363 protein-coding genes, 1 tRNA gene, 13 pseudogenes and 1 riboswitch (2 of these 378 cut by a window edge) are annotated in these 461373 nt (G+C 69.9%); of the genes and pseudogenes, 199 read left to right on the plus strand and 178 right to left on the minus strand.

The features are described 5' to 3' along the window. The 5 genes from mctP to ACSMXV_RS27625 form a co-directional block, all read right to left on the minus strand. A protein-coding gene (mctP, locus tag ACSMXV_RS27605; RefSeq protein WP_473173911.1) for a monocarboxylate uptake permease MctP crosses the window boundary here: on the minus strand, positions 1-1454 show its 5' portion. The gene continues 175 nt to the left of window position 1, outside the view; 1454 of the gene's 1629 nt are visible here — the first part of the coding sequence; it begins with the start codon at positions 1452-1454; its stop codon lies beyond the left edge, outside the window. Further along, complete coding sequence (locus ACSMXV_RS27610; protein WP_181655408.1) at positions 1451-1717, minus strand: DUF3311 domain-containing protein; 267 nt, start codon at positions 1715-1717, stop codon at positions 1451-1453. Before ACSMXV_RS27610 ends, mctP begins: the two co-directional genes overlap by 4 nt. 160 nt (positions 1718-1877) lie before the next feature. Further along, positions 1878-2045 (minus strand): YbdD/YjiX family protein, encoded by a 168-nt coding sequence (locus ACSMXV_RS27615; protein WP_473179085.1) that lies wholly within the window; start codon positions 2043-2045, stop codon positions 1878-1880. A gap of 26 nt (positions 2046-2071) precedes the next feature. Next, complete coding sequence (locus tag ACSMXV_RS27620; protein ID WP_473173912.1) at positions 2072-4243, minus strand: carbon starvation CstA family protein; 2172 nt, start codon at positions 4241-4243, stop codon at positions 2072-2074. 135 nt (positions 4244-4378) lie between these two features. Continuing rightward, entirely contained in the window at positions 4379-5167 is a 789-nt protein-coding gene (locus ACSMXV_RS27625) for a GntR family transcriptional regulator (protein ID WP_473179086.1), read from the minus strand. Between the two features lie 325 nt (positions 5168-5492). Between ACSMXV_RS27625 and ACSMXV_RS27630 the strand changes: the two genes are divergently transcribed. The 6 genes from ACSMXV_RS27630 (at position 5493) to ACSMXV_RS27655 (ending at position 13575) form a co-directional block, all read left to right on the plus strand. Then, positions 5493-6794, plus strand: a complete 1302-nt coding sequence (locus tag ACSMXV_RS27630) for a sugar ABC transporter substrate-binding protein (protein ID WP_473173913.1) — start codon at positions 5493-5495, stop codon at positions 6792-6794. A gap of 125 nt (positions 6795-6919) precedes the next feature. Next, positions 6920-7960, plus strand: coding sequence for a carbohydrate ABC transporter permease (locus ACSMXV_RS27635; RefSeq protein WP_473173914.1), 1041 nt, complete (start codon positions 6920-6922; stop codon positions 7958-7960). Beyond that, positions 7957-8835 carry a carbohydrate ABC transporter permease gene (locus tag ACSMXV_RS27640; RefSeq protein WP_473173915.1) on the plus strand — a complete coding sequence of 293 codons (879 nt, stop codon included), beginning with the start codon at positions 7957-7959 and terminating at the stop codon, positions 8833-8835. Before ACSMXV_RS27635 ends, ACSMXV_RS27640 begins: the two co-directional genes overlap by 4 nt. A gap of 7 nt (positions 8836-8842) precedes the next feature. Further along, a complete protein-coding gene (locus ACSMXV_RS27645) occupies positions 8843-10333 on the plus strand; it encodes a glycoside hydrolase family 3 protein (protein WP_473173916.1) in 1491 nt (496 codons plus the stop codon). 239 nt (positions 10334-10572) lie between these two features. Further along, complete coding sequence (locus ACSMXV_RS27650) at positions 10573-11643, plus strand: SIS domain-containing protein (RefSeq protein WP_473173917.1); 1071 nt, start codon at positions 10573-10575, stop codon at positions 11641-11643. Positions 11644-12069: 426 nt separating this feature from the next. Beyond that, positions 12070-13575 (plus strand): sensor histidine kinase, encoded by a 1506-nt coding sequence (locus ACSMXV_RS27655; RefSeq protein WP_473179087.1) that lies wholly within the window; start codon positions 12070-12072, stop codon positions 13573-13575. A gap of 221 nt (positions 13576-13796) precedes the next feature. On the opposite strand, the gene ACSMXV_RS27660 is transcribed toward ACSMXV_RS27655, so the two are convergent. Together ACSMXV_RS27660 and ACSMXV_RS27665 are read right to left on the minus strand one after the other, a co-directional pair. Next, on the minus strand, positions 13797-14054 hold the full coding sequence (locus tag ACSMXV_RS27660) for a WhiB family transcriptional regulator (protein WP_040248489.1): 258 nt from the start codon (positions 14052-14054) through the stop codon (positions 13797-13799). Positions 14055-14368: 314 nt separating this feature from the next. Next, positions 14369-15337 carry a diacylglycerol/lipid kinase family protein gene (locus ACSMXV_RS27665; RefSeq protein WP_473173918.1) on the minus strand — a complete coding sequence of 323 codons (969 nt, stop codon included), beginning with the start codon at positions 15335-15337 and terminating at the stop codon, positions 14369-14371. A 92-nt stretch (positions 15338-15429) separates the two neighbouring features. Between ACSMXV_RS27665 and ACSMXV_RS27670 the strand changes: the two genes are divergently transcribed. Next, on the plus strand, positions 15430-15900 hold the full coding sequence (locus tag ACSMXV_RS27670) for a hypothetical protein (protein ID WP_473173919.1): 471 nt from the start codon (positions 15430-15432) through the stop codon (positions 15898-15900). A gap of 139 nt (positions 15901-16039) precedes the next feature. Here the strand turns inward: ACSMXV_RS27670 and ACSMXV_RS27675 are convergent, their stop codons facing one another. From ACSMXV_RS27675 to ACSMXV_RS27690, 4 genes are all read right to left on the minus strand, one after another. After that, positions 16040-17203 (minus strand): RNA polymerase sigma factor SigF, encoded by a 1164-nt coding sequence (locus tag ACSMXV_RS27675; protein WP_473173920.1) that lies wholly within the window; start codon positions 17201-17203, stop codon positions 16040-16042. Next, the gene (locus tag ACSMXV_RS27680; protein WP_067277722.1) at positions 17200-17613 is read right to left on the minus strand and encodes an ATP-binding protein; all 414 of its coding nucleotides are present in this window, start codon (positions 17611-17613) and stop codon (positions 17200-17202) included. The genes ACSMXV_RS27675 and ACSMXV_RS27680 overlap by 4 nt, the downstream gene beginning before the upstream one ends. A 542-nt stretch (positions 17614-18155) precedes the next feature. Beyond that, on the minus strand, positions 18156-19097 hold the full coding sequence (locus ACSMXV_RS27685) for a 1-aminocyclopropane-1-carboxylate deaminase/D-cysteine desulfhydrase (RefSeq protein WP_473173921.1): 942 nt from the start codon (positions 19095-19097) through the stop codon (positions 18156-18158). Between the two features lie 106 nt (positions 19098-19203). After that, complete coding sequence (locus tag ACSMXV_RS27690; protein ID WP_181655421.1) at positions 19204-19794, minus strand: N-acetylmuramoyl-L-alanine amidase; 591 nt, start codon at positions 19792-19794, stop codon at positions 19204-19206. Positions 19795-19985: 191 nt separating this feature from the next. Between ACSMXV_RS27690 and ACSMXV_RS27695 the strand changes: the two genes are divergently transcribed. From ACSMXV_RS27695 to ACSMXV_RS27715, 5 genes and pseudogenes are all read left to right on the plus strand, one after another. Further along, on the plus strand, positions 19986-21392 hold the full coding sequence (locus ACSMXV_RS27695; protein WP_473173922.1) for a family 2B encapsulin nanocompartment shell protein: 1407 nt from the start codon (positions 19986-19988) through the stop codon (positions 21390-21392). A gap of 184 nt (positions 21393-21576) precedes the next feature. Continuing rightward, positions 21577-22218, plus strand: a complete 642-nt coding sequence (locus ACSMXV_RS27700; protein ID WP_473173923.1) for a GNAT family N-acetyltransferase — start codon at positions 21577-21579, stop codon at positions 22216-22218. 139 nt (positions 22219-22357) lie between these two features. Then, positions 22358-22751, plus strand: a pseudogene (locus tag ACSMXV_RS27705) (dihydrofolate reductase family protein); the annotation flags it as partial. Positions 22752-22800: 49 nt separating this feature from the next. Next, entirely contained in the window at positions 22801-23280 is a 480-nt protein-coding gene (locus ACSMXV_RS27710) for a hypothetical protein (protein WP_473179241.1), read from the plus strand. Between the two features lie 135 nt (positions 23281-23415). Further along, a complete protein-coding gene (locus ACSMXV_RS27715) occupies positions 23416-23757 on the plus strand; it encodes a DUF952 domain-containing protein (RefSeq protein ID WP_181655424.1) in 342 nt (113 codons plus the stop codon). Positions 23758-23785: 28 nt separating this feature from the next. On the opposite strand, the gene ACSMXV_RS27720 is transcribed toward ACSMXV_RS27715, so the two are convergent. After that, positions 23786-24544 carry a VOC family protein gene (locus tag ACSMXV_RS27720; RefSeq protein WP_473173924.1) on the minus strand — a complete coding sequence of 253 codons (759 nt, stop codon included), beginning with the start codon at positions 24542-24544 and terminating at the stop codon, positions 23786-23788. 233 nt (positions 24545-24777) lie between these two features. Here ACSMXV_RS27720 and ACSMXV_RS27725 point away from each other — a divergent pair. Then, positions 24778-24969, plus strand: a pseudogene (locus ACSMXV_RS27725) (tyrosine-type recombinase/integrase); the annotation flags it as partial. A 7-nt stretch (positions 24970-24976) separates the two neighbouring features. On the opposite strand, the gene sodN reads toward ACSMXV_RS27725, so the two are convergent. Continuing rightward, complete coding sequence (sodN, locus tag ACSMXV_RS27730) at positions 24977-25372, minus strand: superoxide dismutase, Ni (protein ID WP_181655426.1); 396 nt, start codon at positions 25370-25372, stop codon at positions 24977-24979. Positions 25373-25548: 176 nt separating this feature from the next. On the opposite strand from sodN, the gene sodX reads away from it, so the two are divergent. After that, positions 25549-25992 carry a nickel-type superoxide dismutase maturation protease gene (gene sodX / locus ACSMXV_RS27735; protein ID WP_473173925.1) on the plus strand — a complete coding sequence of 148 codons (444 nt, stop codon included), beginning with the start codon at positions 25549-25551 and terminating at the stop codon, positions 25990-25992. Here sodX and ACSMXV_RS27740 read toward each other — a convergent pair. Then, complete coding sequence (locus ACSMXV_RS27740; RefSeq protein WP_473173926.1) at positions 25896-26525, minus strand: CGNR zinc finger domain-containing protein; 630 nt, start codon at positions 26523-26525, stop codon at positions 25896-25898. The genes sodX and ACSMXV_RS27740 overlap by 97 nt on opposite strands. Positions 26526-26615: 90 nt before the next feature. Here ACSMXV_RS27740 and ACSMXV_RS27745 point away from each other — a divergent pair, with 90 nt between their 5' ends. Beyond that, positions 26616-27377 carry a class I SAM-dependent methyltransferase gene (locus tag ACSMXV_RS27745; RefSeq protein ID WP_473173927.1) on the plus strand — a complete coding sequence of 254 codons (762 nt, stop codon included), beginning with the start codon at positions 26616-26618 and terminating at the stop codon, positions 27375-27377. A 131-nt stretch (positions 27378-27508) separates the two neighbouring features. Here the strand turns inward: ACSMXV_RS27745 and ACSMXV_RS27750 are convergent, their stop codons facing one another. The 3 genes from ACSMXV_RS27750 to ACSMXV_RS27760 are packed head-to-tail and all read right to left on the minus strand — an operon-like array spanning position 27509 to position 30229. Beyond that, complete coding sequence (locus ACSMXV_RS27750; RefSeq protein ID WP_473179088.1) at positions 27509-28261, minus strand: amino acid ABC transporter ATP-binding protein; 753 nt, start codon at positions 28259-28261, stop codon at positions 27509-27511. Between the two features lie 17 nt (positions 28262-28278). After that, complete coding sequence (locus ACSMXV_RS27755; RefSeq protein WP_473173928.1) at positions 28279-29220, minus strand: amino acid ABC transporter permease; 942 nt, start codon at positions 29218-29220, stop codon at positions 28279-28281. Between the two features lie 40 nt (positions 29221-29260). After that, on the minus strand, positions 29261-30229 hold the full coding sequence (locus ACSMXV_RS27760; RefSeq protein ID WP_473173929.1) for an ABC transporter substrate-binding protein: 969 nt from the start codon (positions 30227-30229) through the stop codon (positions 29261-29263). Positions 30230-30756: 527 nt separating this feature from the next. On the opposite strand from ACSMXV_RS27760, the gene ACSMXV_RS27765 reads away from it, so the two are divergent. The 4 genes from ACSMXV_RS27765 (at position 30757) to ACSMXV_RS27780 (ending at position 34040) form a co-directional block, all read left to right on the plus strand. Then, positions 30757-31980 (plus strand): NAD(P)-dependent malic enzyme, encoded by a 1224-nt coding sequence (locus ACSMXV_RS27765; RefSeq protein ID WP_473173930.1) that lies wholly within the window; start codon positions 30757-30759, stop codon positions 31978-31980. 223 nt (positions 31981-32203) lie between these two features. Further along, positions 32204-33166: a zinc-binding dehydrogenase gene (locus tag ACSMXV_RS27770; protein ID WP_473173931.1), complete on the plus strand. Its 963-nt coding sequence runs from the start codon at positions 32204-32206 to the stop codon at positions 33164-33166. A 95-nt stretch (positions 33167-33261) separates the two neighbouring features. Continuing rightward, positions 33262-33471 (plus strand): helix-turn-helix domain-containing protein, encoded by a 210-nt coding sequence (locus tag ACSMXV_RS27775; RefSeq protein WP_003997975.1) that lies wholly within the window; start codon positions 33262-33264, stop codon positions 33469-33471. After that, complete coding sequence (locus tag ACSMXV_RS27780) at positions 33471-34040, plus strand: Clp protease N-terminal domain-containing protein (RefSeq protein WP_473173932.1); 570 nt, start codon at positions 33471-33473, stop codon at positions 34038-34040. Before ACSMXV_RS27775 ends, ACSMXV_RS27780 begins: the two co-directional genes overlap by 1 nt. A gap of 176 nt (positions 34041-34216) precedes the next feature. On the opposite strand, the gene ACSMXV_RS27785 is transcribed toward ACSMXV_RS27780, so the two are convergent. After that, complete coding sequence (locus tag ACSMXV_RS27785; RefSeq protein WP_473173933.1) at positions 34217-35293, minus strand: PadR family transcriptional regulator; 1077 nt, start codon at positions 35291-35293, stop codon at positions 34217-34219. Between the two features lies 1 nt (position 35294). Then, the gene (locus tag ACSMXV_RS27790; protein WP_473173934.1) at positions 35295-36263 is read right to left on the minus strand and encodes a DUF4097 family beta strand repeat-containing protein; all 969 of its coding nucleotides are present in this window, start codon (positions 36261-36263) and stop codon (positions 35295-35297) included. Positions 36264-36478: 215 nt separating this feature from the next. On the opposite strand from ACSMXV_RS27790, the gene ACSMXV_RS27795 reads away from it, so the two are divergent. Further along, positions 36479-37324, plus strand: a complete 846-nt coding sequence (locus tag ACSMXV_RS27795) for a hypothetical protein (protein ID WP_473173935.1) — start codon at positions 36479-36481, stop codon at positions 37322-37324. A gap of 31 nt (positions 37325-37355) precedes the next feature. Here the strand turns inward: ACSMXV_RS27795 and ACSMXV_RS27800 are convergent, their stop codons facing one another. The 8 genes from ACSMXV_RS27800 to ACSMXV_RS27835 all read right to left on the minus strand — a co-directional run bounded on the left by ACSMXV_RS27800 (position 37356) and on the right by ACSMXV_RS27835 (position 47361). Then, complete coding sequence (locus ACSMXV_RS27800) at positions 37356-37535, minus strand: DUF6104 family protein (RefSeq protein WP_028420339.1); 180 nt, start codon at positions 37533-37535, stop codon at positions 37356-37358. A gap of 140 nt (positions 37536-37675) precedes the next feature. After that, positions 37676-41491: a multifunctional oxoglutarate decarboxylase/oxoglutarate dehydrogenase thiamine pyrophosphate-binding subunit/dihydrolipoyllysine-residue succinyltransferase subunit gene (locus tag ACSMXV_RS27805; protein ID WP_473173936.1), complete on the minus strand. Its 3816-nt coding sequence runs from the start codon at positions 41489-41491 to the stop codon at positions 37676-37678. Between the two features lie 258 nt (positions 41492-41749). Continuing rightward, on the minus strand, positions 41750-42970 hold the full coding sequence (locus tag ACSMXV_RS27810; RefSeq protein ID WP_473173937.1) for a HAMP domain-containing sensor histidine kinase: 1221 nt from the start codon (positions 42968-42970) through the stop codon (positions 41750-41752). After that, positions 42967-43710: a response regulator transcription factor gene (locus tag ACSMXV_RS27815; protein WP_473173938.1), complete on the minus strand. Its 744-nt coding sequence runs from the start codon at positions 43708-43710 to the stop codon at positions 42967-42969. Before ACSMXV_RS27815 ends, ACSMXV_RS27810 begins: the two co-directional genes overlap by 4 nt. 114 nt (positions 43711-43824) lie before the next feature. Beyond that, positions 43825-44517, minus strand: coding sequence for a spermidine synthase (locus ACSMXV_RS27820; RefSeq protein ID WP_473173939.1), 693 nt, complete (start codon positions 44515-44517; stop codon positions 43825-43827). Between the two features lie 68 nt (positions 44518-44585). Then, entirely contained in the window at positions 44586-45770 is a 1185-nt protein-coding gene (locus ACSMXV_RS27825) for a DUF3626 domain-containing protein (protein WP_473173940.1), read from the minus strand. Then, positions 45767-46516: an SAM-dependent methyltransferase gene (locus tag ACSMXV_RS27830; RefSeq protein WP_473173941.1), complete on the minus strand. Its 750-nt coding sequence runs from the start codon at positions 46514-46516 to the stop codon at positions 45767-45769. The genes ACSMXV_RS27825 and ACSMXV_RS27830 overlap by 4 nt, the downstream gene beginning before the upstream one ends. Positions 46517-46641: 125 nt before the next feature. Further along, positions 46642-47361 carry a Type 1 glutamine amidotransferase-like domain-containing protein gene (locus ACSMXV_RS27835; protein WP_473173942.1) on the minus strand — a complete coding sequence of 240 codons (720 nt, stop codon included), beginning with the start codon at positions 47359-47361 and terminating at the stop codon, positions 46642-46644. A gap of 255 nt (positions 47362-47616) precedes the next feature. On the opposite strand from ACSMXV_RS27835, the gene lon reads away from it, so the two are divergent. Then, the gene (gene lon, locus ACSMXV_RS27840) at positions 47617-50034 is read left to right on the plus strand and encodes an endopeptidase La (RefSeq protein WP_473173943.1); all 2418 of its coding nucleotides are present in this window, start codon (positions 47617-47619) and stop codon (positions 50032-50034) included. A 139-nt stretch (positions 50035-50173) separates the two neighbouring features. On the opposite strand, the gene ACSMXV_RS27845 is transcribed toward lon, so the two are convergent. Further along, a complete protein-coding gene (locus tag ACSMXV_RS27845) occupies positions 50174-51034 on the minus strand; it encodes a lysozyme (protein ID WP_473173944.1) in 861 nt (286 codons plus the stop codon). A gap of 296 nt (positions 51035-51330) precedes the next feature. Between ACSMXV_RS27845 and ACSMXV_RS27850 the strand changes: the two genes are divergently transcribed. Beyond that, entirely contained in the window at positions 51331-51846 is a 516-nt protein-coding gene (locus ACSMXV_RS27850; RefSeq protein WP_473173945.1) for a MarR family winged helix-turn-helix transcriptional regulator, read from the plus strand. 54 nt (positions 51847-51900) lie between these two features. On the opposite strand, the gene ACSMXV_RS27855 is transcribed toward ACSMXV_RS27850, so the two are convergent. After that, a complete protein-coding gene (locus ACSMXV_RS27855) occupies positions 51901-52686 on the minus strand; it encodes a protein phosphatase 2C domain-containing protein (RefSeq protein WP_473173946.1) in 786 nt (261 codons plus the stop codon). Positions 52687-53678: 992 nt separating this feature from the next. On the opposite strand from ACSMXV_RS27855, the pseudogene ACSMXV_RS27860 reads away from it, so the two are divergent. From ACSMXV_RS27860 to ACSMXV_RS27880, 5 genes and pseudogenes are all read left to right on the plus strand, one after another. Next, positions 53679-56276 (plus strand): annotated as a pseudogene (locus ACSMXV_RS27860) (sensor histidine kinase); the annotation flags it as partial. A 1004-nt stretch (positions 56277-57280) separates the two neighbouring features. Beyond that, positions 57281-57766 carry a roadblock/LC7 domain-containing protein gene (locus ACSMXV_RS27865; protein WP_473179089.1) on the plus strand — a complete coding sequence of 162 codons (486 nt, stop codon included), beginning with the start codon at positions 57281-57283 and terminating at the stop codon, positions 57764-57766. After that, positions 57763-58170, plus strand: a complete 408-nt coding sequence (locus ACSMXV_RS27870; protein ID WP_181655446.1) for a DUF742 domain-containing protein — start codon at positions 57763-57765, stop codon at positions 58168-58170. Before ACSMXV_RS27865 ends, ACSMXV_RS27870 begins: the two co-directional genes overlap by 4 nt. Continuing rightward, the gene (locus tag ACSMXV_RS27875; protein ID WP_473173947.1) at positions 58151-58786 is read left to right on the plus strand and encodes a GTP-binding protein; all 636 of its coding nucleotides are present in this window, start codon (positions 58151-58153) and stop codon (positions 58784-58786) included. Before ACSMXV_RS27870 ends, ACSMXV_RS27875 begins: the two co-directional genes overlap by 20 nt. 175 nt (positions 58787-58961) lie before the next feature. Then, positions 58962-60215, plus strand: coding sequence for a styrene monooxygenase/indole monooxygenase family protein (locus ACSMXV_RS27880; protein WP_473173948.1), 1254 nt, complete (start codon positions 58962-58964; stop codon positions 60213-60215). Between the two features lie 163 nt (positions 60216-60378). Here the strand turns inward: ACSMXV_RS27880 and ACSMXV_RS27885 are convergent, their stop codons facing one another. The 4 genes from ACSMXV_RS27885 to ACSMXV_RS27900 form a co-directional block, all read right to left on the minus strand. Continuing rightward, positions 60379-61557, minus strand: a complete 1179-nt coding sequence (locus tag ACSMXV_RS27885; RefSeq protein WP_473173949.1) for a C40 family peptidase — start codon at positions 61555-61557, stop codon at positions 60379-60381. 249 nt (positions 61558-61806) lie between these two features. Beyond that, positions 61807-62082 (minus strand): hypothetical protein, encoded by a 276-nt coding sequence (locus ACSMXV_RS27890; RefSeq protein WP_473173950.1) that lies wholly within the window; start codon positions 62080-62082, stop codon positions 61807-61809. Positions 62083-62092: 10 nt separating this feature from the next. Further along, entirely contained in the window at positions 62093-62767 is a 675-nt protein-coding gene (locus ACSMXV_RS27895; protein WP_473173951.1) for a TetR/AcrR family transcriptional regulator, read from the minus strand. Between the two features lie 164 nt (positions 62768-62931). Then, positions 62932-63861 (minus strand): AurF N-oxygenase family protein, encoded by a 930-nt coding sequence (locus ACSMXV_RS27900; protein WP_473173952.1) that lies wholly within the window; start codon positions 63859-63861, stop codon positions 62932-62934. Between the two features lie 169 nt (positions 63862-64030). Here ACSMXV_RS27900 and ACSMXV_RS27905 point away from each other — a divergent pair, with 169 nt between their 5' ends. Then, positions 64031-65137: a ferritin-like domain-containing protein gene (locus ACSMXV_RS27905; protein ID WP_473173953.1), complete on the plus strand. Its 1107-nt coding sequence runs from the start codon at positions 64031-64033 to the stop codon at positions 65135-65137. Between the two features lie 124 nt (positions 65138-65261). After that, on the plus strand, positions 65262-65897 hold the full coding sequence (locus ACSMXV_RS27910) for a Uma2 family endonuclease (protein WP_473173954.1): 636 nt from the start codon (positions 65262-65264) through the stop codon (positions 65895-65897). Between the two features lie 65 nt (positions 65898-65962). On the opposite strand, the pseudogene ACSMXV_RS27915 reads toward ACSMXV_RS27910, so the two are convergent. After that, positions 65963-66157: pseudogene (locus ACSMXV_RS27915) on the minus strand (DUF3291 domain-containing protein); the annotation flags it as partial. A gap of 150 nt (positions 66158-66307) precedes the next feature. On the opposite strand from ACSMXV_RS27915, the gene ACSMXV_RS27920 reads away from it, so the two are divergent. Further along, the gene (locus tag ACSMXV_RS27920; RefSeq protein WP_473173955.1) at positions 66308-68446 is read left to right on the plus strand and encodes a sensor histidine kinase; all 2139 of its coding nucleotides are present in this window, start codon (positions 66308-66310) and stop codon (positions 68444-68446) included. Positions 68447-68581: 135 nt separating this feature from the next. Here ACSMXV_RS27920 and ACSMXV_RS27925 read toward each other — a convergent pair whose 3' ends face one another. The 3 genes from ACSMXV_RS27925 to ACSMXV_RS27935 form a co-directional block, all read right to left on the minus strand. After that, a complete protein-coding gene (locus ACSMXV_RS27925) occupies positions 68582-70129 on the minus strand; it encodes a penicillin-binding transpeptidase domain-containing protein (protein ID WP_473173956.1) in 1548 nt (515 codons plus the stop codon). After that, the gene (locus tag ACSMXV_RS27930) at positions 70126-71484 is read right to left on the minus strand and encodes an FtsW/RodA/SpoVE family cell cycle protein (RefSeq protein ID WP_473173957.1); all 1359 of its coding nucleotides are present in this window, start codon (positions 71482-71484) and stop codon (positions 70126-70128) included. The genes ACSMXV_RS27925 and ACSMXV_RS27930 overlap by 4 nt, the downstream gene beginning before the upstream one ends. Positions 71485-71635: 151 nt before the next feature. Next, positions 71636-71995 (minus strand): SH3 domain-containing protein, encoded by a 360-nt coding sequence (locus ACSMXV_RS27935; RefSeq protein ID WP_473173958.1) that lies wholly within the window; start codon positions 71993-71995, stop codon positions 71636-71638. Between the two features lie 251 nt (positions 71996-72246). Here ACSMXV_RS27935 and ACSMXV_RS27940 point away from each other — a divergent pair, with 251 nt between their 5' ends. Further along, complete coding sequence (locus tag ACSMXV_RS27940; RefSeq protein WP_473173959.1) at positions 72247-73050, plus strand: nuclease-related domain-containing protein; 804 nt, start codon at positions 72247-72249, stop codon at positions 73048-73050. A gap of 166 nt (positions 73051-73216) precedes the next feature. Here the strand turns inward: ACSMXV_RS27940 and ACSMXV_RS27945 are convergent, their stop codons facing one another. Then, positions 73217-74101 (minus strand): ATP-dependent DNA ligase, encoded by an 885-nt coding sequence (locus ACSMXV_RS27945; RefSeq protein ID WP_473173960.1) that lies wholly within the window; start codon positions 74099-74101, stop codon positions 73217-73219. Positions 74102-74124: 23 nt separating this feature from the next. Next, entirely contained in the window at positions 74125-75006 is an 882-nt protein-coding gene (ligD, locus tag ACSMXV_RS27950; protein ID WP_473173961.1) for a non-homologous end-joining DNA ligase, read from the minus strand. Between the two features lie 51 nt (positions 75007-75057). On the opposite strand from ligD, the gene ku reads away from it, so the two are divergent. After that, positions 75058-76164, plus strand: a complete 1107-nt coding sequence (ku, locus tag ACSMXV_RS27955; RefSeq protein WP_473173962.1) for a non-homologous end joining protein Ku — start codon at positions 75058-75060, stop codon at positions 76162-76164. A 51-nt stretch (positions 76165-76215) separates the two neighbouring features. Here the strand turns inward: ku and ACSMXV_RS27960 are convergent, their stop codons facing one another. Genes ACSMXV_RS27960 through ACSMXV_RS27970 form a run of 3 tightly spaced genes read right to left on the minus strand, consistent with a single transcriptional unit; the run spans position 76216 to position 79358 of the window. Continuing rightward, the gene (locus ACSMXV_RS27960; RefSeq protein WP_473173963.1) at positions 76216-76713 is read right to left on the minus strand and encodes a TetR/AcrR family transcriptional regulator; all 498 of its coding nucleotides are present in this window, start codon (positions 76711-76713) and stop codon (positions 76216-76218) included. Between the two features lie 33 nt (positions 76714-76746). Next, positions 76747-78417 carry a phytoene desaturase family protein gene (locus ACSMXV_RS27965; RefSeq protein WP_473173964.1) on the minus strand — a complete coding sequence of 557 codons (1671 nt, stop codon included), beginning with the start codon at positions 78415-78417 and terminating at the stop codon, positions 76747-76749. After that, the gene (locus tag ACSMXV_RS27970) at positions 78414-79358 is read right to left on the minus strand and encodes an ACP S-malonyltransferase (protein ID WP_473173965.1); all 945 of its coding nucleotides are present in this window, start codon (positions 79356-79358) and stop codon (positions 78414-78416) included. Before ACSMXV_RS27970 ends, ACSMXV_RS27965 begins: the two co-directional genes overlap by 4 nt. Positions 79359-79613: 255 nt before the next feature. Here ACSMXV_RS27970 and ACSMXV_RS27975 point away from each other — a divergent pair, with 255 nt between their 5' ends. The 5 genes from ACSMXV_RS27975 to ACSMXV_RS27995 all read left to right on the plus strand — a co-directional run bounded on the left by ACSMXV_RS27975 (position 79614) and on the right by ACSMXV_RS27995 (position 83197). Then, entirely contained in the window at positions 79614-79889 is a 276-nt protein-coding gene (locus ACSMXV_RS27975) for an acyl carrier protein (protein ID WP_473173966.1), read from the plus strand. Further along, positions 79882-81129 (plus strand): beta-ketoacyl-[acyl-carrier-protein] synthase family protein, encoded by a 1248-nt coding sequence (locus ACSMXV_RS27980; RefSeq protein ID WP_473173967.1) that lies wholly within the window; start codon positions 79882-79884, stop codon positions 81127-81129. Before ACSMXV_RS27975 ends, ACSMXV_RS27980 begins: the two co-directional genes overlap by 8 nt. Further along, positions 81126-82253: a beta-ketoacyl synthase N-terminal-like domain-containing protein gene (locus ACSMXV_RS27985; RefSeq protein WP_473173968.1), complete on the plus strand. Its 1128-nt coding sequence runs from the start codon at positions 81126-81128 to the stop codon at positions 82251-82253. Before ACSMXV_RS27980 ends, ACSMXV_RS27985 begins: the two co-directional genes overlap by 4 nt. 117 nt (positions 82254-82370) lie before the next feature. Continuing rightward, complete coding sequence (locus ACSMXV_RS27990; RefSeq protein WP_473173969.1) at positions 82371-82784, plus strand: FAS1-like dehydratase domain-containing protein; 414 nt, start codon at positions 82371-82373, stop codon at positions 82782-82784. Then, on the plus strand, positions 82781-83197 hold the full coding sequence (locus ACSMXV_RS27995; protein WP_473173970.1) for a MaoC/PaaZ C-terminal domain-containing protein: 417 nt from the start codon (positions 82781-82783) through the stop codon (positions 83195-83197). The genes ACSMXV_RS27990 and ACSMXV_RS27995 overlap by 4 nt, the downstream gene beginning before the upstream one ends. On the opposite strand, the gene ACSMXV_RS28000 is transcribed toward ACSMXV_RS27995, so the two are convergent. The 5 genes from ACSMXV_RS28000 to ACSMXV_RS28020 all read right to left on the minus strand — a co-directional run bounded on the left by ACSMXV_RS28000 (position 83100) and on the right by ACSMXV_RS28020 (position 87569). Continuing rightward, positions 83100-84539 carry an MFS transporter gene (locus ACSMXV_RS28000; RefSeq protein ID WP_473173971.1) on the minus strand — a complete coding sequence of 480 codons (1440 nt, stop codon included), beginning with the start codon at positions 84537-84539 and terminating at the stop codon, positions 83100-83102. The two genes, ACSMXV_RS27995 and ACSMXV_RS28000, sit on opposite strands and share 98 nt — an antisense overlap. 152 nt (positions 84540-84691) lie before the next feature. Beyond that, positions 84692-85135, minus strand: a complete 444-nt coding sequence (locus ACSMXV_RS28005) for an ester cyclase (protein WP_220136224.1) — start codon at positions 85133-85135, stop codon at positions 84692-84694. A 49-nt stretch (positions 85136-85184) separates the two neighbouring features. Then, positions 85185-85889 (minus strand): 3-oxoacyl-ACP reductase FabG, encoded by a 705-nt coding sequence (gene fabG, locus ACSMXV_RS28010; RefSeq protein ID WP_181868456.1) that lies wholly within the window; start codon positions 85887-85889, stop codon positions 85185-85187. Positions 85890-85893: 4 nt separating this feature from the next. Continuing rightward, on the minus strand, positions 85894-86574 hold the full coding sequence (locus ACSMXV_RS28015) for an HAD-IA family hydrolase (protein ID WP_473173972.1): 681 nt from the start codon (positions 86572-86574) through the stop codon (positions 85894-85896). Beyond that, positions 86571-87569 (minus strand): AfsA-related hotdog domain-containing protein, encoded by a 999-nt coding sequence (locus ACSMXV_RS28020; protein WP_473173973.1) that lies wholly within the window; start codon positions 87567-87569, stop codon positions 86571-86573. Before ACSMXV_RS28020 ends, ACSMXV_RS28015 begins: the two co-directional genes overlap by 4 nt. 211 nt (positions 87570-87780) lie before the next feature. Here ACSMXV_RS28020 and ACSMXV_RS28025 point away from each other — a divergent pair, with 211 nt between their 5' ends. Beyond that, on the plus strand, positions 87781-88422 hold the full coding sequence (locus ACSMXV_RS28025) for a MerR family transcriptional regulator (RefSeq protein WP_473173974.1): 642 nt from the start codon (positions 87781-87783) through the stop codon (positions 88420-88422). A 29-nt stretch (positions 88423-88451) separates the two neighbouring features. Here ACSMXV_RS28025 and ACSMXV_RS28030 read toward each other — a convergent pair whose 3' ends face one another. After that, positions 88452-89084, minus strand: a complete 633-nt coding sequence (locus tag ACSMXV_RS28030) for a class I SAM-dependent methyltransferase (RefSeq protein WP_473173975.1) — start codon at positions 89082-89084, stop codon at positions 88452-88454. Positions 89085-89436: 352 nt separating this feature from the next. Here ACSMXV_RS28030 and ACSMXV_RS28035 point away from each other — a divergent pair, with 352 nt between their 5' ends. From ACSMXV_RS28035 to ACSMXV_RS28050, 4 genes are all read left to right on the plus strand, one after another. Continuing rightward, positions 89437-90234, plus strand: a complete 798-nt coding sequence (locus tag ACSMXV_RS28035) for a DedA family protein (RefSeq protein ID WP_473173976.1) — start codon at positions 89437-89439, stop codon at positions 90232-90234. 219 nt (positions 90235-90453) lie between these two features. Further along, positions 90454-92655 (plus strand): MMPL family transporter, encoded by a 2202-nt coding sequence (locus ACSMXV_RS28040; protein ID WP_473173977.1) that lies wholly within the window; start codon positions 90454-90456, stop codon positions 92653-92655. Between the two features lie 311 nt (positions 92656-92966). Next, complete coding sequence (locus ACSMXV_RS28045) at positions 92967-94004, plus strand: hypothetical protein (RefSeq protein WP_473173978.1); 1038 nt, start codon at positions 92967-92969, stop codon at positions 94002-94004. Further along, complete coding sequence (locus ACSMXV_RS28050) at positions 94001-95236, plus strand: lactonase family protein (protein WP_473173979.1); 1236 nt, start codon at positions 94001-94003, stop codon at positions 95234-95236. The genes ACSMXV_RS28045 and ACSMXV_RS28050 overlap by 4 nt, the downstream gene beginning before the upstream one ends. Positions 95237-95311: 75 nt before the next feature. Here the strand turns inward: ACSMXV_RS28050 and ACSMXV_RS28055 are convergent, their stop codons facing one another. The 8 genes from ACSMXV_RS28055 to ACSMXV_RS28090 form a co-directional block, all read right to left on the minus strand. Then, positions 95312-95956 (minus strand): 4'-phosphopantetheinyl transferase family protein, encoded by a 645-nt coding sequence (locus ACSMXV_RS28055; RefSeq protein ID WP_473173980.1) that lies wholly within the window; start codon positions 95954-95956, stop codon positions 95312-95314. A gap of 233 nt (positions 95957-96189) precedes the next feature. Continuing rightward, on the minus strand, positions 96190-97107 hold the full coding sequence (locus ACSMXV_RS28060) for an AfsR/SARP family transcriptional regulator (RefSeq protein WP_473173981.1): 918 nt from the start codon (positions 97105-97107) through the stop codon (positions 96190-96192). A 20-nt stretch (positions 97108-97127) separates the two neighbouring features. Then, a complete protein-coding gene (locus ACSMXV_RS28065; RefSeq protein WP_473173982.1) occupies positions 97128-97952 on the minus strand; it encodes a UbiA family prenyltransferase in 825 nt (274 codons plus the stop codon). Positions 97953-98237: 285 nt separating this feature from the next. Continuing rightward, positions 98238-98906 carry a response regulator gene (locus ACSMXV_RS28070; protein ID WP_181655480.1) on the minus strand — a complete coding sequence of 223 codons (669 nt, stop codon included), beginning with the start codon at positions 98904-98906 and terminating at the stop codon, positions 98238-98240. Then, on the minus strand, positions 98869-99915 hold the full coding sequence (locus ACSMXV_RS28075) for a sensor histidine kinase (RefSeq protein WP_473173983.1): 1047 nt from the start codon (positions 99913-99915) through the stop codon (positions 98869-98871). Before ACSMXV_RS28075 ends, ACSMXV_RS28070 begins: the two co-directional genes overlap by 38 nt. 431 nt (positions 99916-100346) lie before the next feature. Beyond that, positions 100347-101093 carry a MerR family transcriptional regulator gene (locus tag ACSMXV_RS28080; RefSeq protein WP_473173984.1) on the minus strand — a complete coding sequence of 249 codons (747 nt, stop codon included), beginning with the start codon at positions 101091-101093 and terminating at the stop codon, positions 100347-100349. Between the two features lie 415 nt (positions 101094-101508). Further along, entirely contained in the window at positions 101509-102987 is a 1479-nt protein-coding gene (locus ACSMXV_RS28085) for a S1 family peptidase (protein WP_473173985.1), read from the minus strand. A 244-nt stretch (positions 102988-103231) separates the two neighbouring features. Beyond that, positions 103232-104074, minus strand: a complete 843-nt coding sequence (locus ACSMXV_RS28090; RefSeq protein WP_473173986.1) for a helix-turn-helix domain-containing protein — start codon at positions 104072-104074, stop codon at positions 103232-103234. 271 nt (positions 104075-104345) lie between these two features. Between ACSMXV_RS28090 and ACSMXV_RS28095 the strand changes: the two genes are divergently transcribed. The 4 genes from ACSMXV_RS28095 to ACSMXV_RS28110 are packed head-to-tail and all read left to right on the plus strand — an operon-like array spanning position 104346 to position 108034. Next, positions 104346-105341 carry a branched-chain amino acid ABC transporter permease gene (locus tag ACSMXV_RS28095; RefSeq protein ID WP_473173987.1) on the plus strand — a complete coding sequence of 332 codons (996 nt, stop codon included), beginning with the start codon at positions 104346-104348 and terminating at the stop codon, positions 105339-105341. A gap of 19 nt (positions 105342-105360) precedes the next feature. After that, positions 105361-106353 carry a branched-chain amino acid ABC transporter permease gene (locus tag ACSMXV_RS28100; protein ID WP_473173988.1) on the plus strand — a complete coding sequence of 331 codons (993 nt, stop codon included), beginning with the start codon at positions 105361-105363 and terminating at the stop codon, positions 106351-106353. Continuing rightward, positions 106343-107275: an ABC transporter ATP-binding protein gene (locus ACSMXV_RS28105; protein WP_473173989.1), complete on the plus strand. Its 933-nt coding sequence runs from the start codon at positions 106343-106345 to the stop codon at positions 107273-107275. Before ACSMXV_RS28100 ends, ACSMXV_RS28105 begins: the two co-directional genes overlap by 11 nt. A 3-nt stretch (positions 107276-107278) precedes the next feature. Continuing rightward, complete coding sequence (locus tag ACSMXV_RS28110; protein ID WP_473173990.1) at positions 107279-108034, plus strand: ABC transporter ATP-binding protein; 756 nt, start codon at positions 107279-107281, stop codon at positions 108032-108034. Positions 108035-108041: 7 nt separating this feature from the next. On the opposite strand, the gene ACSMXV_RS28115 is transcribed toward ACSMXV_RS28110, so the two are convergent. From ACSMXV_RS28115 to ACSMXV_RS28125, 3 genes are all read right to left on the minus strand, one after another. Further along, the gene (locus ACSMXV_RS28115) at positions 108042-109316 is read right to left on the minus strand and encodes an ABC transporter substrate-binding protein (RefSeq protein ID WP_473173991.1); all 1275 of its coding nucleotides are present in this window, start codon (positions 109314-109316) and stop codon (positions 108042-108044) included. Between the two features lie 170 nt (positions 109317-109486). Next, on the minus strand, positions 109487-111343 hold the full coding sequence (locus ACSMXV_RS28120) for an IS200/IS605 family accessory protein TnpB-related protein (protein WP_473173992.1): 1857 nt from the start codon (positions 111341-111343) through the stop codon (positions 109487-109489). Positions 111344-111544: 201 nt separating this feature from the next. Continuing rightward, positions 111545-112804, minus strand: a complete 1260-nt coding sequence (locus tag ACSMXV_RS28125; RefSeq protein WP_473179090.1) for a cytochrome P450 family protein — start codon at positions 112802-112804, stop codon at positions 111545-111547. 166 nt (positions 112805-112970) lie between these two features. Between ACSMXV_RS28125 and ACSMXV_RS28130 the strand changes: the two genes are divergently transcribed. The 3 genes from ACSMXV_RS28130 (at position 112971) to ACSMXV_RS28140 (ending at position 117294) form a co-directional block, all read left to right on the plus strand. Next, the gene (locus tag ACSMXV_RS28130) at positions 112971-114203 is read left to right on the plus strand and encodes an FAD-dependent oxidoreductase (RefSeq protein ID WP_473173993.1); all 1233 of its coding nucleotides are present in this window, start codon (positions 112971-112973) and stop codon (positions 114201-114203) included. A 278-nt stretch (positions 114204-114481) separates the two neighbouring features. Beyond that, complete coding sequence (locus tag ACSMXV_RS28135) at positions 114482-115525, plus strand: alpha/beta hydrolase (RefSeq protein WP_473173994.1); 1044 nt, start codon at positions 114482-114484, stop codon at positions 115523-115525. 557 nt (positions 115526-116082) lie between these two features. Beyond that, the gene (locus tag ACSMXV_RS28140; RefSeq protein WP_473173995.1) at positions 116083-117294 is read left to right on the plus strand and encodes a helix-turn-helix domain-containing protein; all 1212 of its coding nucleotides are present in this window, start codon (positions 116083-116085) and stop codon (positions 117292-117294) included. A 243-nt stretch (positions 117295-117537) separates the two neighbouring features. Here ACSMXV_RS28140 and ACSMXV_RS28145 read toward each other — a convergent pair whose 3' ends face one another. Continuing rightward, positions 117538-119019, minus strand: coding sequence for an alginate lyase family protein (locus tag ACSMXV_RS28145; protein ID WP_473179091.1), 1482 nt, complete (start codon positions 119017-119019; stop codon positions 117538-117540). Positions 119020-119214: 195 nt separating this feature from the next. Beyond that, positions 119215-120027 carry a PaaX family transcriptional regulator gene (locus ACSMXV_RS28150; RefSeq protein ID WP_473173996.1) on the minus strand — a complete coding sequence of 271 codons (813 nt, stop codon included), beginning with the start codon at positions 120025-120027 and terminating at the stop codon, positions 119215-119217. Between the two features lie 170 nt (positions 120028-120197). On the opposite strand from ACSMXV_RS28150, the gene ACSMXV_RS28155 reads away from it, so the two are divergent. From ACSMXV_RS28155 to ACSMXV_RS28175, 5 genes are all read left to right on the plus strand, one after another. Further along, positions 120198-121580, plus strand: a complete 1383-nt coding sequence (locus ACSMXV_RS28155; RefSeq protein WP_473173997.1) for an MFS transporter — start codon at positions 120198-120200, stop codon at positions 121578-121580. A 113-nt stretch (positions 121581-121693) separates the two neighbouring features. Then, positions 121694-123322, plus strand: coding sequence for an FAD-dependent monooxygenase (locus tag ACSMXV_RS28160; protein ID WP_473173998.1), 1629 nt, complete (start codon positions 121694-121696; stop codon positions 123320-123322). Next, complete coding sequence (locus ACSMXV_RS28165) at positions 123319-125538, plus strand: acetate--CoA ligase family protein (RefSeq protein WP_473173999.1); 2220 nt, start codon at positions 123319-123321, stop codon at positions 125536-125538. Before ACSMXV_RS28160 ends, ACSMXV_RS28165 begins: the two co-directional genes overlap by 4 nt. Next, positions 125525-127207 (plus strand): (2,3-dihydroxybenzoyl)adenylate synthase, encoded by a 1683-nt coding sequence (locus tag ACSMXV_RS28170; protein ID WP_473174000.1) that lies wholly within the window; start codon positions 125525-125527, stop codon positions 127205-127207. Before ACSMXV_RS28165 ends, ACSMXV_RS28170 begins: the two co-directional genes overlap by 14 nt. Before the next feature lie 77 nt (positions 127208-127284). Further along, positions 127285-128016, plus strand: coding sequence for an alpha/beta fold hydrolase (locus ACSMXV_RS28175; protein WP_473174001.1), 732 nt, complete (start codon positions 127285-127287; stop codon positions 128014-128016). Between the two features lie 120 nt (positions 128017-128136). Here ACSMXV_RS28175 and ACSMXV_RS28180 read toward each other — a convergent pair whose 3' ends face one another. From ACSMXV_RS28180 to ACSMXV_RS28195, 4 genes are all read right to left on the minus strand, one after another. Then, positions 128137-128547, minus strand: coding sequence for a VOC family protein (locus ACSMXV_RS28180; protein WP_473174002.1), 411 nt, complete (start codon positions 128545-128547; stop codon positions 128137-128139). 200 nt (positions 128548-128747) lie between these two features. Beyond that, positions 128748-129995 (minus strand): formamidase, encoded by a 1248-nt coding sequence (fmdA, locus tag ACSMXV_RS28185; protein ID WP_473174003.1) that lies wholly within the window; start codon positions 129993-129995, stop codon positions 128748-128750. Positions 129996-130174: 179 nt separating this feature from the next. Next, positions 130175-130831, minus strand: coding sequence for an AmiS/UreI family transporter (locus tag ACSMXV_RS28190; RefSeq protein ID WP_473174004.1), 657 nt, complete (start codon positions 130829-130831; stop codon positions 130175-130177). Between the two features lie 325 nt (positions 130832-131156). Next, positions 131157-131540 carry an FmdB family zinc ribbon protein gene (locus tag ACSMXV_RS28195; RefSeq protein ID WP_473174005.1) on the minus strand — a complete coding sequence of 128 codons (384 nt, stop codon included), beginning with the start codon at positions 131538-131540 and terminating at the stop codon, positions 131157-131159. 449 nt (positions 131541-131989) lie between these two features. On the opposite strand from ACSMXV_RS28195, the gene ACSMXV_RS28200 reads away from it, so the two are divergent. Further along, positions 131990-133147 (plus strand): NAD-dependent formate dehydrogenase, encoded by a 1158-nt coding sequence (locus tag ACSMXV_RS28200; protein WP_473174006.1) that lies wholly within the window; start codon positions 131990-131992, stop codon positions 133145-133147. 197 nt (positions 133148-133344) lie between these two features. On the opposite strand, the gene ACSMXV_RS28205 is transcribed toward ACSMXV_RS28200, so the two are convergent. Both ACSMXV_RS28205 and ACSMXV_RS28210 read right to left on the minus strand, forming a co-directional pair. Then, positions 133345-133788 carry a hypothetical protein gene (locus tag ACSMXV_RS28205; RefSeq protein ID WP_181655501.1) on the minus strand — a complete coding sequence of 148 codons (444 nt, stop codon included), beginning with the start codon at positions 133786-133788 and terminating at the stop codon, positions 133345-133347. Between the two features lie 314 nt (positions 133789-134102). Next, positions 134103-134528 (minus strand): ATP-binding protein, encoded by a 426-nt coding sequence (locus tag ACSMXV_RS28210; RefSeq protein WP_473174007.1) that lies wholly within the window; start codon positions 134526-134528, stop codon positions 134103-134105. A gap of 143 nt (positions 134529-134671) precedes the next feature. Between ACSMXV_RS28210 and ACSMXV_RS28215 the strand changes: the two genes are divergently transcribed. Continuing rightward, positions 134672-135529: a helix-turn-helix domain-containing protein gene (locus ACSMXV_RS28215; RefSeq protein ID WP_473174008.1), complete on the plus strand. Its 858-nt coding sequence runs from the start codon at positions 134672-134674 to the stop codon at positions 135527-135529. Next, positions 135526-135720, plus strand: a complete 195-nt coding sequence (locus ACSMXV_RS28220; RefSeq protein ID WP_473174009.1) for a DUF397 domain-containing protein — start codon at positions 135526-135528, stop codon at positions 135718-135720. Before ACSMXV_RS28215 ends, ACSMXV_RS28220 begins: the two co-directional genes overlap by 4 nt. 53 nt (positions 135721-135773) lie before the next feature. Here the strand turns inward: ACSMXV_RS28220 and ACSMXV_RS28225 are convergent, their stop codons facing one another. Together ACSMXV_RS28225 and ACSMXV_RS28230 are read right to left on the minus strand one after the other, a co-directional pair. Then, on the minus strand, positions 135774-136391 hold the full coding sequence (locus ACSMXV_RS28225) for a TOPRIM nucleotidyl transferase/hydrolase domain-containing protein (protein WP_473174010.1): 618 nt from the start codon (positions 136389-136391) through the stop codon (positions 135774-135776). Positions 136392-137044: 653 nt separating this feature from the next. Continuing rightward, positions 137045-137863, minus strand: coding sequence for a helix-turn-helix domain-containing protein (locus ACSMXV_RS28230; protein ID WP_473174011.1), 819 nt, complete (start codon positions 137861-137863; stop codon positions 137045-137047). Between the two features lie 128 nt (positions 137864-137991). On the opposite strand from ACSMXV_RS28230, the gene ACSMXV_RS28235 reads away from it, so the two are divergent. Both ACSMXV_RS28235 and ACSMXV_RS28240 read left to right on the plus strand, forming a co-directional pair. Then, positions 137992-138408: an SRPBCC family protein gene (locus ACSMXV_RS28235; protein ID WP_473174012.1), complete on the plus strand. Its 417-nt coding sequence runs from the start codon at positions 137992-137994 to the stop codon at positions 138406-138408. A 640-nt stretch (positions 138409-139048) separates the two neighbouring features. After that, positions 139049-140482: an ATP-binding protein gene (locus ACSMXV_RS28240; protein ID WP_473174013.1), complete on the plus strand. Its 1434-nt coding sequence runs from the start codon at positions 139049-139051 to the stop codon at positions 140480-140482. A 31-nt stretch (positions 140483-140513) separates the two neighbouring features. Here ACSMXV_RS28240 and ACSMXV_RS28245 read toward each other — a convergent pair whose 3' ends face one another. Genes ACSMXV_RS28245 through ACSMXV_RS28260 form a run of 4 tightly spaced genes read right to left on the minus strand, consistent with a single transcriptional unit; the run spans position 140514 to position 145578 of the window. Continuing rightward, positions 140514-140822, minus strand: coding sequence for a hypothetical protein (locus tag ACSMXV_RS28245; protein WP_473174014.1), 309 nt, complete (start codon positions 140820-140822; stop codon positions 140514-140516). After that, on the minus strand, positions 140819-141421 hold the full coding sequence (locus ACSMXV_RS28250) for a hypothetical protein (RefSeq protein WP_473174015.1): 603 nt from the start codon (positions 141419-141421) through the stop codon (positions 140819-140821). Before ACSMXV_RS28250 ends, ACSMXV_RS28245 begins: the two co-directional genes overlap by 4 nt. A 10-nt stretch (positions 141422-141431) precedes the next feature. Beyond that, the gene (locus ACSMXV_RS28255) at positions 141432-144623 is read right to left on the minus strand and encodes a DEAD/DEAH box helicase (RefSeq protein WP_473174016.1); all 3192 of its coding nucleotides are present in this window, start codon (positions 144621-144623) and stop codon (positions 141432-141434) included. Further along, complete coding sequence (locus tag ACSMXV_RS28260; RefSeq protein ID WP_473174017.1) at positions 144610-145578, minus strand: hypothetical protein; 969 nt, start codon at positions 145576-145578, stop codon at positions 144610-144612. Before ACSMXV_RS28260 ends, ACSMXV_RS28255 begins: the two co-directional genes overlap by 14 nt. Before the next feature lie 422 nt (positions 145579-146000). On the opposite strand from ACSMXV_RS28260, the gene ACSMXV_RS28265 reads away from it, so the two are divergent. The 4 genes from ACSMXV_RS28265 (at position 146001) to ACSMXV_RS28280 (ending at position 151689) form a co-directional block, all read left to right on the plus strand. Next, entirely contained in the window at positions 146001-147674 is a 1674-nt protein-coding gene (locus ACSMXV_RS28265) for a DUF262 domain-containing protein (RefSeq protein WP_473174018.1), read from the plus strand. Positions 147675-147892: 218 nt separating this feature from the next. Continuing rightward, on the plus strand, positions 147893-150316 hold the full coding sequence (locus tag ACSMXV_RS28270; RefSeq protein WP_473174019.1) for an AAA family ATPase: 2424 nt from the start codon (positions 147893-147895) through the stop codon (positions 150314-150316). Next, positions 150313-150762, plus strand: coding sequence for a hypothetical protein (locus tag ACSMXV_RS28275; protein WP_473174020.1), 450 nt, complete (start codon positions 150313-150315; stop codon positions 150760-150762). Before ACSMXV_RS28270 ends, ACSMXV_RS28275 begins: the two co-directional genes overlap by 4 nt. 306 nt (positions 150763-151068) lie before the next feature. Continuing rightward, complete coding sequence (locus tag ACSMXV_RS28280; RefSeq protein WP_473174021.1) at positions 151069-151689, plus strand: hypothetical protein; 621 nt, start codon at positions 151069-151071, stop codon at positions 151687-151689. 256 nt (positions 151690-151945) lie between these two features. Here the strand turns inward: ACSMXV_RS28280 and ACSMXV_RS28285 are convergent, their stop codons facing one another. The 3 genes from ACSMXV_RS28285 to ACSMXV_RS28295 form a co-directional block, all read right to left on the minus strand. After that, positions 151946-152098 (minus strand): hypothetical protein, encoded by a 153-nt coding sequence (locus tag ACSMXV_RS28285; RefSeq protein WP_473174022.1) that lies wholly within the window; start codon positions 152096-152098, stop codon positions 151946-151948. A gap of 56 nt (positions 152099-152154) precedes the next feature. Next, on the minus strand, positions 152155-153009 hold the full coding sequence (locus ACSMXV_RS28290) for a PIN domain-containing protein (RefSeq protein ID WP_473174023.1): 855 nt from the start codon (positions 153007-153009) through the stop codon (positions 152155-152157). Between the two features lie 161 nt (positions 153010-153170). Then, a complete protein-coding gene (locus tag ACSMXV_RS28295) occupies positions 153171-153728 on the minus strand; it encodes an ATP-binding protein (RefSeq protein ID WP_473174024.1) in 558 nt (185 codons plus the stop codon). Between the two features lie 169 nt (positions 153729-153897). On the opposite strand from ACSMXV_RS28295, the pseudogene ACSMXV_RS28300 reads away from it, so the two are divergent. After that, positions 153898-154822: pseudogene (locus tag ACSMXV_RS28300) on the plus strand (helix-turn-helix domain-containing protein). 23 nt (positions 154823-154845) lie between these two features. Continuing rightward, positions 154846-155004, plus strand: a pseudogene (locus tag ACSMXV_RS28305) (DUF397 domain-containing protein); the annotation flags it as partial. Between the two features lie 223 nt (positions 155005-155227). Here ACSMXV_RS28305 and ACSMXV_RS28310 read toward each other — a convergent pair. The 9 genes from ACSMXV_RS28310 to ACSMXV_RS28350 form a co-directional block, all read right to left on the minus strand. After that, on the minus strand, positions 155228-158326 hold the full coding sequence (locus tag ACSMXV_RS28310) for a restriction endonuclease (RefSeq protein ID WP_473174025.1): 3099 nt from the start codon (positions 158324-158326) through the stop codon (positions 155228-155230). Then, complete coding sequence (locus tag ACSMXV_RS28315) at positions 158327-160318, minus strand: site-specific DNA-methyltransferase (RefSeq protein ID WP_473174026.1); 1992 nt, start codon at positions 160316-160318, stop codon at positions 158327-158329. Beyond that, positions 160315-161133, minus strand: coding sequence for a DUF4391 domain-containing protein (locus tag ACSMXV_RS28320; protein ID WP_473174027.1), 819 nt, complete (start codon positions 161131-161133; stop codon positions 160315-160317). The genes ACSMXV_RS28315 and ACSMXV_RS28320 overlap by 4 nt, the downstream gene beginning before the upstream one ends. Next, positions 161130-164306 (minus strand): helicase-related protein, encoded by a 3177-nt coding sequence (locus ACSMXV_RS28325; RefSeq protein WP_473174028.1) that lies wholly within the window; start codon positions 164304-164306, stop codon positions 161130-161132. Before ACSMXV_RS28325 ends, ACSMXV_RS28320 begins: the two co-directional genes overlap by 4 nt. Positions 164307-164378: 72 nt before the next feature. Continuing rightward, on the minus strand, positions 164379-164507 hold the full coding sequence (locus ACSMXV_RS28330; RefSeq protein WP_473174029.1) for a hypothetical protein: 129 nt from the start codon (positions 164505-164507) through the stop codon (positions 164379-164381). A 79-nt stretch (positions 164508-164586) separates the two neighbouring features. Continuing rightward, the gene (locus ACSMXV_RS28335) at positions 164587-165951 is read right to left on the minus strand and encodes an AAA family ATPase (protein WP_473174030.1); all 1365 of its coding nucleotides are present in this window, start codon (positions 165949-165951) and stop codon (positions 164587-164589) included. After that, the gene (locus tag ACSMXV_RS28340; protein ID WP_473174031.1) at positions 165948-167459 is read right to left on the minus strand and encodes a hypothetical protein; all 1512 of its coding nucleotides are present in this window, start codon (positions 167457-167459) and stop codon (positions 165948-165950) included. The genes ACSMXV_RS28335 and ACSMXV_RS28340 overlap by 4 nt, the downstream gene beginning before the upstream one ends. Then, positions 167456-168574: a hypothetical protein gene (locus tag ACSMXV_RS28345; RefSeq protein WP_473174032.1), complete on the minus strand. Its 1119-nt coding sequence runs from the start codon at positions 168572-168574 to the stop codon at positions 167456-167458. Before ACSMXV_RS28345 ends, ACSMXV_RS28340 begins: the two co-directional genes overlap by 4 nt. 74 nt (positions 168575-168648) lie before the next feature. After that, positions 168649-169524: a hypothetical protein gene (locus ACSMXV_RS28350; protein WP_473174033.1), complete on the minus strand. Its 876-nt coding sequence runs from the start codon at positions 169522-169524 to the stop codon at positions 168649-168651. Between the two features lie 136 nt (positions 169525-169660). On the opposite strand from ACSMXV_RS28350, the gene ACSMXV_RS28355 reads away from it, so the two are divergent. The 7 genes from ACSMXV_RS28355 (at position 169661) to ACSMXV_RS28385 (ending at position 183698) form a co-directional block, all read left to right on the plus strand. Further along, entirely contained in the window at positions 169661-171301 is a 1641-nt protein-coding gene (locus tag ACSMXV_RS28355; RefSeq protein ID WP_473174034.1) for a PD-(D/E)XK nuclease family protein, read from the plus strand. Then, on the plus strand, positions 171298-172473 hold the full coding sequence (locus ACSMXV_RS28360; RefSeq protein WP_473174035.1) for a pPIWI_RE_Y domain-containing protein: 1176 nt from the start codon (positions 171298-171300) through the stop codon (positions 172471-172473). Before ACSMXV_RS28355 ends, ACSMXV_RS28360 begins: the two co-directional genes overlap by 4 nt. After that, on the plus strand, positions 172466-175903 hold the full coding sequence (locus ACSMXV_RS28365) for a pPIWI_RE_Z domain-containing protein (RefSeq protein WP_473174036.1): 3438 nt from the start codon (positions 172466-172468) through the stop codon (positions 175901-175903). Before ACSMXV_RS28360 ends, ACSMXV_RS28365 begins: the two co-directional genes overlap by 8 nt. A gap of 84 nt (positions 175904-175987) precedes the next feature. Next, entirely contained in the window at positions 175988-178852 is a 2865-nt protein-coding gene (locus ACSMXV_RS28370) for a pPIWI_RE module domain-containing protein (RefSeq protein ID WP_473174037.1), read from the plus strand. A gap of 717 nt (positions 178853-179569) precedes the next feature. Next, entirely contained in the window at positions 179570-180304 is a 735-nt protein-coding gene (locus tag ACSMXV_RS28375) for an ATP-binding protein (RefSeq protein WP_473174038.1), read from the plus strand. 1168 nt (positions 180305-181472) lie between these two features. Continuing rightward, positions 181473-181622, plus strand: coding sequence for a hypothetical protein (locus ACSMXV_RS28380; RefSeq protein WP_473174039.1), 150 nt, complete (start codon positions 181473-181475; stop codon positions 181620-181622). 135 nt (positions 181623-181757) lie between these two features. Continuing rightward, complete coding sequence (locus tag ACSMXV_RS28385) at positions 181758-183698, plus strand: recombinase family protein (RefSeq protein WP_473174040.1); 1941 nt, start codon at positions 181758-181760, stop codon at positions 183696-183698. A 309-nt stretch (positions 183699-184007) separates the two neighbouring features. Here the strand turns inward: ACSMXV_RS28385 and ACSMXV_RS28390 are convergent, their stop codons facing one another. The 3 genes from ACSMXV_RS28390 to ACSMXV_RS28400 all read right to left on the minus strand — a co-directional run bounded on the left by ACSMXV_RS28390 (position 184008) and on the right by ACSMXV_RS28400 (position 187382). Then, positions 184008-185459: a hypothetical protein gene (locus ACSMXV_RS28390; protein WP_473174041.1), complete on the minus strand. Its 1452-nt coding sequence runs from the start codon at positions 185457-185459 to the stop codon at positions 184008-184010. A 234-nt stretch (positions 185460-185693) separates the two neighbouring features. Then, a complete protein-coding gene (locus ACSMXV_RS28395; RefSeq protein ID WP_473174042.1) occupies positions 185694-186122 on the minus strand; it encodes an SCO4402 family protein in 429 nt (142 codons plus the stop codon). Between the two features lie 118 nt (positions 186123-186240). Continuing rightward, positions 186241-187382 (minus strand): IS3 family transposase gene (locus ACSMXV_RS28400; protein ID WP_473174043.1). Its coding sequence is split into 2 segments (ribosomal slippage): positions 186241-187134 and positions 187137-187382, totalling 1140 coding nucleotides; the frame shifts between segments, so codons are not numbered across the junction. A gap of 126 nt (positions 187383-187508) precedes the next feature. Here ACSMXV_RS28400 and ACSMXV_RS28405 point away from each other — a divergent pair. Then, positions 187509-188618 carry a pentapeptide repeat-containing protein gene (locus ACSMXV_RS28405; RefSeq protein WP_473174044.1) on the plus strand — a complete coding sequence of 370 codons (1110 nt, stop codon included), beginning with the start codon at positions 187509-187511 and terminating at the stop codon, positions 188616-188618. Positions 188619-188984: 366 nt separating this feature from the next. Here ACSMXV_RS28405 and ACSMXV_RS28410 read toward each other — a convergent pair. Continuing rightward, positions 188985-189056, minus strand: a tRNA-Arg gene (locus tag ACSMXV_RS28410). A 327-nt stretch (positions 189057-189383) separates the two neighbouring features. Between ACSMXV_RS28410 and ACSMXV_RS28415 the strand changes: the two genes are divergently transcribed. The 26 genes and pseudogenes from ACSMXV_RS28415 (at position 189384) to ACSMXV_RS28540 (ending at position 218120) form a co-directional block, all read left to right on the plus strand. After that, a complete protein-coding gene (locus tag ACSMXV_RS28415) occupies positions 189384-189854 on the plus strand; it encodes a response regulator (protein ID WP_473174045.1) in 471 nt (156 codons plus the stop codon). A 164-nt stretch (positions 189855-190018) separates the two neighbouring features. Further along, a complete protein-coding gene (gene nrtL / locus ACSMXV_RS28420; RefSeq protein ID WP_473174046.1) occupies positions 190019-191122 on the plus strand; it encodes an ArgS-related anticodon-binding protein NrtL in 1104 nt (367 codons plus the stop codon). A 48-nt stretch (positions 191123-191170) separates the two neighbouring features. After that, positions 191171-192562, plus strand: coding sequence for a diaminopimelate decarboxylase (lysA, locus tag ACSMXV_RS28425; RefSeq protein WP_473174047.1), 1392 nt, complete (start codon positions 191171-191173; stop codon positions 192560-192562). A gap of 357 nt (positions 192563-192919) precedes the next feature. After that, positions 192920-194212, plus strand: coding sequence for a homoserine dehydrogenase (locus tag ACSMXV_RS28430; RefSeq protein WP_181864427.1), 1293 nt, complete (start codon positions 192920-192922; stop codon positions 194210-194212). A gap of 6 nt (positions 194213-194218) precedes the next feature. Next, a complete protein-coding gene (gene thrC, locus ACSMXV_RS28435) occupies positions 194219-195277 on the plus strand; it encodes a threonine synthase (protein ID WP_473174048.1) in 1059 nt (352 codons plus the stop codon). Between the two features lie 319 nt (positions 195278-195596). Beyond that, on the plus strand, positions 195597-196514 hold the full coding sequence (thrB, locus tag ACSMXV_RS28440; RefSeq protein ID WP_181864428.1) for a homoserine kinase: 918 nt from the start codon (positions 195597-195599) through the stop codon (positions 196512-196514). Positions 196515-196938: 424 nt separating this feature from the next. After that, entirely contained in the window at positions 196939-198954 is a 2016-nt protein-coding gene (gene rho, locus ACSMXV_RS28445; protein WP_473174049.1) for a transcription termination factor Rho, read from the plus strand. 230 nt (positions 198955-199184) lie between these two features. Further along, positions 199185-200999, plus strand: coding sequence for a trypsin-like serine protease (locus tag ACSMXV_RS28450; RefSeq protein ID WP_473179092.1), 1815 nt, complete (start codon positions 199185-199187; stop codon positions 200997-200999). 181 nt (positions 201000-201180) lie between these two features. Beyond that, positions 201181-202302, plus strand: a complete 1122-nt coding sequence (locus ACSMXV_RS28455; RefSeq protein ID WP_473174050.1) for an LCP family protein — start codon at positions 201181-201183, stop codon at positions 202300-202302. A 160-nt stretch (positions 202303-202462) separates the two neighbouring features. After that, on the plus strand, positions 202463-202684 hold the full coding sequence (gene rpmE, locus ACSMXV_RS28460; protein WP_393105289.1) for a 50S ribosomal protein L31: 222 nt from the start codon (positions 202463-202465) through the stop codon (positions 202682-202684). A 110-nt stretch (positions 202685-202794) separates the two neighbouring features. Continuing rightward, positions 202795-203868 carry a peptide chain release factor 1 gene (gene prfA / locus ACSMXV_RS28465; RefSeq protein WP_473174051.1) on the plus strand — a complete coding sequence of 358 codons (1074 nt, stop codon included), beginning with the start codon at positions 202795-202797 and terminating at the stop codon, positions 203866-203868. A gap of 161 nt (positions 203869-204029) precedes the next feature. Further along, on the plus strand, positions 204030-204869 hold the full coding sequence (gene prmC / locus ACSMXV_RS28470; protein WP_473174052.1) for a peptide chain release factor N(5)-glutamine methyltransferase: 840 nt from the start codon (positions 204030-204032) through the stop codon (positions 204867-204869). Positions 204870-204934: 65 nt separating this feature from the next. Continuing rightward, the gene (locus tag ACSMXV_RS28475; RefSeq protein ID WP_181864431.1) at positions 204935-205582 is read left to right on the plus strand and encodes an L-threonylcarbamoyladenylate synthase; all 648 of its coding nucleotides are present in this window, start codon (positions 204935-204937) and stop codon (positions 205580-205582) included. After that, positions 205579-206232 (plus strand): arsenate reductase/protein-tyrosine-phosphatase family protein, encoded by a 654-nt coding sequence (locus tag ACSMXV_RS28480; protein WP_473174053.1) that lies wholly within the window; start codon positions 205579-205581, stop codon positions 206230-206232. The genes ACSMXV_RS28475 and ACSMXV_RS28480 overlap by 4 nt, the downstream gene beginning before the upstream one ends. 115 nt (positions 206233-206347) lie before the next feature. After that, entirely contained in the window at positions 206348-207616 is a 1269-nt protein-coding gene (locus tag ACSMXV_RS28485) for a serine hydroxymethyltransferase (protein ID WP_473174054.1), read from the plus strand. Between the two features lie 129 nt (positions 207617-207745). Then, positions 207746-209185, plus strand: a complete 1440-nt coding sequence (locus ACSMXV_RS28490; RefSeq protein WP_473174055.1) for an MraY family glycosyltransferase — start codon at positions 207746-207748, stop codon at positions 209183-209185. Between the two features lie 274 nt (positions 209186-209459). Then, positions 209460-209897: a hypothetical protein gene (locus tag ACSMXV_RS28495; RefSeq protein WP_473174056.1), complete on the plus strand. Its 438-nt coding sequence runs from the start codon at positions 209460-209462 to the stop codon at positions 209895-209897. Positions 209898-210107: 210 nt separating this feature from the next. Continuing rightward, positions 210108-210944 (plus strand): F0F1 ATP synthase subunit A, encoded by an 837-nt coding sequence (gene atpB / locus ACSMXV_RS28500; RefSeq protein ID WP_473179093.1) that lies wholly within the window; start codon positions 210108-210110, stop codon positions 210942-210944. A 78-nt stretch (positions 210945-211022) separates the two neighbouring features. Beyond that, positions 211023-211259: an ATP synthase subunit c family protein gene (locus ACSMXV_RS28505; RefSeq protein ID WP_043683105.1), complete on the plus strand. Its 237-nt coding sequence runs from the start codon at positions 211023-211025 to the stop codon at positions 211257-211259. A gap of 42 nt (positions 211260-211301) precedes the next feature. Next, positions 211302-211847 (plus strand): F0F1 ATP synthase subunit B, encoded by a 546-nt coding sequence (locus ACSMXV_RS28510; RefSeq protein WP_181655523.1) that lies wholly within the window; start codon positions 211302-211304, stop codon positions 211845-211847. After that, entirely contained in the window at positions 211844-212665 is an 822-nt protein-coding gene (locus ACSMXV_RS28515) for a F0F1 ATP synthase subunit delta (protein ID WP_473174057.1), read from the plus strand. The genes ACSMXV_RS28510 and ACSMXV_RS28515 overlap by 4 nt, the downstream gene beginning before the upstream one ends. A 134-nt stretch (positions 212666-212799) precedes the next feature. Beyond that, complete coding sequence (gene atpA / locus ACSMXV_RS28520) at positions 212800-214392, plus strand: F0F1 ATP synthase subunit alpha (RefSeq protein WP_181655525.1); 1593 nt, start codon at positions 212800-212802, stop codon at positions 214390-214392. 20 nt (positions 214393-214412) lie between these two features. Continuing rightward, positions 214413-215339: a F0F1 ATP synthase subunit gamma gene (locus ACSMXV_RS28525; protein WP_181655526.1), complete on the plus strand. Its 927-nt coding sequence runs from the start codon at positions 214413-214415 to the stop codon at positions 215337-215339. Beyond that, positions 215339-216774 (plus strand): annotated as a pseudogene (gene atpD / locus ACSMXV_RS28530) (F0F1 ATP synthase subunit beta). The gene ACSMXV_RS28525 and the pseudogene atpD overlap by 1 nt, the downstream one beginning before the upstream one ends. 349 nt (positions 216775-217123) lie before the next feature. Further along, the gene (locus tag ACSMXV_RS28535; protein WP_181655528.1) at positions 217124-217498 is read left to right on the plus strand and encodes a F0F1 ATP synthase subunit epsilon; all 375 of its coding nucleotides are present in this window, start codon (positions 217124-217126) and stop codon (positions 217496-217498) included. A 130-nt stretch (positions 217499-217628) separates the two neighbouring features. After that, positions 217629-218120: a DUF2550 domain-containing protein gene (locus ACSMXV_RS28540; RefSeq protein WP_181655529.1), complete on the plus strand. Its 492-nt coding sequence runs from the start codon at positions 217629-217631 to the stop codon at positions 218118-218120. 94 nt (positions 218121-218214) lie between these two features. Here the strand turns inward: ACSMXV_RS28540 and ACSMXV_RS28545 are convergent. The 3 genes and pseudogenes from ACSMXV_RS28545 to ACSMXV_RS28555 form a co-directional block, all read right to left on the minus strand. Continuing rightward, positions 218215-219360 (minus strand): annotated as a pseudogene (locus ACSMXV_RS28545) (glycoside hydrolase family 18 protein); the annotation flags it as partial. A gap of 336 nt (positions 219361-219696) precedes the next feature. Further along, positions 219697-220338, minus strand: coding sequence for a response regulator (locus tag ACSMXV_RS28550; RefSeq protein WP_473174058.1), 642 nt, complete (start codon positions 220336-220338; stop codon positions 219697-219699). Continuing rightward, positions 220335-221532, minus strand: a pseudogene (locus tag ACSMXV_RS28555) (sensor histidine kinase). The gene ACSMXV_RS28550 and the pseudogene ACSMXV_RS28555 overlap by 4 nt, the downstream one beginning before the upstream one ends. A gap of 152 nt (positions 221533-221684) precedes the next feature. On the opposite strand from ACSMXV_RS28555, the gene ACSMXV_RS28560 reads away from it, so the two are divergent. Next, on the plus strand, positions 221685-222326 hold the full coding sequence (locus ACSMXV_RS28560; protein WP_473174059.1) for a hypothetical protein: 642 nt from the start codon (positions 221685-221687) through the stop codon (positions 222324-222326). Here the strand turns inward: ACSMXV_RS28560 and ACSMXV_RS28565 are convergent. The 4 genes from ACSMXV_RS28565 to ACSMXV_RS28580 all read right to left on the minus strand — a co-directional run bounded on the left by ACSMXV_RS28565 (position 222243) and on the right by ACSMXV_RS28580 (position 225808). Next, the gene (locus tag ACSMXV_RS28565; protein WP_473174060.1) at positions 222243-222815 is read right to left on the minus strand and encodes a cob(I)yrinic acid a,c-diamide adenosyltransferase; all 573 of its coding nucleotides are present in this window, start codon (positions 222813-222815) and stop codon (positions 222243-222245) included. The genes ACSMXV_RS28560 and ACSMXV_RS28565 overlap by 84 nt on opposite strands. A gap of 136 nt (positions 222816-222951) precedes the next feature. Beyond that, positions 222952-223521 carry a GrpB family protein gene (locus tag ACSMXV_RS28570; RefSeq protein ID WP_473174061.1) on the minus strand — a complete coding sequence of 190 codons (570 nt, stop codon included), beginning with the start codon at positions 223519-223521 and terminating at the stop codon, positions 222952-222954. A gap of 287 nt (positions 223522-223808) precedes the next feature. Next, positions 223809-225146 carry an MFS transporter gene (locus ACSMXV_RS28575; protein WP_473174062.1) on the minus strand — a complete coding sequence of 446 codons (1338 nt, stop codon included), beginning with the start codon at positions 225144-225146 and terminating at the stop codon, positions 223809-223811. Beyond that, positions 225143-225808, minus strand: a complete 666-nt coding sequence (locus ACSMXV_RS28580; protein WP_473174063.1) for a helix-turn-helix domain-containing protein — start codon at positions 225806-225808, stop codon at positions 225143-225145. Before ACSMXV_RS28580 ends, ACSMXV_RS28575 begins: the two co-directional genes overlap by 4 nt. A 73-nt stretch (positions 225809-225881) precedes the next feature. Between ACSMXV_RS28580 and ACSMXV_RS28585 the strand changes: the two genes are divergently transcribed. From ACSMXV_RS28585 to ACSMXV_RS28605, 5 genes are all read left to right on the plus strand, one after another. Next, positions 225882-226448 (plus strand): recombinase family protein, encoded by a 567-nt coding sequence (locus tag ACSMXV_RS28585; protein ID WP_473174064.1) that lies wholly within the window; start codon positions 225882-225884, stop codon positions 226446-226448. 485 nt (positions 226449-226933) lie between these two features. After that, positions 226934-228268, plus strand: coding sequence for an RNA-guided endonuclease IscB (gene iscB / locus ACSMXV_RS28590; RefSeq protein ID WP_473174065.1), 1335 nt, complete (start codon positions 226934-226936; stop codon positions 228266-228268). A 144-nt stretch (positions 228269-228412) separates the two neighbouring features. Further along, entirely contained in the window at positions 228413-229261 is an 849-nt protein-coding gene (locus ACSMXV_RS28595) for a 3-hydroxyacyl-CoA dehydrogenase family protein (RefSeq protein ID WP_473174066.1), read from the plus strand. A 171-nt stretch (positions 229262-229432) separates the two neighbouring features. Continuing rightward, entirely contained in the window at positions 229433-229756 is a 324-nt protein-coding gene (locus ACSMXV_RS28600; protein ID WP_181655533.1) for an STAS domain-containing protein, read from the plus strand. A 288-nt stretch (positions 229757-230044) separates the two neighbouring features. Beyond that, positions 230045-232624 carry an ATP-binding protein gene (locus ACSMXV_RS28605; RefSeq protein ID WP_473174067.1) on the plus strand — a complete coding sequence of 860 codons (2580 nt, stop codon included), beginning with the start codon at positions 230045-230047 and terminating at the stop codon, positions 232622-232624. A 115-nt stretch (positions 232625-232739) separates the two neighbouring features. On the opposite strand, the gene nucS is transcribed toward ACSMXV_RS28605, so the two are convergent. Continuing rightward, positions 232740-233411 carry an endonuclease NucS gene (gene nucS / locus ACSMXV_RS28610; protein WP_181655535.1) on the minus strand — a complete coding sequence of 224 codons (672 nt, stop codon included), beginning with the start codon at positions 233409-233411 and terminating at the stop codon, positions 232740-232742. Between the two features lie 265 nt (positions 233412-233676). Between nucS and ACSMXV_RS28615 the strand changes: the two genes are divergently transcribed. After that, the gene (locus ACSMXV_RS28615) at positions 233677-234069 is read left to right on the plus strand and encodes an SCO5389 family protein (protein ID WP_181655536.1); all 393 of its coding nucleotides are present in this window, start codon (positions 233677-233679) and stop codon (positions 234067-234069) included. 96 nt (positions 234070-234165) lie between these two features. Here ACSMXV_RS28615 and ACSMXV_RS28620 read toward each other — a convergent pair whose 3' ends face one another. Then, complete coding sequence (locus ACSMXV_RS28620; protein WP_473174068.1) at positions 234166-235194, minus strand: LLM class flavin-dependent oxidoreductase; 1029 nt, start codon at positions 235192-235194, stop codon at positions 234166-234168. Positions 235195-235406: 212 nt separating this feature from the next. On the opposite strand from ACSMXV_RS28620, the gene ACSMXV_RS28625 reads away from it, so the two are divergent. Beyond that, positions 235407-235748, plus strand: a complete 342-nt coding sequence (locus tag ACSMXV_RS28625) for an ATP/GTP-binding protein (protein WP_181655538.1) — start codon at positions 235407-235409, stop codon at positions 235746-235748. A gap of 89 nt (positions 235749-235837) precedes the next feature. Here ACSMXV_RS28625 and ACSMXV_RS28630 read toward each other — a convergent pair whose 3' ends face one another. The 7 genes from ACSMXV_RS28630 to mce all read right to left on the minus strand — a co-directional run bounded on the left by ACSMXV_RS28630 (position 235838) and on the right by mce (position 245876). Further along, positions 235838-236722 carry an ABC transporter permease gene (locus ACSMXV_RS28630; RefSeq protein WP_181655539.1) on the minus strand — a complete coding sequence of 295 codons (885 nt, stop codon included), beginning with the start codon at positions 236720-236722 and terminating at the stop codon, positions 235838-235840. Next, on the minus strand, positions 236719-237966 hold the full coding sequence (locus ACSMXV_RS28635) for an ABC transporter ATP-binding protein (RefSeq protein ID WP_473174069.1): 1248 nt from the start codon (positions 237964-237966) through the stop codon (positions 236719-236721). Before ACSMXV_RS28635 ends, ACSMXV_RS28630 begins: the two co-directional genes overlap by 4 nt. Positions 237967-238091: 125 nt before the next feature. Further along, positions 238092-238862, minus strand: coding sequence for an ABC transporter permease (locus tag ACSMXV_RS28640; protein ID WP_473174070.1), 771 nt, complete (start codon positions 238860-238862; stop codon positions 238092-238094). 2 nt (positions 238863-238864) lie between these two features. After that, positions 238865-239857 (minus strand): ABC transporter ATP-binding protein, encoded by a 993-nt coding sequence (locus tag ACSMXV_RS28645; RefSeq protein WP_473174071.1) that lies wholly within the window; start codon positions 239855-239857, stop codon positions 238865-238867. A gap of 313 nt (positions 239858-240170) precedes the next feature. Further along, entirely contained in the window at positions 240171-241106 is a 936-nt protein-coding gene (locus tag ACSMXV_RS28650; protein ID WP_181864449.1) for a coiled-coil domain-containing protein, read from the minus strand. A 184-nt stretch (positions 241107-241290) separates the two neighbouring features. Then, positions 241291-245163 (minus strand): polarized growth protein Scy, encoded by a 3873-nt coding sequence (scy, locus tag ACSMXV_RS28655; protein ID WP_473174072.1) that lies wholly within the window; start codon positions 245161-245163, stop codon positions 241291-241293. A gap of 272 nt (positions 245164-245435) precedes the next feature. Continuing rightward, positions 245436-245876 carry a methylmalonyl-CoA epimerase gene (gene mce / locus ACSMXV_RS28660; RefSeq protein ID WP_473174073.1) on the minus strand — a complete coding sequence of 147 codons (441 nt, stop codon included), beginning with the start codon at positions 245874-245876 and terminating at the stop codon, positions 245436-245438. A gap of 144 nt (positions 245877-246020) precedes the next feature. Here mce and ACSMXV_RS28665 point away from each other — a divergent pair, with 144 nt between their 5' ends. Both ACSMXV_RS28665 and meaB read left to right on the plus strand, forming a co-directional pair. Continuing rightward, a complete protein-coding gene (locus ACSMXV_RS28665) occupies positions 246021-247223 on the plus strand; it encodes an acetyl-CoA C-acetyltransferase (protein ID WP_473174074.1) in 1203 nt (400 codons plus the stop codon). Positions 247224-247275: 52 nt separating this feature from the next. Next, entirely contained in the window at positions 247276-248232 is a 957-nt protein-coding gene (gene meaB / locus ACSMXV_RS28670) for a methylmalonyl Co-A mutase-associated GTPase MeaB (protein WP_473174075.1), read from the plus strand. Positions 248233-248357: 125 nt separating this feature from the next. Here meaB and ACSMXV_RS28675 read toward each other — a convergent pair whose 3' ends face one another. Then, complete coding sequence (locus ACSMXV_RS28675) at positions 248358-248981, minus strand: PepSY domain-containing protein (RefSeq protein WP_473174076.1); 624 nt, start codon at positions 248979-248981, stop codon at positions 248358-248360. 130 nt (positions 248982-249111) lie between these two features. Between ACSMXV_RS28675 and ACSMXV_RS28680 the strand changes: the two genes are divergently transcribed. Next, positions 249112-249777 carry a response regulator transcription factor gene (locus ACSMXV_RS28680; protein WP_473174077.1) on the plus strand — a complete coding sequence of 222 codons (666 nt, stop codon included), beginning with the start codon at positions 249112-249114 and terminating at the stop codon, positions 249775-249777. Then, positions 249774-251180 carry a sensor histidine kinase gene (locus tag ACSMXV_RS28685; protein WP_473174078.1) on the plus strand — a complete coding sequence of 469 codons (1407 nt, stop codon included), beginning with the start codon at positions 249774-249776 and terminating at the stop codon, positions 251178-251180. The genes ACSMXV_RS28680 and ACSMXV_RS28685 overlap by 4 nt, the downstream gene beginning before the upstream one ends. Before the next feature lie 174 nt (positions 251181-251354). Here ACSMXV_RS28685 and ACSMXV_RS28690 read toward each other — a convergent pair whose 3' ends face one another. The 4 genes from ACSMXV_RS28690 to ACSMXV_RS28705 form a co-directional block, all read right to left on the minus strand. Beyond that, a complete protein-coding gene (locus ACSMXV_RS28690) occupies positions 251355-251831 on the minus strand; it encodes a MarR family winged helix-turn-helix transcriptional regulator (RefSeq protein ID WP_473174079.1) in 477 nt (158 codons plus the stop codon). A gap of 93 nt (positions 251832-251924) precedes the next feature. Beyond that, the gene (locus tag ACSMXV_RS28695; protein ID WP_473174080.1) at positions 251925-252731 is read right to left on the minus strand and encodes an AIM24 family protein; all 807 of its coding nucleotides are present in this window, start codon (positions 252729-252731) and stop codon (positions 251925-251927) included. Further along, positions 252728-253378, minus strand: coding sequence for an AIM24 family protein (locus ACSMXV_RS28700; RefSeq protein WP_473174081.1), 651 nt, complete (start codon positions 253376-253378; stop codon positions 252728-252730). The genes ACSMXV_RS28695 and ACSMXV_RS28700 overlap by 4 nt, the downstream gene beginning before the upstream one ends. 1 nt (position 253379) lies before the next feature. Then, positions 253380-254018, minus strand: a complete 639-nt coding sequence (locus ACSMXV_RS28705; protein WP_473174082.1) for an AIM24 family protein — start codon at positions 254016-254018, stop codon at positions 253380-253382. A gap of 189 nt (positions 254019-254207) precedes the next feature. Here ACSMXV_RS28705 and ACSMXV_RS28710 point away from each other — a divergent pair, with 189 nt between their 5' ends. From ACSMXV_RS28710 to ACSMXV_RS28750, 9 genes are all read left to right on the plus strand, one after another. Continuing rightward, positions 254208-254552, plus strand: a complete 345-nt coding sequence (locus ACSMXV_RS28710) for a DUF3817 domain-containing protein (RefSeq protein ID WP_473174083.1) — start codon at positions 254208-254210, stop codon at positions 254550-254552. Beyond that, positions 254549-254842: an MTH1187 family thiamine-binding protein gene (locus tag ACSMXV_RS28715; protein WP_473174084.1), complete on the plus strand. Its 294-nt coding sequence runs from the start codon at positions 254549-254551 to the stop codon at positions 254840-254842. Before ACSMXV_RS28710 ends, ACSMXV_RS28715 begins: the two co-directional genes overlap by 4 nt. 144 nt (positions 254843-254986) lie before the next feature. Next, positions 254987-255748, plus strand: coding sequence for a hypothetical protein (locus tag ACSMXV_RS28720; protein ID WP_473174085.1), 762 nt, complete (start codon positions 254987-254989; stop codon positions 255746-255748). After that, entirely contained in the window at positions 255745-256473 is a 729-nt protein-coding gene (locus ACSMXV_RS28725; protein ID WP_473174086.1) for a DUF4166 domain-containing protein, read from the plus strand. Before ACSMXV_RS28720 ends, ACSMXV_RS28725 begins: the two co-directional genes overlap by 4 nt. Before the next feature lie 25 nt (positions 256474-256498). Continuing rightward, entirely contained in the window at positions 256499-257128 is a 630-nt protein-coding gene (locus ACSMXV_RS28730; protein ID WP_473174087.1) for a TetR/AcrR family transcriptional regulator, read from the plus strand. 98 nt (positions 257129-257226) lie between these two features. Then, complete coding sequence (locus ACSMXV_RS28735) at positions 257227-257733, plus strand: MarR family winged helix-turn-helix transcriptional regulator (protein ID WP_473174088.1); 507 nt, start codon at positions 257227-257229, stop codon at positions 257731-257733. A 106-nt stretch (positions 257734-257839) separates the two neighbouring features. Continuing rightward, positions 257840-258178, plus strand: coding sequence for a DUF3817 domain-containing protein (locus tag ACSMXV_RS28740; RefSeq protein WP_473174089.1), 339 nt, complete (start codon positions 257840-257842; stop codon positions 258176-258178). A gap of 367 nt (positions 258179-258545) precedes the next feature. After that, the gene (locus ACSMXV_RS28745; protein ID WP_473174090.1) at positions 258546-260246 is read left to right on the plus strand and encodes an acyl-CoA mutase large subunit family protein; all 1701 of its coding nucleotides are present in this window, start codon (positions 258546-258548) and stop codon (positions 260244-260246) included. A 17-nt stretch (positions 260247-260263) separates the two neighbouring features. Next, the gene (locus ACSMXV_RS28750; RefSeq protein ID WP_473174091.1) at positions 260264-260533 is read left to right on the plus strand and encodes a hypothetical protein; all 270 of its coding nucleotides are present in this window, start codon (positions 260264-260266) and stop codon (positions 260531-260533) included. Positions 260534-260814: 281 nt separating this feature from the next. Here ACSMXV_RS28750 and ACSMXV_RS28755 read toward each other — a convergent pair whose 3' ends face one another. Together ACSMXV_RS28755 and ACSMXV_RS28760 are read right to left on the minus strand one after the other, a co-directional pair. Beyond that, positions 260815-261615, minus strand: a complete 801-nt coding sequence (locus ACSMXV_RS28755) for a hypothetical protein (RefSeq protein ID WP_473174092.1) — start codon at positions 261613-261615, stop codon at positions 260815-260817. An 86-nt stretch (positions 261616-261701) separates the two neighbouring features. Continuing rightward, positions 261702-265103, minus strand: coding sequence for an FG-GAP-like repeat-containing protein (locus ACSMXV_RS28760; RefSeq protein ID WP_473174093.1), 3402 nt, complete (start codon positions 265101-265103; stop codon positions 261702-261704). Positions 265104-265643: 540 nt separating this feature from the next. On the opposite strand from ACSMXV_RS28760, the gene ACSMXV_RS28765 reads away from it, so the two are divergent. The 4 genes from ACSMXV_RS28765 to ACSMXV_RS28780 all read left to right on the plus strand — a co-directional run bounded on the left by ACSMXV_RS28765 (position 265644) and on the right by ACSMXV_RS28780 (position 275454). Next, positions 265644-265775 (plus strand): hypothetical protein, encoded by a 132-nt coding sequence (locus ACSMXV_RS28765; RefSeq protein WP_473174094.1) that lies wholly within the window; start codon positions 265644-265646, stop codon positions 265773-265775. A 123-nt stretch (positions 265776-265898) separates the two neighbouring features. Continuing rightward, complete coding sequence (locus ACSMXV_RS28770; protein WP_473174095.1) at positions 265899-273590, plus strand: ricin-type beta-trefoil lectin domain protein; 7692 nt, start codon at positions 265899-265901, stop codon at positions 273588-273590. Positions 273591-273596: 6 nt separating this feature from the next. Next, positions 273597-274232, plus strand: a complete 636-nt coding sequence (locus ACSMXV_RS28775) for a hypothetical protein (RefSeq protein ID WP_473174096.1) — start codon at positions 273597-273599, stop codon at positions 274230-274232. A 529-nt stretch (positions 274233-274761) separates the two neighbouring features. After that, positions 274762-275454: a hypothetical protein gene (locus ACSMXV_RS28780; protein ID WP_473174097.1), complete on the plus strand. Its 693-nt coding sequence runs from the start codon at positions 274762-274764 to the stop codon at positions 275452-275454. A 110-nt stretch (positions 275455-275564) separates the two neighbouring features. On the opposite strand, the pseudogene ACSMXV_RS28785 reads toward ACSMXV_RS28780, so the two are convergent. From ACSMXV_RS28785 to ACSMXV_RS28800, 4 genes and pseudogenes are all read right to left on the minus strand, one after another. Then, a pseudogene (locus ACSMXV_RS28785) lies at positions 275565-276149 on the minus strand (class IV adenylate cyclase). Between the two features lie 262 nt (positions 276150-276411). Beyond that, a complete protein-coding gene (locus tag ACSMXV_RS28790) occupies positions 276412-276621 on the minus strand; it encodes a DUF397 domain-containing protein (RefSeq protein ID WP_473174098.1) in 210 nt (69 codons plus the stop codon). A gap of 11 nt (positions 276622-276632) precedes the next feature. After that, the gene (locus tag ACSMXV_RS28795; RefSeq protein WP_473174099.1) at positions 276633-277514 is read right to left on the minus strand and encodes a helix-turn-helix domain-containing protein; all 882 of its coding nucleotides are present in this window, start codon (positions 277512-277514) and stop codon (positions 276633-276635) included. Between the two features lie 414 nt (positions 277515-277928). After that, the gene (locus ACSMXV_RS28800; protein WP_473174100.1) at positions 277929-278549 is read right to left on the minus strand and encodes a TetR/AcrR family transcriptional regulator; all 621 of its coding nucleotides are present in this window, start codon (positions 278547-278549) and stop codon (positions 277929-277931) included. Positions 278550-278828: 279 nt separating this feature from the next. Here ACSMXV_RS28800 and ACSMXV_RS28805 point away from each other — a divergent pair, with 279 nt between their 5' ends. The 5 genes from ACSMXV_RS28805 to ACSMXV_RS28825 all read left to right on the plus strand — a co-directional run bounded on the left by ACSMXV_RS28805 (position 278829) and on the right by ACSMXV_RS28825 (position 284485). Continuing rightward, on the plus strand, positions 278829-280217 hold the full coding sequence (locus ACSMXV_RS28805) for a nuclease/transposase family protein (RefSeq protein WP_473174101.1): 1389 nt from the start codon (positions 278829-278831) through the stop codon (positions 280215-280217). A 41-nt stretch (positions 280218-280258) separates the two neighbouring features. Then, positions 280259-281230 carry a tetratricopeptide repeat protein gene (locus ACSMXV_RS28810; protein ID WP_473174102.1) on the plus strand — a complete coding sequence of 324 codons (972 nt, stop codon included), beginning with the start codon at positions 280259-280261 and terminating at the stop codon, positions 281228-281230. Between the two features lie 666 nt (positions 281231-281896). After that, entirely contained in the window at positions 281897-282541 is a 645-nt protein-coding gene (locus ACSMXV_RS28815) for a DUF6230 family protein (protein ID WP_181655563.1), read from the plus strand. Between the two features lie 131 nt (positions 282542-282672). Continuing rightward, positions 282673-283212 (plus strand): DUF6114 domain-containing protein, encoded by a 540-nt coding sequence (locus ACSMXV_RS28820; RefSeq protein WP_473174103.1) that lies wholly within the window; start codon positions 282673-282675, stop codon positions 283210-283212. Continuing rightward, positions 283202-284485, plus strand: a complete 1284-nt coding sequence (locus ACSMXV_RS28825; RefSeq protein ID WP_473174104.1) for a hypothetical protein — start codon at positions 283202-283204, stop codon at positions 284483-284485. The genes ACSMXV_RS28820 and ACSMXV_RS28825 overlap by 11 nt, the downstream gene beginning before the upstream one ends. Before the next feature lie 166 nt (positions 284486-284651). On the opposite strand, the gene pyk is transcribed toward ACSMXV_RS28825, so the two are convergent. From pyk to pta, 3 genes are all read right to left on the minus strand, one after another. Then, positions 284652-286082, minus strand: coding sequence for a pyruvate kinase (pyk, locus tag ACSMXV_RS28830; RefSeq protein WP_473174105.1), 1431 nt, complete (start codon positions 286080-286082; stop codon positions 284652-284654). 74 nt (positions 286083-286156) lie between these two features. After that, positions 286157-287398 (minus strand): acetate kinase, encoded by a 1242-nt coding sequence (locus ACSMXV_RS28835; protein ID WP_473174106.1) that lies wholly within the window; start codon positions 287396-287398, stop codon positions 286157-286159. A gap of 65 nt (positions 287399-287463) precedes the next feature. Beyond that, a complete protein-coding gene (pta, locus tag ACSMXV_RS28840; RefSeq protein ID WP_473174107.1) occupies positions 287464-289542 on the minus strand; it encodes a phosphate acetyltransferase in 2079 nt (692 codons plus the stop codon). A gap of 371 nt (positions 289543-289913) precedes the next feature. On the opposite strand from pta, the gene ACSMXV_RS28845 reads away from it, so the two are divergent. Continuing rightward, positions 289914-290939: an ATP-dependent 6-phosphofructokinase gene (locus ACSMXV_RS28845; RefSeq protein ID WP_473174108.1), complete on the plus strand. Its 1026-nt coding sequence runs from the start codon at positions 289914-289916 to the stop codon at positions 290937-290939. A gap of 95 nt (positions 290940-291034) precedes the next feature. On the opposite strand, the gene ACSMXV_RS28850 is transcribed toward ACSMXV_RS28845, so the two are convergent. Continuing rightward, complete coding sequence (locus tag ACSMXV_RS28850; RefSeq protein WP_473174109.1) at positions 291035-291724, minus strand: response regulator; 690 nt, start codon at positions 291722-291724, stop codon at positions 291035-291037. Continuing rightward, on the minus strand, positions 291721-293421 hold the full coding sequence (locus ACSMXV_RS28855) for a sensor histidine kinase (protein WP_473174110.1): 1701 nt from the start codon (positions 293419-293421) through the stop codon (positions 291721-291723). Before ACSMXV_RS28855 ends, ACSMXV_RS28850 begins: the two co-directional genes overlap by 4 nt. Before the next feature lie 189 nt (positions 293422-293610). Here ACSMXV_RS28855 and ACSMXV_RS28860 point away from each other — a divergent pair, with 189 nt between their 5' ends. The 4 genes from ACSMXV_RS28860 to ACSMXV_RS28875 all read left to right on the plus strand — a co-directional run bounded on the left by ACSMXV_RS28860 (position 293611) and on the right by ACSMXV_RS28875 (position 298381). After that, on the plus strand, positions 293611-294990 hold the full coding sequence (locus ACSMXV_RS28860; protein WP_473174111.1) for a cation:dicarboxylate symporter family transporter: 1380 nt from the start codon (positions 293611-293613) through the stop codon (positions 294988-294990). A 215-nt stretch (positions 294991-295205) separates the two neighbouring features. Next, a complete protein-coding gene (locus ACSMXV_RS28865; RefSeq protein WP_473174112.1) occupies positions 295206-295625 on the plus strand; it encodes a MerR family transcriptional regulator in 420 nt (139 codons plus the stop codon). 4 nt (positions 295626-295629) lie between these two features. Next, positions 295630-295962: a thioredoxin gene (gene trxA / locus ACSMXV_RS28870; protein ID WP_473174113.1), complete on the plus strand. Its 333-nt coding sequence runs from the start codon at positions 295630-295632 to the stop codon at positions 295960-295962. Between the two features lie 130 nt (positions 295963-296092). Beyond that, positions 296093-298381, plus strand: coding sequence for a HelD family protein (locus tag ACSMXV_RS28875; RefSeq protein ID WP_473179094.1), 2289 nt, complete (start codon positions 296093-296095; stop codon positions 298379-298381). 83 nt (positions 298382-298464) lie between these two features. On the opposite strand, the gene glgB is transcribed toward ACSMXV_RS28875, so the two are convergent. The 5 genes from glgB to ACSMXV_RS28900 form a co-directional block, all read right to left on the minus strand. Continuing rightward, positions 298465-300639, minus strand: coding sequence for a 1,4-alpha-glucan branching enzyme (glgB, locus tag ACSMXV_RS28880; RefSeq protein ID WP_473174114.1), 2175 nt, complete (start codon positions 300637-300639; stop codon positions 298465-298467). A 1465-nt stretch (positions 300640-302104) separates the two neighbouring features. Then, on the minus strand, positions 302105-303592 hold the full coding sequence (locus ACSMXV_RS28885; protein WP_473174115.1) for a maltokinase N-terminal cap-like domain-containing protein: 1488 nt from the start codon (positions 303590-303592) through the stop codon (positions 302105-302107). 213 nt (positions 303593-303805) lie between these two features. After that, positions 303806-305509: a maltose alpha-D-glucosyltransferase gene (gene treS / locus ACSMXV_RS28890; RefSeq protein WP_181655575.1), complete on the minus strand. Its 1704-nt coding sequence runs from the start codon at positions 305507-305509 to the stop codon at positions 303806-303808. After that, positions 305506-307500: an alpha-1,4-glucan--maltose-1-phosphate maltosyltransferase gene (locus ACSMXV_RS28895; RefSeq protein ID WP_473174116.1), complete on the minus strand. Its 1995-nt coding sequence runs from the start codon at positions 307498-307500 to the stop codon at positions 305506-305508. The genes treS and ACSMXV_RS28895 overlap by 4 nt, the downstream gene beginning before the upstream one ends. A 422-nt stretch (positions 307501-307922) precedes the next feature. Beyond that, positions 307923-309128 (minus strand): S8 family peptidase, encoded by a 1206-nt coding sequence (locus ACSMXV_RS28900; protein WP_473174117.1) that lies wholly within the window; start codon positions 309126-309128, stop codon positions 307923-307925. A 416-nt stretch (positions 309129-309544) separates the two neighbouring features. Between ACSMXV_RS28900 and glgP the strand changes: the two genes are divergently transcribed. After that, a complete protein-coding gene (gene glgP / locus ACSMXV_RS28905) occupies positions 309545-312178 on the plus strand; it encodes an alpha-glucan family phosphorylase (protein ID WP_473174118.1) in 2634 nt (877 codons plus the stop codon). Between the two features lie 89 nt (positions 312179-312267). Here glgP and ACSMXV_RS28910 read toward each other — a convergent pair whose 3' ends face one another. From ACSMXV_RS28910 to ACSMXV_RS28935, 6 genes are all read right to left on the minus strand, one after another. Continuing rightward, positions 312268-314115 carry a hypothetical protein gene (locus ACSMXV_RS28910; RefSeq protein WP_473174119.1) on the minus strand — a complete coding sequence of 616 codons (1848 nt, stop codon included), beginning with the start codon at positions 314113-314115 and terminating at the stop codon, positions 312268-312270. 49 nt (positions 314116-314164) lie between these two features. Beyond that, positions 314165-315883, minus strand: coding sequence for a hypothetical protein (locus ACSMXV_RS28915; RefSeq protein ID WP_473174120.1), 1719 nt, complete (start codon positions 315881-315883; stop codon positions 314165-314167). A 2-nt stretch (positions 315884-315885) separates the two neighbouring features. Further along, positions 315886-316788 (minus strand): carbohydrate ABC transporter permease, encoded by a 903-nt coding sequence (locus ACSMXV_RS28920; RefSeq protein WP_473174121.1) that lies wholly within the window; start codon positions 316786-316788, stop codon positions 315886-315888. Then, a complete protein-coding gene (locus tag ACSMXV_RS28925; protein ID WP_473174122.1) occupies positions 316785-317705 on the minus strand; it encodes a carbohydrate ABC transporter permease in 921 nt (306 codons plus the stop codon). The genes ACSMXV_RS28920 and ACSMXV_RS28925 overlap by 4 nt, the downstream gene beginning before the upstream one ends. 124 nt (positions 317706-317829) lie before the next feature. Continuing rightward, positions 317830-319155, minus strand: coding sequence for an extracellular solute-binding protein (locus tag ACSMXV_RS28930; RefSeq protein WP_473174123.1), 1326 nt, complete (start codon positions 319153-319155; stop codon positions 317830-317832). 480 nt (positions 319156-319635) lie between these two features. Further along, a complete protein-coding gene (locus ACSMXV_RS28935) occupies positions 319636-320781 on the minus strand; it encodes an ROK family transcriptional regulator (protein WP_473174124.1) in 1146 nt (381 codons plus the stop codon). Positions 320782-321456: 675 nt separating this feature from the next. On the opposite strand from ACSMXV_RS28935, the gene ACSMXV_RS28940 reads away from it, so the two are divergent. Continuing rightward, entirely contained in the window at positions 321457-326043 is a 4587-nt protein-coding gene (locus tag ACSMXV_RS28940; protein ID WP_473174125.1) for a glycoside hydrolase family 38 N-terminal domain-containing protein, read from the plus strand. Here the strand turns inward: ACSMXV_RS28940 and ACSMXV_RS28945 are convergent. After that, positions 326038-326427 carry a VOC family protein gene (locus ACSMXV_RS28945; RefSeq protein WP_473174126.1) on the minus strand — a complete coding sequence of 130 codons (390 nt, stop codon included), beginning with the start codon at positions 326425-326427 and terminating at the stop codon, positions 326038-326040. The two genes, ACSMXV_RS28940 and ACSMXV_RS28945, sit on opposite strands and share 6 nt — an antisense overlap. Before the next feature lie 122 nt (positions 326428-326549). On the opposite strand from ACSMXV_RS28945, the gene ACSMXV_RS28950 reads away from it, so the two are divergent. Further along, on the plus strand, positions 326550-327551 hold the full coding sequence (locus ACSMXV_RS28950; protein ID WP_473174127.1) for a GNAT family N-acetyltransferase: 1002 nt from the start codon (positions 326550-326552) through the stop codon (positions 327549-327551). 147 nt (positions 327552-327698) lie between these two features. Here the strand turns inward: ACSMXV_RS28950 and ACSMXV_RS28955 are convergent, their stop codons facing one another. The 5 genes from ACSMXV_RS28955 to glgX form a co-directional block, all read right to left on the minus strand. Then, positions 327699-329633 (minus strand): ABC transporter ATP-binding protein, encoded by a 1935-nt coding sequence (locus ACSMXV_RS28955; RefSeq protein WP_473179095.1) that lies wholly within the window; start codon positions 329631-329633, stop codon positions 327699-327701. A gap of 26 nt (positions 329634-329659) precedes the next feature. Next, positions 329660-331462: an ABC transporter transmembrane domain-containing protein gene (locus tag ACSMXV_RS28960; RefSeq protein ID WP_473174128.1), complete on the minus strand. Its 1803-nt coding sequence runs from the start codon at positions 331460-331462 to the stop codon at positions 329660-329662. A gap of 82 nt (positions 331463-331544) precedes the next feature. After that, positions 331545-333410: an ABC transporter ATP-binding protein gene (locus tag ACSMXV_RS28965; protein WP_473174129.1), complete on the minus strand. Its 1866-nt coding sequence runs from the start codon at positions 333408-333410 to the stop codon at positions 331545-331547. Continuing rightward, positions 333407-335470 carry an ABC transporter ATP-binding protein gene (locus tag ACSMXV_RS28970; protein ID WP_473174130.1) on the minus strand — a complete coding sequence of 688 codons (2064 nt, stop codon included), beginning with the start codon at positions 335468-335470 and terminating at the stop codon, positions 333407-333409. The genes ACSMXV_RS28965 and ACSMXV_RS28970 overlap by 4 nt, the downstream gene beginning before the upstream one ends. Positions 335471-335686: 216 nt before the next feature. After that, complete coding sequence (gene glgX, locus ACSMXV_RS28975; RefSeq protein WP_473174131.1) at positions 335687-338029, minus strand: glycogen debranching protein GlgX; 2343 nt, start codon at positions 338027-338029, stop codon at positions 335687-335689. Between the two features lie 339 nt (positions 338030-338368). Between glgX and ACSMXV_RS28980 the strand changes: the two genes are divergently transcribed. The 7 genes from ACSMXV_RS28980 to ACSMXV_RS29010 all read left to right on the plus strand — a co-directional run bounded on the left by ACSMXV_RS28980 (position 338369) and on the right by ACSMXV_RS29010 (position 346255). Further along, complete coding sequence (locus ACSMXV_RS28980) at positions 338369-339562, plus strand: L,D-transpeptidase (RefSeq protein ID WP_473174132.1); 1194 nt, start codon at positions 338369-338371, stop codon at positions 339560-339562. 183 nt (positions 339563-339745) lie between these two features. Continuing rightward, complete coding sequence (locus ACSMXV_RS28985) at positions 339746-341059, plus strand: L,D-transpeptidase (protein WP_473174133.1); 1314 nt, start codon at positions 339746-339748, stop codon at positions 341057-341059. Positions 341060-341138: 79 nt separating this feature from the next. Then, positions 341139-341906 (plus strand): enoyl-CoA hydratase/isomerase family protein, encoded by a 768-nt coding sequence (locus ACSMXV_RS28990; RefSeq protein ID WP_473174134.1) that lies wholly within the window; start codon positions 341139-341141, stop codon positions 341904-341906. A gap of 223 nt (positions 341907-342129) precedes the next feature. Beyond that, positions 342130-342732, plus strand: a complete 603-nt coding sequence (locus ACSMXV_RS28995; protein ID WP_473179096.1) for an ATP-binding protein — start codon at positions 342130-342132, stop codon at positions 342730-342732. Positions 342733-343099: 367 nt separating this feature from the next. Next, complete coding sequence (locus ACSMXV_RS29000; RefSeq protein ID WP_473174135.1) at positions 343100-343897, plus strand: polysaccharide deacetylase family protein; 798 nt, start codon at positions 343100-343102, stop codon at positions 343895-343897. After that, complete coding sequence (locus tag ACSMXV_RS29005; protein ID WP_473174136.1) at positions 343897-345123, plus strand: YncE family protein; 1227 nt, start codon at positions 343897-343899, stop codon at positions 345121-345123. Before ACSMXV_RS29000 ends, ACSMXV_RS29005 begins: the two co-directional genes overlap by 1 nt. Before the next feature lie 292 nt (positions 345124-345415). Beyond that, positions 345416-346255, plus strand: coding sequence for an IS5 family transposase (locus ACSMXV_RS29010; RefSeq protein ID WP_473174137.1), 840 nt, complete (start codon positions 345416-345418; stop codon positions 346253-346255). Positions 346256-346473: 218 nt separating this feature from the next. Here ACSMXV_RS29010 and ACSMXV_RS29015 read toward each other — a convergent pair whose 3' ends face one another. From ACSMXV_RS29015 to ACSMXV_RS29035, 5 genes are all read right to left on the minus strand, one after another. Continuing rightward, entirely contained in the window at positions 346474-347304 is an 831-nt protein-coding gene (locus ACSMXV_RS29015) for an alpha/beta fold hydrolase (protein WP_473174138.1), read from the minus strand. A 236-nt stretch (positions 347305-347540) separates the two neighbouring features. Continuing rightward, entirely contained in the window at positions 347541-348215 is a 675-nt protein-coding gene (locus tag ACSMXV_RS29020; RefSeq protein WP_473174139.1) for a class I SAM-dependent methyltransferase, read from the minus strand. 435 nt (positions 348216-348650) lie between these two features. Further along, positions 348651-350186 (minus strand): aldehyde dehydrogenase family protein, encoded by a 1536-nt coding sequence (locus ACSMXV_RS29025; RefSeq protein WP_473174140.1) that lies wholly within the window; start codon positions 350184-350186, stop codon positions 348651-348653. A 147-nt stretch (positions 350187-350333) separates the two neighbouring features. After that, on the minus strand, positions 350334-350738 hold the full coding sequence (locus ACSMXV_RS29030; protein WP_473174141.1) for a nuclear transport factor 2 family protein: 405 nt from the start codon (positions 350736-350738) through the stop codon (positions 350334-350336). 95 nt (positions 350739-350833) lie between these two features. Next, positions 350834-351814: an aldo/keto reductase gene (locus ACSMXV_RS29035; RefSeq protein WP_473174142.1), complete on the minus strand. Its 981-nt coding sequence runs from the start codon at positions 351812-351814 to the stop codon at positions 350834-350836. Positions 351815-352008: 194 nt separating this feature from the next. Here ACSMXV_RS29035 and ACSMXV_RS29040 point away from each other — a divergent pair, with 194 nt between their 5' ends. Continuing rightward, positions 352009-352920 carry a helix-turn-helix transcriptional regulator gene (locus tag ACSMXV_RS29040; protein WP_473174143.1) on the plus strand — a complete coding sequence of 304 codons (912 nt, stop codon included), beginning with the start codon at positions 352009-352011 and terminating at the stop codon, positions 352918-352920. Positions 352921-353085: 165 nt separating this feature from the next. Here ACSMXV_RS29040 and ACSMXV_RS29045 read toward each other — a convergent pair whose 3' ends face one another. Continuing rightward, on the minus strand, positions 353086-353778 hold the full coding sequence (locus ACSMXV_RS29045; protein WP_473179097.1) for an alpha/beta fold hydrolase: 693 nt from the start codon (positions 353776-353778) through the stop codon (positions 353086-353088). Between the two features lie 359 nt (positions 353779-354137). Continuing rightward, positions 354138-356837: a helix-turn-helix transcriptional regulator gene (locus ACSMXV_RS29050; RefSeq protein ID WP_473174144.1), complete on the minus strand. Its 2700-nt coding sequence runs from the start codon at positions 356835-356837 to the stop codon at positions 354138-354140. 144 nt (positions 356838-356981) lie between these two features. Here ACSMXV_RS29050 and ACSMXV_RS29055 point away from each other — a divergent pair. Continuing rightward, positions 356982-357149 (plus strand): annotated as a pseudogene (locus ACSMXV_RS29055) (TOBE domain-containing protein); the annotation flags it as partial. 307 nt (positions 357150-357456) lie between these two features. Here ACSMXV_RS29055 and ACSMXV_RS29060 read toward each other — a convergent pair. After that, positions 357457-358098 carry a GNAT family N-acetyltransferase gene (locus tag ACSMXV_RS29060; protein WP_473174145.1) on the minus strand — a complete coding sequence of 214 codons (642 nt, stop codon included), beginning with the start codon at positions 358096-358098 and terminating at the stop codon, positions 357457-357459. 89 nt (positions 358099-358187) lie between these two features. On the opposite strand from ACSMXV_RS29060, the gene ACSMXV_RS29065 reads away from it, so the two are divergent. Next, positions 358188-359102, plus strand: a complete 915-nt coding sequence (locus tag ACSMXV_RS29065; protein ID WP_473174146.1) for a helix-turn-helix domain-containing protein — start codon at positions 358188-358190, stop codon at positions 359100-359102. A gap of 65 nt (positions 359103-359167) precedes the next feature. Next, a complete protein-coding gene (locus ACSMXV_RS29070) occupies positions 359168-359386 on the plus strand; it encodes an EF-hand domain-containing protein (protein ID WP_181655597.1) in 219 nt (72 codons plus the stop codon). A 144-nt stretch (positions 359387-359530) separates the two neighbouring features. Here the strand turns inward: ACSMXV_RS29070 and ACSMXV_RS29075 are convergent, their stop codons facing one another. The 4 genes from ACSMXV_RS29075 to gcvT all read right to left on the minus strand — a co-directional run bounded on the left by ACSMXV_RS29075 (position 359531) and on the right by gcvT (position 364028). Beyond that, entirely contained in the window at positions 359531-360898 is a 1368-nt protein-coding gene (locus ACSMXV_RS29075) for an L-serine ammonia-lyase (RefSeq protein WP_473174147.1), read from the minus strand. Between the two features lie 132 nt (positions 360899-361030). Further along, positions 361031-362293 carry a serine hydroxymethyltransferase gene (gene glyA / locus ACSMXV_RS29080; protein WP_473174148.1) on the minus strand — a complete coding sequence of 421 codons (1263 nt, stop codon included), beginning with the start codon at positions 362291-362293 and terminating at the stop codon, positions 361031-361033. 62 nt (positions 362294-362355) lie between these two features. Then, positions 362356-362733, minus strand: a complete 378-nt coding sequence (gene gcvH, locus ACSMXV_RS29085) for a glycine cleavage system protein GcvH (RefSeq protein WP_473174149.1) — start codon at positions 362731-362733, stop codon at positions 362356-362358. A gap of 170 nt (positions 362734-362903) precedes the next feature. Then, the gene (gene gcvT, locus ACSMXV_RS29090) at positions 362904-364028 is read right to left on the minus strand and encodes a glycine cleavage system aminomethyltransferase GcvT (RefSeq protein WP_473174150.1); all 1125 of its coding nucleotides are present in this window, start codon (positions 364026-364028) and stop codon (positions 362904-362906) included. A 177-nt stretch (positions 364029-364205) separates the two neighbouring features. Beyond that, a riboswitch (glycine riboswitch) is annotated at positions 364206-364320 on the minus strand. A 168-nt stretch (positions 364321-364488) separates the two neighbouring features. Between gcvT and ACSMXV_RS29095 the strand changes: the two genes are divergently transcribed. The 10 genes from ACSMXV_RS29095 to ACSMXV_RS29140 all read left to right on the plus strand — a co-directional run bounded on the left by ACSMXV_RS29095 (position 364489) and on the right by ACSMXV_RS29140 (position 375255). After that, positions 364489-365163: an AAA family ATPase gene (locus ACSMXV_RS29095; RefSeq protein ID WP_473179098.1), complete on the plus strand. Its 675-nt coding sequence runs from the start codon at positions 364489-364491 to the stop codon at positions 365161-365163. 180 nt (positions 365164-365343) lie between these two features. After that, positions 365344-366111, plus strand: a complete 768-nt coding sequence (locus ACSMXV_RS29100; protein ID WP_181864500.1) for an enhanced serine sensitivity protein SseB — start codon at positions 365344-365346, stop codon at positions 366109-366111. A gap of 271 nt (positions 366112-366382) precedes the next feature. Then, positions 366383-367183 carry an enhanced serine sensitivity protein SseB C-terminal domain-containing protein gene (locus ACSMXV_RS29105; protein WP_473174151.1) on the plus strand — a complete coding sequence of 267 codons (801 nt, stop codon included), beginning with the start codon at positions 366383-366385 and terminating at the stop codon, positions 367181-367183. A gap of 516 nt (positions 367184-367699) precedes the next feature. Further along, positions 367700-369367, plus strand: coding sequence for an ABC transporter substrate-binding protein (locus ACSMXV_RS29110; protein ID WP_473174152.1), 1668 nt, complete (start codon positions 367700-367702; stop codon positions 369365-369367). A gap of 100 nt (positions 369368-369467) precedes the next feature. Next, positions 369468-370472, plus strand: coding sequence for an ABC transporter permease (locus ACSMXV_RS29115; protein ID WP_473174153.1), 1005 nt, complete (start codon positions 369468-369470; stop codon positions 370470-370472). 1 nt (position 370473) lies between these two features. After that, positions 370474-371430, plus strand: coding sequence for an ABC transporter permease (locus ACSMXV_RS29120; protein WP_473174154.1), 957 nt, complete (start codon positions 370474-370476; stop codon positions 371428-371430). Positions 371431-371436: 6 nt separating this feature from the next. Then, positions 371437-372450 carry an ABC transporter ATP-binding protein gene (locus ACSMXV_RS29125; RefSeq protein ID WP_473174155.1) on the plus strand — a complete coding sequence of 338 codons (1014 nt, stop codon included), beginning with the start codon at positions 371437-371439 and terminating at the stop codon, positions 372448-372450. Next, on the plus strand, positions 372447-373535 hold the full coding sequence (locus ACSMXV_RS29130; RefSeq protein WP_473174156.1) for an ABC transporter ATP-binding protein: 1089 nt from the start codon (positions 372447-372449) through the stop codon (positions 373533-373535). Before ACSMXV_RS29125 ends, ACSMXV_RS29130 begins: the two co-directional genes overlap by 4 nt. Positions 373536-373673: 138 nt before the next feature. Continuing rightward, positions 373674-374366 carry a trimeric intracellular cation channel family protein gene (locus tag ACSMXV_RS29135; protein WP_473174157.1) on the plus strand — a complete coding sequence of 231 codons (693 nt, stop codon included), beginning with the start codon at positions 373674-373676 and terminating at the stop codon, positions 374364-374366. 22 nt (positions 374367-374388) lie between these two features. After that, the gene (locus ACSMXV_RS29140) at positions 374389-375255 is read left to right on the plus strand and encodes a thioesterase family protein (RefSeq protein ID WP_473174158.1); all 867 of its coding nucleotides are present in this window, start codon (positions 374389-374391) and stop codon (positions 375253-375255) included. Between the two features lie 241 nt (positions 375256-375496). Here ACSMXV_RS29140 and ACSMXV_RS29145 read toward each other — a convergent pair whose 3' ends face one another. Together ACSMXV_RS29145 and ACSMXV_RS29150 are read right to left on the minus strand one after the other, a co-directional pair. After that, positions 375497-376087: a TIGR03086 family metal-binding protein gene (locus ACSMXV_RS29145; RefSeq protein WP_473174159.1), complete on the minus strand. Its 591-nt coding sequence runs from the start codon at positions 376085-376087 to the stop codon at positions 375497-375499. Between the two features lie 110 nt (positions 376088-376197). Next, the gene (locus ACSMXV_RS29150) at positions 376198-376818 is read right to left on the minus strand and encodes a TetR family transcriptional regulator (RefSeq protein ID WP_473174160.1); all 621 of its coding nucleotides are present in this window, start codon (positions 376816-376818) and stop codon (positions 376198-376200) included. A gap of 117 nt (positions 376819-376935) precedes the next feature. Here ACSMXV_RS29150 and ACSMXV_RS29155 point away from each other — a divergent pair, with 117 nt between their 5' ends. The 3 genes from ACSMXV_RS29155 to ACSMXV_RS29165 all read left to right on the plus strand — a co-directional run bounded on the left by ACSMXV_RS29155 (position 376936) and on the right by ACSMXV_RS29165 (position 378863). Continuing rightward, positions 376936-377172, plus strand: coding sequence for a hypothetical protein (locus tag ACSMXV_RS29155; protein WP_473179242.1), 237 nt, complete (start codon positions 376936-376938; stop codon positions 377170-377172). A 41-nt stretch (positions 377173-377213) separates the two neighbouring features. After that, the gene (locus ACSMXV_RS29160) at positions 377214-377561 is read left to right on the plus strand and encodes a DUF4190 domain-containing protein (protein ID WP_473174161.1); all 348 of its coding nucleotides are present in this window, start codon (positions 377214-377216) and stop codon (positions 377559-377561) included. Positions 377562-377699: 138 nt separating this feature from the next. Continuing rightward, a complete protein-coding gene (locus ACSMXV_RS29165; RefSeq protein ID WP_473174162.1) occupies positions 377700-378863 on the plus strand; it encodes a cysteine desulfurase family protein in 1164 nt (387 codons plus the stop codon). Positions 378864-379056: 193 nt separating this feature from the next. Here the strand turns inward: ACSMXV_RS29165 and ACSMXV_RS29170 are convergent. After that, positions 379057-379739: pseudogene (locus ACSMXV_RS29170) on the minus strand (N-acetylmuramoyl-L-alanine amidase). A 60-nt stretch (positions 379740-379799) separates the two neighbouring features. Here ACSMXV_RS29170 and mnmA point away from each other — a divergent pair. After that, complete coding sequence (mnmA, locus tag ACSMXV_RS29175; protein ID WP_473174163.1) at positions 379800-380921, plus strand: tRNA 2-thiouridine(34) synthase MnmA; 1122 nt, start codon at positions 379800-379802, stop codon at positions 380919-380921. A 127-nt stretch (positions 380922-381048) separates the two neighbouring features. Here mnmA and ACSMXV_RS29180 read toward each other — a convergent pair whose 3' ends face one another. Both ACSMXV_RS29180 and ACSMXV_RS29185 read right to left on the minus strand, forming a co-directional pair. After that, positions 381049-381342, minus strand: coding sequence for a hypothetical protein (locus ACSMXV_RS29180; RefSeq protein WP_473174164.1), 294 nt, complete (start codon positions 381340-381342; stop codon positions 381049-381051). A 259-nt stretch (positions 381343-381601) separates the two neighbouring features. Next, positions 381602-381928, minus strand: a complete 327-nt coding sequence (locus ACSMXV_RS29185; protein ID WP_473174165.1) for a DUF427 domain-containing protein — start codon at positions 381926-381928, stop codon at positions 381602-381604. 51 nt (positions 381929-381979) lie between these two features. Here ACSMXV_RS29185 and ACSMXV_RS29190 point away from each other — a divergent pair, with 51 nt between their 5' ends. The 10 genes and pseudogenes from ACSMXV_RS29190 to ACSMXV_RS29235 all read left to right on the plus strand — a co-directional run bounded on the left by ACSMXV_RS29190 (position 381980) and on the right by ACSMXV_RS29235 (position 393959). Next, positions 381980-382519, plus strand: coding sequence for an LOG family protein (locus tag ACSMXV_RS29190; protein WP_473174166.1), 540 nt, complete (start codon positions 381980-381982; stop codon positions 382517-382519). A gap of 45 nt (positions 382520-382564) precedes the next feature. Beyond that, positions 382565-383254: an SDR family oxidoreductase gene (locus tag ACSMXV_RS29195; protein ID WP_473174167.1), complete on the plus strand. Its 690-nt coding sequence runs from the start codon at positions 382565-382567 to the stop codon at positions 383252-383254. 31 nt (positions 383255-383285) lie between these two features. After that, complete coding sequence (locus ACSMXV_RS29200) at positions 383286-384302, plus strand: methionine synthase (protein ID WP_473174168.1); 1017 nt, start codon at positions 383286-383288, stop codon at positions 384300-384302. A gap of 112 nt (positions 384303-384414) precedes the next feature. Continuing rightward, positions 384415-386607, plus strand: a complete 2193-nt coding sequence (gene ligA / locus ACSMXV_RS29205) for an NAD-dependent DNA ligase LigA (protein WP_473174169.1) — start codon at positions 384415-384417, stop codon at positions 386605-386607. A 552-nt stretch (positions 386608-387159) separates the two neighbouring features. Further along, positions 387160-389196: pseudogene (locus ACSMXV_RS29210) on the plus strand (putative bifunctional diguanylate cyclase/phosphodiesterase); the annotation flags it as partial. A gap of 485 nt (positions 389197-389681) precedes the next feature. Next, on the plus strand, positions 389682-389978 hold the full coding sequence (gene gatC, locus ACSMXV_RS29215) for an Asp-tRNA(Asn)/Glu-tRNA(Gln) amidotransferase subunit GatC (RefSeq protein ID WP_018531282.1): 297 nt from the start codon (positions 389682-389684) through the stop codon (positions 389976-389978). A gap of 7 nt (positions 389979-389985) precedes the next feature. Further along, complete coding sequence (gene gatA / locus ACSMXV_RS29220; RefSeq protein WP_473174170.1) at positions 389986-391485, plus strand: Asp-tRNA(Asn)/Glu-tRNA(Gln) amidotransferase subunit GatA; 1500 nt, start codon at positions 389986-389988, stop codon at positions 391483-391485. Continuing rightward, positions 391482-391721, plus strand: a complete 240-nt coding sequence (locus ACSMXV_RS29225) for a hypothetical protein (RefSeq protein ID WP_473174171.1) — start codon at positions 391482-391484, stop codon at positions 391719-391721. Before gatA ends, ACSMXV_RS29225 begins: the two co-directional genes overlap by 4 nt. Positions 391722-391736: 15 nt before the next feature. Beyond that, positions 391737-393254 carry an Asp-tRNA(Asn)/Glu-tRNA(Gln) amidotransferase subunit GatB gene (gatB, locus tag ACSMXV_RS29230; RefSeq protein ID WP_473174172.1) on the plus strand — a complete coding sequence of 506 codons (1518 nt, stop codon included), beginning with the start codon at positions 391737-391739 and terminating at the stop codon, positions 393252-393254. 150 nt (positions 393255-393404) lie between these two features. Next, positions 393405-393959, plus strand: coding sequence for a hypothetical protein (locus tag ACSMXV_RS29235; protein ID WP_473174173.1), 555 nt, complete (start codon positions 393405-393407; stop codon positions 393957-393959). Positions 393960-394149: 190 nt separating this feature from the next. Here ACSMXV_RS29235 and ACSMXV_RS29240 read toward each other — a convergent pair whose 3' ends face one another. The 3 genes from ACSMXV_RS29240 to ACSMXV_RS29250 all read right to left on the minus strand — a co-directional run bounded on the left by ACSMXV_RS29240 (position 394150) and on the right by ACSMXV_RS29250 (position 398615). Further along, on the minus strand, positions 394150-396369 hold the full coding sequence (locus tag ACSMXV_RS29240) for an MMPL family transporter (protein ID WP_473174174.1): 2220 nt from the start codon (positions 396367-396369) through the stop codon (positions 394150-394152). A gap of 231 nt (positions 396370-396600) precedes the next feature. Continuing rightward, positions 396601-397992, minus strand: coding sequence for a DHA2 family efflux MFS transporter permease subunit (locus ACSMXV_RS29245; protein WP_473174175.1), 1392 nt, complete (start codon positions 397990-397992; stop codon positions 396601-396603). Continuing rightward, on the minus strand, positions 397989-398615 hold the full coding sequence (locus tag ACSMXV_RS29250; protein WP_473174176.1) for an NADPH-dependent FMN reductase: 627 nt from the start codon (positions 398613-398615) through the stop codon (positions 397989-397991). Before ACSMXV_RS29250 ends, ACSMXV_RS29245 begins: the two co-directional genes overlap by 4 nt. A 97-nt stretch (positions 398616-398712) precedes the next feature. Here ACSMXV_RS29250 and ACSMXV_RS29255 point away from each other — a divergent pair, with 97 nt between their 5' ends. The 5 genes from ACSMXV_RS29255 to ACSMXV_RS29275 all read left to right on the plus strand — a co-directional run bounded on the left by ACSMXV_RS29255 (position 398713) and on the right by ACSMXV_RS29275 (position 403985). Further along, complete coding sequence (locus ACSMXV_RS29255; RefSeq protein WP_473174177.1) at positions 398713-399336, plus strand: TetR/AcrR family transcriptional regulator; 624 nt, start codon at positions 398713-398715, stop codon at positions 399334-399336. Between the two features lie 75 nt (positions 399337-399411). After that, on the plus strand, positions 399412-399984 hold the full coding sequence (locus tag ACSMXV_RS29260) for a hypothetical protein (protein ID WP_473174178.1): 573 nt from the start codon (positions 399412-399414) through the stop codon (positions 399982-399984). Between the two features lie 233 nt (positions 399985-400217). After that, a complete protein-coding gene (locus ACSMXV_RS29265; RefSeq protein ID WP_473174179.1) occupies positions 400218-400451 on the plus strand; it encodes a hypothetical protein in 234 nt (77 codons plus the stop codon). A gap of 110 nt (positions 400452-400561) precedes the next feature. Next, positions 400562-403654, plus strand: a complete 3093-nt coding sequence (locus tag ACSMXV_RS29270) for a helix-turn-helix transcriptional regulator (RefSeq protein WP_473179099.1) — start codon at positions 400562-400564, stop codon at positions 403652-403654. Positions 403655-403700: 46 nt separating this feature from the next. Continuing rightward, positions 403701-403985 (plus strand): DUF6191 domain-containing protein, encoded by a 285-nt coding sequence (locus ACSMXV_RS29275; RefSeq protein WP_473174180.1) that lies wholly within the window; start codon positions 403701-403703, stop codon positions 403983-403985. Between the two features lie 19 nt (positions 403986-404004). Here ACSMXV_RS29275 and ACSMXV_RS29280 read toward each other — a convergent pair whose 3' ends face one another. Further along, positions 404005-405195: a PQQ-dependent sugar dehydrogenase gene (locus tag ACSMXV_RS29280; protein WP_473174181.1), complete on the minus strand. Its 1191-nt coding sequence runs from the start codon at positions 405193-405195 to the stop codon at positions 404005-404007. Between the two features lie 113 nt (positions 405196-405308). Next, entirely contained in the window at positions 405309-406379 is a 1071-nt protein-coding gene (locus ACSMXV_RS29285; protein ID WP_473174182.1) for an aldo/keto reductase, read from the minus strand. An 83-nt stretch (positions 406380-406462) separates the two neighbouring features. Between ACSMXV_RS29285 and ACSMXV_RS29290 the strand changes: the two genes are divergently transcribed. The 6 genes from ACSMXV_RS29290 (at position 406463) to serA (ending at position 416415) form a co-directional block, all read left to right on the plus strand. Next, entirely contained in the window at positions 406463-407437 is a 975-nt protein-coding gene (locus ACSMXV_RS29290) for a 2-hydroxyacid dehydrogenase (protein WP_473174183.1), read from the plus strand. 385 nt (positions 407438-407822) lie between these two features. Then, positions 407823-410732, plus strand: coding sequence for a putative bifunctional diguanylate cyclase/phosphodiesterase (locus tag ACSMXV_RS29295; protein WP_473174184.1), 2910 nt, complete (start codon positions 407823-407825; stop codon positions 410730-410732). A 230-nt stretch (positions 410733-410962) separates the two neighbouring features. Further along, positions 410963-412816, plus strand: coding sequence for an acetolactate synthase large subunit (locus tag ACSMXV_RS29300; RefSeq protein ID WP_473174185.1), 1854 nt, complete (start codon positions 410963-410965; stop codon positions 412814-412816). A gap of 26 nt (positions 412817-412842) precedes the next feature. Then, the gene (gene ilvN / locus ACSMXV_RS29305; protein WP_181655636.1) at positions 412843-413367 is read left to right on the plus strand and encodes an acetolactate synthase small subunit; all 525 of its coding nucleotides are present in this window, start codon (positions 412843-412845) and stop codon (positions 413365-413367) included. Between the two features lie 127 nt (positions 413368-413494). Further along, positions 413495-414493 (plus strand): ketol-acid reductoisomerase, encoded by a 999-nt coding sequence (ilvC, locus tag ACSMXV_RS29310; RefSeq protein WP_181655637.1) that lies wholly within the window; start codon positions 413495-413497, stop codon positions 414491-414493. 320 nt (positions 414494-414813) lie between these two features. Continuing rightward, positions 414814-416415: a phosphoglycerate dehydrogenase gene (serA, locus tag ACSMXV_RS29315; RefSeq protein ID WP_473174186.1), complete on the plus strand. Its 1602-nt coding sequence runs from the start codon at positions 414814-414816 to the stop codon at positions 416413-416415. A gap of 182 nt (positions 416416-416597) precedes the next feature. On the opposite strand, the gene ACSMXV_RS29320 is transcribed toward serA, so the two are convergent. Further along, positions 416598-418133, minus strand: a complete 1536-nt coding sequence (locus ACSMXV_RS29320) for an MFS transporter (RefSeq protein WP_473174187.1) — start codon at positions 418131-418133, stop codon at positions 416598-416600. A gap of 97 nt (positions 418134-418230) precedes the next feature. Between ACSMXV_RS29320 and ACSMXV_RS29325 the strand changes: the two genes are divergently transcribed. Further along, on the plus strand, positions 418231-418851 hold the full coding sequence (locus ACSMXV_RS29325) for a TetR/AcrR family transcriptional regulator (protein WP_473174188.1): 621 nt from the start codon (positions 418231-418233) through the stop codon (positions 418849-418851). Positions 418852-418862: 11 nt separating this feature from the next. Here ACSMXV_RS29325 and ACSMXV_RS29330 read toward each other — a convergent pair whose 3' ends face one another. The 5 genes from ACSMXV_RS29330 to ACSMXV_RS29350 form a co-directional block, all read right to left on the minus strand. After that, complete coding sequence (locus ACSMXV_RS29330; RefSeq protein ID WP_473174189.1) at positions 418863-419552, minus strand: ATP-binding cassette domain-containing protein; 690 nt, start codon at positions 419550-419552, stop codon at positions 418863-418865. After that, on the minus strand, positions 419549-420709 hold the full coding sequence (locus ACSMXV_RS29335; RefSeq protein ID WP_473174190.1) for an ABC transporter ATP-binding protein: 1161 nt from the start codon (positions 420707-420709) through the stop codon (positions 419549-419551). The genes ACSMXV_RS29330 and ACSMXV_RS29335 overlap by 4 nt, the downstream gene beginning before the upstream one ends. Continuing rightward, on the minus strand, positions 420696-422528 hold the full coding sequence (locus ACSMXV_RS29340; protein ID WP_473174191.1) for an ABC transporter permease subunit: 1833 nt from the start codon (positions 422526-422528) through the stop codon (positions 420696-420698). Before ACSMXV_RS29340 ends, ACSMXV_RS29335 begins: the two co-directional genes overlap by 14 nt. A 230-nt stretch (positions 422529-422758) precedes the next feature. After that, positions 422759-424276: an ABC transporter substrate-binding protein gene (locus ACSMXV_RS29345; RefSeq protein ID WP_473174192.1), complete on the minus strand. Its 1518-nt coding sequence runs from the start codon at positions 424274-424276 to the stop codon at positions 422759-422761. A gap of 122 nt (positions 424277-424398) precedes the next feature. Next, the gene (locus ACSMXV_RS29350; RefSeq protein ID WP_473174193.1) at positions 424399-425616 is read right to left on the minus strand and encodes a helix-turn-helix domain-containing protein; all 1218 of its coding nucleotides are present in this window, start codon (positions 425614-425616) and stop codon (positions 424399-424401) included. A 184-nt stretch (positions 425617-425800) separates the two neighbouring features. Between ACSMXV_RS29350 and ACSMXV_RS29355 the strand changes: the two genes are divergently transcribed. Then, positions 425801-426727 carry a proline dehydrogenase family protein gene (locus ACSMXV_RS29355; RefSeq protein WP_473174194.1) on the plus strand — a complete coding sequence of 309 codons (927 nt, stop codon included), beginning with the start codon at positions 425801-425803 and terminating at the stop codon, positions 426725-426727. A gap of 45 nt (positions 426728-426772) precedes the next feature. Continuing rightward, positions 426773-428404, plus strand: coding sequence for an L-glutamate gamma-semialdehyde dehydrogenase (pruA, locus tag ACSMXV_RS29360; RefSeq protein WP_473174195.1), 1632 nt, complete (start codon positions 426773-426775; stop codon positions 428402-428404). 118 nt (positions 428405-428522) lie between these two features. On the opposite strand, the gene ACSMXV_RS29365 is transcribed toward pruA, so the two are convergent. Then, on the minus strand, positions 428523-430427 hold the full coding sequence (locus ACSMXV_RS29365; RefSeq protein WP_473174196.1) for a glycoside hydrolase family 97 catalytic domain-containing protein: 1905 nt from the start codon (positions 430425-430427) through the stop codon (positions 428523-428525). Positions 430428-431002: 575 nt separating this feature from the next. On the opposite strand from ACSMXV_RS29365, the gene ACSMXV_RS29370 reads away from it, so the two are divergent. Next, positions 431003-431134: a hypothetical protein gene (locus ACSMXV_RS29370; protein ID WP_258563752.1), complete on the plus strand. Its 132-nt coding sequence runs from the start codon at positions 431003-431005 to the stop codon at positions 431132-431134. Between the two features lie 63 nt (positions 431135-431197). Here ACSMXV_RS29370 and ACSMXV_RS29375 read toward each other — a convergent pair whose 3' ends face one another. Next, the gene (locus ACSMXV_RS29375; RefSeq protein ID WP_473174197.1) at positions 431198-432781 is read right to left on the minus strand and encodes a purple acid phosphatase family protein; all 1584 of its coding nucleotides are present in this window, start codon (positions 432779-432781) and stop codon (positions 431198-431200) included. 250 nt (positions 432782-433031) lie between these two features. Here ACSMXV_RS29375 and ACSMXV_RS29380 point away from each other — a divergent pair, with 250 nt between their 5' ends. The 4 genes from ACSMXV_RS29380 (at position 433032) to ACSMXV_RS29395 (ending at position 439029) form a co-directional block, all read left to right on the plus strand. Then, a complete protein-coding gene (locus tag ACSMXV_RS29380; protein ID WP_473174198.1) occupies positions 433032-434072 on the plus strand; it encodes a 3-isopropylmalate dehydrogenase in 1041 nt (346 codons plus the stop codon). 249 nt (positions 434073-434321) lie between these two features. Beyond that, positions 434322-435410 (plus strand): branched-chain amino acid aminotransferase, encoded by a 1089-nt coding sequence (locus tag ACSMXV_RS29385; RefSeq protein WP_473174199.1) that lies wholly within the window; start codon positions 434322-434324, stop codon positions 435408-435410. Positions 435411-435754: 344 nt separating this feature from the next. Continuing rightward, positions 435755-437512: a citramalate synthase gene (gene cimA / locus ACSMXV_RS29390; RefSeq protein WP_473174200.1), complete on the plus strand. Its 1758-nt coding sequence runs from the start codon at positions 435755-435757 to the stop codon at positions 437510-437512. 164 nt (positions 437513-437676) lie between these two features. Then, a complete protein-coding gene (locus tag ACSMXV_RS29395) occupies positions 437677-439029 on the plus strand; it encodes a hypothetical protein (RefSeq protein ID WP_473174201.1) in 1353 nt (450 codons plus the stop codon). On the opposite strand, the gene sigJ is transcribed toward ACSMXV_RS29395, so the two are convergent. Further along, the gene (sigJ, locus tag ACSMXV_RS29400; RefSeq protein WP_473174202.1) at positions 439026-440072 is read right to left on the minus strand and encodes an RNA polymerase sigma factor SigJ; all 1047 of its coding nucleotides are present in this window, start codon (positions 440070-440072) and stop codon (positions 439026-439028) included. The genes ACSMXV_RS29395 and sigJ overlap by 4 nt on opposite strands. Before the next feature lie 186 nt (positions 440073-440258). Here sigJ and ACSMXV_RS29405 point away from each other — a divergent pair, with 186 nt between their 5' ends. Then, complete coding sequence (locus tag ACSMXV_RS29405; protein WP_181655653.1) at positions 440259-440780, plus strand: MarR family winged helix-turn-helix transcriptional regulator; 522 nt, start codon at positions 440259-440261, stop codon at positions 440778-440780. Positions 440781-440895: 115 nt separating this feature from the next. Here ACSMXV_RS29405 and ACSMXV_RS29410 read toward each other — a convergent pair whose 3' ends face one another. Beyond that, the gene (locus ACSMXV_RS29410) at positions 440896-441516 is read right to left on the minus strand and encodes a YceI family protein (RefSeq protein WP_473174203.1); all 621 of its coding nucleotides are present in this window, start codon (positions 441514-441516) and stop codon (positions 440896-440898) included. A 319-nt stretch (positions 441517-441835) separates the two neighbouring features. Here ACSMXV_RS29410 and ACSMXV_RS29415 point away from each other — a divergent pair, with 319 nt between their 5' ends. The 3 genes from ACSMXV_RS29415 (at position 441836) to ACSMXV_RS29425 (ending at position 444545) form a co-directional block, all read left to right on the plus strand. Further along, positions 441836-442345, plus strand: a complete 510-nt coding sequence (locus ACSMXV_RS29415; RefSeq protein WP_473174204.1) for a hypothetical protein — start codon at positions 441836-441838, stop codon at positions 442343-442345. Positions 442346-442613: 268 nt separating this feature from the next. Further along, positions 442614-444254 carry an acyl-CoA carboxylase subunit beta gene (locus ACSMXV_RS29420; protein ID WP_473174205.1) on the plus strand — a complete coding sequence of 547 codons (1641 nt, stop codon included), beginning with the start codon at positions 442614-442616 and terminating at the stop codon, positions 444252-444254. A gap of 72 nt (positions 444255-444326) precedes the next feature. Then, a complete protein-coding gene (locus ACSMXV_RS29425; protein WP_473174206.1) occupies positions 444327-444545 on the plus strand; it encodes an acyl-CoA carboxylase subunit epsilon in 219 nt (72 codons plus the stop codon). 292 nt (positions 444546-444837) lie between these two features. Here ACSMXV_RS29425 and ACSMXV_RS29430 read toward each other — a convergent pair whose 3' ends face one another. The 8 genes from ACSMXV_RS29430 to ACSMXV_RS29465 form a co-directional block, all read right to left on the minus strand. Then, positions 444838-445419 carry a GTP-binding protein gene (locus ACSMXV_RS29430; RefSeq protein ID WP_181655657.1) on the minus strand — a complete coding sequence of 194 codons (582 nt, stop codon included), beginning with the start codon at positions 445417-445419 and terminating at the stop codon, positions 444838-444840. After that, positions 445400-445990: a DUF742 domain-containing protein gene (locus ACSMXV_RS29435; protein WP_473174207.1), complete on the minus strand. Its 591-nt coding sequence runs from the start codon at positions 445988-445990 to the stop codon at positions 445400-445402. The genes ACSMXV_RS29430 and ACSMXV_RS29435 overlap by 20 nt, the downstream gene beginning before the upstream one ends. A 94-nt stretch (positions 445991-446084) precedes the next feature. Further along, entirely contained in the window at positions 446085-446498 is a 414-nt protein-coding gene (locus tag ACSMXV_RS29440) for a roadblock/LC7 domain-containing protein (RefSeq protein WP_039658182.1), read from the minus strand. A gap of 10 nt (positions 446499-446508) precedes the next feature. Then, complete coding sequence (locus ACSMXV_RS29445; RefSeq protein WP_473174208.1) at positions 446509-449715, minus strand: sensor histidine kinase; 3207 nt, start codon at positions 449713-449715, stop codon at positions 446509-446511. A gap of 351 nt (positions 449716-450066) precedes the next feature. After that, positions 450067-450642, minus strand: coding sequence for a GTP-binding protein (locus ACSMXV_RS29450; RefSeq protein ID WP_181655660.1), 576 nt, complete (start codon positions 450640-450642; stop codon positions 450067-450069). Then, complete coding sequence (locus ACSMXV_RS29455) at positions 450623-451030, minus strand: DUF742 domain-containing protein (protein WP_181655661.1); 408 nt, start codon at positions 451028-451030, stop codon at positions 450623-450625. The genes ACSMXV_RS29450 and ACSMXV_RS29455 overlap by 20 nt, the downstream gene beginning before the upstream one ends. A gap of 151 nt (positions 451031-451181) precedes the next feature. Next, positions 451182-451595: a roadblock/LC7 domain-containing protein gene (locus tag ACSMXV_RS29460; RefSeq protein WP_181655902.1), complete on the minus strand. Its 414-nt coding sequence runs from the start codon at positions 451593-451595 to the stop codon at positions 451182-451184. 9 nt (positions 451596-451604) lie between these two features. Further along, a complete protein-coding gene (locus ACSMXV_RS29465; RefSeq protein ID WP_473174209.1) occupies positions 451605-455252 on the minus strand; it encodes a sensor histidine kinase in 3648 nt (1215 codons plus the stop codon). Positions 455253-455819: 567 nt separating this feature from the next. On the opposite strand from ACSMXV_RS29465, the gene ACSMXV_RS29470 reads away from it, so the two are divergent. From ACSMXV_RS29470 to ACSMXV_RS29485, 4 genes are all read left to right on the plus strand, one after another. Beyond that, positions 455820-456008, plus strand: a complete 189-nt coding sequence (locus ACSMXV_RS29470; RefSeq protein ID WP_473174210.1) for a hypothetical protein — start codon at positions 455820-455822, stop codon at positions 456006-456008. A 157-nt stretch (positions 456009-456165) separates the two neighbouring features. Then, entirely contained in the window at positions 456166-456960 is a 795-nt protein-coding gene (locus tag ACSMXV_RS29475; RefSeq protein WP_473179100.1) for a fumarylacetoacetate hydrolase family protein, read from the plus strand. Next, entirely contained in the window at positions 456953-458425 is a 1473-nt protein-coding gene (gene gltX / locus ACSMXV_RS29480) for a glutamate--tRNA ligase (RefSeq protein WP_473174211.1), read from the plus strand. The genes ACSMXV_RS29475 and gltX overlap by 8 nt, the downstream gene beginning before the upstream one ends. A 456-nt stretch (positions 458426-458881) precedes the next feature. Further along, positions 458882-461373: the 5' portion of a SpoIIE family protein phosphatase gene (locus ACSMXV_RS29485; protein WP_473174212.1), read on the plus strand. Its footprint extends 175 nt past the window's final position; 2492 of the gene's 2667 nt are visible here — the first part of the coding sequence; it begins with the start codon at positions 458882-458884; the stop codon falls past the right edge of the window.

Genomic DNA, 461373 nt, shown 5'->3' on the forward strand with positions numbered 1-461373 from the left:
CCGATGTACCCGATCTCGCCGATGCCGGGGATCTCCGCGGACGAACCGCCGAAGTGCTTCTGGGTCGGGGACGCCACGCCGTACGCGGCCACCGTCCCGTACACCATGCCGACCGCCCAGCCCGCGAGCAGAGCCCAGCGGTGGAACCAGCGCGTGAACAGGCCGAACACCAGGGCAGGGAAGGTCTGCAGGATCCAGATGCCGCCCAGGAGCTGGAAGTTGATCGCGACCGTCTTGTCCATGCCGAGGACGAAGACCAGCGCGCCCACCTTGACCAGCAGCGACACCATCTTGGAGACCTTGGTCTCCTGTTCGGGCGTGGCGTCGGGCTTCAGGAAGTCCTTGTAGATGTTCCGGGTGAAGAGGTTGGCCGCGGCGATCGACATGATCGCGGCCGGGACGAGCGCGCCGATGCCGATGGCGGCGAAGGCGACGCCCGTGAACCAGTCGGGGAACATGTCCTCGAAGAGCTGCGGGATCGCCAGCTGACCGTTCTGCACCTTGATCCCGGCTGCGATGGCCATGAAGCCGAGCAGGCCGAGGAAGCCCAGCATCAGCGAGTACAGCGGCAGGATCGTGGAGTTGCGGCGGATGACGTCACGGCTGCGGCTGGACAGCACGGCCGTCACCGAGTGCGGGTACATGAACAGGGCGAGCGCCGAGCCCAGCGCCAGCGTGGCGTAGGTCCACTGCGAGGGATCGGCCGGGGCCAGCGCGCCGCGCGGCTTCTCGGTCGCCGGGTTGATCTGCGCGAAGGCGTCGCCCGCCTTGGCGAAGATGTCGTCGAAGCCGCCCAGCTTGATCGGGATGTAGATGATCGCGACCGCGATGACGATGTAGATCAGCGCGTCCTTCACGAAGGCGATCAGCGCCGGCGCCCGCAGACCGGACGAGTAGGTGTACGCGGCCAGCACACCGAAGGCGATCAGCAGCGGCAGGTCCTTGATGAACCAGTGCGTGTTCTCACCGCCGCCCACGCCCATCACGTCGAGCACCGCCTGGATGCCGACCAGCTGGAGCGCGATGTACGGCATCGTGGCGAGGATGCCGGTGACCGCGACGGCCAGCGACAGGCCCTTGGAGCCGAAGCGTCCGCGGACGAAGTCCGAGGTGGTGACGTACCCGTGCTTGTGCGAAACCGACCACAGACGCGGCAGGAAGACGAACATCAGCGGGTAGATGAGGATCGTGTACGGCACCGCGAAGAAGCCGGCCGCGCCCGCCGCGTAGATCGCCGCCGGGACCGCCACGAAGGTGTACGCCGTGTAGAGGTCGCCGCCGAGCAGGAACCAGGTGACCCAGGTGCCGAACGACCGGCCGCCCAGGCCCCATTCGTCGAGGCTGTTCTCGTTCGCGGCCCTGCGCCAGCGCGAGGCCAGGAAGCCCATGACCGTGACGGCCACGAAAAAGAGGATGAAGACGGCGAGTGCCACGCCGTTCACGCCGTCGTTCACTGGGACGCACCCCCCTCGCGGGAGGCCTTACGGCCGGCCTGGTCCTTCTGCCACAGCCGGTACGCGACCATGGTCAGCACGGTGGAGATGACGACCCAGGCCATCTGGTACCAGTAGAAGAACGGGACGCCGATGAGGGTCGGCTCGATCTTCGCGTAGGAGCCCACCCAGAGCATCGCGACGAACGGCGCGAACAGGCAGAGGGCTATCACCACCCTCACCGGTGTGACGACCGGTCCTCTCTCTTCAGGTTCTTGTGGCATACGGCGGCTCCCGTCCCCTCGCTGACCCCGACGATCACTGATCACTTGTCAATGCGGGGGAAATCTATGGGACGGTTCCGCGTTATGGAACCCCTGTCCGGATAGCGGACGTCAGTGTTCGGAGGTGCCCTCCGGAGCAGGGAGCCGGGCTCCCGAGCAGTCAGCAGCAGCGGAACCCCTGCCGGGGGTCCGACTCCTGCCGGTCCGTTAGCATCCGCTCGAAATCGCGCCGGGACGGCACGGATGCGGTGGGATGGTCCCTTCTGACGTGGGCGACATACCGCTGGTACGCGGACTCACCGGTCAGCTCGCGCACGTACCACCGCATCCAGCGCAGCCCTCTCAGCAGTACGGTCACGATGCCTGTGTCACCTCCCCGTCGCGGCTCGCGGCGGCCAGCTCGGCCTTCTCCTCCTGGGTCGGGATCAGCCCGGCCGGGGCGACCAGCTTCGACTCGACGTACGGCGTCTCGCTCAGCCGGCTCGCCTCCGGGTTACGCAGGTGCCTGATGCAGATCCGGGCCGCGTCCACGATCACGACGACGATGAGGACTGCCAGGACCGCCGACAGGACGCCGTCCACTGTGGAGTTGGTGACGATGGTGTGCATGTCGTCCATGTTCTTGGCGGGCGGCAGGACCTTGCCCGCGTCGATGCCGTCCTGGTAGTTCGCGCGCTGCTGGAAGAAGCCCACGCGCGGGTCGCTGGAGAACACCTTCTGCCAGCTCGCGGTCAGCGTGACCGTCGCGTCCCAGGCCAGCGGAATCCCGGTGATCCAGGCCCACTTGAGGCGCCCGGACTTGACCAGCAGGGTCGTGCAGACGGCGAGCGCCACGGCCGCGAGCAGCTGGTTGGCGATGCCGAAGATCGGGAACAGCTGGTTGATCCCGCCGAGCGGCTCGTGCACGCCGACCCAGAGGAAGTAGCCCCACAGCCCCACCACGGCGGCACTGGTCAGCAGGAGCCCCGGCTTCCAACTGACGTTCCTGAAGGGCTTGTAGACGTTGCCCAGCATGTCCTGCAGCATGAAGCGGCCCACGCGCGTGCCCGCGTCCAGCGCGGTCAGGATGAACAGCGCCTCAAACATGATCGCGAAGTGATACCAGAAGGCCCGCAGGCCGCCCCCGGTCACCTGCGAGAAGATCTCGGAGACACCGACGGCGAGCGTCGGCGCACCGCCGGTCCGCGACAGCAGCGTCGCCTCCTCGACGTTCTTCGCGGCGTCCGCCAGCTCCTTCGGGGAGATGGAGTAGCCGAAGTTCGCGACCGCCTGCGACGCGGACTGCACGCTGTCCCCGATGACGCCCGCCGGGGCGTTCATCGCGAAGTACAGGCCCGGGTCGATGATGCTCGCCGCGATCAGCGCCATGACCGCCACGGACGACTCCATCAGCATGGAGCCGTAGCCGATCATCCGGACCTGCGTCTCCTTCTGGATCATCTTCGGCGTCGTACCGGACGAGATGAGGGCGTGGAAACCGGACAGCGCCCCGCACGCGATGGTGATGAAGACGAACGGGAACAGGGAGCCCGCGAACACCGGACCGTCGCCGCGCGACGCGAAGTCCGTGACCGCGTCCATCTTGAGCGTCGGCAGCGCGATGACGACACCCAGCGCGAGCAGCCCGATCGTGCCGATCTTCATGAAGGTGGAGAGGTAGTCGCGGGGCGCGAGCAGCATCCACACGGGCAGGACCGAGGCGACGAAGCCGTACGCCACCATCCAGATCACCAGTGTCGACGGCTCGAGCGTGAAGGTGTCGGCGAGCGAGGACTCGGCGACCCAGCGGCCCGCGACGATCGCGAACAGCAGCAGCGCCACACCGATCAGCGAGACCTCGGTGACCCGCCCAGGCCGGATCACGCGCAGATAGAAGCCCATCAGCAGCGCGATCGGAATCGTCATCGCGATGGAGAAGGTGCCCCACGGGGACTGGGCGAGGGCGTTGACGACGACCAGCGCCAGTACCCCGAGCAGGATGATCATGATGGCGAAGGCGGCGAGCAGCGCCGCCGCGCCGCCGAACGGTCCGATCTCCTCGCGCGCCATCTGCCCGAGCGAGCGCCCGTCCCGCCGCGTCGAGAAGAACAGCACCACCATGTCCTGCACGGCACCCGCGAAGATCACCCCGACGATGATCCAGATGGTGCCGGGCAGATAACCCATCTGCGCGGCCAGTACGGGACCGACGAGCGGTCCGGCGCCGGCGATCGCCGCGAAGTGGTGGCCGAGCAGCACACGGCGGTCGGTCGGATGGAAGTCGATGCCGTTGTCCAGCCGTTCGGCCGGGGTGGCGCGGGTCTTGTCGACCTTGAGCACGCGGTTCGCGATGAACTTCGAGTAGAAGCGGTACGCGATGGCGTACGAGCCGAGGGCCGCGGCCACCATCCAGGCGGCCGACACCTCCTCGCCCCGGGAGAGCGCGAGCACGGTCCAGCCCGAGGCGCCCACCAGCGCCACGAGGGTCCAGATGATGATGGTTCGTGGGCTTGTGCGGGGACTCGTTGAAGGGGCTGCGGTACGCACCGGGTCGTCCTCCCGTCCATACGACACAACGGGGAGGACCGTAGAGCAGGAATGTGAGCTGCGCTACACCGCGGGGCGTGCTCGCTTACTCCGCGGGCCCGAGACGTGCTCGCTTGCTCCGCGGGGCGCGCCCCTTTACTCGACGGGCCGCTTGAGTCGCGCGACGAACTTGTACCGGTCCCCCCGGTACACCGACCGCACCCACTCCACCGGCTTGCCCTCGCCGTCCAGGGAGTGGCGCGACAGCATCAGCATCGGCAGCCCCACGTCCGTGCCGAGCAGGCCGGCCTCGCGCGGGGTCGCCAGCGAGGTCTCGATGGTCTCCTCGGCCTCCGCGAGACGCACGTCGTACACCTCGGCGAGCGCCGTGTAGAGCGAGGTGTACTTGACGAGGCTCCGCCTGAGGGCAGGGAAGCGCTTGGCGGACAGATGGGTCGTCTCGATCGCCATCGGCTCGCCGCTCGCCAGCCGCAGCCGCTCGATGCGCAGCACCCGCCCGCCCGGGCTTATGTCGAGCAGCCCGGCGAGGGTGTCATCGGCGGTGATGTAGCCGATGTCGAGGAGCTGCGAGGTGGGTTCGAGGCCCTGGGCCCGCATGTCCTCGGTGTACGAGGTGAGTTGGAGGGCCTGTGAGACCTTCGGCTTGGCGACGAACGTGCCCTTGCCCTGGATGCGTTCGAGCCGTCCCTCGACGACCAGCTCCTGGAGGGCCTGGCGGACGGTCGTGCGCGAGGTGTCGAACTCGGTGGCGAGGGTGCGCTCGGGCGGTACCGGGGTGCCGGGCGGCATCGTCTCGGTCATGTCGAGCAAGTGCTTCTTGAGGCGGTAGTACTTCGGCACGCGCGCGGTCCTGCCCGCGTTCGCCGTCTCCGCCGACGCGGACGTGCCCACCTCGGTCCCCGTACTGCCCGCCTGGCTGCCCATCGTCCGCCTTCCCGGCTCCTGTGCTGCCCTTGTCGCCGTCACCGGCGCCTCCGTCTGTTGCGGCTCAATCGTGGCACGGCCTGGCCCGTAGCAGCCGCGCTCCCTCAGGTGTCGGTCCGATAACGGAGCCGAGAGCCCTCCTTATACACCCTTGACACCTCTAAAAGGTCTAGGCCAAGCTCCACCTACTGGTCTACACCATTAAAGACCAGTCCCAGCCCCACGGGCAGTCGTTCCTGCGCACCTTTCTCGTACGGCCCTTTCTTGTACGGCGCAGTCCCGGGCGGTGATGGGGGGAGACTCTTGCAGCCCTGAGGAGGGTGGCGTGAAGCGCAAGCTCATAGCTGCGGTTGGCGCAGCGACGATGATGGCCTCGGTCGCGGCCTGTGGCGGTTCCGGCAGCGACACCGCTGAGGACCCGAAGGACCGCAAGGGAGAGCTGGCCGTCTGGCTCATGACGGACGCCCAGAGCACCTGGCCCGAGCTGGTCAAGCAGGCCAACACCGCGTTCAACAAGAAGTACCCGGGCGTCAAGGTCAACGTCCAGTACCAGCAGTGGGCGGACAAGACCAAGAAGCTCGACGCGGCCCTGGCCGGCGACAAGTTCCCGGACGTGGTCGAGCTCGGCAACACCGAGACCATGACGTACATCCTCAACGGCGCTCTCGGCGAGATCGACCCCGAGAAGTACGACAACTCCGACACCTGGATCGGCGGCCTCAAGGACACCTGTTCCTACGAGGGCAAGCTCTACTGCGTGCCGTACTACGCCGGTGCGCGCGTGGCCATCTACAACAAGGACATGTTCAAGGCCGCGACCGGCAAGGACACCCTCCCCGAGACCGAGACCGACCTGACCAAGGCGCTCGACAAGGTCCAGTCGAAGTACGGCAAGAAGGACAAGGCGTTCTCCCCCCTCTACCTGCCGGGCCGTTACTGGTACGCCGCCATGTCGTACGTCGCCTCGTACGGCGGCAAGATCGCCGAGTACGACGAGTCCTCCCAGAAGTGGAAGGCCACGCTCTCCTCGCCGGAGGCCCAGCAGGGCATCCAGCACTTCATCGACCTGGTCAAGAAGTACAACCACGGTGACCAGACGAAGGACGAGCAGGACCACGCCAACGTCATGGCCAACGAGAAGGCGGCGCTGCTCTACGGCAACGGCTGGGAGGCCGGCAGCGTCATCGACGGCAACGCGAACGGCAATCCCAAGCTGAAGGACAAGATCGCCACCGCGGGCATGCCCGGCCCGAACGGCAAGGCGCTTCCGTCCTTCATCGGCGGCTCCGACCTGGCCACCATCTCCAAGTCCAAGAACCAGGACCTGGCGGAGGAATGGATCTCCCTCTTCACCAACGAGAAGTCGGAGGCGGCCCTCGCGGCCAAGAACATCCTGCCGAACAACACCAAGCAGCTGGAGCCGCTGAAGTCCAAGCCGGAGACGGCGCCGATCGCCAACGCCGTGCCGGACGCCTGGTTCACGCCCATCGCGCCGGGCTGGGCCGCGGTCGAGAAGAAGGAGACGCTCGAGCTGATGCTGCTCGACATCCTCAAGGGCACGTCGGTCGAGGACGCCACCAAGGCAGCGGACGCGGAGATCGACGAGCTGATCAACGAGGGCTCCTGACCTCTGGGCGAGGCCTCCTCCCCGGCCTCGTGACCTCCTGATCGCCCTGTCGGGGGCGGCGGATCCACCACGGATCCCGCCGCCCCCCGCACTCCGGTTATCGGTTCGAACGGAAGGCCAGCACAGTGAGTGCCGCCGACATGAAAGCAGCCGAGCCCCCGGTTCCGGGCCTTCGGCAGCCCGAGGAACAGCCGGCGCCCGGCCCTGCGCACGGGACATCCGGCCCTGACACCGCGACGCCGAGTCCTGCGGGAGCCGGTCCACGGAGGAAGAGGAAGGCCGGGGCCCTCCTTCCCTACCTGCTGATAGCTCCCGCCTTCGTCGCGATCGCCGCCGTGTTCGTCTGGCCACTGATCAAGACCGTGATCATGTCCTTCCAGGACGTCGGCCGACGCGAACTGTGGACCGGGGAGCCCGCACCCTGGGTGGGCTTCGAGCAGTTCACCAACATCCTCGGAGACGGGGAGTTCTGGGACGTCGTCTGGCGCACCCTGCTGTTCATGGTGGCCTGCGTCGTGGCCACCATGGGGATCGGGCTCTTCCTCGCCCAGGCCATGCAGCGCATGACGAACTGGGTCAGGCTCGCTCTCACCGGCGCCCTCGTCGCGGCCTGGTCCCTGCCGCTCCTCGTGGCCACCTCGATCTTCCGCTGGTTCGCGGACTCCGACTACGGCGTGGTCAACATGGTGCTGACCAAGTACCTGGGCCTCGACTTCCGCGGCCACAACTGGTGGCTCGACCCCAAGCAGGGCTTCCTGATGATCGGCGCGGTCGTCGTCTGGGGAGCGATCCCGTTCGTTGCCATCACGCTGTACGCCGCGCTCACCCAGGTCCCCAGGGAACTGGAGGAGGCGGCGGCCCTCGACGGGGCCGGTGCCACCGGCGTCTTCCGCTACGTCACCTGGCCGGTCATCAAGCCCGTCTTCCAGATGGTCGCCACGCTCTCGGTGATCTGGGACTTCAACGTGTTCGGCCAGGTCTTCCTGATGCGCGGCAACAAGCCGGAGCCGGAGTACAACCTGCTCGGCCTCTACTCGTACGAGAAGGCCTTCGAGTCCAACTCCTTCAGCCAGGGCGCCGCCATCTCGCTGATCACGGTCCTGCTGCTGTCCGGCATCGCCGTGTACTACCTGCGCCAGCTCCTCAAGATCGGAGAGGTCGAGTGAGCGCCACCGCCCCCACGCGTCCGGGCCAGAGCCCCGCGTACCGCCCAGACCGCAAGAAGAAGAGCCGGCACGCCTACAACCTCGTCGGCCTGGTCGCCTTCGTGGTGATGGCCTTCCCGGTCTACTGGCTGGTGATCAGCGCCCTGCGGCCCAACCACGAGATCCGCAGCTACGACCAGACGCTCTGGCCCAGCTCGATCACGTTCGACAACTTCCGGCGCGCGGTCGACATGCCGAACTTCGGCACGGCGATCCAGTCGAGCCTGATCATCTGTGTCACCGCGGTGGTCGGCGCGATGGTCATGTCGACGATCGCCGCCTTCGCGATCGGCCGCTTCCAGTTCGCGGGACGCAAGGCCTTCATGATCGTGCTGCTCGTGGTGCAGCTGCTGCCGCCCACCGCGCTCCTCATCCCCCTCTACCTCCAGCTCAACGAGCTGGGCGCGCTCAACGAGTACTGGGGCGTCATCATCGTCTACCTGGTCTCCACGCTGCCCTTCGCCACCTGGATGATCCGCGGCTTCGTGATCAACATCCCCAAGGAGCTGGAGGAGTCCGCGATGGTGGACGGCTGCAGCCGGATGCGCGCCTTCTGGCGCGTGATCTTCCCGCTGCTCGCCCCCGGTCTCGCGGCCGCCTCGATCTTCGCGCTCATCAATGCGTGGAACGAGTACCTGCTGGCGTACGTCGTGCTCCAGGACAACGACAAGTACACGCTGAACGTGTGGCTGATGAACTTCACCACCTCGCGCGGCACCGACTACGGCGCGCTGATGGCCGCCTCCACGCTCATCGCCATCCCGGTCGTCGTCTTCTTCATGATCGTCCAGAAGAAGATGGCCGCGGGCCTGACCTCCGGCGCAGTAAAGGGATAACTCCGCCATGACGACACTCGCCCGCGGCACGGCTGCGTCCAATTCGAAGACCGATGGCCTGACCCGCGACGCGCTCACCGTCCTCCAGCCCGGCTTCACCGGCACCAGCGCCCCCGACTGGCTGCTGCGCAGGCTCGGCGAAGGCCTGGCCTCGGTCGGCCTGTTCGGCCGCAACATCGCCTCGCCCGAGCAGCTTGCCGCGCTCACCGCCCAGCTGCGCGCCGAGCGGGACGACCTCCTCGTCGCCATAGACGAGGAGGGCGGCGACGTCACCCGGCTCGAGGTGCGCACCGGCTCCTCGTTCCCCGGCAACCACGCCCTCGGCGCGGTGGACGACGTCCATCTGACCCGTGACGTGGCCGCCGAACTCGGCCGCCGCCTCGCCGCCTGCGGCGTCAACCTCAACTGGGCGCCGTCCGCCGACATCAACTCCAACCCCGCGAACCCCGTCATCGGCGTACGTTCCTTCGGCGCCGACGCGGCCCTCACGGCCCGGCACACCGCCGCGTACGTCGAGGGGCTGCAGTCCGCCGGGGTCGCAGCCTGCACCAAGCACTTCCCGGGGCACGGCGACACCGCGGTCGACTCGCACCACGCGGTGCCGCGCATCGACGCCGACCTCGAAACCCTGCACGCCCGCGAACTCGCCCCGTTCCGGGCCGCGATCGCCGCGGGCACGCGCGCGGTGATGAGCGCCCACATCCTCGTACCGGCCCTGGATCCCGAGCGTCCCGCGACCCTCTCCCGCCGCATCCTCACCGGCCTGCTGCGCGAGGAGCTCGGTTACGACGGGCTCATCGTCACCGACGGCATCGAGATGCAGGCCATCGCCGCGGCCTACGGCATCGAGCGCGGCAGCGTCCTCGCCATCGCCGCCGGCGCCGACGCCATCTGCGTGGGCGGCGGCCTCGCGGACGACGACACAGTGCTGCGGCTGCGCGACGCACTCGTCGATGCGGTACGCGCGGGGGAGCTGCCCGAGGAACGCCTCGCCGACGCGGCCGCGCGTGTGCGCGAGCTGGCGCGGTGGACGGAGGCGGGCTCCCGCGCCGCCGGAGACATCGGGCTGATAGCGGCCCGCCGCGCGCTCACACTGACCCGGTCCGACGCGTACACCCCGGTCACCTCGGCCCCCTATGTCGCCGCGCTCACCCCCGTCGCGAACATCGCGGTCGGTGACGAGACGCCGTGGGGCGTGGCCGCCGAACTTGCACGGCTCCTGCCCGGTACGGAGACGGGCAACTGGTCCGCTCCGGGCGCCGCCGAAGGGGTACTCAGCGCCGCGGGCGACCGCCGCATCGTTGCCGTCGTCCGCGACGAGCACCGGCATCCGTGGATGTCGTCCATCCTCGACACCCTGCTGGCCGCCCGCCCCGACACCATCGTGGTCGAAATGGGCGTCCCCCAGTCCCCACCGCGGGGTGCCCTCCACATCGCCACGCATGGAGCGGCCCGGGTGTGCGGGCGGGCGGCGGCGGAGGTCATCGCGGGGGTGTGAGCGTACGCATCTGCGGGCGGCTCACGCCGGTGACCGGTCCCGGTTCGCGCGGGCCGGGGTGGTCCACGCAGTCCCCGGCGGCCGCAGGCCGGACACCGGCCCTGAAGGGCCGCGAGTCCGCCTGATACCATGCGAGTGGTATAGACCAATCTGGCAGATCGTCACCGGCCGTCTCGACGGGCAGAGCCACCCCCGCCGGGGTGGAATGGACGCGACGACCCCGACCTGGAGGCATCCGCATGACCGCCACCACCCCCGGCCCGCAGAGCGAGCAGCCGGGCCGGACCATGTCCCGCGAGATGGCCGAGCAGCCCGCCGTGCTGCGCCGCATCCTCGAGTCCGGCGCCCCGAAGATCCGCGCGGTCGCCGAACAGGTCGCAGCGAAGAAGCCCCGCTTCGTCCTGCTCACCGCCCGCGGCACCTCGGACAACGCCGCGCTGTACGCCAAGTACCTGCTGGAGATCCGGCTCGGCATCCCCTGCGGCCTGACCTCAATGTCCACGACGACCGCGTACGGCGCCCGCCCGGACCTGACCGATGTCCTGGTCATCACCGTCAGCCAGTCCGGCGGCTCCCCGGACCTCGTGGCCTCCACGAAGGCCGCCCGCGATGCCGGTGCCATCACACTCGCGGTCACCAACAACCCGGACTCGCCGCTGGCGGCCGTCTCCGAGTACCACATCGACATCATGGCCGGCCCCGAGAAGGCGCTCCCCGCGACCAAGACCTACACAGCCTCTCTCCTCGCCCTCTACCTCTTCGTGGAAGGCCTGCACGGCGGCGACGGCTCGGCAGCCAAGCCGCTGCCCGACCTCGCCGACAAGCTGCTGGCGCGCCACGACGAGGTCAAGGCGCTCGCCTCCCGCTACCGTTTCGCCGAGCGCATGGTGATCACCTCCCGCGGCTACGGCTATCCGACGGCGAAGGAAGCCGCGCTCAAGCTGATGGAGACGAGCTACATCCCGGCCCTGTCGTACTCCGGAGCCGACCTCCTGCACGGCCCCCTCGCCATGGTCGACAACATCTCCCCGGTCATCGCGGTGGTGACCGACGGCAAGGGCGGCGAGGCCCTCCAGCCCGTCCTCGACCGGCTGCGCGGACGCGGCGCCGACCTCGTCGTGATCGGCCCGAAGGCCCAGGTCGAGCAGGCGTCGGCCGGCTTCGTCCTGCCGACCGAGGGCGTCGCCGAGGAGGTCCAGCCGATCCTGGAGATCATCCCCCTCCAGCTGCTCGCGTACGAGGTGACGATCGCCCGCGGTCAGGACCCGGACGCCCCGCGCGCCCTGGCGAAGGTGACCGAGACCCGCTGAACCAGGTCCGCGTGAACCGGCCGGCCCCCGCATCCGTGCAGTGTGTGGGAGTGTCGGAGCAGCCTGCGCCGCATGTTCGGGAAAACAACAGCAACTGACATTCCCCAACGCATGGACATCCGATTGTGGTCTAGTCCAGAATTCGGATTGAACCTCCGCCCTCCCCGCACAGGAAGGCGGACCGAGGAACCGGGCTCTCTGCCCTGACTGCTCCGGCTCCTCATCCCTCGGCCGTCCGGGACCGCACACCCGCCGGCCGGTATTGCTCCGGGCTGCGGTGCCGGGAGGGTTGAGGGTCCCTTCCAGCGCCGCGGCCCGCGGGTGTCTCCGGGCCAGGTGACGCGGGTGTCCGCGGGCACGATGGGCTGCGCCGGGCGCATGTCCTGGGCACCCGATCCGCCAGGTACGCTCGCAGACGTGCCCTCCATGAACGAGCTCGTCCGCCAGCACACAGCCCTCTCCGACACGGATCTCGAGTGGCTGCATCTGCTGGTCTCGGAGTGGCAGCTGCTCTCCGACCTCTCGTTCGCCGACCTCGTCCTGTGGGTGCCCACCCGGGACGGCGCGCGCTATGTGTCCGTCGCCCAGATGCGGCCCAACACCGGCCCCACCTCCTACCAGGACGACATGGTCGGCCACCTCGTCCCGCGCGGCCGCCGCCCTCTGCTCGACGCCGCGCTCGACGAGGGCCGCATCGTGCGCGAGGGCGACCCGGAGTGGCGCGAGGAGGTGCCGGTACGGGTCGAGTCGATCCCCGTACGCCGTGAGGGCCGCGTCCTCGGCGTCATCGCCCGCAACACCAACCTGCTCACCGTCCGCACCCCCTCTCGCCTCGAACTCACGTACCTCCAGAGCGCATCCGACCTGGCCCAGATGATCGCCGCCGGGTCCTTCCCGTTCCCCGACCAGCAGGTCGACATGGACGCCTCGCCGCGCGTCGGCGACGGCCTCATCCGGCTCGACGCGGACGGCATCGTCCAGTACGCCTCGCCGAACGCCCTGTCCGCGTACCACCGCCTCGGCCTCGCCGTCGACCTCGTCGGCCACCACCTCGGCATGACCACCGCCGAACTCGCCCCGTCCCGCGGGCCCGTGGACGAGGCCCTGTCGAAGGTCGCCAGCGGCTGGGCGCCCCGCGAGTTCGAGATCGAGGGCGACGACGGCGTCATCCAGGTCCGGGCCATCCCACTCAAGCCCAAGGGCACCCGCATCGGTTCGCTCGTCCTGCTGCGCGACGTCACCGAACTGCGCCGCCGCGAACGCGAGTTGATCACCAAGGACGCGACCATCCGGGAGATCCACCACCGGGTGAAGAACAACCTGCAGACCGTCGCCGCCCTGCTGCGCCTGCAGGCCCGCCGCATCGACTCCGACAAGGGCCGCGAGGCCCTCGAAGAGGCCGTACGCCGCGTCGGCTCCATCGCCATCGTCCACGAGACGCTGTCCCAGAACCTGGACGAGCGCGTGGAGTTCGACGAGATCGCCGACCGTGTGCTGGCGATGGTCGCGGAGATCTCACCCGGCAAGGTCACCGGCCGGCGCACCGGCCGCTTCGGGATCCTGGACGCCGAGGTCGCAACCCCGCTGTCGATGGTCCTCACGGAGATCCTGCAGAACGCCCTGGAGCATGGCTTCCGCCCGGGCGACCACGGCACGGTCGAGGTCACGGCGGTACGCGGTGGAACCACGCGCGAATCCCGGCTGCTCATCACCGTCCAGGACAACGGAGTCGGCCTGCCCGAGGGCTTCGATCCGCAGCGGTCCGGAAACCTGGGTCTCCAGATCGTCCGCACCCTGGTCGAGGGCGAGCTGGGCGGGACCTTCGACATGGTCCCGGCCCCCGAGCGCGGCACCCAGGTGATCCTGGACATCCCGGTCCGCGCGAGAAGCAGCCGTGCGGCGCCGAACCGAGCAGCCCACGCCGAGAAGTAGCCGGCTCGGGCCGGGAGCAGCCCACGCCGGCAACGGCAGGCGGGCCGGCACAGCAGTGAGCCCCGGACCGAATCGGTCCGGGGCTCACTTCACGCTGCTTTCGGGGCACCACCCGGGCTGGGCCTGGGGGAGCACAAGATACTGCGCGCTGCGGCTCGGGGGCGGGAGATGCGTACTCGCTGTACGCGCCGCCGGGCCGAGGCTCGTACGGGGCGTGGGCGTCAGGCGCTGGCCTGGCGCGCCCGGTTGCGGGCGGCGCGGCGCTTCATAGCGCGACGCTCGTCCTCGCTGAGGCCACCCCAGACACCGGAGTCCTGGCCGGACTCGAGCGCCCACTGCAGACACTGCTCAACAACAGGGCAGCGACGGCAGACGGCCTTGGCTTCCTCGATCTGCAGCAGCGCAGGACCGGTGTTGCCGATGGGGAAGAACAGCTCGGGGTCTTCCTCGCGGCAAACGGCGTTGTGACGCCAGTCCATGGCTGCTACCTCTCTTGGTATTACGTCAAGTTGCTTGTGAATGTGAACGCTTTCACGAATCCCCCAACAAGTGAAGGCCTACCGCCAGGTTCCCGGCGTGGTCCTGTGGATTGAGGAGGGGTTCGGGCTCTCTACTGGGGCCTGTGTTGCGGCCGTCTCGAGCGCCATGTAGAGATTCGCAAACCTCGGCGGCGGATACAACCCCCTGCGAGAAGTTTTTTTTGATTCCTCGGTGTCGACTAGGTCACAGCCGTACTTCCATGGGGTGGATCCCTGCCTAAACGTTCGAGTGAAAGGACTTTAGGCCCTTCCGCTCACACAATCACACGCAGTGCACGGCGTACGCCTGTGAACGTCACGCTCGTCCGCAGTCCCAGGTGGTCGCCGTCCATCTGAAGGGGCAGCGGCACCTTCGAATGCAAGGTGAAGTCCGTCAGGTCGTGCAGCGAGACCGCATGCTTGCCCTTGGGGCCGCGCTCGGGGGACGAAGTAAGCAATTGCGTGGCATACCGGGCGACCGCGCCGGTTGACAGCTTGCTCAGTCCGAGGACGTCCAGTCCGGTGTCGAACGAAGCTCTGGGGGACGCATAGACCGGGCGGGTGCCCAGGAATGTCCACGGGGAGGTGTTGCAGACTATCGACAGCACAAGATCGGTCACCGGATCCTCACCCGGCCGTTCCAGGGTGATCACGCCGTGCCGGCGGTGCGGCTCGTCAAGGAACTGGCGTACCACCTGGCGCAGGTAGAGGGCGTGCGTGGAACGCCTGCCGCGCTCTCGCTGCTGCTCGACCCTGCCGATCACGCTCGCGTCGAAGCCGAGCCCCGCACAGAACGTGAACCAGCGACCGGGGACGGCCTCGTCCGCCGTGCCGGGCGTGCCCGCCGCGAGGCCCAGACCGACCGTGCGCTCGCTGCCCTCGCGCAGCGCGTCGAGCAGGGCGCCGGTGGCCTCCACGGCGTCGTTCGGCAGGCCCAGGGCGCGCGCGAAGACGTTGGTGGATCCGCCGGGGACGACGGCGAGGCGGGGGAGGCGGTCCGGATCGGGGCCGTGGTGCAGCAGGCCGTTGACGACCTCGTTGACCGTGCCGTCCCCGCCGAGCGCGACGACCAGGTCGACGTCCGTGCTCTCCGCGGCCTGCCGGCCGACGTCCCGGGCGTGCCCGCGGTACTCCGTGGTGACCGCCTCGAGCTTCATCTCGCTCGCGAGTGCGTGGATCAGCACATCACGTGTCCGTGCACTGGTGGTGGTTGCCGCCGGATTGACCACGAGGAGTGCACGCATGCGAAAGAGAGTACCTACCGGGTGGTACTAAACCCAGACCGGTGTCCGGTACCGAGGTCCTGGCCGTCTGCGGCCGGGGCTAGTCTGCTGGGGTGAGCTCAGGACAGACCCCCATTCCCGACGTCACCGAGGCAGGGCCCCGCCCCGGACGGCTGACCGCCGCGGCGGTCCTTGCCGCGCTGGAGGGTGTGGCGCTCGTCGCCGCGGGTGTGTATCTGCTCGTCAGGGGGTTCACGAGTGACGCGGACAGCGTCTCGCAAGCCGCGACCGGCGGGGTCACGCTCATCGTCCTCGCGCTGCTGCCCCTGCTCGCGGCGCGCGGCCTGCTGCAGCAGCGCAGCTGGAGCCGGGGGCCGGCGATCATCACGCAGATCATGGCGCTGCCGGTGGCATGGACGCTGCTGCAGGCCGACAGCCTGGCGATCCCCGCCGGGATCGCCCTGGGCGTCGTGGCGGTGACCGCCTTGGTCCTGCTGGTGAACCCGGCGACCACCCGGGCGCTCGGCATCCGGGGGCCCGGCGGCGGCGAGGAGCCGAAGCAGCCGCCGGGGCCGAAGAAGTAGGCGAAACGTCGGTCGGGGGTTCCGGGAACGGTCCCCGCGGACCCGCCCTACCCCCGGCGGCCTCCTCGCCTACTCCTTCACGAGCAGCTTCTCCTCCACGAGAGCTACTCCTCCACGAGCAGCTTCTCCTCCACGAGAGCTACTCCTCCACGAGCAGCTTCTCCCGCAGCTGAGCCAGCGTGCGGGCCAGCAGCCGCGACACGTGCATCTGGGAGATGCCGACCTCCTGAGCGATCTGCGACTGGGTCATGTTGCCGAAGAAGCGCAGCAGCAGGATCCGCTTCTCGCGGGGCGGCAGGTCCTCCAGGAGCGGCTTGAGCGACTCGCGGTACTCGACGCCCTCCAGCGCCTCGTCCTCCGCGCCCAGCGTGTCCGCGACGGCCGGGGACTCGTCGTCCGTGTCCGGGACGTCCAGCGACAGCGTGGAGTACGCATTGGCGGACTCCAGGCCCTCCAGGACCTCCTCCTCGGAGATCGCCAGTTTCTCGGCGAGCTCGTGCACCGTGGGGGAGCGGCCGTGCAGCTGGGAGAGCTCGGCGGTGGCCGTGGTCAGCGACAGCCGCAGCTCCTGCAGCCGCCGCGGGACCCGTACCGCCCATCCCTTGTCGCGGAAGTGCCGCTTGATCTCGCCGACGACCGTGGGGGTCGCATACGTGGAGAACTCCACGCCGCGCTCCGGGTCGAAGCGGTCCACGGACTTGATGAGGCCGATCGTGGCGACCTGGGTGAGGTCGTCCAGCGGTTCGCCGCGGTTGCGGAAGCGGCGGGCGAGGTGCTCGACGAGCGGCAGGTGCATGCGGACCAGCTGGTTGCGCAGTTCCGCGTACTCGGGCGATCCCTCCGGGAGCTTGCGCAGCTCTACGAACATCACCCGCGCACCGCTGCGGTCCTGCGGATCGTGCTGGATGTGCGGTGCGCGCTGCGCTCCCTGCTCGGCCTCGTGCACGTGCTCGCTCATGTATCCCGCCCTCCCCCAGCCGCCGCCGGGAGGTACCCCCGTCTCGCCGTCCCGGCCGGAGAGCGCCTCGCGCTCGTCCTCGCCGACGGCCTCTGCCCGCTTCGACGCATCCGCCGCGGCGTCCACCGCCGAGGAGTCGTCGGTCGGTGTGCCGTCGGCGAAGGAGTCGTCCTCGGGATGCGGCCGCGCCTGCTGCTCGGGGATGCCGGCTCCCGGAGCGCGCGTCGGCTCCGCCGGAACCGCACGCCCCTCGGCCGGCTTCCTGCCCCGGCTGCCGGTGTTCTCGCCCGGAAGTCCCCGGATCCCGCGCTCTTCGTCCCGCACCGGTCCGTCCCCGTCCCTCACGCCGGCCCGGGTCCCGCGCCGCGCTGTTTGTAGAGGCTGATCGCAACGGTCTTGTCGTCGGCGACCGAGGAATCGACCTTCCCGGCCAGGGCCGACAGCACCGTCCAGGCGAAGGTGTCGCGCTCGGGTGCCCTGCCGTCGGTGGTGGGAGCCGAGACCGTCACCTCGAGCGAGTCGTCCACGAGCCGGAAGACGCAGCTGAGCACGGAGCCGGGAACGGCCTGCTGCAGCAGGATCGCGCAGGCCTCGTCGACCGCGATGCGGAGGTCCTCGATCTCGTCCAGGGTGAAGTCCAAGCGCGCCGCGAGGCCGGCCGTGGCCGTCCGCAGCACCGACAGGTAGGCACCCGCAGCCGGCAGCCGGACTTCCACGAAGTCCTGGGTCGCGGGCTCGCCTGCGATCTGGGACACCCTCACCTCCAAGGTGATTCCGAGCTTTCCGGGGGCCGAGGGCGGCCCCCCGGAGTAACGCGATACATGGTTCAGCGGTGACGCTATCGCGCCTCCAAGTTCCCTGTCCCGAGGACCTCCTCCCCTGCTGTCACTCATAGTAAGCCCATGAGTACGCACAGTGGCTAGGGGTCTGCGGGCCCAATTGGGAAGAGCGCGCGCCGGTTTGACGTACCCAGGCCCTGGACGGTCGAACCGTCCTGATCCACTTCAGACGAGCACCCCGTCCGCAAAGCACCAGCGCCGGCTTTCACCGGGCTCGAGGGTACGCAGGGGCAGCGCTGACGGCTCGGGGCGCGGCAGCTCTGCGACGTGCAGGCGCTCGTTCATGCTGGCAAGGTTACGACGCCCGTGAGGAAAGCTGTGGGGAAGCGGAGGGCCGTGCCTGACCAGCAGTTCCGATCGCGATCTGCGGGCGCTGCCGGCGGTTTTCGTAGCGTTGTCGTTCCGTTACGCACTGTTCGTGCCCTGTTTGGCGGCTGCTCGCTGAACGTCCGGGGGACTCAGGGGAAAGGGCGTCCCGTGATGACGGCGGTCACCGTGGTTCCCTGCGCGAAGGCCCCCTCTTCGGCGAGGGTGACAAGTCCGTACAGCATCTTGGCGACATAGAGACGTTCGACGGGCAGACCGTGCCGGTCCTCGAAGTCCCTGGCGAACGCTTCGAGTTCCGGGGTGGTGCGGGCGTAACCGCCGAAGTGGAAACGGTCGTCGAGGGACCAGTCGCCGCGCCGGCCGCCGAAGGCCTGTTCCTGCAGCGCCCGTATCTCGTCGGTCAGGAAGCCGCCCTTGAGTACGGGTATGCCCAGTGCGCGCTGTCCGGGGCCGAGTCCGGCTGCCAGTCCGGCGAGGGTGCCGCCGGTGCCGCAGGCGACGGCGACGACGTCTGCGTGGCCGCGCAGCTCCTGGCCGAGCGCTGTGCAGCTCTGCACGGCGCGGGAGTTGCTTCCTCCCTCGGGGACGACATAGGCGACCCCGACGTCGCGCAGGATCGTGGCCAGGACGTCCGGTTCACTCTTGCGCCGGTACGTCGATCTGTCGATGAAACGCAGACGCATGCCGTCGGCCGCGCACCGGGACAGGGACGGGTTGAGGGGCTGGCCTGCCAGTTCCTGCCCCCGTACCACGCCGATCGTGGGCAGACCCAGCAGTCGGCCCGCCGCGGCGGTGGCACGGAGGTGATTGGAGTACGCGCCGCCGAATGTCACGATCGTCCGGCCCGCGGCCGCCCGGAGGTTCGGCTCCAGCTTGCGCCACTTGTTGCCGATCAGGTCCGGGTGGATCAGATCGTCCCGCTTGAGCAGCAGCCGCAGCCCGCGGCGCGCGAATCGCTCGTCCTCGACCGTCTGCAACGGCGACGGCAGCCGCGGCCGCAGGGCGGCGGGGCCGACTGCGGCCGGGCTGCCTGTTGCGGGGCTGAGTGCTGCGGCGCTGTCAGGGCTGGTCACCGGTCCATTGTCGGTCGGTCGCCGCGAAGAGCGCGTCGGGGCCTGGGTGCCCGTCGCGCGGCCGCCCGAGGCGCTGTGCCCGCCGGCGGCCGCTCGCCCGCAGAGGTCACTTCAGGCGGTCGCGGATGCGCTCCCGCATCGCGTTCATCGTGAAGCCGCGCGGATCCGACTTGCCCGGCTGCCATTCGAGGTGGCCGATGACCGAGCGCTCCGTCCAGCCGTGGTGGCGGCAGATCGCGGCCGCCGCCTTCTCGATGGCTTCCAGCTGCGCCTCGGGCCACGGATCCTCGCCGTCGCCGAGGTTCTCGCACTCGAAACCGTAGAAGTGCCGGTTGCCGTCGGTGTTCGCCTCGTTGTCCGACGGGAGGGTCTTCTCGGCGATGACGGCGCGCAGTACGTCGTCGTCGCCCAGTCCCGCGTGGTTGGCACGTCCGTAGCCGACGAGGTGGATCCGGCCGTCCTTGGTGATGACGCCGTGGCACAGCGGACCCGGCAGGCCCGCGTAGCCCTCGCGGCAGATGCGGACGGTGCGCTCGCTGCCCGAGGTGACGGTGTGGTGGATCATCACGCCGTGCACCGGTCCCCAGGGGCCCTTGTGGTTGCGGTTGTGGTCGCGCCAGTCGCCGACCTCGACGACGGTCAGGCCCTCGTCTCTGAGGGCGTCCAGAAACGTGCTCGCGGGCATGGGTGGGGCCATGCCGCCTCCTTTGCGGTGGGGGTACCTCCCGGGCCCCTGAGGCGCTGAGGGGCCCTGCGTGTGCGGGTGATGTGCCCGCGTTCACGATGATCCATTCCCGCTCTTTTGTGTAATGGTATCGATACCTTGCGTGATGAAAGTCTCGTGTGTGCAGGCAGTGCAGGTCGGCGCACCATCGGGAGGGCACAGTCATGTCGGTAGGCGAAGAGGTCCGCGGGGAGCAGAGCAGGTCGCAGCAGAGTCTCGGCGCAGCGGCCGCGCGGAACCTGGCCACCACCACCAAGTCCGCGCCTCAGATGCAGGAGATCAGCTCACGCTGGCTGCTGCGCATGCTGCCGTGGGTGAATGTGCAGGGCGGTACGTACCGCGTGAACCGCCGTCTGAGCTATTCCGTCGGCGACGGCCGGGTGACGTTCGTGAAGACCGGTGACAGCGTGCAGGTCATCCCCGCCGAGCTCGGCGAACTGCCCGTCCTGCGGGCGTACGAGGACCAGGAGGGCCTCGCCGAGCTCGCCCGGCGCTGCCGGCAGCGGGAGTTCGCCCCGGGAGAGGTGCTCGCGTCGTTCGGCAGCCAGGCCGACGAAGTGTTCCTGCTGGCACACGGCAGGATCGAGAAAATCGGCACCGGCCCCTATGGCGATGACGCCGTCCTCGGAGTCCTCGCCGACGGGGCGTACTTCGGGGAGCAGGCGCTCATCGACGCCGACGCGATGTGGGAGTACACCGCCCGCGCGGTGACGGCCTGCACCGTGCTCACCCTGTCGCACCAGGACCTCGAGCAGGTCGCCGAGCGCACCGAGTCGTTGCGCGAGCACCTGCGGCGGCTCCGCTCGCTGCCGCGGCAGCGCACCAACAAGTACGGAGAGGCGCCCATCGACCTCTCCGCCGGACATGTGGGCGAGGCGGTGCTGCCCGGCACGTATGTCGACTACGAGCCGGCGCCTCGGGAGTACGAACTGAGCGTCGCCCAGACCGTTCTGCGCATCCACACGCGCGTGGCCGACCTCTACAACCAGCCGATGAACCAGACGGAACAGCAGTTGCGGCTCACCGTCGAGGCGCTGAAGGAGCGCCAGGAGCACGAGCTCGTCAACCACCGGGAGTTCGGGCTGCTGCACAACTGCGAGTACGACCAGCGGCTGCAGCCGCACGACGGCGTGCCCAGTCCGGACGACATGGACGAACTGCTCAGCCGCAGGCGCGGATCCAAGCTGTTCCTCGCCCACCCGCGCGCGATCGCGGCGTTCGGCCGCGAGTGCAACAAGCGCGGCCTGGTGCCCGAGAGCATCGACATCGGCGGCAACCGGATCCCCACCTGGCGCGGTGTGCCGATCTTCCCCTGCAACAAGATCCCGGTGACCGAGGCCAGGACCACCTCGATCATCTGCATGCGTACGGGAGAGGACGAGCAGGGCGTCATCGGCCTGCACCAGCCGGGCATCCCGGACGAGATCGAGCCCAGCCTCTCCGTGCGGTTCATGGGCATCAGCGAGCAGGCGATCATCTCCTACCTGGTCACGACGTACTACTCGGCGGCCGTGCTGGTGCCCGACGCCCTGGGGGTCCTGGAGAACGTGGAGATCGGCCGCTGGCGGTGACGTCCCGCGTGGGCAGGCCCTGTGTACGGGCGCCGGAGTGTGATCCGGCCGGTGTGCGGGTCCCGTCCATGTGTACGAACGTCATCGCCTAGGCTGCAACCGCCGCTGTGCTGAGGCGGGTTGAGGGTTGCTCCGATGGGCCGGAGTGACTCGCGTGGGGACGAGACGAAGGGCGGGCAGGGGCATGGGCGTGGCGATCCGGAGGGCCGTCGAGAGCGACCGCGAGGCCGTCACCCGGCTGCTGGACGAGGCGTTCCAGGACGACCCGGTCAGCAGCTGGGTCTTTCCCGACGCGGACCACCGCCGCCGCACCCACCACAAGCTGATGGGGGCCTTTCTCGACCTCGTGCTGAGCGAGGGGCGCGTGGACCTCACGGAGGACGGCCAGGCCGCCGCGCTGTGGCTCTCCGTGCCCGCCGGCGAACCCGCGGATCACGAGGGTGGCGTATCCGGGGACCACAAGGCCGAGGATGACGGTCCCGCGCAGATGCGAGAGGCCGTCGACCCGGACAACGAACGGGTCGAGCTGGTCGGCAGGCTGACCGGAGCCGTCCACCCGACCGGACCGGCCCACGAGTACCTGCTGCTGATAGCCGTGACGCCCGAGCGCCAGGGTGAAGGGCTCGGCACGGCGCTCATCGAGTCCGTGCTCGACCGCTGCGACCGCGAGGGGCTCCCCGCCTATCTGGAGGCGAGCAGCGCGCGCAGCCGCCGCCTGTACGAGCGGCTGGGCTTCGCCTTCACCGGGCGCCAGGTCGACCTGCCGGACGGCCCGCAGATGTGGCCGATGTGGCGCGAGCCGGGGACGACGCCTGCGGTGAGCTGAGGCGGTGCCCGTGGGCACTCCCGCCTCGCTGCCCACTGCGAGGAAGGTGAGCCCGCGCGCACCCTCGTGCGCCAGTACCTCCACGGCGGCGTCCACGAGTGCCGCCCTCCGCTGTCTTCGCCGAGGGCCGCCGGGTTGCTTCGACACCGTCATCCAGGGCCGGGCCGGCTACGGCCTTGCTCTGGACGCCAAGATCACCGGCCCGTACGGGAACATGCGCGAGTACGTCGCCTCGCCCACCCTCACCCGGTCGCCGCATCCGAACGTGCAGATGTGGGCGGACGACGTGGTGGGCAAGGTCCATGAGCTGAATCCGGGGGACAGCGGGTTCGGCATCTGGCTGTGCGGGGGCGCGACCCCTTGCGGGTGAGCTGTTCGCCGAGGTGGACGAGCTGGTCGTCACGACCTGTCCCGTCGTCCTCGGTTCCGGCATGCCGATCTTCAGGTCGGGGTTCGCCGTGGACGAGTTCGCTCTCGACTCGGTGCAGGCGTTCGACGACGGCGTACCCGTACGGACGTACAGCAGAAAGCGGTGGCTGCTTCCCGGGGGCCGGGCCGCGCGGACCGCCCTATGGTGGAGGCATGGGCATCGAAGGGCGCCGGTCCGGCCGCCGCCCGCGGAGCGAGGAGTACGTCTGCCCCGTCTGCGGACAGCCCGTCGGCACGGTCATTCACAGGCGCAAGATTCTGGGCGCGTTCGTCCCCGTGTGGGGTCCGGGACCGTGCCGCAATCCCGACTGCTCGGCCTACGAGGAGCCGGTGGATGCGGCCCACGGCGCAGGGGCCCGGCGGTCGTACCGGGAGCACCCGCGAACGGCCTGGCCCCCAGCGACGGGCAGTATTACGGCCGTGGGCGCGCGCCCGGCAGCGGGCAGGGCGGCAGCGGAAGGCCGTAGCAAGGACGCGGCAGGCCGTACAGAGGACCGGGGCCGGCCCGACATGGAGGGCCTGGACGACCAGGCCGGAGCCGCGGGCGGCGGCGTGCGGGGTGGCCGTGTCGGCCCGCGCGGCGACCAGGACGTCCCGATGAAGGACAGTCCCCCGGACGGCCGACAGGGATAGCCCCAGCCCCGCGCCCCCGCGGCGGGACCGACGGCGGTGAGCAGGGCGCTGACCATCCCGGCGGCCACCTGCCAGGCCATCCTGGAGACGCGATATCTGCTGGCCCGGGCAGCCCGGCTGCTCTAGCGTGCCGCCATGCCAGAACTCGTGCACCTCACCGAACGCGCCCTGTGGGACGCGGCCCAGCGGACCGGCGCGTACGAAATCTCCACGCGCGGCCGCACGCTCGGCGAAGAGGGCTTCATCCACTGCTCGCTGCGCCACCAACTCCCGAGTGTGGCTTCCTTCCTGTACGGGGCGTACACCGGCCCCGACGAACTCGTCCTCCTGGTCATCGACAGCGACCGCCTCACGGCGCCCGTGCGCTACGAGGCCCCAGAGCCCGGCGCCGAGGAGTTTCCGCACATTTACGGCCCTGTCCCGGTGGACGCCGTCGTCAGGGTCGAGCCGTGGACGGCCGACGCGCAGGACGCGTGAGGCCGCGGACCGCGCATAGGCCGGGACCCTATCCGGGCAGGCCGCCGGTCTCCGGGGCACGCCCCGTCAGGCAGTAGATCGCGCCGGCCGGATCCCGCATCACGGTCCAGTGTGTGCCCTGCCCCACGAGCGTGGCTCCGTGCTCCTCGTGCCAGGCACGGGTCGCCGCGATGTCGGAGCAGGCGAGGTCGAGGTGCGCGGAGGTCGGCCGGTCGGTGCCGAGTCGCTGCAGCAGGATGCGGACGGGCAGTTCCGGGCCCGGTCTCACCACGTGGAACTCCGGCAGGGAGCCCGGGCGCGACTCCCATCCGGTGAGAGCGGCCCAGAACGCAACCTCGGCGTCGTACACGCTCGGCGCCAGGTCGATGCACACCTGGTCGAGACGGCTGTACGACCCGTCGGGACCGGCGACCACGGGCGGCCGCACCTGCTCGCCGTGGAACGGAACCGCGCAGAACAACTGACCGCCGGGTGACCGCAGCACCGCCCAGCCCTCGTGCTCGGCGACCACCGAGGCACCGAGGCGCACCGCGTCCTTCACAAGGCCCGCGACGTCCTCGACGGCCAGATCGAGATGCGCACCGCCGGGCCCCTCCTCGACCCCCTGCGCCTTCAGGCACGCATCGGCGCCGTCCGCCAGGAGGGTCACGAACTCGTCTCGCTCACCGCGGAATTCGGACAGACGAGTGCCGGTGACGGCGGTCCAGAACGCACAGGCCCGGCCGAACCGCTCAGCGGGCCGGTCGATGAAGGCATGGGTCCAGCGGATCACTTGGCTGTTCGGCATGGTTCCTCAACGTGTTCCGGCGCGGCGTCGTGACGGGCCTGTGCCTGCGCGGGGTCGGTGATGTCGGTCGGGACCGCGAGGGCGTCGTCCAGTTCAGCGCTCAGGGCGGTCAGGCGGTCGGCTCGGCGGGCGGCCAGGACCGCCAGCGCACCGGCGGGCGTGATGCCGCCGGATATCCCCGCGGCGATCGTCACGCCGGCCGGATCAGGCTTGCGCACAGGCGAGTTGCTTGAGCGAGCGTCAAGCAGGTCCAGCGAGTCCTCGGCGACGCGGCCGCAGTCATCACGTTGCGGATCTACGCCTACCTGTGGCCGGGCGAAGAAGACCGCACCCGGACCGTCATGGACGCCATGCTCGGCGGCCTGCGGACCGGGTGCGGGCAGAAAGACCAGGCGACCAAAGAAATCGCAGGTCAAGCAGCATGATCGAAGATCAGGCCTTCTTGGTCTCCCAGAAGATCTTGTCGATCTGGGCGATGTAGTCCAGCGCCTTCTGGCCGGTGGCCGGGTCCGTCGACGCCTTGGCGGCCGAGAGGGCCTTCAGGGCGTCGTTGACCAGCTGGTGCAGCTCCGGGTACTTCTCGAAGTGCGGGGGCTTGAAGTAGTCGCTCCACAGCACCGAGACGTGGTGCTTGGCGAGCTCGGCGCGCTGCTCCTTGATGACGGTGGCGCGGGCCTGGAAATGCGGGTCGTCGTTGGCCGCCATCTTCTCCTGGACGGCCTTGACCGACTCCGCCTCGATGCGGGCCTGGGCCGGGTCGTACACACCGCAGGGCAGGTCGCAGTGCGCACTGGCCTTCAGCTTGGGGGCAAACAGGCGGGAGAGCATGGATGCTGTCCTTCCTCGTGATCGTCTTCTCAGGTGGGACATTACTCCGTGGAAGACGGGTTTTCGCGAGTGCCCCCATGGGCTTAGGACAAAAGTCCGGGGCCAGACTGGGACTGGTGAAGGATGGAACCGGAACGCAACCGGAACGTAGGCCGAGCGGAACCGGAGGTTTTCTGATGCCTGAGACGGCAGCGGAGGGGCGGGAGGCACGCGTGCCGTTCCAACTGATCGAGGTGGACGGGCCGTCGATGGTGCCCACACTCAACCCGGGGGACTGGATGCTGGTCCAGTACGGCGCCCGGGTCCGGCCGGGCGCCGTGGTGATCCTGCGGCACCCGTTCCAGCAGGACCTGCTGGTCGTCAAGCGCGTGGTCGAGCGCCGCGACGACGGCTGGTGGGTGCTCGGCGACAACCCGTTCTCGCCGGGCGGGGACAGCACGGTCTACGGTGCCGTGCCCGACGAGCTCGTCCTCGCGACGGTGCGGGCGCGCTTCCGGCCGCGCAGCCGGGAGGAGGGCGAGGGTCAGCGGTCCGTCCCCGCGCTGATCTCGTGGGCTTTCTCCGCACTGCGGCCGGTGCTCTCGGACCGGTCCGCCTCCAAGCGCTTGCGGGCGCGGTAGGCCGCCACATTGGCCCGGGTCGCGCAGCGGTCCGAGCAGTACCGCCGTGAGCGGTTCGTGGACGTGTCGAGGTAGGCGTTGCGGCACGGTGCTGCCTCGCACAGGCCGAGGCGGTCGACGCCGTACGACGTGAGGTGGAAGGCGAGCCCCATCGCGGCGATCGCCGCATAGCCGGCGGTCGCGTTGGACGGATGGTCCGCGAGGTGCATGTGCCACAGGGGGCGGCCGTCGTCGTCCCGATGGTCGTGTCCGGAGATCTGAGGGCTGACCGGGAACTCGAGCAGCAGCGAGTTCAGCAGGTCGACGGCCAGCGTCTCGTCGCCGCTGTCCGCCGCCTCGAAGACCGCCCGCAGCCGCGCCCGTACGGAGCGGAAGCGCGTCACATCCGCGTCCGTGGCGCGCCGGGCCGCGGACGCATTGACGCCGAAGAGGGCCCGGACGGCCTCCACAGAGGTCAGCGAGTCCTTGTTGCGACCGGGCTCCTCGCTGTTGACCAGGCGCACGGCGTAGTCCGAGTAATAGGCGAGTTCCACTTGTAGTCCTTACGGGGGCGGTCTATCTTCAGGCGGGCACGAGTAACAGCTGCGCGCGATTCGAGGGTATTACGCAGGGGAGGGGCTCGGATGACGGAGACCACGGCCGGTGCCGACTGGCGCGCCTGGCAGGAGAGCTGGGACCGGCAGCAGGAGTGGTACATGCCGGACCGCGAGGAGCGGTTCCGGGTGATGCTGGACATGGTCGAGGCGACGGTCGGCACCGCGCCGCGCGTACTGGACCTCGCATGCGGTACGGGGAGTATCACAAGCCGGCTGCTCGAGAGGTTCCCGAACGCCGTCAGCACGGGCGTCGACCTCGACCCGGCCCTGCTCGCCATCGCCGAGGGCACCTTCGCGGGCGACGACCGCGCCACCTTCGTCACCGCCGACCTCAAGGGCCCGCAGTGGACGGGCAGGCTGCCGTACGAGACATACGACGCCGTCCTCACCGCCACCGCCCTCCACTGGCTGCACAAGGAGCCCCTCGCCGCGCTCTACGGCCAGATCGCCGGCCTCGTCCGCGAGGGCGGCGTCTTCATGAACGCGGACCACATGATCGACGAGTCCACGCCGCGGATCAACGCCGCCGAGCGCGCCCACCGGCACGCGCAGATGAAACGCGCAAAGGCGGCCGGCGCCCTCGACTGGACCGAATGGTGGGCGCTCGCCGCCGAGGACCCGGTGCTGGCCGAGCCGACCGCGAAGCGGTTCGAGATCTACGGTGAGCACGCCGACGGCGAGACACCCTCCGCGGACTGGCACGCGCGCGTGCTGCGCGACAAGGGCTTCGGGGAGGCGCGGGCGGTGTGGCGCTCGCCCTCTGACGCTCTGGTGCTGGCGCTGAAGTAAGCACCCCGGCAACCTCGGTTGAGGCGGTACGAAAATTCGTACCGCCTCTTCTGCGTGAGTCGCTGTCATAGCCCCCGATGCGCGAAAGGGGCGGTACGAGGATCCCGTACCGCCCCTTGTCGTACGTACCGTTACAGCACCTTGGACAGGAACGACTGCGTCCGCTCGTGCTGCGGGTTCGTCAGGACGTCGCGCGGGTTGCCGGACTCGACGACCACGCCGCCGTCCATGAAGACGAGGCTGTCGCCGACCTCGCGCGCGAAGCCCATCTCGTGCGTGACGACGACCATCGTCATGCCGGACTCGGCGAGGTCGCGCATGACGTCGAGGACGTCTCCGACGAGCTCCGGGTCGAGCGCGGAGGTCGGCTCGTCGAAGAGCATCAGCTTCGGGTCCATCGCCAGCGCACGGGCGATGGCCACGCGCTGCTGCTGGCCGCCGGAGAGCTGCGACGGGTAGTTCCCGGCCTTGTCGGCGAGGCCGACGCGGTCCAGGAGCTGCATCGCCTGCTCCTTGGCCTGAGCCTTGCTCGTGCCCTTGACCTGGACCGGCGCTTCCATGACGTTCTCCACGGCCGTCATGTGCGGGAACAGGTTGAAGCGCTGGAAGACCATGCCGATGTTCCGGCGCTTCATGGCGACCTCGCGGTCGCGCAGCTCGTAGAGCTTGTCGCCCTGCTGCCGGTAGCCGACCAGGTCGCCGTCGACGTAGAGCCGGCCGGCGTTGATCTTCTCCAGGTGGTTGATGCACCTCAGGAACGTCGACTTGCCGGAGCCCGACGGGCCGATGAGGCAGAACACCTCGCCGGACTTCACCTCGAGGTCGATGCCCTTGAGGACCTCGACGTGACCGAAGGACTTGTGGACGCCCTCGGCCTTCACCATGGCGTGGGAGGACTGCTTCATGCCGTGACTCCCTTCGGGCGGCGCGCGGGCAGGACGGCGGCCTTGAGGCGCTGGAGCGGCGTCGGGGGCAGGGTACGGCTCGAACCGCGGGCGTAGTACCGCTCGATGTAGTACTGCCCGACGCTCAGGAGCGACGTCATGATCAGGTACCAGGCGGCGGCGAGGAAGTACATCTCCACCGTGGAGCCCGCGTTCTGACCGATGTCCTGGGCTGCCTTGAACAGGTCGAGGAACTGCACCGCCGAGACGAGCGAGGTCGTCTTCAGCATGTTGATGACCTCGTTGCCCGTCGGCGGCACGATCACGCGCATCGCCTGCGGGATCACGATCCGGCGCAGTGTCTTGGGGTGGCTCATGCCCAGCGCGTGCGAGGCCTCGGTCTGGCCCTCGTCCACGGAGAGCAGACCGGCGCGGCAGATCTCGGCCATGTACGCGGCCTCGTTGAGTCCCAGGCCGAGCAGCGCCGTCAACAGCGGCGTCATGAACGAGGACCAGTAGTCCTTGTAGACAGGGCCGAGGTTGATGTACTCGAAGACCAGGCCGAGGTTGAACCATACGAAGAGCTGGACCAGGACCGGCGTGCCGCGGAAGAACCAGATGTAGAACCACGCGATCGACGAGGTCACCGGGTTCTTCGACAGACGCATCACGGCGAGCAGGATGCCGCCCGCGATGCCGATCACCATGGACAGCACGGTGAGCAGGAGGGTGTTGACGACGCCGTCGATGATGCGGTCGTCGAAGAAGTAGTCGGGGATCGCGCCCCAGTTGATCTTGCCTTGCGCGAAGGCGTAGACGATCGAGCCGAAGAGGGCGAGTGCGATGGCCGCGGACACGTAGCGCCCGAGGTGCCGGACCGGAATGGCCTTGATGGCCTCCGGTCCGGCAGGGGGTGTCGCGTCGGCGGGACCGTCCGTCTTGTTGACGTCAACAGTCACGGGTGGAGCCTTTCAGAGCCGAGTGGAACCGGACCGGGGGTCAGGAACCACCGTTGATCTTGGCCTCGGTGACCGCGCCGTCCTCGACGCCCCACTTCTCGATGATCTTCTTGTACTCGCCGTTCTCGATGATCGCGTCGAGTGCGGCCTGCAGCGCGTCGCGCAGCTCGGTGTTGTCCTTGGCGACGGCGATGCCGTACGGGCCCGCCTCGACCTGGTCGCCGACGATCTCGAAGTACTTGCCGCCGCCGGCGTTCTTCACGGAGTACGCGGCGATCGGGAAGTCGGCGGAGACGACGTCGGCGCCCTTGGAGCGCATGCGGGTCTCGGCCTCGGGGTTGGTGGCGAAGTCCTCGATCTTCAGGGTCTTCTCGCCGTCCTTCTCACACTTCTTCGCCTGGTCCTTGGCGAGGTCGTGGGAGAAGGTGTTGCGCTGCACGGCCATCGTCTTGCCGCACAGGTCGTCCCAGGTCTTGATTCCCTGGTCGTCGCCCTTGTTGGTGTAGAGCGAGACACCCGCGGTGAAGTAGTCGACGAAGTCGACGCCGGCGCCGACCTTCTTGCCGGTGTCGGCGTCGACGCCCTCCTGGCGGTCCTTGGTGTCGGTCATGGCCGACATGGCGATGTCGTACCGCTTTGAGGCGAGGCCGCCGATGAGGGTGTCGAAGGTGCCGTTCTCGAACTTGAACGTCACGCCGAGCTGCTTGCCCATCGCGGCCGCGATGTCCGGGTCGATGCCGACCGTCTTGCCGGAGTCGTCCTTGAACTCGACCGGCGCGTACGCGATGTCCGAGCCGACCTTGATCTCGCCCTTGTCCCGGATCTCCTTGGGCAGCTTGTCGGCCAGCGGGGCGCTGGTCGTCTCGTTGGTGCTCGGGCCGTCGTCCTTGGTCTGGTCACCACAGCCTGTGAGCAGCAGCGCACCGGCGACCGCGATTGCGCCGACCGCGGCGATCCGGGACTTCGCGGAGCTCGCGGCGGTCGTACGGCGGGTGAAGCTTGCGGTCATGGTTGGTTTCCTCCGGGTGAGGGCGATGCCGATCGGTCGACGGGCACACACCATCGAGTGTCGCGACCACGTGTGATTACGGCATCTTGCCATTCGGACTAGCCCCTTCAGGACGTCGGCCATGTCAAAATCGGATAACGGGTGACCCCCGAATCCCGTCAGGTCGGCACATCACGGCCGGACCTTCTACGGGATTGCCTCCCTCCGGCCGGAGGATCTTCGGCGCATCTCAGCATGTGAGCGATTCCCGACGACGCGCCTGTGCCGTACACGGAGCTGTCACCGACTTGTCCAGAAAACCGGCTATGAGTCATGTCACCGCAACGATATGGACTCGTCGGCGGTGGGGTCCGTCGGGTAAGAAGGTTCCTTACACCCCTCATCCGGGGCCCAGGGCGCGTGTGCGGCGCGCCCGTCGCGTATGTACCCCGTACGTATCGGTCAAATCGGGGCATATGTGGTGCCCGCCCACCCCTCAATCAGGAGTGGACACCCTCAACCAATGAAGCCTTAAGGGGTAAAACAAAGTGGCAGCGGAGATCGTCAATCCTCGCAGCGACAGCAGTACGGGTCAGGAGGGCGAGGGCGAGCCCCTCGATTCGTTCGACCCGGCGTTCGCGCTGCACCGCGGCGGCAAGATGGCCGTGCAGGCCACGGTGCCGGTCCGTGACAAGGACGACCTGTCCCTCGCGTACACGCCCGGCGTCGCCAAGGTGTGCAGCGCCATCGCCGAGCAGCCGGACCTCGTCCACGACTACACGTGGAAGTCGAACGTCGTCGCCGTCGTGACGGACGGGACGGCCGTGCTCGGGCTCGGAGACATCGGCCCGGAGGCCTCCCTTCCGGTGATGGAGGGCAAGGCGATCCTTTTCAAGCAGTTCGGTGGCGTGGACGCGGTGCCGATCGCTCTCGCGACGACGGACACGGACGAGATCGTCGACACCGTGGTGCGGCTCGCCCCCTCGTTCGGCGGCGTCAATCTGGAGGACATCTCGGCGCCGCGCTGCTTCGAGATCGAGCGCAGGCTCCAGGAGCGGCTCGACATTCCCGTCTTCCATGACGACCAGCACGGCACGGCCGTCGTCACGCTCGCCGCCCTGCGGAACGCGACGAAGCTGACCGGCCGGACGCTGGGTGATCTGCGTGCGGTGATCTCGGGTGCGGGGGCGGCGGGCGTCGCCATCGCGAAGATGCTCCTGGAGGCCGGTATCGGGGATGTCGCGGTCGCCGACCGCAAGGGCATCGTCAGCGCCGACCGCGACGACCTCACGCCGGTCAAGCAGGAGCTCGCGGCGATCACCAACAAGGCGGGGATCAGCGGTTCGCTGGAGGCCGCCCTGTCCGGCGCCGACGTCTTCATCGGCGTCTCCGGCGGTACGGTGCCGGAGCCGGCGGTGGCGTCGATGGCCGAGGGCGCGTTCGTGTTCGCCATGGCGAACCCGAACCCCGAGGTGCACCCGGACATCGCCCACAAGTACGCGGCCGTGGTCGCGACCGGGCGGTCCGACTTCCCGAATCAGATCAACAACGTGCTCGCGTTCCCGGGCATCTTCGCGGGCGCGCTGCAGGTGCGGGCCTCCCGGATCACCGAGGGCATGAAGATCGCGGCCGCGGAGGCGCTGGCGGGGGTCGTCGGGGACGATCTCGCGGCGGACTACGTGATTCCGTCGCCGTTCGATGAGCGGGTTGCTCCGGCGGTGACTGCGGCGGTGGCCGCGGCCGCTCGGGCTGAAGGTGTTGCTCGCCGCTAGGCGAGTGCTCTGCGCTGAGCGTGAATTGCGGCCCCGCCCGGGTCGGCCTTCGGCCTTCCCCGGGCGGGGCCGGTTTGTTTTCCCACCCGGCCATCGGTGCGGGCCGCATTCCGGCTGCCCGTCAGTGTGCAGATTCCAGAGGCCCGCCGCAGGCGCCCGGTGCGCGGTGTGTCACACCCGCATGCCGTTTCGCCCCGCCCCGCTCCCCCCTATCGTCAAGGTCATGTTCGCTGCCTATGCCGCCCGTATTGACCGTGACCAGCCCCTCAACGGCCTTGAGTTGGGGGAGCGCCCCGCTCCCGAGGCTCGGCCCGGCTGGACCACCGTGAACGTCAAGGCCGCCTCCCTCAACCACCACGACCTGTGGTCGCTGCGCGGAGTGGGTCTGAGTGAGGACAAGCTGCCGATGATCCTCGGCTGCGACGCCGCCGGGATCGACGAGGACGGGAACGAGGTCGTCCTGCACTCCGTCATCGGCCAGACCGGCCACGGAGTCGGGCCGAAGGAGCCCCAGACCATCCTCACCGAGAAGTACCAGGGCACCTTCGCCGAACAGGTCACGGTGCCCACGTGGAACGTGCTTCCGAAGCCGAAGGAGCTCTCCTTCGAGGAGGCCGCCTGTCTGCCGACCGCATGGCTCACCGCGTACCGCATGCTCTTCACCAACGCCGGTGTACGCCCCGGGGACTCGGTCCTCGTGCAGGGCGCCGGCGGCGGTGTCGCGACGGCGGCGATCGTGCTCGGCAAGGCTGCGGGCCTGCGGGTCTTCGCCACCAGCAGGGACGAGGCGAAGCGCAAGCGCGCCCTGGAGCTGGGGGCCGTGGAGGCGCTCGAGTCGGGTGCGCGGCTGCCGCAGCGAGTGGACGCGGTCATCGAAACGGTCGGAGCGGCCACCTGGTCGCACTCCGTCAAGTCGCTGCGGCCGGGCGGCACACTGGTCATTTCCGGCGCGACGAGCGGCGACCGCCCCTCGCACGCGGAACTCACCCGCATCTTCTTCCTGGAACTCAAGGTCGTCGGCTCCACGATGGGCACGAAGGACGAGCTGGAGGATCTGCTCGCGTTCTGCGCGGCGACGGGCGTGCGGCCCGTGATCGACGAGGTGCTGCCGCTGGACCGGGCGCGGGAGGGCTTCGAGCGGATGGAGTCCGGCGGGCAGTTCGGGAAGATCGTCCTCACCGTGTGAGCGACCGGCTGGTCTCTCTCGTTTCTTGGGGCGGCGTTCAGCCCTCCCTGTCAATAATGGTTGACAGCGAGGGCTTGTCAACGTAGGTTGACGTCATGACCGAAGCAACGGATCTCGCCGAGCGTGCAGGTGATCGCGATCCGCGCGTCGGGCTGCGGGCCGTCGCCGCGTTGCGGCGGCTGCTGGAGCAGCTCGAAGCGGTTCAGGTGCGCAGTGCGCGCAATCAGGGCTGGTCGTGGCAGGAGATCGCCGCGGAGCTCGGCGTAAGCAGGCAGGCCGTGCACAAGAAGTACGGGAGGCGCTGATGTTCGAGCGGTTTACGAAGCATGCCCGCGCTGTGGTGACCGGCGCGGTTGAGCATGCCGAGCGGCTGGATGCGGGCTCCGTCGGCGAGGAGCACATGTTGCTCGCCCTGCTCGACCGCGAGGGGAGCCGTGCGTCGTTCGCGCTCGCCTCGTTGGGTGTCACCGGTCGCCGGGAGTCCGTCGAGCGTTCGCTGGCCGAGGCGCGACGGCGCGGCGGGCTGTCGCAGGCCGACACGGACGCGCTCGCAGGGCTGGGCATCGACGTGACCGCGATCGTGTCCCGGGTCGAGGAAGTCCACGGGGTGGGTGCGCTGGACGACGACACGAGTCGGAGGGGCCGGGGCCGGCGGACGGGCCGCCGCCCCTTCGGCCCGGAGGCCAAGAGCACGCTGGAGAAGTCCCTGCGCATCGCGCTCGGCCGCGGCGACCGCTCCATCGGCGACGAACACATCCTGCTCGCCCTGACCGCCCGTCCCGGCATCGCCGCCGAGGTGCTTGCCGAACATGGCGTGACCTACGGGGCGGTGGAGCGGGTGCTGGGCGGAGGGGGAGAGGCGAAGGCGGGCTGAGGCGGGACCGGAGTCGGTCCGGATACCGGCTGAGTCCGGACCGGAGTCGGCCCGGATACCGGCTGAGTCCGGACCGGAGTCGGCCCGGATACCGGCTGCTGCCCCGCCGGGCCTGCGGCGGCATGAGGCGGCATGAGGCGGCCGGCAACTCCCCCGAGGAGTGGCCGGCCGTCGTGTCACGTCCGCGGCGTCCGCAGCACTGCTCCGATATGCGCCGCCGCCGTCGACAAGTGACGGCGGGCCTCGCGGAGTTGCTCCTCCGTCACGCCGTGGTCCCGGGCCGCGTCGCGGATGTCGTCGCGGAAGCGGTCCAGGATGCGGTCCAGGTCGCGTGCCGGATTGCCGGTCGAGGCCTCATGGGCCCAGCCCGGCTCGAAGTCGGCGGGGAAGCCCTCCTGCTCGCCCAGGAACTCGGGCTCCGGAACGCCCGGCCGTGACTCCGAGGCGCCTGCGCGGCCCGCGGCGCCGAAGCCCTTGCCGGACTCCTTCCCGACGTACTTGCCGAAGTCGCCGAACTCCTTGGCCAGTTCGGCGAGACTCTCCCGCACCCCTGTCGGCCAGTCGCCCCGCGCGAAATGGTCCTGCACCTGGTCCTGGATGCGCTGGGCGACGCGCTGGAACTCCTCCGTCGCCTGGGCGTGCGCCTTCTCCTGGGCCTCCTTGGCCTGGCGGCGTGCCCGCTGAGCCTCCTCGCGGGCCCGGCGACTCTCGTCCTTCGCGCGCCGAGCCTGCTCCTTCCACTCCTGCTTGGCGCGCTTGAACTCCTCCTTGGCCTGGCGCCACGCCTCCGTGTCGCCCCACGCCCCGTCGAAGAAGTCCGACGCCTCCGGGAACCCCTTGCCACCTGCGCCGGCGCGTGACTTGCTGCGGGCCTCCTGCGCCGCCGCCCGTATGTCGCGTCGCAGGTCGCCCGCCGCCCCGCTCACATCGGCGCGGATCTCGGCGGCGAGCTCCGCCACCGATTCGCGGATCTCCAGCTCCAGATCGGCCAGCTCGCCGCTGCGGTCGGCAAGTTCGTCCCGTCCCGCGTCCGTGATCGCATAGACCTTGCGGCCGCCCTCCGTGGTGTGGGTGACCAGGCCTTCGGCCTCCAGCTTCGCCAGGCGCGGGTACACCGTGCCCGCCGAAGGCGCGTACAGGCCCTGGAAGCGCTCCTCCAGGAGGCGGATCACCTCATAGCCGTGTCGAGGCGCCTCGTCCAGCAGCTTCAGCAGATACAGGCGCAGTCGCCCGTGGGCGAAGACGGGAGGCATGTCAGAGCACCTTCTTGTCGGTCGGGCCGTCGGTGGAGCTGTCGGCGAAGCCGCCGGAGGGACCGTCAACGGTCGGGGACGGCACATCAGGGGACGGGGCGTCAGCGGGTGGGGCGTCCAGGGGCCCCTCGGCCGGTTCGTCCTCGGCAGGCGGCCTGCGCAGCAACGCGATCGAGCCCGACACCGTCGTCGCCTTCAGCTTTCCGTTGCCCGCCCCCAGCCGGCCGGTGATCCTCTTGGCGCCCCACTGGCCGCTGACCCGCAGGTCCTCGAAGGCGTTCGACACCGTCCCGCTCGCCGTGTTCGCCTCCACCTCCGCGTCCGCCGGATGCGGCAGGCGGATCGCGATCTCGCCGGACACGCTGGTGAGGCTGACATCCGTGGGCTGGTCGGTGGGGTCGAGGTCCACGATCATGGAACCGCTCACAGAGTCGGCTCGTACGCACGAACCCGCGCCCTCGACGACCGTCAGGTCGCCGGACACGGAGTTGAAGCGGAGATCGCCCTTGACGGCCTGGGCCTCGACGCTGCCCGAGACGGTGTCCGCACGGGTGCTCCCCGCGAGCCCGAGCAGTGTGGTGTCACCGGTGACGCCCTTGACCTCCGTGCACCCTTCGATTCCGGAGACGACCGCTCCGGCTCCGACGACGCCCACCTCGACGCGCGTCCCCGTCGGAACGGCCAGCGACACCACCGCGCTGCGCCGCCAGCCCTTGCGGTCGAGCCACTTGAGGAAGCCCTTCCACGGCAGGTCCTCGTACGCCACGGTGAGGGTGCCGTCGGCCTGGGTGACGACCAGGGGAGGGCCCTCTATCTCGGACACCTCGAGCCGTGTGCCCCCCTCGCGGTTCAGTACGGCTTCGTCGGTGCCCACCACGTTCACCGTGCCGTTGACGATGCGCACGTGCAGTGCCGTCACCGGGGCGTCGAACGTGAGCTTCTTGGGCTCTGCGACGGACCACTCGGGCATGGGACCGGCCTCCTCGGGCGGAGCGACGCCGCCCCGCCGCCGAGGCGCCGTAGGCTGACGTAGGGGACGACGCGCCATATCGCGTCTTCTCACACACACGATATATCGCGGCTACGGGAAGTCAAGACACCCGTTCCGGGGAACCCGCTGTCCATGGCCTGCGCCCGGCACGTTCATGTACGCCGATTGGTCGTTATGTGCCCTAGCGTGGGGGTATGTCGCACGACACCTCCGCCGCCTCCGACAGCGAACTCGCGCACGCCGGCGCCGCCGGGGCGCTGCTGCTGTGCCGGGCCGTACCCGACGCGGTGGCGCCGGGAGCGCAGCTGCTGCGGGAGCGGATGCTGCTCGCCCATGCGGGGCCGGAGTGGAGCGTGCTCGTTCCGGAGGGCACAGCATGGCTGCACGGCGGCGAGCCGGTCGACCGGGTACTCGGCGGCTGGGCCGCAGCGCTCGCCGTGGGGGCACCCTGGCCGGCACTCGCCCTGTGGTGGGACGACGACCGCAGCGGCTACACCCTCGCCTCGGGATTCCGCCGCACGGTCGGCTACGAATGGCTGGCGAACGGCACGCCGCTCGGCCAGGACGAGGCGATGCGCACCTTCGCGGCCCGGCTCGGCCTCGACCCGGTGCTGGACGTGCAGTCCCTGGTCGAACTGACCAAGACGGACACGGACGCCGACGCGCGCGCCCGCATGCTCGGCCTGATCACGGTCCTCACGCGCGCGGGGCTGACGCTTCCCGCCGGACTCGTCCCCGGCGAGCCTGCCCACCGCCTGCGAGAGGTCGCCCGCAGCCGGCCGGACGTCCAGCACATCGAATGGCCAGGGTGGCGCGATGCCGTCCGCGACGAATTCGACGTGGTCGCCGGCACCCGCCTGGGGCCCTGGCTCCGCGGCCCGAATGCCCGCGCACTCTCCGTGGCCCAGCTGGCAACGGGCCTGCCACTCACCCTCTGGGGCGTACGCCACCGCAGCGCGGGGTGGGTCGTCGCGGGTTCGCTGCTCCTCATCAACGGGGCGCTCGGACTCGCGTACGACCGGATGGCCGCGCGGGACTGAGCACCTGCCGACGCCCGCAGCAAGCGGAAAACTACTCGTCGTCCTCGTCGTCCAGCCGCGCCAGCCACGTGGCCAGCCGCTCGACCGGGACCTCGAAGTCGGGGTTCAGATCGACGAACGTACGCAGCTGCTCGGCGAGCCACTCGAAGGTGATCTCCTCCTCGCCGCGCCGCTTCTCCAGTTCCTCGATGCCGCGGTCGGTGAAGTACAAGTCGTGCTCCTGATGCGGATGGGTTCCTCTCTCACAGGGTATGGGGTGCGCCTGTGTACAGACGCCGGAGGGCCCGGCACCGAGTCCAGGAACTCGGGGCCGGGCCCTCCGGTCGGTCACCTACGCGAAGGCTCCGAGGCTCAGGCCTCGAAGACCTCCCGCACCAGCTGCTCCTGCTCGGCCTGGTGCCGCTTCGCCGATCCCACCGCCGGGGAAGAGCCGTGCGGGCGCGAGATACGGCGCAGGCGCTCGCGGGCCGGGATGTCCTCGCCGACGGCGAGGTCCAGGTGGTCGATCAGGTTGAGCGCGATGAACGGCCAGGCACCCTGGTTGGCCGGCTCCTCCTGGGCCCACAGGTACTTCTCGGCGTTCGGGTACTTGGCGATCTCCGCCTGGAGCTCGGCACCCGGCAGCGGGTACAGGCGCTCGAGGCGGATGATCGCCGTGTCCGTGGCGCCGCGCTTGGCGCGCGCCGCCTCCAGGTCGTAGTAGACCTTGCCGGCGCAGAAGACGACCTTGCGGACCGCGGCCGGGTCGACAGTCGCGTCGGCGATGACGGGACGGAAGCCGCCCGTGGTGAACTCCTCCGTCTTCGAGGCCGCTGCCTTGAGGCGCAGCATCGACTTCGGGGTGAAGACGACCAGCGGCTTGTGGTGCGGGTTGTGCACCTGCCACCGCAGGAGGTGGAAGTAGTTCGACGGGAGGGTCGGCATCGCGACCGTCATGTTGTTCTGGGCGCAGAGCTGCAGGAAGCGCTCCGGGCGGGCCGAGGAGTGGTCAGGGCCCTGGCCCTCGTAGCCGTGGGGCAGGAGCAGGGTGACGCCGGACGTCTGGCCCCACTTCTGCTCGGCCGACGAGATGAACTCGTCCACGACCGTCTGCGCGCCGTTGACGAAGTCACCGAACTGCGCCTCCCAGAGGACGAGCGCCTCGGGGCGGGCCAGCGAGTAGCCGTACTCGAAGCCCATCGCCGCGTACTCGGACAGGAGCGAGTCGTAGACGTTGAAGCGCGCCTGGTCGTCCGAGAGGTACAGCAGCGGGGTGTAGTCCTCGCCCGTCTCGCGGTCCACCAGCACCGCGTGGCGCTGGCCGAACGTGCCGCGGCGGGAGTCCTGGCCGGACAGCCGGACCGGGGTGCCCTCGAGCAGCAGCGAACCGAACGCCAGGGTCTCGCCCATCGCCCAGTCGATCGTGCCGTCCTCGACCATGGTCGCGCGGCGCTGCAGCTGCGGCATCAGACGCGGGTGGACGGTGATCCGCTCGGGGATGTTGACCTGGGACTCGGCGATCCGCTTCACGATCTCCTGGGAGATCGCGGTGGTGACGGCCACCGGGAACTCGGCCTTGGCGTCCGGGACCTGGGCCTCGGCGGGCTGCGAGGTGGCCTCGCGGACCTCCGTGAAGACCTTCTCCAGCTGGCCCTGGTAGTCCTGCAGCGCCTGCTCGGCCTCTTCCAGCGTGATGTCGCCGCGACCGATGAGGGACTCGGTGTACAGCTTGCGCACCGAGCGCTTCTTGTCGATCAGGTCGTACATCAGCGGCTGCGTGAAGGACGGGTTGTCGGCCTCGTTGTGACCGCGGCGGCGGTAGCAGATGAGGTCGATGACGACGTCCTTGTTGAACGCCTGGCGGAACTCGAAGGCCAGACGGGCCACGCGGACCACGGCCTCCGGGTCGTCGCCGTTCACGTGGAAGATCGGCGCCTCGATCATGCGGGCCACGTCGGTGGAGTACATCGACGAGCGCGAGGACTCCGGCGCGGCCGTGAAGCCGACCTGGTTGTTGATGACGATGTGGACCGTGCCGCCCGTGCGGTAGCCGCGCAGCTGCGACATGTTGAGGGTCTCGGCCACGACGCCCTGGCCCGCGAAGGCCGCGTCACCGTGCAGGGCGACCGGCAGGACCGTGAAGTCCGAGCCGCCCTTGCCGATGATGTCCTGCTTGGCGCGCGCGACACCCTCGACGACCGGGTCGACCGCCTCGAGGTGCGAGGGGTTGGCGGTCAGCGAGACCTTGATCTGCTCGCCGTCCAGGCCGGTGAAGGTGCCCTCGGCGCCCAGGTGGTACTTCACGTCGCCGGAGCCGTGCATCGACTTCGGGTCGAGGTTGCCCTCGAACTCGCGGAAGATCTGCGCGTACGACTTGCCGACGATGTTCGCGAGGACGTTCAGGCGGCCGCGGTGGGCCATGCCGATGACGACCTCGTCGAGGCGGGACTCCGCAGCGCTGTCGATGACCGCGTCGAGCAGCGGGATGACCGACTCGCCGCCCTCGAGCGAGAAGCGCTTCTGGCCGACGTACTTCGTCTGCAGGAACGTCTCGAACGCCTCGGCGGCGTTCAGCCGGCGCAGGATGCGCAGCTGCTCCTCGCGCTCCGGCTTGGTGTGGCCGCGCTCCACGCGGTCCTGGATCCACTTGCGCTGCTTGGGGTCCTGGATGTGCATGTACTCGATGCCGGTGGTGCGGCAGTACGAGTCGCGCAGGACGCCGAGGACGTCGCGCAGCGTCATCATCGCCTTGCCGGCGAAGCCGCCGACGGCGAACTCGCGCTCCAGGTCCCACAGCGTGAGCCCGTGCTCGGTGATGTCCAGGTCGGGGTGCTTGCGCTGGCGGTACTCCAGCGGGTCGGTGTCGGCCATGAGGTGGCCGCGGACCCGGTAGGAGTGGATCAGCTCGAAGACGCGGGCGGCCTTGGTGACGTCGTCGTCGTGCGAGGCGTCGATGTCCTTGAACCAGCGGACCGGCTCGTACGGGATGCGCAGCGCCTCGAAGATCTCGTCGTAGAAGCCGTTCTCGCCGAGGAGGAGGTTCGCGACGATCCGCAGGAACTCGCCGGACGCCGCACCCTGGATCACACGGTGGTCGTACGTCGAGGTCAGCGTCATGACCTTGGAGATGCCCAGCTGGTTCAGGGTGTCCTGCGATGTGCCCTGGAACTCGGCCGGATAGTCCATCGAGCCGACGCCCATGATCACCGACTGGCCCGGCATCAGACGCGGCACGGAGTGCACGGTGCCGAGGCCGCCCGGGTTGGTCAGGGAGACCGTGACGCCGGTGAAGTCGTCCATCGTCAGCTTGCCGTCGCGGGCGCGGCGGACGATGTCCTCGTAGGCCTGCCAGAACTCGAAGAAGTTCAGCGTCTCGGCCTTCTTGATGGCCGCGACGACCAGCTGGCGGTCGCCGTTCGGCTTCACCAGGTCGATGGCGAGGCCGAGGTTGACGTGCGGCGGCTTGACCAGGGTCGGCTTGCCGTCCTTCTCGCCGAACGAGTAGTTCATCGACGGCATGGCCTTGATGGCCTGCACCATCGCGTACCCGATGAGGTGGGTGAAGGAGATCTTCCCGCCCCGGGCGCGCTTGAGGTGGTTGTTGATGACGATGCGGTTGTCGAAGAGCAGCTTCACCGGGACCGCGCGGACGGACGTGGCCGTCGGCAGCTCCAGGGAGGCGTTCATGTTCTTCGCGACGGCGGCGGAGGGGCCGCGCAGCGTCACGTACTCGGCGGCTGCGGGCGCCTCGGCGGGCGCGGCCTTGGCGGCGGGCTGCGCCGCGGCCGGCTTGGCAGCGGGAGCGGCGGCGGGCTTCGCCGCGGGGGCCGGGGCCGGAGCGGCAGCGGGCTTCGGGGCCGCAGGAGCGGCGGCGCTCGGAGCTGCCGGGGCGGCGGGCGCCGGAGCGGCTGCGGGAGCGCTCGGCGCGGCAGGGGCCTCGGCGGTGGTGCCCGGGGCCCCCGCTACAGCAGCACCGTCCGGCTTCGCCGTGGTGGCGGCGCCGCCACCCGGCTTGTAGTCGGCGAAGAAGTCCCACCAGGCGCGGTCTACCGAATTCGGGTCCTGGAGGTACTGCTGATAAATCTCGTCGACGAGCCACTCGTTGGCACCGAACGCGGCAGCTGGGTTCTTCCCGGCTTGGTCGGTCTCGGTGGAGATGCTCGAGTTACTGGGGGACTGTGGCGACACGGCGGCAACCGCCCTCTTCCGCTTCACAAGGTGATGGACAGCGGGAATAAAGGCTACGCCTCCATCGCCGAGAGGTGCAGGCCGGGCCGGTGATCCGTCGTGTAAGTCACATCGAAAACCGTGTTTCGGCGCTTGAAATGGCGGGAAACAAGCGTGGTTTCGCTATGTGCGGGTACGCCGACGTACGGACGTGCCCCTATGCGGGTACGCCGACACACGGTCGAGCCCCCTCGGGACCCCGCCTACTCGAACTTTACGTCAACTTTGCGGATGGGGCAGACCCGGAAGTGTGACCTGGATCCGGCAGCCGCGAGTGGATTCGGCCACGCCGATCGAGCCCCCGTGGAGGTCCACGGCCCAGCGGGCGATGGCCAGGCCCAGGCCCGTACCGCCGTCGCTGCCCGGCCCCTTCGAGGCCGCGTGGGAGTACCTGCCGCGGTTGAACCGCTCGAAGACCCGGTGCCACTCCGACCGCGGGATGCCCGGACCCTCGTCCAGCACCTCCAGGTCCAGCGACTCCGGGTACGGGCCGCGCCGCGCCCGCAGCGTCACCCGGCCGTGCGGCGGGCTGTGCTTGACCGCGTTGTCGATCAGGTTGGCCACGACCTGGTGGATCCGCTCCGGGTCCGCGTGCGCCGTCAGCTCGGGCGGCGACACGTCCAGGTGCAGATGGACGTCCGTACGGGTGTGGCTGCCGGAGCCCGAGGCGATGCCCGCGCGCTGCGAGGCGATCATGTTGGCCTCCTTCAGCACGCCAGACAGGTAGGGCCACACCTCGAAGCGTCGCGCCTTCAGCGGTACGACGCCGTTGTCAAGGCGTGACAGGTCCAGCAGCGTCTCGACGAGGCGGCCCAGGCGCTCGGTCTGCTTCAGCGCCGTGCGCATCGTCTCGGGGTCGGCGGACGAGACGCCGTCGACGACGTTCTCCAGGACCGCGCGCAGGGCCGCGATGGGGGTGCGCAGCTCGTGCGAGACGTTGGCGACGAGCTCCTTGCGCTGCTGGTCCTGGGCCTCCAGGTCGTCGGCCATGCGGTTGATCGTGGAGGCCAGGTCGCCGAGCTCGTCACGCCGGTCGGCGCCGCTCACGCGCCGTGTGTAGTCGCCGTGCGAGATGGCCCGGGCCACGGTGTTCATCTCGTCGAGCGGGGCGGTGAGGGAGTGCGCCACGAACTGGGTGATCAGCAGGGTCGCTATCACCGAGAAGACCGTGATGAAACGCAGCTCCGTCTCGGTGCGCACCGCGACCATCAGCAGGCCGGTGGTGATGAAGACGGAGACGACGACCAGGGTGCCGAGCTTCGTCTTGATCGAGAACGGCCGCAGCGAGCCCACGGGGCCTGCGCCACGGCGCGCCGGCCGGCGCCAGGGCTCCGCGTGCGGGTGCGAGGGCTCCTCGTACGGGCGCGAGGTTCCTCCGGGCCGGTCCGGATCCCTGCCCGCGCCCCCGCCCGCCCCCGGCAGCCCTGCCGACGCGCTCATGGCGTAGGCGTCTCCAGCGCGTACCCGACGCCGTGGACCGTGCGGATCCGCTCGGCGCCGATCTTGCGCCGCAGCGCCTTGATGTGGCTGTCGACGGTCCGGGTGCCGGAGGCGTCCGCCCAGTCCCACACCTCCGCCAGCAGTTGCTCGCGGGAGAGCACGGCGCGCGGTGTGTTCGCGAGGCACACCAGAAGGTCGAACTCGGTGGGCGTCAGATGGACGTCCTCACTGCGCACCCGCACCCGGCGCTGGGCGTGGTCGATCTCCAGCTCGCCGAGGCGCAGTATGCCGCTGCGCGGGGTGGTCGCGGCGAGCGCGGCCCGCTCCACGCGGCGCAGCAGGACGTGCACCCGGGCCGCCAGCTCGCGCATCGAGAACGGCTTGGTCATGTAGTCGTCCGCGCCGACACCGAGCCCGACCAGCATGTCGGTCTCGTCGTCACGAGCGGTCAGCATCAGCACCGGGACCGGCCGCTGTGCCTGCACCCGGCGGCACACCTCGAGGCCGTCGAAGCCGGGCAGCATCACATCGAGGATCAGCAGATCGGGTTGCCATGCCTCGGCCGTGTCGACGGCCGCCGGTCCGTCGCCCGCTGTTTGCACGAGGAATCCCTCGGCTCGCAGCCGCGCGGAGATGGCGTCGACGATCGTCGGGTCGTCCTCGACCACCAGCACCCGGCGCTGGGCACCCGGCGTGGCCGCCGCGGTGCCGTTGTGGGAGGTCTGTGTCGTCTGCTCCATCGCCCCGCCCCTGACTGTGCTTTCCGGAATCCGTGGGGTGATCCCATTACTGCGGTTGACGCGTGAATGATCTGCACGTCGGTCAGCAGCGTACGGGCAGTGACCGTGCCTCGGCTATTCAGCCCTGGTTGCAAGATGGACTACGTCCGGAACGCCCCGGGCAACAGGGACCTCTTCGGTACGGACCCCTTGGAACTGGGCATTCCGCAAGGATTCTTCGAAAAGTGACGACGGCTGGGCGGACCACACCGCAAGCACACCGCCCGGCGTGAGCCGCTCGCGGCATGCCGCGAGCCCGGCAGGGGAGTAGAGGCCCTCATTGTCCTCGGTCACGGTCCAGCCGGGGCCGTTGTCGATGTCCAGGCACAGTGCGTCGTACGTCTCTTCCGACTCGTGTACGAATGTGACGAGGTCGGCATGCACGATCTCCGTACGGGGATCGGCCAGCGCCTCGGCGGAGACCTGCGACAGCGGGCCCGCGCGGTGCCAGTCGATGACCGCCTGCTCGCGCTCGACGACCACGATGCGCTTCCAGCGCCGGTTCTGCGCCGCATGGGCGAGCGAGAAGCCGACGCCGAGGCCGCCGATGAGGACGGTCGGCGCGGGGCGGCCGTTCAGCGCGTTCAGCGCCGCGTCCACGAGGCGGCGCTCGGAGCGGCCGTCCGATGTGTCCATGAGAAAGCAGCCGTTGGCGATGATCTGCAGCAGGTCGCCGTGGCGACGGAGGACCACCTCGCCGTGGGGTCCGGACCGTCGGTCCAGGACTACGGGGCCTTCCGGGGCAGAGGTGTTGTACGACGTGGGCATGGTCCCATCCTGGTCGGGCCGCCCCTGGACGGCCACTTCTTTGCGACCCGTCCACCCGGCGGTGTGGGTCACCGGTCGGGCTCGCCGAACCACACCAGGCAGTGCCACAGCTGCTTGACGTACTGCAGCACTTCGTCCTGTGTGCCCCACTGCGCCCATTTCCGCGGCGTGGTGACGACGGAGGCCGCGGCGCGTCCCAGGACCTGTGCGTCCAGCAGTCCGTCCGGGCCCGCGAACTCGGCGCAGACGTGGAGGGCGAGCGGGCGCATGACCGGTCCGCGGAACTCGTCGTCCAGGTCCTCCGCCCGCAGACGGAAGCCCTCGTGCCACTCGACCGCGATCCCGTGGTGCCCCGCGGCCTCCAACAACAGCGCGCCGGTCCGTGTACGGCGGAAGGACGGGTCCAGAACCAGGGCTTCCGCGTCGAGGTGCAGGTCGACGGGGCCGTGGACCTGCACTTCGATGTACTCGTCCAGCGCCCGACCGTTCCGTACGGGGCGGTCAGGGCCCGGCAGTTCGTGCACGACCGCCACCGGGTCGGCGCCGGTGACGCCGAGGATCCGGCGGGTGTCGCGTGCCGTCTCGCACAGCCCGGCGAGTACCGGTGCGAAGGCGTCGATGGTGCCGATGTCGTCCGGGCCTACGTGGCTGTCGCCAAAGCAGTAGGTGGCGCGGGTGTGTACGGCGGGGCGCAGTCGCACATGGCAGGAGCCGTAGCGCGGGCACGCACCATCGGGGTGCTTCATCAGGTTGAGCCCGCCGTACCTGGGCCGCTCGCCTGCGGTGACGCCCGGCGCGTGATACGCCCCGCCGAACAGCCGCTCCTCCCATCCGTCCCGGTCCCCGCCGGGATACGCGGTGCGGCTGCCGTTGGACAGGCCCGTCTCGTACTGGCTGCGGTAACGCCCGTCCGCGCAGAGGGACTCGGCCACGGTGCGGCCGTCTGCGAGCAGCCGGTCGGGGTGGAAATTGAGCGTCACGCGCGCGTGGTCGCGTACGAGGGAGGTGAGTTCCCCGACGTGGTGCTCGAGGTGGGTGGCGGTGGCCGGGGCGGCGGGGGTGCTGCGTGTGTCGGTGTCGACTGCGGTGGCTGAGGCGGTAGTTGCTCCCATGGCGGAGGGCATGGGGGAGGGGACGGTTGCTGCCATACCGGTGGCGTCGGCGATGCGCGCCACCGCGTTCGCGTGGCGTACGCGGGCCGCGACCCGTACGTGGTGCAGGGCCGCAGCCTGAGCCGTCGTCAGCGGCCTCATGTGTCCGTGGCCCTGCGCAGCACGAGCGTCACGAAGCCGAGGGTGCCGCGGTAGCCGCGCAACCATGCCTCGCGGTGGGTGGCAGCCGCCTTCAGGGCGTCGTCGTGTCCCGGGTCGTCCGGGTGGTCCAGGGCCCAGCGGATCAGGGTCCCGGTCCAGGACCACTCGTACTCGTCCCACTCCTCGAGAGTGCTGACGTGCCCGTACACCGGGAGCCAGCCGTCCGCCACGACTCGGTCGACGGTTGTGGCGAGGTCGGCGAACTCGTCGGCGGCGAAACCGGCGTCGAGCGTCGCCCGGTCCGGCTCCCGCTCCCAGAAGCCGTCCCCGACGAGGACGCTGCCGCCCGGGGCGAGATGCCCGCGGGCGGCCCGGAGGGTGGGCAGCAGTCCGCCGAAGGCGTGGGCGGCGCCGACGCTGAGGACCAGGTCGTACGCGTGGGAGGCGGTGAACTCCGTCGCGTCCTGGTGGTGGAGGGTGAGCCGGTCGCCGATGCCGTACCGCTCGGCGGCCGCCCGGGCGCTCTCCAGGGACGCGGCGGCGAGGTCGACTCCGTCGGCCCGCAGCCCTGGCCGCCCGTCCAGGGCCCGCAGCAGCCACTCGCCGGAGCCGCAGCCGAGGTCGAGCAGACGCCCGGCCGCGCGCGGGAGCGCCCGTTCCAGAAGCCGTGCCACGGAGGCATCGCTCAGGGGTGCCGCTGTCGGGTGGTCGCCGTGGGCGAGTGCGCTGATCGTCTGCCGGTCCATCCGGGCATCGTGGCGGTGACCGGCCCTGCCTGTCTCGGGAATTAACCGGGCCGCCGAAGTCGAGGTAGGAGAGGCGATGCCCGTGCACGGTCGTGGCGGCGCGTTCCGGGTTCATGACGTTGCCGTCACAGGGATCGGGCGGTGAGTCGGGTTTCAGTGGTTTCCGGCGTGGGCCCGGTCGAGACGCTGCCGTCTCGGGCGACCCGGTGGAGCGCGGCGTCCGGTGTTCTCGTGACGACGTCGGCAAGGTCGCCTTCGACGAAGAGGGCGGCAACGCCGTCGTCCAGCGCCCAGCCGCCGGGCAGCGCCTCGCTCGCCACGGCGGAAAGATATGCCTGTCTGCGGCCGGCCTCGCTGTTGTAGTGCGGGCACATGCTGCCCGGCAGTAGCCCCAGTCCGCCGCGCAACGGTGCGAGTGGGCCGAAGGAGTCCGTGAGGCATGCCTCGAACCAGCAGGCCGCCCCGGCGCTGATCCCGCAGAGCAGCGTTCCGTTCGCGTATGCCTCGCGCAGGATGTCGTCCACGCCGTGCTCTCGCCACACGGCGAGCATGTTCACGGTGTTGCCGCCACCGACGTAAACGATGTCCTGGCTCAGCAGGCACGCGCGGAGATCCTCGTGGGTGCGCCGGAACAGCGGGAGATGGAGGGGCTCGCAGTCCTGGCGTCCCGCGAACGCGGTGTAGAAGCGTTCGATGTAGCCGTCTGCGTCACCGCTCGCCGTGGGCAGGAAGCAGACCTTCGGGCGCGTGCCCTTCGCATGACTCAGAACGAAGTCGTCGAGCACCGAGTCCGAGTCATCGGAGAACCCGCCGCCGAGCAGCACGATCTTCCGGACGGGGGTCATCGGTCGATACCGCGGTAGTCCATCCCGGCATCCTGGCGCAGCCGGCCCTGCCTGTCGCAGGAATTACGGGCCCTTGGGCACCGGACGTCTTCGTATCGGCCCTGTACCCCCTTCGTGCGGGCTCCTTACCGGCCCACACCCCAGCTGACCAGGTGAGCAGCCTTGATCGCTCGCAGCGAACACAGTGCGGGGAACATCTGCGGGCTCACGTGCATTGAGCCTGTACAGCTCAACTTGACTGCCGAAGGGGAGATCATGGCTTCGACGTCCACACCGCTCACCCTGCCCGTGCTGCCGCTCGACGACGAGGTCGTGCTGCCCGGGATGGTGGTTCCTCTGGACCTCACCGATGCCGACGTACGAGCCGCGGTGGAGGCCGCTCAGGCGGCGGCGCGGTCCAGTGGTGACAGCAAGCCGAAGGTGCTGCTTGTTCCACGCATCGACGGGACGTACGCCGCGACCGGTGTGCTCGGCACCGTCGAGCAGGTCGGGCGGCTCTCCGGCGGTGATCCCGGCGCGCTGATCCGCGGCCGCGGGCGGGTGCAGATCGGCGCCGGGACGACCGGGCCGGGTGCGGCGCTGTGGGTCGAGGGCCTGCAGGTCGACGAGACCGTGCCGGACCCGCTGCCCGGCGCGGTCTCCGAGCTCGTGAAGGAGTACAAGGCGCTCGCCACGAGCTGGCTGAACAAGCGTGGCGCGTGGCAGATCGTGGACCGCGTGACGCAGATCGACGACGTGTCGGCGCTCGCGGACAACTCCGGCTACTCACCGTTCCTGACCACCGCCCAGAAGGTGGAGCTCCTGGAGACCACCGACCCGGTCGCGCGCCTGAAACTCGCCACCGAGCAGCTGCGCGAGCACCTCGCCGAGCAGGACGTGGCCGAGTCCATCGCCAAGGACGTCCAGGAGGGCGTCGACAAGCAGCAGCGCGAGTTCCTCCTGCGGCGCCAGCTCGAAGCCGTACGCAAGGAGCTGCGCGAGCTCAACGGCGAGGACGGCGACGACGAGTCCGACGACTACCGCGCGCGCGTGGAGGCCGCCGACCTTCCCGAGAAGGTCCGCGAGGCCGCGCTCAAGGAGGTCGACAAGCTGGAGCGGTCGAGCGACCAGTCGCCCGAGGGCTCCTGGATCCGCACCTGGCTAGACACCGTGCTCGAGCTCCCGTGGCACGAGCGGACCGAGGACCAGTACGACATCCAGGGCGCCAAGGCCGTGCTCGACGCCGAACACGCCGGCCTGGAGGACGTGAAGGAGCGGATCACCGAATACCTGGCGGTGCGAAAGCGGCGCGCCGACCGGGGCCTGGGCGTGGTCGGCGGGCGGCGCGGGGGTGCCGTTCTCGCGCTCGTCGGCCCGCCCGGTGTCGGAAAGACCTCGCTCGGCGAGTCCGTGGCACACGCCATGGGGCGGAAGTTCGTGCGGGTCGCCCTCGGCGGCGTACGCGACGAGGCCGAGATCCGCGGTCACCGGCGTACGTACGTGGGTGCGCTCCCCGGCCGTATCGTCCGCGCCATCAAGGAGGCCGGGTCCATGAACCCGGTCGTCCTGCTCGACGAGATCGACAAGGTCGGCTCCGACTTCCGGGGCGATCCCGCGGCCGCGCTGCTCGAAGTCCTGGACCCGGCGCAGAACCACACCTTCCGGGACCACTACCTGGAGGTGGAGCTCGACCTGAGCGACGTCGTCTTCCTCGCCACGGCCAACGTCCTGGAGGCAATCCCGGAGGCGCTGCTCGACCGTATGGAGCTCGTCCGGCTCGACGGCTACACCGAGGACGAGAAGGTCGTCATCGCCCGGGACCACCTGCTGCCGCGCCAGCTGGAGCGAGGCGGGCTCAGCGAGGACGAGGTCACCATCGACGAGGGCGCGCTGCGCAGGCTCGCCGGTGAGTACACGCGCGAGGCGGGCGTACGGAACCTCGAGCGCTCCATCGCCCGGCTGCTGCGCAAGGTCGCGGCCCAGCACGAACTCGGCGAGCGGAAGCTGCCGTTCACGGTCACGGAGGGCGACCTCCGCGGGCTGATCGGGCGGCCGCACCACGTGCCCGAGTCCGCGCAGGACCCGGCCGAGCGGCGTACGGCCGTCCCCGGTGTCGCCACCGGGCTTGCCGTCACGGGCGCGGGCGGCGACGTGCTCTACGTCGAGGCGTCGCTCGCCGACCCGGAGACGGGCGCGGCCGGACTGACCCTCACCGGCCAGCTCGGCGACGTCATGAAGGAGTCCGCGCAGATCGCGCTCTCCTTCCTCCGCTCGCACGGCGCCGAACTGGAGCTGCCGGTCGGCGATCTGAAGGACCGGGGCGTGCACATCCACTTCCCGGCGGGCGCGGTGCCGAAGGACGGCCCGAGCGCGGGCGTCACCATGACGACGGCCCTCGCGTCGCTGCTCAGCGGCCGACTGGTCCGTACGGACGTGGCGATGACCGGTGAGGTGTCGCTGACCGGGCGGGTCCTGCCCATCGGCGGCGTCAAGCAGAAGCTGCTGGCCGCCCACCGGGCCGGGATCACGACGGTCGTCATCCCGAAGCGGAACGAGCCCGACCTGGACGACGTGCCCGCCGAGGTCCTGGAGAAGCTCGACGTCCACGCGGTCACGGACGTCCGCCAGGTGCTGGAGCTGGCGCTGTCGCCGGCGACGAACGGTTCGCCGGCGGAGGTGCCGCTCGCGGCCTGACGGAGATCGCGTCGTGACGGAGATTCCGGTCGCGGGGTGACGGCCGCGACCGGGAGGCAAAGGCCCGGGACTCCCCGTGGGTCCCGGGCCCGCGCGTACGCACTCGGCTTACGTAGCGATCAGCCCGCGTACGTACAGATCAGCCGTTGGCCAGTGCCTGCACCCGGTCCAGCGCCCCGTTGAACTTGTTGTGGTCGCCGACCGTCGGGCCCGTCGACGTGTACTGCCACATCGTGTAGTAGCTCCACCCGGCAGGCAGTGTGCCGACCGTCGTGTTGTAGCGGGCGATCCACAGCGGGTTGGTCGACGCGAAACCGCTGTAGTTGCCCGTGCACAGCGTCCACCAGCTCGTGGAGGTGTAGATCACCGCGTCCCGCCCGGTGCGCGCCTTGTACTGGTCCAGGAAGCTCTTGATCCAGCTGACCATGCCGCTCTGCGTCTTGCCGTAGCAGTCCGCCCCGTACGGGTTCCACTCGATGTCCAGCGCGCCCGGCAGTGTCTTGCCGTCCCTGGACCAGCCGCCGCCGTTGTCCACGAAGTAGTTGGCCTGGGTGGCGCCGCTCGTCGTGTCGGGGGTCGCGAAGTGGTACGAACCGCGGATCATCCCGACGTTGTACGAGCCGTTGTACTGCTGCGTGAAGTAGGTGTTCTTGTAGTACGTGCCTTCCGTGGCCTTGACGTAGGCCCACTTCACGCCGCTGCTCCAGAGCGTCGACCAGGCGACGTTGCCCTGGTGGCTGCTGACGTCGACGCCCTCCGTCTGGACGGCGCGGGTGTCCGGGGGCAGCCCGCCCTGGCCGTCGTGCTCGACGACGCCCATGCCCATGTAGGCCGAGCCCCGCGCCGGGATGTCCGCGGCGGCGGTGCCACCGGTGCCGGCCGCCTGCGCCGCGAACGGCAGCGTGAGCAGCAGGGAGAGTGCCGCGAGCAGGATTCCGGCCGCCGAGAGGCCCGGGCGGCGCGAGGGGTGGGGGCGGTGCGTGGATCTGTGCACGGGCATACGTGCCTCCGAAGGCCTCGGTGAGCTCGGTGGAGCTCAAAGGTGGGGGAAGGTGCCGCTGTGCCTGCACGCCGTCAGGGCGACAGAGTCCCGCCCGTCCTCGCCCAAGGCCTCGTCGACTCGGCGATGGCGTGCACATGCCAGACTGTGTGTGACGAGAGGGACTCTACGCACGTAGATATCGGGGAGGGAAGAGGGCCTGGCGTCTGCCGTTGGTCTAATCCTGCGAAATACTGGCCGAGCTGCGGCAATGGCCGCGCATGGACGGAAACTTTCAGAGTCGGGGAAACCGGGGCATGGGTGCTGACGTGCACGAGGACGGGAACGACGCCGGAAAGGACGCGGCACGCGCGACCGAATCCGAAGCGCCGGAAAAAGGTGTGGACCGCGAATTCCTCTCGCTGGAACGCGAGTTGACGCTCTTTCTGCGCCGCGCCCGGGCCTCGTCCGGCGAGATGGCCCGCGAGGTCCACCCGGACCTCGAACCCGCCGCGTACGGCCTCCTCGTACGGCTTGAGGAATGCGGGCAGCAGCGGGCCACCGAACTCGCCGCGTACATCGGCGTCGGAAAGGCCACTATGAGCCGGCAGCTGCGCGCGCTCGAGGAACTCGGGCTCGTCGCCCGCGAGCCCGACCCCGCCGACGGGCGCGCCTGGCTCGTGCACCTCACCGACGAGGGACGCGTCCGCTTCCGCACGGTCCGGGACGCCCGCCGCGCCCGCTACGTCCGCCAGCTCGCGAACTGGGACCGCAAGGAGGTGGCGGAGCTGGCCCGCCTCCTCCACCAGCTGAACGCGGGCGCCGAGGGCTAGCGATCATCCATACGGGCGCACCTGGCGTCCGCGGACCCGTCGCCCCACGGGGGCTCACAGCTCGGCGTACACCACCGCCGCGTCGTCGTGTCTCTTGCCGCGGCCCAGGAACCGCCGCTCCGTGTCCGCCGTCTCCAGAGCGCGGACCCGGTCGATGAGCGCCTGAGGGCCCTCCTTGCGGACGAACGCGAAGCAGTCGTTCCAGTCGCCCTCCCGGAACTTCTCAACCCAGCGCGTGGCCCCGTCCGTGAGCGCGGCCACCGCTCGTACCCGCGACCGCGGCAGCGCTCCGGTCACGGCATGCGCGGATACGGACGGGTCGGCGGCCGCGGTGAAGAAGCCGCCCTCCTTGTTGCGTACCGTCGCGTCGGCGACCGCGGCCGAGGCGAGCGAGGAGCGCGGCAGCCGCGACAGGCGGTCGTCCAGGACGGCGCGGACCGTGCCGTCCCGGCCTTCGATGAGCAGGGCGGAGTCGGAGAGCACCAGGTACTCGAACTGCTCGGCGTCCCAGCGCGCCACCACAACGGTCGCCTGCGGCGTCCGCGGGTGAGAAAGGTCACAGGTTTCCCGGTGGGCTCCGGCGGTGCGCCGGATTGCCTCAGAAAGTATCTCCTGCAGCGTGAAATCGCTTCGCGAAACGGACAGTTCACCTAGAGCACCGCCGAGTCGCGCCGTGAACCAGGGAACGGAGTGCAGACAGCCCGTCCCATCCGGCGGGGGTGTCACGCCGTCGAGCAGGACGAGCGAACCACCCTGTCCTGAGGCCGGAACCGCCACCGATGCATAGTCCTCATTGGGTCGGGCAGGGGTACCTGGGGCCGTTGCGAGTTCGATACGCATTCGGCCAGTCTGCACGAGGTCTTCACAGGATCCGCAACTCCCGGTGAACGTCCGGAACGTGCCGCGTAGTACCAGGTCAGCCGCCTGATTTCGACCGGAATAGTCCACTCCGCCTAGGCTGTGGCGGGGCATCCTGCCAAAGGGCGGAGGAGACGTCCACCCCTGGCTGCGTGCACGGGATGTGCGCGTGCCGTCGGAACTTGCCCACCAACTCCCCGCCGATGTTCACTCCTTCGGGTGGCGGGCAAGGCTGATGGGCGGTCGCTGCTCATCGGCGCTGGGATGGTCTGGAGCCGTACGAGGAGGCGCTCGCGTTGACGGACCGTCACCCGGGCCCAGGGTTGGACGAGTCAGGAATGCGAGCACCGGTGCAGAAGATGCGGCCTCGGCGACGCAAGGGCGGGCAGACGGCGTTCGACGGGGGTGCCTCCGGGGCCTCCGTGCCCGGCGCGGCGACCGAGCCGGACGCGGTGGAGGGAGCCCCGGGCGCGGGTACGCCGGCCGTCACGGGGACGCCCGGTGCGCTTGGCGCTGCGCGTGGCTCCGCCGACCCGGCGCCGGCAGCGCCGGTAACCACAGACACAACTGGCGCCGGCATCACGGCTGATGCCCTTCGCACGTCGTACGCCGCGGGCGGGCCCGCCGCAGCGGGGGCCGGTGCCGACGCGTCCGGTGGTGCCACCATCGCGCCCGGCTCCGCGACCGGTACCGGCGATGCGGTCGCGAGCGGCACTGCCGTCGGTACACCTGGCGGTGCCGGTACACCTGGCGCTGCCGGTGCTGCCGCCGGTACGCCCGGGGCCGCCCGCACGCCCGGTACTCCTCTCGGTGCACCTGGCGCGGTGAACACAGAGGCCGTGGCAGCAGCGTCGGGCGTCTCCGCCGCGAAGGCGTCCGGGGGCGGCGCCGCCGGCTCCCCCGGCGGGCCGAGCCGTGGCGGGTCCGGGCCCGCGGGAACGCCCAGCGCCTCCGGCGCGCCCGTCCCGGCTGCGGTGGACCGCCGCCGCCCCGCGCGCGTGCGTAACCGCCTCATCGTCGCCGTCGCCGTCGTCGCCGCCGCGATCGCCGGAGCGGGCGCGCCCGCCGTCATCGCGGCCTCCGGGCAGCTGCAGGACTCCCAGCGACTGGTGACGGACGCCGAGCGCACCCAGCAGGCGCTCACCCTCGCCCACTCCCTGGCCGACGAGCGCGACGAGGTCACCTCCTACATCGCCGGCGGCCGCCCGAAGGGCAAGGGCCTCTCCGAGCAGCGCAGCGCCCGCGTCGACCGGCAGGCCGACGAACTGCGCACCGACGCCCCCGCCGCGCTGCTCCGCGACATCAAGGACATCGCGGCCGTGCGGAGAGCGGCGCTCACCGGCACGAGCACCGCGCTCGAAGCCCATGTGGCGTACTCCGAGGTCATCGGCGAACTGCACGCGCTCGCCGAGGACCTGGCCGATCAGCTGCCGCCCCGCGCGGGCGCCGGATCGCATGCCTTGGTCTATCTGGACAGCGCCGTCGAGCAGGCGGCAGCCGCCCGCGGTCTGCTGCTCGCCGCCTACGCCGTGCCCCGTACGGCCACGACCACCACCACGATCGACCCGGCCACCGGACTGCCCACCACCGTCACCAGCGAGTCGGCCGCCGCCACGAAGGCCCGGGGCGAGCTCAGCGCGGCAGCCCAGCAGGCCCGCGTCCGGGAGCAGGCCGCCCTCGCCGACTTCCAGGACTCCGCCCCGGCCGCCGACCGCACCTCGTACGACTCCACGGTCACCGGACCCGATGTCACCGCCGCGGAGAAGTACCTGGCCCGTCTCACCGACCAGCCGAAGCTGTCCGCCGGGGACCTCCGCTACAGCAGCAAGAAACTCGACGCGGCCCTCTCCGCCCGTATCGACCTCATGCGCGGCGTCGAGGCGTCCCTGAACGCCCAGCGCACCAAGGACCTGGCCCAGTTGCGCGACGACGACGTGACCGCGCTGGAGATCCGTATCGCGCTGGTCGGCGTCTGCCTCCTGGTCGCGGTCGGCGTCTCCATGGCCATGGCCCGTACGCTCACCCGCCCGCTCGCCGTCCTGCGCATCGGCTCGGCCCGCGTCGCCGGCGACCCGGCCGCGGAGGAACCGATCCGATTCACCGGCCGGAACGACGAGTTCGCGCAGGTCGTACGCTCCGTCAACGCGCTGCACGCGCACGCCGTCGGCCTCCACGAGCGCCTCGCCACGTTCGAGGCCGACCGCAAGCATCTCGTCGGCCAGCGCGAGACCATGGCCGACGAGCGGGAGGCCCTGCGCGCCGAGCTCGCCGACGCCAAGGCGGGCTTTGAGCGGATGCGGCACAGCGTCCACTCGACCTTCGTCAATCTGTCGCTGCGCACGCTCGGGCTCGTCGAACGGCAACTCGCGATCATCGAGCGGCTGGAGGAGCGGGAGCAGGACCCCGAGCGGCTCTCCACGCTCTTCAAGCTGGACCACCTGGCGACCGTCATGCGCCGCCACAGCGAGAACCTGCTGGTCCTCGCGGGCGCCGAGCACGGTCACCACAACATGGGGCCTGTGCCGCTCGTCGACGTCGTGCGCGCCGCGGTCAGCGAGATCGAGCGGTACGAGCGCGTCCGTATCTCCTCTCTTCCGCCGCACGCCCATGTGGCCGGCTTCGCCGCGGACGATCTCAGCCACCTCATCGCCGAACTGCTGGAGAACGCCACGTCGTTCTCGCCGCCCGACGCCTCCGTCGAGGTCTCCGGCTGGCTCCTGGAGAACGGCGAGGTGATGCTCTCCGTCCAGGACGAGGGCATCGGCATGACCGGTGAACGGCTGCAGGAGGTCAACGCCAGGCTGTCCACGTTCGACCCGGATGGCGGCCACGACCAGGAGAGCGACGACGAGCTCGGGCTCGGCCTCTACGTGGTGGCACGGCTGGCCGCGCGGCACGGGCTGCGGGTGCAGCTGCGGGAGCAGAAGCACGGAGGGATCACGGCGGTCGTCGTGCTGCCCAAGCCCCTGCTCGCCGCCGCGCCCGGGATCTCGACGCCGGCTGCCGCCCCCGTGGTCGGGGGCGCGCCCTCCGTGGCCCTGCCCGGCTCGGAGGCCGAGGCCAACTCGAACGTGCTGCCGGGGCGCGCGGGGCGAGATCCGCTCATCTCCGCGGCGGAGCAGTCGTTGCGCGAGGCCGGGGAAACGGCAGAGCGGGGCCGCGGCGAAGGCGACGACGCCGACGCGTACGGACGGGCCGTCGGCGCCGACGACGCCTACGAGCGTGCCGTCGACGACCCTGACACGCACGAGCGGGCCGCCGACGAAGGCGAGGAGCCGGGTGACGGCGGCCCGCCGCCCGCGGAGCAGCCGGGTGACGGCGGCCCGCCGCCCGCGGAGCAGCCGGGGGACGGCCGCCAGTCGCCCGCGGAGCAGCCGCAGGCCGCCCACGTGTCGCCCGAGGAGGGGCCGCAGGCCGGCCTCCAGCCGCCCACCTGGGACCGGGTCACCGACAAGGGGCTGCCCAAGCGGACGCCCAGGGTCGCGCAGGCCCCGTCCGTGCCCAAGCCACGCACGGGTTCTGTGGACGCCGAAGCACTGCGCCGCCGGCTCGGCGGCTTCCAGCAGGGGTCGCGGGCCGGCAGGCGCGACGTCGAGGCCGAGATCGCCGGCGAGGGGGCCCAGTCGCCGAAGGCGAGGGACCGTTCGCCGGAGGCGCCGACAGGGACGGCTGAGTCGCCGGAACGGACGGTCTGGCAGCCGGAGCCGATGGCCGAGTCGCCAGCGCCGACGGCCGAGTCGAGGGAGCGGATGTCGGGCGCGCCCGTGCAGGCGGCCGAGTCCCGGGAGCGAATGGCCTGGTCGCCAGAGGCGGTGGCCGAGTCGCGGGAGCGGACGGCGTCGTTGCCGGAGGCGGTGGCTGAGTCGCAGGAGCGGACGGCGTCGTTGCCGGAGGCGGTGGCTGAGTCGCGGGAGCGGCCGGAGGCGGTGGCTGAGTCGCCGGAACGGACGGCCTGGTCGCCGGAGCCGTCGGCTGAGTCGAGGGAGCGGACGTCGGACGCGCCCGCGTGGACGGCTGACTCCCGGGAACGGCTGACCGAGTTGCGGGAGCAGACGTCCTGGTCGTCGGAGTCGGCGGCGGCCGAGTGGCCGGAGCCGTCGGCTGAGTCGAGGGAGCGGACGTCGGACGCGCCCGCCTGGACGGCTGACTCCCGGGAACGGCTGACCGAGTCGCCTGAGCGGTTGACCGAGTTGCGGGAGCAGACGGCCTGGTCGTCGGAGTCGGCGGCCGAGTTGCCGGAGCCGATGGCCGAGCCGCGGGGGCGGACGGTCTGGCAGCCGGAACCGGCGGCCGAGTCGCCGGAGCCGATGGCCGAGCCGCCGGAGCAGGCGGCGAGGCCTGAGCGGCTGGCCGAGTTGCGGGAGCGGGCGGCCTGGTCGCCCGGGCCGACGGCCGAGGCGTCCCAGGCGGCGCATCCGGCGCCCGAGGTGGCGCAGCCGGGATCCATCGCACGTACCGACGAAGCCAAGGGGGAGACAGTCGAGGAGGCAAGCAGTTGACTGCGCCCACGCATACGCCCAGTACTCCCAACACGCCCACCGGTGACCGTACGGACGGAGCCCCGAGCCGGCAGGGGCTGAGCCGCGAGGCACGCAATCTGCACTGGCTGCTCACCAACCTCGTCGAGGAGGTGCCCGGCCTGCTGTCCGTCGCCGTCGTGTCCTCCGACGGGCTGCTGCTGCTCTCCTCCGATCCCGGACGCCATGCCGAGCAGCCGGTCGCCAGGCCGGAGGGACCCCGGGGGTCCAGCGCGGACCTCGCCGCCATCGTGTCCGGGGTCGGCAGCCTCACCATCGGCGCGGCCAAGGTCATGGGCTTCGGCAACGTCAAGCAGACCATGGTCGCGATGGACGAGGGCAGCCTCTTCGTCATGTCCATCAGCGACGGGTCCCTGCTCGGCGTACACGCCAACCCGGACTGCGACATGAGCGTCGTCGCGTACCACATGGCGCTCTTCGTCGGCCGTGCCGGGCATGTGCTCACCCCCGAACTCCGCAGTGAGCTGCGCCGGTCGATGCATAGCGAGCCGATAGGGAGCAAGTCGATGGAGAGCGCCAAGTGACCACGTCGAAACCGTCGAAGCTGCCGACCAGGGGCGGCGACCGCAAACCGGCCCGAGTACGCCCGTACTCGCTCACCGGTGGCCGCACACGCTTCGGGCACGTGCTGCTCGTCGAGACGTTCGTGGCCGCGCTCGAGGCGCCCGAGGAGCGCCTCGAACTGACCAACGGCTCGTTGTCCACGCGCGTCATGCCGGAGATGCGGGCCATCGTCGAGCTCTGCCGCCGGATGCGCACGGTGGCCGAGATCGCCGCGCTGCTGAAGATGCCGCTCGGCGTGGTCCGCGTACTCCTGAGCGACCTCGCGGACCAGGGAAAGATCCGCGTGTACGGAACCGGCCACGGTCCGGGACAGCCGAACCGCGCGCTGCTGGAAAGGGTGCTGGGTGGACTCCGCCGTCTCTGAACTGCTCCCCTCCGCAAGGCTGGAGGACCCCGAGGAGCAACTGCAGGCCTGGCAGACCGACCGGACGCGCGCCCCCATCGCCACGAAGATCGTGGTCGCGGGCGGCTTCGGCGTCGGCAAGACCACGCTGGTCACCGCCGTCTCGGAGATCCAGCCCCTCCAGACGGAGGCGCTGATGACACAGGCCAGCGAGGGGACCGACGACCTGGTCGCGACCCCGGAGAAGACCACGACCACGGTCGCCATGGACTTCGGCCGCATCACGCTCGACGACGACCTCGTGCTCTACCTCTTCGGTACGCCGGGCCAGCAGCGCTTCTGGTTCATGTGGGACGACCTGGTGCGCGGGGCGATCGGCGCGGTGGTCCTCGCCGACACCCGGCGCCTGCCGGACTGCTTCCCGGCCCTCGACTACTTCGAGAGCTGCGGACTGCCGTACGTCGTGGCCGTCAACCACTTCGACGGCTCCGAGAAGTTCGAGCCCGAGGACGTACGGGAGGCGCTGACGGTGCCGCCGCACATACCGGTTCTGATCATGGACGCGAGACAGCGGATATCCGTGGTCGAGACGCTGCTGGCGCTGGTCGGCCACGCGCTGGACGTCACACCCGAATGAACCTCGGCCCCCGAGCCGAGCCGCCGGGAGCGCCACCACCCGCAGGACCACCACCAGCAGCCACCAGCAGGACCACCACCCGCAGGACCTGACCCCGCCCTGTCCCCGGCAGGTCCGGCCAGTTCACGCCGCCAGGAACCGGCCAGTTCACACCAGTAGGAAGAAGAACCCCGCCATGCGGAAGATACTCGTCGTCGGAGCCGGTCAGTCCGGGCTCCAGATCGCCCTCGGACTGCAGTCGCACGGGTACGAGGTCACCCTGATGTCCAACCGCACGGCGGACGAGATCCGGTCCGGCCGGGTCATGTCCACGCAGTGCATGTTCCACATGGCGCTCCAGCACGAGCGCGACCTGCAGCTGAACTTCTGGGAGCCGCAGGCCCCGAAGATCGAGGGCCTCGGCGTCTCCGTCGCCGCCCCCGGCTCCTTCGACCCGGGCCCGTCGCAGCGCGCCATCGACTGGGTCGGCACGCTCGACGGGTACGCCCAGTCCGTCGACCAGCGCGTGAAGATGGCCGGCTGGATGGAGACGTTCGTGCAGCGGGGCGGCCAGCTGGTGATCCACGGCGCGGCGGTGTCGGACCTGGACTACTTCTCCCGCACGTACGACCTCGTGCTGGTCGCGGCAGGCAAGGGCGAAGTGGTGTCGATGTTCGGCCGGGACGCCTCCCGCTCCCCGTACGCCGAGCCGCAGCGCGCCCTCGCCGTCGCCTACGTCCACGGGCTCGGCCCGCGCCCCGAGCACCCGGAGTTCGACGCGGTCCGCTGCAACCTGGTGCCGGGAGTCGGCGAGCTCTTCGTCATGCCGACCCTCACCACCTCCGGCCGCGCCGACATCCTCTTCTGGGAGGGCATCCCTGGCGGCCCGCTGGACGTCTTCCAGGGCGTCAAGGACCCGTCCGAGCACCTGGCGCTGACGCTGGAGCTCATGGAGAAGTTCACGCCCTGGGAGTACGCGCGGGCCACCAAGGTCGAGCTGACGGATGCGGGCGGCACGCTGTCCGGGCGGTATGCGCCGACCGTGCGCAACCCCATCGGCCGCCTGCCGGGCGGCGGGGCGGTCCTGGGTGTGGCCGACGTCGTCGTGGCCAACGACCCGATCACGGGTCAGGGGTCCAACTCCGCGTCCAAGTGTGCGGCGTCGTATCTCGCCTCGATCCTCGAGCACGGGGACAAGCCGTTCGACGAGGAGTGGATGCGGGGGACGTTCGACCGGTACTGGGAGACGGCGCAGCACGTGACGAAGTGGACGAACGCCATGCTGGGCGTGCCGCCGGAGCATGTGCTGAACCTTCTCGGTGCCGCCGGTCAGCTTCAGCCGGTGGCTGATCGGTTCGCCAACGGGTTCAACGACCCGGCGGACTTCGAGAACTTCTTCTATGAGCCGGCGAAGACGGAGGCGTACCTCGCGGAGGTGGCGCAGGCGTAACCTGCGCGCGTTCTTCCGTTACCGGGGGAGTGCCTCCCCCGGTAACGGGCTGCGCCCACCGAAAGCTGCGTTGCCGACGTCCCGGCCCAGCCCCCGGAGGTGGCGCAGCCGCCCGCGAGGGCGGAGGACGTCACCTCGTCGGAGGCCCGCCCGAGCGCGGGCCTCACCCCCGCCGCGGCGCCCCCGTCGCCCCATACCCCGTGTCCGCCCCCGCCGTAGCCCCCCGCGGCAGCGTCGGCGGTACGTACGACGTTCCCGTCAGCGCCTTGCCGCCCGGGTCCGGTCGGACGGCTCCCAGGACGGGGTTCGACGCGATCGGGGAGACCTTCACTCTGGCGCCGGGGCGCGGGGCCTGGACCACCTGGCCGTTTCCCAGGTAGATCGCCACGTGTGTGGCGTCGCGGAAGTAGATCACGAGGTCCCCGGGCCGGAGGCTCCGCAGGGGCACCCGCGGCAACTGGGCCCACTGCTCCTGGCTGGTCCGCGGGATCGTCCGCCCCGCGTGGGCCCACGCCTGCGAGGTCAGCCCCGAGCAGTCGAACGACGAGGGCCCCTCCGCCCCCCACTGATACGGCTTGCCGATCTGCCGTACGGCGTACCGCAGCGCCGCGTCCCCGCTCCGGGACGGCGTCCGCGAACCGCTCAGCGCCCCGGCCGCGAGGAACTGCTGCTGGGCCCTGGCCTCCTCGGCCTCCTCCGCCCGTCGCAGCCGGGCGAGCTGCTCGGCCTTCAGCGAGGCGATCAGCTTCTCGACGTCCTTGAGCCGCTTCCGCACCGTGTCGCGGTCGTTCTTCTGCTGCTCTGCAAGCGTGAGTTGACGGTCCAGCGCGCCGCGCGCGCGGGTCGCCAGTACGTCGGACTGCTTCTCACCGCGGGCCAGCCGTTCCACGGCGGCGGCGCGTTCCTTCGCCACCCGCTGGATCACATGTCCCTGGTCGAGCGCGTGCTGCGGATCGCGGGCGAGGAGCAGCCGTACGTACGGGGAGATGTCGCTGCTGCCCTGGTACTGCTGCCGGGCCAGCCGTCCGGCGGCTTCCCGGCTGTCGTAGAGGTCGAGACGTGCCCTGGCCAGCTGGGCGCTCAGCCTGGTGACCTCGGCACGCTGCCGCTTCAGTTTCTCCTCGGTCGCGTTGTACGTCTCCGTGGCCTTCTCGGCGTCGCGGTACAGCCGCTGAAGGTCTTTCAGCAGCTGGGAGACGGAACGCTCGCCGGGCCCGGGTGAGGTGACCGCCGAAGAAGCGGCGGCGGGACCGGCGAAACCGGTCCCCGCGCCGCTGCTCCCGACCACCAGCGCCGCCGTCGTCGCCCCGGTGCAGACCAGCCGCAGAAGTTCGCCTGACACGTCATCACCTCCGCTTGCCGGGTGGGACGTCCACCCACGGTGAGCATGCAACCAGGCGAAGTAGGAAATGCCCTACAGCTGAGCAATACGGATCAAATCGGTCACCCCTTCGGTCCTCGTGCAGGGGAGCCCCGTGAGCGTGCTTTCCCGCAGGACGAAAACGTGCTGTGCCGGGCCGGGGCGGTTCACCCCCCGTTGACCCCCGTTGCTCCAAACAGGTCCCGCAGCAACCGGCCCCTCAGCCGCCCCTCAGTCCCGACCGGGCTTCGACCAGGGCCACCTGAGCCCCCGGCCGGCCTTCCCCTCCGGGTCGAACTCGTACCGCCACCCGCGATGCAGCGACAGTGCGCGGCCGGCGGGGGCCACCGGGACCCGGCGGTAGACGAGCACGGTCGGCGGGCCGCCGGCGGCGTCCGGCACCGGCACCCGGTACACCTTCGGGGGATGGCCGGTGATCCCGAGCAGCACCGGCAGGACGCGGCCGTCCAGCGGCCCGCCCACGAAGGGGGTGTTCTCGCTCTTCACGGCACCAGTGTCACAAACCCGGGCCGTCCGCGGCCTCCCGCGCCACCACGTCCCGCAGCACCTCGGCGGTCCCCGGGTCACGCCCCGCGGTCACCGTGAGCACCGCGATGAACTGTTCGACGAGCCAGTCGCGAAGCTCCTCCAGCGGCGGTTGCTTGTCCTCGTCCAGCCAGATCAGCGAGGCCGCCTCGACGGCGGTGATCCACACCCGTACGGTCATCCGCAGCCGCGGGCCCGGCTCGGTCGCCCCGAGGTGGGACAGGACCTGTTCGGCGGCGGCCCTGCGCACGCCGTCGACGATGGCGGTCGTATGCGAGGTCTCCACGACGCTGCCGCCCTGCAGCAGGGCGCTGAACCCGGCGTCGTGCTCGTTGACGAAGGCGAGATAGCGGTCCAGCGCGCGGCACAGCCGCTCCGCCAGCGGTCCCTCCGGAGGCTCGTCGAAACACTGCTCGAGGGCGTCCGCGGCCGACCGCAGCGCGGCCTCGTACAACTGCTGTTTGCCGCCGGGGAAGTAGCGGTAGACGAGCGGGCGCGACACTCCGGCCGCCTCCGCGACGTCGTCGAGCGAGACGTCCTCGGGCGCGCGGTGCGCGAAGAGGGACAGAGCGGCGTCGATGAGCTGGCTGCGCCGCTCCTCCACGCTGAGCCGTCGATACGCACGGGTGCCGGCTGGCGAGGTCATGGCGGGAAGCCTAACGTCCGCCGGTGGCCGGCCAACGGTCAGGCCAGCGGCCCCGACGACCGCCACAGCGCGCGTCCTGCGCACCATGCCGTGGCCGGGGCTCAGGCCAGCAGCCCCGACGACCGCCGCAGCGCGCGTCCCGCGCCCCGTGTCGTGGCCGGGGCTCAGGCCAGCAGCCCCGAGGACTTCCACAGCTGCCGTCCTACGCCCCGCAGCACCCCGATGTCGTCCAGGAAGTCCGTCAGTCGCCTGGCCCCGGTCTGCATCACCTCGCGGCGGTGCCCGCTGGCCCTGACCTGGGCCACGGCCTGGCGCTTGTCGAGGCCGACGTTGGTGTACACCTCGGGGTTGATGAAAGCGACCGAGAAGACCCGGGCGAACTCACCGGAAGTGATCCTCGTGAACTCCTGCGACCAGCGCGGCGCCGTCATCATCTGGCGGCGCAACTCCTCGCGCGCGTAACGGACATGGCGCGCCTCCTCCACGACATGGATGCGCGTGACCCCGCGGATCAGCGGCTGGATGCGCTCGTCGGGGAAGGTCAGCCGCTGCATCCAGTCGAGGATCTCCTCGCCGAGCAGCGTCGCGGTGAAGGAGCCGGGGGTCGTGGAGATCGTCTTGAACACCCGGCCGAGGTTGTTGTGCACGCGGCTCACCGGGTAGTGGGGGGTGCCGCCGCGGCTGATCAGGCGCGCGAACATCTTCGAGTGCCGGCACTCGTCCTCGATCTCGGTGAGGGCGTACCGCACGTGCGCGCTCGTCGCCGCCTTGTCGTAGATGTGCCGTACGAGCAGCTGCATCAGGATGATCTCGAACCAGATGCCGAGCGAGGCCAGCGCCGCGGCCTCGTGCTGGGAGAGCAGGATCCGCTGCTCCTCGCTCATCCGCTTCCACAGCGGTGTGTCGTACAGCGACACCAGCTCCGGCGGCCAGAACCACTTGCCCTCCTCGAAGGGCGCGTCCCAGTCGAGCTCCTTGTCCGGGTCGAAGGAGTGCCGGGCGGACGACTCGAGCAGCCGTTTCGCCACCTGCTCCCGGTCCTTGAGCACGCCGAGCGCGTCGCGCAGCACCTCGGCCTCCGTCGCCGTCGTCATGGCTGTCCCCACCTCGTCGTAAGGGTTTTCCGCGCCGCAGCGCGGAGGTTACCGGCGGTCGCGTCTTATGAGACTGGCTGTCAGTAAGGTCGTCAATCCCTTGCGTAGGACTTGTTGACTGGACGTCTACTTGTTGACCGGGTCACTGTGAGGTGTGAGCCTGCTGTGTATGTCGACGCAGCAGCTCTACACCAGCGACCCGGGCGAACCGAACTGGGTGGTCCCGGCGTCCGGCGCCGCCCGCTTCAGCTGGGAGTACGACGACGGACGCGACCGGCTCCTCGCCCTCTACCAGAAGGGCAAGGACAAGCAGTGGGACGGCCAGACGCGGATCGACTGGGACCTGGAGGTCGACCCGCACGACGCGCTGGGCACCCCCGACGAGGCGATGACCCTCTACGGGACCCCCCACTGGGCGAAGATGACCGACAAGGACAAGGGCGAGCTGCGGCAGCACTACGCGGCATGGCAGTTCAGCCAGTTCCTGCACGGCGAGCAGGGCGCCATGGTCTGCGCCGCCCGCATCGTCGAGTCCGTCCCCGACCTCGACGCCAAGTTCTACTCCGCGACCCAGACCATGGACGAGGCCCGGCACGCCGAGATCTACGGCCGGTTCCTGCACGAGAAGATCGGCATGCTCTACCCGATCAACGACAACCTGCAGGCGCTGCTCGGCGACACGCTGCGCGACTCCCGCTGGGACATGCCGTACCTCGGCATGCAGGTGCTGATCGAGGGACTCGCGCTGGCCGCGTTCGGCATGATCCGCGACACCACCGACAAACCGCTGCCCAAGCAGATCCTCGCGTACGTCATGCAGGACGAGGCCCGGCACGTGGCCTTCGGGCGGATGGCGCTGCGCGACTACTACAAGCAGCTCACCGACGCCGAACTGCGCGAACGCGAGGAGTTCGTCATCGAGGGCTGCTACCTGATGCGCGACCGGCTGCGCGGCGTCGAGGTCCTGGAGAACTTCGGCATCCCGAAGGCCGAGGCGGAGGCGTACAGCGAGCGGTCCGAGTTCCTGCGCCTGTTCCGGCAGCTGCTGTTCAGCCGCATCGTCCCCTGCGTCAAGGACATCGGTCTGTGGGGCAAGCGGCTGCAGGAGGCCTACGTCGACATGGGCGTCTTCGAGATGGGCGACTCGAACCTCGACCTGCTGATGGCGCAGGACGAGGAGATCGCCGAGAAGCTGGACGCGGAGCGCTTCGCGGCGGAGGAGCGGGAGCGGGTCACGGAGGTGCAGGAGGCGATCGACCGGGGGCGGGCGTCCTGACCTCGGACCGGTCCGGGCCGGGTGGTCAACACTCCGGGCGTCGATCGCTCGAGAGAGGGGCAGCCCTGCGTTCGCGCTGGGTAGGCTGGACGTACCAGGCAGACTCGGCCGCATGGGAGCAATCATGAGCGCCGCACGCGAGTACGGGCTGGACGACCAGTACGAGTGGGCTCGCCCGCCGGCCGGCGGCTGGACGGCGGACGATCTCGACCGACTCCCGAATCTCCCTCCGCACACGGAGCTGATCGACGGGAGCCTTGTCTTCGTGAGTCCGCAGACCTCGTTTCACTCGCGCACCATGCGCCTGCTGGATAATGCCCTGCTGGACCAGGCGCCCGACGACTTGGACGTCATCCGAGAGATGAGCGTCAAGCTCAACAAGCGCAATCGGCCAGAGCCCGATGTCCTGGTGTTCCGCGCGGACGCGGACACCGGTCCCCGGCAGACCTGGTACCGCCCCGAGGACGTCATCCTCGCCGTAGAGGTCGTCTCCGATGATTCCGAAGACCGCGACCGCGACGTCAAGCCCCGCAAGTACGCGGCTGCGGGCATCCGGCACTACTGGCGCGTCGAGGAGAACGAGGGCCTGCCGGTCGTGTACGTCTATGAACTCGACCCCGCCACGAAGTCGTACACCCCCACCGGTATCTACCATGACCGGCTCAAGCTCACGGTCCCGTTCGACATCGACATCGACCTCACCGCGATCAACCGGCGCCGGCGGACCGGGGGGGAGCCGCAGGAGGAGCCGCAGGTCTGAACAGCCACCCCGGCATACACGGCCCCTAGGCAGCAGGGCACCGCTCGTCGACCTTGCTGCCCTTGCTACTGGTCAGCTCGCCTTCGCTCCTTCGTCTCCTTCGGCGGAATCGCCACCGCCCCTTGCGGTGGGAAAGACGTCCGCAGAGTGAAGGAGTACGCCGTGGGGCCGTGCTTCCGCAGACGCAGCAGGCGTTCTTCGGCTTCCGTGACCGTCGGGCGGTGACCTGCCGGGACCCACCCCAGCGCGGCGACCGCCTCTGAAGCCGCTCCACGGCCGCCGCTCGGATGACCACACCTCAGTCGAACCTCTTCTCACCTCAACCCCCGCTCGCGGGTGAGCACTTGTGAACGGACGCCTTACGGCCGGGAAACCGCACCCTCGCCGGGCAGGCCCTAGCGTCGCGCGGCATGACGGGGAACACATCCCACCACAGGCAGATGCCCGCCGGGCGGACGACCACCGCCCGGCTCCTCCGACTCGCACCCTCCCTCGCCGACGCGGGAAACAGCCCTGGCGTCGGCAGCCCATCCGGGGCCCGTTCCGGCTCCGGCACGGGACCCGGCCGTCGGCTCCGTCAGCTCCCGGGCTGGCGCAGCATCCGCGGCCGCGTCGCCGTCGTACTCGCCGTGCCGACCTGTCTGCTGCTCTCCCTCACGGGGCTCGGCGTCGCCGACCGGGCGGCCGACTGGTCCGCCGCCCGTGACACCGTCGACCAGGTCGGTCTGCTGGTGCAGGCCCAGGGCCTGGTGCGCGAGCTGCAGCGCGAACGCGGCCTCACCAACGGTCTGTTGGGCGGGGCCGGGAAGTACCGTGACGACGTCGACGTGCAACGCGCGCGTACCGACGGCGTCCTCGCCGAAGTGGAAGCGGTGCTCCACGAGCAGAGCGGTGATCGCCCCAGCGCGGCCACCACCGCCCTCGAGGACGCCCTGACGCCGCTGGACAGCCTCGGCATCACGCGTGACGAGGTCGACGCCGGTTCAGCGGACCGCACCCGCACCCTCGCCTTCTATACCGAGGCGGTCACCGCGCTCATCGGCGCCCAGTCCACGCGCATGCCCGCGGGCGACCACCGCATCACCGACGGCATCCAGGCGCTCCAGGCGCTGGCCCGCGCCACCGAGGCCGTCGCCCTCGAACGCGGCTCCCTCAACGGCGTCTTCGCCGCCGGACGCTTCCGTGCCGGCGAATATCTCGCCTTCACCGAGATTCGCGCGACCCGCGTCGCCGCCCTGGACCAGTACGCCGAACTCGCCACGCCCGCCCAGGAGTCCGAGCTCGACGCCGTGTTCGACACGGCCGCCGCGCGCCGCGCCACGGCCTACGAGAAGCGGGCCGAAGGAGGCGCCGACATGTCGACGCTTTCCGTCGACCCGTCCGTGTGGTGGAGCACGATGACGACCCTCGTCGATGATCTGCACGGCGTACAGCGGAAGGTCGGCGAGGACGTACGCGCCCACGCCGCCGACGCCGGGTCCACCGCCACACAGCAGCTCGGTGGGTTCCTCGCGCTCGGCGCGCTGATCCTCGCCGTGGCCACCGCCCTCGCCGTCCTCGCTGCCCGCTCCATCACCCGTCCCCTGAGCGCCCTCGCCGACCAGGCCGACGCGGTCGCCCGCAGCCGGCTGCCCGCGGCCGTGCGGCGGATCCAGGAGGCCGGCCCCGACCACACCGGCGATCTCGATGAACCGGTCGCCCCCGAGACGAAGGAGGGCGGCGACGAGGCGCCCGGGAGCGCACGCGAGATCACCCGGCTCGCGGCCGCCCTGCGCAACGTCGAGCGGACCGCGGTGGGTCTGGCGGGCGAACAGGCCGTGCTGCGCCGCAACACCACCGAGTCCCTGGCCAGCCTCGGCCGCCGCAACCAGGCGCTGCTCGGCCGCCAGCTCGGCCTGATCACCACCCTGGAGAGCCAGGAACTGGACCCGGACGCGCTCGCCGAGCTCTTCGAGCTCGACCATCTCGCCACCCGTATGCGCCGCAACGCCGAGTCGCTGCTCGTACTGGCCGGTGCGGAGAACCCGCCCCGGTCCTGGCCGGGCACGGTCACCATGTCGGAGGTGGTGCAGTCGGCGGTCGCCGAGGTCGAGCAGTACCAGCGGGTGCAGGTCCCGGACCTGGAGCAGTCCCGCGTCCGCGGCCACGCTGTCGCCGAGGTCTCCCACCTGCTTGCCGAACTCGTCGAGAACGCCCTGGTGTTCAGCCCGCCCGCGCAGCCCGTGGAGATCTACGGCTGGCGGGACGCGGGCGAGTACTGCCTGGCGATCGTCGACCACGGCATCGGCATGAGCGACGAGCAGCTGGCCCGCGCGAACGCGCGGCTGTCCGGCCGCGAGTCGTTCCTGATCACGCCCGCGGGCTCCGCCGCCAGGGCAGGCGGCACCCTCGGCCACTACGTCGTCGGCCGACTCGCCGCCCGCCTCGGCGCCCAGGTCGAGCTCCGCCGCTCCCAGGGGCAGGGCACGACGGCGTACGTCGCGTTGCCTGCCGCTATCGTCCAGCGCCCGGACCAGCAGCCGGCCGCTTCGGCGCAGGCGCCAGGCTGAGCGAAGGCGTCTGCGCGGCGCTGGTCGGTCCAGCTGACTTTTCCCCACCCCGCCCCTTCCCGAACTGGGGGCTTCGCCCCCAGACCCCCCGATCGCCCTGACGGGCTCGTCCTCAAGCGCCGGACGGGCTGGAAATCAGCCCGTCCGGCGCCAGCGGTCGCCCGGTGGGTTGGCCGGCGAGGGCTTTGCCGAGGCGTCGCGACGGGGGTCCGAGCGCGGCGCCGCCGGAAGGTTCAGGGCCGCCTTCATCACCGCTTTCGCGATCGGTGCCGCGCTTCCACCGCCGCTGATGTCCGCCCTGTCGGCCGCCGCGTCCTCGACGACGACGGCGACCGCCACGGCGGGCTCCAGGGCACCGTCGGCCTGCGCCCAGGAGATGAACCAGGCGTACGGGGTCCCGGTGTTGCCGACGCCGTGCTGGGCGGTGCCGGTCTTACCGCCGACCGTTGCGCCCGGGATCGCCGCGTTCTTGCCCGTGCCCTCCTCGACCGCGCCCGTCATGAGCTCGCGCAGCTGCATCGCGGTGGACTGCGACATCGCCTGACGCAGGGTCCGCACACCCGCCGTCCGCACCGTGGCGCCGCCGTCGGTGGTCGTCCTGTCCACCAGGCGGGGCGACTTGACGGAGCCGCCGTTCGCGACCGCCGCCGCCACCATCGCCATCTGCAGCGGCGTCGCCCGCGTGTCGAACTGGCCGACGGAGGACAGGGCCAGCTGCGCGTCGTCCATCCTCGTGTCGAAGTTGCTCGCCGAGACCGGGAGCGGGATCGTCAGCCGGCCTTCGTTGAAGCCGAGCCGCTGCGCCATGCCCGCCATGGCGTCGAGCCCGGTCTCCACCCCGAGCTTGGCGAAGACCGTGTTGCACGACCACTCGAAGGCGTACCGCACGGACGCGTCCTCGCAGCCGTCCACCTCGTTGCTCAGCTGAGCGTCGCTGCCGGGCAGCGTGTACGGATCGGGGGAGGCGGTCCGCCTGTCCACATCCCCCACCACGCCCTCCTCCAGCGCCGCCGCCGCGGTGACCACCTTGAACGTCGAGCCGGGCGGATAGGTCTGGTGGATGGCCCGGTTCAGCAGCGGCTTCTCCGGGTCGGCGTTCAGCTGCGTCCAGGCCTCCTTGACCGAGGCGTCATTGCCCGAGATCCGGCCCGGGTCGTACGACGGCGTCGACACCAGCGCCAGGATCCTCCCGGTGGCCGGCTCGATCGCGGCGACCGCGCCCTTGCGGTTGCCGAGCCCCCGGTACGCGGCCTGCTGGGCCGCCGCGTTGATCGTCGTGACGACCCGGCCGCCCGGACTGCGGTCGCGCGTGAGGTCGTTCCACCCGGGAACCGGCCCGAGCAGCGGATCGGTACCGGCGAGGATCTCGTCCTCGGTGTTCTCAAGGAGCGACGTGCCGTACGCCTGCGAGGCGAAGCCGGTCACCGGTGCGTACAACGGGCCGTCTTGGTACCGGCGTTCGAAGCGGAGCTGCTCGCCGGTGTCCTCGGACGACGTGACGGGTGACCCGCCGACGAGGATGTCGCCGCGCGCCTGGGCGTAACGGGTGATCGCCTGGCGGCGGTTGGCGGGATTGCCGTCGTATGTTCCGGCCTGGAAGACCTGGATGCGGGTGGCGTTCACCAGCAGCGCGACCAGCAGCAGGGCGCACACGATCGCCGCGCGGCGGATACAGCTCGTCACGGCGGTGCCGTCCCGTCGTACTGGCTGCGCGCCGAGTCGCTGATACGGATCAGCAGCGCCACGATGATCCAGTTGGTGACGAGCGACGAGCCGCCCTGTGCGAGGAACGGCATGGCCATACCGGTGAGCGGGATCAGCCCCGTCACCCCGCCCGCGATCACGAACACCTGGAGCGCCACGATCGAGGCGAGGCCCATGGACAGCAGCCGGCCGAAGGGCTCGCGCAGGGCGAGCCCGGCCCGGAAGCCGCGCTCCACCAGCAGGCCGTAGAGCAGGATGATCGCGGACAGGCCGGTGAGACCCAGCTCCTCGCCCGCCGTGGCCAGGATGAAGTCCGACTTCGCGGCGAAACCGATCAGGATCGAGTGGCCGAGCCCGAGACCGGTGCCGAGCATCCCGCCCGCGGAGAACGCGAACAGCGACTGCGCGAGCTGGCCGGGGCCCTGGCCCGCGTCGATGGAGGCGAAGGGATGCAGCCAGTCCTCGATCCGGCTGTGCACATGCGGTTCGAGACTGCCCACGGCGAACGCGCCGAGCGCCGCGAGGAGCAGACCCACCGCGACCCAGCCGGTGCGGCCCGTGGCGACGTACAGCAGGATCACGAAGAGCCCGAAGAACAGCATCGACGTGCCCAAGTCCCGCTCCAGGACGAGCACTCCGACGCTGAACAGCCAGATCGCGACGATCGGTCCGAGCACCCGCCCGGTGGGCAGCTGCAGCTTCCAGACGCGGCGGCCCGTGTACGCGAGGGCGTTGCGGTTGGCGGCCAGATAACTGGCGAAGAACACGGCGAGCAGGACCTTCGCGAACTCGCCCGGCTGGATGGAGAACCCGCCAAGCCGGATCCAGATCTTCGCTCCGTTCACCGCGGGGAAGAAGATCGGCGCCATCAGCAGGAGCAGTGCGCCGGCCACCGACAGATACGCATAGCGCTGCAGCACCCTGTGGTCACGCAGAACGACCACGACCGCGATGAACAGGCCCACGCCGAGCGTCGACCAGACCAGTTGGGTGGGGGCGGCCCGGTCGGCCGGGGTCTCCAGGTCGAGGCGGTAGATCAGGACCAGGCCGATGCCGTTGAGCAGGACGGCGATCGGCAGCAGCAGCGGATCGGCGTACGGGGCCCGGAAGCGGACCGCGAGATGGGCGAGGAGCGCGAGCGCACCGAGACCGGCGCCGTAACCGACGGCGCCGGGCGGCACGGAACCGCTCTTGGCGAGCCCGACGGCGCAGTAGCCGTACACGGGCAGCAGGACGGCGAGTCCGAGCAGGGCGAGCTCGGTGCCGCGGCGCCGGGGGAGGCGGACAGCGGGAACCGCGGTGGGGGCGGCGGTGTCCGCTGTCGTACCGGTCATGGCGGGAACGTAGCAAGCGGTGCGCCTGATGTCCCGTTATGTCGTGATAATCGGGCTGTTCCGGTGGTTCATTAGCGGGAGGCTTCTGGTTCCCTGGCGGGAGGCTGGCGCCTGCCGGTGCTTCCGGCGGTGTCGTGTGCGGCGTGCCGTCTCAGCACCAGCGTGGAGCCTTCCCGACGTTCTCGATGTAGCGGGCCGAGCCCCACGCCCAGGTCCCGTCGGTGAGGAGGTACCAGCGTTTGTTGCCGTCGACCTGCTCGCCCGCCGTCTTGCAGAGGATCGAGACGATCGCCCCGTAGGGCTCGCTGCGCAGGACGCGGCCGCCGCGGGTCGGGAAGTCGCGGAGCAGGAGCCCGGTGCGGGCGGTGACCCGGCCCTGGTACGTCTCGTATGCCTCGTCCCTGTCGTTGTCGCCGCTTGCGGCGTGGGCGGGCGTTCCGGCGGCGAGGGCCGAGAGTGCTGCTGCGGCGGCGACTACGGCGAGCCGGGCGGCGGTGGACCGCGGGGACATGGGGCCTCCAGGGGTAGGGGGAATCGGGGCAGAGATCATCGGTCGCCCGTCATCGCCGATCAATCGCCACAGTAGGAGCGGCCCTTCATCCGCGCAGGTCACGCTGCGCCATCGGGGTCCCGGCCGTCGGCCGGCAGATCGTCGGCGACGCCCGGCGGGGGCGGGTCGAGCGCACACCGCACTCCGGCCCCTGCTCCGGCTTCTTGCCCCTGGAGCGCCCCGCCTGTTCCCATGGTCATGGGGTGATGGCCATGAGCGGACTGCGCGTCGTACCGATCCGGGCGCACGGCCGGGAGCGGCTCCACGTCCTTCTCCCGGACGGCAGGAACATCGCCTGGTACGACCGTGAGGCGGCCCGGGTCAACCTGCTGAGCGAGGACCGGAGGGAGGACGTGCTCGGCGTACTCGGCCCCTTTCTGACCGGCCCGGTCAGCGTCGGTCCGCCGCCCCTGCCGACGTCCGCCGACCTCGCCCGCCTCACCCTCCACCCGGACGACGACCTCGCCCCGAACCGCCCCGGCGAGGCCCTGCTGATATCCCTCGACCGCGAACCCGCGCCCGCGCGGCGGCTGCGCCCCGATCCGCGGCGCAGGGCGCTCGCCGCGGAAGAGGCCGTGGGGGAGGTGCTGGACGGCCTCGAGGGTGCGGGCTGGCGCGCCCTCCACTCGATTCCGCTGCCCGGCGGGGACCGCATCCACCACCTGGTGATCGGGCCCGGCGGAATCTTCGCGCTGCACACGGTGTACGCGCGCAAGCAGCGGCTGCGGGTCGCCGATCCCGTGGTCGTGGTGGGGCGGGGGGAGCCGCGGCCGCTGCTGAGGCTGGCGCGCAGCGATGCGAGTCGCGCCTCGTTCGCGCTCGCCGCCGAGGTGCGGGCCGTTCTGGCGGTGGCCGGACCGGCGGATATCGAGATCGCGGGGGTGCCGCGGGAGGTTCGTGTTCTGCAGGACGCGGACCTGGCGGGGCTGGGGCGCACGGGTGGGGTTCTGAAGCCTGCGGATGTGGAGGCGCTGCATGCGATGGCGCGTGACCGGCACACGTGGGTTCGTGTGTGAGTTTCCCCCACCCCGCCCCTTCCCGCTGTATCGATTTGCGGCTCCGCCGCGTGGCAGGGGCCAGCCCCTGGACCCCGCCGGGGCTGCCGCCCCGGACCCCGCTGTCGGCGGCTCCGCCGCCTCGTCCTCAAGCGCCGGACGGGCTGAAGGATATGGCCGAACGCCGTCAGCGGAACCGTTCCACCGCCACCACCGCCACCGCATGCCGCGTCGTCTCCTGCCGCACCTCCACGGTCAGCAGCGGCTCGGCAGGCAACGCCCGGTACGTCACATCGCCGATCCCCGTCGCCGTCGCCGTGCCCTCGCCCACCGGCTCCGGCAGGGCGGCCGCCGCAGCGTTCCGCACCCCCGCCGACAGCGGCGACGAGACGACCGGCACCCCGTCCCCGGGCAGGGCCAGGACCAGTGCCCCCGGGCGCGTCCGGGGGCCGGTGAACCCGACGACCACCGCGTCGCGCGTATCGCTGTGCCGCAGTTTCAGCCACGCGCGCGTGCCGCCCCGGTAGCCCTGGTCGAGCCGCTTGATCACCAGCCCCTCCACGCCGCAGTCCACCAGCGACTCGTACCAGGTGAGCGCCGTCGCCCGGTCCGTCGTCACCGGTACGGGCTGCAGGGGCGGCCCCAGCGGCTCCAGCATCCGTACCAGTCGCTCGCGCCGCCGTGCGTACGGAGCCGGGCGCAGGTCGTCGGCGCCCTCTGCCAGGAGGTCGAAGGCCGCGTACGAGGCGGGCTGCGTGCGCGCCAGCACGGCGGCACGCGCGCGTGTGGCGGCCGCCCGCCGCTGGACCGCCGCGAAGTCGACGCAGCCCTCCGACCAGACCACGACCTCACCGTCCAGCACCGTGCCCGCCGGAAGCCGTTCCGCCGCCTCCACCAGATCCGGGAAGGCGCTGGTGACGATGCGCCCGGAGCGTGCCTGGAGGGTCACCCCGCCACCGGTGCGGAAGACGACGAGTCGGTGGCCGTCGAACTTCGGTTCGTACGCCCACCCCGCGCCCTCCGGCAGCGCCGTGACCGACTCCGCCAGCGCCACGCGCACCGGCGGGGTCACGGCGGCTGAACGCGACCGGGGCGTCACGGCAGCGGCCTTGCGTGGTCGAGGTCGAGCAGCGGGTCCAGCAGATCCCCGTACCGCTCCAGGCGCGGGGCGATGTCCGTGGCCAGGTACACGAGCTGCGCGGGGTCCGTGCAGTCCGCGACCTCGTCCCAGGTGACGGGCGCGGACACGGTCGGCTCTGCCCGTGCCCGCAGGGTGTACGGCGTCGCGGTGGTCTTCGCGGCCGCGTTCTGGCTGAAGTCGACGAAGACCTTGCCGGGCCGCAGACTCCGCTTCATACGGTGCGTGACCAGCTCCGGAAGATCCCGCTCGGCCTGTACGGCGAGCTGCTTCGCGTACGCCGTGACCTGCTCGGACGGCGTCGGCTCCAGGTGGGCGAGCAGATGCAGCCCCTTGGCCCCGGACGTCTTCGCGTACGCCTCGATCCCGTCGGCGGCCAGCCTCTCGCGCAGCCAGCGCGCGACCCGGCAGCACTCCACGACGGTCGCGGGCTCCCCTGGGTCGAGATCGAGCACGAGACGGTCGGCGATGCCCGGCGCGTCGCACTGCCACTGCGGGGTGTGGAACTCGGTGACGAGGTTCGCCGCCCACATCAGCGTGGCCAGGTCCTGGACCACGATCTGCCGCGCGGTCCCGTCCGAGTGGGGCACATCGGCGGTCCTGACCCAGTCGGGCGTACCCGGTGGCACGTTCTTCGCGAAGAACTGCTGGCCGTCGGGTCCGTCGGGGAACCGCAGGAACGACAGCGGCCGGTTGACGAGATGGCCGAGCATGGCGTGGGCCGTGGTCGCGTAGTAGTGCAGCAGCTCGCCCTTGGTGAAGCCGCTCGACGGATACAGGACCTTGTCCAGGTTGCTGAGTGCCAGGCGCCGCCCCTCCACCTCCGTGATGGGCGTCATACGATGAGAATCGCATGAAATGCCATGAAATCGACTCAAAGGGTGCTTAACGTGCGATCGATTTGGAACGGAGCCATCTCCTTCGGGCTGGTCAGCATTCCGATCAAGCTCGTGAACGCCACCGAGAGCCACTCCGTTGCCTTCCGCCAGATCCACACCGAGGACGGCGGACGGATCCGCTACCGCAAGGTGTGCGAACTGGAGGACAAGGAGGTGACCCAGGGCGAGATCGGCAAGGGGTACGAGGACGCGGACGGGACGATCATCCCGATCACCGAGGAGGATCTCGCCGCGCTGCCGATCCCGACGGCCAAGACGATCGAGATCGTCGCCTTCATCCCGGCCGAGCGCATCGACCCCCTTCAGATGGACGCGGCGTACTACCTCGTCGCGAACGGCGTGCCCGCGGCCAAGCCGTACACGCTGCTGCGCGAGGCGCTCAAGCGCAGCCAGAGAGTCGCCATCGCCAAGTTCGCGCTCAGAGGCCGGGAGCGGCTCGGCATGCTGCGTGTCGTCGGTGACGCGATCGCCATGCACGGGCTGCTGTGGCCGGACGAGATCCGCGCCGCCGAGGACGCCGCGCCCACCACGCATGTGACGGTGCGCGACGCGGAGCTGGACCTCGCCGACGCGCTCATGGACACGCTGGGCGAGGTCGACCTGTCCACGCTGCACGACGACTACCGCGAGGCCGTCGAGGAGCTCATCGCCTCCAAGATCTCGGGCGCCCCGCTCGAGCATGTGCCCGTGGCGGAGGAGCGGGCGGGCAAGGTCATCGACCTCATGGCGGCGCTGGAGAACTCCGTCCGCGCCGCCCAGGCCGCGCGTGGTGAGGAGGCCGCTGGTGGCAGGGAGGAGCCCGCCGAGGTGACGCCGCTGCCCGCGCGCTCGGCGGACCGGCGCAAGACGGCGGCGCGCAGGTCCGCGCCTGCCGCCCCCAAGGAGGTCGGCGGCAAGAAGTCGACGGCCACGAAGAAGGCCGCGGCGGGGAAGAAGACGGCGGCGAAGAAGGCGAGTACCTCGAGGTCGACGGCGTCGAGCTCGTCGGCGACGAAGAAGAGCGCCGCCGCCTCGAAGTCAGGCACCAAGGCGAAGGCCGGAGCAGGCGCTGGGGCGTCGGCCAAGAAGACGGCTTCACGTCGGCGCACGTCTGCGTGATGCCTCCGGCAGGTGGCTCACCGCCACGGAAGGGCGGGTGGGCCGGCGCGCTCATGGCCGCCCGACCCCGAGGGCCGCCCTCGTGTCGGTCAGCACGCCGCAGGCGAAGAACGCCGTGAGCTCTTCGGGCGTGGCGCCGGTGCGGGCGCGTACCAGGTCCCAGAGGTCCAGCCAGTCGCGGCGGACCCGCTCCGTGAAGGCGGGACGGTCCGTGGACGCCGCCGCGGCGATGGCCTGGAGCTGCATCAGCAGGATGTCCGGGTCGAGCAGCAACCGTGCGCGCGCGTCCGCCATCGCCGTCAGTGCCTCCGCACCGCTCAGGCCTTCGGCGGCATGCGCGAGCGCCTCAGCCATCCGGCGGAACGATCGCTCGGCGGCCGCTTCGAACAGGGCGTGCTTGGTGGGGAACAGCCGGAACAGATACGGCTGCGAGACGCCGACCCGGCGGGCGATCGCCTCCGTCGACGTGCCGTGGAAACCGCCCCGCGCAAACTCCGCCATGGCTGCCCGCACCACGCTCTCCCGCCGCTCGGCCGCACTCAGCCGCATACCGGGCCTCCCATGGGTGTCTCCTCGTCCGGATCAGAGCCGGAGGTCGTCGCCGCGGGACACGGCCAGCGGGTCCCAGTCCGTGTGGCGTTCCGGCAGCAGTGACGGATCGCCGAGGACCACCCCGGTGTGCACCTCGTGCATCAGGCGCCGGTCGAGGATCCGGCCCGCGCAGGCGATGCCGCTGACCGCGGAGCCGGTGATGCCGTTGCCGTAACGGGTGTCGGCACCGGCGATGTACAGGCCCTCGACGAACGTCGCCGTGTCGGGCCGGGCCCCGGCGGCGCCCCAGTGCGCCATGCCGAAGGGCGTGCCGCCGCTGGACAGCGTGTACCGCTCGTGGGTGAGCGGGGTCGCCGTCTCCAGATGTGTGATGTGGTCCCGGAACGGGCCGAGCGCCTCCTCGGCCGTATCGAGCACGGCCTCGGTCAGCCGCGCCTTCTCCTGCTGGTACGAAGCGTTGCGGCGGTACTTCTCACCGTCGGCGGGACCCGTACTCACCCCCCAGCTCTCGAATCCGGGCGGGCAGAGCGTCATCAGCTGAAAGTTGGAGTGGCCGGGCGGGCAGATGCGGCGGGTGACCGGGTCCTTGCCGGAGGCGAAGGACGCGAAGAGGAAGTCGCCGCCGCCCCTCGTGGTGCCGCCGCGCAGTCCGTCGTAGAACCGCTCGATGTCGTCGCCCCGGTACCACCACAGGTTGGCGTGGTGCCCGATGTCCCGGTCCAGGGCGACGTACACCGCCGCCCAGGGCAGTGCCATGCGCGCGTCCCGGGTCTTGGCGGCCAGGCGCCGCGGCAGCGTCTCCGCGCCGACCAGGCCGAGCATGGTGCGCCGGTAGTCGGCGTTGGAGACCACGACGGGCGCCGTGGCCCGGCTGCCGTCGGAGAACTCGACGCCCTGTGTGCGGCCGCCGTCGACCAGGATCCGGGCCACCCTGCTGTAGGTCCGCAGGGCACCCCCGTACGCGCGTACCACCTCGAGCAGGCCGGCCGCGAGCATCTGCCCGCCGCCCTCCGGGTAGTAGGCGCCCCGGACGTAGTGGTCGATCACCGTGGCGTGCAGGGCGACCGTCGCCTCGTCCGGGGCCATGCCGTAGTTGGGCGACTGGGCGGCGAGCAGCGTCCGGGCACGGGCGGAGAGCCCGCAGCGGTCGAACAGCTCCTTCAGAGTGCGGCGGCCCCAGGCCACCGACTGCGGGGCGTGGCACGGGAGTTCGGCCATCGGCACGTCCTCGGCTGCGATGATCGCGTCGCGCCGCTCGGCGCCGAGTCCGGCCACGACGTCGAGGAACGTGTCGATCCCGGCGGCGTCCTCGGGGCACGCCTCCTGCAGACGCTTGCGGTACGCCGCCCAGTCCGCCGGCATGTCGAGCGTGGCGCCGGGGATCACGATCCGGTCGAAGCCGTCCCGGTCCATCTCCCGGTACGTCAGCCGTCCGGCGAGGCCGAGGCCGTCCAGGATCGCGGGGAGCAGCCCGCCGGGGCCGCAGTCGCCGAGATAGTGGACTCCGACGTCGAACTCGTAGGCCCGGCGCCTGCGGAACACATGGCTGTTGCCACCCGCGATGCCCGCCTGCTCCACGACCAGCACCCGCTTGCCGCCCACCGCGAGATACGCGGCACAGACCAGGCCGCCGATGCCGGAGCCGATGACGACCGCGTCCCACTGGTCGGGCGTCTCCCCATGGCCGTTCGTCCCGCTCATGCCACGCTCCGCGTGAGGATGGCCGGCACGGCGGGCAGCTGGCCCGGCTCGCTCACCGTCAGCCGGGTGACCTGAGGGGCGATCTTGCGGGCGAGGCCGGTGAGCGTCCGGCCAGGACCGATCTCCACGAACATGTCGCAGTGCAGCGTCTCGGCCATCGTGCGCACCGAGTCCGTCCAGCGCACCGGGCCGGTCAGCTGGCGCTCGAGCAGCGTCGCCCAGTCGTCCGAGCCCCGGTGGGCGCGGGCGTCGACGTTCGCCACGACGGGCGCGAAGCCGTGCAGGAACTCGGCCTTCTTCAGGGTCTTCGCGAAGGACGCGGCCGCGGGAGCCATCAGCGGGGTGTGGAAGGCGCCGCCCACAGGGATGGACACGATGCCGGTCGCGCCCAGCTCCTCGGCCGCGGCCGAGCAACGCGCCACGGACTCCGAATCGCCCGAAACAACCGTCTGCTGGGGCGAGTTGAGGTTCGCCACCCAGACCCGGCCGCCCTCCTCGCGTACTCCGGCCGCGGCCCGCTCCAATTCCTCAGCGGACAGCCCGAGAACGACCGCCATGGTGCCCGGCGCGGCCGCGCACGCCTTCCGCATCGCCTCGCCGCGCGCCGCGACCAGCCGTACGCCGTCGTCGAACCCGATGACCCCGGCGGCCACCAGCGCCGCGTACTCGCCGAGGCTGTGACCCGCGCACACGGCGGGACGGCCCGCGGCCGGCAGCGCCTGGCGCAGCTCGGTCAGGATCACCATCTCCAGCACGAACGTCGCCAGCTGGGCGTTGTCGGTGCGGCGCAGATACTCCTCGTCGGCGCGCAGCAGCAGCTCCACCACGTCGCGCCCGGACACCTCGCTCGCACGCTCGGCCAGGAACCAGCCGGGACGCCCGGCCCAGGGCCGCCCCATTCCGGGCTGCTGCGCGCCCTGCCCGGGGAATACCAATGCCAATCGCGGTCCGCTCATATCGGCCATCGACCTCTTCTGTCTCCCGTGAATTCGAGCAACAGCGATGCTGGCAGGGGTGTTTGGAAACTCCGTAGAGGGCAGATAAAAGGCCGATCAATTTCCGTTGCCCAGCAGCATCGGGGCCCGCTGTCACTTTCGGGGGATGCGCTGTCTCTTTGGTGGGCCGTCCCTTGTCGGGTCAACTCCCGGCCGCCTACCTTCCTTTCGTCCGGCCAGAAGGCGATGAGAGGAAAACGCATGACTCAGCAGACCGTGGCAACGGCGGCCGACTACCACGAGCAGGTGAGCCGGATCGTCGTCGAGGAACTCGAGCTGGAGGACGGTGAGCTGACCGACAACGGGCATTTCATCGACGACTACGACAGCGACTCGCTCTCGCTCATCACGGTGGTCTCCCGAATAGAGAAGGAATTGGGCGTGACCATTCCGAAGACCGAGCTCGGTGAGCTGGTGAACCTGCGTCTGCTGGTCGACGCCGTCGTGCAGCACGCCGGGGAGAGTGCGCATGGCTGAGCCCGTGCAGTCCGTGAACGACGCGGCGGGCGGCCGCCGCGTCGTCATCACCGGCCTGGGGGCGGTGTCGCCCGTCGGCATCGGAGCCGACGTGTTCGCGTCCGCCGTACGGGCGGGCGCCAGCGGCACCGCGCCGATCGAGAGCTTCGACGCGAGCGGCTTCCCGCGCCGCAAGGCAGGCGAGGTACTGGACTTCGAGCCCACCGACCACCTCAAGCGGCTGGACCCCGGGCAGTGGGGCCGCAGCGGTCTGCTGGCCGCAGCGGCCGCCCGGCTCGCCGTCGCGGACGCCGGCATCGACGAAGGCCGCCTCGAGACCGCGCGGGCCGGCGCGATCATGGGCACCACCAGCGGTGAGTCCGCGGTCGTCCAGGCCCTGGCCGAGCAGTGGGTGGCAGGCGGCCTCGAGTCGCTCGACGGCGAGCTCGCCGGACAGACCCCGGCGTCACGTATCGCCAACGCGGTCAGCGCGGAACTGCGCCTCACCGGCGAGACGCAGACCATCCCGACCGCCTGCTCCGCCTCCAACTACGCACTCGGCTACGCCTACGACCTCGTACGCAGCGGCGAGGCCGACGTGATGCTGGCGGGTGGCGCCGACGCGGTGAACCGGCTCACGCACGCCGGCTTCTACGCGCTCGGCGCCATGGCCGAGGACGTGCCGCGGCCCTTCGCGGCCGACCGCTCCGGCATCGTCACCGGAGAGGGCGGCGCGGTGCTGGTCCTTGAGACCTACGACAGCGCACGGGAGCGCGGCGCCCGTATCTACGCCGAGATCCTCGGATACGCCGCCAACTGCGACGCCGCCCACATGGTGCACCCCGATGCCGCCAGCATCGCCGCGTGCATCCGGGCCGCGCACGAGGCGGCCGGCGTCGATCCGTCGCAGATCGACTACATCTGCGCGCACGGCACCGGCACACCCACCAACGACTCCACCGAGGTCGCCGCCGCCCGAGAGGTCTTCGGCGACCGGATCCCGCCGATCAGCTCCATCAAGTCGATGCTCGGCCACACCATGGGCGCGGCATCCGGCTTCGGCGCGATCGCCTGCTGCAAGGCGCTGGAGCAGGACTTCCTGCCGCCCACCGCCAATGTCACCGAGCCCGACCCGGAACTCGGCGAGGGCGTCGACTGCGTGCCGGGCACCGGCCGCGCGGCACGCCTGGACATCGTGCAGAACCACGGCTTCGCGTTCGGCGGGAACAACGTCATCACCATCCTGGGGAGGGTCTCGTGACGACCGCTACCGCCACCCCGGCCGTCGCCACCACGGCCACGGTCGAACCGCTGTACGTCACCGGGGCGGGCGTCGTCTCCTCCGCGGGCCACGGCCTGGCCCCGCTCGCCGAAGCCCTGCGGAGCACGTCGGGCGGCGGCTCCTACGGCGATCCGGTCGGCGACGACGCGGACGCGTACCCGCCGCGCCCGGTCCGCGCCGTGCAGGGCTTCAAGGTCCAGGACCATCTGGGCCGCAAGGGCACCAAGTACCTGGACCGGCTCACGTCCTTCGGCCTGGTGGCCTGCAAGGAGGTGCTCGAAGGGCTGGAGGGTACGGAGCGCGAGGGCGGCCGTACCGGAGTGGTGCTGGCCACCAACACCGGCTCCGTTTCGACGCACAGCACCCTGCTGTACGACACGCTGACGCTGGAGAAGCCGTATCTGGTGAACCCGGGCCGGTTCCCGAACACCGTCATGAACAGCACCTCGGGCCAGATCGCCATCCGTAACGGGTTGCGCGGCCTGAACGCGACCGTCGCCGGCGGGCAGACCGCCTCGCTGCTGGCCTTCCGGCACGCCCGGCTCGCGCTCTCGCTGGGCCGTGCCGAGCGGCTGCTGGTCGGCGGTGCGGAGGAGCTGAGCGCCCCGGCGGCATGGGCCTGGCACCGTACCGGCGTACTGCGCGAGGGCGCGGCGCTCGGTGAGGGCGCCGCGGTGTTCACCGTGCAGAAGGAGGCGCCTGCCGGGGGAGCGCTGGCCGAGATCCTCGCGTGCGAGGTGCGTTTCACGCCGGACCCGCGGCAGTACGCCGACGGGCTGGCCGACGCCGTCTCGCGCGCTCTGGCCCGCAGTGGAGTCCGCCCGGAGGAGGTGGACGACGTTTCCCTCGGCGCCGTCCACCACCGTGGTCTGGAGCGGATCGAGGAGCGCGGTGTGCGGGCCGCGCTGGGCGGCGGGCTGCCTCGGGCCGTGCGGGTCGCCGATGTGCTCGGCGAGACGTACAGCGCGAGCGGGGCCATGCAGCTCGCAGCCCTCCTCGGCCTCTGGGAGGCCGAGGAGCCCGTCGGGCTCCGGACGGCGCTTGTCACGTCCGTTGGGCGGGACGGGAATGCGGCGGCGTTGGTGGTGCGTCGGTCTCGGTGACGTCCGCCGCCCCTTTGTCGCAGCGGTGCCCGCGAGTCTCCCCGCGGGTGCCGCTGCCCCTTTTTTTGTGCCCGCACGCCTGCCCACAACGGTGCAACGCTCTCCGAAGGAGTCCTCATGCTCAATTCGGCCTACATCGGCCGTACTTATCCGCCCACCCCGCCCTACGAAGTCGGGCGCGAGAAAATCCGGGAATTCGCCGGCGCCGTCGGGGCCCCTGCCGGGGGCGGGGATGTCGCGCCGCCCACCTTCCCCATCGTCCTGTCCCTGCACGCCGAGAAGCAGGTGGTCGACGATCCGGATTTCGGGTTCGACTTCTCGCGGGTCGTGCACCGGGACCAGCGGTTCGAGGCGCGCCGCGCGATTCGCGTCGGCGACCGGCTGACCGTGACCGTCGAGGTGGTGGCCGCCGACAGCGTCGACGGCAACGACGTCGTGACCCTGCGCGGGCACATCCGTGAGGCCGACGGCGGTGCCCTCGTGTGCACCACGACATCCACCCTGGTCTCCCGGAAGGAGAACACACAGTGAGGGCGCAGCTCGACGCAGGCGCGACGATGCCGACGCGCACGTTCCGTATCACCCGAGCCGACCTCGTGCGTTATGCGGCCGCGTCCGGCGACCACAACCCCATCCACTGGTCCGACCGGCAGGCGGCCGAGGTGGGGCTGCCCGGCGTCATCGCGCACGGGATGCTCAGCATGGGGCTGGCCGCGACCGCCGTCTCCGAGTGGGCGGGCGAGCGGGCCGCCGTCATCGAGTACGGGACCCGCTTCACCCGCCCCGTCCTGGTGCCCGACACCGCCGACGGCGTGGTGCTCACCGTCGACGGTGTCGTGGGCGAGGTCAGGGAAGACGGGACGGTTCGGGTCGATCTGACGGTGCGCTGTGGGACGCAGAAGGTGCTGGCACGGACCCGGGCCGTGCTGGCTTCCGGTCGATAGCGAGCCCCGCGAACGTACCCGCGAAGACCACGGCGGCCCCCGTCAGCACTGCGCTGCGGAGGCCGCCGTGGCTGTACACGGCGGTGAGCACGGCGATGCCGAGCGCACCGCCGAACTCGCGGACCGTGTTGTTCACGCCGGACGCGAGATTGTGCTCGTGCCCGGCGACCGAGCCGATCACCGTCGCCGGGTTGGCCGCGAAGACGAGGCCCATGCCGACACCGGCCAGGACCATCGCCCCGACCATCTCCCCGTAGGCCAGTCCGGGCCGGGAGATCAGCGCCAGCCAGACCAGCGCGACCGCCTGCAGCAGGCAGCCGGTCGCCTGGAGCAGACCGCCACCGACCCGGCCCGTCAGCGCGCTGGCCAGCGGTACGACCACCATGGGCGCCGCCGTCCACGGCAGCGTGCGCAGCCCGGCCTCGAACGGCGAGTAGCCCATCGGCCCCTGCATGAACTGGGCGAGGAAGAAGATCGACCCGAACACGCCGAAGTACATGGCCAGGGCCAGCGCGTTGCTGAGCATGAACGGACGCACGCGGTACAGATGCAGCGGGGCGAGCGGCGTCGGGGCGCGGCGCTGCCAGAAGGCGAACACCGCGAACAGCGCCGCCGAGGCCGCCAGTCCGGCCAGGGGCCGAGCCGCCGCCCAGCCGCCGTCGGCCGCCTGCACGATGCCCCACACCGCGGCGACGACCGCCCCGGTCACGAGCACGATGCCCGGGATGTCGAGCGGCCGCGGCGCCCCCTTGGACTCGCGGATCGCCCACAGCGCGAGCGGCAGCGCGACGATGCCGACGGGCACGTTGATCCAGAAGATCCAGTGCCAGTCCAGGCCCTGGGTGACGAGGCCGCCGGCCATCGGGCCGAGCGCGATGCCGAGGCCGTTGACGCCGCCCCACACGCCGACCGCGAGGGGCCGGCGCCCGGCGTCCACGGAGGCGACGGCGAGGGTCAGTGACACGGGCAGCACCGCAGCGGCCCCGGCGCCCTGCACGACCCGGGCGGCGACCAGCGCGCCCGCCGAGTCCGCGAGGGCGCACGCCGCGGAGGCGACCGTGAACAGCCCGATGCCCCAGACGAACACGCGCCGCCGGCCGATCCGGTCGCCCAGCGCGGCCCCGGCGAGCAGCAGCCCGGCGAAGGCCAGGATGTAGCCGTTGACCACCCATTGCAGGCCGGACTGGCGGGTTTTCAGGTCGTCGGCGATGACGGTGAGCGCATTGGTCACCACCAGGTTGTCCACGGCCACCATGAACATGGGCAGCGAGGTCGCGATCAGCGCCCAGGCCGCCCCTTTCGGCCGCGGGTCCCGGGTTCGTTCCCCGGATGGATGCAGCATCGTTCCTTGCTTCCTTCCTGCATACGGACATGCCTGCACATGGACCGCCTGCACGGGACCGCCTGCATACGGACATGCGGCCTGCAAACGGGCATACGGACATGGCCGCCGGACCCCGTCGGGGTCCGGCGGCCTGCCGGGGGGAGCGGGTGTTACGCCTGCGTGCCCGTGGGCGGCAGCTTCAGCTCGACGGCGCCGATCTGCGCCAGCAGGAACAGGTCCTGGCGGCACGCCCAGTGCTCGTGGACGAGGCCGTCGTCACCGACGCGGTAGATGTGGATGTGCTCGACGTCGACCTTGTTGCCGGTGCCCTCGAAGCCGAGGAAGTTCCCGGTGTGGATGCCGGTGAAGCGCACCCGGATCACGGCCTTGTCGCCGTCCGCGAACGAGTCGATGTGGTCCCAGCCGGCCTCCGAGAACACGGAGTTCATCCAGCGGGCGGTGCCCAGGTAGCCGTGGGGGCCGCCGGGGGTGCCGGGCGGGGCCTCGTAGTCGACGAAGTCGGGGGCCACCAGCTCCAGGGCGACCTTCTCGTCGAGGTCGTTGAAGATCTTGCCCATCTGGTGGGCGATCTCCAGCACGGTGTCGTTGGACATGCGTTTCCTTTCGTACGAAGGGGTGGGAAGGGGGCCGGTGAGGGGCCGGTCAGTGGCCCACGCCGAGGCCGCCCGTGACCGGGATGATCCCGGCGGTCACGTACGAGGCCTCCTCGCTCACCAGGAACTTCACGACGCTCGCGACCTCCTCCGGCCGGCCGGCCCGGAAGAGCGATGTCTGGCTGAGCACGTGTTCGCGCCGCGCGTCCGTGACGTCCTTGACCATGTCGGTCTCGATCAGGCCCGGCGAGACGATGTTGACCGTGACGTTGCGCTTGCCCACCTCACGGGCCAGCGAGCGGCCGAAGCCGATCAGACCGGCCTTGGATGCGGCGTAGTTGGTCTGGCCCGGGGCGCCCGCCATCGCGCTCATCGAGGACATGAAGACGACCCGTCCCCAGCGGGCCTTGAGCATGTCGGGCACGACTTCCCGGGCGACCGTCACCGCGGAGAGCAGGTTCGTCTCGATGACGGTTCGGAAGTCGTCGTCCTCCATGCCGACCAGCAACTGGTCGCGGGTGATGCCCGCGTTGGAGACCAGCACCTGGATGGGGCCGTGCTGGATGCGGGCCTCCTCGACCGCGCGGCGCACGGACTCGGGGTCCGTCACATCGCATCGAACCCCGAACAGCCCCTCGGGCGGCTCGCCGGTGCGATAGGTGACGGCGACCTTGTCGCCCTGTTCGGCGAGGGCGCGGGCGGTCGCGAGGCCGATGCCCCGGTTTCCGCCGGTGACGAGCACGGATCGGCTCACGGACTCAGCTCCTTGGGACAGTGACGTGGAGATCGGCCGACAGGAGCGCATCGAGCTGCTCCGCCGCCGCGGTGGTGTCGGTGAAGTGGATGGCCCGCCAGCCGGCGGCCTCGGCGCCCTCGCAGTTGTGTGCGAGGTCGTCGACGAGCACACAGCTGCTCGCGGGCACCCCGGCCCGTTCCGCGGCGAGCGCGAACATTCCGGGCGAGGGCTTGCGGTGGCCCACCTCGAAGGAGAGCAGGACGTCCTCGAAGAGCTCCGCAGGATCGACCATGCGGCGCCAGTGCGCGTCCCACGTGGGCACCATGTTGGAGAGCATCCCGACGAACGCGCCGCGTTCCCGGGCCCACCGCAGCGCCGTGACCCAGGCGTGGTTGGTCTCGCGGCCGTCGAACCACGCGTCCGCGAGCGTCGTCAGCCGGACGCCGGTGACTTTGTGGTCGGCCGCGAGCACGTCGGAGACCTGCCCGAGCCACTCCTCCTCGCTGACGAGGGGAGTGTCGATCGGCTCCATGATGTCGGTCGTGCCGTAGCGGGCCGTGACCTTCACCAGGGCCTGCTGGAGCACCTGCGGATCGAGGCCCTGTGCCGCGCAGAAGGTGCCCATCGTGTGCGAGATGGGCGGGGTCAGCACACCGCCGAAGTCGGTCCAGATCGCCAGCCGGTGGCCGGTCCGCGGGCTCACAGCTCGCTCCCCGAGACGACGGTGACGGTCACCTGCGCGATCTCCGCGTCGCCCTGCAGAAAGCGCACCGGTATCTCGCCCCGGCCGCCTCCCGGCCGCACCAGGGGCGCCTCGGCGCGTACGACCTCGTCGAGCTCCGCGAACCGCGAGAAGCGGGCCTCGAAGCCGAGGGCGTACGTGGTGCCCGGTTCGCCGACCGCGAGCAGGGACAGCTGCCGGGCCGCCTCGACGAGCGTCATCGCCGGCAGATGGTCGTAGACGTGGTCGAACAGCGCGCGGTTGTCGAACCGCGGGGTGACATCGGCGGTCACCGACCGGTCCGTGGTGCCGGCGCGGGACAGGACGACGTTCAGCGGATTGCCGCGGCCCACCAGCTCGGGCGCGACCTGCCGGCCGGCGTCGGCGTCGGCGCCGGGGCCGTGGTCGGAGAAGTCCGAGGTCAGCGGGGCCGGGGTGCCGCGCTGGGCGTGCCGCAGCACGTCGTTCTCATGCTCGTTGAGGAAGAGCACGTCCATCTCGTGCTCCCCGACGTGCGTGTCGTCGATGAAGTAGCGCTGGGCGACCTTCCCCTTGCGGTAGCGGCCGCGGCGGGTCGGGTTGCCGATGTAGTCGGTGTCGATGCGCAGCCGTCCGGGCTCCGGGCCGATCATGAGCTCCTTCAGACCGTGCAGGTCCAGCCGGAAGGTGTCGACGATCATCGTGGTGCCCTGGGACAGCCCGATGTGCGCGTGCGACCCGGCGATCGCGGCCTGCCGGCCCGACTCCAGCAGCAGCAGCGCGTCATAGACGGCAGGCCGCTGCACATGTTCGCTGTAGTAGCCGTGGGTGAGCGGGAGTTGGACCGCCGTGCGGACCTTCTTCGCGGCCAGCGGCTGGATGTCGGTGACGAAGACCTCCGAGACCGCGGCCCGGTGGACCAGGGAGCGGTCGACGGTGCGCCCAAACTTGAGTTCAGCAGGCGCCGAAGGAATCTCCGGAGCCACTTGTGTGGTCATACCTGTTTCCTTTGGCAGGGTTCCCTCGAAGGCTTCTGGTGAAGAGGAGGGTTTTCGGTACCGAATCAGCGTCGCAGTCGGGTATGGAAGCCGGATCGTGCCGGGATTCAACCGCGATAAAAGCCAGCGGGATTTCCGGGGCCGCTGTGTCCGATTTGCCGCGGGTGGATGGCCGGGTCTCCCGCCAGGGGAAACGCAGTATCATCTTGGAATGCGTATCGGAGAGCTGGCGCGGCGTACCGGAGTTCCGGTTCCTACGATCAAGTACTACACGCGCGAAGGCCTGTTGCCCCCGGGCGAGCGCACCAGCCCGAACCAGGTGCGGTACGCGGAGTCGCACGTCCGCAGGCTCAAGCTGATCCGCGCCATGCTGGAGGTCGGCGGTCTGTCCATCGCTGCCGCCCGCGAGGTGCTCGGCGAGGTCGACTCGCCGCGCCGCACGGTCCACGGCATGCTCGGCGTCGCCCAGTCCGCCGTCACCAAGGCCGCGGTCGAACGGGGCACCGAGGAGGACTGGGAGCGCGCCGAGCACGAGGTGCGCGAACTGGTGCGCCGCCACGGCTGGGCGGCCAAGCCGGAGAACCCGGGGTGGAAGGCGCTGGTCCAGATCGTGGTGACCTACCGCGACCTCCAGCGCGATGACCTGCTGGCGCTGCTCGACACCTACGCGGACGCGGCAGGGAAGCTGGCGATCGCGGAGCTGGGCGCGCTCGCGGATGTGCCCAGCACCGACGGCAAGGTCGAAGGCGTCGTCCTCGGCACCGTGCTCGGGGACGCGGCGATGTCCGCGCTGCGCCGGATCGCCCAGGAGGACGCGTCCGGCCGCATCCAGAAGAGGCCGCACTCGGCATAGCCCGCGGGCGCCCGTTGTGTGAGCACCCCTCACCCCACGTACGCCAACAGCGGTGCCACCGGGGCCAGATGGTGCACGCGGGCCGGCGGCAGATTGCCCAGCACCGTCTCGCTGCGGAAGCGGTGCCGCTCCAGTGCGCGGCCCAGTACGGCCTGCACCGCGAGGGTTTGCTCGCGCGCCGCGCCCGTCGTGAACGCCCTGCGCAGCGGCGGCACTCCGGCGTACGCGAAGAACGACAGAGTGCCGCCCGGCCGCAGCGCGGCGAGCAGCCGTCCGAAGATGTCCTCGACCGTCGCGGCGTCGAAGTTCGCGAACGGCAGTCCGCACACGATCGTGTCGTAGTCGCCGAGTTCGTGCTCCTGGACCAGCCCCGTCAGCAGTCGTATACGCGGGTCGTCGCCGTAGTCGCGGTGCAGCAGCGCGGCGAAGCGGGGGTTGGCCTCGACGAGGTCGAGGGTGTCCAGCGGTCCCAGCGAGGCACGGATGTGGCGGGTGACAGCGCCGGTGCCGGGGCCCACCTCGAGCACTGCCCGTGAGTGGCCCGGGCTGGGGATCACATAGCGGGTCAGCGCTCTCGCCAGCAGCGGGCTGCTGGGCGCGATGGCGCCCGTGTCCCGGCGGGTCCGGGCGAACTCACGGAAGAACAGCGTCACATCGGTCATGGCCCACCTGCGTCGTCGGTCCTGCAGCGCCGGCGCGCTGCTCCCATAGTGATAGTGAAACTATCGATAGCGTAGGTTACTGTGAGGGTGCAGCGCCGGGACGCCCGTCGCCCTGGCGACGCTAGTGGGCCTCTGACCTGGGATCACGACTCACCAATGACCCGGCGGATGTCTCCAAAGAGGCATGGACCGACTGACCGAGAGCCCTCGACGGATGAGTGGGCCGACTGACCGAGAGCCCCTCACCGGATGAGTGGGCCGACCGACCGAGAGCCCCTCGACAGACGAGTGGGCCGACCGACCGAGAGCCCTTCCGCGGCACGGAAGGCGCCTGAAGGACCGGGAGAAGACCGTGGACATAGCCAGGCTCATGTCATGGGTCGACATCACCTCGGGACTGTCGACCCACCTCGCCGGCACGGCCTGCTGGGCGTACGCGATCCTCGCGATCACGACGCTGCCGCCGCTGCTGCCCAACGCCGTGCTGCTCGTCACCGGCGGCATGCTCGCCGCACGCGGTGAGATGTCGATCACCCTGGTGCTGCTGTCGGTGGCCGGCAGCGCCCTCCTCGGCGATGTGATGATCCATCGCTTCGGCTGGTCCGCGGGCGGCCGCGTGCGGCGCCGGATCGCCGGGCGGGGACGCCAGGGCGAGCTGTTCGAGTGGGCCGCCGCCCGGGTGCAGCGCGGCGGCATCCCGTTCGTCGTCGGGGTCCGCTTCCTGCCCAGCGGACGGCTGCTGGGCGGCCTCGCGGCCGGTGCGGCGCGCTACCCCGCCGGCAAGTTCGCGATCGGAGCCGCGCTCGCCGAGACGGTCTGGGCCGCGTACTCGGTGGGCGTCGGCTACTTCGGCGGAGCCGTCAGCGACGACCCGGTGTACTCCGTCGCGATCGGGCTCGCCCTGTCCGTCGCGGTGGCGGGCGTCGCGGCGGTCGCACAGCGCCGTACCGCCAGGTCCGCGGTTGCTGTGTCCGCCGCCGCGTCCGGAGCGGACTTGTCCGCCGCCGCGTCCCCAGCGGACTTGTCCGCTGCCGCGTCTGGTGCCGACGCGTCCGCTGCCACGTCCGGGGTCGCCGCGTCCACTGCGACCTCCGGGGCCGCCGCTTGCGCGGGCGTCCGGGCGCGGGCCGCGAAATCCGGGGCGGAGTAAATGTCCCGAAAGAGGTATGGCGCATCCCTCCAAGCGCGGATATCGCCGCGTTCGGCGCTCTGAAAGCCTTGCCGTAAAGCCGTAAAGCCGTGAGGCAGCAAAGCCGTAAAGCCGTAAAGCCGTAAAGCCGTAAAGCCGTAGAGCCCGCGGGAAATCCCGCGCGGCCGGGAAAACCACAGCACGCACGCACAGCAAGCCACATCAGCCAGGGAGACATAAGTGTTTGCCGCTATCGGAAAAATCACCGCGCGGCGCCGGAAATGGGTCGTCATCGCGGCGGTCGTGTTCACGCTGTTCGCCGGCGTCTGGGGCACCGGGGTCTTCGGCTCGTTCACCGGCGGTGCGGGCTTCGACGACCCGGCCAGCGAATCCGTCCGGGCCGACAAGGTCCTCGACGGCCCGCTCGGGCGCGAGTCCAACGACCTGATCGTCCTGTACGAGTCGAAGGACAAGGGCCGCACCGTCGACGAGTTCGGCGACGCGGTCCGCACCGCCCTCGACGGCGTCCCGCGCGCCGGCATCGAACGGCTCGACTCCTACTGGCGCCCCGGCGCGCAGGACAAGAGCGCGTACGTGTCGAAGGACCGTCAGCAGACGTACGCCACCGTGCAGTTCACCAGCGACAACGACCAGGAGCAGGTCGAGGCGCTGGCGAAGATCAAGGACGACTTCGCAGCCGACGGCGTCACCGTGCGCTACGGCGGTGTCGCCGCGATGACGGAGCAGGTCAACTCCCTGACCGGATCGGACATCGCCCGCGCCGAGATGCTCTCGGTGCCGGTGCTGCTCGTGCTCCTGGTGCTGATCTTCCGTAGCGCGATCGCCGCGCTGCTGCCGCTCGCCGTGGGCACGTTCGTGGCCCTCGGCTCGTTCGTGGTGCTGCGGGTCCTGACGATGGTCACAGAGATCTCCAGCACGGTCATCAACGTCATCACGATCCTCGGCCTCGGACTCGCCATCGACTACGCGCTGTTCCTGGTCAACCGCTTCCGCGAGGAGCTCCACGCGGGCGCGGACGTGGACACCGCGGTGCACCGCGCGACGGCGACGGCGGGCCGTACGGTCGCGTTCTCCGGGCTCGCCGTGGCGATCTCCTTCGCGGGCCTGGTCTTCTTCCCGTCCCGCTTCCTGTCCTCCATGGGGTACGCGGCCGTGGCGGTCGTCGCCTTCGCGGTCGTCGGCTCGCTGACGCTGCTGCCCGCACTGCTGCGGTACACCGGGCACCGCATCGACAAGTGGCGGATCCCGCTGCCGCGCGGCAGGCGGCGCGCCGCCAGGCCCGAGACGGAGGGCCGCTGGTACCGCACCGCGCACGCGGTCATGCGTAAGCCGCTGGTGTCGTCCCTCGCGATCGTCGCCGTTCTGGTCGGCCTCGGCGCGCCGCTGCTCGGCGTCAACTGGGCGCGGCCCGGCGAGTGGGTGCTGCCCTCGGACGCCGACGCCAAGGTCGTCAGCAAGACCCTGGCGTCCGACTTCGACACCAACCCCGGCCAGATCATGACGTCCGTCGTCCGCTTCGACGGTCCGGCCGACCGTGCCGAAGTGGCCTCGTACGCCGAGCGGCTGGCAGACGTCGACGGCATCGCGTCGGCGACGCCGACGGGCTTCGCGGGCGACGACGCGCGCGTCACCCTCCGCTACACGCCCGACCCCATGTCGAGCGCGGCGGAGGACATGGTCGGCGAGGTCCGCGCCACGTCACCGCCCCAGGGCGCCGAGACGCTGGTCACCGGTATGCCCGCGTCCCGCGTGGACATCGTCGGCATGATCGGCGAACGGCTGCCGTGGATGGCGCTGTTCGTGGCCGTCGTCTCCTTCCTGGTGCTGTTCCTCGCGTTCGGTTCGCTGCTGCTGCCGCTGAAGTCGGTGGTGCTGAACCTGCTGTCCCTGCTCGCCGCCTTCGGCGCGATCAAGTGGATCTTCCAGGACGGCCATCTCTCGGGGCTGCTCGGCTTTGAGCCGATCGGTGCGGTGGACGCCAACTTCCCCGTGCTCGTGGTCGCGATCGCGTTCGGCCTCGCCATGGACTACGAGGTGTTCCTGCTCTCGCGCGTCCGCGAGGAGTGGGAGGTGAGTGGTGACCCGGTCGAGTCGGTGGCCCTCGGCGTCCAGCGCACTGCGAAGATCATCACCAGTGCCGCGCTTCTTCTGGTGGTCGTGGTCGGCGGCTTCATGACCTCGTCCATCCTCTTCATGAAGATGATCGGTGTCGGTCTGGTCATCGCGGTGCTCGTCGACGCGACGATCGTACGAGGGCTGCTCGTGCCCGCGACCATGGCGCTGCTCGGTGAGCGGGCCTGGTGGGCGCCGGCGCCGCTGGCCCGCTGGTGGGCGAGGTACGGCTTCCGCGAGTCCTCCGAGACGCCGCCCCCGCCGCCGGCCCCGGAGCCCGTCACCCCCCGGGCCGAGGCCGTCCGATGACCACGGCCCGCCCCGCCGGAGCGCCCCTCAGCGGGCGCTCCGGCTCCCCGGAGGGAACGCCGGCGCCCGGGGCAGGGACCCGGAGCCCGCTCCGGACCTCTGCTGGGGGCCGTTCGGCGACCGAGGATCCGGTTCTCGGCGCGGACGGGGCGGGCTCCTCTGAAGGGGGCCGTCCGGCGACCCAGGATCCGGTTCCCGGCGCGGACGGGACGGGCCCGGCTACTGGGGGCCGACCGGCGACCCAGGATCCGGTTCCCGGCGCGGACGGGACAGGCCCGCCTGCTGGGGGCCGACCGGCACCCCCGGATGCGGTGACCCCCGCGGACGGGGCGGGCCCCACCTCCCGCAAGCCGGGGACGGCCGAGTACCCCGGCCCGGCCGTCCCCCCTGACGCACCGCGCCCCGGACCCGTCACCCCCCTGCCGACGGCAATCCGGGGCGCGGGGCACCATGGTGCGGACGGCTTCGCCGGGGGCGTCGGCGATGGTCGGTCCGAGGCACCGGCCCGCGACGGTCGGTCCCAAGCCGCCGACCGTCGGCCGGGCGCCCCCGACTCCGAGGGTCGGCCGGATGCCTCTGACCTCGACCGTCACGCCGATGCCCCTGACCCTGGCCGTCTCGCCCTCGCCGGTGTACTCGCCGCCGGCGTCACCGCGGTGCTTGCCGCGCTCTTCGGGGACTGGGGTGGCTGGTCGGCGCCCCTCGGTGGAGGGCTGCCCGGTTTCCCGCTGTCCTGGGGGGTGACCGCGGGTCCGCCCGTGGTGCTGGTCTCGCTGGCCGGTGTGTTCGTCGCATGGGCGGGTGCCCCCTCCTTCGCCCGGACCTGGGCGCATACGGCGGCCGGACTCGCCGCCGCCACGGGCGTGTTGGCGCTGCTCAGGCGTCCCGTCGGAGCGGACACGGTGTGGGCCGCGCTGGCCGAGGCGTCACACGCCGGGCTGTTCGGCGTCACGGTCGGATGGGCGCCCGCGCTCGTGGCGCTCGCCGTCACCCGGCGGCGCGCCCGGCGCCGTACCGGACTCTCTCCGTACGTCTGGCTGACGGCCCTTGCTGCCGTCGTGCCGCTGGTCGTGCTCGGCGCGGCCACGGCATGGACCACTTCCGCGCAGCCCGCCGTGTGTTCGGCCTCCGAGTGCATCAGCCCTCGCGCCGGACTCCTGTTCACCGGCGAGGTGACCCTGCGTCTGGCCCTTCCCGCCTGGGCGGCCGCGACCGCGGTGCTCGCCGCGGCCCGCCGCAGCGACCGCATCAGGTCCCTACGTCCCGTCTGGCAGACCCTGCTCGCCCTGGCGGCAGCAGCCGCCACCCTCGCCCTCGCCCCCGGTCTCGTCTTCGGAGCCGACGTATGAACTCCCGTACCGCAACGGCCCGCTGGGCCCTCAGCTCCAGCACCGGCCCCGCCGCCCCCACCCGCCGCCGCGTTCTCGCCCTCGCGGGCGCCGCGGCCCTCGCCGGGACCGGATGGGCCGGGGCCACCGCCGTCGCCGGTGATGCACCACGGCCGCGAGCGCGGCGCGCCTATATCGGGGGCTTCACGATCGGTGAGTACGGTCTGCCGGGGCTGGCCGGCATCGGGATCGCGCGTGTCGGGAGCGGGGGAGAGCTCGAAGTCAGCGGGTGGAGAAGGGGGATCGAGAACCCCTCCTTCCTCACCCTCTCGCCCGACCGCCGCCGCCTCTACGCCGTCAGCCAGCTGCCCGGCGGAGCCACCGGCGCGATCCACGCCTACCGGGTCGACGGCGACGAGCTGCACCCCCTCGGCCGACCCCGCTCCAGCCACGGCGCCGCCCCCGTGCACCTCGCGGTGCACCCCGGCGGCCGCTTCCTGCTCACCACCAACTACGACTCGGGCCACGTCGCCGTCCTGCCCGTGCACCCGGACGGCTCGCTGGGCGACGCCGTCCAGGTCCTGCGCCACCGGGGGCACGGCCCCCACCCGGACGAACAGCGCGGGCCCCACCCGCACATGATCGCGTTCGACCCCGCGGGCCGCCGCGTCCTCGTCCCGGACAAGGGCGACGACCACATCCACGTCTACGACTTCGACGCCCGCACCGGACGGCTGACCCCGAGCAGCCGGACCAGGCTCGGCGAGGGCATCGGGCCCCGCCATCTGGTCTTCCACCCGAGCGGCCGCCTCGCCTACGTCACCAACGAGCTCGGTCACACGGTCACCGTCCTGACGTACGACCCGGTGACGGGCCGTCTGAGGCCCGTCTCGCACGCCTCCGTCGCGCCGCTCGGCATCGACCCGCGCAACGCCCCCTCCGCCGTGCATCTCACGCGCGACGGACGACTCCTGATCACCGCGGACCGCGGCCTCGACACCGTCGAGTCGTTCCGCGTGGAGAACGCCGGCCGGACGCTCACCCTGCTCGAGTCGCAGCCGGTCACCGCGAAGGCCCCGGGCACCCGATGGCCCCGCGACGTCGCGCTCGACGCCTCGGACCGGTTCGTGTACAGCGCGAACCAGGCGGGCCAGTCGGTCAGCGCCTTCCGCCTCGATCCGGCCACAGGCCGGCTGACCCCCGCGGCTCCGCCGCTCCCGGTGGCCAGCCCCAGCTGCGTACTCCTCCGGTAGGGCCGGGCAGGACGAGGACAGAGGGGCGGTCCCGGAACAGCTTTCCGGGACCGCCCCTCTGTCCTCGCTCCGGCGCTACGGCCGCCACCCCACCACCGTCACCCGCGCGTCCGCACTCCCGCTCGCGACCGACGCCGCGTACCCCTCGGGCGACCGCACGCTGCGCACGAACCACTCGTGCCCGGAGCCCGGCACCCGCGCCGCGCGCCAGGTGCCGAAGACATGGCCGGTGTACCGCGGCGGATGACGGCTCAGCCCGGTCCCCGCCGCCTTCACCAGCGCCTCTGCCCGCGTCCACTGTTCGAAGCCATGGGTGTTGCGGCCGCCCTGGACACACGGGATGCGGCTCCAGTCCATGTGCGGCCGCACACGTTCGATGTCCACACCGACGGGCACCGCCGACGAGTCGCAGACGGCGATGAGCGCATACGCCCCCGAGTGCGACAGGCTCGCCGAGAGGGAGGCCCCGTCAGGGGCGAAGGGCACCGGCTTGCCGTGCCCCTCGTCGCCGCACCGCGCGCAGTACCGGCGGAACCCCACATCGGCTGGAGCGACCCCGAGCCGCTGCCCGAGCACGCCCCGGTACACGTGGTGTATCGCCAGGTAGCGCAGCCGGTCCCCGGCCCGCCGCAAGCGGGCCAGCCGCTCGCGCTCGGCCGAGTCCAGGACGGCGTACGCCTCCTCGTAGGGCACCGCGGAGGCCGCGGCCGCGATCGGCACCGTCCAGATCCGGATGCGTACGGTTCCGGCAGGGGCCCGCTCCCGGCCCTGCTGCGGCCCGACGCCCGGAGCAGCGCCCCGAACTGTCTCCGAAGCGCTGTTCGAAGCCCCACTCGAACCCCTGCTCAAAGCGCTGCCCGATGCGCTGCTCAGGGTGGAGCCCGATGCGTTGCTCCAGGCGGAGCCCGACGTGCTGCTCGAGGTGGAGCCCGATGCGCGGCTCAATGTGCTGCTCACGCCGCCGACCCGCCCGCCAGGATGTGGTGCTGAAGCTGCCGCAGGTCCTCGGAGGGCTCCAGGCCCAGCTCCTCGGCCAGCACGGCCCGTACGTCATGGAAGGCGCGCAGCGCGTCGCCCCGGCGCCCGCTCCGGTGCAGGGCGTCGATGAGGCGCGCGTGGAGCCATTCGTTCAGCGGGTCGACGGCGACCAGGCGGCGCAGCTCAGGCACGAGTTCACGGTGCCGGCCGAGGCCCATCGCGGCCTCGATGCGCAACTCCTGTGCCCGTACCCGCAGTTCCTCGATGCGGGCCGCGTGCCCGGCCAGCACCCGCCCCTGGGCGACGTCCGCGAGGGTGCGGCCGCGCCACAGACCCAGCGCGGCGTCCAGCACCTCCAGCGCCGCCTCATGGCGCCCGGCCCGCAGTTCGGCGCGTCCCTGGCCGTACAGCCGGGTGAAGTTCTCCAGGTCCAGCCGGCCGGGCGCGGTGCGCAGCGAGTAGCCGGTGGCCTCCGTGGTGATGACGTCCCGGACGGCGCCCGCGCCAAGCTCCCGCTCCAGCTCCTGGCGCAGGTGGTAGATGTGCGTACGGACGGTGCTGACGGCGGTGGACGGGGGATCGCCGTCCCACAACTCGTCGACGAGCGTGTCCACTTCGACGATGTCGTGCGCCCGCACGGCCAGGAGGGCGAGCAGTTTGCGCACCTTGGGTCCGCGCGGCCGGTGCGTCGTGCCGGCGCCGACGGCCTCGAGCGGGCCGAGGATCCGGAAGCCGACGGTCTCGGCGCCGGCCCCCGGTGTCGAGGGCGCGGCGGGTGCCGGTGTCGAGGGCCCGGCCGGCCTCGGTGCCGCGGGCGCGGCGGATGCATACGGCTGCCGGCTCGACGAGCCGGTGGCGCCCGGTATTCGGAACTGCGCCCGGGTGTCGCTCATCGTGAGTCCCCCGTTTCTGTTCAAGCGATCGGCTGAGCGAAGGTGACGGCGTGCGCCGTGTACTGCGTGATCATGAAGATCCGGTACGGCAGCCTGCGACGGGACCGGGAGTCGTCGCGCCGTGCGGTGAGTGCCGCGGCGGACAGCGCCAGCGCCCCGCAGAGGACCACGGCGGCGGGAGCCAGGAGCCCGGGCGCGGCGAGCACGACGGCGCTCGCGAGCAGCGCGGCGCCGATGCTGACGGCGCTCAGCGAGACGATGCAGGCGGTGACGGCGCGGCCGAACAGCACCGTCCAGTTGCGGCGGCCGTGCCTGGCGTCGCCGGCGGCGTCCGAGAAGTCCTTGGCGACCGCGCCGACCATGCCCATCCACAGGCACATGGCGGCGGAGAAGGCGAGCAGCTCGGAGGTGAGAACGGCACCACCGCAGAGCGCCCCTCCGGCGTAGGTGAGGGCGCCGCTCGCGACGACCACCACGATCGTGTCGGGGGTACGGCTCTTGAGGGAGAACCTGGGCGCGGAATAGGCATGACCGAGCAGCAGCATGCACAGCGTGACCATGAGCATCACGGGCCCGAGGACGGCACCGCCGGCCAGGGCGAGCGCGGCCAGCACCCAGGCGGTACGGCGCGCGAACGGGACGGGCAGGGCGCCGCGGGCGATGGGGCGCCCGGAGCCGTTGGCGCGGTCCTCCCGGATGTCCGTGACACCGTTGTAGAGATAGGTGAACGCGACGGCGCAGAACCATACGGCGGCACCGAGAAAAAGGGTCGGCGGAATTGCCGCGTACGACGTCACGCCGACCGTTCCGCCCACCAGGAAGCGCAGCAGGAAAACGATCTGCACGGCATACCGCGATTCCTGGGCGCACAGCGCCAGAAGGCGCAGGTTCCCCCGGATTACGGAGGTCTTCGCGGGTCTGGAGGGTGTCGCGGACGGTGCGGATGGTGCGGTTCTCGCAGGATTCGCAGGCGTCAGAGTCGGCATACCGTCGAATCTAATTCGCATATCTCCGGCGTGACAGACTCACCTAGGGGCAGGCCGTATGCTCCCTAAGGTGTATGCGTGGCATGCAACCAACACGACCCCGTCCCGGCCCGATATTGCGAACACGGGCCGCGCGGCCGCCGCCTACGGTCTTCTGATCAGCTGTGCGTCGACTGCCTTGTTGACCGCGTCGATACGGGAGACCGCGCCGAGTTTCTCGAATATGTTCCGCAGATGCCGCTTCACTGTTCCTTCGGTAATACGCAGCCGGGTGGCGATCTGGCGATTGCTCAGGGCCGCGGCGGCATGCGTGAGCACCTCCCGCTCACGGGGTGAGAGCGTCTGCTGTGGTTCGGCGAAGCCGGACTCCGGAATTCCACTGCGCGGCACCGCGATGGTGACGTGCGGATCGCGTCCTGTGGTGTTGCGGATCGCGGACAGCAGTGACTCGCGCGGAATGCTCTTGTGGAGATAGCCGCGGGCGCCGCGGGCCAGGAGCTCCGTCACGAGGGCAGGGTCGTTGTACATCGTCAGCATCAGCACGTGCAGCTGCGGGAAACGCTCGGCCAACTCGCTCACGACGCTGGGCGCATGATGGTCCGGCATCTCCACGTCCAGCAGCACGACATGGGCGCCGGTCCGCTCCACCAGGTCGCCCAGGCCCTCGGATGTGTCCACGTCGGCCACGACCCGCAGGTCCTCTTCCGCGTCGATCAGCTGGCACAGGGCGCTGCGCAGCAGCGAGTGATCGTCCACGGCGATGATGCGGATCGGCTCATCCGTCCCCGGCCGGGCCTCGTCCGTCGTCTGCATGCTCCTCCTCGTCGATCGGGACGGTCAACTCGACGGCGGTGCCCCTCCCGGGTGCGCTGTCGATGGTGAGGCTGCCGCCCAGCAGCTGGGTGCGTTCGGTCAGTGAGGCGATGCCGTTGCCCCGCCGGTGCCCGGGTGAGAAGCCGACGCCGTCGTCCCGCACGGATGCCCGTACGCACCCGGGGCCGACCCGGACGTCGAGGGTGACGCGGGAGGCGGAGGCGTGGGCCAGGGCGTTCCGCAGACACTCGCGGAGAATGATGAAGAGGTCGTCGCTGACGGTGCGCGGCAGCAGGTCGTCCGGGTCCTCCACGTGGATCTCGACCTCGGGCTCGTCGATCGCCATGGCCGTGACGAACGCGGAGAGCGCCACCTGGAGGGAGCCGGTGGTGTCCGCCCTGGTCCGCAGCTCCGTAACGATGTCGCGCGTGGTGTAGAGGGTCTCCAGGATCGCCTGCTTCAGGCTGCCGAGCCGGGCGTCCGTCGACGACGAGACGTTCTGGGTGAGTTCGAAGAGTTCGAGCTGGCGCAGGGCGAGACTGGCCGCGCTGCCGATGCGGTCGTGGATCTCCCGGGCCATGCCGTGCCGGCCCTGTTGCGCCGCGTCGCGTACGACGTCGAGCAGAAAGAGGTCGTAGCCGCTGGAACCTTCCTCCAGGCGCCGCGTGATCGCCGTCTGGAGCGTCGGCAGCACCTTCATCAGGTACTGCTCCGAGCCGGGACGGTCCGCGAAGACGCGGCCCAGGTGGTCCATGGCGATCTGGAAGAACAGGGATCCGGCACGGACCGAGTAGACCGGGGGGATTCCCTGGGAGAGCCGTGCTCCGCCGAGTCTGCGGGTTTTCCTGGTGAGCTGCGGATTGAGCGGGGCCTCGGTTCCGTGCCGCAGGGTGTGCGCGCATTCCGCGATGATGTGCCGGGCTTGTTCGCGACAGGTGACCCAGGCGGCCGGATTCACGCCCAAGGGGTTCTTTCGCTCGGCGAGGATTCGCTGATATGCGTCGAGCATTTCGGCTTCCAGCGCCAGAAATTCCGCAGCCAGCTGCGCGCCCTCAGAATCCAGACCTATTCCCTCTGGTTCCTGCGGCAATGCCTGGTGCACGTTTCCTAACCCCCCGTCGGTGCCTCAGCCGCTCCTTCCGTATCCAGACCGCGCTGTCAAGAGGAAGGGGCTCCCGAGATCGGGTTGAGCATGCCTTGTGCCCAACGGGGTGTCAAGCCGCGACACGTTGCCCCTGGCACTGCTTGGTCTCGGCTTCAACTAAAAGGTATTCCGGCCGACTTGTTCATTCCGGGCGCGTGACAGGTGTCACTGTGAAGCTCTCGTGAGGGCGGTGGAAGGCCAGGTCGGTGTTGTCTGAAAGCGCGCGTGTTCTCGGCTGCTCTCCAGCCGCTCTCCGGTCGCCTGCGCCGGAGGGATTCCCGTCTGTTGACGGGAAGTCAGTCGCCGGGGCGCCTGTTGTGGGGGCGCTCGCCGTCCACGCCAACGCGTGATGGTTCCGCGGTGGACAGGGCCGGCGCGGGCTGCGCCGGGGAGGAGCGGTGTCCCTGGGTGACGGAAAAGCGTTCACGGGCGCCCGGGAAATCGTCATGGGTGCCCGAGAAATGTTCGTGAAGAAGTCGCCGCAGCGCGGACAGCGCGACATCTCCGAGAACCGTCCCCGACACCATGCTCGTTGCGGCGCTCTCCGCGTCGGGCTGGTCGCGCAGCAATTGCACCTCGATCGCGACAACGCGCTCCAGGGCCTCCGCGTAGGTCTCCAACAGCCGCAGCAGATCCTGCTGTTCAAGCCACTCGCAGGCCACCAGCACCTGGGTGAGGGTGTGCCAGGCCGGGTTCTCCGGGTTCACCCGCCAGCCGCGCTGCTCGGCGAGCCGCGACGCCCGGTCCCTGGCCCGCTCCCACTCCTGGTCGTGCGAGACGGAACCGCGCGCCGGCAGGGCGTACTGGACGGCGCCGAGCAGTTCGTGCAGCGGCGGCCGCGAGGTGTCGATGAGCTGCACGATCTGACGGATCGCCGCGTACGACAGCCCGCCGACGTCCAGCAGTGTCCTGACCAGGGCGACCCTGCGCACATGCGACTCGTCGTATGCCGGCAGAGCCGGCAGGAACTCCATCCGCAGATAGGACCGCAGCGTGCGGACGGGGACACCGGTCCGGCGGCTCAGTTCGGAGAGCTGCTGCACGTCTCACTCACCTTCGGGCCAGTTGAGGGGAATTCCGGGACTTTCGGAGGCTGCCGGGACTTTACGCAGCGTGAGAACGGCCGCACAAGGCGCTGCCGGGTATCCCGGGCGCTGATGCGTCGAAGGGCGTAGCGGGCGTGTTTCCTGCGGAACCGCCGTGACGTCGCGGAGGAGGTATGCCGGGAGAAAGGGCAGGGTCTTGAGTGGTGCTCAGCCGCCCGCCGGGATCACCACCGCCGTCAACGCCAGCCCGTCCCGGACGAGCCACCGCCCACTCGAACTCCTCCGGTGCCGTCGGTACCGGCCGCAGCAGGCGCGCGGTGAACACACCGCGCGTCGTCGCGCCGGAAGCATGCGCGCCGGTTGTGGATCCGTCAGCACCCTGACGAGCGCGGGGCGGGGCCTCCGCGGCGGCTCAGCCCCAGCTCCCGGAGTAGTAGGCACGCAGGCGCCGGCGATCCTGGCGGGTGCGGATCCAGTGGGTGGCCACCAGCGCGAGCAGGCTGACCACGATGACCGTCAACCCAGGTGCCACAGTCCGGAAGTTCACGATCTGGCTCAGCGTGCTCATTCCGCCTGCCGCTCCCTGTGCCCCCGGTGAGCCCGGCACGGCAGGCGGCACCCCTGTGATGCCTTCCGACGACGGGGTGGAGGGTGCGGGGACGGCCGCTTCGGAGCCCGTACCGCTGTTCCCTCCGTCCTCGCGGGCGGCCGCAGAGCCGTCGCCTCCGCCACCGGTCCGGGGGTCGGCCAGCCGCACCCCGAGCGCGTCCAGCGCCGTGAGGGCGGGCTGGAAGAAGGTGGTGCCCCCGGAGCTGCAGTCGCCGTTGCCTCCGGACGTCACGCCGAGCGCGAGCCCCTGTGCGATCAGCGGGCCGCCGCTGTCCCCGGGCTCGGCGCAGACGTCGGTCTCGATGAGGCCGGTGACCGTGCCCTCGGGGTAGTTCACGGTCGCGTTCAGCGCGGTCACCGTGCCGGAGTGCAGTCCCGTCGTGCTGCCGCTGCGGAACACCTGCTGGCCGACGACGGGATCGGCCGCGCCGACGATACGCACTCCCTGGCCTCCGCCGATGTCCACGACACCGGCCCCGCCGCTGGTGCCGCTCCCGCCGTTCCCGTACCGCACGAGCGAGAAGTCGCTGCCGGGAAAGCTGCCGGCGACGGTCGTACCGACCTGCGTGCTGCCCTGGCTGTCCTGGAACCAGGTGGTGCCCATGGGGCCGCAGTGCCCGGCCGTGAGGATGAAGTCGTCCCGGCCGTCCGTCACGTTGAAGCCCGCGGAGCAGCGGCCGTTCCCGGCGAAGATCGGCGCGGCACCGTTCACCCTGGTGGTGAAGGCGCCGCCGGTCCGTGCCATTTCCACGAAGCCGCCGATGCCCTCCGCGACACCGGACAGACGGGACCAGTCGTCCGCCGAGACGGTGCTGTCGGCGTGCACCACGACCTTGTTGGACGCGTAGTCGACGGACCACGCGGTGCCGGGCACCCTGGGCGTCGCGCTCAGCGTCTCGGTCGCCGAGCGAAGCCGGTCCATGCTGTGGTGCACGACCTTGGCGCGCGCTCCCACCCGCCGCACATCGGCCGCCGCCTCCGCGTCGGTCACGGCCACCACCGGCCGCCCGTCGGAACCGATCCAACTGCCCGCGGTACGGGACGTGCCGAGCCGCGAGACCATACGCGCGCCCAGCGCGGAGCCGCCGGACAGCCCTGGGGCGTCGGACGCCCGGGAGCCGTCGGCGAGCGCCGAGGCCTCGGAGGCGCCACCCGGCGCGGCAGTCGTCCGCCCGGAGCTCTCGCCCGCCATGGCAGTCGACACCATCACGCCACCGCAGACCAGCCCGCAGGCGGCCGCCAGCCGCGCGATCCGGTGGACCCTCCGCCGTACGTGCCTCATCCGCGGCCCCCAAGTCGTCGTCCGTCGTCAGTCGTCCGACACGGCGTCAACCGCGCGGGGGCCACGTGAGTACGACCCGCCTCCAGTACGTGCCGGCCGCCGATCCGGTTCACCGCGGCTGACGGGACGTGTGCGGCGGCCGCGGTGAACCGGAGCCGGGGGACACAGCCGGGCGGAGGCCCGGCGTCGCACCCGGGGTCGGACCCAGGCATCGGGCCCGGCGTCGAATCCGGGCGTCGGCTCGTCAGATCCCGGCGTCGAGGGGGGCGGGGACGGTCGCGGCGGGGGTCGCCGGGCGCGGTTGGCGCCGCGGCAGGCAGACGATGAGCCGCAGACCGCCCGGCAGATCCGTGGAGGTGATGAGGACGGGGCTCTCCCCGTGCTCGGGGTGGCGCACCCTGCGTAGCGAGAAACCCGGGCCCAGGCTGGCCCGTTCGTCGCGCCAGAGCCGTTCCGCGACCGGATGCCGCACGACGCGCGAGACGAGGGCGTCCAGCGCGGCCTCACCGCGGCACATCGTGTAGACGATCTGCAGCCGGGCGATGGCGAGACGGCGCGCGTCGGCGATGTCCGCGATGCGCGCGGCGGCCGTGCCGGTGAACAGCCAGAGCAGGGCGTTGCGGTCGTCCGGCTCGATCGTGCCCGGGTCCTGGAACCAGTCGGCCACGGCCTCGTTGGCCGCAAGGACGTTCCAGGCGTGGTCGGTCAGGACCGCCGGGTTTGGTTCGGCGGCTTCGAGCGCGGCGAGATGGCAGGCGTCGGGTACGGGCCTGCGGTGGCTGAGGCTCGGGGGCACCACGCGGGCGGCCAGGCAGAACAGATCGGTGCGCTCCTCCGGGCTGAGACGCAGGGCGGTCGCGACGTCGGACAGGAGCCCGGGGTCGACCTCGCTCAGCTCGCCGTTCTCGAGCGCGCTGTACCAGCGGAGCGTGGTCCCCGACAGGAACGCCACCTGCTCCTGCTCGAGGCCCCTGCGGTGACGCGTCGTCTGCTGCGGCAGCCCGACGTCCTGAGGCGTGAGCAGGGACCGCTGTTTGATCAACAGGCGGCTGAGGTTGCGGCGGCGTACGTCGTCGCTCTGCTGCATCGGTGCCTCCCGCGGGGGGTGGGGGTCGGTCGGCGCACGGCGGCCACGCATGTGGATCCGCTGACTTCCGATGATGATCCGCGCGGTACCGGCGGTTTCGCCGCTTGTAGGGGTTTCGCTCGATCGGGCTACCGGCACACCGTCAGGACGTGGTACGGGTCTGCGGCGCCCCCGCCCCCGGCCGCGCTTACACTGAGTAACAGAGGCCGTTCGCGGAACGGAACTCCGCGAAGGCCCGGACGTCCGGAACCCCGGAACTCTCGGAACTGTCGTGCGCTGTCAGCGGGTGTTCGTACCGGCGCTCGCCCTGGGTCTCGTGATGCTGCCCGCCGTCTCCGCGCGGGCGCAGGGCGAGGACGCTCCGCGCGGTCCGGCGTTCGGCGGGCGTGCGCTGCAGGCGCTGATCGACGGCATCCAGTTCGGCGTCATCATCGCGATCACCGCGGTCGGGCTCTCGCTGGTCTTCGGCACGATCCATCTGATCAACTTCGCGCACGGCGAGTTCGTCACCATCGGCGCCACGTCCGCGTTCTTCCTCAACGCATCCCCGGCGGGTCCGGGATGGCATCTGATCCCGGCCGCCCTCGCCGCGGTCGCGTTCGGGGCCGTGCTGGGCGGGGCGGTCGACCGCGGCGTCTGGAGGCCGCTGCGGGCGCGCGGCACCGGGCTGATCAACCTGTTCATCGTCACGATCGGGCTGTCGCTGCTGCTGCGGCACGTCGTGCTCGTGCTGTACGGGACCCGGCCCGGCTCCTACGTCCAGTACGACATCCAGAGCGCGATCGAGCTCGGCCCGGTCGGCATCACCCCGCGGGACCTCACCGTCACCTTGCTCGCGGTACTCGTACTGGTCGGTGTCGCCCTGCTGTTGCAGAGGACGCGGACGGGCACGGCCGTCCGCGCCGTCTCCGCCAACCGCGACCTCGCGGAGGCGTCGGGCATCGACGTGCAGCGGGTGGTGCTGTTCGTGTGGATGCTCGGCGGCGGTCTTGCCGCACTCGGCGGCGTCTTCTTCGGCCTGGTCGAGACCGTCACCTGGGACATGGGCTTCAAGCTGCTGCTGCTGATGTTCGCCGGGATCATCCTGGGCGGGCTCGGCTCCGCCTACGGCGCGATGGCGGGCAGCCTCGTCATCGGCGTCGTCGCGCAGATGTCCACCCTGTGGTTCCCGGTCGACCTGCAGTACGCGTGGGCGCTGATCGTCCTCATCGTCGTCCTGCTGGTGCGGCCGCAGGGCATCCTCGGCCGCGCGGAACGGGTGGGATGAGGGTCGTCAGGTGTGCGCCATGGACTTCTCGGTCATCGTCTCCGACGCCCTGCGCTCCGGCATCGGCCCCATCGCCGCCGTCTACGCGCTCGCCGCGATGGGCCTGAACCTGCACTTCGGCTACACCGGGCTGCTGAACTTCGGCCAGGTCGGGTTCATGCTGGTCGGCGGCTACGGGCTCGCGGTCACCGTGGCGACCTGGGGCGGCCCGCTGTGGCTGGGCATCCTGGCCGGGCTGGCCTCCGCGGTCGTACTGGCCCTGCTGCTCGGCCTGCCCACGCTGCGGCTGCGCGCCGACTATCTCGCGATCACCACGATCGCCGCGGGGGAGACGCTGCGGCTGTTCTACCGGTCCAGCTGGGCCGAGCCGGTCACGGGCGGAGTGTTCGGACTGCAGCGGTTCGCGAACGACTTCTACGCCCTCAGCCCGATCCCGCGCGGTACGTACGGGGTGTGGCTGGTGCGGTTCAGCGCCCGGGACCTGTGGGTGCTGATCGTCGGCTGGGCGCTGGTCGCGGTGACCGGGGTCCTGCTCGCCCTGCTGATCCACAGCCCATGGGGGCGCCTCGTCCGTGCCGTACGCGAGGACGAGACCGCCGCGCGCAGCCTCGGCAAGAACGTCTACGCCTGCAAGATGCAGAGCCTGGTGCTGGGCGGCGTGATCGGCGCCGCCGGCGGCATGCTCGGCGCCATCCAGGTGCAGTCGGTGAACCCCGACAGCTACGACCCTGCCGTCACCTTCTTCCTCTACACCCTGCTCGTGCTCGGCGGCGCCGGGCGGATCCTGGGGCCCGTCGTCGGCTCGGTGCTGTTCTGGTTCGTGCTCGCGTTCCTCGACAGCGCGCTGCGGGGGGCCATCGCCGCCGGGTACGTGTCGCCGGAGCTGATCAGTACGTCGGAGGTGGGCGCCGTGCGCTTCGCCCTGGTCGGGCTGGCTCTGATCCTGCTGATCACGTTCCGGCCGCAGGGCATCCTCGGAAGCAGGAAGGAGATGCTGCTCAGTGGCCGCTGACCCTGTCGCCACAGCTCGGGCCGTTCCCGAGCCTGCCGGGAACGTTCCCGAGCCTGCCGGGACCGTTCCCGAGCCCGCTCGGACAGCTCCCGAGCCCGCTCGCGCCGCTCCTGAGCCCGGGGTGCGCAAGCCCGACCCCCTGCTCGTCATGGACCAGGTGACCCGCACCTTCGGCGGCATCACCGCCGTACGGGTCGACCATCTGGAGGTGCAGCGGGGCGCCATCACGGCACTGATCGGACCCAACGGCGCGGGCAAGACGACGCTGTTCAACGTGGTGAGCGGCTTCGACCGGGCCGACGGCGGCCGGTGGTGGTTCGACGGACACCTGCTCACCGGCCGTCCGGCGCACCGGGTGGCGCGGCGCGGACTCGTCCGTACGTTCCAGCTCACCAGGACCCTGGCCCGGCTCACCGTGCTGGAGAACCTGAAGCTCGCCGCCACGGGACAGCTCGGCGAGCGGCTGCTGCCCGCGCTGCTGCCGCCGCTGTGGCACGGGCAGGAGCGGGAGATCGAGGAACGGGCCGACGAGATGCTGGAACGGTTCCGGCTCGGGCCGCTGCGCGACGACCACGCCGGCACGCTCTCCGGCGGGCAGCGCAAACTCCTGGAACTGGCCCGCGCGCTGATGGCCCGGCCCGTCATGGTCCTGCTCGACGAGCCGATGGCCGGAGTGAACCCCGCGCTGACCCAGTCGCTGCTCGGTCACATCACCCAGCTGCGCGACGAGGGCCTGACCGTGTGCTTCGTCGAGCACGACATGGATGTGGTGAGTGGTATCAGCGACTGGGTCGCCGTCATGGCCGACGGCCGCCTGGTGGCCGAGGGCCCGCCGGACACGATCGGCCGCAACCCCGCAGTCGTGGACGCCTACCTGGGCAGACGGCACGACGAGCCGGAGGCGACGAGGGAGAAGGAGTAGCCGATGACGGCCAACGAGCGAGAACCGGACGGGCAGCCGCCGGTGCTGGCCGCCGAAGGGATCGTCGCCGGGTACCTTCCGGGCGTCGACGTCCTGCGCGGCTGCAGCATCGAGGTGCGCCAAGGCGAGCTGGTCGGCGTGATCGGCCCCAACGGAGCGGGCAAGTCCACCCTCGTCAAAGCGGTGTTCGGCCTGCTCCGCGTACGCGCCGGCACCGTGCGGCTGGGCGCCGAGGACGTCACCAACCGGCCCGCGCACGAACTGGTCCGCCGGGGCGTGGGCTACGTACCGCAACTGCAGAACGTGTTCGCCACGCTGACCGTCGAGGAGAACCTCCGGATGGGCATCTATCTGCGGTCCAAGGACTACGCGCGGCGGGCCGCCGAGGTCGAGGAGCTCTTCCCCGTCCTGGCCGCCCGCCGCCGGCAGAAGGCCGGCTCGATGTCCGGCGGCGAGCGGCAGATGCTGGCGATGGCGCGTGCGCTGATGACGGAGCCACAGCTGCTGCTGCTCGACGAGCCGTCCGCCGGGCTGTCGCCCCTCCACCAGGACCATGTGTTCGACCGGGTCAAGGAGATCAACGGCGCGGGCGTCGCCGTGCTCATGGTCGAGCAGAACGCCCGCCGCTGCCTGCAGATCTGCGACCGCGGCTACGTCCTCGACCAGGGCCGCAACGCCTACACCGGCCGGGGCATGGAACTCCTGCACGACAAGAAGGTGATCGCCTGCTATCTCGGCACCCTGGCCCGCGTCCGCTGAACGAAGCTCACTGCTGGAAGCTGCTCACCTCCGTGCGGAGCGTCTGCAGCCGACCCTTGTCGTCGTAGGTGTAGACCTCGATCGTGGCCTGACCCGGTTCGCCGGCGTCGGTGAAGTCGAGCGGACCGCTCACGCCCTCGTAGTCGATGTCCGCGCCGGCCTGGATCAGCCTCTTGCAGACGGCGTACGTGGCGCACTTCTCGCCGTCCCTGGTGATCGCGACGATCTCCTTGGCGAACACGCCCGGGTCGTCCGACCGCGCCTTCTCCGCGGCGAGCGCGATGGTGGTCACGCAGTCGAAGACCTGCGGTGCGAACTGCAACTCCTTCAGCTGGGGCGCGAACTCCTTCAGCTGCCTCACGTACTCCTCGTTCTCCGCCGAGGCCGGCGCGGTCCCCTTCATCCCGGCGAGCCGGGCAGGATCGCGCGGGGCGACTAGCGACGGCAGTTCCTCGCTGCGGAGTCCGTCGGCGCCGTACACGCCGATACGGTCGGGTCCGAGCCCCGCCTCGATGAGCCCCTGCAGGATCTGCGCGCCCTCCTCGAAGGAGATCACGACGACGGCATCCGGACCGGTGTTCCGCACCCTCTGCACGGCCTGGTCGAAGTTCGTCGCCCTCGGGTCGTACGTCTCGGCCACCGGCACGGTCGCACCGCCGTCCTCCAGCGCCTTCCTCGTGGACTCCAGCAGGCCGCGCCCGTAGTCGTCGGCGCGCGCGAGCAGGGCCACCCGGTCGTGGCCGTCCCCGAGGACGGCCCTCGCCAGGACCGGTCCCTGCAGCGTGTCGCTCGGCGCGGTACGGAAGTAGAACCCGCCGTCGTCGTAGTCGGTGAAGGTGGGTGCCGTGTTCGCCCCGGAGCACTGCACGACGCCGGCGCCGGTCACCCGGTCGATGAACGACAGCGACATGCCGGATGCCGCGGCGCCGATGATCGCGTCCACGCCCGAGGCGAGGACCCGGTCGGCGGACTGCGCCGCCACGGCCTCCTGACCGGCTTCGTCGCCGGAGACCACGGCGGGCACCGGCCTGCCGAGCACACCGCCGGACTGGTTGATGGTCTGGATCGCGAACTTCAGCGACTCGATCTGCGGCGGGCCGAGGAAGGCCAGCTGACCCGTCTCCGGCAGGACATAGCCGAACTTGAGCTCGCCGTCACCGTCCTGAGCCGGGACGGACGCCGGCGATCCGGCGCCGGCGGTACCGGCCGTCCCGCCCCACAGCGCGAGCACCAGGGCAGCCGCGCTCGTGAAGATCGCGGAGCGCCGTGTCGAGGCTTTCATGACCGCCTCCTCTCAGCAGAGGCAGGCGGCGGTCGGTGAGGCCGGCCTTCCGCCCGCCTTCTGTTACGAGAGTAGATCGCGGCGTACGTCGTCGGCCCGTGCCTTGCTTGGGGCGCGGCCGGGGCGGCCGTCCGGCGCCCGGCGGGGCGGCCGTGCCCCGGCTTTGCCGGTCACTTGGCCGGGGTTTCGTTCCCCCGCTCGCCCTCCGCCTGGGACGGCTCGGTCCTGGGCACGTCCGGGTGCTGCTCCATGGCACTACGCTCGGACGGTTCGTCGCGCTCGCCCTCGGCCTGGGACGGGGTGTGCGAGTACAGCCAGGGGTCGTACTCCGAGGCTCCGGACTTCATGACGGCCTCCTTCGCTCGTTCACCGTTCCTAAGACTGAGCATAAGTTGCATGTGCTCAGCCGCGTGCCCCGAACGGTGCTGGGCATGCTGGTCGCCCGCGTTCGCTCCGCATCCGGGCGGCGCGGATCGTGTCCGTGGTCCGGGAATGCGGAGGCGGGTTTCCTCACGCCGCTGGGTCTCCGGTCGGGCCTGGGCGGTCCGATGCCCCGCACGATCGCTCCGGTCGTGTGGGGGCGGTGCCGTCCGTCGCCGGATCGGATGCCCGAGGGCGCGCCTTCCGATCGCCACGGCTGCCGCGTCGTGGCGGGTGGTCTTGCGGGTGGGGGTGGCCAGTGGTTTCTGCCAGTGCTGGGCGCCCCACCGGCTGGTGTAGGCCGGGTCGACCGCGACGATCGCGATGTCCTGCTCGGCGGCCATCGCCACCAGCCGGGCCTTGAGCTTCGCGGTGGGGAACCGGGAGATGAGACGGCGGAACTGCTTGTTGCGGCCGTGCCGCTCGCGGCTGGTGCCGTCGGTGAAATCGAGGTCCTCGATGGCGATGGCCGCGGCCCCGCTCCGGCGGGCGTGGTGGAGCAGCCGGGTCAGGGCGTGCCGGAGCTGGGCGTCCCGGTGCGTGGCCGAGCCCGACAGGTTGTAGAAGAAGCGGCGGGGCTCGCCGACCGGGTTGCCGTGCACGTCCAGCCGCCAGGCGGCGAGGTGGTCGTCATTCATGTCCACCCCGACCACGCCTTGGGCCAGCGCCGCCTGAAGCGGCAGTACGGGGGCGGCGGCGCGCTGCCAGGAGGCGGTCATATACCAGCGGCCGCGCACCACATCGTGGTGGATGCGGTAGGCCACCGCCCGGTTGCCGGTGATCCGGTCCAGCCACTCCTCACCCCGGTACGGGAAGGCCACGGTCGCGTCGAGCACGTACCGGCCGTGTGGGGCGTTGGCCCGGTGGGCCAGCGCGGCCGGGAGTTTGATCGAGAGCTGTCCGGTCTCGGTGATACGGATGGTCTCGTTGCCGCAGCGCTTGCCGGACTCCCCGTCCGCGGCCAGGAACATCCGCGCCGCCTGCCACCGCTGCCGCCACGCCCGCTCGCTCAGCCCGGCATCATCCAGGTGGTGGCGGAGCTTCGCGAGCTGCTTGCCGCCGCGCACCACGTGCACCCGGCCCGCTGTCCGGTTGGCCTCCACCCGCGCCAGCTGGTCTTTAAGGGCGTGCAGGCGGCGGGACTTGGCATGCCACTCCGCACGGGAGGCATAGCCGCGCACCAGCCCCGCCCGCTTGTCCGCCTTGGCACCCAGGGGGCGGGCCAGCCTGGCCTCGATCTGTGAGATCTGCCCGCGCAGCCACGCCGCCTGGTCGGCCTGGCCGCGCCGGGCCAGCGCCCACTGGTCATGCGTGGCCTTGGTGATGCTGCCCGCCCAGCGCGCCGACGAGACCCCCGTCAGCTCCCGCTTCCGCACCGCCCATGCTGCCGCGTCGTGGGCCAGCCCCTGCCGGGACCGTGCCGCGAGATCACCCGCAGCCAGCGACCCCAGGAACGCCCCGACCTCACCCAGCACCACCGCGTCCGCCGCTGTCATCCGCAGCCGGGCCCGGATCGCCACCCCCGAGGGGCCGGACACCACGAACGGCGCCGCCAGCTCCCGCAGTTCGCCCACCCCTCGCCCCCGGCTCGGCGTCGAAGATCCCATCACCGCATCCAACGAGCACCACCCGCAAAGGGTCACTCATTCGACGCAAGAACTCCCGTTCCCATTCGGAAAGGCTCATGCGCGCCGCAGTCGGGACGCCGACGCTCACTCACGCACATCCAGAACACGCTCGGGCTCAGTCAAGTCGCAGCACATACCCCGACGCTTCCCGGGCCGAGGCGAGACGACCAGAGGCCCGGATCAGGCCGAACCGGCAGGTGCCGGACCCGGACCGTCGGGAGAGGAGCCGGGCGTGAACGTGACCGGCAGGCGCTCGGGCCCGCGCAGGCCGCTGGGCTTCCACCGCAGCTCGCCCGGCGGTACGGCCAGGGCGAGACCGGGGAGCCGGCGCAGGGCGGTGCCGATGGCGATCTGGCCCTCCAACCGGGCCAGCGGCGCCCCCAGGCAGTAGTGGATGCCGTGTCCGAAGGCCAGGTGCGCGTTGTCCTGCCGGGTGAGGTCCAGACGGTCGGGGTCGGGGAAGCGCGCCGGGTCGCGGTCGGCGATGGCGGTGGCGATGAGCACGGTCGCGCCGCGCGGGATCGTCACGCCCGAGATCTCGACGTCCTCGCGCGCGAAGCGGGCGATTCCGGGGTTGACCGGTCCGTCGTAGCGGAGGAACTCCTCGATGGCGTCCGGTAGCAGCCCTGGGTCGTCCCGCAGCATCTGCAACTGTTCGGGGTGGGCGAGCAGGGCGGCGATGCCACCGCTGACCAGGTTGACCGTGGTGATGTATCCGGCCACCAGCAGCAGGAACGCCATGGCGATCAGCTCGTCCTCGTCGAGCCGCTGCTCCTCGTCCCGGGCGGTGATCAGCGCACTCAGCAGGTCGTCCCCGGGCTCCGCCCGCTTCGCCTCCAGAAGCTTCGTCAGATACGAGCGCATCTGCTGCCACGCCGCGTCCACCACGGCCGGGTCCGGCGGTTCCGCGCCGCGGAGGATCATGTCGTCGGTCCACCGCTGGAAGTCGTACCGGTCCGTCACCGGCACCCCGAGCAGCTCGCTGATCACGGTGACAGGGAGTGGCAGCGCGAAGTCCGCGACGAGGTCGGCGCGGCCGGACGGCACGACGGCGTCGAGCAGCCGGTCCGCGATGTCCTGGATACGGGGTCGCAGCTCGGCCACCCTGCGCGCCGTGAACGCCTTCGAGACCAGGCGGCGCAGGCGGGTGTGGTCGGGCGGGTCGGCGCGGAGCATGGTGCGCATCATGGACTCGCGCTGCGACGCGGGCAGCTGCTGCAGGAGCCGGGGGTCGGACGCGTCGCGGGCATCGCTGCTCAGCCGCGGGTCGGACAGGGCGGCGAGGCCGTCCTCGTAGCGCGTGACCAGCCAGGCCTCCAGGCCGCCGGCGATGACCGCGCGCCGCACCGGTCCCTCCTCCTGCAGCTGGCGATACAGCGGGAAGGGGTCGGCCACGAAGGCCGGGTCGGCATAGGGGAGAAGGACCGGCTGCCGGCTCACCGTGCTGCTCATCGTGGCCTCCTCGTGCTGCTCATGTGGCCTCCCGGAGTCGCGTCGCGACAGTCGCGACCACGTGGCGGATCAGCGGATCGTGGCAGATCTTGAGGGTATATGCCCAGATATGGCCGCCTCTGCGATTCTCACCCAAAGGGAAGGGAGGGGCGCGATGGAACGGACCGCGTGCTGCGTGGTGGGCGGCGGGCCCGCCGGGATGGTCCTCGGCCTGCTGCTGGCCCGGACCGGCGTGGAGGTCACCGTCCTGGAGAAACACGGCGACTTCCTGCGCGACTTCCGCGGCGACACCGTGCACCCGTCGACGCTGGCCCTACTGGACGACCTCGGCCTGGCCGAACGGTTCGCGCGGCTGCCGCAGCGGCGCGTCACCACCGTCCAGCTGCCGATCGGCCAGGACCGGTCCCTGGTCACCGTCGGGAACATCGGCGCGCTGCGGGGCAAGTACAACTACATCGCGATGGTGCCGCAGTGGGACCTCCTCGACCTTCTCGTGGACGAGGCCCGCCGGGAGCCGTCGTTCTCCGTACGCATGAGCACTGAGGCGACGTCCTTTCTGGAGGAGGGCGGCCGTGTCACGGGAGTCCGGTACCGCACGTCCGACGGCCGCACCGGCGAGCTGCGCGCCGCCCTCACGGTCGCCTGCGACGGCCGGGGCTCGCTGGCCCGCTCGCTGCCCGAACTGGGCCTGCGGCAGTTCACCTGCCCCATGGACGCATGGTGGCTCCGGCTGCCACGGCGCGACGGCGACCCGCACGGGCTTGTGGGAGGCGTCGGCGAGCGGTTCCTCACCGCCATGATCGACCGCGGGGACTACTGGCAGTGCGCCGTGCTGATCCCCAAGGGAACCGACGGTCTGCGCCGCGCGGCCGGCCTCGAGACGTTCATGGCCGAGTTCACGGCCGCCGTCCCCTGGCTCGCGGACCGCGTGCACGCGCTGCGGTCCTGGGACGACGTGAAGCTCCTCGACGTACGCATCGACCGCCTCAGGCGCTGGCACCGGCCGGGGCTGCTCTGCATCGGCGACGCGGCACACGCGATGTCGCCGGTCTTCGGCATCGGCATCAACCTTGCCGTCGAGGACGCCGTGGCCGCCGCGCGGTATCTCGTCGAGCCGCTGCGCGCGGGTACGGTCGGCCTGCATGACGTACGGGCCGTGCAGCGCCGCCGCTGGCCGACCACGGCCGCGACGCAGGCCCTGCAGCGGACCGCCCACGCCCGGGTCATCGAACCGCTGCTCGCGGGCCGCCCGCCCTTCGGCAACCCCAGGCGGGCCCAGCGGCTGACCGAGCTGCTCACCACCTCGCGGTGGCTGAACAGGGTGCCGGCGTACTTCCTCGCCTACGGTGCCGTACGGGAGAGGCCGCCGGCTGCGGCGGTGCGGTGAGCGGTGGTGGTCGGGGCCTTGTGCGGCCTGGCGGCCTGGTTCGGGCCGCCGCCCGCGTTGCGGCCCCTCGTGCCGCCTGCGGGGCGCCAGGAGCGCACCGCAGGCAGTGCGGGACCGGTGACGCGGCACAAGCGATGCGGCGCTGTGGCACCTGCGATGCGGGCTGCCCGCCGTTCGGCGGGTGATTCCCGCCGAACGGCGCGTACGCAGGCCGTTCCCTAGCCGTGCATCATGAACGCCCTGGCCACACCGCCGTGGCCGTGACGCGAGGAGTTCCCATGACCGCTGAGCCGACGGCCTCCGCGTCACCGGTAGCCGCAACACCGGTGGACGCATCACCAGCAGACACCGAGCCGGTATACCCGCCGCCGCCCTTCGACCCGGAGCTGGCGGCCGCGCTGGAAGTGCTCGGTGGGCAGATCCCGCCGGGATTCGCACCCGAGATGATCCCCTCGATGCGAGAGGGCTCGTCCGCGTTCCAGGTCCCGGACGAGGAGCTGACCAGGAACGGAGCTTTCCAGGTCGAGGAGCGGGCGGTGCCCGGACCTGAGGGAGCGCCGGACATCTCGCTGCTGATCTGCAGGCCGACTGGCGCGAGCGGAGCGCTCCCGGCCGTGTACCACATCCACGGCGGCGGCATGATCCTCGGCGACAACCGGCTGGGCGTGACCGAGGCGCTCGACTGGGCCGAGGAACTGGGCCTGGTCGTGGTGTCGGTGGAGTATCGGCTCGCGCCGGAGAACCCGTATCCGGCAGGCGTCGAGGACTGCTACGCGGGCCTGGTGTGGACGGCCGAGAACGCCAAGGAGCTCGGCATCGACCCCGAACGCATCCTGGTCGCGGGCGGCAGCGCCGGTGGGGGACTCTCCGCGGCCGTCGCCCTGCTGGCCCGGGACCGCGGCGGGCCGGAGCTGATCGGGCAGATGCTGATGTGCCCGATGCTGGACGACCGCAACGACTCGGTGTCCGCCCGCCAGATGGCCGGGCGCGGCGTCTGGGACCGCACGGCCAACGAGTCGGGCTGGGGCGCGCTGCTCGGCGAGGCGCGCGGCGGACCGGACGTCTCGCAGTACGCCGCCCCCGCCCGCGCGACCGACCTGTCCGGGCTGCCCCCGGCCTTCATCGACGTGGGCTCGGCGGAGACGTTCCGCGACGAGGACATCGCGTACGCGGGCCGCCTGTGGCAGGCGGGCGCGCGCGCAGAACTCCACGTCTGGCCGGGCGGCTTCCACGGCTTCGACGGCTTCGCCCCCCAGGCACCGCTGTCCCAGGAGTGCCGGGCCACCCGGCTGCGCTGGCTGCGGCGACTGCTGGGCGCGTGACCGGTTGGGCCGCGAGGCCCGCCCCACGCGGCCTGGCGGCTGGGGTCGGCCGGTGTGCCCGTGCGGTCTGAAGACCCGGACCGTTCCGTGTGGCCTGGCGGCTGGGGTCGGCCTGCGTGCCCGTGCGGCCCGACGACCGGGTGGTCGACGGCTGGGGCCGGCCTGCGTGCGCGTGCGGCCCGACGACCGGGTGGTCGACGGCTGGGGCCTGCGTGCGCGTGCGGCCCGGCGACCGGGTGGTCGACGGCTGGGGCCGGCCTGCGTGCGCGTGCGGCCCGGCGACCGGGTGGTCGACCGCTGGTGCTGGTCGGCGTACCCATGCCGTGGACGACCCCGTGCGGTCGACCGCTGGGGCCGGCCGACTGACAGTCCGCCTGAGCAGAGCCGCCGGGCCGTCGGCGGGATGCGGGGGCCGGCGGGACCGGACGGACCGGCCGGCCCACCTCCGTGCCGGGTGCCGGGTCGGCGTCGGACGCCGGGCCCGGGTCTCGGACCGGCCCGGTGTCTTCAAACCACGGCGCTTGGCAGGGCGGGTTCGCGGTCGCAGGATGGTGTGCGTGAAAGAGCTGGCAGGCCGGCTCGCGGCGCTCGACCCGGACGCGGGTGCCGCGTTGCAGGTCATCACGTACTTCGACCGCCTGATGGAGGGCCGGGTCGGCCTTGAGGCCCTCGTGCGCGGGGCTGCCGTCCTGTCCGGTTGCCCCGCGCGGCTGGTCGACGAGCGGCGTGGCGTACGGGTCCGGGTCGATCAGGACGGGCGGCGTGACACCTCCGTCGGGCCCGTCGACCCTGCCTGGCCATGGGTACCGCTGGAACCCGTCGGCTCCCTCAGTTCCAGCGGCTCCGGCAGCTCCAGAGGCTACGGCTCCAGCGGCTCCGGAGACTCCGGCGACTCCCCAGCGACGGGCACCGCTGACACCGCCGCCATCATCCCCACCGCTCCCGACACCGCCACCACCGCCACGCCCCCGGGGGCCTCGGCCGCTCTCTGGCTGGAGCGGCCCGGCCCGGCCGACGGCGTGCACGCCATGATCCTGGAGCGGGCCGCACACGCCGTACGGGCGGTCATGGACCGGACACGCGGATGGGCACCCCTTGCCGTACCCGCTCACGACCCCGCTCTGGTCGAGGTGGTGCTGGACGCGTCCGCGCCGCTGTCCGCACGCACGCATGCCGCGGCTCAACTGGGGCTCAGGCAGGGGCAGTCCGTACGAGCGGTCGTCCTCCACGGGGGTGGTGCGGAGGTCGTACCCGCCGGACAGCCCCTGCCCGAGGTGCGGAGGGCCGGTGTGGGACCGGCCGTGGAGCCGGCCGAGCTGCCGCAGTCGTGGGCGGCCGCCCGGACCGCGCTCCGGTTCACCGCCGAGGGCACGGCACAGGATCCCGGGCCGCGCACGGTGTACGCCGAGGAACTGGGTGCTCTCACCCTGCTCGCGGCCGCGGTGGGCCCGGACACTCCGCCGATCCCCGACGTACTCGCCGTGGAACGCGCGGTCGCGGAGGCACCCTGGGCCGCCGCGACGCTCCACGCCGTGGCCTCCTCACCGAGCCTGCGGGCCGCCGCCGGCGAACTGACGGTGCATCACTCGACACTGCAGGAGCGCCTGGCGCAGGCCGAGCACATCCTCGGCTGGGAGGTGCACTCTCCTCAGGGTCGGCTGCGCCTTCAACTCGCTCTCGCAGTACGGAAGTTGCGGCGGACTGCGCCCGCGCTTCCGGGCGCACGCAACGGAGAGCCGGGAGCCGGAGAAGCGGCGACACCGCAGTGAGGGGCCACCCCCCGAAGGGACGGCTCCAGGCGAGGCCCGGCCCAGCGGCCGGATTCCGGCGGGCGGAGCGGCCATGCGGCCGGATCCGGACCGGAAACAGCCGGCGACCCGATCCCGACCGGGAGCGGCCCGGCGGCCCACCGGCTCGTTCCGGACGGGAAGCGTGGCCTCCCGGCTGCGGACGAGGCCGCCGTTGAGGGCCTGCGCTGGACTTGCCGTCGTGGCCCCGGTCAGCGGCAGCCGTCACTGCCCATCGTTGCCCGCCGCACGGCGCGCCTGCCCCCGGCGGCGGAGCAGGAGCAGCCCGCCCGCGAGCGCGGTGACGCCGGTGGCGGCGGTCCAGGCCGCGAGGTCGGATGAGCCGGTGGAGGCCAGGTCGCCACGCCCGCCGAGCGGAGTGGCGTCGGAGGACGGTGTGGCGGAACCGGCGCCCGAGCCGGACACGGCGGTGGAGGCCGAAGACGATGGCGAGGGGGAGGCCGAGGCGGACGCCGAGGGGGATGCGGTCGTCTCGCCCGCGGCCGCCTTCGGCCGGGTGAACGCCAGCGTGCCGAAGCCGAGCTGGTCGTAGCCGCCGCTGTTGGGCCCGTAGTCACCGCCGCCGCCCTCGGGGGCCGCCTGCGCGGCGATACGGGTCAGGTACGTAGCGGAGAGCCCGCGGCGCTTGGTGTAGTGGTTGGCGATCATGGCCCAGATCGGCCGGACCATGGCCGGGTCGGCGGCCGCAACCCCGGACGTGGTCTCCGTTCCCGACCATCCGTTGATCGCGCCCTTCTTCCGGGTGAAGGGGGTGAAGGGCACCTCCCCGCCCATGCTCCACTTCGCCACGTACTGCGCGCCCTTGAGGAAGCGGCTGTCGTCGTAGCCGTACAGGTCGATGCCCTGGTTCCAGGCCATCTCGCAGATGGTGCCCATCAGACCGACGCCCAGCAGGGCGTGGCCCTGGTCGCGGCCGGCCTCCGCCCATTCGGCGAGGCCGTCGTCGTGGACGACCGGGATGGCGTTCCGAATCGAGCCCATGCCCTCGCCGTGCTTGAAGTAGTCGACGGCGCGGTCGACTATGGCGCGGTCGTCGCACAGGATGCCGGTGGCGAGGACGCAGGCGATGGCCGTCAGGTCCCAGTTGGCCCAGTAGTTGGAGATGACGGCGCCGTTGTGGTTCGTGAGGAAGTCGTCGCTCAGCGGGTGGAAGACGTCGAGCATCATCTTCTGGAAGCGGGCCAGTTCGAAGCCGTCGTGGTCGCGTACGAGCTCGGCGGCGTTGGCGAACTGGTAGCCGTAGAGACCTGCGGCCAGGAACCGGTCGGCGCTGCCCTCGAGCGAGGTCAGCTTGGCCGACCAGGCGTTGAGGATGTCGCGGGCGGTGTCGGCGTGCGCGGTGTCGCCGGTGACGTGCCAGCGCAGGGCGTTCTGGTACGCGGCGTGGATGTCGTTGTAGAGCGTGACGTAGTTCTGGGGCGACCCCGAGCCGCGGTAGACGGTGGCCTGGGGGTTGGCCTGCCAGCCGCTCTGCGCGTGCCGGTTGGCGGTGAGCCGCGCGAAGCCGGCTGTGTAGGGCTGGGCGCCTGCCTTCACCTTGGCCGCCATGCGGTCGAGGTCGGCCTGGGTGTGCAGCAGCCCGGGGTGCGCGAACGTTCCGCCGGCCGCCGATGCCGGTACTGCCGCCGTCACGGCGGCGGCCCCGATCCCGGCGGCACCCGCGGCCGCACCGGCGATCTTCAGCATGCCTCGGCGGCTGATCTGTGCTGTCACGGCTGTCACTTGCTTGGTTCCTTAACGGTCGGTGACTACGGACGCGTACGCACAGGAGACGCGAGCGAGTCCGGCCGATAACAGAAAACCGAGAAGTGGCCGGTGCAGGCCGAGTTGGACCACTGAGAACCACCGGGACCGGTCACGCACCGGGACGGGCGCCCCGGCTCAGCGAGCCGCGGGCCGAGCCCCCGCCACCTCGTCGTAGAACGCGTTCGCCGGAGGACCGAGGAGTTCGTGGGCCTCGATGAACATCTCGTGGGCGTCGCGGCCCACCCAGCCCCCCGGGAGCAGCTCGGTCGGCAGATCGGGGTCCCGGAAGGGGAACTTGCGGTAGTCGTACGTAAGCCGCATGCGTTCTGTCAGCGCTTCCTCGGGTGTCAGATGCCCGGCCCGGTAGGACGGCATCCGGACGCGGTAGGTGCGCAGCAGCTCGCGGTAGTCCTCGTTGAGCGCGTCCAGGTCCCAGCTGCGGGCCGCCATCTCGCGGTCGACGGGGAGTCCGGCGGACTGGCAGCGCAGCGTGTCGAGGCGTACGGCGGGCTCGTCGGCGAACTTCTCCCGGACCTGCTGGAGCCGGTCGTGCGGGGACACATAGGTGGAGGGCGCGAGCGGGCCGAAGCCGAGCCACGCCAGTTCCTTGCGGATGCGGTCGCGGACGCCGCGCTCGGTCTCGGGCACCGAGTAGATGACCATGTACCAGTGGCGGTCCCAGTCGGTCCGTACCGGCTCGAAGATGCGTGACCGGCCCTCGTCGAGCAGCTGGAGGCTGCGGGTGTTGAGCGCGTAGAGGGTCTCGCGGCCCTCGCGCCGCGCGTCGAACCAGCCCTCCTTGCGCAGCCGGGCGAGCACCACGCGCACGGTGCTCTCGCCGACGCCGAAGCAGCCCATGAGCGTGCTGAGGGTGCGCAGCCGGGCGGCGCCGCCGCGGTAGCGGACGTAGTCGCCGAACAGGTCGAAGACGATCGAGCGAGGCTTCACGAACACGACTATGTCATACGACCGGCCGTCGCGAGGAAGAGACGGGTGCGCTGGCCGACCATGCCAGCACTGGGAAAATTACGTGTCATCTCATTGACGGTCGCGTTTCAGACGACACATACTGCCGACGTTCCGGCCATCCAGGCCGGCCGAGGCTGCAGGAGTCGGCAATGACGCCAGAGACTGTTCAACCCGCTGTTCGCACCGAGCGCGCCGCACGCCGGCGCCGTCCCGAGTTCCTGGTCACCGGCCTGTGCTTCGCGGTGATCGTCTTCGACGGATACGACCTGATCGTCTACGGCGCCACCGTCCCGGCGCTGCTGCAGTACGACAGCTGGAACCTGACGCCCGCCATGGCAGGCGCCATCGGCAGCTACGCGCTCATCGGCATGCTGATCGGCGCGCTGATCGCGGGCGCCGTCACCGACACGGTCGGGCGGCGCAGGGTACTGCTGACCGGAGTCGCCTGGTTCTCCGCCACGATGATCGGCTGTGCGCTGGCGCCGGACGCGACCTGGTTCGGGATCTTCCGGTTGCTGGGCGGGATCGGTCTCGGCGGGGTCATGCCGACCGCTGTCGCGCTGACCGCCGAGTACGCGGACCCCAAGCGGCGCAGCCTCAACAACGCGATGATGTTCTCCGGCTACGCGGTCGGCGGGATCATCGCGGCCGTGCTCGCCATGACCCTCATGCCCGCGCTCGGATTCCGGTTCATGTACGCCATGGGGGCCGCCCCGCTGCTGCTCGTACCGCTGCTGGCCCGCTACATACCGGAGTCGCTGGCCTTCCTGACGGCGAAGGGGCGGCACGAGGAGGCGGCCAGGACGGCGGCGAAGCTCGGGATCGAGGTGCCGGCGCCCGGTCCCGCATCGGACGACAGGCCCTCTCCGGACGGCGAAGCCCTCGGGCAGCGGAAGCGGGCCGGGCTCATGCAGCTGGCCGGCCGGGAGTACCTCGGGCCCGCGCTCCTCTTCGCGGCGGTCAGCTTCTTCGGACTGCTGCTGGTGTACGGCCTGAACACCTGGCTCCCGCAGATCATGCGCGCGGCGGGCTACCCGCTCTCCGGCTCCCTGCTGTTCCTGCTGGTGATGAACCTCGGCGCGGTCGTCGGCTCACTCCTCATCTCCCCGCTGGGCGACCGGTTCGGTATGAAGCCGGTCACGATGGCCGTCTTCCTGGCCGCCGCCGTCTCCATCACGCTGCTCGCTTTCGCGACGGCCGCGCCCCTCATGTACGCCTTGGTCGCGGTGGCGGGATTCGGCACCATCGGCGCGCAGATCATGGTCCTGGGCTATGTGGCCCAGCACTTCCCCGTGGAGGTCCGGGCCACCGCCCTCGGGTGCACGCTGGGACTGGGGCGGCTCGGCGCGATCACGGGTCCGCTGTTCGGCGGCTTCCTGCTGGATGCCGGAGTCAGCACGGCGTGGAACTTCTACGCCTTCGCCGTGCCCGCCGCCCTCGCCACCGCGCTGGTGCTGCTGCTCCCGGGGCGGGCACTCGTGGAGCGGGGACTCCCGGGGCAGGAGCGGAATCTTTCCGCAACAAATCATTGACGAGCGTAAGTCAATACGACACACAATTGAGCTCCGGGTGGCGGTCGCTGGAAACGCGTCCGGAGCTGTACTCGACGCGGAGGCAGAACATCATGGTTTCTCGGATCGCTTGCGTGGGAGGCGGCCCCGGCGGGCTGTTCTTCGCGACGCTCATCAAGCAGGCCGATCCGTCGGTCGAAGTCACCGTCTTCGAGCGGAACCGGGCCGAGGACACCTTCGGCTTCGGTGTGGTGTTCTCCGACGCGACGCTGGCCGGAATCCACGAGGCCGATCCGGTGCTGCGGACCGGCCTCGCGGACCACGGCCGGCACTGGGACGACATCGAGATCCGGCTGAAGGGCCGGCGGATCCGCTGCGGCGGCAACGGCATGGCGGCCATCACCCGTAAGACGCTGCTCCAGCTGCTGCACCGGCGCGCGGCGGAGGTCGGGGTCGACCTGCGGTTCAGCTCCGAGGTGCCGTCCGACCCCGGGCAGCTGGCCGACTACGACCTCATCGTCGCCGCCGACGGTGCGAACTCCGCCTTCCGGGGCCGCCTCGCCGACGTACTGGTGCCCGAGGTCGAGGTCGCCACCGCCAAGTTCATCTGGTTCGGAACCAGCTACCTCTTCGACGGGCTGACCTTCGTCCACGAACACGGCCCGCACGGAACGTTCGCCGTGCACGGCTACCCGATCAGCGACGACGTCAGCACCTTCATCGTGGAGACGGACGAGGAGTCGTGGCGGGCAGCAGGTCTCGACGAGTTCGACACCGCGCAGCCGCCGGGCCCGAGCGACGAGAAGACCAGGCGGTATCTGGAGAAGCTCTTCGCCGAGCAGATCGACGGACACGAACTGCTCGTCAACAACTCCCGCTGGGGCAACTTCCGCACCTGGCGCACCCGCCGCTGGACCAGCGGCAACGTCGCCCTGCTCGGCGACGCCGCGCACACCGCGCACTTCTCGGTCGGCTCCGGGACGAAGATGGCCATGGAGGACGCCGTCGCGCTCGCCGGAAGCCTGCTCGAACACCGCGACGACCTGCCGTCCGCGCTGGAGGCGTACGAGGCGGCACGGCGGCCCTCCGTGGAGAAGATCCAGGGGTCCGCCCGCCCGAGTCTGTCGTGGTGGGAGCACTTCGGCCGCTACCACGACGCGTTCGAGCCCACGCAGTTCGCCTTCCACTTCATGTCGCGCAGCATCGGCAAGGCGCGGATCGCGCGCCGCGACCCGGACTTCATCGGGCAGGTGGAGCGCGACTGGCGCGCCGGGCACGAGGGCCGCGACCCGCTCGAGACGCCGCTGCGGCTGGGCGAGCGGGAGTTCGCCGGGCGGCGGTTGAGCACGGCGGACATCGAGGAGCTCAGGGGCGCGGATGCGGGCTGCGTGTGGCTCGCCGCGCCGGACGGGGAGGCGGAGCTGCCTGCGGCGTACGGGCGACTGGCCGAAGCCGTCGCGACCGTCGCGGATCAGGGCGCACCTGCGCTGGCCGCCGTGCACGCCGGCACCCCGCTCACCCGGTCCCTGCTCGCGGAGCAGGCCCGGCTGGTGCACGGGATACCCGCGCTGATCGTGGAGGACGGCATGGACGACGACCGCGCCGAGACGCTGCTGCTGTCGGGCCGTGCCGATCTCGTCGGTTCGCTGGGCGATGTCGCTTCGCTGAGCGGATCCGGTTCGCTGAGCGAATCCCGCTCGCCGAGCGAATCCCGCTCTCTCAAAGAAGCCGGCGTGCTGGGCGAAGGGGAGGCGCGGGCGTGACCACGAATCTGACACCGATGTTCGCGCCCTCGGGCGTCGTCGTGATCGGCGCATCGCGCCAGAGCGGCAAGCTCGGCGCCGCCATGGCCCGTTCGCTGGCCGCCTTCCCCGGCCCCCGCGCCCTGGTCAACGCTCGCCGCCCGGAACCGGCCGAGGGTGTCTACGCCTCGGTGGCCGAGGCCGCCGCGCACACCGACGGGCGCCTGGACCTGGCCGTCCTGTGCGTACCCGCCGCCGGCTGCGCCGACGCCCTGGCCGAGGCGGCCGCCGCCGGTTGCCGGGCCGCGCTGGTCTGCGCGGGCGGCTTCGGCGAGGCGGGCCCGGAGGGCGAGCAGTACGCGGACGCCCTGCGCCAGGTCGCCGACCGGACCGGAATCCGGCTCCTCGGGCCCAACACCTCCGGGTTCTTCGCCCCTCAGCGCGGACTGACGGCCAGTTTCGTACCGGCCGCGGCGCACCTTCCCGCCGGGGACATCGCGGTGGTCGCGGCCAGCGGCGGCGTCAACCACGCGCTCGCCTTCGATCTGGCGGACGCAGGGAACGGCATCAGCCTGGGCGTGGGCATCGGCGCGGGGCTCGATGTGACCGCCGCCGACGTGCTGGAACACCTGATCGCGGACGCGGGTACGGCCGCGGTGGCCCTGCACCTGGAGACGGTGCCGGACGGGCCGCGTCTGGTGGCCGCCGTGCGCCGGCTCGCCGCGGTCAAGCCGGTGGTGGCGCTGGTCGTCGGGCGGTCGGACGTCGGTGACTTCGCACGGTCGCACACGGGCGCACTGGCCACCTCGTGGCGAACGGCACGGGCCGCGCTGCGACAGGCCGGGGCCGTGGTCGTCGACGACGAGCGGGAACTGGTCGACGCGATCACGGCCCTGTCTCGGGTACGGCTGCCCGCGCACGCCGATCCGGGCCTCGGCATCGTGACAGCCCAGGCGGGACCTGGCCTGCTGCTCGCGGACCGGGCCGGGGCGGACGGCATCCGGATGCCGGAGCTGACCGAGGCCACCCAGGACGCGCTCGGCGGGCTGCTGCCGCCGCTGACGTACCAGCGCAACCCGGTCGACACGGGGCGGCCCGGCGAGACCTTCGCCCGCGTCCTCGGCGCGACGGCGGCCGACCCCACGGTGGATCTGCTCGCCGTCTACGCCCTGACCGAGCCCGACAGCGTCGACGTGGCGTCCGCAGCCCAGGACGCGGGCCTCGGCGCCGACTCGCCCGCGGTGGTCGTCGTCGGAGGCCCGCACGAGGACGTGGCCGAGCAGCGGGCCCGGCTGCACAAGGCCGGCATCCCCGCGCTCACGGGACCGACGTCGGCCGCCAACGCGGTACGCGCCCTGGTCACCGACGCGCGGCAGCGGGCGCGGGTGGCCGTGGCGGGAGTGGCCACCGCTCCCGGGACCACGGGCGTGCCCGGGGGCTCTCTCGACGAGGATGGTGCCAAAACGTTCCTGGGCACCCTCGGCATCCGTACCCCCGCTCGCGTCGCCTGCGACACGCGCGAGGAAGCGCAGCGCGCGTTCGAACGGCTGGCAGTCGGCGGGCAGTCGGTCGCCGTGAAGGTGCTCGACGCGGCGATCCTCCACAAGACGGAGATCGGCGGGGTCCGGCTCGGCATCCGCACCCCGGCAGAGCTGGACGCGGCCCTGGACGCGATCGACGCCATCGACGGGACGGGCTCCACCGGCCCGGGCGGCCGTCGCTACCTCGTCGAGGCCATGGCCCCGGCCGGTGTCGACCTGGTGCTCGGCGCCCGCCGCGACCCCGTCTTCGGGCCCGTCGTACTGGCCGGGCTCGGCGGGACCGCCGCCGAGGCGCTCGCCGACGTGGCGATCCGGCTCGCACCGCTGTCCCCGGCCGAGGCCGCGGCCATGCCGGACGAGCTCGCCGCCCGTGCGCTGCTCGACGGCTGGCGGGGCGGGCCGGTGCTCGACCGCGCCGAGTTCGGACGGGTCGCCGCCGCGCTCGCCGACGCCCTCGCGGCGAGTCCGCCGGACGTCGCCGAGATCGAGATCAACCCGCTGCGTCTGACCGCCGACGGCCTGATCGCACTGGACGCCGTCATCGTGCACACCGGTGCCGCCACCGTGCACGGCACCGGTGCCGATATCGCGCACACCGGTGGTGGCATCGAGCACATCGGCGACGCCGTCACCGTGCCCGCCGGCGAGGAGCCCGGCCAGGAGACCGACAAGGAGACCGATCATGCCCAGGCCTAGCAGCAACGGCGCTGTGCCCTGGCCCGACGCGTACGCCAAGCTCTACACCGGCAAGGGCTACTGGACCGGGGAGACCCTCGGCGACGCGCTGCTGGCTGTCGCGGACGCCACGCCCGACGCGCCCGCCCTCGTCGACGGCGACCGAACACTGACGCACCGTCAACTCGCCGAACGCGCCGACGCCACCGCACTCCGCCTCGCCGAACTGGGCCTGCGCCCCGACGACCGGCTCGTGGTGCAGCTCCCCAACACCCTCGAGTTCGTGGTCCTGACGTATGCCTGTCTGAGGCTCGGCGTCATCCCGGTGATGGCGCTGCCCGGTCACCGCCGGCACGAGATCTCCCATCTCGTCGGACACTCCGAAGCGGTGGGGATCGCGGTCCCGGATGTCCTGAAGGACTTCGACCACCAGGGCATGGCGGCCGCCGTCGCCGACGAGCACCCGACCGTGCGCCATCTCCTCGTCCTCGGCGAAAAGATCGGCGAAGGGGCCGTGGACCTGCGGGAACTGTGCGCGCCACCAGAGGAGGGAACGGCAGAGGCCGCCGTGGCGGCGCGGGCCGCAGTGGACGCGTACCGGCCCGACAGCCGCTCGATCGCGGTCTTCCTGCTCTCCGGCGGCACCACCGGGTTGCCCAAGCTGATCGCCCGTACCCACGACGACTACCTCTACAACGCCCGCCGCAGCGCCGAGGTCTGCGGCTTCGACCCGGACACGGTGTACTTCGCCGCGCTGCCCATCGGGCACAACTTCCCGCTCGCCTGCCCGGGTCTGCTCGGCGCGCTCCTGTGCGGCGGCCGAACCGTCCTCGGCTCCCCGAGCCCCGACAAGGCGTTCGCGCTCATCGAACGCGAAGGCGTCACCGCGACCGCCGTGGTCCCTGCCATCGCCCAGCGCTGGCTGGAGCACCGGCAGGACCACCCCGGCGCCGATCTCGGCTCGCTGCGCGTCCTGCAGGTCGGCGGCTCGCGACTGGCCGACCATGTCGCCCGCCGCGTGGGCCCGGAACTCGGCTGCACGCTCCAGCAGGTGTTCGGCATGGCGGAGGGGCTGCTCAACTACACGCGCCTGGACGACCCCGAGGACGTCATCTGTACGACGCAGGGGCGCCCCATGTGCGAGGACGACGAACTCCTCGTCGTCGACGAGCAGGGCGAGCCCGTGCCCGACGGAGCACCCGGCGTGCTGCTCACCCGCGGTCCGTACACCCCCCGCGGCTACTTCCGCGCCGAGGAGCAGAACGCCCGCGCGTTCACCGAGGACGGCTGGTACCGCACCGGCGACATCGTGCGGCTGCGGCCCGACGGCAACCTCGTGGTCGAGGGCCGCGACAAGGACATGATCATCCGGGGCGGCGAGAACATCTCCGCCGAGGAGATCGAGAACCTGGCGTACCAGACCCCCGGGGTCGCCCGCGCGGCCGCGGTGGCGATGCCGGACGCCCAACTCGGCGAGCGAGTCTGCTTGTACGTCGTACCGGAACCCGGCTGCACCGTGACCCTCGCCGACGTGCACGAGGTGATGGAGCGCGTGGGCGTCGCCCGCTTCAAGTTCCCGGACCGGCTCGTGGTGGTCCCCGAACTGGTCGCCACCAAGGTCGGAAAGATCGACAAGAAGGCGCTGCGCGCCGACATCACGCGCCGACTCGGCTCCGAACACCACGCCTGAACACCCCGCATGAACAAGCCACTGCACAAGCCACGGAACAAGCCACGGAACAAGCCACGCGATCAAAGGAGATCGACATGAGTGAGACCTTCGTGCTAGTCACGGGAGCCTGGCACGGCGGATGGGCCTGGCGCCCGGTCGCCACCGCGCTCCGGGCCGCCGGGCACCAGGTGCACACACCCACCCTGGTAGGCCTCGGCCCCGACGACGACCCGCGCGGCGTGACCCTCACCGACACCGTGAACGGGCTCGTCGAGTACGTCGAGCACGCGGGCCTGACCGATGTCACCCTGGTCGGACACAGCTGGGGCGGCTATGTGCTGACAGGCGCCGCGCCCCGGCTCGCGTCCCGCCTGCGGCGGCTGGTCTTCTGGAGCGCGTTCGTCCCGGAGGACGGCGAGTCGCTGATCGACGCGTGCCCGCCGCACTACGGGGAGATGTTCCACGCGCTGGCCGCCGCCTCCGGCAACGACACCGTGCTGCTGCCGCTGGAGGTCTGGCAGCAGGCGTTCATGCAGGACGCAGGCGAGGAGGCCCAGCGGACGGTCCACTCCCTCCTCGTGCCGCAACCGCTCGGCACGTTCACCGAGAAGCCGGACACGGCCGCGTTCCAGGCGCTCGACATACCCACCAGTTACGTCCTGTCCACGGAGGACGTCTCACTGCCGGGCGAATGGGCCTGGGCCGAACGCTTCCCGCAGCGCCTGAAGAACCCGCTGGTCATCGAGGTCCCCGGAAGCCACGAGGGCTGCTTCACGCGCCCCACCGAACTGGCCGACGCCTTCATCAGGGCCTGCGCGTCGCGTTAGGCGTGGGCACCTCCTACAGGTGGCCCCGGCAAGGTTCGAACGGTCCCGCCGACCGTCGGCGTCGGGTAGGCGGGACCGGGGATGTGGGATCTGGCCGGACCCACCCGCGGGTGGGTCCGGTCAACTGGGCGGCTGGACGATGTTGACCATCCAGGAGACGCCGAAGCGGTCGACGCACATCCCGAAGGTGTCGCCCCACATCTGCTTCTCCAGCGGGACGGACACGGAGCCGCCGGCGGACAGCTTCTCCCAGTAGCCGCTCAGCTCGGCGTCGTCGTCGCCGCTGAGGCTCACCGAGAAGTTGTTGCCCGGCGTGTACTCGCCCTCAGGGGTGTCGGCGCCCATCAGGGTGAAGCCGCTCGGGGTCTCCAGCATGCCGTGCATGATCTTGTCGGCGTCCGGGGCGTCCGGCTGGCCGAACTGTCCGTAGGCGGTAAGCGCCAGGGTGCCGCCGAAGACCTCCTTGTAGAACTCCAGCGCCTGCCGGGCGTCTCCGGCGAAGATCAGGTACGGGTTGAGTCGCGAGGCCATGAATACCTCCTGGAACGGGGTAAACGGTCGGATCTGCGCGCAGACTAGCGCGGCCCACTGACAACGGCCTGCAGACAGAAGGAGGCCGGCCCCAGTGCGCGGAGCGCATATCTGGGCCGGCCCCAGTACAGGAGCTTGATCCGAAGTGTCCCGGCGGGGGACACGGAACATGGGACGAGTGACCAAAGGACCGGTCGGACTCAGGTGGTCACCGCGCACTGACCGCGGTCCGCGGTCTTGGGTCCCTCCGTGGTGGGACGGAGGTCGAAGTCGAAGATGCTGGTGGGCAGGTAGAGGGAGCAGCAGGCGTTGGGGATGTCGACGATCCCGCTGATGCGTCCCTCGATGGGGGCCGCGCCGAGGAGCAGGTAGGCCTGCTCTCCCGTGTAGCCGAACCTCTTCAGGTACTCGACGCCGTTGAGGCAGGCGCGGCGATAGGCGACCGTCGCGTCCAGGTAGTAGTTGGTGTCGGTGTCGTGGTCCACGGAGACCCCGATGAAGGTGAGGAACTCCGAGTACCGCGGCTCGACGTTGCCCGGCATGAACATGGGGTTGGTGCTGACGCCGTACTTCTCCATGCCGCCCTTGATCAGATCGACGTGGAAGTCGATGTAGCCGCCCATCTCGATGGCGCCGCAGAAGGTGATCTCGCCGTCTCCCTGGCTGAAGTGCAGATCACCGCCCGACAGCTTGGCGTCCTTGACGTGCACGGGGTAGAAGACGCGCGACCCGCGAGTGAAGTTCTTGATGTCGTGGTTGCCGCCGTTCTCCCGCGCGGGAACGGTGCGCGCTCCATCCCGGGCGATGGCTTCGGCCTCCGATCCGGTCGCCTTGCCGACGAGGGCGGCGTTGGCGGTGGGCGCGAGTCCCAGAGCCGGGACCCGGTCGGGGTCGGTGTCGATCAGGGCCTGCTCGCGCCTGTTCCACCTCTCCAGCAGCTCCGCTGAGGGCGCGGTGCCGAAGAGACCGGGGTGGGTGATGCCGGTGAAGCGGACACCGGGTAGATGCCTGGACGTCGCCACCTGCCCGTGGAAGTCCCATATCGCCTTGTAGGCGTCCGGGAAGTAGTCCGTCAGGAAGCCTCCACCGTTGGCCTTGGCGAAGACGCCCGTATATCCCCAGCCCTGGCCCGGCGCGTCTCCGACCTGTTGCGGTACCGGTCCGAGGTCGAGAATATCCACGACAAGCAGATCGCCCGGCTCCGCGCCTTCGACGCCTATGGGCCCGCTGAGCATGTGTGTGGCATCCAACTCGACATCGCGCACGTCGTTGGCGGAGTCGTTGTTGCCGATCTGTGCGTCGGTCCATTCCCGGCATTCGACTCGGAACTCGTCCCCGGGGCGGACCATCGCAGCGACCGGGACGTCTGGGTGCCACCTGTTGTGTCCAGGTACATCCTGGTCGCGCATCGACCGGGACTGGTCGACGCTGAAGATTACTTCAGGCATGTGAACTCATTCCTCAGGTGTTCTGTACCGGTGAGCGGGTGTGGCATGGCGTCGGTGGCGTCGGGGGTGGCCCGAATGCCCCCTCATGCCGCTTCTTGCGTCTCGTCAACCACCTCCCGCGCTCCGATGACCGTGTCGGCGGCGATCGTCCGGCCAGGTCCGGCAGGTCCGTGCGGCCGCTAGCCGGGGCTGCCGGCCGGGTAGCCAGGGGCGCCGTACTGCTCCTCTGCGGGCTTGCCCGGCCCCCTCCGGCCGACTACGAACCACAGCGCGCCGAAGGCCAGCACGCCGAACGCGCCCAGCGCGATCGCGATCTCGTAGTAGTTCTCCGCGACCCAGTAACCGGACAGCAGCAGGAACGCCGGTATGACGCCGGTCACCCAGCCTTCGATTGCGGTCACCCAGCCGACATAGGGCGTCAGGGCCTCCCGTTTCAGTCCCAGTAGCAGGAAGAAGAAGAACCAGAGGAACGCCCAGTAGAGCCATATGACTCCGAACGGCGCGTCGTCGAACAGCCGGAAGCTGACGAAGGAATAACCCAGAGCCACGATGGCCACGAACAGCGAGTAATAACCCACGCCTGTCGTGTCGAGCCCCATGAGCAGTCCGACTCCGACATACAGGTATGTGAAACCGAAGAGGAAGATGCCCGACGCCAGCAGAATTCTTCTGGGATCCTGATTCGCGGCGATGATGAGATATACGGGTGTCAGGACCTGAAGCCCGCCCACGAACAGGTTGAATATGGCGGCTGACCGGCTGTCCACCTTCCCCAGCAGCATCAACCCGTTCAGGAACAGCACCGCGCCAACGAAGAGAAGTCCGACGTTGGCCAAGGGGATACACCTCCCGTTATTTCGCTCTCGCGAACGATATGCCCGCCGACCGGTCATTGCGACCGAAAGCTGTTGTGCTCGATCAAGCTGTTATGCGCGATTCCACGCCATGCTCCGAGGCGGTCCGTTTGAGGCCGCCCGATGTCCTTGCCGACGCCCTTCGAGACGCCTTCGCGACGCCCTTCGCGAAAGGGCGGACCGACCGACACCGACCGATCCCGCGGGTGTGCCGACAGATCCGGCCGGTGTGCCGACCGAGACCCGACCGAGATCCGGCCGATTCGGCCGTGCGCGATGTCCGAGGCCGGGCCGGGGAGCTTCCCGCTCAGGGCCGGGGGAGCCGGGCAGCCGCCGGATGGACCGGCCTCGGCGCAGCATCCTTGGGAGGCACGCGCGTGACCACCGCGGGATTGTCCCGAGACTTTTCCTCCAGCTCTCGCAGGCCCGCGACCGCAGGCGACGTGAAGGCGATCGCGGGGGAGGAGTACACACGCCGTGCTGAATTCGCGCACCGCGGGCACGCCTGCTCGGTGGGCGCAGTGCCGATCGGCAGTTTTACGTCGAATGATCCGCAGCGTTTGCAAGAATATTCGTACGTCGCCATGAGTGGTCTCCGCCCCGCCGCGCTTGCGGCCCACGGCCATGGGCGCGGATCTGGTCGAGCCGACGAGGATCTGGTCGAGCCGACGAATGCCGCAGAACCTCTCATTCCAGGCAACGCCTCAGACGACGGCGTGTCAAGGCGAGTTGAAAGTGCTCTGGGCGCCGCCCTGGGCCGCCGTACGAAATGGGCGGGGTGCGACGTGGACACCACCGGGCGCCGCGGACGCGAATGCGTGCACCGCGCGCCGCGCAGAGGTGGTGCACGTATCGTGTGCGTTCAATTCCCTGGCGCGTTCGGGGCGTTGCCGACGCGGGTCGGGGCGTTTCCGGCGCGGTAATTCAGCCGGTCCGGGTGGTGATTCGGCTGCTCCGGCGCGGTAATTCAGCCGGTCCGGGCGGTGATTCGGCCGGTCCGGGTGGTGATTCAGCCGGTCCGGGGCGCGTTTGATGCGCGACGAGGCGGGCACTTGGCTCTCGACAGGAAGGCCGGCCGGAGCGCACGCACGGCTACCGGACTGTCGGCTGCGTGCCGGCCTTCGGCGATGGAGGACGGCCATGGCAAAGATCCTCACGGTACTTTATCCGGATCCCGTCGACGGCTACCCGCCCAGGTATGCCCGCGACGAGATTCCCGTCATCAGCAGCTATCCCGGCGGGCAGACGACGCCTACGCCCCAAGGCCTCGACTTCAATCCGGGCGAATTGGTCGGCTGCGTCTCCGGCGAACTCGGTCTGCGTCCGTTCCTGGAGAGCCGGGGCCATACGCTGGTCGTCACCTCCGAAAAGGAGGGACCCGACTCCGTGCTGGAGCGCGAACTCCCCGACTCAGACGTGGTGATCTCGCAGCCGTTCTGGCCCGCCTATCTCACCCCTGACCGCATCCGGCGCGCGGAGCGCCTGAAGCTGTCGATCACAGCCGGGATCGGTTCGGACCACGTGGACCTGCCAAGCGCTATCGAGCACGACATCACCGTTGCGGAGATCACCTACAGCAACAGCATCAGCGTGTCCGAGCACGCAGTCATGTACATTCTCGCCCTTATCCACAACTACCTGCCCGCCCACGAGTGGGTCACCACCCGCAAAGGGTGGAACGTCGCCGACAGCGTCTCGCGGAACTACGACCTGGAGGGCATGGACGTCGGCGTCTTCGGTGCCGGACGGATCGGCCTGGCGGTGCTCCGTCGGCTCAAGCCGTTCGACGTGAAGCTGCACTACAACGACGTGCACAGGTTGCCACCGGACCTCGAGACGGAGCTGGGACTGACCTGGCATGAGGATGTCCGCTCCCTGGCGGCCGCCGTCGACGTGCTCTCCATCCACGCGCCGCTGCACGCGAAGACGGTGAACCTCTTCAACGACGACATGCTGGCGACCATGAAGCGCGGCTCCTACATCGTCAACACGGCCCGCGCGCTGATCGTCGACCGGGACGCCGTGGTACGCGCTCTGGAGAGAGGCCATCTGGCGGGCTACGCCGGTGACGTCTGGTACCCCGAGCCACCGGAAGATGACCACCCGTGGCGCACCATGCCGCACGAGGGCATGACACCGCACGTAGCCGGTTCGACGCTCTCCGCGCAGGCCAGGTACGCGGCAGGCGTCCGGGAGATCCTGGAGTGCTGGTTCGACAACCGCCCGATCCGTCAGGAGTACCTCATCGTGGAGGGCGGCCGGCTGGCCGGGACCGGGGCCCGCTCGTACACGGTCTGACGGAGAGGGGTGGAAGCCCTGACGGACAGGGGCAGGAGCCGGCCGACGGGGCCGTCGCCGCCCGGGCGGCAACGACCCCGCCGACCTTGGTCCGGATGATGCGACCAATGGGATCCGGCGCACGTGTCGGGGCGTGACCCGATGTACGTGTCAGGGCGTGACCCGACGTACGTGTCAGAGTGTTTCCGACGTACGTGTCAGGGAGCGTCCGTGCCGGGGGCGCCGGCGATCGCGCACGCGCGGCACGGGGGCCGGCCGCAGGTGCACTGCAGGATGCCGTCCAGCACCTCGTGATCGTGGTAGAGGCACTCGTCCCGGCAGGTGTGGCGCGGGATGAAGCCTGCCTGCAGCTCGTCCGGCCAGGGCTCTTCGCCCTCGCGGCAGCGCACGAACCGCTCGGGATCCGTGGAGTGCAGCTGATGCATGCTCTCCCGGGCCTTGCCCTCGAGGTCGCGCGTTTCGGCGACCATGGCCTTGAGCTGCTCGGCGAGACCGGAGAACGCGGTGTCGCCGGTTCTCACATGGGCGGCGCGCAGTGCCATGACGGCGTTGCCCAGAAACCGTCGAGCATCCTGAAGATCGGTGACGTGGTGCAGCTGGATACCGGTCACGCCTCTGACCCAAACGGCGTCTTCGCTCACTTTTCCACCTTCCGGGCTCGAGTCGCCCTCTGGCGATGCCGACGCTCGGAAGTACGCCGCACCTTCCTCATGGGCCCTGACGTGTCTGGAACGGGGTGCTGTCCGTCAGGTCACTGGTTGACCCGTTCCTGTTCCGCGACCGATCCGCCGCGCTCCGAAAAACGCCTATAAGGCTCGTATGTTCTCTAAGGAAACTAAAGTGCGCGATGCGCACCAGTCCAGTCAACTATTAGTGAACTGCCTCACAAGCGGCGTGTCTCTGTTGTGCGATGCCGACGCTCCGGAAGTGCGCCGTAGCCCGACCACGGTCGTCCTCACCCTCCCCGGAGGGCGATCTCCGCCCACACGACCTTGCCGGACGGCGGCCATGGATCACTACCCCACCGGGCAGTGAGCGCATCGACGAGAAGCAGCCCGCGGCCCATCTCGCCGGTGGGGCTGGCGGCACGACAGGCCAGGGGCCGGCGGTCGCCTCGTGGGTCCGCCACTTCGATACGGAGCGTGTCCGAGGCCTCAACGGTGAGGCTGAGCCGGAACCCGCGCCCTGGCACGCGCCCGTGCGCGACCGCGTTCGCCGCCAACTCGGCGACGACCAGCGCCACGGACTCGCTCACCGCACAGCCTGGCGGCCGCCCCCACTCGCCGAGCTGGTGCACAGCCAGCAGCCGGGCGAGGCGAGCGCCGCGAGGCGTGGCGCTGAAGAGTTGGGTGAAGTGCCGGGCGGAGATTTCTGACTTCATGTCACTGAGAGTGGCCGCCTCGCTCTACCCTGACCAGGAAGTCTTTCGGTACGCAGGGTGCGCGTACCGGTACGGACGGTGTCCTGTACGGGGTGTCGGCCGTGACCTGGTGAGGCGTACTGGCCAACAGGGTGGGTGTCGGGATGGCGATGACGGAGCCGCAGGAGACATACGACGAGAGCGAACAGGCCAGCGACCTGAACCGGGCGATCGGCAAACAGGTCAAGGTGCTTCGCGAGCGGGCCGGTCTCACGCAGAAGGAGCTGGGGGATCGGCTCGGGTACAGCGAGGATCTGATCTCATCGCTTGAGCGGGGGAGACGGACGCCGCAGCGAGAGTTCTTGGAGGCGGCGGATGAACTGCTCGGTGCCGGTGGCCTGTTGAGGACCACGATCGAGGACGTGGAGAGGGCCAAGGCGAAGGCGAGGGTGCGGCATCCGGCTTGGTTTCGGGATTACGCGCGCTTGGAGCGGGAAGCCGTTGAGATCAACTTTTACAACAACCATGACGTTCCCGGCCTCTTGCAGACCGAGCGGCGGACGCGGGCGCTGTACGAGATGCGCAAGCCGCTGCTGAACGCGGAGACCATCGAGCAGCGGGTGGCAGCCCGGATGGACCGGCAGGAGATTCTGACCGGCTGGCCTTCACCCATGGTCGCCGCCGTCATCGAGGAGACCGTGTTGCGGCGGCCCCTTGGCGGGCCGAAGGTCCACAGGGAGCAGCTGGAGCAACTGCTCAAGCTCGGACAGTTGCGCAACGTAGAGCTCCAAGTGATGCCGACGGACCTTAGTGAACACGCCGGGATGGGCGGTGGATTCGTACTCCTCACGCCGAAGGGCAAAGCTCAACTGGGATACACCGAGGCGCAGAACTCCAGCCGACTGATCACGGACCCCGAGGAAGTACGTATCCTGGCCGCACGGTACGGCAGCATCAGGGCACAGGCGCTCACCATGCGGGAGTCACTCGCCCTGATCGAGAACTTGCTGGGGGAACGATGAGCACTGCGGAACCCGCGCGACTCGCCTGGTTCAAGAGCAGCTACAGCGGCAACGAGGGCGGCGAGTGCGTCGAGGTCGCCGTCGCGCCCGGTACCGTCCACGTCCGAGACTCCAAGGCCCCCGCCCACGCCCAACTCGCCTTCCCCCGTTCGGAGTGGGCTACGTTCGTGCACTTCGCGGCCGGACGCTGACGTGCAGCGAGGGACTACGGACAAGAGGTCGTAGCCCTCGCTTTCGTCCGTCGTTACAGGCTCGCGAAGAGGTCGTCGATCGGGACTGGTACCTGTTCGGGGTCGAGGGCTTCCACCAGGAGACGGCCATAGCGGATCTTGCGGCCCTTCTTCGTGCCGAGGAAGCGCCGCAACTGCTGCTGCCGGGGCCGACCGTGGTGTGCGGGCTGGCGCAGGAAAGTCTGCCAGGCACGCAGGTCGCCCTCGGCCCGGATGATCTCCTCGACCCGCGCCGTGCCCAGCGCGCGGATGAGCTCGTCCTCCAGGTCCGCCACGCACACGAAGAAACCCCGATGGCCCGCCCCGGCCCGCTCCCAGCCGCGGTCGTAGAAGCGTTGCTCCCCCTCGTCGCACAGTCCCCTCAGGCGGAGGCCAAGACCTGGCGGGCCGAGAAGACTGGCGTAACGGCCGACGCTCATCGCCCCGCCCATCGGCACGACGCACACCCCTTCGGCGGCCAGGTCCGGGCCACGCCGTGCGGCCAGCGCCTCGACGGCCGCGAGGTCGCTCAGCCCTTCCAGCAGCACGGCAGTACGCAGCCCCAGTTGCACAGCCAGATCACTGGCCGCTCCGCCGGGACCGCCGGCCGCCCACCGGCTGACCGCGTCCCGGAACGCCCCCATGTTCACCATGGAGCGAGTCTGCACGTCCACCGACCGGCACGGCACGGAATATTCGACGGCCCTGCTCGACATGACCGCGCCCTCGTCACCTTGACAGTCATCACCCTGATAGTGCACCCCATCATGTGTCCGGTCAGCTGTGCACGGCCGACCGGTCACTCAGTCGAACAGTGGCGCCAGTACGTGTGGCCCGCCACGATGCAACCGGCTGTAGGTGGGGTTGGGGCCCGTTGGGCCACCTCGACCGTGTATCCGGCCGCCGGGCAGGCCTCGACGAGCCGTGTGACCGCGGCGGGCATCTCGTCTGCAGCGCGCTCGATGGGTGCGAACAGGTCGACGTCGTCGCTCAGCGGTTGACGATGTGGTGCGCCTGGATCGCGTAGCCACCCGTGAGCGCGTATCCGTAGTCCTCGGCGAGCGCGTCCGGCAGTCCTCGGCGAGCGCGTCCGGCCCGATCCTGATGAGGCGGAGGTGCAGATCGTCCACTATGCGGCGGCCGCCGTCACAGCGAGTTCGGGGAACCTGGCCTGCCAGGCGGAACGGACCGCCAGCGGCAGGAGAGGCCGAGAACCCGACCTGCCGCCGTCCTCGCGGACCGCGCCTATTCGACGGCTTGCGCGTCATGGAATTCCCCAGGCGACGTTGCCGAGCAACGGAGATCGTCAAGGTGCCCGAGGGGCGAGCAGGCCTCGCAATGCCGTCGGTGTATGGCCCAGGTACTGGCGCATGGTCCTGCACAGGTGTGCCTGGTCGGCGAAGCCGAGATCTGCGGCGAGGGTGCCGAGGCTGCTCTCTCCCCCTTCCAAGCGGTCCAGGGCCCTGCCGATGCGGACGCGATTGCGATAGCGGGTCACTGACACCCCCAGTTCGTGGGTGAAGGACCGGCTCAAGCGGTACGGCGAGACGCCGAGTAGCTCTGCGAGCGGAAGCAGTCCGTCCGAGGCCGGGTGGCCATCGGTGATCGCCTGGCGGGCTGCGGAGACGAGAGCAGCTTCGGCCCTGGTGGCTTGTGCTCCGAGCGGTGTGGGCCCGGAGACGACTTGGCCAGTGGTGGTGGCGAGCAGGCCGAGCAGCTCTTCCGCCAATGCGTAATCGATGTCCCCCGTCCGGGCGGTCGCGAGGAGCCGGCGATGGGTGAGGTCGAGGCGGGCATCGACGTACACGTTGTGCGTGGCCAGGCGCGTGACATCGCCGGCCGTGACCTGCCACAGCGCCGGTGTCAGGGTGATCGATGTGCATTCGTCGCCTCCGGCGGGGTGGGCGAATTGCTCCTCCTCGCCCGGCACGCCGACGTAGGCCATCGTCGGGTCGATATCGGCGTGGGCGCCGGCTGCGCGCCTGCGGAACCGGCCACGCCGCACGAGCACCACCCGGTAGTCGTCACGTACTTCGGCCTCCGACCAGTGCGCGTGGGCGTCCTGGCACGTCACGGCGGTGATGCCGAAGTCGGGCCGGGTGGCGAGAGTGGTGGCTGACAGCACTCTTGAACGCTACGCGGAGGGTCTGACATTCACCCGCGCAAGGATGTTCAAGACGGGGACCGTCTGCCGCGAGCAAGCTGTTCGACGTGACGTAGCGACTGACACCCGGACAGACAGGTGAGACGCACATGGCTCACATCCATAAGGAATTCCTGATCGACAGCGCCCCCGGCAACGTCTGGGCGGCGGTCCGCGACGTCGGCGAGGTGCACCGGCGCCTCGTACCCGGCATGGTCACGGACACGCACCTGGAGGCGGATATCAGGGTCGTGACCTTCGCGACCGGCGTCGTGGTGCACGAGCTCCTCGTCGACATCGACGACGAAGTCCGCCGGGTCGCTTATGCGGTGGTCGGCGGGTCACTGGCCCCGAAACACCACCACGCGTCGATGCAGGTCTTCGCCGACGGCGAGGCACGCAGCCGGTTCGTCTGGATCACCGACGTAACGCCAGACGACCTCGCGGGCCCTATCGCCGAGATGGTCGACCAGGGAGCACGCGTGATGAAACAGACGCTGGAGACCCCGGCCACGCCGGACAACTGACCGAGCGGACTGAAAGTACGGCGCGGCTCCGCCAGGGGCCCGGTCCCGACGGAGCCGCATCCGGAATCCCCATGGGGAAGCTCCTGAATTGCTCCCTGGGGAATATCGCGACCGTTCACATCCGGGCGCTGACCTGGAGCGAAGCGCCAAGATCCATCCCGCAGCAAACAGGCAGCGACCCGTGTCATACGGCGACTTCGAGCGGCATACGGCTGCACATACGCGAAGACCCCGCACTCAGCGAACTCGCTGGTCACGGGGTCTTTGGGCACCTCATGCAGGGTGCCCCCGGCGGGGCGCTCGGAGCATGGGCAGGGGGAGGACCGCTGGGCGGGAGCGGGCGGCTGGTGATCGAGGCGGTTGTCCGGCTGAATCGGTAGGCCGGCGGCGACAGATCGCAGATTCGGGCCCGGCAGGAGCCGCAAGCAAGGGCTGGCCGTGCCGGGCCGCCTGTGACCTGCGGGATTCTCTGATTGGACCGATGTCGGCGCATCTGCCCAAGGCCCCGAATCGTGTGGCGCGCCTGTCCATGCTTCCGACGGGTTCAACGGTTTCACGCTGGCACAGGAAGCGAGCTACCATCTAAGTAAGATCCAATCTACGTAATATCGAAACTGCGTTCTACTATGAGGGGCTGCCTGTGGAATTCAAGGGGAGGGTGGCTGACCTGGATCTGCTGGCTCGACAGCTGGGCCTGGTGATCGAGGGCGCGGGTGCCACCCGGGGGCGGGCAGTGATCATGACCGGGCGGCGCCGGGTGGGGAAGTCTCGCCTGGTCCAGGAGTTCTGTGACCGGTCCCGGGTTCCGTACGTGGTCTTCCAGGCGACCCGGGGCCGCAACGCCGTGGCCGAGCGGGCGGACTTCACTGGGGCGCTCGCCCAGTCCGCCCTACCGGGGGCGGAGCTGGTGGCCGGGCTGCAGGCCGCGGATTGGAATCAGGCGCTGCGCTCACTGGCCGTCGCGGTTCCGGACGACGCCCCGAGCATCGCGGTGATCGACGAGGTGCCGTGGCTGGTTGAGCAGGACGCGGAGTTCGAGGGGGCTCTGCAGACCGTCTGGGACCGTCACCTGTCCGCCAAGCCGGTCCTGCTCATCCTGGTCGGCAGCGACATGTCGGTGATGGAGGCGCTGCAGTCGTACGGCCGCCCGTTCTTCGGGCGGGCGGCGAAGATGACCGTACGGCCGCTGCACCTGGGCGACGTGCAGGCCATGACCGGGCTGGATGCGGCGGACGCGGTGGACGCGCTGCTGATCACGGGAGGCTTTCCGGAAATCGTCCAGTCGTGGCGGCCCGGGATGGGCCGGGCGGACTTCCTGCGCGAGGCCGTGGCGAATCCGCTGTCTCCGCTCCTGGTGGCGGGCGAGCTGTCGCTGCTGGGGGAGTTCCCCGAGGCGTCACATTCGCGGGCGGTGCTGGAGGCGGTGGGCAGCGGCGAGCGGACCTTCTCGACCATCGCTGCACAGGCCGGCGGATCAGGTGCCCTGCCATCGGGCACGCTGTCCCCGCTGCTGAACACCCTGCAGGCCAAGCGGGTTCTGGCGGCCGACCTGCCGCTGTCCGCGAAGGCCGACACCAAGAACAAGCGCTACCGCATCGCCGATCCGTATCTCCGTTTCTGGCTGGCCTTCCTGCAGCGGGGCATCCCGCTCATCGAGCGCGGCCGGGGCGATCTTGCCCTGGAGCGCATCGAGCGCTCCTGGACCACCTGGCGGGGGCGTGCGGTCGAGCCGCTCATCCGCGAGTCGCTGCTGCGGCTGTTGCCCGACGAGCGATGGCCGGAGACAGAGGCGGTCGGCGGCTGGTGGAACCGGCAGAACAACCCCGAGATCGACCTGGTCGGCACCGACCGTGAACCCGTGGCGGTCGCGGTGCACTTTGTCGGCTCCATCAAGTGGCTGGAGTCCCAGCCGTTCGGCCGGCGCGAATACGACGCCCTGGCTCGGGACGTACTCGCGGTGCCCGGAGCCGGACCGGACACCCCGCTGGTCGCGGTGTCCCGCAGCGGTGTCGTCGGCAGTCTGCCGCTTGCGGCCCACTGGGGGCCTGAAGATCTGGTCCGCGCCTGGCAGTAGCGGAGAGACGGTGAGGCATGCGGTACGCGGCTCAGGATGCCCAGTGCCGGTAGGCCTCCACCCAGGCCCACCCCTCAGGCGCGGGTTCGGGCAGCGGTAGGTCGAGGAGGCCGATCGCCTGACGGTGTCGACCGCGTCTGCACAGGGCGACGATGCCGCTGCCGGACCGGAGCTGGACGGCGGTGACGGTCACGGTGACGCCGAGCACGACTGTGTCGAACGGGAGGGCGAGGCGGTCCTCGATGACTGCATGGAGGGCGGCGAGTTGTTCGTACTCGTCGTAGGCATCGACGATCGCCTCCGCGACCATGGCGGTGAGCGCGGTGGTGGTGGGCCTCATCGTGCATGGTGCCTTTCCGCGCGCAGGAGTTCCGCGAGGCGGGCGCCGACGGGGGTGATGCTTGGCAGGGGCTCGTGTGTGCAGTGACTCTTCTTGCGACGGCGCAGCAGTTCCTCCCCATCCCGCTCCCAGGTGAACGCGGGCTTGCGCAGGAGCGCGCGGAACACGGCGTCGGCGTTCTCGGGATGCCGCTGGACCAGGCGGCGGATGACCATGGGGGAGACGGAGTCGTCGTTCAGGTACTCCCGGAGCTGCGTCAGGTAGGTGCGGTTACGGGCCAGAGCGGGATCGGCGAACAGCGCGTCGAGGCGGCCGAAGTCGGCGTAGTAGCAGATGCCTTCGGTCTCGTCACAGATCACAGCGACGTCGTCCGAGTCGAGAAGCTCTTCGGGCAGGCTGCTGATTTCGTCAAGCGAGGGCCCGCTGTTCCTCGCCCGCGCGGCGGCCTCGTCGTCAAGTCCGGCGAGCGCCTTCTCCTGCCGGTGACGGTGATACTCCCGCAACCGGACTTGCGCCTCTGCCGGGTCCAGGACGAGCAGGTCGTTGCCGAACAGTTCGACGAAGTCGGCACGGGCTTCGGCCTGCATCTCCCAGGCCATGCGCAGCATCTCACTGCACGCCGTCAAGGATCCGCCAAACCTGCCGATACGCCGTCCCCTTCGGCCCGAGGGCCAACCGCCACGCGGCATCCGGAAGCGCGGCCAGCCGGGCGCGGGCGTCGACGGGACGGGCGCGTCCCAGGTCGCCGACGACCGCCGTGGCGAGACGGTCGGCGGCCGACCGCGGCACTCCCGCGAGCCGCATCGCGATCGCGTCTTCGGAACGCACGCCGTAGAAGGCATACGACGGGATGTTCCGCAGCTCGCGCTGGGTTTCGGCGGGAAGTGCGGCGAACTCCTGCCCGAGTGTCAGCGACTGGAGCGCCGATAGCCCCCAGGACACCGTCGGAGCCATGTCGCCGAAGAGCCGCTGGCAGCACTTGGTGATCGCCTTGAGGTTGTTGGACTCGCCTGATTTCTTGAAATGGTCGGCGGCCAGCTGCGGTACGGACGCGCCGTTCACCCAGTCCTGGATGACGCGGGCGATGTAGTCGCCACTGCGGCCCTCGTGTTCGTCCGTGATCTCGTAGAGGCTCTCCCTGAGCTCGGGCACTTCGAGCATCACCCCGACCAACTGGGCCAACGGCCTGCGATCGCCCTCGAACAGAGGCGTGTACCAGACCTCACGGTCGATCTGTGCATTGCTCAGTCGCTTCAGCGTGCCCGCCACGCTCTCCCATGAGAAGCCCGTGCTGTCCACGAGCCCCAGCGCCTTGCCCGAGAGACGTTCCGCGTACTCCCGCACGCTGCGGGTCAGTTCGGCCGCCCAGCCGCCGTTCACCCGGCGGAGGCTCTGGAAGCCGAGGGTGCCGCGCAGGACCTGCTCGATCTCCTCGGCGAACTCCTCGTGGTCCCCGATCTGACGGTATGTGTGGGCCAGGTACTGCACGAAGGCGGACCACTCGGGGAGGACCGACAGTGTGTGCAGGTCGAGCTGACCGTATGAGGTCATGGCCCTGTCCACCATGTCGATGAGCGTGGAGTTCAGCTCGGCGACTTGGCGGCCCACGAAGTCCCGGAGTTTCCGGGACCGTTCCTCGTCTGTCGCGGCCAGCGCGATCAAGCCCACCTCGCCCTGCTCGACGCGGCCCGCCCGCCCCGCCAGGTTCCAGAAGTCCGAGGCCGGGATGTCGGTCCCGTACGGGAATTGGTGTGAGGCCAGGATGACGTTCGCCACCGGGAAGTTGACGCCCTGGGCGATGGTCGTCGTGGACACCAGGTGCGCCAGGTCTCCTGTCTCCATCAGGTATTCCGTCAGGACGCGGATGTCATCGGGCAGGCCGCGGTGGTGGATGCCGACACCCTTGGCGAGCAGCCCCCTGAGCGGGAAGTCCGCGCCGAACTCCTCTTCGACCACGTCCAGCACCGCCCGCAGGTCCTCGCCGATCGGGGTCATGTCCGCCCGGTCGCCCGCGATCTGCTGGGCGATCGACCAGGCGAAGTCCGGCCGCTGGGCCAGTGTGATGGTCTGCCCGCGTTCGGCGAGGACCGAGGCCGTCGCCGCGGCCAGTTTGCCGGGAGCGCCTGCCTGGGACCAGGACAGGCCGAGTGGCCGGTACCTGTCCAGGGGCAGATCGTCGGGCACGCTGAGCGTTCTTCGGCCAGTGACGAGGGTCTCCAGATTGACTCGGAATCCGCCGTTGCCCGTAGTCCGTTCACGGCGGGCGAGTGCCACGATGCGGTCGTTCGGTGTCCAGTCCACCGACAGCCCGACCGACTGTCGGCTGCCGCTGTCCAGCCATTCGGCGATGTCATCGCCGTTGTCGATGAAGGGAGTCAGGAGCAGGAAGCCCGCGTCTTGGGCCTCCCGGTTGACCGTGGCCAGCAACAGCTCCAGCTTGATCCCGCGCTTGTCCACGCCCAGGTGGTGTGCCTCGTCGGCCACCACCAGACACAGCGGACGCCCGATCCTCTCCTGCCAGCCGGCCCGGAGCAGCAGGTCGAGCTTTTCCGGTGTGGACACCAGCACCCGGAACTGCCGCTCGCTGCGGTCCGTGAGCATGTCCTCTTCGAGGCCGTCGAACTCTAGAGCGGGACTGACCCGTTCCACTCCGATGCCGAGGTCGGCGAAGTCGCGGCGCAGCCGACGCGTCACCTGGTTCACGAGCGCCCGGTTCGGGGCGACGTACGCGACCCAGCCCTGCTGCTTGTCGTAGGCGTTGAGGGCCTGGATGATCCGGAACTGGGCAATCAGGGTCTTGCCCGCGCTGGTGGGAAGGCTGACCACCACACTGCGGTGCGCCGTGCGGATCAGGCCCTGCTCGGCGAGAGCGACACGCTGCGGCGGCAGTACCTCGAAGATCGGGCGTGGCCGTCCCCGGTTGACGAGGGAGGCGACGAATGCGTTCACCTCCGGGCTGACCGCGCGTGCCACCGTCCACAGGCTGTTGTCGATGATCTGGTCTGCTGTGGCGGTCAACAGCCGTACGAGGACCTCCAGATCGGGGTCCGAGGAGGCCATGGCCGCTTCCAGCGCGCGATCGCAGTGCGACTGCACGCGCTCGCGCACGCCGTAGTGACGGCTGGGGCGTTTCTCACGCATGAGATGACCGGTGGACAGGTATTCGGCGAGCAGTTCCGCCGTCTTGAGCAGGTGGTAATGGGCGGCCAGCGACCAGGCGGCCGGCCGGGCGTCGTTCCCCGCCGCCGAGAGATACGCCTCCTCCTGCCCGGTCTGCTCGCTCCTCAGCCGGGCGATGAGGTGATCCAGCGCATCCAGGTCGTCCCACCCGCGCTTGCGCAGCAACAGCAGCCAGGTGTCGGCGGTTCCGCGGCGCACGCGGGTCTCCCAGTCCTCCTCCGGGTCGGGAACGGAGGGCAGTCCTACGTCCGCGAGCAGCCGGGCCGCGAGCGGGGTCTCGTCCGCGATCCAGCCCAGGCAGGCCGTGCGTAGCAGTTCGAGACGCGCCTCGGCGGAATCGCCCCTCGGTAGCCGGGCCCGCGCCAGGGCGAACATCTGCTCGCACAACCGCCGCGTGGACTCCGCCTTCGGATCCTCCGCGATCGCGTCCCAGGCCAGCAGGTCCAGGGCGTCCACCGCGAAGTCGACAGCCTCCCGGCTGCCCGGGGAGCCCTCGGGAACCTCCCCATCGACAGCCCGCAGGGCGGAACGGATCAGCACACGCTGCGCCCTCTCACCGGCATCCTCCACGAGGTCCGGGTCCAGGGCGCCTTCGAGCCAGCCGAGGTCAGCCAAGGTCACGCACCCCCACGTGCTGGGGCCACGTGGTCATGGCCACTGGGAGGTACCAGGCTGTCAGCAGGGCGTGCATCGGTTCGACGACCGTCTTCGCCAGATGGGCGGCGCGGTCGCCGAGGTCCTTCTCCTGCGGTGTCGTATCACGCACCAGGCAGCCGAACAGCTGGATGTCCTGGCCCTGCGACTTCACCCAGCGGCCAACGGCAGTACGGTAGGCCGCCTTGTGCTCCGGCGTCCGGCAGCGGAAGTTCAGCCATTTCATGAGCGTGAGGTGGTCGTCCTTGCGTGACAGCCGCTTCAGCTGCTCGATCATGCCCTTCGAGCCGACCATCACGCTCGGCGGGCAGTCCTCCTGGGACGACGACTTGACCTCGCCGAACAGCAGCCGCGCCGAACCGTCCGCCACACACAGCCCGACCAGGTCGGCGCCCGGAAGGCTCGCCTTGCGGGTCCGCCGGTCCCGGGCGCCGTCCCACACCCACAGCGCGCCGTGCCAGTGTTCCAGCAGCACCTCGGCGAGCGCCTCGCCGACCTGCCACGGCAGGGGCTCGGGCTCGGCCTTCAGAAGGGTGCTGATGAACTCAGTCTCCATGTCCGTGGCGGCCAGTGAGCGCAGCCCGGTGAGGAACTCCCGGGTGGCCTCCAGATCGCCGACCCGCTCGGCCCACGGCCCGGACGCCAACTCCCGCATCACATCGCTGGTCAGCTCGACGCCGCTCCACGACACGGCCCCGTCCGAGCCGCCGTACACCTCGATCCCGCGCGAGACGCGCGGCGCGGCGCCGCCGACGGCGCTGCCTTCCCCCACCACCCGTACGTCCTTCCCCCACACGGCGCCGATGCGCCGTCCCCGTGCGACCGTCCGGTGACCGGGCCAGCCCGGGTACGGGCGGGAGCCGGGGCGAGTGGTGATCGCGACCACTCCTGAGACCGACGGTGTGATCAGAATTCTCTCCATCTCCCCGCCGACTTGTCCACGCCGTGTGTCCGCCTGTGGACGGACTGTGCCGCATTCACAGTCAGAGGAGTGGGAGGCAGGCCCAGACGGTCTTGCCGGCGGGCGGGTACGATGCGGTGTCCCAGCGCGAGGCGAGTGCGTCGACGAGCAGCAGCGCGCCGGGCGTTGATGTGGCACGCAGACGCGTGGGGCAAGGGATACGGGCGAGGCTGAGCGCCGACTGAGACGGATGACGGACTTCCGGTCCCTGTTGAGCCTCATGCCGGACGTGTCGGGTGCTCACGCTGTCGTCGATACAGCAGTAGATGGTGGCCCTCGTCCAGGCGTGGGATGGCCCCGGCTCCCATGGAATCGCTGTCAGGCGGAAGGACGTTGCGTCGGATTAGTGCCGCGGAGCTCTATTTTTTCGACATCATCGGGGCATGCAAAAGCTCGAGGCGCACGAGATGCCCTTGCACAAGGTGTTCAGCAGTGACTACGACTTCCAGATACCTGACTACCAGCGCCCCTATGCCTGGCAGGAGGAGCAGGCGGCTCAACTGCTGATGGACCTGCAGGAAGCCCTGGTCCGTGGGACGGATGAGCCGTACTTCCTCGGATCCGTTGTGCTCGTCAAGAACAGCGCGGTCCCGAAGGCGGACGTCATCGACGGCCAGCAGCGCCTCACGACCCTGACCATCCTCCTGTCGGTCCTGCGCGACCTCACCGAGGATCCGGAGCTGCGTGGCGACCTCGACCGGCTGGTCATGGAGCCGGGTGCCAAGATCCGTGGGCTCGCCCCGAGGCCGCGGCTCACTCTGCGGAGCCGTGACGCGGACTTCTTCGAGAAGTACGTCCAGACGAAGGGCGCAGTGGGCACTCTTCTGACGCTCAAGGAGGAAGCCCTGCGGACCGACGCGCAGAAGGCCGTCCTCCGCAACGCGACAGTCCTCCACCGCAGCCTCACCGCGTTGACCGAGGAACGCCGGCTGGAACTGGCTCAGATGCTCGCCGAGCGGACGTTCCTTGTCGTCGTCAGCACTCCTGACCTCGACAGCGCACACCGGATCTTCAGCGTCATGAACTCCCGCGGCCTGGACTTGTCTCCCACCGACATCTTCAAGTCGCAAATAATCGGGGATCTCGGGGCGGAGGCGTCTGAGGCGTGCGCCACCACCTGGGAGGACGCCGAGGAGATGCTGGGGCGCGACGACTTCGCGGAACTCTTCCTCCACCTGCGGATGATCTTTGCCAAGAAGCGGGCGGAACAGGAGCTGCTCAAGGAGTTCCCTGAGCAGGTACTCAACCGCTACCTCCCCGGCAGGGGCGAGGTCTTCGTCCATGACGTTGTCCGGCCGTATGCCGAGGCTTATGCCCAGATCCGTGAAGCACGTTATGAGTCCGCTTCGGGTGCGGAGGCGGTCAACGCCTGGTTCAGGAGGCTCCAGCAGGTCGACAACTACGACTGGCGGCCCGCCGCTCTCTGGGCGCTGCGTCACCACGAGGACGACCCGGCATGGCTCGACACGTTCATGCGGGCCTTGGAGCGGCTGTCGGCCAGCATGTTCGTCCGCCGCGTCTACACGACTCCCCGCGTCACGCGGTACGCCGAGTTGCTTCGGCAGCTCGACGAAGGACAGGGCCTTGCCTCCCCGGCCCTCGAACTGAGGGACGACGAGAAGGCCGAGACCCGGGCCAGGCTCGACGGCGATCTCTATCTGGTCGGCAAGATCCGCAAGTATGTGCTACTCCGGCTCGACGAGCTGCTGGCCCGCGGGCAGGGGGTGACGTACGACCACCCGCTCATCACCGTGGAGCACGTGCTGCCGCAGAACCCGAAGGCCGATTCGCAGTGGGTCGGGCTGTTCGACGAGGAGCAGCGTGCCCAGTGGACACACCGCCTGGGAAACCTGGTGCTGCTGAACCGCGCCAAGAACTCGGCGGCCCAGAACTACGACTTCGCCGCCAAGAAGGCCAAGTACTTCACCGGCCGCGGGGGAGTGGTCCCCTTCGCGCTGACCAGCCAGGTGCTCCAGCATGCCGAGTGGACCCCCGAGGTGTTGAAGGCCAGGCAGGAGGAGCTGTTGGGGGTGCTCTTCGAGGAGTGGCATCTGTGAGTGCGCGGGCCGGGGCGTGACGCCCCGGCCTTGAGGCCAAAAATCTCCAGGAAGTTCCAAGGAGTTCCATTATTGACGCTGTGTGGGCTATGGTCGTCCGCAACTCACGGCTCACGGCCCGCGTTACAACGCTGCTCCCGTGTGTCCCTAGTCGTTCAGTTGCCACCGGCCTGTCCGGCCGCTCGCTCCGCACTCGTCGCCTCCACGGGAGTCCCGTCATGCCCGTACCCGCCGATCCCGCCCCGGACCCGTCTCCCGCAGGGCCTCCTGCCCAGGAGCCGGCCGCCGGCACCCTCGCCCATCTCATCGCCGGGCGGCTCGCCGACTCGGACCTCGACGAGGACACCCGAGCTCTCCTACTCACCGCCTTCCAGGATGGCGGCGGGGCGCGCGGCCGGATGCCGGGCGCGTACGTGCAGTCCGTCACGGTCAGCGGCTTCCGCGGCATTGGCCGGACAGCACGCCTCCCCCTCACCCCCGGCCCGGGACTCACCCTGGTCACCGGCCGCAACGGCTCCGGCAAGTCGAGCTTCGCGGAAGCCGTCGAGATCGCGCTGACCGGTGACAACGCCCGCTGGCGCGGCCGCAGCGACATTTGGCGCAAAAGCTGGCGCAACCTCCATCACGGCCAGGAACCACAGGTCGCCGTGGAGTTGCGCATCGACGGCGATCCGGAGCCGGCCACCGTGCTCCGCACGTGGCACGGGGACGACGTCGCAGACTCCACCGCCGAACTCGACCGGCCCGGCCACGGCCCCGTCCCGCTTCCGGACCTCGGCTGGCAGGAGGACCTGGCGACCTACCGCCCCTTCCTGTCGTACTCCGAGCTCGGCCAGGTGATCGGCGGCAAGCCCAGCGAGATGTACGACGCCGTCGCCTCCATCCTCGGGCTGGAGCAACTCGCTGCCGTTGACAAGTGGTTGCGCGAGCTGGCCCGCGAGTACGAGGCACCCGCCAAGGCGGCCAAGGCCGAACTGCCCGCGCTGCTCGCTCTGCTGGACAGCACCGACGACCCCCGTGCCCGGGCCGCCCACACCGCACTGAGCGGGCGGTGCCCGGACCTCGCGCGGGCGGCCGAACTGGCCGCCGGGACCGGCGCGGCGGACGAGTCGCTCCTGTTCGACCTGCGCCGCCGCTCCACTCTGACCGGCCCTGACACCGAGGCGGTCGCCACGGCCGTGACCCGGCTGCGCGAAGCCATCGCCTCCGCAGAGGACCTGCGGGGCACGTCCGCCGAGGACGCGCTGCGCCGCGCCGAACTCCTCGCCCGCGCACTCGCCCACCACCGCGCCCACCCTGCCTTCGACACCTGCCCGGTGTGCGGCGGCACGGCCCGCCTCGACGAGGAATGGGCACGGGACGCCGCCGAGCAGGAACGCCGGCTGCGGGCCGAGGCCGAACAGGTCCTCACCGCCCGCAGGGAACTCGACGCGGCCGCGCAGGCCGTCCGCGACCTGGCCGTCCCGCCCCCCGACTGGCTGCCGTCCGAGATCGCCGCCGCCTGGGAGGACTGGCTGCGGTGCCGTACCGTCTCCGAGCCGGCCGTGCTGGCGTCCGTCTCCGAGAACGCCGCACGGACCGCCGCCGACGCAGCACGGGTCACCCGCCAGGAGGCCGCGGGGCACCTCGCCGACCAGGACGACACCTGGCGCGACGCCGCGCGGGCGCTCGCCGCCTGGCTGGACAAGGCCCACGCAGTCGAGCAGGCGGCACCGCGCCTGCCTCGCGTCAAGGCCGCCCAGAAATGGCTCAAGGCCACCCACGACGAGATCCGCGCCGACCGGATGCGGCCCATCGCCGAGGACGCCCAACGCATCTGGTCCAACCTGCGCCAGCAGAGCAACGTCGCCCTCGGCCCGGTCCGCCTGGGCGGCTCCGGAACCCAGCGCAAGGTCGCCCTCGACGTGACCGTCGACGACATCGACGCCCCCGCGCTGGGCGTGATGAGCCAGGGGGAGCTGCACTCCCTCGCCCTGTCCCTCTTCCTCCCGCGCACCTTCCTCCCGGAGAACCCCTTCCGGTTCCTCGTCATCGACGACCCGGTGCAGTCCATGGACCCCGCCAAGGTGGACGGCCTCGCCCGCGTCCTCGCCCTCCTCGCCGAGCACCGACAGGTCGTCGTCTTCACCCACGACCCCCGCCTGCCGCAGGCCCTGAAGTACTTGCGGCTGCCCGCCACCGTCCTCACCGTCGACCGCCGTGAGCGCTCCGCCGTACGAGTCCGCTCCGGCGACGACCCCGTCAAGCAGGCCCTGTACGACGCGAAGGCGCTCGCCAGAACCCGCGACCTGCCCGGCGACGTCGTCGCCCGGGTCCTGCCCGGCCTGTGCCGCACCGCACTGGAGGCCGCCCTCCTCGAACCGGCCCGGCGCCGGCTCCTCGGCACGGGCCTGCCGCACGCCGAGATCGAGCAGCGCATCGCCAAGGCCCACAAGCTCACCGAACTGGCCTCCCTCGCCCTCTACGGTGCGACCGACCGGGTGGGCGACACCATGACCGACCTCACCCGGGCTTACGGCCAGCAGGCCACCGACCACATCCGGTGGTGCAACAGGGGCTCCCACGAAGCCGTGCCCGTCGACGACGTGGAGGAGATCATCCGCCGCACCGCGGACCTCGCGAAGGCGGTGCGACCCCTGTGACCACGATCCGCCCGGCCACACCCGTCCCGTCCACGCGCCCGTCCCGGCTCCCTACAGCCCTCCCGCCTCCGCCGCCGTCCACCTCGACCCCCGAGGAACTGCTCGCGGGCGCGGACCGGTTGCTCGGCACGGCCACCGCCTCCACCACGGGCGTCTGGCCGCGCGCCGTGGCACTGCTGCTGCGCCACGCCCTCGAAGAGGCCCTGCGCCGCTACTGGCAGGCCCGCAAACCGCAGTTGGCCCGCTGCCCGCCGCACGCCCAGGCCCTGTGCCTGGAGGCCTACGCCGACTCCGACACGGCCCGCCGCTGGTCGGCGACGTGGGCCGGCCTCAGCCGGGCCTGCCACTACCACGGGTACGAGCTGGCTCCCACGCAGGGGGAGTTGTGTGCGTGGCGGGACGACGTCGAGCTGGTGATCGGGGCCTTGGCACGGGGAACGGCGTAGACGGCTGCCGTGCGCCTGCAGGGTGTTCGCCGTGCCATGGGCGTGTCATGGTCACCAGTCGTTGGGCCAGAGGCTGTGACACCACCCGTGAGGTGGAGCCGGAGGACATGCAATCAGCGTCAGAGGCGGCGGCGTTCGCGTGGGAGGTCGTGGCCGCGGCGGCCTTTCGCGCCGCCGGAGCGGGCGCTCCAGGCAGCCGGGCGCCGATCCCGTGTACGCCATGAACCATGGAGACCGCGCGTCGTGCGGGAGGTGTGGAAGTGGAGTCGCAGGTGCGCCGGGCGGCACCTCGGTATCGTGATCGGCATGCCGTCCACACACCTGCTGATCATCGGTGACCGCGCCGCACTGAGCTGGGTGGTGACTGCGCAGCGGATGGCCTTCCCCGCGGGGCGTTCCAAGGCGGCTCGGGCCTTGGAGGAGGGCGACGAGATCTTTCTCTACACCACGCGGGGCTGCTTCAGAAACCCTACGCGCGACCTCGGCCGCATCATCGGCCACGCCTGGGTCGCTAGCCCGGTGGGTGTCCTGGGGGATCCGGTTGTTTTCGGCGAGCGCACTTTTACCGAGGGCTGCCGCCTGGAGGTGTCCGGCCTCGCGCGGTTCCGCGAGGGGGTGGTTCTGCGTGACCTTGTGCCGCGGCCTTCCGTGTTCCCTGATCCGGCCACGTGGAGCGTTCGCATGCGGAGGGCATCGCTGACCCTGTCGCCGGGCGACGCAGACCTAGTGCGAACAGAACTGGAGCCGCTGTTGGTTTCCTACAGCGAGGCATCTGAGGGCTACCGTTGGGAGCCGGCGTCGGCCTGCCCCGACGGATCGGAGCGTCGTCGTCCGCCTCCCGACTCTGCACAGGGTCGTGTCGCCGCGCTCGGCGGCACGCTCGAGATCGTCGCGCATTTCGGTGGCACCCGCGTCGTCATCTCCTGATGACCGTGCCCGAGACCTGATTCTCGGGGACAACTCGACGCGACTCACGACTCATCGAGCATGGGGACGTACACCTGCGGGACGCCGCGGCGCTGGATCCGCGTAATGATCCGGACATCGCTGGCTGGCCGAAAAACGCGAACCCGCCCGCCCGGGATTCCTGTCCCTCGGCGGGGCAGGCGTCTTGCGGGCCTCTTCCACGCAACTTGCAGTCCATGATAGAGGGGGCGTTGAGTCGTGCCAGGCCCCGATCGGCTCAGGCGTCGTCCATGCGGCCGTCCATCTCGGCCGCGTAGCGGATGACATCGACGCGGTTGCCGTAACCCTCGTATGAGAGGCCGTTGAAGAGCGCTTCGATCGCAGCGGCGGTCCAACCGCCGTGGGAGGGCTCGGCCTCAATGCGTTCCACTCGCTCGATGTCTTCGACGGAGCCGGCTTGCAGACTGACTTGCAGGATGGGCGCAGCTACCTCGAGGAACTGCTTTGGCGACAGCAGGAACCTCGGCCCCCGCCCCGCCTCCGGAGTTCTGCGGTCAGCTCCGGGCGGGGACCCCGGTTGTACCCGTGCTCCTTCCGCCACCAGTCTTCCTTGGCATCCGCGATAACGAAAAGGACATCGCTCCGGCGCTCGGATGCCGCACGAAGGAGCTCTTCCCACACGAAGAAGTCGCCGACCGCTCCATCGCCGTCCTTCTTGGCATCCATGTAACCGGGCGGAACGCGCCTCTTGACGCGCTCCTTGCCCACTTCGGTGAGTTCGGTGCGTTCCTCGCGGCTGAAGGGTGTGCCGACGCGGCCGGCCAGGGCACGCTCCAGCCCGGCGATCACCGGATCGGCGCTGGTGTCATGAGTGATGTTCTGCCATTCACCTTCACCGACCTCGGTGATCTTCTTCTGTACCTCGTTGAAGACACCCGTCAGCCGGTCGCGGAGATCTGCCAAGTCCTCGTCACTCAGGGCCACTCGGTTGGCCCAGGTGCGCAGGGTCTGCACCGCAGTCCCGGCGTGGCCGCTCATCTCCTGGGAGGCGTTCTTGCTTGTCGATCGCGCAATGCTGATGACGCTTTCCCTGTTCCGCCAGAACTCGTCGACGACCTGGTGCGGAACCCACAGGCGGTCTCCGAGAGCGCCGAGTGCCCCGAGAAGGTCGGTCCGTGCCTGCGCCGTGTACCGGTAGAGGTTCAGCAGCACGTTCGCGTCGGGGGCGACCAAGCCGTCCGTCAGCACGGCGGTGTAGTCCGCCGTCGTCGGGGTCCGATAGGCGCCGAAGTTTTCGAAGAGTCCACGACCGCTCTCGCCGGTCGTCGTGTCACTCGCCACAGCTACCCCGCCTACGTCGCGCGTTGGGTCCCCTGCGCCAGCGCATCCGACGTGACCTTAACGTTTTCAACGGCGCGGCGTCGCGAACAACTGGGATTCCCCGTCAACGCCCGTGCCTGGTCGTGATCGACTCCCAGGACGTGGGCCGTCCTTGCCGTTGGTCACGGTCTCTCAAGGAACACAGCCGTCTCGTGGACGGCACTCCCGCACGCCGTCGTCGAGTCGGCGAAGCTGGGACGGCCGACACGGCCAGGACCGGATGCCACCGCACCCGATTCGTTCGGGGCGAGGGTGATTTCCGTCCAGACGGTCTTGCCGCCGGGCGGATACGGGGCCGTGCCCCAACGGTCGGCCAAGGCGGCGACCAGAAGGAGGCCGCGACCCGACTCGGCGTCGGGGAGAGGCCCGACGTCGGCCGAGGCCGACAGGAACGGGAGTTGATTGCCACGGGCGTCGGTGATGGCGATGCGGAGGGTGCCCGTGTCGAGGGTGAGGGCGAGGCGGAAGTCGCGTCCCTGGGCGCGGCCGTGCAGGGCGGCGTTGCTGGCGAGTTCGGCCACGATCTGCTCGGCACGCTCGGTGACGCCGGGTGACACCTCCCAGGCGCGGAGCTGTTCGACGGCGAGCAGACGGGCGAGGCGGGCTCCGCGACGTGTGGACGACAGGAGCTGGGACAACGTGCGTACCATTGCGGAGAGTTGGGGTGTGGTTGCATTCATGGGGCCACGGTGACGGGCGCGTGGGGGTGTGTTCCAGGAGCCCGGCCCGTACGGTAAGTCAGCGTACGGGCACATTCCGTGGACGGTACGCGGTGCTGTCCGTCACTCTGGGTGCCGTCGGGCGCAGAGACGACGGACAGCGCGTGTACGGAACCGGAGGTGGCCGCGTATGACGGGCGGCATCGACATCGACATCGTAGGCAGCGACCACCGCGGCGACAACGGCCGCGACGCCGGTTATGACGGCGACGACCTGGCCTCCTGCGAGCCGGACCGCGAACCCGATCCCTCGGACAGCCTGCGTACATGGGGCGCCGTCCAGCAGGCGCTGCGCGAACACGCGGGGTACAGCAGGGCCGAGTTCGCGGACATGGTGCGCTTCTCCAAGCACACCGTGGAGTCGGTGGAGCTGGGGCGGCGGATGCCCGACGAGTCGTACGTGGTGCGGTCGGAGGAACTCCTCGGGAACACCGGGGCGTTGCGGAAGTCGTCAAAGTACGTGACGCGGGGGCGGGGGGATGTGGGCCTCGCGGCGTGGTTCCGGCAGTGGGCCAAGTTGGAGCGGGTGGCGGTGAGTCTGTGCACGTATGAGTGCAGGCTGGTGCCGGGGCTGTTGCAGTCGGAGGGGTATGCGCGGGCGGTGTTCGAGGGGACCGTTCCGGTGGCGCCGGACAACCAGCTGGAGGACTTCATGGCCAGGCGGATGGAGCGGCAGCGGACGCTGTTTGAGCGGCCGACCACGCCGTTCAGCTTCATCGTCGAAGAACACGTCTTCCGGCGTCGGTTCCGGGACAAGGAGCAGATGCGGGAGCTGTTCGACCATGTGCTGGAGCGGAGCGCACCACGCAACGTGACGCTTCAGATCGTGCCGTTGGAGGCAGGGCTGCACGCCTGTCTGGATGGGCCGGTGCGGCTTCTGGAGACCCCGAAGGGGCAGCGGCTTGCGTACTCCGAAGGGCAGCAGAACGGCCGCCTGATCTCCGACCCGAAAGAGGTGAGCCTGCTCTACCAGCGCTATGACACACTGCGCTCGCAGGCCCTGAACGCCCAAGGACTCGCGGGGTCTGCTGGAGCGACTCCGAGGAGAGCTATGAGCACGACGGAACTGGCCTGGTTCAAGTCCAGCTACAGCGGCAGCCAGGGTGACGACTGCGTCGAGGTCGCCGCCACCGAACAGGCCGTGTGCGTAAGGGACTCCAAGGACGTGACACGCCCTCATTTCGCGGTGAGGCGTGAGGGCTGGTCGCGGTTCGTGGGGTTCGTGGCGGAGGTTTGAGCGGTGTAGGCGTCGACGGGTGGTGACCGGTGTGGTGCGGGTGCGGTGCCATCCGCCCCCGCACCACACCGTCGGTATGGCTACGCTCCGAACTCCGTATGCCCAGCTGTGCCGAGGCGTCATAGGCACCGTTCCCGGATCCGCTTCCCGGATCGGAAGACGGGTCGGTGGAGTCGTGAGTTCCAGCTCTCTTCGCCAATGGACCAGCGCCCTGGTGGTGTGCCTATTGCGGATCGTCCCGTTCCATTATGGCGGTCGCCGCCTCAATGCCGTTGACTACCTGGTACTCGAGGTCGCTGATCCCGGCCCCATGGATTACCGCGTCGAAGTGCTTGCGGGCCGAAGCGATCTTGTTTTGCTCCATGGGGCGCAGCAGTTCGAGCTCGTTGACATCCTTGGTCTCAAAGACGATGTAGCGGCTGCCATCGGTTCGCTCAACGGCTAGCGCCCAGTCGGGGTTGTAACTACCCAAAGGGGTTGGGATCTTGAAAGACGCCGGAAGTTTCACGAAGGTCTTGACCTCGGGGCGCTGCAGGAGCGCGAGCGCGAAGTCCTTCTCCGGAGTCGAGTCGATGACCAGGTACCGGTATACCGACTTCTCTTCGAACGAGACCGCGTTGCCGTCCGCGTCGGTGACGATGTTCCCTCCGGGGCCGGTGTACCCGGCAAGGTCGGCTTCGCGGAAAAGGCTGAGCGCATACCTGCGGTCTGCTTCGGGCCGGGAGGAGTCCACCAGCTCGTAGCGCACTCCCTTGACCAGGAAATCGGCCTTGGTGATGTTGAGTTGGCGGCTCACCTGGTCGATGTATGCCTGCGGATTGTTCCGGAACTGTCCGAGCGTGCCGGACTCGGTGAGGACGTGGGCGAGCGTGGCACGGGTCAGTTGGGTGCGGTCTGCGAGCACGGAAAGAATGTCGGGCAGGTCCTCGCTGTCCGCGTAGGTGACGTCCGCGCGTCGCGCCGCTGCGGCCTCCGCGGTCAGACCGCTCTGGTCGATGCGCTGCACGCGGTGTGTGCGCCACTCGCCCCGACGCTTGGGTACGGGAAGCATGTCACGCAGCGCCTTGACCATCGCCTTACGCAGGCTGTCTTCGCCGACCTCGACGCGGTACTCCGTGCGATGCCGGATGCGGTTCCACAATTCCTGGAACTCGGGGCTCTCCAAGCGTTGCTGGACGAGAGGCACCGCGACACGTTCGCCGGCCTTCTTGACATCGATCGGCTTGGCCAGGCGCTTGATGAGTCCGAGCACCGCCTTGACTGCGGCCTGGGACTCCACGGAGTCGCTGACAATCTTGGTGAGGTTCTCGTCGCCGGTCCTTACGGCCTGGCGCAGGCTGTCCTGTACCTTTCCCTTGGCGTCGATGTACCCCTCGGTGAACAGAGCCTGATACAAGGTCTGCGCGGCGGCCGAGCCGACCGGAACGACATTTCCGTCCTCCGCCTTGAAGGGCAGGCGTGCGAAGCCGTCCACGGTGACGATGCCGAACTGGATGCCCAGGTCCTCGGCCAACTCGTGCTGAAGCCGATCGGCGAACTCCTCGTAGGACTCGTTCGCGATCACGGTGAGGCGGTTGATGTCGAAGCCGTGCACTCGGTTGCCGGACCCGTCCACGCACAGACGCAGGCCACGACCGATGGACTGTCGCCTCCACCGCTCGGTGCCCATGTTCCTCAGCACACAGATCTGGAAGACGTTGGGGTTGTCCCAGCCCTCCTGCAACGCGGAGTGGCTGAAGATGAACCGGATGGAGGTGCCCGGTGTGGTCAGACCGACCTTGTCCCGCATGATCTGCTCGTAGGCGAGACCTGCCTGTTGACGTCCCTTGTCGGTGGTCTCCTTGGTGTCCACCAGCACTTCGGCGCCACCCTTGCGGCGGTCCACCGAGAAGTACCCCTGGTGGGCCTCCCTCGCGACCTGGTCTGCGGCGCTGCCGCCCAGCAGGGTGTTGAACTCCGGCTCGGAGGCGATACGCGTGTACTCCTCCTCGAAGATCCGCTGGTACTCGCCGGGAAGAGCTTCTCCATCGGGGCCGTACTCGCGGTACTTGGCCACGGAGTCGACGAAGAAGAGGCTGAGCACCTTTATGTCGCGTCCGTGGATCGCGAACTCCTGCTCCTTGCGCAGGTGCTGCCGGATGGTCTGAGCGATCATCTGGCGGGCTCGCTCGCCGATACTGACCTCGGCGCCGATGCTGTCGCCCGCTCGCAGCGGCTGCGCGACGGTGTCGAAGGAGATGCTCTGCTGCCCCTGAGCCGCGTTGATGGCGACCACGGTGAGGGCCTTGTACAGGTCCCGACCCGTGACGTCCGCGAGGTTGCTGCGGGACGTGGTGTCCACGGTGACAGCCTTGCGCTTGATCTCGTTGCCCTGTTCGACGTCTGCCTCGACGCGTGCCGTGATCACTCCGTTGCCGCGCTTCACGTCGAGCAGTCTGACGTACGGCGTTGTCCCGCTGGCGGAGGTGACCAGGGAGTCGACCTCGATCTGCTTGACCAGCTGATTCTCGTAGGCGGCGATGGCGTCCAGGCGATAGACGAGGTTGGCCTTGTCGCCCTTCGGGTGGGTGGCCGAGTAGCGCAGGGTGGCCAGGGCGTTGAAGTTCTCAAGCGCGCTGCGACCCGCGCCCTTCTTCTTGCCGGTACCGGTGTCGCCGTACACGCTCTGCGGCTCGTCGACGATGATGATCGGGTTCGTGGCCCGGATCAGGTCGGCGGGTACCTCGAAGTCGAGTTCCTCGGCCGGCTGGTAGACCTTGTTGGTCTTCTTGTTGATCGCCCCGACGGTGACGATCATGATCTCGATGCTCGGCGAGGTGGCGAACGAACGCACGCGAGAGGGGTTGTTGCCGTCGAACTGGAAGAAGTTCATCGGCGGGTTGCCGTACAGGGCTCCGAAGTGCGCGCGCAGCATCCGGATGGACGTCTCGACGCCCTCCTTGATAGCCACCGACGGCACCACCACCATGAACTTGGTGAACCCGTAGAACTGGTTGAGCTCGTAGATGGTGCGCAGGTAGACGTATGTCTTGCCGGTGCCGGTCTCCATCTCGATCGTGAAGTTCATCGAGTCCAACGAGGGCTCCGGAGTAAGACCGGTGCCGTTCTGCACTTCGTGCAGATTGTCCAGGATCGTCTTCCGATCCAGGTGCAGCATGTTCCCGTAGCCCAGGTCAGTCAGCCCGTCGAGCCCGGCGCGCGCTGACGGGTGCGCGTGCACGGTGAACTGGGATTCCATCCTTTCCTGACCCTTGAACAGCCCGGTGACCGCGTCGATGGCCCGACGCTGGTAGTCGAGGTCCGCGTCGAAGGAAAACTTCATTCAGATGCTCCGCAGCGTGGTAAAGCCGGCCTGCTCGACAGCGGCGGCGAAGTTGAGCTTGGCGGAAGAGTCGACGAAGCCCGTGTCACGGACGACGACCGTGGTGTCGGCGTCGCCCGGGGCCTCATCGCGCCAGGCCACCAGAGCCTTCGCGACCTCACTCGCACGCTCCACCGTGATGTCCGTGCCGAAGTATGCGAACAGCGTTCCGGCCAGGTTGTACAGGGTGCTGCCGGCGACCTCGCGCGTCTCCAACGGCGTGGTCAGGTCCACGCCCAGGCGCAGCATCATCTCGACCAGCAGATCGTCCGTGGTGCGCCCGGCGACGAGGTTGTCCACGGATTCGAGAAGGTTGAGCTGGTCGGGGGTTCCGTCCCAGGCCTTCACGTTGCTGGACGCCAGGTGATAGGACCGGAAGCCGGTGTCGGTGCGTACGGCGTCAGGGCTCTGACTGGAGACGATTTGCTCGCCTGCACGGCGCAGCCGCTCGCGGGTGATATCAGCGATCGAGTCGTAGCCGTCCTTGCCTTCGACCTGCTCCTCGAGCTGGACAAGGATGTAGCGACGGTTACCGCCGTCGGCGGCGTTGAGATCCATGACGGCGTGGCCGGTGGAGCCGGAGCCAGCGAAGAAGTCGAGGACGAGAGAGTCTTTAGAGTCTTGGGTTACGAGGTTGATCCAGCGGGAGAGGACGTTGGTGTCCTTTGGAAAGTCAAATACTCCATCGCCAAGGAGTGCGTCGAGTGACTTTGAAGCACTTGTTCTCTTCTTCTCAAAAACCGACGTGGGTACCACCCCGTCGTCGGAATCCAGATACGTCTTCCGATTGATGTACTCGGTATGGTCTTTACCCCATACGATGAGGTTAGCATCAATGTCCTGCTGCATTCGCTCGGGAGTCGAGTAGACCCATCCACGGCTGGGAACCATCACCGGAAGGCCGGTTACTGGATGAACGACGTCATAGCGAGGTCCGCCGCCACCGGGCCAGGAAATATCACGTTTACGGAAGACTCTTCCATCTGGCTCGAACTCGTAGAACCTGTTGTTCTCCTTGGCGGGATGTCCCTCAGGCAGTGAGGAAATCCAGGCCTTCATAAGCGCAGTGGCCTTCTTGGGGTCACGGCCGGAGTTATCCCAAGCTGTCTTCGCCGCTTCTCGGGTGGCCTCGTCTGCGGGGCGCTCTTCCCGCCAACGGACACCCATATCGCGAAGCGAACCCTCATTCTTTACGTAGATGAGCATGTAGTCGTGCCCGACCGAAACATATCGCGAGTCGTTCTTTCGACCACCCTGCCAGATGATGTTGGCGACGAAGTTCTCTGCCCCGAAGACCCGATCCATCAAAAGCTTGAGACGTGCATGTTCAGTGTCATCAATCGCAACGATGATGACACCTGTTTCTTTGAGCAAATGGTGTGCCACGAGCAATCGCGGATACATCATCGACAACCACGCCGAATGCCTGGACGCGCCGGCCCTGCGGTCTTGTGCCCGATCGGATCCGGTGCCGGTTTGTAGCACCCCCTCTTCGTCCCGTTGCCCCGCGACCGTCTCGTGCTCGACCTGCGAGCTGACGCGCTTGTCGTCGTAGATGAAGTCGTTGCCCGTGTTGTAAGGCGGGTCGATGTAGATCACGTCGACCTTGTTGGTGTATCCGCGCCGCAGCAGGCGCAGGACCTCAAGGTTGTCGCCCTCGATCACGATGTTGCGGGTGTTGTCCCAGTCCACTGATTCTTCGGGCTTGGGCAGAAGCGTGCCCGTGGCGGGGAGGGTGGACAGGCGGCGGGCCTCGGCCATGCCGGGCCAGCGCAGGCCGAATGCCTCGGCGGTGTTCGGGGAGGCGTTGTCACCCAGCAGGTCCCGGAGGGCCTCGATATCGACGGTGCCGTCGACGACGGCGTCGGGGAAGAGGCGGGCCAGAAGGTCGAGGTTCGACTTGGCCTCGCCGGGGCCGGTCAGGTCGTCGACTGGTTCGAAGTCCAGGGTCACAGGTGGTGTCTTCCTATGTGGGGCGGGAGCGGACTTGGGAGCCGTTCAGGCGATGCCGTGGTGGCCGTCGGTACTGTATAGGTTGCCTCTGACATGCCCGATCTGTGCACGTAAAGTCCGCGCTTCAATGTTGAGCTCGATGCGTCGTTGCTGGTTCTTCGCTCGTTCGCGTCACGTACGACGGTGATCAGTTCGCTTTCCAGATCGGTTAGCCGTCGGCGCAGCGCGATGGCATCCACCGCTTGCAGAGCAGTGCTGGCGGGGCGCCCGTCAGTCGCGGCGGTACGCACAAGGTCGCGGTACAACGCCCACATGTCGGTGCGGTCGAGCCGATCAAGGTGCAGGGCGCCTGGCTCGATCCCTCCGGCCGGCACCATGACGTGCGCGTCGATCACGGAGGTCGACCGGGTGGGATCCGTACGGCTGACATGGCTGAGTGCCAGGGAGAGTGTCGTATAGCCGTCCGACATGTGGGCGAGTAGCACCACGGGCTTGGCCAGGCTGCGGTGAACGAGCTCGGTCACGCGGGTACGGTCAGCCGCTGACGTCTTCTCCGCCACGAGAACTTCCAGGACCGGAACGTCGACGACAGCACGTTCGGCGTCCTGGTACTTGGGCACCTGGATGGTCTCCGGGCGCAGTATCCCGACCAGCTGCGCCGAGGCCACCGCCTTGGTTATCAGGCGGGCATCGGCGGGTGCCTGATCCTCGAACTGCGCGGCGAGCATCTTCTTCGTGAGGCGGTGCTGCTGGCGTGCCGCATCAGGCAGAGCAAGCAGGTCGGCGCCGTCGTGCTCAAGAGGTATCTCGCTCACGGGATCACCGGCATCCAGGCGACGACGTCCACGGCGTCCAGGCCAGGGGCGGTGGCGTCTGTGCCGAGCTGGGAGGGGCCTGCGGAGAACAAGGAGGCGACCATGCTCTCCTCGGCCCTGCCGGAAGCGGCTCGGACCGCCACATCCAAAAGGTCGCGGTAGTGCTTCATGGACTTGCCTGATCTGGTCGCTCTGTCGAAATCTGCGAGGACAGTGGCGTCAGGGGCGGTGTTGCCCAGGCAGTGGTGGCGCAGCACGTCGAGGGCCAGCTTGGGTTCCTCGATCTCGTGGGCGAGCCTGCCGTCGTCGGTCACGTAGGCGAGCACGTACGGGGCCAGCGGGTACGCGTTGGAGAAGGTGAACGCGTCGTCCCGCACTCGCAGGAGGAAGACCGCTCCAGGTGCGAGTCCGTCGTCGGCCAGGGCCTTTTCGAAGCGGGTGACTCCGAAGAGGGCCAGGGGCCAGCTGGTGATCTCCTGAATTTCTCCACGCTTGCGTGCGGCGGCGTCCATGCGGAAGTCGGAGAGGGTCAGGTCGGTGATGCTCAGACCGCCGGCGAGGTCCTCCATGGTGGGGGCGGCCTGCTGCATCTGCTGCAGCTGCTTGCGCCGGTAGTCGAGGTCGTTCATGTCACCGGACGTGACGTCCAGGACGTTCTCCTCGCCGGTCGCGGAGACGTCCAGCAGGGCCATGCGGCTGGACACGCGTGTTTCGAGGTTGATGTATGCGTCAAGGTCCATGTTGGGCCAGAAGTTGACGAGTTGAACGCTGGTGTTGGTCGTGCCCAGGCGATCTACTCGGCCGAAGCGCTGGACAATGCGCACGGGGTTCCAGTGGATGTCGTAGTTGACCACCGTGTCGCAGTCTTGAAGGTTCTGGCCTTCAGAGATGGTGTCGGTGGCGATCACAATGTCGATCTGCGGGTCATCCAGGTCGCCGCCCTTGGAGCGCGGTGAGAACGCAGTGAGAACGTCGATCATGTGGACGCGCTTCATCGGGAGGGTGGTTCGGGTGCTCTGCCCGGTGATCAGGGCTACGTGCACGCCCAGCTCGTCGGCGGCCCAACGCGCCACATGCTCATAGAGGTACTCGGCCGTGTCGCTGAACGCGGTGAACACCAGAGCCTTGCGGTTGCCGTCGTTCGTGGGGTGCTCGACCTTGTCGCGCAGGAAGTCCTTGAGCTCGGCCAGCTTGGCGTCGCGACTGGCGTTGACCGCCGTCACTTCGGTAAGCAGGGTGGCCACGGTGTCGCGGTCCTGTTCGAGTTCCTGCCTCCACCGAATCCGGTCGATGTCGGCGAGGAAGACCTTGACGCTGCCGCCGACGGTGTCCTCGAACTGAGGGTCGTCCAGGTCGATCTTCTCCAAGTCGGCGAAGCTGTCGATGGAGGTTCCCTCGGTCCCGTTCGCCTCGTAGGCGTCGATGCTGGCGATCGCCCTGTCTATGGTGGCGAGGATCTTGCCGAGGGTCATGCCCAGGGAGTTGACCGAGGACTCAAGGCGCTTGAGCAGCCCCACGCGCAGCAGGTGGACCACGTTGTTCTCACGGTCGGTCTGCTTCCACACACGTCGGCCGCCCGTGCGTACCTGCTGGTCGTACAGGTCGGCGTACTTGCTCTCGTACTTCGCGCTGACATAGGAGGTGGGCTTGTAGGCCGCCAGGTTCAGACGCAGGATCGACCGGTTGATCTCTTCCAGCGGGATCATCATGTCGGCCGTGTCGATGGGCGGGGTGAGGTTCATCGGGGCAAGGCGATCGGGAAACTTCCCCACGTCCTTGGTGCCGTAGTACTTCTGGATGTGCTTGCGCGATCGGGCGATCGTGACCAGGTCCAGCAGGCGGATGTAGTCCATGCCGAGTGTGCCGACCAAGGACTTCGTGCTCCGGGTGGCCGCGGGCATACGCTGCCATGCCTTGAAGTGTTTCTGTGCCTTGGTCAGGGTTGCCTCGATGCTCTTGATCCCGTCTGTGGCCAGGGCCTGATCGTCTCCTTCGGTGGCGAACAGAACCTGGTTCTTGAGGTCGGCCAGACGGGTGTTCACAGGCGTGGCGCTGAGCATGAGGACTTTGGTCTTGACCCCGGACCTGAAGACCTCGTTCATGAGGCGCTCGTATCGGGTCGTTCGGCCCTTGACCTGAGGGTTGTTGCGGAAGTTGTGCGATTCATCGATCACGACGAGGTCGTAGTTGCCCCAGTTGATGTTGGCCAGGTCGATGTCCCCTGACAGCCCGCTGGTTCGGCTGAGGTCGGTGTGGTTGAGGACGTCGTAGTGGAAGCGATCCGCGGCCAGCGGGTTGCGCCTGTCGTTGCCGCGGTAGATGGTCCAGTTCTCCCGCAGCCGCTTGGGTGCGAGGACGAGGACGCGGTCGTTGCGCAGCTCGTAGTACTTGATGACGGCGAGGGCTTCGAAGGTCTTGCCCAAGCCCACGCTGTCAGCGATGATGCACCCGTTGTGGCGCTCAAGCTTCTCGATCGCGCCGAGCACGCCGTCACGCTGGAACTTGTAAAGCTTCTTCCACACGACGGAGTCGTAGAAGCCTGTTCTGCCGCGCTCGGCGGTCTCCTCGCCGGCTTCTTCGACGAAGTCCTTGAACAGGGAAGTCAGGATACGCAGGTAGACGGACTCGGGGGCCCTGTCCTCGAAGAGGGCTCGGGCGGCGGCGAGGAACTCCTCTTGGACGGCGCGGGTGGTCGCATCGTCGTGCCACATCCGTTCAAAGTTGACGACGGTCTGCGCCACCTTGTCCGCGTCCGTGGTCTCCAGGGGGAAGTACAGGTTCGGGGAGGCAACCAGGCCGAGGCTCTCGGCCTCAAGGCCTGCGCCGTCAACTACATAAGGGAACGGGCCGTCGACGCTCGCCCAGGTGTCGCGCGTCCGTCGCTTGAGCGTTCTTGCCTGGAGGCGTTCTTCGGCCCAGGCCACGAACGCGTGGGCGATGCGGTGCTGGTCCAGACGGGCACGCTTGAGGTTCTCCTCCTCAAGCCCGTTGAGGGGGAACTCCTCAAGGCTGTGGCCGTGCAGGAGCAGACGCAGGTCGACGTCGGTGAGCTCGTCCTGGAGCGCTTCGTAGACGAACAGCGAGAACGACTCCGACAGCGAGTCCAGGCGGGTGGCGCCGGTCAGGTGCTTGCGCAGCTGGTCGATGGCGCGACCTGCGTCGCTGGGGACCATATGAGTGGAACCTCCGGGTGTGCACTTGGACGTGATTGGGTGTAAGTCACATCAGGCGATGGGCTGTTGGCGTTAGGTCTCGCTCGGGCGGCGCCCGGGAGCTCGCTCACCGGTCGGCTGCCCCCGCTCGTCCAGTTCCCAGTGGCAGGCCGGCTCCATGCACGGCGAATTGATGATCGGGTTCTCGATCACTGCTGCCATGCTCTAGATATCCCCCTCACGCCACATCTGCGTGGACCGTACATCCTGTCACTGCCATTGACACCCCATTCGTGCATGATCAGGCAGCCCGCACCCTGTGCTCCTTCCGCTCCAGCCACCCCATAACCACCTGATGTGCCCGCCACCCATCCGGAAACTTAGGCGGCACATCCAGGTACACAGGGCTGCTCCGCGGATGCCGGTCCAGCAGGTCGCGGATTCCGGCGCGGGCCACCACGACGCACGCGAAGCGGTGCCGGGAGAGCAGGACGCACAGGCGGCCCGTCTCCAGGTGGAAGGCGGAGGCGTCCTGGCGGCCGGACAGCGGGTGCCAGACGAGGGTGACGTCGAACTCGCGGCCCTGGAGGCGGTTGGCGGTGTCCACCGTGATGCCGGTCAGGCCGCGGGCGGCGAGGCGGGAGCGGACCGCGTCCGCCTGGACGGTGCGTGCCGTGCCGATCGCGATGCGGTCCGCGGTCAGGGGCTCCCCGTTGACCAGCGCACCGCGCTCCAGCAGCCGGGCCGCCGTCGCCGCGAGGGCCTCGGCCACCTCCGGGTCCTGGTCCAGGGTGTGGCGGGCAGGGAGTTCCAGGTGGCCCCAGCCGGAGGCGGAGGCCCGGGCGAGGACGTCGTCCAGCGGGCCGGAGCCGTGGGACAGGCTGGCGTACGACAGCACGCGCTCCGGTGCCGTCGTGCCGGGGACGAACCGGTAGAAGGGGTAGAAGGCCTGCTCGACCAGGGGTGCCGCCGTCTCCGGGAGGCGCCAGGAGACGGGGAGTTGGTGGCGGACGAGGTCGGGGTTGTGGGCGAGGGTGACGTCGACCGCGTTGCGCAGGGGGTCCCAGGTCAGGCCGTGCCAGCGGTCGGACTCCACAGTGGCGAAGGGGTCGAGCTGGCCGGGGTCGCCGACGAAGAGGACCTGCGAGTCGTCCTGGGCGAACAGCGGGGCCGTCGCCAGGAGCCCGTCCGAGCGCATCTGGTACGCCTCGTCGACGATGGCCCACCGCCACGGCGCGCACTTGTCCGGGGTGACGAACGACCACTTCTTCGCGGTGGACACCACGACGGGCAGGTCGCGCAGGTCCGTCACCTGGCTGCTCCCGGTGACGTTGGGGTGCCGGGTGACACGGGGCGGGAGGATGTGGCCGCCGGCGTGGAGGCGGCCGAGTGCCAGGCAGGGATGCTCCCGTGCGATGCGGTCCACCAGGTCGTCGACCTGCTCGTTGGTCTGCGCGACGATCATGAGCTGGTGGCCCGCGGACGTCAGGTGTCCGGTGGCCTTCACCACCAGCGTGGACTTCCCGGCTCCGGGAGGCGAGTCCACCACGACGCCCCGGCCGGGCGCGGTGTCGAGGCTGGTCAGGATCCCCGTGACCGCCCGGTCCGCGCGTTGGCCGGGGGTGAGAGCTTCGGGCTCCCTGGTGTCGGGAAGGAGGGCGGTCACTCCCAGGTCTCCTCTGCGTCTTCGTCGGTGGGTTCGTACGGCTGGGGCGGACCGCCGTGGGTCCAGGGGGTGTTCTCCTCGGCGGGCAGGGCGGACGGCATCGCCGTGGGGTTGAGCGTGGTGTACGTCAGCTCCTCGCCGGTCTCCGCGAGGGTGCCGGCCGGTGCCGGCGGTGTGCGCTTCCTCGCGAAGCCGCCCTTGAGCTGGAGCACCACGGTGTGGCCGCCGTCGTCCTCCTGCCGTACGTCGAGGATCCGGGCCTCCTGGCCGGGCCGGGCGGGGGACCTCACCTCGGTGCCGACCGCGAGGCCGACGCGGGTGTCGGTGCGGAGCGTGATAGTCGGGCGCCACACCTGGGAGCGGGGACGGTCGCCGGGGACGAAGCGGTCTTCGTCCCTGGCCGTCACTGTCCCCGTGAATGCCTCGCCGGTCAGCTCGTACTCGGCCATCACCAGCGGGTCGTCGTACGCGCGCTCTGCCTCGTAGCGGGCGACCGCGTCCTCCAGCCGGGCCAGGCGGCGGGCGGCTCTGACGGCCTGGTCGCGGCGGGCCTGCGGGCGGCCGTCGGCGTCCAGGTACTCGGCGTACTCGGAGAACCAGCGCCGGTCGAGGGCCCAGCGGTCGGGGACGTGGGCGCCCTCCGGCAGATCGCGGAGCAGCTCCACGCCGCGCCACATTAGCCGCCAGGTGGGCAGCATCTGGCCGCTCAGCTCACGGTCGATCTGGCGGCCGACCGCCTCGCGTCCGCGGTCCTCGGACGCCTCGTCGTAGCGCGTCATCAGCTCGTGGAGGGTCCGGTCGAAGACCGGGTCCGTGGACGGACCCGCTGGCGGCCACGCGGCGGTGTCCTCCGCCTCCCGCGCCGCCCGCGCGCCGTCGCCGCCCTCCGGTGGATCGATCCAGGCGAGCAGGGACGCGAGATGGGAGTCTTCGGAAGGGCTCTGGCCCGTGGCCCAGTGCGCGGCGAGCAGCCGGGTCATCGCGAGGAGCACACCGGAGTTCGGGAACTCGGCCAGCTCCGCGAACCAGGTCAGCCACTTGCCGAGGGCGGGCACGGACAGGTCGACCGCGTACGGCCCCTCGGTGGCGCGCAGTCTGGTCAGTCGGCCGAGCAGGCGCACATACGCGATGCCCTCGCCGTTCGGCACGAGGAGCTGCGGGGCCCGCTGGAAGCCCAGGCGTTCCTCCTTCTCCTTGCCGCGGCCGACGGTGTAGGGCTCGGTCTCCGTCCGGCACCCGTCGATGTACGCGAGCAGGAGTGTGGCTAGGCGCTCGGCGAACCGGAAGCGTTCGGCGCGGTCGCGCGGCTGGCGGACGGTGAGGAGGGTCGGGTGCTCGGGGTCCGTACCCGCGAGCGCGGCCAGGGGCGCGCACGCCTCGCCGGCGAGGGTGAGCGGCACCAGGACGAACGGCTTCTCGTCCAGGTGCTGGTGGCGGACTGTCGACAGCGGTTCGGCACGGCCGGTGCGGGACGCCGTGAGCGCCGCGACGGTGGACAGGACGCTCATGCGGCCCCCCGGCGAAGTCGGCGCAGCCGGGCGGCGGCGCGCAGCAGGTCGGCGGCTTCCGCCTCGGCCTCCCCCGGGGCAGCGACGCCGTCCAGGTAGTCGAGCGCGGTGCGGGTGGAGTCGATGCCCGGCAGGTCGTTGCGCACGCCGTTGCCCAGACGGGCCGGCGAGGCACACCCGTCGGCCTCGTCGCGGCAGTAGCGCGCCATCTCACAGAAGGACAGGCAGGAGGGCGTGTACGACGCGTCCAACGCCTCTATGGAAGAGGAGAGTTCGTCCGTGCTTCGGGTCGTGTCCAGGGTCGCCGTCTCGGGGAGTTGGGCCGCGAGGTCCTCGGCGCGCCGCAGCCGCGAGAGCTGGAATTGGAGTGCGTCGAGTTCCTGCCGGAGGTCGATCAGGCGGCCGTAGGGGCGGTTGGAGAAGTCCTTGGGGCAGACGAGCAGGAACTCGTGGGAGATCTGCTCGGTGGGCAGGCCGGCGGTCTCGAAGGCGCGGTGCAGGGCGAGGACGTACACCGCGGCCTGCTTGGCCGCCTCGGCGACGGCGGTCGGATTGGCCTGGCCGTCGATCGCTGCGAACGAGCGGATCAGGACGACGTAGAACTTCCCCCCGATGCGGTGGGTGAGCGCGTCCGGCTCCAAGTACGCCGTCTGCCCGGCGACTTCGAGGGTGAGCACGGGGCGGTCGAGGATGAGCCGTACGTCCTGGCCGGAGGCCACGTGCGCGATGAGGCGGCCGGTCTCCCGCTCGCGCACGTGCAGGGCCGTGTTGCCCCCCACCTCGTTGAGGTCGGTGACATGGGCCTCTGCCACGGGGACGGAGAGCTGCTCGCGCAGCAGCCGGATGAGCTCGGCGTAGCCGCCCCACTTCACGAGGCCGTGGAACGCCTGTTCGCGGGCGAGGGCGAAGGGTGACTGGCCGAAGCGCGGCTCGTATCCGACCTGCTGGGCGAGCAGTGCCTTGTCCACCCCGGCGGCGTCGAGGACGGCGCGACGGGCGCAGGCGGGATTCGCGGTCAGGGCGGTGATCTTGCGGGCGGTGTACGGCTGAGGGGGCTGCGGTCCACGCAGCCGCGCCAGTCGGTCGTCGGGAGGTTCGGACTGCTGCGAGGGCATCGTCTCTACTTCGGGAACGTCTTCGGGAGGTCACCGGCGTGCGAGGCGTCTGACGCTATCGCCGTCGGGAAGGGTCAGGGCAGGGTTCCACCCGCGTCGCGCAGGGCGTCGCGCATCGGTGCCGCACCGAACAGCTGCTGTTTATCGGCGAGTTGGGCACGGGCGCGCTGTGCGGCCGCTTGCCTCTGCTGATCGTCCTCCTGCTGGTGGACGGCCGCTTCGGCGTTTGCGGCGGCGATCACGCGGGCGGGGTCGGGTTCCGGGGCCGCGGCGTCGTAGGCGCCCGGGATCGTGAGGGCGAAACGGCGCAGCAGCCGCCAGGCCGCGTCGGGGGCCGGATGCCCCGCGGTGGTGAGCCGCTGGATCTGCTCGGCGGTTCCCACCGCGTGGGTGAGGAAGTCGGCACGCGGGCTGAGCGGGCCGATGATCCGCCGCTCCACGGGCCAGGTGGACAGGGTCAGGAGTCCGCGTGCGGGGACGAGACGGTCGTGGGTCAGCGCCGCGCAGATGTAGTACGGGCGGGCATAGCCCTGTGCGGTGAAGGAGCGCTCCTCGTCGCGGCGCAGGGACGCGAGTTTGGTGGCGACCAGCGACTCGGTGAAGAACGCCTCGTACGTGGACGAGATGAGCTTCGGGGCGGCAGGGGCGCCCAGCAGGGTGAGTGCCTGGTGGACCTGTTCGCGGATCGGGATGGAGCCGTGCGTCGGGCGCTCCGTGCGGCGTGGTGCGCCTGTGGTTGCCGACGTCTGCGGGGCCGGGGGCTCGGCCGGGAGTGCCTCGCCGTCCGGTTCCGCCTCGGTCTCGAGGGCGTGCTCCCAGGCGGCCTCGGCTTCGCGCAGCGCGCGACGGATGCGCACGGTTTCGGCCTTGTCCCGTGCGCGCACGGCACCGCGCAGCTCGGTGCGCAGGTGGGACAGGCGCTGCTCGAGTTCCTCCAGTGATGCCGCCATGCGGGGCAGCTTAGCGCAGCAACCAACCTATGCCAAGAACTTCCAATGAGTTCCAAGATTACCTGCTACGGTCGCATGCGGCGGCGCACCCGGCCGGACCGAAGGGTGCCGTCTGTTCCGAGACAAGGGGGAGGCAATGAGTCACGACACGACGGCATGGCACAAGCCACACTGGCTGACCGGGAACGACGGCCTCATGCGCGTGGGGCCCGGTACGGGTGGGAGCGAGGAGCACACCTGCCCCTCGCACGCCGCGGCCAAGGCCCGGCCCGGTCTGTGGCCGGCCCGGCCTCTCCGGCTTCCGAAGCCGGAGCTCGAGACGTTCACCCTCGGGCCGGTGATGGACGCCGTCGACCGGGTCGAGTTCCACGGTGAGACACCCGACCAGGCCCTGGCGGGGCTGCGCTCCCGCACCCCCGCGCTCCACCCCGGTCACCTGACGTATGCCGAGCACGCCCTCCGTACGTACATAGAAGCGTGCACCGGCGACGGTGAGCAGCGGCTGCAGCCGGTCCGCCCGTACTGGGTGGCCCAGCGAGAGAACGGCAAGTTCTGGGAGATGTACGCCTGGTGGCGCAGGTACGAGTCGGCCGACGGACGACTGCGCGAGTACCGGCGGCTGCGGCACGGCGAGGCCAAGGACTCCGAGCCCGGCGAGATCGCCATCGCCGTGTACGTGGCCGTTCACGGGCGCCAGGCGGCCTGGCCGCGGAAGTGGGCGCGCGCGTTCCAGCCGTACGGACCCACTGCCCGGCCCGAGCGGGTGCGTATCGTCGAAGTCGGGCTCGCCGACGGACAACCGCGCGTGCAGTTCGACGGGACGGCCGAGGACGCCGAGGCGTACTACGCCGAGCACGGGCACGCGCACGTGGCCCGTGTCGTGGCGGGCGGCAGGCCGGTACCCGGCTCATCCTGCGTCGACTGCAAGCAGTTCACGGGCTGCGAGGCCGTGCCGCGCAGGCCCGGCGTCCTCGGCCTTCCCTCGCGGATGGCACCACTGAGGAAGGTGTCGGTCAGCGATCTGCGCTATCACGCGGCCTGCCCCGCACAGGGATTCCTCCGTGCCTTGCACCTGCCCAAGTCCGACGAGTACGGCAGTGCTGCCAGGCTCGGCCAGGCGGTGCACGGCTGGATCGAAAAGCTGCACCGGCGCCCGGGATGGCCGCCGTGCGCGGCCGGCGACATGCCCCCGGAGGGCGAGAACTGGACAGAGGGACGCTGGCGGGTCTCCGACGAGGACGCCGCGACCGGTCGGGACATGCTGGTCCACCACGTCGACGCCTGTCCCTTCCAGGACGCCGCCCTTATCCAGCGGGTCGAGCCCGAAGCCCTCCGAGTCGTCCACGACACCGCGGCGCAGGCCGTCGTCATCGCCAAACCCGACCTGCTCTACCAGGAGGACGGCTCGTGGGTGTGGCGGGAGCTCAAGACGACACGGAAGCGGCGCCGTCACCACGAGGACCCTCTCGATACCTACCCTCAACTCGCCCTGGCGGTCACGCTCCTGGCGCAGGGCGCGCTGGGCGGCGATCCGGACGGTTCACGCGTCGAGGTGGAGATCCTCCGGCCGGACGGTTCCGAGCCGCACGTGATCGACCCGACGGACCCCGGCCGGCAGCGGAAGGCGCTGTCGGTTCTACAGCGGTACGCCGGTCCGTGGCGGGAGGACGAGACATGGGACGCCCGCCCCGGACCGCATTGCCGGTCCTGTCCGGTATCACGGTGGTGTCCGAGCGCCGCGCCCGACAGCGCCGTCGCGGGAGAGGGGGAGGCGTGACCACGACCGGCATGAGGGACGCACGGTCCGAGGACGCCGTCGGCACGGACGAGGGGTTGCTCCGACAGATCGCCAGCGCCCTGGCGTGCCTGTCCCGGCAGAGGACCGTACCCAACCCGGTCTACCCGGCGAAGGTGCAGAACGCGTACAACCGACTCGTCCTGCACTGCCTGCGCCGGGGCGAGGCACCGCCGGGCAGTGTGCCGCAGATGGTCCGCTGGGCTTGTGAACGGCCGCTGACTGAGTGGCCGTTGGAGCTGCCGCCCGACAACTTTCCCGGAGCGGCCCTGCTCGTCGATCCGGAGACCCGGCTGCCGCACCAGCTGTGTCTGGAGTGGGAGGTGAGCGCGGCCGACCCGGCCGCCGAGCTCTTCGAGAACGAACGCATCCGGGAAGCACTCGCCGTGTGCCGCGCGGCCAAGGCCCCGCAGGCGTACACCGCGTTTCGGGCTCTGCTCACCTCCAGGCCCGTGCTGACCGGCGCCGAGCTGGCGCTGCTCGGCGGCGATCCCGACTGCGGGATGCTGCTGCACGACGTGATCAAGCGCTGCTACGAGCCCGTGCCCGCCTCCTACCTGCGGCGCGGCACGTACCGGCAGTGCGCTCGCTGCCGCTGCCTGATGGTGCCGCTGCTGCACGGCGGCCACCGATGTGAACTGGACCGGTGCCGCCGCGACGGCACCTCGGACGAAGGCACGCCGCTTCCTGCCGACAAAGGCGGGGTCTTCCAGCTCAGCCGCCCCCTGCGGATGTTCATCACCAGCCCCGGGCTCGCGGAGACCGATCTGCAAGCCGCCCTGGAGAAGAAGTTCGGAATCACCGCCGAGATGTGGCCCAACTACGACGCGTACGACCTGCGCGTCCCCCTGCCGGGGCGACAGCACTGGGCGGTGGACGTCAAGGACCGTGTGAACCCCGTTCTCCTGGCGCGCTCCCTCACGCCGTTCAGGAACGAGCCGCCGTACGACCGGGCGTTCCTCGTCGTGCCCCGCTACCGCTTCCGCGACAACGAGGCGTATGGGCGGCAGTTCCGCCGCAACCTGCCGGAGGACCTGGCCGATCGGGTCACCCTGCTGGACGACCGGGCCTTCCTGCGGCTGGTCGCCGATGAGATCTCCACCCCACGTGGCAAGGCGGGGGACCCGCGTACCGAAGGAGGACGCCGTGCGTGACCGCAGAGGATGGCACCGGCGCTGCTCGCCGCAGCAGCTCACCGAGGTGTGGCCGGCGAACCTCGGCAGCTTCCGCCCCGGCGACCTTCTCGACGTCGAACTGGGCCTGTACCTCGTGGAGGACGTGACCCCCACCCGCACGGCCGCCGATGTCTGGCCGCTGCTGGGCGGTTACCCGTACAGCGAGGTGTTCGGAGACGTCCGCACCGACGAACAGCGGCTGCGCGTTCTGCGCGCCCGCCACTATCTGTGGGACATGCGGCGACGGCACGCCTGGTCGGAGGCGCTGACCGACTACCTGAAGGTCCCCCAGCACCTGCGCGGATACGACATCGACGGACCCGGCTCCGTACCGAGCCGTCGCGAGCCGTCGCGCGCCGCACGCCGTTTCGAGATCTTCGAAGAACTGCTCAGCACCGCTCCGCGGTTCGCGACGCGGTCCATTCCGTTCGCCGAGGAGGGAGAGCACACCTTCCGGGTGCAGGACCGTACCCACTCCGTGGTGTTCGACGATGAACTGCTGACGGACACCCTGCCGCGCGCCCACGCGCTTGACGCACCACTGGCCGGGCGTGGAGAGCCCGTCGACGTCACCTGGGAAGAGCTCGAGAAGGCCGCCGACGAGATGGACGCCCTCGAGGCGTCGGCACCGGAGGGGGCGCGCAACGGCTGGGCCGGGCGGCTCCGGCGGGTGAAACTGCTCGTGCGCGACGCGGAACTCGGCCGCTTCACCGAACAGGGACGGCTGAGGATCGACCGGCTGCTGCACCTCGTGGGGATGGTGGGAGCCGGCAAGTCCACCCTCCGGGACATCCTGACCTACCACCTCGTGACCCGGACACCCCGCCGGGTCACCATCGTCGTCGGCGATGTGGCCGAGACACTCGCGGTGGTCGAGCAGTTCGACCGGCTTGGTGTGCGGGCTGCGCCGATCCTCGGGCACTCCACCAGGGAGCGCAACATCAACCGGCTGCACCGCCGCACCGCCACGGCCGGCGCCGCCACCATGCTCGGGCACGACCACGCGGGCTTCGCCTACCTCAGTAGCGCCTGCCCCGTCGACGTGCTGCGCGGCTTGGAGGCCCGCCGCCCGCTCGGCGTCCGTGAAGCACCGTGCATCACGCTGTACACCGCCCCCGAGCAGGAGGTCACGGACGGCGATCCCCTCCTCGATGACGAGAACAGCACGCAGCGCGACGCACGAGGTCCGAAGCCGCAGCGGAGACTGTGCCCGTTGTGGAACCGCTGTCCGCGCCACCGCGGGGCTCGTGATCTGGTCGACGCACAGGTGTGGGTCGCCACCCCGGCCGGTCTGGTGCACAGCTCCGTCCCGCTGCACCAGCACCAGGAACAGCTCCGGTACCTCGAACTCGCATGCCGGCTCAGCGACCTGATCATCGTCGACGAGGCCGACCGGGTGCAGATGCAGCTCGACACGGCCTTTGCGCCGGCCAGCACTCTGGTGGGCAAGGCCCCGAACTCCTGGTTCGACGAGGTCGCCGTCCACAAGTTCCAGCAGATGGCCCGGGACGGCCGACTTCAGCTGTCCGCCCGTGACGTCGACGACTGGACCAACGCCGTCAACACGGTCAGCGCCGCCACCGACCGCCTCTTCGCCCTGCTCGTCAAGGACGACAAGCTCAGGCGGTGGATCAGCGTCGACTACTTCAGTGCCTTCACCCTCCACAACCTGCTGCTGGACAGCTGGTTCCCGGGGCGGAAGGAGGGCGAACGCCCGCCTGCGGCGGCCCGGACGCTGGACGGTGCGCTCGGCCGGTTCCGCGACGACCCGCTGCACGAGCAACAGAGCACGGGAGACGACGATGAAGTGACACCCTTGGTGAACACCTTCGTCCACCTCGCCCTGGAACTCCTGCACGCGCCCCAGGGAGCACGGACGCGTGAGAGGCTGCGCGACACCCTCACCGACATCGTCGGAGACGACAGCACGGTGCTCGCGGACGCCGACCTCCAGGCCCGGCGCTTCGAGTTCACCTTGCTCCTTTCCGCTCTGCACAGCCGCCTCGACTTCATGACCACGCTGTGGCCGCGCGTCGAGGCCGCCCTCAATCTCGAGAGCGCCTCGAACGTGCTCTCCCGCAGGCCCCCCAAGGACTACGAGGCGGTCATCCCCGAGTCGCCCATGGGTAACGTGCTCGGCTTCCAGTTCCGCCACGACGACCGTGAGCGCGAGGGTGACCGCAGCGGTGAACTCCGCTTCTTCCACTGCAACGGCGTGGGCCGCGAACTGCTCATGCGGCTCGGTGACCTGTGCGCCGTGGACGGCCGCCGGGGCCCGCACGTCCTGCTCATGTCCGCAACGAGCTGGGCGGGCACGTCGAGCAGGTACCACGTGCACGCCGACGTCGGTGCCGTTCTGCGTCCTCACGACGATGAAGTCGAAGCCGTCCTGGGCAGCGAGTTCCGCAAGGAGTTCTTGTACTGGCCCGGAAACGACCGGCCCAAGCCGCTGCGCCTGTCCGGCTGCGACCCCGAAGAACGGCCACAGGCCCTTCTGCACATGCTGCACCAGCTCGCGGTGCCCGACCGGAGTCTGCCCGACGCCGAGAGCATGCTGGACGCCGAGCTGAAGGAGATCGACGATCCGGACCGCCGCCGCATCCTGTTGCTCGTCGGCAGCTACGACGAGGCACGTCGGGCCGCCGAGTACCTCAACCAGATCCCCGAGTGGAACGGCCGCGTCACCCGACTCGTGTCCGACGACGCGGACTCCGACACCGCCTGGACCCGGCTGCCGGAGGACGCCGCCGCACGGACACTGCCCCGCGGTGACGTGAAGGCTTTCCCCTCGGTCGGCGGCGACATTCTCGTCGCGCCGCTGCTCGCCGTGGAGCGGGGACACAACATCGTCCTGCGCGATGGCAAGGCGGCCATCGGCACGGTCTATTTCCTGGCACGCCCACACCCTCGGCCCGACGACATCGCGCTCGCCATCCAGTCCATCAACGACTGGGCCGTACGCCAACTCCGGGATGCTGACGGATCCTTCAGGCAGAACGCGCTCGCCGCCACCACCCCCGACCAGGCGGCTGTGGCGTTCCGCAGCCGCGCACGCCGTCAGTGGAACCGCTTCCTCACCCGGCGGCTGGCCTGGTCCAGCCTGCGGGACGAGGAGAAGACGGCGTTCACCTGGGACCAGCTCGTCGTCATGTGGCAGGTCATCGGTCGTCTGGTGCGCGGCGGCGTGCCGGCCCGGGTGGTCTTCGTCGACGCGGCTTTCTCTCCCAGAGAAGCCGGATTCCAGGACACGGACACCCCCGACACCAGCCTGCTGGCGAGCATGCGTGAGGTGCTCGCCCCCTTCTTCGAGGACGGGAACACGGCGGAGCGGCACCTTGCCCCGATCGACAAGTCCCTGGTCCGTGAGCTGTACGAACCGCTCTACCGCGCCCTGGTGGACATGGGCTGACGGCATCCGTCACCACACCGCACCCCCGACGTGTTCGCGTCGCGTCCGAAGACTTCACGCCTTGCTCCGAGGAGAACCGACACCATGGCCTACCAGTACAACCGTCCGGCGGCGTACCTGCCCGACCCGGCACGGGGATCCTTCGTCGTCCCGATGCACACGCTCTCCCTGCCCGCCCGCTGGGAGGAACCACTCCTGCGCATCTACCACGGCGGAATGACAGAGGGGCAGGCCGAGCGACGGCGCCGCGTACCCACAGCGGCTGTCAACCAGCTGATGCGCGCCACCGCGCCGGACATCGTCACGGTCGACTCCACGGCACAATTCGGTTCGGAGAACCCCTGGCTGTACTGCCAGGACGCGTACCCGATGGCGGTGACGAACCTCTACATCGCCACCTGGCTCAAGAGCCTCCCGCGCGATGCCGGCGATCCCGAGACCGCGGCCCTGCTGATGAACTGCTTTCGTGACCTCGACACCGCGGCTCTCAGCTGGCGGCCCGGCAGGGTCGACCTCCTCGAGCAGAAGGTGTCGCCCGGAGGAACCGCTCTGCCCGCGCCCCACGTGTACCGGTTGCTTCCCGACGTCCTCGCCGAAAGGATCGCGCGCCAGGGACCGTACGAACACCACGGGCAGCAGCTGTCGTTCCGACAGGTCGCCGGCCGCACGGGGGCCAGGGGGCAGGGAAGTGGGGGCGCCGAGCTGATGTCGAACGTGATCGAGTACGTACCCAGGCGGCGCGGTGGCGGCGACGGCAAGCCGGCCTACTACGCGGCGACCCTCCGCGTCACCGTGCGCACCGTTCCCTTCTCACCCGTCCCGCGCGTCCACGTGGCCGCCGGCGTGCGTCGGTTCGTCACCGGCAAGGTCTACATGCCGTACGGCAAGGGCGTGTCCGCGTACCTGCTCCCGGACGACTCCCTCGTCCACGACGGCCCGCAGCCGCAGCGTTTCGCCGTCGCCATGCTGGAGTGGAAGAACGGCACCACGGACTGGCGTCAGGGCGGAGCAGAAGGAATGCTCGCCGGGATCAGCGCACTCGACGCACTGCCGTCCCCGGACCGGCTGGTGAAGGAGGCCGACCACTGGATCCACGGCCGGGACGGCATCCGGATCGCGATCGGGCACCAGGCGGCTATGGGCAGGCACACGATCGGCACCGGACTGATGCCCAGTGAACGCCGACGGCTGATCGAGTGGGCGGAGCAGGCGATCGCTCCCGAGTTCGTCTCCGTTCCGAAGCTCGAGCGCAGTGCGTACGCGCGGCCGCCCAAGAAGCAGCTCAAGAAGCTGCCGTCCATTCCCAAGAACATGGAAAAGAAGGATCCCGAAGAGCGCGCGGTCATCCTGGACCAGCGTGAGCTGAACGCGGCCCACAACGCTCAGGTTCTGCGGGCACGCCTGGCCGAAGCCCTCGAAGGGGAAGACCTCACCGCGGTCGTGTTCCACCAGAACGATGCCATCCGCGATCAGATGATCGCAGCGGCGGAGATGGGGCTGGGGCTGGCCGGGCACCGGCACGCGCAGGGCCCCGATACCTGGGTGTGGGAGGCGGATGAGCTGACCGTCCGGCTGCACGCGCGGCCCCTGGGCGCTCTCGGCGCACCGCTGGGAGGCGACAGCGTGCCGCGCCGGGGGCAGGAACACGACAAGGCCATCGAGGAGCGCCGTATCGGTGTCGCGCGGGCCATGGCCGCCCTGCGGGAAGCCGTCCCCGGGGTGCGGCTGGCCTTCGTGGAGCTCGACGGGCAGGATGCTTTCCGCCAAGCCAAGCGACGGACCGACCCCAAGCACGCGATCCGCCTCGGCTGCGCGGACGCAGGCCTGGTGACCCAGTTCATCCGTCCACCGGACCCGGATGCGGGGACGGAGGAGGCTCTCGCCGATGCAGGGCTGCGTGCCGCCGCGGCCTGGTCGGACGGCCTGCGCCAGACCGGTATGCGGCTGGTGCCTCAGCACACGCTCGGTGACACGCTCATCCCCGCGAACCTGAACCAGGTGGCCTTTCACCTCGTGGAACGCCGCCTTGACGGGCCCACGGGCAAGCAGCAGTTCACGCCCATCGCGGTGCTCATCCGGCCGGGCGCGAAGTGCGTGCTGGGCAAGTCGGCCGACATGCACGAATGGGTGCCGTACCCCGAACTCCTCAAGTCGCTGACAGGACGGGTCGAAGGCAGGAAGAACAGCGCTGAGCAGTCGGCCCTCACGGCGGCCTTCGTCAAGAAGACCCTCGCGCAACTGCGCAGTACCCCGACGCTCGTTCTGGCCCATGCTCAGGACGTCCGGAAGCGCTGGCCCTGGCTGAGGAACGACGGTCTGGAACGGGACAGGCTCGGCCTCGACGGAGGTCCCGTTCAGCGGATCGGTCTGTACGGCAAGCAGCTTCGTGTCGTCCGGATCGCCGACGGCAGCCGGGACGAGACGGCACAGTGCTGGGCCGAGGCGGAGGAACTCTCTCCCGAGTTGGAGGGCAAGCAGAGCGGGGGCATCGCGATGGGGCTGTGGCGGCCCGGGGTGCGGGGAGACTCGGACCGCGTCTTCTACAGCACTACCGGCAAGTCCGGCACGCAGACGAAGCTCACCAACGACGACGCCAAACTGACTCCGCACACCAATGCCTCGGGCAACAACGCCTACCGGCCGACGGTGAACGCCTGGAACCCGGATCTTCTGGAACTGACCGTCGCGTGCCTTCAGCCCGGTGACGACGCGGAGGCATGGGCCGCATTCGTCCACCAGCAGCGTTTCAGCGAGGACTACCGTGCTGGTCGCGAGGGGTTGGCTCTGCCCTTGATCCTCCATCTTGCGCGACTCGCGGATGATTACGCTCTGCCTCACGAGATCGAGGAGGCCTTGGACCCGACGGAACCCCAGGCTGCGGCCGCGCCGGACGACGCTCTGTCGGGCCAGCTGGCCTTCGACTTCGACGACGCGGATGACGACGAGTGACCTACATGTTTCCGGCGCACGGGCCGGTCACCTCATCCCCGTGAGCCGGTTGCCTGGTCTGCAGGAAGCCCTAGCACCACAACGGCCCCCAGCGAGATCATGGAGGAGTCGCCCTTCGACCAGGTAGAGGAGGTCAGGATCCCCGTCCACCGCACCTGGAACGCCGGGAGCATCCTCGGCTACCTCTACGCCACCTCCTTCGCAGCGCCCCGTCTCTTCGGCGACCGGCTGCAGGAGTTCGAAACCGCGATCAAGGAGCGGAGCCAGCGCACGGGCAGGGCTGCGGGCATCGTCCAGTGTGCGCTGCCCCGCGGCGGGCGTGGTCGAGGACCGTGCCGTGTTGCGCTCGGCGGCTTCTGCCTCGGTGAACACGGCGAGGGCGACCCAGGCCGTTCCGGGCGACGTGCGCCGAGCGTGCTGGGCGTGACGGACTGCTCACCCATTGGGACCCGCGATACCCCTCGAGATGCACTGAAAGTACTCGTCAGAGCAGTATTCCGCTCTTCGTGTTCCCACGGTGTGGTGGTCGCGAACCAATCGCGATCACCGGGAGGTCCCTGTAGTGACACCGCTTCTTTTCATCGCTGAGCTGTTGCTGCCGTACGTGGTGATGGCCGACCCGTTCGCGCTCTGTGAGGCACGCAATTGCCTACGTCCCGGACGTAGCCGTCACCGCCGCGTCCCACGCGTGCGTCACGCGGCCCGTGGAGGACGGCGATGACCGCGCAACGTGCTCTGGACTGCAACTCGTGCGTGGTGTGGCGCTCGACGAACTGCACCCCCGACGCCTCCGCCCAAGCCCGCACTGCCCTCCGCTGCGCCCTCGTCGAACTCGGATTCGACTGCGAGGTGATCGGCGACGCGGTACTGGCCATGTCCGAGCTCGTCACCAACGCCACCAGGTATGCCGCGGGGCCGTACGAGATGCGGCTGCGTCGCACCGCTACGGAAGTCATCTGCGAAGTCGAGGACCATGACCCGCGGATCCCGGAGATTCCCGCCTTTCCTGCCGAGACCCCGTACGCCCCGTCAGAGGAGAACCGAGGGGGCGGCCTGAGGCGCCGTGCGCATTGCTTTCCGAGCGCGGACGTGGTCTGCGCATCGTCCACGAACTCACCAATGGGGCTTGGGGCTTCTATAGCCGGACGAGCACCAAGATCGTGTGGTTCGCTCTACCTTGCCTTCGTGGTAGGTCCGGCCCGTGATAGCTCTCATGTAATCTCCAATGTGGTGGTTCGAGTTTCGTTTACCCTGTCGTTTCGGGGGCCGTATCCCCCGTCGTCTCTGTGTACGCTCTTGGACGCGACACCCCCACCTGACACAATGGCGCAGCTCAGGTTCATTACGAGCCACTGTCGCACGAGGACGACTGTATATCGGTGGAGCAATGCGTCCCGATCTACTGGTGAACGGCGTCCGGCCTGGAACTCCGAAACTGAGTATCCCTCATAGTTGCTTGCAATGGCTGCCGGTGCAGCTTCCGATGGCACGGAATTGAGGCCGTGATGTTCCAGTGTCCCCACGTCCTTACTGGCGGTCGAGTGAGTCAGGTCTGTTGACTGCGTGAACTCGGTGACTGCCGACACGACCCATCGGAGCGGCCCGGTGAAGTGGAACGGCCTCATCGCACACCACGAGCCAGATCAGATGCAGCGAGAGCGCGTGCCGATCGGTGGAGAGATTAGCTGCGGGCGACCGATCGGGTGGCTGCTGGTTCGCCGACGGCTGGCAGCACGCTCTAGCAATTTCAAATGCACGGTCGGATCGGTGCGCGTGGCGAGAGGGGTCTTCTCCGCTGCGTGGGCGCGTTGCCGCAGGTGGCGTCCGGCGCATGGCAATCTACTGGCATTCCTGGGCTGCCTGACCGCTAACCGGGCCTATAGCGCCCGCGTAAGCGTATTCACGGCGCTTTGACGGGGCGGGCGTTCGCGGTATCCGCACATACCTGTCTCCGATCGAGGTCCAATCCGATCGGTGGCCGACCTCAACCTGGGGGAGTTGCGTACTCGATCGATCGGTCCAAGTCGTGGCAGCGGCTCCACTCCCACAACTCGAAATCATAGGGAGGGATGACGCGGCTCGCTTGCAGAAGCGGCCATCAACGTTAGCTGTCGTGTCGTGCACAACCTTGTCCTACGAGCAGTCGGCAGAGTCGCCTCAGAGAGGCTCAACGCCCTCTGAAGTGGCAGGCTTGACGGGCGCCTCAACGTATGCCTCGCCGATGCGCCTGGCCTTCCTGACGAACTTCCCGAGAATCGAACCAAGAAGATTCTGGTTCTGCCCCAGCCCGCCAACGGGTTCGCAGGTGGCTCGCCACAGGCTCGCTTCCCCTTCTACCTATGAAGAGTTGCTTGTGATCGGCGCTCGGTCAGAGAACCACGGAGGGTTCGAACGGCCGTTGAGATGGTGGCAAATGCGCCGCCCGAAATCTCTATTACGTGACGTCAGCATCAGAAATGGGCTGGGCCCCGTAGCCACCGGAGCGACCGTGAACCACCCCTCACGCCCCCTATCCGACACGCCGGACGGCGGCCTTGACGACACGGCCGAGACGGAGCGTCCATGGACGACGACCGCGAGCGGCACACCGGATAAGCCCTGCTCAGCCGAGGGGCCGCGGGTGGTCGTCGAGTACATCGCTGTTGACGGGGAGGACGCTCAGGCGCTGGTTCAGCGCCAAGGTGCCGCGATCCGCGAGGTGCTGGAGTGGCTCTACACCCACCGCAGCACCCCACCGGAAAGCGGACAGGTCGAAACCAGCCGGCCCTGAGCCTCCCCCGCACATAACCATGGGAGAGGGACACCACATGCCCGCCGCCCCACCCGCCCCCGGTCCTCCTGGGCGCCTCCCGTACCCGGCCGGCCCTGGGCCACCGACGGTATCCCCGACGTCGCGGCGCTTCCGGTGACCGTTCCGGTGGCCTGGCTCGGCCGGACCTCCACGGAGGATGCCCAGGACCCGACACTGTCGCTGCCCCGGCAGCTGCGCAACGCCAGAGCCGCCCTACCGCCCGGCTGGGTCATCGTCGCCCACTTCTACGACGTCGAGTCCGGCCGAAAAGAGCTGCACGAGCGGGGCAACTCCCTGGCTCACCAGAACTTCAAGATTCCTATCCCGCGAGACGGCAGCGTCGCCGATCTGCTCCAAGAGGCCCAGCGCTCCGATCGCCGCTTCGCTGCCGTCATCTGTGAGTCGATCGAACGCGTCGCCCGCCGCACCTACTTCGGTACGAAGATCGAGTACGAGCTGGAGCAAGCCGGAGTCGCCCTGTGCGCTGCCGACGAGCCGATCGTTACCGGCCCCAGGGCCAAGCGCGCCACACCGACCCTCACCCGGCGCGTCAAGCAAGCCGTCTCCGAGTGGTACGTGCTCCAGATGCTCGAGCTGTCCTGGGACGGCTTCATCGAGCACGTCTCCCAGGGCTGGAACGTGGGCAAGCCTCCCTACGGCTACCGGGCGGAGAAGGTGCCCCATCCCGTTCCAGCTCGCCGAGCCGAGGGCCGTACCAAACACCGGCTCATCCCCGACCCGCCGCGGGCCTCAGCGGTCACGTACATCTTCCAGCTCCGCGGGCTGGACAAGCTTGGCTACGACGGCATCGCCGATCGTCTGAACTTGGACCTCGTCGCGTACCCGCCTCCGGAGCCGACCCGCCTTGATGCGGCCCTGGGCCGCTGGAGCGGAGGGGCCGTGCGAGAGATCCTGCGCAACCCCAAGTACACGGGTTACCAGGTCTGGAACCGCCGTGCGACGAAGAAGGGCGGCCGCAACAACGAACCGAAGGACTGGGTGTGGTCTCCACGACCCACCCATGAGCCTCTTGTAACCAAGGAACTGTTCGACGCCGTCTCCACCGTGGGCCGTAAACGCCGGGGATCCCGCACCACCCACGGACCCAACGCTCACCCGGCCACCAAGCGCTCTTACGTCCTGCGGTCGTATGTCTCCTGCGACATCTGTGACCGCCGCATGTTCGGCAAGACCCGCCACCAGATCCCTTACTACGCCTGTCAGCCCGACGCCAACCAACATCGTGATCAGCCGTGGTTTCCCGACCACCCCAAGACCTTGTGGATCCGCGAAGAGATCCTGATCGCGTCTGTCTCCCGCTTCTTCGCCGATCGGATCTTCGGGCCCGACCGGCGCAGCCACCTCACAGCCGCGCTCGAAGCCGATCGATCTGCTGATGACGCCGGCGATCGCATCGCCAAGGAGCGGGCAGCTCTGGAGCGCGCCATCAGTGCCATCGGCCAGCGCCAGGCCCGCCTCATCCGCACTCTCGCCGACGGCTTCGGTGGCGACGACGAGTCCGACGATCTCGATCCGGAGCAGGAGAAGCAGTTCCGTGACGCGATCCGCCGGGAGCACGCCACGCTGGGCGCACAGCGCGAACAGCTCGCCGAGCAACTGGCTCACCTACGAGCGCCGAAACAGGTGGACCGTCCCGCCGACAGCGCGGCCCTACTGGATGCGCTCCCACACCTCGATGTGGACCTTGCCTTGGTCCCGGAGGAGATCCAACGGCGGCTCTACAACGCCTTCGGGCTGGAGGTCCGCTACAGCCGGCCCCGCGAAGAGCTGACCCTGCGGGTGACGATCCCGGGCTGCCTGGTTGACGGACTGGTGTCCGTCACCCGTGAGCTGGAGCCATGGAACAAAAAATCGGGCCCCCGCACCGAAGTGCTGGAACCCGATCATGGCACTCGGGATGGACAAGCCCGGCAAAACCGGCGCATCCATTCCCATCTTTCGAGTGCCCCCGGCAGGATTCGAACCTGCGCACACGGCTCCGGAGTGATTGCGCCGATCACGCCCCACACCCCATCTGACCTGCGCGGGAGCTAACCCGGTGTGCTCTGGCGGCACGCACCGTGTCGGAGCTGTGTCGCACTGGCCAAGCGTCTGGAAGACGTGGTCCATGTTCTCGAGCGCCGATCGGTCGAGCCACACGTCCCGCTGCCACGGTGGTTTAGAGCCAAGGCCGCGGGCACGACGTGGACGCGGTAGTTCGCTATGAGTTGGGCGTCTTCGCTCACGAATCCGAGCCTAGCGACCCCAGCATGAGGAGGTGCCAGCGCTCTCGGGAGCACGGCATTAGGAGTTCGAGCAGCATGCCCTACAGCCGTGCGTGCCCTACACCAGGACGCGTAGCGGTTACACCACACGGATCCTCAGCCCGGTTCCGTCGCTGCCAACTGAGACGGCTTGGTGCTGGGTACCGTTCGCAGCTGCTCCAGACGGAACTGACGCCCACGAACCGCGAAGTTGGTGAGCTCTCCTGAGGTAGGCGCTGACTCTCCCTTCACGAAGACTTTCATACATCCCCTTTTCGACCCCCCTGAAGATTTCTAGAGATGCGCCGTTGGGGAGTGGCATGGAATACTCGACACCGACGAACCGATGCGAATCAATGTTGGACTCGGAACTGACTGTAAACGTCTGCCAGTCCGGAGCCGGGTCGTCTATGGGTAAGCGCTGATAGTCTGCGGTTCTTGGCGTGGCGAATTCTGTTGCAGAAGTGTTGTCGCCCGCAAACCGTAGAACAGAGTGAGCAGCATTTCTTGCGAGGATGCGGAATAGCCACTTTTTCCCGTCCTCCGGTACCTGGAAGATGACAGGAAGCTCGCCCAGGCTTGCCTCGTACTCTGTGTGCGCGGCTTGCAAGTCTGCTTCACTGGACTGAAATTCTTCAGCTCCGAGAAGCTCTCTCTGTCGCGCAAAGAACTGTTCGAAGGTGGGCTTGCCCGATGTCCACTGCCGGGGTCCGGGATGCTCGGATAGCAATGCATCGAACTCTTCAGATTCACCGCCCCACAGGTCGTCGTCTCCAGGCGGGTCGAGTACGTCTATGGAAACGCCTGCCGTGGACAGGCGGGAGGCAACGATGAGGCTCGGCAAGGTTCGAGACCCTACTTCGATGGAACCTATCTGAAGGGAAGCAGTGGCTAACTGCCGTTTCGAATGATATGTGTTCCCGTGGGTTCCCTTGCACTCCAAGACGTACACTTTGCACCCTGATTTGCCACCTCCGGCACGACAGCCGACCAAGAAGTAATCCGGGCGCATTGTTGCCTTATTCTTCTGTCGGACCAGGCCTACCCCTTCGATGAAGCCAGCTTCTAGCGCCACATCTACGTCAACGCTTGAAAAGAGCCACCCGGGATATTTTCGCTCAAGGATCCGTTTGGCCACCACCAGGGCTAAGCCAATGCCGAGTTGTTCTGACTGTGCCACCTTGTGGTGATGTACTATATCTGAACCTGCCGGGGTCAATGTCAAGATCTTTTTTCTGTTGCTCCTAAGAGTGGCGCAGTACCGTACATGCGCCCAGTGGCGGGCTATATCGGCGAAAGGTGAAGCCGTAACGAACGTGGTGGCCAATCCCAATTCGCGCAGCACCTCTGCCGGGCTGGATTCGATTCCGCTAAATAAGTAGAATGGAATTGAATAAACCGGCTTGCGGTAGAGGTAGGAAGTACCGCGTTTCGGTCCGACGCGCTCTCGGGCTTCCTTTTCGACCTCTTCTGCCAGTTCTGGCGTCGAACTGACAACGAGCTTGGCAGGCGTCCCCAGTTCGCGCACTAAGGCACTGAAGTCAAGATGCACGCTTCCCCCCAAGGGCGCAGCACTGCAACTGCTTGAGCAGCTCGACCGTAGATGCGGATGTAGGCAGGCACAAGATGGTCTGCCGCGATCACGGGGCGGCGGACTGGAGCTAGGGGACCCGTCGTGGTGGCTCTTGGCTGCTTCCACCTCGGCCTGGCGAACACGAGGCCACGTGGTTGTCCGCCGCCGTGCGCCGGCGTTGTCACGCAGTTAGACACTCACCGCTGTTGCTCACTACGACCGCGAGTGGTCGGCTGATGAACTTGGCTCGGGATCGTGCAGCGCAGCGAGTTCCCTCAGGTCGTTCGCGACCATGACCTGAGCGAGACGTCCGGCCACGGCCACGACTTCCGGCCAGGATGTTGCCTGCAGGTACTCCGCGTCGGTGTCGTTGGGAGCCTCGGCCGCCGAGGTGTTGAGCGCAACACCGAGCTCTCTCATCAGAATGACCTCTTCCTCAGTTCTCAGGCTGACGCCGAGGTAGCGCTCGGGTTCGTCGGCGTCACAGAAGTCATCGAAGAGCGTGTGGAAGACATGGCCCAGGTTCTCGAACGCCGACGGGTCAAGCCACACGTCCCGCTGCCACGGCGGATTGGCCAGAGCCAGAACCACGGGTACGAGGTGGACTCGGTGGTTCGCTATGAGTCGGGTGTCTTCGCTCACGAGCCGGATCCTAGCGACCGAAGCTTGACGAGGCGTCGGCGTTTCTCTGAGTCATTTGGAGAGAAACACCCCATCTTGCCTGACGTCGGGACTGCTGCATGATCGGGTGACAGCGGGTTTATGCAGCAAGAGCTGCGGGTGGGGTCATGATGGTCTCGTACTCGACGGGGGTCAATCGGCCCAGGCGTCGTTGCCGTCGGCGCCGGTGGTAGGTCCGCTCGATCCAGGTCACGATCGCGATCCGCAACTCCTGGCGGGTGGCCCAGGTACGGCGGTCGAGGACGTTCTTCTGCAGCAGTGCGAAGAAGCTCTCCATCGCGGCGTTGTCGCCGGCGGCCCCGACCCGGCCCATCGAACCGACCAGGCCATGCCGGTTGAGTACGGCGGCGACCTTGCGGGACCGGAATTGCGAACCGCGGTCGGAGTGCACGATGCACCCCGCGACGGGGCCGCGGCGGACGACGGCGGACTCCAGCGCTCTCACCGCGAGGCGGGACTGCATCCTGGCGTCGATGGAATAGCCCACGATACGGCCCGAGAAAGCGTCCTTGACGGCGCACAGATACAGCTTGCCCTCGATGGTTGCGTGCTCGGTGATGTCCGTGAGCCACAGCCGGTTCGGCCCGTCCGCGGTGAAGTCCCGCCGCACCAGGTCATCGTGGACCGGCGGCCCGGCCTTGGCGTTCTTCCCGCGGCCCCTGCGCTTGCCGAAGGCGCTCCACCAGCCGTTGTCCCGGCAGATCCGCCAGGCGGTCCGCTCGGCCATCGCCTCACCGGCGACGCGCGCTTCGTCGAGAAGGAAGCGGTGGCCGAACTCGGGATCGTCGCGGTGCGCGTCGAACAAGGCGTTGGCCCGGTATGCCTCGGCCAATTCGGCGTCGGTGACCGGCCGGTCCAGCCACCGGTAGTAGGGCTGGCGGGCCAGCCCGAGCACCCGGCACGTCACCGCCACCGGCACCCGGCAAGGGGCATCGGCAGCGGCCAGCTCGCGGACGAGCGGGTACATCATTTTGCCGGCAGGTTCGCCTGCGACAGATACGCCGCCGCCCTCCTGAGCACCTCGTTCTCCTGCTCCAGCAGCCGGATCCGTTTGCGTGCCTCGCGCAGCTCGGCCGACTCATCCGATGCCGTTGCGGGCCTGGCGCCCTCGTCGGTGTCGGCGCGGCGCAGCCACTTCGAGAGCGTGATCGGGTGGACGCCGAAGTCGGCGGCGATCTGTTCCAGCGTGACGCCGGGCTCGCGGTTGCGCGCGACTCGCACGACGTCCTCGCGGAACTCCTTGGGATACGGCTTGGGAACTGCGACATCCTTCCAGGCCGCCTCTCAGCAAGCCAGGTCAGGTGTCACCCAACTCTGCAGCAGTCCCGACGGCTCTACGCGGTGGTCTTGGTCGGCACGTTGCTGCTGGCTGGTGTGCTGGTGGTGGTCTTCACTCCTGCGACCCGGGTGCTTGTACGGTGGATCTCGGGTCCTGAATGGAAGGGTATGAAAGGCGCGGACCGGTCCGCTGCGTTGGGGCAATTCCGGTTAGCCCTCGTACAGGTGGTAGCGGTCCTCGGGGCAAGTGTCGCCCTTATCTTCACCGCCTTTAACTACCGGCTGAGTCGTCGCGGACAGGTGACCGACCGATTCACCAAAGCTTTGGAGCGCCTTGGCTCGGAACAGATGTACGTGCGCATCGGTGGCATTGTTGCTTTGGAGCAAATTGTTCAGGATGCTCCGGATCAGGCAGCGCACGCCGCACAGATTCTGCAGGCGTTCATTCGGGAAAGAGCGCCTCGTCGTCCTGGGTCAAGAGCTGCCGGTGTTCGAGGTTCAGTGAAAGCAGCCCGCCGGGCTGCCCGGATGGGTACTTTGAACAGCACTTCCACTCTGGCGCTACCGAGGGAGCCTGCGGCCGACGTTCAAGCCGCTCTTACAGCTCTGACTCAACCAATATCCCGCGCGCACGTGTCCTCCGCTGTTCAAGTTAATTTGAACGGCCTCCATCTTGCAGGGGCGGATCTTCGTGGAGCTGACCTCACCGAAGCTGACCTGCGTGAGACAGACCTTAGTGGGGCTCGGCTCAGCGGAGCGAAGCTCACCAAGGCCCTGCTCTGGCGGGCTGGTCTACATCAGGCTTGGATGAGCAAGGCGACCTTGACCGGTGCATGGTTGCGAGAGGCAGATATGAGTGACGCTCTCCTTGAAGGAGCAGACCTTTCAGAGACAAAGCTTGGCCATGCCAATTTAACGGGTGCCAATCTCAAGAGGGCAGTCTTGTCCCGCTCCGATTTGATGGACGCGCATTTTGAACGCCCCGAAGCAGGGAGGTTGGCAAACCTCTCTAACGCCGACCTACGCGGGACTGATCTGCAGTCGGCGCTCGTAACTGTTGAGCAGGTGGTCTCTGCCAGGCTGAACGGCGATACAGCGTTGCCATCCGGCATAGCGGGCGACGATCGCGTCACTGCACGAATCGTTCAGGCTGGCAACTTGTCTGAGCGTGACCGATGAGCCCCCGAGTTCTCGTTTCCACGAACTTCCCTAGAGCTGACGTAGTCACCTCGCGAGACCGATCGCATCCATCTGCAGCAAGGTGCTCACTCGACCACGGCTGATCCGGCTCGCTAGGACTAGCGACACGCTCTTACCAACCTGCCGTAGCCCAGCCGCGGACCCCCTGACGCTGAGGTTGCACGCGCTGGACTGTGAGCTGGCCATCGGCCCCCGACGTCGCGTCCACCGCACTGAGTGTGTCGGGGGTGTGTCGCGAACAATGAGAGGAAACGAGAGAGGGCGGGAGTCAGTGAGACTGACTCCCGCCCTCTTCTGTCGGCATCCGCCCTGGTCAGAGCTTGATTTCTGCTGATCCTTGGCGAGTGCCCCCGGCAGGATTCGAACCTGCGCACACGGCTCCGGAGGCCGTTGCTCTATCCCCTGAGCTACGGGGGCGTGTCGGTCGCGTGTGGCGGCGACGGGTAGAACCCTACCAGTTCTTGGGGGGTCCTCATGAACAGGTATTTCGTCTGGGTTTCTTCGAAGCCGCGGGCTTCAGGGCCGGGCCGGGCGGTGGGCTCAGGAGTCACAGAGGTCCCATCGGTATCTCGGCAAGCAGTGCGGCGACACATCTGTGCAGAGGCCACGCCTCGCTGTCACGTCACACAGCGTGGTCTCGGCCACACGTACGGCCTTACCCCGCAAGGGGCGGAAGTAGGGAAAACCCGGACGCGGCCGCCTGGGCGGACCTACCCTCGATGTGTGCCAGGCGCGTCCGGTCGGGTGCTTGTTGTCGATGACAACAAGGTCATCCGGCAGCTGATCAGGGTCAACCTCGAGCTGGAGGGCTTCGAGGTCGTGACCGCGGCAGATGGTGCCGAGTGCCTTGACGTCGTTCAGCAGGTCCGCCCCGACGTCGTCACGCTCGACGTCGTCATGCCCCGCCTCGATGGGCTCCGCACCGCCGCCCGGCTGCGTTCCGAGCCTCGTACGCGGGATCTGCCCCTTGTGATCGTCAGCGCCTGTACGCAGTACGAGGTCGAGAACGGGCTCGACATCGGCGTGGACGCTTTCCTCGCCAAGCCGTTCGAGCCCGCCGAACTCGTTCAGACCGTTCGGCAGTTGGTCGAGCGCGAGCGGCGTGGGGATGGTGGAGGGCCCGAGGCCGGGGGCGGTGGGGACACTGACGCGGAGGGCGAGGCCGGGGCCGGTTCCGGTGTTGAGACAGAGCGTGCGGGGCACACCGGCGCCTAACGTGTTGGGCCGTGTAGGGCACGCCGGCGCCTGATCCCTCCTCATTCGGGATCCCTCCTCACTCGGGGTTCCTCCTGATTCGGATCTCTGACCACCGGTCCACATTCCGGAACCCGCGAAACCAACTCGCCTACCCACCCCCCTCCTCCCATACGCTTGTCCCCGTGACCCCCGTCGAGCTCTCCCGTACCGTGCTGCGCGCCGTGCGCCGTGCTGTGGATGACGGGGAGCTGACCGTGGTCGTGCCCGCACGGGTCGTGATTGAGCGGCCCAGGCCGGGCGGTAGTGGGGACTACGCCACCAACGTCGCCCTGCAGCTCGCCCGTGACGCCGGCGCGCCGCCCCGGCAGGTCGCCGAGATTTTGCGGGACCGGCTGCACAGCGCGCCCGGCATCGCCGACGTCGCGATCACCGGGCCCGGGTTCCTCAACTTCACCCTCGACGGGGCCGACGCCGCCCTCGTACGTGATGTCCTTACTCAAGGGCTCCGGTACGGGCACAGCCTCGCCCTCGACGGCGAGCGGATCGAACTGCGTATCCCGGCGCACGAGCCGCGCGCCGAAGTCGTCGCCGATGCCGTCTCCCGCATCGTCGCCGCCCTCGGCGGTCACGCCGAGACCGTCCACATTCCGCCCGGCCGAACCGAAGACCCGCCCGGCCGAACCGAAGACCCGCCCGGCCGAACCGAAGACCCGCCCGGCGGAGCGGACGGCACCGTAAATCTCCGCCCCGTCCCCGCACCCCCACCGCCCACCATCCCCCTCGGCTCCGACCCGACCCGTTGGGCCCTCCTCCACCCTGCCTCCCACGACCGCCCTCGCCTCACCCCGGACCACCTCGTCCAGCGCGAGAGCAACCCCCTCTTCCGGGTCCAGTACGCGCACTCCCGCGCCCGGGCTCTCGTACGTGGTGCCGACCAGCTCGGCTTCCATCCCGAGCCCGGTCACCTGGGCGAGTCCCCGGAAGTCGGCGTGTCCCCGGAAGTCGGCGAGTCCTCGGAAGCCCAGGACCTGCTCACCGCCCTCGCCGACCACCCCGTAGTCCTCGTCACCGCCGCCCGGCACCGCGCCCCCGACCGGCTCGCGCGGCACCTCGTCGCCACCGCCGACGCCTTCTTCCGGTTTCACGACGCCACGCGCGTGCTGCCGGTCGGTGACGAGAAACCCTCGGCCGCCCACCGCGCCCGGCTCGCGCTCGCCGAAGCCGCCGGGACGGTGCTGGCCGGCGGCCTGTCCCTGCTCGGCATCGATGCACCCGAACACGTCTGACCACGTGGGACACGACCACGTGACGTACGAGAGAGCGCAAGAACAGACATGAGCCGTTCCGCACACCCCGCCGGCCCCCGCCACGCCGACGTTCTGCCCGAGGGGCACTACACCGCGCCGCCCGCCGACCTCAATGCCCTCGACCCCAAGGTGTGGTCCCGGACCGTCACCCGGACCCGCGAGGGCGCCGTCAGCGTCGGCGGCATCGACGTGACGAGGCTCGCCGAGGAGTTCGGTACGCCCGCGTACTTCATCGACGAGGACGACTTCCGGGCGCGGGCCCAGGCCTGGCGTACCGCCTTCGGGGAGGGCGCCGACGTCTTCTACGCGGGCAAGGCGTTCCTCTCCCGCGCCATCGTGCGCTGGCTGCACGAAGAGGGCCTCAACCTCGACGTCTGCTCCGGCGGCGAGCTCGCCACCGCCCTCTCCGCCGGGATGCCCGCCGAGCGCATCGCCTTCCACGGCAACAACAAGTCCGCCGCGGAGATCGAGAAGGCCGTCTCCGTCGGTGTCGGGCACATCGTCCTGGACTCCTTCCAGGAGATCGTGCGCGTCGCGCACATCGCCGAGCAGCTGGGCAAGCGGCAGCGTGTGCTGATCCGGGTGACTGTCGGGGTCGAGGCGCACACGCACGAGTTCATCGCCACGGCCCACGAGGACCAGAAGTTCGGCATCGCGCTCGCCGACGGTCAGGCCGCCGAGGCCGTGCGGCGTGCCCTCAAGCTCGACGGGCTCGAGCTCGTCGGCATCCACTCGCACATCGGGTCGCAGATCTTCGACATGGCCGGGTTCGAGGTCGCCGCCCGGCGCGTCGTGTCCCTTCTCGCCGAGATCCGTGACGAGCACGGCGTCGAGCTGCCCGAGATCGACCTCGGCGGCGGCCTCGGTATCGCGTACACCTCCGACGACGACCCGCGCGAGCCGCACGAGATCGCCAAGGCGCTCGGTGAGATCGTCACCCGGGAGTGTGAGGCCGCCGGGCTCCGGACTCCTCGTATCTCAGTCGAGCCCGGGCGCGCCATCGTCGGACCCACCGCCTTCACGCTCTACGAGGTCGGCACCATCAAGCCGCTCGACGGGCTGCGTACGTACGTCTCCGTGGACGGCGGCATGTCGGACAACATCCGCACCGCGCTGTACGACGCCGAGTACAGCGTCTCCCTCGTCTCCAGGACCTCTGACGCCGAGCCCATGCTCGTCCGCGTCGTCGGCAAGCACTGCGAGAGCGGCGACATCGTCGTACGCGACGCCTTCCTGCCGTCCGACCTGGCGCCCGGCGACCTGATCGCCGTCCCGGCGACCGGTGCGTACTGCCGTTCCATGGCGAGCAACTACAACCACGCACTTCGCCCGCCCGTCGTCGCCGTGCGCGACGGCGAGGCCCGGGTGATCGTCCGCCGGGAGATGGAGGAGGATCTGCTGCGGCTCGATGTCGGATGAGCGGCCGGGTGACCGCCGGGCGGCCAGCCGTCGGAACGTCTTCCGGCCAGCCGCCCCCCGGGCGGCCAGCGGTCGGAAGACCTTCTGCCAGCCGCCCGCCGGCTGGCCGCCGGTCGGTCGGCGGTCGGCATACCTTCCGCCAGCCGCCCGCCGGTCGGCCAGCGGTCGGAACACCTTCCGCCAGCCGCCCGCCAGGCGCGGCAGAACGCCGCAGACATGCCCAGTGCCGGAGAAAGATCTCCTGATTTCCGGTCCCGGGAAAATGAAATAAACGTCTCACGATCCGGACGAGGGGCAGAAAATCCGGTCCGTTGGGTGAGACTGGTCCAACCGTAGATGTATGAGAAGCGAGGTCGGATGATGCGTACGCGTCCGCTGAAGGTGGCGCTGCTGGGCTGTGGGGTTGTCGGCTCAGAGGTGGCACGCATCATGACGACGCACGCGGAGGACCTCGCCGCGCGGGTCGGGGCCCCCGTGGAGCTGGCGGGCGTGGCGGTCCGCCGGCCCTCCAAGGTCCGCGAGGGCATCGATCCGTCCCTGATCACGACCGACGCCACCGCCCTCGTCAAACGGGGCGACATCGACGTCGTCGTCGAGGTCATCGGCGGTATCGAGCCCGCGCGCTCCCTCATCACCACGGCTTTCGAGCACGGCGCGTCCGTCGTCTCCGCGAACAAGGCGCTGCTCGCCCAGGACGGGGCGGCTCTCCACGCGGCGGCCGAGGAGCACGGGCGTGACCTCTACTACGAAGCCGCAGTCGCCGGCGCGATCCCGCTGATCCGGCCGCTGCGCGAGTCCCTTGCCGGCGACAAGATCAACCGGGTCATGGGCATCGTCAACGGCACCACCAACTTCATCCTCGACAAGATGGACACGACCGGCGCCGGGTACCAGGAGGCGCTCGACGAGGCCACGGCCCTCGGATACGCGGAGGCCGACCCGACCGCCGACGTCGAGGGCTTCGACGCCGCCGCGAAGGCCGCGATCCTCGCCGGCATCGCCTTCCACTCGCGCGTACGCCTCGACGACGTGTACCGCGAGGGCATGACCGAGGTCACCGCCGCCGACTTCGCCTCCGCGAAACAGATGGGCTGCACCATCAAGCTGCTCGCCATCTGCGAGCGGGCCGCCGACGGCGAGTCCGTCACCGCCCGCGTGCACCCGGCGATGATCCCGCTCAGCCACCCCCTCGCCTCCGTCCGCGGCGCCTACAACGCCGTCTTCGTCGAGGCCGACGCCGCAGGTCAGCTGATGTTCTACGGGCCTGGCGCCGGTGGTTCCCCGACTGCCTCCGCGGTGCTGGGCGACCTCGTCGCCGTCTGCCGCAACAAGCTCGCCGAGTCGACCGGGCCCGGCGAGTCCGCGTACGCGCAGCTGCCGGTCTCGCCCATGGGCGAGGTCGTCACGCGCTACCACATCAGCCTCGACGTGGCCGACAAGCCGGGCGTACTCGCCCAGGTCGCGACGGTCTTCGCCGAGCACGGCGTATCCATCGACACGGTGCGCCAGCAGGGCAAGGACGGCGAGGCATCGCTCGTCGTCGTCACCCACCGTGCGTCCGACGCTTCCCTCAGCGGGACCGTCGAGGCGCTGCGCAACCTCGACACCGTGCGGGGTGTCGCCAGCATCATGCGGGTTGAAGGAGAGTAACCAGCAATGACCCACCAGTGGCGCGGAATCATCGAGGAGTACCGGGACAGGCTGCCGGTCTCCGACAGCACGCCGGTCGTGACGCTCCGCGAGGGCGGTACGCCGCTCGTGCCCGCGCAGGTGCTCTCCGAGCGCACGGGCTGCGAGGTCCACCTCAAGGTCGAGGGTGCGAACCCGACCGGGTCCTTCAAGGACCGCGGCATGACCATGGCGATCAGCAAGGCCAAGGAGGAGGGCGCGCAGGCGGTCATCTGCGCCTCCACCGGCAACACGTCGGCGTCGGCCGCCGCGTATGCCGTACGCGCGGGCATGGTCAGCGCCGTCCTCGTGCCGCAGGGCAAGATCGCGCTCGGCAAGATGGGCCAGGCGCTCGTGCACGGCGCGAAGATCCTCCAGGTCGACGGCAACTTCGACGACTGCCTGACGCTGGCCCGCGGACTGTCCGAGAACTACCCGGTGGCGCTGGTCAACTCGGTCAACCCGGTGCGTATCGAGGGCCAGAAGACCGCCGCGTTCGAGATCGTGGACATGCTCGGCGACGCGCCCGACATACACGTCCTGCCGGTGGGCAACGCGGGCAACATCACCGCGTACTGGAAGGGCTACACCGAATACGCCGCGGACGAGGTCGCCTCGCAGACCCCCCGAATGTGGGGTTTCCAGGCCTCCGGCTCCGCTCCGATCGTGCGCGGCGAGGTCGTGAAGGACCCCTCGACGATCGCCACCGCGATCCGTATCGGCAACCCCGCGTCCTGGAAGTTCGCGCTGGCCGCGCGGGACGAATCGGGCGGTCTCATCGACGAGGTGACGGACCGTGAGATTCTGCGCGCCTACCGCCTGTTGGCCTCCCAGGAGGGCGTCTTCGTCGAGCCCGCGTCGGCAGCGTCCGTCGCCGGTCTGCTGAAGGCCGCCGAGCAGGGCAAGGTCGACCCGGGCCAGACGATCGTCTGCACGGTCACCGGCAACGGCCTCAAGGACCCGGACTGGGCCGTCGCGGGCGCACCGCAGCCGGTCACGGTCCCGGTCGACGCGGCCGCTGCGGCGGAGCGCCTGGGACTCGCGTAGGACCCCCCAGGGGCCGGGCGGCAGGCTCCGCAGGACGCAGCCGGGTCCGGCAGCGGCCGGACCCGGACCCCTCCGACCCGGGCATTTGCCCACGGGGGGTGCACAGGGGGCTTTCGACACGCATCGTGCGCCTCCTGTGCGCCCTATGTCGCCACTGAACCTTCCTTCGATAGGCTGTACCGAACCCACCCTGCCGCGCATGCCGCGGAGCCGCCGCCGTCCGCGGCCGTCGGGTGTTCGGTTCGTCTTGCAGTGCATCGAAATCTCGCCAAACCCCGTAGTTCAACAAACCCCGCAGTTCAAGGAGAGTCATCGAGCGATGGCCGGTCCCGCGTTCCGCGCCGCCGCCGTACGGGTGCGCGTCCCCGCCACCAGCGCCAATCTCGGTCCGGGCTTCGACGCCTTCGGCCTGTCGCTGGGGCTGTTCGACGACGTCGTCCTCCGGGTGGCCGATTCCGGCCTGAATATCGACATCGCAGGTGAGGGCAGCGAGACGCTCCCACGCGACGAGAGCCATCTGCTCGTCCGCTCACTGCGTACCGCCTTCGACCTGCTGGGCGGACAGCCGCGCGGCCTCGAGGTCGTCTGCGCCAACCGCATCCCGCACGGCCGCGGCCTCGGATCCTCGTCGGCCGCCATCTGCGCCGGCATCGTCGCCGCGCGCGCTGTGACGATAGGCGGCGACACCAAGCTCGACGACGCCGCGCTGCTGGAGCTCGCCACCGAGATCGAGGGGCACCCCGACAACGTCGCAGCGTGCCTGCTCGGCGGGTTCACCCTCTCCTGGATGGAGGGCGGCGCGGCCCGCGCGATCAGAATGGACCCCGCAGATTCCATCGTTCCGGTGGTTTTCGTACCGGGAAAGCCGGTGCTCACCGAGACCGCACGCGGACTGCTGCCGCGCACCGTCCCGCATGTGGACGCCGCGGCCAACGCGGGCCGGGCGGCCCTGCTCGTCGAGGCCCTGACCAGGCGCCCCGAGCTGCTGCTGCCCGCCACCGAGGACCGGCTGCACCAGGAGTACCGCGCCCCCGCCATGCCGGAGAGCGCCGCCCTGGTGGAGCGGCTGCGGGCCGACGGGGTGCCCGCAGTGATCTCCGGCGCCGGCCCCACGGTCCTGGCGCTGGCGGACGACGCGACGGCCGACAAGGTCGCCCGACTGGCGGGGGAGGGCTGGGCGGCCAACCGGCTGGCCCTCGACGCCGCCGGAGCGAGTGTGCTGCCGCTTGCGCCCTGACACACGGTTGCCGGATTGCGAGAGGGGGAATGATTGTTGGATCCGGTAGTGTTAACCTCAAGTCTGCACCCGACCCCACCATGGCGAGGTGCCTTGTGTCCCCGTCCGGGACAGACACTCCTCCGCGAGGCTCCCAAGCAGTTTCATGCACAGGCACCGAGTGCCGTGCATTGAGCGGCCTGCAGAGCGGGGGACCTCCTGGGGACACCTCCGGCGCCAGCCGGGGGAGTCAGCCGGGGGCGCTCCGGAACCGGCGTGACCGAGCCGCGTGACGGCTTCGGGCATCGCCAATCACCAGATATCTCTCCGCCGCGTAGGCGGACAACCGCCCCGGTACGGTCCACCAAGCACGGACCATCTGCCGGACAGCACAACCGGTCGCCGAGCCAGACAGGCCGACGTCCGCTCCAGGGAAGGACCCTTCGTGAGCGACACCACCGATCTGATGGGCGTGAGTGCCGACAGCACGGTCGAAACCGCTGCTGCGCCCGCCACGGACGCATCTGCTGCGCCTGCCTCCGGTGCCGGCTCCCGGCGGCGCCGCGGTACCGGCCTTGAGGGCATGGTGCTGGCCGAGCTGCAGCAGGTCGCATCCGGCCTCGGCATCAGGGGCACTGCGCGTATGCGCAAGAGCCAGCTGATCGAGGTCATCAAGGAGGCGCAGGCCGGGGGTGGGTCCCAGGCCGCTTCGGACGCCCCCGCCAAGAGCGCTGCCGCCTCGACCGAGACCAAGCCGAAGCGCCGCGCCACCTCCAAGGCCCGTACCGGCGACGAGTCCGCGGCCGGTGACAAGGCCGAGAAGGCCGTACAGGGCGAGGGCGACAAGGCCGCCGCGAAGGCCGTGGCCCAGCAGCAGATCGAGATCCCGGGCCAGCCCGCCAGCGACGACGCCCCCGTCGGGGAGCGCCGCCGGCGTCGCGCCACCGCCGAGGCCGGGGCCCCCGAGGCCCAGGCCGCCGTTGCCGTGGCCGAGCCGAAGACCGAGCCCAAGACCGAGACCGCCAAGGGCGACGGCCAGGGCGACGGTTCCGCGGACGGCGGCGCGGAGGGCCGCCGTGACCGCCGTGACCGCGACCGTGACCGTGGGCGCGGCAGGGACCGCGACCGCCGGGGCAAGGGCGATGAGCAGCAGGGCGGCGGTGGCCAGCAGCGCCAGCAGCCGGGCGGCGGCCGCCAGGACCGGCAGCAGCAGGACGACGACGACTTCGACGGTCGTGGCCGTGGCCGCCGCGGCCGCTACCGCGACCGCCGGGGCCGTCGCGGCCGCGACGACGTCCAGGAGCCGCAGATCGGCGAGGACGACGTCCTGATCCCCGTCGCGGGCATCCTGGACATCCTCGACAACTACGCGTTCATCCGGACGTCGGGCTACCTCCCGGGTCCCAACGACGTGTACGTGTCCCTCGCCCAGGTCCGCAAGAACGGTCTGCGCAAGGGTGACCACGTCACCGGTGCCGTGCGCCAGCCCAAGGAAGGCGAGCGCCGTGAGAAGTTCAACGCGCTGGTCCGCCTGGACTCCGTCAACGGCATGGCGCCCGAATCCGGGCGCGGGCGGCCGGAGTTCAACAAGCTGACGCCGCTGTACCCGCAGGACCGGCTCCGTCTGGAGACCGACCCGGGCGTGCTGACCACCCGGATCGTCGACCTCGTCGCGCCGATCGGCAAGGGCCAGCGTGGTCTGATCGTCTCGCCGCCGAAGGCCGGCAAGACCATGATCATGCAGGCGATCGCGAACGCGATCACGCACAACAACCCCGAGTGCCACCTGATGGTCGTCCTCGTCGACGAGCGTCCGGAAGAGGTCACCGACATGCAGCGGTCGGTCAAGGGCGAGGTCATCTCCTCGACCTTCGACCGCCCGGCCGAGGACCACACCACGGTCGCCGAGCTCGCCATCGAGCGCGCGAAGCGCCTGGTGGAGCTGGGTCACGACGTCGTCGTACTGCTCGACTCGATCACGCGTCTGGGCCGTGCGTACAACCTCGCCGCCCCGGCCTCCGGCCGCATCCTGTCCGGTGGTGTCGACTCGACCGCGCTGTACCCGCCGAAGCGCTTCTTCGGTGCCGCGCGCAACATCGAGGACGGCGGCTCGCTGACCATCCTGGCCACCGCGCTGGTCGACACCGGCTCGCGCATGGACGAGGTGATCTTCGAGGAGTTCAAGGGCACCGGCAACATGGAGCTCAAGCTCGACCGGAAGCTCGCCGACAAGCGCATCTTCCCGGCGGTGGACGTGGACGCGTCCGGTACCCGTAAGGAAGAGATCCTGCTCAGCGGCGAGGAGCTCAACATCGTCTGGAAGCTGCGCCGGGTGCTGCACGCGCTCGACCAGCAGCAGGCGATCGAGCTGCTGCTCGACAAGATGAAGCAGACGAAGTCGAACGCCGAGTTCCTGCTGCAGATCCAGAAGACGACGCCTACGCCGGGCAACGGCGACTGACGTCGGCAACGCGCGCGCAAAGCCGATGACGCGCAGCTAAAGCAGGGGCAAAAGGGCCGCCACCGTTACGTATGTGATGGTGGCGGCCCTCTGTTGTGCGTGGGAACCGGTGTACGATCACGCCACTCTCACACTTCGCCGAAGCATCTCCACGATCTGCCCGCCATCTGTCTCGGGCGCTTCGGCCTCTGAACTCATGCCTTTGAGGGGGGACTTGAGTGGACACCCGCATGTCCGGGGGCGGTCGGCACAGACGCCGCATACGCATAGCGATACCCACAGCGGCCGCCGCGCTGGCCGCCGCTGTCGCCGCCGCGGTACTGATGTCGCCCGCCGACGCGGCCACGCCGCTGCCTCAGCCGACCGTCAAGCCCGCCACGACGTCGCCGACGCTCAGCGAGCTCGAGAAGCGCGTCGCGGGCGCGGTGGCCGGTGACGACACGGCCGGCAAGACATCGCAGTCGTCGTACAGCTCGAGCACCACGAGCAGCTCGGGTTCGAGCACCGGAACCGTCGACGCGAAGGTCGTCGGCGGCACCGACACCAGCATCACCACGGCGCCCTGGATGGCCCAGCTGTGGTACTACGACGACCAGGGCACCACCGACGAGAGCGACGACCTCGGCTTCTTCTGCGGCGGCGCCGTCGTCGCGCCGACGAAGATCCTCACCGCCGCGCACTGCGTCAAGGGCTACAACTGGAAGGCCCACGGCGCGATCGTCACCAACACGGCGCAGCTGCCGACCACGGACGACGCGGGCAACACCGACCTGCACGGCGGCACCGTCTCCAGCGTCTGGCGGCAGTGGAACCACACGTCGTACAACGCGACGACCATCGACAACGACATCGCCGTCCTGACGCTGCCGAACCCGATCACGGCCAAGCCGATCCGGATCACGACGTCGGGTGACACCGCGTCGTACGCCGCCGGCACCCAGGCCACGGTCTACGGCTGGGGCCGCACCAGCTCCACCAGCCAGGACATCTCCGAGACGCTGAAGTCGGCCACGCTGCCGGTCCAGTCCGACACCACCTGCACCGGCGCCTTCGGCAGTCACTTCATCAAGGGCCACATGGTGTGCGCGGGCGAGCCCGCGACCGGCAGCGACGCGGGCACCGTATCGGCGTGCAACGGCGACTCCGGCGGCCCGCTCGTGGTCAACAACCGCATCGTCGGTGTGGTGTCCTGGGGCGTCGAGGACTGCGTGGCCGAGGGCGCGTACAGCGTCTTCAGCAAGGTGAGCACCTATGTCGGCGCCACCTATCCGCGCATCGACGACACCAACCTGAACGGTGACCACCGGGCCGACCTGTGGCTGCGCCAGGACTCCAACAACGAGGGCTTCGAGAAGGACTCCAAGGGCACCTCGTTCGGCGCGCGCATCTCCTGGGGCAACTGGGGCGGCGTCAACCTGGTCCTGCAGACCGACCTCAACCGGGACGGGTACCAGGACCTCGTGGTGCGGCGTAGCGCCGACGGCGCCATGTTCTGGTCGCACTACATCCCGTCCACCGGGAACTGGGGCACCAACCAGATCTTCGACAACTGGAAGACCCGCACCCGCGTCGTGGCACCCGGCGACGTCACCGGCGACGCCCTGCCCGACCTGCTGTCGGTCGACTCCGGCGGTTACCTGTGGATCTACCCGGGCAAGGGCTACGGCACCTTCTCGACCCGCGTCAAGGTCGGCTCGGGCTGGAACCAGTACAACTCCCTGCGCGGCCACGGCGACTTCACCGGCGACGGCAAGGCCGACCTGATCGCGCGTTCCAAGAGCAACTCGTACGTCTACCTGTACAAGGGCACCGGCAAGGCCGGCACCGGAGCGTTCTCCAGCCGCATCAAGGTGCGCACCTGGAGCGGCTACAACGCCTTCGACGCCCCGGGCGACGTGACAGGCGACGGCAAGGCCGACTTCCTGGCCCGGACGCCCGGCGGAACGCTGTACCTCTACCCGGGCACCGGCAAGGCCACCAGCGAGATCTTCGCCACAAGGATCAACGTCGGCACCGGCTTCCAGCGGTACGACATCTTCGGCTGAAATCGCAGGTGAACGCCGGACAACCCGGCGTCGCCGACTACGCACTGTGCCCACCGCCGTACGCGGTGGGCACAGTGCGTTGTGCAACCCTGCATGCGGCTTCCCCGTCTGACAAACCGAACGAGCCAGGGCCTGACGCCGAAAGCGGGGGGTATCCGACCCAACGAGGACTGAGGAGCACATGCCCGACCAGATGACGCCGGCCACCCAGCAGCCGACACGAAGCCGCCGAGCGAAGGGGCGGCGGCGCAAGCCGCGCTCCGGGCGGAGCAGGGCTGTCGTCATCGCCGCCTGGGCGGCGGCGGGCCTGGTGGTCCTCGGCGGCACCGGCCTCGGGTACGTGTACGTCAAGCTCAACGACAACATCCAGGGCGTCGACATCGACGCCGCTCTCGGCACCGAGCGGCCGCAGAACGTCGACAACGGCTCGATGGACATCCTCGTCCTCGGCTCCGACTCGCGCTCCGGCAAGAACTCCGAGTACGGCAAGGACGAGGGCACCGCCCGCTCCGACACGGCGATGGTCGTGCACGTCTACGAGGGCCACAAGAAGGCGAGTGTCGTCTCCATACCCCGCGACACCCTGGTCACCCGGCCCGACTGCACCGACAGCAAGGGCGACACGGTCGAGGGCGGCCGGGAGCTGATGTTCAACACGGCGTACCAGGTCGGGGGCCCCGCCTGCGCCGTCAAGACCGTCGAGTCGATGTCCGGGATCCGTATGGACCACTACATCGAGGTCGACTTCACGGGCTTCAAGAAGCTCATCGACACGCTCGGCGGCGTCGACATCACCACCAAGCAGGACATCGACGACGACCAGAGCCATCTGCATCTCAAGGCCGGAAAGCACACTCTGACCGGCGAACAGGCCCTCGGGCTCGTCCGTACCCGGCACGGCGTGGGTGACGGCAGCGACCTCGGCCGCATCCAGCTGCAGCAGGCCTTCATCAAGGCGCTGATCAAGCAGGTCAAGGAGGTCGGCGTCCTCAGCAGCCCGAAGAAGCTCTACGACCTCGCGGACACCGCCACCAGCGCGGTCACCACGGACTCCGACCTGGACTCCGTCAAGAGCCTCGCCGGGTTCGCGAGCGGCCTGAAGAACATCGGCGCCGGCGACATGAAGATGATCACGCTGCCCGTCCAGTACGACCCCGCGAACCTCAACCGCGTCCTGCCGCTCGAGAAGCGGGACCGGAAGGTGTGGGCCGCGCTCGAGGCGGACAAGCCCATCCCGGCCTCCGCCGTCAAGGACTCCGCGGGCGACAAGGGCTCGGCAGGCTCCGTGGTGAGCAGCGGCTGAGGGGCACCGAACAGGGCTGCCGGGCGCCGTGGAATAGATGCGGCCCCACCCCGGTTTTGGGGGATGCGGCCAGTCCTGGCAGACTGGTACGTCGGCTCCGGTTCACGCTTCCGCATTCCGCGGCTGCGACCCGGCGCCCTCCCGATACCTAGGAGACACCTTGAAGCGCGACATCCACCCCGAGTACGTCGAGACGCAGGTCAGCTGCACCTGTGGCGCGTCGTTCACCACCCGTAGCACGATCGAGAGCGGCACCATCCGCGCCGAGGTCTGCTCCGAGTGCCACCCGTTCTACACGGGCAAGCAGAAGATCCTCGACACCGGTGGCCGTGTGGCCCGCTTCGAGGCCCGCTTCGGCAAGGCTTCCGGCTCCAAGAAGTAGCGAGCCACCTGCGCCGGTCCTCGGTCGTGCCTCTTGGGGCGCGCCGGGACCGGCGTTTTTGGTCGTTTCACTTCACCTTTCGTACGAAGCAGATCTAGGAGCCCTCAGAGATGTTCGAGGCGGTCGAGGAACTCATCGGCGAACACGCCGATCTGGAGAAGCAGCTCGCCGACCCGTCGGTCCACGCCGACCAGGCCAACGCGCGCAAGCTCAACAAGCGCTACGCCGAGCTGACCCCGATCGTCGCCGCGTACCGCTCCTGGAAGCAGACCGGCGACGACATCGAGACCGCCCGCGAGTTCGCCGCCGACGACCCCGACTTCGCCGCCGAGGTCAAGGACCTGGAGCAGCAGCGCGAGGAGCTCACCGAGAAGCTGCGGCTGCTGCTGATCCCGCGGGACCCCAGCGACGACAAGGACGTCATCCTCGAGATCAAGGCGGGCGCGGGCGGCGACGAGTCCGCGCTGTTCGCCGGCGATCTGCTGCGCATGTATCTGCGGTACGCCGAGCGCGTCGGCTGGAAGACCGAGATCATCGACTCCACCGATTCCGAGCTCGGCGGCTACAAGGACGTCCAGGTCGCCGTGAAGACCAAGGGCAACGCCACTCCCGAGCCCGGCCAGGGCGTCTGGGCGCGGCTCAAGTACGAGGGCGGAGTGCACCGCGTGCAGCGCGTGCCCGCGACCGAGTCCCAGGGCCGTATCCACACCTCAGCGGCCGGTGTCCTCGTGACGCCCGAGGCCGAGGAGATCGACGTCGAGATCAACCCGAACGACCTGCGCATCGACGTGTACCGGTCGTCGGGTCCTGGCGGTCAGTCCGTGAACACGACCGACTCCGCGGTCCGCATCACCCACATCCCGACCGGTGTCGTCGCCTCCTGCCAGAACGAGAAGAGCCAGCTGCAGAACAAGGAGCAGGCCATGCGTATCCTGCGCTCCAGGCTGCTCGCCGCGGCTCAGGAGGAGGCGGAGAAGGAGGCCGCGGACGCACGCCGCAGCCAGGTCCGCACCGTCGACCGCTCCGAGAAGATCCGTACGTACAACTTCCCGGAGAACCGCATCTCGGACCACCGCGTCGGCTTCAAGGCGTACAACTTGGACCAGGTGCTCGACGGCGAACTCGACGCCGTGATCCAGGCGTGCGTCGACGCGGACTCGGCCGCGAAGCTCGCTGCCACTTAGACCGTCGTCAGCCCGGCCCTGTAAGCCCAGACCGTGCAACGCAACCCGTAAGCAGTCCCTCGTACCGCACCCCGTAGACCGTCTCCGACTCGACAACCGCTCTGCCCCGGAGGACCAGCGTGCAGCAACACATTGGGGGGCGACCCCAAAACCCCCGCGGCGTGCTGCTCGCGGAGGTCGCCCAGGCCACCCGGCGGCTGGCCGACGCCGGCGTGCCGTCGCCGCGCAACGACGCGGAGGAGCTCGCCGCCTTTGTGCACGGCGTGAAGCGGGGCGAGCTGCACACGGTCAAGGACGCGGACTTCGACGCCCGCTACTGGGAGGCCATCGCGCGCCGGGAGGCCCGCGAGCCGCTCCAGCACATCACCGGGCGGGCGTACTTCCGCTATCTGGAGCTCCAGGTGGGGCCCGGCGTCTTCGTGCCGCGGCCCGAGACCGAGTCCGTCGTCGGCTGGGCGATAGACGCCGTGCGTGCGATGGACGTCGTGGAGCCGCTGATCGTGGACCTGTGCGCGGGCTCCGGGGCGATCGCCCTCGCCATGGCGCAGGAGGTGCCGCGGTCCCGGGTGCACGCCGTGGAGCTGTCCGATGACGCCCTCGTGTGGACCCGTAAGAACGCCGCGGGCTCCCGGGTCACCGTCCATCAGGGCGACGCGCTCTCCGCGCTGCCCGAGCTCAACGGCCAGGTCGACCTCGTCATCTCCAACCCGCCGTACATCCCGCTCACGGAGTGGGAGTACGTCGCCCCAGAGGCCCGCGACCACGACCCCGAACTCGCCCTCTTCTCCGGCGAGGACGGGCTCGACACCATCCGCGGTCTCGAGCGCACCGCCCACCGGCTGCTGCGCCCCGGCGGCGTGGTCGTCGTGGAGCACGCCGACACGCAGGGCGGCCAGGTGCCGTGGATCTTCAGCGAGGAGGCGGGCTGGGCCGACGCGGCCGACCATCCCGACCTGAACAACCGGCCGCGCTTTGCGACCGCACGTAAGGCGCTGCCATGAGGGCCGCAGCTTTGATCCAGGTCAAGATCCAGTACGTGTACTTCGTGTACGAGGAGGCTCGCTAAATGGCACGGCGATACGACACCAACGACGCGACGGACCGCACCACCGGTCTGCGTGAGGCCGCGTCCGCCGTCCGCCGTGGCGAGCTGGTCGTGCTGCCCACCGACACCGTGTACGGCATCGGGGCCGACGCGTTCAGCTCCGAGGCGGTCGCCGATCTGCTGGCGGCCAAGGGGCGCGGGCGCAACATGCCCACGCCCGTTCTCATCGGCTCCCCGAACACGCTGCACGGGCTCGTCACCGACTTCTCCGAGCAGGCGTGGGAGCTCGTCGACGCCTTCTGGCCGGGCGCGCTGACGCTGGTCGCCAAGCACCAGCCGTCGCTCCAGTGGGACCTGGGGGACACCCGTGGCACCGTCGCCGTGCGCATGCCGCTGCACCCGGTCGCCATCGAGCTGCTGACGGAGGTCGGCCCGATGGCCGTGTCGTCGGCGAACCTCACCGGTCACCCCGCCCCCGAGGACTGCGACGCCGCGCAGGAGATGCTCGGCGACTCCGTCTCCGTGTACCTGGACGGCGGGCCGACGCCCGGCAACGTGCCGTCGTCGATCGTCGACGTGACGGGCAAGGTGCCGTTGCTGCTGCGTGCGGGTGCGCTGGACGCCGACGAGCTCCGCAAGGTCGTACCCGACCTCGAGGTGGCCAATTGACAGCCCCTGACGCGGGGCGTGGCATAGGCACGGGGGTCTTCGGGGACGGGGACACATTCCGCATCCTCCACGTCAGCACCGGCAACGTGTGCCGCTCGCCGATCACCGAGCGGCTGACCCGCCATGCCCTGGCGGACCGGCTCGGTGACCGGTTGGTCGGCGGCCTGATCGTGGAGAGCGCGGGCACGTGGGGCCACGAGGGCGCCCCGATGGAGACCAACGCGGAGGCCGTCCTCGCCGAGTTCGGCGCGGACGCCAGCGGGTTCGTGGGGCGCGAGCTCCTCGACGACCACGTCATCCGTGCCGACCTCGTGCTGACCGCGACGCGCGATCACCGGGCGCAGGTGATCTCGATGGGGCACTCTGCGGGGCTGCGCACCTTCACGCTCAAGGAGTTCACGCGGCTTGTGCAGGCCATAGACCCCGCGACGCTGCCCGATCCCGACGAGGGTGTGGTCGAGCGCGCGCGGGCGCTGGTGCGGGCTGCCGCGGCTCTACGCGGGTGGCTTCTGGCGCCGAGCGTCGAGGCGGACGAGGTGTACGACCCGTACGGGGCGCCGTTGCCGTTCTTCCGGTCCATCGGGGACGAGATCCATGAGGCGCTGGAGCCGGTGGTCACGGCCCTGACGGGCGTGCCGGCGCGCATGTAGCGCTGCGGGCCGCTCTGCTCCGCCCACAGCGGTGCGGCAGCGGTACAACACCGGGCGTCCCGCCCTCCCCGGCCCTACATTGGACGTAGCCCACCGTCCAGGTCCGGAGCGTGCCATGTCGGTGACCGAATCAGGGGTGTCAGGCGTCGTGCGGCCCGTGGGGCCCGACTTCGACGCGCTGCGGCGTCAGGACCCGGAGCTCGCCGATGTGCTCCTGGGGGAGCAGGTACGCCAGTGCTCGGCGCTCCAGCTCATCGCCGCCGAGAACTTCACCTCGCCCGCCGTCCTCGCGGCGCTCGGCTCCCCGCTCGCCAACAAGTACGCCGAGGGATACCCCGGCGCCCGCCACCATGGCGGCTGCGAGTTCGTCGACGTCGCGGAGCGCCTCGCCATCGAGCGGGCGACAGCGCTCTTCGGCGCCGAACACGCCAACGTCCAGCCGCACTCCGGTTCCTCGGCGGTGCTCGCCGCGTACGCGGCCCTGCTGCGGCCGGGAGACACCGTACTGGCCCTCGGCCTCCCGTACGGCGGACACCTCACGCACGGATCGCCCGCCAACTTCTCCGGACGCTGGTTCGACTTCGTCGGCTACGGTGTCGATCCCGAATCGGGGCTCATCGACTACGAGCAGGTGGACGCGCTGGCCCGGAAGCACCGGCCCAAGGCCGTGGTCTGCGGATCCATCGCGTATCCGCGGCACATCGACTACGCGGCCTTCCGTGACATCGCCGACGAGGTCGGGGCCTATCTGATCGCCGATTCCGCCCACCCCATGGGACTCGTGGCCGGGGGAGCCGCACCCAGCCCCGTGCCGTACGCGGACGTCGTCTGCGCGACCACACACAAGGTGCTGCGCGGCCCGCGCGGCGGCATGGTCCTGTGCGGAGCCGGACTGGCGGAACGTATCGACCGGGCCGTGTTCCCCTTCACACAGGGCGGCGCGCAGATGCACACCATCGCGGCGAAGGCCGTCGCGTTCGGCGAGGCGGCCACCCCGGCGTTCGCCGCGTACGCCCGGCAGGTCGTCGCCAACGCGCGCGTGCTCGCCGACGGGCTGGAGGCCGAGGGGCTCGCGGTCACCACGGGCGGTACGGACACCCATCTGATCTGCGCGGATCCGGCCCCCCTCGGGTTGGAGGGGCGTGCCGCGCGCGGCCGCCTCGCTGCGGCCGGGATCGTGCTGGACACCTGCGCGCTGCCCCACGGCGACGCCCGCGGGCTGCGCCTGGGCACCGCCGCCGTCACCACACAGGGCATGGGCGAGGCGGAGATGGTGCGGATAGGGGCGCTGTTCGCGGCGGTGCTGCGGGAGGAGATCGACAGCCGGCGGGCGCGCGAGGAGGTGCGCGAACTGACGCGGGCTTTTCCGCCGTACCGGAGCTGAAGACGGGTAGGCGCCCACGTGTGCCCCGTCACTCGTGCAACCATTCTCGCTACCCGAAGGTCCTCCCCCATATGCCGGCGAGGCTAGGGTGTGAGGCTGTGATGGCCAGCGATACCTGTGGGGAAGCCTGTGCGTGAATACCTGCTGACGCTCTGTATCACGGCTGCGGTGACCTACCTGCTGACCGGTCCGGTGCGAAAGTTCGCCATCGTGGCCGGTGCGATGCCGGAGATCCGCGCCCGTGACGTGCACCGCGAACCGACGCCGCGGCTCGGCGGGATCGCGATGTTCTTCGGGCTCTGTGCAGGTCTGCTGGTCGCCAGCCATCTGACGAACCTCAGCACGGTCTTCGAGAACTCCAACGAGCCACGGGCGCTCCTCTCCGGTGCCGCGCTGATCTGGATCATCGGCGTGCTCGACGACAAGTTCGAGATCGACGCGCTGATCAAGCTCGGCGGCCAGATGATCGCCGCGGGCGTCATGGTCATGCAGGGTCTGACGATCCTGTGGCTGCCCGTCCCGGGCGTCGGCTCCGTCTCGCTGACCCAGTGGCAGGGCACCCTGCTGACCGTCGCTCTGGTCGTCGTCACCATCAACGCCGTGAACTTCGTGGACGGCCTCGACGGCCTCGCCTCCGGCATGGTCTGCATCGCGGCCGCGGCGTTCTTCATGTACGCGTACCGCATCTGGTACGGCTACGGCCTCGAGGCCGCCGCCCCCGCGACGCTGTTCGCCGCGATCCTCATGGGCATGTGCCTCGGCTTCCTGCCGCACAACATGCATCCGGCCCGGATCTTCATGGGCGACTCCGGCTCGATGCTCATCGGGCTCGTGCTGGCCGCGGGCGCCATCTCCATCACGGGCCAGGTGGACCCGGACGCGATGGCGCTGTTCGCCGGATCCGAGAAGGCGGCCGTGCACCAGACGGTGCCGGTCTACATCCCGCTGCTGATGCCGCTGACGATCATCGCGATCCCGGCCGCCGACCTGGTGCTGGCGATCGTGCGACGGACCTGGCGCGGCCAGTCGCCGTTCGCGGCCGACCGGGGCCACCTGCACCACCGGCTCCTCGAGATCGGCCACTCGCACAGCCGGGCCGTCCTGATCATGTACTTCTGGTCCGCGCTGATCGCCTTCGGCGCCCTGGCCTACTCCGTGAACTCGGCGTCCATGTGGATCGTGCTCACCATCGTGGTACTCAGCGCGGTCGGCCTGGTGCTCCTGCTGCTGCCCCGCTTCACGCCGCGCGCCCCGCGTTGGGCCGAGCGCTACGTGCCCCCGCGCTACCGCCGGTCGGCCGTGGCCCAGGCGGCCGCCGAGCCCTCTGTCACGTACGCCCTGGCAGCGGCCGCGGAGGCGGAAGCCGCAGCCGGCGAGACAGCGGCCCGCGAGCCCGTGGCCGTCGCGAGGGCCGTGAATTCCGCTGAGGGCGAAGCAGTTGCCGGTGCCAGGGCTGCGGGGGAGCAGCGGACCCCTGTGGCAGCAGGGGCAAAGGGGGTCAACGGAGCGACGGCCATCGGCGCCCGTTCCCGCTTCCTGGACAGGCACAAGGCGGAAACGTCGCGCTGACTTGGGACGCAGTACACGCCCCAAAACAGCTCAATACCAGACAAGCAACCCGGCTTTCTGCACAGACGCGCGGGGTTGCACTCATGTGTGACGGTCCGCACACTTCCAAGGTAAAGACCTCATCAAATAGATTGTGATACCGTTCACGAGACCCGGGGACAGAGCCGAAGGACCGTAGTGCGACGGTCCATTGGCCCGAGAGTCACCCTTTGCCCGGGACCCCTAAGCTCGTCCATGACGACACCTGCCCCCACCCGCGAGCGGAGTCGCCTCCATGCCGTCCAATGACGCCCGGATCCTTCTTCAGGCCGTTGTGCCCACAGCTGCCGTCGGTGCTGTTGCCGCCGTCGTCAGCGGTGTGGTCGCCGGCGGGAAGGGTGCCATCGGGGCGATCGTCGCGACGCTGGTCGTGATCCTGTTCATGGGCATCGGGATGGTCGTTCTGCAGCGCACTGCCAAATCGCTTCCGCACTTGTTCCAGGCGATGGGCCTCCTGCTCTACGCGACGCAGATCCTGCTGCTGTTCGTCTTCCTGGCGGTGTTCAAGAACACCACCCTGTTCCACCCCAAGGCCTTCGCTTTCACGCTCCTCGCGGCCACCCTCGTGTGGATCGCGGCGCAGACGCGTGCACACATGAAGTCCAAGATCCTCTACGTCGAACCGGACTCCTCGACGGGCAGCAAGCCCGAAAAGACGGGGCCGTCGTCGTGAAGGGTAGGGCCGGGATAAATACGCGGTTGAGAGCCTGCTATCGTCCGGTTCCAACTGCGGCACTGCGGGCGCGGGCATCTGAGCTGACGCCTGCTCTAGCGCGAGGCTCGATGCCGGACCGCCGCCCCCACATCCGTAACACCAGTCCAGTGCCGAACCGCGGCTGCGCGCCGCGCCGACACAACGAGGTTGCCGTACCTATGCGCCACGCTGAAGGAGCCCGCGGTGAGTGCTGACCCGACGCAGGTGCTCGCCTTCGAGACCGACTGCCACATCTTCGACGGGTGTGGATTCCCGGCTCCCGGCCTGCACTCGTTCCTGTTCGAGCCCCTCTGGGGCAACCCGGACAGCAACTCGTACTTCAACAAGCCCATGCTGCTGGCGCTGCTCGGCTCGATCATCGTCGTCGGCTTCTTCTGGGCCGCGTTCCGCAAGCCGAAGGTTGTCCCGGGCAAGCTTCAGATGGTCGCCGAGGCCGGCTACGACTTCATCCGGCGCGGCGTCGTCTACGAGACGATCGGCAAGAAGGAAGGCGAGAAGTACGTCCCGCTGGTCGTCTCGCTGTTCTTCTTCATCTGGATGATGAACCTCTGGTCGATCATTCCGGTCGCCCAGTTCCCGGTGACGTCGATCATCGCGTACCCGATGGTTCTCGCCCTGATCGTCTATGTCCTGTGGGTCTCGCTGACCTTCAAGCGGCACGGCTTCGTCGGCGCCTTCAAGAACTTCACCGGCTACGACAAGTCGCTCGGCCCGGTCCTCCCGCTGGCCATGTTCATCGAGTTCCTCTCGAACCTGATCGTCCGGCCCTTCACGCACGCCGTCCGACTCTTCGCGAACATGTTCGCGGGCCACACGCTGCTGCTGCTCTTCACGATCGCCAGCTGGTACCTGCTGAACGGCATCGGCATCGCCTACGCCGGTGTGTCTTTCATCATGGTCATCGTGATGACGGCCTTCGAGCTCTTCATCCAGGCGCTGCAGGCGTACGTCTTCGTGCTCCTGACCTGCACCTTCATTCAGGGCGCGCTCGCCGAGCACCACTGAGCCAACCGCCCCTGCACAACCCCCCAGATCGTCCGGTGGCCAACCCCCGCCGGTCCGTACAGAGAAGGAAGAATCAGCATGGCTGCCACTGAGACCCTCGCCGCCGTCTCCGGCTCCCTCGGCTCCATCGGCTACGGCCTCGCCGCGATCGGCCCCGGCGTGGGCGTCGGCATCATCTTCGGTAACGGCACCCAGGCCCTGGCCCGTCAGCCCGAGGCCGCCGGTCTGATCCGTGCGAACCAGATTCTCGGCTTCGCCTTCTGTGAGGCGCTCGCCCTCATCGGCCTGGTCATGCCGTTCGTCTACGGCACCTGATCGTCTGATCAACGACCAGACCACTAGACGAAAGGCACTCTGATGAGCCCACTGCTCAATATCGCGGCTGAGGAGACGCAGAACCCCCTCGTCCCGCCGCTTCCCGAGCTCGTCATCGGCCTGATCGCCTTCGTCATCGTCTTCGGTCTGCTCGCCTGGAAGCTCCTCCCGAACATCAACAAGGTTCTGGAAGAGCGCCGCGAGTCGATCGAGGGCGGTATCGAGAAGGCCGAGGCCGCTCAGACCGAGGCCCAGAGCGTGCTCGAGCAGTACAAGGCTCAGCTCGCCGAGGCACGGCACGAGGCCGCGCGCCTGCGCCAGGAGGCACAGGAGCAGGGCGCCACGCTCATCGCCGAGATGCGCGCGGAGGGTCAGCGGCAGCGTGAGGAGATCATCGCCGCCGGTCACGCGCAGATCGAGGCCGACCGCAAGGCCGCCGCGCTCACGCTGCGCCAGGACGTCGGCCGACTGGCCACCGACCTGGCCGGCAAGCTCGTCGGTGAGTCCCTCGACGACCACGCACGGCAGAGCCGCACCATCGACCGCTTCCTCGACGAGCTCGAGGAGAAGGCCGAGGCAAGTCGATGACTGCGCACGGAGCGAGCCGCGAAGCCCTGGCCGCCGCACGTGAGCGTCTCGACGCGCTGACGGACAGCACGTCCGTCGACGCGGCCCGGCTGGCCGACGAGCTGGCCGCGGTCACCGCGCTGCTCCATCGCGAGGTGTCGCTGCGTCGGGTCCTCACCGACCCGGCGCAGCCCGGCGACGCCAAGGCGGAGCTGGCGGGGCGCCTGCTGGGTTCTCAGGTCGGCGGCGAGACCATCGACCTGGTGTCCGGAATGGTGCGCTCCCGCTGGTCGCAGTCGCGCGACCTGGTGGACGTGCTCGAGGAGCTGGCGAGCATCGCCGACCTCACCGCCGCGCAGAAGGCGGGCACGCTCGACAACGTCGAGGACGAGCTGTTCCGGTTCGGCCGGATCGTCTCCTCGAGCACCGAGCTGCGCGCCGCGCTGACGGATCGCGCCGCGACCGTCGCCGCCAAGCGAGAGCTGCTGCGCAGCCTGCTCGGCGGCCGGGTCGAGGCCGTGACCGAGCGGTTGGTCGAGCGTCTTGTGACCCAGCCCCGGGGACGTAGCCTGGAAGCGGGACTCGAGTCCCTCTCCAAGCTCGCCGCGGAGCGTCGGGACCGCCTGGTCGCCGTCGTCACCTCGGCCGTGCCGCTGTCGGACCGGCAGAAGCAGCGTCTGGGCGCAGCCCTGGCGAAGCTCTACGGCCGGCAGATGCATCTCAACCTCGACGTGGACCCGGAGGTCCTCGGCGGGATCCAGGTGCAGGTGGGCGACGAGATCATCAACGGCAGCATCGCGGACCGTCTCGAAGACGCGAAGCGCCGGATGGCCGGCTGACCGGCCGCCACCAACTCAACAAGCAGTGTTTTACGGCCCGAGTTGGGCCGTGCAGAGAATGCAGAGTTTCTGGGGGGAGCCCCCAGAGCCCCCCAAAGAAACTTCGGGCCCAACAAGGAGAGCAGGGAACCCAGATGGCGGAGCTCACGATCCGGCCGGAGGAGATCCGGGACGCGCTGGAGAACTTTGTCCAGTCGTACAAGCCGGACGCGGCCTCGCGCGAGGAGGTCGGTACGGTCACCCTTGCCGGCGACGGCATCGCGAAGGTCGAGGGCCTGCCCTCGGCCATGGCCAACGAACTGCTGAAGTTCGAGGACGGCACCCTCGGCCTCGCCCTCAACCTCGAGGAGCGCGAGATCGGTGCCATCGTCCTCGGTGAGTTCAGCGGCATCGAGGAGGGTCAGCAGGTCACGCGTACCGGCGAGGTCCTGTCCGTCGCCGTCGGCGAGGGCTACCTCGGCCGCGTCGTCGACCCGCTCGGCAACCCGATCGACGGCCTCGGCGAGATCGAGACCACCGGCCGCCGCGCCCTCGAGCTGCAGGCCCCCACGGTCATGCAGCGCAAGTCGGTGCACGAGCCGATGGAGACCGGCTACAAGGCCGTCGACGCGATGACCCCGATCGGCCGTGGCCAGCGTCAGCTGATCATCGGCGACCGCCAGACCGGCAAGACCGCCCTGGCCGTCGACACGATCATCAACCAGCGCGACAACTGGCGCTCGGGCGACCCGAAGAAGCAGGTCCGCTGCGTCTACGTCGCCATCGGCCAGAAGGGCTCCACCATCGCGTCCGTGCGCGGCGCGCTGGAGGAGGCCGGCGCCCTCGAGTACACGACGATCGTCGCGGCCCCGGCGTCCGACCCGGCCGGCTTCAAGTACCTCGCCCCCTACACCGGCTCGGCCATCGGCCAGCAGTGGATGTACGAGGGCAAGCACGTCCTGATCATCTTCGACGACCTGTCGAAGCAGGCCGACGCCTACCGCGCCGTGTCCCTCCTGCTGCGCCGTCCGCCGGGCCGTGAGGCCTACCCGGGCGACGTCTTCTACCTGCACTCCCGTCTGCTGGAGCGCTGCGCGAAGCTGTCGGACGACATGGGCGCCGGCTCGATGACCGGTCTGCCGATCGTCGAGACCAAGGCGAACGACGTGTCGGCGTTCATCCCGACCAACGTCATCTCCATCACCGACGGCCAGTGCTTCCTGGAGTCCGACCTGTTCAACGCCGGTCAGCGTCCGGCCCTGAACGTCGGTATCTCGGTCTCCCGTGTCGGTGGCTCCGCCCAGCACAAGGCCATGAAGCAGGTCTCCGGCCGTCTCCGCGTGGACCTCGCCCAGTTCCGTGAGCTGGAGGCGTTCGCCGCCTTCGGTTCCGACCTGGACGCCGCGTCCAAGGCCCAGCTGGGCCGTGGTCAGCGCATGGTCGAGCTGCTGAAGCAGGCGCAGTACCAGCCGATGGCCACCGAGGACCAGGTCGTCTCCGTCTGGGCCGGCACCACCGGCAAGATGGACGACGTGCCGGTCGAGGACATCCGCCGCTTCGAGCGCGAGATGCTCGACTACCTGCACCGCAAGGAGCAGGGCCTCATGACCTCCATCAAGGAGGGCGGCAAGATGTCGGACGACACCCTGCAGGCCGTGGCCGAGGCGATCGCGGAGTTCAAGAAGCAGTTCGAGACCTCGGACGGCAAGCTGCTCGGCGAAGACACGTCCGCCGCTGCCGCCAAGTGACGACGGAAGGGACCTGACTCATGGGAGCGCAGCTCCGGGTCTACAAGCGTCGCATCCGGTCCGTCACCGCGACCAAGAAGATCACCAAGGCGATGGAGATGATCGCCGCCTCGCGCATCGTCAAGGCGCAGCGCAAGGTGGCGGCCTCCGCGCCGTACGCGACCGAGCTCACCCGCGCGGTCACGGCGGTGGCGACCGGGTCGAACACCAACCACCCGCTGACGACCGAGGCCGAGACGCCGACGCGTGCCGCGGTCCTGCTCGTCACGAGCGACCGTGGTCTGGCCGGCGGCTACAACTCCAACGCCATCAAGGCGGCGGAGCAGCTCACCGGGCGGCTGCGCGGCGAGGGCAAGGAGGTCGACACCTACATCGTCGGCCGCAAGGGTGTCGCCTACTACGGGTTCCGTGAGCGTCCGGTCACGGACTCGTGGACCGGCTTCACCGACGAGCCCTCGTACGCGGACGCCAAGAAGGTCGCGGCCCCGCTGATCGAGGCGATCCAGCAGGAGACGGCCGACGGCGGCGTGGACGAGCTCCACATCGTCTTCACCGAGTTCGTCTCGATGCTGACGCAGACGCCGGTGGACAACCGCCTGCTGCCGCTCAGCCTCGAGAACCTCGAGGAGGGCAAGGAGGAGCTCGCTGCCAAGCACGAGATCCTCCCGCTCTTCGAGTTCGAGCCGTCGGCGGAGGACGTCCTCGACGCCCTGCTGCCGCGGTACGTCGAGAGCCGCATCTACAACGCGCTGCTGCAGTCGGCCGCCTCCAAGCACGCCGCCACGCGGCGCGCGATGAAGTCGGCCACCGACAACGCGGGTGAGCTCATCAACACGCTCTCCCGACTTGCCAACGCGGCCCGCCAGGCCGAAATCACCCAGGAAATCAGCGAGATCGTCGGTGGCGCAGGAGCCCTGGCCGACGCGACCGCGGGGAGTGACAAGTAATGACGACCACTGTTGAGACGGCCACGGCTACGGGCCGCGTCGCCCGGGTCATCGGCCCGGTCGTCGACGTGGAGTTCCCCGTCGACGCGATGCCGGAGATCTACAACGCGCTGCACGTCGAGGTCGCCGACCCGGCCAACGCCGGCGAGAAGAAGACCCTGACGCTCGAGGTCGCGCAGCACCTCGGTGACGGCCTGGTCCGCACGATCTCGATGCAGCCCACCGACGGTCTGGTCCGCCAGGCCTCGGTCGTGGACACCGGCACGGGCATCAGCGTCCCGGTCGGCGACTTCACCAAGGGCAAGGTGTTCAACACCATCGGTGAGGTGCTGAACGTCGACGAGACCTACGACGGCGAGCGCTGGTCCATCCACCGCAAGGCGCCGGCCTTCGACCAGCTCGAGTCCAAGACCGAGATGTTCGAGACGGGCGTCAAGGTCATCGACCTGCTCACCCCGTACGTCAAGGGTGGAAAGATCGGTCTGTTCGGTGGTGCCGGTGTCGGCAAGACCGTGCTGATCCAGGAGATGATCTACCGCGTCGCCAACAACCACGACGGTGTGTCGGTGTTCGCGGGCGTCGGTGAGCGCACCCGTGAGGGCAACGACCTCATCGAGGAGATGTCGGACTCCGGCGTCATCGACAAGACCGCGCTGGTCTTCGGTCAGATGGACGAGCCCCCGGGCACCCGTCTGCGCGTGGCCCTTGCCGGTCTGACCATGGCGGAGTACTTCCGCGATGTGCAGAAGCAGGACGTGCTGTTCTTCATCGACAACATCTTCCGCTTCACGCAGGCCGGTTCCGAGGTGTCGACCCTGCTCGGCCGTATGCCCTCCGCGGTGGGCTACCAGCCGAACCTGGCCGACGAGATGGGTCTCCTCCAGGAGCGCATCACCTCGACCCGTGGTCACTCGATCACCTCGATGCAGGCGATCTACGTCCCCGCGGACGACCTGACCGACCCGGCCCCGGCCACCACCTTCGCCACCTCGACGCGACGACGGTTCTCTCCCGTCCGATCTCGGAGAAGGGCATCTACCCGGCCGTGGACCCGCTGGACTCCACGTCCCGCATCCTGGACCCCCGCTACATCGCGCAGGACCACTACGACGCCGCCATGCGCGTCAAGACGATCCTGCAGAAGTACAAGGACCTCCAGGACATCATCGCGATCCTCGGTATCGACGAGCTGGGCGAGGAGGACAAGCTCGTTGTCCACCGTGCCCGTCGCGTGGAGCGCTTCCTGTCCCAGAACACGCACGTCGCCAAGCAGTTCACCGGCGTCGACGGTTCGGACGTGTCGCTCGACGAGTCGATCACCGCGTTCAACGCGATCTGCGACGGCGAGTTCGACCACTTCCCGGAGCAGGCGTTCTTCATGTGCGGTGGTATCGAGGACCTCAAGAAGAACGCGAAGGAGCTCGGCGTCTCCTGAGTCCGCTCACTCGAGAGTCCGCTCACTCGAGCGAGTCGTAGGACTCGGCAGAGTGGTGTGACTCGACAGAGTCGTGTGACTGGCGAGGGGGACGGGCAGCGTCCCGTCCCCCTCGCCACGCCCACAGCTACACCCTCCGGGGGCCAACCCCCGGACCCCCGGCCGAGAGGCTGGGGCGGGCCCCGACGTCTCGACGGCCGGAGCCCTACGCTGCATAGCCCGGGGGCCAACCCCCGGACCCCCGGCCGAGAGGCTGGGGCGGGCCCCGACGTCTTGACGGCCGGAGCCCTACTAGACTTATGACCCAACACCCGGCAGAACCGCCGGGTGGTGACCCGAGGAGCCACCCTTGGCTGCTGAGCTGCACGTCGAGCTGGTCGCTGCCGACCGCCAGGTCTGGTCCGGCGAGGCCACCCTGGTCGTCGCGCGCACCACGTCCGGCGACATCGGCGTCATGCCCGGTCACCAGCCGCTGCTCGGTGTGCTGGAGTCGGGCCCGGTGACGATCCGTACGAGCGACGGCGGGACCGTCGTGGCGGCGGTGCACGGCGGATTCATCTCGTTCGCGGACAACAAGCTGTCGCTGCTGGCCGAGATCGCCGAGCTCTCCGACGAGATCGACGTCCAGCGCGCGGAGCGGGCGCTCGAGCGTGCGCAGACGGAGGCGAACGCCTCCGCCGAGCGGCGCGCGGAGGTCCGACTTCGTGCGGCGGCGGCGCGCTGAGCAGGCGCGCGGAGTTACGTGACTCAGCCGCGGCCGGGACCGGAGAGCTACTCCGGACCGGGCCGCGGCTGAGGCAATGCGGGTGCAATCTGGTTGAGCCGTTACTGATGGGGCGAGGAGGTCGGTGCTGATGATCCTCGCTCTGGTTGTGTGCGGTCTCGTGATCGTGGCGCTGGTGTTGGTGGGGCTCTTTGCCTTCGGGCTGCGCCGACGGCTCATCCAGCGCTCCGGTGGCACCTTCGACTGCAGCCTGCGCTGGAACACCCCGGAAACGGGCGCCCCGGGCGGCGCCGACACCGTCCCCGGCTCCGCCGGCGGGACCCCCACCGGCAAGGGCTGGGGATACGGCATCGCCCGGTATAACGGCGACCGCGTCGAGTGGTTCCGGATCTTCTCGTACGCTCCCCGCCCGCGCCGTATCCTCGAGCGCTCGGCGATCGAGGTGGTCGGCCGCCGCGCCCCTGAGGGCGAGGAGGAGCTCGCGCTGCTCTCCGACGCGATCGTCCTGGCCTGTACGCACCGCGGCACGCGGCTCGAGCTGGCGATGAGCGAGGACGCACTCACCGGTTTCCTGGCGTGGCTGGAGGCGGCGCCACCGGGCCAGAGAGTGAACGTGGCCTGACCACGGGAACGAATCACGTGAAGAAGCCGGGGAGACAGGGGGCGTTCCTGTCTCCCCGGCTTCGTCTGTGTGGGCGGTCCGCCGAGCTGTGTGACTACTTCAGGCCGTTGTTGATGGCGGCCACCAGCTCGCCATTGGCGGTGTCGCCGCTGAACTCCCAGAAGAACGCGCCGCCCAGGCCCTGGTCCTTCGCCCAGCCCATCTTGGAGCGGATGGTGGTCGGGGTGTCGTAGCTCCACCAGTCCGTGCCGCAGTGCGCGTAGGCCGTGCCGCCGACCCTGCCGGTCGCCGGGCAGATGGTCTTGAGGACCTTGTAGTCCTCGAAGCCGGCCTCGTAGGTGCCCGCGGCGGGACCGGTCGCCGTGCCGCCCGGCTCCGACTGCGTGACGCCCGTCCAGCCGCGGCCGTAGAAGCCGATACCGAGCAGCAGCTTGGAGGCCGGGACGCCTTGGGCTTTCAACTTGGCGATGGCTGCGGCCGAGTTGAAGCCCTCGGCGGGGATGCCCGGGTACGACGTGAGCGGGGAGTGCGGGGCCGTCGGGCCGTTGGCCGCCCAGGCGCCGAAGAAGTCGTACGTCATCACATTGTACCAGTTGACGTACCGTGAGGCGGCCCCGTAGTCGACGGCGTCGATCTTGCCGCCGTCCGAGGCGTCCGCGGTGATGGCAGACGTGACGAGGTACTTCGAGCCGAACTTTGCACGCAGCGCGGACATCACGTTCCCGTACCCTGCCGCGCCACTGGTGTCGCAGGTCAGGCCGCAGGCGTTCGGGTACTCCCAGTCGATGTCGATGCCGTCGAAGACATCGGCCCAGCGCGGGTCCTCGACGAGGTCGTAACAGGAGTCGGCGAACGCGGCCGGGTCCTTGGCTGCCTCGGTGAAGCCGCCGGACCAGGACCAGCCGCCGAAGGACCAGAGCACCTTGATGTTCGGGTACTTGGCCTTGAGCTTGCGGAGCTGGTTGAAGTTGCCGCGGAGCGGCTGGTCCTCGGAGTCCGCGACGCCGTCCACGGACTGCTCGGCGGAGTAGGGCTTCTCGTAGTCGGCCCAGGAGTCGCCGATGGCGCACTTGCCGTCCACGACGTTGCCGAACGCGTAGTTGATGTGCGTGATCTTGCCGGCGGAGCCGGAGGTGACCAGGTTCTTCACGTGGTAGTCGCGGCCGTAGACGCCCCACTCGATGAAGTAGCCAAGCTTGACCTTGGCGGCGGGGCCTGCGATCGCGGCGGTGTCCTGGGCCTTCGTGTCGTTGGCGGCCGCGGTGGGGCTCGCCAGTCCTGCCAGGGCGGCGAGCGGGAGCAGCAGGGTTGCGAACCCTGCCGCGGCTCTGTGCTTGAAGCGCATTCAGCGCCTCCTCGGGGTGCGGTCCGGTCGTAAGGGGAGGGTGAAACCAGGCCTGCGACGCCCGTGAGCGCGCGTGATCGACGGCGCGCACGGTCAGGGACACGTGCGGACCGAGGACTTGTCGGAAATGACACGCTCACCGCAGTGCGGCGAGAATAGAAAGGTCTGGACCATTGGTCAAGGGGTCTGGACCAATTGCGGCGCCTTTCCCCGGCAGCCCGGGGGCGCGGACTAGAGGCCCAATTCCTGTGCCAGCATGGCCGCCTGCACCCTGCTGCGCAGCTCCAGCTTCCCCAGCAACCGGCTGACATGGGTCTTCGCGGTCGCCTCGGCCATCTCCAGGCGTACCGCGATCTCGGCGTTCGAGAGCCCTTCGCCGAGGCAGGACAGCACCTCGCGCTCGCGGCGCGTGAGGGTTTCCAGGACGGACGGGTCCGAGCCCGGCGCGGATGCGGTCTTCGCGGCGAACTCGGCGATGAGCCGCCGGGTGACGGCCGGGGCGATCAGGCCCTCGCCGCGGGCGACCGTACGGACGGCTTCCAGCAGGTCCTTCGCCTCGGCGCTCTTGAGCAGAAAACCGGACGCTCCGGCGCGCAGAGCGCCGAAGACGAACTCGTCGAGGTCGAAGGTCGTCAGCACGAGTACGTCCGCGAGCTGTTCGGCGACCACCTGACGGGTCGCCGAAACACCGTCGAGCCGGGGCATCTGGACATCCATCAGTACAACGTCCGGGCGGAGTTCACGGGCCAGCGCGACCGCCTGCTCGCCGTCCGCGGCCTCGCCCGACACCTCGATGTCGGGGGCGCTGCGCAGGATCAGCACCAGCCCGGCCCGTACGGCGGCCTGGTCGTCGGCGACGAGCACGCGGATCATTCGGTCCCTCCCTGCGGGCCTTGGGCGATCGGCAGTGTGGCGCGTACGGACCAGACCTTGCCATCGGGCGACTCCTCGGGCCCGGCTTCGAAGGTGCCGCCCAGTAAGGCGGTCCGCTCCCGCATGCCGACGAGCCCGGCCCCGGAACCGGGTGCGCGAGGTGCGCCGCCGTCGCCGTCGTACGGGCTGGTCACCCCGCACCGTGAGCGATTCGTCGAGCTGGGTGAGCGTCACGACGACCCGGCCGGGCGACGCGTGCTTGAGGGCGTTGGTCAGGGACTCCTGGACAATCCGGTACGCGGCGAGCTCCACCGGGGCCGGGAGCTTTCCGTGCGCGGCGTCGAGCGTGACGTCGAGGCCGTTGGTGCGCGTGCCCTCCACCAGCGCGCCGAGACCGTCGAGGGTGGGGGCCGCGGCCGGGGCCCTCTCGCCGCTGTCGTCCCGCAGGATGCCGATCAGCCGCCGCATCTCGGCCAGTCCCTCGACGCTGTTCTCGCGGATGACGGAGAGGGCGTCCTTGGAGGTGCCCGGGTCGTCGAGCGAGAGCGCGGCCGTGGAGTGGATGGCGATCGCGGACAGGTGGTTGGCCACCATGTCGTGCAACTCCCGGGCCATCCGGGCGCGTTCGGCGGTGACGGCCTGGGTGCGGTCCATCTCGGCGAGCAGGGCGGTCTGCTCGGCCCGCAGGCGTTCGGCGGCGGCCGTGTCGCGGTGGTTGCGTACGATCCAGCCGGTGGCGGCGGGCATCAGCGCCACCAGGCCCACGACCACGCCGACCAGCAGAGCCTCCGGTTCGCGCCAGAGGGCCAGGGGCACCACCGTGCCGGCCACCGTCAGCAGTCCGGTGATCCACGGGATGCGCCGGGCGTAGGCCGGAGGCCCGTACAGCACCGCCGCGTACATGAGATCCGTGAACATCAGGACCGTGGCCAGGCTGCCCCGGGTGAGGTAATCGGCGATCACCGCGGCCGTACCGATCAGCAGACCCGTACGAGGCATGGTCCGGCGCAGCAACTCGCAGCCCGCCATCACCACGAGCGGAACCAGCAGCACCCGGCTGTCGGACCACAGGACGATCGGGTCGTCGGCTGCCCGGAGACCGAGCCCGACGCCGTACAGCAGGAGCCCGCCGAGCAGCCCCCCGACCGCGATCCGCACGTCGTGGCGGTGGGGGTGGGGGAGTCGTATGGCCATGACTCCATCCAACACGGCGTACGCGCACGTCGCCTGATCCTCGGGAACGGTTCGGGACTACATCGAAGGAAGCAGTGCGACTTCGTCATCGGCGACGACGAGGCGGGCCCGGACGGACGGAAGTCTGGAGGGGTGACCGAGAGGAGCGCGTCGTGATCGTCGGACTGATCATCGCCTGTGAAATCGGATTCTGGGTGCTGCTGGCAGCGGATCTGGCCACCCGCTATCTGCTACAGATGCCGCGTACCGGCCTCGCGCTGCTCCTCTGCGAGCCGCTCCTGGAAGTCGTCCTCCTGGTCGCCACGGCCATCGACCTGAAGAACGGGGCCGAACCGAGCTGGGAGCACGGTCTGGCCGCGCTCTACATCGGCTACACCGTCGGCCACGGCCACCGGACGGTGAAGTGGCTCGACGGCCACGCCGCGCACCGCTTCGGCGGCGCACCGCCCCCGGCCCGTCCGCCGCGCTACGGCATGGCCCGCGCCCGCCATGAGGGCAGGATCTGGCTCGGCACGCTCGCCGCCGCCGTCGTCGCGACCGCGCTGCTGCAGATCGCAATCTGGTACGTCGACGACGCGGACCGTACGAGCACGCTGCAGAGCTGGATGTTCACCGCCTGGCGGGTGGCCGTCATCCACGGCATGATCGCGCTCACGTACGCGATCTGGCCGAAGAAGGCCCCGGCCGGGGCGGCACCGGAGAAGGAGGCCTCAGCGCTCCCCGCCCGGCACCCACAGCACGTCTCCGACGTCCTTGTTGGCCGTCCGGGCGAGGATGAACAGCAGGTCCGATAGCCGGTTCAGGTAGGTCGCCGTGAGCGGGTTCATCGTCTCTCCGTGCACCTCCAGTGCCGCCCAGGTGGAGCGCTCGGCCCGCCGGACCACCGTGCACGCCTGGTGGAGCAGGGCCGCGCCCGGCGTACCGCCCGGGAGGATGAAGCTGCGGAGCTTCTCGAGCTGCTCGTTGAAGCGGTCGCAGTCCGCCTCCAGACGGTCCACGTAGAACTGCTCGACCCGCAGCGGCGGGAACTTGGGCTCCGCGACCACCGGGGTTGACAGGTCCGCGCCCACGTCAAACAGGTCGTTCTGCACGCGGACGAGGACCTTGACGATCTCCTCGTCGATACCGCCCATCGCGATCGCCGTGCCGATGACGGCGTTCGCCTCGTTGGCGTCCGCGTACGCCGCGATCCGCAGGTCCGTCTTGGCGGTGCGGCTCATGTCGCCGAGGGCCGTCGTGCCCTTGTCGCCGGTCCTTGTGTAGATGCGTGTCAGATTGACCATGGGGCTAGCCTAAGAACTCCTCACGCAATGACGCGAGCCGCCTCCAGCAGATGAGTGCGCATCCGAGGCTGAGGAGGGCTTCGTGGTGTCGTCGCAGATCTCCCAGCGGATCCACAGTCGCCTCGATGCCGGGCGGTCACAAGACAGTCCAGCCGGTGTCGGCCGCCCATCGCTCGGCAGCAGCCATCAAGACGTCGGTGGCGGGAGCCTTGATCTGTCCGTAGTCCATCAAGCCCGGCACACTCACCGCCAGCCGCTGCTTGAACGCGCCCCATGCACGGCGAGCAGGTTCATCAGCGCGGAGATAGTCGCGGAACAGCAGTGCATAACGAGCGTTGGGGCCGGTGCTCTCCCGAAGGTGGACATTGCACGAACGGGCGCCGATCGGCGGCGCGAAGACGAGCTTGCGACAGTGGATTCCACCTGAGGCTTCGGAGCGATTCCACGGCTCGGGCCGACACCGGAAGCCGATCGCGGCGAAGAGCGCAACGTCACGCGCCTCGTCGATCGACCGCATCCGGACCTGCACGTCGATGCAGTCCTTGGCCGGCAGACCCAGCACCGAGGTCGAACCCACATGATCGATCGCAACCGGCAAGTCGCCCAGCGCCTCATGCAGCCGCTCGGCCAACCGCTCAAACTCCATCGGCCACTCCGGCTGGTAGTCGACCACTGCAACTTGAATGCACTCATCGGGAAACGGCATGTCGCCGCACGCTACCGTCCAGCCAATTCCGTGAGCCCTCGAAAACGCCATCTTCGGTCGTTGTTGCGGCGACATATCCGGTAGGTCCTGACACCTGCAAACTTCGCAACCACTACTCACGGTGAGAACACAGCGAGGGACCCAACCGGCGCCGTGCTGGGCAAGTTGCGAGAAGGCCAACTCGCCTGCGCCCGCTGCGCGATCCAAGTACAGCTGATGAAGGTGCAGACGAGGTCTGATGGAGCGATGGGAGGAAGAACCGTGCCAATTTCTCCCTCCCGCAATCGTCATGTGGTGAGGTTCCTGCTGGTTGACCGAGTGTCTTCCTCAGAGTGCTGCTTCGGGACGCCTCGCCCCCGCATGCGGTCCATCTCGCGCCATTCCGGCCGCAGTCCAGTCAGGTTCGTGGTGAGGAAGTACGTGGCCCCGCCAGCCAGCAGCACTGGCACCAGCCCGACGGAGGCCACCGCTGCCCCGGCGATCAGCCCTCCCAGGGGGATACCGGACCAGGCCAGCGAATCGCCGAGCGCGTTGACCCGGCCCAGCATCGGGCGCGGCACTCGCTCGAAGAGGACGGCCCCGATGATCGGGTTGAGGAAGCCTGCACCGAGCCCGCTGACGACGAACACGGCCAGCACAACGCCCATCGGCGCATCGGAGGCGAGGATCAGGAACCTTGGCGCCCCGGCGAACAAGAACCCGGTGAAGAACACCGCCCGGCGCCGCAGCCGGTGCGCGACCGCCGCTGCCAGCAGGCTCCCGCCGATCGCAGCGGCTCCCATCATGCTGCCCATCAGGCCTATCGCTGCCGGCCCGTTGCCGGACTCCTTGGCCCAGACAGGAATGAGCACCGTGGTGAAAGCCGCATCCAGCAGGTTGGAGATCCCGACCATGACGATGATGGCGAGGAGCAACGGGTCGCTGCGCAGGAAGGCGAAGCCCTCGCCGAACCGTCGCCAGTAGCCCGGCTCCCGCGCCCCGTCCGGCGATGAGGCTTGCGCAGGTGCGTGTCCCATGTCCCGAGGCAGCGCCCATGCGATGATCACCGATCCGGCCGCAAAGCAGACGGCGTTGACGACCAGCCCCGTCAGGGGGCTGAGCAGCGCCACCAAGGAGCCGCCGGCCACCGGACCGACGGTGGAAGCGAGCTGCTCGATCACGCCGGACAGACCCGTGGCCCGCTCTAGCGGAACCCGGCTGCGGTCGGCCGCCTCCGGCACCATCACCTCCTTGGCGAGGTCGCCGGGGCCGCGGGCCGCGCCGATGAGCGCGACAAGGACCAGCAGCAGGGGAAGCGGGAGCAGGTCCAGGCCGTGGAGCAGGGGAACGACAGCGGCGGCGGTCGCGCTGGCCAGGTCGGTGGTCCAGGAGACGATGCGCGGGCCTATTCGGTCCACCAGCGGCCCGGTGAGCGCCTTGACCACAACATACGGAGTCATCTCGCAGAAGGCGACCAGCCCGGTCTGGGTGGCGCTGCCCGTCGTGACGAGCACGAACCAGGGCAGCGCGATGCCCGAGATCCGAGTGCCGGTCAGCGACACCGCCATCGCCGCGAGCACCCCGCCCAGCGGCCGTAAGGTACGCACGCTGGATATGCCGTCGGTACCCGGGACGCTCTCCGTCACGGCTTCTCCGTCCCCGTCGCCTTCTCAGCACTGGAAGAGACCGCCGATGAGGCGGACGCATCCGACTCGGGCAGAAGGTAGGTGATCACAGAGAACCGCTCGGCGCCCTCAGGAGCCTGCGCCGCTGCTTCCGGCGTGTCCTGCCGATAGCGGGTGATCACTCCCCGCAACTCCTCATACAGTGCGGAAGCCTCCTCGGGGGTGAGCCGCAAGGCCCAGTCGCTCATGTCGAAGGTGTCCCGCCACTCGCGGGGCATCGTCTGAAGCTCGTTGAGCGCCTGCTGAGTGCGCAAGGTGTAGGCGGCGGCGACGGACTGCAGGTAGGCCAGTGCAGCCTCAGGCTCCCGCTCAGCCAGATCGCGGTCGTTGAACCATGTTGTCCGATGCACCGAACGCCACCAGCGCTCTCGCGCATTGCCGCGTTCCGTGTCCTCCTCGACGAAACCCGCAGCTCCGAGCTGACGCAGGTGGTAACTGGCCGTGCCGGAATTGACGCCCAGCCGCTCCGCAAGCCGGGTAGCCGTCGACGGGCCGTGCTTCCGCAGCAGTCCAACCAACTGCACCCGCACCGGATGCGCTAGGGCACGCAGCCCCTTGGCATCCAGAACGACCGTGTTCGGATCAGGGTTCGTGCCCTGCGGGATCTCACTCGGTTGAGTCATACCGGGCACCGTAGACCGCAAACAGTTCTTCGCAAAGAGTTCTTCGCGAAGAAATCTTTGTGGTTGACTGCAGATGCTCGACGGCAGATCCACGCGGATCTTCGCCGGCAAGAAGTCCGGCAAGAGCGCCGAGCGCGAGGAACTGTGGAAGGCCCTCGATTACCTCCGTGAAGGTGACACCCTGGTCGTCCCGTCACTGCACCGGCTTGGCCGCTTCATCCAGGGCCTCATCTCCATCGTGTCCGGCGTGCGCAAGCGCGGCATCGGCTTCACCTCGCTGCTCGAGGCACTCGACATCACCCCCCCGGGCGGGCGCCTCGTCTTCCACGTCTTCGCCGCCCTCGCGGAGTTCATCCGCGAACTCATCGACCAACGCACCAACGAGGGCCTGGACGCCGCCCACGCCTCGCCCGCGACCTGCTCACTCGCCCGGAGGAACTGTCGCCTCGATCGCGAAGCTCCTCGGCGTCTCCCGCAGCACCATCTACAAGAACATGCCCGAACTGAAGGGTGGCCGCATCGCGCTCGCCGAGGTAGTGCGCGCGCCCGGATTGCCCCGCCCTATGCCGTCGGCAGAGTGATCAGCGGCTCCCCGCCGATTTCCGTCCCGATACCCCCCGGGCCGCAAGTCGCAGCGTGACCTTTCATTCGACTGCTCGTTTGATACGCAGACAGGCGTTCAGGGTCTCTGCTGGGCTCGGGGCGCGTCCGTCATGTGAGACGTCAGTCGCTCCCCGGCCGATCTGGCTGGTGGCTGCACTTCCGACGAGGTGCAGCCTCAAGGCTGACCAGCTCCAGTCATCAGTCAAAGGGGGTGCCTTGATGACTACGTTCGATGTAAGCGAGCCCACCCACCCCGCCGTGCTTCCTCAGCGGCGGGCTCTGGAATCCGCGCCAGCAGACAACCCTGGGAGCAGGGGTGAAACGGGACGCGGACTCCGTCGGCGATCGACCGACGGCACTGGCATCGGACATGAGCGAGGGGAGACTCCCGGCGGCAGCACCCGGAGCCGGGAGCGTCACCCCGAGGCGCTGGGCGCCCAAGAGGAGCCCAGCGCCGAGGGAGCAGTCGCCGCCCGTGAGGGCGGTACCGCCGTTCGTACGCCCACGGCGGGGGCAGCCTGTGTGTCCGTGCTGGACCGCCGCGGCAGACCACTCATGCCGACGCACCCGGCACGGGCCCGGAAGCTCCTGGACCAGGGGCGCGCGGTCGTTGCCAACCACACCCCCTTCGCCATTCGGCTCAAGGATCGGCTCCTGGAGCAGTCCGAGGTGGTCGGCGTCGCGGTGAGGATCGATCCCGGGAGCAAGGGAACCGGCATCGCGATCACCGTGGATCAGGATGCGGTCGTCCCATCGACAGCACCCTTCCGCGTGCGCCGCGGCCTGTTCGCGGCTGAACTGGTGCATCGGGGGAGCCACATCAGTAAGCGGATGCAACAGCGGGCGGCATACCGGCGCCGTCGCCGCAGCTCGAATCTGCGGTACAGGGCCCCGCGCTTTGACAATCGCACGAGGGAGCCCGGTTGGCTTCCGCCCTCCATTCAGCATCGCGTCGACAGTACGGTTTCCATCGTGCGGCGACTTGGACGGTTTTTTCCGGTGAGCGAGGCTCACGTGGAGAGGGTGGCATTCGACACGCACGCCCTGTCAGCGGGGCGCCCACTGGAAGGGGCCGAATATCAGCAGGGAACCCTGTACGGCTATGAGATTCGGGAGTACCTACTTGCCAAGTGGGGCCGCGCCTGCGCCTACTGCGGTGCGGCCGGTGTCCCCTTGCAGGTCGAGCACATCCTGCCTCGCGCGCGAGGCGGGAGCGATCGTGTCTCCAACCTCACTCTGGCATGCGGTCCATGCAACCAGGCCAAGGGAGTCATGCCTCCTGCCGAGTTCCTTACCGATCACCCTGACCGGCTCACGAAAGTCGAAGCACAGGCTAAAGCGTCGCTCAGAGACGCCGCTGCGATGAACGCCACTCGCCATCAACTGTGTCTGGCGCTGTCCGAACTCAATATGCCCGTGCACGCGTGGTCGGGAGGGCGGACGAAATACAACAGAACTCGCATGGGTCTGGCCAAGACGCACACCCTGGACGCCCTGTGCGTCGGCGAGCTGCCTGAAGCAGCAATCGTGGTCCGGCACCCGGAAGCCGTGCTCGTCGTCACGGCCATGGGAAGAGGTGTTTATGCACGTACCACGCCTGACAAGTTCGGCTTCCCGCGGCTACTCCGCGCCCGTGAAAAGCAACACTATGGCTATTCCACGGGGGATCTGGTCTCCGCGTCGCTGCCCTCGGGCAGGTACCAGGGGAAGCACGTGGGCCGTGTGGCCGTACGGGCCACCGGCCGTTTCAACATCCGCACAGCCGCAGGGCTGGTCCAAGGAATCCACCACCGCCATCTCCGGCTCCTGCAGCGAGCGGACGGTTACGGCTACGGTCGGCGCCCGGAAAGCGCCTAGGGAGCGCCGCATCCGACGATGTGATGTCCAGCATGCGGGACGTGACGCGCATCTCTAACCGCCCAATGAACACCGGGCGGACGCTAGTCTCCGCCGCAGAGCCGAACGTAAGCAGTGTGTAAGCCGTTCAGGGGAGTCGTCACAGTGGCACGGAAGCTTGCCGTCATCGGGGCCGGACTCATGGGGTCCGGTATCGCCCAGGTCTCAGCCCAGGCGGGTTGGGACGTCGTTCTGCGCGATGTGACCGACGAGGCGTTGACCCGTGGCACGGACGGCATCAAGGCCTCGTACGACAAGTTCGTCGCCAAGGGCAGGCTGACCGCCGAGGACGCCGAGGCCGCGCTTGCCCGCATCACCACGACCACCGATCTGGACGCGGCCGCGGATGCCGACATCGTCGTCGAGGCCGTCTTCGAGAAGCTCGAGGTCAAGCACGAGATCTTCCGCACCCTCGACAAGCTCGTGGGTGAGCGCGCGGTGCTGGCCTCGAACACCTCGGCCATCCCGATCACCAAGATCGCGGCGGTCACCGAGCGCCCGGAGCGCGTCGTCGGCACGCACTTCTTCTCGCCGGTGCCGATGATGCAGCTCTGCGAGCTCGTCCGCGGCTACAAGACCAGCGACGAAACCCTCGCCACCGCACGGGAGTTCGCCGAGTCGGTCGGCAAGACCTGCATTGTCGTCAACCGCGACGTCGCCGGCTTCGTCACCACCCGCCTCATCTCGGCGCTCGTCGTCGAGGCGGCCAAGCTGTACGAATCGGGCGTCGCGACCGCGGAGGACATCGACCTCGCCTGCAAGTTGGGCTTCGGCCACGCCATGGGACCGCTCGCGACTGCCGACCTGACGGGCGTCGACATCCTGCTGCACGCCACGAGCAACATCTACACCGAGTCCCAGGACGAGAAGTTCGCTCCGCCGGAGCTGATGCGCCGGATGGTTGACGCCGGTGACATCGGCCGCAAGAGCGGGCAGGGCTTCTACAGGTACTGACGGAGCACGCGTACGGGCTGACGTTCCCTCACGTCCGGGGTCGCCCCATCGAGTGAATTCGGTATCGGTTCGCTTACAAGCAGCAACGCTTCTGCCCGAACGGCAGTCAGTTGCAGTGACGAGTGACAAACGCAGACAACATCACCTACTCAGGATTCCCGGGGAGCACTTATGCACATCAGGGGCGACCACGCCGAGCTGGTCGTCGGGGGCCGCCTCGACGTCCGCAGCGCGGCGGACGCCCGCACGGTCCTGCACACGGCAGTCGACGACGGCGTCGGCGATCTGGTGCTGGACCTGTCAGAGCTGGATTCCTGGGATGCCACCGGGCTCGGGGTCATCATGGGCGTGCACCGGCGGGCCGGGCGCTGCGGGCGCCGGCTCGTGCTCCGCGGTGTGCCGCCCCAGATGCAGCGGCTGCTCGTGGCCACCCGGCTGCACCGCATCCTCGCCATCGAGGGCGGCATCGGGGTCGAGTCCCTGCCCCGCGTCTGACGGGGGCCATGGGGGCAGGGCGGCCCGTGATGCCCCAGTTCACCGGGTGACACCAACAGCGCGAACGTGACATGCAGCGACATGCACGCCGCGCACAATCCTCACGAGACTGTGACGTCTCGGACGGCGCAGTACCCCGGCTGTTCGTACATACTGTGCGAAGGTCTAGGGTGCGGTCGCCCGTTCTGAACCACGGATCCCACCGACGGGCACCGGACCAGAAGCGACAGCGCAGTGTGCACAAGGCCGGGAGGGGCTCGGCACACGACGCTTTTGGGGGGCTTGACCATGGACCCGACGAACAACCAAGGACCCGACGAGGATCACGGGCAGGACGGCCGCACCGGCGAAGGTGCCGCGCCGAAGCGCCCGCCGCGCGATCCGCTGACGCCCGACTTCGGGCAGCACGCACCCGCGCTCGCCCGCACCGTGCAGCTCGTCTCGGGCGACTTCCTGCTCACCGTCAATCCCGTCGACGGCAGCGAGATCGAACCCTGCCCGCCGGGAGAACGGCCGCCGCGGCCCGTGAAGTTCACGGCCGCCGAGCGCGCCGAGGTGCGCCGCGCGAGCCTGCCGCCGGAGCCGCCCGGGCCCGCGCTGCCCAGACTGCCGCTGCTCGAGCGCCAGGAGGAGCGCGAGCGGCTCACCGGGCTCCTTGAGCGCGGCCGGTCCGTGCGGCTGACCGGACCCGCAGGATCGGGGCGTACGGCCCTGCTGGAGGCCGTCGCCGAGGACTGCGCGGACCTCGCCCCGGACGGTGTCGTCCGGCTCTCCGGCTACGGACGCACGGCGGGCGACCTGCTGCACGACCTGTTCGCGGCCGTCTACAGCGCGCCGCTCCACCGGCCCGAGCAGGCCCAACTCCTCGAACATGTCCGGGAGATCGGCGCGGTCGTCGTCCTGGACGACCTGGAATTCGGCGGCAGCGCGCTCGACGAGTTGCTCGACGCGACCCCTGAGTGCGCCTTCCTCATCTCGGCCACACCCGATGTCGCCTCACCCTCGGCGCACTCGCATCTCGAAGAGGTGTTCCTCGGCGGACTGAGCCGCAGCGGTGGCCTGCAACTGCTGGAGCGCGCGGTCGGCCGGGTCCTCACCGAGGACGAGGCGAACTGGGCCGGCGACCTGTGGTTCGAGTCCGAGGGCCTGCCGCTGCGCTTCGTCCAGGCCGGGGCCCTGCTGCGCCAGCGCGACGTGTTGCGCGCCGACCCGAACGCCTTCGACGCGTTCGGCTACTACGCCGACGCGCCGGTCGACGCGCCCTTCGACGCCGAGGACGGACACGACGTACCGCTGCCCTCGCTCGCCGAAGGCGCCGCGCCCGCCGCGCTGCTCGCGTCCCGGCTGAGCAAGTCGGCCCGCGGCACACTGCGGTTCGCCGTCGCGCTCGGCGGCGAAGTGCCGCACCAGGCGCATCTGCCCGCACTGGTGGGCGACACCCACGCCGACGCGGCCCTCACCGAGCTGGTGGAGTGCGCCCTCGTCACCCCGGTCGGTTCCCGCTACCGGCTGGCGGCCGGTGTGCTCGCTCAGCTGGAGGGCGCCGGATACACCGCCGACGCCGACGACCGTGTCCTCACCGCCGCCCGGCACTACGCATGGTGGGCCGGCCACCCCTCGGTCACCCCGGAGCGGGTCTGCGCCGAGGCTGACGCCGTACTGGCGGCACTGAGCCTGCTCGTGCCCCTCACGACGGCCACCGACCCGGACGCCGAGGAGCAGAGCGAGGCCGTGCAGCTCGCCCGCGCCGCCGCGCCCGCGTTCGCCGCCGGGCTCGACTGGAGCGCCTGGGAGCGGGCGCTGCGGTCCGGCTCCGAGGCGGCCAGGATCGCCGGAGAGGTCGGCGAACAGGCCTATTTCCACCACGAGTTGGGGATTCTCGCGCTCTGCGGCGGCCGACTGGACCGTGCCCGCGCCGAGCTGGAGGCCTCCATAGGGCTGCGCGGGGCGCTCGCCGACAAGCGCGGCACGGTCGCGGGCCGCAGGGCCCTGGCGCTGGTCGCCGACCGCTCGGGCGCCACGCCGCCCGGCGGACGCACGGCGGCGGGCGAAGAGGTGCCCGACGCGCGGTACGAGGAGTCCGCGTCGCCGCCCGGCGGTGTGCCGGCCGCGTACTCGTTCGCCGAACCGGCGGCAGAGACCGCGCTGGTCACGCATCGCGACTCCGCCCGTCCCGGCGCCGGAGCCGAGCCCGCCGGTGCCCGGCGCACCCTTCTCAGCGGCGCCCGGCGCAACCTGGTGGCGGCGGGCGCGGGGGCTCTCCTCGTCGCCGTGCTCGGCACCGTGGTGACGCTCGGCGCCACGTCGGGCAACGAAGAGCTGCCCTCCGAGAAGGTCGGCGTGAACCCGTCGGTGAGCGAGGGTTCGGATGGCGGCGGCATCGGCGCCGACGAGGCGGAGGAAGGGGACGACGGCGGCGACACCGACTCGACGAAGCGTCCTGTCGACCCGGGCGAGGACGGCATCGTCGGCACGGAGGACGATCCGACGCCGACCTCGAGCGGGCAGCCGTCCGACGACCCGACGGGCTCCAAGGACCCGGACGAGCCGAGCAAGTCCCCGTCGAAGTCGCCCTCGAAGACGCCGTCCGAGACGCCGGACGATCCGACGCCTCCGGATGACGACACGACGCCGCCCGACGATCCGACGACCCCGGACGACCCCACGACGCCCCCGGACGAGCCGACGCCCACGGAGGAGCCCTCCACCCCGGACACCTCGGACTCCGCCAGTGGCCCGGCCCCGAGCAGCCCGGTGGAGAGCAGTCCCGAGGAGAGCAGCTCGGAGAGCAGCCCGGTGGTCAGCAGCGAGCCGGCGTCGCCGCCCGAGAGCGAGTCGGGGACGAGCAGCGCATCGTCGGTCATCTGAGGCGCGTACGGCGGCGAACACCGTCGTACGGACCACGCACAACGACGTAGGCAGGTGTACGGCAAGGGGGCCGGGTCCGTTCGGGACCCGGCCCCCTTGCGTGTACCGCTGTGTGTCAGAACAGGCGCAGCTTGTCGTCCTCGATGCCGCGCAGTGCGTCGTAGTCGAGGACGGTGCAGCTGATGCCGCGGTCGGTGGCCAGCACGCGCGCCTGCGGCTTGATCTCCTGCGCCGCGAAGACGCCCTTGACCGGCGCGAGATGCGGGTCGCGGTTGAGCAGCTCCAGATAACGGGTGAGCTGTTCCACACCGTCGATCTCGCCGCGCCGCTTGATCTCCACCGCGACCGTGCCGCCGTCGGCGTCCCGGCACAGGATGTCGACCGGGCCGATGGCCGTCGGGTACTCGCGGCGGATGAGCGTGTAGCCCTCGCCGAGGGTCTCGATCCGGTCGGCGAGCAGCTCCTGGAGGTGTGCTTCCACGCCGTCCTTGATGAGCCCCGGGTCCACGCCCAGCTCGTGCGAGGAGTCGTGGAGTATCTCCTCCATCGTGATGATGAGCTTCTCGCCGCCCTTGTTCACGACGGTCCAGGTCCCCTCGTCGTCCCCGGAACCCTCCTTCAGGGTGCAGGGCGGCGACATCCAGTTGAGGGGTTTGTAGGCCCGGTCGTCCGCATGGATCGAGACGCTGCCGTCAGCCTTCACCAGGATGAGGCGGGGAGCGGACGGCAGATGGGCGGTGAGCCGGCCCGCGTAGTCCACGGAGCAGCGGGCAATGACGAGACGCATGGTCGGCAACGCTACTCGACGCGGTGCGGTGCACGCGATTCTCGTCCCTTTCGTGCACTGCGGCCCTCGGTCAAGACCCTCCCGGTCGCCCCTTTTGACCCTGTTCTTCGATGGCCGGTTGTGCGTGCATTCTCCTGGTGCGGTCAGGATCCGATGTTTACCGTGGAAGCGGGAGGTCGCGGGGCGGGCACGCAGCGTGTTCGATATCGCGGACTCCTGCCCTGTCCGTCAGCCCCCGCTTCCCGGGGGTCCGAGAGGAGAACCCATGTCGCTCGACGTCTCACCGGCCCTACTTGAACAGGCCGAGCGAGGCGAGGTCGACGAAGCCGCCTTCGTCGACTGCGTCCGGACCTCCCTGCCCTACGCATGGGACATGATCAGCTCCCTGGTGGCCCAGCTGAAGGTCGACGGCGGTGCGTTCGCCGACAACCAGACGCCTCCGCCGGACGAGCAGGCACGTGGGCAGCTTCTGCGTGCGCTCGCGAGTGACGCGATACGCGGCGCACTGCAGCGGCACTTCGGTGTCCGCCTGGCGTTCCAGAACTGCCACCGTGTGGCGGTGTTCCCACTGGATCCCGAGGTGGACGAGAGGCTGGCCCGGTTCACTTCGGTGCGGGCCCAGTTGCTGAACCAGTCGCCCGAACTGCGGGACTGCTAAAGCTCCTTGCTGCCGCTCCGTACGCGGGAGGTGTAAGCGGTACCGGAGCGGCAGCTCCCCGCACATCGGGCCGGGTGCCCGCCCCGGCTTCCGGCGTCACGCCACCTGGGGCAGTACCTCCGCCGCCAGCCTCCGTACGTTCTCCTCCGTCGCCGCCAGATCGCCCGTGCCCTCCACGAGCAGAGCGAAGCGCGTGATGCCGGTGCGCTCCGAGCTCGCCGCGAGGGCGTCGGCGCACTGCCGCGGTGTGCCCACGGGGTGCAGCCCGCAGAGCAGCTCCGTGTACGCGAAGGGGTCCCTCATGCTGCGTACGCGGTCGTCCACCGTGACATGGGCGGCGAGGCCCTGCCGCAGCCAGCCGGGCATCGCTTTCAGAAGCGCTTCCTCCGCCTCCGCCCGGCCGTCCGCGATCTGGACGACCCCTGCCGAGACATGGGCCGCCGCGGAGATCTCCTCCGGGGTGCGGCCCGCGTCGCGTGCCGCCGAGCGCCACAGGGTGACCATCTCGGCCTTTTCCTCGTCGCCGCAGTGCATGCCGAGGAGCATCGGCAGACCGCGCTCGGCGGCGAGCCGCACGCTCGCCGGGGAGGTACAGGCGACGAGCACCTCGGGCCGCGCAGATCCTGTCATCACCTCGTCCGGCCGCGGTACGACGGGGACTTCACGGAAGGAGAACCGCTCGCCCGTGCCCGCGACGCGCGGCTCGCTCAGCCAGCGCAGCAGCAGATCGAGGGACTCCGGGAACCCTTTCTCGTACGCCTCCAGGCCCGCGCCGAAGACCTCCAGGTCGACCCAGGGGCCGCCGCGGCCCACGCCCAGCGAGAACCGGCCGCCCGACGTCACGTGCAGGAGCGCGGCCTGTTCGCCGAGCGCCACCGGATGCGCCGTGGGCAGCACGCTCACGGCCGTGCCGACGCGGATGCGGCGGGTGCGGCCGAGCAGCAGTGCGGCGAGCGTCACGGCCGAGGGGCACGTCCCGTACGGCACGAAGTGGTGTTCGGCGATCCACACCGAGTCCAGGCCGGCCTCGTCGGCCACCTCCGCCGTCCGCACCGCTCGGTGGAGGGCCTCTCCCTGGCCCTGGCCGGGGAACTGGGCGGCCAGGACAAAGCTTCCTACGCGCATCGCACTCATGCCTCCTTGGCGCCGACGCGGCGATCCCCCTTACCGGCAACAACGTATGACACGTGCCAAAGGCACGGGCACGTAGGGAGATTGGCCGATTGTCGGTGGAATGTGAGGGGATTTGGGGTAGTTGATGGCATGCGCCTACCCATGGGCGTGACGCGTAGGCTGGACACGGCCCGTGTTCCCTGTATAGCCCGTGAGGTGTGCCCGTGTCCCCGCGTCGAAACCGTGCGTCGTCCCGCAGGGGTGGAGGCTCCGGCGGCGGTGGTGTGGACGAGGACCGCAGCGGCCGCTACGGCGGCTTCCAGAGCACGGAGAGCTGGCAGGGCGAGGAGTGGTGCGTGCGCCATGTCGCCGGCGCGAGCGCGGCCGGGAAGACGTACCGCTGCCCCGGCTGCGACCAGGAGATCGCCTCGGGGATGCCGCATGTCGTGGCCTGGCCCGGCTACGCGGGCGTGGACGACCGGCGCCACTGGCACAAGGCCTGCTGGAACGCGAAGGACCGCCGCACCACGCGGGTGCAGCGGTCCCGGAACGCGCCCCGGTTCTGAGGGGCTGAGGGCCGGCGTGAGGCTCCCCCAGTGCCGGTCGGTCCAAGGGCCTCGGAGGTGTGGTGCCCCCAGGTCAATCGGTCACACGGTCACACGTCGCGCTTCTCCAGCAGCGCGAAGGCGCCCACGAGCGCGGCCGCCGTGACACCGACGAGCAGCCACAGCTGCGCATTGCCGTGACCGCTCTCGCTGTCGAGGTGGAAGATCTTGGCCAGCGAGTTGGGGGCGTTGTAGTCCATCATCTTCTCGCCGATCTTGCGGGTGCTCTGGGAGATCATGAGGAACGCCGGCAGGATCGCCGGCACCAGGACGAGGCCCAGCATCGCGGTGATCGCACCCGCCGAGTGGCGCAGCATCGAGCCGACAGCGAGCGCCAGAACGCCCAGCAGCGACACGTACAGGGCGCCCTTGAGGACGGTGCCGCCCGAGTCCGTGGGCGACGCCTCAGGCCCGCCGTGCATGGCCGCCGTCACCAGACCCACCAGCCCGATCGCCGCCGCGGAGACGACGAAGGCGACCGCGAAGTAGATCAGGATCTTCGCGGCCAGCACCCGGTGGCGTTGCGGCGACGCCGTGAAGGTGGTGCGGATCATGCCGGTGCCGTACTCGGAGGAGATCGCCAGCACACCCAGCGTGATCAGGCAGATCTGGCCGAGGACCAGGCCGAAGAAGGCGGGCAGGGTGTACGGCACGTCCACGAAGTCGATGTCGTTCGTCTGCCAGGCGACGAGCAGTCCGATGCCGATGACCAGGCAGAGGAAGACACCCAGCGTCCACATCGTGGAGCGCACGGACTTGATCTTCGTCCACTCTGAGCTGATCGCATGGCCGAGATGCGTGCCCTTGATGGGGATCGGCGAGGTGTACGAACCGCCCGGTGCCCCCTGCCAGTCGGCGGCCGGGGCGGCGCCCGGTGCCGGCGGGGCGGGGGCGTACGCCTGCTGGTTCGCCTGCTGCGGGTGCGGCGTCGTCATCGGAGGTCCTCGCTGTCGCGCTGGGTCGTGTCGGGGATGGCGGGGGCGGGGGCCGCGGGTGCCGGCGGCTGTGCGTACGGGTTCGGTCCGGCTGCCGGCCCGGCGGCGTACGGCGCACCGGGCTGCCCGGACGCGTACGGCGCACCGGGCTGCCCGGACGCGTACGGCGCACCGGCCGGTGTCTGCGGCATGGCGAAGGGCTGACCGCCCTGCTGGGGTGGCGGCGGTGCGTACCAGCCCGGCTGCCCCTGGCCCGGCACGGGCATCGCCTGCGGCGGCGGCATCGCGCCGGGCGGCAGCTGCTGCTGCAGCCCGGCCCGCTGGTCGATCGTCGAGCGGTAGTCGACGGCGCCCTGCGTCATCCGCATGTATGCCTCCTCCAGCGAGGCCTGGTGCGGTGAGAGTTCCCACAGGCGTACGTCCGCGTCGTGCGCCAGGTCGCTGATGCGCGGCAGCGGCAGACCGGTCACCCGCAGCGCGCCGTCCTGCTCGGGCAGCACCTGGCCGCCCGCCTCGGTCAGCGCGGCTGTCAGCTTCTCGCGCTGCTGCGGCTCGGTGTCGGGTGTCCGCACCCGTGCGAAGTCGGCGGAGTTGTGCGAGATGAAGTCCTTGACGCTCATGTCGGCGAGCAGCTGTCCACGGCCGATCACGATCAAGTGGTCGGCGGTCAGCGCCATTTCGCTCATCAGATGCGAGGAGACGAACACCGTACGGCCTTCGGCGGCCAGGGACTTCATCAGATTGCGCACCCAGAGGATGCCCTCGGGATCCAGACCGTTGACGGGCTCGTCGAAGAGCAGCACCTGGGGGTCGCCGAGCAGTGCGGCCGCGATGCCGAGGCGCTGGCCCATACCGAGCGAGAAGCCCTTCGACCGCTTCTTCGCCACGTCCTGCAGACCGACGACGCCCAGCACCTCGTCGACCCGCCGGTCCGGGATGCCCGACAGCTGGGCCAGGCACAGCAGATGGTTGCGGGCGCTCCGGCCGCCGTGCACGGCCTTGGCGTCGAGCAGCGCGCCGACCTGACGCGGGGCGTTCGGGAGTTTGCGGTACGGATAGCCGCCGATCGTGACCTGGCCCGACGTGGGCTCGTCCAGACCGAGGATCATCCGCATCGTCGTCGACTTGCCCGAGCCGTTGGGGCCGAGAAAGCCGGTGACGGCACCTGGCCGCACCTGGAAGGAAAGGTTGTGCACGGCCGTCTTGTCGCCGTAGCGCTTCGTCAGGCCGACTGCCTCGATCATTCTCCGCACCCATCGAGAGGTTCACGACATCGGGGCGCGCGCCCCCGTAAGGGTTAGGAGGATAACGGGACGCTGACGGTTCCACCCACGTGACGGGCAAAGGGCGGGTGGGGACGGGGAGTCGGTCAGGCGTCCCTCTTCTTGATCACCGCATAGCCGCCGACCAGCGCCGCCACCACCCACAGCACCATGATCCCGAGCCCGCCCCAGGGGCCGTAGGGGGTGTCGTCGCCGAACGGCGTGACCACCTGCATGATCTTGCTGCCCGCCTGGTCCGGCAGATACCGGCCGATTTTCTCCGTCGCCGAGACATTGCCCAGGATGTTGGAGATCAGAAAGAAGAACGGCATCAGAATGCCGAGCGACAACAGCGGGCCCCTCAGCATCGCCGCGACGCCCATCGAGAACATCGCGATCAGCGTCATGTAGAGGCCGCCGCCGATGACCGCCCGCAGGACGCCCGGGTCACCGATCGACGCCGCGTGCTCGCCCAGCATCGCCTGCCCGAGGGAGAAGGCGACGAAGCTGGTGGCCAGTCCGACGACGAAGGCCAGGAGCGTGGCGACGGCGACCTTGCCGAAGAGGAAAGTGCCGCGCTGGGGGACGGCGGCGAGCGACGTACGGATCATGCCGGTGCTGTACTCGCTGGAGACGACGAGGACGCCGAAGACGATCATCGCCAGCTGACCGAGGCTCATCCCGGCGAAGCTGACGAATGTCGGATCGAAGGCGATCTGGTCCCGGGCGCCCAGCCCCTCGAACTCTCGCCTGGACAGCGCGCTGATCAGCACGCCCAGAGCGATCGTGACGACGGCGGCGAGACCGAGTGTCCACACCGTGGACGACACGGACCGGATCTTGGTCCACTCCGACCTCAGGACCTGGATCCCGGCCATGGTCAACCTCCCTTCCGTGACTGCCACCCGGCACCCCATCCGGGCTGCCCGGGATGCTGCTCCGGTGGTGACGGCGTCGTACCGCCAGTCCCGGGATGCGCGTGGTACTCCACTGCCTCGGCGGTGAGCCGCATGAACGCCGCCTCGAGCGAGGCCTGCTGGGGGCTGAGCTCATGGAGGACGATTCCGTGCCGGGCGGCCAGTTCACCCAGCAGCTCGGGTTTGCCGCCGTCCACCTCGAGCGCGCCGTTGCCGACCTCGATGGCGCTGATACCGGCTCCGCTCAGCACGTCGAGCAGCCTCTCGCGCTGGGGCGAGCGGAGTCGTACGTACGAGCGGGAGTTCCGTTGGATGAAGTCGGCCATGGAGGTGTCCGCGAGGAGCCGGCCCTGACCGATGACGACCAGGTGGTCGGCGGTCAGCGCCATCTCGCTCATCAGGTGCGAGGAGACGAAGACCGTACGGCCCTGGGCCGCCAGAGACTTCATGAGGTTGCGGATCCAGTGGATGCCCTCGGGGTCGAGGCCGTTGACCGGCTCGTCGAACATCAGGATCCGCGGGTCGCCGAGCAGCGCGCCGGCGATGCCGAGGCGCTGGCCCATGCCCATCGAGAACCCCTTGGCCTTCTTCCTCGCGACGGCGGTGAGGCCCACGGTGTCGAGGACCTCGCGCACCCGGCTGCGGGGAATGCCGTTGCTCTGCGCGAGACAGAGCAGATGGTTGTAGGCGCTGCGGCCGCCGTGCACGGCCTTGGCGTCGAGCAGCGCGCCGATGTACTTCAGCGGGTCCTTCAGCTGGTCGTAGTGGATGCCGTCGATGCGGACGTCGCCCGCGGTGGGGCGGTCGAGCCCGAGCACCATGCGCATGGTGGTGGACTTGCCGGCGCCGTTCGGTCCGAGAAAGCCGGTGACCATGCCTGGGCGCACGGTGAAGGTGAGATTGTTGACGGCCAGCTTTTCGCCGTAGCGCTTGGTGAGTCCGGCGAGCTCAATCATGTCGACAACGCTATGGCGCTGGCCTTTGCGGCGCCTGTTTTAGACCGACCGGCGGTGCCCAGCCCCGCGACGCCGCCCCCCCGTTGCCTCCCTCCTCCGCCTTGCAGCTGCACGCACCCAGCCCCGCTCCTTCTCCCACCCCCCATTTGCCGGTCGGTCTTAGCCGAGAGCTTGGGGGAGGGTGGGCACAACCCACGAACGTACGGCGCGTCGAAACCGAACCGAACGCAACCGTGCCCCGCACCGCTGACTGCGGTGCGGGGCACGTACCAAACCCGGGACCTCCGCGTCAGCGGAAGCCGCGCCGGCGGAACTAGCGGGTCTGCTGGGCCGGGACGCCCCGCGAGATCGGCTCGTCCTCCGTCGGCGAGCCGGCCGCGGCCACCGCCGCGCCCGTCAGCGTCGCGAGCATCTCGCGGACGTTCGTCAGCTGCGCGTTGATGGAGTCGCGGCGGTTCGTGAGCGCTGCCAGCTCGCGCTCGGATTCCGAGCGGATCCGGTCCGCCTTGGCGTTCGCGTCCGCGACGATGTCCTCGGCCTGGCGCTGCGCCGTCTCCACGGTCTGCCGCGCACGGCGCTCCGCGTCCGTCCGCAGCTTCTCGGCCTCGAGCCGCAGCTGCTCCGCACGGTGCTCGATCTCCGCGAGCCGCTTCTCCGCCTTCGCCTGACGCGACGCGAGGTCGCGCTCGGACTGCTCGCGACGCTTCGCCAGGTTCGTCTCGAAGTCGGCAGCCGCCTGCGCGGCCTTGGCACGGGTCTCCTCGAAGAGAGCGTCCGCCTCCTCGCGCTTGGACTGCGCGTCCTTCTGCGCCTCGGCGCGCAGCGTGGCCGCCTCGCCCTTGGCCTTCTCGACGATCCGAACGCCCTCGTCCTCGGCCTTGGCCTTGCGGTCCGCGGCGAACGATTCTGCGTCGTTGCGCACCTGCTGGGCCGCCGACTCGGCGAGCTCGCGGTGCTGCTCGGCCGCTCGCCTGGCCTCCTCGCGCAGATCCTTGGCCTCTTCCTCGGCGAGGCGCAGGATCTTCTCGACGCGCGCGCCGAGACCCGCGTACGACGGCTCGGCGTCGTTCACCTGCGCCTGGGCGTTCTGCGTCTCGAGGTGGAGTTCCTCGATGCGCTTCTCCAGGGCGGTGATACGTGCCAGAGCACTGTCACGGTCGGAGACGAGCTTGGAAATGCGTTCGTCCACCTGAGCGCGGTCGTATCCACGCCGCACAAGCTCGAAGCCGTAGGGGGAAGTGTCGCTCATGGGGTTCCTGTCGAATGAGACCGGTGAGGTGATAGGGAGAATCCTAGGGGCCCAAACGGCGTGTCATCGAGCAGATGCCCGTTTGATCTGGAGAATGACACCCCTTTTGAGTGGCTAACGGCCGGAGCACTTGCACAGCAAGAGCACCGAAGCTCCCTACAAAGCATGGAACGTGCCGTTCTGGCTAGCCCTCGGACGGCTTACCACCCGATCGTGGCGCCCCAACCGTAGCGCCCGCTTTGACACCACCCGCGCCCGGGCCGCCGTTCGCCCCGGCCCTGCCGGCCGACGGGGTCTCGAAGGACTCCAACGCCTCCAGGACGTCCTGGACACGGGAGATCTCGGCGTTGATGTCCTCGCGGCGGCGGACCAGCACCTCCAGCTCTCGCTTGCCCTCCTCGACCATCCGCTCGGCCTCGGCCTCGGCCTCGCTCTTGATGCGTTCGGCCTCCCGCGTCAGCTCGGCCTTCTTCTGCTCGGCCTCCTTGAGCAGCGCCTCGGCCTTCTTGACCGCGGCGATCCGTACCTTGCTGGCCTCGGAACTGGCCTCCGACATCAGGTCCTTGGCCTTGGCCTCGGCCTCGGCCAGCTGGTCCTCGGCGGCCTTCACCAGGGCGTCGCACCGCTCGCCGGCGGACTTCATCGCCTCGGCGGACTCACGCCGTGCGCGCTCGTGCAGCTCCTCGATCTCCGTGGTGATGCGGTCGCGCAGCTCCTCGGCGCGCTCCCGGATCGCGGTCGCGTCCCGGCGCGCCCCGACGAGCAGTTCGTCCGCGTCCGTACGGGCCTGCTCCACCAGCGTGTTGCCCTCGATGGTGGCCTCGGCGACCAGCCGCTCGGCCTCGTTGCGGGCGGCACCGACCATGGTGTCGGCCTGCGCCTCGGCGTCCGCGGTGGCCTTGTGCGCGTTCTGCTGCGCCTCCGCGGTCAGCTTCTCGGCCTCCGCCGAGGCCTCCGTGATGAGCTTGTCGACCTGTTCGGCCGCCTCGGAGCGCCGCTTGTTGGAGTCCTGCCGGGCCTCGTCGAGGGTGCGCTCGGCCTCCTCGCGGGCCGTGGACGTGAGGCGTTCGGCCTCCGCCTCGGCCTCGGCCTTGACGCGCGCCGCCTCGCTGCGCATCCGCTCGGCGTGCTGCTGCGCGGACGCCACGGTCTCGGCGGCTTCGGCACGCAGCCGCTCGGCCTCGCCGGTCGCGTCGGAAAGGAGCTTCTCGGCCTTGGCGACGGACTCGGCGCGGACCCGCTCGGCCTCCGCGTTCGTCTCGGTGGTCAGCCGTTCCGCCTCGCTGACGGCCTCGCCGATCAGCGAGTCCGCCTGCGTCGCCGCGTCGGACCGGATGCGGTTGGCGTCCTCGCGGGCCTCGCCCCGGGCGCGCGCCGCGTCCTGCTCGGCGGACGCGATGGTCTCGGACGCCTCCGTACGAAGACGCTCGGCGTGCTCGGAGGCCTCGGACCGCATCCGCTCCGACTCGGCGATCGCCTCCGAAACGGTGCGATCGGCCAGGGACTTGGCGGCCTCGGTCTCGTCCGCGGCCTCGCGCCGCAGCCGGGCGGCGTCCTCGGCGGCCCGCTCCCGCTCGGCGTAGGCGTCGGCGCGGACGCGGTCCGCTTCCTCCTGCGCCTCCGTACGGGTGCGTTCCGCCGCGTGCTCGGCGGCGCTGCGCAGGCCCGAGATCTCCTCCTGGGCCTGCTCGTGCAGCCCGGCCACGGAGTCGCGTACCTGCTGGGCGGTCTGCTCGGCGTTCGCGACCATCTCGGTCGCCCGCCGGTCGGCCTCCTCGACGAGGCGGACGGCCTCGGCCTGCGCCTCCTCGATACGGGCGCGCGCTGAGGCCAGCAGCTCCTCGCTCTGCTCGCGGGCCCGCTCGCGCTCCTGGTCGGCCTCCTGACGGGCCGAGCCGAGGGTCTCGTCGGCCTCGCGGCGGCGCCGGGCGGCCTCCTCCTGAGCGGCGGCCAGCGCCTCGGCGGCCTCCGCGCCGACGCGCTCTGCGGCGGCCGCGGCCTCCGCCCGTACGCGGTCGGCCGTCTCCTGGGCCTCCGTCTTCAGCCGCTCGGCCTCGGCGGCGGCCTCGCTGCGCAGCCGTACCGCCACGGCCTCGCCCTCGGCGCGGGACTGCGAGGCGTCGGCGGCGGCCTCGTTGCGCAGCCGCTCGGCCTCCGTCTCGGCCTGCGCCTGGAGCGTCCGGATGCGCTCGGCGGACTCGGTGCGCAGCCGGTCCGTCTCCTCGGCAGCCTCGCGGCGGATGCGCTCCGCATCTGCGCGCGCGTCGCTGAGCGCCTGTTCGGCTGCGGCGAGCCGCTCCTCGGCCTCCGTGTGCAGCCGGGTCAGCTCCTCGGCCGCCTCGGCCCGCCGGGCCTCGACGGCCCGCTCGGCCTCCTCGCGCAGAACCCCCGCGGCCCGCTCCGCCTCGGCCGCGGTGGCCTCGGCCTGCTCGGCGGCCTCCGCGCGGTGCCGATCCGCCTCGGCACGGGTGCGCTCCAGGGTCTCCTCGGCCTGCCGGCGCAAGCTGGTGGCGCGCTCGATGGCCTCGGTGCGCACCCGCTCGCTGTCGGTCGTCGCCGCGCTGCGCAGCTCGTCGGCGTCGGCCTTCGCCTTCGCCAGCAGCTCCTCGGCGCTCTTCGCGGCCTCCTCGATCTGCTGGATGGCCTCGCGCCGCGCCTCACTGCGGATCCGCTCGCCCTCCGCGACCGCCTCGGCGCGCAGCTGCTCGGCCTCGCCGCGCAGCCGGCGCGCCTCCTCCTGCAGCTCGACCGTCTTGGCGCGGTACTCCTTGGTGTCGTCCTTCGCCGCGCCCTTGAGCTCCTCGGCGATGTCGTGCGCCTCGGCGCGCAGCCGGTCCGACTCGGCCTCCGCCTCGCGGCGGATCCGCTCGGCCTCCTCGGTCGCGGCCTTCGTGGTCGCCTTGGCGTCCTCGGACGCCTTGTTCAGTACGTCCTCGGCCGTACGCGCGGCCTTGGACAGCTGCGACGCGGTCTCCTCCGCCGTGATCGAACGAGCCTTCTCGGCGGCCTCGGCGAGCAGCTTCTCGGCCTCCGCCTTGGCGTCCGCCACGACCTGCTCGGCCTCGGCCTTGGTGCTCTCGGCCTCCTTCGTGGCCTCGCTCACCAGACGGGCGACCTGCTCCTTGGCGGTGCGGGTGCGCTGCTCGTTCGTCGACTCGGCGTTCGTCAGGGCCTTGGCCGCGGCGTCCTTCGCCTCCGCGAGGACCTTCTCGGCCTCGGCGCGGGCCTCGCGCAGCGCGGTCTCCGCCTCGGCCATGCGCTGCTCGGCGGTGCGGCTCAGCTCGGTCGCCTGGCGGCGTGCCGCCTCGGACTCGGTCGCGGAGGAGCTGCGCATCTGCTCCGCGTGGTCGGTGGCCTCCTGGGCCTGCGTCGACGCCGCGTTCAGCAGCCGCTCGGCGTCGGCACGGGCGCGGCGCAGGATCGCTTCGGCTTCGGCACGGGCGGATTCCGCCTCGTTACCCAGCCGCTGACGTGCCTCTTCGGTGAGGCGCTGGGCCTCGGCGCGGGCGGCGGCGAGCGCCTGCTCGGCCTCGGCGCGCGACTCCTCGAGCAGCCGGCGGGCCTGCTGCTCGGTGCGGGCCCGCAGCTGCTCGGCCCAGGCCACGTTCTCGTTGACGTGCGACTCGACGGTCGCGCGGCGCTCGGCGAGCTCCTGGTCGAGCTGCTGGCGGCGGGACACGGCCTCGGCGTGCAGCTCCGCCTGGAGGCGGGCCGCCTGCTCGGCGTGCTCCTGCAGGATGCGCTGGTTCTGGGCGCGGGCCTCGCGCAGCGCGGTCTCGGCCTCCGCACGCAGCTGGTCGGCCTGGACCTGGGCGTTACGCAGGAGCTGCTCGGCCTGGTAGCCGATGTCGGCGGCGTCGTAGGCAGGACGGGATGCCAGGTTCCGGCGCGCCTCGTGGAGCTTGGCGCGCAACACCTCCACCTGGTAGCCGAGATCCTCGGCGTGCTGGACGGCCTTCTCACGCTCGGTCTTCAGCCGCTCCATCTCGGCCTCGAACCGAGAGAGATGATCGGCCTCAGGCCGTCGCCCGCTCTCCTGGCTTTCGTAGCCCCGCACTGCGCGGTCCCATCCGTCCCCTGGTCGCAAGTCTCTCCAACGAGCACCGTCCATCCGCCGAACGGGGCCCCCGGGGAATGGTGTCAGATCAACGGCGGAGCATGGGCTGCTGCCCCGACGCTCGTCCCCCGAAACCTGGACCCCGGCCCGCGACCCCCCGGCGAGCGGGGAGCCGCTCCAACCCTACCGGCCCAGCTCATCCGCTTGGCCGGGCCGAGCTGCTTTTTCTGGTTGGGGGGCCGGGGGTTGCCCCGGAACATGCAGTACGGAGATCAGTGCCCGGATGACTCAACGGCCGCGGACGTGACCAGCTCGGTGAGCACTCCATGGCAGTCCTTGGGGTGCAGGAACGTGATGCGGGAGCCCATCGAGCCGCGGCGGGGCTCGTCGTAGAGGACCCGTACGCCCTTGTCCTTGATGTCGGCGGCGTCCGCGTCGACATCCGCGGTGCCGAAGGCGATGTGGTGCACGCCCTCGCCGTTCTTGGCCAGCCACTTGGCGACCGTGGAGTCCTCGCGGGTGGGCTCGAGGAGCTGGAGGTACGAGGCGCCGCCGTCGGAGGTCTCGTTGATCTTGAGCATGGCCTCCCGTACGCCCTGCTCCTCGTTGATCTCCGAGTGGAACACCTCGAAGCCGTACGTGGCACGGTAGAACTCAACAGTCTTGTCGAGGTCGAAACAGGCGATCCCGATGTGGTCGATTCGCGTCAGCATGGATTCAGTGCAGCGCTAAGGCGTTGGTTACGCAACGTGCGCGCGATCACACCGTCTGCCGGATGACGGGGTGGGTACTGGTCAGTACATTCAAGTAAACCCTCGTTCACTCCTCGGCACTGCTGCCGGAAGGGGATCTGTCTCATGTCTGGAACGACCGGTACCACCTCAGTGATCGTCGCGGGCGCGCGTACGCCCATGGGGCGGCTCCTTGGCTCGCTGAAGTCCTTCTCGGGTGCGGAGCTGGGCGGCTTCGCCATCAAGGCCGCGCTCGACCGGGCCGGCATCGGCGGCGATCAGGTGCAGTACGTGATCATGGGCCAGGTGCTCCAGGCCGGGGCAGGGCAGATCCCGGCGCGCCAGGCCGCGGTCAAGGGCGGCATCCCCATGAACGTCCCGGCGCTCACGATCAACAAGGTCTGTCTCTCCGGGCTCGACGCCATCGCGCTCGCCGACCAGCTCATTCGTGCGGGTGAGTTCGACGTGATCGTCGCGGGCGGCCAGGAGTCCATGACCAACGCGCCGCATCTGCTGCCGAAGTCCCGGGAGGGCTTCAAGTACGGCGCGATCGAGATGCTCGACGCGATGGCGTACGACGGTCTGACCGACTCCTTCGAGGGCATCGCCATGGGCGCGTCCACGGAGAAGCACAACACCCGGCTGGGTATCGCCCGCCCGGAGCAGGACGAGTTCTCCGCCCTGTCGCACCAGCGTGCGGCCGCCGCGCAGAAGAACGGCATCTTCGAGGCCGAGATCACGCCCGTGGAGATCCCGCAGCGCAAGGGCGAGCCCGTCGTCTTCAGCAAGGACGAGGGGATCCGCGGCGAGACGACCGCCGAGTCGCTGGCCAAGCTGCGCCCGGCGTTCGCCAAGGACGGCACCATCACGGCCGGCTCGGCCTCGCAGATCTCGGACGGCGCCGCCGCGGTCGTGGTGATGAGCAAGGCCAGGGCCGAGGAGCTGGGCCTGGAGTGGATCGCCGAGATCGGCGCCCACGGCAACGTGGCCGGTCCTGACAACTCGCTGCAGTCGCAGCCCTCGAACGCCATTCAGCACGCGCTGAAGAAGGAGGGTCTCGAGGTTGAGGATCTTGATCTGATCGAGATCAACGAGGCCTTCGCCGCCGTCGCCGTGCAGTCAATGAAGGACCTCGGGGTGTCTACCGAAAAGGTGAATGTCAACGGCGGTGCGATTGCCCTGGGTCACCCGATCGGGATGTCCGGCGCCCGTCTCGTCCTCCACCTCGCGCTCGAACTGAAGCGGCGCGGCGGCGGTGTGGGTGCGGCCGCGCTGTGCGGTGGCGGCGGGCAGGGAGACGCGCTGATCGTGCGCGTGCCCAAGAGCTGATCCCTCTTCGAACACGTCTCGTCTCGTCGGTACGACCCGGAACGGAGCTGTGATGCAGGACGTCGCCTCGCTGGTGGCCCAGGCCAGGGAAGGGCGGCCGCGGGCCGTGGCCCGGCTGATCTCCCTGGTGGAGGGGGCGTCCCCGCAGCTCCGGGAGGTCATGGAGACGCTGGCGCCGCTGACGGGACATGCGTACGTCGTGGGGCTCACCGGGTCGCCGGGCGTCGGGAAGTCCACCTCCACGTCCGCGCTCGTGACCGCGTACCGCAAGGCCGGGAAGCGGGTCGGCGTGCTGGCCGTCGACCCGTCGTCCCCGTTCTCCGGCGGCGCGCTGCTCGGCGACCGGGTGCGGATGTCCGAGCACGCCTCGGATCCCGGCGTCTACATCAGGTCCATGGCCACGCGCGGCCATCTGGGCGGGCTCGCGTGGGCCGCACCGCAGGCGATCCGGGTGCTCGACGCCGCCGGGTGCGACGTGATCCTCGTGGAGACCGTGGGGGTCGGCCAGTCGGAGGTGGAGATCGCCGCGCAGGCGGACACGTCGGTGGTGCTGCTCGCGCCCGGGATGGGCGACGGAATCCAGGCCGCCAAGGCCGGCATCCTCGAGATCGGCGACGTGTACGTGGTCAACAAGGCCGACCGGGACGGGGCCGACGCGACCGCGCGCGAGCTGAACCACATGCTGGGGCTCGGGGAGTCCCGAGCGCCCGGTGACTGGCGCCCGCCCATCGTGAAGACGGTGGCGGCGCGCGGGGAGGGCATCGACGAGGTCGTCGAGGCGCTCGAGAAGCACCGGGCGTGGATGGAGGAGCGGGGAGTGCTGGCCGAGCGGCGGCTGGCCCGCGCCGCCGGGGAGGTCGAGACGATCGCGGTCACGGCACTCCGGGAGCGCATCGGCGACCTGCACGGCGACCGTCGCCTGAGCGCGCTGGCGGAGCGCATTGTGGCGGGGGAGCTGGATCCGTACGCGGCTGCGGATGAGCTGGTGGCGGGGCTTACGGAGGCGTAGGCCTGACGGCGCCGCCTGTCCGTGGTGGGTCGCGTGACGCGGCGCGACTCACGCCCGGCAGGTGGTTCGCCACCCGCCGGTACGTGGGTCGGGGCCGCGCCGGGATGTACGTCCTGGGCGACGGGTCAGTCGTCGTCGCCGTCGTCGTCCGGCCCGTCCGCCGTCACCGCGCCGGACCGCAGGTCCACATTCCAGTCCCGCTCGCCGCCGGAGGCGACCGTCTCCACCTCCCACCCCCGCGCCGTACCGTCGTCGTCCACATCGACGGACGTGACGACCCCCCGTCCGGCAAGGGCCTCCGCGGCCTCCGCCGCAGAAACCGAGGCCCCGTCCAACGCCGCCCGCACCCGCGCAGCGTCATCGTCGTCCTCGTGCTCGACATGCGAGCCGAGAACCTTTGCGGTACCCGGGTCGACCTGGACGCTGCGCCACTCGTTCCCCTTGGTGAGCACGTCCACGTCCCAGACCAGGGCCCTGTCCTCGTCCTCGAGGTCGGCGGAGACCGCCGTACCCGGCGTGTGCGCGAGCGCCGCGGCGATGGCCTCGACGGCCGTCACCCGCGCGGCCTTCACCTCGGTGGCGTCGTCCTCGGTGGCGTCGTCCAAGGCGTCGTCCCGCTCGTCGTCCTTGATCTGCACGCTCGACCGAGCTGCCGGCGCCTCGTCGTCGCCCGTGATGGCGAAGGCCGTCACCGTGCCGCCCGCGATGAGGGCTGCGGCGGCGCCGGCGATGACGATGGTGCGCTTCATAATGGTTCCTCCCGATGTCGTACGGCTTCGCGCCGTTCGTTGCGACGAGGACCAATCTGGCGGAGCGATGCTGAAGCCCCGCTGAAGGAACCTGAAGAAGCCTTCAGGTTCACTTTGCGAGGCTGTGTTCATGAGGCTGCTGATCGTTGAGGACGAGCGGCGGCTGGCCCTGTCGCTCGCCAAGGGCCTGACCGCCGAGGGATACGTCGTGGACGTCGTCCACGACGGGCTCGAGGGCATGCACATGGCCGGCGAGGGCGCGTACGACCTCGTCGTCCTCGACGTCATGCTGCCCGGCATGAACGGCTACCGCGTGTGCGCGGCCCTGCGCGCCGCCGGGCACGACGTGCCGATCCTGATGCTGACTGCGAAGGACGGCGAGTACGACGAGGCGGAGGGGCTCGACACCGGCGCCGACGACTACCTCACCAAGCCGTTCTCGTACGTCGTGCTGGTCGCCCGTATCAAGGCGCTGCTGCGCAGGCGCGGCCGGGCGGGTGGCTCGCCCGTGCACCGGCTGGGTGAGCTGCGGGTCGACACGGCGGCCCGCCGCGTGCTCCGCGGTGACGACGAAGTCCCGCTCACCGCAAAGGAGTTCGCGGTGCTGGAGCATCTGGTGGTGCGCGCGGGCGAGGTCGTGTCCAAGGCCGAGATCCTCGAGCACGTCTGGGACTTCGCGTACGAGGGCGACCCGAACATCGTCGAGGTGTACGTGAGCGCGCTGCGGCGCAAGCTGGGGGCCGGGTTCATCCGGACCGTGCGCGGCGCCGGATACCGGCTGGAGGCCGCACAGTGAGGCGGCTCCTGGGGTCCGTACGGGCGCGGGCCACGCTCGGTGCGACGCTGGTCGTCGCCGTCGCCCTCGTCGCCGCGGGGGCTGCCGTCGTGCTCTCGCTGCGCGCGAATCTGACCGGTCAGGCGGGCGGCGAGGCCGAGTCGGCCGCGCGCAGGGTCGCCGCCGATCTGGCCGGGCGTACCCCGTTCGACCGGCTGGACCTGGAGGGGGACAACCCCGTGCAGGTCCTCGATCGGGACGGGCGGCTGCGCGCCGTCAGCGAGGACCTGGAGCGCATCAGCGGTACGGGCCACGGCGCCGTGCGGCCGGAGTCGGTGGCGGCCTCGGACGATGACGAGGAAGAGGGTGACGAGGACTCCCTCGAAGCCGGTGAGATCTCCGAGGAGGCCACCTTCACCGACGGCTCCGCGACGGTCGACGGCGAGACCGAGGACTACAGGTTCGCCGCGGTCCAGGTGGAGGTCGACGGGCTGGGCACCCTCACTGTGTACGCCGGCACGCCCCTCTCCGCCGAGCAGAGCGCCGTCCGCACCGCGTTGACCGCCATGCTCATCGGCTTCCCGCTGCTGCTCGCCGTCGTGGCCGCCGTGACATGGCTGGTGACCCGGCGCGCCCTGCGGCCCGTGGAGGACATACGCCGGGAGATGGCCGCCATCACGGCCTCGGAGGACCTTGCGCGGCGGGTGCCGCAGCCGGACACGCACGACGAGATCGCGCGGCTGGCGCGGACCACCAACGAGACGCTCGCCGCGCTGGAGGCCTCAGTGGAGCGTCAGCGCCGGTTCGTCGCGGACGCCTCGCACGAACTGCGCAGCCCCATCGCCTCGCTCCGGACCCAGCTCGAAGTCGGCGCCGCCCACCCCGAGCTGCTGGACGTCGACGGCGCGGTCGCGGACACCGTACGTCTGCAGCAGCTCGCCGCCGATCTGCTGCTGCTCGCCCGACTGGACGCCGGGGAGCGGCCCGGCGGGACCCGGCTGGACCTGGCTGCCCTGGTACGCGAGGAGCTCTCGCAGCGGACGGCCGACCGTGTTCGTGCGGAGGCGGACCTGGAGCCGGTGGAGGTGGCCGGGTCGCGCGGCCAGCTGGCCCGCGTGCTGGGAAATCTGCTCGACAACGCCCAGCGGCACGCGCGCTCGGGGGTCAGCGTCACCGTGCGGGCGCGGGGCCGCTGGGCCGTGGTCGAGGTCGCCGACGACGGGGACGGGGTGCCGGAGCCGGAACGGGAGCGGATCTTCGAGCGATTCGTACGCCTTGACGACGCGCGGTCCCGGGACGACGGCGGGGCGGGCCTGGGGCTGGCGATCGCGCGGGACGTGGCGGTACGGCACGGCGGGACGCTGACCGTGGGGCGCGCCTCTGGCGGGGGTGCGCTCTTTGAACTCAGGCTCCCCGCCGGGTAGTCGGTACTGGTTGTGGGCAGTCGTTCCTCCCCCAGTGCCTTAAGGGCCTGGGAGGTACCCCCAGGGCGATGGGGGCACCTCCCGGACGGAGTCTGGGGGAGGGTGGGCACAACCCCACGACGCACGGCACCGCGAGTGTCACCCGGGCCACGACAACGGGGCCCGGCGCCGTGCCTACGGCTTCCCCCGCTGCACCCGCAAATGCTCCGCGATCGGCCTCAGCGACTTGTGAAGCTCCTCGAGCGCCTCAGGTGACAGCAGATCGATGAAGTGCCTGCGCACCGACGCGACATGGTGCGGCGCCACCCGTTGCATGGTCTCCATGCCCTGGTCGGTCAGCACCGCGTACAGCCCGCGACGGTCGGACTCACAGTTCTCGCGGCGCACGAGCTGCGCGTTCTCCATGCGTGTGATCTGGTGCGAAAGGCGGCTCTTGGACTGGAGGGTCGCGGCGGCGAGGTCGCTCATCCGCATGCGGTGGTCCTCGGACTCCGACAGATTGACGAGGATCTCGTAGTCGTTCATCGTCAGGCCGAACGGCTGCAGGTCCCGCTCCAGCTGGTAGGTCAACAGCCTGTTGACCTCCAGGTGAGTTCGCCAGGTGCACTGCTCGGCATCTGTCAGCCAGCGCGTGGCCGTCTCGGTCTCCATGAGTCGATTCTACCTAAGAAAGTTGAAGAGTGAACGAACTGTGAGGGTGTGACGGCGCGCAAGCGTTCGAGGTCACACTCCGCAGAGTACCGCTCACAGGCCGAAGCGGCGCTGGAGATCGCCCAGCTGTCCGGGAAGGCGCGGTACGCCTGGCTGCTGGCCGTGCTGTCCCTGGTGACCGGATACCCCATGGCCGCCGGGCACACCTGCCTCGTGCGGGACGGCGCCCGTCGCCTGATCCGCCATCAGGGTTTCCGTCGACTGCAGCAGGACCGTGCCCGCCCCCACGAACTCGAACTGGTGCTCCTCGCCGGAGGCGCCACCGGCCCCCGTCATCGCACGTAGGCCGCCCATCAGGCCTGTCATGTACCCGTGGTCGTAGTGGTGGCACGGCGACGGGCAGTCGGCCCAGCCGACGAGTGCCTGCGGGTCGACCCGGATAGGGGGCTCCATGAACACCACGGGACCGTTGGACGCGGCCACGAACTTGCCCGTTCCGATCAGTGTCAGAAAGCCGGGCACGATGGATTGCTTCAGTGCGAGAGTTGGCTGAAAAGCGAGGAGGTTGCCTGAGCGAATGGTCAGGTTGCCGTTTTCCAGGTCGTACGAATTGACGTCGAAGGCCCGGTCCGCGAGCAGCATCTTGCCCTGGCCCTCCGCCACGACCCACTCACCCGCGTGCAGTGGCGAATGGAAGGACGTTCGGACGAGACGGTCCAGGCGGCCGTGCCCGATGCCGCTGAACTCGATCGCCCCGTAGTAGGCGATCATCTTGCCCTTCTGCAGGAACCACTGGCTGCCCTTGAGCTCCACACAGAAGGTGTAGGCGTTGACGTTGTCGTCGGACGGCAGCGTCATGGGGTCGTGGATCACCGGGCCCGGGGCCCCGTAAGCGCTCACAGCTTCTCCTCCGAGGCCTGTACGTACACCGCGCCGCTGCCGGAGAGCTCCAGCTGGAACGCCTCCCCGGAGCCGCGCCCCACCATGTCGCGCCAGCCGAGCGCCGTGGACAGCTTGTTGCGTACGTCGCCATGGTGGGCCACGTATGCCTGCGGGTCCACGTGGACCGGCCGTTGGGGTGTGATCGGCACCTCGATGACGCCGCCGTGCGCCATGACGGCGACCGCGCCGTGGCCCTTGAGGGTGGTGGTGAAGAGCCCCTGGCCCGTCACCTGACCGCGCACCATGCCCATGACCCCGCCCTGCGAGCCCATGAACATCGTGCCCTGCTGGAGCGTCCCGTCGAAGGCAAGCAGCCGGTCCGCCTCCACGTACAGCGTGTCGCCGGTCAGATTGATCACCTGGATGTGGTGGCCGCCGTGGCCGAACAGCACGGTGCCGTTGCCCTCGACCGTCATCAGCGGAGTCGCCTCGTTCGCGACGCGCCGGCCGATCATCGACATCAGGCCGCCCTGCCCGCCCTGGATGTTCGGGGTGAAGGAGACGTCGCCCTTGTAGGCGAGCATCGCGCCGCGCTGGCTGAACATCCGCTGGCCGGGCATGACCGTCGCCTCGACCATCTTCGAGTTGATCTCACGAAAGGGCATGTCAGACGTCCCCTGCGATCGTGTTGCGCTCACTGGGCTGTACGTAGACGAGCCCGTCGCCCTCGAAACGGATCTGGAAGGCCTCGCCGCCTCCCTCACCCATGAAGGTGCGGAAGGTCACGCCCGACTGGAAGCTCTGGCGTACGTTCCCCTGGTGCGCGATGTACGCGCCGGGGTCGACGGAGAGCGGGTACTGCGGGCTCACGCGCAGCACCACCGCCGGGCCGTCGGACATGATCGCCGCCTGGCCGTGGCCCTCGACGGTCGTCGTGAACAGGCCGTTGCCCTGCGATGCGCCGCGCATCCCGGTGAACGAGGTGCCGGTGCGCAGGCCCCCGTCGGTGCAGAGCAGATTGCTGGACTCGACGTAGAGCTTGTCGCCCTGCAGGCTGACGAGATTGATCTCGGAGGCGCGGTCGGCGAACCAGCAGGTGCCGTGGCCCTTCACCTCCATCACGGTCATCTGCTCACCGGTCAGACGGCGGGTCACCATGCCCCGGACGCCCTCGCCGCCACCGCTCATCTTCTTGAACGCCATCTGGCCGTCGTAGGCGACCATCGAGCCGTTCTTCGCCTTGACGGCGTCGCCGGACATGTCGACGGCGAGCACCTTGCTGCCCTGGAGTCGGAACGTTGCCACGAGAGGGACGGTATCCGGATAAAGCGCGGCGCGGACAGGGCCCATCGGACGATCCGCACCCTGATGCGACCCCTAGTACCTGCCGGATGCCACAATAGGCCCGCTTGTGCTTCCGTTCACAAGATCAACGTCAAGGCATCATGCCCGGGCACTCACGCCCCTCGTCGCATCCCACCGAAGGTGACCTCCGTGGACATCAAGACCGCATCCGCACTCCGCCGCCTCCGACTGGTCTCCGCACCGGAGGCCGTCTCGTTTCTGCTGCTGCTCGTCTGCTCGGTGCTCAAGCGGACCACGGACTTCAACGCCGTCCCGGTGATGGGCATGATCCACGGCGTGCTGTTCATCCTCTACGTGATCTTCTGGCTGGACGCCTGGAACCGCACCAAGTGGGGATTCGGCACGGCCGCGCTGTACTTCGTCCTCTCGGTCCTGCCGACCGGCGGCTTCTTCGCCGACCGCAAGCTGAAGCGGGCCGCCGAGAGCGCGGTGATCGCCTCTCGCGCCCGCAAGGAAGGGATCGTCAACGCATGATCGTCGCTTTCTCCGTGACCCCGCTCGGGGTCGGCGAAGATGTGGGGGAGTACGTCGCCGACGCCGTGCGCGTCGTCCGCGAGTCCGGGCTCCCGAACCGCACCGACGCCATGTTCACCTCCATCGAGGGCGAGTGGGACGAGGTCATGGACGTCGTCAAACGCGCCGTCGCCGCGGTCGAGGCGCGTGCGCCGCGCGTGTCGCTCGTCCTCAAGGCGGACATCCGGCCCAGCGTGACGGACGGTCTCACCTCCAAGGTGGCGACGGTGGAGCGGCATCTCTCCGCCTGACGGCTCCTGCTGCTTGGAAGCCCCGGCCCGCGGGCCGGGGCTTTTTCGTGCCTGCTGTTTGAGCGACTGCTCAAAAGCGTGTAGCTTCACGCCGAGAGGCGTTGAGCAGTCGCTCAAATGCCGCTGCTGACCCGGGGGTTTGGCATGGGGCTGTACGTAGAGGCGCGAATACGGGCCGATCTGGACTCGCTGTGGACGCTCACCCAGGAGCCCGCGCAGCATCAGCGCTGGGATCTGAGGTTCACCGAGATCGACTACCTCCCGCGCGCGGAGGGCGAGCCGCAGCACTTCCGGTACGCCACACGCGTACTGCCCTTTCTCACGGTCGCGGGCACAGGCGTCTCCGCCGGCGAGAAGGAACGCCCCGACGGCACACGCACCTCGGCGCTGCGGTTCGCCTCCCCGCATCCGCTGTCGCTGCTGGCCGAGGGCAGCGGCTACTGGCGATACGTGCCGACCGCCGACGGCATCCGCTTCCTCACCGGATACGACTACCGGCCGCGCTGGGGCCGCTTCGGCAGGGCCGTCGACCGGTTCGTTCTCCGGCCGCTGATGGGATGGGCGACGGCCTGGTCGTTCGACCGCTTGCGGCTGTGGCTGGAGCGGGGCATCACGCCGGAGCGGGCGCGGCTGTACTGGCTGGCGGAGACGGCGGCCCGCGCCGTCACGGTCGTCGCCGCCTGCACGGGGCTCGGCCTGCGCCGGTTCGTCGAACGCGCCGAACCAGCCATGGCACCCCTCGTGTACCTCTTCCCGCTCCTCTGCGTGATCGCCTCCGTCCCTCTCGCCCTCTTCGCACCGCCCCTGCCCTGCACCCCGGCGGCCCGCCGCTGTCTGCGCACCGCACCGGCACGCACGCGTGCACCCCGACTGGCGGCCACGCTCGAGCTCAGGGAGCAGTCATGACCTCGCCCTTCCGCGCCATGGCCTCCAGCACCTCGATCTTCCGCACCGCCATGGGAGCCGACTTCGAGCGGCTCCACCCGCAGGTGCAGCGCCGCTTCTCCGTCGGGCTCGACAGCGGCGAGGCCTGCACCGGACGCGGCGTGATGGACCGGATCTGGCACGGTGGCGCCTTCGTGAAGCCGTTCCTGACGCTTGGTGCCGCGCGTCACATCCTGGTGCCGCGCACCGGCCGGAACACCCCCTTCACCATCGAGAACGTTCCGTACACCGACACCTTCGGCCGCGAGACCGTCAGCTTCGTGCGGACCTTCGCCTTCCCCGGCGGGCGCACCCGGCGCTTCGACGCCCAGATGGTGCTCGGACCCCGCGGCGACCGCATCCTCGACTACCTGGGCACACACCAGCATCTCGCCTCCGACCTCCACCTCTCCGCGGACGGCCGGGGCGGACTCGTCATCCGCTCCGGCGAACACCGCTTCCGCGAGGGCCCGGTGGACCTGCGCGTGCCCGACCTCATCGGCGGAGACGCCGAGGTACGCGAGTGGTACGACGAGGCCGCCCGGCGCTTCCGGATCCGCGTCCGGGTCACCAACCGCCGCTTCGGCCCGCTCTTCGGCTACGAAGGGTCGTTCACCGCCGAATACACCGACGTACGCTCGCACGGGGTGCGCGCCGGGCTGCGCCCGGTACGGGAGGAGAGCCGCATGAGCCGGGACGCCGCATGATGTGCCACGTGATGTGGGGTGCCGTGTGAGCCAGGACACCAAGGTCAGGCTGTTGGAAGGCGCCCTGCGGACGCTCACCGAACAGGGCATCGCCAAGACCTCCGCGCGTACCGTCGCCGCCGCCGCCGGGGTCAATCAGGCGCTGGTCTTCTACCACTTCGGCTCGGTCGACGAGCTGCTCGCCGCGGCCTGCCGGCACGGGGCCGAGCAGCGTGTCGCCCGCTACCGCGAGCGCCTCGCGCAGATCACCTCCCTTGCCGAGCTCCTTGACTTCGGCCGGGAGATGCATGCGGAGGAGCGGGCCGGTGGCCATGTCGCGGTGCTCGGCCAGCTGCTCGCCGGCGCCCAGACCCATCCGCGCCTCGGGCCCGCCACCGCGGCGGGGCTCGATCTCTGGATCGCGGAGATCGAGGCGGTGCTCGGGCGGGTGCTCGGCGGGACGCCGCTCGGGGAGTTCGCCGACCCGGCGGGGCTGGCGCGGGCCGTTGCGGCGGCGTTCGTGGGGATCGAGCTGTACGAGGGTGTCGATCCGGGTGGGGCCGGGGCCGCCCTCGATGCGTTGGAGCAGCTGACCGTACTGGTCGCCGCCCTGGAGGAGCTGGGCCCTGTGGGGCAGCGGGCCGTACGGCATCGCCTGCGGCGGGCTCGGGGGTGAGCCCTGTCTCGCTTGCGGTGCGGCGCAGCTACCCGCAGTGCTGACCGAAGCGCGAGACAGGGCTGACCGGGTTATGACCGGCCGGTAAGGTCAAGTACGTGCCGAAGCCGCTCAGCCTTGCCTTCGATCCCATCGCCCGCGCCGACGAACACTGGAAGCAGCGCTGGGGCAACGTCCCGTCCATGGCCGCGATCACCTCGATCATGCGCGCGCACCAGATCCTGCTCGCCGAGGTGGACGCGGTCGTCAAGCCGTACGGCCTGACCTTCGCGCGGTACGAGGCGCTGGTGCTGCTCACCTTCTCCAAGTCCGGCGAGCTGCCGATGTCGAAGATCGGCGAGCGCCTCATGGTGCACCCGACCTCCGTCACCAACACCGTGGACCGCCTCGTGAAGTCCGGCCTCGTCGACAAGCGGCCCAACCCCAACGACGGCCGCGGCACGCTCGCCACCATCACGGACAAGGGCCGCGAGGTCGTCGAGTCCGCCACACGCGACCTGATGGCGATGGACTTCGGGCTCGGCGCGTACGACGCGGAGGAGTGCGGGGAGATCTTCGCCATGCTGCGGCCGCTGAGGGTCGCGGCACACGACTTCGAGGACTAGTGCCCCGACAGGACGCCGCTCCTTGACGGGCAAACGTTGCCTGCCGGGGCACTGGACGAGCAGGCCGCCGCAAGATCGCCCCATGCGCCCGGTTACGCTCGTGTCCATGAAACGAAGCGTGCTGACCCGCTACCGCGTCATGGCCTACGTCACCGGTGTCCTGCTGGTCCTCCTCACCCTCGGCACCATCGGCAAGTACGTGCTGGACATGGACGGGGCCGCGGACTTCACCAAGGTCGTGGGCATCGCGCACGGCTGGCTGTACGTCGTCTATCTCGTCTTCGCCTTCGACCTCGGGTCCAAGGCCAAGTGGCCGGTCGCCAAGCAGCTGTGGGTGCTCCTCGCCGGCACCATCCCGACCGCCGCCTTCTTCGTGGAGCGCAAGGTCTCCCGTGAGCTCGAGGCGGAGGTCGCCGAGGACGGCGCGGCGGTCGCCAAGGCCTGACCGGCCGGGCACCTTTTTCGCGCTCGGTTCCCCTCCGGGGCGCCGCTGTACCAATATGCCCCTACCGGGGCGTGGCGGTGTCGAGTGGCCGCCCCGGCTGCGGGTGAAGACCCACGCGTACGACCTGAGGCGCGCCGCCGCGACCGTGGCCATCGTCGCGGGCGGTGGCCGCGCCGTCGCGCCGAGCAGCCCGGCTCAGCGACCGGCGCGCGAGGGGACTCTTCCTGGTGGTGCAGGGCCAGACGGCTGACGTACGCACCGAACATCTCGCGGCTGTGCGGGCCTGACCTGCATCGATGCGTTCCCGGTCGGATCGGCTGGGGCTGGGCCGTCGACATTTACTAGGACGTCCTAGTAAATTCGTAGCATGGACGCTGACGCCATCGAGGACGGCCGCCGCCGCTGGCAGGCCCGCTATGACTCCGCGCGGAAGCGCGAAGCCGACTTCTCCACGCTCTCCGGAGACCCCGTGGAGCCGGTCTACGGGCCCCGGCCCGGGGACACGTACGACGGCTTCGAGCGGATCGGCTGGCCCGGTGAATACCCCTTCACTCGCGGCCTGTATCCGACCGGCTACCGCGGCCGCACCTGGACGATCCGCCAGTTCGCGGGCTTCGGCAACGCCGAGCAGACCAACGAGCGCTACAAGATGATCCTGTCGAACGGCGGCGGCGGACTCTCCGTCGCCTTCGACATGCCGACGCTCATGGGCCGCGACTCCGACGATCCGCGTTCCCTGGGCGAGGTCGGCCACTGCGGCGTGGCGATCGACTCGGCGGCCGACATGGAGGTCCTGTTCAAGGACATCCCGCTGGGCGATGTGACGACGTCGATGACGATCAGCGGGCCCGCGGTGCCCGTCTTCTGCATGTACCTCGTCGCCGCCGAGCGCCAGGGCGTCGACCCAGGAGTCCTCAACGGCACGCTCCAGACGGACATCTTCAAGGAGTACATCGCGCAGAAGGAGTGGCTCTTCCAGCCGGAGCCGCATCTGCGTCTGATCGGCGACCTGATGGAGTACTGCGCGCGGAACATCCCCGCGTACAAGCCGCTCTCCGTCTCCGGCTACCACATCCGCGAGGCGGGCTCGACGGCCGCGCAGGAGCTGGCGTACACGCTCGCGGACGGCTTCGGGTACGTCGAGCTGGGGCTCAGCCGCGGTCTGGACGTGGACGTCTTCGCGCCCGGCCTGTCCTTCTTCTTCGACGCGCACGTGGACTTCTTCGAGGAGATCGCCAAGTTCCGCGCGGCACGCCGGATCTGGGCGCGCTGGTTGAAGGAGGTGTACGGGGCGAAGACCGAGAAGGCGCAGTGGCTGCGGTTCCACACCCAGACCGCGGGCGTCTCGCTGACCGCCCAGCAGCCGTACAACAACGTCGTACGGACGGCCGTCGAGGCGCTCGCGGCGGTCCTCGGCGGCACCAACTCCCTGCACACCAACGCCCTCGACGAGACGCTCGCCCTGCCGAGCGAGCAGGCGGCGGAGATCGCGCTGCGCACACAGCAGGTGCTCATGGAGGAGACCGGCGTCGCCAACGTGGCCGACCCGCTGGGCGGTTCCTGGTACGTCGAGCAGCTCACCGACCGTATCGAGGCGGACGCCGAGCGGATCTTCGAGCAGATCAAGGAGCGGGGGCGGCTGGCGCACCCCGACGGGCAGCACCCCATCGGGCCCGTCACGTCCGGCATCCTGCGGGGGATCGAGGACGGCTGGTTCACGGGGGAGATCGCCGAGTCGGCGTTCCGGTACCAGCAGGCGCTGGAGAAGGGCGACAAGAGGGTCGTCGGCGTCAACGTCCACGAGAGCTCTGTGACCGGGGATCTGGAGATTCTGCGGGTCAGTCACGAGGTGGAGCGGGAGCAGGTGCGGGTTCTTGCGGGGCGCAAGGGTGCGCGGGACGAGGGCTGCGTGCGGGCGGCGCTCGATGCGATGCTTGCCGCTGCGCGGGACGGGTCCAACATGATCGAGCCCATGGTGGGGGCGGTGCGGGCCGAGGCCACGCTTGGAGAGATCTGTGACGCCCTTCGGGACGAGTGGGGCGTGTACACGGAGCCGCCGGGTTTCTAGTGTCCTGGAGTCGGTGATTGGTTCGTACCTTGGCCGGGCTGGGCGAGCACAAGTCCGTCGCTGGGGCCTCCTGGCACCGCTGGGTCGCCCTGTCCCTGCTCGCCCATGCCTGCCCCGCTGTCACCGCCGCCCTCGAACACCGCGGCAAGGAGCCGGCCGACGACGGAACCAGCCCCGACGGATCGGCCCTGCTCACCTGTAACGAGATCCAGCGCCTGTGCACCGCCCTGCTTACGCAGTCCGTCCGCGACGCCGCGCACCGGCTGTGCTGGTCCACCTGGCGCTGACGCCGCCAACTATGCGCCCGCCCCAGTCGCCACCGTCGACAGGCCGCCCTTCGTTCGCTCTGCGACCGGAGGGGGAGACCTGGCTGCTGTGAATGGCGCAGAGCGACAGAGGCAAGGAAAGAGATTATTCACCCCTTTTTGTGAAGATATCTCCAATAACTCGCGAATCGGTCTAGGTGTCGGCGGTGCCGATGGCTGTGGGGCGCACGACATTACGTCGGCCCATCGGTTCGCTTCAGCTTGGATGCGCGTCCCGTGATATCGGTCCTGCTGGGCCGGGGTCAGCCGATCTTGGCGAGTTGCTGCTGGACGAGTTCGCTGGGGTGATCGAAGTCGTCACCGGTGGTGGTGCCGGCGAGGTTGACGGCGGGGAAGTAGGCGAGGGTGGTGCCCTTGCGGGCGACGACTATCTTCATGGGGGCTTTGGTGCCGTCGTCGGCGGCGACGGTGAGGGTGAGGCCGAGGGCTTCGTCGGCGCCTTCGGGGGCGATCGCCTTCTTGACCTTGAGGGTTTTCACCTGTTCGCCGTCGGCGGTGTAGGTGTAGCCGCGGGTGCAGTTCTCAGCGGCTTTGTTGAGGTCGGCCATCGCCTTTTCGGCGTCCTTGTCGTCGTAGGCGGCGAGGGTGAGGAAGACGGAGGTCATGTTCATGGCCGCGGTGGCCGGGTCTTTGGCGTCGGCCGGGGGTGCTTCGCCGATCCACATGCGTTGGACGGACGCGGTGGGCTTGCCGATCACCGTGGCGGACTGGATGTAGGCGAGCGGTGCGCAGGCCGTGTCGCTGGTGCGGACGGCGCTCTGCTCAACGAAGTCCTTGGGGGACACCTGGTCGGTGAGGGTGCCGTCCTTGGTGTCCTTCTGGGTGAGGGCGGCCTTCTCGAGCTGAGGGGCGGTGAGGGTCTGGGGCCCGGGAGCGGCTCCCAGGATTCCGGGTTCGCCGGAGGCCCCGGCAGCGTTGTGCTGCTCGACGCCCTCGCCGGAGTCCGCGGTGTCGGATCCGCAGGCGGTGAGCAGGCCAAGACTCAGCGCCAGGGCGGGGGCGGTGGTCAGGGCGCGGCGCAGGATACGGGAGTTGAGGCGCATGGCGTGCTTTCTCGTACGAGGTGAGGTGTGGTGCGGACCGGTCGGGTGGCCGGTTCGCACCACGCAGTGGTGGTTGGGCGGTGGGGTCAGCCGAAGCTGAGTTTGGTGGTGGCCCAGCTGCTGCCGGCGCTGATGACGGTGGTTCCGGTGCCGAGGGCGGTCTTGCCTCCGGGGTAGAACTTGATGCTTCCGTCGGAGGCCATGGCCCAGATGTCGGGGATTTTGTCGCCGTTGACGTCGGGGGTGCCGTGCAGGAAGGCGGTGGGGGAGGCGGCGGTGGTCCAGCCTTCGGCGTAGGTGCTGTCGCTGCCGCCGAGGGAGTCGGTGGAGGTGGACAGGGAGGCAAGGGTGGCTCCGCCGGTGGTGGCTGGGGCGCCGAGGCGCAGCCGGAGGTTGGCGGATTCGGAGCGGAAGAGGAGGTCGGGGGTGCCATCGAGGTTGACGTCCCCGACACTGACCAGGTCGCGGTCCAGCCAGGCGCTGGTGGCGATTTGCGTGGCGTCGGTGAAGGTGGCGCCGGTGTATCCGGTGAAGGCCCACATGCCGCCGCCGGCGGTGGTGACGAAGAGGTCCATGCGCTTGTCGAGGTTGTAGTCGCCGACGATCATCTGGTCGAACGTGGCGGGGTCGGGCGCGTTGCCGGGCAGGCGGACGTCGAGGCGCCGGGCGATGTCCGTGCCGCCGTAGCCATCGCCGCGGTAGACGTAGAGCCTGCCATCAGGCATGCGAGCGAGCAGGTCGCTGACGCCGTCGCCGGGCATGATGTCGCCGCCGTGCGCGATGAGGGCGGGCTTGCCGTCGGCGCCCTTCCAGTAGCCGGGCGCGAGGGGGTCGCCGCTGCCGTCGGGGTCGTTGATGAGGAGCAGGCCGTCCTCGTGTGCGGCGGAGAGGCTGGTGTGCAGGTCACCGGAAGGGCTGGAGGGGTACATGCGCAGGTTGCCGTCGGAGTCGATGGCGTACAGGTCCGGGATGGCATCGCCGGTGACGTCACCGGGCTTGTCCGCGGTGTCGCGTGGCGTGACGTAGAAGACGTACGCGGTGGGGGCGGAGGCGTTGCCCGCGCTGTCCTTGGCACAGACGTAGAGGACGTTGGGGCCGGCGAGGGCGGGCTTGACGGTGACGGTGGCGGAGGCGCCCGCGCTCACGGACACCGTGGTCGAGCAGGCGGTGGAGTTGAGGGAGTAGCCGAACGCGGTGACGTCGGTGTCGGTGACCGGGGCGAAGGTGAAGGTGCCGGACTCGCCGAACTTCTTCACCGACCAGACGTCGCCGTCCTCGGTCTCCTCGGGGAAGTCTGTCGAGGTGACGTCCGGGGAGTTGGGGAAGCTGCTGTCGTAGATGAAGCGGCAGGTGGGGTCCAACTCGCTCTTGTTGAGCGGGGCGTACGCGGAGACGGCGCCGATCTCGTCCTCGGCCCGCACCTGCCAGGAGTAGGTCCATCCGTTGGTCAGCTCGGAGGAGGTGAAGGTGACCGACGCGTTGCCGCCGCTGGTGGTGGTGCCGTTGCGGGTCTTGAGAGTGGTGTCCATGTAGTCGGTGCGCCACAGCTGGAAGGTCAGGCGCTGCAGGTCGCCGTCCGCGTCCGAGCTGTGCGCGGACAAGACCAGGTCGCGCTTGCCGATCCGCGGGTAGGGCTCCCCTCGGCTGCAGGTCGGACCGGGGGACATGTCCAGCGAGGACGGTACGGCGGGCTTGCGGTAGTAGCTGACCGACAGGCGGGGCGCGGAGGAACCTTCCGCCTTGAACTTCTTCCAGGCGTACGTGGAGCTCTCGTCGTAGGCCTGGAAGCCGATGGTGGCCGACGACCAGCCGCCGTCGGCGGCGTCCTGGGCGAGCGTCTTGGCGTCGAAGCTGACGTAGGCGTCGGGGCAGGAGGAGTTGTAACCGTGGGCGACGTCGCGGGTGTCCAGCTTGGTCTTCCAGTCCGGCTGGTTGTTCCAGGTGGTCTTGGAGGAAATGGAGCCGGTGTGCCACAGCTCGACCACGCGTCCGCTGCACGACCACGAGTAGGTCTCCAGGGCGCGCACGCTGGCCGAAGTGACCTTGGCGCCCTTGATGTTCTGCAGGTCGAGGCGGAAGAAGGAGCGGGAGGTGCCCCAGGTGGTGGCCTCGTAGCCAACACGGGCCTCGGTGGTGCCGCTGTTGTAGTTGGCGCCGTCGTAGAAACTGGAGGAGGGGTACTTCTTGTACGCCGTGGTCCAGTTGGTGGTGTGCCCGTAGAACGACGGGTCGATGAACAGCGGGAACTCGGCGCTCGCGCCGGCCATGAGGTTCTGGTCGGGCGTGATGGTGAGCGTGGCCTTCGTGGTGCCGGGCGAGGCGAGGGCGGCGTCGGCGGTGGCCGCGTGGGTGCCCGGGTCGGGGCCCGCCAGGCCGGGCAGCGCCAGGACCTCGCTGTCGCTGGGCCGCGTGGCCTCGGTACGGAAGGCAGCCTGCTGGGCGCGGGCTGTCCCGATGTTGCCCTGGTGGGCCGCCGGGTCGGCGGTGGGCTCGTCGGACGCGGAGGAGTCAGGGGACTCGGGCGCCGTCGACGACGGTGAGCTCGCCTCGCTCTCCGGTGCCTGCGGGGCATCGGTGTCGTCGGCGTCCGACGGTGTGTCAGGGGACTCGCCGTCACCGTCGTGCGGAGCCTCGCTCTCCCCGGTTGCCTGGGGTGCGGGTTCGTCGGAGGGTTCGGCGGGCTGCGGGTCATCGCCCTGGGTGACGGCCGGTTCACCGGCGGAGTCCCACATATAGGGGGTCGGACTGACGGCGATCTCGGTGCCCTTGTCGTCCTGAGCCGTGACGACCTTCGTGGTCTCGTCGAGGTGGAAGGTCAGGTCCGGGGAGAACAGCCCGTAGGACAGTTCACGCAGTGCCTCCCCGGCCGCCGCCTTGGGGGTGTGCACGATCAGCACGTGGTTGAAGCCGCTGTCGCGGGCGGTGAGCAGCAGGTCCACATCGGGCAGGACATCCCGGTACAGCGCGCGGGACCCGTCGATCACCGGTGCGGGCAGCGAGCCGGGCCAGGACACGGTGACCTCATGCCCGGCGCTGGTGAGCGTGACGAGGTCGGTGTACGTCGTGTTGTCGTCGGCTGCCTGTAGCGCGGTGGGACGTCCGGAGTCGGCGACCGTGAAGACAGCGGGACGCGCCTGGGACTTGGAAGGGGTGGAGACGGGCTGCGTTGCCCGGGTGGGCTTGCCGCTGCCGGCTGAGAAGACCACGGGGTCGGCCGCGGCGGCCGGCGCCCACCCGTGGGCGGTCCGCTGGAGCCTGGTGTCGATCTTCTTCCACTTGCCGTCGATTTTCGCGCGCAACGGAGCGGCGCTCGCCTCCAGTTGGAAGCTGCCGTCCGGCTGCGCGTAGGTCGTGGTGGTCTCGGTGCGCAGCGCGGTGACCTCGACGCGCTTGCCGCTGGCGCGGGCCTTGGTCTGGGCGGCCTGTTCCCCGATGGCGGCCGGAGCCCCACGGCGCGTCGCGCCTGAGGGAGTTGGATCGTCGGTCAACTGGGGGACCAGAACACCGGCCCCCAACGCGACCGCGACGCATGCGGCGATCGCCACCGAGGCACGACGGCCTGATGGGGGCCGGAAGAGACGACGATCCACGGCAGTGAACCCCCCTTGTGGAAACCGCTGTTGGGCACTGACAGCGACAGATTGGTATGTCCCGGAGGTCTGCCTGCGGCACTGCTGTCGTGGCGGCTGTATCGACTGAGTGCCCGTCATGTGCGGGCCGATAGAGCATGAACCACAGCGTTCCTTTGCGCCAGCTGCACGAAGTGCCCACAGCCGTAACCGAATTGTGAGAATCCGGTGCGCGGGCTGGTTGCGGCATTAGGTGGGCGAGGGGGCGATGAATCAAGAGTCCAGGGATTTTCCCGGCAATAGAGCGCTAATTCCGGCACATTCGCGATCGTTTGAGACTGAAGTGTCGCGGAGGGGAGGGTTGTCAGGAAGTGGATCCCCAGAGCGTTCTATGAGGCTTGCTTTCCATTTGCCTCCTGCCGGTGGAAGTGGCCCGACTTTCACCCCCAAGGAGATGTGATGCATATCACTTCCACTGTGATGGTGCTGCTTGACCTGGGCCTTTCCTGTCCGCATGATTCCGCCGATCAATTCAATGCGGCAGGTTCGCGGTTTTCCGGTATTCCGGTATTCCCGCATTCCGGCCTTTGAGTGGGGGGCTTCGGCGACGTGTGGGGTGTGCTCTCTTGGGCTGGGCGCGGGCGGCTGGCTCGCACCGCCGTCCAGCGGCGCAGACGGGCGAGGCTGCGTCTGACGCTGGTCGGGATCCTCTTCATGGCGCTCGTTGTGGGCGTGTTCGAGGGCACGGCCGCGGCGGTTCCTCCGGGTTCGGGAGACCGCAACGGCGTCGACCTGGTGGACCTACCGGACCGTGATCCGGCCGCCGAGAGTGCCGAAAGCGCGCTCAGCGAGCTGGCCACCTCCGACACCGCACCTCCCAAGGAGTACGACCCGGCGGCGACCACGGCCCCCGTGGCAGCTGAGCCGGCACAGGCTGAGGTGACCGGCCTGCAGCCAGGCGAGAGCGTCGCCGTCGGGAGCCTGCCGATCGAGGTCGGGGCGCCGGACGATGCCACCGCCGAGGAGGCCGCCGCCCTCGACGGAACGTGGCAGGCGTCCCTGGTCACGCAGGCCGAGATGGACGCGGTCTCCCTGGAGGGCCTGGCCTTCACCGTCACACCGCCCGCCGCCGCCTCGGGGCAGGCGACGGTGTCCCTGGACTACACCGGCTTCGCGGAACTGTACGGAGCCAACTGGGCCGACCGGCTGAACCTGGTCCAGTACCCCAGCTGCGCGCTGACCACTCCGGACGTGGAGTCCTGCACTGAACCGGTAGAGCTGAGCACAAACCAGTCGGTGACTCCGCAGGCCGGCGATGCCGCTGATGACGGCAAGCTGGACGGCGAGCGGAAGTTGACCGCGACGGTGGACGTCGCTGCGCTCAGCGGCGCCGCTGCCGCTACCGCGTCGCAGGCATCGACGGCCAAGGCCCGTGACAGCGGTACGGACGGCGTCTCGAGCGCGGTCTACCGCGGGCCCCCGGCGGGTTCCAAGACGTCGAAGGCCGCACTGTCGGAAGCGGCGTCCGGGGCGTCCTCGGTCCTGGTGGCCAATTCCTACGGCAGCGGCTCCCAGGGCGACTTCTCCGCCACCCCGCTGGTCAGCGCCGGTTCCTGGTCGGCGGGCGGCTCGGCGGGCGCCTTCACCTACTCGTACGCGCTCAACACCCCCAGCGTGCCCGGTGGACCCTCGCCCAGCGTCGGCTTCTCCTACAACTCCCAGGTGGTGGACGGCCGTACGTCCTCCACCAACAACCAGCCCTCCTGGATCGGGGACGGCTGGGAGTACAACCCCGGCTCCATCACCCGCACCTACAAGGCGTGCCGCGACGACCGGGAGAACGGCAACAACGCCGACCGCAAGACCGGCGACCTGTGCTGGGGCACGGACAACGCGGTCATGACGCTGGGCGGGACGACGACCGAGCTGGTCAAGGACGACACCAGCGGGGAGTGGGTCACCGCCAACGGCGACGGGTCCAAGGTCGAGCGGTTCAAGGACACCACGCTCGACAACGGCGACTCGGACGGCGAGTACTGGCGGATCACCACCCGCGACGGCACCCGCTACTACTTCGGCAGGAACAAGAACAGCTCCTGGACGGACGGCAATCCGTACACCAACTCGGTTCTGACCGTCCCGGTCGCGGGCAACCAGTCCGGGGAGCCGTGCTACGCCGCCGCCTTCGCCGACTCCTTCTGCAACCAGGGGTGGCGCTGGAACCTGGACTTCGTCGTGGACCCCCAGGGCAACATGATGTCCCTGTGGTGGAACAAGGAGACCAACCACTACGCGAAGAACAACAAGTTCAAGTCGGCCGTCTCCTACGACCGCGGCGGCTACCTGAGCCGGATCGACTACGGCCAGCGCAGCGCCACCCTCTACACCGCTGATCCGATCGCCCGGGTCGCCTTCGACATCGACGAGCGCTGCTTCAAGGAGGGTGAAGTCACCTGCTCCAACGAGAACTTCACGTCCGGCAACTTCGCCCAGAACCGCATCTGGTACGACACCCCGGCTGACCTGTACTGTGCGGGCGGCACCAAGGAGTGCTGGGTCCCCGTGCCCACGTTCTGGTCCCGCAAGCGGCTCGCCCAGGTGACCACCTACGCACAGCGCACCCCGGGCGCGACCACGCTGAGCAAGGTCGACCGCTGGACGCTCGACCAGTCCATGCCGGCGCACCGCACCGACGAGGGCACCGCCCTGTGGCTGGAGTCGATCACCCGCACCGGCTACGGCGCGGACGGCGAACCGGCCGAGGAATCGCTGAACCCGGTCGAGTTCCTGCCGAACACGGCCTCCATGCCCAACCGCGTCAAGCGCGGCGCCGACGACCCCAACCCGGTCTTCGACCGGCTGCGCATCCAGCGCGTGGTCAACGAGTACGGCGGCGAGACCCTCGTCACCTACGCGGCGCCCACCGGAGCCTGCGCGAGTGGCACCGGCTTCCCCAAGCCCGAGGAGAACACCGGCCTGTGCTTCCCGGCGTACTGGCATCCGGACCCGGACAAGGCCGACGAGACGATCGACTGGTTCCACAAGTACGTCGTCTCCTCCGTGCAGGAGTTGCCGAATGTGGTCGGTTCTCCGGCCGAGACGACAAAGTACGATTACGTGGGCGGCGGTGCCTGGGCGCTAAACCAGGCCGAGTTCTCCAAGAAGAAGACCCGCACCTACGACCAGTGGCGCGGCTACTCGCTGGTTCGCACGATCACAGGCGCGGACGCGACCAGCACCTACACCTCCACCAACCGCGGCATGTCCGAGACGCGCTACTTCCGCGGTATGGACGGCGATCCGCTACCGGACGGCACCACCCGCTCGGTCGCCGTGTCGGACAGTACGGGCGCCACGATCGCCACCGACAAGCTCCCCTACCAGGGGCGGGTGGCCGAGACCCTCACCTACACCAAGTACGGCGGGTCTTTGCTGACCCGCTCGGTCGACTATCCGTCGGTCACCGTCCTGGCCACCCGCGCCCGTGGCGGCGGTATTCCGGCACTGAAGGCGTACCGGGTCCTGACCACGTCCAGCTATTCGGTGACGCGTTCCTCCGGGGGCGGCGACGACACGCGCACTTGGCGTACGACCAAGACCTCCACGACGTACGAGGACACGTACGGCCTGCCCATCAGTGTCGAGTCGCACGGGGACACCGGCTCGGCCGAGGACAACGCCTGCACGGTCACCTCGTACGTGCACAACACCAGCAAGCACCTGATCGGCCTGCCCAAGCAGGCGCTGACCACGGCCGGCACCTGCGCGCAGGCGGCCACTGCAACCGCCGCCGACTGGATCTCCGGCTCGCGCACCACCTACGACAACCTGGCGTTCGGGACCGAGCCGACCACCGGCCTGGTCACGACGACGTGGGACATCAGCGGCGACGGCGGCGCGTGGACCAAGAGCGGCAGCTTCGTCTACGACACATATGGCCGCGTCACCTCCAGCGCGGACGGCCTGGACAACAAGGAGACCACCGCCTACGAGCCGTCCACCGGCCAGGTGTTCAAGGTCACCAGCACCAACGCGCTGAGCCAGTCCAGCAGTTCCACGATCGACCCGGCCCGCGGCACCACACTCACCGACACCGACGCCAACGGCCACACCACCACGTACGCCTACGATGCCTACGGCCGCACCACCCACGCCTGGGCCCCCGGCCAGGACCCGGGCAACAAGGACGACGCCTCCGCCCGCTTCACATACACGATCGTGCAGGGCAAGCCGGTCCACGTGATGAGCGAGACGCTCAAGGAGAACGGCACCTACGAGAAGTCGGTCGTCTTCTACGACGGGCTCGGCCGCGAACGGCAGCGTCAGGAGCCGGCCACCGGCGAGGGCCGTCTGATCACGGACACGCTCTACAGCGCCAATGGCACCGTGCGGCAGTCCAACAACGCCTACTACGCCACCGGCTCACCGGGCCCGGAGATGTTCGACGTCGCCTCCGACAGCCAGGTGCAGAACGCCACCCTGTACTCGTACGACGGCCTGGGCCGAATCCTGACCGAGACCCCATACCTCGCCGGAGTGGCCAAGCCCAGCAAGGCCACCTCTTACGAGTACGGCTACGACTACTCCACGGTGGTCGACCCGGCGGGCGGCACCAAGCAGCGCTCGTACGCGGACGCGCTGGGCCGCACGGTCCGCGTCGACACCTACACCGACATCGGGCGCACGCAGTACCGCTCCACCCGCTACACGTACGACGCCCGCGGCAACCGCGTGAAGGCCACCGACAGCGAGGGCAACACCTGGTCGTGGGCGTATGATGCGCGCGGCCGTGAGAAGTCCTCTACCGACCCGGACACCGGCACCGCCACGACCACGTACGACGTCCTCAACCGTCCCGTGACGGCGAAGAATGCGCGCGGGGTGACGGTGTGGACGAAGTACGACGAGCTCTCACGGCCCTTGGAGCAGCGACTTGACGGGGCGTCGGGGACGCTGCTGCAGACCAACACCTACGACACGGTCCTCGGCGGCATCGGCCTGCCCGCCAGCTCCACCCGCTACACCGACGGCTTGGGCTACACCCTCTCGGTCACCGGGTACACCACCGACTACCAGGCCACCGGACAGCAGCTGAAGCTGCCTCCGACGATAGCCTCCGCCTACGGGCTCAAGGACACCTACACCTACTCCTACGAGTACTCCAAGCTCGGCCAGCAGCGCTCGGTGACGCTGCCGGCGGCGGGCGCGCTGGGAGCGGAGAAGGTCGTCACCCGGTACAACGAGGACGGTCTGCCCGTCTCCACCTCGGGACTCGACTGGTACACCGCCGACACGGAGTACAGCCCCTGGGGCGAGGTGCTGCGCTCGGCGGCGGGCGAGCAGCCCAACCGGGTGTGGACGACGAACCTGTACGACACCACGACCGGTGAGCTCACCCGGCAGATCGTCGACCGCGAGTCCACCAGCGACACCACGGCGGTGACCGGCCACCGGGTCAACTCCCGCACCTACGCCTACGACAACGCGGGCAACATCCTGCAGACCACGGATGTCAGCAACGGCACCACCGACCGCCAGTGCTTCGTCTACGACGGACTCGGCCAGCTGACCGAGGCATGGACCTCGCCGAACGAGGGCTGCACCGGCACGGGGCAGACGGTGCGGGCACCCGAGTACACCGACGGCACGGTCAACGTGACCGCCGCCGGGGACGGTTACTGGCAGTCCTACAGCTACGACGCCATGGGCAACCGCACCAAGCTCGTCGAGCACGACCCGTCGCTGGACGAGGCGAAGGACGCGACGACCACCTACACCTACGGCAAGGCGGACGGCACCCAGCCGCACACCCTGACCGGGATGGAGCGCACCTACACCACCGACGCGGGTGCCCAGGTCACCGAGGCCTCCAGCCTCGGCTACGACGCCACCGGCAACACCACCACGCGCACCACCGGCGGCAACGAACAGGCCCTGTCGTGGACCTGGGACGGCCAGGTCGAGAAGGTCACCGGGTTCGGGGAGAACGGTGCTGGTGCGTGGCTGGGTCTGGCGGGCAAGTGTCTGGATCTGTCGTCGGGGTCGACGGTGGCGGGTTCGCCGCTTCAGCTGTACTCCTGCAATGGCACCAAGGCGCAGAAGCTGCGGATCGATCCGGCTTCGGATGCCGATCCGTCCACGGGTGCGTTGAAGATCCTGGGGCACTGTGTGGTGCCCAAGGACGGCGGCACGGCCAATGGCACCGCGGTCGTGATCGCGGACTGCACGGGGGCGGCGGGCCAGCAGTGGACCGCGGTGTCCGCTGGGCACAAGCTCAAGCATGTTGCGTCGGGCAAGTGTCTGGATGTGCCGGCGTCCAACTCGGCGTCCGGTACGGATCTGCAGCTGTACACCTGTGACGCGAACGGTCTGGCTCAGTCGTGGGCGCCGGACAAGGAGACGACGTACGTCTACGGCCCCTCCGGTGAGCGGTTGATGGCGCTCAGCGCGAGCGAGAACACCCTGTATCTGGGGGACACCACGGTCGCGACGACCGCGAGTGGGGCGCTGTCGTACACGGAGCGGTATTACGCGCAGCCGGGTGCGCCGACGGTGATGCGGCATGCGGCGTCCGGTGATAGTGCGCAGTTGTCGGTGCAGGTGGCGGACCGGAACGGCACGGCGTATGTGAACGTGGTGCTGGCCCAGGGCAACCAGGTGCGGTTCTCCAAGACCGACCCGTTCGGTGTCGAACGTGTGGAGGACAACAACTGGAAGTCTCACCGCGGTTATGTGGGCGGTGGCGACGACACGGCCACCGGCCTGGTCCACCTCGGCGCGCGGGAGTACGACCCGACGACGGGCCGTTTCCTCTCCGCGGACCCGATCGTGGACCTCGGCGACCCGGTCCAGCTCAACGGTTACGTCTACAGCGAGAACAACCCCGTCACCTACGCCGACCCCTCCGGTCTGTCCTCGGGTATCGATGCGTCGGACTTCTACGACGGTCCCTCGGACGGGGCGGTCGCGGGAGCGAACGCGACGCTGGGCCGCACGATCGGCGATGTGATCCTTGCGGTGGGCTGGGCGGTCCTGAAGGAGTTCATCGGCTGGAACGACGTGGTGGGCTGCTTCTCCCGTGGTGATCTGTGGGCCTGCGGCAGTCTGATCATGGACGCCATCCCGTGGACGTCGGTCTTCTCCAAGGGGAAGAAGATCATGCGGGCCGTGGAGGCGACGTTCGCCGCGATCAGTGCCTGGCGCAAGGCGCAGGAGCGGGCCCGCAAGCTGATCGCTATGGCGAAGCGTGCCTGGGAGGTCGCGGAGAAGGCCGCGAAGCTGGCGAGGGAGGCAGCCAAGCGCGCCGCCCAGATGAGAAAGAAGGCGAAAGCCGCAGAGGCCGCGGCCACCCGAGCAGCCAAACGCCAAGCCCAGAACGTCGGCAACGCCACCCAGAAACAGGCCCGAAAGAGCGCCCAGAAGACAGCCACCAGCAAGCCAAGCACCACCGCTCGTAAACAGTCCGAGGGCGGAGGAAACGGCACCAGCAGCAAGACGGCGGACGAGGGCGAGCCCACCGCCTGCACGGTCAACAGCTTCACCCCCGGCACCCGGGTGCTGATGGCCGACGGCACCAGCAAGCCGATCAAGGACGTCAAGAACGGCGACAAGGTCCTGGCCACGGATCCGGAAACCGGCGACACCAGCGTCGAAACGGTCACCGCCGAGATCAAGGGCGAAGGCCTCAAGCACCTCGTCGACGTCACCATCGACACGGACGGCGACAAGGGCACGCAGACGGCCACCGTCACCGCTACCGACGGCCACCCGTTCTGGGTCCCCGAACTCCACGACTGGATCGACGCCACCGACCTGACCGCCGGCTCCTGGCTCCAGACCGGCAACGGCACCTACGTCCAGATCACCGCAATCCAGCGCCGGACCGCCGGCTCGGCCACCGTCCACAACCTCACCGTCAGTAACACCCACACGTACTATGTGCTGGCGGGCGTCACGCCGGTCCTCGTTCACAACTGTGGTCCAGGGGTTGCGACTGAAGACGATGCAATGCTCGCACTTGGCCGTGCGGAAGAATTGCAAGCCTCGCGGAATGACTACTTCATGGCGGACGTGAAGGGCACTACGGCAGTAATCGGTGTCTTTAACTCCAAGACGAAGGCGTTCACCACTCGCATTGGAATCAATGGAGGTGGCGCTATGCCTTCCGGTTGGACGCTGAGGCCGGGGGAGGAGTTCGTGCAGGCTGCCGGGCATGCCGAAGAAGGGATCCTTAACAGTTTGGGCCCCAATGAGCATGCTGTATTCGGTGCGGCATCAAGAAACTTCTGCGTTTCCATCTGTTCGCCCATGCTGAATGTTCGTGGGATAACAGTGGGAGGTGCGGGGATACGTGGTCATGCCGCACAGAACTCACCATTCACGATCTTCTGGGCCACTGGAGGCTAGAGAGATATGGGGATTTCGCCGGAACTACAGGCAATCTCGAATGCTTCGGACCCTGAACTGGTGCTGATCTGTGCCGCAGCGGCGGAGCGGGGTGCGGTCTTCTGCCGAGCCCTCGGCCGATCAGAGCAGTCTGAGTGGGTCGATGCCTCGCTCGCGCTTGTCTGGGCGGCAGCTGCTGGGGATTCCGTGCAGGATGACTGCGCTGAGGCGCTGGATGAGCTGGAGATGGAATCTCAGGATGACGAGGATGATTCCTCCCGTCCCGAGTTCTATGTGGCCCAATCCGTGGCGTTGGTTGGAAACGCTCTCGCGGTTGCATTGAGGCCATCCGCCGCAAAGGCCGAGATGGTTGTGAACACCATCAGGTCACTGCTCTCCATGCTCGACTTCAAGGTAGGGGGAGAGAAGCCTGTGGTCGTGAGATTTGGAGACCCCTCCCCTCCAGCGGGACCTCTTGTTCAAATGGAGATCGACGCAGAGCGTGAAGTGCTTGACCTCCTTGCTCGCGAGGCAGCGGCCTCTGGCCAAGAGGAACCTCGCGCCTCGGCTGTGGATCGAATCCAGGCATCATCGACTGAATTTGGTGGGAGGCTGGCGCCTTCCATCGAAGAAGTTGCCGCGCTTAGCAACTGGGAACTCTAGAGGCGTGCTGCGCTGCTTTCGGGGATTCCGCCAATCGGTGAGACGGTGGAGTCGAGGCTCGTGCAACTCATCTGGTTTACGCCTATGTTCATTGAGTGGCAACTGGGGCGGGCTGCCAGGAGCGAGGACGGAGCTTAGGTAGCTAACTCGCATTGCGACCGAAGTGCACGAAGCTGTTTCCAACATTCTCGGGATCCCGTAACCTAATTCTCTTCGTCTGGGGAAGTCGTAGCGGTGTCGCGTGAATGCGTGACCATGGGAATGGCCGCTGGATCCCTAGAGCGCTCGTCCCGAGAGTGCCGATCCGGGCAGCGCAACGCGGACTCGCGGTGTGAAGGGGTCAATCAATGGAAAGTCGCGTGCCGAAACTTTGATGGCGAGCCACTCAAGGTTTGCATTTGAAGGGAGAATGGTGTCGTTTCGAAAGAGTTCTGTCGCGATAGCGGGTGTGTCGGCGCTGGGTGTCCTCGGCGTGATGGCGTCTTCGGCGCAGGGGGCGGCCGAGGGTGGTGTCTCTTTCTCTGGTGTCGTGTTCAATGACGGAGAGCCGATCGTGCTGGGGATCGACAAGCAGGTGTCGGTTCCGGTCGCGTACACGGTGAAGTCGACCGTGGCCATCGACGACTGGGAGGTCGACGCGTACCGGGGCACGTTCGGCACCAACGAGTACGTCCTGTCTTCCGGGGGCTGGACCCGCATCAGCTGTTCGAAGTCGACGAGTGACGGGGTCACGTACCGGACGTGCAAGGAGACGCACTACATCGATCCGGACGACGTGGACTCCGGTGACACCGGCCATCTGCGCAACGGCGACGCCGGTGACTGGAACATGTACGGAACGGCGTTCAAGACCAACGGCAGTTGGGACACCGACAAGCTCTCGGCAACCGTCCGGCTCCAGCGGGCCTCGCGCATCGTGAACATGAACGCGAGTCCGGAGCCGGTCGCCAAGGGCGAGATGATCAGTGTCAAGGGTACGGTGCAGCGGGCGAACTGGACCTACGACCGTTACGAAAATTACGGCGGGCGGCTGGTCAAGCTTCAGTTCAAGCCTGTGGGCAGCTCGTCGTACACGACGGTCAAGACCGTGACCGCGAGCAGTACGGGCGCGCTGAAGACCACCATCACCTCGACGCAGGACGGCACCTGGCGCTGGCGTTACAGCGGTAACAGCACCACCGGTGCGCGCAACTCCGCGGCTGATTACGTAGACGTGCAGTAAGCGCCACTGCGCTACCCGCGTGTCCGCATCGAAGGTGGCGGTGAGCGGTTGCGTAGGTCGGAGCGGTGACGACCATGCTGTCGTCCGCTGACGCCGCCTGCGGCTTTCGTCTAGGGCCTCCGACCTGCGTCGGAGGCCCTTGTCTTGTCGTCCTCGGCGAAGAGGAGGGTGGGTTCGGCCAGGATGTCGCGGTCGGTCTCGCTCTTGTAGATTTCGTCGACGCTGCCGAAGCGGGCTTCGGCGTAGTCGAGGTCGACCAGGGCGGCCGCCTGGCGGACCGAAGCCTCGTCGGGTCCTTCGATCTCGACGAAGGTGGGGAGGTCGGGCCAGGTGTCGAAGTCGAAGGCGACCTCGCCCAAGCGCCACTCCTCGCGGTAGTTCTCCTGCTAGCGAACCTCGCGCAGGCCGAGGTGGCGGAGGATGTCGGCCATGGCGTGGAGGTCGGTGACCTCGGTCTCGATCTCGGTGGTGCCGTCGATCGTGGTGGAGTCGGTGACCTGCTTGAGCGTGAGGGTGGAGCGGGTGCCTTCGTCGCGGAGGCGGACCCACTGGCCGTTGTCGAGGGCGTCGTTCCCGAAGATCTTGCGGGTGAGGAGGGTCCGGGGGAATGCCTGCGTGGCGCCGAGGGCGGTCAGCTTGGACTGGAGGTCGGCCACGTCGACGGACAGGAACTTGGCCTCGTACTCGTGCTTCATGGTCCTCTTCTTCGGTTGTCCCAGTCCATGCACGCGAGCGTTGCAGCGACCACTTGAGATCACCGGCGGCATTCTCCGTAAGTGCTGATCCTGCCGTGATCGACGAGGGCCGTTTCCGGTGGTCCACTGCCCGCGGACGACGTCCCTGTCTGACATGCCTGTCCGGTCGGGACTCAGAGGATGTCCCCCTCGGGAAGGCGGCGGCGGTGTGGTGCTGCAGGGCAATGCGAGCTCTTTACCCTGGCCGACCTGGTCCCACGGCTCATCGGTCGACCCGGTTGGAGTCGGTGAGTGCACCGGACTTGACGGTCCCTATGAGGTGGGCGAGGCGGGAGGGGGAGGTGGTGATGACCTCGTCGGGGGTGTCGCTTTCGCGGATGCGGAGCGTGCCGTCGGGGGAGGCGGCCAGGTAGAGGCAGTTGCCGGATTCATCACCGCTGAAGGATGACTTCTGCCAAGCGAGGCGGGGCACTTCGGGCCTTTCTAGAGGTCGTACAAGAGGTGCTGGATCAGTGTCAGCGAGTCTGGTACCGCATGGGACTCGGGGGCGGTGGAGGGATCGACTGGGGCGAGCGCAGATTTCCTCAACTGGTCGAAGACCGCGTGGTATTGGGACAAGTATCCCTGCGTGTCACGGTAGATCGGTTCGTTCGGATGCTCCAGTACGACGGTGGCCAGTTCCTCGACGTGCGGTGCCGCATACAGGAAAGGGGTGCTCACGCCCGGAAACGTCCGGGCGCGAAACGGGAAGACCTGGATGATCACGTTCGGCAGCCTGGCCAGCTCGATGAGATGGAGGAGCTGCGCCCGCATGACCTCGGGCCCGCCGTAATGCATGCGTAGGGCCGCCTCGTGAATCACGGCGTGCACGGTGGGGGCGTGCTCGCCTGTGAGGATCTTCTGTCGTTCCAGACGGAAGGCGATGGCGTCCTCGGGGGTGGCATGCCTTGGCCGTACGTCGCTGAACAGGGCTCGGATGTACGCCTCGGTCTGGAACAGGCCAGGGATGAGCAGAGGCTCGTACGAGCAGAGGCTTGCCGAGCCGGCTTCCATCTCCGCGAGGTTGAGTGCGTAGAGCGTGACCCGCCCTCGGTATGCGCTCCACCACCCCTTGCCGTTGGACTCCGACAATGCGACCAGGGACTCCACATATGGAGCAGAGTTGACCCCGTAGTGCGCGCAGAGACGGCGAAGGCGATCGGTAGTGATGGCTGTGCGGCCCGCTTCGATATGGCTGAGGAACGGGGCCTTGAAGCCTGCGACGGCGGCTGCTTCGGACGTGGTGATGCCGCAGTGGTCACGAAGTCGCCGCAGCTCGGCTCCGAGTCGGCGTTGCCGCTCGCTGATCTGAGTTCGCAGCGCCAAGAGGCCGTCTCCTTCTGCGAGTTGGGTGTCACTCATTCGAGAGAGTAGGTTGCAATTCTGCTCTCCATTTTCCTACCGTCAGTATGGCAATCAGCACGCGGCGTGCGCAGCCGAGTTGTGGAGGCCCGCCATGCGCCCCGTGCCGTCGACACCCTGTCCAGGGCGGAGGTCCACATGAACGAGGACAACTGGGAGTACAGCATCCAAATCCCGTACAGCCCCCGTGCTGTCGGTGTCGCGCGTGGCGCTCTGCGTCTGATTCTCCGGGCGCACGAACTCGGGGAACTCCTCGTCACAGCCGAACTGTTGGCCACTGAGCTGGTGGGGTCACTACTCCGTGGGGCTGTCCTGCCCTGGTGGGAAGCTCGTCTGGTGTGAGCTGGGCGGTTGATGACGCGTGGAGGCGGAAGGAGCTCAGGTGGGTGAGATTGAGGTCAGCCCGCTCAGTAGGAGTCGGGTGAAGTCGCGGGCCCAGTTCGCGTCGACGGGCTTTGAGCTGACCAGGGTGCGATGCACCACCGCGCCTGCGATCACGTCGAAGATCAGGTCCGAACCGCGGGCCGCTGTCTCCGGGTCGTTCTCCATCGGTAGCTCCCCTCGGGCCTGGGCGCGGGCGCGCCCCTCCATGACGAGGTGCTTCTGGCGGTCGACGATCGACGAGCGGATGCGGTCACGCAGAGCGGCATCGCGGGTTGACTCGGCGACCACGGCCATCAGTGCGGTCTTGGTCTCCGGGCGCTCCAGGAGCGCGGCGAACTGCAGGACCATGCCCTCCACATCGGCGGCAAGGCTTCCCCGGTTGGGCAGTTCGAGTTCGTCGAAGAGCACCGCGACCGCGTCGACCACGAGCTCGTTCTTTCCTGCCCACCGCCGGTACAGCGTCGTCTTGGCCACACCGGCGCGTGCGGCTACATCCCCCATTGTCAGCTTTGCCCAGCCCAGCTCCACCAGGGCAGCCCGGGTCGCCTTGAGGATCGAGGTGTCGACCGCGGTGCTACGGGGGCGGCCGATCCGTGAGCCGGAGGTGGTGGGCATGGGGCCGACCATACTCAGTGGTCCTGCGGGAGCAGTGAGGGAGATCACCGGTCCTGTCGGCCCGAGGTGCCCGCAGGGCAGTTACGCTACGACCCGTAGCGAAACCTCATGCGTGAGGCGAGCGACAACCACTGGCGTCAGGGTGGGGACCCGGCGCCGATCCCGATCTTCCTCGGGACTTCAGTTCTCGGACTGTCCGTGTGCCCCGCAATCCGGCGGGCGGCCGCAGGCGATCGTGTTCCCTGACGCGTGTTCTTTCGGGCAAGGCGGTCTGTGGTAGTGAAGGTCACGAGGATCGCGTATGCGAAGGATCTCAATCGGGGCAAGTACCAGGCGCTGGCGGAGCAGGCCCGGCGGCTCGGGCGCGTACGGACGCTGGTATGGGACCGGTTCGGCTCTCTCGCCGGGGTGGGTCTTTCTGATCGCGTGATCCGCGACGCATGGATGGCGGACGGTACTGCTTCGACGTTCGACGTCGGGGCCAATGCCTGGAAAGAGACCGTCCGGGACGCGGTGGCCGACATCCGGGCCAGCCGCGAGTCCGCCAAGGTCCGGGTCCGCAGGGCGGTGCATAGCCGCATCTCTGACGAGAACGAGCGCAAGCGACTGTTCACTCTGCTCAAGAACGACGGGTGGCGCGGCGATGCGTATCTGTCGCGGTTGATGCGTCGCCACTGGAAGCGCGGCCGCAATCACACTGCGAATCAGATCGTGGTCCGAGCCGACAAGTACCGGACATTCGTCCTGTCTGAGGGCGGGAACGTCTGGCTGAGCATTCCCGGTCTTCCTGGAGCGTGCCAGGTGCGGATCCCGTTGAACACCTCCGTCGCGCCGACCGGCAGGCTTCGGCTGATCCTGCGGGGCGGCCGTGTCGAGATCCACTTTCAGGTCGACGCCTCCGCCATGCGCTCCACTGCTCGTCCCCACGGCTCCGTGAAGATCGGCGTCGACAAGGGGTACACCGAGGTCCTGGTCGACTCGGAGCGTGAGCATCATGGCAGAGGCCTGGGCCGCTTGCTGGCCGACGAGTCCGACCACCGCAAGGTCAAGAACCAGCGCCGCTCCAAACTGCGGGCCGTCGCCGAGAAGGCCCGTGAACGTGGCGATCACGCGAAGGCCGAGCGCATCCGGAAGCACAATCTCGGCACCCGGAAACGAGAGCGCCGCACGGCCCGCTTCATGGCAAGGGTACGTACCCTGACATATGAGGCTGTGCACGCGGTCGTCGACAAAGCCCACACCGTCGTGGCCGAAGACCTCAGCAGGCCCTTCTCGGGCCACGCGAGACGGGACAAGGGAATGAACCGACGCCTGGCCGCCTGGACCAGAGGACTCACGGCCCGGGCCCTTCATGACGTGTCGGAGCGCAGAGGTTCTGTGCTCGTCCTCGTCAACGCCGCCTACACCTCACAAGTCGACCCCACGACGGCCGCATTCGCCGTACGACGTGGGGACCGGCTTTACTGCCCCGGCGGGGTGGTGTGGCAGGTGGACGAGGCCGCCGCGGTCAACATCCTGCATCGAGAGGGTGACCCCGACATCACCCTGTTCACCCCGCACCGGCGGGTCAGACAGATCTTGCAGGCACGGACCGACCGCCAACGGACCAGACTGCCGGTCCAGGACTCCAACGCCTGCCCCGGCGGGCGTGGAGAGCGAAGCATCTGAAATGCTCCCACTGAGTAGCACGTAGGAAGCAGGATGTAGCCATGCAGCCTAGGAACATGTCCATGAGCGGCGTCATCGACCTCGCCGCGGTGAAGGCGGCCCAGGAGGCCAAGGCGAAGGCGGAGCAGGCGCGCGCCGAAGCGGTCCGGCACGGCGGGGGCGGAGCCGTGTCCCCCGCGAGCCTCGTCATCGATGTCGACGAGGCGGGTTTCGAGCGCGACGTACTGCAGCGCTCCACCGAGGTCCCGGTCGTCATCGACTTCTGGGCCGAGTGGTGCCAGCCGTGCAAGCAGCTCGGTCCGCTTCTCGAGCGGCTGGCGCTGGAGTACAACGGGCGCTTCGTGCTGGCCAAGGTCGATGTCGACGCCAACCAGATGCTTATGCAGCAGTTCGGGATCCAGGGCATCCCGGCGGTCTTCGCGGTGGTGGCCGGCCAGGCCCTGCCGCTCTTCCAGGGGGCGGCCCCCGAGGAGCAGATCCGGGGGACCCTGGACCAGCTGATCCAGGTCTCCGAGGAGCGCTTCGGCCTGACCGGTCTCACGGTCGACGCGGACGCGCAGGGCGGCGAGGTCGTGGCGCCCCCGGTGCCCGCGGGCCCGTACGACGCACTGCTCGAGGCCGCGGTGCAGGCACTGGACGCGGGCGATCTCGGCGGTGCCGTCCAGGCGTACAAGAACGTCCTCGCCGACGACCCGGGCAACACGGAGGCCAAGCTCGGCCTGGCCCAGGCCGAACTGCTGAAGCGCGTGCAGGACCTGGACCCGCAGCAGGTGCGCAAGGACGCGGCCGACAAGCCCGGCGACGTGGCGGCGCAGATCGCCGCGGCGGACCTGGATCTGGTCGGCGGTCATGTGGAGGACGCCTTCGGCCGGCTCATCGACACGGTGCAGCGCACGGCGGGTGACGACCGGGACGCGGTGCGGCTGCGGCTTCTCGAGCTCTTCGAGGTCGTCGGTTCGGACGATCCCCGCGTGGCGACGGCCCGGCGGGCGCTGGCGCGGGCGTTGTTCTGACCTTCCCGCAAGCTCTCGGCTTCTCCCCCAGCGCCTTGAGGGCCTGGGAGGTACCCCCAGAGCAGAGGGGACTCCACTGAGCGCTGGGGCCGCGATGTCCCAGTGAAAAACTTGCTGACGCGTGATCAGAGTGGCCGCGTTTTACCAAAACTTGGTAAACGCGGCCACTGTTACTCCAAGTAAGTCGGGGCCTGATTTCTGTCCGGTTCTGCCCGATGATCTACCGAAGTGTCAATACCTTGGGCGGCACCCTGTGTCGCCATTTGATACCCGCCGGTACTGGTTCGGTTATACCTCCGTTACTAGTGAGTAACGAACCCCCTTGTGCGGGCGCCGAGAATGCACCACGATCGGCCACGCTCGGTCCATTGCCTTCAGCCCGACAGCCAGTCGAGCAAAGGGTTTTCTGGGTCCCCACCGAGCAGCCGGCGCAGTGGCGCCGGCTCGGGACAGGGGGGTCTCCGTCGTCCGGCGGAGCCTGTCCGGCAGGTTGTGCGTGATGAGTTCAGGCGCGACCAGTGGTTGTCGCTCGGGGGTGATCGCCGGTGATTCGGGTGCCGACAGCGCCTCGAAGCGGCGCTCTCCTTCCCGAGGACGTAGCACTTCTCCCATCCCAGGTCGGGCCCTGGCGCACGGCCGGAGATGTACGTCCGAGAAGGAGGAAATATGGAGTCCCAGGTGCGTGGCGGGACCAGATGGAAGCGGTTCGCGGTGGTGATGGTGCCCAGCGTGGCCGCCACCGCGTGCATAGGTGTCGGCCTGGCGCAGGGCGCGCTCGCAGCGTCGTTCAGCGTCTCCGGCCAGTCGTTCAAGGTGACGACCGACCGGCTCGTGGGTGAGGGCTTCTCCCAGTACGGCGCCCTTGAGGATGGCTACACGCTCAAGGGCGAGAAGGTGAAGCACCCGGTTGCGGTGTCCGGCTTCAAGACCGCGACGATCACTGGCATGTGCCAGTCCGTGGTCACCCCGAACGTGCCGGTGCTCGGTTCCGTCAGCCTGAAGCTGACGGCCGGTGACGGCGGCACGCCGGTCAAGGCGCAGAACCTGTACATCGACGTCGCCGAGCTCGAGGCCGACGCCACGTTCAAGAACATCGACATCGGTGTCGCCGCCAAGGACGCCACCAAGGGCCCGGGCATAGCCAAGGGGGAAGTCGAGCAGCAAAAGACGAACCCCTTCGGATTCGCCCAGCAGGCCGACGAGGTCGTGCTGGAGGACGTGAAGCAGACGGCGTGGGCCACCACTGCCGGAACCTTCAAGCTCAGCGGTCTCAAGATGTCGCTGTCCACGGGCGTCAAGGAGTGCTACTAGGCACTCCGGTGGCGGGCGGGGGAGTCTGCGGCTGTCCCGCCCGTCCGCTCGGGCCTGCCCTCACGCGCGGCAACACCCCTTAATCCAGCCTTCACTTCCCACAGCAACGCCGTTCCAGGGAGCTGTTTTCCATGAGCGCCGACACTCCGGCCACGCGCGGCCGATTCACCGACTGGCGGCTGCGGTTCCGCGCCTGGCGTGGCGATCGACCGTTCTGGGCCGGCCTGTTCATCCTGTTCGGTGGATTCCCGATCGCCTACTTCCCGTACGCGAACCTCCAGCTCGGTCATGTGACGCTGGCGATGGCCACCACCGCGGGTGCGGGGTCCCTGATCATCGGTGTGCTGCTGATCGTGCTCGGCATAAGCCTGTGGTTCCAGAAGCACGTCCGGGTCTTCGCGGGTGTCGCGGCGATTCTGCTGGCGTTGGTCTCGATCCCGGTGTCCAACCTCGGCGGCTTCGTGATCGGCTTCCTGTTCGCGCTGATCGGCGGTGCCATGGCCATCGCCTGGGCGCCTGGCGCGCCGCCCGCCTCCGGGCAGGGGGTCGAGCCGACGATCGCGCCGGAGGGCGGGGTGCCGGACAGCACGGCCATGGACATGAGCAAGTCGAACGACGTGTCAGGAACGATCCCGGCCACCGGGGCGAACGGGAGGCACAGTGCCGGCTGACGAGGTGACCCACGGGACTGAGGTGGACGAGTCCCGTGTGAGAACCGGGCCGCGCCACGCGGCACCCAAGAAGCCGCTGTTCACCAGGTTCCACATGCCGGCCGGCAAGGCGATAGCCATGGCCGCGATGCCGACGGCTGTCCTCATGGGCATGGGGTTCACGCCGACGCTCGCCCGCGCCGACGACCAGCCGTCGACGAAGAACCTGACGGTCGACGAGTACCAGAACTGTGTCGAGGCGCTGGAAGACGCCGCGGACGGCAAGGACGCGTCGGCCACGCCGTCGCCCTCCGCCTCCGCATCGGAGAGCGCCACCGAGTCCGATGACAAGGCGGAGCCGACCCCGTCGGCGTCCAAGGAGACGTCGTCTTCGTCGGATTCAGGTTCCGACGAGGAGGCCGAGCCCGCGCCGTCCGCGTCCTCGTCCTCCGCGAGCACGTCGGACCAGTCGTCGGACAGCGGTACGTCCACGGCTGCGCCGGCGCCCTCGGCGTCCGCGAGCGGCGACAATCTGCTGGACTCCATCGGCGACGCGATCAAGGACGTCTTCGAGGGCGGCAGCGACCCCTCGGCGAGCGCCTCGCCCACGCCGACCCCTTCGGCCTCCGCGGGCCAGGACACATCCGGCGACGACGCGTCCGACACCGTCAAGGACACCGTCGACAAGGTCACCGGGACGGTCGAGGACACCGTCAAGGACACGACCGACGCGGCGTCCAAGGCGGCCGAGGACACCACGGAGAAGGTCACGGAGGCGGCCACCGCGTCGCCCAGCCCCACCACGGACGCGGAGGACTGCCCGGCCGCCACCGACGAGGAGGGCGGCGTCGAGAAGATCGTGGCCCTGCCGGACGACCCCTGGTACCTGGACGCCAGCTCGCTGCTGCTCAAGGGCGCCGACTACCAGGGCATCGTCAAGGTGAAGACCGCCAACGGCACGGTCAAGGAGGTCCTGAAGTACGTCATCTCCGACGGCACGGACATCGGCGACCTGCACCAGACGGTCAAGGACAACCGGGCCGGCAGGACCTATCACGTGCAGGCGGCCAAGGGCTCGACGTCCACCATCCGCGACGGTAAGACGGTCATGTACACGGAGAGCATCTCCGGGAACCTGTTCGGCCTGGTGCCGATCACGTTCAGCCCGGAGAACCCGCCCCCGCTGAACATCCCGCTGATCTACTTCACCAAGGTGAAGGTCGTGCAGGCCGGCCAGTTCGGCGGCACCCTGCACGTACCGGGACTGCACCAGTACACGACCGACCTGAACTGACCGGCCACCGGCCGCAGCCGCGGCCGTCGAGCCGTAGGAGCGCGACACCGGCTATGGCGCTCCGGAGGCGAATCGAGCTCATACCAACAGAACCCGTCCGGGAGCCGCACACAGCTGAGGGCGCCCCCTGCCACAGGGGGCGCCCTCAGCCGTGTGCGGTGCGGGATCAGGTCCGTGTGCCGCTGCCCAGGTGGTGGACCCGGACCATGTTCGTGGTGCCGGGGACGCCGGGGGGCGAGCCGGCGGTCATGACCATGATGTCGCCCTCGTTGTAGCGCTGGAGCTTGAGCAGCTCGGCGTCGACGAGGTCGACCATCGCGTCCGTGTTGGCCACGTGCGGGACGACGAACGACTCCACGCCCCAGCTCAGCGCGAGCTGGTTGCGGGTGGACTCCTCCGTGGTGAAGGCCATGATCGGCTGGGAGGCGCGGTAGCGGCACAGCCTGCGGGCGGTGTCACCGGACTTGGTGAAGGCGACCAGCGCCTTGCCGCCCAGGAAGTCCGCGATCTCGCACGCGGCGCGGGCCACCGAACCACCCTGCGTACGCGGCTTCTTGCCGGGCACCAGCGGCTGCAGGCCCTTCGAGAGCAGCTCCTGCTCGGCCGCCACGACGATCTTCGACATCGTCTTCACGGTCTCGATCGGGAACGCGCCGACGGACGACTCGGCCGACAGCATGACCGCGTCCGTGCCGTCCAGGATCGCGTTGGCGACGTCGGACGCCTCGGCGCGCGTGGGGCGGGAGTTGGTGATCATCGACTCCATCATCTGGGTCGCGACGATCACCGGCTTGGCGTTGCGGCGGCACAGCTCGATGAGGCGCTTCTGCACCATGGGGACCTTCTCGAGCGGGTATTCGACGGCCAGGTCACCGCGGGCGACCATCACGGCGTCGAACGCCATCACGACGTCCTCCATGTTCTCGACCGCCTGCGGCTTCTCCACCTTGGCGATGACGGGGACCCGGCGGCCCTCCTCGTCCATCACCCGGTGCACGTCCTTGACGTCGTTGGCGTCGCGGACGAAGGAGAGCGCGACCATGTCGCAGCCCATGCGCAGCGCGAAGCGGAGGTCGTCGATGTCCTTCTCGGACAGCGCCGGGACGTTCACGTGGGCGCCGGGCAGGTTGATGCCCTTGTGATCGGAGATGACGCCGCCCTCGATGACGACCGTCCGGACGCGGGCGCCCTCGACCTCGACGACCTTCAGTTCGACGTTGCCGTCGTTGATCAGGATCGGGTCGCCCTTGGAGACGTCGCCGGGCAGCCCCTTGTAGGTCGTGCCGCAGATCGACTTGTCGCCCGGGACGTCCTCGGTGGTGATGGTGAACTCGTCACCGCGCACCAGCTCGACGGGGCCCTCGGCGAAGGTCTCCAGGCGGATCTTGGGGCCTTGGAGGTCGGCGAGGACGCCGACGGCCTTGCCGGTCTCCTTGGCGGCGGCGCGAACGCGGTCGTACCGCCCCTGGTGCTCGGCGTGCGAGCCGTGGCTGAAGTTGAAGCGGGCCACGTTCATGCCGGCTTCGATCAGCGCGACGAGTTTGTCGTGGGAGTCGACGGCGGGGCCCAGCGTGCAGACGATTTTCGAACGGCGCATGGGGGCGATCCTATCGGTTTGTTTCGCTTCGGAATATTCCATCTGGCGGAAGATACAAATGGGCGAATGTGCGCTCAGGCGTTGCCATTCTCAGTCCTCGCGGGTGTGACAAGTGCGTAGCTCTGGCGTGCGATCTCCAGCTCCTCGTCGGTCGGCACCACGGCGACCGCCACGCGCGCGTACTCGGGCGAGATCAGCCGCGGCGCGTCGGCCCTGGCGGCGTTCAGCTCACTGTCGACCGCCAGGCCCAGCTCTTCCAGGCCCGTGACAGCGGCTTCCCGCACCGGGGCCGCGTTCTCGCCCACACCCGCGGTGAACGCCACCGCGTCCACCCTGCCCAGTACCGCGTAGTAGGCGCCGATGTACTTCTTCAGCCGGTGGATGTAGATGTCGAAGGCGAGCCGCGCTTGTTCGTCGCCTTCGTCGACTCGGCGGCGGATCTCCCGCATGTCGTTGTCACCGCACAGCCCGATCAGGCCGCTCTTCTTGTTCAGCAGTGCGTCGATCTCGTCGGCCGACATTCCGCCGACCCGCATCAGATGGAAGATGACGGCCGGGTCCAGGTCACCGGAGCGCGTACCCATCACAAGCCCCTCCAAAGGCGTCAGGCCCATGGAGGTGTCCACGCACCGCCCGCCGCGCACCGCGGACGCGGATGCGCCGTTGCCCAGGTGCAGCACGATCACGTTGACCTCGGACGGGTCCTTGCCCAGGAGCTTCGCGGTCTCGCGGGAGACGTACGCGTGCGACGTGCCGTGGAAGCCGTAGCGGCGGATGCGGTGCTCGTCGGCGGTCTTCACGTCGATCGCGTAGCGCGAGGCGGACTCCGGCATCGTCGTGTGGAAGGCGGTGTCGAAGACCGCGACCTGCGGTAGGTCCGGGCGCAGGGACTGGGCGGTGCGGATGCCGGTGAGGTTCGCCGGGTTGTGCAGCGGGGCCACCGGGATCAGCCGCTCGATCTCGGCGAGCACCGCGTCGTCGATCACGGTCGGCTCGGTGAAGTGCCTGCCGCCGTGCACCACGCGGTGACCGATCACGGCCAGCTCGGGGGAGTCCAGACCGAGCCCGTCGGCCGCCAGCTCCTCGGCGACCGCCTTGAGCGCCGCGTCGTGGTCGGCGATCGGGGCGGTGCGCTCGCGCTTCTCGCCGCCGTCGGTGAGCGGTGTGTGCACCAGGCGCGAGGTCTCCTCGCCGATCCGCTCGACCAGGCCCACGGCGAGCCGTGAGCTGTCGCTCATGTCGAGGAGCTGGTACTTCACCGACGAGGAGCCGGAGTTGAGGACGAGTACGCGAGTCGCCGCGCGGTTCTCGGACACGGATGAGGTGCTTTCTTGTGCGGAGGAGGGGGTGCTGTCGCTGTGCCGGGACGGGCCTCGCCCGGTCATGCCTTGCCGGGGCCCTGGGCCTGGATCGCCGTGATGGCGACCGTGTTCACGATGTCCTGGACGAGTGCCCCCCGGGACAGGTCGTTCACGGGCTTGCGCAGACCCTGCAGCACCGGGCCGACGGCGATCGCGCCGGCCGAACGCTGCACGGCCTTGTAGGTGTTGTTGCCGGTGTTCAGGTCCGGGAAGATCAGCACGCTGGCCTGGCCCGCGACCTCCGAACCCGGCAGCTTGGTGGCGGCCACGGAAGGCTCGACCGCCGCGTCGTACTGGATGGGCCCCTCGATCATCAGGTCGGGGCGGCGGGAGCGTACCAGCTCGGTGGCCTCGCGCACCTTGTCGACGTCCGCGCCCGAGCCCGAGGTGCCCGTCGAGTACGACAGCATCGCGATCCGCGGCTCCACGCCGAACTGGGCGGCGGTCGCGGCCGACTGGACGGCGATGTCGGCGAGCTGCTCGGCGTTCGGGTCCGGGTTCACGGCGCAGTCGCCGTAGACGAGGACCTTGTCGGCGAGGCACATGAAGAAGACCGAGGACACGATCGAGGCGTCCGGCTTGGTCTTGATGATCTCGAAGGCGGGGCGGATGGTCGCCGCGGTGGAGTGCACCGAGCCCGACACCATGCCGTCGGCCAGGCCCTGCTGGACCATCAGCGTGCCGAAGTAGTTCACGTCCGCCACGACGTCGCTCGCGAGCTCGACGGTGACGCCCTTGTGGGCGCGCAGCGCCGCGTACTCCGCGGCGAACTGCTCGCGCAGCTCGGAGGTCCCCGGATCGAGGATCTGCGCGCCGGAGAGGTCGATGCCGAGGTCGGCGGCCTTCTTGCGGATGATGTCGTCGGGGCCGAGCAGCGTCAGGTCGCACACACCGCGGCGCAGCAGCACCTCGGCCGCGTGCAGGACACGCTCCTCCGTGCCTTCCGGCAGTACGACGCGACGCCGGTCCGAGCGGGCCCGCTCCAGCAGCTTGTGCTCGAACATCATGGGCGTGACGCGGCTGCTGCTGGGCGCCGAGACCCGCTTGACCAGGTCGCTCGTGTCCACGTACCGCTCGAAGAGGCCGAGCGCCGTCTCCGCCTTGCGGGGCGTCGCGGCGTTCAACTTGCCTTCCAGCGAGAACAGTTCCGCCGCGGTGGGGAAGCTGTTGCCGGTGACCGAGATCACCGGCGTGCCGGGCGCCAGCCGGTCCGCGAGGGCCAGGACCTCCGGAGTGGGCTCCTCGCCCAGGGTGAGCAGCAGGCCCGCGATCGGCGGCGTTCCCGCGCTGTGCGAGGCCAGCGCGCCCACGACGAGGTCGGCGCGGTCGCCGGGCGTGACGACCATGCAGCCGGGCGTCAGCGCGCTCAGGAAGTTCGGCAGCATGGCGCCGCCGAAGACGAAGTCGAGCGCGTCGCGGGACAGGCCCGCGCCGTCGCCCAGGAGCACCTTGCCGCCCAGCGCGTGGGTGATCTGCGCGACCGTCGGGGCGGACAGCGCGGCGTCGTCCGGCAGGACGTAGCACGGCACCGGCAGCCGCGTGTCCACACCCCGCTGGATGACCTCGCGGTCCTCCGGCGCCACACGGTTGGCGATCATGGCGATGACGTCGCAGCCCAGCCCCTCGTACGCGCGATGGGCGTTGCGGATCTCGGCGAGCACCGACTCCGCGGACTGCTTCCTGCCGCCCACGACCGGCAGCACGGACGCGCCGAACTCGTTGGCCAGGCGGGCGTTCAGGGCCAGCTCGTCGGGGAGCTGCGTGTCGGCGAAGTCGGTGCCGAGGACGAGGACGACCTCGTAGTCCCGGGCGACCCGGTGGAACCGGTCGACGAGCCGGGAGACCAGCTCGTCGGTGCCCTGCTCGGCCTGGATCGCCGAGGCCTCCGCGTACGAGAGGCCGTAGACGGACGCCGGATCCTGCGCCAGGCGATAGCGGGCGCGGAGGAGTTCGAAGAGGCGGTCCGGGCCGTCGTGGACGAGGGGGCGGAACACGCCGACCCGGTCGACCTGGCGGGTCAGGAGCTCCATGACTCCCAGCTCGATGACCTGGCGCCCGTCGCCCCGGTCGATCCCGGTCACGTACACGCTGCGCGTCACGTGTGCTCTCCGTTTCGTCGCTGTCGTCACTTGTCGTGTTCGTCGCTGTCTGCTGGTGGCCGCCCTGGAAGCACTCGTATGCACTCGTGGTGCACATCTGCACTCGTGGTGCACATCGGAGGGGGACACTCGGATCGTGACCAGTCAGACAGAAAATACCCGATGTCGTGGGCGGTTCCCTCTTGACAATACCCTTGGGGGTGGGTAGGACGCCCGCCGGGCGAAGGGCCTGATGGGGGCGGGAGACGGTCCTCCGGACCGAGTCCGGGGGCCGGTAGGGGGGCCAACCGGCGGAAGACGCGGAGCGCCGGGGGGCGTGGAACAATCGGAATGGCTCACAAGTATCACCGGCGAGCAGGAGACACAGCACGATGCGTATCGGAGTTCTCACCGCAGGCGGCGACTGCCCGGGGCTGAACGCAGTGATCCGGTCGATTGTGCACCGGGCCGTCACCCACCACGGAGACGAGGTCATCGGCTTCGAGGACGGCTACTCGGGCCTGCTCGACGGGCGCTACCGGACTCTCGACCTCAACGCGGTCAGCGGCATCCTGGCCCGCGGCGGCACCATCCTCGGCTCCTCGCGCCTGGAGCGCGACCGGCTCCGCGAGGCCTGCGAGAACGCCCGCGACATGGCCCGCGAGTTCGGCATCGACGCCCTCATCCCGATCGGCGGCGAAGGCACGCTGACCGCCGCCCGGATGCTCTCGGACGCGGGTCTCCCCGTGGTCGGCGTGCCGAAGACCATCGACAACGACATCTCCTCCACGGACCGCACCTTCGGCTTCGACACCGCGGTCGGCGTCGCCACGGAGGCGATAGACCGCCTCAAGACCACCGCTGAGTCGCACCAGCGCGTCATGGTCGTCGAGGTCATGGGCCGCCACGCCGGCTGGATCGCGCTGGAGTCCGGAATGGCGGGCGGTGCGCACGGCATCTGCCTGCCCGAGCGGCCCTTCGACCCCGCCGACCTGGTCAAGATGGTCGAGGAACGCTTCGCGCGCGGCAAGAGGTTCGCCGTGATCTGCGTCGCTGAGGGCGCCCACCCGTCCGAGGGCACGATGGACTACGGCAAAGGCGCGATCGACAAGTTCGGGCACGAGCGTTTCCAGGGCATCGGCACCGCCCTCGCGTTCGAGCTGGAGAGGCGCCTCGGCAAGGAGGCCAAGCCGGTCATCCTCGGCCACGTCCAGCGTGGCGGCGTCCCCACCGCGTACGACAGGGTCCTCGCCACCCGCTTCGGCTGGCACGCCGTGGAGGCTGCGCACCACGGCGGCTTCGGCCATATGACGGCGCTGCGCGGCACGGACATCGCCATGGTGCCGCTCGCCGAGGCCGTCACCGAGCTGAAGACGGTGCCGAAGGACCGGATGGACGAGGCGGAGTCGGTCTTCTGAGGGGCTGGCGCCCCTGTTCTGTACGCGTCCTCGCCGGGACCCCGATACACAATGCGCATCTCCGTCGGGGCCTGCGTGTCGTGCCTGATGCCAGGTCAGTCCTGGCTCACCCAGCAGTAGTTGAACTCCGGTCGGCCGACCTGACCGTACAGCGGCCTCCTGGCCGCCTGCCCCGTCGTGACCAGGTGCTCCAGGTAACGGCGTGCCGTGATCCGGGAGATGCCCACGGACTCGGCCGCCGCCGTGGCCGTCAGACCGTCGGGGCAGTCGCGCAGGGTGCGGGAGACCCGCTCCAGCGTCGGGCCGCTGAGGCCCTTGGGGAGGGCGGCAGGACCGGGGGCCCGCAGGGTCGCCAGCGCCCGGTCCACCTCGTCCTGACCGGTGGCCTCGCCGTCCGTCGTACGGAACTCCGCGTAGCGTACGAGGCGGTCGCGCAGCGTTGCGAAAGTGAACGGCTTCAGGACGTACTGGACGACGCCCAGCGAGACGCCTTCGCGCACCACCGCGAGATCCCGCGCCGACGTCACCGCGATCACGTCGGTGTGATGGCCCGCCGCGCGCAGGGTACGGGCGAGCTGCAGACCGTGGCCGTCCGGGAGGTGCAGGTCCAGCAGGAGCAGGTCGACGTGCATGCGGTCGAGGGCGCGGCGGGCCTCGGCGGCGCTGTGGACGACTCCGGCCACGGTGAAGCCGGGGACTCGCTCCACGTAGAGGCGGTGGGCGTCCGCCGCGACGGGGTCGTCCTCGACGACCAGTACGCGGATCTCCTCCTGCGGAGTGCTCACTCTGTTCCTCCGGGGGCCGCGCCGTTTGCGGCTTCTCTTGAGTGGGTTTCCGTCTCACCCGGGGGCGCGGGAATCGCGGGCACAACGGTTGAACCGCTGTCCGCAACAGTGGGCAGCGGCAGGCTCGCCGTGAATTCTGCGCCGCCCTCGGCCGATTCCGTCACCGTCAGCGTGCCCCCGTTTCGTAGCACCGTCTGGCGGACCAGCGCCAGGCCCAGGCCGCGGCCGCCCGGGCCCGCGGGCTTGGTGGACCAGCCGCGTTGGAACACCGCTTCGGCGTGGGCCGGATCCACTCCGGGGCCGGTGTCCGATACGCGCAGGATCAGGCCGGCTTCACACGCGCGCGCCGTGACGGTCACGCGCGCGTGCAGGGACCCCTGGGCCGCGTCGACGGCGTTGTCGATGAGGTTGCCGAGAATCGTGACCAGGTCGCGGGCGGGCAGGGACTCCGGGAGGAGGCCGTCGTCGATGCTGCTGTCGTCGGACACCAGCAGTTCGACGCCCCGCTCGTTCGCCTGGGCCGCCTTGCCGAGCAGCAGCGCCGCCAGCACGGGCTCGCCGACCGCGGCGACGACCTGGTCGGTGAGCACCTGCGCCAGCTCCAGCTCGGCCGTAGCGAACTCGACGGCCTCGTCGGCCCGGCCCAGCTCGATCAGCGAAACGACGGTGTGCAGGCGGTTCGCCGCCTCGTGCGCCTGGGAGCGCAGGGCCTGAGTGAAGCCCCGCTCGGAGTCCAGCTCGCCCATCACGGCCTGCAGCTCTGTGTGGTCGCGGAGCGTCACGACCGTACCGCGGCGTTCCCCGCCGGAGACCGGCGAGGTGTTGACGACGACGACCCTGTCCGCGGTCAGATGCACCTCGTCCACGCGCGGCTCGCTGGCCAGCAGCGCGCCGGTCAGCGGGCTGGGCAGGCCGAGCTCGGCGACGTTCCTGCCGATCACGTCGTCCTCGTCGGACACGCCGAGCAGCTCCCGCCCGCCGTCGTTGATCAGCGCGATCCGCCGCTGCCCGTCCAGCATCAGCAGCCCCTCGCGGACGGCGTGCAGAGCGGCCTCGTGGTAGGCGTGCATACGGCGGAGTTCGGTCGCGTTCATGCCATGGGTGTGCCGCCGCAGCCGGGCGTTGACCACATACGTGCCGATGCCGCCCAGCACCAGAGCACCCACTGCCACGCCGAACAGCGCGGTGAGCTGGCTGCGCACCCGGGCGCTGATCTCCTCGACGGTGATGCCCGCGCTGACCAGCCCGACGATCCGCTCGCCCTTGTGAATCGGGGTGACCACGCGCACCGACGGGCCCAGGGTGCCCGTGTAGGTCTCGTAGAAGGTCTTGCCGCGCAACGCCGGCTCGATATGGCCGAGAAAGTGCTGTCCTATCTGGGCCTTGTCGGGGTGCGTCCAGCGGATGCCGTGCGTGTCCATGATCGTGACGAAGTCGACGCCGGTGCTGCGCTGCACCTCCGTCGCGTAAGGCTGGAGGACCTTCGACGGATCGTGGTCGTCCACCGCCTCCCGCACGGACGGCGCCACCGCGACCGCGCGCGCCGCCGCCCCCGCCTGGCGTTGTGCGGCCTGCTCGGCCTGGCGTCCGTCGCTGATGTACGTGAACAGCGCGCATCCGGCCACCACGACAGCGACGAGCACGACCTGCATCGCGAAGAGCTGGCCGGCCAGGCTGCGGGGGCGGGGGAAGCGCATGACAGTCAGTCTGCCTCGCGGTCCGTGCGTGAACTAAATGAACGTAAGCGTGACCGCTCTCACAGCCTGGGAGATAGTCACCGCATCGATCAGGCCAGGACGTGAGCCGCACGGACTGCGCGTAACGCGCCGAGTACCGCATGTATTGCCGTACCCACGCACGCCGACAATGTCGTCAAGGAGGCACCCGTGTCCGAAACACAGGTGAAGCCCGCCACCCGACGGGACCGCACCCACTATCTCTACATCGCGGTGATCATCGCGGTGGCGCTCGGCATCGCCGTGGGCCTGATCGCGCCCGACTTCGCGGTCGAGTTGAAGCCGATCGGCACCGGCTTCGTGAATCTGATCAAGATGATGATCTCGCCGATCATCTTCTGCACGATCGTGCTGGGCATCGGCTCGGTGCGGAAGGCCGCCAAGGTCGGCAAGGTCGGCGGTTTCGCGCTCGGCTACTTCCTGGTCATGTCGCTGGTCGCCCTCGCCATCGGCCTGGTCGTCGGCAACATCCTGGACCCCGGTACGGGCCTGGCGGTGACCGACGCGGTCAAGGAGGCCGGGAAGGAGCAGGTGTCCGCCGAGGCCCTGCCGCCGGTCGAGTTCGTGCTCTCGATCATCCCGACCACGATGGTCTCCGCGTTCACCGAGGGCCAGGTCCTGCAGACCCTCCTCGTCGCCCTGCTCGCCGGCTTCGCGCTGCAGGCGATGGGCTCTGTCGGCGAGCCGATCCTGCGCGGTGTCGAGCACATCCAGCGGCTCGTCTTCCGCATCCTCGCCATGGTGATGTGGGCCGCGCCCATCGGCGCCTTCGGCGCGATCGCCGCCGTCACGGGTTCGGCCGGACTGGACGCGCTCAAGAGCCTCGCCGTGCTGATGCTGGGCTTCTACGCCACCTGCTTCCTCTTCGTCTTCATCGTGCTCGCCGCGCTGCTGCGCGCCGTTGCGGGCCTCAACATCCTCACGTTCTTCAAGTACCTGGGCCGTGAGTTCCTGCTGATCCTGTCCACCTCGTCCTCCGAGTCCGCTCTCCCACGGCTCATCGCGAAGATGGAGCACATGGGCGTCAGCAAGCCGGTGGTCGGTATCACCGTCCCGACCGGCTACTCCTTCAACCTCGACGGCACCATGATCTACATGACCATGGCCTCGCTCTACATCGCCGACGCCCTGGGCACCCCGATGTCGATCGGCGAGCAGATCCCGCTCCTGCTCTTCCTCCTCGTCGCGTCGAAGGGCGCGGCAGGTGTCAGCGGGGCCGGGCTTGCCACGCTGGCCGGTGGTCTGCAGTCGCACAAGCCCGCGCTGGTGGACGGCGTCGGCCTGATCGTCGGCATCGACCGCTTCATGAGCGAGGCGCGCGCCCTGACGAACTTCGCGGGCAACGCGGTCGCCACGGTGCTGATCGGCACCTGGACCAAGGAGATCGACAAGGAGCGGGTCGGTCAGGTGCTGGCAGGGAAGCTGCCGTTCGACGAGCGGACGCTGCTGGACGAGTCGGCTGCCGACGCGTCCGGCGACGCGGTGCCCTCGCCGCGGAACGAGGCGGCGCAGGAGCCGGTCAAGGCGTAGCTCCGCCTCGGAACCCGCTGGGGGCTTTGAACGGTCGCCGGACGGGCTGAGTACGCGCCGGGCGGGCTGGAATCTCCAGCCCGCCCGGCGCTTTCCTGTCTCGCGACCCCGTCCGGGAAGGCTCTCGCGACCCCGTCCGGGAAGGCGCCGCCCATCGCGAGGTTGAGCATGGCGGCTGTTGCCTTGACGTCGGCGTCAAGGATTACGGTCGCGGCATGCGAATCGGCGAACTGGCAGCCCGGGCCGGGACGACCACGCGGGCGCTGCGCTACTACGAGTCGCGAGGGCTGCTGCCCGCGCGGCGAGGCGGCAACGGGTACCGCACGTACGACGAGCGGGATCTGCGGCTGCTCCAGCAGATCAAGACCCTGCAGGACTTCGGGTTCGACCTGGAGGAGACCAGGCCCTTCGTGGAGTGTCTGCGGGCCGGCCATCCGGCCGGCGACTCCTGCCCGGCGTCGCTCGTCGTCTACCGCCGCAAGCTTGCCGAGCTGGACACGTTGATCGGCGAACTGGCGGCCGTACGGGATGGGGTCCGCGTGCAACTCGAGCGGGCCGAGAGGGCGCGCGACGAGCTGGCGGCCGAGGCGGGGGCTCCGGGCGGTCCGGAGCCGCACTGCGAGCTGGGAGGGTGACGGAATGATCAAAGCGACAGGCGTGACCGAGGTGACGGACGCGGACTTCGAGTCGGAGGTGGTCGGTGCCGGCGTACCGGTCCTGGTCAAGTTCACGGCGGACTGGTGCGGACCGTGCCGGCAACTCGCGCCGGTGCTGAGCGACATCGCCCGGGAGGAGAGCGACCGGCTGAAGGTCGTGCAGCTGGACGTGGACGCGAACCCTCAGACGACGATCGCGTACGGCGTGCTGTCGACGCCGACTCTCATGCTGTTCCGAGACGGGGAGCCCATGAAGTCGATGGTGGGCGCGCGCCCGAAGAGGCGGCTGCTGGAGGAGCTGGCCGACGTCCTCTGAGCCCGGACGGCCCATGGCCGAACGACAGAAATGCCCCGGCGCAATTGCGTCGGGGCATTTCTTTACGTATATTCAATCCTTCGTGACTTTACGGAAGTTGAGTCACGGAGAAGTTCACTGAGGGCAGTATATCCGGGCGGGAGTGGAATTGTCAAACGCGCGATTTACAGACGAGGAATTGCAGCGCGAGCAGGAATTCATCGACGGCCTCTATGCGCGCGTGGACGCGCTGCGCGGCGGCACCGAGGCCGAACTGGCGGGCGCTCTTGCCCCGGTCGGCAACGGCCTGCAGGCGCGGCTCGAACGGGATGTGCTGGTCGCCGAACGCTCCGGTCTGCTCGCCGCGCTCAACGCGGTGGATGGTTCGCTCTGTTTCGGCCGCATCGATCTCACCGAGGGAACGAGCCACCACATCGGACGTGTCGGAATCCGCGAGGACAATGCCGAGCGCACACCGGTTCTGATTGACTGGCGCGCCCCGGTCGCCCGGCCCTTTTATCTCGCCACCGGCCATACGCCGATGGGCCTGCGCCGCCGCCGGCACATCACCACGAAGGGCCGGACGGTCACCGAACTGCACGACGAGATCCTCGACCTCGACGACCAGGAGCGCACCGGCCACGAGGACCCGACCGGTGACGCGGTGCTCCTCGCCGCCCTGAACTCGGCGCGCACCGGCCGTATGGGCGACATCGTGCAGACCATCCAGGCCGAACAGGACCGCATCATCCGCGCCCCGCACCGCGGCGTCCTCGTCGTCGAGGGCGGTCCCGGCACCGGGAAGACGGCGGTGGCGCTGCACAGGGCCGCGTATCTCCTCTACGAGCACCGCGAACTGCTCGCCAAGCGCGCCGTGCTGATCGTGGGCCCCAACCCGGCGTTCCTCGGCTACATCGGCGAGGTCCTGCCGTCGCTCGGCGAGACGGGCGTGCTGCTCGCGACGATGGGCGAGCTGTATCCCGGCGTACGGGCCACCGGCACCGACACCCCGAAGGCGGCCGCGGTCAAGGGCCGCGCGGAGATGGCGGACGTCCTCGCCGCCGTCGTACGCGACCGGCAGGCGCTGCCCGACCCCGTGCGCGCCATCGAGCACGACCGTGACGTCCTGCTGCTCGACGACGATCTGGTAAGGGTGGCCCGCGACCGCACCCGCGAGACCGGTCTGCCGCACAACGTGGCCCGCGAGCACTTCGAGGGCCACATCCTCAACACGCTCACCGACATGGTCGCCGAGCGCATCGGCACCGACCCGTACGACGGCTCGAACCTGCTCGACGCGAGCGACATCACCCAGATCCGCGACGAGCTCGCCGAGAACCCGGAGGTGTGGTCGGCCATCGACGAGCTGTGGCCGCGGCTGACCCCGCAGCAGCTCGTCGCCGACTTCCTGGCCGACCCCACGCACCTGTCGGACGAGGACGCGGCGGTGATCCGGCGGCGCTCCACGCGCGCGTGGACCCCCGCAGACGTGCCCCTCCTCGACGAGGCCGCCGAACTCCTCGGCGAGGACGACCGGGTGGCGAAGGCCGCGGCGGATCGGGAGCGGCGCGAGCAGATCGCCTTCGCGCAGGGCGTGCTGGACGTCTCGTACGCCTCGCGGACGTACGAGTTCGAGGACAAGGAGGACAGTGACCCCGACGCCTCGGAGGTCCTGTCCGCGCACGACATCATCGACGCCGAGCGGATGGCCGAGCGGCACGAGGAGGCCGACCACCGCAGCGCCGCCGAGCGGGCCGCCGCCGACCGCACCTGGGCGTTCGGCCATGTCATCGTGGACGAGGCGCAGGAGCTGTCGCCCATGGCGTGGCGGCTGCTGATGCGCCGCTGCCCGACGCGCTCGATGACGCTGGTCGGCGACCCGGCCCAGACGGCGGAGGAGGCCGGCGTCGGCTCGTGGGAGAAGATCCTCGAGCCGTACGTCGAGGACCGCTGGGAGCACAACCGGCTCGGCGTGAACTACCGCACGCCTTCGGAGATCATGGACGTGGCCGCCGCCGTGCTCCGTGCTGAGCACCCCGGCTTCGAACCGCCGAGCTCGGTGCGGTCGACGGGCAACCGCCCCTGGGCGCGCGCCGCCACGCGAGCCGATCTGGCAGGCACGGTCGCGAAGGCCGTCGCCGAGTCGACCCCGGTGGAGGGCCGCCTCGCGGTCATCGCCCCGCGCGACCTGCACCGCGAACTCGCCGCACACCTGCCCGGCATCACGGCCGGAGCCGAACCGGACCTCACCCGGTCGGTGGTGCTGCTCGACCCGCGCCAGTCGAAGGGCCTGGAGTTCGACACGGTCCTGGTCGTCGAGCCGTCGCGCTATGGCACGAGTGACCTGTACGTGGCTTTGACGAGGGCGACTCAGGCCTTGGGGGTTATTCACAGCACCCCGCTGCCAGAGGGGCTTGAAATCAGCCCGTCCGGCGATTGAGGACGAGGCCGTCAAGGCCGATAAGGGGGCCCGGGGGGCGAAGCCCCCCGGGGACGGGACGGGTAGGGGCGGAGGGGGCGAACTCAGGCCGGCCGCAGCCACACCGTGGCAAGCGGCGGCAGAGCCAGCCGGATGCTCGCAGGGCGCCCATGGGCCCCCTGCGGCTCCGGCTTGACCGGATCCGGATTCCGCACATCACTGCCCCCGTACCGCGCGGCATCCGTGTTGAGAACCTCGTGCCACGCGGGAACGTCGTCGGGAACACCCACCCGGTACTCATGGCGCACCACGGGCGAGAAGTTGGAGACGACAAGAAGCGGGGAGCCCTCCGCGTCATGGCGCAGGAACGCGAACACGTTGTCCTCCGCCGCGTTGCCCTCGATCCAGGCGAACCCGGCCGGGTCGGTGTCCCGCTCCCACAGGGCGGGCTCGCGCACGTACACGGTGTTGAGATCGCGCACCAGGTCCCGTACGCCGCGGTGGTCGGGCTCCGCCGCATAGGCCGGGTCGAGCAGCCACCAGTCCGGTCCGCGGCTCTCCGACCACTCGGCGCCCTGCGCGAACTCCTGCCCCATGAAGAGGAGTTGCTTGCCGGGGTGGGCCCACATGAAGCCCAGATACGCGCGGTGGTTGGCGCGCTGCTGCCACCAGTCGCCCGGCATCTTCGACACCAGCGAGCCCTTGCCGTGGACCACCTCGTCGTGCGAGATCGGCAGCACGTAGTTCTCGCTGTAGGCGTACACCATCGAGAACGTCATCTCGTTGTGGTGGTACTTGCGGTGCACGGGCTCATGGGACACGTAACCCAGCGAGTCGTGCATCCAGCCCATGTTCCACTTCAGGCCGAAGCCGAGACCGCCGAAGCCGCCGGGGCCGATGTGGTGCGTGGCGCGGGTGACGCCGTCCCAGGCCGTGGACTCCTCGGCGATGGTGACGACTCCCGGCACCCGCCGGTACACCGTCGCGTTCATCTCCTGCAGGAACGCCACCGCGTCCAGGTTCTCCCGGCCGCCGTACTCGTTCGGGGTCCACTGGCCGTACTCGCGCGAGTAGTCGAGGTAGAGCATCGAGGCGACGGCGTCGACCCGCAGCCCGTCGATGTGGAACTCCTCGCACCAGTACACCGCGTTGGCCACCAGGAAGTTGCGGACCTCGTTGCGGCCGTAGTCGAACTCCAGCGTGCCCCAGTCCGGGTGCGCGGCCCGCAGCGGGTCCTGGTGCTCGTACAGCGGCCGTCCGTCGAACTCGGCCAGCGCCCAGTCGTCGCGCGGGAAGTGCGCAGGCACCCAGTCCATGAGGACCCCGATGCCCGCCCGGTGCAGAGCGTCGACCAGGTACTTGAAGTCGTCGGGGGTGCCCATCCGGGCCGTCGGGGCGTAGAACCCGGTGACCTGGTAGCCCCAGGAGCCGCCGAAGGGGTGTTCGGCGACGGGCATCAGCTCGACGTGCGTGAAGCCCAGTTCGTTGACGTACGCCGGGAGTTGCTCGGCCAGCTGGCGGTAGGTGAGCCCCGGCCGCCAGGACGGCAGATGCACCTCGTACACGGAGAACGGCGACTCGTGCACCGGCCGGGCGCCGCGCCCCGCCATCCACTCGTCGTCCCGCCAGATGTGGTGCGACTCGTCGATCACCGAGGCGTTGGCGGGCGGCACCTCGGTGCGGCGGGCCACCGGGTCCGCGCGCATCGTCTTCGACCCGTCGGGCCGGGTGATCTCGTACTTGTACAGCTCGCCCTCGCCGAGCGACGGCACGAACAGCTCCCATACGCCGGACGAGCCCAGCGAGCGCATCGGGAAACCGGTGCCGTCCCAGTAGTTGAAGTTTCCGACCACCCGCACACCGCGCGCGTTCGGCGCCCACACCGTGAAGCGGGTGCCGGTCACGCCCTGGTGCACCATGGGCTGCGCACCCAGCGCGTTCCACAGCTGCTCGTGCCGGCCCTCACCGATCAGATGCAGATCGAGCTCGCCGAGCGCGGGCAGGAAGCGGTACGGATCCTGAGTCTCGACCTCTGTGCCTGCGTACGCCACGAGCAGCCGGTAGTCGGGAACGTCCCGCAGCGGCAGAACACCGGAGAAGAAGCCGTCCCCATCGTCGTGCAGCTCCGCCCGCAGCCCCTTGGCGACGACGGAGACCGACTGCGCGTACGGCCGCAGCGCACGGAACACGATGCCGGCGCGCACGGGGTGGGCGCCGAGCACCGAGTGGGGGGCGTGGTGCGTGCCGTTCAGCAGCCGCTCCCGGTCGTCGGCCGGCACGGGATCGGCAGGCCGCACGCCGGGGCGGCCCGGAGGCGAGTTCCTGTTCCCGGAACCGGACCCCTTGCCGGACGCGCCGTTCTGGGCAGAGGTCCTGCCGGATTCGGCGTTTTCCCGGGCCGGGTCGTCCGGGGCGGCGTTGCCTTGTGCCGGGTTGCCGGAGGCGGGTGTCCCGGGGTTCGCCCTGCCCGATACGGCCTTCTCCTCGGCTGAGTTGCCCGAGGGGGGTGTCGCCCCGGCCGCCGCGCTGGACGCGCCGGTCGCCCGTCCTGCCTGGCCGGAGGAGCTGGCCCCTGAAGCCGCTTCGCGAGAAGCGGAAGCGGCAACTCCGCGGGCAGCCTCGCCGGATGCGGAGTTCCGGTGGGCCGCCATCCCGGTGGCGGTCTCCGGGGCCGGTGTGCCCGAGGCGGGTGTCGTGTGGGCTGCCCTGCTGGAGTGGGCCGTTGCCCGGGCGGCTGCGTTGGCGGCTGTCTCCTGGGCTGCTGCCCCGCCGGATGTGGGGTTCCCTGGGGCTGCCTTGCCCGAGGTGGGTGTCGTGCGGGCTGCGCCGCTGGAGGCGGCCGTGGCCCGGCCCGCCGCACCAGGAACTGCTGTTTCCCGGGGCGCTTCGCCGGATGAGGGGTTCCCGGGGCCGGCCGCGCCTGTGGGCGTCTTCCCGTAGGCCGCCTTGCGCGAGGCGGACGTTGCCCGAATCGCCCCGGCGGAGGCGGTTGTCCCGCGGCCCGCTTCGCCCGAGGCGGCCGTCCCTGGGGCCACTGCCCCGGAGGCGGCCGTCCCCAGGGCCGCTGCATCGGAAGCGGCCGCGGCGGGGGCTGTCGCCCCGGATGCGGCTGTCGCCCGGGCCGCCGCACCAGTGGCGGCTGACTCCCGGGCCGCTTCGCTGAGAGCGGTCTCGGGACGTTGCTGTTCCTTGAGTTCCTTGCCTGACGCGGCCTTCCCAGTCACTGTCTTCTCCGAAGCCGCCTTGCCCGTAACAGCCTTGCTCGTCACTGCCTTGCCTGTCACTGCCTTGCCCGTTGCCGTCTCGCTCTTACCGGCCTTCTTCGTTGCCGCCTCGCCCGGCACCGCCCTCTCCGAGGCCCCCTCGCCCGGACCCGTCTTCCCCCGGCTTGCCTCTTCCGGCTCTGCTTGACGCGGCTGCGCCTTGGTCTCCCTCGCCGAAGAGCTCTTGCCTGACGTGCTCTTCCGCGACGTGCTCTTCTGCGACGTGCTCTTCGAGGAGCCGCCGGCCGGCTTCGCCGAAGTCTTCTTCGCCTCCTTCGCGGCGGTACCGGAACCGGCGCCCGCGGCCTCGGAGATCGGTTCCGCTGAGCGCGGCGCGGGCGGCATGGGCGGCACGGGCGGCGCGTCGGACTCGTCGGATGGCTTGCGGGACGGTGGGCGGGTCACGGGGGAGGCCTCCTCGGAGGGCATCGGGTCGGTCGTGGGCGATCGTGGGCGATCGGGGGCGTCGGTGAGTGCGGGGTCAGCGGCCGGAGCCGGGGTCATGGGCTGGGTCGGGGGCGGCGAGCCGGCGGACCGCGGCCAGCGGAACCGGCAGCCAGTCGGGGCGGTGCCGCGCCTCGTAGAGGACCTCGTACACCGCCTTGTCGGTCTCGTAGGCGCGCAGTATCACGGGCTCGGTACGCGGGTCGCTGCCCGACGCCTCCGCGTACCCCCTGCAGTACGCGGCCCGGCAGGTGTCGGCCCACTCGGGCGCCCACGGCTGGTGGGAACGGGCGGCGTAGTCGAAGGAGCGGAGCATGCCGGCGACGTCCCGCACCGTCGGCTGCGGCATCCGCCGCTCGCCGAGCGGACGTGCCGGCTCGCCCTCGAAGTCGATGATCGACCAGTCTCCCCCACTGCTCAACGCGTGGGAGGTGCCCGCAGAGGGGGCGCGCAGACACTGCCCCAGGTGCAGATCGCCGTGGACGCGCTGGGCGGTCCAGGTGCGGCCCTCGGCGCCCAGCTGCGCCAGCGCGTCGAAGGCGGAGCGCAGCCCGGGAGCGTACGGGCGCAGGGCGGGCACCGCCTGAGCGGTCGCTTCGAGGCGCTCGGTCATCCCCTTGGCGATCTGTTCCACCTGGGTGTGGCCGAGCGTCGCGGTGGGCAGCGCGCGGCTGAGCGCGAGGTGCACCTCGGCGGTCGCACGGCCGAGGGCCCGCGCTTCGCCGCTGAAGTCCTCGCCCTTGGCGAGCATGCGCAGAGCCAGCTCCCAGCCGTCCGTGGACCCCTTGAGGTAGGGCTGCAGTACGCCGAGTACGAGTGGTTCGGCCGCCGGGCCTGGCTGGTGCGACTCGAACCAGGCGACCGGCGCGGGTACCCGCCCGCAGCCCTGCCGGGCCAGGGCCCGCGGCAGTTCCAGGTCCGGGTTCACCCCCGGCACCACGCGACGGAAAAGTTTCAGGATGAACGTATCTCCGTATACGAGCGAGGTGTTGGACTGCTCCGCGCCCAGCGCACGCGGTACCAGGCCGAACGGGATGTCCACGCGTGTGTCGCGCCCGAACCGCAGCTCCCCGAGCCGCCCCGGCAGCCGCAGCCGCTCGAGCAGCAGCTCGGCGATGTGCGGATCGTGCAGGCCCTCGTACACGGTCTGCCCGGCCAGCGGACCGTGCGTCACGTGCCCGATCAGCGCGGGTGCGAGATGCGGCGGCAGCGCCTTCCGGACGCCGATCAGCAGCTGGTAGCAGTCGTCGGCGTGCGGCGCGCTGCTGTGTCCCGGTGTGCCGGCGACGTGTATGGGCTGATGGTGCTGCTCCGCCTGGACGAGGAGGTGGATGACACCGGGGGATGCCAGTGGCGGCTCCAGCAGCTCGGTCGCGGAGATCAGGGCGAAGCCGGTGACGGGCCTCCCTTTGCCGGCGAACCAGCGCTGCCGCGGCAGCCACTCCCGCAACAGGGGATCGAGGGACGCGAGCAGGTCGGGAGGCGCGATGGAGGTCGTACCCCTGCGGGTGGCGGCTTCCGACATGGCGTCGCGTCCTTTCCCCGGGCACCCACAGAAATGCGCGTCAAGTGTCCCGGAATGCGTCACATGCTGTGCGGCTGTACGGGACGTGTCGGGTGAGGATGGTCCGTACGGACTCGACCGGAGCAACGGACCAGACCGGTGCGACACCGTACGGATTCGGTGATGGTCACAGTTCCCAGGGCGGGACGGTGGAAACCGCCCCGCCGCCCGGAACTACGCAGAGCCGTCCTTTCGCAGGCGGAACCAGTAAAAACCGTGACCGGCGAGCGTCAGCAGATAGGGCAGCTCACCGATGGCCGGGAACCGCACCCCGCCGATCAGCTCCACCGGATGCCGTCCGTCGAACGCCTGCAGATCGAGCTCCGTCGGCTGCGCGAAGCGCGAGAAGTTGTTCACGCAGAGGACGAGGTCGTCCTTGTACTCGCGCAGGAAGGCCAGCACGGCGGGGTTCGACGAGGGCAGCTCGGTGAACGAGCCGAGCCCGAACGCCATGTTCTGCTTGCGGATCTCGATCATCCGGCGCGTCCAGTGCAGCAGCGAGGACGGGGACGACATCGATGCCTCGACGTTGGTGACCTGGTAGCCGTAGACGGGGTCCATGATCGTCGGCAGGAACAGCCGGCCGGGGTCGCAGGACGAGAAGCCCGCGTTGCGGTCGGGCGTCCACTGCATCGGTGTGCGCACCGCGTCCCGGTCGCCGAGCCAGATGTTGTCGCCCATGCCGATCTCGTCGCCGTAGTAGAGGATCGGCGAGCCGGGCAGCGACAGCAGCAGGGCCGTGAACAGCTCGATCTGGTTGCGGTCGTTGTCGAGCAGGGGCGCGAGGCGCCGGCGGATGCCGATGTTGGCGCGCATCCGCGGGTCCTTGGCGTACTCCGCGTACATGTAGTCGCGCTCTTCGTCCGTGACCATCTCGAGCGTGAGCTCGTCGTGGTTGCGCAGGAAGATGCCCCACTGGCACTTCGTGGGGATCGCCGGCGTCTTGGCGAGGATCTCCGATACGGGGTAGCGCGACTCTCTGCGGACCGCCATGAAGATGCGCGGCATCACCGGGAAGTGGAACGCCATGTGGCACTCGTCGCCGCCGGTCGCGTAGTCGCCGAAGTAGTCGACGACGTCCTCGGGCCACTGGTTGGCCTCGGCCAGCAGGACCGTGTCCGGGTAGTGGGCGTCGATCTCCTTGCGGACCCGCTTGAGGAACTCGTGCGTCGCCGGCAGGTTCTCGCAGTTGGTGCCCTCCTCCGCGTACAGATACGGCACCGCGTCGAGCCGGAAGCCGTCGATGCCCAGGTCGAGCCAGAAACGCAGCGCGGCGAGGATCTCCTCCTGGACGGCCGGGTTCTCGTAGTTCAGGTCCGGCTGGTGGGCGAAGAAGCGGTGGAAGAAGTACTGCTTGCGGACCGGGTCGAAGGTCCAGTTGGACACCTCGGTGTCGACGAAGATGATCCGCGCGTCCTGGTACTGCTTGTCGTCGTCGGCCCAGACGTAGTAGTCGCCGTAGGGGCCGTCGGGGTGGGCGCGGGACTCCTGGAACCACGGGTGCTGGTCGCTGGTGTGGTTCATGACGAAGTCGATGATCACCCGCATGCCGCGCTGGTGTGCGGCGTCCACGAACTCCACGAAGTCGGCGAGGTCGCCGAACTCGGGAAGGACGGCGGTGTAGTCGGAGACGTCGTAGCCGCCGTCACGCAGCGGCGACTTGAAGAAGGGCGGCAGCCACAGGCAGTCCACGCCGAGCCACTGCAGATAGTCGAGCTTGGCGGTGATGCCCTTCAGATCTCCGACGCCGTCGCCGTTGCTGTCCTGAAACGAGCGGACCAGCACCTCGTAGAAGACGGCTCGCTTGAACCAATCCGGGTCCCGCTCCTGGGCGGGTGTGTCCTCGAAGGTGTCCGCGACGGGTTCGTTGACGATCATGTTGTGGGTGACCCTCCGATCGGTGAGGACGGTCGCAGGACGGTGAAGACGTGCGCGGGCGCTCGACCCGGCTCCAGGCGCACGTAGTTCGCCCTGCCCCAGTGGTAGGTCGTTCCGGTGAGCTCGTCGCGTACCGGAACGGTGTCGTGCCAGTCCAGCCCTAGGAGCGGCATGTCCAACGAGACCGTGGCCTCCTGGGTGTGGTGCGGGTCCAGGTTGGCGACCACCAGAATCGTGTTCGAACCACTGCGCTTTGAGTACGCGATGACCGCGTCCTGGTCCGCTTGGTGAAAGTGCAGGTCACGCAGCTGCTGGAGCGCCGGATTGAGGCGCCGGATCCGGTTGAGCGTGGTGATCAGGGGCGCGATGCTGTTCCCCGTGCGCTCCGCGGTCTTCCAGGCGCGCGGGCGAAGCTCGTACTTCTCGGAGTTCAGGTACTCCTCGCTGCCCTCGCGCACCGGGATGTTCTCGCACAGCTCGTAGCCGCTGTAGACGCCCCAGGTCGGCGAGAGCGTCGCGGCCAGCACGGCTCGCACCTCGAAGGCGGGCCGGCCGCCCTTCTGTAGGTACGCGTGCAGGATGTCGGGTGTGTTCGCGAAGAAGTTGGGCCGCATATAGGAGGCGGCGTCCCCGGACAGCTCGGTGAGGTAGTCGGTGAGCTCCTCCTTGTTGTTGCGCCACGTGAAGTACGTGTACGACTGCTGGAAGCCGATCGCCGCGAGTGTGTGCATCATGGCGGGCCGGGTGAACGCCTCGGCCAGGAAGATGACGTCCGGGTCGGTGCGGTTGATCTCCGCGATGACCTTCTCCCAGAACACCACCGGCTTGGTGTGCGGATTGTCCACGCGGAAGATCCGCACCCCGTGGTCCATCCAGTGCCGCAGCACCCGCAGGGTCTCCGCGATCAGCCCCTTCATGTCCCGGTCGAAGGCGATCGGGTAGATGTCCTGGTACTTCTTCGGCGGGTTCTCGGCGTACGCGATGGTGCCGTCTGGACGGTGGTGGAACCACTCGGGGTGCTTCTGGACCCACGGGTGGTCGGGGGAGCACTGCAGCGCGAAGTCGAGAGCGATCTCGAGCCGCAGCTCCTTGGCCGTACGCACGAAGGCGTCGAAGTCCTCGATGGTGCCGAGGTCCGGGTGGATCGCGTCGTGCCCGCCGTCGGGGGAGCCGATCGCCCACGGCACGCCGACGTCGTGCGGACCCGCCGAGAGGGTGTTGTTGGGTCCCTTGCGGAACGTTGTGCCGATCGGGTGGATGGGCGGCAGGTACACCACGTCGAAGCCCATCGCCGCGATCGCCGGCAGCCGCTCTGCGGCGGTCCTGAAGGTACCGCTGACCGGCGGCTTCCCTTCCTCGACGACCGCGCCCTCCGAGCGCGGGAAGAACTCGTACCAGGAGCCGAACAGCGCCCTCTGCCGCTCCACCTGCAGGGGTAGGGGCTCCGATGACGTCACCAGCTCGCGCAGGGGGTACTGGGCGAGCACCGCGTCCAGGTCGGGTGTCAGTGCCGCGGCCAGCCGGGATGCGGCCGGGCGTCCGGTGTCGCGCAGCGCGTCCACCGCGGCCAGCACGGCCTCACGGCCGCCGTCGGCCTTGGGCACTCCCTTGGCCGCCCGCTCGTACAGCTGGGCGCCCTCCTCGAGCACCAGCTCCGTGTCCTGGCCGGCCGGGATCTTGATCCGTGCGTGGTGGCGCCAGGTGCTGATCGGGTCGCTCCAGGCCTCGACCGCATACGTCCAGCGGCCCTCGGTGTCCGGCCTGACCGTCGCGCCCCAGCGGTCGGTGCCGGGGGCCAGCTCGCGCATCGGAGTCCACGGGCCGCTCCGGCCCTCCGGATCGCGCAGCACGACATTGGCCGCCACCGCGTCATGGCCCTCGCGGAAGACGGTCGCGGTGATCTGGAACGCCTCACCCGCCACCGCCTTCGCGGGCCTGCGACCGCAGTCGACGAGGGGGCGGACATCCAGGACGGGGATGCGGCCGATCATGGGATCACCTGGGGGGTCTGTATGGAGGGTTTTGGGCGATATGCCCTTTGCCCTTTGTATCTGTGGTGTCGACGACTGGCGCGTTGCGGGCATGGCCGCTCCTGTCCGCGTTCACTCATTCGGAGGGGCGCCGGTGGCGCTCCGACTGTTTTGGTGTCAGGAGGGGGGTGGGCCGATACGACGGTGTGAAGAGGGTCTAGCACGGGGAACGGACGGCGAGGTGTCCGAGAGGTTTCTGTGCGTACCGGATGAGCCTTCCCCTCGTCCTCGGGTGGGCAATCCGGTGGAGTGTTAACTACTCGCGCGTAGATGCGCACACAACACCGGCCCCGCCGCGGAGACGGGGCCGGTGCCATGAACACGCCTTTCTCGAGGGCTTTTCCTCCCCAGTGCCTTGACGGCCTGGGAGGCACCCCCAGCTGCTACGGGTTGTTGACCTGGAGAAGCTTGTTGGGTGAGCCGGGCAGTGCGCCGGTGACCCTGCCCGAAACGGCCCGGTCGACGAGAGCCTTGCTCACCTCGGCCGGAGATGCCCAGGCGTGGTCGGCCAGATAGAGCGCGGCAGCGCCCGCGGCATGCGGCGCCGCCATGGACGTACCGGAGAAGGTCGCCCTGCCCGTGTCGTCAGCGTACGACGCCGATGTGATGTCCACACCGGGAGCGAACAGGTCCAGCCGCGCTCCCCAGTTCGAGAAGCTCGCCCGGGCGTCCTTCTTGTCGGTCGCGCCGACCGTGATGGCCTCCTGGACCCGCGCGGGCGAGTCGAGGAACGCCGGGAGCCCTTCGTTCCCGGCGGCGACCGTGTACGTCACGCCGGACGCGATCGAGTTGCGCACCGCCGCGTCCAGCTGGGGGCTGGCGGGACCGCCCAGGCTCATGTTGGCGACCGCCGGCTTGCGGGCGTGCTTCGTCACCCAGTCGATCCCGGCGATGACCTGCGCCAACGTGCCGCCGCCCGCGTCGTCGAGCACGCGCACGGCGACGACGTTCGCCTTCTTCGCCACGCCGTACGTGGTACCCGCGACGGTGCCCGCCACATGGGTGCCGTGGCCGTTGCCGTCCTGGGCGACGGCGTCGTCCTCGACGAAGTCCCAGCCGCTGGTCGCGCGGCCGCCGAAGTCCTTGTGCGTGGTGCGGATGCCGGTGTCGATGACGTACACCGTCACCCCCTGACCCGCGGACTCCGGCCAGGTGTACGACTTGTCGAGCGGCAGGTCGTCCTGGTCGATGCGGTCGAGGCCCCAGGACGGCGGGTTCTTCTGGTTGTGGTCCACGGTCACCCTCGCGTCCTGGACGACCGCGGCGACCTTCGGGTCGCCCGCCAGGCGCCGGGCCTCCGCGGCGTCCGCCCGCACCGCGTACCCGTTCAGTGCCGTGCTGTAGGTGTGGCTGATTTTCGCCCCGTACTTCGATGGGATGGCCTTGCCGGCGCCCGACGGAGCCTTCGTTCCCCCCTTGAGTGTCACGATGTAGCTGCCGCTGACGGAACCGGGTGCCCCGGCCCCCAGAACGCGCCCCTCCGCGGGGGCGGCCTGCGCCGGCAGGGTTACGGCCGAGAGCACCGCGGCCGTGGTGACCGCGGTGAGAGCCCCTGCCCAGCGCAGACGCTGTGTACGCGTCAGTGCCATGTCGTGAGTTCCCCTCCTCAACTCGACATGCGCCGGGCAGAGTTCAGCCACTGGTGCTGATCTGTCGATCCCCCCGCCGACGCCACTTGGCAGCCTCTCGTGTGGTGTGAAGCGCTACAAGACCACCCGAGGGGGCGGAATCGGCCATATCGTCCGTGGGGGGCTCGTGAAGGGTGCGGAGGTTGCGGCGATTTCCAGACACGTGTGCGGGCCGAGGGGTGTGTGAGGGACGGCGCCGGACACACCCTGTGCACCGGCGGGCACATTGTGCGCCGTGGTTACGGAGCTGCCGCGCCGCTACTGTCGAAGTCACGTGACATCCCTTGAGGGCCCCGTACCGTAATCACTGAGGCACCCCGACGGTGATCAACCACCTCCGCAAGAGCGGCGCCCTTCCGGCGCCAAAGAGGAGCCACGTGAAGGCCATCCGTCGATTTACCGTACGTCCCGTACTCCCCGAACCCCTCCGTCCGCTGAGCGACCTCGCGCGGAATCTGCGCTGGTCGTGGCATACGGAGACCCGTGATCTTTTCGAGTCCGTCGACCCGGGGAGGTGGGCAGACTCGCAGGGCGATCCGGTGCGGCTGCTGGGCAGCGTGCCGTCCGACCGCCTGAGCGAGCTCGCCCGGGACCAGCAGTTCCTGCAGCGGCTCGGCGCCGTCGCCGCCGATCTGCAGGACTATGTGACCGGCGACCGCTGGTATCAGCAGCAGTCCGCCGAACTGCCCGCCGCCATCGCCTATTTCTCACCCGAGTTCGGCATCACCGCCGCGCTGCCGCAGTACTCGGGAGGGCTCGGCATCCTCGCGGGCGACCATCTGAAAGCGGCCAGCGACCTCGGCGTACCGCTGATCGGGGTCGGGCTCCTCTACCGGCACGGATACTTCCGGCAGACCCTGTCGCGCGACGGCTGGCAGCAGGAGCACTACCCCGTCCTCGACCCGAACGAGCTGCCGGTCAGCCTGCTGCGAGAGGAGGACGGCACACCGAGCCAGGTCGAGATCGCCCTGCCCGGTGGGAAGTCGCTGCGCGCGCACATCTGGCTGGCGCAGGTCGGCCGCGTACCGCTGCTGATGCTCGACTCCGACGTCGAGGAGAACGACCTCGGCGAGCGCGACGTCACCGACCGGCTGTACGGCGGCGGCAGCGAGCACCGGCTGCTGCAGGAGATGCTCCTCGGCATAGGAGGTGTGCGGGCCGTCCGGACGTACTGCCGGCTCACCGGGCACCCGGAGCCCGAGGTGTTCCACACCAACGAGGGGCACGCCGGATTCCTCGGTCTCGAACGCATCCACGAGCTCGCAGGCCAGGGGCTGAACGGTCCAGGGCTGGACTTCGACTCCGCCCTCGAAGCCGTGCGCGCCGGCACCGTCTTCACCACGCACACACCCGTGCCCGCGGGCATCGACCGGTTCGACCGCGAGCTCGTCGCCCGTCACTTCGGGCCCCACGCCGAGCTGCCCGGTATCGACGTCGAGCGGATCCTGCGGCTCGGCATGGAGACCTACCCCGGCGGCGAGCCGAACCTCTTCAACATGGCAGTCATGGGGCTGCGCCTCGGTCAGCGTGCGAACGGCGTGTCGCTGCTGCACGGGCGCGTCAGCCGCGAGATGTTCGCCGGACTGTGGCCGGGCTTCGACCCCGAAGAAGTCCCCATCACCTCCGTCACCAACGGCGTCCACGCCCCGACCTGGGTCGCTCCCGAGGTCTTCCGGCTCGGCGCCCGCCAGACCGGCGGCCGGCGCGCCGAGGAGGCGCTGTCGGTGGGCGGCGCGGAGCGCTGGGACACCATCGCCGACATCCCCGACCAGGACATCTGGGACCTGCGGCGCGTCCTGCGCGAACAGCTGGTCACCGAGGTGCGCAAGCGGCTGAACACCTCCTGGCGGCAGCGCGGCGCCGGTGCGGCCGAGCTGGGCTGGATCGACAGCGTCCTCGACCCCGACGTGCTGACCATCGGCTTCGCGCGCCGCGTCCCCTCGTACAAGCGCCTGACGCTCATGCTGCGCGACCGCGACCGGCTGATGGAGCTCCTGCTGCACCCGGAGCGCCCGATCCAGATCGTGATCGCGGGCAAGGCGCACCCGGCGGACGACGGCGGCAAGCGGCTCATCCAGGAGCTCGTGCGCTTCACCGACGATCCGCGCGTGCGCCATCGCATCGTGTTCCTGCCCGACTACGGCATGGCGATGGCGACGAAGCTCTATCCCGGCTGCGACGTCTGGCTCAACAACCCGCTGCGCCCGCTGGAGGCCTGCGGCACCTCCGGTATGAAATCGGCCCTGAACGGCGGTCTGAACCTGTCCGTCCTCGACGGCTGGTGGGACGAGTGGTTCAAGCCCGACTTCGGCTGGGCCATCCCCACTGCGGACGGCTCGGGGCTGGACCCCGACCGGCGCGACGACCTCGAGGCGGGCGCGCTCTACGACCTGCTGGAGCAGCGGGTCACGCCCCGGTTCTACGAGCGCGGCCCGGAGGGTCTGCCGGACCGCTGGATCGACATGGTCCGCCAGACGCTCACCCACCTCGGGCCGAAGGTCCTGGCCGGGCGCATGGTCCGGGAGTACGTGGAGCGGCTGTACGCACCGGCCGCTCGCGCCCACCGTGCGATGGACCCGGAGTCCGCACGGGAGCTCGCGGTCTGGAAGTCCCGGGTGCGCGGTGCCTGGGGGCACGTGGCCGTGGACCATGTCGAGGTCTCGGCCGCCTCCTCGACCGCGGAGCTCGGCTCGACGCTGGGCGTGCGGGTCCGGGTCCGCCTCGGCGACCTGCAGCCGGACGACGTCGAGGTGCAGGTCGTGGCCGGCCGCGTCGACTCCGAGGACCGCATCGCGGACGGATCCGTCGTTCCGCTGAAGCCGGCGGGCGGCCCGGACCTGGAGGGGCGCTGGGTGTACGAGGGCCCGCTCTCGCTGGACCGTACCGGGCCCTACGGCTACACCGTGCGGATCCTTCCCTCCCATCGCCTGCTGGGCTCGCCCGCCGAGCTCGGGCTGGTGGCGGTGCCTTCGGAGGCGACCGGGGAGGAGGCGGGGGTTCTGATGCGGTGACGGCTTCGGAGCGCCGTTGATGTGGACTGCACCGGTCGGGTGGTCGGCCCGACCGGTGCAGTTCCGCTGTTCCGGCCCTCAGCCGGGCGTCAGCCTGGCTGTCGCAGCTCCAGCACCGGCTCGCCCGTGGCGTCCCCCTCGGGCGGGCCGATCACCGCGGTGAACGCCTCGGTGGTGACGAGCAGGCCCGCATCGGTGTGCTCGAAGACCGGTGTGAACGGCTCGTCGGCGTGGGCGGGCCCGTAGCGGACGGCGAAGACGGTCAGCCCGTCCGGGGCACCCGGCGCGGGCTCCGCCTCGAGGGCGGTGGTCGCGACGATGTGGCGCCAGCCGTCGTCCGGGTTGCCGTAACCGCGCGGGTCGGCGGCGAGCGCGAACGCGGCCTGTTCCTGAGTGAGTTCGGCACGGGCGTCGAAGTGGTCCGCGCCCTGGGCCGCCGGGTGGGTCAGCCGCAGCGGCCCCGCCGACGCCACGGCCGCGTGGGCCGTTCGCAGCACCCGGTCGCCGTCGTCCTCGGCGTACGGCATCCCGGCCAGCAGGTACGGCGGCGTCCCGTCGAGGCGTTCGACGGCGACCGTCGTCCACAGGGTCGCGCCGTCGGTGACGTACAGGGACCGGACGTGCCGCAGGACGTGGTCACGGCCGACGACGGGCTTGGTGACCAGCTTGGCCGTCAGGCGATCGGCCCTCACGTCGCGGACGCGGACCTCGCCCATCGGGCGGCAGAGCAGGAAGCTGTCGGTGACGGGGCCGAACCCGTGCTGGCGGTTGACGGCCGCCGGCAGGTAGTAGGTGCCGCCCGCCTCGACCACCGCCGGGGTCATACGGTCGTCGAACGCCACCGAGACGGTGCCCGCCCGGAGTTGGTGGCGTACGGGCTCGGCCGAGGGTGTGCGGTGCCAGCGTGTGGGGTCCTGGATCTGCCAGACCAGCATCCAGGCGAAGTGGCCGTCGACCCCGCCGTCAGGCTTGACCGCGTGCCGCCCCCAGCGGGTGTCGCCCCGGTAGCGGCCCAGGTCGGAGCCGATGCGGCGGCTGAAGTAGCGCAGGCCGAGGACCGACTCGAAGCCGGAGTGCTGCTCGCTGTAGCGGGGACCGCCGTTGTCGAAGCCGCCGCCGGTGAGGCGGGCGTCGATGTAGCGGGCGAGCGCGTCGCCGTCCTCAGCGAAGATCTCCTCGCCGCTGACCCGGTGGGCCTGGGCGAGGAAGGAGAGGGAGATCGGGCCGTAGTTGTTGTCGTAGGCGCCGCCGTGCTCCGGGGGCAGCAGGGCGCCCCGGTCGCTCACCCGGTGGGCGCGGATCTTCTCGGCGTACAGGCCGAGCGCCCGCGAGCGGACCGACTCCCCTTCCTCCCGCGGGAGATGGCGTGCCAGCATCAGGCCGCCGACCACGCACCCGATGGCCTGGTTGCCGGCCTGCTGCGGGTTGAAGAAGGTCGCCTCGGTCAGCCAGCGCCAGTAACCCCGGGCCACGTCGAGCAGTTGGGCGCGCTGGTCGGCATCGACCAGGCCGTCCGGTGCGTCGAGGATGTTCACCGCCTGGAGCAGCGCCCACACCGTGCTCGGCCAGTCGCCGATGGGGTGGGAGCCCGCCGCCAGAGTGTAACGGGCGTACGGGAACCCGGAGTTGCGGATCCTCAGGTTCGGGTAGCCGGGGTTGTCCTCGGTGTAGACGCGCTCGTTCAGGTGGAAGGCGAGGCTGCGGCATACCGCCTCCGGGAGCCGCGGGTCCTTGGTGCGCTGCTGCGCGAGCACCAGCAGAGAGGTGAGGCCGAGGGAGGTGTCGCCGATGTCGTCGACGCAGTCGGGGTGTTCGAGGTTGCCCTCCGGCGTCATCCGCCGCAGGGCTTGCTCGACTACGTCGGCGAGGACGGCGTCGTAGGCCTCGGGGGTGTCGGGCAGGTTGTGCAGGGGGCCGCGCTGGTGGGGGAGGTGCACGGAGATCAGCCCTTCATGCCTGAGATGGCCATGGTGTGGGTCGTCGGGGTCACACGACAGGTGCGGGCCGGCGGGCGCGCAATGCGACGGTCAGTGTGTGCGGGCCAAGTCCGCCGATGTAGACGCGGTTCCCGGTCGTCGCATCGGTGCCGCCCACCACGGTGTAGTCCTGCCCCGGGTCGTAGCGCAGTACGTCGCTCCGGTCCGGCCCGGCAAGCGGTTCGCCGGCCTCGACGCCGGCCTCGACCCGGATCTCGTCGTCGCCGACCCGGTAGGTCATCGGCCCGGTCGTCAGGCACCAGCGTCCGTCGCCGATCGGTACGGCGCCCTCGGGCACGCCACCCGGCCGGAAGGTCAGTTCGAGGGCCCAGGGCACCCGTGGTCCGCTGATGTCGATGCGCAGGTCGGCACCGTCTTCCCTCAGGTCGACCTCGACGCGGGTCGTGTGTGAGACCTCGTTCCGAGGCCGGTCCGGGAAGGCCATCGCGGCCGAGAAGCGTCCCTCGTCCACCAGCCGGTAGACGCCGTCGTCCCGCCTCTGGTTCGTCGGGAGCGGCTGGTAGTAGGCGGCCGTGAGGGTCTCGGTGAGCCGGTACCGGTTGTCGGCGAGCTGTTGCATGCCGGCGGCGCGGAACGGGCCCATGTCGAAGAACCCCCGCGAGAGGCGGGCCGCGTCGAGGACTGCGTCGCCGGCGAACAGGCGCAGGAAGGTGGGGTTGCAGGCGAGGCCCGAGCGGATGCGCCGGTGCTCGGGCACGTCGGAGCCGCCGTACACCACCGTGTGCACGTCGGCCGAGGCGCGTGCGGCGAGGCGTGCGGTGGTGAGGTACCGGTCGCGCGGAAGTGTCTCCGCGGCTGGGGCCGGCAGGGCCCGGCACAGCTCCGGGGTGAGGAGGGTCTGGGCGAGCAGGTCGGGGTCGTCGATGCCGCCGGCGGCCGCCAGCCGTGCCGCCCGGCCGAAGTCGCCCCGGCCGGTGCGGATCGCGAGCAGCCTGTAGTGCGGCAGGTAGGGCCCCAGCGGGTACGGGTGGTTCTGGTCCTGCCGTCGCGAGTGGACGGTCTCCACCGTGGCGTCCGGCCTGATGAGGTCCAGGGTGGTGGCGAGATTGCGTTCTACGGCGTCCAGGAGGTCGGCGCGGCCGAGCACGTCGGCCAGCAGCAGCAGCGACGGGTTGGACACGTGGGCCGCGTAGTTGGCGCTCCGTTCCGAGTACAGGCCCTCCGCGTCGATGTCGACGCCCTCGGAGAGCCACTCCTCGATGCGGTCGAGCAGCCGGTCGTCGGGGAACGACCGGTGCAGCCGGGCCAGCGCCGCGCACAGCTCCCAGCGGTGGTTGGGGGTATGCACCCCACCGGTCAGGAGACTGCCGGAGGCGGCGCCGGCGATCTCGGCGAGCGCGGCCGTGACCTCGCGCAGTTCGGGCCCCGCGCCGGCGGCGAGGACGTGCGCGTCGCACACGTCGTTGACGGTGAACGCGGAGTCCGGCGGTGACTGCACGTTGTCGCCGCCGGCGAAGAGGCCGGAGGCTGTCTGCACGGCCCGCAGGGCGCGGAGGTGGGTCATCGCGGCGGCGACGGCCTGCTTGCTGCCGTGCAGTGCCGAGTCCGGGGAACGGTATGCCGCGACCAGGGTCTTCACCCGGCGCGCGAGACCACGGTGCGGCACACCGGCGGGTTCCTCGTCTGGGGCGGCCGCCAGCGGGGCGGCCAGCCGGTCGGCGGCGCGGGCTGCCGCGCGGACGAACTCGTGGTCGAGCGGGGTGGGCAAGGTCAGTCCTTCAGTCCGGCGTTGATGTCGGCGTTCATGACGTAACGCTGGAACACCAGAAAGACGACGATCAGCGGAATCATGGAGATCACCGATCCGCCGAGCAGCACCGACCAGTTGATGTTCTGCGCCCCGACGAGGCTCTGGATGCCGATCTGCACGGTGAACTTCTCGGGGTCGTTGAGCATCAGCAGCGGCCAGATGTAGTCGTTCCACCGCCACTGGAACGACAGGATGGCGAGCGTCAGCATGATGGGCCGGGAGAGCGGCACCATGATCCTCAGGAAGATCGACAGCTCACGCGCGCCGTCGATGCGGGCGGCCTCGATGAGCTCGTCGGGGACCGTCAGGAAGAACTGGCGGAACATGAAGCACCCGGTCGCGGTGAGCACGGCCGGGAGGATGATGCCGGCGAGCGAGTTGTAGAGGCCGAGGTCGCGGACCACCAGGAACTGCGGGGCGAGCATGACCTCGGACGGCAGCATCGTGGTGGCCAGAATGCCGACGAAAAAGACCTTGAGCCACTTGTTGTCGTACTTGGCCAGCGCGTACCCCGTGCAGCAGCTGACTCCCACCGTGAGGATCGTCGCGATCACACACACGATGGTCGTGTTGATGAAGTACTGGGAGAAGTTGGCGCTGTCCCACGCCGCCTTGTAACCCGACACGGTGGGGTCGTGCGGAAACAGCGTCAGCGGAAGGGAGAACAGGTCTCCCGCCGGTTTGAAGGAGCTGAGGACGAACCACAGCACCGGCACCGCGTAGAGGGCCGCCAGGACCCACAGCAGTGTCGTCGCGGGCACCGCGCGCCGAAGCCCACCGCTGGCCGCGCTGCGGGGCCGCTTCTTGGAGACGGCCCGTCCGGGCTCGGCGTCGACCGGGCGTGGCATGTCTGTGGTTGTCATCGGTTCTCCACCCGCCGGTTGACCATCAGCTGGATGATCGCGACGGCCATCAGGATGAGCATGAGCACGAACGACGCGGCGCTCGCGTAGCCGATCTGGCCCGCTTTGAAGCCGGTTTGGTAGATGTACTGGACGAGCAGGTTGTTCGACGTTCCGGGTCCGCCGTTGTTGAGGGAGGCGAACAGCGGATATTCCTTCATCCCGTGGATCGTGTTGAGCAGGATGACGATGAAGGAAGTGGGCGCGATGCTCGGCAGTGTGATGCTGATGAACTGGCGCCACGGACCGGCGCCGTCGAGTGCGGCCGCCTCGTAGTACGACGTCGGTACGTTCTTGATCGCAGCGATGAACAGCAGCATCGAGAAGCCCGTCCAGGCCCAGGATGCCGCCACCACCACCACCATCAGCGACAGGTCCGCGTTCGACTGCCACGGAACGGCACTTCCGCCGAGCTTCTCGATGAGGTAGTTGACCAGTCCGAAATTCTCACCGAACAGCCACCGCCACAGGACACCCACGACGATGGGCGACAGAAGCCACGGGATGAAGAAGAAGACGCGGGCGACCGACACGCCCTTGGCGTGCTTGCTCACCAGCACGTTGGCGATGAGCAGCGAGAACACGAAGTTCAGCGGAACGAAGAGCACGGTGTACAGCAGCGTCCGGCTCAGCGCGTCGTAGAAGGTGGAGTCCCCGACCAGGTTCTGGTAGTTGTCCAGTCCGACGAACTGGAACGCCCCTACGCCCGTGTAGTTCGTGAAGGAGTAGACGAGCCCGATCACCGCCGGCCAGACGAAGAACAGCGCGAAGAGCACGACATTGGCCGCGATGAGGACGAGCGGCGCGACGGTGTACTTGCTGCGTCTCCTGGGCGGGCTCGCGGACACGGCGGACACGTCCGAGGCGCGTTTTGTCATCTTCCTGACTCCGTGCTGGTGGAATGGATTCCTGTGGGCTCACACCATGAGCCCGGCATTGCGTGGGCGCCCAGGCCAGGGCGGCGGTGTCCCGACCCCGCCGCCCGGGCCTTCCGGCCTACGATCAGCCGCCGACCTGCTGGTTGTAGCCGTCCACGATGTTCTGCAGGGCCTTGTCGGCCGACTGCTGGCCGTTGATCGCCTTGCCGAGCTCCGTCTTGGTCGGGTCCTCGGTGAGGCTCTTGCCCTTCAGCACCCAGTTCGTCTGCGCGCTGTTGAAGTAGCCGGAGATCGGGTCGTAGAGCGGGATCGACTCGTTGTACAGCTTGAACGCCGCCTGCGCCGCCTCGGACTTGAAGGGGTACTTCGGGTTCAGACCGCTCTCGACCGGCAGGAACCCGGACGCCTCGCACAGCGCCTGGTAGTGGTCCGGCTCGTACAGCCAGGACAGGAACTTCTCCGCGGCGGCGGCCGCGTCGGCGTTGTTGTTGAAGCCCACCGTCATGCCGCCGCTGTTGACGTCGCTGGCCTGCACCGGCTGGGCGGGAGTCGGGACACTCGCCCACTCGAACTTCTTGATGCTCTCCGCGAAGGCGGGAACCTGCCACACGCCGGACCAGTAGGCGACCACGTCACCGCTCTGGAACATCGCCGACGGGTCGGCGCCGCTGGTCCACACCGACTTCGGCATGGTCTTGTCGTCGTTCAGTCCGACGAAGTACTTCACGGCCTTCTTGGTCGCGGCGTCCGCCGAGAACTTGCCGGAGGAGTCCGCGTGGACGTACTTCCCGCCCATCTCGTACACCATGGCGCGGAGCCTGGACGGGGACTGGTCGAACGTCAGGGAGTACTTGGCCTTGGTCTTCTCCCGGACCTCGTCGGCCGCCTTGATGAAGTCGGTCCAGGTCCAGGTCTTCTCGGGCGAGGTCGGGTAGGAGACGCCGGCCTTCTCGAAGAGCGACTTGTTGATGAACATGCCGGACGCGGTGACGTCCGAGGGGATGGACAGCACCTTCCCGGACGAGTCCTTGGCGACGAAGTTGCCGTTGATGTTGTTGCTCTTGTTGTTGGCGATGGAGCTGAGGTCGATCAGCTTGTTCGACCAGATCGGGTCCAGCGCCGGCACGGCCGCCACGTCGGGCAGCGAGTTCGCCTGCGCGGAGTTGCGCAGCTTCGTCGTGTAGCCGTCGTAGGGGATGTTGACGAGCTTGACGTTGACGCCGGTTTCCTTCTTGTACTGCGCCACCATCTTCTTCCAGCCCGCGTCCTGCCCCGGAACCGTGGAGATCCAGAACGTCAGCGACTTGGCGTTGCCGCCCGAGCCGGAGTCCGACCCCCCGCAGGCCGAGAGCAGAAGGGCACCTGCCGTGGCCACGGCAGCGAGGGGAACCACGCGGCGTATGCCGCCGCGGCCGAGTCGGCGTGAGCGCCGCACACCCAGACTGATCATCTTCGATCCCATTTCGTCGTAGCGGACCGAGCACGGCGCCGGCCGCTGGTAGTAGCAGGTCCCCGCTATCACTGCGATTGAGCGCTTCCGCGGGCCGCGGCCTCGCCCGGCCGCACTGCTTGAGTGGGTTTAAGGTCCCGGTTCACTCGCTGCCTCGCAGCGGTGGTACGAGCACGCCCTCGTACGGGACACCTCACCGAACCGGAGTCCCGCCGGTTGTGGTAAGCGCTTGCCCGGGACCCTGACAGATGGGGCGGGGCGGCGTCAATGTCCTGTCATAGTGCCGACGGTCACGGTTCGGACTCGCGGCTTCCGCAAAGGGCCAGGGCGTCGGGGAGGTACGGGCTACGGCGCCGGCCGAGGCGCGGGCTGGGGGCGTGCAGCGCCGTGGCCGTGGGTCGTGGTGCCCGGGGCCGGCGGGCGTGGTGGGGCTAGGTTCAGGGCGGGGTGCCATGGGTCGCGGACCGGGCCGGGCCGAGGTCAGGCCGGGGCGCCGTCGGTCACCGCCCGGACTCCGCGGGCCACGGCAAGGCGGGTGGCGCCCACCACCGTGCCGCTGCTGCCGAGCAGGCTCGACACGACTTCGGTGGGCCAGCTGAGCCGGTCCAGCTCCGCGCGCACACCGCGCAGGAGCTGCGGATTCGCGCCCGTGCCGCCGCCCAGCACGATCAGTCCCGGGTCGAGCACGGCGGCCACGGCGGCGGCGAGCCGGCCCACGTCGGCGGCATGGCGGCCGACCACGGCGCAGGCGGTGGCGTGGCCCTCCTCCGCGAGGGCGAAGAGCCGCTCGGGGGTACGGGGGCGCGGCCCGTCGCCGTCCTGCCAGGCCTGGGCGGCCCGGCGCAGCAGGGACCGCACGCCGATGTACTCCTCCAGGCCTTCGTGGCGCGGTTCGCGGCCCTCGTCCCAGGGGTAAGGCAGCCGGGCCACCTCTCCGGCCGCGCCGTTCGCGCCACGCAGCACCTGGCCGCCGATGACGATGCCGAGGCCGATGCCCAGGCCGATCTGCAGATAGCCGAAGGTGTGGCGGCCGCGGGCGGCGCCCTCGTGCAGCTCGGCGAGCGCGGCGCAGTTGACGTTGTTCTCGAGGTGGACGGGGGCACCGGGCGGTAGTGCGACGGCCATGGCATCGAAGGCGGGGCCGGCCTTGGCGGTCGCGGGGCGCATACCGGTGCCCTCGCGCCCCTTCGCGGTGACGTCACCGACCGCGACGACGACGGCGCGCAGCGGGGCCCCGGGAGGCAGCGCCTCGAGGACCTCGCGTACGGCGATGGCGGCGTTCGGCCGGGAGTCCGTGCCCTCGGCGAGCAGGGAGCCGTCCAGAGCACAGCCCCGCACCTGGGTGCGCGTAGGGGCGAGGTCGATGGCGAGCACGGCGCCGGCGGCCGGGCCGAGGCCGTAGATCGCGGCGGAGCGGCCGGTGCCACCGTTGGCGGTGCCGAAGCGGGTGGCGAGACCGGCGGCCTCCAGCTCGGCCATGGCGGTGGAGACGGTGGGTTTGGAGAGCCCCGCGCGCTCGGCGAGCTGCGGCCGGGTGGCGCGGCCCGCGTCGGCCAGGACGGCGAAGACGGTTGCGGCGCTGTCGCTCAACCGCTGATCGGTGGCGGCGCGATGGCCGTTGGTCATGGGTTCCCCCTGTGCTCTGTGCCCGGCCGGGAAGGTGCCTCGGGTACCTGCGGGGTCGAAAGAATCCTGGGTGAATCAGCGAAACGCTCACCGGGGAGCCCGTATACGTCGGTCCCCTTGACGGAGCCTACTTCATTAGTTAATTTCCTAACGAATCCCGGCGGTGATGTCACGCCCGTCATCGCATTCGCTCCGAGATCCGTCCCGGGATCTCCCAACCGATTACCCACCCCACCAGCAAGCTGATGCTCCCGTCACGGCTCGCCCGCCGTGCGCAGCACCGGCACCCGCTCCACTGCTGTGTGGCGCACGAGGCTATGCGCGGGCCGTTGGTTTCGCGGGCCGGTGGTTCGCCAAGCGCGGCGCCGCAGCGGACGACCTCGTCGTACGACCGTGGTGTCGCCCTGACCGGCCGATGCCGTGCAGGCGTTCAGCGCTGACCACAGGTGTCGTACCAGGCGTTCAGCGAAGCCACCCTTGCTGAGGCGCTTGCCTCCGCCCTGGTGCGGCCGTCGCGTACGCCGCCCGGTGGACGGGCCGTACGGCCGTCCCGCGCGCCCTCGCCCCGTTCCCCTTCCACGGGCCCTCGATCCGGCGTCGCCCGTGCTTTCCCACCCTCTTCGCACCCATTTTCTGAACCTGTCGCTGACTCTGACCCGAAAGGCATACGCCGACATGCGGATCTGCGCGGTCCGGTCCACCGATCTCTTCGTCGGTGCGGAACACTCCCCCCGCCAGGTCGTACGGGTCTCCGTGCGCCGCGACAGTGACAGCGACAGTGGCGGCCGCGACGGCGGCGTGGTCTTCGGGGGCGGTTCCGTGCGGGTCCGCGTCGAGGGGCCGCTGGTGAGCACCCCGGAACCCGCAATGGTCCGGCTCCCCGTCGCGGGCCAGGAGACCGTCGTCGAGGTCGGTGTCGTCCTGGCCGCCCCCGCCGCCATCGGGTCCGAGCACCGGGTCACCGCGATCGCGGAAGCCGTGGACGGCAGCTGCCGCCGCACCGCCGAGGGGACCGTCACCGTCGAGGCCCCCGGCTGGACCATGTGGATGGTCTCCCACTTCCACTACGACCCGGTCTGGTGGAACACCCAGGCGGGCTTCACCGAAGTACGCCACGAACTCCCCGATCTGCCCTGGGTGGACCGCCTCCGCCCACCCCATGTGCGCAGCGCCTTCGACCTCGTACGAGCCCACCTGGACTCGGCGCGGCACGACGACGACTACCGCTTCGTGCTCGCGGAGATCGACTATCTCAAGCCGCACTGGGACGCCTTCCCCCGCGACCGCGCCGACCTGCGCCGCTTCCTGCGCGACGACCGGATCGAACTGGTCGGCGGCAGCTACAACGAGCCCAACACCAACCTCACCCACCCCGAGTCGACGATCCGCAACACCGTCTACGGCATCGGCTACCAGCGGGACGTACTCGGCGGTGATCCGCGCTCCGGGTGGCTGCTTGACGTGTTCGGCCACGACCCGGCGCACCCCGGGATCATGGCCGACGCCGGACTCGATTCCAGTGCCTGGGCGCGCGGTCCCTTCCACAACTCCGGGCCGATCGGGCACACCGGGGACATCGCCCGCATGCAGTTCCCCAGCGAGTTCGAGTGGATCGCGCCCAGCGGCCGCGGTGTCCTCACCCACTACATGGGCGCGCACTACACGGCCGGCTGGGCCATCCACCGGACCGAGTCGCTCAAGGCCGCGATGGTGGCAGCGTACGAGCAGTACGCCCAGTTGAAGAAGGTCGCCGCCACCCGCAATGTGATGCTGCCCGTGGGCCACGACCACAACGTGCCATCCCGCTGGTGCACCGAGATCCACCGGGAGTGGGCCAAGCGCTATGTCTGGCCGCGCTTCACGATGGGTCTGCCGCGGGACTTCTTCGCGGCCGTGCGCCGTGAGGCGGGGGCGGCGCCTTCCCTGACCCTGGGCCCTTCGGGTACGGCCTCCCCAGTCCCATCGCGCACGATGTCCCCAGCCTCTTCGCGTACGACGTTCCCAGCCTCTTCGCGTACGCCGGTGATCACGCCGCAGACCCGGGACATGAACCCGGTTTTCACCGGCAAGGACGTCTCGTACATCGACACCAAGCAGGCGCAACGGGCCGCCGAGACAGCCGTACTGGACGGGGAACGGCTCGCCACGCTCGCGAGCCTCTTCGGTGAGCGCTTCCCGAGCGAGGCACTCGACAAGGCCTGGCGTCTGCTCGCCTACGGTGCGCACCACGATGCCGTCACGGGCACCGAGTCCGATCAGGTCTATCTCGACCTGGCCGACAACTGGCGTGAGGCGTACGAACTCGGCGACAGAGTGCGTACGGACGCGCTCGAGCAGCTTGCCGCCTGCACCGACACGCGCGGCACACATGCGTCGGGGCGACCCCTGCTGGTCGCGAACACCCTCTCCTGGGAACGGGACGGCCTGGTCACCGTGGACGATGCGGCAGGCGCCGAGGTCCGTGACGACGCCGGGCGGCCCCTGCCCTCGGTCACCGACGGCTCCGCTGTCTCCTTCCTCGCCCGGAGCGTGCCCTCGCTCGGCCACCGCGTCTATCACCTCGTCGAGCCCGATGCGTTCACCGAACCCGTTGCGTTCACCGAACCCGAACCGGCCGTCGAACCCGAACCGGCCGTCGAGCCCGAACCGGCCGTCGAGCCCGAACCGGCCGTCGAGCCCGAACCGGCCACCGAACCTGAACCGGCCATCCTCGCCTGGACCCTCGTACCCGAGGCCACGAGCATCGAGAACGAGAGCTTCCGGATCGAGGCCGACCCGGCCCGCGGTGGCGCGCTCAGCCGCATCACCGATCTGCGCACCGGCCGCGAACTGCTCCGCCCGGGCGGCCTCGGCGCCGAACTGACCCTGCAGGACGAGTACACGACCCACCCCGTCTGGGGTGAGGGCCCCTGGCATCTGCTTCCCAAGGGGCCCGGCACGGGCACCGGCACCCGGCCCGCCACCTCCGTACGCGTCGAGCACTCCGCCATCGGCGCGCGGATCACCACCGAAGTACACCTGGACACCTTGCGGTTCACCCAGACGGCCACCCTCCTCCAGGGCAGCTCCAACATCGACTTCCGCACCCGCGTGGACGGCTCCATCGGAGAGGACCGGCTGCTGCGGGTCCGCTTCGATCTCGACCTGCCCGGGACGCTGCCGGTCTCCGAGGTCGGATTCGCCGCGATCGGGCGGCCTTTCGGCTTCCCGGAGTCCGACACCGCCGAGCACCTGTGGACCCTCGACAACCCGGCCCACACCTGGGCCGGGCTCTCCACGACCGCCCGCGTCGCCCTGTATCCGGCCGCGGACCCAGCCGCGCACCCAACCCGGAACCAAGCGGCTGACGCGTCCCCGCACCCACCCGCCGATCCGCCCGCCCATCCGGCCCACGCCGGAACGCTGTCGCACGCCATAGGCGTAGCCGAGGTGATCGCCCCCGAAGACCATGATGTACGCCCCCTCCTCGCCGCACTCATCGCCCAGGGCGTGACCGCCACCTGCACGCGCCCGGACGGCCCGCGCCACGGCTCGCTCGACGCGGACTCCAACCTCCCCGACATCAGAGTCGCACCCGGCACTGACAACGCCTTCGCCGAACGCGTCCTGGCCGCGACCGGAGCGGACGAAGCCGCCTACCGGGCGGCCCTCGCCGCCCACGGCCGCGTCTTCGTACCCGCCGTCCGCACCCGCCGCGAAGCCTGGGTCCCCGGCGCCGACCTACGCGGCCCGCGCGACCTGCCGGTCCTCATCGTGCGCGACTCCGACACGCTCGCCGCCGACCTCTCGGACGCGGTCGTCGACGTTCCCGTACCCGACGACCTGCCCACCACCGCCGAGCCGGCCGACGACTACTCCGTCGCCCTGATCAACCACGGCACCCCCGGTTCCGTCGCCACCGCCGACGGAACCCTCTACCTCTCCCTCATGCGTTCCTGCACCGACTGGCCCAGCGGCGTCTGGCTGGACGGCCCCCGCCGCACCGCCCCCGACGGCAGCAGCTTCGCCCTCCAGCACTGGACGCACGAGTTCCGGTACAGCCTCGTCGCCGGCTCCGGCGACTGGCGCCAGGCAGGCTTCGTACGCGCCGGACGCGAGGCGAACCACCCGCTCCTCGCCCTGCCCGCCGCGCCCTCCGACGGCGAACTCCCGCCCCGCGCCTCGCTCCTGACCGTCGAACCGGCCAACGCCGTGCTCTCGGCGCTCAAACCGCGCGGCAATCCCATGGCCTCCGGGCTCCCCGGCGACACCGATCCCGCCACCGACGGCCTGGTCCTGCGCCTGTACGAGTCGGAGGGGCGGCCGGTGACGGCGCGGGTTCGCCTCCATGGCGGACTCACCGCCGGCGAGGCCACGGATCTCCTGGAACAGCGCACGGTACGACCGCTGACCGCCGACGACGACGGTTCGCTCAGCATCGGCCTGGCGGCGGCAGACGTCGCGACGATCGCGGCCCGCCCGGGCCTGGCGGGGCGCGACCGGCCCACCCAGGACACCGATCGCGGCGGCCCGGCCCGCGAACCCGTCCAGCCGGTCTTCACCCGCTACTGGCTGCACAACACAGGCCCGGCACCCATCGGTTATCTCCCGGTCAGCCTCCGCCTGGAGCGCGAGGAACGGTTCGGCGATGCGGGGGAGTCCGGCGAGCCCGCGGGAAGCACAAAATGTGAGGAAACCATACGCATCACCGTCGCCACCTCCGTCCTCCCGGCTAGGGGCACCGTTTCCCTGTGCATCCCGGCAGGCCTCACCGTGTCAGCGCACGCGCCGCTCCGGTATGACCTTGCGCCGGGCGAGTTCGCGGAGTTCGACGTCACCGTGCGTCCGGAGAAGGACGCAGCCCCGGGCACGTACTTCCTGACGGCCCGGATCCCCGACGGCATCGGCCAGGTCCTGGAGGACGCGCTGCCCGTCACCGTCGGCGGCACCACGCATGCCTCCCCGTTCGACATCGACCTCTCGCACCCGGCCCCGGACCGCCTCGTCCTGCGCCTGACCGGCCACGCGCTGAGCGAAGTACACGGCGAAGCCCGCATCATCAGCCCGTACGGCACGTGGGGTGCCCCCGGCGACACGGTCGCGATCACGCCCCGAATCCAGGGGTTCACCGTGTCCTCGGGGGCCAAAACGGAACTCCACTACGCCGTCACCCACCGCCGCCGGACCGGCGGCAGCGGCGACTGGTGGGCCCTGGCCAAGGTCTCCGCCTTCGGCAGCGTCCAGTACTCCGCGGCCGTGCCGGTCTTCGTGGGCGGCTCATGAGCGGAACGCGAACAGGCAGAACTCGTTTCCCTCGGGGTCGGCCAGCACGTAGTGGTCGTCATGGCGGGCCAGGATGGTGGCGCCGAGTGTGACGAATCGGCTGATCTCGGCTTCAAGATCGGCCGAGAGCAGGTCCAGGTGGAGGCGGTTCTTCACCCGTTTGGGCTCCGGTACGAGCTGGCACCACAGGCGAGGGCCACCGTCTCGCGGCTCGACGAGCACGGTCGGGTCGTCCTCCGGGCCGGCGATCCCCTTCGCACGCAGGCGCGCAAGTTCCGCGTCGTCGTACGGGGCGACGGCGAATCCGTCCAAGGCGGCAGCCCAGAATCGGGCAGTGGCGGCGGGATGCGCACAGTCGATGACGATGTCGTGGAGTAGGGCCATGCGGCCATCATGCGCATTAGCGGCCACTGCCCCGGGAGGTGTGGGAGCTGCGCTTCAACGCACCGGCAAAGACGGTAAGTTGGGGAACCCAAGTGCGGCACGAGATCACCCACGGGGGGCGCATGCTCACGGATCAGGTCGAGGCGATCGAGATCGTGCGAGCCGACGAGGCGCACTTACCGGACATCCTGGCGTTGGCGGACTCGCGGCGGCTGGACGCCAGGAACCCGGAGCGTGCGGGGAACGAGGGCTTCCTCGTCTCCGACTACACGCTCGAGCACTACCGCGCCAGGCTCACCACCGCCGAACACTTCTGGGTCGCGGTCAAGGGCACCGAGGTGCTCGGCTTCGTGCTGGCCTACAGCGACCAGCGCATCGAACCGGACGAGTGGCTCAACCACCGGATCAAGACCACGCTGGGCGCCTTCCTCGTCATCAAACAGATCTGCGTTTCGCGCTCCTCGGCGCGCACGGGAGTCGCCTCCCGGCTCTACCACCACGTTCTCGAGCAGTGGCAGGGCACCCCGGTGATCGCCGCGGTCGTCACCGAGCCGTACAACGCGGCATCGACGCTCTTCCATCGCAAGCTCGGCTTCGAGGAGCTGACGCGGCTGACGCCGCCCGACGGCAAGCAGCGGATGGTGTGGGTGTGGCGCAAGCCGCGGGAGGCGATGCTCCAGGCGCAGTACGCGGTCGCCATCGACCTCTACAAGCACGAGGACACGACCAACTGGCACAAGCTGAACAACTTCTTCTACATCACGGCCGGTCTGGCCGCCGCGCTCGGGTTCTCCGTCAGTCAGGACAAGCCGGCGTCCGGGTCCGTGGACTCCATGGCGCACAGTCTTGCCATGATCATCACGATCATCGGGCTCGCCTCCTCCATCGCCTTTTCGCAGATGCTGCGTTTCGGCCGCCGCTATCTCGACGCGCGCAAGCGGGCCGCCATGGAGCTCGAGGAGTACATGGCGTGGCACGGCGGGCAGCGGATCGTGGGCCGGGAGGTGGCCGAGGACGGCAACGACTGGCTCAGGAGGTCTCCGACAGGGCTCATCATGATGCTCCTGCCGGTACTGGTGGCGCTCTGCTGGGCGGCGATGCTGGGCGTGCTCATCGTCAACTGATCCCAGGACCGCGCACGGCAGACCTCGGTTCGGCTCAAGGCCTGCCGGTGACCGGGAGCGGTGACTCTTGCGACTCACCGCTCAGCCGCGGAACCAGGCTCAGCCCAGAAGCACCTCCTGCCACACCAGTCGCGGACAGCCGCCGACTCACTGAACAGCCGCCGACTCACCGTGCCAGGTGCGCCACAGCGCCGCGTAAGCCCCTCCGGCCGACACCAGGCTGTCGTGCGTGCCGAGTTCGGTCAGGCGGCCCTCCTCCATCACGGCCACCCGGTCGGCGTCGTGTGCCGTGTGCAGGCGGTGCGCGATCGCGATGACGGTCCGGCCCTCGAGGACGGCGGCCAGCGCACGCTCCGTGTGGCGTGCGGTCGTCGGGTCGAGGAGCGCCGTGGCCTCGTCGAGGATGAGTGTGTGCGGATCGGCCAGCACGACACGCGCCAGGGCCAGTTGCTGGGCCTGGGAGCCGTCGGTGCGATGCCCGTCGGGCCCCAGCTCGGTGTCCAGGCCGTGCGCCAGCTCCTCCGCCCAGTGGGCTCCGACGGCGGCGAGTGCTGCGCACAGATCTTCGTCGGTGGCCGACGGCTCGGCGATCAGCAGGTTGTCGCGGACCGTGCCGAGGAACACGTGGTGCTCCTGGGTGACGAGGACGACCTGCCGTCGCAGCTGCTCGGGGTCCAGGCCGGCGATCGGCACCTGGCCCACCGTCACTGTGCCGGTGCGCGGCGCGTCGATGCCCGCGAGCAGCCTGCTCAGGGTGGTCTTGCCCGCGCCGGACCGCCCCACGACGGCCAGCCGCTCGCCGGGCCGTACGGTCAGGTCGACGCCGCGCAGGACCTCGCCTCCGCCGGGGTAGGCGTAGCGCACACCGGTCACGTCGATCCGGTCGTCCACGGGGGTCGCCGAGGTCACCGGGGTCGCCGGGGTGGAGGAATCGGCTGATGACGCGTCCGGAGGCCGGGCCGGACTCGGAGCCCGGGCCGGCCTCGGGGCCCGGGCCAGGCCTTCGACGCGGGCGAAGGACGCACTGCTGCTCTGCAACTGCTCGACCCGCATCAGGATCGTGTCGAGCGGCTCGCCCAACTGCCGCAGATACAGTGCCGCGGCGACCACGGCACCCAGGCTCAACGCGCCCCGCTCGAGCAGCACTCCGCCCATCAACAGCACGGCGACCACGGGGACCGTGTACGAGACCTCCACGATCGGCCAGAGCACGGTGCGCAGGAACAGTGTGTGCAGCCGTCTGCGCCGGGACGTCTCGAGCGCGTCCCGGCTCGCGGTGACACGCCGCCGCTGCAGCCCGAACGCCTCGACCGTGCGGGCTCCGGATGCGGTGGCGGCGAGGATCTCGGCGACGTCCGAATTGGCCGCGCCCTCGGCGAGATAGGCGGTGCGCGCCCGGCGCAGATACCAGCGCATGGCGAACCAGATACCGAGCAGGCCGAGCATTCCGCAGCAGCCGAGCAGCGGGTCGACGGCGAAGACGGCGCCGAGGATGAACAGCGCCTGGGCCGTGGAGATGAGCAGCTCGGGACCCGCGTCGCGCAGGGTCGTGCCCACCGCGGCGACATCGGCGGTGCCACGAGCCGTCAGGTCGCCCGTACCGGCGCGCTCCACGCTGGAGGCGGGCAGCGCGAGTGCCCGGTCGACGAACTCCTCACGCACGCGTGCCAGGGTCCGCTCGCCGAACCGGTGCCCCACGTACCGGGCGGAGCGCGCCAGCAGCAGCTGCGCCACCGTGCAGACCAGGATGGCAAGCGCCAGCCGGTCCACGACGCTCACGTCGCCCCCTGCCCGGACCTCGTCGATGATGCGTCCGAGCAGCCAGGGGCCGACGAGACCGGCGCCCGCGGCCAGGGCATTCAGGGCGAGCGCGGCGGCGAAGGCGCGTCCGTCCGCCCGGATCAGCCGGCCCGCGGCCCGGCGTACGTCGGCGGGTTCGGCGATGGGCAGCTGAGCCGACTTCCGCGCCGACGCGGTCGCCGATTCGTGTGCCGATTCCCGTGCCCTGTTCCGCGTTGTCGTCTTCTGGGCCGATGTCTTGCGCGCCGTCGTCTTGCCGACCGTCGTCTTCCGGGCCGACATCTTCCCGTCTGTCCTCTTCTGTGCCGTCACCGAACGGCCTCCTCTGCGTCCGTGTCGCGGGCCACGAGCGCGCGGTATCCCGGTTCCCCGCCGAGGAGTTCACGGTGGCCGCCGACGGCGGCGACCTTGCCGTCGACCAGGTAGTACACGGTGTCCGCCCGGTCCAGCACCAGCGGCGACGTGCTCGTGACGACGGTCGTGCGGCCGGAGCGTACGGCCCGCAGCCGGGCCGCGACGGCGGCCTCGGTGTGTGCGTCGAGCGCCGAGGTGGGCTCGATCGCCAGCAGCACCTCGGGATCGGCCAGCAGTGCCCGGACCAGTCGTACGCGCTGCCGTTGGCCTCCGGAGAGGTTGCGGCCCCCTGCGTCGACGTCCGAGTCGAGCCCGTCCGGCAGGCCCAGGACGATGTCGTCCGCCACAGCAGCGTGCACGGCGCGGGCGATCGCCGCATCGTCCTTGCCGTCCGGTCCCCATCGGCCGCAGACCAGGTCGCGCAGTGTGCCCGCGAACAGGTCGGCCTCGTTGTCCGCGACCAGGATCCGCTCGCGGACCTGCGGCAGGGCGATCTCGTCGAGGCGCACCCCGCCCCAGGTCGCCGCCGATTCCGTGTACCGGCCGAGCCGGTCGACGACGGCCGCGGACTCCGCGGGCCGCGCGCCGACCAGCGCGGTCAGCCTGCCCGGTGCCACCTCGACGCCGGATTCCGGATCGCGCAGCACGGACGGGCACGCGGGGGCGTCCAGGGCACCGCTCCCGGCGGACCCGGTCGCAGGCTCGAGGCGTTCCGCAGGCTCGAGGCGGTCCGAGGGCCCGCGGCGTTCCGCGGGTTCGAGGCGTTCCGAGGGTTCCAGCGCCAGAAACCGTACGACGCGCCGCGCGGCGACCAGAGCCCGGCTGACCTGGTAGCCGCACTCGATGAAGAACGCCACCGGCATCACGAGGACCGCGACATAGCCGTAGACCGACACCAACTCGCCCACGGTGATGGTCCCCTGCGCGGCCAGCCGCGCCGCCAGCCAGGTCACGACGGCGAGGAAGAGCATCGGCAGGCCGATGCCGAGCGCCTGGATCCAGCTGGTCACCGCCCCGACCCGGTACCCCTCCGCCTGCAGCTCCCGCGAGTCGCGCCGGAAGTTGCCTGCGTACAGCCCTTTTCCGCCCAGGCCGTTGAGCACCCGCAGGCCCTGCGCCAGGTCGCCGATACGCGCGGTCAGCCTGCCCTGCCGCTCGCGGTACCTCGACTCCGCGCCCTGCAGCCGCGCCATGAGCGGGCTGACCAGTGCGGCGGTGAGCGGCACGCCGAGCAGTACCACTGCGGCGAGCGGCAGCGAGATCGACAGCAGGATCACGGCCACGACGACGTACGCGACGGCCGAGCCGAGGCCCGGGCCGACGATGGTCAGGGACTGGCTGATCGTCTGGACGTCGCTGACGCCGATCGTCACCACCTCCCCGGCCCTGACCTGGCGCGGCAGCGCGGCACCCAGCCGCACCGCCTGCCCGACGACGACCTTCACCGTGCGGAAGTTGGCGTCCATGCGGAGTCTGGTCATCGTGCGGTGCCGCATGATGCTCACCCAGGCGTTGAACGCCCCGAGACCCAGCAGGGCGGCGGCCCAGCCGGCCAGCGCGGTCTGGTCTCCCGGCTCCAGACCGTCGTCGATCGCGCGTGACAGCAGGTACGGCGTCAGTGCCATGAGCACCATCCAGACGCTGCCCAGCAGGGCGCCCGCGGCGGCCCGACCCCGCTGGCTGATGACCAGCCACCACAGATACCGGCCGCCGCTGCGACAGTCAGGTGTCCCGGGATCCTCGTACGCGTCGATCATCCGCCCTGCCCTTCTTCCACCCGTCAGCCCCGCCGAACACAAGCCCCCTGCCTGTGCGCACCCGCCCGTGCAAGCCCCGCCTCTACACGAGGCTGTTGCGCCATGCCCGGTGCAGATCCGCGAACCGTCCCGTACCCGCGATGAGTTCGGCGGGCGGGCCGTCCTCCACGATGCGGCCGTGCTCCATGACCAGCACCCGGTCGGCGATCTCCACCGTCGACAGGCGGTGTGCGATCACGACCGCCGTGCGGCCGTTCAGCACCGTGTGCATCGCGCGCTGCACGGCCCGTTCGCCGGGGATGTCCAGGGAGCTCGTCGCCTCGTCAAGGATCAGCACGGCAGGGTCGGCGAGAAGCGCGCGGGCGAAGGCGACCAACTGGCGCTGACCGGCCGAGATACGGCCGCCCCTCTTGCGTACGTCGGTGTCGTAGCCGTCGGGCAGGGCGCTGATGAAGTCGTGCGCGCCGATGGCCTTGGCGGCCTGTTCGATCTCTTCGCGGGTGGCGTCGGGGCGGCCGATGGCGATGTTCTCCGCGACCGTGCCGGAGAACAGGAACGCCTCCTGGGTCACCATCACCACCCCGCGCCGCAGTTCGGGCACCGACAGGTCGCGCAGGTCGACGCCGTCGAGGAGGACCCGGCCCACCGAGGGATCGTAGAAGCGGGCGAGCAGCTTGGCGAGCGTCGACTTGCCGGCGCCCGTGGAGCCGACGACGGCGACCGTCTGCCCGGCCGGGAGGGTCAGATCGAAGCGGGGCAGCACCTCGCCTCCCGTGCGGTAACCGAACGAGACGCCCTCGAAGTCGACCTCGCGGCCCGGGCGGTCACCGGCCAGGGCCGGCAGCGGGCGCGGCGACTCCGGCTCCGGAACGGACGGCTCCTGGTGCAGGAGACCGGCGATCTTGCGGAGCGAGGCGGCCGCCGACTCGTACGAGTTCAGGAACATCGCGAGCCGGTCGATCGGGTCGTAGAGCCGCCGGATGAACAGGACGGCCGCGGCCAGCACACCCAGCTCCAGGGACCCGGCCGCGACGCGGTAGGCGCCCCACAGCACCATGCCCGCCACGGCCGTGTTCGCCACGAGCCGTGAACCGACGACATAGCGCGCCATCTCCAGCAGCGCGTCCCCGTTGGTGCGCTCGTGACGGTGGTTGAGGACCGCGAAGTGCTCGTCGTTCGCACGCTCCCGTCGGAACGCGCGGACCGGGCGGATGCCGTTCATGGTCTCCGCGAACTTCACGATCACGGCGGCGATCGCCGACGACCGCTCCCCGTACACGCGGGCCGCGCGCCGCCGGTACAGCTGGATCAGGACGAACAGCGGCACGAAGGACAGCGCGGCCACGCTGCCGATGCCGAGATCGAGCCAGAGCAGCATCGCGGTGATGTAGACCGAGGCGAGGATGACGTTGATCAGCTCCTGCAGCCCCTCGGCGAGCAGCTCGCGCAGGGACTCCACGTCCGTGGTCGCACGGGAGATGAGGCGGCCGGAGGTGTAGCGGTCGTGGAAGTCCACGCTGAGGGCCTGCGCATGGCGGAAGATACGGCCGCGTAGATCGAGGAGAACGTCCTGGTTGACGCGGGCGGACAGCCGTACGAATGCGTACAGGAGGGCGCCGGAGCAGGCCGCCGCCAGCAGATAGCCGACGGCGACGGCGATCAGAGGCCCGTAGTCATGCGCCCGGAACGCGGGCACCGCGGTGTCGATGGCGTACGCGACGAGCAGCGGGCCCGCTTGCACCGCGGCCTGCTGGAGGAGCAGACACAGGGCGACCGCCCAGACGGTGCGGCGCCGGGGTGCGAGCAGCGAACGCAGCAGGGCGCCGGTCGCGCCCTTGGGCGTGGGCAGGTCGTCTTGGTCGAACGGGTCTCCCTTGGCGGGGAGTTCGGGCTCGTCGACGGGATCCGGGGTGGTCGGCGGTTTCTGAGTTGCGGCGGTGGTGGTCATGGTGCGTCGTCCCCTTGTTCGCCCTGTGCGCCCTGTTCGCCGTGTTCTCGCTGTTGGTGACCGGGCTCGCCGTGCCCGTCCTGACCGTGCCTGCCCTGGGGGTGCCGGTCCTGACCGTGCCGGTCGTGGGGGTGCCCGTCCTGGCCGTGCCCGTCTTCGCCGGACATGAGGTGCCGGTACTCGGCGTTCGTCCGCAGCAGCTCCTGATGCGTACCCACCGCGGCGATCCGTCCGCCCGACAGCAGCGCCACGCGGTCGGCGAGCAGCACGGTCGACGGGCGGTGCGCCACAACGAGAGCGGTGCTCTCGGCCAGTACCTCCCGCAGCGCCGCCTCCACCAGCGCCTCCGTGTGCACATCCAGGGCGGACAGCGGATCGTCGAGTACGAGGAAACGGGGCTCGCCCACGACGGCGCGGGCCAGCGCGAGTCGCTGCCGCTGACCGCCGGAGAGGCTGAGGCCCTGTTCGCCCACCTGGGTGGAGGCACCGTCCGGAAGCCGCCGGACGAATCCGGCCTGGGCGATGCCTAGCGCCCGGTCGAGCCGCTCGGGCTCGGCGTGCCCGTCCGAGCCCATGAAGACGTTCTCGGCCACCGACGCCGAGAACAGCGTCGGCTCCTCGAAGGCCACGGACACCAGCGTCCGCAGCTCCTCCCGCTCCATGGCGGTGATGTCCCGCCCGTCCAGGGTGATGCGCCCACCGGTGAGCTCGTGCAGGCGCGGCACAAGAGCCGTCAGGGTCGTCTTGCCGCTGCCCGTGGCGCCGACGAGGGCCATGGTCTCGCCGGGGCGGACGTGCAGATCGATCCGCTCGAGCACGGGGACGGAGTCGTCCGGGGAGTCCGGGTACCGGAACTCGACCCCGTCGAACCGCAGTCCGCCGTCGCCGGCGCGGACGCCAACGGCATCGCCATGGCCATCGCCGTCGTCATCCCTGTCCCCGCCGTCGGCCGCAGGGCCATTCACACCGACGGCCGAACCGCCGACCGCAGGGCCATTCACGCCGACGGCCGAACCGCCGACCGCACCAGGCCCCTCCTCCACCGCGTCCATGACCTCGAAATACCGCCGCGTGGCGGTCGCCGCCTCCTGGCTCATGGCGAGCAGGAAACCGATCGACTCGATGGGCCAGCGCAGCGCGAGGGCGGTGGACAGGAACGCCACCAGCGTGCCGGCCGACAGGGCACCGTCGGCGACCTGCACGGTGCCGAGGACGAGCGCGGTGCCGAGAGCCGTCTCCGGCAGAACCGTGATGAGGCACAGGATCCCGGCGAGGAGCCGCGCCTTGGTGAGTTCGGTGCCCCGCAGAGTCCCCGAGAGCTCGCGGAAGGCTCTGGCCTGACTGCGGTGCCTCCCGAACCCCTTGATGATCCGGATCCCGAGAACCGACTCCTCGACGACGGTGGTCAGATCGCCCACCTGGTCCTGCGCCGTACGTGCGGCGGTGGCGTACTTCGCCTCGAAGCGGTAGCAGAGCACCATGAGCGGTACGGCCGGAGCGAGCAGTACGAGCCCCAGCGTCCAGTCCTGCGCGATGAGGAGCCCGAATCCGGCGAGAATCGTCACGCCGTTGACCAGCAGGAAGGTCAACGGAAAGGCAAGGAACATCCGTACGACCATGAGGTCGGTGGTGCCGCGGGACAGCAACTGGCCCGACGCCCAGCGGTCGTGGAAGGCCACCGGGAGCCGCTGCAGATGCCGGTACAGATCGGCCCGCATCGCCGCCTCGACGCCGGCGAGCGGCCGCGCCACCAGCCATCGCCGCAACCCGAACAGCACGGCCTCGGCCACGCCCAGTCCCAGCAGCACGCCCGCTCCCAGCCACACCCCACTGGGGTCGCGGTCGGCGACCGGGCCGTCCACGATCCACTTCAGCACGACAGGGAAGACGAGCGACAGACACGACGCCACGACCGCGACCACCGCCGCGCTGAACCATCGTGCTCGTACGGGGCGTACGTACGGCCACAGGCGCAGCAGTGTCCGAACGGCGGACGGGGACGGGGCCTTGTGGGCCGCCGGGGCCGCGGGATCCGTGGTGGGTGCATGTGAAGTGGACATCGTTTGCGAGCCTACGGTTCGGCACTGACAGTGCCCACCGAGTTTCGGCTGGGCTGGCGTGGTCCTGTGGTCCTACGACCGGATGTAGGCGGGTGGGGCCCTGCGGGGCCTCTTCCCCAGTCCCGCCCCTTCCCGGAACTGGGGGCTTCGGCCCCAGACCCCCGCTCCTCAAGCTCCCCAGCTGCCGCTGGGAGGTGCCCCCAGAGGGGCTGAATTTCACGCCGCCACAACCCGCAACAACAAAACCGCCCGAGCCGGCACCGTCACCTCCACCCCCGCGGGGTGAACCACCCGCGGGGGCCCCGCCTGTTCCTCCCGCGACGTGTCGACCACAACCTCGTACCGCTCCGCCCACGGCGACCCCGGCAGCATGAAACTCACCGGCCGGTCCCCGGCGTGCAGCACCGCGAGGAAGCTGTCGTCGACGACCGGCGCACCCCGCTCGTCCCGTCCCGGGATGTCGCGGCCGGACAGGTACATCCCCAGCGTCGCAGCGGGCGCGTACCAGTCCCGCTCCGTCATCTCCGTGCCGCGCGCCGTGAACCACGCGAGGTCGCGCAGGCCGTCCGCCGAATGAGGGCGGCCGGAGAAGAAGGCGCGCCGCCGCAGCACCGGATGCGCGTGCCGCAGTGCGATCAGACGTGACGTCAGCTCGAAGAGGCCCCGCCAGCCCGGGTCGTCCAGGTGCGACCAGTCGACCCAGCTGATCTCGTTGTCCTGGCAGTACGCGTTGTTGTTGCCGCGCTGCGTACGGCCCAGTTCGTCGCCCGCGACCAGCATGGGCACGCCTGTGGACAGCAGCAGCGTGGTCAGCAGGTTGCGCAGTTGGCGGCGGCGCAGGGCGTTGGTGCGCTCGTCGTCCGTCTCGCCCTCCGCGCCGCAGTTCCAGGACCGGTTGTCGTCCGCACCGTCCCGGTTCCCCTCGCCGTTGGCCTCGTTGTGCTTGCGTTCGTACGACACGAGGTCGCGGAGCGTGAAGCCGTCGTGGGCGGTGACGAAGTTGACGGAGGCGTAAGGGCGGCGGCCGCCCCACGCGTACAGGTCGCTCGATCCCGAGAGGCGGTAGCCGAGATCGCGTACGTCCGGCAGGGCACCTCGCCAGAAGTCGCGCACCGCACCCCGGTAGCGGTCGTTCCACTCGGTCCACAGGGGCGGGAAGGAGCCCACCTGGTAGCCGCCCGAGCCTACGTCCCATGGCTCCGCGATGAGTTTCACGCGCCGCAGCACCGGGTCCTGAGCGATCACGGCGAGGAACGGCGACAGCATGTCGACGTCGTGCATGGCGCGTGCCAGCGCCGCCGCGAGGTCGAAGCGGAAGCCGTCGACGCCCATCTCGGTCACCCAGTAGCGCAGCGAGTCCGTGATGAGCCTCAGCACCTGCGGCTGGACCACATGCAGAGTGTTGCCGCAGCCCGTGTAGTCGGCGTACCGCCGCGCGTCCGACTGGAGGCGGTAGTAGCCGCGGTTGTCGATGCCCTTCAGGGACAGCGTCGGACCCAGCTCGCCCGCCTCCGCCGTGTGGTTGTAGACGACGTCGAGGATGACCTCGATCCCAGCCGCGTGCAGCGCCCGCACCATCCGCCGGAACTCGCCGACCTGCTGCCCGGTGGTGCCGCTCGCCGCGTACGCCGCGTGCGGTGCGAAGTACCCGATGGAGTTGTAGCCCCAGTAGTTGCGCAGGCCCTTGCGCAGCAGATGGTCCTCGTGCGCGAACTGGTGCACGGGCAGGAGTTCGACCGCCGTCACCCCGAGGCGTACGAGATGGCCGATCGCCGCAGGGTGCGCGAGGCCCGCGTAGGTGCCGCGCAGTTCCTCGGGTATGTCCGGGTGCAGCTTCGTGAAACCGCGTACGTGCAGCTCGTAGATGACCGAGTCCGCCCAGGGAGTCTTCGGGCGGCGGTCGTCGACCCACTCGTCGTCGGGGTCGTCGTCATGGACGACCACGCCCTTCGGGACGTACGGCGCCGAGTCCCGTTCGTCGCGCACCGTGTCCGCCATCCGCTGGTCCGGCCAGTCGCGCACATGCCCGTACACCTCCGGTGGCAGTCCGAAGTCGCCGTCCACCGCGCGCGCGTACGGGTCGAGGAGCAGCTTCGCCGGGTTCCAGCGGGCGCCGGTCCACGGGTCCCAGCGGCCGTGCACCCGGAAGCCGTACCGCTGTCCCGGCATCACGCCCGGCACGAAGCCGTGCCAGATCTCGTGCGTCAGTTCGGTCAGCGGGCAGCGCGTCTCGCGGCCCTCGTCGTCGAAGAGGCACAGCTCGACCGCCTCGGCCCCGCCCGCCCAGAGCGCGAAGTTCGTGCCCGCCACCCCGTCGGGGCCGACCCGGAAGCGTGCTCCGAGCGGGGTCGGAGCTCCGGGCCACGCCGGAACGGCCGGCAGTGCCGGTTTGCTGCGCCGGCCGCCCCCACTCTCGACTTCTCCCCCAGTGCCTTGAAGGGCCTGGGAGGTACCCCCAGAGCGGGGGGACCTCCACAGCACGGCGGCTGGGCGCTCGGGCGTCCCGTTGCCCGTGCGCCGGCCCTCCTGAACTGCCTCCTGCTCGGCTGCGCTCGACACCTGTCAGCCTCCCGCGGCTCGGTGAGACGAGGCGCGACAGAAGGCCTGCGGCGTCGCCCCTCTTTTTTGGTTCGTTCGCCTCCGGGGCGCTCCAGCCGGTGTCGAGAAGCCGATCGTGCTCAGCCCTTCGGCCTCTGCGCGCCCGACTTCTCGCCACCGGAGCGCCCCCGCGGCTCTCAGGGGCGCGGCTCCCCACGCGATCGTCCTCCCAGTGTTCTGCCCACAGCATGGCTCGCACTCACGTTTCCCCAGGAGGGGGAACTGTGGGTTTCCCCAGGAGGGGGAACGCTCGGTTTCCCGAGGAGGGTGCCCGTCGTTGGGATGGGCGTGATTCAGAAAGTGACGCGCGCTGGACGCGCAGGCGCCGCCCTGGCTGCCGTACTGACATGGGCCTGCCTGCTGGCAGGAGCGGCCGGTTGCACCCCGGACGGGGTCGCCGGCAAGCCACTGTCCCTCGAGGACGTGATCCGCATCTCGCCGGCCGACGGCAGCAAGGGCGTGAGCGTCGACGCACCCATCCGGGTGTCGGTGCCCGACGGACGGCTCGAGTCCGTGAAGGTGGTCAGGTCCCAGGACGCCCAGGACTTCCCGGTGCCGGGCCGCATCTCCCAGGACGGCATGACCTGGCGGCCGAACGTCAAGAAGCTGGAACTGGCCGCCAAGTACACGGTGGATGCGGTGGCACTGGACAGCAGGGGCCGCCGCTCCGCCCGGCACACCACGTTCACGACGGTCGTCCCCGATGAGCGGTTCATCGGCTATGTCACCCCGGAGAACCGTTCCACCGTGGGCGCCGGCATGATCGTCTCGCTGGAGTTCAACCGCGAGATCGAGAACCGAGCAGCAGTCGAACGCGCCGTGCGCGTCCGCTCCGAACCGGCCGTCGAGATCGCCCCGCACTGGTTCGGCAACACCCGCCTGGACTTCCGTCCGGAGAGATACTGGAGGCCGGGCACCAAGGTCACCGTCGATCTGCGGCTGCGCGACGTGCAGGCCGCGCCGGGCGTCTACGGACTGCAGGAGAAGACCTTCTCGTTCACCATCGGCCGCAGTCAGGTCAGCCGGGTGGACGTCGCCGCGCACACCATGCAGGTGCGCCGCGACGGCGAGCTCGTCGCCACCATGCCGATTACCGCGGGTGCGCCCAAGACCACCACGTACAACGGGAAGATGGTGGTCAGCGAGATGCTCGAGACGACCCGGATGAACAGCCGCACGGTCGGTTTCGGCGGTGAGTACGACGTCCCGGACGTGCCGCACGCCATGCGGCTCACCACATCCGGCACCTTCCTGCACGGCAACTACTGGATCCACAACGCCTTCGGCGTCGCGAACGTCACCCACGGATGTATCGGGCTGCGCGATGTGAAGGGCGGCAACCAGGACACACCGGCCGCCTGGTTCTTCGACCGGAGCCTCATCGGGGACGTCATCGAAGTGGTCAACTCCGCCGACAAGGAAGTCGCTCCGGACAACGGCCTCAACGGCTGGAACATGGACTGGGACGAGTGGAAGGCGGGCTCCGCGGACTGACTCCCCCTCCGAGGCCGGCCGGCCCGCCAACACCGCCACCAGGGCTCCCCATGATTGAAGTTGGAACTGAACGGTGACAATCGCAAGGAGTCACCGAAGTCAGCCGTGTGGTTAATTTGCGCAGTGCGCGCGGGACGCGCGGGGGGCGGGCCTGACCAGGCCATGCGAGGGGAGAAACACATCTTGAACGGGCGACCGATATCGGGGGCGCCGGTTGGTGCGGGGCTGCGCCAGGGGCGAAGCGGCGGTGCGAGGCGGGGGAGTGCCACCGGGCGACGGGCTCGTACGGACCGGCCGGGTGGCACGGGTGTTCTCGCCCTGGTGCTGGGCGCGTTGCTGATACTCGTCACGGCGTGCGGCGGGGGCGGCGGCTCGAGCTCAGGCAGCGGGGACAAGAAGGGCAAGGGCTCGGACAAGGCGGCGGAGGCGACCGCACCGTCGCAGGCCGTCGTGAAGATATCCCCCAAGGACGGCGCGGACGACGTCAAGACGACCGGCGTCCTCAAGGTCACCGCGGACAAGGGCAAGCTCACCGAGGTCGAGGTCGAGGACTCCAAGGGCAATCCGGTCGAGGGAGAGATCACGGACGGCGGCGCCGAGTGGACGCCCTCGCACCACCTCGCCTCGGCGACCAAGTACAAGGTCCACGCGGTGGCGGAGGACTCCGAGGGCCGCCAGTCGGCCAAGGACGCGACCTTCACCACCCTCGTACCGAAGAACACGTTCATCGGCTACTTCACGCCCGAGGACGGCTCGAAGGTCGGCGTCGGCATGCCCTTCTCGATCCGCTTCACGCGCGGGATAACCAACCCCGAGGACGTCGAGAGGGCGATACAGATCAAGACCGAGCCCTCCGTGCCCGTCGAGGGCCACTGGTTCGGCAACGACCGCCTGGACTTCCGCCCGGAGAAGTACTGGAAGGAGGGCACCAAGGTCACCGTGAAGCTCAACCTCGACGGCGTGGAGGGACGGCCCGGCGTCTACGGCAAGCAGGCCAAGACCGTGTCCTTCACGATAGGCCGCAACCAGGTCTCGGTCGTGGACGTCAAGAAGCACACGATGAAGGTCATGCAGGACGGCAAGGTCATCAAGACCATCCCCGTCACCACGGGCAAGCCGGGCTACGACACCTGGAACGGCCAGATGGTCATCAGCGAGAAGCTCACGGTGACCCGCATGAACGGCGAGACGGTCGGCTACGGCGGCGAGTACGACATCAAGGACGTCCCGCACGCCATGCGCCTGACCACCTCCGGCACCTTCATCCATGGCAACTACTGGGGCGGCGGCGCCTTCGGCAACTACAACGCCAGCCACGGCTGCATCGGTCTGCGCGATGTGCGCGGCGGCTACGACAGCGGCGTGCCGGCCGCGTGGTTCTTCAACCACTCGCTGATCGGCGACGTCGTGGTCGTCAAGAACTCCAACGACCGGATCGTCGACCCGGCCAACGGGCTCAACGGCTGGAACATGTCGTGGGAGAAGTGGAAGTCGTAGGAGTCGTACGGCGGACGGGCTCGGTGTGTGACTGATCGCACCGGGCCCGTTGTCGTTAGTCGCCGTTAACCTGCTCTGCATGACTGTGCATCTCGAAGTCGCCGAAGGCGTCGGCACCATCCGCCTCGACCGCCCCCCGATGAACGCGCTGGACATCGCCGTCCAGGACCGGCTCCGCGAGCTGGCCGAGGAGGCCACACGCCGCGAGGACGTACGCGCCGTGATTCTCTACGGCGGCGAAAAAGTGTTCGCGGCGGGCGCGGACATCAAGGAGATGCAGGCCATGGACCATACGGCGATGGTCGTACGCTCCCGGGCCCTGCAGGAGTCCTTCACCGCCGTGGCCCGCATCCCCAAGCCCGTTGTCGCCGCCGTCACCGGCTATGCGCTGGGCGGCGGCTGCGAGCTGGCGCTGTGCGCGGACTACCGGATCGCCGCGGACAACGCCAAGCTCGGCCAGCCGGAGATCCTCCTCGGCCTGATCCCGGGCGCGGGCGGCACCCAGCGGCTGTCCCGGCTGATCGGCCCCTCCAAGGCCAAGGACCTCATCTTCACCGGCCGTATGGTGACGGCGGAGGAGGCCCTCTCGCTCGGCCTGGTCGACCGTGTCGTACCGGCCGCCGAGGTCTACGAGCAGGCGCACGCCTGGGCGTCCCGGCTCGTCCAGGGACCGGCCATCGCGCTCCGCGCCGCCAAGGAGTCCATCGACGCAGGCCTGGAGACGGACATCGACACCGGCCTCGCGATCGAACGCAACTGGTTCTCGGGCCTGTTCGCCACGGAGGACCGCGAGCGCGGCATGCGCAGCTTCGTGGAGGAGGGGCCGGGCAAGGCAAAGTTCCTGTGACTGTGATTTCGCTCTGGCGAACTTGTATGTGAGCACCGGGAGTTGAGTCGGCATTCACGGGGTCGGACGGGCCGGCGTCAGGGCGCCGGCCTCGGCCCGTCGCTCGATGGAGCGGATTCTGCGAGCTTTGAACAACTCTTGAGGAGTCCTTCCCAGGGCCGTCGCGCGATCACTGCTCGGCGTGAAGTCACCGCAGGCCAGGCGGGGTTCTGGGACACCTTCACTGCCATGGGCATATGCCCATCCGGCCGCCCGGAGTAAAGGGTTCCAGTACACGTATTCCTGCGGAACCCCTCCGCGGAGCGCTCCGGGCGGCCATGATGGGGGCATGGCAGCGGGGCTGGAGGGTTTCGAGCAGCCGCGACGGCTGGCCGGTGCGACCGCGGCGCGCTGGTCTCCGGCGGTGGAGGACGAACAGGCGCTCAAGGCGCTGGACTTGTACGGCAATCCGGCAGAGGCGGAGGTTTCGCTGCCGTCGCGCCCCGAGTCCGCGGCCACCGCGCGCCGGCTCGCCCAGGTCGTGGTCCTCCGCCACTGGGGGCTCACCCCGAGGCTCACCGAGGACGTTGTGCTCCTTGTCTCGGAACTCGTCGGCAACGCCGTGCGCCACACGGGTGCCCGCATCTTCGGGCTGCGCATGCAGCGCCGCCGTGGCTGGATCCGGATCGAGCTCCGCGACCCTTCGCGCGGGCTGCCCTGTCTGATGCCCGTTCATGAGCTCGACATCAGCGGCCGCGGGCTCTTCCTCGTCGACAAGCTCTCCGACCGCTGGGGTGTGGATCTGCTGCCGCGCGGCAAGACGACGTGGTTCGAAATGCGCGTCTGACGCACAGAAGCCCCCGTTCGTCGTTGTGCGGCGGCTGGGGGCTTCTGTGGAATGCCGTGGATGCGGTGGGGTGTGCTCCACGGCAGCGGTTGACGACCTTGGCCCGGGTCAATGGAGAGGTCGTGTCCCCGACTATGTCAGACAACAGCCATCGATCCAAGATCCCTACTCGGGCATATGTGCTCAATGTGGGAGAAATGCTGAATGAATCCTTGGTGATCTCGACCACCCGCCTGGTAAATAGCGGCTGAACGCGACCGGAATCGGCCATACTGCAAGATCTTTTCGGTCATCGAACGGTGTGACCCGCGACCCGCAGACACCTGGAACCGGGTCAATCGTTATTCAGCCTGGCAAGTCCCCTTAAATGGGGCGAGTGACCACTGCCGACCGCCGCTCCGCCCTGCGCACGGGCGCCGGGCTCGCCGTCGCGGGCACGCTGACCGCCGGGTGTTCCGCGAGCGGCCCGGCACGCTCCGCAGGACCCCGTCCGGGCGAGCCCTCAGCGCGCCCGACCCCTGCCGAGCCGTCCGCCGACGTCCCCGGCCCTCGCCGCTTCCCCGGCCTGCCCGCCCAGATCAGTCACAGTCCCCGCGGGCGCCCGGAGGTCGCGCTCACCTTCCACGGCCAAGGCGACCCCGCCACCGCCGTGGCGCTGCTCGAGACGGCCGAGCGCGCGGACGCACGGGTGACCGTCCTCGCCGTCGGCACCTGGCTCGACGAGCATCCGGAACTCGCCCGCCGGGTCCTCGACGGCGGCCACGAGCTCGGCAACCACACCCTCAACCACCGCGCCATCAACGCCATGTCCGAGTCCGAGGCGGCCGCGGAGATCAACGGCTGCGCGGACCGGCTGCACCGGCTCACCGGCTCCATCGGCAGCTTCTTCCGGCCGTCCCAGGCAAAGGAGGCCTCCCCGCTCGTCGAACGCCTCGCCCGCAACGCGGGCTACCCGCACGTCCTGTCGTACGACGTCGACTCGCTCGACTTCACCTCGCCCGGGCCCGAGGCCGTCGTCCGCACCGTCGGCGGACAGGTGCGGCCCGGATCGGTGGTGAGCCTGCACTTCGGGTACGCGGACACGGTTGCCGCGCTGCCCGCCCTCCTCGACCTTCTCGACCGCCGCGGACTGCGCGCGGTGACCACCACGGAGCTGTTGACCTGATGCCCCTGCACCTGACCCTCACCAAGCGCGCCGGTGTACTGCTCGCCGGCGCCCTGCTGGCCGCACTCGCGGGCTGCGGCGCCCCGCCGTTCGACCAAGCGGACCAGGACCTCGGCACACAGGGTGCAGCCACTCCATCCGCCAGTCCGACCGTCAAGTCGCCCGTCCAGGTGCCCGCCAGACCGAAGGCGATCCAGGGGCTGGCGGGCATGCCGCCCGTACTCGACCCCAAGGACGTGTATGCGGCCGACCGTCCCGGGAAGCTCTCGCCGGTCGTCAAGGACTTCCCGTCCCGCGTCTACGTCCCCAACACCGAGTCCAACACGGTGTCGGTCATCGACCCCGCGACGTACCAGGTGATCGAGACGATCCCGGTCGGCATCCAGCCCCAGCACGTCGTGCCCTCCTGGGACCTGAAGACGCTGTGGGTCAACAACAACCGCGGCCACACGCTCACGCCCATCGACCCGAAGACCGGCAAGGCGGGCGACCCCGTCGAGGTGCACGACCCGTACAACCTCTACTTCACGCCCGACGGGAAGTACGCCGTGGTCATGGCCTCGCTGGACCGCGAGCTCGTCTTCCGCGACCCGCACACGATGAAGCCCGTCAAGACCGTGCCGGTCAGCTGCTACGGCGTCAACCACGCCGACTTCTCGCTCGACGGCCGGTACTTCGTCGTCTCCTGCGAGTTCTCCGGCGAGCTGCTCAAGGTCGACACCGCGCAGATGAAGGTCATCGGCCAGCAGAAGCTGCCCTTCTCGGGGGCCATGCCGCAGGACGTGAAGATCTCCCCGGACGGCAAGACCTTCTACATCGCCGACATGATGGCCGACGGCATGTGGGTGCTCGACGGCGACACGTTCACCGAGCCGAAGCTGATGCCCACCGGCAAGGGCACCCACGGCCTGTACGTCAGCCGCGACTCGAAGGAGATGTACATCTCCAACCGCGGCGAAGGCACCATCTCCGTCTTCGACTTCACCCGGAACCAGCTCACCAAGAAGTGGACGCTGCCCGACGGCGGCAGCCCCGACATGGGCGGCGTCTCGGCGGACGGCGATGTGCTGTGGCTGTCCGGGCGATACGACTCCGAGGTGTACGCCATCGACACACGCACCGGCCAGCAGATCGCCCGCATCCGCGTCGGCGGCGGCCCGCACGGCCTGGCCGTCTACCCGCAGCCGGGCCGGTACTCACTGGGGCACACGGGCGTTTTCCGCTGACCGTGTGCCCACGCCGACCTCAGAGGGCACGACGATCCCGATGGGCGCGGTGGGCAACGCCCGATCTCAGAGGGCGTTTACGTAGGTTCATTCCGAAAGGCGGCTTTCAATGCTGCCCCGGTTTGCTTCACTTCAGGTTCTATGCGAACTTCGTGGACCGTTGCCGCCTCGAGCCCGCCCTCCGTTTCACTCGCTTCTGCTGCTGGGAGTCCGTCTGATTTGAGGATGCGGCAGAACCTCCTGATGACCGGCGGAACAGCATCTTCCGGCCCGTCCGTGGCAACGCTACGGCGTGAGCCAGCGGAAGCCGTACCCCAGTGACCTGTCCGACGCCCGGTGGGCCCTGATCGAGCCGACCCTGACGGCATGGCGGAAAGCCCGGCTCGACCGCAGGCCCACCGGAAAGCCGGCCAAGGTCGACCTCCGTGACGTGTTCAACGCGATTCTCTACGTGAACCGGACCGGAATACCGTGGAAATACCTTCCGCACGACTTCCCGAGCCACGGCACCGTCTACTTCTACTACGCCGCCTGGCGTGACGAGGGAATCTTCGCTCAGCTCAATTACGACCTCACCGCTCTGGCCCGGGTGAAGGAGGGACGCAAGCCCGAACCGACCGCCTCCGTCATCGACACCCAGAGCGTCAAGACCTCCACCAACGTGCCCGTGACCAGCCAGGGAACGGACGCCGCGAAGAAGATCGTGGGCCGGAAGCGAGGCATCCTCACTGACACCATCGGCCTGATCCTCGCTGTGACCGTCGCCGCCGCGAGTCTCTCCGAGAACGCCCTGGGGATACGCCTCCTCGACCAGGCCAAGGCGACCTACCCGATCATTTCCAAGAGCTGGGTCGACACCGGCTTCAAAAAGGCCGTCGTCGAGCACGGAGCGGAGCTCGGAATCGACGTCGAAGTCGTCGACAAAAACCCCGGAACCCGCGGCTTTCACGTCCTCAAAAGGCGCTGGGTGGTTGAACGCAGCATCGGTTGGATCATGATGCACCGTCGGCTCGCCCGCGACTACGAAACTCTCGCCGCCAGCTCCGAAGCCATGATCCAGGTCGCATCGATCGACAATCTCGCCAAGCGCATAACGGACGAGTCCACGCCAACCTGGCGAGGGACTTACTAGGGCATAAGCCGCAACCCGTCAAGATCAAACGCCCTCTCAGGGCGGACGGCACCTACTGTCGCTCGCCGGCGAACGTAGGGCCTGAAGATCGCAAACCTGCCCGGGCGCGCATGGATACTCAAGCCCCATCGTCGCCCAGTGAGTTTGGTTCGCCCGGCCCGCCCCCTGGGGCTGCGCCAGAACGGCGTCCCAGGGGGCGTGTTCATGGATGGAGTTGTTCAGTCGGTGGCGTTGGCTGCGTTGGTGATGAGGCGGGTGACCGCGTCCGGGTGGCTGACCATCGCGCAGTGGGAGGCGGCGACCTCCACGGTGCGGGTGCCGGCGCGCCGGTAGAAGAAGCGCTGCAGCGCTGGAGGGATCGCCTTGTCCTGAGTGGCTATCAGGCCCCAGGAGGGTATGGTGTGCCAGGCGGCGGCCTGGGTGGCGTCGCTGAAGCAGGCAGCGCTGAACGGGCGCTGGGTGGCGGCCATGATGCGGGTGGTGGAGGTGGGCAGGTCGGCGGCGAAGACCTGGCGGAGCTTGTCGGGCTGGAGGTAGAGGTCGGTGCCGGTGGTGCCGTCCGGGTTCGGGTAGGGGACGGGGGTGAGGGCGGCCTGGATCTCGCTGCCGGGGTAGCGGCCGATGAGCTCGCCCAGCACTTCGTCGGTGTCAGGGACGAACGCGGCGACGTAGACGAGGGCCTTGACGTTCGCATGGCCCGCGGCGGCGTTGGTGATGACCGCGCCGCCATAGGAGTGGCCGGCCAGGACGACCGGGCCGTCGACGCCGTCCAGGAAGCTGGACAGGTACGCGGCGTCGGTGGGGAGGCTGCGCAGCGGGTTGGCGGGGGCGATCACCCGGTAGCCGCGCCCTTGCAGTTGGGCGGTGACGTCGCTCCAGCTGGCGGTCGCGTCGGCGAATCCGCCGTGCACCAGCACCACGGTCGGTCTGGTGCCGGACGCGGTGTGGTTGGTGGCGGAGGCGGGTGAGGTGAGCGGCCCCAGTGCTGCCGTGCCGGCGGCGGCAGCCGCGGTGGCGAGCACGGTTCGGCGCGTTGGTTGCGGGCTCATGAGAAGGCTCCTTCAAGATAGATCGGACAGGACGGGGGCTCGCCCGGCGGAGCGCGCCGGGCAAGTTGAGGGAAGCGGGCCGCGGGGCCGGATTGCGGCTAGGGCTGGCCTTGTTGTCTTGGGCGGCCTGGGCGATGACGACGGCCGGGCGGGACAGGTACGCGGCGTGGATGCCGGGGTCTCGGACACGGTGGCATCGGCCCGTTCGGACATGGCGCGTTGGGCGGGCGGCGAGATCATGCGGTCGCTGGCATCGCCGGCACCGGTTCGATCGGTGACGCAGTGTGGCCCGGTATGTCGGTGGTGCGGTGATGTTGCTGGTGCGGCCGGGGGCGACGGCAGTGATACACCAGGGCCGGAGGCAGATTCGCCCAGACAGTCCGTCCGAGGACGACTTCCTCGAACCTATCCGTCAATGATCTGCGCAGTCGGCGAGCCAGGATGAACCGGCGGGCATGGACATAGGCGAAGGTCGTGAAGGCGCCCTCTGGCGACAAGGCGTCCACGATGGCGTCGAGCAGTTCACGCTGTCGTTCGGGCCGAAATGCCGCCCATGGCAGGCCGCTGACGATGGCATCGGCCGGACCGAGGCCGCGGTCGGCAAGGATGGTGGCGACGTCACGGGCGTCGGCTGTGACCGCTTCGAGGCCGGCGTAGCGTTGGGTCAGCAGGGCGGTGAAACGTTCATTGACGTCGAGGGCGATATGGCGCCCTCGACCGTCGAGTCGCTCTTGTATGGTCCGGCTGAATGCGCCGGTTCCGGAGCCAAGCTCCACGACGACCGGTTGCCCCATTGACGGTATCGGCGATGCCATCTGTCGGGCGAGAGCTTTGCTGCTGGGAATCACCGATGCGACCACGGTTGGCGCCTTGGCGAATTCACGGATGAACGGCATGAGAGTGTTGTCCACGACACTGTCTTTCTCGCCGCTGAAATGGGCGGACGCGATGGGTCGGGTCCCAGGTCATTGCCAGCACAACGGGCATCGCACCCCTAGGCAGCGCGCGGCCGTCGGCTCCGCCGTGGTGAGGGTTCCGGCGTGCGTGCTCGCCCTGTCCGCACAGCCCGGAGATTCCAGCACGTCTGGCTGTTCGTGTACGGGGTGAGCAGACGCTGTAGGCGACGGGCCAATGGGAGTGCCTGTACGCGGCCCTGGGCTGAATGCCTGGATGACGTGGGTCAGCTCTCCGTTCGCGAGGTGTGTGATGCCGCTGGCCTCGATTACGGAGTGGGATATGCGATGCGACGAGCGGTCCGCTCAGCTGGGTGTGGCCGGGGGCTCGGATTGGCCGGTGACCGGTGACTGGTGGCGCGGCCCACACGCGAGCCGCGCCACCTGGCCCTCCTAGCGATGGATGGCCTTGAGCTCGAGGAACTCCTCGATCCCGATCCGGCCCAGCTCGCGGCCGTTGCCGCTCTGCTTGTACCCGCCGAACGGCGCGGTGAGGTTGAATTCGCCGCCGTTGACGATGACCTGGCCGGTGCGCATGCGCCTGGCCACGGCCAGCGCGTGGTCCGGCTCGCCGAACACGGCCCCGCCCAGGCCGTAGATGGAGTTGTTGGCGATGGCGACGGCCTCGTCCTCGTCGGCGTAGGGGATCACCGAGAGTACCGGGCCGAAGATCTCCTCCTGGGCGATGACGGCGTCCGGCGCGACGTTCGCGAAGATCGTCGGGCGGACGTAGACGCCGCGTTCGATGCCCTCGACCGGGCCGGAGCCGCCGAACGCGACGGTGGCGCCGTCTGCGATGCCCCGCTCGATGTAGCCGGAGACCCGGCTCTGCTGGGCGGTGGAGGACATCGGCCCGATCCGGGTGGCCGGGTCGGTCGGGTCGCCCACGCCGTAGGATGCGGCGGCGGCCACCGCGAGCTCGACGATCTCGTCGTGCCGGTGCGCGGGCACCAGCATCCTGGTCCACGCCGCGCAGGTCTGGCCGCCGTTCAGCCACGCGTACTCGAGGCCGATGTCGACGGCGCGGTGCAGGTCGGCGTCGTCGAGGATGACATTGGCCGACTTGCCGCCCAGCTCCAGCGCCACGCGCTTGACGGTGTTGGTCGCAGCGATCGATACCTGCTTGCCGGCGCCGGTGGATCCGGTGAACGACACCATGTCGATGCCCTGGTGGCCGGCGATCGCTTCGCCGACTACCGACCCGGCGCCGTACACGACGTTGAAAACACCCGCCGGGATCCCCGCCGACGCGGTCACCTCGGCGAACAGGGCGGCGGTGAGCGGGGTGGCCACGCTGGGCTTGAGTACCACCGTGCAGCCGGCGAGCAGCGCCGGCGCGACCTTCGCGACGGTCTGGTACAGAGGGGCGTTCCACGGCGTGATCGCTCCGACCACACCGATCGGCTCGCGCACGACCAGCGCATTTCCCAGTTCCTCCTCCCAGACGAAGCCGTCGGCCACCGACGCGAAGCTGCTCACCACCTGGGAGGGCAGCTCGGCCTGCATGACCTTGGCGTACGAGATCGGCGAACCCATCTCGGAGGTGACGGTCGAGGCGAAGCCGTCGATGGCGCCCTTGATGCCGTCGGCGATCCTGGCGATCGCGGCGGCCCGCTCAGTGGCCGGCACCGCCGACCACTGCGGGAGCGCGCGCTGCGCAGCCGCGACGGCACGGTCGACATCGGCCGCGGTACCCGCCGGCGCGTCGGCGATCACTGCGTTGGTGGCCGGGTTCACGACATCGATGCGCTCAATCCCGTCGCCGGCGGTCTCGGCGCCGCCAATCCAGTGCTGGAGCGCTAGCTGGCCGCTCATGAGCCGATCTCCTCGTTGCGAAGCGGGGTGGTCCGGGAAACCCGCAGGCTCCCTGGCATGGCGTGCTGCATCACATAACTCGTTTCTCGTCAGGAACGTCGAAAGAACGTGCATCAGATGAAGGGAGCCGGCGCCCGCGTCTGCGCCGCCGGAGGAGGTGGGCACCTGGACCCGTCAGGGGGCGGGCCGGCCCCCTTCCCCGTCTGATGGAGGGGAAGGGGGGCGGCTGCACGGGCGGCGGCCGGCGAGTTCGCGTGCGGGCTAGACGACCTTGGGCCTGTCGACCATGGAGGCGGCGTCGTGGTAGAACAGCCGGTTCTCGACGATCTTGCCGTCCTTGACGGTGAACTGCTCGATGAACCGGGTCAGCTCTCCGGTCCTGACGTCCGTGATGCCGACACATGCCGCGACGCGGTCGCCGTCGGCGATGGTGTAGTGGAGCGTGATCGAAGAGATGTCAAGATAGTTCGGCAGGACCTGGGCGAGGGCGAGGAACCCCTCCCTGCCGCGGTAGGTCTTCCCGAAGGGCAGGAACAGCGGTTCGATGACTGCGATGTCGTCAGACAGGTGGGAGAGGACTCCCTCGAAGTCGCCCTTGTTCGCCGCGGCGAACATGCCTTCGACGACCGCGCGGTTCTGCTCGGTCAGTGAGGTGGCTGCGGACATGGTGCTTCTCCTTTGAGACGAAGGCTCTCGTGCGTCGAGAACCGCGTTCGGGTCGGGTTTCGGGTTGGCTGCGGCACCCGTGTCGGGGCGGGGGTTCAGCGGTCGATCGTGGATTCGTTGAAGTCGTCGTGCCGGGCGCCGGTGGCCGGCGTGAGGGTGTCGAGCCGCTGCAGCTGACCGGCGGTCAGCACGACGCCGTCGGCGGCGGAGTTCTCCTCCACGCGTGCGGCGCGCCGGCTGCCGGGGATCGGGGCGATGTCCCCGCCCTGGGCCACCAGCCAGGCCAGTGCGATCTGCGCCGGGGTGGCGTCGACCTCGGCCGCGATGGCCCGTACCTCCTCCACGAGCTGCAGGTTCTGGTAGAAGGCATCGCCGATGAATCGCGGATTGGTCTTGCGCCAGTCGCCCTCGGGGATCTCCTCCGGCGTGCGGATCTGGCCGGTCAGGAATCCGTGCCCGAGCGGCGCGTAGGGGACGAGGCCGATGCCCAGCTCCCGCAGCAGGGGCAGCAGGTCGGCCTCCACGTCGCGGGTCCACAGGGAGTACTCGGTCTGCAACGCGGAGATCGGGTGCACGGCGTGGGCGCGGCGGATCGTGTCCGCAGATGCCTCGGACAAGCCGATGCTCAAGACTTTGCCTTCGGCGACCAGCTCCGCCACGGTGCCGATGGTCTCCTCGATCGGGGTGTTGCGGTCGACCCGGTGCTGGTAGTACAGGTCGATCCGGTCGGTGCGCAGGCGCTTCAAGGAACCCTCGACGGCGGCGCGGATATTGGCCGGACTGCTGTCGAACATGTCGGTTCCGTCACCGACATGGGACAAGATGCCGAACTTGGTGGCGAGGACCACCTGGTCGCGCCGGCCCTCCAGCGCCTGGCCGACGATCTCCTCGCTGTGGTAGGGGCCGTAGCTCTCGGCGGTGTCGATATGGGTGACGCCGAGGTCGAGCGCGCGATGGACGGCGCGCACGGATTCGGCGTCGTCCAGGCCGCCGCCGGACAGGAGGGTGCCGGCCATGGACATCGCGCCCAGTCCGATCCGGGAAACCCGCAGGTTCCCCAACATGGCGTGCTGCATCAGAGTCTCATTTCTCGAAAATGTCGAAGGAATGTGCAGGGGAAACAGAGGGCTGCGGCGATGGCATCCGGGTGCCGATTTCGATCTCGTTCGTGTTCCAGCCAACATCGGTCCACCGCGTCCCGACAGCCACTGCCAAGAGGGGTACTCGCAGGACCCCTTCCAGGTCGCGGGCCGGGCCTACCCTTGATCTCATGGATGAGAAGGAGGCCGCCCGGGCGGCGGTTCGCGAGTTCCTTACCGCCCGCCGCGCCCGCGTCACGCCCGCCGACGTCGGCCTTCCGCAGGGCACCCGCCGCCGGGTGAAGGGCCTGCGCAGGGAGGAGGTGGCGTTGCTCGCCGGGGTCAGCCCGGAGTACTACGTGCGGCTCGAACGCGGCCAGGCAACCGGGCCCTCTCCCGGAGTCGTCGACGCCGTTGCCGCAGTGCTGCGTCTGGACGACGATGAGCGCGCCCACCTCGACCGGCTGCTCGCCGCACTGTCCCCCGCGACCCGCAAGCGGCGTCGCAGCGCACCGAAGGATCTGATCACCCCTGGAGTCCGGGTGCTGCTGGACTCCCTGGACCATCTGCCCGCAGTGGTCTTCAACGCCCGGTTCGACATCCTCGCCGCTAACACCTTGGGGCGCGCCCTCTTGGCGCCTGTGTTCGCTATGCCGGGGCGGACGAACAGTGCTCGGTTCCTGTTTCTCGACGAGCCCCGGGCGCGGGATCTGTTTCCCGAGTGGGATCGGATCACGGCCGGCACTGTGGCGATCCTGCGGGTCGAGGCCGGCCTCCACCCCCACGACCCCGACCTGACCGAACTGATCGGCGAGCTCGCGACCCGCAGTACGGAGTTCCGTACCCGCTGGGCAGACAACGACGTACGAGCGGCCCGAGCCGGCGCCAAGACCTTCCGCCACCCGATCATTGGCGAGATCACACTGCCTTACGAGGCGCTGCGCGTCGACGCCGTCTCCAACCAGATCATCAACGTCTACACCCCACAACCCGGCAGCCCCGAAGCCGACGCGATCCGCCTCCTGGCCAGCTGGAACGCCGATGATCAACGGATCGGCAACTCGACAGCGGGCACACACGGCCAGAACCCTGAGGAATCCTGATCTCTGACCCGTGTCCCTGCCTGCACCGCCTCGGGCTGATCATGAAGGCGCCCACAGTGGGGGCTGGGACCCGTGGCGGAGCTGGGGGACGATCGGCGCTTGCCGACCGGGCTCTGGTCGGGGCTGGTCCGCGGGCGCCGGGCAGGTGCGGTGTCCGGGCGTCGTTCAGCCACTGGCGGCCTGCTTGATCAGATCGGCGACAGCGATGGGCTGTGAGACGTAGACGGCGTGACTGCCGGCAACCTCGATGGTGTGCGCGCCGATGCGCTCGGCCATCGCGCGCTGGGCGGGTGGCGGGATCATGCGGTCGTCGGTGGCCACCAGGTACCAGGACGGCTTGGTGCGCCACGCCGGCGTCGCCACGGCGCCGCCGGCCGCGTCCAGGCCCCAGGGAACCTGCGAGTCGGCGAGGAACTCGGCCTGGGCGCGCGGAAGGTCGCCGGCGAAGGCGTCGGCAAACTTGTCGCGGTCCAAGAGCAGATATCCGTCGACCGGCGGCAGGATCGGCGGGACCGCAGCACCCGGCGGCGGGTCGGCGATCAGGGTGTTCACGGACTCGCCCTTGTCGGGGGCGAACGCGGCGACGTACACCAGCCCGGCGACCTTGCCGTGGTTGCCGGCCTCGGTGACCACCACACCGCCGTAGGAGTGGCCGACCAGGATGACCCGGCCGGGCTGCGCGTCGATGACCTGCCTGGTGGCGGCCACATCGCCGTCCAGCGACAGCGTCGGGTTCTGCACGACGGCCACGTTGTAGCCGTCGGCCCTGAGAGCTTCATAGACCCCCTGCCAGCCGGAGCCGTCCACGAAGCCTCCGTGGACAAGTACGACGTTCGCGCGCTGCGCGTTGTCGCTCATCATTCCTCCCGGGTTCGCCGGGCCGCGTGTGCGGCTCTTGGCCTGAACTGTAGGAATGGCGGCGTCCTGGCCGCCGCCGTCAAATGACTGACTCCCGATGGCCAAACAGACTTACGTCACCCCGACATGAACCCGTCGCGACGCTGGACGCATCCGTTTTCGGCCGACCGCTGCCGCAGCACTCCGAGATGCTTGGCAGACCGGCCCAGCGTGGCGAACGCATCCACACCGTCCCCCTGAGCCATCCCTGCGCTCCGAAAGAGGGCTGGGGCATACTCCGCGCCAACAGCATCGTCCAACGCCTGTGCGTCACCTTCCCCGCACAGCTTCGTCCCCGAGAGCGCGAGCTCTCGAGGTCCCTACGTCTCCTCAGGCGCTCGCAGGTCCGCGAGCGCATCCCGCAGTGCTGCCCGCGAGCTGATGCCCAGCTTCGGGAACAAGTGATAGAGGTGGGTGCTCACCGTGCGGGAGGAGAGGCAGAGCCGCTCGCCGATTTGCTTGTTCGTCAGTCCCGCGGCGGCAAGAGCCGCGATCTCGCTTTCCTGCGGCGTCAGTTGAGCGGTTGTCTGCGAGGCCAAGCGACTGGCGGGCGCACCGCTTGCTCGGAGTTCGGCACCCGCCCGCGCTGCCCACGGGGCGGCACCGAGGCGTTCGAAGGTGCCCATGGCAGCCGTCAGATGACTCTGGGCCAGTGAGGCGCACTGTGCTCGGCGCAGGCGTTCGCCGTAGGCGAGTTGGATCCGGGCCTGCGCAAACGGCCAGCGGTCTGCTCCCGGGGTCGCGAGCGCAGCGTCGAACGCTGCGCGGAACGACGCAGCCGGGGCAGTCATCCCCATCACACCGGCCGCGATCATGGCGAGCCGGGGCGAGTAGCCGGCCACGCCGGAGCGATGGATGTCGGCGACATGCTTGCCGGCCTCGGTCGTTCGCCCGGCCCGGACCGCGGCCTCGACCAGATCGAGCAGCACCCACAGCGCCGCAGGTCTGTGGGCAGGCAGAGTCTCCGGAGAGCAGATCTCGAGGGCATGACGGTATGCCGCCTCGAACTCTCCGTGGCTCATCGCGTCGACGGCCCTCGCGTGCGCGGCAAGCTGGAGCACGAAGCCATTGCGGTTCGGCGCCGCCCAGGAAACCAGGTCGTCGGCTATACGCTGGACGGCCGCGCGGTCGCCGCGCGCGGCAGCGACCATCGCCTGGCCGTACTGCAGAAAGCCGCCGAGGAGCCGGTAGTGATGTCCGGTCGTGATGGCGAGCCCCTCCTCGGTCAGCCGGAGGACGCCGTCCCAGTCGCCACTCAGCGCACCGTCGAACCCCAACAGTGAATACGCCTTGATGGCCGCCGCAACCGCGCCGCCGCTGCGGCCGTGCTCCACCACCCGCCACAGCGCATCACGGCATCCGGCGATCCGGTCCACATACAACGCCGCAATGCCCAGCCGCACTGCGTGGGCGTGATCGGCCTGCTCACCGATACCGGCAATCGCCTCGTCCAGCAGGGGCAGCGACAGCCCTGCCCGCCGCGTCGGCGCGAGGTAGGTGTTGCCGAGCAAGTCCAGGATCTCCGGGGGCCTGACGCCGAGTCCGTCGAGAGCCGCCCAGTAGTCCTCGGCCAGGTCGCTGCGGCACCCGAAGGAGCAGTTCGACAGCAGAACGTAGACCATCTCCGTGAGCGACGCGTCCCACACCCCAACCGGGTGAGGTGCGTTGCGAACCGCACCGAGCAGCAGACGGTGGGCGGTATCGATATCGCCCCCGCTGTTGACTAGATAGGCCGCAGTGGCGACAGCAGCCGCCGTGTTGCCTTGCCCGACGTGTTCGGTGAGGAGTACCCGTGCGTCGGAGAGGTCCCCGGTGACGTCGACACCAAGATAGGCAGCGAACATGGCGCGGCGGTGATGGTCGTCAGCCTTCGGGCTCAGATCGGCGGCGCGCAGGAGCAGACCGATCGCACCGACCGGATCGCCGCGCCCCTTCGTCCGCAGTGCGGCCACCTCAAGCAGCTGCGCGATTTCCTCGTTCGGCGCCGATGCCGCCTCCGCGAGATGCCATGCGCGCTGCTCTGAACCTGCCGGATGCCGGCCTGCCAACCGCTTGTGTGCCCGGCGCCGCTCTGATTCGGTGGACAGCTCGACGACCGCAGAACGGGTGAGCGGGTGCCGGAACTCGATTCCCCGAGTGACTGGGTGAATGCGAATCAGCCGGGCGCGCTCGGCAGGTTCGAGCTCGCGCAGCGACACCCCAGGGAACAGGTTGCCAGTCCCATCGAGCGCTGCGAGGAGCAGCTGACCACGCGTCTTTTCGGGGAGCCCCTCGATCCGCCGGGCGAAGGCCAGCCGCAACCGTCGGCCAACCGACGTCTGGCCGAGCGGAGGTTCGGCCGACGAATCGAGCCGCGCCGGAAGTTCGACCAGCGCCAGCGGGTTGCCCTGGGCTTCGGTGATGACCTGTCGGGCGGCGCGCGGCGGCATTTTGGGGAACGCCTCAGTCAGGAGCACCGCCGCGTCGTCGTCGTCGAGCGGCCCGATGGCGATCTCCGCGAGGCCGGACTCCTCGAACACGCTGCCCTCGCCTGTCCGCACGACGCCCAGCAAGCCGACCCTCGAGCTGCCCAGCCGTCGCGCCAGGATGCCGAACAAGGTGGCGCTCGCGCGGTCAAGCCACTGCAGGTCGTCGGCCACCACCAGCACCGGTTCCCTGTCGGCGGCCTCGGCCAGTAGGGCCAGCAGCGAGTTCGTCAGCGCCAGCTGATCCGGGGTAGGCCCCTCCGCAAGGCCCACCGCGACGCCGATCGCCCGCCGGGCATCGGACGAGACCCGGGCCAGTTCGGTAGAAAGGGGCGCGACCAGCTGATGGAGCCCGGCGAAACTCACCTCCGCCTCGAACTCGACGCCCGACACCCGCACGACGCGCGTGCCGAGCTCAGCAGCATGGGCTACCGCGGCGTCGAGGAGCGACGTCTTGCCCACGCCCGCCTCGCCGACGACGAGCAGGCAACCGCCGCCCGTCGTCACCGCGTCTACAAAGCCCTGCAGCACGCCCAGCTCGCGATCCCGCCCCACGAGTCTTCTGCCCCACATCCACCCCGGCACGTCGCGATCCTACGGAGTGCGCTGTGGCTATGGGAGTCCCCAATCTTCGAGTGGGGACTCCCATAGCCACAGCGCACTCAGGGATAGGTAGCTGCTTCGAACCGCCGGTCAGCTCTGGCGGAAGGCTCCGCCTTCCGTGCCATGGTCAAGTCCACCGAGGTCTCCCTCGCCACCGGCAACGTGGAGAACCTGTCCATCCGCAACCGGCTGCCCGGAGCCGTCCGGGAGGTCATCTCCGGCGCAGCCATGGCCTCGGTCAAGGTCTCCGTCGCGGGCGGTGAGGCCCAGGGCGGGGACCGACAGGCCGGTGCCGCGGGTGGCCGGGATCGACGAGTTCGCCCTGCTCAGGGGCCACCGCTACGCCACGATCATCATCAACGCGGAGACCGGCGAGCGGAAAACGCATGATGTACGGCCGCGCGAAACACCCCCTCCTCCGTCAGCTCATCCTGCTCAACTGACCGACCGGACCGGGCAATCAACGCCTACGAAGATCTTGGAAGACCCAAATCTAGGACAGTCCCGTCGGCAGGGCCAGGTCGGCGATGGGCTAGGCGCGGGTGAGCGATGGTCCGCGCCGCCGGACACCTCAGAGGGCGACAAGCAGTGCCTCGGCCCCGACGGGCCGGTATCCCGCGGCCTGGAAGGCCCGCACGCTGCGGGCGTTCCCGGCTGCCTGCTGGGCCCAGACCACGGCGTCCGCGGGCACGAGATGCCGCGCCGCCGTGGCGAGCTCCCGGCCGAGCCCCCGGTGCCGTACCGCCTCGTCCACCTCGATCGCCGCCTCCCAGCGCCCCGCGACACCGCGGCCCAGCACGAGCACGCCGCCGTCCGCCGCCCACACCCGCACGTCGTCGCGGCGCCTTCGGGCACGCGCCACCCGCGGGTGCTCCGGGTCGTCGATCTCCCGCAGCGCCACTGCCGGTTCGCCGGGCAGAGCCGGGGCGACGGTCAGCAGATCGATGGTGTCCGTCGTACGCCCCGTGCGGTCCATGAACGCCGCGAGGAACCGCGGGTTCATGGTGGCGGCGAGCGCGTCACAGTGGAGTGTGCGCAGCGTGGCGTGCACCCACTCCGGATCCTCGTCCGTGAACACGACGGAGTGCGCGGTGAAGGCGATGACTCCCGCGTCGCGGTGGTTCTCCTGCGGTACGACGGTGGTGGTGCCGTCGGGCGGCGGAAACTCCCCGTGCGCCGCGGCGTCCAGAATGTCGCGCAGAGTGTCCTTCATCCCCGTACCCCTCCCTGTGACCTCGTCCTCGTCCCCGGCCCGAGCGCCCGCTTGAGTCTCCACCCACTGGAAGGCCCAGACTCCTTCACATGATCGACGACGGCACCGGACTGCTCACCATCGGGCAGCTCTCCCGTCGCACCGGACTGTCGGTGCGCACCATCCGCTACTGGTCGGACGAGGGAGTCCTGCCGCCCGTGACCCGCTCGGACGGCGGCTACCGGCTCTACGACGCCGAATCCCTCGCCCGCCTCGAACTGATCCGCACCCTGCGCGAGCTGGACCTCGGCCTGGACGACGTACGCAGGGTGGTGGCGGGCGAGCGGACCGTCGCGGAGGTCGCGGCCACCCACGTGGCGGCGCTCGACGCGCAGATCCGCGCGCTGCGGGTGACCAGGGCAGTGCTGTCGACCGTCGCACAACGCAGGTCCACCGCAGAGGAGATGACACTCATGAACAAGCTGGCGCGGCTCTCGGCCGCCGAACGGGGGCGCATCATCGACGACTTCGTCGAGGAGACGTTCGCCGGTCTCGACACCGCCGACCCCGCGATCCGCGAACGCATGCGCAACACCGTCGCCGACATGCCGGACGACCCCACGCCCGAGCAGGTGGACGCCTGGGTAGAGCTCGCCGAGCTGGTGCAGGACCCCGAATTCCGGGGGCAGATGCGGCAGATGATCGAGTTCAACGCGGCGGACCGCGGCCCCGACGTTCCGAGCGGCGCTTCCCTGTGGTTCTTCAAGAGGCTCGTGGAGCTGGCGGGCGACGCACGCGCGCGTGGCGTCGCTCCCGAGTCGCCGGAGGCGGCCGGGGTGCTGCAGGAGCTGCTCGGCGACGGCGACCGTGCCGCCGTGCTGGAACGCCTCGAGTCGAACGCGCAGCTAAAGGTCGCCCGCTACCGCGAACTGACGGCCATCGTGAACGGCCGCGAGCCCCTGCCCGCGCACGCCGAGGAGTTCGCCTGGGTGCTCGCCGCACTCCGCGCAGAACTGGGCCGTTGACCGGCGCACTTGGCCATGCCGTTAATCTGACCGACGTCAGTAGGCACCAAGAAGGGGCGGATCCGGTGGCGGACATCGAGGAAGCACGCAAGGCGTTCGAGCGGTTCGACGTGGACGGCGACGGCTTCATCACTGCGGCCGAGTACAAGAGCGTCATGGCGCAGCTGGGGGACTTTCACGTCACCGAGCCCGTGGCGGAGGCCGTCATAGCCGCCCAGGACACCAACAGCGACAAGCTGCTGTCGTTCGACGAGTTCTGGGCACACCTGAACAAGAGCGCCTGAGACGGCAGACACGGGCGGGCCGGGCACACCCTCTCAAGGGGTGTGCCCGTCCTCTGTTCACGCGGTGCGCGCGGTACGGGGAAAGGCCGCCGGCATGTCGATGCCGATCTCTTCTCTTGCCGTGCGGGTCGCTGAAGCAGGCGCTCAGCACTCGATGATGTTCACGGCCAGGCCGCCCCGCGCCGTCTCCTTGTACTTGACGGACATGTCGGCGCCCGTGTCCTTCATGGTCTTGATGACCTTGTCGAGGGACACCTTGTGAGAGCCGTCGCCGCGCATCGCCATCTTCGCGGCGGTGACGGCCTTCACCGCCGCCATGCCGTTGCGTTCGATGCAGGGGATCTGGACCAGGCCGCCGACCGGGTCGCAGGTGAGGCCGAGGTTGTGCTCCATGCCGATCTCGGCGGCGTTCTCGACCTGTTCGGGGGAGCCGCCCAGGACCTCGGCGAGTGCGCCGGCGGCCATCGAGCAGGCCGAGCCGACCTCGCCCTGGCAGCCGACCTCGGCGCCGGAGATGGAGGCGTTCTCCTTGAAGAGCATGCCGACCGCGCCGGCGGCGAGCAGGAAGCGGACGATGCCGTCCTCGTCGGCGCCGGGCACGAAGTTCATGTAGTAGTGCAGGACCGCCGGGATGATGCCCGCGGCGCCGTTCGTCGGGGCGGTGACCACCCGGCCGCCCGCGGCGTTCTCCTCGTTCACGGCCATCGCGTACAGAGTGATCCACTCCATCGCGTGGGCCAGCGGGTCGCCCTCGGCGCGCAGCTGGCGCGCGGAGGTGGCGGCGCGGCGGCGGACCTTGAGGCCCCCGGGCAGGATGCCTTCGCGGGACATGCCGCGCGCCACGCAGGACTGCATGACCCGCCAGATCTCCAGCAGGCCCTCGCGGATCTCTTCCTCGGTGCGCCAGGCCTTCTCGTTCTCCAGCATCAGCGACGAGATCGACAGGCCCGTCTCGCGGGTCAGCCGCAGCAGCTCGTCGCCCGTGCGGAACGGGTACTTCAGGACCGTGTCGTCGAGCTTGATGCGATCGGCGCCCACCGCGTCCTCGTCGACGACGAAGCCGCCGCCCACCGAGTAGTACGTCTTCTCCAGCAGCGCCCCGCCCGCGGCGTCGTACGCCCAGAGGGTCATGCCGTTGGCGTGGTACGGGAGCGCCTTGCGGCGGTGCAGGACCAGGTGCTCGCCGAAGTCGAAGGGGATCTCGTGGGTTCCGAGGAGACTGATCCGCGCGTCGGACTTGATCTTCTCGACGCGCTCGTCGGCGGTCTCCACGTCGACGGTGCGCGGGGACTCGCCCTCCAGGCCGAGGAGGACGGCCTTCGGGGTGCCGTGGCCGTGGCCGGTCGCGCCCAGGGAGCCGTACAGCTCGGCGCGTATTGAGGCCGTCTGCGGGAGCAGGTCCTCGTTTCGCAGCCTGCGGGCGAACATCCGGGCGGCCCGCATCGGCCCGACGGTGTGGGAGCTCGACGGGCCGATACCGATCGAGAACAGGTCGAAGACCGAGATGGCCACTGGGAAACTCCTTGGGGGTACTGCTGTGAAACATGGGGCGGGGCACCGCGCGCTGGTGAATTCCGTTGCCGGATTCCGGTCTGTTCAGTGTGCGCGGTGCCCCATGGGGCCTGTGGCTGTGTGCCGGGGTGGCTACTTGCCGAGGGCGGGGTAGAGCGGGTACTTCGCGGTGAGGGCGGCGACCCGGGCCTTGAGGGCTTCGGCGTCGTAGGACGGCTTCAGCGCCTCCGCGATGATATCCGCGACCTCGCGGAAGTCGTCCGCCTGGAAACCGCGGGTGGCCAGCGCCGGGGTGCCGATCCGCAGGCCGGACGTCACCATCGGCGGGCGCGGGTCGTTCGGAACGGCGTTCCGGTTGACCGTGATGCCGACCTCGTGGAGGCGGTCCTCGGCCTGCTGGCCGTCGAGCTCGCTGTCGCGCAGATCGACCAGCACCAGGTGCACGTCCGTACCGCCGGAGAGGACGGAGACACCGGCCTCGGTGACATCGGGCTGCACCAGGCGCTCAGCGATGATCTTCGAGCCCTCGAGGGTGCGCTGCTGGCGCTCCTTGAACTCGTCGCTCGCCGCCACCTTGAAGGAGACCGCCTTCGCCGCGATGACGTGCTCCAGCGGGCCGCCCTGCTGACCGGGGAAGACCGCAGAGTTGATCTTCTTGGCGAGCTCCTGCGTGGAAAGGATCACACCACCGCGCGGGCCACCCAGCGTCTTGTGGGTGGTCGTGGTCACGACATGGGCGTGCGGGACCGGGTTGGGGTGCAGCCCGGCCGCGACCAGGCCGGCGAAGTGCGCCATGTCGACCATCAGGTACGCGCCGACCTCGTCCGCGATCCGGCGGAACGCAGCGAAGTCCAGCTGACGCGGGTACGCCGACCAGCCCGCCACGATCAGCTTCGGCTTCGACTCCTTGGCGAGGCGCTCGACCTCGGCCATGTCCACGACACCGGCGTCGTCCACGTGGTACGCGACCACGTTGTACAGCTTGCCGGAGAAGTTGATCTTCATGCCGTGGGTCAGGTGCCCGCCGTGCGCCAGGTTCAGACCCATGATCGTGTCGCCCGGCTGCAGCAGCGCGAACATCGCCGCTGCGTTCGCCTGCGCACCCGAGTGAGGCTGCACGTTCGCGGCCTCGGCGCCGAACAGCGCCTTGATCCGGTCGATGGCGATCTGCTCGACGACGTCCACGTGCTCGCAGCCGCCGTAGTAGCGCCGGCCGGGGTAGCCCTCGGCGTACTTGTTGGTCAGCACCGAGCCCTGCGCCTCCATGACCGCCACCGGAGCGAAGTTCTCCGAGGCGATCATCTCGAGCGTGGACTGCTGGCGGTGGAGCTCGGCGTCGACGGCGGCGGCGACATCCGGGTCGAGCTCGTGGAGGGAGGAGTTGAGAAGCGACATCGAGGTCCCGTTCGGTGCGGCGGTCAATTCGGTGCGTCGGTCGGTACGGCCGGTCGCCTGGTTCAGTTACCGGAGAAGTCGGCGTACTCGTCGGCGGAGAGCAGGTCGGCCGGCTCCTCCGCGACGCGTACCTTGAACAGCCAGCCACCCTCGAAGGGGGCCGAGTTCACCAGCGACGGGTCGTTGACGACGTCCTCGTTGGCCTCGGTGACCTCACCGGAGACGGGCGCGTACAGATCGCTGACCGACTTCGTCGACTCCAGCTCGCCGCAGGTCTCGCCCGCGGTCACCGTGTCGCCGACCTCCGGGAGCTGGGCATAGACGACATCGCCGAGCGCGTTCGCCGCGTACTCCGTGATGCCGACCGTCGCGACGCCGTCCTCGGCGGCCGACACCCACTCGTGCTCTTTGCTGTAGCGCAGCTGCTGGGGGTTGCTCATGACCTGAATTCTCCTGTATGCGGGGGAGTGGTGGTGTCGGGGGTACCCCTGCTCGGCGGGTACCCCCCAGGCCCTTAAGGCACTGGGGGAGAAGCCGAGGGCTTGGGGGAGGGTGGTGTGTGCGATCCGATCCGGCCCCGACGAGCCCCAGAGGGCCGTCGGGCACGGCGTCACTTCTGGCGCTTGTAGAACGGCAGCGCCACGACCTCGTACGGCTCGTGGCTGCCGCGGATGTCCACGCCGACGCCGGGGGTGCCGGGCGCGGCGTGTGCGGCGTCGACGTATGCGATCGCGAGCGGCTTGCCGAGCGTGGGCGAGGGGGCGCCGGAGGTGACCTCGCCGATCGCCTTGCCCTCGGCGACGACCTGGTAGCCGGCGCGCGGCACGCGGCGGCCCTCGGCGATCAGCCCGACGAGCATGCGCGGCGGGTTCTTCTCGGCCCGCTCGGCGGCCTCGAGCAGGGCGGCACGCCCCACGAAGTCACCGTTGTTTGAGGTCTTGTCGAACTTGACCACTCGCCCCAGACCGGCGTCGAACGGGGTCAGCGCGGTGGACAGCTCGTGCCCGTACAGCGGCATGCCCGCCTCCAGGCGGAGCGTGTCGCGGCACGACAGGCCGCACGGGACGAGACCGGCCGGGGCGCCCGCCTCGGTGAGCGCCTGCCACAGCTTCTCCGCGTGCTCGGGCGCCACGAACAGCTCGAAGCCGTCCTCGCCGGTGTAGCCGGTACGGGCGATCAGCGCGGGGACACCGGCGACGGTGCCGGGCAGACCGGCGTAGTACTTCAGCCCGTCCAGGTCGGCGTCGGTCAACGACTTCAGGATGCCGGGGGACTCGGGCCCCTGGACGGCGATCAGCGCGTACGCGTCACGGTCGTCGCGCACGATCGCGTCGAAACCGGCCGCGCGGGCCGTGACGGCGTCCAGCACCACCTGCGCGTTGGAGGCGTTCGCGACGATCATGTACTCCTGCTCGGCGAGCCGGTACACGATCAGGTCGTCGAGGATGCCGCCGTCCTCCTGGCAGATCATGGTGTAGCGGGCGCGGCCGACCGCCACGGCGCCGATGTTGCCGACCAGCGCGTAGTCCAGCAGGTTCGCGGCGTCCGGCCCGGTGACGGTGATCTCGCCCATGTGCGAGAGGTCGAAGAGGCCGGCCCCGGTGCGTACGGCGTTGTGCTCGTCGCGCTCGCTGCCGTACCGCAGCGGCATGTCCCAGCCCGCGAAGTCGGTCATGGTCGCGCCGAGCGCGCGGTGCAGCGCATCGAGGGCGGTCTTGCGGAGGGCATTGCTCATAGGGGGGTGCTCCCAGGGCATGACAGGCGAGGTCGAGTCGATCCTCCCCATCTGTCATCGGAACCTGAGAGGTTCGCCACGAGCCCGGGGCCCGCGGCTTGCACCGTGGGTGGAGCCGCCGTTCGCCTGGGCAGTAACCCGACTGCCCGGCTGTGACGGCCCGCTTTTCAGATGTGCCTCGCCCGCGCGGTATCGGGGCCTGAGAGATTCAAGGGAGGGACTTGCTCCTTCGGCGCCCCAGGTCAGGACCTGTCAGGGCCTGGACGGCTGAGGGCTCTCCCGCGCGGATTCAAGCGGCCGGTATGCAGTTGGCGCGCCCATCATTGCACGCCACGCGCGGCACTGTCCCAAGGGCGCAACAGGATTGTTCCGGGAGCAACGAGCCGGTAATGAGCTTGTCTCGCATTACTGTCTCTTTACACTCGTCAAGGCAGAGTGACGTGACCTGACGGGGAGGACGATCACGGTGCACAGGACGAGCGCATACGCGACCACGACCGGGGTGGCGCTGCCGGAGCAGCCCGCCGCCACGGTCGCGAAGAACCGTGGCCGTCTCCCCGAGGCCGTCGTACGCGACCTCCGCGACCGGGCGGGCCGCGGTCCGCGCCGCCTCTCCTTCGCGCCGGGCGACATCGTCGTCGTCTCCGGGCTGCCGGGCAGCGGGAAGTCCACGCTGATGCGGCGGGCCGTGGCCGGAGCGCGCATCGACTCGCAGGACACCCGCGACCGCTGGGACGGCAGGGTGTCCCGCCGTCTCCCGTACGCGGTCTACCGCCCCTTCGTCCGCCTCGCGCACTACGCCGGGCTGCGCCGCGCGCTGCGCTCCGGCGCCAGCGTCGTCGTGCACGACTGCGGCACCCAGGCCTGGGTGCGCCGCTGGCTGAGCCGCGAGGCCCGGCGCCGCGGCGGCACCCTGCATCTGCTGGTGCTCGACGTCGCGCCCGACACGGCACTGGCCGGGCAGCGGGAGCGCGGCCGCGGGGTCTCCCGGTACGCGTTCGCGCGCCACCGCAGGGCGGTGACAGGCCTGATCGGCTCGGTGGAACGGGGCGAGCTGCCCCCGGGCTGCTCCTCGGCGGTACTGCTGGACCGGTCGGCGGCGGATCTGCTGCGAGCGGTCGATTTCGACCGCTGAGCGACAGCATGTGGCACCGTTGCGGGCACGCGTTCCGCCTGGGGCGGAACCGGTGGGCACAGCCCACGACGTACGGGGCGTCGCGTATGGCCTGTGCCCTGCACTCGGAGGGCACCGCCCAGCGCCCGGCGTTAGGGTGCGAACCGCAGCAACCAGAGGTTCCGAGCAGGTGGAAGGCACATGGACATCCCGGCGCAGGCGCACCCCCATCCCCACGGCGGGTGGCCCGGCAACGAGCTGGAGGAGGTGCTCGCCGCCTCCCTCGGCGTCCCCACGGCGGGCGCCCGCATAGTGGAGGTGCTCGGCCGCAGCCCCATATGGATCCCCCTGCCGGGCGGCGGCGGCCCCGACAGCCGCACCCTTGATCTGCCCACCCTGGAGATCGACGGACAGGCATACGTGCCCGTCTTCAGCTCCGAGCAGCAGTTCCGCCAGGTCGTGGGCGACCACATGAGTTACACCGTGGCACCCGCCGTCGACTTCGCGCGCGGACTGCCCCCCGGTCTCGGCATGGCCGTCAACCCGGACGGCACGGTCGGCATACCGCTGCCGCCCCCTGCCGTCGCCGAGCTGTGCCGGGCGGGACGCACGCCCCTCGACGGCCCCGCGAGCGGCGGCCGCGTACGCCTCTTCGAACCCGACTGGCAGAACGATCCGGTGGACTTCCTGTCCGCGGCGTCCGGTGAGTTCGCGGAGACCGGCATCGTGCTCACCGCGCGCCGCTGCCTCGCCAGCGTCGAGGGCGGCGACCCCGTGCTCTTCGTCGGCGTGGAACTCTCGGAGTGGGAGGGAAGCGCCCGTAACGTCCCGATGGACGCGCTGGGCCGCGCCCTCGGCCGCGTACCCGTCGCCTGGGCAGTGAACCTCGTCCTCATGGACGTGGCCCAGGACCCGGTGGCCGACTGGATGCGCGAAAAGGTGCGGCCCTTCTACCGCCGCGAACACTGAGGGCCCCCGGTGTCCGCTGTTTCCGGCACCCTGTTCGGTCGGACACAAGCGGTGAGGGCCGGCATCCGATGCGTCAAGCCGCTGTCAGAACCGCGGCCTAACCTGGTTTCATGTCGGGGCGGGGGCGGGTTTCCGGCCAGGGCCCGAGGGCCGGCCCCGGAAGATGCAGAATGACCCGGTCGGGCCGTGTCAGTCGGCGTATGTGCGTCTGTGCGCCATTCCGGCGATCCCATCGGGTCCGTAAGAGAGCGTCATGAAGGGGCGGTCAAGGGTGAGTGCGTCGGGCACGACTGCTGTCGGGCAGGTCGAGCACATGCTGCGGCAGGTGACGCCCGGGCGTTACGACGCGTACGAGGCGCTGCTGCGTGCGCTCGCCGATCCGGCGACCGGCCAGGTCTGGATGCTGCTCTGGCACGGTCAGTCCGGATCCCCGGACGCCCAGTACGGGAACATGGAGGTCGAGGGGTTCAACTACGCGCCCTGCGTCACCTCCGCGCAGGAGCTCTCGGCCAGCGGCTGGAGCCGCGCCACCGAGGTCGTGAGCGGCCTCGACGCGGCTCGCGCGCTCTACCCCGACCACTTTGGGCTCTGGCTGAACCCGCATGCGCCGGGCGGGGGCGTCGGCATCCCCTGGCTCGACCTGCGGCGCCTCGCCACCGGGCTCGACCGGCAGCCCGCCGGCCCTCTCCGGCTCACCGAACCGGCCATCGAGATCCCGCAGTTCTACGCCCTGCTCACCCAGAACGCCCACCGCACGCCCGCGGTGCGTTCGTTGCGCCGCGCGTGGGTGCAACCGGCCCTGGGCGCTCCCTATTTGGCGATCGGCCTGGATGTATACGACACCAGCCCGCCGGCGGTCGACTCGGTGCGGGCGATGATGCAGCAGTCCATCGGGGCCGTCCCGGACGGTCTGCCGGTCTCGACCGTCGCGATGTCAGACGACCACGACCCGGTCGCGATGTGGCTCCGCGCCAACTCCCGGCCGTTCTACGACCGCGAGGCCCACACGGGCCACGCCCCCGCGGCGCCGGCCACGGGATACGGCTATCCGCCACCGGGCGCCACCTACTGAACCGTTCCGCCTGGGCCGTCCCCGAGGCTTCGGACGCCTCCACCGTCCCTGTCCCGCATGCGAACCCGTCCCTCACGGGACCGTGGGCGCCGTACCCTGCCCGGCGCCGTCGCACCGCAGTTGTGCTCACGCTTCCCATTGCCGAACGGCGTGAGGTGCGGACGCCATCGCCCTCAGCGGCACAGATCCCCCAGCGGCATGCGCCACCGAGCCACCCGTCCGTACCCGGTACTCCCGCCGCACTCGTCGACGTCGACCGGCGTGAATCCCAGATACCGGACGCTGCCGGACCAACCGGACGCCGCCTCATCGGGGTCCCAAAGTCCCCTTGTGTACAGGAAGTTAACTGCGCGGTACCTCGATGCCCCGGTACCTTCCGTTTTGTTGAGTGTTCAGATCTCAGCTAGGTATCACCGCTATCCGGACTGTTCTCGGCCGCCTGCCGCCTCTGTAGTGTTCGCCCGGTCAAGATGCATCCACGGTGCATTCACACAGCGGACCCCGGAGTGGCCCCCTATGCGCATACTCAGATCCCGAGCCGCTCGGGCGATCACGGCCGCGTTGGCGGTCGGTCTGATCGCCACGGGCTGCGCCAGCGAGCGCGACGAGGGCGACTCGTCCGGCAGCAAGGACACGTTCGTGTTCGGCGCACCCGGCGACCCGAGTTCGCTCGATCCGGCTCTCGCGAGCGACGGCGAGACCTTCCGGGTCACCCGTCAGGCCTTCGAGGCGCTCCTCGAGCACGAGTCGGGCGGCAGCAAGCTCGTCGGCGGCCTCGCGGAGACCTGGGAGAGCAACGAGGCAGGCACCGTCTGGACCTTCAACCTCCGCAAGGGAGTGAAGTTCCACGACGGCGAGGAGCTCAACGCCGAGGCCGTGTGCGCCAACTACGACCACTGGTTCAACTGGACCGGCACCTACCAGTCCAGCGCCGTCTCCTACTACTGGCAGACCGTCATGGGCGGCTTCGCGAAGAACGAGGACAAGGAGACGCCGGAGGCGAACTACAAGTCCTGCACCGCGAAGGACGAGAGCACCGCCGTCATCGAGGTCAAGAAGCCCTCCGCGAACCTGCCGGGCGGCTTCTCCCTCCAGGCCCTCGCGATTCACTCGCCGAAGGCCATCGAGGAGTACGAGAAGCAGGAGGCGACCGCCAAGGGCGACGCCATCACGTACCCCAAGTACAGCCAGGAGAGCGGTGCGGTCGCCGGCACAGGACCGTACAAGATCACGAAGTGGAACAAGGGCAACAAGGAAGTCACCCTTGAGCGCTTCGACGACTACTGGGGCGACAAGGCCAAGATCAAGAACCTGGTCTTCCGCACCATCGACACCGAGGACGGCCGCCGCCAGGCGCTCCAGGCCGGTGACATCGACGGATACGACCTGGTCGCCCCCGCCGACGTCAAGACCCTGGAGGGCGAGGGCTTCCAGGTCCCGACCCGCGGCGTCTTCAACCTCTTCTACCTCGGCATGACCCAGGAGAAGAACCCGGCGCTGAAGAAGAAAGAAGTCCGCGAGGCCATCGCGCACGCCATCGACCGCGAGAACCTGGTCAAGACCCAGCTGCCCGAGGGTGGCAAGGTGGCGACGCAGTTCATGCCCGACACGGTCGCCGGCTACTCGGACAAGGTGAAGACGTACGACTTCGACACGGCGAAGGCCAAGGAGCTCCTCAAGGACGCCGGTGAGAGCGGCCTGGAGATCGAGTTCTGCTACCCGACCGAGGTCACCCGCCCGTACATGCCTGCCCCGCAGGACCTGTTCGAGCTGATGAAGTCCGACCTGGAGAAGGCCGGCATCAAGGTCACCCCGAAGCCCATGAAGTGGGCCCCGGACTACCTGGACGCCACCGAGGCCGGCTCCTGCGCCCTGCACATGCTGGGCTGGACCGGTGACTTCAACGACGGCTACAACTTCATCGGCACCTGGTTCGCCGAGTACGACAAGCAGTGGGGCTTCAAGAACCAGGAGCTCTTCGACGCGGTGAACGCCGGCTCGAAGCTAGGCGACGTGAACGAGCGCACCGAGGCCTACAAGAAGGCCAACGAGGTCATCATGGACTACCTGCCGGGCCTCCCGATCTCCTCGTCCCCGCCGGCCATCGCGTTCGCCAAGGACGTCAACCCGCCGAAGGTCTCTCCGCTGACGCAGGAGAACTTCGCGGAGACCTCCTTCAAGTAGCAGTCACAGGCACAGCACGCGGGGTCCGCCCGGCCGCTGCAGTTCGGCGGCCGGGCGGACCCCTCTCTGAAAGCAAACACGTAAGAAAGGGGCATGCGGGGTGCTGCGTCTCGTCGTACGAAGACTGCTCCAGCTCATACCCACCCTGCTCGGCCTGTCGGTTCTGCTGTTCCTCTGGCTCAACCGGCTGCCCGGCGGACCCGCCTCAGCGATCCTGGGGGAACGGGCGACCGAGGCTGAAGTGGCGCGCATCAACCGTGCGCTGGGGCTCGATCAGCCCCTGTACATCCAGTACTGGCGGTTCCTCAAGCGGATCTTCCAACTCGACCTAGGGACCTCGATCCAGACCGGACAGCCGGTGTGGGACGAGTTCACCCTGCGCTTCCCCGCCACCGTGGAGCTGTCCCTCGCGGCGATGATCATCGCGGTCGTGGTCGGTGTCCCGCTCGGCTACCTCGCCGCCCGCAAGCGCGGCGGCTGGCTCGATGTCACGGCGGTCTCCGGATCGCTGTTCGGGATCTGCGTCCCGGTCTTCTTCCTCGGCCTGATCCTCAAGGGCGTCTTCGCCGTCCAACTGGGCATCTTCCCCAGCTACGGCCGCCAGTCGACCGGCATCAACGCCACCGACGTGACCGGCTTCGCCACCCTGGACGGCATCCTCACCGGTGAGCTCGACGCCTCCTGGGACGCGATCATGCACCTCGTGCTGCCCGCCGTCACCCTGGCCTCCATTCCGCTCGCTGTCATCGTGCGCATGACGCGTGCGAGTGTCCTGGACGTGATGGACGAGGACTACGTCCGCACCGCCGAGTCCAAGGGACTCCAGCGGCGCGTCGTACGCGGACGGCACGTTCTGCGCAACGCCCTTCTCCCGGTGGTCACCGCGGTCGGCCTGCTCACCGGCTCGCTGCTGTCCGGTGCGGTCCTCACCGAATCGGTCTTCTCCTTCGGCGGCATCGGCTCCTTCATCCGGACCGCGATCGACGACCGTGACTACCCGGTGCTCGTCGGCTTCATCATGTTCATCGCGATGGTGTACGTCCTGATCAACCTGCTGGTGGACGTGGCGTACAGCCTCATCGATCCGAGAGTGCGGGTGCACTGACGTGAGCGCCACCAAGACCGAGAAGATCCAGCGTCTCGCGGAGCTCACCGCCCAGCACGAGACCACCACCGGTGCCAGTCTGTGGCGCGAGGCGTTCCGCCGGCTGAAGTCCAGCAAGATGGCGATCATCGGCGCCTGCATCATCGCCGCGTTCGTCGTCGTCGCCGTCATCGGCCCCTGGATCGCCCCGTACGAAGCGACCGCCCAGACCTGGCGCAACGAAGTCTTCCCCAACCAGGGCAAGTTTGTCGGACCGCGCGGCGACAACTGGTTCGGGCTCGACCACCTCGGCCGCGACATGTTCTCGCGGATGCTCGTCGGCGCCCGCCAGACCCTGCTCGTCGGCGTCGTGTCCACCCTCATCGGCCTTGTCGCGGGCTTCCTCATCGGCGGGATCTCCGGCGCGGCAGCCACACTCGGCGGTGACGCGGGCAAGCGGCTCGACTCCTTCATCATGCGCGTCACCGACATGATGCTGGCGCTGCCCTCGCTGCTGCTCGCCGTGTCCATCGCCGCGGTCATGGGCCAGTCCCTGACCACCGTGATGATCGCCGTGGGTGTCGTCCAGGTGCCGGTCTTCGCGCGGCTGCTGCGCGGCTCGATGCTCGCGCAGGGCGGCACGGACTACGTGCTGGCCGCCAGGGCCCTCGGCGTTCGGAAGCGGCGAATCGTCGTGACCCAGATCATCCCGAACTCGCTCAGCCCGGTGATCGTCCAGGCGACGCTTTCGCTGGCCACCGCGATCATCGAGGCGGCAGCCCTGTCGTACCTGGGCCTCGGCAATCCCGACCCGGCGATCCCGGAGTGGGGCGTCATGCTGTCCCAGGCGCAGCGCTTCTTCGACAACGCGCCGATGATGGCCGTCTACCCGGCGGTCGGCATCATCATCACCGCCCTCGGCTTCACCCTGCTCGGTGAGGCCATGCGGGAAGCCCTCGACCCGAAGCTGCGAGGCTGAATCACCATGTCACTTCTCACAGTCGACGAACTGACCGTCACCTTCGGCGGCGGACACGGCCGCAAGGAGTCCAGGGCGGTCGACGGCGTCTCCTTCCAGGTGGACCAGGGCCAGGTCGTGGGTCTGGTGGGCGAGTCCGGCTGCGGAAAGTCCGTCACCTCGCTCGCGCTGATGGGGCTGTTGCCGCGCAAGGGTGTCAAGGTCGGCGGGCGCGCGGACCTCGACGGCGCGAATCTGCTCACCATGAGCCGGAGTCAACTCCGCGACATGCGGGGCAGCCGGATGGCCATGATCTTCCAGGATCCGCTCTCCTCGCTGAACCCGGTCGTGCCGATCGGCGTACAGGTCACCGAGATCCTCCAGCGCCACCGCGGTCTCAAGGGCGAGGCGGCACGCAAGGAAGCTGCTCACCTCCTGGACCGGGTCGGCATCCCCGACCCGGGCCGCCGGCTCAAGGAGTACCCGCACCAGCTCTCCGGCGGTATGCGCCAGCGCGCACTGATCGCCATGGCGGTGGCTTGCGCCCCGAGCCTGCTCATCGCCGACGAACCGACCACCGCCCTCGATGTGACCATCCAGGCGCAGATCCTGGAACTGCTCAAGGAACTGGTGGACCAGGAGGGCACCGCCCTGCTGATGATCACCCATGACCTGGGTGTCGTCGCCGGACTGTGCGACCAGGTCAACGTGTTGTACGCGGGCAAGGTCGTGGAGTCCGCAGGGCGGCGGGAGCTGTTCGCCCACCCCACGCACCCGTACGCGCACGGCCTGCTGGGCTCCATCCCGCGCCTGGACGCCCCCCGCGGGGAGCCGCTCAACCCCATCCGCGGGTCCATCAACGACCGGATCAACTGGGCCGACGGCTGCGCCTTCGCGCCCCGCTGCGACCGCTACGAACTGGAGTGCCTGACCGGTGCGCCCCAGCTCACCGAACCGCGGGCGGCCGGTCACCGAGTGCGCTGTGTCAACCCCGTACTCGACGACGCCGCCGACGTCCGGACCGAGGAGGTCCCCGCATGAGCCTGCTTGAACTGGACGGCGTCAAGGTCCACTTCCCGGTCCGGACGGGCATCCTGTTCAACCGTACGGTCGGACATGTGCACGCGGTGGACGGTGTCTCGCTCAAGGTCGACGCCGGCCAGACCTACGGACTGGTCGGCGAGTCCGGCTGCGGAAAGACCACTCTCGGTCGAGCCGTGCTGCGGCTGGTCGACATCACCGAGGGCGAGGTCGTGCTGGACGGCACGGATCTGGCGAAGCTGCCCGCCGAGGAGATGCGCCGCTTCCGCCGCCGTCTCCAGATGGTCTTCCAGGACCCGCTGGGTTCCCTCAACCCCCGGCAGAACATCGAGTCGATCCTCTCCGAGGGCATGGTCGCCCATGGCATCGGTGCCACTCAGGAGGAGCGCCGCGAGAAGATCAAGGACATCCTGGCGAAGGTCGGGCTCCCCGCCAACGCCCTGTCCCGCTATCCGCACGAGTTCTCCGGCGGACAGCGCCAGCGGATCGGCATCGCCCGCGCCCTGGTCCTCGAACCCGACGTGATCATCTGCGACGAGCCGGTCTCGGCACTGGACGTGTCCATCCAGGCACAGGTGATCAATCTGCTGGAGGAGCTCCAGGAGGAGCTGGGGCTGACGTATGTGGTCATCGCCCATGACCTGGCCGTGGTCCGCCATATCTCCGACGTGATCGGCGTCATGTATCTGGGCGCGCTGGTGGAGGAGGCGCCGAGCGACGCGCTGTACGCGGAGCCGCGGCATCCGTACACCAAGGCCCTGATGTCGGCCGTGCCGGTGCCCGACCCGGAGGTCGAGGACCGACGCGAGCGCATCCTGCTCACCGGCGACCTGCCGTCGCCGGCCAACCCGCCGGCCGGCTGCCGCTTCCACACGCGCTGCCCGTGGGCCCAGGAGACCCGGTGCGCGACCGAACGGCCCGAGCTGACCGACATCGGCGGCGGCCACCGGGTGGCCTGCCACTTCGCCGCCGAAATCGCCGCCGGGACGCTGCAGCGCACCGGGGGCGAGGCGGTTCCCGCGGTCCGCGAGGCCGTGGCGGACCGGCTGCCGCTCGAGGCACCGGAGACGGCTGCCAAGGAGTAGGCCACACGTCCGCCCGGTGACCGGACGGGAGTGCGGCGACGCGGACGGGAGCGCGCGGACACGACGTGCTCCCGTCCGGCGAAACAGGCACTGACCTGCGAGGACGCGGCATACCCGGCGTACGGGTAAGAATGTCTGGTGCTCCAGGAACTGTTCACCCCTTCTGTCCAGCATTCGCTCGACCTCGCCGGGATCTTCGTCTTCGCCATCTCCGGCGCCCTCCTCGCCGTACGCAAGAACTTCGACGTCTTCGGTATCGCCGTACTCGCGGAGGTCACCGCGCTGGGCGGAGGGGTGCTGCGCGACCTGATCATCGGGGCGGTCCCGCCGGCCGCCTTCACCGATCTCGGGTACTTCCTCATGCCGCTGGTCGCGGCGGCGCTCGTCTTCTTCCTGCATCCCGAGGTGGAGCGGATCCAGACCGGGGTGAACGTCTTCGACGCCGCTGGCCTGGGGCTCTTCTGCGTCGCCGGCACCGCCAAGGCGTACGAGTACGGACTCGGGCTGACCGCCTCGGCCGCGCTCGGCGTCGCGACGGCTGTGGGCGGCGGTGTGCTGCGCGACATCATCGCCAACGAGGTGCCGTCGCTGGTGCGCTGGGACCGGGACCTGTACGCGGTGCCCGCGATGGTCGGCGCGACGATGGTCGCGCTGTGCATCAAGTTCGATGCGGTGTCCGCCGTCACCAGCGGAATCGCCGTGGTGACGGCGTTCGTCCTGCGGCTCCTCGCGATGCGATACCACTGGCGCGCACCCCGGGCCTGGAACCGGAGGTCCACGGCCGTGGAGCCCGACGAAGTGGTCGCGGAATTCAAAGCTACCGCTCAGTAATTTTCTGTTGTACGGTGCCGCCATGGCAGGAGCACAGGCAGCGCAGACCACCCAGGCCACCATCGGGGACAGTGAGTTCGACCGTGACACCGCGGTCACGCCGCGCGAGCCGGGCGTGTACGAGGCCGACCTCTCCGCAGGCTGGACGATCGCGGGCGCCGTGAACGGCGGCTATCTGCTCGCCGTCCTGGGCCGTGCCCTCGCGGACGCCTTGCCGCACACCGATCCGTTCACGATCTCGGCGCACTATCTGACCGCGTCCCGCCCGGGCCCGGCCGTCATCCGCACGGAGGCCGCACGCACCGGCCGCACCCTCTCGACCGGGCAGGCGTCGCTCCTGCAGTACGACGAGGAGGGCAACGAGGTCGAGCGCATCCGGGTGCTCGCCTCGTACGGCGACCTGGACGGACTCCCCGACGACGTGCGCACCACGGCCGAGCCGCCGCGGATGCCGCCCCTTGAGCAGTGTTTCGGGGCGGAGGACGCACCGGAGGGGGCGTCGCCGATGGGCAGCTTCCCGATCGCCGACCGGCTGCTGCTCAAGCTCGACCCGTCCACGCTCGGCTGGGCGCTGGGCCAGCCGTCCGGCAAGGGGGAGATGCGGGCGTGGTTCGGGCTCGCCGACGGGCGGGACGCCGACCCGCTCTCACTGCTGCTCGCCGTGGACGCCCTGCCGCCCACCGCGTTCGACATGGGCCTCCAGGGCTGGGTGCCGACGATCGAGCTCACCGTGCACGTACGGTGCCGCCCGGCGCCCGGACCGCTGCGGGTCGCGCTCAGGACGCGCAACCTGGCGGGCGGCTTCCTCGAGGAGGACGCCGAGGTCTGGGACAGCGCGGACCGGTTGGTCGCGCAGTCGCGGCAGCTGGCGCGGGCGAGGCTCAGCTAAGCGCTCCGCTGGAAGTCCGGTGCAACACCTGCGGGTCCGTCGTGGCTGGTCGCGCAGTTCCCCGCGCCCCTTACGGGGCGCGGTACCGCACCGGACTTCGCCAAGGCCGCTTAGCCGGCCCTGTTGGCGCAGCGCGTTGCCTTGCCGCTGTGCCCACTCACTCCGCAGGGGCGAACGGGTTGGCGCGACAGGTTCGCGCGGCCACGATTCAGAGCGCCCTGACGTACAACGTGGCCGGAAGCTACCGGTCGGCAAGCGGCCGCCGCCCGAGCCACGCGGCCAGCCGCCCGTAGGCGTCCGCTCCCTCCGGGGCGGGGAGCACCGCCTCGAAGGGAACACCCTCCCCGCGACGGTCGGCCGGCAGTGCCTGCCGGGCAAACGCGCGTGCGAACTCGGCCAGCTCCTGGTCCAGTCCGAGCGGCCTCCCCAGCCCCTCGGACAGGTCCCAGGCGTGCGTCACCAACTCCATGACGAAGCCGGAGAGCGCCGTCCGTCCGGGGGTCGGTCCCCATGGCATCTCCATCTGTGCGTCCAGTCGCGCGCTGTCCGCCCACGCGGCGATCGCGTGGGCCCGCGTCTCCTCGTACGCGACGCCCCAGCCGTCGTCGGGCACATCTTCGGCGAGGTCCGGAACGGCCAGTAGACCGCCGCCCTCGCCGACGACGCCGATACGGCGGGTGACACCGACGATGTGCGAGAGCAGGGTGCGTACGTCGTAGTCGGAACAGGGCGTCGGCGCCGCCAGCTGCTCGGAGCGGACCGTCCTGATCAGCGCAGCGAGCTGCTCGGTGGCGCGCTGGAACAGGGGGCGCGGGTCGGGCGTGGAGTCCATGTCGGGCCTCTTCCGTGTTGCTCGGTGGCGTCGCTCAATGGCTACCGCACCGTGCCCGTATTTCCCGACATTTGGCGTCAGCTTTCCGGTGCCCTTCGATGGGGTGCCGATCAGTCCAGCCAGTGGCGGCGGCCCAGGCTCACCAGGCGCATCTGGCGGCGCGCGAGGCTGGCCACGCGCTCCTCGGTGCCCGGTTCGGCCTCGAGGAACGCGGACGCGGTCATCACCATGTGGTCGACGTACAGGCGCGCCAGCATCACCATGTCGTCCTCGCTCCAGCCCTTCGACTCCGGGTGTTTGGCGAGTTCGACCGCCACTTCCTCGGCGAAACGGTCCAGTTGCTCCCCGATGGCGGCGCGGACCGGCTGTACGCCGCCATGTCTCTCGCGCGTGAGGAATCGGACGTGCGGGGCGTGCGTCCGCACATGTACGGCGATCAAGTCGACGATACGCGCGATGCGTTCGTCGCCGTCGCCGTTCGCCGCGAGCGTGGTGCCGATCATCTCGTGCAGGCTGCCGAGCGCCTCCTCGACCAGTGCCACTCCCAGGTCCGCGGTGCTGCGGAAGTGCCGGTAGAAGGCGGTCGGCGCGATACCGACGGCCCGGGTGACCTCGCGCAGGCCCAGGCTGCTCAGGCTCTGCCCCTCCAGCAGCTCCAACGCCGCGTCCAGCAGGGCCTGTCGGGTCTTCTGCTTCTGGGTCTGCCGGATACCGACCGGGATGTGACTCATGCCATGCAGTTAACAACTGTTCTCTGGAATTGGGAAGCAGGGACGAGCGTTAGACTCGATAGTCAGTGAACAGTTGTAGCAACAAGCGTTCACCGGAACTTCCACGAGAGGCATTCCATGCTGTTCCTCGTCGCAGCTCTGCTTCTGCTGGGCGTCGCGCTGGGCACCGTGGCCCACGCTCCTCTGCCCGTCACGCTGGCCGCCGCCGCTGTGATCGGCGTATGGCTGGCCGTCTTCGCCGTACGCGAGCGGCACTCCCTCAAGCTCTCGGCTTCTCCCCCAGCTAACGATGGGAGGCCTCCAGAGCAGGGGCGCCCCACGGCGGCGACACGACCACTGACCTCTGACCACTGATCCCTCAGGAACTGTCCGCAGCTCCCTCCAGGAGTGGAATCATGCAATTCACCGCCACCTCGTCTTTGGCGTCTTTGGCGCCTTTGGCATCTTCAGCACCTTCGGCATCGTCGGCGGGAGGGTCCGGGCGGCGGGGCCCGGAGCGGCGCCGCTCCGGGGTGGGGGACGCCGACGGCATGGCCGTCGCCTCGTTCATCCTCGGGCTGATCGGCCTGCTCGTCCTCAACCTCTTCCTCGGGCCGGTCGCGATCGTCCTCGCACTGGTGGCGCTCCGCCGCGGCACCACGCGCCGTGGCCGCGCCTTGCTGGGCCTGGGCCTCGGCCTGGCCGACCTGATCGTCCTGGCAGCCTTCGTCTCGGCGGACAACACGGTGTCCTGGTCCTTCTGATGACCGCTGTGGGTGGCCGTTCCGGCGCCCCGCGCGAAGCGGAAGCCCCGGCACCATAAGCGGGAACGCACCCCGGAAGGGGGGTGCCCCACGGCGCCGGACAGGCCCGCGCCCGGGCCTCGTAGAATCAAACACACCATGGCCTACCTCGACCACGCCGCGACCACTCCGATGCTTCCGGAGGCGATCGAGGCGATGACAGCCCAGCTCACCGTCACCGGCAACGCCTCTTCACTGCACGCCGCCGGCCGCCGAGCCCGGCGCACCGTCGAGGAGGCCCGCGAAACCCTCGCCGAGGCACTGGGCGCACGCCCCAGCGAGGTCGTCTTCACGTCGGGCGGCACCGAGGCGGACAACCTCGCCGTGAAGGGCCTGTTCTGGGCCCGGCGCGGCGCCGACCCCGCCCGTACCCGCGTCCTCGCCAGCCCCGTCGAGCACCACGCCGTCCTCGACGCCGTGCACTGGCTCGGTGAGCACGAGGGCGCGACGGTGGAGTACCTGCCCGTGGACACGTACGGCCGGGTGCACCCCGAGGTGCTGCGCGAGGCGATCGAACGCAACCCCGACGACGTCGCGCTCGTGACCGTCATGTGGGCCAACAACGAGATCGGCACCATCATGCCGGTCGGTCAACTCACCGCCGTCGCCGCCGAGTTCGGTGTGCCGGTGCACGCCGACGCCGTCCAGGCCTTCGGGCAGGTGCCCGTCGACTTCGGCGCCTCCGGGCTCGCGGCGATGACCGTGTCCGGGCACAAGATCGGCGGTCCGTACGGCATCGGCGCGCTGCTGCTCGGCCGCGAGTTCAGCCCCGTGCCCGTGCTGCACGGCGGCGGGCAGGAGCGCCACGTCCGCTCGGGCACCCTGGACGTGCCCGCCGTCGCCGCGTTCGCCGTCGCCGGACGGCTCGCCGCCGAGCAGCGCGAGTGGTTCGCCCGCGAGATCGGCGGGCTGCGCGACGAACTGATCGACGCGGTGCGCAAGGCCGTTCCGGACGCGATCCTCGGCGGTGACCCCGTCGACCGGCTGCCCGCCAACGCGCACTTCACGTTCCCCGGATGCGAGGGCGACTCGCTGCTTCTCCTGCTCGACGCGCAGGGCATCGAGTGCTCCACGGGATCCGCCTGCACAGCGGGCGTGGCCCAGCCGAGCCACGTCCTGCTCGCCACCGGCACCGACCCCGACCTGGCCCGCGGCACCCTCCGCTTCTCCCTCGGCCATACGTCGTCCAAGGCGGACGTCGACGCGGTGGCCCAGGCGATCGGCCCGGCGGTGAAGCGCGCACGCACGGCAGGCCTGACGTAGGCGCCTCTGGGGAAACGGTCAGGCACGCGTCGTACGAGGCTGGCTCGCCGTACGGGGGCGTCAGGTGCTCGCCGTGCGGGGCAGCAGGCGCTCGTCGTGCGGGGCGCCAGGCGCTCGTCGTGCGGGCAGGCCCCGCCGTGCGGAGGCCAGGTACGCGTTGGCGGGCCGGGGCAGGCCGTCGGCCGAGCGGGCCTCAGGCGCTCGCCGTACGCGCCTCCCGCACCAGGCGTATGTAACGGTCCCAGTCCCAGTGCGGCCCCGGATCCGTGTGGTCCGTGCCCGGTACCTCGACGTGCCCGATGATGTGCTCCCGGTCGACGGGTATCTCGTACCGCGCGCATATCCCGGCCGTCAGCCGCGCCGACGCGCGGTACATCGCATCCGTGAACGACGACTCCTGGTCGACGAAGCCCTCGTGCTCGATGCCGACGCTCCGCTCGTTGTACGCCCGGTTGCCCGCGTGGAACGCCACGTCCAGCTCGCGGATCATCTGGGCTATGTGCCCGTCCTTGCGCACCACGTAGTGCGAGGCGGCCCCGTGGCCCGGGTCCCGGAAGACCTTCAGCGCCGTCGCGTAACTGCCCTGTGCGACATGGATGATCACGCGGTCGATCTCGTAGTCGTCGGGACGGTCCGCCCGCCGCCGGTTCGCCGAGGACGCCGCACCCACTGCGCGCCCCGGAAGTCGACCTCGCCCTCCCTGCGGTCCTTCTCCACGCCCGGGATACGCCACCACACGCGCCCCAGCTCGTCGCGCGCGAGCCCGGCCGCACTCACGGCGGCCGCCGCACCGCCGATGAGCAGCGCGCGGCGCCCGAGGTGCCGGTCCGTGTCCTTCGCCGCCCGGTGGTTTCCCGGGCTCTTCTGATCCCCCATGTGATCGTCAACGGATACGCGCGGCCTCCGGTTCCCGCCGCCCCGTACCCTGGAAGCGTTATGACTGAGACCCCGCAGCGCCCCCTCCGCGTCCTCGCCGCCATGTCCGGCGGCGTGGACTCCGCCGTCGCCGCCGCCCGAGCCGCCGAGGCCGGGCACGACGTGACCGGAGTGCATCTCGCCCTGTCGGCGAACCCGCAGTCGTTCCGCACGGGCGCGCGGGGCTGTTGCACCATCGAGGACTCGCGCGACGCCCGCCGCGCCGCCGACGTCATCGGCATCCCCTTCTACGTCTGGGACCTCGCCGAGCGGTTCCGCGAGGACGTCGTCGAGGACTTCGTCGCCGAGTACGAGGCCGGACGCACCCCGAACCCGTGCCTGCGCTGCAACGAGAAGATCAAGTTCGCGGCGCTGCTCGACAAGGCGCTCGCACTGGGCTTCGACGCCGTCTGCACCGGTCACTACGCCAAGGTGATCCTGAACGAGGACGGCACCCGCGAGCTGCACCGCGCCTCCGACATGGCCAAGGACCAGTCGTACGTCCTCGGAGTCCTGGACGACAAGCAGCTTGCGCACGCGATGTTCCCGCTGGGCGACACGGTCACCACCAAGGACGAGATCCGCGCGGAGGCCGAGCGCCGCGGGCTCGCCGTCGCCCGCAAGCCCGACAGCCACGACATCTGCTTCATCGCCGACGGCGACACGCAGGGCTTCCTCGCGCAGCGGCTGGGCAAGGCCGAGGGCGACATCGTCGACGAGTCCGGCGCCAGGCTGGGCACACACGACGGGGCGTACGGCTTCACGATCGGCCAGCGCAAGGGCCTGCGCATCGGCACCCCGGCGCCCGACGGCAAGCCGCGCTACGTGCTGGACATCTCGCCGGTGAACAACACGGTGACGGTCGGCCCGGCAGCCTCCCTCGACGTCTCGGGCCTCACCGCGCTCAAGCCCCGCTGGTGCGGCGTCGCCCCGGTGGGCCCTGGCACGTACACAGCGCAGCTGCGCGCCCACGGCGGCGAGACGCCCGTGACCGCCGAGCTCGTGGGCGACGAGCTCCAGGTCACCTTCGACGAGCCGGTACGCGGCGTCGCCCCCGGCCAGGCGATCGTGCTGTACGACGGCACGCGCGTGGTGGGCTCGGCGACGATCGCGACGACCACGCGCGCGACGGCCGTCGCCTGACGCCTCCGGTCCGGAGGCCGGGTCCTCGGGTGCGCGTGTCCGGGGGCGCGTGTCTTTCCGCGTGCCCTCCGGAGGCCGAGTCAGCGCTGCCTGGTGGACAGATAGCTGCCTGGTGGACAGATACGTGTCAGCGCTGCCTGGCGGACAGATAGTGGTGCAGTACGCCGCCCAGTTCGGTGCACCACGTCTGCAGCGCGGACATGCGGCGCGCCTTCACCCGGCACTCGAACACCCGGCCGTCGTGGAGTACCGCCGCCACGCACAAGTAGGCGCCGTAGGACTGGAACTGGACCGTCTGCAGATGCGGCCACGGGAAGTCGGCCGCGTAGACGCCCTGTGAGAAGTGCACGCCCTCGGGGCCGACGGCCACGCCGTTGTCGGCGTCGGCGGCCAGGAACTCGGGGCCGTCCGGCGGTGCCACGGGCGCCGACGGGTAGGGCGGCGGGACCGGTGTCGGCGGGACCGGTGCCTGTGGGGGAGGAGAGACGGGGACTGCGGACTGGAACGGGGCAGGCGGGGCCGCGGGCTGGGGCGCTGAAGCGGGCGCCGCGGGCTCGAACGGCGGGGGCGGCGGGCCGAAGCCTCCCGGAGCGCTCTGACCACCGCCGTGCCTCTGTTCCGTACCCGTCATGCCCGTCCCCTCCAAGATCTCCGTGGCGTCACCCCGGTTCTACAGGGTTCTACCCCACCACCTCGACCTCGTAGAAACAGAGGTGGTCCTTGATCTCGGCCACGTCCGGCTTCGGGTCCGGGTACGCCCACACCAGGTCCGGTGCGCCCGGCACCGACCAGTAGGACGCAGTGCCCTTGAACGGGCAGTACGTGTGGGTCTCCGAGGGCGTCAGCAGGTGCGTGCGGACGTCCTCCGGAGGCAGGTAGTAGCGCACCGGACAGCCGGTTTCGCGCAGCACGACGGGGCGCCGGCTCTCCGCGAGGACCTTCCCCTCGTGCACCACGCGCACGTGCTCCGTGCCCTGCTCGACAGTGATGGTGTGTCCTTCGGTCATGTAGGGCACAGCGCGTGACGGGCCGGAGTTCTTCCCCCGTACGGTAGGCGCATGAATATCTGTGTCTTCCTTTCCGCAGCCGACCTCGACGACCGCTACACGCGCCCCGCGCGGGAGTTCGCCGAACTGCTGGGAAAGGGAGGGCACACCCTGGTGTGGGGCGGTTCCGACGTGGGGCTCATGAAGGTCGTCGCGGACGGTGTGCAGGAGGCGGGCGGGCGGCTCGTCGGCATCTCCGTCGACTTCCTGTCGTCCAAGACGCGGGCGGGTGCCGACGAGATGGTGATCGCGAAGGACCTCTCCGAGAGGAAAGCGCTGCTTCTGGAGAGGGCCGACGCGATCGTGATCATGGTGGGTGGCACCGGGACGCTGGACGAGGCCACCGAGATCCTGGAGCTCAAGAAGCACGGCCTGCACACCAAGCCCGTGGTACTGCTCAACGCGGCGGGCTTCTACGACGGGCTCAAGGAGCAGTTCCAGCGGATGGAGGACGAGGGCTTCCTGCCGCTGCCCCTCAACGAGCTGGTGTTCTTCGCGGAGGAGCCGGTGGGGGCGCTGGCCTACCTCGAAGAGTCGCTCGGCACCCAGTGACACGCGGTGAATCGGCGGGCATGCAGTGATGCGAGCATGTGAGACATGGCTACACATGTGATCACCGGGGCCGGCTCCGGCATCGGCGCGGCCGTCGCCCGGCGCCTCCACGCGCGCGGGGACGACCTGGTGCTGCTCGCGCGGGACGCCGGCCGCGCCAAGGAGCTGGCCGCCGAATACCCCGGCGCCCGGACCCTCGTGGGCGACCTCGCAGACCCGGACAGGCTGTCGTGGGCGTTCTCGCACCAGACCCTGCCCGACCGGATCGACTCGCTGCTGCACATCGCGGGCGTCGTCGACCTCGGCCCCGTCGGCGAGCTCACCCCGAAGACATGGCGCAGCCAGCTGAACGTCAACCTGATCGCCCCCGCCGAACTGACCCGGCACTTCCTGCCACAACTCCGCGTCGCCCAGGGACACGTGGTGTTCGTGAACTCGGGCGCGGGCCTGAACGCCCATGCCGACTGGTCCGCGTACGCCGCATCCAAGCACGGTCTGAAGGCCCTGGCCGACTCGCTGCGTCACGAGGAGCACGCGAACGGCGTCCGCGTCACCTCCGTCTACCCGGGCCGCACGGCCAGCCCCATGCAGGCCAAGGTCCACCAGCAGGAGGGAAAGGAGTACGACCCGGCCCACTGGATCACCCCTGAGTCCGTCGCCACGACGATCCTGATGGCCATCGACCTCCCGCGCGACGCCGAGGTCAACGACCTGACGGTGCGGCCGGGCCGCTGACCGGCCCGAGGCTATTTCGTACGCTTCCCCGGTGAGCGAAAACAGCAAGTTCAGCCCCGGTCCAGCGACCGGCATCGGATCCATGCCGGGCAGCGACACGCGTGAGGCCGCCAAAACCGTCGTCGGGATCTTCGGCGGCGGTGAGGGCATGCCGTATCTGCCCGAGCTGCCCGCGCGGGGGCCTGGCGCGGACATGATCGGGCGGACCGCCGGGATGCTCGTCGAGCTGTACGCGCGCGTGGAGCCCAGCGGCTGGCGGATCGGGGACCGGCCCGGACGGGACACCCGGCGCGCCAGGTCCTGGCTGCGGGAGGACCTCGACGCGGTCGAGGAGTTCACGCAGGGCTACGAAGGGCCGCTGAAGGTGCAGGCCGTCGGGCCGTGGACGCTCGCGGCCGCGCTGGAGCTGAAGAACGGCGAGGCGGCGCTGTCCGACCTCGGGGCCTGCCGGGACCTGGCCGAGTCGCTGGCCGAGGGGCTGCGGGTGCACCTCGCCGACGTACGGCGGAGGGTGCCCGGTGCACAGCTCGTGCTGCAGCTCGACGAGCCCTCGCTGATCGCCGTCCTGCGCGGCCAGGTGAAGACCGCCAGCGGCTACCGCACCCACCGGGCCGTCGACCGGCAACTCGTGGAGAGCACGCTGCGGGACATCATCGGCGTGCACGGCGACGGTCCGGTCGTCGTGCACTCGTGCGCGCCCGACGTGCCGTTCGCGCTGCTCCGCCGGGCCGGCGCGGCCGGGATCTCCCTCGACTTCTCGCTGCTCACCGAGCGTGACGACGACGCGATCGGGGAAGCCGTGGAGGGTGGCACCAGGCTCCTCGCCGGCGTCGTGCCGGGCACGGACGGCGCATTGTCAGACCCTGCCGGTAGCGTCATGGGTGTCAGGACGCTGTGGCGCAGGCTGGGGCTGAATCCGGGGCTGCTGGGGGAGGCGGTCGCGATCACTCCGGCGTGCGGACTCGCGGGGGCATCCTCGGAGTACGCGCGCAAGGCCCTCGGCCACTGCGTCAGGGCGGCGAGATCCCTCGCGGACAACCCTGAGTGACGGCGCGTACGAGCAAGTGAGGGCACGGGCGAGTGACAGCACCCGAGACAGCACGAGCACGTGGCCGCACGAGCAAGTGACGGGCCGTACAAGAAATCGGGAGGACAAGACGGTGGCCGGCGAACAGCAAGCACAGCCCGCATCGGCGCCCGCGGAGGCGCGCGAGAAGCACGCGCAGCTCGCTGAGCAGATCGAGGAGCACCGCTTCCGGTACTACGTGAAGGACCAGCCGGTCATCAGCGACGCGGAGTTCGACAAGCTGCTCCGCTCGCTGGAGGCGCTCGAGGACGAGTACCCGGAGCTGCGCACCCCCGACTCGCCGACCCAGAAGGTCGCGGGGGCGTACGCAACGGATTTCACGGCGGTCCAGCACCGCGAGCGCATGCTCTCCCTCGACAACGCCTTCGACGACGAGGAGCTTGCCGCCTGGGCCGACCGGGTCGCCAAGGAGGTCGGCACCTCGGCCTACCACTTCCTCTGCGAGCTCAAGGTCGACGGCCTCGCCGTCAACCTCACGTATGAGCACGGGCGGCTCACGCGCGCGGCGACCCGCGGTGACGGCCGCACGGGCGAGGACATCACCCCCAACGTGCGGACGATCGCGGAGATTCCGGACCGGCTCAAGGGTGACCTGATCCCGGCGCTCGTGGAGATCCGGGGCGAGGTCTACTTCCCCATGGAGAAGTTCGAGGAGCTCAACGCCCGCTTGGTGGACGCCGGTGAGAAGCCCTTCGCCAACCCGCGCAACGCCGCCGCGGGTTCGCTGCGCCAGAAGGACCCGCGGATCACGGCCACCCGGCCGCTGCACATGGTCGTGCACGGCATCGGCGCCCGCGAGGGCTTCAGCATCGACCGCCTGTCCCAGGCCTACGACCTGCTGCGCGAGTGGGGTCTGCCCACGGCGAAGCACAACAAGGTGGTCGAAGGACTCGACGGGGTCCGGGAGTTCATCGGGTACTACGGGGACAACCGCCACTCCGTGGAGCACGAGATCGACGGCGTCGTCGTCAAGCTCGACGAGATCCCGCTGCAGGGGCGGCTCGGCTCCACCTCGCGCGCACCGCGCTGGGCGATCGCCTGGAAATACCCGCCGGAGGAGGTCAACACCAAACTGGTGGACATCCGGGTGGGTGTCGGCCGCACCGGCCGCGTGACGCCGTACGCCGTGGTGGAGCCGGTCGTGGTCGCCGGATCCGAGGTCGAGTTCGCGACGCTGCACAACCAGGACGTGGTCAAGGCCAAGGGCGTGCTCATCGGTGACACGGTGGTGCTGCGCAAGGCCGGTGACGTCATCCCGGAGATCCTCGGCCCGGTCGTCGACCTGCGCGACGGTACGGAGCGCGAGTTCCAGATGCCCGCCGAGTGCCCGGAGTGCGGTTCGGAGCTGCGGCCCATGAAGGAGGGCGACGTCGACCTGCGCTGCCCCAACGGACGGTCCTGCCCCGCCCAGTTGCGTGAACGGCTGTTCTATCTGGCCGGCCGCAAGTGCCTGGACATCGAGAACTTCGGCTATGTCGCCGCGGCCGCGCTCACCAGCCCGCTGGAACCCTCCGAACCGCCCCTGCATGACGAGGGCGACCTCTTCGACCTGAAGGTGGAGCAGCTGCTGCCCATCAAGTCGTACGTCCTGGACCAGGACACGGGCCTGCCCAAGCGCGACCCCAAGACCGGCGAGGAGAAGATCGTCACCTTCTTCGCCAACCAGAAGGGCGAGCCCAAGAAGAACACGCTGGCCATGCTGGAGAACATCGCGGCCGCCAAGGAGCGTCCGCTCGCCCGCATCATCACGGGCCTGTCCATCCGGCATGTGGGACCGGTCGCCGCCGAGGCCCTGGCGCGTGAGTTCCGGTCCATCGACCGGATCGAACAGGCGTCTCAGGAGGAGTTGGCCGCCGTCGAGGGTGTGGGGCCGACCATCGCGGCTTCGCTCAAACAGTGGTTCGAGGAGGAGTGGCATCGCGAGATCCTGCGCAAGTGGCGGGCGGCAGGGGTCCGGATGGAGGAGGAGGGCGCCGGCGAGGAGCAGGGCCCGCGTCCGCTGGAAGGCCTCACGGTCGTCGTGACGGGAACTCTGCAGAACTACACACGGGATGGCGCGAAAGAGGCCCTGCAGAGTCGTGGTGCAAAGGTGACCGGTTCGGTTTCGAAGAAAACCTCATTCGTCATTGTGGGTGACAACCCCGGTTCCAAATACGACAAGGCAATGCAGGTGAAGGTTCCGGTTCTGAACGAGGAGGGCTTCGCGGTCCTGCTGGAACAAGGGCCGGACGCGGCTGCGGAAGTCGCCCTTCCCATCGAGGGGTAGCGGCTCAAGGCCACCCGTTCAGCCCATATCAGATGCATACGGGTGGCCTGGTCGCATTCGGGCAACCGTCGGCGACCGGTGCCCGTGGAAGCCTTCTGCGGCCTACTGTTGAGATGTGCACCTGCCGTGCCCAGCTGCGGTTGGGGCATCCCCGCTCTTCACACGAGCGCGGGGAAGGGTTTTCGGACGCGGTTCCGTCGGCAGCCTCCCGACTTCCTCCCCAGCTACCGCTGGAGTTGCCCAGGGAGGCCTCAGGCATCGAGCCGTGTGGCGTGGGCACCGCCGGCTGTGAGAGGGACGGGAATGGAACCGACCGATAGCGCCGCCCCGGACTCACGGCTGCGTGCGCGCCTTCGCGTACGGCGTGGTCCGGGTGCCGGTCGAACGGGCGTCCGTTGGTCCGTTCGTCGGCCCCCGCGAGGCCCCGACACCAGCGGCCCGAGCGGGAAGCCCATGGAGAGCGGGCGCAGCCCGGGGCATGTCACGGTCGGTCACGTCCCCGGGCCGGGCGGCTCCGCGGGCACCGAGGACCGGCTCCGTGTACGGGCACTGCTGCCCGGCGCGGTCGTCGCGGTGGCCTCACTGGCGCTTGCCGCCGGCTTCTACCGGGCGTTCACCGGCAGTCGCGGCCTCTTCCCGACCGGCAGTGCGGGCTGGTCCCTTGCCGTTCTCACCGGCCTCGTCGTGGGGCATCTCGTGGCGTTCGGCCGGGGCCGCTGGTGGAACGGCGCGGGCTCCGGGGCGGCCCTGACTCTTGCGGTCCTGCTGCTCTACGGCTGGCTGCCTGCCGGAATGATCAGTCTCGCCGTAGTCTGCCTCGTCAGCATCGCGCGCAGAAATCGCTGGTGGCAGGGCGCGCTGCACGGCGCCGTCGACATCATCGGCATCGGCGCGGGCGCCCTCGTCATGGCGGTGTTCGGCACGGTGCCGACGGCCGAGAGCCCTTGGTCGCCTGAGACCTGGGACTTCTACACCGTGCCCGAAGTGGCCCTGGTGGCGGCCGCCTATCTCTCCGTCACCCGCGTCCTCCTCTGGTACGTGCACGCGCCGCTCACGGGCGGACTGCCGACCGCCACTCGTACCGCCCTGGTCCGGCAGGGCATCCTCGCCGGCGCGCTGCTCGGCATCGCGCCGCTGATCTGCGTCGTCGCGATGGCCGTGCCCGTACTTCTGCCGCTGTTCGCGGTCCCGCTCATCGCCCTCGACTCCACGCTGTGGATAGCCCGCGCACGGGCGGAGGAGCAGCTGCGCGACCCGCTCACCGGCCTGCCCAACCGGCAGTGGCTGCTGGAGCGCACCTGGGCGGCGCTGGACGACGCGGAGCGCATCGGAGCGCGGTCCGCTCTCCTGCTGATCGACCTCGACCGGTTCCGATCGGTGAACGACACGCTCGGTCATCTCGCAGGCGACCGGCTGCTCCTGCAGATCGCCGACCGGCTGCAGACGGCCCTGCCCCGCGGTGCCGAGGCCGCGCGACTCGGCGGCGACGAGTTCGCCGTACTGCTGCCGGTCGCCGACTCCACGACCTCGGCCACGCGGGTCGCCCGGGCGCTCGTCGCCGCCCTCGGCTCCCCGCTCGACCTCGACGGGCTCACCCTCGTCCTGGAGGCCAGCGCCGGCCTCGCCGTCTTCCCCGACCACGCGCTGGACGCGGAGGGGCTGTTGCGGCGGGCGGACGTCGCGATGTACCAGGCGAAGCGGGACCGTACGGGCGTCGAGGTGTACGAGTCCAAGCGCGACTGCAACACCCCGGACCGCCTAGGCCTGCTCGGCGACCTGCGGCGGGCGCTGGACGCCTCCGAGGTCCAGCTGCACTACCAGCCGAAGGTCCGCTTCGACGGCCAGGTCGCCGGACTCGAGGCGCTCGTACGGTGGGTGCATCCCGAGCGCGGCAAGGTGCCGCCGGACGAGTTCATCGCGATCGCCGAGTCGTCCGGGCTGATGCCGCACCTCACGGAGTACGTGCTGGAGACGGCGCTCGCCCAGGTGGCGCGCTGGCGTGCCCAGGGGCTGCGCGTGCCCGTCGCCGTCAATGTGTCGCCGCGCGACGTCCACACGCCCGGCTTCGCGGGCGCGGTCGCCGCGCGGCTGGCGCGGCACGGCGTCCCCGCGGGGGCGCTACAGCTGGAGATCACCGAGCATGTCCTCCTCGAGGACCCGCAGCGGGCGGCCGACACGCTGGCCGGTCTCACCGGGCACGGCGTGAAGATGTCGCTGGACGACTTCGGCACCGGTTACTCGTCGCTGGTGCATCTGCGGCGGCTGCCGGTGAGCGAGCTCAAGATCGACCGGTCGTTCGTCGCCCGGCTCGCCGTGGACGCCCAGGACGCGGAGATCGTCCGCTGCACCGTCGATCTCGCGCACTCGCTCGGGCTGCTCGTCGTCGCCGAGGGGGTCGAGGACGACGAGACGTGGGAGCGGTTGCGGGATCTCGGGTGCGATGCGGTGCAGGGGTGGCTTGTCGCGGCCGCCATGCCCGCCGACGAGACGACGGCGTGGTTGCGCGCCCGGGGTACGCGGGGGTGGCAGCGCCCTGCGGCGGCGCTACCCGCGGGTTCCTCGGACCCTTCGGGCCCGGTCCCCACGTAGCGCTGGCGCCCCGCCCACCGGAAGCCTCGCCCAGGTACCACACGGTGGTACCGGCGCCGGGCTGTGCCTCCCGAAGCCTCGCCCACCGCTGGGGGAGGAACGCCTGCCCACAACGGAAGCGACGGCCCTCCGCCTGCGGAACGCCTGCCCACAACGGAAGCGACGGCCCCCGACCGGCCCCTAAGGCACTGGGGGAGTACATCCCGGCGCGGCCCCGACCCGGCCGCCGGCGCTGTGACCACCGGCGGGTCGCCGTAAACGCTCCGACCAACCCACCGACAAGTGGCGTACACACGTGCGGCCTGCAGACGCGCACCGCCCCGGCATGGGGGCCTGAGAGGCGGGATTCCGGCCCGCCCCACAGGCGCCCAGAACCCCGCAGAGGGCCAGAGGCCAGCCCCCGCCGGGAAACCGTTTCACGGTCACCCGCCCCCGCCCCATAGGATTGGCCCAAACCACACACACTCACCCCAGAGGATCGCTGCATGCCTGGCATCACGCGCGAGGAGGTCGCCCACCTCGCCCGGCTGGCGCGTCTGGAGCTGAAGCCCGAAGAGCTCGACCACTTCGCAGGCCAGCTCGACGACATCATCGGCGCGGTCGCCCGCGTCTCCGAGGTCGCCGACCAAGACGTACCGCCGACCTCCCACCCGCTGCCGCTGACGAACGTCATGCGCGCGGACGAGGTCCGTCCCTCGCTCACCCCGGAGCAGGCGCTCTCCGGTGCCCCTGCCCAGGAGCAGCAGCGTTTCAAGGTGCCGCAGATCCTGGGGGAGGACTAGGACCACTATGACGGACAGCACCATCACCAAGCTGACCGCGGCCGAGACGGCCGCGAAGATCGCCTCCGGCGAGCTCACGGCCGTCCAGGTCACCGAGGCCCACCTCGCCCGGATCGACGCGATCGACGAGAAGGTGCACGCCTTCCTGCACGTCGACCGCGAAGGGGCGCTCGCGCAGGCCCGTGCCGTCGACGAGAAGCGGGAGCGCGGCGAGAAGCTCGGCCCGCTCGCCGGCGTACCGCTGGCGCTGAAGGACATCTTCACCACCGTGGGCATTCCGACCACGGTCGGCTCGAAGATCCTCGAGGGCTGGATCCCGCCGTACGACGCCACGGTCACCGAGAAGCTCAAGGCCGCGGACGTCGTGATCATCGGCAAGACCAACATGGACGAGTTCGCCATGGGGTCCTCGACCGAGAACAGCGCGTACGGCCCGACGGGCAACCCGTGGGACGTCACCAAGATCCCCGGCGGTTCGGGCGGCGGTTCGGCCGCCGCGCTCGCTTCCTACCAGGCGCCGCTCGCCATCGGCACGGACACCGGCGGCTCCATCCGCCAGCCCGCGGCCGTCACCGGCACGGTCGGCGTCAAGCCGACCTACGGCGGCGTGTCCCGCTACGGCATGGTGGCGTTCTCCAGCTCCCTCGACCAGGGCGGCCCCTGCGCCCGTACGGTCCTGGACGCGGCCCTCCTGCACGAGGTGATCGCCGGCCACGACCCCCTCGACTCGACGTCCATCGACGCCCCGGTCCCGCCGGTCGTCGAGGCCGCACGCAACGGCTCCGTCGAGGGCATGCGCGTCGGCGTCGTGAAGCAGTTCGCCGGCGAGGGCTACCAGGCCGGGGTCGTCGAGCGCTTCAACGAGTCCGTGTCGCTGCTCAAGGAGCTGGGCGCCGAGATCGTCGAGCTGGACTGCCCGTCCTTCGACCTGGCGCTCTCCGCGTACTACCTGATCGCCCCGTCCGAGTGTTCGAGCAACCTCGCCCGGTTCGACGGCCTGCGCTACGGCCTGCGCACCGGCGACGACGGCACGCGCTCCGCCGAGGACGTCACGTCGCTCACCCGCGAGGCCGGTTTCGGCGACGAGGTGAAGCGCCGCATCATGCTCGGCACGTACGCGCTCAGCTCCGGCTACTACGACGCGTACTACGGCTCCGCCCAGAAGGTACGGACGCTGATCAGCCGCGACTTCGAGAAGGCCTTCGAGAAGGTCGACGTGATCGTGTCGCCCACGACGCCGACCACCGCCTTCGCGATCGGGGAGCGCGCCGACGACCCGCTGGCGATGTACCTGGCGGACCTCTGCACGATCCCCGTCAACCTCGCCGGCAACGCCGCCATGTCGCTGCCCTGCGGTCTCGCGCCGGAGGACGGCCTGCCCGTCGGCCTGCAGATCATCGCCCCCGCGATGAAGGACGACCGCCTGTACAAGGTCGGTGCGGCGGTCGAGGCGGCCTTCGTGGAACGCTGGGGACACCCGCTGCTCGAGGAGGCACCGTCGCTGTGACTGCACTGTCCAAGGCCAAGGGCTTCAAGAAGTCCAAGTCCGGCACGTACCTGTCCATCGCCACCACCGCGTTCGGCGCGCTCAGTGTCGCGAAGCAGGCCAAGAAGGCCCGCATCGAGAACGACACGCTGCGGCTGATCGACGCGGCCGTGTCCGCCGCCGCCATCGTCACCGGCCTGGCGATCCTCTACCGGGAGCTGAAGCGCCTGGGCGACGACGACGTCCTGCTGGGCTGAGAGGGAAGTTTCACCGTGACTGCCACGACCACGACCGACCTGGTCTCGTACGAGGACGCACTCGCGTCGTACGACCCGGTCATGGGCCTCGAGGTCCATGTCGAACTCGGCACCAAGACGAAGATGTTCTGCGGCTGTTCGACGTCGCTCGGCGCCGACCCGAACACGCAGACCTGCCCGGTCTGCCTCGGCATGCCCGGCTCGCTCCCGGTCGTCAACGCGACCGGCGTCGAGTCCGCGATCAAGATCGGCCTCGCGCTGAACTGCGAGATCGCCGAGTGGTGCCGCTTCGCCCGGAAGAACTACTTCTATCCGGACATGCCGAAGAACTTCCAGACCTCGCAGTACGACGAGCCGATCGCCTTCAACGGCTATCTGGACGTCCAGCTCGAGGACGGCGAGGTCTTCCGTGTGGAGATCGAGCGCGCCCACATGGAGGAGGACACCGGCAAGTCGACCCATGTCGGCGGCGCGACGGGCCGTATCCACGGCGCCCTGCACTCCCTCCTCGACTACAACCGCGCAGGTATCCCGCTCATCGAGATCGTCACCAAGCCGATCGTCGGCGCGGGCGAGCGCGCTCCCGAGGTCGCCAAGGCGTACGTCGCCGAGCTGCGCGAGCTCATCAAGGCGCTGGGCGTGTCCGAGGCCCGTATGGAGATGGGCCAGATGCGCTGCGACGTCAACCTGTCGCTGATGCCGAAGGGCGCCGAGAAGTTCGGCACCCGCAGCGAGACGAAGAACGTCAACTCGCTGCGCTCCGTGGAGCGCGCGGTCCGCTTCGAGATCCAGCGCCACGCGGCCGTCCTCGGCGACGGCGGCACGATCGTGCAGGAGACCCGCCACTTCCACGAGGACACCGGTTCGACGACCTCGGGCCGTGTGAAGGAGGAGGCGGAGGACTACCGCTACTTCCCGGAGCCGGACCTGGTGCCGGTCGCCCCCTCCCGCGAGTGGGTGGAGGAGCTGCGCGCCACGCTGCCGGAGCTTCCGCTGGTCCGCCGCAACCGGCTGCGTGAGGAGTGGGGTGTCTCCGCCCACGACATGCAGTCGATGCTCAACGCCGGTGCCATCGACTCGATCGTCGCCACGATCGAGGCCGGCGCCGACGCCGCCTCCGCGCGCAAGTGGTGGATGGGCGAGCTGGCCCGCCGCGCCAACGAGGACGGCGTGGAGCTTTCCGCGCTGCCGATCACTCCCGAGCAGGTCGCCCGCGTGGCCGCCCTCGTCAAGGAGGGCTCGCTCAACGACAAGCTGGCCCGCCAGGTCATCGAGGGTGTGCTCGCGGGCGAGGGCACGCCGGACGAGGTCGTCGAGAAGCGCGGCCTGAAGGTCGTCTCGGACGACTCCGCGCTGGGCACGGCCGTCGACGAGGCCATCGCCGGCAACCCGGCCATCGCGGACAAGATCCGCGGCGGCAAGGTGGCCGCGGCCGGCGCCCTGGTGGGCGCGGTCATGAAGGCCACACGCGGCCAGGCCGACGCGGCGCGCGTCAAGGAGCTGATCCTGGAGAAGCTCGGCGTCGAGGGCTGAGCCTTCTCGTCAGGGTCCTTCTCGTACGGGCAAGAAGGGGCGGTGCACCGGTCGGTGCGCCGCCCCTTCGCCGTCTGTACGCACTATGGACACCGTCTTGACCCCGACCCCGGATTCACAGGTTCCGCGCACCCGGTACGCTGCCGGGCCATGGCGGAACTTGACGGGAGCACCACCCAACTGGCCCGCGCGGCAGGCGACGCCGAAGACCCGATCAAGGCGCCCTCCGACGTCAGGACCGGCGACGAACGAGCGGACCGGACCGACGACGGACCGGCAGACCGGACCGACGGCGAACCGGCAGACCGGACCGACGGCGAACCGGCGGACCGGACTGACGACGAACCGGCGGACCGGACCGGCGACGAACCAGCGGACCAGACCGGCGACGACGCCGGAGTCGGGTCCGAGGAGGAATCCGAAGACGGGACCCTGGAGACCGTCGCCGAACAGCGCGCCCGGGAGGCCCGGCGCGCCCGCCGGGCAGCGACCGCGTCCGGCGCGGTACTGACGCTGGCCGGAACGGGCGCCTCCGCCATACGGTTCAGCAGCGGAGCCCCGGCGAGCGCGGCCCTCGCGTACGCGATCGGCGCGGTCATCTGCGCGACGGTCGCCGTACTCGGTGCGCGCGGACGCACGAAGCGGGCGCTCGTCGGGCTGATCGCCGGGGTGCTGGTGATGGCGATCGGCGATCAGCTCGACTGAGCATGCGACCGCAGGGGACCTTGTCTCAGGAACAGGTCCTGCGACGACCCACCAACCGCGCGAACCCGAAGGTCCGGCCCGCGTCTGCGCGGAGCATCTCCGCCGAGCGGCGGGACATGGTGACCCCGGCCGCCTGGGGTGGGAGGCGGCCGGGGTCACCATGTCCCGCCGTCGAAGGGCCCGCTGGGGCTCAGCGGACGGGCACAGGCTCCGGTTCGGGCAGGCCGACGGGGGCGAGGGCCGAGGGGGCGGGAACCTCCCGGCTGAGGGTTTCGCCCTCTACATCGACGTGGGGCAGGAGCCGGTCGAGCCAGCGGGGCAGGTACCAGGCCTTGTCGCCGAGCAGGGCGAGGACGGCGGGCACGATGGCCATGCGGACGAGGAAGGCGTCGAAGAGGACGGCGATGGCCAGTCCGAAGCCGATCATTTTGATCATGGACTCCTGGGCGCCGACGAAGCCGGAGAAGACGGCCATCATGATCAGCGCGGCGGCGACCACGACGCGGGCGCTGTAGCGGAACCCGGTGACGATGGCCTGGCCGGGCCGGTCCCCGTGGACGTACGCCTCCCGCATCCGCGAGACGAGGAACACCTCGTAGTCCATGGCGAGGCCGAAGACGATGCCCACCAGGAAGATCGGCATGAGGCTCATGATGGGGCCGGTCTGCTCGACGCCGAGGAGTTCGGCTCCGTGGCCCTGCTGGAAGACCGCGATGACGGAACCGAGGGCGGCGAGGACCGACAGCAGGAAGCCGAGCGCTGCCTTCAGCGGCACCAGCAGGGACCGGAAGACGAGCAGCAGGAGCACGATGGCCAGGCCCACGACGACGGCGAGGTACGGGAGGAGGGCGTCCTGGACCTTCTGGGCGACATCGATGTTCAGCGCGGTGGTGCCGGTGACCTCGAATCTCGCCCCCGACTCGGACTCGATGCCGGGGCGTTCGTCGCGGATGGTCTGGACGAGGTCCTTGGTCTTCTCGTCGGTGGGGCTCGTCGAGGGGGTGGCGGAGAACACCGCGGTGCCACCGTCGGGGTTGAAGCGGGCCGGGGAGACGGAGACGACGCCGTCGGTGGCGGCGATCTCCTTGGAGATCCTGGACACAGCCGTCTTCGGGTTCTCAGCTCTCTTGGCGTCTACGACGATGGTCAAAGGCCCGTTGAAGCCAGGGCCGAAGCCCTCGGCGAGCGCGTCGTAGGCCCGGCGTTCGGTGGTGGAGGTGGGCTTGGCCTCATCGCCGGGCATGCCGAGCTGAAGGTCCATCACCGGTGTGGCGATCGCGCCCAGGCCCACGACACCGAGCAGGAGCACCGGAATCGGATGCCGCACCACGAGCCGGGCCCAGCGGCTGCCGCCGTTGTGCGGGTCGGCTTGCTCGATCGTGCCGCGCTTGCGGGCGGAGCGCGACAGTGCGGCGTTGGGCCAGAAGCCGAGGATGGCCGGGACCAGGGTGAGCGAGATGAGGACGGCGACGACGACGGCGCCGGCGGCGGCCAGGCCCATCTTGGTGAGCATCGGGATGCCGACCACCGACAGCCCCGCCAGGGCGATGACGACGGTGAGTCCGGCGAAGACGACGGCGGACCCGGCGGTGCCGGCGGCCAGGCCTGCCGCTTCCCTGGGTGCGTGGCCCTTGGCGCGTTCCTCGCGGTAGCGGGAGACGACGAACAGGGCGTAGTCGATGCCGCAGGCCAGGCCGAGCATGGTGGCCAGGGTGCCGGTCGTCTCCGAGAGCCCGAAGGTGCTGCCCAAGGCGAGGATCGAGGCCATGCTGACGCCGACGCCGAGGATGGCGGTGAGCAGCGGCAGCCCTGCGGCGGCCAGCGAGCCGAAGGTGATCAGCAGGACGACGGCGGCGATGGCGATGCCGATCGCTTCGGCCGCCCCGCCCGCCGACGGCTGGGTCGCCAGCGCGTCCCCGCCGACCTCCACCGTCAGCCCCGCCTCCTGGGCCTGATGCACGGCATCCTCGAGCGTCTTCTTACTGGCGTCGGTGAGGTCGTCCGCCTTGGCCTTGAAGGTGACGGTCGCGTACGCCGTGGAGGCGTCCTTGCTCACCGCCTTGGCCTGGAAGGGGTTCACCGCGCCGGCGACCTGTGAGCCCTCGGCCGCCTCGTCCACGGTCTTGTCGATGGCCGCCTTGTTGTCGGCCGCGGTGACCTTCTGGCCGTCCGGGGCGATGAAGACGATCCTGGCCACCGCCCCGTCGGCCGAGGATCCGGGGAAACGCTGCTCCAGCAGGTCGAAGGCCTTCTGGGACTCGATGCCCGGCATCGAGAAACCGTCGTCGGGGGCGGTGGGAGCCTTGGCGGCGCTGAAGCCGACGGCAACCAGGATCGCCACCCACCACAGGGCGACGTACCAGCGCCATCGGAAGGCAAGACGGCCCAGTCGATACAGGAAAGTAGCCACGGCAGGGAGGCCTCCACATCTGGTGTCGGGGACGTCCCCAGGCTGTCCGTGCCGGGCCTCTCGCGTCGTCGTGCGCCTGCCGACAATCCCGGCTACTGAGAAGGCAGTACGCCGGCACGCGCGCGTAGTGGTGACGCAGACGTCCCCCGCCGGTTCCGCCGACCCGAAGCCTTGCCGTGGAGCAGTGGATCGGACGACGGAAACCGAACCTCCTCTGGGTTTTTGCGCGGTTCAGGGCCTACGGCCGGACAGCCGCACCGCCCCCGCCAGCGACAGCGCCATCAGCCCCGCCCCCCATACCAGCGTCGTACGGAAGCCGTCCGTCGCCGTCAGCAGCAGAGCCGTCAGCGCCGTGCCGACCGCGGCCGCGACCTGAAGGATGATGTTCAGCGCCGTGCTTCCCGCCGCGACTTCGCCGTCCGCGAGGCCGCGCGTCGCCGACGCCATGACCGGCATGTTCGTCATGCCGACGCCCGTGCCCATGAGGGCGAGTGAGGCGACGAGGCGCCAGTACGGCGTGTCGGACCCGGCCTGGAGGGCGAAGGAGGCGAAGCCCCCGACGGCGACCAGCACGCCCGGCACCACGATCGTGCGCGGCGCGACCCGGTCCGAGATCCGGCTGGAGATCTGCATCACCGTGCCGCTGAACAGGAACTGGGGCGCCATCAGTAGCCCGGCCTCGGTGGCGGAGAGCCCGCGCTCCTGCTGCCAGTACAGCGGTACGAGGACCATCGAGCCGAAGTACGCGGCCGAGAACGGCACCATGGCGGCCACCGCCCGGCCGAACGACGGCCTGGCAAGGAGCCGGGGATCGAGCAGCGGATGCCTGGTCCGCAGCGCCCGGGCGGAGAAGGCGGCCACGAGTACCGCACCCGTGACGACCGGGACGATCACCTCCGCGGCGCCGAAGCCGCCGTGCTCGCCGCCCAGCGTCAGCCCGTACAGCAGGGCCGCGAGACCGGGCGACAGCATCAGCAGCCCCGGCACGTCCAACGGCCTCCGGGCCGGGGCCTCGTCCGCGGGAGCGCGCAGGACGCGGGCGCCGAGCAGCAGCGTGAGCGCGCCCACGGGCACGTTGACGAAGAAGATCCAGCGCCACGAGAGCGAGTCCGTGAGTACACCCCCGAGGACCGGGCCGGTCATCGGGCCGATGAGCACGGGTATGCCGAGGATGCCCATCATCGTGCCCTTGCGCTCCGGTGGGGCGGCGCGCAGGACGACGGTCATCGCGACCGGCATGATCATGCCGCCGCCGAGTCCCTGCAGCACCCGGAACGTGATCAGTGAACCGGCGTTCCAGGCCAGCCCGGTGAGGCCCGAGCCGAGCGTGAACAGCGCGACCGCGGTGAGGAACACCCGCTTGGCGCCGAACCGTCCGACCGCCCATGCGGATACGGGGATGACGGTCGCCAGCGCGAGCGAGTATCCGGTCACCGTCCACTGGATAACGGAGAGGGGCGCGTCGAAGGAGCGGGACAAGTGGCCCAGAGCGACGTTGACGATGGTCATGTCGAGCACCGTCATGAACGAGCCGAGGACCACGACCCCCACCACGGCCAGGACGTGCCGGGGCAGGGCGGGGGCCGCGGGCGGGCCGGACTTCGCCGGCAGCGTCGCGCTCACCGCGCGGAGTAGGGCGCGTTGGCGCGTCCGGCCCGCAGGGTGCGCCCCCACCAGCCGATCTGGTCCAGCATCCCCTTGGCGGCGCCCTCGGGGATGTCCGGCCGCAGCAGGCTTCCGTCCTCCGCGAAGTTCTCCCACGCCATGTGGAAGCTCACCGTGTCCCGCACGGTGACCGCGTGCAATTCGGCGAAGACCAGCCGCAGTTGCTCGACCGCCCGCAGTCCACCGCCGAGGCCTCCGTACGACACGAAGCCGACCGGCTTGGCCTGCCACTGGGTGAAGTGCAGGTCGATGGCGTTCTTCAGGGGCGCCGGGAAGCTGTGGTTGTACTCGGGAGTGATGACGACGAAGGCGTCGGCGGCGGCCAGCCGCGGTGTGAGCGCGTCGAGGACGGGGTCGGCCGGGGGCTCGATGCCCGTGACGTCCGGCAGCGGGTGCTCGCCTAGATCGATCGCGTCGAGCGCCAGATCGCCGCGCTGCTCGGCGAACCGCAGGAACCAGTCGGTGACGACGGGCCCGAAGCGGCCCTCGCGGGTCGAGCCCGTGAGGACGGCGACGCGGAGCGGGGCGTGCGTGGAGCTCGAAGTGGCGGACGCGGGCGAGGAGTTCGAGGGGTTCGTCATGCCAAGTAAAGTACAACGTGTATGGCAGTGATTACAACGCTCATTGTAAAACGTGGGGAGTGGATACCGTTGCGGCCGACAGGAAGGGGCAGAACACGTGGGACAGGGGCTCGTGGAGAAGCGGCAGGCGATCGTGCTGGGGGCGCGCCGGGTCTTCGGGCGTGACGGCTACACCCGCAGCAGCATCGACTCCATCGCCAAGGAGGCGGGCGTCTCCACCCGCACGATCTACAACCACTTCCCGGGCGGCAAGGCCGAACTCTTCCGGGTGGTGGTCGAGGAGGGCTCCGCGCAGGTCGTCCAGGCCCATCTGGACGCCATCGACCGCCGGCTCCACAAGGTCACGGACCTGGAGGCCGACCTCGTCGTCTTCGCCCAGGCCTGGACAGACCCCGCGAAGCGGTACCCCGACCACTTCGCGGTCGTACGCCAGCTGCGTGCCGAAGTCGGACACATTCCCCAGGAGTTCCTGGACGCGTGGCGGAGCTCGGGACCGCAGCGCGCCCTGGGCGCGGTGGCGGAGCGCTTCCGGGAGCTTGCGGAGGAGGGCCTCCTCGACGCACCGGATCCCGAGCAGGCGGCGGGCCACTTCCTTCAGCTGGTCGCCGGTGAGATCACCGACCGTACGTATCACGGGGCGCTCCCGATCTCCGACGACGAGCGGGACGCGCTGATCGCCGCGGGGGTCAGGGCGTTTCTGCGCGGCTATCTGCCGCGCTGAGCCGCTTGGCAGGCCGGACCCGAGTCGAAACGATCATTAAGAGAGTTCTCAGACTCCGTCCGTACGGTGCGGAGCATGGGAACCAAGACAGCTGAGGCAGCCGGAAACAAGGCCGGGGACGAGGTCGACACGGTCGACGAGCAGACCGCGGGGACCGAAGCGGAGGAGAGCACCCCGGAGGCCGCCGATGCCGAGGTGGAAACGGGCGCGGACGCGGAGGGCGGACCGGCCGGCGAAGAGACGGCCACCAAGGCGCCCACCGGCGTAGGCCAGGGCGCCGCCGCCGTCGTATCCGCCGCGCTCGGCCTGGTCTCGCTCACCGGTAGCTGGGTCGGCACCGTGGCCCAGGCACGCGACTCCCTGTACGGCCAGCTGGAAGTGGCGTCGGGTTCGAGCGTCGCCACGCAGATCAAGCAGATCTACGCCGACTCCTGGAACGTCAACGCGCTGGTCGCCGGTCTCTTCTCGCTCGCCGCCCTGATCGTCGGCGTCGTGGTGCTGGTCCGGCCCGCGTTCGGCAACCCGGACCGGGTCCAGGCGCCCTGGATCAAGTCCGTCGCATGGGCGGGCGTGTCGCTCGGCTTCATCGGCCTGCTGCTGGCCGCCGCCAAGTACTCGGACCTCATCCTCGCCATGCCGTCCACCTGATCGGTCCGAGCCCTTTTATAGGTCTGATCGGCCTGATCGGCCTGATCGGCCGCACTTCCTGAGGGGCCTTGGGGCCGTCGTCCGGCTGCGTAAGCAGCCCTTACGACGGGCCTAAGGCCCCTCGGCATGCAAGATGCGGCACTCTCCCGATGTGGCGGGGGTCCCTGGGCGACGAAGGTTGAGGCATCGCAGAGAGCGACGCCGAGAATCCGACTCGTCACAAGGGGTACGAGATGTTCGAGTACGAGATGCACCAGGAACGCCACGCTGAGCTGATCCGCGAGGCCGAGCGCAGCCGGCTGCTGCGCGACGCGCGTGAGGCCCGCAAGGCCGCCCGCGCCGCCCGCCGCTCTGCACGCCACGGAGGCGAAGGGCGGGTGAGTACGCAGAATGCGCAGGGTGCCCAGGGAGGCACCCACGGCGGGAGCCAGGAGCCACGCCGGTCGCAGTACGCCCCCACCGCGTGAACGGCGCCGAGCGTGGCGAAGCCGCCGGGGTGATCGCTGCGCCCGGCAACGCGGTGGCCCAGAGCCCCGCTTCGCGAATATCGAGTGCCGCGGTGTCAGACCCCTGTGCGATGCTCGGCGATGTGGAGACCAGGTCCGTCAGCCCGGTGTTCGTCGGCCGCACCGACGAACTGGGCGTACTGAACGATGCGCTCGCCCGTGCCGCCGGCCGGAGCGCCTTCCCGTCGCCGGGCGCAGCGGGCGAGCTGCCGGGCGAGCCTCAGGCGTTGCTGGTCGGCGGTGAGGCCGGGGTCGGCAAGACCCGGCTCATCGAGGAGTTCGCCGCCAGGGCCCGCCTCGAGGGCGCCGTCGTGGCGGTCGGCGGCTGTGTCGAAATAGGCGCCGACGGCCTCCCCTTCGCGCCGTTCTCCACAGCGCTGCGCGTGCTGCGCACACAGCTGCCCGACGAGCTGGCCGCCGCGGCCAGCGGACAGGAGGAGGAACTGGCGCGGCTTCTCCCCGAGCTGGGTGAGGCACCCCGCCGACTCCATGGCCGGCACGACGAGGAGGGCATGGCCCGCCTCTTCGAGCTCACCGCGCGCCTGCTCGAGCGGCTCGCAGCGGACCGCCCGATCGTCGTCGTCCTGGAGGACCTGCACTGGGCCGACGCCTCGACCCGCCACCTCCTCGCCTATCTCTTCCGTACGCTGCGCAGCGGCCGCCTCGTCGTCATCGCCACCTACCGCGCGGACGACATCCACCGCCGCCACCCGCTGCGTCCTCTGCTCGCCGAGCTCGACCGGCTCCGCAGCGTCCGGCGCATCGAGCTGGCCCGCTTCAGCCGCGACGAGGTGGGCCGCCAGATCGCCGGAATCCTCGCCCAGGAGCCCGAGCCGTCCCAGGTCGACGACATCTTCGAACGGTCCGACGGCAACGCCTTCTTCGTCGAGGAGCTCGCCGTCGCCGCGCACGAGGGCTGCAGCCCGGGACTCACCGACTCCCTCCGCGATCTGTTGCTGGTCCGCGTCGAGGCGCTGCCCGAGCACGCCCAGCGGGTCGCACGTGTCGCGGCCGAGGGCGGATCCACCGTCGAGTATCCGCTGCTCGCGGCCGTGGCGGGGCTCGCCGAGGACGACCTCATCGAGGCACTGCGGGCCGCGGTCGGCGCCAACCTCCTGCTGGCCACGCCCGACGGCGACGGCTACCGCTTCCGGCACTCCCTCGTTCGCGAGGCCGTCAGCGACGATCTGCTGCCCGGTGAGCGCTCCCGCCTCAACCGGCGCTATGCCGAGGCCCTGGAGGCCGACCCGTCGCTCGTCCCGGCCGACCAGCGCGCCACCCGTCTTGCCAGCTACTGGTACCACGCGCACGACGCGGCGAAGGCCCTGCCTGCCGTGCTGCGCGCCTCCGTCGAGGCCCGCCGCCGGCATGCCTACTCCGAGCAACTGCGGCTCCTGGAACGGGCGATGGAGCTGTGGGACGCGGCCCCCGAGGACGTCCGCGCGGAGCTGCGTCCCGTCGACTACACCGAGGTCTATCCCCCCTGCGGCTGCGACCCGGCCACCACACCGCTGCGCTATCTGGACCTGATGGCCGAGGCCGCCGTCGCGGGCAGGCTGTGCGGGGAGCGCGAGCGCGCCCTGAAGATCACCAAGCGGGCGCTGCGGCTGCTCGAGGAGGAGCGGGACCCTCTCCGTTCCGCCTGGTTCTGGGTGCAGCGGTCCAGTCTGGTGCGCAACCAGGGCCGCGGCGACGGCTGGAAGGAGCTCGCCACCGCCCAGGAACTGGTGCGGGGGCTGCCGCCGTCCGAGGTGCACGCCGATGTCCTGGCCAACGTCGCGGGCTGGTCCATGCTGCACGAGCCGGGCCCGGACGCCCTGACGGCCGCGGAGCGCGCCGTGGAGTACGCCCGCATGGTCGGAGCCCGGGACATCGAGATGACCGCACGGCTCACCCGCGGCGGCCTGCTGGTCGACGCAGGCGATGTGGAGGCCGGCCTCGCCGAGATGTACGCGGTCAAGGAACGCGTCATCGAGCTCGGCGCGCCTGCCGTCATCGGCCGCTGCCATGTGAACCTGCCGTCCCATCTGGAAGGAGTCGGCCGCTCACGGGAGGCCGTCGACATCCTGAAGGAGGGTGTCGAGCTCTGCCGCAGGCTCGGCGTGCTGGACTCCGAGGCGTGGGTGTGGAGCAACCTCTCGGAGTCCCTGTACGCGCTCGGCCGGTGGGATGAGGCGGCCGACGCCGCGACACGCGCGGAGCGCAACGGTCAGAGTGCCAAGTCCCGGGCCATGGGTGCCACACGGTTCGCCTATCTCGCCCTGGCCCGTGGTCAGATCGCCGAGGCGGCCCGCCACCTGGCCGCCGCCCATGACCACTACGGCACGCACGACACCATGCCGCAGCAGTCCCTGCCGCTCTCCCGCATCGCGATCGGCGTCGCCGCGGGCGAGGGCCGCGTACTCGACGCCCGCGCCGAGCTCGACGGGGTCCTCGCCGCGGGCTTCCCGCTCGGCACCCAGCGCTACGGCTGGCCGCTGCTGCTGGCGGCCGCCACGACCGAGGCCGACGCACGCGGTCTCCCGGTCGCCGAGGCCGGCCGCGCCGAGGTCCTGGACCGCATCAGCGCCGCCGCCAAGTCGCTCACCACGGGTGTCCCGGTGTGGTCCGCGTACGAACAGTGGGTCCGCGCGGAGTTGCGGCGCGCCGAGGGTCGCGACGTCATCGAGGTCTGGGCGGAGGTCGTCGAGGCGTTCCGTCCGCTGGAGCGCCCCTACGACCTCGCCCGCGTCCGGTACCGGCTGGCCGAGGCCATCCTGGTCCGTGGAGAGGGCGAGGACGGCCGCGCCGAAGCCGCCGAACTGCTACGGAACTCCCTGGCCGTCGCCGACCACCTCGGCGCCCGCCCGCTCGCCGAGTCGGTGGCGCTGCTCGCCCAGCGCGCCCGCCTGACGCTGACCCGTGCCGAGGCACCCGCCCCGGCCGACCCGGCCGATTCCCTGGGCCTGACCAGCCGGGAGAGGGACGTCCTACGCCTGGTCGCCCTGGGCCGCACGAACCGCCAGATAGCCGAGGAGCTGTTCATATCCCCGAAGACGGCCAGCGTCCATGTCTCCAACATCCTGGCCAAGCTGGGCGTCTCGGGCCGGGGCGAGGCTGCGGCGATGGCGCATCGGCTGCGGCTGTTTCCCGAGGCGCACGGGGACCGGCTCGCCGCCGGATGACGGCCGGCAGACGACCGCCGGATGACGGCCGGCAGACGAGGGGTCCGTGGCGGTCATCGGCCAGTCGCTGATCGACGACGAGTATCGAGGACCGGAGTCCCGGTCCGGGGAGGTGCCGGTGTTCAACGCCTTTGAGGAGCTCTTCGCACCGGGACGCAAGCACACCCAGGATGAGCGGAACCGGCTGGAGCTGACCCGGCAGGACGCCGGGGACGGCGATCCAGGGCGCGGCCCGATCGACCTGGCTTCGGGCAAGGTCGTCGTACGACCGCCTGCACCGGAGTCCCAGGAACCGGTCGAGGGCGGACCCGCCGAGTCCGACCAGGACTGACGCACGTCCTGCACGGCGCCTACTTCACCTCCACCTCGAGGATCCGGTCGTCCCCGGCCTCCGGCGTCCCCCGGGTGTCCGTCTCACTGGTCACGAGCCACAGCTTGTCTCCGCCGGCGGGCACCACCGTGCGCAGTCGCCCGTACGTTTCCTCGAGGAAGGCCTGCGGGTCGGCCGACACCTCCGCGCCGTCGAGGGGGATCCGCCACAGCCGCTTGCCCTGCAGCCCGGCCATCCAGATCGACCCCTCGGCGTACGCGATGCCGCTCGGCGATGCCTCGGTGGTCGTCCACTGGGCCACCGGGTCGTGGAAGCGGGACCCGCCGCCCTTGCCCTCCACCTCGGGCCAGCCGTAGTTGTCACCGGGCTTGATCAGGTTGAGCTCGTCCCAGGTGTTCTGCCCGAACTCGGAGGCCCACAGGCGCTTTTCCTCGTCCCAGGCGAACCCCTGCACATTGCGGTGCCCGTACGAGTACACGGGTGAGTCGTCGCCGAACGGATTGCCCGGCGCGGGTTCGCCGTCCGGCGTGAGGCGGAGGATCTTGCCGCCCAGCGACTCCTTGTCCTGCGCCAGGCCGGTGTCCCCCGTCTCGCCGGTGCCGGCGTACAGCATCTTGTCCGGGCCGAACGCGATCCGGCCGCCGTTGTGGATGAAGCCCTTCGGGATGCCCTTGAAGACCGTGTCGGGCGCGCCCAGCTGCTCGCCGGCCGGTTTCTTCCCGTCGTACAGCATGCGGGCGATGCGGTTGTCCGACTCGGTCGTGAAGTACGCGTAGACCATGTGGTCCGAGGCGTACTCGGGGGAGAGGGCGAGGCCCATCAGGCCGCCCTCGCCGGCCGGGGCCACGCCGGGTACCGAGCCGACCTCCGTCTTCTTGCCGCTGTCCGCGTCGACGCGGGTGATCGTCCCCTCGTCGCGTGACGACACCAGCAGGTCGCCGTCGGGCAGCGCGGCGAGGCCCCACGGGGACTTCAGATCCTCGGTGACGGTGCGGACGACCTTCGCGGACCCCTTGGCGGGCGGGACGTCCTCGTCCGCCGCGCCCGAGGGCGAGGACACCGCTTTCGACGTACTCGGGGACGAGCTCCTGCCGTCGTCCGACTCCTCCCCGTCGTCGGAGGAGCACCCACCCGCCAGCAGGAGCGCGGCAGCGGCCAGCACGGCGGTCACGGCTCGACGTTCCACGATCGGATCCCTTCGACACGACATCGACACGGCGGCTCTCCCTGTCTACACCGCTGAGGTGTCCGAAGTTCCCGAAGGCACCAAGTTTCCGGCCCGGCCCAGGGGAACCCGGCCCCGTGGCCGCCCCGGGGACACGGTCAGTCCCACGACCCCCGCGCCGCCGGCAACGCGGCGATCTCCGCGAGGTCCTGCCGCGTCAACTGCAGTCCGGCGGCCCCCGCGTTCTCGACGGCCCACCGCTCGTGCTTGGCGCCGGGCACCGGCACCACATGCCGGCCCTGCGCAAGCACCCAGGCCAGCGCCACCTGCGCCGTGGTCACCCGGCGCCCGCCACCGAGTCCCTCACCGTGTCCGCCCCCGCGCCCGTCCGCCCGCCCCGACCCGTCTCCGCCCCCACCCCCATGCCGCTCCGCTATCCGTCGCAGCCCCGCCACGATCGGCTGGTTCGCCGCCATCATCTCCGCCGTGAAGCGGGGGTGGCGGGCCCGTACGTCGTCCGGTTCGAAGCCCTCGCCGGGCGTCAGCGTGCCCGTGAGGAAGCCGTTCCCCAGGGGCATCGCCGCCAGGAAACCCACGCCCCGCGCCTCGCACCACGGCAGCAGCGCGTCCAGCGCCTCGGGCGACCACACCGACAGCTCGGCCTCCACCGCGCTCACCGGGAAGACCTGCTGCACGCGCTCCAGCAGCCGGATCGTTCCGTCGTGCAGCCCGGACCCCATGCGCCGTGAGGCGCGGGCCCCTACCGCGCACACCCCCAGCGCCCGTACCTTCCCGGCTGTGACGAGCTCGGCCATCGCGCCCCAGGTCTCCTCGACGGGCACCTCGGGATCGGCGCGGTGCAGCTGGTACAGGTCGATGGTGTCCGTCTGCAGCCGGCGCAGCGAGGCGTCGCAGGCCCGCTTCACATAGCCGGGGCGGCCGTTGGCCACGATGTGCTGCTCGCCCACCAGGAGCCCGCACTTGGTCGACACGAACGCGTCCCCGCGCCGCTCCTTGAGGACCCGGCCGATCAGCAGCTCGTTGGTGAACGGGCCGTACATGTCCGCGGTGTCCAGCAGCGTCGAGCCCCGGTCCAGGGCGGCGTGCACCGTGCGCAGCGACTCGTCGCCACGCTGCCGGGAGGCGCTGTACGCCCAGCTCATCGGCATGCACCCGAGTCCGATCGCGCCCACTTCGAGCGCCGCCGCGCCGATCGTCCTGCGCTCCACCTGCCGATTCCTCCCACTGCCTCTCCGAGAGGCTCCCCAAACTAACCTCTGCGCCTGCCGGGTCTTCGCATAGCCTCCTGACCATGACTGCAGATGTGTGGCTCCCCATCCCTCCCGACGAGATCGAAGGCCTGCCCGAGACCTTCAACTACCGCTTCTGGGATGGAGGACCGGGCCGCGCGGACAGTGCCGGAGCAGACAGCCGTGACTACCCGGCGGACCCGCGGGACTGTGTCTTCTACGCCGTGCCGTACATGCGGCCTGCATCGGTGAAGACCGAGCCGATGCTGGCCATGCCGGCGGTCCAGGTCGTCCAGACGATGACCGCCGGCGTCGACGACGTGCTCGGTGTCGCGTCGCGGCTTCCTGCCGGGGTGCGGCTGTGCAATGCGCGCGGGGTCCACGAGGCCAGTACGGCCGAGCTGGCGCTGGCGCTCACGCTGGCCTCGCTCCGCGGCATCCCGGACTTCGTCAGGGCGCAGCAGACGGGGACCTGGCAGAGCGGCTTCCGTCCGGCGCTGGCCGACAAGTCGGTCCTCATCGTGGGATACGGGGCCATCGGCAGCGCCGTGGAGGACCGGCTCGTGCCGTTTGAGTGCGCGCGGGTGGCGCGCGTCGCGCGCTCCGCCCGCGATACGGAGCGCGGTCCCGTGCATCCCATCTCCGATCTGCCGCACCTTCTGCCCCACGCCGACGTGGTGATCCTGACGACTCCGCTCACGCCGGAGACGAGGGGCCTGGTGAACGCCGGATTCCTGGCGAGCATGAAGAACGGCGCGCTGCTCGTGAACGTCGCACGCGGCGCCGTCGTCGACACCAAAGCCCTGCTCGCGGAGGTGGAGAGCGGCCGGATCAGCGCGGCCCTCGATGTGACCGACCCCGAGCCGCTGCCGCCCGGCCATCCGCTGTGGACGGCGCCCGGTGTGCTGATCAGTCCCCATGTGGGTGGTCCGACGTCTGCGTTCCTGCCGCGCGCAAAACGCCTTCTCGTCGCGCAGCTGAACCGTTTCGCGGCGGGCGAGCCGTTGGACAACGTGGTGCTCACGACCGGCCAATAGTTCCGCTTTGGACACCCTCCGCAGTGCGTCGGCTTCATAGTGTGTTCAGACACCTCGTTGTCCGTCACGCAGAGTAGAGGGACTATGTCGCACAGTGACGAGACTGGTGTATCGTCCCCGACAGGGGTAGCGCCGGGCGGAGTTCGGCGCGGGGACGAGAGATCGGACAGCGAGGGGGGCGACGGGCGATGCACGGCCTATGGACCAACGATCCGACGCGGCGGGGGCGACGGGCACACGCCTGCCCCACACACACCCACAGACGCAACCGCGGTCACGCCGAAGGTCACGCCGATCGCACTGATCGCGGACAGCGCGGTCACAGGCGCCACCCGGACCCGGGCGGGCGGGGGCGGAGGACAGCGGCGGCGACCGGGGCAACCCGGTGAGCTCGCGCCCGACCCCCGTCGCCGTGCTGGGCGGAGCGCTCAGGGCGCTGCTCCCGGCCGCCGAGGGTCGCCTGCCGCTCCCCGCGGACGCCGGCAGCCGGATGAGGATGCGCAAGCCGCAGCTCGTGCTGGTGCTGGCGTGCGCCGCCTACACCGCAGGATCCGCGTTCGGCTGGGGTTCGGACCTCCTCGCGATGATCATGGGCGACTTCGGCCTGAGCGCCGCCGCTGCCGCCGCCGCGGTCTCGTGCTTCCGCTTCGCGCGAAGCCGCCACAGCCGATTCCGCCCGGCGTGGCTGCTGTTCGCGCTCTCGTCCGCGATGTCGGCCCTCGGCAACGGCGTCTGGGGCTGGTACGAGGTCGTCCTCAACAGCCCGATGCCGACGCCGAGTTATGCCGATCTGTTCTTCCTGTGCTTCGCGCCGCCGGCCATCGTCGGGCTGCTGGTGCTCGCCAAGCGCCCGGTGACCAGGTCCGGCTGGTTCTGCCTCGTGCTGGACGCCTGGCTCATCGGCGGCTCGCTGCTGACGCTGTCGTGGAGCCTCGCGCTGGCGCAGACCGCGCAGTCCGAAGGGCGGGGCGTGGCACAGGCCGCGTTCACCCTCGCCTACCCCCTGCTGGACATCGCCCTGGTCAGCATGGTGCTCGCCCTGCACTTCAGGCGCACCTCGGCCAACCGAGCCGCGGTGAACACCGCCATAGGAGCACTTGCCCTGACGGTGATGTGCGATGCGCTGTTCACCTCGCCGCTGCTGCACGACAGTTACCGCTCCGGTCAGATACTGGACGCCGGCTGGTTCGCGGGATCCCTGCTCCTCGCCTACGCCCCCTGGGCCGGACGCCGGCCCGGGCAGCCGGAGGAGGAAGACCACGCACGCGTGGAGCACGGCCACGCCCACGGACACCCCTTCGGCGACGGACAGGGCTGGTATCCGGCCACGCGACCGCTCATGAGTTCGCTGGCCGCCCTCACGCCCTATCTGGCCGCCACTGTCTGCACGCTGGGCATCCTCTACAACGTCCTCAACGGCCGCAGCGTCGACCGCGTCATGCTCTTCACCGCCTGCACGGTCGTCCTCGCGCTGGTGGTGCGCCAGGGCATCATGCTCCTCGACAACCTCAGGCTGACCCATGAACTGGCCCAGAAGGAGAACCACTTCCGCTCCCTGGTGCAGGGCTCCAGCGACGTCATCATGATCGCCGCGCCGAACGGCGTCCTGAGGTACGTCAGCCCGGCCGCCGCGGGTGTCTACGGCCGTGAGGCCCACGAGCTGGTCGGCTCCGAGCTCGCCGCGCTCATCCACCCCGAGGACCTCGGCCGCGTCGTCCACGAGGTACGCCGTTTCCTCGCCGCCAGCCAGATCGAGGAGCCCACGACCCGTATCGAGTGCCGCTTCAAGTCGGGCACCGGCGACTGGCTCAACGTGGAGTCGACAGTCAACCGCCACCACGGCGGCCTCATCCTGAACAGCCGGGACGTGACCGAACGGGTCCGCCTGCAGGCGCAGTTGCAGCACAACGCCGAGCACGACCCGCTCACCGACCTGCCCAACCGAGCCCTGTTCACCAAGCGCGTCAGCCACGCGCTCGGCGGCCGCCGCAGCTCCGACCGCGGCACCGCGGTGCTCTTCATCGACCTCGACGGCTTCAAGGCCGTCAACGACCGCCTCGGCCACCAGGCGGGCGACGAGCTCCTCGTCCAGGCAGCGCGCCGGCTCCAGGAGGCCGTACGGAAGGGGGACACGGCCGCCCGCCTCGGCGGTGACGAGTTCGCGGCCCTCATCGTGGGCGATGGCACCCGCGACCGCGCGGCACGCGAACAGCACATACTGGAGCTCGCCGACCGGCTGAGAACGATCCTTTCCCAGCCCTACGCCGTCGACGGCGGTGACGTCCGGGTCGCCGCATCCATCGGTGTCGCCTTCGCCGAACCGGGACTCTCGGCGGGCGAGCTCCTGCGCAACGCCGATCTTGCGATGTACCGCGCCAAGGCCGCGGGCAAGGACCGCGTCGAGTTGTACGCGCCCCAGATGCAGACCGACGTCGTCCGCAGGACGGAGCTCGCGGGCAGGCTGCGCAGCGCTCTGCACGACGGGGAGTTCGTGCTGCTCCACCAGCCCGTGGTCTCCCTCGCCACCGGCCGGATCACCGCGGTCACCGCAGGGCCCCGCTGGCGCTCCGCCCAGGGCATCCTCTTCACGCCCGACGAGTTCCTGCGCGGCGCCGAGGACGGTGAGCGCACCGCGGAGCTCGGCCGCTGGACGCTGGAGGAGGCCGTCAAGCAGGCCGCCGACCGCGGCAGCGCCGGACTCGCCGTGCCTGTGACCATCCGGATGAGCGCACGCCGCCTGCTGGACCGCACGATGCCGCTGAGCTCCGTCGAGGCGCTGCTCACCCGGTACGGGCTGGCCTCCGGCGCCCTGGTCGTCGAGCTCGCCGACAGCGACCCCCGGGTCTCGCTGGACGAGGTCGAGCGCCGGCTGACGGTGCTGCGCCGGCTCGGTGTCCGTATCGCCCTGGACGGCTTCGGCAGCGGCTACGCGGCGATCACCGCACTGCGCCGGCTCCCCGTCGACGTACTCAAGCTGGACCGGGGCCTGGTCGAGGGCGTCGTCGAGTCCGCGCGGCTGCACAAGATCACCAGCGGGCTGCTCCGCATCGCAGCCGATCTGGGGCTGCACTCCGTCGCGGACGGCGTGGACCTGCCCGAGCAGGTCGTCGCTCTACGCGCGATGGGCTGTACGCACGGTCAGGGCAAGGCCTTCTCCGGCCCTCTGGACGAGTACCGGCTGCGACGCGCCCTGACCACCGGAAGCTTCCCCGTGCCGCACGGGCCCGTCGAACCCGTATTCGCGGGCGGAGCACCTCCGCGTTCACATGATGAGACTCCTGTCCCACCTACTTGACAGGCGCAGCGCCCCAGGGAGAGGGTCAGTGCCATGCGCACCCGAATTCTCGTACTTGGAAAGCGCGTCGGCTGAAGCTGGGACCACCGGACGATCACGGTCACCCAGCGCCCGCACCCGACGCGCTCCCCTCGCTTGCCTCCCGGCACGAGGGGTTTTTTGTTGCACCAACACCCGCCACATCCTGCACAACCCTCGCAAAAACCCTCAGCATCGAGAAGAGAATGCCGATGACCGAGCAGGCCTCCGGGGCCCACCATCCGCAGCCGCGGCCCCGTTCCTCTGGGCAGCAGTCCGCCCCTGTCGAGCACGTGACGGGTGCGCAGTCCCTCATCCGTTCTCTCGAGGAGGTCGGGGCCGACACGGTATTCGGCATTCCCGGGGGCACCATCCTGCCGGCGTACGACCCCCTGATGGACTCCACGCGGGTGCGCCACGTGCTGGTCCGCCACGAGCAGGGCGCCGGCCACGCGGCCACCGGTTACGCGCAGGCCACCGGCAAGGTCGGGGTGTGCATGGCGACATCCGGGCCGGGCGCCACCAACCTGGTCACCCCGATCGCGGACGCGCACATGGACTCCGTGCCCCTGGTCGCGATCACCGGGCAGGTCGTGTCCAAGGCGATCGGTACGGACGCCTTCCAGGAGGCGGACATCGTCGGCATCACCATGCCGATCACCAAGCACAGCTTCCTGGTCACCAAGGCGGAGGACATCCCCCAGGCGATCGCGCAGGCGTTCCACATCGCCGCCACCGGCCGCCCGGGACCGGTCCTGGTCGACATCCCCAAGGACGTCCTCCAGGCGAAGACCACCTTCACCTGGCCGCCGACCATGGACCTGCCCGGCTACCGGCCCGTCACCAAGCCGCACGCCAAGCAGATCCGCGAGGCCGCCAAGCTCATCACCGCCGCCAAGCGGCCCGTCCTGTATGTCGGCGGCGGCGTCATGAAGGCCGGCGCGACCGCCGAGCTGAAGGTCCTCGCAGAACTCACCGGAGCGCCCGTCACCACCACACTGATGGCGCTCGGCACATTCCCCGACAGCCACCCGCTGCACGTGGGAATGCCGGGCATGCACGGTGCGGTCACCGCCGTCACCGCGCTGCAGAAGGCCGACCTGATCGTCGCCCTCGGAGCCCGCTTCGACGACCGCGTCACCGGCAAGCTGGACAGCTTCGCCCCGTACGCCAAGATCGTCCACGCCGACATCGACCCCGCCGAGATCGGCAAGAACCGCGCCGCCGACGTGCCGATCGTCGGTGACGCCCGCGAGGTCATCGCCGACCTGATCCAGGCCGTGCAGAAGGAGCACAGCGAGGGCCACCAGGGTGACTACAGCGCCTGGTGGAAGGACCTCAACCGCTGGCGCGAGACCTACCCCCTCGGCTACGACCAGCCCGAGGACGGCTCGCTCTCCCCGCAGCAGGTCATCGAGCGCATCGGTCAGCTCGCGCCGAAGGACACGATCTTCGCCGCGGGCGTCGGCCAGCACCAGATGTGGGCGGCGCACTTCATCGAGTACGACAAGCCCGCGACCTGGCTCAACTCCGGCGGCGCCGGAACCATGGGCTACGCGGTCCCGGCCGCGATGGGCGCCAAGGCCGGTCAGCCGGGCCGTACGGTCTGGGCGATCGACGGCGACGGCTGCTTCCAGATGACCAATCAGGAACTGACGACCTGCGCGCTCAACAACATCCCGATCAAGGTCGCGATCATCAACAACGGTGCGCTCGGCATGGTCCGCCAGTGGCAGACCCTGTTCTACAACCAGCGGTACTCCAACACGGTGCTGCACAGCGGCCCGGACGCAGTGGCCAACCCGGAGGCCAAGGGCACCCGCGTCCCGGACTTCGTGAAGCTGTCCGAGGCGATGGGCTGCCACGCGATCCGCTGCGAGCGCGTCGAGGACCTGGACAAGGTCATCGAGGAGGCCAACTCGATCAACGACCGCCCCGTCGTGGTGGACTTCGTCGTCCACGAGGACGCGATGGTCTGGCCGATGGTCGCCGCCGGCACCTCCAACGACGAGATCATGGCCGCCCGGGACGTCCGCCCCGACTTCGGCGACAGCGAAGACGACTGAGAGCCGTAGGAAAAGGAACGAGACCCATGTCCAAGCACACGCTCTCCGTCCTCGTCGAGAACAAGCCCGGCATCCTCGCCCGGATCGCCGCGCTGTTCTCCCGCCGAGGCTTCAACATCGACTCGCTCGCGGTCGGCGTCACCGAGCACCCCGACATCTCGCGCATCACCATCGTGGTGAACGTCGAGGATCTGCCGCTCGAGCAGGTCACCAAGCAGCTCAACAAGCTCGTCAACGTCCTGAAGATCGTCGAGCTGGAACCCGGCTCGGCCGTTCAGCGGGAACTCGTTCTGGTGAAGGTCCGCGCCGACAACGAGACGCGCTCCCAGATCGTCGAGATCGTGCAGCTGTTCCGCGCCAAGACAGTGGACGTCTCGCCCGAGGCGGTCACCATCGAGGCCACCGGTTCCAGTGACAAGCTGGAGGCGATGCTGAAGATGCTGGAGCCGTTCGGCATCAAGGAGCTCGTCCAGTCCGGCACGATCGCGATCGGCCGCGGCTCCCGTTCGATCACCGACAGATCGCTGCGCGCTCTCGACCGGTCGGCCTGAGCCGTAGATACGACCGGAAACGGGCGGTCGGCGCGCCCCGGCCGCCCGTATGCCGAGACCCCCAAACTTCCCTTACCCCTCCCGCCGTACGGTGGGACGCAACATCAGCACACTTAGGAGAGACCCAGTGGCCGAGCTGTTCTACGACGACGACGCCGACCTGTCCATCATCCAGGGCCGCAAGGTCGCGGTCATCGGCTACGGAAGCCAGGGCCACGCCCACGCGCTGTCCCTGCGTGACTCCGGCGTCGACGTCCGTGTCGGCCTGCACGAGGGCTCCAAGTCCAAGGCGAAGGCCGAGGAGCAGGGCCTGCGCGTCGTCACCCCCGCCGAGGCCGCCGCCGAGGCCGACGTCATCATGATCCTGGTCCCGGACCCGATCCAGGCCAAGGTCTACGAGGAGTCCATCAAGGACAACCTGAAGGACGGCGACGCGCTGTTCTTCGGCCACGGCTTCAACATCCGCTTCGGCTTCATCCAGCCCCCGGCCGGCGTCGACGTCTGCATGGTCGCCCCGAAGGGCCCGGGCCACCTGGTCCGCCGCCAGTACGAGGAGGGCCGCGGCGTTCCCTGCATCGCCGCCGTCGAGCAGGACGCCACCGGCAACGCCTTCGCGCTCGCCCTCTCCTACGCCAAGGGCATCGGCGGCACCCGCGCCGGCGTCATCAAGACGACCTTCACCGAGGAGACCGAGACCGACCTGTTCGGTGAGCAGGCCGTCCTCTGCGGTGGCGCGTCCGCGCTGGTCAAGGCGGGCTTCGAGACCCTGGTCGAGGCGGGCTACCAGCCGGAGATCGCGTACTTCGAGTGCCTCCACGAGCTCAAGCTGATCGTGGACCTCATGTACGAGGGCGGCCTGGAGAAGATGCGCTGGTCCATCTCCGAGACCGCCGAGTGGGGCGACTACGTCACCGGCCCGCGCATCATCACCGACGCCACCAAGGCCGAGATGAAGAAGGTCCTGGGCGAGATCCAGGACGGCACCTTCGCCAACAACTGGATGAAGGAGTACGAGTCCGGTCTGCCGAAGTACAACGAGTACAAGAAGGCCGACTCCGACCACGTCCTGGAGACCACCGGCAAGAAGCTGCGCAAGCTGATGAGCTGGGTCGACAACGAGGACTGAGTCCCGCACGGCACAGGGCCGCTCCGCATCGGGGCGGCCCTGTTTCTTCGCCCGCTTCACGGCCCGTCCAGGGCTGTATCCAACTCGTCCACCCACGGATGAGTGATCCTTCCGCCGAGGTGGAAAACGGCGCCCGGCAACCGCCACTACACTGCACAGAAACGCGTCAGGCCCACAGCGTCGTGCGTCTTCCACGCGGCTAAGCGACTCCGAGTAAGTGCAGGCACGCGGGAACGCACCCGCACTTCCCCGGCGCCGCTCCCCTCCACCGCCTGCGGCCGTCGGGACGGCCGTCCGCATTGGGACTTGTGAGGACTCACGTGAGCACTGCGTCTCCGAAACCCGTCGTACTCATCGCTGAAGAGCTGTCGCCCGCCACCGTCGACGCGCTGGGGCCGGACTTCGAGATCCGGCACTGCAACGGAGCAGACCGAGCCGAGCTGCTCCCGGCCATCGCCGAGGTGGACGCCATCCTGATCCGTTCCGCGACGAAGGTCGATGCCGAGGCCATCGCCGCCGCGAACAAGCTGAAGGTCGTCGCACGAGCCGGCGTCGGCCTCGACAACGTCGACGTCTCCGCCGCCACCAAGGCCGGCGTGATGGTCGTCAACGCCCCCACCTCCAACATCGTCACCGCCGCCGAGCTCGCCTGCGGCCTGCTCGTCGCCACCGCCCGCAACATCCCGCAGGCGAACGGCGCCCTCAAGAACGGCGAGTGGAAGCGCTCCAAGTACACGGGCGTCGAGCTGGCCGAGAAGACCCTCGGCGTCGTCGGCCTCGGCCGCATCGGCGCGCTGGTCGCACAGCGCATGTCCGCTTTCGGCATGAAGATCGTCGCGTACGACCCCTACGTGCAGCCCGCGCGGGCCGCGCAGATGGGCGTGAAGGTCCTGTCCCTCGACGAGCTGCTCGAGGTCTCGGACTTCATCACCGTCCACCTGCCGAAGACGCCCGAGACCGTCGGCCTGATCGGCGACGAGGCCCTGCACAAGGTCAAGCCGTCCGTCCGCATCGTCAACGCCGCGCGCGGCGGCATCGTCGACGAGCAGGCGCTGTACTCGGCGCTCAAGGAGGGCCGCGTCGCCGGCGCCGGCCTCGACGTGTACGCGAAGGAGCCCTGCACGGACTCCCCGCTGTTCCAGTTCGACCAGGTCGTCTGCACCCCGCACCTCGGCGCTTCGACGGACGAGGCGCAGGAGAAGGCGGGCATCGCGGTCGCCAAATCGGTTCGCCTCGCGCTCGCCGGTGAGCTCGTGCCGGACGCGGTCAACGTCCAGGGCGGCGTGATCGCCGAGGACGTCAAGCCGGGTCTGCCGCTGGCCGAGAAGCTCGGCCGCATCTTCACCGCTCTCGCGGGCGAGGTCGCTGCCCGTCTGGACGTCGAGGTGTACGGCGAGATCACCCAGCACGACGTCAAGGTGCTCGAGCTCAGCGCGCTGAAGGGCGTGTTCGAGGACGTCGTCGACGAGACCGTGTCGTACGTCAACGCGCCCCTGTTCGCGCAGGAGCGCGGCGTCGAGGTGCGGCTGACGACGAGCAGCGAGTCGCCCGACCACCGCAACGTGGTGACGGTGCGCGGCACCCTCTCGGGCGGCGAGGAGGTCTCGGTCTCCGGCACGCTGGCCGGGCCCAAGCACCTCCAGAAGATCGTGGCGATCGGCGACTACGACGTGGACCTGGCGCTCGCCGAGCACATGGTCGTCCTGCGCTACACCGACCGGCCGGGCGTCGTCGGCACGGTCGGCCGCATCCTCGGCGAGGCGGGCATCAACATCGCGGGTATGCAGGTGTCCCGCCACGATGTCGGCGGTGAGGCCCTGGCGGTCCTCACCGTGGACGACACGGTGCCGCAGTCGGTGCTCAGCGAGGTTGCCGAGGAGATCGGTGCGACGTCGTCGCGGTCGGTGAACCTCGTGGACTGAGGTTCGCCGTGGGACGTTCGGGACCCCGGTCACCTGGCGGTGGCTGGGGTCCCGTTTTTCTTCCGTTTCAGCCCGTCCGGCGATTGAGGACGAGCCCGTCAGGGCGATCTGGGGTCTGGGGGCGGAGCCCCAGCGGGGTCCAGGGGCAGCGCCCATGGTTACGGGAAGGGCGGGGTGGGGGATCAAACGGGCGCCGGAACCCCGGTATCCCGTACCCGCACTCGCCGAAGCGCCCCCCGCGCCAGCACCGCCGCCCCCAGCAGCACCACAACCGCCGCGACCGCCGCCGCCTGCATCCCACTGGTGAACGCCTCCCGGGCCGCGGAAACCAGGGGTTCGCCGGCCCGCTCGGGCAGCTGCCCGGCGACAGCCAGGGCGCCGCCGAGCGTCTCGTGGGCCGCGTCCGGAGCGTCGTCCGGGATGCCGTGGCGGTAGACCGCGGTGCCGATGGACCCCAGAAGGGCCATCCCGAGCGCGCCGCCGAACTCCTGCCCGGTCTCCAGGAGCGAGGATGCGGCGCCCGCCTTCTCGACGGGTGCGGTGCCCAGCGCCAGATCGGTCAGCTGGGACATCACGGTGACGATCCCGGAGGCGAGGACGCCCGCCCCGGCGAGCACCAGCCACAGCGAGTCCGTACCGGCGAGGGCCAGCAGGCCGTATCCGCACGCGGCGGTGATGAAGCCCGCGGAGACGACGTGGGCACGGTTCACACCTCGCTGCACCAGTTGCGCGGCCACGGGCGCGGCGAAGCCGATCAGGACCGAGGGGAGCAGCGCCCACAGCGCGGCCTCCATCGCGCTCTTGCCGAGCACCGACTGCAGATACTGCGTGGTGAAGTACGCCGAACCCATCATCCCGAACGCGGCGACCAGGTTCAGGACGACGGCCGAGCCGAAGCCGTGCCCGCCGAACAGCGCCGGGGAGATCAGAGGCGAGGCCGTAGTGCGCTGACGGCGCACGAACAGGGCGGTGAAGACGAGTCCCACGGCGACGGACGCGACGTACAGGGGCTCGAATCCCTCGGACGGGATCTCCTTGAGGCCGTAGATCACCGGCAGTACGGCGGCCAGCGAAAGCGGCACGCTCAGCAGATCGAAGCGGCCGGGCTCGGGGTTCCTGGACTCCGGGAGCAGGATCGGGCCGGTCACCAGCAGGAGCGCCATCGCGGGCAGGTTGACCAGGAAGACCGAGCCCCACCAGAAGTGCTCGACGAGGACGCCGCTCATCACCGAACCCAGTGCGACACCGCCGGTCATCACGGCGGACCAGATGCCGATGGCCTTCGTGCGCTGGGCCGGGTCGGTGAACATCGTGCGGACGAGCGCCATCGTGGACGGCATCAGGGTCGCGCCGCCGATGCCGAGAACCGCGCGGGCCGCGATCAGGGTCTCGGCGCTGTCGGCGTACGCGGCGACAAGTGAGGCCGCGCCGAAGGCTGTGGCGCCCAGCAGTAACAGCCTGCGCCGGCCGATGCGGTCGCCGAGCGAACCCATCGTCATCAGCAGGCCGGCGAGGACGAAGCCGTAGATGTCGAAGATCCACAGCTGTTGGGTGCCGCTGGGTTCGAGGTCGGCGCTGATCGCCGGGACCGCGAAGTAGAGGACGGATACGTCCATGGAGACCAGCAGCAGCGGAAGCATCAGGACGGTGAGAGCGGTCCATTCGCGGCGCCCTGCGCGGGAGTTGGTGGCCGGGGCGGTGCCCGTCGGGTTCGTCATGGGCAGGACTGTACGCGCGTCTTATACGGCTGTCTAGGACGACCGTATAAGACGTCGGTATAGGACGGTTGTCTGTATCGGCGATAGGGTGGGGCGCATGGGACACCGCGAGGATCTGCTCGAAGGCGCGAAGCGATGCCTGCTGGAGAAGGGCTTTTCGCGCACGACGGCGCGCGACATCGTCAAGGAGTCCGGGACCAACCTGGGGTCGATCGGCTACCACTACGGATCGAAGGACGCCCTGCTCGCGCAGGCCTTCATCGCGCTGGTCGAGGACGTCGGCGACTCCTTCGGCGAGGAGGCGCTGGCGGGCGACGGCGTGGCTCCCGCGGGCTCGCTGGAACGCTTCCAGGAGATGTGGGGGAACGTCATCTGCACGTTCCCCGAATCCCGTGCCATCTGGATGCTCAACCTCGAGTTCATCCTTCAGGCCGACCGTATGCCGGAGGCGCACGAGATCGTGAAGAAGGCGCTGCAGTACGGACGGTCGGGTCTCGTCCCGATGTTCAGCGGCCGCCCCGAGGACGAACTCGACGACAGCACCGTGAACTCGGAGGGCCGCTTCTACCACACGATCCTCTGTGGCCTCCTGGTGCAGTGGCTCTTCGATCCGGAGTCGGCAACGGACGCCGGGCAACTCACCGAGGGGCTGCGCCGGGTGATCGAGGCGGCGTCGAAGGCACCGGCGGGTCAGGGGCGGGGGACAGCTGACGCGTAGGGGGCACGGCGTCAGCGCTCGGCAACGATCCGCCCGTCCCGCATCTCGACGACCCGGTCGGAGAAGTGCCGTACGACGGCCATGTCGTGGCAGATGAAGAGATAGCCGAGGCCGAGGCGTTCCTGCAGGTCGGCGAGGAGGTTCAGGACGCCCGCGCGGAGTGACGGGTCGAGTGCCGAGACCGGTTCGTCGAGGACGAGCAGCCTGGGGTCGCCCGCGAGCGCGCGTGCGATGCCCGCGCGCTGGCACTGGCCGCCGGACAGCTCGTGCGGCCGCCGGTCGCCGTAGGCCGGGTCGAGCCCGACCAGATCGAGCAGCTCGGCGATCCGGGCGGGACCGGTCGTGCGATCCCACCGGCCCTGGACCCGCAGGGGTTCCGCCACGGCGTCCCGGATACGGCAGCGGGGGCTGAGGGATCCGTACGGGTCCTGGAAGACCGGCTGTATCGCCGGGCGCAGCGGCCGCAGGGCGCGCTCGTCCAGGGCCGTGAGCTCCCGGCCGTCGAACCACACCTCGCCGCCGTCGGGCCGGCGCAGTTGCAGTACGGCGTTCGCGGTCGACGACTTGCCGCAGCCCGAAGGCCCGACCAGGGCGAGGGTCTCACCGGCGGCGAGGTCGAACGACACATGGTCGACGGCGACGAACGATCCGTAGCGGACGACCAGGTCGCGCACGTCCAGCAGGGCGCTTGCGGGGCTCACACATTCTCCAGGAACAACTCGGCGGGGCGGTCCGGCAGTTCACTCCACCGGTGGCAGGCCACCTCGCGTTCGCCGTCGCCGAGGCGCTGCGGCTCGGGCAGCTCCGTACGGCAGCGGTCGTCGTCGGCAAGTTCGGCCAGCTCGGCCAGTTCGGCCAGTTCGGCCGGTTCGGCCGGTTCGGCCGGTTCGGCCGGTTCGGCCGGTTCGGCCGGTTCGGCCCGCCTGGCCAGGGGGCAGCGCGGCGCGAAGGCGCAGCCGGGTGGCAGTTCGGCGAGCGTGGGCGGGGCTCCGGCGATCGACGGGAGACGGCGGCCGGCGACTCGGCCGCCTCGGGCACGACCCGGCAGCGGTTCCGCTGCGGGGAGAGCCGGGGAGAGGTCCGGGGGCAGGGAGGCGAGCAGTCCGGCGGTGTACGGGGCCCGGGGCCGGGCGAACACCTCGTCCACCGGTCCCGATTCGACGGCCCTGCCCGCGTACATCACCAACATCCGGTCGGCGTGCTCCTCGACGGCCGTGAGGTCGTGGGTGACCAGGACGAGTGAGGCGCCCGTCTCCTCGCGCCGCCGGGCCAGCAGTTCGAGTACATGCCGCTGGGTGCCGGGGTCGAGGGCGGTGGTGGGTTCGTCGGCCACCACGAGCTCCGGTTCGTTGATCATGGCCATCGCGATGACGGCACGCTGGCGCATACCCCCGGAGAACTCGTGCGGATACGCACGCGCCCTGCGCCCCGCGTCCGCGATCCCGACCTGCTCCAGCGCCGCGACGGCCCTGGCCCGCGCCTCCTTGCGCGAGACGCGCCGCACGGACCGCACGGCGGCGGCGAGTTGGTCGCCGACCGGGTGGACGGGCGACAGCGCGGACAGGGCGTCCTGCGGGACGAGCGCGATCCGACGCCCCCACAGCCCGGCGTACACCTGGCGGCGCGCGCCGACGAGCTCGGTCTCGCCGCGGAGCCGGGCGCTTCCCGCCGCCGTCGCCCCGCGCGGCAGCATGCCGAGCAGAGCGCGAGCGGTCAGGGATTTTCCGGCGCCCGACTCGCCCACGATCGCGAGGACTTCGCCGTCGCGCACGTCGAAGGAGAGTCCACGTACTGCATCAACCGGCCCGATGGCGATCCGCAGGTCGCGCACCGACAGCAGGGGATCAGCGGGGTGCAAGGGAGGTCTCCTTCCGGGTTCGGGAAAGCGTGGTGAGGCCGCGGCGGGCCCCGGAGCCGCGGACTCCCGCCCACCGCGGGAGCAGGGGGTTCCGGGCCCGGCCCGGGCGGGCGCTCCCATACCCCCCGTACGCCGCCAGGGACACCGCCAGTCCCGCGAGCACGGCCAGCGCGGCCGCCGGGGCCAGGGCCGCCCACGGGGCGCGCTCCACATAGGCGCGGGACTCGTCCAGCAGCAGGCCCCACTCCGGGGCGGGCGGCTGCGCGCCGAGTCCCAGGAAGCCGAGCGAGGCGAGGGCCAGCGCGATACCGGGCAGGCGCAGGACCGCGTGGCGGGCCACCGGAGCGGCCACCGAGGGCAGGACGTGCCGGGTGAGGATCCACACCGGGGTCGCGCCGATCGCCTTCTGGGCGGTGAGGAACGCGGAGGCGCGTACCTCCTGGACAAGCGCCGCCGCGTGCGCGGCCAGCGGCGGCCAGGAGATGAGAGCGACCGCCAGCGAGGCACCGCCCGTGCCGGGACCGAGCACGGCGGCGACCAGGATGCCGACGATCACCGGCGGCAGGGCGTTGGCGATGTCCGACGCACCCGCGGTGAACAGCGGCAGAAACCCGAGGCAGAGCGCCAGCAGAAAGCTGGCCAGGCAGACTGCGGCCGCCGTGCCGACCGTCGAGGCCGCACCGTGCCCCAGCCGCGCCAGCACATCGCGCCCGAGACCGTCCGTGCCCAGCGGATGCGCCCAGGACGGCGAGGCCAGCCGGGCTGCCGTGTCCACCGTGTACGGGTCGCGCAGCAGCCCCCAGCCGACAGCGGTCACGAGGACCGCCGCGAGGACGACCGGCACCACCGGGTGCACGCGCACCGGCCGTGCCGCGGGCAGCGTGAGCCCCGCGTCGCGCAGCGCGGGCCCGAGCAGCCGGCGCCGCAGCAGCGTGGCCGCCGCCCCCGCCGCGAGGCCCAGCGCGAGCAGCGCCAGCACCGCGCCCTGGAGGAGTGGCAGGTCCTGCGACTTGGCCGCGCCGAGCGCCGTACGGCCGATGCCGGGCACCGCGAACACGGTCTCGACCGCGACCGCGCCCCCCGTCAGGCCGACCGTGACCATCCCGAACTGCGGGACCAACGGCGGCAGTACGCGCCGCAGCGCCGCCGCCGCAATCCGGGCGCGGCTCACGCCCGAGCCGCGCCACAGCTCCGCCCAGCGCTCCTCGAGTACGGCGGGCAGCGCGTCCGCGACCAGCCGCCCGAGCAGCCCGCCGGCCGGCACCCCGAGCGCGACGGCGGGCAGCACCATGTACGCAGGCCCCTGCCAGCCGGACGTCGGCAGCCAGCCGAGCCAGACCCCGCAGACGACAAGCGCCACGGTCGCCAGCAGGAATTCGGGCATCGCTGCGAGCATCGCGGCGAAGGCGCCCGCCGTGCCCCTGCCACGTACGAGGACGGGTGCCACGAGCACGGCCCCGACCAGCAGCGCCACCGCCAGCGATGCGCCCATCAGGCCGAGCGACACCTGCAGACCGGCGACCACGGAGGGCAGCACGTCGGTGCCCGACACCCACGAGGTGCCGAGGTCTCCGTGCAGCAGCCCGGCCGCCCAACCACCCAGCAGGCGAAGGGGGCCCGCGTCGAGTCCGAGGTCCGCGCGGATCGCGTTCAGCGCCTCCGCCGTGGCCTCCTGCTCGGCGGACCGGGCCCGCAGCACCGTGAGCGCCGGGTCCCTGCCGGACAGCCAGGGCAGCAGCCCCACCGCGGCGATCACGAGGGCGAGGCAGATCAGGCGGGTGAGCCCGGTCCGCAGCGCGGTCCGGTAGTCTTTGCGCATCAGTCCGTGAGTCCTTTGAAGGCACGAACCGGCATCCGCCGGGGACACGGTTGTAGGTGGCGTAGACCGGGTTGATGTCGTCGGGTCCGACCGACGTGGGTACTTGTCAACGTGCCCGTGCTGCGAGGGGAGCCTCTCCTTGCAGCAGATGCGACCTGTGGCCGTCCTGTCGTCGGGGGTAGCCAGGAGCGCGACGAGGTGTGCATGGCTGAGTGGGCAAGCTCGGTCGTTCACGGCCTTGAAGTTGACTTGACGTAGGTGTCCAGGGTGATCAACTCGCGCTCGCGCGGATCGTGCGCCACGTCCACGACACCCGCCGCGTCACCCTGGATCACGCGCTCGTGCAGCATCGGTACGGCGGCGTCCGTGGCCAGCACCGCGGCCTCCGCCTCGATGACCGCCTGGCGGCGTGCGTCGCCCGCCTTCGTGTCCGCGGCCTTCTTCAGCGCCTTGTCGACGGCCGTGTCGGCGAGCTGCGCGATGTTGAAGGAACCGTCCGAGGCGAAGTCGCTGTAGAGATACGCGGCCGGGTCACCCGAGTCGAGCACCGTCGCCCGCGACAGGATGAACGCGTCGAACTCGCCCGCCAGCGCGTCGGATTCGATGTTGGCGTACTCGCGCACGTCCAGCTTCACCTTGAATCCGGCCTTCTGGAGCTGCTGTTGCAGGGTCTGGGCGACCTCGGGCAGCTCGGCGCGGTCGGTGAAGGTGCCGATGGTGATCGCGGTGCCGTCCGGGTCGCCCGCCTTCGCCCGCCGCACCGTCCCGTCGCGCAGGTCGGCCGCCCACGGCAGCGCCGGTCCGAGCAGCCCCTCTGCGACGTCCGCCCGTCCCTCGTACACGCCCTTGACGATCGTCTTCGCGTCGATCGCCTCCCGCGCGGCCGCCCTGAGAGCCGCGTCCTTGAAGACGCCCTTCTCCGTGTTCAGGTAGAGGGTGTTGGTGCGCGGCATCGGCACCTCGGTGATCAGATCCTGGTCGATCAGCGCGGCCTGCGAGACCGGTACGGCCTCGACCACGTCGGCCTCGCCGCTGCGCAGGGCGGCGGCGCGCGCGGTGCCGTCCGGGACGAACTTCACGTCGATGCCGGGGGCCTTGGCCTTGCCGCCCCAGTAGCCGTCGTACCGGTCGAGAGTCGCCGACGCGGTGCCGTTGACCTGCGTGAGCTCGAAGGCCCCGGTGCCGGCGCCGACCGGGTTGACGGTCTTCCCCTTGTACGCCTTCGCCGACAGGATCGACAGCTGAGGGGAGCTCAGCCGCTGCGGTACGAGCGGGTCCTCGGTGCCGGTCGTGACGGCGACGGTGTCGCCCTCGGCCTTCACCGTCAGCTCGACGCCGTCGAGGATGCGCGGCTTGGGCGACGCGGTGGCGGCCACGGTCAGCGACCGCACGACGGACTGCGCGGTGAGCTTGGTGCCGTCGTGGAAGGTGACGCCGTCACGGATGGTGAAGGTCCACGTCTTCCCCGACTGCTTCCATCCGGTGGCGAGGGCGGGCTCTGCGTCCCCGTCCTCGTCGAGCGTGACCAGCGTCTCCGCGGTGGACCAGCGGGACAGCTTGAACGCGTCGTCCGAGAGCGGGGAGAGGCCGGAGCGCGGCGGAAGCATCATCGCGACACGTATGCGCTTGCCGCCGTCCTCGCCGTTCGCCGACGCCTGTCCGGAGCCGGGGGAGGCGAAGCATCCGGTGAGCAGCGCGGCCGTGGGGACGAGGGCGGCGGCGGGCAGGAGACGGGCTGGCAGGCGCACTTGGGTGGATCCTTCCCGGTAAGGAGGTAAAAGGGCGGTCAAGACGGGCAGACCGTAGCACGATGACAATCATTTTCACTAACGGGGGTGGCTCAAGTGGGGAGCGGGCGGCACCTTTTGCGCTAGAGCCGCGAAGCCTTCAGCGCCATGTGCAGCAGCAGCCGGTCCTCGCCGTCGTCCAGGTCGAGACCCGTGAGCTGCTCGACCCGCGAGAGGCGGTAGTAGAGCGTCTGTCGGTGGATGCCCAGCTCGGCTGCCGTGCGGCCGGCCTGGCCCGCGCAGTCCAGGAACACCTCGGCGGTGCGGGCCAGTTCGCGGTGGGACGGCTCCAGCAGGGGGCCTACGACGGGATCGTGCACCGCCTCCGACGGCAGCGCGGTCAGCAGCCGGTACGGGCCGATGGACGCCCACGTGGCGACCGGCCCGAGCCGGGGCTCGGCCAGGGCCGCCCGTGCCGCCGCCGACGCCTCCCGCCAGGCGGCGTCCAGCTCGCCGAGACCGCGCCGGGCGTCGGCAACACCGGCCGCGGAACCGGCGCCTCCGTTCGAGATCTTGCCGAGCAATCCGGACGCGGCCGTCAGGGCAGGGGCGAGTATGTCCGGCGAACGAAGGCGCATCAGCAGAGCGATGGACTGGCGGCCCGCCATTGCCCCCGGTGCAGGGGAGGTGCCCCTGGCTCCCCACGGCACCGTGCACAGGGCCGTCGCACCCGGTACCGAGCGGACCGACGGGGCTTCGGCCGGGTCGGCGGAGGGCCAGGGCGCCACGCACACCACCGCGTGAAGGGCTTCGGCCCGTTCCCCCAGCGCCGTACGCAGTGCCGCCACGGCCATGTCGCGCTGCCAGCCGCGCTCGGCGGTCAGCACCGCGCGGAACTCCCGGGTCAGATCCGCACCGGCCTGCACCTCGTCGGCGAGCAGCGCGCCGATGCGCGCCGCCACCTCCATCGCGGCGGACAACTGCTCCGCGCCCGGGCCCGGTTCGGCGTCCAGCAGCCATACGTATCCCAGGACGACCCCCCGGTGGCGCACCGGAAGGCAGATGCGGCCGCGGTGGACGCCGGCCTCCGGGGCGGGCGGGATGCGCACAGGACCCGTGGCCCGCGCGATGCCGAACCCCTCGAACCAGGAGCGGACCGCCGGGGTGGAGCGGCGAGTGAGGATCGAGCGGGTCCGGACGGGGTCCAGCGTGGATTCGTCAAAGTCACTGCCGCTGTCGTGGGCGCCGAAGGCGATCAGGGCGAAGTCCCGGTTCTCGAGCGTCGCGGGGGCGCCGAGCAGCGCCGAGATCTCGTCGACCAGTTCCTGGTAGTCGCCCTTCATCCGGGCATTCTCGCGCATTTCGCGAACCCTTCAGACATCTGTCTGAGATCTCGGCCACGGATGCGTGACAGCTGTCGATGGCCGACGATCGGAGGGATCCTTAGGTTTCACGGTGGTTCTCCGTGCCGTACCTGGAACGTTGGGGTTTATTGACCCTCTTTCCGGTATGCGGCCTTTTCTTAACTTCCCGTGGAGGTGCCCCGTGCTGGGTCCCGTGATCCTCGCCGCCTCGCGCAGCGACAAGATGCGCCGCTTCGTATCGTCGGCCCCGGGCACCAAACAGGTCGTCGACCGGTTCATCGCCGGCGAGACCGTCGACGACGTACTCCCGGTCGTCCAGGACGCCGCCGCCAAGGGCCTCGAGGTCACCCTCGACGTCGTCGGCGAGGACATCACGACGCGCGAGCAGGCCGCCGCCGCCCGCGACGCCTACCTGGAGCTGATCGACCGCCTCAGGGACCTCGGGCTCGGCACCAAGGCCGAGATGTCGGTGAAGCTGTCGATGTTCGGCCAGGCGCTGGAAGGCGGCCACGAGCTGGCTCTCGCCAACGTCCGCCCGGTCGTCGAGGCCGCCGCCGCCATCGGCACCACGGTCACCCTGGACGCGGAGGACCACACCACCCTCGACTCGATGTTCGCCATCCACGAGGAGCTGCGCAGGGACTTCCCGGGCACGGGCTGCGTGATCCAGTCCTACCTGTTCCGCACCGAGGACGACGCCCGCCGCCTCGCCGCGTCCGGCAGCCGCGTCCGTCTGGTGAAGGGCGCCTACAAGGAGCCCGCCTCCGTCGCGTTCCAGGACAAGGCGGAGATCGACAAGGCGTACGTCCGGGTCCTGAAGATCCTGATGGAGGGCGAGGGCTACCCGATGATCGGGACCCACGACCCGCGCATCATCTCCATCGCACAGGAGCTCGCGCGCCGCGCAGGGCGCAAGCTGGACGAGTACGAGTTCCAGATGCTGTACGGGATCCGCAGCGACGAGCACCTGCGGCTCGCCGCCGAGGGCCACCGGATGCGCGTCTACACCGCCTACGGCACCGACTGGTACGGCTACTTCATGCGGCGCCTCGCGGAGAAGCCGGCCAACCTGCTCTTCTTCGTCCGCTCGATGATCACCAAGAACTGATCAGGGCAGATCCCACCCACCACTCAAAAAGGAGTAACGGAACTCATGGACGCTGTGACCCAGGTCCCCGCTCCCGTCAACGAGCCGGTGCACGGCTACGCCCCCGGTTCGCCCGAGCGCGCCCGGCTCGAGGTGAAGCTCAAGGAGCTCGCCGAGAACCCGATCGACCTGCCCTGCACCATCGGCGGCGAGAAGCGGATGGGCGGCGGCGAGCCGTTCCAGGTCGTGCAGCCGCACAACCACAAGGCCGTCCTCGGCACGTACCGCAATGCGACGCAGCAGGACGCGCAGGACGCGATCGACGCCGCGCTGGCCGCCGCCCCGGCCTGGCGCGCCATGTCCTTCGACGACCGTGCCGCGATCATCCTGCGCGCCGCCGACCTGCTGGCCGGCCCGTGGCGCGAGACCCTGGCCGCCTCCACGATGCTCGGCCAGTCGAAGACCGCCCAGCAGGCCGAGATCGACACGCCGTGCGAGCTGATCGACTTCTGGCGCTTCAACGTCAAGTACGCCCGTGACCTGCTCGCCGAGCAGCCCCCGGCCAACTCGCCGGGCGTGTGGAACCGCCTGGACCACCGCCCGCTGGAGGGCTTCGTCTACGCGATCACGCCGTTCAACTTCTCGGCGATCGCGGGCAACCTGCCGACGGCCCCCGCCCTGATGGGCAACGTCGTCGTCTGGAAGCCCTCCCCGACCCAGACCCACGCCGCCGTGCTGCTCATGCAGCTCCTGGAGGAGGCCGGGCTGCCCAAGGGCGTCATCAACCTCGTCACCGGCGACGGCATCGAGGTCTCCAAGGTCGCGCTCGAGCACCGCGACCTCGCGGGCATCCACTTCACGGGCTCGACCAAGACCTTCCAGTACCTGTGGAAGACGGTCGGCAACAACATCGAGAAGTACCGCTCGTACCCGCGCATCGTCGGCGAGACGGGCGGCAAGGACTTCGTCGTCGCCCACCCGAGCGCCGACCGCGCGGTCCTGAAGACCGCGCTCACCCGCGGCGCCTTCGAGTACCAGGGCCAGAAGTGCTCCGCCACCTCGCGTGCGTACGTCCCGGCCTCCATCTGGAACTCCGGTTTCAAGGAGGAGTTCGCGGCCGAGGTGGACGGCCTCACCATGGGTGACGTCACCGACCTGTCGCACTTCATCGGCGCCGTCATCGACGAGCGGGCCTTCGCCAAGAACAAGGCGGCGATCGACCGCGCCAAGGCGGACGACACCTGCACGATCGTGGCCGGCGGCACGTACGACGACTCGGTCGGCTACTTCGTCCGCCCGACCGTCGTGGAGTGCACCGACCCGGAGAACGAGGTCTTCACGACCGAGTACTTCGGCCCGTTCCTCGCCGTCCACGTCTACGAGGACGACAAGTACGAGGAGATGCTGACCCAGATGGAGTCGGTGTCCGCCTACGCGCTCACGGGCTCGGTCATCGCCAAGGACCGCGCCGCCGTCGCGTACACGATGGACAAGCTCCGCTACGCCGCGGGCAACTTCTACATCAACGACAAGTCGACCGGCGCCGTCGTCGGCCAGCAGCCCTTCGGCGGTGGCCGCGCCTCCGGCACGAACGACAAGGCGGGCGCCCCGCAGAACCTGATGCGCTGGACGCTGACCCGCGCCATCAAGGAGACGCTGGTCCCGCCGACGGACTACCCGTACCCGCACATGGGCTGAGCACCTGGGCTGGGGCCTGTGCGACACCACAGGCGACCGCTCCGGCAGCCGACCGCCCCCGCTCTCGAGTTCCGGCTCGACAGCGGGGGCGGTGGCGTTTTCCGGTGCCCGGCCTGCGTCAGTCGTCGCAGGTCGTACGGCCCGCGTACCACCTGCAGGCGATCGCCGCGAAGCCGCCGTCCGTCACGACCGGCACGGAGAGGGTGTCGCCGCCGCTGACGACATGGGGTTCGCGGACGAGGCCGGACGGGCCGTCCGTCACGGTCTCCACCAGCCAGCGGCCCGCGCCCAGGCGCACGGGCACGTCCACGGTGTGCGCCGCGCCGGCGAACGTACCGCCGATGAACCAGCGGCCGTCGGCCGCCCGCCTGGCCAGGACCGCGGAGACTCCGGGATCCCCGGTGAGCAGCCGCGTCTCCTCCCAGGCCGCGGGGATCTGCTCCAGATAGCGCCGTGCCTCGGGACGGGCGTCGTACGACTCCGGGGTCCCGGCGAGGTTCTGGATGCCGGACTCGTAGAGCACCGACAGGCCGAGCTCGCCGGCGTCCGAGCTGACGTTCGGCCGGTAGGGGCGGTGGAACGCACCCGGCGTGAAGTCCATCGACCCGATGACGTTGCGGGTGAAGGGCAGGGCTGCCAGGTGCTCGGCCGTGTTGGTGCGCTTCTCCTCGCCGCCGACGCCCTCGAACGTCAAGACGTGCGGCCAGGTGCGCTGCATGCCCTTCGGGATCGTCGAGCCATGGAAGTTGACCATCAGATGGTGGTCCGCGGTGGACTGGAGCACCTCGTCGTACCAGCGCATACGGTCCTGGGACTCGGAGTCCATGAAGTCGATCTTGACGCCCTTGACTCCCCACTTCTCCAGTGTGGACAGCCACTTCTCGCGCTCGACCGGGTCGGTGAGCAGGGTGTAGTGCAGCCAGACGTGGATGCCGACGCCGCGGTCGGCGGCGTAGCGGACCAGCTCCGGCATCCAGCTGGTGCGCTGCCAGTCCGGGTCGATGACGTCCCACTGGTCGGGCAGGAAGTACCAGCCGGCGTCCACGACCTCGTACGGCCAGCCGCGTTCGGCCGCGTAGTCCACGTACTTCTTTTGGGCCTCCAGGCTGACCCCCGCTTCCTTGCCGCCCGCGAGCCACGTCCACAGCGCGGGGCCCGGCCTGACCCACGAGGTGTCGCGGATCCGGGACGCGGGTGCGAGATCGTCGGTGAACGTCGACTCGGTGACCGTCGCCAGATCGCCGGTGACGATCGCCCGCCAGGGGGTGGTGAGCGCGCCGCCCGACACCTCGATGGGCTCGTCGTTCCAGAGGGCGACGCGGTACGTGGAGGAGCCGGCGTCATGGGTGAGGCGGGCGCCCGCGTAGCTGCCGGTGAGATCCGACTCGGCGATCAGCGCATAGCCGCCGGCCGTCCTGAACAGGGCCTGCATCATGTACGAGCCGGTCGGCGCCGCGGCGGCCCCGTACCGGGTGAACCGCAGCTCGTTGTCCGGCCGGTAGGGGCCGATCACGGCGTCCGAGCCGGTGGGCAGCGTGAAGGCGGACGCCTCACGCAGCACATCGCCGGTGGTGCCGGTGTCCGGCAGGACGTAGCGGTAGGCGACGCCGTCGGCGGCGGCGCGGACGACGAGGTCGAGGCGAGCGCCGCCCGTGCCGCGGAAGCTGAAGCGGGACTCCGCCATCTTGACGTTGCGTATGCGGGACTTGCCCGTCGCGGCCTCGTACCGTTCGGTGATCGTGCGGTCCGAGCGGCCGGTGAGACTCAACCCGCCGGAGAGATCGACGTTCTCGGTGATCAGGCCGACCGGCGACGGCTCGATCACGGTCCGGCCGTCGCGTCTCACCGCGAGGGTGGGGCGCCCGTCGTCCGGGTCCAGTCCGACCACGGCCGTTGGGCCGTCGTGCGCCGTGACCTCCCATGACGCGGTCTCGGCGCGGGCGGGCAGAGCCGTCGCGGCCGTGGCGAGCAGCGCGGAGCAAAGCGTCAACACCGTGGCGCGGAAGCGTGCTTGGGCTGGCATGCGTAACCCTCCCTGTCATCACGCACAAATGGATTCATCGGATGACTGTGAGAGTGGAGGTGCCCTGAGGGGCTGTCAAGGAATCGCGCAGCGCTGAGTCGGACTGATTCATCGGACTGCTGATCTGGTGAGGGAGCTGCACGGGCTGTGTGCCTGTGCCGACGTGTGGCTTCTCCTGGCAGCCGGACCGGAACGCCGTAGGGCCCCCTTTCGGCCGCCGTGCGGCCGTCATGCGAGCGACCGTGCGGAGGCCGAAAACCGCCGGTCAGTGGCCGACGGGCATGCCTCCGGGGCGGGTCCGTCTCAGATAGTAGGAAGTCCGAGTAATTGTGGAGACAGGCGCGCGGTCCTCCCTTAGTTTTGTAGGAGCCGAACGTCTCGCTCGATCCAGCGAATGGCGGTCGCGAGCCCGAGCACCGAGCAGGCAACCCCTGCGGCTCCTGATTCATCGCCCTTTCTGGGGGCACCTCCCACGCCCTTGAGGCAGTGGGGGAACCTCGAAATCTCCCCACGCTTCCGAGCCGCGCAGCCGTTGGGCTGCTCCGGAGCTGTGTGATCTCAAGGAGTCGATCACCATGGCCACTGCGACGCCTGTCCGCCGAGTCCGCCGCGTCTCCCGTACGAGCGAAATCGAGCGCAAGAACGCCGCCGCCGCCCTGCAGCGCGCCCTCGACCGCAGGGACAACGGCGGCGAGACGGGTCACTGACCCTTCCGGCGGTCACCGACCCGGCCGGCCGGTCACTGACCCGTGCTGCATGTGGGCCGGGGGCTAGCCCCCGGGAGAGCGCAGTACCTCGAAGTAGTCGATGCGCTTGCCGCTCTCGGCGAGCGCGGAGACCTTGAGCCGCGCGTCCGCACCGGCCACCGCCTCCACCGCGAGGAACGAGAAGCCGGTGTACCGCACCCGGGACCACTCGACGGTGTCGGGGTCGGGCAGCCGTGACTTCGTCCAGTGGAAGGTGAGGACCGAGTCGCGGTCCTTCACCGCCCCCTCGTAGCTGTCCTCGACGCCTGCGGGGAAGCCGTACAGATCTTTGCCCGCGCCGCCCGCCGTGACGTACACGATGCCGTCGCGCGTCGGATCGGTCGACGCACCGACCGGCACGGGCCGCCCGACCTCGCCGTTCCTGATCGCGTCGGTCCGCTCGTACACATGGTTGTGCCCGTTGATCACCAGATCGACCTGGTGCCTGGTGAAGAGCGGCAGCCACGCGTCCCGTACCCCGCCGTCCGAGGCGTGCGTGGACGTCGAGTACATGCAGTGGTGGAAGAACACCACGATGAAGTCCACGGACGCGGACGCGCGCAGCTCCCCGAGGCGCCGGTCCAGCCATGCGGTCTGCCTGCCCTCCGTGTAGCCCTTGTTGGCGGGGATCTCGTACGAGACGTCGTTCGCGTCGAGGGCGACGACGCCGACGTTGCCGTAGACGAAGGAGTACACGCCCGGGGCGCTCTTCGGGTCGAAGCCGTTCTCCGGGAGCGACCAGCGGGCGGACTGGCCGCCGTAGCCGTTGGGGGAGTACCAGGCCTCCATGTCGTGGTTGCCGGTGGTCACCATCCAGGGCACCGACTTCGCGACCGACTCCGTCTGCGCGAGGAACTGGTCCCATACGCGCGCGTCGTACGTGTCCGAGTCCTTGCCGTGCCCCGTGGAGTCCGCGTAGCAGATGTCGCCCGCGTGCAGATGGAACGACGGGTTCTGGCCCAGGATCAGCTGGTCGTTGGCCAGCGCGTCATAGCTCACTCCCTGGTCGCCGAAGGCCGTGAACACGAACGTCTCTGGCGTCGCTGGCGCCGTGCGGAAGGAACCGAGCGTGGCCAGCCGCTCGGCGCTCGCCGGGTCGAAGCCGTCGTGGCCGACGCCGTAGTAGTACGTCGTGCCGGGCTTCAGACCGTCCAGGGCGACGTGCAGGTAGTACTGGTCGACCGCAGGCAGCTTCGCCGACAGCGCCGGAGTGTGCAGATCCCGCACCTCGGCCTCGATCTTCTGGCTGAGCTCCCACGGCCTCAACCCCACGCGTACGTACGGGTTACGGACCGCGAACGGCACCTGCCACGAGATCCGCATCTGTGTCTTCGGATCGGCGCCGAAGGCCAGATGCCGCCCGAAGGGCGCCACCAGCGAGCCGTCCACCGTGACCGTCGCGGACCGCGCCAGCGGCGCGGCGGAGGCGGCGCGGCTGCCGTACGCCGCCCCTGAGCTCCCGGCCAGCAGACCGAGCCCACCCGCCGCCCCGGCGGTGCCCGTCAGCACCCTCCGCCGCGTGAGTTTCGCCCGCAGATACTCGTGCTGCTCCGGCATGCTCATGCGCCGGGCGAGCTGCTCAGGGATGCCGACGTTGGGGGTGTCCATGGCGGACAACTTCCCAGCAGAGGCCAACAAGGGCCAGTCATCCGGGTAAACGCAGCCCGTCCGACACCTATCAGCCCGTCCGGCGTTTGAGGACGAGGCCGTTCAGGCCGATAGGGGGTCTGGGGGCGAAGCCCCCAGAGGACGGGAAGGGAAGGGGCGGAGGGGGCGAAACCCAACGATGGGGCACCCTGCCCGTTCCGGATGCTGGACGCTACGTGTCAAGACATGGGACGAGGAGTAGGGTGCCGACATGTCTCGAAGCATCAATCTCGCAGTGATCCCCGGCGACGGCATCGGCCAGGAGGTCGTGGCCCAGGGTCTGAAGGTCCTCAACGCCGTGCTTCCGCAAGACGTGAAGCTCGAGACCAAGGAGTACGACTTCGGCGCCAAGCGCTACCACGCCACCGGTGAGACCCTCACAGACGCCGACCTCGACGCCCTGAAGCAGCACGACGCGATCCTGCTCGGTGCGATCGGCGACCCCTCGGTCCCGTCCGGCGTCCTGGAGCGCGGCTTCCTGCTCAAGCTCCGCTTCGCCTTCGACCACCACGTCAACCTGCGCCCCTCGAAGCTCCTTCCGGGTGTCGCCACGCCGCTGGCGGGCCAGCCGGAGATCGACTTCGTCGTGGTCCGCGAGGGAACCGAGGGCCCGTACACGGGCAACGGCGGCACCATCCGCAAGGGCACCCCGCACGCGGTCGCCACCGAGGTCTCCCTCAACACCGCCTTCGGCATCGAGCGCGTCGTCCGCGACGCCTACGCCCGCGCCCAGGCCCGCCCCCGCAAGAAGCTGGCCCTCGTCCACAAGAACAACGTGCTCGTGCACGCCGGTCACCTGTGGACGGACATCTTCAACAAGGTGGGTGAGGAGTTCCCCGACGTCACCACCGAGTACATGCACGTGGACGCGGCGACGATCTACCTCGTCACGCAGCCCGAGCGCTTCGACGTGATCGTCACCGACAACCTCTTCGGCGACATCATCACCGACCTCGCCGCGGCGATCTCCGGCGGCATCGGTGTCGCGGCCTCCGGCAACGTCAACCCCTCCGGCGAGTTCCCCTCGATGTTCGAGCCCGTGCACGGCTCGGCGCCCGACATCGCGGGTCAGGGCAAGGCGGACCCGTCCGCCACCGTCCTGTCCGTCGCCCTCCTGCTGCGCCACCTCGGCTACGAGGCCGAGGCCGCCCGCATCGAGGACGCCGTCACCGCCGACCTCGCGGAACGCGGCGAAACCGCTCGTACGACGGACCAGATCGGCGACGCGCTCGCCGTACGAGTAGCCGGCTGATCCGGCGGACTCACCTCTCGAACAACGAGAAGCCGCCGGAGCCCGAGGGCGCCCGGCGGCTTCTCCTATGCGGCCGCCGGGTGCCACCATCGACCCCTGGGCCGCATTCACGCCCGGTACGACCACGTTCCCCCTCGCGCGATAATCGAGAGGCGGGACCGCGGTGTGCAGGGAAGCTCGGACGTCCAAGTACTGGTAGTACTGGCGTGAGCGCGGTCCGTCACAACCAACGGTGAAGGACAACCACTCATGACGACGCCCACGATCGAGCTCAAGCCCTCCGCCCACCCGCTGTCCGACGAGGAGCGGGAGGCGATCCTCGCCAGCCCCGGGTTCGGCCGCTACTTCACCGACCACATGGTGACGATCAAGTGGACGGAGGGCCGCGGCTGGCACGACGGTCAGCTCGTTCCGTACGCGCCGCTGTCGATCGATCCGGCGAACATGACCCTGCACTACGCCCAGGAGATCTTCGAGGGCCTCAAGGCGTACCGCCAGCCCGACGGCTCCGTCGCCACGTTCCGACCCGAGGCCAACGCCCGGCGCTTCCAGTCCTCCGCGCGTCGGCTGGCCATGCCGGAGCTGCCCGTCGAGACGTTCATCGAGGCCTGCGACGTGCTGGTCCAGCAGGACAAGGCATGGGTGCCCGCGCACGGCGGCGAGGAGTCGCTCTACCTGCGCCCGTTCATGATCGCGACCGAGGTCGGCCTGGGCGTCCGGCCCGCCAACGAGTACCTCTTCCTCGTCATCGCCTCGCCCGCCGGCGCGTACTTCCCCGGCGGCGTCAAGCCGGTCTCCATCTGGCTGTCCGAGGACCGCGTGCGCGCCGTCCCCGGCGGCATGGGCGACGCCAAGACCGGCGGCAACTACGCCGCGTCCCTGCTCGCCCAGGCCGAGGCCGCCGAGAAGGGCTGCGACCAGGTCGCCTACCTCGACGCCGTGGAGCACAAGTGGGTCGAGGAACTGGGCGGCATGAACCTGTACTTCGTGTACGGCGACAAGCTCATCACTCCCGCGCTCACCGGCTCGCTTCTCGCCGGCGTCACCCGGGACTCCCTGCTCTCCGTCGCCCGTGACCTCGGGTACGAGTCCGAGGAGGGCCGCGTCTCCATCGACCAGTGGCGTGAGGACACTGCGAACGGCACGCTCACCGAGGTCTTCGCCTGTGGCACCGCCGCCGTCATCACGCCGGTCGGCACGGTGAAGTCCAAGAGCGGCGAGTGGGCCCAGGGCAACGGCGAGCCGGGCGAGGTCACCCTCAAGCTCCGCAGCGCGCTGCTGGACATCCAGCGGGGCGTCGCAGAGGACAAGCACGGCTGGATGCACCGCCTCGGCTGAGGCGCGGCTTCCGCGGGCAGACGATGTGGGCGCCCCACCAAAGGGGCGCCCACATCGTGAGACCCTCGTCCCCGTTCGGCGAAGCATGTGGCAGACTGCCGACCATGCTCGCTTTCGCCATGATTATTGGCATCAGCGCGCCGGTCCGCAGTGACCGCTGACCTCGCGACAAACCCTCGCGGCAGCGGACACCGTGCCTCAGACCCGCGCGCAGACCTCTCGCACCCGCGAGGGGTTTTTTCGTTTCCCGGACCCCATCCCGGCCGGAAGCGAGCGCCGCGCGATGATGGGGGCAAGTGGAGCCAGAGATTGAGGAGCCACTCACCGACAGGAGTCAGTCAGCCATGACCAGTCAGGCCACCGACGACAGTTCCCACGCCGCGTCCGCCGTCACGTCGGCGCAGGGCGCGGTTACCGGACAGGACGTCGCCTCCGCGCAGGGCACCGTGCCCCCGCAGGGCGCCGCGTCCGCCCATGACGCGCCGTCCGCGCAGGCCCCCGTGTCCGCGCCCCGTCTCGACGACAGCTTCCACGTCTTCGACACGACGCTGCGCGACGGCGCCCAGCGCGAGGGCATCAACCTCACGGTCGCGGACAAGCTGGCCATCGCCCGGCATCTGGACGACTTCGGCGTCGGCTTCATCGAGGGCGGCTGGCCCGGGGCCAACCCGCGGGACACCGAGTTCTTCGCCCGTGCCCAGCAGGAGATCGGCTTCAAGAACGCCCAGCTCGTCGCCTTCGGCTCCACCCGCCGCGCCGGCGCCAAGGCGGCCGAGGATCCGCAGGTCAAGGCGCTCCTGGACTCCGGCGCCCCGGTGATCACGCTGGTCGCCAAGTCGCACGACCGACACGTGGAGCTGGCCCTGCGCACCACCCTCGACGAGAACCTCGAGATGGTCCGCGACACCGTCTCCTATCTGCGCGAGCAGGGCCGCCGCGTCTTCGTCGACTGCGAGCACTTCTTCGACGGGTACAAGGCCAACCCCGAGTACGCGAAGGCCGTCGTCCGGGCCGCCTCCGAGGCCGGGGCCGACGTCGTCGTACTCTGCGACACCAACGGCGGCATGCTGCCCGCCCAGGTGCAGGTCGTCGTCTCCACGGTGCTGGCCGACACCGGCGCCCGGCTCGGAATCCACGCCCAGGACGACACCGGATGCGCGGTCGCCAACACCTTGGCCGCCGTCGACGCCGGCGCCACGCACGTCCAGTGCACCGCCAACGGCTACGGCGAGCGCGTCGGCAACGCCAACCTCTTCCCGGTCGTCGCCGCGCTGGAGCTCAAGTACGGCAAGAAGGTCCTGCCCGAGGGCGCCCTCGCCGAGATGACCCGTGTCTCGCACGCCATCGCCGAGGTCGTGAACCTGACGCCCTCCACGCACCAGCCGTACGTCGGTGTCTCCGCCTTCGCCCACAAGGCCGGTCTGCACGCCTCCGCGATCAAGGTCGACCCGGACCTGTACCAGCACATCGACCCCGAGCTGGTCGGCAACACCATGCGGATGCTCGTCTCCGACATGGCAGGCCGCGCCTCCGTCGAGCTCAAGGGCAAGGAGCTGGGCATCGACCTGGGCGACGACCGCGAGCTCGTGGGCCGCGTCGTCGAGCGGGTCAAGGAGCGCGAGCTCCAGGGCTACACGTACGAGGCCGCCGACGCCTCCTTCGAGCTGATGCTGAGGGAGGAGGCCGAGGGCCGCGCCCTCCGCTACTTCCGCGTCGAGTCCTGGCGCGCCATCGTCGAGGACCGCCCCGACGGCACGCACGCCAACGAGGCCACCGTGAAGCTGTGGGCCAAGGGCGAGCGCATCGTCGCCACGGCCGAGGGCAACGGCCCCGTCAACGCCCTCGACCGCGCGCTGCGCGTGGCCCTGGAGCGGATCCACCCGCAGCTCGCCAAGATGGAGCTCGTCGACTACAAGGTCCGCATCCTGGAGGGCAAGCACGGAACGCAGTCCACGACGCGCGTGCTGATCTCCACCTCCGACGGCGAGCGCGAGTGGTCAACGGTGGGCGTCGGCGAGAACGTCATCGCGGCGTCCTGGCAGGCGCTGGAGGACGCGTACACGTACGGGCTGCTGCGGGCGGGAGTCGAGCCCTCGGAGTAGGCAGCAGCAGAGGTAGGAGGGCTGCTGCGCTGACCGCACCCCGCCGCGCCTCCGCGGCGGGGGTCTGGCCCGTCCCGGCCCCGGCAGCACACCCCCGCCCACCGGCAGGACCTGCCCTAGCCCGGGATGACCGTATTTGCCGGATTTCCGGTACTTTCGTAGGTATGAAGGCCGTACTGATACGAGTACTCCGGGGCCCGGCACTCGTCCTTGCGGCCGCTGTCCTGGCGGTGCTGTCCGTATCGGCACCGTCCGCCCAGGCGGCCACGGACGTCGGCACGGTCGCGGAGGCCCTGCGCGACAACCCTGTCTACGTCGACCCGGACGCCTCCGGCCTGCTGCCGTCCGGCGCCGCCGACGATCTGGCGAAGGAGATCAAGGACGCCGACAAGCCCGTCTTCGTCGCCGTGCTGCCCGAGGGCTTCCCCGCGGACAACCTCTTCCAGAACCTCCGTACCGAAACGGGCATCACCGGCCTGTACGCGATCCGGCTCGGTGACCGGTTCGACGCCCGCGCGGACAGCAGCGTCCTGTCCCGCGACGCCGTCCAGAACCTGGTGACGAGCGTCCAGGGCGAGGACGCCACGACCCAGCTCAACGACTTCGTCGACAACGCCGTGCGCAACATGGGCGGCTCGGCACCGGCGTCCTGGGGCGACACCGGCGACGGCGTCTCGACCGGCGCGCTGATCGGCGTCGGCGCCGCGATCGTCGCGGGCGGCAGCGGTGCGTACGTGATCGCCCGCCGCAACCGCCGCAGGCGCGAGGAGGAGCAGCGTGCGGCCCTCGACAAGCTCAGCGTCGTCGTCGACGAGGACATCACCGCCTTCGGCGAGGAGCTCGACCGGCTCGACTTCCACCCGGCCGAGCCCGGCTCGGACGACGCGATGCGCGCCGACTACGAACGCGCCCTCGACTCCTACGAGAAGGCGAAGTCCCTGATGGCCGCCGCCCAGCGCCCCGAGGAGGTGCGAGGCGTCACCCAGGCGCTGGATGACGGCCGCTTCGCGCTCGCCCAGCTGGGCGCCCGCCGCGAGGGCCGCCCGCTGCCGGAGCGGCGCCCTCCGTGCTTCTTCGACCCGCGCCACGGCCCGTCGGTGACGGACATGCTGTGGGCCCCGCAGGACGGCGCCGAACGCGAGGTGCCGGTCTGCGCCGCCGACGCGGCACGTCTGAAGGACGGTGCGGAGCCGATGGTCCGCGAGGTCGAGACCGATGCCGGCCGCCGCCCGTACTGGGAGGCGGGCCCCGCCTACGGCCCCTGGGCGGGCGGCTACTTCGGCGGCGGTCTCCTGCCGGGCCTGCTCGTCGGCACCCTGCTCGGCAACCTGATGGCCGGCCCCGCGTACGCCGCCGGATACGGCGCCGGATACGGCGACTTCGGCGCGGACGCCGGCTACGGAGGCGGCGACGTGTCGGGCGCCGACTTCGAATCCGGCGACTTCGGCGGAGGCTTCGGAGGCGGAGGCTTCGGTGACGGCGGCTTCGGCGGTGGGGACTTCGGGGGCGGCTTCTAGGGCTGCCCTCCCTGCCCCTGTTCCCCGTGCTCCGGGACCTGTTCCCCGTGCTTCGGGACGTGGGAGAGCTTGTCCGGATTGGTGACGAGGTAGACGCCGGACACCTGGTCTCCCTCAGGGGTCAGATCCATGACCATCACGGCGTACGGGGAGTCGCCGGCGAACACCACGGCGGAGGGATCGCCGTTGACGCGCCGGTACTCGACGGCCATGCCCTCCGGGCGGCGGCGCGAGCTGTACGCGGCCAGCAGCCGGGCGACCTTCTCGCGGCCGTGGACCGGCCGCAGCGCCGATGAGCGCCTCTTGCCGCCACCGTCGGACCACAGCGTCACGTCCGGCGCAAGGATCTCCATGAGCGCCCCCATGTCGCCCCCGAGCGCGGCCGCGACGAACCGCTCGGCGGCCTCCTGCTGGACCCGCGGGTGCGCCTCGAAGCGCGGACGCCGGGCATGCACGTGCTCACGAGCCCGGTGGGCGAGCTGGCGTACGGCCGAGGGGGTGCGGTCGAGAATCGCGGCGATCTCGGTGTGGGCGTAGCCGAAGACCTCGTTCAGGACGAACACGGCCCGCTCCAGCGGGGTGAGCGTCTCCAGGATCACCAGCATCGCCATCGAGACGGACTCGGTGCGCAGCGTCCGATCCGCGGCGTCGCCGCTCTCCCCGCCGGCGCCGACCGCGGCGGCGCTTCCGGCCACCAGGGGTTCTGGCAGCCACGGCCCGACGTACGTCTCGCGCCGGCGGCGGATGACCGCCTGCCGGGCCAGCGCATGGTTCACCGCGATCCGCACGAGATACGCGCGCGGGTTCCCGATCTCCTCCAGCGGAGACCTGCGCCCTCTGCCGGTCAGCGAGAGCCAGGTCTCCTGGAGGACGTCCTCGGTGTCGGCGACGCTGGCGAGCATGTTGTAGACGATGGAGAACAGCAGCTCGCGGTGGTCGACGAAGAGCCGCGTGGCCGTGTGCAGGGGCCCACTCCCGGCCCCCGTCCGTGACGGACTCGACTCTCGTGCCGGACTCGACTCTCGTGCCGGACTCTCGGACATTCGCCCCTCCTTGGATGCTCATATCTGAGAGGGCGGCGGCCCGCAAAATTGTGACATCGACGACGGGCTGCCGGTACGAGCCCTCAGCCTGCGGCTACGGCCGGAGAGGGCCGGGCGGGCCGGGCTGACCCGGCGGCGTAGAGTCAGGCCGGATCCCCGCGCGTACAGCCCGTGATCCGGCCGGCAATGGAAGGAAAGACCGTGGAAGACGTCGTGGCAACGGTGCTGCGGCAGTGGCAGCAGGTCCGCCCCGAGCTCGACACCGCCCCGATGGCGCTCATCGGGCGGCTCAACCGCTGCTCCGCGCTGCTCCAGCAGGCGGCGGACGCCCCGCTGACCCGAGCGGGCCTCAGCCGTCCGGAGTTCGACATCCTGGGAACGCTGCGCCGCGTGGACCGGTCGCTGACGCCGAAGCAGCTGGCCCGGGAGACGTTCGCCTCCGGGGCCGCGATCACCAAGCGGGTGCGGACGCTCGAGGAGCGCGGCCTCGTCGGGCGGCGCGCGGACGAACGCGACCGCCGGGTCAGCCATCTCACGCTCACCGACCAGGGCCGCGAACTCATCGACGAGCTGCTGCCCGAGCAACTCGCCTACGAGGCCACGCTGCTGGCCGGCCTCAGCGAGGAGCGCCGCCACGGGCTCGCGACGGAACTCGGCGATCTGCTGCTGGTGCTGGAGGGACGGCTCGGGGGAGCACTCCGGCACTGACGGGGGGGCCGTGGCTCCCGGAGTCCCATGCCGGGGTGCTCCCCCAAGTCACGCTCCACTCACGGTGGTTGTACGCGGTGAACGAGCTGTACATCCGACTCGTCGGCCGGCCGTATCACTCGGCGTTCTTGATCGCCGAGATGTCGAAGTTCAGCTTGATCTTGTCGGAGACCAGCACGCCGCCCGTCTCGAGCGCGGCGTTCCAGGTCAGGCCCCACTCCGAGCGCAGGATCTCCGCCTTGCCCTCGAAGCCGACGCGCTCGTTGCCGAAGGGGTCCTTCGCGGAGCCGTTGAACTCGAGGTCGATCGTCAGCGGCTTGGTCGTGCCGAGGATCGTCAGGTCCCCGGTGACCCGGTAGTCGTCGCCGCCCAGGGCCTCGGCCTTGGTCGAGCGGAACGTCATCGTCGGGAACTCCTCCGTCTTGAAGAAGTCCGAGCTCTTCAGGTGGCCGTCACGGTCCGCGGAGCCCGTGTCGATGCTGTCCATGGTGACGTCGATGGAGGCGGTGGACTTGGCCGGGTCCGTGCCGTCCAGGTGCAGGGAGCCCGTGAAGTCCAGGAACGAGCCCTTGACGTTGGTGACCATGGCGTGGCGTGCGACGAAGCCCAGCGTGCTGTGCGACGGGTCGATCGTGTAGTCGCCGGTCAGAGCGGCGAGGTCCGGGTTGACGGCGGGCGCGGGCGCGGCGGCGACTGCGGTGTCGGTAGCGGTGTTCTTACGGCCGAAGATACCCATGACTGGCTCCTTGGGGACGAGCCCCGGCCTTGCGCCGAAGCTGTTCAACGTTCAATGACACGGACCATAGAACTATTCCGTTCAACTTTCAACTTTTCTGTGAGGGTGATTTCCATCGGTTCCCGGGTCTTTCCGGCAACCTGTCTCGCCGTTTCGGGTGCCCACTGGCGGACGCGCGTAGACCTCGGGCAGGATCTCCCTGCTCTGCCTGCACATCCGTCGCACTGAACGCACGTCAGCAGTACGAGCGCGCGTCACCGGTACGCGCGCATCACCAGTACGCACGTCATCAGAACGGTCATCAGCAGGAAGGAACCCGATGAAACTCCGCTCGGCCGTCAGCGCACTCGCTCTGATCCTGGGAGCCCTCTTCGCCCCCGGCTTCGGCGTCCTCACCGGTGCCACCGACGCCTTCGCCGTGACGAAGATCAGTCACGCCACCGCGACCTCGATGTTCCGCTCGTCCGGCATCACCTGGTCGTCGTCCGGCGGCTGCTCCGACCGCAACAACCCGACCTGTACGTCCTTCGAGCAGCTCAACCTCGCGACCGCGCAGGGCGCGCAGACCCTGAAGTCGGCCAGCGGCTGCGCGCTCAACATCACCGGCGGCACCGAGACCGGGCACGCCGGCGGCACGTACTCGCACTGGAACGGCTACAAGCTCGACTACAGCAAGTACACATGCATCGGGAACTACATCAAGAACACCTTCACCTACGTTGGCGTGCGCGGCGACGGCGCCCCGCAGTGGAAGTCCGGCGCCGGCAACATCTACGCGGACGAGGGCAACCACTGGGACGTCACGTACTACAACTGCGGCGGCTGCTGAGTCCCGAGCCGGAACCCGTCCGCCGAAATGCCCTCGAACGGGCGTAGGCTCCGGCTCGGAATCACCCCAGGGAAGGCATGTGCCGCGCATAAATGTGAGGTGGCTCTCGGGTGACGGCTTTGTGTAGTCCCTACAACGAGATGGCCCTCTGAGCAGTCAGTTCGGCTGCATCCACCTCAGGTTCTGTCAGGGGGCACCAGGAAAACGGGTCGGAGACTGTACGGAGTCGACGGCCCGTTTTGCTTGGCGGGCTTCGTAAGGTCGCTACATGACCGTTTTGGACGAGACGCCGGGTGACACGACGAGTGCCGCAGACAGTGGCACGGCGAGTGACGCGACGGTTGAGACGGCTGAGCCGACCGACTCCCGCGGCCGCGTGGCCGAACTGCACGCGATCCGTACGCAGGCGCTGCGCGGACCGAGCGACAAGGCCACCGAGGCGCAGCACGCCAAGGGCAAGCTGACGGCGCGTGAGCGGATCGAGCTGCTGCTCGACCCGGGCTCGTTCCGAGAGGTCGAGCAGCTGCGCCGGCACCGCGCGACCGGCTTCGGCCTGGAGGCCAAGAAGCCGCACACCGACGGTGTGATCACCGGCTGGGGCACGGTCGAGGGGCGTACGGTCTTCGTCTACGCGCACGACTTCCGGATCTTCGGCGGGGCGCTGGGCGAGGCCCACGCCACGAAGATCCACAAGATCATGGACATGGCCATCGCGGCCGGTGCGCCGCTGGTGTCACTCAACGACGGTGCGGGCGCCCGCATCCAGGAGGGTGTCAGCGCCCTCGCCGGCTACGGCGGCATCTTCCAGCGCAACACCAAGGCCTCCGGGGTCATCCCGCAGATCTCGGTGATGCTCGGCCCGTGCGCGGGCGGCGCGGCCTACAGCCCCGCCCTGACGGACTTCGTGTTCATGGTCCGCGAGACCTCGCAGATGTTCATCACAGGACCGGACGTCGTCAAGGCCGTGACCGGCGAGGAGATCACCCAGAACGGCCTCGGCGGCGCGGACGTGCACGCGGAGACCTCCGGCGTCTGCCACTTCGCGTACGACGACGAGGAGACCTGCATCGCCGAGGTGCGGTATCTCCTGTCGATGCTGCCGTCCAACAACCGCGAGAACCCGCCGGTCACCGAGTGCGAGGACGCGGCCGACCGCCGCAGCGACGTGCTGCTCGACCTGGTCCCGGCCGACGGCAACCGTCCGTACGACATGGCCAAGGTGATCGAGGAGCTCGTCGACGACGGCGACTACCTCGAGGTCCACGAGCGCTGGGCCCGCAACATCATCTGCGCCCTCGCCCGCCTGGACGGCCAGGTGGTCGGCATCGTCGCCAACCAGCCGCAGTCGCTGGCCGGTGTGCTGGACATCGAGGCGAGCGAGAAGGCCGCGCGCTTCGTCCAGATGTGCGACGCCTTCAATATCCCGATCGTCACCCTTTTGGACGTCCCCGGCTTTCTCCCCGGTGTGGACCAGGAGCACGGTGGAATCATCCGGCACGGCGCCAAGCTGCTGTACGCGTACTGCAACGCCACCGTGCCGAGGATCTCGCTGATCCTGCGCAAGGCGTACGGTGGTGCATACATCGTGATGGACAGCCAGTCGATCGGTGCGGACCTCACGTATGCCTGGCCGACCAACGAGATCGCGGTGATGGGCGCCGAGGGTGCCGCCAACGTCATCTTCCGCAGGCAGATCGCAGCCGCGGCCGACCCCGAGGCGATGCGCGCGCGCATGGTCAAGGAGTACAAGGCCGAGCTGATGCACCCGTACTACGCCGCTGAGCGCGGTCTCGTCGACGACGTCATCGACCCGGCCGAAACCCGCGAGGTGCTCATCCGGTCCCTGGCGATGCTGCGCACGAAGCACGCCGACCTGCCGTCGCGTAAGCACGGCAACCCGCCGCAGTAATCCCGCGAACGGCAACCTCGCCGATCCTCCGCGGTAACCCTGCGGAACCCTCTCTCACGGAGACTGAGACCCATGACCGTTCCTGCTGCTGCAGCCGCTGATCCGAGCAACTTCCTGCGCGTCGAGAAGGGGCACGCCGAGCCCGAGGAGCTCGCGGCCATAACGGCGATCCTCATGGCGCGTGCCGCCGCGCTGCCCGCCGCGGCCTCCGTTCACCGGGGGCGGAGCAAGGCCGGGTGGCGGCGGCTTGAGCGGGAGCCCGGGTTCCGGGCGCCGCACAGCTGGCGCTAGGCCTCTGGCCGGCCGGGGTAAGCGTCAAGGCCCGGCACCCAATGTGGGTGCCGGGCCTTTGTTGTGCTGTACGTGCGTCGTGGGCGCCGCAGCGAGTCAGGCTGCCCGCCGTCGGGGTGCCGCTGCGCCCACCCGTGCCGCCCCTGGGGGTACCCCCAGGCCCTTAAGGCACTGGGGGAGGCACGATTGCCCGCAGCGGCGGCGGGGCAGCGCCCCGTAAGGGGCGCGGGGAACTGCGCGACCAGCCCCCACCGGCCCCGCAGCCTCGTCACCGCACTTCCCAGCGGAGCGCTTAGCGCAGGCGGGCCATCAACGCGTGCTCCACCAGGGTGATCAGGGCGCTCTTGGCGTCTGCGCGGTGGCGGGCGTCCGTCGTGATGATCGGGGTGTCGGGGCCGATCTGGAGGGCCTCGCGGACCTCGTCGGGGTTGTAGGGCTGGTGCCCGTCGAACCCGTTGAGGGCGATGACGAAGGGCAGGCCGCTGTTCTCGAAGTAGTCGACCGCGGGGAAGCAGTCGGCGAGACGGCGGGTGTCCACCAGCACGACGGCGCCGATGGCACCGCGTACGAGGTCGTCCCACATGAACCAGAAGCGGTCCTGACCCGGCGTACCGAACAGGTACAGGATCAGGTCCTGGTCCAGGGTGATACGGCCGAAGTCCATGGCCACCGTGGTGGTGGTCTTGTCCCCGGTGTGCGTCAGGTCGTCGATGCCCGCGGAAGCCGAGGTCATCACGGCTTCGGTACGCAGCGGGTTGATCTCCGAGACCGCGCCGACGAACGTGGTCTTGCCCACGCCGAAGCCGCCCGCCACCACGATCTTCGCGGAGGTAGTGGAGCGGGCTACATCGCCGCTAGAGCTTGCGAAGTCCACTGAGCACCCTTTCGAGCAGTGTCACGTCAGGCTGGCCGCCGGCGTTCTCGTCGCCGCCGGGCTGATGGATGGCGACAAGTCCGGCCTCCGCCAGGTCGGCGACGAGGATCCGGGCAACGCCGAGGGGGATGGTGAGAAGTGCCGAGATCTCAGCGACTGACTTGATCTCCCGGCACAGGTTGCAGATCCGCTGATGCTCGGGCAGCTGCCCCTGCATCTGGTGCGGCTGCGCCGTGGTGTGCACCAGCGCCTCGATGGCGAGCTGGTACCGCGGCCTGGTGCGCCCGCCCGTCATGGCGTAAGGGCGCACCAGAGGGTTGTGCGAGGCCCCGCCGGGCGCCGGCTCGGGGGCGCGCCGCGGCGGCTGTACGGGCTGGATTCGGGGCGCCTGCGGCTGGTCGTACGGGGATGGTCCAGGAGCCGGCTGGTGCGGCTGCTGGGGGACGTACGGCTGACGCCGCTGGCTCGGCGCAGAGGGGAAGTTGTACCGGTTCGCCGAACCGTCACCCTCGCCCTGACCATGGCCGTAGGGCCAGTTGGCCGAGGACGAACCATCTGGGGGTGTTGCCACTTTTTCCTCCTCCGACTGCGCCGGGCACCCGTTACGGTGGGGTCGCGTCCCGAAACTTTAAGGCCACGGGACGCGAATACGCACTGTCTGTCTGTTAGTTGAGAAGGCTGCCCTGGAGCTCGGCGCGCAGATCGGGCGTGAGGACCGAGCCCGCACGGTCGACGAGAAGCGCCATCTCGTACCCGATGAGGCCGATGTCCGCTTCGGGGTGTGCGAGGACCGCGAGCGACGAGCCGTCGGAGATGGACATGATGAAGAGGAATCCTCGCTCCATCTCCACAACCGTCTGGTTCACGCTGCCGCCCTCGAAGATGCGGGAGGCACCGGCCGTGAGGGAGGTCAGGCCGGAGGCGACGGCCGCCAGCTGGTCGGCGCGGTCGCGCGGAAAGCCTTCGGACATCGCCAGAAGGAGTCCGTCGGCGGAGACCACCACGGTGTGGGACACCCCGGGGGTGTTGTCCACGAAGTTGGTGATCAACCAGTTCAGGTTCTGTGCCGCCTGGCTCATCGGGCTCACACTAACGCTCCTGGTTGTAGGTGCTGTCAGGACCGAGGCCCTGGCCGTTCGTGTCACTACCTGCATTGCGTCCCCGTTCGACGCCCCGGCGCAGGTTGCTCAACCTGCCCCGGATCTCCTCGGGGGCGCGGGAGACCTGGGGGCCGCCCTGCGGGGTCTGTTCAGCGGTGCCCTCGACCAGATTGGCGCGGGGCACCCGCCGCGGCAGGCCTGAGGGGGTGACCCCGCCCGCCTTGGGCTTGCGAAGCGACCCGGCGCGCTGCCACCGCTCGTCGTTGGCCGAGCGCCAGTCGTCGTCGTCGCCGCCGCCGTTGCCCGCGGGCAGATCCCGTTCCTGGCGCTGCTGCAGGCTGTCCTGACCGGTCTCCGGCTGCTGCCACTGCTGCGGGCCGGTGGGGGAGCCTCCGTTGTTGCTCGCGGGGGAGCCGCGGCGCGGAAGGCCGGCGTCGGTCAGGTGGTGGCCGCCGCCCGAAGTCGGTCCCGGACGCTCGAAGCCTACGCGGTCCTGCGGGTTTCCGTCAGCGGCCCGAGCAGATTCCGTTTCCGGAGCGTACTCGGACTGATACGCACCCTGGTACCCCGTCTGCTGCTGCCAGTCGCCCTGGCGGGGACGGGCGCCGAAGCCGTTGAAGGACTCCTGGCCCGGACCCTGCTGGTCCGGCTGGGACGCCTCCGCATAGGCCGGGTCCTGGTAGCCGCCCGAGCCCTGGAAGTACCGCTCGTCGTACGCGTTCTGCGGCTGCTCGTCGTACGCGCCGTGCTGGTTGTCGTACGCCACCTGCGGGTCGTCGTACGGGCGCTGCTGCTCGTACGCGGCACCGTCGTACGACGGCTGCTGCGGGCCGGTCTCGTCGCCGAACACACGGGGCTCGCCGATTCCCTGATGGGGCCCTGCCTGGGCCTCCAGAGCGGCACGGCGCTCCTCGCGCATCAGCGAACGGCCGACGGGGTCCAACTCGCGTATGTCGTCCGGGACCTCGCCGTAGCGGCTGTCGTCGAAGCCGAGCTCAGCCGCCGTGCGCAGCGGTGCGACCTCGTAGGCCTCCTGCCGCGGGATCATCGACGAAACCGTGAACTCCGAGTCCGGCACCTGGCCGCCGCCACCATGGGTGATCGCGTCCGGCAGCATGACCAGCGAGGTCGTACCGGCCTGCTCGCCCGAGGGGCGCAGCTGGACCCGGATGCCGTGGCGGTCGGACAGCCGGCCGACCACGAACAGGCCCATGCGCTGCGAGATCGCGGCGTCCACGGTCGGCGGGTTGGCCAGCTTGTGGTTGATGTCCGCGAAGTCCTCGGCGGTCAGGCCGATGCCCTTGTCGTGGATCTCGATCATCACGCGGCCGTCGGGGAGACGGGTGGCGGTGACACGCACCTTGGTCTGCGGCGACGAGAACGTGGTGGCGTTCTCGAGGAGCTCGGCGAGAAGGTGCACGAGGTCGGTCACGGCGCGGCCGTGGATCTCGGCCTCCGGGACACCGGAGAGCTCGATGCGCTCGTACTGCTCCACCTCGGAGGACGCGGCGCGCAGCACGTCGACGAGAGGCACCGGCTGGTCCCAGCGGCGGCCCGGCTCCTCGCCGGCGAGGACGAGGAGGTTCTCGCCGTTGCGGCGCATACGGGTCGCGAGGTGGTCCAGGCGGAAGAGGTTCTCCAGCTGGTCCGGGTCGGCCTCGTTGTTCTCCAGGTCGGTGATCAGGGTCAGCTGGCCCTCGATCAGCGACTGGTTGCGGCGCGAGAGGTTGGTGAAGATCGCGTTGATGTTGCCCCTCAGCAGGGCCTGCTCGGAGGCGAGCCGGACGGCCTCGCGGTGCACCTGGTCGAAGGCGCGGGCGACCTCGCCGATCTCGTCCGTGCTGGTGATCGGGATGGGCTCGACGCGCGTGTCGACCCGGCCCGGGTCGGTGCGCGAGAGCTGGTCGACCAGCATCGGCAGACGCTGCTCGGCGACGCCGAAGGCGGCGTTGCGCAGGCGGCGCATGGAGCGGCTCATCTGGCGCGCGACCATACCGGCCAGGAGGAACGCGGCGAGCAGGGCGACCACGACGGCGCCACCGGTGATGAACGCGTCGCGCTGGGCGTCGTCGGCGATGGCCGAGGCCTCGTTCACGGCCTTGTCGGCGAGGTCCGACTCGATGGCGGTGTACGCGTCGAACCTGGCGGTGTTGACCGCCCACCAGTTCTCGGCGGTGACGCCCTGCGTGGCGAGGGCGACCCGGGCGCTGGGCTGCGTGGTGGACAGCTGGGCGAGAGCACCGACCATCGTCTCGGTGTCCGGCGGCGGGACATAGGTCTCGCCCTTCGCCTTGGCGGCCGCGGCGGCCGCCTTGGCCTTCTTCTCGCCGTCCGCCTCCAGCTCCTTCTGCAAGTCCGCCAGCTTGGCGCGGTCGGCCTGGGTGCCACCGCCCTCGTACTCGTCGATGGCGACGCGCTCGAGGTAGGCGAACGAGGAGAGAGCGACGCGCTGCTGGCCCAGGCTCGTGGCGGTGGGACCGGGCTTGACCAGCAGATGCATACCGAGGGAGCGCTCGAGGGAGACGCAGCCCTTGGCCAGCGTGATGGCGTAGACGGTGCGGCCGTAGCTGGTGATGTTGCCGGTGCCCAGGCCGAGCTCGTTGGCGAACTCCGTCAGCGGGTGCTGGATCGCGACGTAGCCCTCTTCGGTCTTCGCACCGGGGAGCTTGCTCGTGTAGGCGGCGTTGCGCAGGTCCTCGAGGCCGGGTTCGACCTTCCGGAACGTGTCGAGGCGGCGCAGCAGGCCGTCCCGCTGCGGCATGTCCTCGACCGCGGCGTCGAACTGGTCGGCCGCGTCGTCGGTCGCTGCCTGCGCCTTGGTCACCGCCTCGGCGTCACGGTCGCCCTTCAGCATCGGTTCGGCGGAGATGTCGCGCTCGTCGATGAGACGGTCGGCGTATGTCAGGGCGGCGCGCACCAGGCGCGCCGTGCTCTCGGCGTCCCGGGCCTCCTGCCAGGTGTCGATCGAGCCCTTCACCTGGAAGCCGCCCATGACGAGGCCGACCAGCACGGGTATGAGCAGGATCGCGTTCAGCCGGGTCGGCACCCGCCAGTTGCGTGGGGAGAGCCGGCTGCCGCTCGGCGCCGGCGCCGACGGCTCGGCACCGGATGCATACGCGGGCGGCGCCGCTCCGCGCGGCGGCGGGGTGAAGTTGCCCCGTGCCGACGGCTCGGGACTGCTCTTGCTTCGCCTCACTCGACCAACAACCTCTCGGCGTCGGCACGTACGTTGTGCCGCTGTGTGTCCTCAGGCCCGTCTACTGGGCAGTTCAGCCGCATTCCAGCACGTCAGGCGGTGGTCTTCCAAACAGTGGGAAGCGGAAGTTCCAGGGGCGGTACGCCCCAGATAAAACGGTCATAAAGAGCGAGCCCCGCCAAAAGGCGGGGCCCATATGAGCACAGTGAGATCAGGCGACCGCGACGCGTGGCGATGGCACCGAAATTCTCTGTCGAAACGTTATGAACACCAAGGCTGACCGTGTCAAACGACACAAGCGCCTCCAGGGCAACTACGGCAACTGCCGTATGGAGATGCCTACTTGACGTTCTACTTCAAGCGTGCCATGAGTGCGTGCTCCACCAGCGTGATCAGGGCGCTCTTTGCGTCCGCACGGTGGCGGGCGTCCGTTGTGATGATGGGGGAGTCCGAGCCGATCTGCAGCGCTTCCCGCACTTCGTCGGGGGTGTAGGGCTGGTGCCCGTCGAACCCGTTGAGGGCGATGACGAAGGGCAGGCCGCTGTTCTCGAAGTAGTCGACGGCCGGGAAGCAGTCGGCGAGACGGCGGGTGTCCACCAGCACGACGGCGCCGATGGCGCCCCGTACGAGGTCGTCCCACATGAACCAGAAGCGGTCCTGACCCGGCGTACCGAAGAGGTAGAGGATCAGGTCCTGGTCCAGGGTGATACGGCCGAAGTCCATGGCGACGGTGGTCGTCGTCTTGTCGCCGGTGTGCGTCAGGTCGTCGATGCCCGCGGACGCGGTCGTCATCATGGCCTCGGTGCGCAGCGGGTTGATCTCCGATACCGCGCCGACGAACGTGGTCTTGCCGACGCCGAAGCCGCCGGCGACCACGATCTTCGCGGAGGTCGTCGCCCGCGCTCCGTCAGAGCTTGCGAAGTCCACTGAGCACCCTTTCGAGCAGTGTCACATCAGGTGCACCGCCGTTGTTCTCGTCGCCGCCGGGCTGATGGATGGCGACGAGTCCGGCCTCGGCCAGGTCGGCGACCAGGATCCGGGCCACGCCGAGCGGCATCGACAGCAGCGCCGACACCTCCGCCACCGACTTGACCTCACGGCACAGGTGGCAGATCCGCTGGTGCTCGGGCAGCAGCCCCATCAGCTGGGCCGGGTCGGCCGTGGTGCTGATCAGCGCCTCGATGGCGAGCTGATACCGCGGCCTGGTCCGCCCGCCGGTCATCGCGTACGGACGGACCAGCGGCTGGTCGCCTTCGTCGCCGTACGGCGCGTGATGTGCTCCGTACGGGTCGTGAGAGGCGGTGGGCGGGGTCATGGATCCTCCGGGTGACAGCAAGGGGTTTGCGTGCCGTCTGACAGAGCCGGTGGGGGGAATGCGGGTTTGGCGGCCGGACGGTGTGTTCGTACGTCGTGTGGGGGTTTGATCGTACGTTCGGTGGGGCCGGTGGGTGGGCTGGATCGGAGTGTCAGTGGAGCAGGCTGCCCTGCAGTTCGGCGCGGAGGTCCGGCGTGAGCACGGCACCGGCGCGGTCGACCAGCAGGGCCATCTCGTAACCGACGAGGCCGATGTCGCACTCGGGGTGCGCCAGGCACGCCAGCGACGAGCCGTCGGAGACAGACATGAGGAACAGGAAACCGCGCTCCATCTCGACCACCGTCTGGTTGACGGTGCCGCCCTCGAAGATGCGGGACGCGCCCGCGGTCAGCGAGGTCAGGCCGGAGGCCACGGCTGCCAGCTGGTCGGCGCGATCGCGCGGGAAGCCTTCGGACATCGCCAGAAGGAGGCCGTCGGCGGAGACGACGACGGTGTGGGACACCCCTGGGGTGTTGTCCACGAAGTTGGTGATCAACCAGTTCAGGTTCTGTGCCGCCTGGCTCATCTGACTCAACTAACGCTCCTGCTGGTGAGTGGGGCGGGGGAAGCTGCCGGTCTGGCCGGTACCGGCCTGCCGACCCTGCTGGATGCCCCGACGGAGATTGGTCAGCCGTCCGCGTACGTCATCAGGCGCACGCGACACCTGCGGACCGGTCTGGTGCTGTTGCTGCTGAGCCGTGCCCGCGACGAGGTTCGCGCGCGGCACCCGGCGAGGCAGTCCTGAGGTGGTGACACCGCCGGCAGAGGGCTTGCGGACCCGCTCGGCCTGCCGGACGAGCTCGTCGTTCGGCGTGCTCCGCCAAGCGGTGGTCGCGGGCCCGCCCGAGGCCGCCTGGGAGGCGGCCGTGGGGGCCGGAGGGGCCGGAGCAGCGGGCGCCTGCGGCTGGGTCGGTCGCTGCTGCGGGTCGGTCGGCTGATCGCCGCCGCCCTGCTGGCCGTGGAACCAGTTGGTCTCGAGCGTGTCGTACAGCGGCGTCCGGCCGTCACCGGGGCCGGCCGGCGGCAGGGCCTCGGGCTCCCGTACGGGGCCCGAGGGCTGCTGCGGAACGCGGTCCGCGCGGGGGGCCGGCGGCCGCGGGGCGCTGTGGCCGCCCCGGGTGTCGAAGCCTTCCCGGCCGCCGCGCGGCTGCGCGCCGTTGGTGCCGGGCCGCTCGAACTGCCCCGTGGAGGCGCTGTCCTGAGCTGCGTGCTGCGGAGTCTGGTAGCCCTGCACCGGGAACTGGCCGGTACCGGAGGGGTTCGGGTCGCCGAAGACGTCCGGACGGACGAACTGGCCGGTGTGGCCGGGCGCGTTGGCACCGGGGCCCTGAGGGTGCTGGCTGCCGGGCCGCGGACCGTCGAAGTCGGGGCGCGCGAACTCCGCGGTGGAGCCGGGGCCCTGGCGGTCGTCGGGGACCGGGCTCGGGTAGCGCGCACCGGGGCCGGGGCCCTGACGGCCGTCCACGCGCGGGATCGGCGCCGTGGACTCCGGCTCCTCGTGCCCGCGGGGAGTGTCGAGCGAGGCGCGGGACGCGGCCGGCTGACCGGTGTCGTTGCTCCAGGCCGGCGTGCTCGGGACCCGGGGCTTGGGGTTGCCGCCGGGCAGCTCGGCGCGCGGGCCGCCGCGCGGCGGAAGCTGGGGCGCGCGTCCGTCGTCGGCGGATCCGGCATGTGTCTGGGCCGCCCGGGGACCGCTGTGCGGCGGACCCTGCCGGAGCGTGCCCGCACCGGCACCGGCGGGGGCGGGCCTGCCAGGGCCCTGCTGGGGAGCTGAGGGGCCGTCCTGCGGGCCGCCGAAAAGACCGCCGCCTCCAGGCCCGGACTGCGGGCCCGGACGCCCGGGCTCCGGGTCGCGCGACGGCAGCGCCGCGCGGGGACCCGCTCCGGCGCCGACCTGTCCGCGTGGCGCAGGACCGGCACCCAGCCGGCCCGCGCTCGCACCGGCGCCGACCCCGCGGCGTGCGGCGGCAGCGCCCGCGGCGGCCTGAGCCGCCGCCGGACCGCCGGACCCGCCGGGGCCGGGCTTGCCCGGAGCCTTCTTGCCGCCCTGTGCGACATCGACGGGAAGCATGACCAGCGCGGTCGTACCACCCGAGTCGGACGGGCGCAGCTGAATGCGGATGCCGTGGCGCTGCGACAGACGGCCGACCACGAACAGACCCATGCGGCGGGAGACCGACACGTCCACGGTGGGCGGCGAGGCGAGCCGCTCGTTGATCGCGGCGAGGTCCTCGGGGGAGAGGCCGATGCCGGTGTCGTGGATCTCGATCAGCACACGGCCGTCGGGCAGCGCGTGACCGGTGACCTTGACCTTGGTCTGCGGCGAGGAGAACGACGTCGCGTTCTCGAGCAGCTCGGCGAGCAGGTGCACGAGGTCGTTGACGACGCGTCCTGCGACCTCGGTGGCCGGCACCGCGGCCAGCTCGATGCGCTCGTACTGCTCCACCTCGGAGGCGGCGGCACGGAGCACGTCGACGAGCGGAACGGGGCGCGTCCAGCGGCGGCCGGGCTCTTCACCGGCGAGAACGAGCAGGTTCTCACCGTTACGGCGCATACGGGTCGCGAGGTGGTCGAGCTTGAACAGCGAGGACAGCTGGTCCGGGTCGGCCTCGCGCGACTCCAGCTCGGAGATGAGCGACAGCTGACGCTGGATCAGACCCTGCGACCGGCGCGAGAGGTTGGTGAACATCGCGTTGACGTTGCCCCGCAGCAGCGCCTGTTCGGCGGCGAGGCGGACGGCTTCGCGGTGCACGTCGTCGAAGGCCGCGGCAACCTGGCCGATCTCGTCCCGCGAGTGCACACCGACCGACTCGACGGAGGTGTCGACGTCCTGCGGGTCGGACTCGGAGAGCTCCTTGACCAGCTCGGGCAGGCGGTCCTGGGCGACCCTGGTCGCGGTGTCCTGCAGCCGCCGCAGCGAGCGGATCATGGACCGCGCGACGACGAACGCGCCGACCAGCGAGATGCCCAGCACCAGCAGGATCACCGCACCGCTGAGGTAGGCCTCGCGCTCGGACTCGTTCCGCAGCTCACGGGCCTTCTGCTCCATCTGGTCGAGCAGAGTGAGCTCGATCTTCGCCATCTGGTCGATCTTGGCGGAGTCCGCGTCGACCCAGTCCTTGTAGGAACGCTTGTCCTGCAGGGGCAGACCGCCCTCGCGCAGCGCGCCCTTGGCGTAGGCGTTGGCGGCCGTGATGGTGGGGTTGCCCTTGTCGATGGGCTTCGTCAGCTCCGCGGCGTTGCCGCCGTAGCTGTTGTAGATGTTGGTGAAGGCCGTGCGCTCGGACTCCTCGTTGTCCGCGGCGGCGGACGCGTAACGCCGGTCGGTCTCGGAGAGCTTGCCCACCTGGCTGTCGTTCGCCGGCAGGGCGGCAGCGATGATCGCCCGCTGCACCGAGGCGTACTCCTTGGCGTTGGAGAAGGCCGCCAGGGCGCGGGTGCGCTGGATCATCTCCGGGTTGCTCGTCGCCTGCGCCATGTCCGTGGAGAGCGACAGCAGCTGCTCGATGAGGCGGCTGTAGGCGTCGACGGTCTGGGAGGAGTTGGTCCGGTCGTTGTAGGCGTCCTGGCGGATGCTCCTGAGCGTGGCCAGCTCGCGTTGGATCTGCAGGACGTGGTCGCGCACGCCGTCGAGGCTCTGCCCGTCTTCGGCGTCCTGGATGTCGCGGGTGGCCTGGACGAAGGCCTTGATCTGGTTGTCCGTCGTCTCCCGCGGACCCTTGATCGAGAAGTCCGAGGTGTCGCCGTCGTGGCTGAGCGGGCCCGCCGACTGGTCGCGCTCGTCCTGGAGCGCGGCCGCCAGATCGGTCGCCTGCTTCGTCATCTCCGTCAGCAGCTTCATGTTGTCGAGCTGCTGGATGTCGTCCATGGACTCGCTGATGCGCAGTGCGCCGAGCGAGGTCGCGGCGACCACGGGGAGGGTCATGAGCGCGACCAGGCGTGTGGAGATGCGCCAGTTGCGCAGGGCTATGCGAGAGCCGGGGCCCACCGGGGCCTTCGGTTTCGGCTGTGACGCGGGCAGACCCGCGGCCGGCGCACCGGTGCGGGCTCCGCGTTCACCGCCGTCGCCGGACGGCCCCTGGCCGGGGCTCTGGGCGTGCTGGGGCGAGGAGCCGCGGTCGGTCCCGCCCTGCGGCTCCTGCTCCGCCGCAGCGCTGCCATCCCTCTTGAAACGTCCCTGCACTAGCGTCGCAACCTCTGGACCAGGCGTCCCCCCTGTGACGGCGGGACGGTGTCGGCGTCGTGGGGCGGTGAGTCCCCATGGTGGTCGTGAGTGACCGGCGCTGCTTCCCCTTTCCACCGCCGCTCGGCGCTGCGTTGCGCCCCCAGCGCGCCGGTTTGAATCTGCGGCGGTCCCGCGAATTTCAGCACAGTGCAGGATCTCCAACAAGGCCCGAGGGGCAGGGGACGGCCCCTGTCACCTGCTGTGAGGGATGGGTTACGTGGCGTAGAAGGAGTTCCTGTACATAACGGGCGTTTGCCGCGAGATCCCGGCCGTTACGGACTGTCCCAGTCGGCATGATCGGGAGCGGAATGATGCCTTCAGTTATGCAATGTCCGTTTCTTCGCGGCGAGTTGATGGCCTGAATTGACCCATTTGCCCACTCGCTCGTGAGCAAACTCACATAAACATCAAGGGGTGTTCCCGGCTGTGGCTGGGAATTGCACGTTTAACCTGGCGCTTTACAGGGATGGGGAATCCGACAACCGGCGCCGGCAGCGCCCGTATGGACAAGGTCTCGAGCGACAGATGAAGACGACGATGATGTTCCGCAACATAGCCAATCCGCGGCGGACGACGCTGGCGCACCTCGAGGACGCCGACGAGATGACGACCGCGGTGGAGCTGCCGGAGCACCCCGTCGACCTGCCGACGCAGACGGCCAACCCGCGCCGCACGATTCTGACGGAGATCCCGGAACGGGCTTCGGCGGCGTAGCGGAGGAGCCGCTTTCTCCGGCTCTGCTCACCGTGGTGGTGCCGCCCCGGGGGCGGCACCGGCCAGGCCGCGCACTGATGGCGCGAGGAGCGCGCCCCCGCCGCGTTAGCCTGGAGCGTCAGACTCCAGCCAGCGGAAAGTGGGGCGCAAGAATCCCGTGCGCATCGCCAGGTTCTCCATCGACGGGAACGTCGCCTTCGGCGCGGTCGAGGGCGACAAACCGGACGAGCTCGTCCTCGACATCATCAAGGGCATCCCGTTCGCGGACTTCGAGCTCTCCGGTACGAAGGTCCCGCTGGCCCCTTCTGATTCACAGACAAGGGTCCGGCTGCTGCCCCCCGTGCTCCCGAACAAGGTCGTGGCCTTCGGCCGCAACTACGCGGAACACGCCAAGGAGCTCGGCAACGAGGTGCCCGAGGCGCCCTTCGCCTTCTTCAAGCCGTCCACCTCGGTGATCGGCTCCGGCGACGAGATCGCCTACCCCTCCTTCTCGCAGGACCTGCACCACGAGGCCGAACTGGCCGTGGTCATCGGCCGCATGTGCCGCGAGGTCCCGCGGGAGCGCGTCAAGGACGTCATCCTCGGCTACACCTGCGCCAACGACGTCACCGCCCGCGACGTCCAGAAGCGCGAGAAGCAGTGGGCGCGGGCCAAGGGCTTCGACACCTCCTGCCCCCTCGGCCCCTGGGTGGAGACGGATCTCGACCCGTCCGACCTCACGATCCAGTGCACGGTCAACGGTCAACAGCGCCAGCTGGGTCGTACGAGCGAGATGATCCACCCCGTCGAGGATCTGATCGTGAACATCTCCGAGGCCATGACGCTGCTCCCCGGCGACGTGATCCTCACGGGCACCCCGGCAGGGGTCGGCCCCCTCAGTGTCGGCGACGAGGTCGCCGTCACCATCGAAGGCATCGGCACTCTCACCAACAAGGTGATCAAGCGTGGCTAACGCGAACGTCCGCGTACGTTTCTGTCCCTCGCCGACCGGCAACCCCCATGTGGGCCTGGTCCGCACCGCCCTGTTCAACTGGGCGTTCGCCCGGCACACCGGCGGCACCATGGTCTTCCGTATCGAGGACACCGACGCGGCCCGCGACTCCGAGGAGTCCTACAACCAGCTGCTCGACTCGCTGCGCTGGCTGGGCCTCGACTGGGACGAGGGCCCGGAGGTGGGCGGCCCTCACGCGCCGTACCGCCAGTCGCAGCGGATGGACGTCTACAAGGACGTCGCGCAGAAGCTCCTCGACGGCGGATACGCGTACTACTGCTACTGCTCGACGGAGGAGCTGGACACCCGCCGCGAGGCCGCCCGCGCTGCCGGGAAGCCGTCCGGCTACGACGGCCACTGCCGCGTGCTGACGGCCGAGCAGGCCGAGGCGTACCGGGCCGATGGCCGGGAGCCGATCGTCCGCTTCCGCATGCCCGACGAGCCGATCACCTTCACCGACCTGGTCCGCGGCGAGCTGACGTTCACGCCTGAGAACGTTCCGGACTACGGCATCGTCCGCGCCAACGGCGCGCCCCTCTACACGCTCGTCAACCCGGTCGACGACGCGCTGATGGAGATCACCCACGTGTTGCGCGGCGAGGACCTGCTGTCCTCGACCCCGCGGCAGATCGCCCTCTACAAGGCGCTGATCGAGCTGGGCATCGCCAAGGAGATCCCGTCCTTCGGCCACCTGCCGTACGTGATGGGCGAGGGCAACAAGAAGCTCTCCAAGCGCGACCCGCAGTCGTCCCTGAACCTCTACCGCGAGCGCGGCTTCCTGCCCGAGGGCCTGCTCAACTACCTGTCCCTCCTTGGCTGGTCGCTCGCCCCCGACCGCGACATCTTCTCGCTCGACGAGATGGTGGCGGCCTTCGACATCGCGGATGTGAACCCGAACCCGGCCCGCTTCGACCTGAAGAAGGCCGAGTCGATCAACGCCGACCACATCCGGATGCTGGACCCGAAGGCCTTCGTCGAGGCCTGCGGCCCGTGGTTGAAGGCCCCGGGCGCCCCCTGGGCGCCGGAGGACTTCGACCAGGCGGCGTGGGAGGCCATCGCCCCGCACGCCCAGACGCGCCTGACCGTCCTCTCGGACATCACCCAGAACGTGGACTTCCTCTTCCTGCCGGAGCCGGTCGAGGACGAGGCGTCCTGGACCAAGGCGATGAAGGAGGGCTCCGACGCGCTCCTGAAGACGGCCCGCGAGAAGCTCGCCGCCGCCGACTGGAACGCGGAGGCCCTCAAGGCGGCCGTCCTGGCCGCCGGCGAGGAGCACGGCCTCAAGCTCGGCAAGGCTCAGGCCCCGGTGCGCGTCGCCGTCACCGGCCGCACGGTCGGCCTGCCCCTCTTCGAGTCCCTCGAGGTCCTGGGCCGCGAGAAGACCCTGGCTCGCGTGGACCGGGCCCTGGAGAAGCTCACCGCGTAGCACAGCACCGTTGTGGGCAATCGTTCCGCAATGGCTGGGGGAGCGTGGGCACAACCCATGACGACGGGCGCCGTGGGACATGGGCTGTGCCGACCAGTTGGCGGTCCCCCGGCGGAAGGGCGGCCACTCCGGCTGCGAGGGCAGGCGGGCTAGGGCTGGGCTTGGTGCCCAGCCCGACGCCGCCTGCCCTCGCAGCCCGCCCCACCGGGTGCCATTCTGATGGTGTGGGCGCCTTGCCTCGAGGCGGCGCGATTCAGGCATGGCTTCGTCCGAAGCCTGCATCACGGCCGTCTGCTTATCTCCGGGCCTCTGCCTGCCCCTGCGCTGGGCATGGAGGGGAGGTCGGGTGACGACATGCGCGATGACGGCGGTGCCGGTTCCGGGCTCCCGAGGCCGAGGGCGGACCTGGCCGGGGCAGTCGAGGCCGGTCCGCGCCCTTCGGCGCCGTGGCCGGGCATGAAGGACCAGGTCCTGGTCTTCGCCGGGGTCGCACTGAGCGCTGTCTACGCACTGGCCGGCAAGGACGACAAGCTGCGGCTGCTCGATCTCGCCGAAAGGAGCGGGAGTACCGCGAGCGCCCCGTCCGGGTACGGGCCGCCCGAGAGCTACCCCCTGTCCGGCCGCTCACCCGCCGCCGACGCCGTCCGCGCAGGCCGCCCCATGTGGTGGGACGCCGCCGAGCTCGACACGTACAGCGAAACGGAGAACAGCTCGGAGACTCCGACCCTGCCGAGCGGCGTATCGCTGGGCGTGCTGCCCCTGGCGACCGACGGCACGCGGCTGGGCTGCCTGCTCGTCGTCGGCGACACCGCGGAGGGCTTCGCTCCCGAGCAGCGCAGCTTTCTGGAGCTGTACGCCGAAGAGGTCGCCGCCGGGCTCGATGCGGCCGCTGAACCGATCGCCCCGGGCCCGGGCGGCCAGCGCACGTCCGGCCAGGGCCCGGGTGGCCGAGCACCCGGTGGCGAAGGCCGGCAGGGCGGAGTCCCGGCCCGCGGCGATTCAGAGGGAGCAGTCCCGAGTACCACGGACGACAGCGGCCCGGCTCCCCGCGACGGCCCGGCGGGCGGCCCCGTCACACGGCGCCCGTTGCTGGGCCCGGCCCTGGACCGTCTGGGAGTCGGCTCGTTCACTCTGGCGCCGGCTTCGGGCCTCATCGATGCGGACGCACGCGTCCTGGAGCTGGTCGGCGTCGCACCCGACGCCTTCGACGGCAGGGTGGAGACCCTGCTCGCGCAAACCGTCCCGGAGGACCTGCCCGCGCTCATGTCCGTCGTCGAGCCGCGTCAGGCCGTCGGAGGGCGCGAACTGGACTTCCGCATCCGCTGCCCCAACGGCGAACTGCGCTGGCTGCGCCTGAGCTGCCGGGTGCCGGCCGGCGGCGACCGGGGGCCAGGCCGGGTGCCGGAGCAGCTGCTGGGCGTGGTCGCCGACGCAGCCACGCTGCGCCCCGTCGCCGACGAGGTCTCCCGGGTGCAGCGGCTGGCCGCCTCACTCGCCAACGCGTTGTCCGTCCGGGACGTCAGCCGCGTGGTGGCCATCGCCCTGCGCGAGCCGCTGGGAGCCGACCGCGTGGCACTCGCCGGGCTCGAGGCCGACAGACTGGTGGTCACCGTCCTCGACCCGCCGGAGCCGAGCGCCTGGCCTGAGATCTGGCGTTCCGAATGGCGTTCCGAGTGGCCCGACGCACCGCTGCACGCCCTGCCCACGCTGCAGGCCGCACTGCGGGAAGGCCGTCCCAGCCTCTGGCACGCGGGCACCGAGCTCGAACCCGGTCTCGCGGGCGTCGGCCCGGGCGGACTCGCCGTACTGCCGCTCCTGGCCCAGGGCCGGATAGCCGGTGTCTGCCTCGTCGGCTGGGACGAGCCGCACGAGTTCGTCCCCGAGGAACGGTCCCTGCTCACCGCGACCGCGGGGCTGGTCGGACAGGCCCTGATGCGCGCGCAGACGTACGATGCCGAGCAGGAACTCGCCACGACGCTCCAGCGCAGCCTGCTGCCGCGCCGGCTTCCGGAGCTGCCCGGCGGCGTCGCCGTCGCCCGCTATCTGCCCGCCAGGAGAGGACTGCAGGTGGGCGGTGACTGGTACGACGTCATATCCCTCTCCGACCGCCATGTGGCGCTGGTCATCGGGGACGTGCAGGGACACAGCGCCGCGGCCGCGACGATCATGGGTCAGATCCGTACCGCGATCAGGGCCTACGCCGTGGAGGGCCACCCGCCCGACGTCGTCATCTCGCACGCCAACCGGCTGCTCGTCGGCATGGAGACCGATCTGTTCGCCACCTGCTGCTATGTCGACCTGGACATCGAGGAGGGCAACGCCTGGTTCGTCCGGGCCGGGCATCTTCCACCGCTGCTGCGCAACCCGGACGGCACCACCGAGGAGATGGCCATCGAGGGCGGCCTCCCGCTGGGCGTGGTCGAGGACGCGGAGTACCCCATGACCGCGGCCGGACTGACCCCGGGCACGCTCCTGGTCATGGCGACGGACGGCCTGGTCGAGTCCTCGAGCCTGCCGCTGGACGAAGGCCTGCGCCGCATGCAGCTGGTGCTCTCCTCCACCGACCCCTCCGACGCCGGGCACGTTGCCGACGAACTCCTCGGCGACCGCAGCCGGCGAGAGGACGACGTGGCACTGCTGCTCATGCGCTACGACGGTCTGAAGGTCCGCCCGATCCGGGTCGGCTGGACCGTATGGCGGCTCCCCGACGCCGTTATGCACGCGCGCCGGTTCACCGCCCGCACCATGCGCTCCTGGAACCTCGCCGAGGAGGCCGACGTCGTGCTGCTGGTGGTCTCCGAGCTGGTCACCAACGCGCTGGTGCACACCCACGGCGCGGTACGCCTCGACCTCACGCTCGCCGCGGACCGGCTGCGGGTCGCCGTGAGCGACTCGTCTCCGCGCGCGCCGGCCAAGCCGGTGATCGTGGACTGGGAGGCGACCGGCGG

The sequence above is a fragment of the Streptomyces sp. DSM 42067 genome (assembly GCF_055792885.1).

Bases quoted from the DNA above. Each gene is read 5' to 3' on its own strand.
- ACSMXV_RS28635 (WP_473174069.1), bottom strand. From the start codon at position 237,966: ATGATCGAGGCAGTCGGCCTGACGAAGCGCTACGGCGACAAGACGGCC.
- ACSMXV_RS27905 (WP_473173953.1), top strand. From the start codon at position 64,031: ATGTCGACGCAGCAGCTCTACACCAGCGACCCGGGCGAACCGAACTGG.
- ACSMXV_RS27935 (WP_473173958.1), bottom strand. From the start codon at position 71,995: ATGTCCCCGCGGTCCACCGCCGCCCGGCTCGCCGTAGTCGCCGCCGCA.
- ACSMXV_RS27980 (WP_473173967.1), top strand. From the start codon at position 79,882: ATGGCTGAGCCCGTGCAGTCCGTGAACGACGCGGCGGGCGGCCGCCGC.
- ACSMXV_RS28650 (WP_181864449.1), bottom strand. From the start codon at position 241,106: ATGAGCGACACTTCCCCCTACGGCTTCGAGCTTGTGCGGCGTGGATAC.
- ACSMXV_RS29405 (WP_181655653.1), top strand. From the start codon at position 440,259: ATGGAAGGAAAGACCGTGGAAGACGTCGTGGCAACGGTGCTGCGGCAG.
- ACSMXV_RS28815 (WP_181655563.1), top strand. From the start codon at position 281,897: ATGGAGTCCCAGGTGCGTGGCGGGACCAGATGGAAGCGGTTCGCGGTG.
- ACSMXV_RS27615 (WP_473179085.1), bottom strand. From the start codon at position 2,045: ATGCGGTGGTACGTGCGCGAGCTGACCGGTGAGTCCGCGTACCAGCGG.
- ACSMXV_RS28145 (WP_473179091.1), bottom strand. From the start codon at position 119,019: ATGCTGAAGATCGCCGGTGCGGCCGCGGGTGCCGCCGGGATCGGGGCC.
- ACSMXV_RS28455 (WP_473174050.1), top strand. From the start codon at position 201,181: ATGCCCGACCAGATGACGCCGGCCACCCAGCAGCCGACACGAAGCCGC.
- ACSMXV_RS28605 (WP_473174067.1), top strand. From the start codon at position 230,045: ATGGACCCGACGAACAACCAAGGACCCGACGAGGATCACGGGCAGGAC.
- ACSMXV_RS28895 (WP_473174116.1), bottom strand. From the start codon at position 307,500: ATGATCGGCCGCATCCCCGTCCTGGATGTCCGCCCCCTCGTCGACTGC.
- ACSMXV_RS28935 (WP_473174124.1), bottom strand. From the start codon at position 320,781: ATGACCAACGGCCATCGCGCCGCCACCGATCAGCGGTTGAGCGACAGC.
- ACSMXV_RS28225 (WP_473174010.1), bottom strand. From the start codon at position 136,391: ATGGTGAACATGGGGGCGTTCCGGGACGCGGTCAGCCGGTGGGCGGCC.
- ACSMXV_RS29470 (WP_473174210.1), top strand. From the start codon at position 455,820: ATGAAGACGACGATGATGTTCCGCAACATAGCCAATCCGCGGCGGACG.
- ACSMXV_RS29125 (WP_473174155.1), top strand. From the start codon at position 371,437: ATGTCACTTCTCACAGTCGACGAACTGACCGTCACCTTCGGCGGCGGA.
- ACSMXV_RS27820 (WP_473173939.1), bottom strand. From the start codon at position 44,517: ATGCCCACGTCGTACAACACCTCTGCCCCGGAAGGCCCCGTAGTCCTG.
- ACSMXV_RS28180 (WP_473174002.1), bottom strand. From the start codon at position 128,547: ATGGCCTCGCGACTCAACCCGTACCTGATCTTCGCCGGAGACGCCCGG.
- ACSMXV_RS29060 (WP_473174145.1), bottom strand. From the start codon at position 358,098: ATGAAGGACACTCTGCGCGACATTCTGGACGCCGCGGCGCACGGGGAG.
- ACSMXV_RS28235 (WP_473174012.1), top strand. From the start codon at position 137,992: ATGGCTCACATCCATAAGGAATTCCTGATCGACAGCGCCCCCGGCAAC.
- ACSMXV_RS28175 (WP_473174001.1), top strand. From the start codon at position 127,285: ATGAGTGAGACCTTCGTGCTAGTCACGGGAGCCTGGCACGGCGGATGG.
- ACSMXV_RS29395 (WP_473174201.1), top strand. From the start codon at position 437,677: ATGAAGGCCGTACTGATACGAGTACTCCGGGGCCCGGCACTCGTCCTT.
- ACSMXV_RS28645 (WP_473174071.1), bottom strand. From the start codon at position 239,857: ATGATTGAGCTCGCCGGACTCACCAAGCGCTACGGCGAAAAGCTGGCC.
- ACSMXV_RS28965 (WP_473174129.1), bottom strand. From the start codon at position 333,410: ATGACCACCACCGCCGCAACTCAGAAACCGCCGACCACCCCGGATCCC.
- ACSMXV_RS27650 (WP_473173917.1), top strand. From the start codon at position 10,573: ATGACCGCCACCACCCCCGGCCCGCAGAGCGAGCAGCCGGGCCGGACC.
- lysA (WP_473174047.1), top strand. From the start codon at position 191,171: ATGAGCCGTTCCGCACACCCCGCCGGCCCCCGCCACGCCGACGTTCTG.
- ACSMXV_RS28170 (WP_473174000.1), top strand. From the start codon at position 125,525: ATGCCCAGGCCTAGCAGCAACGGCGCTGTGCCCTGGCCCGACGCGTAC.
- fmdA (WP_473174003.1), bottom strand. From the start codon at position 129,995: ATGCCTGAAGTAATCTTCAGCGTCGACCAGTCCCGGTCGATGCGCGAC.
- ACSMXV_RS28135 (WP_473173994.1), top strand. From the start codon at position 114,482: ATGACCGCTGAGCCGACGGCCTCCGCGTCACCGGTAGCCGCAACACCG.
- ACSMXV_RS27770 (WP_473173931.1), top strand. From the start codon at position 32,204: ATGTTCGCTGCCTATGCCGCCCGTATTGACCGTGACCAGCCCCTCAAC.
- ACSMXV_RS28945 (WP_473174126.1), bottom strand. From the start codon at position 326,427: ATGGCCCTACTCCACGACATCGTCATCGACTGTGCGCATCCCGCCGCC.
- pyk (WP_473174105.1), bottom strand. From the start codon at position 286,082: ATGCGCCGTTCGAAAATCGTCTGCACGCTGGGCCCCGCCGTCGACTCC.
- ACSMXV_RS28030 (WP_473173975.1), bottom strand. From the start codon at position 89,084: ATGACCGATGTGACGCTGTTCTTCCGTGAGTTCGCCCGGACCCGCCGG.
- sigJ (WP_473174202.1), bottom strand. From the start codon at position 440,072: ATGTCCGAGAGTCCGGCACGAGAGTCGAGTCCGGCACGAGAGTCGAGT.
- ACSMXV_RS28550 (WP_473174058.1), bottom strand. From the start codon at position 220,338: ATGATCCGCGTGCTCGTCGCCGACGACCAGGCCGCCGTACGGGCCGGG.
- ACSMXV_RS27855 (WP_473173946.1), bottom strand. From the start codon at position 52,686: ATGCGTATCGAACTCGCAACGGCCCCAGGTACCCCTGCCCGACCCAAT.
- ACSMXV_RS29100 (WP_181864500.1), top strand. From the start codon at position 365,344: ATGGACATCCCGGCGCAGGCGCACCCCCATCCCCACGGCGGGTGGCCC.
- ACSMXV_RS29155 (WP_473179242.1), top strand. From the start codon at position 376,936: ATGCTGTTCCTCGTCGCAGCTCTGCTTCTGCTGGGCGTCGCGCTGGGC.
- cimA (WP_473174200.1), top strand. From the start codon at position 435,755: ATGACCAGTCAGGCCACCGACGACAGTTCCCACGCCGCGTCCGCCGTC.
- ACSMXV_RS27695 (WP_473173922.1), top strand. From the start codon at position 19,986: ATGTCGGTAGGCGAAGAGGTCCGCGGGGAGCAGAGCAGGTCGCAGCAG.
- ACSMXV_RS28580 (WP_473174063.1), bottom strand. From the start codon at position 225,808: ATGACTCAACCGAGTGAGATCCCGCAGGGCACGAACCCTGATCCGAAC.
- ACSMXV_RS29365 (WP_473174196.1), bottom strand. From the start codon at position 430,427: ATGCCAGCCCAAGCACGCTTCCGCGCCACGGTGTTGACGCTTTGCTCC.
- ACSMXV_RS28310 (WP_473174025.1), bottom strand. From the start codon at position 158,326: ATGAAGTTTTCCTTCGACGCGGACCTCGACTACCAGCGTCGGGCCATC.
- ACSMXV_RS28200 (WP_473174006.1), top strand. From the start codon at position 131,990: ATGGCAAAGATCCTCACGGTACTTTATCCGGATCCCGTCGACGGCTAC.
- ACSMXV_RS28350 (WP_473174033.1), bottom strand. From the start codon at position 169,524: ATGGCGGCATCACTGGAGGAACTCGAGCAGCGCCTGTCCCACCTGCGC.
- ACSMXV_RS27645 (WP_473173916.1), top strand. From the start codon at position 8,843: ATGACGACACTCGCCCGCGGCACGGCTGCGTCCAATTCGAAGACCGAT.
- ACSMXV_RS28930 (WP_473174123.1), bottom strand. From the start codon at position 319,155: ATGATCAGTCTGGGTGTGCGGCGCTCACGCCGACTCGGCCGCGGCGGC.
- ACSMXV_RS28330 (WP_473174029.1), bottom strand. From the start codon at position 164,507: ATGGCAGCAGTGATCGAGAACCCGATCATCAATTCGCCGTGCATGGAG.
- ACSMXV_RS27760 (WP_473173929.1), bottom strand. From the start codon at position 30,229: ATGACCGCAAGCTTCACCCGCCGTACGACCGCCGCGAGCTCCGCGAAG.
- glyA (WP_473174148.1), bottom strand. From the start codon at position 362,293: ATGTCGCTTCTCAACTCCTCCCTCCACGAGCTCGACCCGGATGTCGCC.
- ACSMXV_RS28720 (WP_473174085.1), top strand. From the start codon at position 254,987: ATGGGGCTGTACGTAGAGGCGCGAATACGGGCCGATCTGGACTCGCTG.
- ACSMXV_RS28715 (WP_473174084.1), top strand. From the start codon at position 254,549: ATGATCGTCGCTTTCTCCGTGACCCCGCTCGGGGTCGGCGAAGATGTG.
- ACSMXV_RS27835 (WP_473173942.1), bottom strand. From the start codon at position 47,361: ATGACCCCCGTCCGGAAGATCGTGCTGCTCGGCGGCGGGTTCTCCGAT.
- ACSMXV_RS29325 (WP_473174188.1), top strand. From the start codon at position 418,231: ATGGGACACCGCGAGGATCTGCTCGAAGGCGCGAAGCGATGCCTGCTG.
- ACSMXV_RS28955 (WP_473179095.1), bottom strand. From the start codon at position 329,633: ATGTCGGCCCGGAAGACGACGGTCGGCAAGACGACGGCGCGCAAGACA.
- ACSMXV_RS28485 (WP_473174054.1), top strand. From the start codon at position 206,348: ATGTCGGTGACCGAATCAGGGGTGTCAGGCGTCGTGCGGCCCGTGGGG.
- ACSMXV_RS29025 (WP_473174140.1), bottom strand. From the start codon at position 350,186: ATGCACGTTCTTTCGACGTTCCTGACGAGAAACGAGTTATGTGATGCA.
- ACSMXV_RS28775 (WP_473174096.1), top strand. From the start codon at position 273,597: ATGGGGATTTCGCCGGAACTACAGGCAATCTCGAATGCTTCGGACCCT.
- ACSMXV_RS27775 (WP_003997975.1), top strand. From the start codon at position 33,262: ATGACCGAAGCAACGGATCTCGCCGAGCGTGCAGGTGATCGCGATCCG.
- ACSMXV_RS28925 (WP_473174122.1), bottom strand. From the start codon at position 317,705: ATGACAAAACGCGCCTCGGACGTGTCCGCCGTGTCCGCGAGCCCGCCC.
- ACSMXV_RS29235 (WP_473174173.1), top strand. From the start codon at position 393,405: ATGGCGGAACTTGACGGGAGCACCACCCAACTGGCCCGCGCGGCAGGC.
- ACSMXV_RS28220 (WP_473174009.1), top strand. From the start codon at position 135,526: ATGAGCACTGCGGAACCCGCGCGACTCGCCTGGTTCAAGAGCAGCTAC.
- ACSMXV_RS27830 (WP_473173941.1), bottom strand. From the start codon at position 46,516: ATGGACCGGCAGACGATCAGCGCACTCGCCCACGGCGACCACCCGACA.
- ACSMXV_RS27920 (WP_473173955.1), top strand. From the start codon at position 66,308: ATGACGGGGAACACATCCCACCACAGGCAGATGCCCGCCGGGCGGACG.
- ACSMXV_RS28120 (WP_473173992.1), bottom strand. From the start codon at position 111,343: ATGGGATCTTCGACGCCGAGCCGGGGGCGAGGGGTGGGCGAACTGCGG.
- ACSMXV_RS28600 (WP_181655533.1), top strand. From the start codon at position 229,433: ATGCACATCAGGGGCGACCACGCCGAGCTGGTCGTCGGGGGCCGCCTC.
- ACSMXV_RS29420 (WP_473174205.1), top strand. From the start codon at position 442,614: ATGACCGTTTTGGACGAGACGCCGGGTGACACGACGAGTGCCGCAGAC.
- ACSMXV_RS28155 (WP_473173997.1), top strand. From the start codon at position 120,198: ATGACGCCAGAGACTGTTCAACCCGCTGTTCGCACCGAGCGCGCCGCA.
- ACSMXV_RS28260 (WP_473174017.1), bottom strand. From the start codon at position 145,578: ATGGAGAGAATTCTGATCACACCGTCGGTCTCAGGAGTGGTCGCGATC.
- pruA (WP_473174195.1), top strand. From the start codon at position 426,773: ATGGACGCTGTGACCCAGGTCCCCGCTCCCGTCAACGAGCCGGTGCAC.
- ACSMXV_RS28745 (WP_473174090.1), top strand. From the start codon at position 258,546: ATGGACGCTGACGCCATCGAGGACGGCCGCCGCCGCTGGCAGGCCCGC.
- ACSMXV_RS27700 (WP_473173923.1), top strand. From the start codon at position 21,577: ATGGGCGTGGCGATCCGGAGGGCCGTCGAGAGCGACCGCGAGGCCGTC.
- ACSMXV_RS28130 (WP_473173993.1), top strand. From the start codon at position 112,971: ATGGAACGGACCGCGTGCTGCGTGGTGGGCGGCGGGCCCGCCGGGATG.
- ACSMXV_RS29280 (WP_473174181.1), bottom strand. From the start codon at position 405,195: ATGTCGTGTCGAAGGGATCCGATCGTGGAACGTCGAGCCGTGACCGCC.
- ACSMXV_RS29380 (WP_473174198.1), top strand. From the start codon at position 433,032: ATGTCTCGAAGCATCAATCTCGCAGTGATCCCCGGCGACGGCATCGGC.
- ACSMXV_RS28990 (WP_473174134.1), top strand. From the start codon at position 341,139: ATGACTGTGCATCTCGAAGTCGCCGAAGGCGTCGGCACCATCCGCCTC.
- ACSMXV_RS28215 (WP_473174008.1), top strand. From the start codon at position 134,672: ATGGCGATGACGGAGCCGCAGGAGACATACGACGAGAGCGAACAGGCC.
- ligD (WP_473173961.1), bottom strand. From the start codon at position 75,006: ATGACGCCCATCACGGAGGTGGAGGGGCGGCGCCTGGCACTCAGCAAC.
- ACSMXV_RS28475 (WP_181864431.1), top strand. From the start codon at position 204,935: ATGGCACGGCGATACGACACCAACGACGCGACGGACCGCACCACCGGT.
- ACSMXV_RS29440 (WP_039658182.1), bottom strand. From the start codon at position 446,498: ATGAGCCAGGCGGCACAGAACCTGAACTGGTTGATCACCAACTTCGTG.
- ACSMXV_RS29410 (WP_473174203.1), bottom strand. From the start codon at position 441,516: ATGGGTATCTTCGGCCGTAAGAACACCGCTACCGACACCGCAGTCGCC.
- ACSMXV_RS27625 (WP_473179086.1), bottom strand. From the start codon at position 5,167: ATGGGCAGCCAGGCGGGCAGTACGGGGACCGAGGTGGGCACGTCCGCG.
- ACSMXV_RS28960 (WP_473174128.1), bottom strand. From the start codon at position 331,462: ATGATCGACGCGTACGAGGATCCCGGGACACCTGACTGTCGCAGCGGC.
- ACSMXV_RS27960 (WP_473173963.1), bottom strand. From the start codon at position 76,713: ATGCGGCTGAGTGCGGCCGAGCGGCGGGAGAGCGTGGTGCGGGCAGCC.
- ACSMXV_RS28355 (WP_473174034.1), top strand. From the start codon at position 169,661: ATGAGTCACGACACGACGGCATGGCACAAGCCACACTGGCTGACCGGG.
- ACSMXV_RS28070 (WP_181655480.1), bottom strand. From the start codon at position 98,906: ATGCAGACGACGGACGAGGCCCGGCCGGGGACGGATGAGCCGATCCGC.
- ACSMXV_RS28085 (WP_473173985.1), bottom strand. From the start codon at position 102,987: ATGAGGCACGTACGGCGGAGGGTCCACCGGATCGCGCGGCTGGCGGCC.
- ACSMXV_RS28115 (WP_473173991.1), bottom strand. From the start codon at position 109,316: ATGAAAGCCTCGACACGGCGCTCCGCGATCTTCACGAGCGCGGCTGCC.
- ACSMXV_RS28680 (WP_473174077.1), top strand. From the start codon at position 249,112: ATGAGGCTGCTGATCGTTGAGGACGAGCGGCGGCTGGCCCTGTCGCTC.
- ACSMXV_RS29195 (WP_473174167.1), top strand. From the start codon at position 382,565: ATGGCTACACATGTGATCACCGGGGCCGGCTCCGGCATCGGCGCGGCC.
- ACSMXV_RS28510 (WP_181655523.1), top strand. From the start codon at position 211,302: ATGAGCCCACTGCTCAATATCGCGGCTGAGGAGACGCAGAACCCCCTC.
- ACSMXV_RS28885 (WP_473174115.1), bottom strand. From the start codon at position 303,592: ATGTCGGAAGCCGCCACCCGCAGGGGTACGACCTCCATCGCGCCTCCC.
- ACSMXV_RS28950 (WP_473174127.1), top strand. From the start codon at position 326,550: ATGCTCACGGATCAGGTCGAGGCGATCGAGATCGTGCGAGCCGACGAG.
- ACSMXV_RS29260 (WP_473174178.1), top strand. From the start codon at position 399,412: ATGGGAACCAAGACAGCTGAGGCAGCCGGAAACAAGGCCGGGGACGAG.
- ACSMXV_RS28265 (WP_473174018.1), top strand. From the start codon at position 146,001: ATGCAAAAGCTCGAGGCGCACGAGATGCCCTTGCACAAGGTGTTCAGC.
- ACSMXV_RS28430 (WP_181864427.1), top strand. From the start codon at position 192,920: ATGATGCGTACGCGTCCGCTGAAGGTGGCGCTGCTGGGCTGTGGGGTT.
- ACSMXV_RS27895 (WP_473173951.1), bottom strand. From the start codon at position 62,767: ATGACCTCGCCAGCCGGCACCCGTGCGTATCGACGGCTCAGCGTGGAG.
- ACSMXV_RS28245 (WP_473174014.1), bottom strand. From the start codon at position 140,822: ATGAGGCCCACCACCACCGCGCTCACCGCCATGGTCGCGGAGGCGATC.
- ACSMXV_RS28630 (WP_181655539.1), bottom strand. From the start codon at position 236,722: ATGACGACGCCGCACCCGCAGCAGGCGAACCAGCAGGCGTACGCCCCC.
- ACSMXV_RS29065 (WP_473174146.1), top strand. From the start codon at position 358,188: ATGATCGACGACGGCACCGGACTGCTCACCATCGGGCAGCTCTCCCGT.
- ACSMXV_RS28920 (WP_473174121.1), bottom strand. From the start codon at position 316,788: ATGACAACCACAGACATGCCACGCCCGGTCGACGCCGAGCCCGGACGG.
- thrC (WP_473174048.1), top strand. From the start codon at position 194,219: ATGACCCACCAGTGGCGCGGAATCATCGAGGAGTACCGGGACAGGCTG.
- ACSMXV_RS27780 (WP_473173932.1), top strand. From the start codon at position 33,471: ATGTTCGAGCGGTTTACGAAGCATGCCCGCGCTGTGGTGACCGGCGCG.
- trxA (WP_473174113.1), top strand. From the start codon at position 295,630: ATGATCAAAGCGACAGGCGTGACCGAGGTGACGGACGCGGACTTCGAG.
- ACSMXV_RS28620 (WP_473174068.1), bottom strand. From the start codon at position 235,194: ATGCGCGTAGGAAGCTTTGTCCTGGCCGCCCAGTTCCCCGGCCAGGGC.
- ACSMXV_RS29160 (WP_473174161.1), top strand. From the start codon at position 377,214: ATGCAATTCACCGCCACCTCGTCTTTGGCGTCTTTGGCGCCTTTGGCA.
- treS (WP_181655575.1), bottom strand. From the start codon at position 305,509: ATGATCGTCAACGAACCCGTCGCGGACACCTTCGAGGACACACCCGCC.
- ACSMXV_RS28370 (WP_473174037.1), top strand. From the start codon at position 175,988: ATGGCCTACCAGTACAACCGTCCGGCGGCGTACCTGCCCGACCCGGCA.
- ACSMXV_RS29045 (WP_473179097.1), bottom strand. From the start codon at position 353,778: ATGAGCGACAACGCGCAGCGCGCGAACGTCGTACTTGTCCACGGAGGC.
- ACSMXV_RS28665 (WP_473174074.1), top strand. From the start codon at position 246,021: ATGTCTGGAACGACCGGTACCACCTCAGTGATCGTCGCGGGCGCGCGT.
- ACSMXV_RS29130 (WP_473174156.1), top strand. From the start codon at position 372,447: ATGAGCCTGCTTGAACTGGACGGCGTCAAGGTCCACTTCCCGGTCCGG.
- ACSMXV_RS27795 (WP_473173935.1), top strand. From the start codon at position 36,479: ATGTCGCACGACACCTCCGCCGCCTCCGACAGCGAACTCGCGCACGCC.
- ilvN (WP_181655636.1), top strand. From the start codon at position 412,843: ATGTCCAAGCACACGCTCTCCGTCCTCGTCGAGAACAAGCCCGGCATC.
- ACSMXV_RS28195 (WP_473174005.1), bottom strand. From the start codon at position 131,540: ATGAGAGGTTCTGCGGCATTCGTCGGCTCGACCAGATCCTCGTCGGCT.
- ACSMXV_RS29000 (WP_473174135.1), top strand. From the start codon at position 343,100: ATGGGGCGAGTGACCACTGCCGACCGCCGCTCCGCCCTGCGCACGGGC.
- ACSMXV_RS27900 (WP_473173952.1), bottom strand. From the start codon at position 63,861: ATGACGACGGCGACGGAGGCCGAGGTGCTGCGCGACGCGCTCGGCGTG.
- ACSMXV_RS28755 (WP_473174092.1), bottom strand. From the start codon at position 261,615: ATGCGCCTCAACTCCCGTATCCTGCGCCGCGCCCTGACCACCGCCCCC.
- ACSMXV_RS29140 (WP_473174158.1), top strand. From the start codon at position 374,389: ATGGCAGGAGCACAGGCAGCGCAGACCACCCAGGCCACCATCGGGGAC.
- sodX (WP_473173925.1), top strand. From the start codon at position 25,549: ATGCCTGAGACGGCAGCGGAGGGGCGGGAGGCACGCGTGCCGTTCCAA.
- ACSMXV_RS28060 (WP_473173981.1), bottom strand. From the start codon at position 97,107: ATGAGCGACACCCGGGCGCAGTTCCGAATACCGGGCGCCACCGGCTCG.
- ACSMXV_RS29300 (WP_473174185.1), top strand. From the start codon at position 410,963: ATGACCGAGCAGGCCTCCGGGGCCCACCATCCGCAGCCGCGGCCCCGT.
- meaB (WP_473174075.1), top strand. From the start codon at position 247,276: ATGCAGGACGTCGCCTCGCTGGTGGCCCAGGCCAGGGAAGGGCGGCCG.
- ACSMXV_RS28270 (WP_473174019.1), top strand. From the start codon at position 147,893: ATGCCCGTACCCGCCGATCCCGCCCCGGACCCGTCTCCCGCAGGGCCT.
- sodN (WP_181655426.1), bottom strand. From the start codon at position 25,372: ATGCTCTCCCGCCTGTTTGCCCCCAAGCTGAAGGCCAGTGCGCACTGC.
- ACSMXV_RS28855 (WP_473174110.1), bottom strand. From the start codon at position 293,421: ATGCGCTTCCCCCGCCCCCGCAGCCTGGCCGGCCAGCTCTTCGCGATG.
- ACSMXV_RS27715 (WP_181655424.1), top strand. From the start codon at position 23,416: ATGCCAGAACTCGTGCACCTCACCGAACGCGCCCTGTGGGACGCGGCC.
- ACSMXV_RS28585 (WP_473174064.1), top strand. From the start codon at position 225,882: ATGCTCGACGGCAGATCCACGCGGATCTTCGCCGGCAAGAAGTCCGGC.
- ACSMXV_RS27785 (WP_473173933.1), bottom strand. From the start codon at position 35,293: ATGCCTCCCGTCTTCGCCCACGGGCGACTGCGCCTGTATCTGCTGAAG.
- ACSMXV_RS29185 (WP_473174165.1), bottom strand. From the start codon at position 381,928: ATGACCGAAGGACACACCATCACTGTCGAGCAGGGCACGGAGCACGTG.
- ACSMXV_RS28110 (WP_473173990.1), top strand. From the start codon at position 107,279: ATGACGGCCAACGAGCGAGAACCGGACGGGCAGCCGCCGGTGCTGGCC.
- ACSMXV_RS28725 (WP_473174086.1), top strand. From the start codon at position 255,745: ATGACCTCGCCCTTCCGCGCCATGGCCTCCAGCACCTCGATCTTCCGC.
- ACSMXV_RS28295 (WP_473174024.1), bottom strand. From the start codon at position 153,728: ATGAATGCAACCACACCCCAACTCTCCGCAATGGTACGCACGTTGTCC.
- gcvT (WP_473174150.1), bottom strand. From the start codon at position 364,028: ATGAGCAATGCCCTCCGCAAGACCGCCCTCGATGCGCTGCACCGCGCG.
- ACSMXV_RS28970 (WP_473174130.1), bottom strand. From the start codon at position 335,470: ATGTCCACTTCACATGCACCCACCACGGATCCCGCGGCCCCGGCGGCC.
- ACSMXV_RS28900 (WP_473174117.1), bottom strand. From the start codon at position 309,128: ATGGCACTGACGCGTACACAGCGTCTGCGCTGGGCAGGGGCTCTCACC.
- ACSMXV_RS28675 (WP_473174076.1), bottom strand. From the start codon at position 248,981: ATGAAGCGCACCATCGTCATCGCCGGCGCCGCCGCAGCCCTCATCGCG.
- ACSMXV_RS29250 (WP_473174176.1), bottom strand. From the start codon at position 398,615: ATGACGAACCCCTCGAACTCCTCGCCCGCGTCCGCCACTTCGAGCTCC.
- ACSMXV_RS27720 (WP_473173924.1), bottom strand. From the start codon at position 24,544: ATGCCGAACAGCCAAGTGATCCGCTGGACCCATGCCTTCATCGACCGG.
- ACSMXV_RS27965 (WP_473173964.1), bottom strand. From the start codon at position 78,417: ATGAGCGGGACGAACGGCCATGGGGAGACGCCCGACCAGTGGGACGCG.
- ACSMXV_RS29265 (WP_473174179.1), top strand. From the start codon at position 400,218: ATGTTCGAGTACGAGATGCACCAGGAACGCCACGCTGAGCTGATCCGC.
- ACSMXV_RS28700 (WP_473174081.1), bottom strand. From the start codon at position 253,378: ATGCCCTTTCGTGAGATCAACTCGAAGATGGTCGAGGCGACGGTCATG.
- gatC (WP_018531282.1), top strand. From the start codon at position 389,682: ATGCCTGGCATCACGCGCGAGGAGGTCGCCCACCTCGCCCGGCTGGCG.
- ACSMXV_RS29375 (WP_473174197.1), bottom strand. From the start codon at position 432,781: ATGGACACCCCCAACGTCGGCATCCCTGAGCAGCTCGCCCGGCGCATG.
- ACSMXV_RS29460 (WP_181655902.1), bottom strand. From the start codon at position 451,595: ATGAGCCAGGCGGCACAGAACCTGAACTGGTTGATCACCAACTTCGTG.
- ACSMXV_RS29270 (WP_473179099.1), top strand. From the start codon at position 400,562: ATGCTCGGCGATGTGGAGACCAGGTCCGTCAGCCCGGTGTTCGTCGGC.
- ACSMXV_RS28525 (WP_181655526.1), top strand. From the start codon at position 214,413: ATGGGAGCGCAGCTCCGGGTCTACAAGCGTCGCATCCGGTCCGTCACC.
- ACSMXV_RS29015 (WP_473174138.1), bottom strand. From the start codon at position 347,304: ATGAGCCCGCAACCAACGCGCCGAACCGTGCTCGCCACCGCGGCTGCC.
- ACSMXV_RS28025 (WP_473173974.1), top strand. From the start codon at position 87,781: ATGCGTATCGGAGAGCTGGCGCGGCGTACCGGAGTTCCGGTTCCTACG.
- ACSMXV_RS27610 (WP_181655408.1), bottom strand. From the start codon at position 1,717: ATGCCACAAGAACCTGAAGAGAGAGGACCGGTCGTCACACCGGTGAGG.
- ACSMXV_RS29385 (WP_473174199.1), top strand. From the start codon at position 434,322: ATGACGACGCCCACGATCGAGCTCAAGCCCTCCGCCCACCCGCTGTCC.
- ACSMXV_RS28515 (WP_473174057.1), top strand. From the start codon at position 211,844: ATGACTGCGCACGGAGCGAGCCGCGAAGCCCTGGCCGCCGCACGTGAG.
- ACSMXV_RS28090 (WP_473173986.1), bottom strand. From the start codon at position 104,074: ATGCAGCAGAGCGACGACGTACGCCGCCGCAACCTCAGCCGCCTGTTG.
- ACSMXV_RS28800 (WP_473174100.1), bottom strand. From the start codon at position 278,549: ATGCCCACCACCTCCGGCTCACGGATCGGCCGCCCCCGTAGCACCGCG.
- ACSMXV_RS29425 (WP_473174206.1), top strand. From the start codon at position 444,327: ATGACCGTTCCTGCTGCTGCAGCCGCTGATCCGAGCAACTTCCTGCGC.
- ACSMXV_RS27850 (WP_473173945.1), top strand. From the start codon at position 51,331: ATGGGTGCTGACGTGCACGAGGACGGGAACGACGCCGGAAAGGACGCG.
- lon (WP_473173943.1), top strand. From the start codon at position 47,617: ATGGCTTCGACGTCCACACCGCTCACCCTGCCCGTGCTGCCGCTCGAC.
- nucS (WP_181655535.1), bottom strand. From the start codon at position 233,411: ATGCGTCTCGTCATTGCCCGCTGCTCCGTGGACTACGCGGGCCGGCTC.
- ACSMXV_RS29190 (WP_473174166.1), top strand. From the start codon at position 381,980: ATGAATATCTGTGTCTTCCTTTCCGCAGCCGACCTCGACGACCGCTAC.
- ACSMXV_RS28250 (WP_473174015.1), bottom strand. From the start codon at position 141,421: ATGGCCTGGGAGATGCAGGCCGAAGCCCGTGCCGACTTCGTCGAACTG.
- ACSMXV_RS27910 (WP_473173954.1), top strand. From the start codon at position 65,262: ATGAGCGCCGCACGCGAGTACGGGCTGGACGACCAGTACGAGTGGGCT.
- ACSMXV_RS28540 (WP_181655529.1), top strand. From the start codon at position 217,629: ATGATCCTCGCTCTGGTTGTGTGCGGTCTCGTGATCGTGGCGCTGGTG.
- ACSMXV_RS28565 (WP_473174060.1), bottom strand. From the start codon at position 222,815: ATGGTCAATCTGACACGCATCTACACAAGGACCGGCGACAAGGGCACG.
- ACSMXV_RS28450 (WP_473179092.1), top strand. From the start codon at position 199,185: ATGTCCGGGGGCGGTCGGCACAGACGCCGCATACGCATAGCGATACCC.
- ACSMXV_RS27790 (WP_473173934.1), bottom strand. From the start codon at position 36,263: ATGCCCGAGTGGTCCGTCGCAGAGCCCAAGAAGCTCACGTTCGACGCC.
- ACSMXV_RS28210 (WP_473174007.1), bottom strand. From the start codon at position 134,528: ATGAAGTCAGAAATCTCCGCCCGGCACTTCACCCAACTCTTCAGCGCC.
- ACSMXV_RS28375 (WP_473174038.1), top strand. From the start codon at position 179,570: ATGACCGCGCAACGTGCTCTGGACTGCAACTCGTGCGTGGTGTGGCGC.
- thrB (WP_181864428.1), top strand. From the start codon at position 195,597: ATGGCCGGTCCCGCGTTCCGCGCCGCCGCCGTACGGGTGCGCGTCCCC.
- ACSMXV_RS28940 (WP_473174125.1), top strand. From the start codon at position 321,457: ATGCGGATCTGCGCGGTCCGGTCCACCGATCTCTTCGTCGGTGCGGAA.
- ACSMXV_RS28075 (WP_473173983.1), bottom strand. From the start codon at position 99,915: ATGCTCGACGCATATCAGCGAATCCTCGCCGAGCGAAAGAACCCCTTG.
- ACSMXV_RS27940 (WP_473173959.1), top strand. From the start codon at position 72,247: ATGAGCGGACTGCGCGTCGTACCGATCCGGGCGCACGGCCGGGAGCGG.
- ACSMXV_RS29340 (WP_473174191.1), bottom strand. From the start codon at position 422,528: ATGCGCAAAGACTACCGGACCGCGCTGCGGACCGGGCTCACCCGCCTG.
- ACSMXV_RS29040 (WP_473174143.1), top strand. From the start codon at position 352,009: ATGGATGAGAAGGAGGCCGCCCGGGCGGCGGTTCGCGAGTTCCTTACC.
- ACSMXV_RS28050 (WP_473173979.1), top strand. From the start codon at position 94,001: ATGAACTCCCGTACCGCAACGGCCCGCTGGGCCCTCAGCTCCAGCACC.
- ACSMXV_RS27930 (WP_473173957.1), bottom strand. From the start codon at position 71,484: ATGACCGGTACGACAGCGGACACCGCCGCCCCCACCGCGGTTCCCGCT.
- ACSMXV_RS29455 (WP_181655661.1), bottom strand. From the start codon at position 451,030: ATGACCCCGCCCACCGCCTCTCACGACCCGTACGGAGCACATCACGCG.
- ACSMXV_RS27655 (WP_473179087.1), top strand. From the start codon at position 12,070: ATGAACGAGCTCGTCCGCCAGCACACAGCCCTCTCCGACACGGATCTC.
- ACSMXV_RS28810 (WP_473174102.1), top strand. From the start codon at position 280,259: ATGCAGCCTAGGAACATGTCCATGAGCGGCGTCATCGACCTCGCCGCG.
- ACSMXV_RS28865 (WP_473174112.1), top strand. From the start codon at position 295,206: ATGCGAATCGGCGAACTGGCAGCCCGGGCCGGGACGACCACGCGGGCG.
- gcvH (WP_473174149.1), bottom strand. From the start codon at position 362,733: ATGAGCAACCCCCAGCAGCTGCGCTACAGCAAAGAGCACGAGTGGGTG.
- ACSMXV_RS28100 (WP_473173988.1), top strand. From the start codon at position 105,361: ATGGACTTCTCGGTCATCGTCTCCGACGCCCTGCGCTCCGGCATCGGC.
- ACSMXV_RS28000 (WP_473173971.1), bottom strand. From the start codon at position 84,539: ATGCTGCATCCATCCGGGGAACGAACCCGGGACCCGCGGCCGAAAGGG.
- ACSMXV_RS29370 (WP_258563752.1), top strand. From the start codon at position 431,003: ATGGCCACTGCGACGCCTGTCCGCCGAGTCCGCCGCGTCTCCCGTACG.
- ACSMXV_RS28005 (WP_220136224.1), bottom strand. From the start codon at position 85,135: ATGTCCAACGACACCGTGCTGGAGATCGCCCACCAGATGGGCAAGATC.
- ACSMXV_RS27845 (WP_473173944.1), bottom strand. From the start codon at position 51,034: ATGCCCGTGCACAGATCCACGCACCGCCCCCACCCCTCGCGCCGCCCG.
- ACSMXV_RS28640 (WP_473174070.1), bottom strand. From the start codon at position 238,862: ATGGCCGGGATCCAGGTCCTGAGGTCGGAGTGGACCAAGATCCGGTCC.
- ACSMXV_RS28690 (WP_473174079.1), bottom strand. From the start codon at position 251,831: ATGGAGACCGAGACGGCCACGCGCTGGCTGACAGATGCCGAGCAGTGC.
- ACSMXV_RS27665 (WP_473173918.1), bottom strand. From the start codon at position 15,337: ATGCGTGCACTCCTCGTGGTCAATCCGGCGGCAACCACCACCAGTGCA.
- ACSMXV_RS27825 (WP_473173940.1), bottom strand. From the start codon at position 45,770: ATGAGGCCGCTGACGACGGCTCAGGCTGCGGCCCTGCACCACGTACGG.
- ACSMXV_RS29035 (WP_473174142.1), bottom strand. From the start codon at position 351,814: ATGCAGCACGCCATGTTGGGGAACCTGCGGGTTTCCCGGATCGGACTG.
- ACSMXV_RS29290 (WP_473174183.1), top strand. From the start codon at position 406,463: ATGACTGCAGATGTGTGGCTCCCCATCCCTCCCGACGAGATCGAAGGC.
- ACSMXV_RS28765 (WP_473174094.1), top strand. From the start codon at position 265,644: ATGCATATCACTTCCACTGTGATGGTGCTGCTTGACCTGGGCCTTTCC.
- ACSMXV_RS27990 (WP_473173969.1), top strand. From the start codon at position 82,371: ATGCTCAATTCGGCCTACATCGGCCGTACTTATCCGCCCACCCCGCCC.
- ACSMXV_RS28770 (WP_473174095.1), top strand. From the start codon at position 265,899: ATGGCGCTCGTTGTGGGCGTGTTCGAGGGCACGGCCGCGGCGGTTCCT.
- ACSMXV_RS29165 (WP_473174162.1), top strand. From the start codon at position 377,700: ATGGCCTACCTCGACCACGCCGCGACCACTCCGATGCTTCCGGAGGCG.
- ACSMXV_RS28340 (WP_473174031.1), bottom strand. From the start codon at position 167,459: ATGAGCGTCCTGTCCACCGTCGCGGCGCTCACGGCGTCCCGCACCGGC.
- ACSMXV_RS29350 (WP_473174193.1), bottom strand. From the start codon at position 425,616: ATGCGCGAGAATGCCCGGATGAAGGGCGACTACCAGGAACTGGTCGAC.
- ACSMXV_RS28570 (WP_473174061.1), bottom strand. From the start codon at position 223,521: ATGCCGTTTCCCGATGAGTGCATTCAAGTTGCAGTGGTCGACTACCAG.
- atpA (WP_181655525.1), top strand. From the start codon at position 212,800: ATGGCGGAGCTCACGATCCGGCCGGAGGAGATCCGGGACGCGCTGGAG.
- ACSMXV_RS29005 (WP_473174136.1), top strand. From the start codon at position 343,897: ATGCCCCTGCACCTGACCCTCACCAAGCGCGCCGGTGTACTGCTCGCC.
- ACSMXV_RS28820 (WP_473174103.1), top strand. From the start codon at position 282,673: ATGAGCGCCGACACTCCGGCCACGCGCGGCCGATTCACCGACTGGCGG.
- ACSMXV_RS29110 (WP_473174152.1), top strand. From the start codon at position 367,700: ATGCGCATACTCAGATCCCGAGCCGCTCGGGCGATCACGGCCGCGTTG.
- ACSMXV_RS28505 (WP_043683105.1), top strand. From the start codon at position 211,023: ATGGCTGCCACTGAGACCCTCGCCGCCGTCTCCGGCTCCCTCGGCTCC.
- ACSMXV_RS28345 (WP_473174032.1), bottom strand. From the start codon at position 168,574: ATGCCCTCGCAGCAGTCCGAACCTCCCGACGACCGACTGGCGCGGCTG.
- ACSMXV_RS27690 (WP_181655421.1), bottom strand. From the start codon at position 19,794: ATGGCCCCACCCATGCCCGCGAGCACGTTTCTGGACGCCCTCAGAGAC.
- ACSMXV_RS29145 (WP_473174159.1), bottom strand. From the start codon at position 376,087: ATGGACTCCACGCCCGACCCGCGCCCCCTGTTCCAGCGCGCCACCGAG.
- ACSMXV_RS27710 (WP_473179241.1), top strand. From the start codon at position 22,801: ATGGGCATCGAAGGGCGCCGGTCCGGCCGCCGCCCGCGGAGCGAGGAG.
- ACSMXV_RS27975 (WP_473173966.1), top strand. From the start codon at position 79,614: ATGACTCAGCAGACCGTGGCAACGGCGGCCGACTACCACGAGCAGGTG.
- gatA (WP_473174170.1), top strand. From the start codon at position 389,986: ATGACGGACAGCACCATCACCAAGCTGACCGCGGCCGAGACGGCCGCG.
- ACSMXV_RS29320 (WP_473174187.1), bottom strand. From the start codon at position 418,133: ATGACGAACCCGACGGGCACCGCCCCGGCCACCAACTCCCGCGCAGGG.
- mce (WP_473174073.1), bottom strand. From the start codon at position 245,876: ATGCTGACGCGAATCGACCACATCGGGATCGCCTGTTTCGACCTCGAC.
- ACSMXV_RS28280 (WP_473174021.1), top strand. From the start codon at position 151,069: ATGCCGTCCACACACCTGCTGATCATCGGTGACCGCGCCGCACTGAGC.
- ACSMXV_RS29030 (WP_473174141.1), bottom strand. From the start codon at position 350,738: ATGTCCGCAGCCACCTCACTGACCGAGCAGAACCGCGCGGTCGTCGAA.
- ACSMXV_RS27750 (WP_473179088.1), bottom strand. From the start codon at position 28,261: ATGGTGAAGGCCGAGGGCGTCCACAAGTCCTTCGGTCACGTCGAGGTC.
- ACSMXV_RS27745 (WP_473173927.1), top strand. From the start codon at position 26,616: ATGACGGAGACCACGGCCGGTGCCGACTGGCGCGCCTGGCAGGAGAGC.
- prfA (WP_473174051.1), top strand. From the start codon at position 202,795: ATGTTCGAGGCGGTCGAGGAACTCATCGGCGAACACGCCGATCTGGAG.
- ACSMXV_RS28020 (WP_473173973.1), bottom strand. From the start codon at position 87,569: ATGACCACACAAGTGGCTCCGGAGATTCCTTCGGCGCCTGCTGAACTC.
- ACSMXV_RS28845 (WP_473174108.1), top strand. From the start codon at position 289,914: ATGCGTATCGGAGTTCTCACCGCAGGCGGCGACTGCCCGGGGCTGAAC.
- mnmA (WP_473174163.1), top strand. From the start codon at position 379,800: ATGACTGAGACCCCGCAGCGCCCCCTCCGCGTCCTCGCCGCCATGTCC.
- ACSMXV_RS27810 (WP_473173937.1), bottom strand. From the start codon at position 42,970: ATGAGCGCGTCGGCAGGGCTGCCGGGGGCGGGCGGGGGCGCGGGCAGG.
- ACSMXV_RS27880 (WP_473173948.1), top strand. From the start codon at position 58,962: ATGCGGAAGATACTCGTCGTCGGAGCCGGTCAGTCCGGGCTCCAGATC.
- ACSMXV_RS29150 (WP_473174160.1), bottom strand. From the start codon at position 376,818: ATGAGTCACATCCCGGTCGGTATCCGGCAGACCCAGAAGCAGAAGACC.
- ACSMXV_RS28740 (WP_473174089.1), top strand. From the start codon at position 257,840: ATGAAACGAAGCGTGCTGACCCGCTACCGCGTCATGGCCTACGTCACC.
- ACSMXV_RS27815 (WP_473173938.1), bottom strand. From the start codon at position 43,710: ATGGAGCAGACGACACAGACCTCCCACAACGGCACCGCGGCGGCCACG.
- ACSMXV_RS28495 (WP_473174056.1), top strand. From the start codon at position 209,460: ATGCCGTCCAATGACGCCCGGATCCTTCTTCAGGCCGTTGTGCCCACA.
- ACSMXV_RS27660 (WP_040248489.1), bottom strand. From the start codon at position 14,054: ATGGACTGGCGTCACAACGCCGTTTGCCGCGAGGAAGACCCCGAGCTG.
- ACSMXV_RS29415 (WP_473174204.1), top strand. From the start codon at position 441,836: ATGAAACTCCGCTCGGCCGTCAGCGCACTCGCTCTGATCCTGGGAGCC.
- ACSMXV_RS28615 (WP_181655536.1), top strand. From the start codon at position 233,677: ATGTCGCTCGACGTCTCACCGGCCCTACTTGAACAGGCCGAGCGAGGC.
- ACSMXV_RS28325 (WP_473174028.1), bottom strand. From the start codon at position 164,306: ATGGTCCCCAGCGACGCAGGTCGCGCCATCGACCAGCTGCGCAAGCAC.